Source organism: Hylemonella sp. P2_B10, assembly GCF_056404875.1.
Window position 1 is genome coordinate 449,347 of record NZ_JBFUDE010000003.1, and the last position, 449,989, is coordinate 899,335.

Genomic DNA, 449,989 nt, shown 5'->3' on the forward strand with positions numbered 1-449,989 from the left:
GCCTGGACGAAGGCGCGCGTCTGGACACCACGGTGGAAGGCTTGAGCAAGTTGCGCCCGGTGTTCGCCGCCCGTGGTTCGGTCACCGCCGGCAACAGCTCGCAGACCTCGGACGGCGCCGGTGCGCTGATCCTGGCCAGCGAGAAGGCGGTCAAGCAGTTTGGCCTGAAACCGCTGGCGCGTTTCGTCAGCTTCGCCTCCAAGGGCGTGCCGCCGCACATCATGGGCATCGGCCCCATCGAGGCCATTCCCGCGGCACTGCGCTACGCTGGCCTGAAGCATGAAGACATCGACTGGTTCGAGCTGAACGAGGCCTTTGCCGCGCAATCGCTGGCCGTCATCAACACGCTGGGGCTGGACCCGAGCAAGGTCAACCCCATGGGCGGCGCCATCGCGCTGGGCCACCCGCTGGGCGCCACCGGCGCCATACGCTCGGCCACCGCCATCCACGCGCTGCACCGCAAGAACCTGAAGTACAGCATGGTCACCATGTGCGTGGGCATGGGGCAGGGTGCGGCAGGTATCTTCGAGCGCGTCTGAGCCCGTCAAGGTCTCGCACCGGACTGCCACGACAAGGCGTTGAAGGCACACTCACCCCATGAGTGACACCCACGTTTTCGACCAGGCCCTGGGCCTGAGCCCTGCCGGCGCACCCGGCCACTACACCGGCACTGCCGCGCCCGCCTACTGGAACATGGTGGGCCCGTTTGGCGGCATCACCGCGGCCACCGCCCTGCGCGCCGTGCTGCTGCACCCGGAGCTGCTGGGCGAGCCAATTGCGCTGACGGTGAACTACGCCGGCCCCATCCAGGCCGGCGCCTTTCATGTGCAGGCCACGCCCGCGCGCACCAATCGCTCCACCCAGCACTGGAGCATCACGCTGACGCAGGCCAATGCGCAGGGCGTGCAGGAGGTGATGCTGACCGCCACCGCCGTCACCGCCGCGCGCCGCAGCACCTGGGGTACGGACGACATTCCCATGCCCACGGTACCCCGCCCCACCGACCTGCCACCTGGCAAGCCCATGAGCGGCGTGGAGTGGATCAACCGCTACGACATGCGTTTCCTGGATGGCGCTTTCCCCACCCAGTGGGAAGGCCAGGGCGACCACAGCCTGACGCGCCTGTGGCTGCGCGACACACCGCCGCGTGCGCTGGACTTTTGCGCACTGGCCGCCATGTCCGACGTCTTCTACCCGCGCGTGTACCTGCGCCGCGCCCAGCGCGTGCCTGCGGGCACCGTTTCCATGACGGTGTATTTCCACGCCGACAGCGCCCAACTGGCCGCCTGCGGCAGCGGCTTCGTGCTGGGCCAGGCCCAGGCGCAAGCTTTTCGCAACGGCTTTTTCGACCAGCAGGCCCAGTTGTGGGCAGAGTCTGGCCAGCTGCTGACCACCACGCAGCAAATCGTCTATTACAAGGAGTGAGAAAAAAATGTCCGATATCCTGACCCACACCGACGCCGGTGTGATGACCATCACGCTGAACCGCGTCGAGAAGAAAAACTCCATCACCGCCGCCATGTACGCCACCATGGCCGATGCGCTGGCGCAGGCCGAAGCCGATGCGGCCACGCGGGTGGTGGTGATCCAGGGCGACCCGGCCATCTTCAGCGCCGGCAACGACATCGGCGACTTTCTGAACCAGCCGCCGGCCGGGCAGGACTCGCCGGTGTTCCGCTTCCTGCGCGGAATTGCCGGCTTCCCCAAGCCGCTGATCGCCGCCGTCTGCGGCCCGGCGGTGGGCATTGGCACCACGTTGCTGTTCCATTGCGACCTGGTCTATGCCGGCGACAACGCGGCGTTTTCCATGCCCTTCGTCAACCTGGGCCTGTGCCCTGAGGCAGCCTCCAGCCTGCTGGTGCCGCAGATGCTGGGCTACCACCGCGCTGCCGAAGCGCTGCTGCTGGGTGAGCCCTTCATGGCCGAGGCGGCGCTGGAAGTGGGCCTGGTCAACCGCGTGGTGCCGCCCATGGAAGCCAACAATGTGGCGCAGCAACAGGCCCGCAAGCTGGCGGCCAAGCCCATCAGCGCGCTGATCGAAACCAAGCGCCTGATGAAGAAAGGCCAGCGCGCACTGGTGCTGCAGCAGATGGACGAAGAGGGCGCCAGCTTTGGCCGCATGCTGCGCGAGCCGGCCGCACGCGAGGCATTTGGCGCCTTCATGGAAAAGCGCAAGCCGGATTTTTCTAAAACCTGAGACATCGCGGGACAGACCACCGCGCAGCGGTGCTCTGTCCTCGACACTTTGTACGGGACCTCCCTTGCCGGTATAGGCCGCGTCTGCGGGCTGTACCGGCTTTCCTGCATTTCGTCGCAAGCTGTTGGCGGGCCATGGGCTGGCCCTGTATGGTGTCAAATGGGCCTGCGTGTGCGGGCTCGTGGATTCCCAGGGCATCATCACGCCCGCCACGCAACAACAAGCAACAACAGGCAGGGAGGCAACCCATGGACAAGCGATACAGGCTGCATGCACTCATCCTGACGGCCGGGCTGTGCGCCGTTATGGGCATGGCGCAAGCGCAGACCCCTCAGTCCGCGCCGCCCCAGGCTCCGGCCTCGGCACCCAAGCCCGGCACCACACTGGAAAAGGTGGAAGTCACCGGCAGCACCCAGCAGTACGACGCGCGGCGCGACGACACCGCGGCCAAGATCGTGGTCACGCAAGAGGAGATCGTCAAATACGGTGACACCACGCTGGCCGATGTGCTGAAGCGCCAGCCGGGCATCACCGTCAGTGGGGGCAATGCCGGGCGCGGTGGTGGCGAAATCCGCATGCGCGGGCTGGGTGCCGGCTACACGCAGGTGCTGCTCAATGGCGAGCCGGCGCCGCCCGGCTTCACGCTGGATTCGCTGCCGCCCAGCCAGGTGGAGCGCATCGAGATCATCCGCGCCGCCACAGCTGAGTTCAGCACGCAGGCGATTGCCGGCACCATCAACATCGTGCTGAAGAGCCGGGTGACCACCGCCCAGCGCAACCTGAAGCTGACGTTGGAAGGCGCCAACGTGTTCGTCTCGCCGGTGCTGGATTTCCAGATGTCGGACAAGCAGGGCGCCATGTCGTATTCGCTGGGCGCCAACCTGCGCACCGGCAAGTTCAACCAGGATTCCACCCGCGACGAGGATGGCACCGACGCCTCAGGCCGGCCCAACATGCTGCGTACCTCGAAACGGCACGACGAAGGCCGTTTTCATGCGCTGAGCCTGACGCCGCGCGTCAACTGGACGCTGTCCGACATCGACACGCTGTCCTTGCAAGGCTTTTTGTTGCTGAACCGTTCGCATTCGGAGTCGACGCAGGTGTGGAGTTCGCTGTTCGGCGCGCCGCCGCCGTACTTCTCCAACCAGACCCAACCCGCCGACCGCTTCGACCTGTTGCGCACCGACGTGAACTGGGTGCGCAAGTGGCAGGATGGCGCCAAGCTGGACGCCAAACTGGGCTTCAACGCCAGCCGGCGCGACACCGACTTCCGCCAGCAGGGCTTCGACGCCGCCAACTTCGAAACGCTGGACGCGGTGACCATCTCCAGCGCCCGTGACCATGGCGTCACCTCGGTGGGCAAGTACGCCACGCCGCTGGGTGACGACCACACGCTGGGCGTGGGTTGGGATGCGGGCATCAGCCACCGCAGCGAAAGCCGGGTGGAGACCGATCGCCCCATCCCCGGCTATCCGGGTGTGAACACCGACGAGCGCTACACCGCCACGCTGAGCCGCCTGGCGGTCTATGCGCAGGATGAATGGGCCGTCACACCCAAGTTCTCGCTCTACATGGGCTTGCGCGGCGAGACGCTGGACACCGAGAGCGAGGGCAACACCTTCGCCGCCATCCACAACCGTTCGACCGTGCTCAGCCCGCTGCTGCAGGTGCTGTGGAAGCTGCCCGACAGCAAGAACGACCAGGTGCGCCTGGCGCTGACGCGCACCTACCGGGCGCCCGGCATCAACCGGTTGATCCCGCGCCGCTACACCTCTATCTACAACAGCCCGATCTCGCCGGACAACCAGGGCAATCCCAACCTGCGGCCCGAACTGGCCACCGGGCTGGACGTGGCGTACGAGCACTTCTTCGGCGCCACCGGCGCACTGTTCAGCGCTTCTGTCTATGCGCGCCAGATTGACGACTTCATCCGCAACAACATCAGCCTGGTGGGTGACAAGTGGATATCCATGCCGGTCAACGACGGGCGCGCCCAGACCCGTGGCATCGAGCTGGACGCCAAGTTCCCGCTGCAGCTGTTCTGGAAGGAAGGCCCGGCCATGGACCTGCGCGCCAACCTGTCGCGCAACTGGTCCACGGTGGACAACGTGCCCGGCCCCAACAACCGCCTGTCCGACCAGACGCCGCTGTCGGCCAACTTCGGGCTGGACTACAAATGGAACGCCGACTTCAACATCGGCGGCAACTTCACCTACAAGACCGGCGGGCCGATACGCATTTCGCAGACCAACAGCACCTTCAGCACCATCAAGCGCGAGATGGACATCTACGCGCTGTGGAAATTTGACGCCAAGAATCAGCTGCGCGTGTCGGCCGTCAACGTGCTGGCCCAGCCCTTCACCAACGTGACGGTGTACTCGGACGCCAACGGTACCCAGCGCGCCACCGGGGTGGTGCCGTTCAGCGTCATACTGCGGGTTGTGTACGAGAAAAAATTGTGAGACATTGCGGGACAGACCACCACGAAGTGGTGCTCTGTCCTCAACACTTCGTAGCTGTTCATAAATTCCCGGGGACCCCGTGACCACACTCCAAGGCAAAACCCTGTTCATCACCGGCGCCTCGCGCGGCATTGGCTTGGCCATCGCCAAGCGTGCCGCCGCTGACGGTGCCAACATCGTCGTCGTCGCCAAGACCACCGACCCCAACCCCAAGCTGCCCGGTACCATTTACAGCGCCGCCAAAGAGATCGAGGCAGCCGGTGGCCAGGCGTTGCCGCTGGCGGTGGACATCCGCGAGGATGCGGCAGTGCTTGATGCCGTGGCGAAGGCAGTGGCCGCCTTCGGCGGCATCGACATCCTGGTCAACAACGCCAGCGCCATCAGCCTGACCAACACCGAGCTGACGCCGATGAAGCGCTTCGACCTGATGAACGGCATCAACGCGCGCGGCACCTACCTGTGCACCGCCACTTGTTTGCCGGAGTTGAAGAAATCGGCCGCGGCCGGTCGCAACCCACACGTGCTGACGATGTCGCCGCCGCTGTCGATGAAGACGCACTGGTTCGCCCCGCACACCGCCTACACCATGGCCAAGTACGGCATGAGCATGTGCACGCTGGGCCATGCGGGCGAGTTCAAGCCCTTCGGCATAGGCGTCAACAGCCTGTGGCCGCGCACAGCCATCGCTACCGCCGCCATGCAGATGATCCCCGGCGTGGACATCGCGCTGTGCCGCAAGCCCGAGATCCTGTCCGACGCCGCCTACCTGATCCTGACCAGCGTCAGCAGCAACACCGGCAACTTCTACATCGACGACACGCTGTTGGCCTCGCACGGCATCACCGACCTGGAACAGTACTCGGTGACGCCCGGGACGAAGAACTTCATTCCTGATTTCTTCGTCGACTGAATTTCGCTGGCCTGTTCGCGCCAAGCGAAGGTCGCTGGCGAGTGCCGACGCCGCCGGGGCCTGATCCCGCAAACCAGCCGTCGTGGTCCTGCGTCGCGGAACCACGTCAACGCAAGAGCGTCAGCTAGGCTGCTTGGTGATGCGCAGGTAGGGCTTGGGCGACTTCCAGCCGCCGGGGAACAGCGTCTTGGCGTCGTCGTCGGACACCGAGCCGGCGATGATCACGTCGTCGCCGTGCTTCCAGTTCACCGGCGTGGCCACCTTGAACTTGGCGGTCAGCTGCATGGAATCCAGCACGCGCAAGATTTCGTCGAAATTGCGGCCGGTGGTCATCGGGTAGGTCAGCATCAGCTTGATCTTCTTGTCCGGGCCGATGATGAACACCGAGCGCACGGTGGCGTTGGTGGCGGCGGTGCGGCCTTCAGATGTACCGGCCTCTTCAGCCGGCAGCATGTTGTACAGCTTGGCCACGGCCAGGTCGGTATCGCCGATCATCGGGTACTTGACGGCGGACCCTTGCGTTTCCTCAATGTCGGCGGCCCACCTGGCGTGGTTTTCCACCGGGTCGATGGACAGGCCGATCAGCTTGGCATTGCGCTTGGTGAACTCGGGCTCGATCTTGGCCATGTAGCCCAGTTCGGTGGTACACACCGGCGTGAAGTCCTTGGGGTGCGAGAACAGAATGGCCCAGCTGTCGCCTATCCAAGTGTGAAAGTCGATCTGCCCATGCGTGGTCTGGGCGGTGAAATTGGGTGCAGTGTCGTTGATGCGCAGGGACATGGCGGCTCCTAGTTGTGGAATGCAGGGAAAGAGCAGAGCAATATAGCGGAAGCCCGTGGCAGTTACAAATGACTGTTCGTGATGAGCTTATGGCTGGCGTGGCGATGGCAGCGGTGGTTTAGCCGCTCAGGCAAACATCTGCTGCACATCCAGCGTCGCGCGCCGCCCCAGGCTGTCGCCGTGCTGTTCCAGCCACTGCAGCGCGCGCTCCCGGCCCTGGTCGCGCAGCAGTTGCAGGAAGGGGCCATGCGCCAGCATCCGCGTGTCGCTGCGCTGCAGGCTGGCCAGGCCGTCGGCATGCACCAGGTGAAAGCGCATCTGTTGCAGACGCCGCTCCAGCCGCCCGCTGGTCAACAAGCCAGCGCGCGCATGCTGGCTGGCGCGGGCGAACATCTGCATCTCGCGCAGGAAGTGGGTGGAAAACGCCAGCTCGGCGGCACGCGTGGCGATGTCGTGGGCGGTGTCGGGCGCGGCCTCATGCGCCAGCGGGTTCAGCAGCACCAGCAGCACGTCGGCGCTGGCGCAGTCGTAGAACAGCGGGAACACGGCCGGGTTGGCGCTGAAGCCGCCGTCCCAATAGGGCTCGCCGTCAATCTCCACCGCGCGGCTCATGCGCGGCAGGCAGCTGGACGCCAGCAGCATGTCCAGCGTCAGCTCATGGTCGCGAAACAGCCGCAGCTTGCCGCTGTTGGCCTGGGTGGCGCCGATGAACAGCTTGAACGGGCTGGCGCTGCGCAGCGCCTCAAAGTCAACCTGCCGCTTCAGCAGTTCACGCAAGGGGTTCAGGTCAAACGGATTCAGCTGGGCCGGGGAGAAGTGCCCGGCCCACTGCGCCAGCACTTTGGCGGCCGGCGACAGGCTCATGGATTCGCCCTCGCCCTGCGTCAGCAGGCCCATGGGCAGCTGCTCGCCGACGGCGGTCCAGAACTCGGATAACGCGAGGCGCGCGCCTTCGCGGCCACCGCCGGGCCCGCCTTCGCGTTCACCTTTCAGCCAGCCATCGGCCAGCACCACCGCGTTCATCGCACCGGCGCTGCTGCCGCTGATGCCTTCCAGGTGCACGCGCGGGTCTTGCAGCAACGCGTCCAGCACACCCCAGGTGAAGGCACCGTGTGCGCCACCGCCTTGCAAGGCCAGGTTCAGCCTGACCGGTTGCGGCCCGCCGCGCAGGCCGCGCCAGTAGCCGGTGAGCGAGCCCACCAGGGAGCCCGCCAGCGTGTTGGCCAGGCCGGGCGGCGGCTTGGCGGTGATGGCGGCGGGGCTGTTCATGGCAGTTCCTGGTGTGGGGGGACTGCGAACAGTATAGGGTTAACCCTTAGGGTGCGGCGGTCTGCTGTGCTTTGCCCATTTGCCACAGCAGGAAGCTGTAAATGTCGGCCGACAGCGCGTAGCGCTGCGTCGCCGTGCTGCCCATGCCATGGCCGGCCTGCGCGTCCAGCCGCAGCAGCACCGGCTTGCCGCTGCTGGAGGCGGCTGTGGGCTGACCGCAGCCCTCAGTCGAAGCCGGCCGCGCGCCTGTGGTCGGCGCTGCCAGGCCCGCTGAGCAAGCCTACCAGCTGGGCGGCCGCCTCGGGCTGGCGCGCGCCGCTGCACACGGCGGCGGTGTACATGGTGGCCAACTCGAACTCGGCCGGCAGTGGCGCCACCCATTGGGCGCCGGGCGTGATCAGGATCTCCGTCATCTGCGTGCAGCCGATCACGTGGGCGTCGGTGCTGGCGACCATTTCGCGCATCGCGGTGGCGCCATTGGGGAAGGGGCGCAGGCGGTCTGCCAGCAGCTGGTCCAGCCCTAACTCGCGCAACACCTTGAAAAAGTGGATGCCGGCGGTGGCCTTTACCGGGTCGGGGAAATAGATGCCGCTGGCGGCCATCAACGCGGCTTTCAGTTGGGCAGCGCTACCCACCGGCGGCAGCGGCGTGCCGGCCTTCACCGCCACGCCGGTCTTGACCCGGCCCAGCGCCCGCGCAGTGCCGGCGGCCACGTGCCCGCTGGCCATCAGCTGGGTGATCAACGCCTCGCTGAGGATCACCAGGTCGCACGGCGTGCCGGCCAGCAGCTTGTCCTGCATCATGCCGACGGCGCCGAAGGTGCCCCCAATACCGTGGCCGCTATCGGCCAGGAACTGCGCCTGCAGCCCACCCACCAGACCCTGGGCGGCGCCGCCGCTGAGCAGCTGCAACGGGGGCTGCGTGTTGTCGTTCATGTTCTGTGTGCTCCCTGGCTTGCCACGCCGACATCAGTCCGGCTTGATGCGCGCGGACTGTATCAAGCGTTCCCACTTGGTGATGTCTTCGCGCATGTAGCGCTCAAAAGCATCGGGCGCCATGCTGAGTGGCACCGCGCCTTGCTTGGCCCACAGCTGGCGCACGTCCGCTTGCGCCACGATTTTGCTGATGGCCTCGTTCAGCCGGTCCACCACCGTCTTGGGCGTGGCACGCGGCGCCATCACCCCCAGCCAGATGGTGGCCTCGAAGCCGGGCACGCCGGCCTCGGCCACCGTGGGCACCTCGGGCATCACGTCGGAACGCTGGCGTCCGGTGGTGGCCAGCGCGCGCACCTTGCCGGCGCGCGCCTGCTCAGCCATGGTGGTGACGGCGTCGAACATCAAATCCACCTGGCCGCCCATCACGTCCACCCGCGCGCCGGCGCTGCCGCGGTAGGGGATGTGCACGATGAAGCTGCCCGTCATGCTCTTGAACAGCTCGCCGGCCATGTGGTACGGCGTGCCGTTGCCGCTGGAGGCGTAGTTCAGCTGGCCGGGCTTCTCCTTGGCCAGTTTCAGCACGTCGCGCACGTTGGCCACCGGCAGCCCGCTGCGCGCCACCAGCAGCAGGTCCGAATAGTTCAGCGGCGCCACGGGGACGAGGTCGCGCAGCAGCGTGTAGGGCTTGTTGGTGATCAGCGTCTCGTTGACAGTGTGGGTGTTGGAGATCAGCAGCAGCGTGTAGCCATCCGGTGCGGCCTTGGCCACGGCGTCGGTGCCGATCAGCGAGCCGGCGCCGGGGCGGTCCTCCACCACGAAGGCCTGGCCCAGCGTATCCTGCAGGCGTTGGGCGATGAAGCGGGCATAGTTGTCGGCCGGGCCACCGGCGGCAAACGGCACGATGATGCGCACTGGCCGGTTGGGGTAGGGCGCCGTTTGCGCTGGCGCCGCGCCGGCGGCAACCAGGCCCAGCGCGATCAGCGCCATTTGCGCGGTGCGCAACAGGGTGCGCCGCAGCAGCGAGGCCTGCGCGCCGCCCATGCTCACTCCAGCTTGCCTATGCGCTTGACCACCTCGGCCATGCGTTTGGCGTCAGCCTGCACATATTTCTCGAACTCCGGCATGTCCTGGTACAACACCGGGCTGCCAGCGCCCAGGATCACCTCTTTCACCCTGGCGTCCTGCGCCACCTTTTGTGCTGCCACGCGCAGCCGCTGCGCGACAGGCTCGGGCACGCCGCGCGGCACGAACAGGCCGGACCATTGCGCGTAGTCGGTGGCAAAGCCGCTGTCCTTCAGGCTGGGCACATCGGGCAGCGCGCTCAACGGGATGGTGCCCCAGTGCGCCAGCGCGCGCAGCTTGCCGGCCTTGATGTACTGCAGCACCGTGGCGGGCCCGCTGGACACCGCCTCGATCTGCCCGCCCAGCAGCGCCAGCACGGCCGGGCCGGCGCCGGTGAAGGGCACGTGCGTCAGCTTCACATTGGCGGTCTGCGCCAGCATCTCCATCGGCACGTGCATGGTGCCGTAGTTGCCGGACGAGCCGTAGTTGATGGCGCCCGGGCGCTTGCGCGCATCGTCCACGAACTGCTGCACCGTCTTCCACGGCGCGTCGGCGCGCACCACCAGCACGGTGGGGTCGGCCGTGAAGCGGGCGATGGGGCGCAGGTCGTTCAAGGCGTACATGGGTGAGCGCGCCAACACCACGTCAGCCTCGGGAATCACGCTGTAGGAAGACAGCGCCATCAGGATGGTGTAGCCGTCCGGCTTGGCCTTGGCCACGTAACCCATGCCTATGCCGCCTCCGGCACCAGCGCGGTTTTCCACCACCACGCTCTGGCCCAGTTCGCGGCCCAGGGCTTCGGCCACCGGGCGGCCCACGATGTCGGCCAGCCCGCCGGGCGGGAAGGGCACGACCATGGTGATGGGGTGGATGGGCCAGGTGGCTGCGGGGGCTTGGGCCAGCACAGGCGCGGCCAGCATCGGGCAGGCCAGCGCCAGGCCCGCGATCAGGGCGTGTCGTCTTTGCATGTGGTGTGTCTCCATGGGCCTGTGTCAGGCTCTGTGCGCATGCTAGCATCGCCTCAGCTTTTGCGCCCACGGGCGATCCCTTGTTGACACAGCGCGCACTTGACGTCGCGCACCTTGCCGCAGCACCGCCATGAAGATAGCCACCTTTCTGTACCAGGGCCGCATAGGCGTGGGCCTGGTTTCCACCGACCTGCAGCGCATCACACCTTGGCAATTGCCGGAAGAGGCCAGCGTGCTGGGCGCCCTGCCCATCATCGAGGCCCTGGCCGCCGGCAAGGCGTTGCCGCCCTTTGCACAGGTGCTGGAAGTGAAAGACGTGGAGTTGCTGGCGCCACTGCCCCGGCCCCGGCGCAACATTTTCTGCGTCGGCAAGAATTACTACGCGCACGCCAAGGAATTCGCCGGCAGCGGCTTTGACAGCAGCGCCAAGGCGGGCGGCGACATCCCCAAGGTGCCCATCATCTTCTCCAAGGTGCCGGAGTCGGTGGTCGGCCCGGGTGCCAGCATCCAGATCCCCACGGCGGTGTCCACCGCCATCGACTACGAGGCCGAGCTGGCCGTCATCATCGGCAAGGGGGGCAAGGGCATCACGGCGGCGGACGCCATGCAGCACGTGTGGGGCTACACCATCGTCAACGACGTCACCTCGCGCGACTGGCAGAACCGCCACCTGCAATGGCACATGGGCAAGTCGTTCGACACCTTCTGCCCCATGGGGCCGTGGCTGGTCAGCGCCGACGAATGCAATGGCGCCGACACGCAGGTGCGCTGCTTCATCAACGGCGAGTTGCGGCAAAACGCGCGCACCACCGATTTGATCTTCAACATCCCGACCTTGATCGAGACGCTGTCAGCCGGCATCACGCTGTACCCCGGCGACGTCATCGCCACCGGCACGCCGGCTGGCGTGGGCATAGGCTTTCAGCCGCCCAAGTATTTGCAGGCGGGTGATGTGGTGCGGGTGGAGATTGATGGCATCGGCCAACTGGAGAACCCAGTCAGCTGACGCGCAAGCTCCGCTGCCTCAGTTGTTCAGCAGCGCGTTGACGATGATGCCGGTGGCAATCGCGATCAGCAGGTAGTCGCCGCCCGACTGCACCCACTGGTAGCCGCGCGGCGGTGCGGTCAGGTGGTGGCCGCGCCAGTCGTTCACCACGTAGTGGTTGGTGCGGTATTCCCGCGGCAGGCGGTCGCCGCGGTGGAAGCGGTTGTCTGGCCCCACGCCGCTGCGGTAGTCCCAGCTGCGGTAGTAGTCGCGGCGCTGTTCCTGTCGGCCATCGCGGCGGTCATCGCGGCGCTCATCCCTGCGGTCATCCCGTCGATCTTCCCGGCGCTCGTCGCGCTGGTTGTCGCGGCGGTTGTCACCGCGCTGGGCAAAGGCCGGGCCGGTGGCGCTGAACGCCAGCGCCAGCAACGCGCAGATGGCGCTTTGGCTGATTCTTCTCATGGTGGGCTCCTTGATGGTGCGACATGCATCTGGGCCCACGGTATAGCGCGGCGCATGACGGGTCTGTGCGCCTGCGCACGCTGGGTGTATTCAGCCTTGAGGCGCAGCCTGCGCCCTGCGCTCAGTCTTCCTTCATGTCCGCCGTCTTGGCGATCGGCCCCAGCCGCGCCTTTTCGCCGGCGATGAACTTGACAAAATCTTCGCGCGTGCCGCCCATGGGCTCCACGCCCAGCGGCACCAACCGGTTGCGCAACTCGGTCGTCTTGATGGCGGCGTCCACCGCGCGGTTCAGCTTGTCCAGGATGTCGTTGGGCGTGCCCTTGGGCGCGAACAGGCCGGCCCAGTGGCCGATCAGCACGCCCTTGTAGCCCAGCTCCTGCGCCGTGGGCAGGTCCGGGAAGGCCGGGATGCGGTTGCTCCAGGTCGAGGCGATGGCGCGCAGCCGGCCCCCAGCCTTCACCTGCGGCAGCACCACCATGCTGGCTTCCGATGTGGCGTCCACCGTTTTGCCGGCCACCGCCAGCATGCTCTCGCCGCCGCTCTTGAACGGCACGATGGTGACCTTGGCGCCGCTGGCCAGCTTCAGCATCTCGGCAACGAAATGCGGCGTGCTGCCGGTGCCGGCGGTGGAGAAGTTGACGCCGTTGCCGGCTTTGGAGGCCGCCACCAGGCCGGCCAGATCCTTGATGGGCGAATCCACCGGCACCACGATGATGGACGGGTTGACGCCCAGCAGCGCCACCGGCACCAGGTCGTCTTCCTTGTAGGGCATCTTGGTCTTGATCATGGCGTTGGTCACCACGCCAGCAGCCGGCGCCAGGAAGGTGTAGCCATCCGGCGCGGCCTTGGCCACGTAGTCGGACCCCAACACTGAGCCAGCGCCCGCCTTGTTCTCCACGATGATGGTCTGGCCCAGCTGTTTGGCAACCGCCTCGGCCACCGCGCGTGCCACCAGGTCGTTGGCACCGCCGGGACCAAACGGCACCACGAACTTGATCGTCTTGCTGGGCCAGGTGGCGGCGGTTTCGACAGCCTGCGCGCCCAGACTGGCGGCGGCCAGCAGCGAACCCAGGACCAGGTGGGGAATGTGACGGCGATGCATGGGCAGGAACTCCTTGGCGTTGACCGCTGGAGATTACCCGTTCGCTGCAATGTGCGGGAGCGTGGTTGCCCTTACCGGGACTTCTTTACACGGGTCACGTCATGGCGACCTTGGTTTGCGAGATCATGTCGATGCGGCACTCGGCTCCGCGGCTGTCCCCCGGCCTGCGGCCTCCTCCTTGATGCCGCCGATGTCGCTGGGGCGCGTGACGCAGCGAAATCAAGGAGGAGGGCCGAAGGCCCGGGGGACATTCGCGGAGTCACGCGCCCCAACGGCGTCGGCAGCAATACGGGACCCACCCCTGCGGCTATCAGCAACCCGCGCGAGCAACGGAACTACTTGTTCGCCTTCACGGCCTCAGCCACGATCACGTTGTTGATCGCATAGCCCACCCGCAACGCACCGTCTGTGAAGGCGTTGGCATCCAGCTCGAACATGAAGTCGGCCGAACTGCGCTTCCACATGGAGGAGAAGTTGGTGGTGTCGTCCGACAGCTTCTTCATCGTGCCGGTCACCTCGGCCGCCATGCGCCGGCCATGCTCCAGCACCTGGATGTTGGTGCCCGCGCCCTTGCCGTTCATGCTCCAGACGAAGGCGCCCTGCAGCTTCATCGCCGGGTTGGTGGAGATGCCGGCTTCCGCGCGCTTGTAGCCTTCTGAGGCCTCGCCATACATCTGCGGCACGCTGAAGGTGATTTCCGGCGCCACCATCACCACGTCCTTTTCCCTGGCCAGGTTGCGCAGCCAGAACAAGGGCCCGGTGATGGGTCGGTCAAAGGCCTGGGCGTCGGTGGGTGTGGCGATCACATAGGTCAGTGGGTCGCTGGTCCAGGTGTTGCCCTTCACCGGCATGCCCCAGTTGGCTTCGATCTTCAGCCGCTCCTGGCTGACCAGCACGGGCTGATCCTTCAGGTCGTTGTAGGTCAGCACGGTGAAGCCGGCGGCGGTCAGTTTGGCGGCCAGGTCGTCCTGGATCTTTTGCGCCACGCCCTGCACCAGCGCCTTGTCCAGGCCCTTGACGTAAAACTTGCCGTGCGCCTGGGCCTTGGGCGCGTTGCTGAACAGACCCCCCTTGTTCTGTGCCCACACATCGCCCGTGGCCGACACGTACAGCGTGACGGCGGGGATGAAATAGGTCTTGCCGCTCAGGCCGCCGGTGCCGGTCACTTTGACGCGGTCCATGTTCAGCTCGAACGGCGTGGGTTGGGCGTGCGCGGTGGCGGCGCACAGGACCAACAGGGCAGGCAGCAGCAGTCGGGTCAAGCGCATGGCGAGGTCTCCAACAAAAGAAAAGTGTCTTTGCTGGAGATACGCAGGCCTGCGCGGCGCCAAGGCTCACGCGATGTTGTCCTTTACATCGGCCAGCCCGGCTGGCCGCCGTGTCAGGCCTGGCTGTTGTGGCCCAGCACACCCTTGGCATTGCGCTGCAGCAGTTCGTTGGACAAGTCCCCATCGTCCGCCACCACACGCGCCAGCAGCAGCGCGCCCACCATGGCGGCATAGGCCTCCACCGCATGCTGGCGGCGCTGCTCGGCCGTGGCCTGCGGCATCAGCGCTTCCAGGCGCTGCAACTGCGTGCGAATGCCCTCGGCCACCGCGGCGCGCAGTGCCGGCCCCTGGCGCGCCACCTCGCCGCCCAGCGCGGCCACCACACAGCCGGCCTCGGGGTGGTCTCGGTGCGCGGGGGACAGGTAGCTTTGCGTGATCTTTTTCAGGCGCTTGGCCTGGCCGGCTGGGTCGGGCTGCGCTGGTGGCTTCCAACTGTCCATCAGGTGGTCAAACGCGCGCGTGCAGGCCTGGGCCATCAGGTCTTCTTTCGAGTCGAACTGGCCGTAGAAGCCGCCGTGCGTCAGCCCGGCCTGCTTCATCACGTCGGCCACGCTGATGCCGTCGAACCCCTTCTGGCGGAATTGCTCCGCCGCCACCTCCAGCACGCGCTCGCGGTTGTGCGCGGCCTGTTCCCGGCTGACTTTCATCGCTGGCCTCCAGTTCAAGACATGCTGTTCAAAAAAGCATGTTTGACACTATACATGATAGTCGTCATATAATTCAATCATGATGGTCGTCATTTAAAAGGAGCCCGCCATGAAAGCCGTGATTGCTGGTTACGCCCGTTCCCCTTTCCACTTCGCCAAGAAGGGGCTGCTGGCCGGCGTGCGGCCGGACACGCTGGCTGCCCAGGTGGTGCAAGGTCTGCTGAAGCGCACGCAGCTGGACCCGGCGCTGCTGGAAGACCTGATCCTCGGCTGCGCCTACCCCGAGGCGGCGCAGGGCAACAACCTGGCGCGCATCGTCGGCCTGCTGGCCGGCCTGCCCGAGCAGGTGGGCGGCATGACGGTGAACCGCTTCTGCGGCTCTTCCATGCAGGCCATCCACATCGCCGCCGCGCAGATCGAGGCCGGCATGGGGGATGCATTCCTGTGCGTGGGTGTGGAATCGATGACCCAGGTACCGCAGGGCGGCTTCAACTTCTCGCCCAACCCCCAGCTGCTGGCCGAGACGGCCGCCTACATGGCCATGGGCGACACCGCCGAGAACGTGGCCGAGCGCTGGCACGTCAGCCGCCAAGACCAGGAGCAACTGGCGGTGGACTCGCACCGCAAGGCCGCCGCTGCGCGCGAAGGGGGCCGGCTGGCCGATGAGATCATCCCCATCACGCTGGACAGTGGCGACGTGGTGTCGCAAGACGGCTGCATACGCCCCAACACCAACCAAGAAGCGCTGGCGGGCCTGAAGCCGGCCTTCCGCGCCGATGGCGTCGTCACCGCCGGCACCTCGTCGCCGCTGACCGATGGCGCGGTGGCGGTGCTGGTGACCAGCGAGGCCTTTGCCAAGCAACACGGCCTGCAGGCCAGCGCGCGCATCGTCTCTTTCGCCAGCGTGGGCGTGGACCCGGCGGTGATGGGCATTGGCCCGATTCCCGCCACCCGCAAGGCGCTGGCCCGCGCCGGGCTGACGGTGGCCGACCTCAGCGTGGTGGAGATCAACGAAGCCTTCTCGTCCCAGGCGCTGGCCTGCATACGCGAGCTGGGGCTGGACATGGCCACCGTCAACCTGGATGGCGGCGGCCTGGCCATCGGCCACCCGCTGGGCGCCACCGGCGCGCGCATCACCGGCAAGGCAGCATCGCTGCTGCAGCGCGTTGGCGGGCGCTACGCGCTGGCCACGCAGTGCATAGGCGGCGGCCAGGGCATCGCCACCGTGCTGGAACGCCTCTGAACTTTTACTGAACCTCTTTCAACCCACCTGACTTTTCCAACCAAGGACACCATCATGCAAATCAAGGACGCCGTCGTCTTCATCACCGGGGCCAACCGGGGCCTGGGCCAGTCCTTCGTGCGTGCCGCGCAAGCGGCCGGCGCGAAGAAAATCTATGCCGCAGCGCGCGACCCGAGCAGCATCACGCTGGAAGGGGTCACCAAGGTCAAGCTGGACGTCACCAACGCCAAGGACATCGCCACGCTGGCCAAGGATTTCGCCGACGTGACGCTGCTGGTCAACAACGCCGGCATCTCGCGTGGCGCCAGCATCCTGTCAGCCGGTGCCGCCGAGGCTGCCCGTGCCGAGCTGGACACCAACGTCTTCGGCCCGCTGGCGCTGAGCCAGGCTTTCGCGCCGGTGCTGAAGGCCAACGGCGGCGGCGCCATCGTCAACGTGCTGTCGGTGCTGAGCTGGCTGGCGCTGCCCTCCAGCGCCACCTACAGCGTGTCCAAGTCGGCCGCCTGGTCCATGACCAACGCGCTGCGTGAGGCTTTGCGCGGCCAGGGCACCCAGGTGCTGGGCCTGCACGTGGGCTTCATGGACACCGACATGACCAAGCACGTGCCCGGCCCCAAGCTGGACGCCGACGTGGTGGCGCGCGAGACGCTGGCCGCCGTGACCGCCGGTCAGGAGGAGTACCTGGCCGACGACCTGTCGCGCAACGTCAAGCAGGGCCTGTCGGCCGGCCTCTACCTGAAGGACGTGGGCGCCAAGTAAGCGCCCAGCCCGGTAGACCCGCTGTCAGGGCACCGGGTTTCTCAGGTACTTCTGGTACAGCCGCTTGGTCTCGGCCGGGAAATACATGCCCGCCGAGCGCGGGTCCAGCTCCGACGTGAACTGCCAGCCGAAGAACAGCACGTTGTCGTACAGCGGCGCATAGCCCAGGTGCTGGGCCATGTAGCTGTTGAAACCATCGGTGTGCCACACCGGCAGCTTGAAGGCCTGGGCAATCAGCCAGGTCTCCACCTTCGGGTTGGCCGCTTTGGCCAGCGCGGGGAAGGTGCGTGACCAGTCGTGCAGCAGCTGCACCGGCGTGCCATCGTCCAGCCAATACGGGTCGGTGCCCACCCAGTCGGCCAGTGCAATGGCCTTTTTGATGTAGTCCAGCGTCTGCGGCCGGCCAAAGGTGGCGTAGGGCGACACGGTGATGCCCACCGAGGCCTGCGGCATCACCCGCCGCACCATCGCCAGCGCCTGCTGTATGGCATCCAGCTGGCGCTGCATCACGGCGCCGTCGTCCACGGCCGGGGCACCGGGCTCGGTAGCCGCTGCCAAGGGGTTCAGAAACACTTCGTCGGCCACCAGCAGGCGTATGCCCGGCACCAGCAGTGCGGCATGGTCGCGCGCATACCGGGCCAGCTGCTGCTCGGCGTCAGGCGTCGTTTGCGTGTGTCGCGCGATACCCGGGCTGGCCGGTGCCAGCACAAAGCCCAGGTCCAGCAGGTTTTGCTTGCCTGCGGCCTGGATGGCGGTCGAGGTGGCCAGGATGCCGTCGTTGCCGGCATAGCCGGCGCTGGTGTTCAGCTCACTGGCGGTCACCTGCTCGGGCAGGTTCACCACCTCGCCGATCAACTGCTGGCGCGCGGGGGGCGGGCTGGGCTCGCCACCGCCGCCGGGCGGGCTGCCGCCACCCCCGCCGCCGCAAGCGGCCAGCAAGGCGAGCGCGCACAGCGCTGCCATCGTCTTGATGTTCATGCTTTTCTTCCCTGGCCTTGATGTGACTGCCCGCATGATGGCGCGAAAGCTGCAAGCCGTCAGCCTTGAATTGCCAGCGCACGTGCGCGGCATCACAATTCGCCTCATGTCGGTGCCGTGAGAGGGCGGGCATTGCCTGCTTCTGGTGCGGCTTGGGCCGCCGGAAGGCCATTTCGGCCGGTTTCTAGTGCCAAACCCTGATAGCGGCATGGCATGTGGATTGCTAGTATTCGGTATAAAACTTGACTAAATGGTCAGTTTTTTGCGAACCTATCTCGCCAGAGCCCATAACAGGAGCTGTCCATGCCCCAAACCGCCCAGCCAGACATCCGTGCCGGCCGCCTGCCCGCCGCCGAATACGCCCAGCGCTTTGCCGACGCCGTGCCGCCGCTGACCTCTGCGCAAGCCGTGCTGGAAGCCGAGCGCTGCCTGTATTGCTACGACGCCCCCTGCGCCACCGCCTGCCCCACCGAGATCGACGTGCCCTCGTTCATCAAGCGCATTGCCGACGGCAACCTGCGCGGCTCGGCCAAGACCATTCTGGACAGCAATCCTCTGGGCGGCATGTGCGCCCGCGTCTGCCCGACCGAAAACCTGTGCGAAGCCGTGTGCGTGCGCAACACCCAGCAGGGCGAGCCGGTGGCCATAGGCCGCTTGCAACGCCACGCGGTGGACGCGCTGATGAGCAGCGCGCAGCCGCAGGTGTTCACCCGCGCACCGTCCACCGGCAAAAAGGTGGCCGTGGTGGGCGCCGGCCCGGCCGGCCTGGCCTGCGCCTACACGCTGGCGCGCCTGGGCCATGACGCCGTGGTGTTCGATGCCAAGCCAAAAGCCGGCGGCCTGAACGAATACGGCGTGGCCAGCTACAAGACGGTGGACGGCTTCGCCCAGCGCGAGGTGCAGTGGCTGCTGGACCTGGGTGGCATACGCGTGGAGCACGGCTGGGCGCTGCAAACCGCGCAGCAACTGCAGGTACTGCGCGACGAGTACGACGCCGTGTTCCTGGGCCTGGGCCTGGCCACCACCGCCAAGCTGGGTGTGCCGGGTGAAGAGCTGGCCGGTGTGCAGGATGCGGTGCAGTTCATCGAAACACTGCGCCAGACGGGCGACCTGTCCCAACTGCCGATTGGTCGTCGTGTGGTGGTCATCGGCGGCGGCATGACGGCGGTGGACGCCGCCGTGCAATCGAAACTGCTGGGCGCCGAGACGGTGGAGCTGGTCTACCGCCGCGGGCAAGACGCCATGTCCGCCTCGGCCGACGAGCAGGAATGGGCGCAGAAGAACGGCGTCACCCTGCGCCACTGGCTGGCGCCGGTGGAAATTGTGGGCCAGGGCGGCCAGGCCAGCGCGGTGCGCTTTGCCTACCAGCGGCAGGTGGACGGCAAGCTGGCCCCCACCGGCGAGCATGAGGTGCTGGAGGCCGACATGGTGTTCAAGGCCATTGGCCAGCAACTGGGCAACACAGTGCTGGCTGACGCGGGGTTGAAACTGCAAGGCGGCCGCATCGCCACCGACGCGGCGGGTGGCACCAACCTGCCCGGCGTGTGGGCCGGCGGCGATTGCCGCGCCGGTGGGCTGGATCTGACGGTGGAGGCGGTGGCGCACGGCAAGCAGTCCGCGCAAGCTATTCACGCTTTCCTGAGCATCTGAGATCTTGCGGGACAGACCAAGAATTGCGCAGCAATTTTGCTCTGTCCTCAACACTTTTAAAAAAGGCACCCATCATGGCCAACCTGCAAACCACCTTCGCCGGCGTCAAAAGCCCCAACCCCTTCTGGCTGGCTTCCGCGCCGCCCACCGACAAGGCCTACAACGTCAACCGCGCACTGGAAGCCGGATGGGGCGGCGTGGTGTGGAAGACGCTGGGCGAGGCCGGCCCGCCGGTGGTCAACGTCAATGGCCCGCGTTATGGCGCGCTGTTGTCGCCGGACCGGCGCCTGCTGGGCTTCAACAACATCGAGCTGATCACCGACCGCGACCTGGAAGTCAACCTGGCCGAGATCCGCGACGTCAAGCGCAACTGGGCCGACCGCGCCATCGTCGTCTCGCTGATGGTGCCGTGCGAAGAAAAATCCTGGCGCGACATCCTGCCCCGGGTGGAAGACACCGGCGCCGACGCCGTGGAGCTGAACTTCGGCTGCCCGCACGGCATGAGCGAGCGCGGCATGGGCTCGGCCGTGGGCCAGGTGCCCGAATACATCGAGATGGTCACCGCCTGGTGCAAGCAGTACAGCAAGCTGCCGGTGATCGTGAAGCTGACGCCCAACATCACCGACATCCGCAACCCGGCGCGCGCCGCCAAGAAGGGTGGGGCGGATGCGGTGTCGCTGATCAACACCATCAACTCCATCATGGGGGTGGACCCGGCCACGCTGACCATGACGCCATCGACGGCCGGCATGGGCTCGCACGGCGGCTACTGCGGCCCGGCGGTGAAACCCATCGCGCTGAACATGGTGGCCGAGATCGCACGCGACCCGCAGACCGCCGGCCTGCCCATCTCGGGCATAGGCGGCATTGGCAACTGGCGCGACGCGCTGGACTTCATCGCGCTGGGCTCGGGCACGGTGCAGGTGTGCACCGCTGCCATGGTGTATGGCTTCAAGATCGTGCAGGAGATGAGCGATGGCCTGTCCAACTACATGGACGAGATGGGCTTCAAGAGCGTGGACGAGATCGTCGGCCGCGCCGTGCCCACGGTGACTAACTGGCAGTTCCTGAACCTGAACCACGTCAGCAAGGCCGTCATCAACCAGGACGCCTGCATTCAGTGCGGGCGCTGCCACATTGCCTGCGAAGACACCTCGCACCAGGCCATCACCGCCACCAAAGACGGCAAGCGCTGGTTCGAGGTGATGGAAGACGAATGCGTGGGCTGCAACCTGTGCGTCACCGTGTGCCCGGTGCCCGAATGCATCACGCTGCGCGACCTGGCCCCCGGCGAAATGGACAAGCGCACCGGCAAGATGGTGGACGGCACGCCCAGGAACTGGACACAACACCCCAACAACCCCATGGCCAAGGCAGCGGCGTAACATCGCCCAACCAGGACACTGCAGGAGACCCCTCATGGCGAACACCACCACCCTGATACGCGGCGGCACCGTTGTCAATGCTGACCGCGCCTTTCGCGCCGACGTGCTGTGCCAGGACGGCAAGATCACCGCCGTGGGCGACAACCTGCAGGCACCGGCCGGCGCCACCGTGGTTGACGCCGGCGGCCAGTATGTGATGCCCGGCGGCATCGACCCGCACACGCACATGCAACTGCCCTTCATGGGCACGGTGACCATGGACGACTTCTTCACCGGCACGGTGGCGGGCCTGGCCGGCGGCACCACCAGCATCATCGACTTCGTCATCCCCGACCCGAAAGAGCCGCTGATGGACGCCTTCCGCAAATGGCGCGGCTGGGCCGAGAAAAGCGCGGCTGACTACAGCTTCCACGTCGCCGTGACGTGGTGGGACGAGTCCGTGCACCGCGACATGGGCCTGCTGGTGCACAACGAGGGCGTCAACAGCTTCAAGCACTTCATGGCCTACAAGAACGCCATCATGTGCGACGATGAAACGCTGGTGAACAGCTTCAAGCGCTCACTCGAATTGGGTGCCATGCCCACCGTGCATGCTGAGAACGGCGAACTGGTGTTCCTGCTGCAAAAAGAGGTGGCGGCCATGGGCATCAAAGGCCCGGAAGGCCACCCGCTGTCGCGCCCGCCGATGGTGGAGGGCGAGGCCGCCAACCGCGCCATCGCCATTGCCGACGTGCTGAATGTGCCGATCTACGTGGTGCATGTGTCGTGCATCGAGGCGGCCGAGGCCATTGCCCGCGCCCGCGCGCGCGGCCAACGGGTGTATGGCGAGGTGCTGGCCGGCCACCTGGTGCTGGACGACAGCGTCTACCGCAACCCCGACTTTGCCAGCGCCGCCGCGCACGTGATGAGCCCCCCCTTCCGCCCCAAGGGCAACCAGGAATTTTTGTGGCGCGGCCTGCAAAGCGGCAACCTGCACACCACGGCGACAGACCATTGCACCTTCTGCGCCGCCCAAAAGGCAGCCGGCAAGGACGACTTTGCCAAGATCCCCAACGGCTGCGGCGGTGTGGAAGAGCGGCTGATGGTGATCTGGGACGAGGGTGTCAACACCGGGCGGCTGACGCCCAGCGAGTTCGTCGCCGTCACCTCCACCAACGCCGCCAAGCTGTTCAACATCTACCCGCAAAAGGGCAGTGTGGCCGTCGGTGCCGACGCCGACCTGGTGGTGTGGGACCCGGCAGGCAGCAAGACGCTGTCGGCCAAGACGCAGCACAGCAAGGGCGACTACAACATTTTTGAAGGCCGCACCGTCAAGGGCGTGCCCAGCCACACCATCGCCCAGGGCGCTGTGGTGTTTGCCAACGGCGACCTGCGGGCCCAGCAGGGCCGGGGCCGCTACATCAAGCGCGCGCCCTTCGGCCCCAACTTCGCCGCCGTGAAGCAGCGCGCCGAGACGCTGGCGCCCACGGCCGTTCAACGTTAAGGAGCCCGCCATGACCACCGCCACCGAAGTCAACATCGACAAGCTGCGCATCAACGGCGAACGCCTGTGGGCCTCGCTGATGGAATTGGCCCAGATAGGCGCCACACCCAAGGGCGGTGTCTGCCGCCTGACCCTGACCGATCTGGACAAGCAGGGCCGCGACCTGGTGCTGGGCTGGGCCAAAGAGGCCGGCATGACGGTCACCATCGACAAGATAGGCAACGGCTTCATGCGCCGCGCCGGCCGCAACAACAGCCTGCCGCCCATCGTCACCGGCAGCCACATCGACACGCAGCCCACCGGCGGCAAGTTCGACGGCAACTACGGCGTGCTGGCCGGCCTTGAGGTGGTGCGCACGCTGAATGACCTGGGCATTGAAACCGAAGCGCCGATCGAAGTGGCCTTCTGGACCAACGAAGAAGGCTCGCGCTTTGTGCCGGTGATGATGGGCTCGGGCGTGTTCGCCAAGGCCTTCACGCTGGAGCACGCCTATGCCGCCAAGGACACCGAAGGCAAGAGCGTGAAGGACGAGTTGGCCCGCATTGGCTACATCGGCACCGAAGAGCCCGGCGCCCACCCGATAGGCGCTTACTTCGAAACCCACATCGAGCAAGGCCCGGTGCTGGAAGACAACAACGTCACCATCGGCGTGGTGCAGGGCGTGCTGGGCATTCGCTGGTTCGACTGCACCGTCACCGGCATGGAAGCCCACGCTGGCCCCACGCCCATGGCGCTGCGCAAGGACGCGCTGCAGGTGGCCTTGCCGCTGATGAAAGAGGTGGTGGACGCCGCGCTGCGCCACAAGCCGCATGGCCGCGGCACGGTGGGCATGGTGCATGTGCACCCCAACAGCCGCAACGTGATTCCCGGCCGGGTGAAGTTCTCCATCGACCTGCGTAACAGCACGGACGCGTTGGTGGATCAGATGGCGGATGAGGTGAAAGCCTTTGCCGCCAAGTTGAGCGCGGAGACGGGGCTGGAGATCAAGATCGAGCAGGTGTCCAGCTATCCGGCGCAGGCGTTTCATTCGGACTGCATTGATGCGGTGGCGCGGGCTGCGAAGACGCTGGGGTATTCGAACATGCCGGCGGTGTCAGGGGCCGGGCATGATGCTGTGTACATGGCTCGGCTGGCGCCGTCAGGAATGATCTTTATTCCTTGCAAGGATGGGATCAGCCATAACGAGATTGAGGATGCGAAGCCGGAGCACATCACTGCGGGGTGCAATGTGCTGCTGCATGCGATGTTGGAGCGCGCTGGTTTAGCTGGCGACTAGGGTTGGCGGGATCAGGCCGTCGCGGCACTCAGCTCCGCGGCTGTCCCCCGGGCCTTCGGCCCTCCTCCTTGATGCCGCTGCGCTGAATGCCACGGCGACCTGATCTTCGGAGAGCACTTAGCATACGATTTCTACGAAGTCCAAGCTTACGCTCTACCGGCCTTCACTCCAGATTGCCCAGCTCTGCATTGATCAACTCGGCAACTTCACTGTCCTGCATTTGGACTTCTTCGTAGCCATCACAGACAACTTCCAGCATGACGTCTTTGAAGCAAGCGACAAAGTGTTTTCGATCGGCAAACATGGAGTCTTTGTGGCTGGGATGAACCCTGTTCCTGATCATCAATTCGTAGATCCAGCCAGAGTTCTCAACTTCAAAGAGGCCGTAGAAGCCTAGGCCATGCTGCATCAGAGGGTGTCCGCCACGCGCTTCGTCATTGGGACTGCCGTAGCTTGAAGCGGTAACTCTGTCGAAGCGCAGAAGGCTTACGTTTTCCCCTTCCTTGGCCAACATCAGGAATAGTTGATGCTGAGTTGCAATGACAAAGTTCTCGTACTGAAATCGGTAATGCTTTTTCAGTGTTAGCTCTCTGACCCTCGGTGGCTCAGGTGGCGAATGTTCCAACTGCGCGGGTGACGTGGATTGTGTGCGCCAGAAACTCATGTCAAAACTTCCCATGCCTCCCCGCCCCACCCGCAAACTTGGCCGCCCCCTGCAACCCCTCCCCAATGCACTGCTTCCCCCGCTCCCACTCCTGGTGCAGCGCCTGGGGTAGCGGCAAATCCCACTGCTGATACGCACTCATCCGGTCCGCCAGCATGGTTTGCTGCGGAAAGTCGGCCAAATGCTGGGCCAAAGCCAGCGCGGCGCCCAGCCCCAGCCCAGGGGCGACCACGCGGTTGCACAAACCCATGCGCAGGGCTTCGTTGGCTTGCACCTTGCGGCCGGTCAGGATCAGGTCCATTGCGAAGCCCATGCCGATCAGGCGCGGCAGGCGCACGGTGCCGCCGTCGATCAGCGGCACGCCGAAGCGGCGGCAGTAGACGCCGAAGTAGGCGTCTTCCTCCATCACCCGCATGTCGCACCACAGCGCCAGCTCCATGCCGCCAGCCACGGCGGCACCGCTGATGGCGGCCACCACGGGCTTGCTCAGCAGCAGGCGGCTGGGGCCCATGGGCCCAAGGGGGCCGGCGCGGACCTTGGTGGGGTCGCGGCCGTCGGGGGGCGGGCATTCCTTGGGTGAAAAGTTCAGGTCGGGGAAGTCCTCGGCGCCGGTGGCCTGGCCGTTTTCCAGCATGTCGGCGCCGGCGCGCAGGTCCCAGCCGGCGCAGAAATGGCCGTTGGCGCCGTGGAACACCGCCACCTTGGCGTTGGGGTCGGCGTCGAAAGCCAAAAAGGCTTCATAGAGGGCGCGGGCGGTGTGGGCGTCCACGGCGTTGCGCACGTCGGGCCGGTCCAGCGTGACCAGCGTGACGTCGCCGTGGTGGCCGACGTGCACCGAGGGCGGGCCGGCGGGCGCGGGGGGTGTTGCTGGTGTGGCTGGTGGTGCGGGCGCAGGTTGCGGCGCGGCGGCTGCGAGCTTGCGCAGGTTGACGGTGTCACCGTCAATGCCGTTCTTGCTGCCTTTGCTGGTCGCCATGGTGGGCAAATTACAGCACAGCACCGCCGCAAAGGGTAGCGGGGTGGGCGGGGGAGCGCCAAAGCACTGGTATCTACCCTAGGACTGGGAACAACCCTGAGCGCTTTGCCAGGGCCAGCCGCTATAACCGACGGCTAACAGGTCTCTCTGGGGCCTTGGCAAAACAAATAACAACCTACCAGCCCCTTTAACCAGGGGTATGGCCACAGGAGACAACGGGTGCAATTCGTGCAGCTGGTGATCAGCGGCATTGCCCAGGGCTGCATATACGGCTTGATCGCGCTGGGCTTTGTGTTGATCTACAAGGCCACCGAGACGGTCAGCTTCGCCCAGGGTGAGTTGATGATGCTGGGCGCCTTTGGCGGCCTGGCCGGCATGACCATGGCCGGTTTCCCCTATTGGTTGGCTATTGTCAGCGCCGTGCTGGCCATGGGTGTGTTTGGCCTGGCGCTGGAGCGGCTGGTGATACGCCCCATCCTGGGCCAGCCGGCGTTCTCAGTCGTGATGCTGACCATTGGCATCGGCTATGTGGCGCGCGGCATCATCACCATGATCCCCGACATCGGCACCGAAACGCATGCGCTGCCCGTGCCCTACAAGGACATGGTGTGGAACGTGGGCCCACTGGTGCTGAACGTGGAGCAGATGGTGGTGATAGGCGCCACCGCGGTGCTGTGCGCGCTGTTGTTCGCGCTGTTCCGCTACAGCAAGCTGGGCATTGCCATGCAGGCGGCGTCGCAAAACCAGCTGGCGGCCTATTACATGGGCATCCCGGTGGCGCGGCTCAATGGCCTGGTGTGGGGGCTGGCCGCCGCCATGGCCAGCGTGGCCGGGCTGCTGCTGGCGCCCATCACCTTTGTGCACGCCAACATGGGTTTCATCGGGCTGAAGGCCTTCCCGGCCGCCGTGGTGGGCGGCTTTGGCAGCCTGCCGGGCGCCATTGTGGGCGGGCTGGTGATTGGGGTGGTGGAGTCGCTGTCGGGCTTCTACCTGCCGGATGGCTTCAAGGACACGGCCGCCTACATCGTGGTGCTGATCATGCTGATGGTGCGCCCGAACGGCCTGTTTGGCGACAAGCTGCGCAAGAAAGTCTGAAGAGAGAACCACAACACCATGCGTTTCATCTTCAAGACCGACTACGGCCAAGACCTGGGCCTGGCCAAGCACAACGGCCAGCGCTTCTGGTATGGCCTGCTGCTGCTGCTGCTGCTGGCCGCGCCCTGGCTGTTCACCGAATACTGGCTGGCGCAGCTGACTTTTGTGCTGATCTACAGCATCGCCGGCCTGGGCATCATGCTGCTGGCGGGCTACACCGGGCTGTTTTCGCTCGGGCATGCGGCCTTTCTGGGCGTGGGGGCCTACACCGAGGCGGTGCTGACCAATGCCGGCTGGCCGTTCCCGGTGGCCATGCTGTGCGCCGCCGCGCTGTCGGCCGGCGTGGGGCTGGTGGTGGGGCTGCCGGCGCTGCGCGTCAAGGGCATCTACCTGGGCATGGCCACGCTGTCGTTCGGCTTCATCGTGGTGGAGGTGCTGGCGCGCTGGGAATCCGTCACCGGTGGCAATGCCGGCGTGCGGCTGGAAAAGCCCCATGTGGGGGGCTGGACGCTGGGCTCGGACAAAGAGTTCTACATGCTGTGCCTGTTGGTGGCCGTACTGTCCACGCTGGGCATATTGAACCTGCTGCGCTCGCCCACCGGGCGGGCTTTTGTGGCGATACGCGACTCGGAGATTTCGGCCCAGAGCATGGGCATCCACCTGGCGCGCTACAAGACGCTGTCGTTCGCGCTGTCGGCGGCGCTGGCGGGATTAGCCGGCGCGCTGTACGCGCACAAGCTGCAGTTCATCTCGCCAGACCAGTTTGACATTTTGCAATCCATCGACCTGCTGCTGCTGATCGTCATTGGTGGCGTGGGCTCGGTGCATGGGGCCTTCCTGGGCGCCATCTTCTTGATCACGCTGCCGGAGTTGATCAGCCAGGTGAAAGACTATTTGCCCGCCGTGGTGGGCCAGGCGCCGGGGCTGAAGGGCCTGGTGTACGGCATCGTGCTGGTGGCCTTTGTGCTGTTTGAGCCGCAGGGGCTGTATGGCCGCTGGCTGAAGGTACGCACCTACCTGCAGATGTTCCCGTTCTACCGCAAGGGCATGTTCAAGCGGCAGAAGTCGTTCCAGAAATCGGATCGCCTCAAATGAGCACGGAATCCTCCAACGATATCCTGCTGTCGGCGCGCGACCTGAGCGTGCGCTTCGGCGGCGTGCTGGCCGTCAACAAGGTGTCATTCGACGTCAAGCGTGGCGAGGTGTTCACGCTGATCGGGCCCAACGGTGCCGGCAAGACCACGGTGTTCAACCTGATTAGCCGCATCTACACCCCCACCACCGGCGAGATCGATTTCAACGGCCTGCGGCTCACCGACCAGCCACCGCACAAGATCGCCGCGCTGGGCATTGCCCGCACCTTCCAGAACATCGAGCTGTTCGAGCATGCCACCGTGCTGCACAACCTGCTGATCGGCCGCCACACGCACCGGCAGACGGGGCTGTGGCAAGACCTGTTCTTCACCGGCAAGGCGCGCGCCGCCGAGTTGGCCTCGCGCGAGAAGGCCGAGCAGGTCATCGAGCTGCTGGATCTGCAGCACCACCGCGACTCCATGGTGGCCGGCCTGCCCTATGGCGTACGCAAGGTGGTGGAGATGGGGCGCGCGCTGTGCACCAGCCCGAAGCTGCTGCTGCTGGACGAGCCCTCCAGCGGCCTGAACGTGGAAGAGACCGACGACATGGCCTTCTGGATACAGGACATCAAGAACGAGCTGGGCATCACCGTGCTGATGGTGGAGCACGACATGAGCCTGGTCTCCAAGGTGTCGGACCGCGTGCTGGCCATGAACCAGGGCGAGGTGCTGGCCATGGGCACGCCGCGCGAGGTGCAGACGCACCCGGGTGTGATTGAGGCCTACCTGGGCTCGGTGGACGACGTGTCGTCCCTGCGCCGCAACGTGGCCAACAGTGCGCCGGGGGTGCTGGCATGAGCCACAGCCCGCCGCCCGTCAGCGACAGCCCGGTGCTGAAGCTGCTGAATGTCGAGAGCGCCTACGGCCCCATCAAGGCGATACGTGGCGTCAGCCTGCAGGTGCGCCGGGGCGAGATCGCCACCGTGCTGGGGTCCAACGGCGCCGGCAAGTCCACTATTTTGAAAACCATCTCCGGCATCATCGACCCGCGCAAGGGTTCGGTGGAGTTCAAGGGTGAAGACATCACCGCCAAGAACCCGGCCCACATCGTGCAACAGGGGCTGAGCCATGTGCCCGAAGGGCGCGAGGTGTTCCCGCTGCTGAGCGTGCGCGACAACCTGGTGATGGGTGCCTACACGCGGGATGACAAGGACGGCGTGGCCAAGGACATGGAGGCGGTGTTCACCTACTTCCCCATCCTGCGCGAGCGCGCCACGCAAGACGCCGGCCTGCTGTCTGGCGGCCAGCAGCAGATGCTGGCCATTTCGCGTGCGCTGATGGCCGCGCCCGACCTGATGCTGCTGGACGAGCCCAGCCTGGGCCTGAGCCCGAAGCTGACGAAAGAGATTTTTGAGATCGTGGTGCGCATCAACCGCGAGCGTGGCACCACCATCTTGCTGGTGGAGCAGAACGCCAACATGGCGTTGAACGCGTCGGACTACGGCTATGTGCTGGAGACCGGCCGCATCGTGATGGAAGACACCTGCGCCAAGCTGCGCGAGAAGGACGACATCAAGGAGTTCTACCTCGGCCTGAAGGAAGATGGTGTGCGCGGCGAGCGGCGCTGGAAGAAGAAGAAAAACTGGAGGTGAATGGACATGTCTGAACTCTGGGCCCCCAATGTGCTGACCGGCGATCCGGGCATCGTGATGGCCGGCGAGACCATTCCCGCCATCTTCTGGAACGCGGTGGCCGCGCGCGGCGACATGGTGTGGCTGCGGCAGAAGCAGCTGGGCATCTGGCGCAGCTGGACCTGGAACCAGACCGCCACGCTGGTGGACGAGATCGGCTGTGGCCTGTTGTCGCTGGGCTTTGCGCCGGGCGAGTGCGCGTCCATCCTGGCCAACACCAAGGTCGAATGGCTGTGGGCCGACCTGGCGGTGCTGAGCTGCGGCGGCGTGGCCAACGGCATCTACCCCACCGACGCGGCCAGCCAGGTGCACTACCTGTGCGAAGACTCGCGCACCCGCGTGCTGTTTGTGGAAGACGACGAGCAGCTGGACAAGGCGCTGGAGGTGCGTGACCAGCTGCCCGGCCTGCGGACCATCGTGGTGTTTGACATGGAAGGCCTGCGCGATCTGCAGGACGAGCAGGTGATCAGCCTGGACCGGCTGCGCGAGCTGGGCCGCGCCTACAAGGCCCAGCACCCCGACACGCTGCGCCAGCGCGCCCTGGCCTGCAAGCCGGAAGACCTGGCCATCCTGGTCTACACCTCGGGCACCACCGGCAAGCCCAAGGGCGCCATGCACCTGCACCAGGGGCTGGTGTACACCGTGCAGGGCTACAACCGGCTGATACAGCAGACACCGGACGATGAGCGCATGTGCTTCCTGCCGCTGTGCCACATTGCCGAGCGCATGGGCGGCGTGTATTTCGGGCTGTACACCGGCTCCAAGCTCAATTTCGTCGAGAACCCCGAGACCATTCCTGAGAACGTGCGCGAGATCGCGCCCACCGTGGTCACCGCCGTGCCGCGGGTGTGGGAGAAGTTCTATTCCAGCATCATGATCGCGCTGAAAGAGGCAGACGCGGTGCAGCAGGCCGCCTACAAGTGGAGCATTGGCGTTGGATACGAGATTGCCGACAAGGTGCTGGCGGGGCAGCCGGTGGACAGCTTTTTGAAGTTCAAGTTTCGCCTGGCGCGCGCGCTGGCGCTGGACAACGTGCGCAAGCTGATGGGCATACACCGCGCGCGTTTCCTGGTCACCGGCGCGGCGCCGATCTCGCCCGACCTGGTCAAGTGGTACCTGGCCCTGGGCGTGCCCATGCTGGAGGTGTGGGGCATGACCGAGACCTGTGGCGCCTCCACCGGCATGCCGGCCGACCGCATCAAGCCCGGCTCCATCGGTCCGGCGGCGGGCTACAACGAGGTGAAGATCGACCCCGCCACGCGCGAGATCATGGTGCGCGGCAAGAACGTGTTTGCCGGCTACCTGAACCTGCCGGAGAAGACCGCCGAGTCGCTGACGGCCGACGGCTGGCTGCACACCGGTGACGTGGGCGAGGTGGATGCGGACGGTTACTTCAAGATCACCGACCGCATGAAGGACATCATCATCACCGCCGGCGGCAAGAACGTGACGCCCAGCGAGCTGGAGAATGACCTGAAGTTTTCGCCCTACATCACCGACGCGGTGGTGATTGGCGACAAGCGGCCCTACCTGACGGTGATCGTGATGATCGACCAGGAGAACGTGGAAAAGTTCGCCCAGGACCGCGATGTGCCCTTCAGCAACTACGCCAGCCTGACCAAGGCGCCCGAGGTGCTGGCGCTGATCCAGGAAGAGATCGACAGGGTGAACAAGAAGTTTGCCCGCGTGGAGCAGATCAAGAAGTTCTACCTGCTGCAGACCCAGCTCAGCGCCGAGGACGAAGAGCTGACGCCGACGATGAAACTCAAGCGCAAGCTGGTGGAAAAGAAGTACGCGCCGCAGATTGATGCGATGTACACGGCCTAGCGGCGCAAGGCGGCGCGGGTAAGTGCGCTTGACAGGGGCCGTGCAGAGCCAAGAATCACGACACAAACCAACCACATTCAAACGAGGAGACAAACCATGGTGATGAAGCTGAAATCGGCACTGGCCTTGGCCGTGCTGGCCCTGGCCGCGACGGGGTCGCTGGCTGCCGAGCAACAGGGGGTGTCGAAGACGGAAGTGCTGATCGGCACCATCCAGGATCTGTCGGGCCCGCTGGCCGGCTACGGCAAGGCCTCGCGCAACGGCATGCTGCTGCGCATCGACGAGGTCAACGAGCAGGGCGGCGTGCATGGCCGCCGGCTGAAGCTGCAGACCGAGGACGACGGCTACGACCCCAAGAAGAGCGTGCTGGCAGCGCAGAAGCTGGTCAACCAGGACAAGATCTTCATCATGGCCGGCCACATCGGCACGGCGCAGAACATGGCGGCGATGCCGGTGCAGTTCGAGAAGAACATCATCAACTTCTTCCCCATCACCGCCGCGCGTGAAATGTACGAGCCCTTCCACAAGCTGAAGTACTCGTTTGCCGCCACCTACTTCGACCAGATCCGCATCGCCCTGCCCAAGATGATCAAGGACAAGGGTGCCAAGAAGGTCTGCACCATCTACCAGGACGACGACTTCGGCCTGGAAGTGTTGCGCGGCGCCGAGGCCGGCCTGAAGACGGCGAACATGGAGCTGGTGGAAAAGACCTCGTTCAAGCGCGGTGCCACCGACTTCTCGTCGCAGGTGGCCAAGATGAAGGCCGGCGGCTGCGACCTGGTGGTGCTGGGCACCATCATCCGCGAGACCATAGGCACCATCGCCGAGGCGCGCAAGACCGGTTTCAACCCGGTCTTCCTGGGCAGCAGCGCCGCCTACACCGACCTGATCCACAAGCTGGGCGGCAAGGCCATGGACGGCCTGTACGCCACCATGACGGTGCAGCACCCCTACCTGGACGAAGCCTCGCAGCCGCTGCGCTTCTGGGCCGCCAAGTACAAGACCAAGTTCAACGAAGACCCGACGGTGTTCTCGGTCTATGGCTACCTGATCATCGACGCCTTCATCCGCGGCGCGCAAAAGGCCGGGCCGAACCTGAGCACCGAGACCTTCATCAAGGCCATGGACACCATGGTGATCGAGCCCGACATGTTCGGTGCCGCCCGGGCCACCTACGGCCCCACCAAGCACCTGGGCAGCGACCTGTCGCGCCTGTCGCAGATCACCGACGGCAAGTGGAAGGTGATTTCGGACTATGTGAAGCCCTGAACACGCCAGTCCGTTCGGGCTGAGCTTGTCGAAGCCAGCCCTGCCCAAACAAAAGGCCACCCTCGGGTGGCCTTTTTGCTGAGCGCAAGCTGTGGCTCAATAGCGGCGCGGCCGTGCGTAAGACACGGTGCTGACTTCCGGCGCCAGCGAACTCACCGCGCCCACCGGGGCGATCTGCAGCTGCACCGTGGGACCCGGGTCGTTGGGGAACTGCGCGCTGTACTGCCGGCCGGCGTATTCGTACACCACGTTGTAGCCCAGCGTGCGGCTTTCCATGAAGTTTTGCGTCGTGCAGCGCTGCACGTTTTCCACGCCGCCGGCCGAGCCGCCTTCGATGTGGTCGCCCAGGATGGCACCGCCAAACAGGCCCAGCACCGTGGCGGCGGCCTTGCCGCTGCCCTGGCCGATGGCGTTGCCAGCGGCACCGCCGGCAATCGCGCCCATGATGGCGCCGGCGCCGGACTTCTGGCCCTGCGTCGCCACCTGCTCGGTGGTGCACACCTTGCGCGGCACCGCCACTTGCTGGATCACGGGCGTGCTGGAAATCACGCGCGCCGCTTCCTGCGCGAAGCTGGCGCCGCTGGCCAGCGCCAGGGCGGAAATGAGGAAGAGTTTCTTGTTCATGCGAGTGCTCCTTGCGAGTTTCGATCCATTCGGCGGCCCTGCTGGGCTTGCCTTGTGATGAATCATGGCTGCATTGTCTTGCGCTTCTATGGCGCGCGTGTAAGGGCTTGTAACGTCTTGCAGGTCAAACCTCCCGGTACCGTTTCACGGTACTTTTACACGGGCCTGAGACAATGGGGGCATGAGAAATCCGTTTATGCGCCGTTTGGGCGTGCTCTTTCTGGCGCTGCTGCTGGCCGCCTGTGCGCAGCAATCGCCGGCCCGCCCACCGCTGTTGATCCTGGTGTCCATAGACGGCTTCAAGCCGGAGTATTTGCAGCGCGGCATCACGCCCACGCTGGCCGGCCTCGTGCAGGGTGGCGTGTTTGCGCCGCAGGGCATGGAGCCGTCCTTCCCCAGCCTGACGTTTCCCAACCACTACACGCTGGTGACCGGGCTGACGCCGGGGCGCCACGGCGTGGTGGGCAACACCATGACCGACCCGACCATCCCCGGCGTGACCTTCAAGAACAGCAACCACACCACGGCCGGTGACCGCCGCTGGTGGGACGATGCCACGCCGATCTGGGTGACGGCGCAGCGCCAGGGGCTGCGCGCCTCCACCATGTTCTGGCCCGGCACGGAAGCGGCGATACAGGGCGTGCGGCCGAATGACTGGCAGCCGTTCAGCAAGGAATTCAAGGCACCGCAACGGATTGGCCAGGTGCTGTCGTGGCTGGACCGTCCGTTAGAGGAACGGCCCGACCTGGTGACGCTGTATTTCGACACGGTGGACCACGAAGGTCATCACAACCCGCCGAATGGCGCCAAGCTGAACGCCGCCATCGCAGACGTGGACACGGCCCTGGGCCATCTGATCGCCGGGTTGAAGGCGCGCGGCCTGTGGGCCAACACCAACCTGGTGGTGGTGTCGGACCACGGCATGACGCCCATGGACATCGAGCGCCGGCTGATCGTGCTGGACGAGTTGATGGATCTGTCCAAGGTGGAGAAATTCGACAACTGGGGCCCGACCCTGGGCTTTACGCCCTTGCCGGGCCAGGACGCTGCAATAGCCAAGGCACTGGTGGGCACGTCGCACGAGCATGTGCGCTGCTGGGCCAAGGCGGATTTGCCGGCGCGCTTTGATTTCAGCCAGCACCGGCGTGTGGGGGCTTATGTGTGCCTGGCCGATCTGGGCTGGTCCATGGCCACGCGCGAGCGGCTGGCGCGCAGCAAGATCCCCGACATTGGCAACCACGGGTTTGACCCGGCGGAGCCCGAGATGGCAGCGCTGTTCATCGCCTCAGGCCCGGCCTTCAAGCCCGGCACGCAGTTGCCCAAGTTCAGCAACCTGGACGTCTATCCGCTGCTGACGCACCTGCTGCGCATCAAGCCCGAGCCCAACCAGGGCCGGCTGGCGACGTTTGCGCCGGTGCTCGCCAAATAGCTTGACTAGGCCTTCAGCACCTTGGCCACCGGGTGGTGGCGCAGCCGGAAGGCGTCCGGCATGCCCGAGCCCAGCAGCGGGCGCAGGTAGAGGCGAAAGGCGTCGGTCACGTCGGTGCCGGAAGGGGTGATGAACTCGTCTTCCATCACCCGCGTCTTGCCCGCCACCGCCTCCAGCGGCAGCAGCTCGTAGTCCACCGAGTAGAAACCGGTGCGCTTGATGGCCACCGAGCCGTCGCGCTGGCCCCACATGGCGAACTGCACCGCCTTTTCGCCCACCTCGCGGGCTTCGCGCTGGTCCACGTCGGACACACAGCCTATGAAGGAGCGTTGCAGGTAGCCAAAGGTGTCGCCGCGCACGCGCTTGATGCCCAGCTTGCCCTTGATCTCCTCGCACAGCAGGTCGGCCAGCGCGCCGGTGCCCGACAGTTGCACATTGCCGTGGGCGTCGTGTTCCAGCTCCTTGGCCAGCAGGCTGAGGATGGGCGTGCCGGCGGCGTCGTGCACGCCTTCGGAGACGGCGATGACGCAGCGGCCATATTTCTCATACGTGGCCTTGACGTCGGCCAGGAAGCGGGCAATCTCGAAGGTGCGCTCGGGCACATAGATCAAATGGGGGCCGTCGTCCGGAAACTTCTTGCCCAGGGCGGCGGCGGCGGTCAGAAAGCCCGCATGCCGGCCCATCACCACGCCCACATAGACACCGGGCAGCGCGGCGTTGTCCAGGTTGGCGCCGGCAAAGGCCTGGGCGACGAAACGCGCCGCCGACGGGAAGCCGGGTGTGTGGTCGTTGCCCACCAGGTCGTTGTCTATGGTCTTGGGGATGTGCACGCAGCGCAGCGGGTAGCCGGCCTTTTTCGCCTCCCCGCTGACGATACGCACGGTGTCGGAGGAGTCGTTGCCACCGATGTAGAAGAAATGCTCAATCTGGTGCGCCTGCAGCACCTTGAAGATCTCGGCACAGTATTTGGCGTCCGGCTTGTCGCGGGTGGAGCCCAGGGCGGAGGAGGGCGTGGCAGCCACCAGTTCCAGGTTGTGGCTGGTCTCCTGCGTCAGGTCCATGAAGTCTTCATTGACGATGCCGCGCACGCCGTGGCGCGCGCCGTAGATGCGTTGCACGCTCTGGAAGCGCCGCGCCTCCAGCGCCACCCCCACCAGCGACTGGTTGATGACGGCGGTGGGGCCGCCGCCTTGCGCGACCAGGATTTTTCCGGATGCCATGGCGAAGTCTCCTTGTTGTGGGTTGCCTTTGGAGGCGCCGCTGGGGCGCATTGGCCCATTGTGCAAGCACTGCGGTGCCGCTGGCAACTTCCGGTACCCAACTGGTAACCCGCCTTGCGCTTGGGCGCCGAATCGCGACAATGTCATGAACGGCCAGCGTTGGAGGCTTCATGGATCTGAAAGGTACTGAGGGCAATGACCACCTGGTGGGCGGGGCGGACGACGACACGCTGACCGGACTGGGTGGCAACGACACGCTGGAAGGCCTGGGCGGCCACGACGAGCTGACGGGCGGCACCGGCAACGACCTGCTGCTGGCCGGCGACAGCTACGACCACCTCACGGGCGGCCTGGGCGACGACACCCTGGACGGCGGTGCCGATTCGGACTCGGTGTTTTATTCCAATGCCACTGCTGGCGTCAGCGTCAACCTGGCGACCGGCCGTGCCAGCGGTGCCGAAGGCAACGACCAGCTGGTCAACATCGAGAATGTCTACGGCTCGGATTTCGCCGACGTGCTGGTGGGTGACGCCGGCAGCAACATGCTGTATGGCGGCCGCGGCAATGACACGCTGGATGGCGGCGCCGGCGAAGACAGTGCGCCGTATTGGGGGTCCAGCGGCCCGGTGAACATCAACCTGGCCACTGGGCGTGTCACCGGTGTCGATGGCAACGATCAGTTGTCCAACATCGAGGATGTGGACGGCAGCAGCTTCGATGACGTGATCATCGGCGACAGCCATGACAACCGGCTGTACGGCAGCCAGGGCAACGACACCCTGAGCGGCGGTGGGGGCGCAGACACCTTCGTTTTCACCAGCGGACCGGGCGCGGGCGTGGACCGCATCACCGATTTGAGCAACGGCAATGTGCTGGCGTTTGATGCCGGCCCACTGGCCGACGCCCTGATCAGCGGAGACGATGCTTCCAAGCTGGCGCAGGGCCAGGTGATGGTGGGCACGCCCACCAATGGGCTCACCCGCCTCTATGTGGGCACCGACAGCACGCCGGGGGCCGACATCGTGGTGGAGCTGACAGGCAGCTTCACGGCCGGCCAGTTCTCGACCGAGTTCGCACCCTATGGGTCGCTGTTGTTCGACAGCACGCTGGCCCAACCGCGCAACCTGACGGGCACCGCAGGCAATGACACGCTGCGTGGGGGCAACCGGGACGACACGCTGAACGGCCTGGCCGGCGAAGACGATCTGCGTGGCGGCGACGGCAACGACACGCTGGACGGTGGCAGCGGTTATGACGCCTTGTACGGGGGCTACGGCAACGACTTGCTGCGAGGCGGGGATGAGAGCGACGGCTTGGCGGGCGGTGCGGGCAACGACACGCTGGATGGTGGTGTGGGTGGCGACACCGTGTTCTACAGCTCGGCCACGGGTGGCGTCAACGTCAACCTGGCCACCGGCACGGCCAGTGGAGCCGATGGCAACGACCAGTTGTCCAACATCGAGAGCATCTATGGCTCGTCGTTCAACGACCAGCTGACCGGTGACGCCGGCGACAATTCGCTCAACGGCCGTGCCGGCAACGACACGCTGGTTGGCGGCGCCGGGCACGACACGGCCGTGTACTGGGACGCCAACGGCCCGGTCAACGTCAACCTGGCCACCGGCCTGGCCAGTGGCGCGGACGGCAATGACCAGCTCAGCGGCATTGAGGAGGTCACAGGCTCCAATTACAACGATGTGCTGGTGGGCGACGCCAACGCCAATGTGTTGGGGGGCAATGGCGGGCAGGACACCTTGACAGGTGGGGCCGGTGCCGACCTGTTTCTGTTCTACGGTGACAACCCGTTGGACATCCAGCGCATCACCGACCTGGGCAGTGGTGACGTGCTGGCGTTTGGCGGCATGGAATTGTCCACCACCCTCTTGACTGGCAACAACGCCGCAGCCCTGCTGCGCGGGCAGGTGATGCTGGGCATACCGACAGGTGGCATCACCCGGCTGTATGTGGGCGTGAATGACCAGCCCGGCGCGGATTGCGTGATCGACCTGGTGGGCAGCTTTGTGGCGGCGGATTTTGCGCGCCGGCCAGAAGCCACCGGGTCGCTGCTGTTCGACACCTCGCTGGGCCAGCCCCACAACCTGACCGGCACCGCCGGCAACGACACGCTGCGCGGCGGCAACCAGAACGACACGCTCAGCGGCCTGGGCGGTGACGACATGCTGGACGGTGGCGATGGCAACGACACGCTGGATGGCGGCGACGGCTATGACACATTGCTTGGCGGCGGCGGCAGCGATGTGCTGCGCGGCGGTGCGGACGGTGACTACCTGAATGGCGGCAGTGGCGACGACACCCTGGATGGCGGCGAAGGCAGCGACTGGGCGCTGTATGGCGACGCGTCCGGCGGCGTCACGGTCAACCTGGCGACCGGGCAGGCCAGCGGCGCCGCCGGCAGCGACCGGCTGAGCAACTTCGAAAGCCTGCAGGGTTCCGCATTTGACGACGTCCTGACCGGCGACGCCAAGGACAACACCATGGAAGGTGGCGCCGGCAACGACACCCTGGTGGGTGGCGCTGGCGTGGACACCGTGGCCTACTGGGGTGCCGACGCCAGCGTGACGGCGAACCTGGTCACGGGCAAGGTCAGCGGCGGTGCCGGCAACGACAGCCTGAGCGGCATAGAGAACCTGGTGGGTTCCAACCATGCCGACCAGTTGACCGGCGACGCCAGCGCCAACCGTCTGGAAGGCGGGCAGGGCGCGGATACGCTGAGCGGCGGGGCGGGCGCCGACGTCTACGTGCTGGGCGCCGACAGCCCGACGGAGATCGACCGCATCCTGGACCTGACCAATGGCGACATGTTGCAGTTCGGTGTCGGTGAACTGTCATTCGTCATCCTGAGCGGGAACGATCCCTCTGCGCTGCTGGCAGGCCAGCTGATGCTGGGCACGCCCAGCGGTGGTGTCACCCGCTTGTACGTGGGGGCGGACGCCGTGCCGGGTGCCGACGTGGTGGTGGACCTGGTGGGCAGCTTCGGGGTGGACGAGTTCACGTCCGAGCGCACGTCGGATGATGTGCCCTATGGCGGCATCCTGTACGACGCCACGCTGAGCGTGCCGCGCAACCTCACCGGGACGGCAGGCGACGACACCTTGCGCGGCGGCAACCGCGACGACACGCTGAACGGCGGCGCGGGCTCCGACTACCTGCTGGGTAGCAACGGCAATGACCTGCTGCGTGGTGGCGAGGGGTATGACAACCTGTCGGGCGGTCGCGGTGACGACACGATGGACGGTGGCGCCGACTCTGACTGGGTGTATTACACCAACGCACAGGGGGCGGTCGTGGTCAACCTGGCCACTGGCAAGGCCAGCGGCGCGGAAGGCAACGACACCCTGGCGAACATAGAAAACGTCTACGGTTCCAGCTTCAATGACGTGCTGACCGGCGACGCGGGTGACAACACTCTCAACGGCCGCACTGGCAACGACACGCTGGATGGCGGGGTCGGTCATGACCAGGCGGTGTATTGGGATGCGCAGGGTGGCGTCAACGTCAACCTGGCCACGGGGCGGGCCAGTGGCGCGGACGGCAACGATGTGCTGATCAGCATCGAGGATGTGTATGGCTCTTATGTCGACGACGTGCTGATTGGGGATGGCGGCGACAACCACATCGGCGGCAACTCCGGCAACGACCAGATCCAGGGTGGGGCCGGTACCGACCAGCTGGAGGGGCAAGACGGCAACGACAGCCTGGATGGCGGCGATGGCGACGATGACTTGTACGGCGGTGCGGGCAATGACACCCTGGTGGGCGGTGCCGGATTCGACACGGCGTTCTTCGACGGCCCGCAGAGCAACTATGTGATCACCGCGCTGGGGCCGGGCGCCTGGCGGGTGGAAGACAAGGTGGGTGCGGATGGCGTGGACGTGCTCAGCGGCGTCGAGAACCTGAGTTTTGTCATCCCCGGAACACTGGATGGCAGCACGCTGCAAGGTGGCAGTGGCTACGACATTGCCAGCTACCAGACCGCCACCAGCGCTGTCACCGTGGACCTGGGTGCGGGAACCGCCACCGGTGTCAAGGGCAGCGACACATTGAAATCCATCGAAGGCGCGATCGGTTCGGCCACCTTTGGTGACACGCTGCTGGGCAATGCCGGCGACAACCAGTTGAGCGGCCTGGGGGGCAACGACAAGCTGGACGGCGGCGACGGCGACGACAAGCTGGACGGCGGCCTTGGCGCTGATGTGTTGACCGGCGGCGCGGGCGCCGATGTCTTCATCGTGGACGACGCCGGGGACCAGGTGGTGGAGATCGCCAACGTGCCCGGCGCCGGCACCAATGGCCAGGCCCAGGAGCAGGGCCTGGGCGTGGGCGGCAGCGTGGACAAGGTAATTGCCAGCATCAACTACACGCTGACCAATTTTGTCGAGAACCTGGAGCTGGCCGTCGCGGCCGGCAACCTGAGTGGCAGCGGCAACGCACTGAACAATGTGCTCAACGGCAATACCGGCAACAACCGCTTGACGGGTGGTGGCGGTAACGACACCTTGGACGGCAAGGAGGGTACGGACACGGCGGTGTATGCCGGTGCGCGCACCGGCTACCAGCTGCTGCGCACGTCCTCAGGCGTCACCGTGGGCGCCACCGGCAGCGACGAGGGCACCGACAGCCTGAGCAACATCGAACGGCTGAAGTTCTCTGACCAGGGGCTGGCGCTGGACATGGGGGCGTTCCAGGCCGGCGGCACGGCCGCGCTGCTGATGGGGGCCACGCTGGGGTCGGGCTTCACCGCCAGCCGGCCCTGGGCCGGCATCTTCCTGAATTTCTTCGACGGCGGCGCTTCCATGCTGGACGGTGCCTCGCTGCTGGTGGGCGCCGGTATCATGGCGGCCTTTGCCGGTGGTGCTGACAACGCGACCTTCGTCAAGTTCGTCTACGCCAATGTGAACGGCCAGGCGCCCGATGCGGCCACGCTGGCCTCGTTGGTGGCGCCGCTGAACAACAACAGCACCACGCAGGCGCAGTGGATGGTGGACATGGCGATTTCCAGCGCCAACCAGCAGCATGTGGGCCTGGCCGGCCTGGCGCAGACCGGCTGGGCCTATGACACGGCGTGATCAGGACACGATGTAGGCCGCCGAGCCGGTGGACAGCAGCTTGCCGTCCGCGCCCAGGAACTCCATGCGGGTGGAGGCCACGCGCGAGCCCAGGCGCATCACCTCGGCGCGCAGTTCGAAATGCTCGCCGATGCCGGGGCGCAGGTAGTCGATGCGCAGATCGATGGTGCCCAGCTTGGCAAAGCGGTGCAGGCGCTGCAGCGGCGGCTCATCCATGTGGCGTGCGCCAATGGCCGCCATCACCGCCAGGCCGCCCATGGCATCCAGCCCGGCGCTGATGACGCCGCCGTGCAGGCGGTTGAAGCTGTAGTGCCCCACCAGCTCCTTGCGCATCGCGATGTGGGCACTGACGCGCTCGGGCTTCACGTCGGCGATCTTCAGGCCCAGCACCTGGTTGAAGACGATCATCTCTTCGAAGATCTTCTTCAGCCCGGCGACGAATTCAGGTTCGAAAACGACGGGCTCAGCGGGCGCGGGATGTTTGGTCATGGAGAAGCATGTTAGTCGCGCTGCGGTTTTGGCTCACAGGCCCAGCTGGCGGGCGGCCAGGTCCTTCATGATCTCTTCGGCGCCGCCGCCGATCATCAGCACCTTCACCTCGCGGTAGATGCGCTCGCTGCGCGTGCCGCGCATGTAGCCCATGCCACCCAGGATCTGCACCGCCTGGTCGGCGCAGAACTGCATGGCCTGCGTGGCGTGGTTCTTCAGCAGGCACACCTGCGCCACCCACTCCGGGCCGTGGTCGCCAGCGTCAAAGCGCGCCGTCACCGCATCCACCCAGGCGGCGGTGGACGCGATCTGCATCTGCATGTCCATCAGCTTGTGGCGCACCACCTGGTGCTGCAGCAGCGGCACGCCGAAGGTGTGGCGCTGGCGCGCCCAGTCCAGCGCCTCGTCATGGCAAGCCTGGGCAAAGCCCAAAGCGCCGACAGCGATGGCCAGGCGCTCGCCGTTGAAGTTGGTCATGATGATGCGAAAGCCCGCGCCTTCCTCGCCAACGAGGTAGCGCGCCGGTACGCGCACATTGTCAAAGCGCAGGTGCGCGGTGTCGGAGCTGTGCCAGCCCATCTTCTGCAAGGCGGTGCGCGACAGGCCGGCCGCGTCGCCCGGCACCGCGATCATCGAGATGTTGCGCGGACCTTTGCTGGCCTCACCCGGCTCGCCGGTGCGCACCGCCAGCGTGATCCAGTCGGCGCGCATGCCGGAGGTGATGAACACCTTTTCGCCGTTGATGATGTAGTCGCCGCCTTCGCGCCGCGCCGTGGTGCGCAGCGCCGCCACGTCCGAGCCACCGCCGGGCTCGGTGATGCCCAGCGCAGAAATCTTCTCGCCGCGCAGCACTGGCGGAATCACTTCCTGCTGCAACTCTGTGCTGCCATGGTGCAGGATGGGTGGCAGGCCGATGTTGTGCGAGAACAGGCTGGCGAACACGCCGCCGCTGGCGCCATGCCGTGCCAAAGGCAGGGTCAAGGCATTGCGCAGCTTCTGGCTGGCCGGCGTGCCGCCCAGGTGCTCGGGGTAACCCACGCCCAGCAGGCCCAGCTCGGCGGCGCGGGTGTACAGGCTGCGCGGGAACTCGCCAGCTTCGTCCCACTGCGTGGCGAAGGGCGAGATCTCGCGCTGCGCGAAGCGGGTGACGCTGTCGGCCAGCGCTTGCGCGTCGTGGTCGTTGTCGTCTGTGACGGCCGCCATCGCTCAGCCCTTGGTCGGCTTCTTGGCGATGCCCATCATCTTGGCCAGAATGCCCAGCATCACCTCGTCGGCGCCGCCGCCGATGGACCCCAGCCGGCCGTCGCGGAACAGCCGCGACACCTTGTTCTCCCAGGTGAAGCCCATGCCGCCCCAGAACTGCAGGCAGGTGTCGGGCACGGTGCGGTTCAGGCGGCCGGCCTTCAGCTTGGCCATGGAGGCCAGCTCGGTGACGTCCTGGCCGCTGATGTACAGCTCGCAGGCGCGGTAGGTCAGCGCGCGCAGGCATTCCACCTCGGTCTTCAGCTCGGCCAGCTTGAACTGCACCCATTGCTGGTCGGCCAGCGTGCCGCCGAACAGCTTGCGCTCCTGGGCGTAGTCGATGGTGGATTGGATGCAGTTGGTCAGCCCCTCCAGGCAGCTGGCGGCGGCCCACAGCCGCTCTTCCTGGAATTGCATCATCTGGTAGATGAAGCCGGCGCCCTCCTGGCCGATGCGGTTGCGCTGCGGCACGCGCACCTCGTCGAAGTAGATCAGGCCGGTGTCGCTGGAGTTCATGCCGATCTTGCGGATCTTCTTGGCTTTCTCTATGCCCTTGCTGTCCATGGGCACCATCACCAGGCTCTTGTTCTTGTGCACCGGGCCTTCGCCGGTGTTGACCAGCATGCACATCCAATCGGCCTGCAAGCTGTTGGTGATCCACATCTTCTGGCCGCTGATCACGTAGTCGTCACCGTCCTTGCGCGCATAGCTCTTGATGGCCGACACGTCGCTGCCCGCGCCCGGCTCGCTGACACCTATGCAGCCCACCATGTCGCCGGCAATGGCCGGCGCCAGAAATTCCTTGCACAGCTCGGGGCTGCCGAAACGTGCCAGCGCCGGCGTGCACATGTCGGTCTGCACGCCAATGGCCATGGGCACGCCGCCGCAGTCAATGTGGCCTAGCGTCTCGGTCATGGCCATGCCGTACGAATAATCGAGCCCGGCGCCGCCATAGGCCTCGGGCTTGGTCAGGCCCAGCAGGCCCAGGTTGCCCAGCTTTTTGAACAGCTCGTGGGCGGGGAAGATTTCGGCCGCCTCCCACTCGTCCACATGGGGGTTGATTTCGTTGTCGATGAAGCGTTTCAGCGTCTTCTGGATTTCCAGGTGTTCGTGGGTGTAGCGCATGGCGTGTCTCTTCGGGTTTGTTTTGGGAAAGGGTCAGGGCTGCTGCTGTTCAGGCGTGGCAAACACGCGCGGCACCTGGGCGCGGTGGAAGCCGTCAAAGGGCTTGATGGCGTCGCGCTGCTGCACCTGGGCATTGGCCACTTCCATCGGCCAGCCCATGCGCACCTGCGGGCGGGCGCCATCGATGCGCAGCGTGCTGCCGCTGATGAAGCTGGCCGCCGGGCTGAGCAGGAACACGATGCCGGCGGAGGTCTCGGCTTCCAAGCCAAAGCGACCCAGTGGCACGGTCTGCGTCATGGCGCGGAACATGGGGGCGGCTTCCTTCGGGTAATGGTCCATGCCGCTGGAGGCGATGTAGCCCGGTGCCACCGCGTTGACGCGCACGCCGGCGTGCGCCCATTCCAGCGCCGCCGTTTCGGTGAAGCTGACCATGCCGGCGCGCGCCGCGCCGCTGTGGCCCATGCCGGGCATGGAGCCCCACATGTCGGCCACGATGTTGACGATGGCGCCGCCGTGCTTTTGCATGTGCTGCACATAGCATTCGCGCGCCATCAAGAAGCCGCCGGTCAGGTTGGTGGCCACCACCGCCTCCCAGCCCTTGGCGGTGATGGCTTCCAGCGGCGTCAGGTACTGGCCACCGGCGTTGTTCACCAGGCCGTCGATGCGGCCTTGCGCGGCCAGGATGGCGGCCACGGTCTGCTTCACCGCCTCTTCCTGGCGGATGTCGCAGACCTGGGTGCTGGCCGAGCCACCGTCCTGCGCGATTTCGGCCAGCACCGCCTGCAATTTTTCGGGCTTGCGGCCCACCAGCACCACGTGCGCGCCCAAGGCGCTCAGCTCATGCGCCGCGCAGCGGCCTATGCCCGAGCCGCCGCCAGTGACCACCACCACCTTGCCGGCCATCAGGCCGGGCGCGAACACCGATTGGTAGCGGTTGGCATGGGGGTCGGGTTGTTGTTGCTGCACAGGGGCTGTCATACGCGCTCCAGGGAAAACAGGGCCATCACGGCGTCGGTCAGTTCGTCCAGCGACGCGCCTTTCTTGGGGTCGTACCACTGCACCGACCAGTTCAGCGCGCCCAGCACCAGCAGGCGCGCCAGCTTCACTGGTGCGCGCAGGTGGCCGCTGGTGTGCAGCGCTTGCAGCAGCGGCGTCCACGGCGCCTCATAGTCGTTTTGCAGTTTGGCCAGCGTGGCGCGCTGGCGGGTGCTCAAAGCGCGGTGCTCGTACAGCATCACCGGGATGAAGTCGTTGCCGGGGCCGTGCAGGATGTCGAAGTGCGCACGCACCAGCTGGCGCAATTGGGCACTGGCCTTGTTTGGCGACTCAGCGGGCGCAGCGTCCAGCACCTGCTGCTGGCGCGCGATGGCCGAGCGCATGCCCTCTTCCATCACCGCGTACAGCAGCGCGTTCTTGCTCTTGAAATGGTAGAACGGCGAGCCGCTGCGCATGCCCACTGCGGCGGCGACGTCGCGGGTGGTGGTGGCCTCATAGCCCTGGCGGCGGAACAGCCGGGCGGCAGCCTTCAGCAGCTCGCCACGGCGGTTGCCGTCATCGCGCTCGTCAGCGGTCTTGCGTGGCCGGCCGCGCGGGCGTTTGGTGGGCAGGTTGCCTGGCGAAGTTTCAGCGCCGGGCAGGGTATTGGGGTCCATGGCCCCAGACCATAGCAAATCCGCCTATTTATAGCAAGCGATTGCTTGGTAAAAATGCAGGTGAATCAGCCCTTGGGGGCCTGCATGGGCGGGGTGGTGGCCTGCATCTGGCGTTGCAAGGTGGTGGCGCAATCCCGCAACGCGGCGCAGGACGAGCTGCGCGCCTGGCGCAACAGGTCTTCTGCGTAGGCACCGTCGGCCTGGAAGCGCTCGCGGTCGACCCAGCAACCCTGGCCGGCCATCAGCCACTTGAAATCCACCTCATTGAGCATCCGCACCTGGGCATCAGCCACGGGCGCGGCGCCACCCATCTGGGGCAGTCCCGGCGTATCGTCAAATTGCTTGGCCATGTCCGCGGGTGGAAGCTGTTGGTAACCCCCTAACGCGCCGGCAGCCCGTTTGGCTGACAGGCGGCAACGGACGCCATACACTGGCCATGGTTGATGAGCGTACAGGTATAAGATGATTTGACACATTGTTGACCATGTTGAGACGCTTGCGCTTCCTCCACCTGGCCAGTCCCACCATCGTGCGACTGGGCTTTGCCTGCGCCTGCTTAGCCTGGGTGGGCGCGGCTTGGGCCGGGCAGGCTGAGGTGCGCGTGGGCATGGGCCTGGCCAAGCCGCCCTACATCATGGAGTCGGGCAAGGAAGGCCTGGAGTACGAAATCGCCGAGCAGGTGCTTGCCGCCATCGGCTACAAGATGGTGGCGCTGCAGTTTCCCCCGGTGCGCGGCCTGGCCATGCAGCGGGCCGGCAAGCTCGACGTGCTGCTGACGGTCGACGAGGGCATAGGCGGCAAAGACCATTTTTCTGCCCCCTATCTGAATTACCAGAACGTGGCCATCACCTTGGCCAGCCGCAACATACGTCTGCGTGGCGTGGAAGATTTGTCTGCGTACTCGATTGCCGGTTTCCAGAACGCCAGCTTGATCCTGGGCGAGCGCTTCAGGGCGGTGGTGGCCCGCCACCCGAACTACCAGGAGCATTCGCAGCAGATCGCCCAGGACCGGTTGCTGTTCACCGGTCGGGTCGACGTGGTGGTGGGCGACAAGCTGATCTTCCGCTACTTCACCAGCCGGCTGGACCCGCAGCTGGACACCAGCCAGCCGGTCATCTTTCACACCATTTTTCCCTTGAACCCGCGCAAGGCGGTGTTCAAGGATGCTGCGCTGCGCGACCGCTTCAATGCCGGGCTGAAAATCATTCAGACCAATGGCGTCTATGACGCCATCCTGCGCAAATACCAGCCCTACATGAACTGAAGCGGCCCACGGCGGCCAATACCTGCCGTCAATCAAGCGTGAGTTGCTGCGCCAGGTGGCCAAACACCGCTGCCACCCGGCGCAGGTGGCGCGATTCGGTGTGCGTCAGCAGCCACAACTCGGTCTGGCACTCGTCCAGTACGTCCGTCAGCTGCACCAGGTCCGGACGCGGCGCCGCCAGGAACAACGGCAGCAGACCCACCCCCAGGTCCAGTGCGATCAACTCCATCACCGTCAGGATGCTGTTGACGCGGTAGGTCGGCACCGCTTTCGGGTAATGCTTCTTGCGCCACAGCACCGAGGGGTGCTCGGGCAGCGCATCGTCCGGCGCGATCCAGGCCTGTTGAGCGGCCTGCGCATCGCTCCAGCGACGCAGCTTGTTCTTTGCTGCGCCGTACAGCGCCATGCGCAGCGGCCCCACGTGCCGGCCCACCAGGTGCGGCGGCGGGCGTTTGGTGGCGCGCACCGCAATGTCGGCCTCGCGCCGGGTCAGGCTGGCCAGCTCGTTGCCGGCGTGCAAATCGAAGCTCAGCAGCGGGTGGCTGGCGTGCAGCGATGCCAGCGCCGGTGCGATCAACCCATGCAGCAGGCTGTCGGTGCTGGTGATGCGCACCGTGCCGGCCACCTGGCCCGGGCCCTGTTGCAGCGCCGAGCGGGCTGATTCCAGCTGCGCCTCGATCTGCTCGCCGTGGCCAGCCAGCGTCTGCGCCAGCTCATTGGGCTGGTAGCCGGCGCGTGAGCGCTCGAACAGGCGCTGGCCCAGCTTTTTTTCCATGCGCTGCAGGCTGCGGAACACGGTGGACGCGTCCACGCCCAGCCGCTCGCCGGCCCGTGCCAGGGTGCCTGCGCGCGCCAGCGCCAGCACCATCTCGAGGTCGGTCGGGCTCAATGTGGATTGCGTATCTGCAAGCATGGATTGCTGTATTGCTTATTTCTTTTGCGTGAATGCAATCCTAAACTGCATCGCATCGAAGTTCAATCTCACCGTTTCACAGGAGCCACGCCATGCCCATTCCCCGCCTGACCCTGGTCAGCCACCTGCTGTGCCCCTATGTGCAGCGCGCCGCCATTGTGCTGATGGAAAAGGGCGTGCCTTTCCAGCGCCGTGATGTGGACCTGGCCCACAAGCCGGACTGGTTCCTGCAACTGTCGCCACTGGGCAAGACGCCGGTGCTGGTGGCGCAGGGCACCCCCATCTTCGAGTCTGCGGTGATCTGCGAGTACCTGGACGACACGCTGGCGCCCCGCCTGCACCCGCAGGATGCGCTGGCGCGGGCGCGCCACCGCGGCTGGATGGAGTTTGGCTCGGCGCTGCTCAACGGCATTGCCGGCTTCTACAACGCGCCCGATGAGGCCGCCTTGGCACTCAAGGCGGCTGACCTGCGCCACCGCTTTGAGCAGTTGGAAGCCGAGCTGGGGCCAGGCCCTTACTTTGCCGGGCGCGACTTCTGCATCGTGGACGCGGTGTTCGGCCCGGTGTTCCGCTACTTCGACGTGCTGGATGCCGTGGGCGATTTCGGCTTTTTCACGGGCCTTGCCAAGGTGCAGGCCTGGCGTGCGGCGCTGGCGCGCCGGTCATCGGTGCAGCAGGCCGCGCCAGCGGACTATGCGGAGTTGCTGCGCAACTTCCTGCTGGCGCGCCGCTCCGCCTTGTCCGTGCACGTGGCCGCACATTCGGCGACGCGTGCCGCAGCGGACCGCTTGCGCAGCCCGGTGGCGGTGGAATAATGCGGCGGTATCCGCTTGCTCAAGGAGTTCTGCCATGGCTGCCACTGACCATTTCGACCAGTTGCCTGAACCGATCAAGAAGACGGTTTACGAGAAAGGTGGCAACGCCACCGGCCTGCCCGATGCGCTGAAGGCCGGCGTGGAAATGCTCAGCGGGCTGAGCATGTCGGATGTGCGGGTGCACTACAACTCGCTCAAACCGGTGGAACTTCAGGCCCAGGCCTACACCAGCGGCATGGACATCCACATCGCCCCCGGGCAGGAACGGCACCTGCCCAGCGAGGCCTGGCATGTGGTGCAGCAAAAGCAGGGGCGGGTGAAGGCCACCGCGTCCGGCGTGCCTGTCAGCGACGACCTGGCACTGGAGCGCGAGGCCGACGTGATGGGCGCCAGAGCGCTGGTGCAGGGCACGGGCTCCTGAGGCCTGGCTAGGGCGGGGCGTCGAGCTCGCCGCTTCGGGCCAGCCGCTGGTACAGCAGCAGCGAATACGCCGCCGGCAGCAGCGCCGAAGCCACCCACAGGGCCACCATGCCCCAGATCGGCAGGCCCAGCATCACGCCCAGCAGGCTCAACAGCCCGCTGGCCACCCAGGCCTTGGCGGCCAGGCGGTGGGTCGCGTACCACACGCGTTCACTGGCCAGCGTCCACGGCGTGCGAATGCCGATGAAGAAGTTGCGCCGCACCTTGCCCAGCACATTGCCAATCAGCATGAACAGCACACCCACGCCGCCCAACACCATGCGCAGCGCATCCTGCGGGCCCACCAGCGCAGCCCACAGCAACACGGCAAACAGGTAGGCCAGCAGCACCTCCATCACCAGCATCAGGTACAGGTAGGTGGGGCGGAAGCTGTCGACCTCATAGTCGCGCGGCGACAGCCGGCGCAGCAGGCCAAACAGCACCAACACCCCCAGCATGCCCCCCGGCCCCAGCAGCAGCAGCGTGCCGCGCGGCCCATAGCCGTTGACCACGCCTTGCGCGTTCCAGTGGATGGGGATTTGCGCCGGCAATTGCGGGTAGGCCAGCGCGTACGCGACCAGCGTGGCCAGCAGCAGCGCGCCGGCGATGACGAAGTATCTGGCAGTCGTGCGTAAATTGGGCAGGCTCATTTTTTTCCTCCAGTCTTTCTTCCCTCGGTCAGGTCCATGGCCCAGGCGATCACGTCTTCCAGCACGGTGGTGTTGAGCGCGTACCACAGCGTCTGGCCGGCGCGCCGCTGGGTGATGAGGTCGGCCTCGCGCAGCACCGTGAAGTGGTGCGACATGGTGGGCTTGGTCATGTCAAAGCATTCGGCCAGCGCGCCGGCCGTCATCTCGCCCTTGCGCAGCAGCCGCAGGATTTCCCGCCGCGTGGGATCGGCAATGGCCTTGAAGGCCTCGTTGCTGCTGTCAGCCATGTATTGTGAAAATCATCTAATTAGATATTTATCTAAATACTAGCGAAACGGAGCAAGCTTGTCAAACGCCCTGCCAGCTCGTCAGGGCCTGCACTCGGGGCACACCCGTATGGCCAGACTGGCATGGAACTGGCTAATATCAACCGAAAGCTGACCAATTGGTTAGTCTGCCCACACCTGATGACGACACGAATCACCACCTTGGTGCCCGCGCACCCCTTGTCCCCATGGCGCCAATGAACACTGCCCCTAGGCTGGCGGTGGAGGTGCGCGACGCCAGCGTGGTCTACCAGACCGCTGATTCACCGGTGCACGCGCTCAGCCACATTGACCTGGAGATTGCCGAGGGCGAGTTCGTGTCGCTGATTGGCCCCTCGGGCTGCGGCAAGACCACGCTGATGCGCGTGATTGCCGACCTGGAGAAGATCAGCGCCGGCCAGGTGCTGGTCAACGGCGTGTCGCCGCATGAGGCGCGGCTGGCGCGTGCCTACGGCTATGTGTTCCAAGCGCCTGCGCTCTTCCCCTGGCGCACGGTGCTGGGCAATGTGACGCTGCCGCTGCAGATCCAGGGCAAGAGCAAGGCCGAGGCCAAAACCATCGCCCTGGCCCACCTGGCGCGGGTGGGGCTGACCGGCTTCGAGGGCAAATACCCGTGGCAGCTGTCGGGTGGCATGCAGCAGCGCGTGTCCATCGCCCGCGCGCTGTCGTTCGAGCCGCGCATCCTGATGATGGACGAGCCCTTCGGCGCGCTGGACGAGATCACTCGCGACCGGCTGAACGAACAATTGCAGCAGCTGTGGCAGCGCGAGCGCCGCACGGTGGTGTTCGTCACCCACTCTATTGCAGAGGCGGTGTACCTGTCCACCCGCATCGTGGTGATGTCGCCGCGCCCGGGGCGCATCGTCAAGGTGCTGACCTCGCCGCTGCCGGACGAGCGCCACCTGGGCCTGCGCGACACGCCGCAGTTCATGGCGCTGGCGCACGAGGTGCGCGAGGCGCTGGCCGAAGGCCACCATGAGTGAACTGGCCGCCCCCGCTGCATCGTCCATGGGCTGGCGCCGCCTGGGCCACCAGGGGCTGCCGGTGGCAGCGGTGTTGCTGTTCTGCGTGCTGGCCTGGTACGCGCTGGCCTGGGCGCTGAACAGCCCGGGCGCCATCGAGCGTGTGCTGGCACCACAGGGGGCCAACTGGAGCTGGTCCGATCTGCTGCGCGCCACCATGGACATGGAGCGCCCGGTGTTGCCGTCGCCGCACCAGGTGGCGCTGGAGCTGTGGAGCAGCCTGGTGGATTGGCCGCTGGATTCGCCGCGCAACCTGCTGTTCCATGTGGCCGTCACCGGTCAGTCCACGCTGTTGGGCTTCGTGCTGGGCACGCTGCTGGGCCTCGTGCTGGCGGTGGCCATCGTGCATTCGCGCACGCTGGAGCGCGCGTTGCTGCCGTGGATCGTCGCCTCGCAGACGGTGCCGGTGCTGGCCATCGCGCCCATCGTGCTGGTCATCCTGGGCAGCCTGGGCTTTTCGGGCGTGGCGCCCAAGGCGGCGATTGCCATGTACCTGTGCTTCTTCCCCGTTACCGTGGCCATGGTGCAGGGCTTGCGCTCGCCGCAGCGCATCGAGACCGAGATGATGCACACCTACGCTGCCACGCGCTGGCAGGCGTTGTGGCTGTTGCGGCTGCCGGCCTCGCTGCCGTTTCTGTTTCCGGCCTTGCGCGTGGGCATTGCCGCCGGGCTGGTGGGCGCCATGGTGGCCGAGTTGCCCACCGGCGCACAGGCCGGCCTGGGCGCTCGGCTGCTGACTGGCTCTTACTATGGCAACACGGTGCAGATCTGGGCCGCGCTGGTGATGTCGGCCGTGCTGGGGCTGGTGCTGACGGCGGCGGTGGCCATGCTGCAGCGGCTGGCCTTGCGCCACCGGGGGAACGCGTGATGGACGGCGCCGCAAAGCCTTTTTTGTGGGCTGCCGCGCTGGTGTTGCTGGGCGGTGCCTGCGCCTTGGCGCTGCTGCAATTCCCTGCCGCGCAAGGCGAAGCGCAACCCACGCTGGTGTTCTGGCTGTTCACCGGTGTGACGGCGTTGCTGGCGCTGGCGGGCATCCAGCGCACCGCCGCGCTGGATGGCGGCCGGCTGATCGGCTTGCTGACGGCGGCGTTGTTTGGCCTGTGGGTGCTGTACTTCTGGCAGGTGCTGGTGCTGGCCTGCGAGGTGCCGCGCGTGCTGCTGCCGGCACCCAGCCTGATTTTTGCGGCGCTGCTGGAGCACGGTGGCAAGCTGTGGGGCGATTTTGTGCAGACGGTGGGCAAGGCGGTGCTGACCGGCTGGTTGTTGGGCTGCGGCCTGGGCTTTTGTGTGGCACTGGCGATAGACCGGTTGCCTTTCCTGCAGCGTGGGCTGTTGCCGGTGGCCTCGCTGACCAGCGCGGTGCCGCTGGTGGGCGTGGCGCCGATCGCGGTGATGTGGTTCGGCTTCGACTGGCCGTCCAAGGCCGCGGTGGTGGTGCTGATGACCTTCTTTCCCATGCTGGTGTCCACGTTGGCCGGTCTGCAGGCTGCCGGCCGGCTGGAACGCGAGCTGATGCACAGCTACGCCGCTGGCTACGGCCGCACGTTGCTGGCGCTGCGCCTGCCCAGTGCGCTGCCGTTCATTTTTGGTGCACTGAAGGTCAATGCCACGCTGGCGTTGATAGGGGCCATCGTGGCCGAGTTCTTCGGCTCGCCCACCTCGGGCCTGGGGTTTCGCATCTCCACCGAAGCGGCCAAGATGAACATGGCGCTGGTGTGGGGTGCCATTGTGGTGGCGGCGGTCACCGGCAGCGTGGCCTACGCCTTGCTTGTGCAACTGGAACGCCGGGCGGCGTTCTGGCATCCGTCAGTGCGTGAAGGCTGAATGTCGGTTATGTTCTGGTTCAACAAGAAGGAGTTTTCATCATGATGGTTTCCTCCAAATTCGGTCGCAGCCTGTTGGCGGCGGCGCTGGTGGCCGTTTGCGCGGGTGCCTGGGCGGCTGACAAGGTGACGGTGCAGCTCAAGTGGGTGCCGCAGGCCCAGTTTGCCGGCTATTACGTGGCCCAGGCCAAGGGTTATTACAAGGCCGAGGGGCTGGATGTGACCATCAAGCCCGGCGGCCCCGACATCTCGCCGGTGCAGGTGATTGCCGGCAACCAGGCCGACGTGGTGGTGAACTGGATGCCCGACGCGCTGGCCGCGCGCGAGGCCGGCGTGCCGCTGGTCAACATCGCTCAGGTGTTCAACCGCTCCGGCCTGATGCTGACCTGCAAGAAGGCCAGCGGCGTGGCTGCGCCCAAGGATTTGAAGGGCAAGACGCTGGGCGTGTGGTTCGGCGGCAATGAGTACCCCTTCCTGAACTGGATGGCCAAGCTGGGTTTCAAGCCCGACACCGACATCAAGGTGCTCAAGCAGGGCTTCAATGTGGACCCGCTGCTGCAGAACCAGGCTGCCTGCATCTCCACCATGATCTACAACGAGTACTGGCAGGTGATAGACGCCGGCGTCAAGGAGAGCGACCTGATCACCTTCTTCTATGAAGACCAGGGCGTGGCCTCGCTGGAAGACGGCCTGTACGTGCTGGAGTCCAAGCTGAAGGACCCTGCCTTCGTGGCGCGCATGGGCAAATTCCTGAAGGCCACCTTCAAGGGCTGGAACGATGCGGTGAAAAATCCCGAGGAAGCCGCCAAGTTGGTGGTGGCGGCGGACACCTCTGGCAGTGCCACGCTGAAGGTGCAAAAGCGCCAGATGGAGAACGTGGCCAAGCTCATCACCACCGCCGGCACGCCCAAGATCGGCTACCTGGAGCCGGCCGCTTACGATCGAACTGTTAAAGTGCTGATGACCGGCGGCAGTTCGCCGGTCATCAAGAAAGACCCCGGCAAAGCCGCAATGACGCACGTGGTGTGGGAGGCCGCACAAAAATAATGGCTTTTTCAGAGCAAGCGCTGGCTGCATCGCGCAGCCAGCAGGAAGACGCCGCATCCATCGGCCAGACCAAGGGACACATCCGCCAGGCCAATGAGAGCCTCATCCTGGCGGCTGCGGAGAGCGTCTTCGCACGGGCCGGCTTTGGCGGTGCCACCATGGCCGCCATCGCCCAGGCCAGCGGCTTGCCCAAGGCCAATCTGCATTACTACTTTGGTAGCAAAGAGGTGCTGTACCGCGAGGTGCTGGCCCGGCTGCTGAAAGACTGGCTGGCACCGGCCCACAGCATCAAACCAGACGCCGAGCCGCGCAAGGCGCTGGAGCACTACATCCGCGCCAAGATGGCCATGTCTGCGCAGCGGCCGGATGCGTCCAAGGTGTTTGCCAACGAGATGCTGCACGGCGCGCCGGTGCTGCACCACCTGCTGACCACCGAGCTGCGCGCGCTGGTGGAAGAAAAATCCGCCGTCATCCAGAGCTGGGTGGACGCCGGCCGCATGGCGCCGGTGGACGGCACCCACCTGTTCTTCACCATCTGGGCGGCGACGCAGACCTATGCCGACTTCGACGTCCAGGTCACCGCTGTGCTGGGCCGCAGCGCGCTGCGCAAGAAGGACCACGCGCGGGCGACAGAGCATGTCGTCTCTTTGCTGCTGCGGGGCTGCGGGCTGTTGTAACACGCTCTCGTCTCTTGGTTTGCTGGCTGCCGACGCCACTGGGGCGCGTGGCTACGGGAATGTCCCCCGGCCTTCGGCCTCCTCCTTGATTTCCCTCCGCCACGCACCCCGGCGACATCGGGGCCGTTAGCAGGCGTGACGCCGGCATACAAGACGCTGGTACGTCAGCTACGTTTGCGGGATCAGGTCGTCATGGCATTCGGCGCAGCGGCATCAAGGAGGAGGGCCGAAGGCCCGGGGGACAGCCGCGGAGCCGAGTGCCGTGGCGGCCTGATCCCAGCCAACCCATTAGGCAAGCATGCATTCGCAATGCAAGCGCTACTCCGCCGAGCTCTGCTGCAACGCCCACATGCGGGCGTATTCGCCGTTGGCGGCCAGCAGCTGCCCATGCGTGCCGCGCTCGACGATGCGCCCGGCGCTCATCACCAGGATTTCGTGCGCATCCACCACGGTGGACAGGCGGTGCGCGATCACCAGCGTGGTCTTGTTGCGCGAGGCGCTTTGCAGCTCGGCCTGGATGGCGCGTTCGTTCGTCGAATCCAGCGCCGACGTGGCTTCGTCGAAGATCATGATCGGCGGGTCCTTCAGCAGCGTGCGGGCGATGGCCACGCGCTGCTTCTCGCCGCCGGACAATTTCAGCCCACGCTCGCCCACCATGGTGTCGTAGCCCAGCGGCGTGCTGGCGATGAAGCTGTGGATGTGCGCCGAGGCCGCCGCCGCTTGCACCTCGGCCAGCGTGGCGCCGGGGCGGCCATAGGCAATGTTGTATTGCACCGTGTCGTTGAACAGCACCGTGTCCTGCGGCACGATGCCGATGGCCTGGCGCACGCTGGCCTGGGTGACCGCCTTGATGCTCTGCCCGGCGATCAGGATGCGGCCTTGCTGCACGTCGTAAAAGCGGTACAACAGCCTGCCCAGCGTCGATTTGCCCGAGCCCGACGGCCCCACCACCGCCACCGTCTTGCCGGCCGGGATCTCGAAGCTGATGTGGTGCAGGATGGGGCGTGCAGGCTCGTAGGCAAAGCTGACATCCTCGAAGCGCACGCTGGCGCCCAGCGGGCCGTTGCCGGGCTCCACCACCAGGGCCGTTGCGCCGTCGACGTCCGCCACCTCGCGCTCGCGTTCCATCAGCGTGAACATCTTTTCCAGGTCGGCCAGGCTTTGCTTGATCTCGCGGTAGATCACGCCCAGGAAGTTCAGCGGGATGTACAGCTGGATCATGAAGGCGTTGACCATCACCAGGTCGCCCAGCGTCATGCGGCCTTCCACCACGCCTGTGGTGGCGCGCCACAGCATCACCACCAGGCTGATGGCGATGATCAGTTGCTGGCCGGTGTTGAGCATGCTCAGCGTGGTCTGGCTCTTCACCGCCGCGCGGCGGTATTTCTCCAGGCTTTCGTCGTAGCGGCGGGCCTCGAAGTCCTCGTTGTTGAAATACTTCACCGTCTCGTAGTTCAGCAGCGAGTCGATGGCGCGGGTGTGGGCCGACGAGTCCAGCTCGTTCATCTTCTTGCGGAACTGGCTGCGCCATTCGGTGACGACCACGGTGAAGCTGATGTAGAACACCAGTGCGATCAGCGTGATGCCCACAAACCACCAGTCGAACTTGAAGCCCAGCACGCCCAGCACCAGCACCAGCTCGATCAGCGTCGGGATGATGCTGTACAGCGAATACGAGATCAGCGAGTGCACGCCGCGCGTGCCGCGCTCGATGTCGCGCGTCATGCCGCCGGTCTGGCGCTCCAGGTGGAAGCGCAGGCTCATGTCGTGCAGGTGGCGGAACACCTTCAGCGAGATGCTGCGCGCCGCGCCCTCGGTGGCCTTGGCGAACACCAGTTCGCGCAACTCGGTGAACAGCGAGGTGGACAGGCGCAGCGCCCCATAGGCCAGCAGCAGCGCGGTGGGCACCACCACCAGCGCGTGCAGCGCGTCGGCCGCGCTGCCGGCGCCGGGCAGGCGCCCGCCATTGGGGCTCATCGCGTCCACCAGGGTCTTCAGCAGCAGCGGCACGCCCACATTGGCCAGCTTGGCGCCCACCATGAAAGCCAGCGCCGCCATCACCCGCCACTTGTAGGTCCACAGGTAGGGGAACAGGCGGCCCAGCGTATGCCAGTCAGACGGGGCTTGGGTGGGGGCGGGGGTGGACGAAGCTTCGCCGCGTTGGCGCATGACGGACAATGGGGGCAGTTGGTTTTCTACGAACCTGCCCAAGGGCAGGAGTTCGTGCTGATTTATGGAGATTGTGCCCATGTCCGAGATTTCTAGCCGGAACTACCCCGCAAGACCCCCGGAACTGCCGGAGGACCACGAGCTGGTGCTGAAAGTCATCCCCATGCCGGCGGACTGCAACGCCAATGGCGACATCTTCGGCGGCTGGGTCATGGCCCAGGTGGACCTGGCCGGCTCGGTGATCCCGGCCCGCTACGCGCTGGGACGCATGGCCACGGTGGCGGTGAACGAGTTCATCTTCAAGCAGCCGGTGCGGGTGGGCGACATCCTGTCGTTCTTTTCCAAGGTCGCGCGCATAGGCCGCACCTCCATCACCGTGACGGTGGAGGTGTATGCCGAGCGCTTCCGCGCCCAGGGCCTTTACGTGAAAGTGACCCAGGCCACGCTGACCTATGTGGCCATCGACGACCAGGGGCAGCCGAGAGAAATACCGCGCTGAGCCAAGCACTTCCCTGATGCGGAGTTGATCTGTGGACACCAAATGGCTTGAGGACTTCGTCAGCCTGGCCGAGACGCGCAGCTTCAGCCGCTCGGCCCAGCTGCGCCATGTGACGCAACCGGCGTTTTCGCGCCGCATCCAGGCGTTGGAAGCCTGGGCCGGCACCGACCTGGTGGACCGCAGCTCTTACCCCACGCGGCTGACGCCGGCCGGCGAGACGCTGTACGACCAGTCGCTGGAGATGCTGCAGGCGCTGCAGAGCACCCGCGCCATGCTGCGCGGCCATTCGTCCGCCGCGCAGGACGTGGTGGAGTTCGCCGTGCCGCACACGCTGGCCTTCACCTTCTTCCCAGCCTGGGTCACCACGCTGCGCGAGAATTTCGGCCCCCTGAAGAGCCGGTTGATCGCGCTGAACGTGCACGACGCCGTGATGCGACTGGTGGAAGGCAGTTGCGACCTGCTGATCGCCTACCACCACGCGTCCCAGCCGCTGCAGCTGGACCCCGAGCGGTATGAGATGGTCAGCCTGGGCGACGAGTTGATCGCTCCCTATGCGAAACCTGACGCCCAGGGTGAACCGATGTTTCGCCTGCCGGGCCGGCCCGGCCATCTGCTGCCCTACCTGGGCTACGCGCCGGGTGCCTACCTGGGGCAGGTGGTGGATCTGATCTTGAAACAGTCGCCCACCGCCATCCACCTGGACCGGGTGTACGAGACCGACATGGCCGAGGGCCTGAAGGCGATGGCGCTGGAGGGCCACGGCGTCGCTTTTCTGCCCTACAGCGCGGTGAAGAAGGATCTGCGCGCCAAGAAGTTGGTCAGCGCGCTGCCCGCGGATGCGACCGAGGTGGCGAGCATGCAGGCCAGCATGGACGTGCGCGTGTACCGCGAGCGCCCCATGGGCAAGGAGGCGCTGCGCTCCGCCGCCAACAAGGTGCACAAGAGCAGTGCGCAGGCGCTGTGGGACTACCTCAGCCGCGGCCCACGCGCTGGCGCCGACGGCGCGGTTTGAGACACCCGCCGCTGCAAGGCGCCGTTTGAGACAATAGCGGCACCATGACCGCTGCCTCCCCCCTTTCCACGCTGACGCTGACCCGCCCCGACGACTGGCATGTGCATGTGCGCGACGGTGCCGCGTTGGCCACCGTGGTGCCACACACCGCTGCCCAGTTTGGCCGCGCCATCATCATGCCCAACCTGAAGCCGCCGGTGACCACCACCGCGCAGGCGCTGGCCTACAAGGCACGCATCCTGGCCGCCGTGCCGGCCGGTGTGGCCTTCGAGCCGCTGATGACGCTGTACCTGACCGACAACCTGCCGCCGGATGAGATCGTCCGCGCCAAAGCGGCCGGCGTGGTCGCCGCCAAGCTGTACCCGGCCGGCGCCACCACCAACAGCGATGCCGGCGTCACCGACATCCGCAAGACCTACAAGACGCTGGAAACCATGCAGCGCGCCGACATGCTGTTGCTGGTGCACGGCGAGGTGACCTCGCCCGACATCGACATCTTCGACCGCGAGGCGGCGTTCATCGACCAGCAGCTGATCCCTTTGCGTCGCGACTTTCCCGAACTGAAGGTCGTGCTGGAGCACATCACCACCCGAGAAGCGGCGCAGTATGTGGGCGAGGCCGGCCGCCACACCGCCGCCACCATCACCGCCCACCACCTGCTGTACAACCGCAACGCCATCTTCACCGGTGGCGTGCGCCCGCATTACTATTGCCTGCCGGTGTTGAAGCGTGAAGTGCACCGCCAGGCGCTGGTGGCGGCGGCTGTCAGCGGCAGCGACCGCTTCTTCCTCGGTACCGACAGCGCGCCGCACCCGGCCCACCTGAAGGAGCATGCGCTGGGCTGTGCCGGTTGCTACACGGCGCACGCCGCCATCGAGATGTACGCCGAAGCCTTTGATGGCGCTGGCGCGCTGGACAAGCTGGAAGGCTTTGCCAGCTTCCACGGGCCGGACTTTTACGGCCTGGCGCGCAACAGTGGCCGCGTCACCCTGGTGCGCGAATCCTGGACCACGCCCGAGGGCTTTGTATTTGGCGAGGCCACGCTGAAACCACTGCGTGGTGGGGAAGCGCTGCCGTGGCGGCTGTCAGCCTCGTGATTTTTGTGTCAGTGACGGTGTTATTGAAAAGGTTTTATGGCCAATGAACAGGTTTTCCAGGTGGCTTTGCTGATCGATGCGGACAACCTGACGCCCGCAGCGATCGACACCGCCTTCCAGTACCTTGCAGACCGGGGCATCAGCGTGACGGTGCGGCGCGCCTACGGTGGGCACGAAAAGCTCGCTGGCATGAAAGACATGCTCAAGCGCCACGCCGTGCGCGCGTTCGTCAACCAGGGCAAGGGCACCACCGACGTCGCGTTGGTGGTGGACGCGATGGACCTGTTGCGCGACGCCGCGCTGCCCGCCGCCGTGGCCATTGGCTCCAGCGATGCGGACTTTGCGCCGCTGGCGTTGCGCCTGCGCGAGGCCGGCAAGCACGTGTTGTGTTTTGCACAGGGTGACAAATCGGCCGCCGATGACCTGGCTTGCGCTTATGACGACGTGGTGTATGTGGATGCGTCGCCTTCCTCAGACCGCCATGCGGTTGCGGCCACTGCACAGCCAGCCACGCCCCGCAAAACGCGGGTGAGAGAGGCGCCGGCCAAGAAGGTCGCGGCCAAGAAGGCGCCGGCCAGGAAGACCGTCGCCAGGAAGTCTGCGGCCGTGCGAGAGCAGCCTGCCGTCGTCGAGCCGCCCATGTTGCCGCCGGAGGTGCAAGCCATCTTGGCTGCGGTGCCGGCGCTGAAGACCGGCCTGCCCCAGCCGCTGGGTGAGGTGGTCAAACTGCTGCACGATGAAAGCGTGTTGAGCAAGCGGGCCTCGTCCACCAAACTGTTCAAGAAGTTTCACGAGCGGTTTGAGCTGTCGCCCGGCACCCAGCCCAACCGGGTGCGCTACTTGCTGCCCTGACCGGTGCTCCCCATGGAGGGTGCTGCCGCCCATCCACAGGCCTGTGATTGGGCGGCGCCGTGGCTGCAACCGTTTCGCGCCCTGGGGCAGCCGGTGGAGGCGGCGTGGCAGGCCGGCGCCGCGTTGCACCAGGCTTTAGGCCAGGCGCAGCCCAGCCCGGTGCGCTTTGTGCCGCAGACGGCCTTACCGGCTGGCATCGCCTACGAGCAGTTCATTGCCGACACGGGGTGCTGCCCGGTGCGCGAGGGCCTGCACGATTTCTTCAACGGTCTGTGCTGGCTTCATTTTCCGCTGACCAAGGCGCGTCTGAACCAACTGCAGGCGGCGCAGATTGCCGCCGATGGCATCCGCCCGGTGCGCGGCCCGGTGCGGGATGCGCTGACCCTGTTCGACGAGAACGCCGCGCTGCTGCACGCGCCAGCCGCCTTGTGGGACGCCTTGCGGGCCAGGGACTGGCAACGCCTGCTCGTTGATTTGCGTCCACTGTGGGCGCAGGCGCGGCTGGTGGTGTTCGGCCATGCCTTGCTGGAAAAACTGGTGCAACCGCGCAAGGCCATCACCGCGCACGTGTACCCGATACAAACCGAAACAAACACGCTGGCGGCGTTGGACGCTTGGCTGGCGGCCGACCTGTCGGCTGAAAAACTGGCCGCCAAGCCCTTTGCGCCGCTGCAGGTGCTGGGCGTGCCCGGCTGGTGGCCTGCCAATGAAGACGCCGGTTTCTACGCCGATGCGCAGGTGTTCCGCCCGCCCCGGGCGGACTGAATGCACCACGGTGGGTGCAATACCCGCAGAATTTGCTGGACTATGCTTTCAAGCATTGAATTTCAGGCGTTCGCCCCTACCATTCGCGCCATGGAGCCGCCATCGCGGATCTTTTGAAGCAACGCATGAAACGCATCATCCTGTTCGTCCTGACCAACGTCGCCGTGGTGGCGGTGCTGGGCATTGTGGCCAGCCTGTTGGGTGTGAACCGCTACCTCACGGCCAACGGGCTGAACCTGGGCGCGCTGCTGGGTTTCGCGCTGGTGATGGGCTTTGGCGGCGCCATCATCTCGCTGCTGATCAGCAAGCCCATGGCCAAGTGGACATCTGGCGTGCGCGTCATCACGCAGCCGCAGACGCAGGACGAGGCCTGGATTGTTGAGACGGTGCGCCGCTTGGCCGACAAGGCCGGCATCGGCATGCCTGAGGTGGGCATCTTCGACGGTGACCCCAATGCGTTCGCCACCGGCGCGTTCAAGAATTCGGCGCTGGTGGCGGTGTCCACCGGCCTGCTGGAAAGCATGAACCGCGAGGAGGTGGAAGCGGTGATCGGCCATGAGGTGGCCCACATCGCCAACGGCGACATGGTGACCATGACGCTGATCCAGGGTGTGATGAACACCTTCGTGGTGTTCTTGAGCCGCGTCATCGGCTACGCGGTGGACAGTTTCCTGCGCAAGGGAGACGACCGCTCCGGCCCCGGCATCGGCTACTACGTCACCACCATCGTGCTGGACATCGTGCTGGGCTTTGCCGCCGCCATGGTCGTGGCCTGGTTTTCGCGCCACCGTGAGTTTCGCGCCGACGCCGGCTCGGCCCAGTTGCTGGGCCGCAGGCAGCCGATGATCAACGCGCTGCAGCGCCTGGGCGGTGTGCACCCGGGTGAGTTGCCGCAAAGTGTGGCCGCCCTGGGCATTCTGGGTGGCGTGGGCAAGCTGTTTGCCACCCACCCGCCGATTGAAGAGCGCATTGCGGCGCTGCAAAGCGCGCAAGCGTGACGCGTGTGCCGGCAAGGGGCCGGCACCGCTGAAAAAAGTGTGAAGCCCGCCGATAAGCCGGATTCTGTGCGCGGCGGTTGCCCGCCGTGTGACCGCCATTAATCTGGGCCAAAGATCGCTCTTTGGCTCGGTGCCACCTACCCGCCAGCTCTGGGGGCCCCATCAACGCTGGCCTACTTGGTGTTGCTGCGCGTAGAGATTGCCCGTTTCACCCGCGCCGGGTTGCCCCGGTGCGACTCGTCTCTGTTGCTCTGATCCTCACCTTATGCACGGCGCTTGCGCGCCGTGTTTTCAGTGGACAGCCGTTAGCTGCTACGCTGCCCTGTGCAGTCCGGACGTTCCTCCAGTGCGGTGTTTCCACCCGGTGACTTGCGTCACCGTCCTTGCGGCTATGCACCAGCGGCGGTCTGGCAGGCTTCACCCCCCCATTATCGGGGCAATGGCGCGCAAGCCCGATAATGGCGGCCTGCTTGATAACCACAGGCCCTGACACATGTTGCGTTTGACTGAACTGAAGCTGCCGCTGGACCATGCGGACGATGCGCTGCCGGCGCTGGTTGCCCGCGTGCTGCAAATCCCCCTTGCCGACGTGCGCGAGGTGCGCGTGTTCAAGCGCAGCTTCGACGCCCGCAAGGTCGAGTTGCTGCAGGTCTATATCGTGGACGTGGCGCTGCTCGATGCGGCGCAGGAGCAGGCGCTCCTGAAGGCGCACGCTGGCGACCCGCACATCTTCGCCTCACCCGACATGGTGTACCGCCCGGTGGGCATGGCTCCCGCGACAGGGGGCGGGCACAGGCCGGTGGTGGTGGGCTTCGGCCCGTGCGGCATTTTTGCAGCGCTGCTGCTGGCGCAGATGGGGTTCAAGCCCATCGTGCTGGAGCGCGGCAAGACGGTGCGCCAACGCACCCAGGACACCTGGGGCCTGTGGCGCAAGCGGGTGCTGAACCCCGAGTCCAACGTGCAGTTCGGCGAGGGCGGCGCCGGCACCTTTTCCGATGGCAAGCTGTACAGCCAGATCAAGGACCCGCGCTTCCTCGGCCGCAAGGTGATGGAAGAGTTCGTCAAGGCCGGCGCGCCAGAGGAAATCCTGTACGTCGCCCACCCGCATATCGGCACCTTCAAGCTGGTCAAGGTGGTGGAGAACATGCGCGCGCAGATCATCGCGCTGGGCGGCGAGATACGCTTTGAGCAACGCGTCACCGATGTGCTGCTGGAAGGTGACGGCCAGGGTGGCCAGGTCATGCGCGGCCTGACCGTGCTGGACATGCAGGCCGGCAGCAGCTATGAGCTGGCGGCCGACCAGGTGGTGCTGGCGCTGGGCCACAGCGCGCGCGACACCTTCACCATGCTGCACCGCCGAGGCGTGCAGATGGAGGCCAAACCGTTTTCCATCGGCTTTCGCATCGAGCACCCGCAGGGCGTGATCGACCGCGCGCGCTGGGGGCGCCACGCCGGCCACCCGCTGCTGGGCGCGGCCGACTACAAGCTGGTGCACCACGCGGCCAACGGCCGCTCGGTGTACAGCTTTTGCATGTGCCCCGGCGGCACGGTGGTGGCCGCCACCAGCGAGCCCGAGCGCGTGGTGACCAATGGCATGAGCCAGTACTCGCGCAACGAGCGCAACGCCAACGCCGGCATGGTGGTGGGCATAGAGCCGCCGGACTACCCAACGGACCGCACTGCCTTTGAGGCGGCGCTGGGGCCGCAGGCCGACCCGCAGTTGCGTCCCGGCCAGGCGCATCACCCGCTGGCCGGCATCGTGCTGCAGCGCCAGTTGGAATCCCAGGCCTTTGTGCTGGGCGGTGGCACCTACGAGGCGCCGGGCCAGCTGGTGGGGGATTTTCTGGCCGCCAAGCCCTCGACTGCGCTGGGCAGCGTGGAGCCCTCGTACAAGCCGGGCGTGCACCTGGGTGACCTGGCGTTGGCACTGCCCGAATACGCCATCACCGCTATGCGCGAGGCGTTGCCGGTGTTTGGCCGCAAGATCAAGGGCTTTGACATGCCCGACGCGGTGCTCACCGGGGTGGAGACGCGCACCTCGTCGCCGCTGCGCATGCCGCGCGGCGAGGACTGCCAGAGCCCGAACGCGCGCGGCCTGTACCCGGCGGGCGAAGGCGCCGGCTACGCCGGCGGCATCCTGTCGGCCGGGGTGGACGGCATACGGGTGGCCGAGGCGGTGGCCAGGCGCCTGCTGGGCCAAGCCTGAGCCGCGCCGCGCAGGCGCAGGCGCAGGCGCAGGCGCAGGCGCAGGCGCAGGCTTTCCCTGCGGTAATACCTGTCGCAACAGTGTGCATGGGCGCAGGCCCGCCATTGGCATAGACTGTGATTGGCCCTGGCCGCCGGCCAGGGCGCATCTACGACAACACAAGGTCTCGCATGACAAGCTCCCTGGCGCGCCGCAAGCTTCTCCAAACCATGGCCTTGGGCACCGCTGGCACACTGGGGCTGGCGGGCCACAGCGCGCAGGCGCAGCCGCTGGCCTCCAGTGCGGTGGGGCCGATGCTGCTGCGGCCCAAGCGGCTGAAGGCGGGCGACACCGTGGGGCTGGTCAGCCCGTCGCGCGCCACCTATGAGCGAGGTGGCTACACCGTGGCCATCGAGAGCCTGCAGGCGCTGGGCTTCAAGGTCAAGGAAGGGCGTTATCTGCGCGCGCGCAATGGGCACTTCGCCGGCACCGACGCGCAGCGCGCCGAAGACCTGAACACCATGTTCACCGACCCCGAGGTGGACGGCATCATCTGCATGACCGGCGGTGCGGGCGCCACCCGCATCATGAACCTGCTGGACTACGAGGCCATACGCCGCCACCCCAAGGTGCTGGTGGGCTACAGTGACATCACCGCGCTGCTCAACGGCATTTACGCGCGTACCGGGCTGGTGTGCTTCCACGGCCCCATGGGGGCTTCGGAGTGGAATGACTTCAGCGTCGGCTACTTCCGCCGCGTGCTGATGGAAGGCCAGGCGGTGCAGTTCACCAACCCGACAGAAAAAGGCGCCGGTCTGGTGCAGGGCAGCAGCGGGCGCACGCAGACGATACGCGGCGGGCGCGCGCGCGGCCGCCTGCTGGGCAGCAACCTGTCGGTGCTGGTCACGCTGCTGGGCACACCCTATGCGCCGGATTTTCGCGGCAGCATCCTGTTCTTGGAGGACGTCAACGAATACATCTACCGGGTGGACCGCATGCTGTCGCACCTGCGGCTGGCCGGCGCGCTGGACCGCCTGGCCGGCGTGGTGCTGGGCCAGTTCACCGACTGCAAGCCCGGAGAGGGCTATGGCAACCTGCCGCTGGACGATGTGTTTGACGATTACTTCAAGCCGCTGAACATCCCGGTGTTCAGCGGCAGCATGTTTGGCCATGTTCGCCCCAAGTTCACGTTGCCGCTGGGCCTGGACGCCGAGATCGATGCTGACAAGGGCAGCATCACGCTGCTGCAGCCCGCGGTGGTCTGAGCGGCGCCCAACAAAAAAGCGCGGGCATGCCCGCGCTTTTTTTTCGGTGGCGGGCTGGCGCCCGCTGCCTTTAGTGGGAATACAGGTTCACGCCGCCGGCACCCACCGCCATGAAGGTGTTCAGGCCGTAGCTGGTGGCATACAGGTTGCTGGTGGTGGGCGACGTCTGGATCGTCCACGACAGGCCGTCGATGCTGCTGAAGATCTTGCCGCCCGCGCCCACCGCGGTGTACTGCAGGCCGTAGCCGATGTCGTAGATGGCGTCCACCGGCAGCGTCTGTGCCGTGAAGGTGGTGCCGTCGGGGCTGGTCAGCAGGCTGCCGTTGGCGCCGGCCACGATGTACACCACGGTGGTGGTGGTGCCCGTGCTGATGCCGTAGGTCAGCGTGTACAGGTCGGCCGTGGTGCCGCTGGTGCGTGCCGTCCAGGTCTGACCGTCGGCGCTGTACAGCAGCGTGCCGCCGTTGCCCACCGCGAAGAAGGCGCCGGCCATGAACATCACCTTGTTCAGCTTGGCCGTCGTGGGCACCGTCGTGGCGGCGGTCCAGGTGGCGCCGGTGGCGCTGGTGATGATGGTGCCGTTGTCGCCCACCGCCACGATCAGCGTGCCGCTGCTGGTTACGCTGTTCAGGTTCTGCGTGGTGCCGCTGTTCTGCGGCGTCCAGGAAATGGCGTCGGAACTCTGCAGGATGGTGCCCTGGTTGCCGACCGCGAAGTAGTTGGTGGTGGAGGTCCAGTTCACACCATTCAGGTTGTTGGTGGTCACCGGGTTGATCGGGCCCCAGGTCAGCGTGTCCGCGCTGGCGAACATGGCGCCCTTGGCGCCCACGGCCACCACGGCGGTGCCCACGGTCATGGCGCGCAAGTCCTGTGTGCCCAAGGGGTTGGGGGTGGCAGCGGTCCAGCGCGTGCCGGCCGCCTGCGGTGTCACCGTCACTGGGGCGGCCACCGGGCCGCCGGGGCCACCGTTGGTGCGGGCGTTGATGGTGAAGGAATACTGCACGCCGTTGGTCAGGCCAGACACTGTGACGGGAGACACCGCCTTGATGAAGGTGGCGCCGCCGGGTATGCCTATCCATTTTTCAGCCGACGTGGTGCCGGTGGGGGCAGACGCGGTGGGGCCGTAGAACAGCCAGTATTCCACGCCGGAGGCCATGTTCCAGGTGACCACGGCGCTGGACTGCAGCGTGCTGGTTACGGCCAGTCCTTCTTTTGGCGGTTCTGCGGGGCCACCACCGCCGCCGCAACCCACGGCCAGCAGCGCGCTGGCCATCAGCACGGCGGACAACCTGATCAAACGCAACAACATAAACACTTCCAAATCAACGGTTGAATCCAGGGTTCACGCAGATGGCGACCCCCGGCGTGCGTGGGCGGTACATCGACATGCTGTCCGTCCCCTGGGGGGTGAACCCTCAGTGTAAGGACAGCACATTGTGCGGGCAGTTCCCAGGCCCTTCGGGACATGCCGGTAAAGCTGGGGTAAACCGGCTGCCCAACGGCCATTATCGATTATTTGGGCGGGCTGTCCGGCCGGGCCGGCAGAGGGCCTCAAAACCGCTCCCCGCCGCCCAGGTAGCGCCACTGGCCTTGCGGCAGACGCGCCAGTGCCACCCGGCCCACGCGCATGCGCCGCATGCCCAGCAACTGCCAGCCGACTTGGTGGCACAGCTGCTCCACCAGGCCCAGGTGGGCGCCCTTGAAGGCGAAGCGCAGCCGGGAAACCCCGCCCGGGCCGCCCTGGCTGCTGCTCAGGCTGACCTTGACGTACGACCGGTTGGCCGCCGGGCCGGACTCCGGCGTGCCGCCGGAGGCGTGGCCCCGGCTTTGCCCCCGGTTCAGGTGCGCCAATTGCTCTGCTTGCGGCTCACCGGCCACCTCCACCATGTATTCATGCTCCAGGATGCTGGCGTCCTCGGTCAGTTTGCGTGCCACCCGCCAGTCTTGGGTGAACACCAGCAGGCCGCTGGCCTGGGTCTCCAGCGGCGCGGGCACCGCCAGCTTGGTGAAGTGCTGCTTCAGCAGACGCTGCGCGGCCGGGTCGTCGGCCCAGTGGTTGTCGGCCACCAGCAGCCGCTGGGCCAGTTGCAGCGCGCGCTTGCCGGAGCGTGCGAACGCCATCAGGTCGGAACTGTCCTCGTAGCCGGGCGGCTTGTGCAGCAGCAGCGTCACCGGCGTCAGCGCCATCAGGCTGGCGTCGCTCGCCAACGTCACCGCCTGGTTGGGCAGCACGCGGGCCTGCGGCTCTTCCACCACCTGGCCATCGACGCTGACCCAGCCGCCAGCGATGTACTGCTCGGCCTCGCTGCGCGAGCACGGCAGCAGCTCGGCCAGGCGCTTGGACAGCCTTTGACCGGTGGGTGCGGCGGCGTGTACTGCAGCCGGGGCAGTGCTCGGGACAGTGCCCGTGGCCGCAGGCGCGTTGGCTGGCGGCGCCCGCCGCAGTGTGCCCGCCTGGCGCGGCCGGTCAGGCGGTGGTTGCTTGGCCATGCAATTGTTCCAGCCGTTGCACATGGGCCAGCAGCGAGCGCTTGGCCAGCGGCCACATGCGCTGCGGCACATCGGCATAGGCCAGTGGAACCCAGTCGTCCAGCGTGCCAGCGGGGCGGGCCTGCATGGCCGCGTGCACCTTGGCCTCGCGCGCCAGCCGGTGGGCCTTCAGGTGCGCGATGGCGCCGCTGGCATTGCCCAGCACATAGCCGTGGGCCGGCGCGATGAATTCAATGCCGTGCTCGGCGCAGGCGGCGCTCAGCGCATCCAGCGAATCCAGGTAGGCCGTCATGTCGCCGTCCGGCGGGTCCACCACCGTGGTGCTGCCGTTCAGGATGTGGTCGCCGGAGAACAGCAAACCGTCTTCCAGCAGCACCAGGCACAGGTGGTTGGCCGCATGGCCGGGGGTGTGCATGACCTTCAGCGTGTGCGTCACCTCGCCTTGCAACTGCAACTGCTGGTGGTGGGCCAAGGCGCGGTCGGGCGTGAAGGCGCTGGCCGCGCGCGCGGTGGGCAGCGAGGCCAGGCCCAGGATGGGTGGCTGGGTGGTGGTGCACAGCGCCTGCAAGGGCCGGGCGCCGGGCGAGTGGTCTGGGTGCGAGTGGGTGCAGACGATCATGCGCACGTCGCCGCCGGTGGCGCGCCACAGGCGCTCGATGTGCACGGCATCGTCCGGCCCGGGGTCGATGACGATGTAACCGCTGCTGGCGTCGCCCACGATGTAGCTGTTGGTGCCGGGGCCGGTCATGGCGCCGGCATTGGGTGCGGTCAGCCGCATCAGGTTCTTCAGCAACGGCACGGGCTGGTCGTGCCGCCAGTCCAGCGCGTGCTGCATCTGGCCGTCCGGACACACCATGGCCAACTCGCCAAACGGCGACTCGTGCTCCATGAAGCGGGTGTCCTCCCCCTTCAGCAGGCCGCCACGCGGGCAACTGGTGAACAGTGGCTGCTCGGTGGCGGCGCAGGCCTGCAACACCGCGTCCACCGTGGGGTAGGCCTGCAGCCGCTCCAGCGTGCGTATGGTGGGGAAGATGATGAAGAACTGGCCGGCCTGGTGGCGCGCCAGCGCGTCCTGGGCGCGCACCCACACCGGCTCGAACTGCTCGGCCTCATCAGCCACCGGGGTCTGGCCATCGGGCATGCGGGCTACCAGGAAGGGCACGTCAAACCGGCGCGGCAGGTCGCGGTCGGTGATCCAGTGCGCCAGCGCGAACACTTGGGCGGCCGTCAGCGTCAGGCCTTGGGCCTGGCATTGCGGCAGGAAGGGTGCCTTGCGGTCCAGGCGGGCGATGTCTGCCGCACCGGCCGGGGTGCCGTCGGCATGGCGGGCCAACAGCACACCCAATTCCTCGAAACTTTCGCGTATCGCGGCGATGGCCTGGGTCAGGTGCAGCGGGCTTTGCGTGGGGCGACTGTCGGCCTGGCCGTGTGCAGCCGCGTCTTGCGCGTCCACCCCACCACCGGGGAACACATAGGCGCCGGGCGCGAAGCTGGCCGTCATGGAGCGGCGCGTCATCAGCACTTCCACGCCCTGCGGCGTGTCGCGCAGCAGCAGCACGGTGGCTGCGGGGCGGGGGGTGACGGGTTCGCGCTGCGGGTGCAGCAGTTGGCTGGCACGGGTCATGAGGGGATTGTGCCGTCAATTTGAACTGAACGAAGGCGGTGCGGGAATGGGCCGGGGCTGCGCATCTGCTTGGCCGGCTGGCGCGCGACAAGTCCTGGGCACGCCATGGCCTCTGTCGTCAGCACGAGAGGCCCGCGTTTCATCCATGATCAACAGTAAGCGCTACGTCCGCCAACGCCTCAACGTCAAAACCAGCAGGCTTGCCCGCTCACGCCTCCCGTAAACAATCCACGATCTTCAACCGCGCCGCCCGCCAGGCTGGAATGAAGCCGCCGATGAACCCCATGAACAACGCGAACACCAGCGTTTGCATGCCAATGCCCGGCGTCAGCTTGAACTGGAAGGCCAACTCGCTGAAGGTCTGGAAATTGGTGGTGGAGATGTCCACCGCCTGCATCCACGAAGCCGCGAACAGGCCGATCACGCCGCCCACCAGCGACAGCAGCAGCGACTCCAGCAAAAAGGCCAGCAACACGGCGCCACGGCGAAAACCCAATGCACGCAAGGTGCCGATCTCGCCCACGCGCTGGGCCACGGCGGCGAACATGGTGATCATCGCGCCCACCACGGCACCAATGGAGAAGATGATGGACAGGCTCAGGCCCAGGATGCGGATGAATGTGGCCAGCGCCTCGCTTTGTTCGGCGTAGAACTGGATTTCGGGTTTCACGTCCAGTTGCAGCCGCGGGTCGCCTTCAATGGCCTTCTTGACGCCGTCAAAGGCATCCTGATCGGCCAGGCGGAACACCACGGTGGAGTAGCTGTTGCGGCGAAAGGCTGCCATCATCTGGTCGGCGTCGCCCCAGATCTCGCTGTCAAAGCCGGTCTTCCCGGAATCGAACACGCCAACCACCACCCAGTCGCGCTGGGCGAAGCGCAGCGTCTCGCCCAAGGCGGTGCCGCGAAAGCCCTTGGCAATCGAGTGGCCGGTGATGATTTCCGAGGTGCCAGGGCGGAACATGCGCCCCTCCAGCAGCTTGACCTGCGGACGCAGCTCCAGCCCCAGCGCCGAGGTGCCGCGCACCGTCACATTGCTGGGCTTGCCGTTGCTGCGCTTGGGCAGGTTGTTCAGCACCACCGGCTCCTTGCTGACCAGGCGCTGGCCGGCGCCATTGGTGGCGATGCCGGGCAGGCTCTCGACGATGGATGCCTGGTCGCGCGAAATCCCGCTGTTGATCTCGGCACCGGCGCCCTTGCGCAGCAGCAGCACGTTGTCCGGCTGACCGGTGGCCACCAGCGTGGCGCGTATGCCCTCGCTCATCATCAGCACCACCGCGAACACGAACACCACCAGCGACATGCCGCCAGCCGTCAGCAGTGTGGTGACGCGGCGCACCCACAGGTTGCGGGCTATGTATGAAAGGGGGATAGCCTTCATGAGGTTGAGTCGCCGCCGGGCCGCCCCAAGGCGACTGCGGCCCCCTTGGGGGGCAGCGAGTACACGAAGTGAACGAGCGTGGGGGCCATATTCATGCCACGTGACGTAAGCCGTTGACGATGTTGATGCGGCTCATCTTCCAGGCCGGCCAGGCGGCGGCCACCAGGCCCACCACCACGCTGGCGGCGAGTTGCAGGCTCATGGTCAGGTCGGACACCACGAACACCGGAAACAGCGTGCCCACGGCCTTGGCAAAGCCGGCCGCGATCGGCAGCGTGACCAACAGCCCCAGGCCGCCGCCCAGCAGCGCGATCACCAGGCTTTCACCAAACAGCAGCTTGACCACGAAGCCGGGCGAAAAGCCCAGCGCCTTCAAGGTGGCGTATTCGGCCAGGCGCTCGCGCGCCGTCATGCTCATGGTGTTGGCCATCACCGCCATGATGATGATGACAATGACGCCGCTGACGGCGTTGATGGCCACCAGGATGGCCTCGCTCATGGACACAAAGCCCAACTGGAAGGCTTTCTCGGTCTCGGTCAGCGTTTCGCCCAGCGAATTCTTGAACAGCGCGTCGATGCGCTCCGAGACGATGGGCGCGTTGTTCGGGTCGTTGATGCTGAGCACGTACACGCCCACATAGTCGGCCGCGCTCTTGTTGCGCGTGCGCACCGAGTCAGCCAGGTATTGCCAATGGAACAGCAGTTGTGATTCGTCGGTCTTGGCGTCCTTGCCATCCCAGATGCCGCGGAGCGTGAAATTCCAGGTGCCCGGATAGATGGTGCCCTTGATGGGGATCTGGTCGCCAATCTTCCAGCCGTACTCATTGGCCAGCTTGCGCCCGGCGATGGCGCCCTTGCGGTCGGTCAGGAAGGCCTTGATTTCCTCATCCTTCAGCACGTACTCGGGGTACATCGGCAGGTAGGTGGCCGGGTCAATGGCGAACTGCGGGAAAAAATTGCGTTCGGTGATGTAGATGCCGCCGAACCAATTGGACCAGCTGACGCCGTTCACGCCTTCCACGTTGCGCAGCCGCTCGGCATAGCTCAGCGGCAGCGCAAAGGTCAGCGAGATGGCATTGCGGGTGATCAGCCGCGTGCTGGAGGTGCCCTCCACGCCGGCGTACCAGGCGTCCACGATGGTGCGCAGCAGGCCAAAGGCGCAGATCGCCACCACCAGGCCCACCATGGTCAGCAGCGTGCGCAGCTTGTGGCGGAAGGCGTTTTTCAGCAGCAGGCGAAACACAAACATGGCGGTGTCCAGCCCTAGTGCTGCGGTGCGGCCATGGCCGCATCGTCCACCAGCACGCCCTTTTCCAGGTGCACCAGGCGGGCGGCGCGCGACGCGGCCTTGGGGTCGTGGGTGACCATCACGATGGTCTTGCCCAGCACCCGGTGCAGTTCGTCCATCAGGTCCAGCACCTCGCCGGCGGTGGTGCGGTCCAGGTCGCCTGTGGGCTCGTCGGCGACGATCAGCATCGGGTCGGTGACCAGCGCGCGGGCGATGGCCACGCGTTGTTGCTGGCCGCCAGACAGCTCGTTGGGGTAGTGGTCCATGCGGTCGGTCAGGCGCACCATCTCCAGCGCCGCCTGCACATGCTGCTTGCGTTGGCTGCGCGACAGGTTGGTCAGCAGCAGCGGCAGCTCCACGTTCTCGAAAGCGGTCAGCACCGGCATCAGGTTGTAGAACTGGAAGATGAAACCCACGTTGGCGGCACGCCAGTCCGCCAGCTCGCCTTCGCTCAGGCGGGCGATGTCGACGCCGCCAATCTCTATCGTGCCGCTGCTGGGCTTGTCGATGCCGGCAATCAGGTTCAGCAGCGTGCTCTTGCCCGAGCCGCTGGGGCCCATCAGCGCGACAAAGTCGGCGCTCTGCACATCCAGGTCCACCCCTTCCAGCACGGGGATGGTCTGGTCGCCGCGCCGGTAGGATTTGCTCAAACCCCGGATGCGGATCACCGGCGGCGCCGCGCCGTGGCCTGGCGGGGTGCCGCTCACTTGGTGGCCACCGTGATCTTGCTGCCGCCCACCAGCTTCTCGCCGGGTTCCAGCACCAGCTTGTCGCCGGACTTCAGCGCGCCGGTCACCTCCAGGTTGTCGCCTATCTTGCGTCCGGTGGTCACGTCCACGGCTTCCACGGCGTCGTCCTTGACGCGCAGCACCTGCTTCTTGCCGCCGCGCTCCACCACCGCCTTGGGGCTGACAGCCAGCAGCGGTTGCTGGTCGGCGTCGGTGATGGCCTGCGACAGGAAAGTGACCTTGGCGCTCATCTCGGGCAGGATGCGCGGGTCCAGCTTGGCAAAGCGAATCTTGGTCATCACCGTGGCCTTGGCGCGGTCCACCGTGGGCACGATGCCCACCACGCTGCCCTTGAAGCGCACATTGGGCAGTGCGTCCAGGGTGATCTCCACCGGCTGCGCGGTCTGCGCCTTGGACACATTGCTCTCCGACACATCGGCCTCCACTTCCAGCGTGCTCATGTCGGCCATGGTGACCACCGCGCCCTGGGTGCCGGCGGCGCTGGAGAAGGGGGTGATGATGTCGCCCACATTGGCGTTCTTCACCAGCACCACGCCATCGAACGGCGCGCGGATCTCGGTGAAGTCCTGGTTGACCTGTTGCACCTTCAGCTGCGCGCGCGACACGGCCACTGCCGATTCGGCCGACACAATGGCCGCCTTGGCGGCGTTCAGCCGGGTGGTGGCGGTGTCTACCGACTGCGGCGACACAAAGCCCTGCGCGGCCAGGCCCTGGGCCCGTTTCAATTCGGCCTCGGCGTTGATGCGCTCCACATTGGCCTGGGCCACGCCGGCCTCGGCCTGGCGTATGCCCGCCTGCGCTTGCAGGATGGAGGCGCGCACATCGCTGGCGTCCAGTCGGGCCATCACCTCGCCTTCCTTCACCTGGCTGCCTTCGCGCACGTTCAGCCACACCAGCCGGCCGGTGGCCTTGCTGGCCACGGCGGCACGGCGCTGCGCCACCACATAGCCCGAGGCGGTCAGCTGCGCATACTGCTGCGACGGGTAGGCGGTGAGCACCGAGGTCACCTGCACCTCGGCCTTGTGCGGGCGCAGCGCCACACCGGCACCACCGGCGACGACCACGATAACGGCCGCCCAGCGGCCCCAGCGGCGTTTTTTGCCGCCGCCGCCAGGCGTACCGCGTTGAATGCTGAGCTGCTGGACGGCAGAGGGCGTGGGGCCGGCGGCGGCAGGGGAAGCGGGCGGTGCACTGGTCATGGGGGCTCTGCGGTGGTTGGGCAACAGGCCGCACGATACAGCCCTGTGGCCGCCGCGTCACCCCTTTTTTCGGTGAATGGCGCCGCAGCGTCGGTGGCTGGCGACGGCGCGGAGCGGCTCTGAAGGCTGACTCAGCCGGTACGCAGCTCGCGGTGCAGCCAGGAACGCGCCAGCGCCCAGTCTCGCTTGACGGTGGCCAATGAGATGCCCAGCACCTCGGCCACCTCCTCGTTTTCCAGGCCGCCGAAGAACTTCAGCTCCACCACCTTGGCGGCGCGCGGGTCGCGTGCCTCGAAACCGAGCAGCGCGTCGTGCACCGCCACCACGTCGGCGCTTGGGCCGTCTTGCGGTGTCTCTTCGGCCAGCGTCAGGCTGACCAGCTGGGCGTCGCGCTTGCCAGCCTGCTTGGCCAGCGCGTGGTTGACCAGGATGCGCCGCATCATGGTGGCCGATACCGCCAGGAAGTGGGCCCGGCTGGCCCAGCGCGTGCGCGTCTGCTCGGCCATGCGAAACCAGGCCTCGTGCGTCAGCCCGGTGGCGCTCAAGGTGTGGCTGGGGTCTTCCTTGCGCATCTGGGAGCGCGCCAGCCGGTGCAGGTCGTCGTACAGCAGCGTGAACAGCTCGTTGTTGATGTCGCCCGCCGCTGCCTCGGGCTGGTTCAGCCATTGGGTGACGTCTTGCAACGAGGGTTTGCTCATGGTGGTTTCATTATGGATGAGGCCCAACGCGAAAAACAATGCTGGTTTTGTAGGACATGCCCGCGTGGCGCTGTCGGGTGCGGGCTTGGAACGGGAGATAATCCGCGCCATGCGAATCCGTTTCACCAAGATGCAGGGCGCCGGCAATGATTTCGTCGTGCTGGACGAAACCCGCGGCCTGCTGGGGCTGACGGCGGCGCAGTACCGCTACCTGGGCGACCGGCATTTCGGCGTCGGGGCGGACCAGATTCTGTCGGTGCGCGCAGCCCCTGAGCCCGACCTCGACTTTGAATACGTGATCCACAACGCCGCCGATGGCGAGCAGGTGGAGCAGTGCGGCAATGGCGCGCGTTGCTTTGCCCGTTTCGTGCGCGATCGCGGCCTGAGCCACAAGGACGTGATACGGGTGAAGACCCTGGGTGGCGTCATCGCGCCGCGCCTGAGCGCCGACGGCCGCGTGACGGTGGACATGGGCATGCCGAATTTCGCGCTGGCCAGCCTGCCGTTTGACCCGTTGAACACGGTGTCGCTGTCGCGCGGCAATTGGGAAGTCTGGCCGCTGGATCTGGACCCGGGCGACGGCAACTACCGTACCACCGCCACCGTGGCGCTGGTCAGCATGGGCAACCCGCACGCGGTCCAGGTGGTGGACGATGTGGACAGCGCGCCGGTGGCTGTGCAAGGCCCGCTGGTGGAGCGGCACGCGCGCTTTCCGCGCCGTGTCAACGCCGGCTTCATGCAGGTGCTGGGGCGTGGCGAAATCCGCCTGCGGGTGTACGAGCGCGGTGCCGGTGAAACACTGGCCTGCGGCAGCGGCGCTTGCGCGGCGGTGGTGGCCGGCATCCGCCTGGGCCTGCTGGACGACACGGTGCAGGTGCACACGCGCGGCGGTTTGCTGACCATCCAATGGGCTGGCGTTGGTGCGCCGGTGCTGATGATCGGCCCGGCCGTCACGGTTTTTGAAGGTGAAATCGACATTCCTGACCCATCATGAACAACAACCCCTTGAACAACCCCATCACCGAAGACGACATCGCCAACTACCTGGTGAATACGCCGGACTTCTTCGAGCGCCACGCCGAGTTGCTGGCCTCGGTGCACCTGAGCAGCCCGCACAGCAACCGGGCCGTCAGCCTGCAGGAACGCCAGGCCGAGATGCTGCGCGACAAGATCAAGGCGCTGGAGTTCCGCATCATGGACATGGTGCGCAACGGCAACGAGAACCTGATGCTGGCCGACAAGCTGCTGCGATGGGCGCGTACGCTGTTCCTGGCGCATGAGCCGCTGGGCTTGCCGGAGCAGATCTGCCAAGAAATCCGACAACAGTTCTCGGTGCCGCAGGTGGGCATCAAGGTCTGGGGTGTGGCCCCCGGCTTTGCCGAGAATGCCTTTGCCCAGGGTGTCAGCGAAGACGCCAAGCTGTTCGCCAACTCGTTGACCGAGCCGTTTTGTGGCGTCAACACCGGCTTTGAGGCGGTCAACTGGCTGGAAGACCCCAACGCCGTCACCTCGCTGGCGCTGCTGCCCCTACGTAGTGGTGCAGGCACCGGCCCTGCCGGGGGCAGCACACAGGCGTTCGGCATGCTGGTGCTGGCCTCGCCCGATGCCCAGCGCTACAACAGCGCCATGGGCACCGATTTCCTGGCCCGCATCGCCGAACTGGCCAGCGCGGCGCTGTCGCGCCTGAGGTAAGGCCTTCACGACAGGCCCGCCGCACCATGTCACAGGACGCCGCGCTGACCGAGCGCTACCTGGAGCATGTGCGGGTGGAAAAACGCCTGGCCCAGCGCACGGTGGAGCTGTACGCGCTGGACCTGCAAAAACTGACCGCCTTTGCCCAGACCGCCAGGCTGGAGCTGACACGGGTGCAAAACGCCCATGTGCGCCGCTGGGTGGCGCAGATGCATGCCGGCGGGCGCAGTGGGCGTGGCATCGCGCTGGTGCTGTCGGGCTGGCGCGGCTTTTACGCCTGGCTGGGGCGCGAAGGCCTGGTGGCCAGCAACCCGGTGCAAGACGTGCGCGCCCCCAAGGCGCCCAAGCCGCTGCCCAAGGCCTTGAGCGTGGACGACGCGGTGCAACTGGCCAGCTACGCGGCCGAGGACGATTCCCCCTGGCTGGAAGCGCGCGACAGCGCCATGGTGGAGCTGCTGTATGGCGCCGGCCTGCGGGTGGGCGAGCTGGTGGGGCTGGACGTGACCGCCAGCGCCCAGGCGCGTGGCTGGCTGGACCTGGAGGCCGGCGAGGCCCATGTGCTGGGCAAGGGCTCCAAGCGGCGCAGCGTGCCCATGGGCGCCCAGGCGGTGCAGGCTGTGCAACATTGGCTGAGCCTGCGTGGTGAACACCCCGCGCAGACTGCGCTGTTCATCGGCCGCAACATCACCCGCCTGACCGCCCAGTCCATCTGGCAGCGCCTGAAGCGCCGCAGCCAGCAAGCCGGTCTGGCCGCGCCGGTGCACCCGCACATGCTGCGCCACTCGTTCGCCAGCCATGTGCTGCAGTCCAGCGGTGATCTGCGGGCGGTGCAGGAGCTGCTGGGCCACGCCAACATCAGCACCACGCAGGTCTACACACGCTTGGACTTCCAGCACCTGGCCAAAGCCTATGACGCGGCGCATCCGCGGGCGAAATTGCCTGGCGGCTCTGGCAAGAAGTAAAGGTCAGCTTGGTTTTTCTCAGGCTGCACGCGCTGGGCGCGCGGCACGGCAGCACTATCGGTCAGCGAAGAAGCTTCACGCCAGCAGTTCTTCCGTTAACAAGGGAGCGGCGTGCCAGCCTGAAAATTGGCAAAGGGGCCCTTGTGAAACGGGGAAAGCCAATTTTCAGGCTGGCGCGCTGCGGAGCCTCGCCAACGCCAAAGCAGATGGTGCGAAGGCGAAAGAGGGTCTAGGCGAAAATGCAGGCATGAAGATGCTAAGACTGAGAGAAGGCAAGGAGCGCTCACTGCTGCGCGGCCACCCATGGCTGTTCGAGTCGGCCATTGCCAAGGGCGGTGGGGACGCGGGTGAGACGGTAAGGGTGGAGTCGCACGAGGGCAAGTTTCTGGCTTGGGCGGCGTTCAGTCCGGCGTCGAAAATCCGTGCCCGTGTCTGGAGCTTTGACGAAGCGCAGCGCATTGATGCGGCTTTCTTCGCGGCGGCCGTGCAGCAGGCGGTGCGTGCCCGTGCGCGCTTTGACGTGCAGAGCGATGGCGTGCGGCTGGTGCATGGTGAATCCGACGGGCTGCCGGGGTTGATCGTGGACCGCTATGGCGACACGCTGGTGGCGCAGTTCTTGTCGGCCGGTGCTGAACGCTGGAAGAAAGTGTTGGCGGACGCCTTGTTGGCCGAGACGGGCCTGAGCCGCTTGTACGAACGTTCGGACACCAACGCCCGCACCTTGGAGGGCCTGGGCGAGGTGGCTGGCTGGCTGCAGGGCGAAGGGCCTACCGAACTGGTGCTGCGCGAGCACGACTGGCGGCTGGGTTTGAGCATCAGCGAGGGCCACAAGACCGGTTTTTACCTGGACCAGCGCGACAGCCGCAAGAAATTTGCCGACCACACCCGCCGCCTGGGCTTTGCGCGGGTGCTCAATTGTTACTGTTATACCGGCGGTTTCACCGTGGCGGCGCTGGCTGGCGGCGCCGGTCACGTCACGTCCATCGACTCATCGGGCCCCGCCCTGCAGCGGGCGGCGGCGAATGTGGCGCTGAACGGCTTTGACGCCGCGCGGGCCAGTTTCCTGGACGCCGACGTCAACGCCAGCCTGCGCCAGTTCGGCCAGCAGGGGCAGCAGTTTGACGCCATCGTGCTCGATCCACCCAAGTTTGCGCCCACTGTCGCGCATGCCGAGCGTGCGGCCCGTGCCTACAAGGACATCAACCGCCTGGCCTTCAAGCTGCTGGCGCCGGGGGGCGTGCTGTTCACCTATTCCTGCTCGGGCGGCATCAGCGCTGACCTGTTCCACAAGATCGTCGCTTCGGCCGGCAGCGATGCCGGGGTGGACGGCTACATCAGCGAGCGCCTGGGCGGCGCGCCCGACCACCCGATGACGCTGAACTTTCCCGAAGGCGAGTACCTGAAAGGCCTGGTGGTGATGCGGAAATAGCGCGTCGGCAGCAAGGGCGGGCCGGCGCTGGCAAAATCCCGCCCTCGCGACCCGGTTGCCCCAGGGCTTGTTGCTTGAATTGCCCGCTAAACTCCCCAATTGCGGAGTTGACGCATTCCGGTTGCCCACGGCGGCCCTTCCTTTCAATGGACCTTCCATGAGCCTCATTCCCGCCACCATACTCACCGGTTTCCTGGGTTCCGGCAAAACCACCCTGCTCAAGCGTGTGCTCAGCGAGGCGCATGGGCAGAAGATCGCCGTCATCGAGAACGAGTTCGGCGAAGAGAACATCGACAGCGACATCCTGGTGACCGAAACCAAGGAGCAGGTCATCCAGATGAGCAACGGTTGCATCTGCTGCACCATCCGTGAAGACCTGCGCGCCACACTGCGCGACCTGGCCGAAAAGCGCCGCAAGGGCGAGCTGGATTTCGACCGCGTGGTGATAGAAACCACCGGCCTGGCCGACCCCGGCCCGGTGACGCAGACCTTTTTCATGGACGACGAGATCGCCGAGAGCTACCTGCTGGACTCCATCCTGACGCTGGTGGACGCCAAGCACGCGCCTGCCCAGCTCAACGACCGGCAGGAGGCGCGCCGCCAGGTGGGTTTTGCCGACCAGATCTTCATCAGCAAGGGCGACCTGGTGGCGCAAGACGAGATGGAAGCGCTGGTGCACCGGCTCAAGCACATGAACCCGCGCGCGCCGCAAAAGGCGGTGCATTTTGGCGACGTGAAGCTCGATGAGGTGTTTGACCTGCGCGGCTTCAACCTGAACGCCAAGCTGGACATCGACCCGGACTTCCTGAAGGAAGAGGAGGCGCATGACCACCACGACCATGGGCATGACCACGACCATGAACACGGCGAGCACTGCGACCATCCGTCGCACCAGCATGGCGGCGCGCACCACCACCACCATGACGACGACGTGAAAAGCTTCGTCTTCAGGTCCGAGCGGCCCTTTGATGCCGCCAAGCTGGAGGATTTCCTGGGTGCCATCGTCAACATCTACGGTCCGCGCATGCTGCGCTACAAGGGTGTGCTCAACATGAAGGGCACCGACCGCAAGGTGATCTTCCAGGGTGTGCACCAGATGATGGGCAGCGACCTGGGCCCGAAGTGGGGCGACGAGGAACAACGCATCAGCAAGATGGTGTTCATCGGCATAGACCTGCCCAAGGACATCTTGCTGCAAGGCCTGGAGCAGTCCCTGGTTTGACGGCGGTGTGAAAGCCGGCGTAAGTTGACCGACAGATGTTTGTCTCGCTTTTGCAACTATTGGGAATTCCAGCCGGTAAACCTGTACACTCGCGCGCCGGTGAAAACTCGCGCCCCGCCTCGCCGAAGGCGGGCCAAAAAGAGCGTATAACCGGGGGCGAAGAAGTTCGTGCGGCGCGCCGCACGCCCATGGGTGAGCAACATGCGCAGGCCAGTTCTGCGAGGAGGCAAGACGTGAAAGCGAAACCGGGGAAGGCCAAAGCGCCTGCCAAGACTGCCAAGGTGGCGACCAAAGCCAAGCCGGCTGCGGCCAAGAGCGCCGTGAAGGCGCCTGCCAAGAAGGTTGTCGTCAAGAAGGCAGCCGCCAAACCGGTCGCCAAGGCCGCTTCCAAGCCCGCACCCAAGAAAGCCGCAGTCAAAACCTCCGCTGCCAAGAAGCCGGCCGCCAAGCCGGCCGTGAAAGCCCAGAAGGCGCCCGCCAAGCCCAAAGTGGCCGCCAAGGCGCCGCCCAAGAAAAAGATCGGAACACCTGTCAAAGCCGCCGCCAAGCCCAGCCCCAAAACCGCTCCCAAGGCTGCTGCCAAGGGCAAGGCGGTGAGCAAACCCGCGAAAGCGCCCGAAACCAGCAAGGCCCCCGTCAAGGCGGCTGTCGTCAAAACCGTTGCGCCAGCAGCGGCCGCCCAGGTCGCCGCGCCCGCGGTACCCAGGCGGGTCTCCGACCGCCTGGCCGCGTTGACGGTGCCTTCCATGGCCCAGACGACGACCACCTCTACGGCGGCCAAATCCAGTTTTGCACCCAACATGTCAACTCCTGTCATCATTCCCCCTCCTTTTTCGCCCATCAAGAAAGACCCCAAGCTGGCCAACAACTGGAAGTCCAAACCGGTGGAGCAGCTGTCAGACACTGAAATCGTGGCCATGCCCGACAGTGAGTACATGAACGAGAAGCAGCTGGCCTTCTTCCGCCTGAAGCTGTCGGTGCTGAAGCAGGACATCCTGAACAGCGCCGGCGAGACCACCGAGCATCTGCGCGAAGACACGGTGATCGTGCCGGATCCTGCCGACCGCGCCACCATCGAAGAAGAGCACGCGCTGGAGTTGCGCACGCGCGACCGCGAGCGCAAGCTGCTGAAGAAGATCGAGCAGTCCATCATGCGCATAGACGCCGGTGATTACGGTTATTGCGACGAGACCGGTGAGCCCATTGGCGTGGGGCGCCTGTTGGCGCGGCCCACCGCCACCTTGTCGCTGGAAGCACAGCAGCGCCGCGAGCTCAAGCAAAAGATGTTCGGGGATTGAGGCGGGCCTCCCGCATCGCCCTGCGCGCGCCTCCGCCGCCTTTGCCATCCATCTGCCATGGCCACCAAAGACACTAACAACTCCAGTTTGTTGTCCAAGGTGGCGAAGTTCGTCCGCAATCCCACCAAGGATTGGAACGAGCTGGACCAGCCCGAGTCCGAGCAGGCCGACAGCGGCTACAGCAAGCAGGCGCTGAAGGAAATGATAGAGCGCAAGCGGCAGAATGACTTCGTGCGCAAGCGCGAATTCGACCACTTGCGCAAGCTGCGCCGGCGCGAGCCCACCGACGGTACCGAACAGGACGCCGGGCGTCCGTCGTTCTTCCAGAGCAGCTTGCCGTCCAACCCGGACGAGCGCGCCACCACGCTGAAGAAGATCGATGAGATCGAAGCGCAGATGTCCAAGCAGTGGTGGAAGGGCAAGCAGGCCGATGCCGGCAGCAGCACCAACTTTCCGGTCTCTTCCATGCCCGGGCCCATCAGCAGTGAAACCGGCTCGCCGGCCTCGCGCCCCGCGTCTTCCCAGGTGGGCGAGAAGGACAGCAAGTTCGCCATCACCGAGCCTTCCACGCTGAACCCGGATCTGGCGCCTGATCTGATGGGCCAGGAGTTCGCGCCCACGCAGCTGGTCAGTTCCTTGCATCCGGTCAGTTCACAGATGGCCAGTTCGCAGTTGGGCAGCGGCGCGCCTTCGTCCATGGGCGGGGGACGCCAGGGCGGCGGCAGGCAGCCGCCTGGCGCCAGCAGCCGCATGACCAGCGGCTTTTCCAGTTCGCAGCTGTTTGCCACCGAGCTGGGTGACGGTGGCACCGACCCTGATCTGGAAGAGGCCGCCATCCGCTTCGCCAACGGGGACGATGCCGGCGCCGAGGCCGGCCTGTTGGAAGCCCTGCGCGGCGACGGCGTCACGCCCGAATCCGCCGAGGTGTGGATGGCCGCGCTGTTCGACCTCTACCGTGCCACCAACCAGCAGCAGCGTTTTGATGCGGCCGGTGTGGATTTCGCGCAGCGCTTCGGGCGATCATCACCGGCCTGGTTCTCCATGCCCGACCTGGTGGGTCTGAAGGCGGGCAGCGCTGGCACCGCCACGACCAGTGCCACCTGGGTCTGTCCGGCGGAGTTGGACATGATGGCCATCATTGACCTGCGCCGCGCGCTGCGCGAGCAGCCTTTGCCCTGGCGGCTCAATTGGACGCAGTTGCGCAGCATCAAGTCCGATGCCGGCGCCGAGTTGGGCGGCATCTTCGTGCTGTGGTGCCAGCAGCAGGTGAGCCTGGGTTTCGAGTCACCCGGCAACCTGGAAAAAGTGCTGCGCTCGTTCGCGCGTTCGGGCGACAAGGCCGTGGCCCAGTATTGGTGGCAACTGCTGATGGACGCACTGCGTGTGATGCGCCTGCAAGACGAGTTCGAGCTGGTGGCGCTGGACTATTGCGTCACCTATGAGGTGTCGCCGCCTGCGTGGACGGATGCGCGCTGCGAATACCAGAGCCTGGGACAGCACCATGCCGAGTCGCGCATGCACAACCAGTTCCGTGACACGCAGCCGTTCATGGAAAGTCAGCCCGGCAAACCCGGCATGAGCGCCGAACCCACTGGATCCCAGGGGTCGGACGACCAGGCGCCGGTGCGGCTGGAATTGGCGGGCGAAATTCTGGGCGACGCCGCTCCCGCGCTGGAGAAGCTGGAAGTAGAGCGCCATGGCTCGGAGCGCCTGGTGGTGTCTTGTGCCAAGCTGATACGGGTTGATTTTTCGGCTGCCGGCAGCATCTTGAATTGGGTGGCCCAGCGGCAAAACGAGGGCTGCCACATCCAGTTCCGCGAGGTGCACCGCCTCGTGGCGGCTTTCTTCAATGTGATCGGCATCAACGAACACGCCCGCATCGTCCCCCGCTCGGGCTGACTGGACCCGGCCGCCGAGGGGCTGAAGCCCGCGGCTCACAGCCTGCCAGTGCAGGCTGGGACGGGCTGAAGAGCCATGGCCTCTGGCCATGGCTTGTCCAGGGAGCTACACGCAGTGAGCGACCGTGGGGGCTAACAGTACTTTTATGGAACAATTTCACGGCACCACCATATTGAGTGTGCGACGCGATACGCCGCAAGGCCCCCAGGTGGCCATGGGCGGCGACGGTCAGGTCACGCTGGGCAACATCGTCATCAAGGGCAGCGCGCGCAAGGTGCGCAAGCTCTACGCGGGCAAGGTGCTGGCCGGCTTTGCCGGTGCCACCGCCGACGCCTTCACGCTGTTCGAGCGTTTCGAGGCCAAGCTGGAAAAGTACCAGGGCAACCTGCAGCGCGCCGCCATCGAGTTGACCAAGGACTGGCGCACCGACCGCGTGCTGCGCCGGCTGGAGGCCATGCTGGCGGTGGCCGATGCCAGTGCCTCGCTGATCATCACCGGCAACGGCGACGTGCTGGAGCCCGAGCGCGGCATCGTGGCCATTGGCTCAGGCGGCGCTTTTGCGCAGTCGGCCGCCATCGCGTTGCTGGAGCACACCGCGTTGCCGGCCGACGAGATTGTGCGCAAGTCGCTGGCCATCGCTGGTGAGCTGTGCATCTACACCAACATGCACCACACGGTGGAAACATTGCCCTGAGCTTCTCCTGAGCGTCCCCATGTCTTCCCTGACCCCGCAGCAGATCGTCGCCGAACTCGACCGCCACATCGTCGGCCAGCAGCAGGCCAAGCGCGCCGTCGCCATTGCCCTGCGCAACCGCTGGCGGCGCCAGCAGGTGGCCGCCGAACTGCGCCCCGAGATCACGCCCAAGAACATCCTGATGATCGGCCCCACCGGCGTGGGCAAGACCGAGATCGCACGCCGTCTGGCGCGGCTGGCCGACGCGCCCTTCATCAAGGTGGAGGCCACCAAGTTCACCGAGGTGGGCTATGTGGGCAAGGATGTGGACGCCATCATCCGCGACCTCGCGGACGTGGCCGTCAAGCAGACGCGCGAAGCGGAGATGGCCAAGGTGCGTACGCGTGCGCAGGACGTGGCCGAGGAGCGCGTGCTGGACATATTGATCCCGCCACCGCGTGGCGGTGAGTATTCGGCCGTTGACCTGCCGGCCAGCGACAGCCTGGCGCGCCAGACCTTTCGCAAGAAGCTGCGCGAGGGCCAACTCGACGAGCGCGAGATCGAACTGGAGCTGGCCGAGCCGCGCGCGCCGCTGGAGATCATGGGCCCCGCCGGCATGGAGGAGATGACCGAACAGCTGCGCGGCATGTTCTCCGGCATGGGTCAGCACAAGCGCAAGCTGCGCAAGCTGAAGATAGGCGAGGCTTTGAAGCAGTTGGTGGATGAGGAAGCCGCCAAGCTGGTCAACGAGGATGAGATACGCGCGCGCGCCTTGTTTTCCGCCGAGCAGAATGGCATCGTCTTCATCGACGAGATCGACAAGGTCACATCGCGCAGCACGGGCGGCGAGGGCGGCGGCGCCGAAGTGTCGCGCCAGGGCGTGCAGCGCGACCTGTTGCCGCTGGTGGAGGGCACCAGCGTGTCCACCAAATACGGCGTGGTCAAGACCGACCACATCCTGTTCATCGCCTCCGGCGCCTTCCACCTGAGCAAGCCCAGCGACCTGATCCCCGAGCTGCAGGGCCGCTTTCCGATACGGGTGGAACTGCAGTCGCTGTCGGTGCAGGACTTCGAGGCCATCCTGACGCAGACCCATGCCTCACTGGTCAAGCAATACCAGGCCTTGCTGGCCACGGAGAGCGTGACGGTGAGCTTCACGCCCGAGGGCATCAGCCGCCTGGCGCACATTGCCTACGACGTCAACGAACGCACCGAGAACATCGGTGCACGCCGCTTGTCCACGGTGATGGAGCGGCTGTTGGACGAGGTCAGCTTTGGCGCGACCGACATGGCCGGCCAGACCGTGGTGGTGGATGCCACCTATGTGGACCAGCGCCTGGGCGAGCTCAGCCAGGACGAGGATTTGTCGCGCTACATCCTGTAAGGCCCTGCTGCCAGGGCGGCGGTTGTAAAATTCACCCCAATGGGTGAATGACGCCTGAAAAGCCGGATGTCAACAGCCCGCTTTGCGCTGGAAAAGCAACGGATTGTGCACAGCTTGCCCACAGTGGCGAGCCCAGCTGACCTTCTCATGCATCACATTCACAAGCCGCGCTAAGTGCTTTATTTTGAAGGATTTTTGTATTGCGGCAGCATGCAAAACACAGCCTAAGTCGTTGATTTCATTGTAATAATTTCAATTATTTCGTTCAAACCGGAACCTTTTGCTGATACAGTGCAAAAAAGTGCAATTAAGTGGTGAAAAGTGCGTCGCACCACCATGGGCACTGCCTGTTTTTCCACAAGGGGTATTTCGCGGTGTTTCAAGGGGCTTCAGCGGTAAGTCTGGATGCAAAAGGCAGGCTCTCGGTGCCTACCCGGCATCGTGACGTGCTGGCCGCCACCGCCCAAGGCCAACTGACCATCACCAAGCACCCGCATGGCTGCCTGATGGTGTTCCCCCGCCCCGAATGGGAGAAATTCCGTGAGCGCATTGCCGCGCTGCCCATGTCAGCGCAGTGGTGGAAGCGCATCTTCCTGGGCAATGCCATGGACGTCGAGATGGACGGCACCGGCCGCGTGCTGGTGTCGCCCGAACTGCGCGACGCCGCGGGCATCTCCAAGGAGACCATGCTGCTGGGCATGGGCAACCACTTCGAGTTGTGGGACAAGGCCAGCTACGAGGCCCAGGAGGCCCAGGCGATGCAGGGTGAGATGCCCGACGTCTTCAAGGACTTTTCATTCTGAGACACGACGGTGGAAACTTCATGGAATCACACCACCGTCTTGTTGAACGAAGCAGTCGAAGCGCTCCTCAGCAATCCGGACCCCGCCACCTACCCCGCAGAGCCGGCGGATGGTTGCTATGTGGATGCCACCTTCGGGCGCGGCGGCCATTCCGAGCTCATTTTGTCGAGGCTGGGGCCGTTGGGCCGCCTGATCGCCTTCGACAAGGACCCCGAGGCCGTGGCCCGCGCCAACGCCATCACCGACACGCGCTTTTCGATTCGCCACCAGGGCTTTCGGCAGCTGGGCGAGCTGGAGGCGGGCAGCGCTGCCGGCATCCTGATGGACCTGGGCATCAGTTCGCCGCAGATCGACAACCCCCAGCGTGGTTTCAGTTTTCGTTTCGAGGGCCCGCTGGACATGCGCATGGACACCACGCGCGGAGAGAGCGTGGCGCAGTGGCTGGCAACGGCGGAGATCAACCAGATTGCGGAGGTGATACGTGCCTATGGTGAAGAACGGTTTGCTGGCCCAATTGCAAAGGCGATTGTTGCGCGCCGACAAGAACGGGGCCCAATTTCAACCACCACCGAGTTGGCCGACCTCGTGGCTGGCGCGGTCAAAACCCGCGAGCCGGGCCAGAACCCTGCAACGCGCACATTTCAGGCTCTTCGGATTTTCATCAACGCCGAGCTTGAAGAGCTGCAAGAAGCGCTAGACGCCAGTCTGCATGTGCTGCAACCCGGAGGCCGACTGGTGGTGATCAGTTTCCATTCGCTGGAAGACCGCATCGTCAAGCAGTTCATCGCGCAGCATTCGCGCGAGGAGTACGACCGCCGTGCACCGTTCGCGCCGCCCAAGGTGATGCAACTCAAGGCGCTGGAGCGGATCAAACCCAGCGCTGCCGAGGTGGCAGCCAACCCGCGTGCGCGCAGTGCCATCATGCGCGTGGCGCAAAGGATGGCCACATGATGCGCCTGAACCTGGTCCTGCTGCTCGCGGTGCTGGCCAGCGCCCTGTACCTGGTCAACGTGCAGTACGAGTCGCGCCGGCTGGTGGGTGACCTGGACCGTGCCAACGCCGACGCCCACCGGCTGGAGGTGGAGCACGAGCGGCTGCAGGTGGAAAAGCGCGCCCAGGCCACGCCCATGCGGGTGGAGAAGCTGGCCAAGGACAAGCTGCAGATGCGCGGCACCACGCCGGCCATCACGCAGTACGTGTCCTATGCGCAGGGTCAGGCCGCAGTGCAAGCCAGTCAGCCGCAGCCGGCGGGTTCGCGCAATGCGGCCAGGGGGATCGTGCAATGAGCAAGAGCGTGCAGTACACCTCCAGCCCGCTGCTGGCCAGTCGCACGCCGGTGTGGCGCAGCAAGCTGATCGTGGCCGCCATCGCACTGGGCTTTGTGGGCCTGGCGGCGCGCGCCACCTACATCCAGGTGCTGGGCAATGATTTTTTTCAGAAGCAGGGCGAGGTGCGCTTCGCGCGCACGTTGGAGTTGCCCGCCACGCGTGGCCGCATCCTGGACCGCAACGGCTTGATCCTGGCCTCCAGCGTGCCGGTGCCCAGCATCTGGGCCATCCCCGAGGACGTGGACGTGGACAAGCCCACGCTGCGCAAGCTGGCCAAGCTGCTGGGACTCAGCGACGCGGAGCTGGACAAGAAGCTGTCCGAAGACAAGAGCTTCGTCTGGCTGAGGCGCCAGGTGGATGACGCGGCGGCCAAGCAGATCAAGGCGTTGAACATCAAGGGCGTGTACGAGCGCAAGGAATACCGCCGCCAATATCCTGAGGGCGAGGCCGCCGCGCATGTTGTGGGCTTCACCAACGTGGAGGACGAAGGCCAGGAAGGCATGGAGTTGATGTTCAACAAGGACTTGTCTGGCAAGCCGGGGTCGCGGCGCGTCATCAAGGACCGCTTCGGCCGCGTGGTGGAGACGGTGGGCGACATGGTGCCGCCGGCTTCCGGCCGCGACGTGCAACTCAGCGTGGACAGCAAGGTGCAGTACTTCGCCTACCAGCAACTGCGTGACGCCGTGGTGGCCAACCGGGCCCAAGCCGGCAGCGTGGTGGTGCTGGACGCCAACACAGGCGAAGTGCTGGGCCTGGCCAACTATCCCAGTTACAACCCCGACAAGCGCCAGCACCTGAGCGGCAACCAGTTGCGCAACCGCGCGCTGACCGACACCTTCGAGCCCGGCTCGGTGATGAAGCCCTTCACTGTGGGCCTGGCGCTGAACACAGGCCGGGTGAAACCCAACACCATCATCGACACCGCGCCGGGCAGCATCACCATCACCGGCTCCACCATCCACGACGCCCACCCGCACGGCGCGCTGACGGTGGAAGAGGTCATTAAGGTGTCCAGCAACGTGGGCACCACCAAGATCGCCATGCAGATGCCGGCGCGCGAGATGTGGGAGACCTTCTCGCAGGCCGGCTTCGGCCAGAAGCCGCAGATCACCTTCCCCGGTGTCGTGTCAGGGCGGCTGCGGCCCTACAAGACCTGGCGGCCGATCGAGCAAGCCACCATGTCCTACGGCTACGGCCTGTCGGCCTCGCTGTTCCAGATGGCGCGCTCCTACACCGTGTTCTCACACGACGGCCAGATCATCCCGGCCACACTGCTGAAGGCCAAGGAGTCCCCGGTGGGCGTGCCGGTGTTCAGCCCCGAGACGGCGGCGGAGGTGCGCAAGATGCTGCAGATGGCCGCCGGCCCCGGCGGCACCGGCCCGAAGGCGCAGACCCTGGGCTACTCGGTGGGCGGCAAGTCAGGCACCGCCTACAAGCAGCAGGGCAAGGGCTATGGTGTCGATGGCAGCCGTAAATACCGCAGCTGGTTCCTGGGCATGGCGCCGATCGACAAGCCACGCATCATCGTCGCCGTGATGCTGGACGAACCCACCGCCGGCAAGTATTTTGGCGGTGACGTGGCCGCACCGGTGTTCAGTGCCGTGGTGCAGCAGACGTTGCGCCTGATGGGCGAGCAGCCCGACATGGCGGTCAAGCCCCAGATTGTGGCCAAGGCAGAAGAGGAGAGCTTCTGATGCTGCCGCAATTCCACACGCCCGAGCAAGCGGCCCAGTGGCTGCGCGCGCGCGTGCCTGGCGACTTGCAGGCCGACAGCCGCAAGGTGCGCGAGGGCGATGCATTTCTGGCGCGCGGCGGCAGCCGCACCGATGGCCGTGCCCACGTGGGTGCCGCGCTGGCCGCAGGTGCGCACGCCTGCCTGGTGGAGCACGACGGCGCCGAAGCTTTTGGCTTCGAGTCCGACAAGGTGGCCAGCTACCTCAACCTGAAGGACGCCATGGCCGAGATCGCCAGCGCCTTCTACCAGCACCCCAGCCGCCAATTGCGGGTGCTGGCCGTCACCGGCACCAATGGCAAGACCTCCACCGCCTGGTGGCTGGCGCATGCGCTGTCGGCCCTGCCGCAAGGGGCCATCCCCTGCGCGCTGGTGGGCACCCTGGGGGTGGGCCAGCCGGTGGTGGACCCGGTCATCGGCGAAACGGTGATGCAGCTGGGTGAGCCCGGCTTGACCACGCCCGACCCGGTCGCGCTGCAGCAGGCCTTTCGCCGCTTTGCCGACAGCGGTATCCAGGCCTGCGCCATCGAGGCGTCGTCCATTGGCATCGTCGAGCGGCGCCTGGACGGCACGCAGATCGACACCGCGCTGTTCACCAATTTCACCCAGGACCACCTGGACTACCACGGCAGCATGGAGGCCTACTGGGCCGCCAAGCTGGCGCTGTTTGACTGGCCAGGCCTGCGCGCTGCCGTGGTCAACGTGGACGACGACAAGGGGCTGGAGCTGGCCAACAGCCTGCAAGGTCGGCCGTTGGACTTGTGGACGGTGTCGGCCGGCATGCAGCCACAGGCGCGCCTGTTGGCCAGCCAGGTGGTCTACAACCCGCGCGGCATCTGCTTCAACGTGCGCGAAAGCACCCCGGGCGAAGTCGGCGGTGCGGCGCACACGCTGCAGACCCAGCTGATCGGCCAGTACAACATCGCCAACGTGCTGGGCGTGCTGGCCGGCATGCGCGCGCTGGGTGTGCCGCTGGAGGCGGCGGTGCGCGCCTGTGCCGCGCTGACCCCGGTACCCGGGCGCATGGAGTGCCTGGGCGGCGGCGGCCAGCCCATGGTGGCGGTGGACTACGCACACACCCCCGATGCGCTGGAGAAGGCGCTGGCCGCTTTGCAGCCCATGGCCAAACAGCGTGGCGGCCAGTTGTGGTGCGTGTTTGGCTGTGGCGGCGACCGCGACGCCACCAAGCGCCCGCTGATGGGCGCCATCGCCGGCCGCAATGCCGACCAGGTGGTGGTCACCAGCGACAACCCGCGTGGCGAGAAGCCCGAGGCCATCATCTGCCAGATCCTGCTGGGTCTGGCCGGGCACCGCGCCGTCACCGTGCAGTCCGACCGCGCGCAAGCCATTCAAGCCACGCTGGCCCAGGCCGGTGCCGATGACGTGGTGCTGCTGGCCGGCAAGGGCCACGAGGATTACCAGGAAATCGCCGGTGTGCGCCAACCGTTCTCCGACCGCCAGCAGGTGCAGCAGGCACTGGCGTTGCGGCCTCCCAAGACTGGGGGCGGCACATGAGCAACGCGATGATGAGCCTGCAACAAGCCGCCGGCTGGATGACCGGCGCGCGCCTGCTGGGCGACCCGGACACCCCCATCGCCCGGGTGCACACCGACAGCCGCAGCCTGCAGGCCGGCGACCTGTTCGTCGCGCTGAAGGGTGAGCGCTTCGATGCCAACCAGTTCCTGGCGCAGGCCCAGGCGGCCGGCGCGGCCGCCGCGCTGTGCCACGCGCCTTTTTCCGCGCAGCTGCAAGCCCTTGGCCTGCCCGGCATCGTGGTGGACGACAGCAAGCTGGCGCTGGGGCAACTGGCGGCCGGCTGGCGTGCGCAGTTCAAACTGCCGTTGATCGCGGTCACCGGCTCCAACGGCAAGACCACGGTGACGCAGATGGTGGCGGCCATCCTGCGCGCCTTCAAACCCGAAAATACGCTGGCCACGCAGGGCAATCTGAACAACGACATCGGCGTGCCGATGACGCTGTTGCGCCTGCGTGCTCAGCACCAATTGGCGGTGGTGGAGCTGGGCATGAACCACCCTGGCGAGATCGCCGGCTTGGGCGCCATGGCCCAGCCCACGGTGGCGCTGGTCAACAACGCGCAGCGCGAACACCTGGAGTTCATGGCCACGGTGGAAGCGGTGGCGCGCGAAAACGGCAGCGTGCTGCAGGCATTGGCAGGCAACGGCACGGCGGTGTTCCCCGCTGACGACAACTACAGCGCGCTGTGGCACGACATGGCCGGCAAGCGCGCCACCCTGACCTTTGCCGCACACCCCGATGAGGCCGAGGCCGAGGCCGATGTGACCTGTGGTGTGCCGCTGTGGCAGGACGGCGCCTGGGCCGTGCGGGTGCAAACCCCCGCCGGCAGCCTGAGCTACAGGTTGCGCGTGGCCGGCCTGCACAACGTGAAGAATTCGCTGGCGGCTGCCGCTTGCGCGCTGGCTGCCGGCGTTCCGCTGGAGCACATCGCGCAGGGGCTGGAAAGCTTCGAAGCAGTCAAGGGCCGCTCGCGCGCGCTGGCGCTGACGGTGGCCGGTCAGCCCTGCACGCTGGTGGACGACAGCTACAACGCCAACCCGGATTCGGTGCGCGCTGCCGTGGAGGTGCTGGCCGCGCTGCCAGGCCCGCGCATGCTGGTGCTGGGCGACATGGGCGAGGTGGGCCAGCGGGGCCCGCAGTTCCATGCCGAAATCGGCGCGCTGGCGCGTGAGCGTGGCATTGAGCAGTTGCTGACGCTGGGCGACCTCTCCCGCGGCACCACGGCGCAATATGGCGGTGGCCAGCATTTCGACAACATACAAGACATCAACCGCGCCGCGCTGGCGGAACTGCCGCGCATGCGCAGCGTGTTGGTCAAGGGCTCGCGCTTCATGCAGATGGAGCGCGTGGTGCAGGCCCTGACCGCGCACGCACTGCCAACCCAATCGGAGGAACCCCATGCCGCATGACCCCCGCCTGCAGGAGGCCGCATGCTGCTGAGTCTGGCTCAATGGCTGCAGACGCTGTCGCCCGACCTGGGCTTTTTTCGCGTGTTCGGTTTCCAGACCTTTCGCGCGGTGATGGCAGCCGTCACGGCCTTGCTGATCGGCCTGGCCGCCGGCCCCTGGGTGATACGCCGGCTGCGCGAGCTGAAGATTGGCCAGCCGATACGCGGCTATGGCGTGGAGGCGCACCTGACCAAGAGCGGCACGCCCACCATGGGCGGTGTGTTGATTCTGCTGTCCATCGCCATCTCCACGCTGCTGTGGTTCGACCTCAGCAACCGGTTTGTCTGGATCGTGCTGCTGGTCACGCTGGGCTTTGGCGCCATAGGTTGGGTCGATGACTGGCGCAAGGTGGTGAACAAGGACCCCGAAGGCATGCGCTCGCGTGAAAAGTACTTCTGGCAGTCGTTGATAGGCCTGATCGCCGCGCTGTATCTGGTTTTCAGCATCTCGGAGAGCTCCAACCTGAAGGTGTTGGAGCTGTTCTTCACCTGGGTGCAATCCGGCTTCAACATCAACCTGCCACCCAAGGCCGACCTGATGCTGCCCTTCTTCAAGACGGTCAGCTACCCGCTGGGCGTGTTCGGCTTCGTGATCCTGACCTATCTGGTCATCGTCGGCTCCAGCAACGCGGTGAACTTCACCGACGGGCTGGACGGCCTGGCCATCATGCCGGTGGTGATGGTGGGCTCGGCACTGGGCGTGTTCGCCTACGTCACCGGCAATGCGGTGTACTCCAAGTACCTGTTCATCCCGCACATCCCCGGCGCGGGCGAGCTGCTGATCTTCTGCGGCGCCATGGCCGGCGCCGGCCTGGCATTCCTGTGGTTCAACACCCATCCGGCGCAGGTCTTCATGGGCGATGTCGGCGCACTGGCGCTGGGGGGTGCCTTGGGCACCATCGCCGTCATCGTGCGCCAGGAAATCGTGCTGGCCATCATGGGCGGCATCTTCGTGGTGGAGGCGCTGTCGGTGATGGTGCAGGTGGGCTGGTTCAAGTACACGCGCAAGAAATACGGCGAAGGGCGTCGCTTCTTCAAGATGGCGCCGCTGCACCACCATTTCGAGAAAGAGGGCTGGAAGGAGACGCAGGTGGTGGTGCGTTTCTGGATCATCACCATGCTGTTGTGCCTGGTGGGCCTGTCCACGTTGAAGCTGCGCTGAAGCGATGAGCACCATGCAAACGCTGCAAGACCAACATGTGCTGATCCTGGGGCTGGGCCTGTCGGGCCTGGCCATGGCGCGCTGGTGCGCCCGTCAGGGCGCGCAGGTCTGCGTGGTGGACAGCCGCGACGCACCGCCGCAGTTGCAGGCGCTGCGCGAGTCGGTGCCATCGGCCAGTTTCCGCTGCGCCGCGTTTGACGCCGCGCTGGTGCAAGATGGCCTGGTGCGCGCGGTGTTCAAGAGCCCGGGGCTGGCGCCGTCGGCGGTGGCACCGGTATTGGCGCAGGCGCGGGAGCAAGGCCTGTGGGTGGGCGGTGAGTTGAGCCTGTTCACCCAGGCGCTGGCCGAACTGAAGCAGACGCGCGGCTACGCGCCAAAGCTGCTGGCCATCACCGGCACCAACGGCAAGACCACGGTGACCTCGTTGACCGCGCAATTGGCAGAGCGGGCCGGCAAGACGGTGGCCCTGGCCGGCAACATTGGCCCCACGCTGCTGGACACCCTGGCCCAGCACCTGGACGCCGGCACGCTGCCTGAAGTGTGGGTGATGGAGTTGTCGAGTTTCCAGTTGGACGATGCCGCCGGCTTCGAGCCCACTGCCGCCACGGTGCTGAACGTCACGCAGGACCACCTGGACTGGCACGGCAGCATGGAGCAGTATGCGCAGGCCAAGTCCCATGTGTTTGGTGAACAAGGCCTGATGCTGCTGAACCGCGAAGACCCGCTGGTGATGGCCATGCTGCCTATGCCCATCAAGGGCAAGCCGGCGCGCAACTGCGTGACGTTTGGTGGCGATGTGCCCACGCGGCCCGGTGACTTCGGCCTGGAAAGCGTCAACGGCATGACCTGGTTGGTGCGGGCGCTGGAAGCCGATGAGACGCGCAAGAAGCGCAAGGGCGAGGAAGAGGAAGAGTTGCATATCCAGCGTCTGATGCCAGCCGAGGCGCTGCGCATACGCGGCCGCCACAACGCCGTCAACGCGCTGTCGGCGTTGGCCTTGGCCGCGGCAGCCGGCTGCCCGTTGGCACCCATCCTGTACGGCCTGCGCGAATACCGGGGCGAGCCGCACCGGGTGGAGCCCATAGGCATCGTGCATGAGGTCGAGTATTTCGACGACAGCAAAGGCACCAACGTGGGCGCCACCCAGGCGGCGCTGGCCGGCCTGGGGGCCGAGCGCAAGCTGGTGGTGATACTGGGTGGTGACGGCAAGGGTCAGGACTTTTCGCCGCTGGCCGCACCGGTGGCGCGCTTTGCCCGCGCCGTGCTGCTGATCGGGCGCGACGCGCCGCAGATCCGCGCCGCGCTGCAAGACACCGGCGTGCCGTTGCTGGATGCGGCCGACCTGCCTGACGCCGTGCAGCAGGCCAGCCAGCGCGCCCACGCAGGCGACGCCGTGCTGCTGTCACCGGCCTGTGCCAGCTTCGACATGTTCGACAACTACGAGCACCGCGCCCGCGTGTTCCGCGGCGCGGTGGAAGAGCTGGCACAGGCCGCCGGCACCGCGCTGGAGGGCATGCTGTGAGCGCGTTGGCCATGCGTCCCCTGGCCTGGCTGGGCGGCTTGTTGCGCCCCGGCCGCAAGGCACGCCAGGCCAAGGCGGGCAACCGCCTGGGCGCGGCACCCACGCGCGTGGGCAGCTTCGACCAGCCGCTGTTGTGGGTCACCGTGGCGCTGCTGGCCTGGGGGCTGGTGATGGTGTACTCCGCCTCCATCGCCATGCCGGACAACCCCAAGTTCTCCGGCAGCAGCCACACCGTGTTCCTGATCAAGCACGCCTCCTTCATCTGCATTGCCATGGTGGCGGCGCTGATCGCCTTCCAGTTCCCGGTGGCAACCTGGGAGCGCATGGCGCCCTGGCTGTTCGTGGTGTCGCTGGTGCTGCTGATGGTGGTGCTGATCCCGCATGTGGGCAAGGTGGTCAACGGCGCGCGCCGCTGGATACCGCTGGGCATCATGGGCTTCCAGCCGTCCGAGCTGGCCAAGTTCGCGGTGCTGTTGTACGCGTCGGACTACATGGTGCGCAAGATGGACGTGAAGGAAAAATTCTTCCGCGCCGTCATGCCCATGGCGGTGGCGGTGGCGGTGGTGGGCCTGCTGCTGCTGGCCGAGCCCGACATGGGCGCCTTCATGGTGATCGCGGTGATCGCCATGGGCATCCTGTTCCTGGGCGGCGTCAATGCGCGCATGTTCTTCCTCATCGCCGCCGTGCTGCTGGTGGCCTTCGGTTTGATGATTGCCTTCAGCGAGTTCCGCCGCGAACGCATCTTTGCCTACCTGGACCCGTGGACCGAGGTGCATGCGCTGGGCAAGGGCTACCAGCTGACGCACTCGCTGATCGCCATCGGCCGCGGCGAGATCTTCGGTGTCGGCCTGGGCGGCAGCGTGGAAAAACTGCACTGGCTGCCCGAGGCGCACACCGATTTCCTGCTGGCCGTGATCGGCGAGGAGTTCGGGCTGCTGGGTGTGCTCAGCGTGGTGGGCCTGTTCTTCTGGATGACGCGGCGCATGATGCACATCGGCCGCCAGGCCATTGCGCTGGACCGTGTGTTCGCCGGTCTGGTGGCGCAGGGCGTGGGCGTGTGGATGGGTTTCCAGGCCTTCATCAATGTGGGTGTGAACCTGGGCGCCTTGCCCACCAAGGGGCTGACGCTGCCGCTGATGAGCTATGGCGGCTCGGCGATTTTGTTGAACCTGATTTCGATCGCCGTGGTGCTGCGGATCGACTATGAGAGCCGCCAGATGATGCAGGGGGGCCGCGCATGAGCAGCATCAGCCCCCCGCGCTGCGCACTGGTGATGGCCGGCGGCACCGGCGGCCACATCTTCCCCGGCCTGGCCGTGGCCGAGGCGCTGCGCCTGCGTGGCTGGCGCGTGCACTGGCTGGGCGGCAAGGGGGCGGCAGGCAACCCCAGCATGGAAAGCCAGCTGGTGCCGCCGCGTGGTTTTGCCTACGAAACCATTGATTTTTCCGGCGTGCGCGGCAAGGGCCGCCTGACGCTGGCGCTGTTGCCGCTGCGCCTGCTGGGCGCCTGCTGGCACAGCTTCAAGCTGCTGCGTCGCGTGCGGCCTGACGTGGTGGTGGGGCTGGGCGGCTACATCACCTTCCCCGCAGGCATGGTCAGCGCGCTGGTGGGCAAGCCACTGGTGCTGCACGAACAAAATGCCGTTGCCGGCATGGCCAACCGCTTGCTGGCCAAGGTGGCGCGTCGCGTGTTCACCGCTTTCCCGCAGGTGCTGGCCAAGGGCGTCTGGGTGGGCAACCCGCTGCGCACCGAGTTCCTGAACCAGCCCGCGCCCGAGCAGCGTTTTGCCGGCCGCAGCGGACCGCTGCGCTTGCTGGTGGTGGGCGGCAGCCTGGGTGCCAAGGCGCTGAACGAGGTGGTGCCGCAGGCGCTGGCGCTGCTGCCACCGGTGGAGCGACCGCGCGTGCTCCACCAGAGCGGGGCCAAGCAGATTGACGCCTTGCGCGCCGCCTATGCCCAGGCTGGGGTGCAGGCCGAGCTGACGCCTTTCATCGACAACACGGCCCAGGCTTTTGCAGAGGCCGACCTGGTGATCTGCCGCGCTGGCGCCAGCACCGTGACCGAGTTGGCGGCGGTGGGCGTGGCGGCGATGTTCGTGCCCTTCCCCGGCGCGGTGGACGACCACCAGACCGCCAACGCCAATTTCCTGGTCAGCCAGGGCGGCGGCTGGCTGCAGCCGCAGCACAGCCTCACCGCCCAGGGTCTGGCCGACTGGCTGCACCAGGTGCAGCGCAGCAGCCTGCTGGAGCGCGCCCAGCGCGCCAAGGCGTTGCAACAGCTGGATGCCACCGACAAGGTGGTGGCCGCATGCGAGGAGTTGGCCGCAGCATGAAGCACACCATTCGCCACATCCATTTCGTTGGCCTCGGCGGTACCGGCATGTCCGGCATCGCCGAGGTGTTGATGGGCCAGGGTTACAAGGTGTCCGGCTCTGACCAGCATGACAGCGTCACACTGCGCCGCCTCACCGGCCTGGGCATGCGCACCTATGTGGGCCACGATGCCAGCCATGTGATGGGGGCCGATGTGGTGGTCACCTCCAGCGCCGTGCAAGAGAGCAATGCCGAGGTGCGTGCCGCGCGTGCCCGCGGTACCCCCGTCGTGCCGCGCGCCGTGATGCTGGCCGAACTGATGCGGGGTAAACAGGGCATCGCCATCGCCGGCACCCACGGCAAGACCACCACCACCAGCCTGGTCACCAGCGTGCTGGTGGAGGCCGGGTTGGACCCCAGCTTCGTCATCGGCGGCAAATTGAACAGTGCCGGCGCCAACGCGCGCCTGGGCCGGGGCGAGCACATCGTGGTGGAGGCCGACGAGTCTGATGCCTCCTTCCTGCACCTGCTGCCGATGATGGCGGTGGTGACCAACATCGACGCCGACCACATGGAGACCTATGGTCATGACCTGGGTCGCCTGCGCCAGGCCTTCGTGGACTTCCTGCAGCGCATGCCGTTCTACGGAAGTGCCATTGTCTGCACCGACGACGCCAATGTGCGCGCCATCGTGCCCGGGCTGGGGCGCAAGGTGGTGGGCTATGGTTTCGAGCCTGGCGCGCAGTTGCGCGCGGTGGACGTGATGGCCCAGGGCACCCAGATGCGTTTCACCGTGGTGCGCCCTGGTCGGGCCGACCTGCCCATGCTGCTGAACGTGGCCGGCCGCCACAACGTGCTGAACGCGCTGGCCGCCATTGGCGTGGGCATGTCGCTGGGCATTGCCGATGCGGTGCTGCAAAAGGCGCTGGCCGGTTTCAAGGGCGTGGGCAGGCGCTTTCAGAGCTATGGCGAGTTGCCGGCGCTCGGGGGTGGCGAATTCCTGTTGCTGGACGACTACGGTCACCACCCGGTGGAGATGGCCGCCACGCTGGCGGCGGCGCGCGGGGCTTACCCGGGCAAGCGCTTGCTGCTGGTCTTCCAGCCGCACCGTTACACCCGCACGCGCGACTGCTTTGCCGATTTCGTGCGCGTCATCGGCCTGGCCGATGGGGTGCTGCTGGCCGAGGTGTATGCCGCCGGCGAGGCGCCCATTGCCGGTGCCGATGGCCAGGCCCTGGTGCAGGCGCTGCGCGCGGCCGGCCGCGCGGACACCGTGCTGGTGGACCCGATCAGCGCCCTGCCGGCCGCCATATGCGCCCATGCGCGTGGCGGTGACGTGGTGTTGTGCATGGGCGCGGGCTCGATCAGTGCGGTGCCGGCCCAGGTGCGCGACATGGTGTTGAAGTCAGGCGGTGCCACCGGCGCCGCCGTTGAAAAAGGAATGGTGACATGAGTCCGACCGGCTCACCCAAGGATTTTGGCAAGGTGGCGGTGCTGATGGGCGGCAACTCGGCCGAGCGCGAGGTGTCGCTGATGTCGGGCACCGGCGTGCTCAATGCGCTGCGCGCCAAGGGTGTGGACGCTTATGCCTTCGACCCGGCGCAGCGCCCCATCACCGACTTGAAGGCCGAGGGCTATGCCCGCTGCTTCATCGCGCTGCATGGCCGCTACGGCGAGGACGGTTGCGTGCAGGGCGCGCTGGAGCTGCTGGGCATTCCCTACACCGGCTCGGGCGTGATGGCCTCCAGCGTGGCCATGGACAAGATCATGACCAAGCGCCTGTGGCTGGCCGATGGCCTGTCCACCCCGCGCTATGTGAAGCTGCGCAAGGACGAGCTGACGCGCGAGCGCGTGCGCACCGTGCCCGATGAGCTGGGCCTGCCCATCTTCGTCAAGCCGCCGCACGAGGGCTCCACCATTGGCATTTCCAAGGTCATGGGCTATTCGCAGATGCAGGATGCCGTCAAGCTGGCCGCGCAGTACGACGACGAGATCCTGTGCGAGGAATTCATTGACGGCTGGGAGCTGACCTGTCCGCTACTGGGTCAGGGCGATGGCACGCAGGCGCTGCCGGTGATACGCATCGAGGCGGTGGGCGGCAACTACGACTACCAGAACAAGTACTTCACCGACACCACCCGCTACCACATCGGCGTGCTGTCGCAGGACAAGGAGCAGGAGGTGCGCGCGCTGGCGCTGGCCGCCTACCAGTCGCTGGGTTGCCGCGGTTGGGGTCGGGCCGACGTGATGCTGCGCCAGAGCGACGGCAAGCCCTTCCTGCTGGAGCTGAACACCTCGCCGGGCATGACCGGCCATTCGCTGGTGCCGATGTCGGCCAAGGCCGCCGGCATCAGCTACGAAGACTTGTGCGTGCGCATCCTGCAAGACGCCGCGCTGGACAACCCACCCCGGGAGGCCAAGCCGTGAACGAGCCGCTGCCGGTGGACGTGCGCCTGATGAACCTGACAGCCAGCCTGCTGTTTGCAGGTTTTGCCGTGTTGGCGCTGACTGCGCTGGCGGGTTGGGTGCTGCGTCAGCCGGTGTTCGCCCTGCGCGGCATCCAGGTGCAGGGTGACCTGGCACACAGCAATGCGCTGACGCTGCGCGCCAACGTGGCGCCCAAGCTGTCGGGCACCTTTTTCACCGTCGACCTGAACCAAACCCGCCAGGCCTTCGAGGCCGTGCCCTGGGTGCGCAAGGCCGAGGTTCGGCGTGACTTCCCGAACCTGCTGAAGGTGCGGCTGCAGGAGCACCAGGTGCTGGGCTACTGGGGTCCGGAGAGCGAGTCGCGCCTGGTCAACACCTACGGCGAGGTGTTCGACGCCAATGTGGATGAAGTGGACCAGGACAGCCTGCCGCGCCTGATCGGTCCGGACGGCCAGGGGCCGGCGGTGCTGGCCATGTACCAGGCGGTCAAACCCATGTTCAACGACATGGACCTGGGCCTGGACCAGGTGGAGCTGACCGGGCGTGGCAGCTGGCGCGTGACCCTGGACAACGGCGCCGATCTGGAGCTGGGCCGCGGCCCGGCCGAGGAACTGCTGCCGCGCGTGCAACGCTTTTTGAAGACCCTGACCCAGGTGGCGGCCAAGTATGGCCGCAGCCCGCAGTCGCTGGAATCTGCCGATCTGCGCTATGCGCAAGGCTATGCACTGAGGTTGCGCGGCGTGGCCACGGTGGCGCAAGCCCAACCCAAACCTTGAAGAACAGACACAGGACACCTACAGCAGGACCATAGACATGGCAAAAGAGTACAAGGATTTGGTTGTCGGCCTGGACATAGGCACCGCCAAGGTGATGGTGGTGGTGGCCGAGGTCATGCCCGGCGGCGAACTGAAGCTGGCCGGGCTGGGCATCGCGCCCAGCAACGGCCTGAAGCGCGGCGTGGTGGTCAATATCGACGCCACCGTGCAGAGCATCCAGCAGGCGCTGAAGGAGGCCGAGCTGATGGCCGACTGCAAGATCACCCGCGTCTACACCGGCATCACCGGCAGCCACATACGCGGTTTGAATTCCAGCGGCATGGTGGCGGTGAAGGACCGCGAGGTGACCCAGGCCGACGTGGCCCGCGTGGTGGAGACCGCCAAGGCCATCAACATCTCCACCGACCAGCGGCTGCTGCTGGTGGAGCCGCAGGAATTCATCATCGATGGCCAGGACGTGCGCGAACCCATTGGCATGAGCGGCATCCGCCTGGAGGCCAAGATCCACATCGTCACCGGCGCGCAAAGCGCGGCCGAGAACATCATCAAGTGCGTGCGCCGCTGCGGCCTGGAGGTGGAGCAGCTGATGCTCAACCCGCTGGCCTCCAGCCTGTCGGTGCTGACGCAGGACGAGCGCGAACTGGGTGTGGCGTTGATCGACATCGGCGCTGGCACCACCGACGTGGCCATCTTCACCAACGGCGCGATACGCCACACGGCGGTGATCCCGATCGCCGGCGACCTGATCACCAGCGACATCGCGATGGCGCTGCGCACGCCCACCAAGGACGCCGAGGACATCAAGGTGGACAACGGCAATGCCAAGCAATTGCTGGCCGACCCCGAGGTGCAGGTTGAAGTGCCCGGCCTGGGCGACCGCGGCCCGCGCATGCTCAGCCGCCAGGCGCTGGCCGGCGTGATCGAGCCGCGGGTGGAGGAGATCTTCTCGCTGGCGCACCAGGTGATGCGTGAATCCGGCTTCGAGGAGTTGCTGTCCTCCGGCGTGGTGCTGACCGGCGGCAGCTCCATCATGCCGGGCATGGTAGAGCTGGGTGAGGACATCTTCCTCAAACCCGTGCGCCGCGGCATCCCGAAGTATTCGGGCGCGCTGGCCGACATGGTGGCGCAGCCACGCGCCGCCACCGTGATGGGTTTGCTGGAGGAGGCGCGCAATGCGCGCATGCGCGGCATGAAAGTGGCGCAGAAGAACGGCTCCGTGAAAACCGCCCTGGGCCAGGTCAAGGACTGGTTTGTGGGGAACTTCTGATGCAGCAACCCAAGATCTGGCTGGCGCGGGGCAGCCCACACCAACGAAGGGGGGGGACAGACCCACCCTCATGACCTGTTTCCGCAGTTACCTTTTTGCATTCAAGACAGAGCGTTATCAAATTTTCAGGAGTGACACATGCCTATCGAAATGATTGAAGTGGAAGAGTTCAATCTGGGTACCCAGATCAAGGTCATCGGCGTGGGTGGCGGTGGCGGCAATGCCGTGGAGCACATGCTGAGCTGCCAGGTGCAGGGCGTGGAATTCATCTGCGCCAACACCGACGCGCAGGCGCTGAGCCGCAGCCCGGCGCACAAGACCATCCAGCTGGGCAACAGCGGGCTGGGCGCCGGCAGCAAGCCTGACAAGGGTCGCGACGCCGCCGAGATGGCGGTGGAGGACATTCGCGCCGCCATCGACGGCGCGCACATGCTGTTCATCACCGCCGGCATGGGCGGCGGCACCGGCACCGGCGCGGCACCGGTGATCGCCCGCATCGCCAAGGAGATGGGCATCCTGACCGTGGGCGTGGTCACCAAGCCGTTCGACTGGGAAGGCGGTCGCCGCATGACCAATGCCGACGCCGGCCTGTCCGAGCTGGAGGCCAATGTGGACTCGCTGATCGTGGTGCTGAACGAGAAGCTGCTGGAAGTTCTGGGCGACGACATCACCCAGGACGAGGCCTTCGCCCACGCCAACGATGTGCTGAAGAACGCGGTCGGCGGCATCGCCGAAATCATCAACGTGCCCGGCCATGTGAACGTCGACTTTGAAGACGTGCGCACCGTCATGGGCGAGCCCGGCAAGGCCATGATGGGCACCGCCGTGGCCAACGGCCCGGACCGCGCCCGCATCGCCGCCGAGCAGGCCGTGGCCTGCCCGCTGTTGGAAGGCATTGACCTGTCCGGCGCCAAGGGCGTGCTGGTGCTGATCACCGCCGCCAAGGGTTCGCTGAAGCTGTCCGAATCCAAGCTGGCGATGAACACCATCCGTGCCTACGCCTCGCCCGATGCGCATGTGATCTACGGCACCGCCTACGACGACGCCCTGGGCGACGAGATCCGTGTCACCGTGGTGGCCACCGGCCTGAGCCGCCAAGGCGTGCGCCGCACCGCGCCGCCGCTGCAGGTGCTGCGCACCGGCACCGACAACATGCCGTTCCAGGTGCCGACGCTGAACACCGTGGTCAACCCCACCGCCACCTCGCAACCCATGGCGCCCAGCCAGCCGGACTACCAGGGCATGGTCACTCCCAGCGTGTGGCGCACCCGCGACCGCACGCAGGCGGCTGCGAAGGTGGACGCACTGTCCTCCGGTGGCATGGACGATTATGAGATCCCGGCGTTCCTGCGCAAGCAAGCGGATTGATCTGTAAGCACTTGCTCCCACACACTGGCTCGCCAGTGTGTGGGGTCAAAGTCCTGGTGGGGAGCAGCCTCTAGCGGCTGCTTTTAAAATCATGCCCATGCTGCAGCAAAGAACCCTGAAGTCGCTGACCCGCGCCGTTGGCGTGGGCGTGCACAGCGGCCAGCGGGTGGAGCTGACGCTGCGCCCGGCCCAGCCGGACACCGGCATTGTGTTCCGCCGTGTGGACCTGCCCGAGCCGGTGGACATTCCGATGTCGGCCACCTCGGTGTCTGACACCCGCATGGCCACCACCGCATCCAATGGCAACGTCAGGGTGGCCACGGTGGAGCATTTCATGTCGGCCTGCTCCGGCCTGGGTATTGACAACCTGTACGTGGACATCACAGGCGAGGAAGTGCCGATACTGGATGGCTCCGCCGCGTCCTTCGTGTTCCTGCTGCAAAGCGCCGGCATCGAGCTGCAGAATGCGCCGCGCCGCTTCATCCGCGTGGTCAAACCGGTGGAAGTGCGCGAAGGCCAGGGCACGCCGGGCGAGAAATGGGCGCGGCTGGACCCGTTCCACGGCTACAAGCTGAGCTTCGAGATCACCTTTGACCATCCGGCGGTGGATTCCACCGGCCAGCGCGTCGAGTTCGACCTCAGCATCAACTCTTATGCGCGCGACATTGCCCGCGCCCGCACCTTTGGCTTCACCCGTGATGTGGAGATGATGCGTACCAACGGCTTAGCCCTGGGCGGCGGGCTGGACAACGCCATCGTGATGGACGACTACAAGGTGCTGAACGCCGGCGGCCTGCGTTACGACGATGAGTTCGTCAAGCACAAGATGCTGGACGCCATGGGCGACATGTACATGCTGGGCAAGCCGCTGCTGGCGGCCTACAGCGCCTTCCGCTCCGGCCATGCGCTGAACAACAAGCTGGTGCGCGAACTGCTGCAACGCACCGACGCCTGGGAGCTGGTCACCTTCGAAGACGACAAGCTGGCGCCTAAGGGCTTCGCCCAGCTGGCTCGCAGCTGGTAGGCGGCCGCGCGCCACCGGCTGATCCTCACCACCCGCACCTGGCCATGGTCGTCTTTCGCGCCGCCATCTTCCTGCTGCTGCTGGCGTCGGGGGTCTGCTTTGCCTTCTTTGTCACCACCGGCCAGCCACGTTTCAAGCGCTGGGGCTTGACGGTGCTGAAGTGGACGCTGTTCGCGGCGCTGGGCTTTTTCGCGGTGCTGGTGCTGGAGCGGGTTGCCTGACTGCGCGTTTTGCGCCTGTGTGCCTGCCGCAACAAATGGGCCTGTGCCGTCGAGCCTGAGTGGGCCTATCACTGTCTGGGTAAATGCTTCGCGCGGGCTATGCCATGCTTGACAGATGCCCGCTCAGCACCTGCCGGACCTTGTCCGTGCCTTCTGGTGTCAGCGCCTGTGCATGGGCCAGCAAATTCTTGCGCCAATGGGCGCGGTTCCAGGTGTTGGCACCATGGTAGGTGCGGATATACAGTTGCGGGCTGTCCAGGCCTATCAGCCTGTCCTGGGCCATCAACTGCTCCAGCACCGGGGTGTCTTCGCCCCTGGCCAGCTCGGGGTAGGGTGGCAGCGCGTCGCGCCGCGCCACCAGGCTGCCTTCCCAGGCGCGCGGGCCGGACACATAGGCCTGTCGCGTCAGCTCGTCATACAGCACCCAGCGCATCAGCGCGCAGGCACTGTAGCGTTGGTCGGCCAGCGCGCGCAGCTGCTCGGCCAGGCGGGTGGGGCCATGCCAGTCGTCATCGTCCCATTGGGCGATGAAGGCGCCTTGCGCGGCTTGCACGGCCAGGTTGCGCAGCGCGCCCAGCGACTGCTTGGGCAGGTAGGGCACTTCCAGCACGCGCACGGCCGGTTCGTTCACACTGGCCAGAAAGTCGCGCGTGGCCATGTCGTCGCTTTCAAACACCACCAGCAACTCGCGGGCCGCGTGGGTCTGGCGCTGGAAGCAGGTGATGGCGCGGCGCAGCTTGTCCACGCGGTAATGCGTCACGCACAGGCAGGAAATCAGTTCTTGGTCGGCCATGGGGGCAGGGTATCAGGTGCGCGCGGTTTTAAGCGGTGGCTTGGCTTTCAGGCCGGCGATGAGAATGTCAAACATGGCGCCGGCGTGCTGCGCCAGATCATAGCTGTCGGGTTCCAGCAGCCATTCGTGCATGACGCCGGTCATGAAGGCGTTCAGCGTCTGCATGGCCACCCCGGTGTCGGTGTCGGAGGCCAATTGCCCCTGGGTCACCGCCTGCTTCAGCAGGCCCTCGACCATGGGCAGGCATTGGTCGCGCTGGTTCATCTCGTTGGCGAACACGCCGGCCAGCTCGCCGGTCTGCTTCTCGCTGCGGTGGAACAGGATGCTGAACACCACCCGTTGGCGCGGGTTGCGTGTGAGCTGCGTCAGCGTGTGCACCGACAGCTGGCGCAACGCGGCCAATGGGTCGGCGTCGGTGCCCGTGGTCAGCTCCACCAGCAGGCTTTGCATGGGCGACATCACGCGGTCAAAAACCGCGCTTAAAAGCTCACTCTTGTCCTTGAAGTGCCAATAGATGGCGCCACGGGTCATGCCGGCGGCGGTGGCCACGTCGGCCAGCGTGGTGGCGGAAACCCCTTTTTCATAGAAAACGCGTTCGGCGGCGTCCAATAAAGCCGTATGCGTCTCTAGGGTCTCTTGTTTCGTCTTTCTGGCCATGTGTGAAATTAGGGAACAAAATGCTGCTTCGCACAAAGCCAAGCAAACATTCGTGAATGTATTTTATACTATCGCGGCAATTCCCACTGAAAACACATCCACAACCATGCAAGTTCCTTTCCAACGCACGTCTTTGTCCAGTGCCAGCATCGCCCGCGGCACCGGTGGTCCGGTATTTTCGCAGCGCGGCCGATGGGCGGGCGCGGCTCTGGCGGTGGGTACCGCCGTGCTGCTGGCTGCCTGCGGCGGTGCGCCCGAAGGCGGGGCCAAGGGCCCCGGCGGTCCGGGCGGTGGCATGCCGCCACCCGAGGTCACCGTGGTCACCGTGCAGGCCAAGGACGTGGGCATAGGCTTTGAGTATGTGGGCCAGACCGCTGGCTCGCGCGAAACCGAGGTGCGCGCCCGCGTGGCCGGCATCCTGCAGGAGCGCCTGTTCGAGGAAGGCACGCGCGTGGCGGCCGGTCAGCCCTTGTTCCAGATCGACCCGGCGCCGTTTCAGACGCAGGTGAACTCCGCCGAGGCGGTGGTGGCCGTGAGCGAAGCCCGGCTCAACCAGACCAAGCGCGAATTGGCGCGGCTGGAGCCTTTGGCCGCTGAAAAGGCCATCAGCCAGAAGGAATATGACGATGCCAAGTCGGCGTCCGAAACCGCCGAAGCGACGCTGAAACAGTCGCGCGCGCAGGCAGCGGAAGCCAGGCTGAACCTGGGCTACACGAAAGTGGTGGCGCCCATTGGCGGCATCACCAGCATCGCCACCAAGGCCAATGGCAGCCTGGTGACGGCGGCCGACAGCCTGCTGACCACGCTGGTACAGACCGAGGTGATGTATGTGTATTTCAGCATTCCCGAGTCCGACTTCCTGAAGCTGTCGCGCGACATTGCCAACGGCAAGATCGACCTGGCCAGCAAGAACGCCAAAGGCCTGGGCCTGGAAGTGGGCCTGCGCATGTCGGACGGCAGCAGTGCCGCCAAGGTGGGCCGTGTGACCTACGTGGCTGAAAAGATCAACCCGGTCAACGGCGGCTTTGACGCCCGTGCCGAGGTGGCCAACCCCGATGGCAAGCTGCGTCCCGGCCAGTTCGTGCGGGTGACGCTGCAAGGCGCCAAGCGCACCAACACGCTGGCCATTCCCCAGCGCGCGGTGATCGACAGCCCCATGGGCAAGATCGTCTTCACGGTGACGCCGGACAACAAGCTGGCGCCGCGCCCGGTGGAGCTGGACGGCTGGACCAACGGCGAGTGGATCGTCACCAAGGGCCTGAACGCTGGCGAGCGCGTGCTGGTGGACGGTTTCATCAAGGCGCATGACCCCGGCATGACGGTCACGCCGGTGCCGCTGCCGGCCGCCTCTGCCGCCGCGGGCGGCGCACCTGCTCAAGGCGCACCAACTGGCGCCCCTGCCGGCGCTCCCCCGGCCGCCGCCCCCGCCGCACCGGCTTCGGGCGCCAAAGCAAAACAATAAGGCCGCTGGCCCAGGACATTCCCCATGTTTTCAACCTTTTTCATCAAGCGGCCGATCTTCGCGACAGTGTTGTCGCTGATCATCGTGCTGGCCGGCCTGGCCGCCATGCGCGTGCTGCCGATCTCGCGCTACCCGGAAATCTCGCCGCCGGTGGTCAACGTCACGGCCTTCTACCCCGGCGCCTCGGCCGAGGTGCTGGAGCGCACCGTGGCCGCGCCCATCGAAGAGCAGATCAACGGCGTGGAGAACATGCTGTACATGGACTCGGTGTCGTCGGCTGACGGCCGCGTGTCCATCAACATCACCTTCGATGTCGGCACCAACCTCGACATCGCGGCGGTCAACGTCAACAACCGTGTGCGCCAGGCCGACGCCAAGCTGCCGCAGGAAGTGCGGCGCCAGGGCGTGACGGTGTCCAAGAGCTCGGCCAACTTCCTGGTGGTGGCGGCCGTCTATTCGCCCGACGACCGCTACGACGCGCTGTACGTGTCCAACTACGTGTTGCAAAACATGCTGGACCCGATCAAGCGCATTCCCGGCACCACCAACGTGCAGATCTTCGGCGCCAAGGACTACGCCATGCGCATCTGGATGCGCCCGGACCGCATGGCGCAGATGGGCGTGACGGTGGCCGAGATTGCCAACGCCATCAACGAGCAGAACTCGCAGTACGCCGCCGGCAAGGTGGGCGCGCCGCCCAACAACTCCGAAGAGATGACCATGACGGTGACCGCGCGCGGCCGCCTGCTGGAGCCCGAGGAATTTGCCAACATCATCATCAAGAGCTCGCCCAATGGCGGCACCATACGCATCAAGGACGTGGCGCGCGTGGAGCTGGGGGCCAAGGACTACAGCTTCTATGGCCGCGTCAACGGCCACCCGTCGGTGCCGGTGGGCATCTTCCTGCAGACCGGCGCCAATGCGCTGGACACCCGTGCCGCGGTGGAAAAGACGTTGCAGGGGCTGAAGGCCAAGTTCCCGCCCGGCATGGACTACGCCACGCCTTACGACACCACGCCCTTCGTGGTGGAGTCCATCCAGGAAGTGGTGAAGACGCTGGCCGAAGCCATGATTCTGGTGTTCCTGGTGGTGTACCTGTTCCTGCAGAACTGGCGCGCCACGCTGATCCCCACGCTGGCGGTGCCGGTGTCGCTGATCGGCACCATGGCCGGGCTGCAGTTGCTGGGCTACAGCATCAACACGCTGACGCTGTTTGGCATGGTGCTGGCCATCGGTATCGTGGTGGACGACGCCATCGTGGTGCTGGAGAACGTGGAACGCCTGATGCACGAAGAGGGCATGACCATCCAGGAGGCGGCCATCGAGGCCATGCACGAGGTCACCGGCCCGGTGATCGCCATCGTGCTGGTGCTGGTGGCGGCCTTTGGCCCCATCGCTTTCCTGGGCGGTCTGGCCGGCGAGCTGTACCGCCAGTTCTCGGTCACCATCTCGATTGCCGTGGTGCTGTCGGGCATCGTGGCGCTGACGCTGACGCCGGCGCTGTGCGTGGTGTTCCTGAAGCGCGAAGAACCGACCAAGAACCGGTTCTTCGTCTGGTTCAACCGCTTTTTCAAGCGCATCACGCGCGGCTACATCGACGGCGTCAGCTTCATCCTGCGCCGCGCGGTGCTGGGCACGCTGCTGTTTGCCGGCATGATCGTGGTCACCGGCCTGATGTGGAAAATCGTGCCGGCCGGCCTGGTGCCGGACGAGGACCAGGGCTACTACATTGGCGCCGTGATCCTGCCGGAGGGCGCGTCGCTGGCGCGCACCGATGCCACCGTCAAGCAGGTCGAGGCGGCGATGAAGGACAACAAGAACCTCAACACCATCTTCTCGCTGGTGGGCCTGGACTTCCTGGGTGGTGGGGGCCTGAAGTCCTCCGCCGCCACCATGTTCTTCCCGCTCAAGCCCTGGGACGAGCGTACCCAGAGCGCCAAGCAGCTCGTCGGCGAGTCTTTCTACAAGACCGGGCGCATCAAGGAAGGCCTGCCGCTGTTCTTCGCGCCGCCGGCCATCCAGGGCCTGGGCCAGACCGGTGGCTTCGAGTTCTACCTGCAGAACAAGGGCGACGGCGGCGTCAAGCGCCTGGCGGAACTGATGCCGGCTTTCCTGGCCGAGGTCAACAAGCAACCCGAGCTGGCCGGCGTGCGCACGCTGTGGCAGGCCAACTCGCCGCAGCTGTTCGTCGACGTGGACAACGACAAGGCACGCTCGATGGGCATTGTGCTGTCCGACGTCTACAACACGCTGGCAGCCACGCTGGGTGCCTACTATGTGAACGACTTCAACAAGAGTGGGCGCATCTACACCGTGCAATTGCAGGCCGAGGGGCAGTACCGCTCCAAGCCGGAAGACATTGGCGGCATGTACGTGCGCTCCGGCACGGGCCAGATGGTGCCTATACGCGCCTTCTCCACGGTGCGCTTTGTCAGCGGCCCGGATTCGGTGGAACGCTTCAACGCGCTGCCGGCCATCAAGTTCTTTGGCGACGCCAAGCCGGGCTTCAGCTCGGGCCAGGCGATAGCCGCCATGGAGCGGGTGTCGGCCAAGATGCTGCCGGCCGACGTGGGCTTTGACTGGGGCGGCGCCTCGTTCCAGCAGAAACGCTCCAGCAGCGCCGGCGGCCTGGCGCTGGGCGCCGGCATTGTGCTGATCTTCCTGATCCTGGCCGCGCAATACGAAAAGTGGTCGCTGCCGTTCTCGGTGTTGCTGGCCATGCCGTTCGGCATCTTCGGCGCGCTGCTGGCGGTGTACCTGCGCCGCTTCACCAGCGACGGCTTCACCAACGACGTGTACTTCCAGATCGGGCTGGTCACGCTGCTGGGCTTGTCGGCAAAGAATGCGATTCTGATCGTGGAGTTTGCGGTGATGAAGGTGCACGAGGGCTACCGCCCGGTGGCGGCGGTGGTGGAGGCGGCGCGCCTGCGCTTCCGCCCCATCCTGATGACCTCGCTGGCCTTCATCCTGGGCGTGGCCCCGCTGGCCTTCTCCAGTGGCGCCGGCGCCGGTGCGCGCCAGTCCATGGGCACGGGTGTGTTGGGCGGCATGTTGGGCGCCACCTTCCTGGCAGTGTTTTTCGTGCCCCTGTTCTTCAAGTTGCTGAACGACCGGCGCTTCAAGACCACCAAGGAAGATTTTGACCATCCCGAGCATGTGCCGCTGCACCCCGAGTCGGTCATCAAGGAATAAGCCATGAACATGAGAACCACACAACGCCCTAGGCTGCTGACGGCGCTGGCTGCCGCCAGCCTGCTGGTGGGCTGCGCCATGGGCCCCGACTACAAGCGCCCTGAGTTGGATGTCCCCGCCAAGTTGAGCACGGGCAGTGCCGCCAAGGGCACTGCCAGCGCGATCGACTGGTTGAACTGGTGGAAATCCTTCCAGGACCCGGTGCTCAATGCGCTGCTGGACGAGGCCAGTGCCAACAGCCAGGACCTGGTGCTGGCCGCCGGCCGGGTGGAAGAGGCGCGCGCGCTGTATGCCGGCGCCCACGCCGGCCTGTTCCCCACGGTGGACGGCAACGCCTCGGTGACCAAGAGCCACCTCAGCACCAACGCGGGCCAGATCACGCCCGGCACCTACCCCATCGTCACCGACCGCAAGGTCGGCCTGTCGGCCTCTTACGAGCTGGACTTCTGGGGCAAGCTGCGCCGTGCCGACGAGGCCGCGCGTTCGCGCCTGCTGGCCGCCCAGGCCAGCCGCGGCACGGTGATGGCCTCGCTGTATGCCAATGTCGCGCAGAGCTATTTCAGCCTGCGCGCCTTCGACGCCCAGCTGGCCTTGGCCGATGCCACACTGGCCACACGGCGCGACAACCTGAACCTGCAAAAAAAGCGCCTGAATGCCGGCGTCATCGGCCAGCTGGATTTTCACCAGTCCGAGGCCGAGGCCGCGGCCACCGAGGCGGCAGCCGCGCAGGCGCGCCAGGCGGTGCGCAATGCCGAGTCGGCCATCGCGCTGCTGGTGGGGCGCAGCCCGGCGCAGATCGCCAACCCGGTGATTGCGCGCGGCAAGGCAGTCGATGCACTGCAGCAAAGCGCCGTGGTGCCGGCCGACCTGCCCTCTGACCTGCTGAACCGCCGGCCCGACCTGATCGCCGCTGAGCAGCAACTGGTGGCCGCCAATGCCGACATTGGCCAGGCCAAGGCCGCCTACTTCCCGACGCTGAAGCTCACCGCCGGTGCCGGCAATGAGTCCCTCAGCATGGCGACGCTGTTTGACAGCGGGTCGCGGTTCTGGAACCTGGGTCTGGGGCTGACGCAACCCATCTTCCGCGCCGGTGCGCTCGATGCCGTGGTGTCGGGTGCCGAGGCGCGCAAGCAGCAGGCGCTTGCCCAGTACGTGCAAGCCGTGCAAGCCGCGTTCCGCGACGTGCACGACGCGCTGACGGGCATTGCCGCCAACGAGGAGGTGGTGCAAGCCACCGCGAAGCGCATTGCCGCGGTGCAGGACACCAAGCGCCTGGCCGACCTGCGTTATGCCAATGGCTACAGCAGCCAGTTGGAGGTGCTGAACGCCCAGCGCGACCTGCTGCAGGCCCAAAGCAACCTGATCGAGGCCAAGCGCGCGCAACTGGCCGCGCTGGTGTCCTTGTACAAGGCGGTGGGTGGTGGCTGGGACGGCACCCATGCCGACAAGGTGTCCGACAAGCCCGCAGACAAGGTCGCCGCAGTGCGTTGACACACCGCCGCCCGCGACAGGCGGGCGGCCCGGTCAGCCGGTTGACGGCGGTTGCTTGCTGTCGGTGAACCGGCTGTCCTTCTCCTGCCGCAGCTTTTCCAGCTGCTGCTCTTCGAGTTCGCGCCGCCGCTGCTGCTGCTTCACCATCTCCTCGGCGCGCTGGGCTTCCAGCTCTTCGGGCGACGGGCTCTTGTCGATGGACAGCGACATGCCGCCGGATGCCGAGGCCGGCTCGCCGCGCACGCTCTTCAACTTCATGTTCAGCCGCAACTCATTCGCGGAGTCGGCATTGCGCAACGCCTCCTCGTAGGAAATCTCGCCATCGTTGTACAGCTCGAACAGCGACCAGTCGAAGGTGCGCATGCCCAGTTCGCGCGACTTTTCCATCAGCGCCTTGATTTCGCCGAAGGCGCCCTTGAAGATGCGCTCGGCGATGGTGGGGGTGTTCAGCAGGATCTCGATGGCGGCGCGCCGGCCCTTGCCGTCTTCCTTGCGCACCAGCCGCTGCGAGATGATGGCGCGCAGGTTGGCCGACAAGTCCATCAACAGCTGGTTGCGCCGCTCCTCGGGGAAGAAGTTGATGATGCGGTCAATCGTCTGGTTGGCATTGTTGGCGTGCAGTGTGCCCAGGCACAGGTGGCCGGTCTCGGCAAACGCAATCGCGTGCTCCATGGTCTCGGCGTCGCGGATTTCGCCGATCAGGATCACATCGGGCGCCTGGCGCAGCGTGTTCTTCAGCGCGTGGTGCCAGCTGTGCGTGTCCACCCCCACTTCGCGGTGGCTGATCAGCGACTTCTTCGAGACGTGCACGTACTCCACTGGGTCTTCCACCGTGATGATGTGGCCCGGCGAGGTGGAATTGCGGTAGTCGATCATCGCCGCCAGCGAGGTCGACTTGCCCGAGCCGGTGCCGCCCACCACCAGCACCAGACCGCGCTTGTTCATGATGACTTCCTTCAGCACTTCCGGCAGCATCAGCTTCTCGAAATTCGGGATTTCCGAGGCGATGGTGCGCACCACCATGCTGACGCTTTGCTGCTGCACAAACACGTTGACGCGAAAGCGTGACACACCGGGGATGAAGATGGCGAAGTTGCATTCCATCTCCTTGGCGAACTCCTCGCGCTGGCGCTCGTTCATCAGCGCATGGGCCAGTGCGCGGGTGGTTTCGGCGTTCAGCTTTTGCTGCGTCAACGGCGTCATCGCGCCATTGGCCTTCATGCTGGGCGGAAACTCGTTGGAGATGAACAGGTCGGAGCCGCCGGCCTGGCTCATCGCGGCCAGCAGCTTGTGCATGTAGGAGCGGGCTTGTTCTTCGGTCAGCGTGGCCATGGGGGCAACCTTCAGCGAGAGAGAAGGCGGCCTGTCTTGCCGATGGCGCCTCCCGTGTTGTGAGGGCTACAGTATGGTTCCGCCCGAGAGGGCGGTCAAGTTGGTGGCTGGCCCCCACGCTCGCTCACTGCGTGTAGCTCGCTGCCCCCCGAGGGGGCCGCAAGTCACCTTGAGGCGGCCCGGCGGTGACTTGATCGCTATTGTGCGGGCGCGGGCCGCAACGTCAGCGTATGCGTGGTGCGCTGCTCGCTCTTGTCGCCGGCACCGGTGCTCTTGTTGCGCACCTCCTTGCGCAGCGCCAGCAGGCGCTCGCCGGCCTGGGTGTAGACGTAGTCCTCATCGTTGTCCACCTCGAAGCTCAGTACCAGGAAGGCACTGCCCTTGGCGTGCATGTGGGTCTTGCTGGCCAGCGGGGTGCCGTCAGCGTCCACCCACACCTCCAGCCTGCCCTCGAAGCTTTTGACGTACTTGCGGTCCTTCTCGGCGATCTTGTCCTGACCCAATTCGAAGCTCAGCAGCCGCGCCGGCTTGTCGTTGAGGGTGTCGGCGCGCTCGCCCTTGAACTGGGCTTTCTCCAGTGCGCGCAGCAGCGTCTGCGCCGCTGACGTCATATCGCGCAACTCACCCGAGTTGAGCTTGACCAGCGCGCTGGAGGTGGGCGTCTTGGCCCGGGCGTCCTTTTCCTTGGCGCGGTCCTCATCCTGGGCGCGGTTCAGCGTGTTGCGGCCAAAGAACATGCGCAGGCCCTGGGGCCCGTCGTCCACGCTGACGCTGGCGCCACCGTTCAACTCCTCGGCGTCCTTGCCCTCACCCTGGCGGCGCCACAGTTTCACCTCCAGCGTGCCCACCACCGGTGCGCTGCCTTGCGGCTTGGCCAGTTGGGCCTTCAGGTCGGCCAGACCATCGGCGTGCGCACCTGCCGGCAGCAGCGCCAGCAAGGCTGCTGTCAGCCAAATCCTACGCGTGAAATCATGGGTGAACTGCATGCAGCGGCCATGCTACCAGCACCGGAAAAGGCACAATGTCCGTATGTTTGGCCCACCCAAGCCCTTCGTGCATGACGATGGCCGCAGCAAGTCGCTGCACTTCACCTATGGCCAGTTGCAAAGCCGCATGTACATCAGCCAACCCGACGCGCTGGTGCTGGACTACACCCGCACCATGATGGGTTTTTTGCTGGTCAACCCACAGCCCCGGCGCATGGCCATGATTGGCCTGGGCGGCGGCAGCCTGGCCAAATACTGCCATCGCTACCTGCCGCTGGCGGACATGACCGTCGCGGAGATAGACCCCCATGTGGTGGCATTGCGCCATGAGTTCCTGATCCCTGACGACGGCCCGCATTTCCGCGTGCTGGTGGCTGACGGCGCCCAGTTCGTGCGCCAGGCCGGGGCGGGGGCGTATGACGTGCTGCTGGTGGACGGGTTCGATCAGCATGGCCAGTCGCCCCAGCTGTGCACGCAGACCTTTTACGAGCATTGCCAGCGCGTGCTGGCTCCGGGTGGCTTGTTGGTGATCAACTTCCACCAGGAGCCGCAGGAATTGGCGCGCTGCCAGCAGCGCATCACCCAGATCTTCGGCCACGCGCCACTGGAATTGCCCACACTGCGGGTGGGCAACAGCGTGGCATTCGTGCGCAAGGGGGTGCCGCTGTCGGCGCGCGCCATGTGCCAGCGCGCCAGCGATTGGCGTTGGGAGCATGACGGACACGAGCAGCTGGAACCGGAATTCATGCGCATTGCGTGGACGCTGGGCGACCCCCAACTGCTGGACTGAGGCGCCGGCGCAGCGCGCGTTCACTGGGTTGCGAGATGGCACGCGCCACCGCCGCGCCCAGCAGCCAGGCCAAGCCCACCGCGCAGGCATGGGCGACGAAGTTCCAGCCTGGGGTGAGATCGAGGGCGCGCAGCCCCCGCACCAGTGGCAGCACCACGAACATGTGGGTGAGGTAGACCTCATAGCTGAACCGGCCACCGAGTTGCAGCCAGCCGGTGCCCCAGATGCGCCAGGGCGGCTTGGCCTCGCCCTGGGCCTGCCAATGGAAGCCCAACAACAGGCACAGCGTGGCGCCTGTCAGCAGCAGCAGGCTGCCGTGGCCCAGCACCGGCCACAACACGGCGTCGAACAGCAGCACGCTACCCAGGCCCACCGTGCCCCCGGCGACCAGCAGCCGGTTGAACAGTGGCCGTTGGGCGCCGGCGCGCACAGCCAGCAGCGCGCCGGCCGCCCCTAGGGAGATGGCCGCAAAGCCGGGCCAGTAGGCCTTTTGCTGCCAGATGTCGCTGCCACCTGTGCCCGCACGCAGCACCGGCAGCAACAGGGCCAGCACCAGCAGCAGCGCCAGCAGCAAGCGTTCACGCCGCACGGTCAGGCACAGCAGGGGAAAGGCCAGGTAAAACACCTCTTCCACCGACAGCGACCACAGCACATCCCAATTGGCGGGCAGGTAACCGGTCTGGCCCTCGTACCAGTTCAGGTACAGGCCCAAGGCGGCCAGCAGCGCCTGGGGCAGCGACTGGCCTGCGCGGGTGATGGCGTAGTCCTTCAGGCCCGCCAGGTGCAGCAGGCTCAGGACCAGCAGCAGCAGCAGCAGGCAAGGCAGGATGCGGGCGGCGCGGCGCACGTAGAAGGCGCGCCAGTCGATCGCCGACAAGCTGCCCCAGCGCGCCAGTGTGTTGAGGGTGATCAGGAAACCGGAGATGACGAAGAAGATGAACACCGCCTCGTAGCCACTGTGCACCAAGGCATTCAGCAACGGCCGGGGCAGGACGTCGGCCAGCATGCTGGACCGCAGCGGCATGCGGATGTCGACGTGGCGCAGCACCACCAGCAGAATGGCCAGGCCACGTAACAGATCGATTCCGGCGTTGCGCGTGGACGCTACGGTCCTAGAATTGTCGGCAGTCACAACTGAAGGGGTGTATGGGCGGTTGGCGGGGTGAGCGCAAGCGGAGCATTGTTGCATGGGGGCTGCTGGTCTGTGCCTTGCTGGCTGGCTGTGGTTCCAAGCCGGTTCAGCGTTCCGGTGCTGCTTCTGGCTCTGGCCCGTCGTCGACGCGCGCTGGTGGTGGCGGGCCGGTGCTCTACACCGTGAAGCCCGGCGATACGCTGGGCTCCATAGGTCTGGCCACCGGCCAGAACTGGCGCGACATCGCGCGCTGGAATGGCTTGTCCAACGCCAACCAGATCGATGTCGGCCAGGTGCTGCGGGTGGCGCCACCCGATGCGGCCACGGCGGGCGCGGCACCTGGGCGTGCGCCTTCTTCTGCGCGCGAGCCCTCAGCGCCGGCCGGCGTCGGCAGGGCCTTGCCAGCACCAACGGCGCGCGACGCCAGCATTGCGCTGGCCTGGCCCACCGGTGGCCGCGTGATTGCTGGCTTTGACGGCAGCAACAACCGCGGGCTGGACCTGGACGGCAAGGCCGGTGACGCCGTGCTGGCGGCGGCCGACGGTACCGTGATGTATGTCGGCGACGAGGTGCGTGGCCTGGGCAATGTGGTGATGATCCGTCACGGTGATGGCTTCCTGACAGCCTACGCGCACAACCAGCAGTTGCTGGTGAAGGACGGCCAGGCGGTGCGCAAGGGGCAGAAGATCGCCGAGATGGGCGCCAGCGGCACCGACAGGGTGAAGCTGCACTTCGAGCTGCGCCACGTCAGCGCGGACGGGCTGACGCACCCGTTGGACCCGGTGCGTTACCTGCCGCCGCGCTAGCCGGTGCGGTCGCTCAGGCCTTGCCGGCCGCGGCCACCAGTGCGCGGGCTGTGGCCTGCAGCAGCGGTGTCGCCTCGCCTTCCGAGAGCGCCTGCGAACTGACAAAGGCGCCGTTGATCAGCAGCGCCAGCTGGCCAGCCAGTTCATCGGGGCGCTTGGCTTTCAGCCGCTCGGCAATGCCGCGCAACCGCTGCCGCAGTTCCCGCTTGTGCGCCGTGGCGACCTGGCGCGCCGGGTGGTCGGGCTCGGGAAATTCGGCCGCCACATTGATCTGCGGGCAACCCCGGTAGTTGGTGCGCGCCACCCGCTCGCCAATCCAGGCCAGGTGCGCGTCCAGTTCTGCCTGCGGTTGATGGGTGTGCTGCTGCGCGACGCGGTCCCAACACAGCCAGAAGTCCTTGTCCTCCAGGTCCAGAAAGGCGGCCACCAGGTCGTCTTTGGTGGGGAAGTAGCGGTACAGGCTGGTTTTGGCCACCTGGGCCTCTTCGGCAATCAGGTCCACACCCACCGCGCGCACGCTGCGGCGGTAAAACAGCTGCGATGCCGTGTCCAGGATGCGTTGTCGCACGTCCGACCCACCGCCGGGCAGGCTGCCTGCTTCTTCCATTACTGAGCGTTTTGCCATCGGTGAACCTCTACCGTGAGCATACCGCAATGGCGCTTGACACGCTACAGACCTGTATGTATTATTCGCAACAACAGGCAAAACATACCGGTCTGTATCGTTTAACACCTGGCACCGAAGGACACTTGAAGATGAACACCAACCTCCCCGCCGCCCCGGGACATGGGCGACAAGTCGCTGTGCTGGGCGCCTACGGGCACACCGGCCGGTTTGTGGTGGCCGAGCTGCTGCGGCGCGGCTTCGCGCCGATCGCCATTGGCCGTGACGCCGCGAAGTTGGCCGGGATGGGATGGGCCGAGCAGGGTGTGGCGGTCAGAACCGCATCCGTGGACGAGCCGGGCGCGCTGGACCGTGCCCTGGCCGGTGCGCAGGCGCTCATCAACTGCGCGGGGCCGTTCCTGGACACGGCGGATGCGGCCGTGCGGGCGGCGTTGCGCGCCGGCCTGCATTACTTCGACGTCACGGCCGAACAGGCCAGCGCGCAAGCCACGCTGCGAGACTTCGACGAACCGGCCCGCGCGGCCGGCGTGTTCGTGATGCCCGCCATGGCTTTTTACGGCGGCCTGGGTGACCTGCTGGCCACGCAGGCCATGGGCGACTGGGAGGCCGCCGACGCCATCGACATCGCCATCGCGCTGGACCGGTGGTGGCCCACCGAAGGCACGCGCATCACCGGCGAGCGCAACACCTTCCGCCGGCTGGTGGTCACCGACGGGCAGCTCGTGCCTCAGAGTCTGCCCGCGCGCGAGACAAGCTGGCGCTTTGCCGAGCCCGTCGGGCAACAGGATGTGGTCGAAGTGCCGTTCTCGGAGGTGGTGACCATCACCCGCCACCTGCACACCAACCATCTGCACACCTACCTCAGCCAGGTGGCGCTGAGCGACATCCGCGACGGCAGCACGCCACCCCCCAGCGCCAGCGATGCCTCGGGACGGTCGGCGCAGCAGTTCCTGATGGAGGCCGTGGTGCGCAGGGGAGACGCCACGCGGCGCGTGAGCGCGCGTGGGCGCGACATCTACGCCTTCACGGCACCGCTGGTGGTGGAAGCGCTGCTGCGGGTGTTGGATGGCCAGACCCCCGGCCACACCAGCGGCGCTGTGGCACCGGGTGAGGTGTTTGACGCGGCCGCGTTCCTGAAGGCTCTGGTTGCCGAAGAGTGGATCGCCGTAGCCTCTGATTGATGGCCTGGCCAGCCCCGCATGCTGGCTAGAATCGCTGCAACAGGGAGGATGCAGAACATGAGAACACGCAATGGGCTGGCTGCCGCATGCGCGGCTGTGTTGTTGTCGGCTTGCGGTGGCGGGGGTGGCAGCGGCGACCCGCAGAGCAGCGGCAACTCGCAACCAAAACCCTATGCGGAGCCGTCACCGCTGCCCAGCGCCAAGAGTGCCGAGCGCCTGTGCGTGGCGCCGCGGGCCGCCAGCCTGGTTGACCCGTTCACCGGAGAGCCCTATGGCGACAAGCCAGGCACGCTGGACAACGAGAAGCAATGGGTGCGTTCCTACGTCAACGAAACCTACCTGTGGTACCAGGACGTGGTGGGGCCTGAGCCGGCGCTGTTCAAGGTGGGCAGCACGGTGTCGTACACCGACCCGGCCAGCAACCGCAGCCAGTTGGTGACGATGACGTCCAACTACGACGTGTTGGACACTTACTTCAACAGCCTGCGCTCCACGCAACTCACCGCCTCGGGCGCACCCAAGGACAAGTTCCACTTCACCTACCTCACCGCGGACTGGGTCAACCTGTCCAACGCCGGCAGTTCGGTGGGCTTCGGCTTCCAACTGGCCTTCACCAACAGCACCAGCACGCGAACAGCGATGGTGGCCTATGTGGACCCCGGCACGCCAGCGGCAGCGGCGGGCATGGACCGCGGCATGCAGATTCTCAGTGTCAATGGCGTCTCCGTCGGCAGCAGCAACGACCTCACCACGTTGAACGAAGGCCTGTTTTCACCGCTGGCGGGCAAGTCCTACACCTTCGGTGTGGCGGACACCAGCGGCGGCACGCGCAGCATCACGCTGACCGGGGCGCAAGTGGTCTCCACGCCGGTGCAGAAGGTGCGCACGCTGCCGGCCCCCAACAACAGGGTGGGCTACCTGCAGTTCAACGACCACATCGCCACCGCAGAGAGCCAGCTGATTGCGGCCATCAACCAGCTGAAGGCCGCCAACGGCGGCAGCGGCGTCAGCGACCTGGTGCTGGACCTGCGCTACAACGGTGGCGGCCTGCTGGACATCGCCAGCGAGCTGGCTTACATGGTTGCCGGCCCAACCCAAACGCAAGGCAAGACCTTCGAGCAGGCGAGCTTCAACGACAAGAACCCGTTTGGCCTCAGCGTGGCCGACGCCACCACGCCCTTTCTCAACCAGAGCCAGGGCTTTTCCACGCCGGCAGGGCAGCCGCTGCCGCAATTGGGCCTGGCGCGCGTGTTTGTGCTGACGGGTGCGGGTACCTGCTCGGCCAGCGAAGCCATCATCAATGGCCTGAACGGTGCTGGCGTGCAGGTGGTGCTGGTCGGCAGCACGACATGTGGCAAGCCATACGGTTTCTTGCCGCAGGACAACTGTGGTGTCACCTACTTCACCATCCAGTTCAAGGGGGTGAACAACACCGGCTTTGGCGACTACACAGACGGCTTCGTACCCGGCGGCAGCGGCACACCGGCCAATCGGTTACCGGGCTGTGTGGTGGCGGATGACCTGTACCACGCGCTGGGCGATCCGAACGAGGCCTTGCTGGCCACGGCGCTGCAATACCGTGCCACCGGCTCCTGCACGCTAAGCGCCTCGGCGCTAAGCAACCGGCTGGCTGCAGTCCGTCCCGCAGCTGAGCTTCACCTGGTGCGCGGGGCGCTGCGCGAAAACCGCCTGTACCGCCCACGCACCACGCAGCCCTAGCGCACACGCAAGCGCGCAAAGCTGGCCAACGACGCCACACCGGCAAACACCACGCCCAGCCACAGCGCCCAGGTGGTTCCGTGCACACCGGCCAGGCCCAGGCACAGCGCCACCAGCGCTGCGCCCAGCGTCTGCCCGGTCAACCGCGCCAGCCCCACCATGCCGCTGGCGCCACCGCTGCGCCCAGGCGGCGCGGCCGACATCAGTGCCTTCAGGTTGGGCGACTGGAAGAAGCCAAAGCCGATGCCGCACACCAGCATGCGCCACACGATGTCCACGGCCGACGGGTCGGCCGGCAGCAGCGCCAGCGACACCATGCCCACGCTCAGCACCGCCAGGCCCACGCCGCCCAGCAGGCCGGGTGGGTGGCGGTCTGACAGGCGGCCGGCAATCGGCGCGGCCAGCGCCACGATCAGTGGCCAGGGGGTCATCAAGAAACCCGTCTGCACCGGGTCGCGGTGCAACACCTCTTCAAAATAGAACGGCAGCGCCACGAACGCCAGGCCCTGGGTGGCGAACGAGGCCACTGCGGTCAGCACCGACAGCGCGAACATCGGGCGGCGCATCAGGTCCACCGGCAGCATGGGCGCCGGGTGGCCAGCCTGGCGGCGCAGCAACCAGGCGCCGCTGGCCACGCACAGTAGCAGCGGCAGCACGATCTGCGGCCAGGGCTCGCGCTGGGCCGCGCTGCTGAGCGCAAAAATCAGCGCCGCGCAGGTGGTGGCGGTCAGCACGGCGGTGAGGCGATCGAACCCGTGGCCGCGCTGCGGCGCGCGCGGCAGTGAGGGCACGGCGAAGGCCAGCGCCAGCAGGCCCAGCGGCAGGTTGATGCCAAACAGCCAGTGCCATGAGCCCACCGCCAGCAGCAGCGAGGCCACCGTGGGCCCGAGCGCGAAGGCCATGCCCACCACCAGCGCGTTCATGCCCACGCCACGGCCCAGCCGGGTGGGCGGGAAGATTTGCTGAATCAGCGCGATGTTGACGCTCATCACCCCGGCTGCCCCCACACCCTGCAGAGCGCGCGCCGCTGACAGCAGCGCCAGTGTGGGCGCCAGCGCGCACAGCACCGAGGCGGCGGTGAAGATGGCCAGGCCCCACAGGAACACCTTGCGCGGGCTCAGCAGGTCGCCCAAGGCGGCGCAGGGCAGCATGGTGGCCACGACCGCCAGTTGGTAGGCATTGACCACCCAGATGGAGGCGGCCGGCGGCGCATGCAGGTCGGCGGCAATGGCGGGCAGCGCGGTGTTGGCAATCGCGGTGTCCAGCGCGCCCAGCGACACGCCGATCAGGATGGCGGCCAAAGCCGCCGGACCGTGGCGTTCCTGCGCTTGTTCCTGTTGTTGTTTTGCGGACGGTGGGCTGCTGTCGGCCATGGCGTGCGGGGAGATGGGTCAGTGGCTGCGTCCGGCGCGGTACATGCCGCTGGTCTTGCGGTTCAGCGCCGTGGCCTGGGCCAACCGGCCCATGGCGTGGCCGGCGTGCGCGTGGGTGATGGCCATGCCCAAAGCGTCGGCGGCGTCGGTGCCGGGCAGGCCGGGCAGGGTCAGCAGGCGGCGCACCATCTCCTGCACTTGGGCCTTTTGCGCCCGGCCATGGCCCACCACCGCCTGCTTCATCTGCAAGGCGGTGTACTCGGCCACCGGCAGGTCGCGCGACACCAGCGCGGTGACGCAAGCGCCGCGCGCCTGACCCAACAGCAGTGTGGATTGCGGGTTGACGTTGACGAACACGATCTCCACCGACGCGCAGTCGGGCTGGTAGCGCGCCACCACCTCGCGCAAGCCGTCGTACAAGGTTTTGAGCCGCTGCGGCAGCAGGCCCTGCTCCACCTGCAGCGTGCTGATGGTGCCGCTGGCCACATAGCTGAGCGCGCTGCCTTCGACGTCGATCAGGCCAAAGCCGGTGGTGCGCAGGCCGGGGTCTATGCCAAGGATTCGCATCAGATTTTCAATATGTTGGGGACAGAGCTTGCCCACTGCGTGGGCTGCGGTGTGTCCCGCAATATCTCATAAACCGAAATACCAGCGCACCGAGTGAAAGAACACCGGTGCGGCAAAGCACAACGCGTCCACCCGATCCAGCAAGCCGCTGGCTCCGGTGGTGGACATGCCCTGCAGTCCCCAGTTGGTGACGCCGCGGTCGCGCTTGATGGCCTTCATCACCAGGTGGCCCATGGTGCCGGCGAAGCAGGCGATGAAGGACAGTGCGAAAGCCTGCCCCGGCACGAAAGGCGTGATGCCGGCCAGCAGCGCGCCCAGCAGGCTGCCAGCCACAATGCCACTCCAGCAACTGCGCCAGTTGAAGCTCTTGCTGATGTTGGGCGCCAGCGGCGCGCGCGCCAGGCGGCGCGAGACGGTGTGCTGCACCACCATGCAGGTCTGCACCACCAGCACCAGGAAGAACACCAGGAAGGCGTTCTTGTTGTCGTAATGGGCAAAGTCCAGCAACAGCAGCGCCGGCACGTGGCTCATGCCGTAGACACACACCATGATGCCCCATTGCAGCTTGGCGTTGCGCTCCAGGAAGCGCTGCGGGTCGTCGGCCAGCGCGCTCACCGCCGGCACCGCCAGGAACACATAGACCGGGATGAACACGGTGAAGAGGTCGAAGTGCTCGGCCCCCACCAGCCAGTACTGTGCCGGCAGCACCACGAAGAAGGCCAGCACCAGGCTGCGGTGGTCGCCCCGGCGGGTGGGCGACAGCGTCATGAATTCGCGCAGCGCGAAGAACGACACGATGGCAAACAGCGCCAGCGCCACCCGCTCGCCGGTGACCCAGCCGATCCAGAAGATGAACATCATCAACCAGCTGGCGCGCAGCGTGCCTTCCATGCTGCGCAACTCGGTGCGCCATTTGTCGGCGACATCCTCGTCGGCATGCTCCTTCAGCGACAGCATGAACACCGTGGCGCTGATGACCAACAGGATGCCGAAGACGATGATGAACAGCGCGCCGATCTGCTGCGTGGCGGTCAGGTTCTTCAGGTACTGGTACATGGCGGCAAGGGCTTCAGACGTCGCGCAGCGCGACGACGGCACTGCGTGCCCGATCCAGGAAGGCGCGGCGTTCCTCGCCTTCCAGCAGCTGCATGGGCGCGCCGAAGGTGACCGAGCACAACACCGGCACGGGCACCACCTCGCCCTTGGGCATCACACGCTGCACGTTGTTGATCCAGGCCGGCACCAGCACCACGCCAGGAAATTTCAGCGCCAGGTTGTACAGCCCGGCCTTGAAGGCCTGCGGTTCCTCAGCACTGCCGCGCGTGCCCTCGGGAAACAGGATGATGGAGTCGCCGTTGTTCAGCGCCTCGATCAACGGCTCCAGCGGGTCCTGGTCGCCGCTGCGCTCACGGTCCACGTAGACGACGTTGAAGACGGCCGTGGTCAGCCATTTGCGGAATGGTGATTTGGTCCAGTAGTCGCGCGCGGCAATGGCGCGGGTGATCACGCGCAGTTCCTGTGGCAGCGCCGCCCAGATCATCACCAAATCGGCGTGGCTCTGGTGGTTGGCAAAGTAGATGCGCTGCTCGGCCTTGGGCGGACAACCATACCAACGCGCCTGCGCGCCGGTCAGCACGCGTATCAGGCCCAGCAGGAACCAGCTCATCAGCTTCACTCGCATGCTTGCCATGATACAGACGCTGGATTGCGTTTCATGCGTTTGCGGGGCAAACACGATGTTTGGTTTGGAGATCAGGCCGACGCGGCACTCGGCTTCGCGGCTGGACGGGCCGATGGCCAAAGGCCATGGCTCTTCAGCCCGTCCCGGCCTGCGCAGGCAGGCCGTGAGCCGCAGGCCCGGGGAACATTCGCGTAGCCACGCGCACCAGTGGCGTCGGCAAGCGCAGACCTTCTCCGGCAGCGGCCGCCGGCGACAGGGGGTCAGGGCAACTCGGCGTCGCCCATGCGCCCGGCAATCACCGAGGCGCGGTCAGACACGTAGCCCGAATTGGGCAGCTTCTCGAAGTACTTGGGCCGTGGCAGCATCACCGACAGGCGCGCGGCCTCGTAGGCGCCCAGCTTGCTGGCTGGCTTGCGGTAGTAGTGCTGGGCGGCGGCCTCGGCGCCGAACACACCTTCGCCCCATTCCACGCTGTTCAGGTAGATCTCCAGGATGCGCTGCTTGCTCAGCAGGGTTTCCAACAGCAGGGTCAACACAAACTCCTGGCCCTTACGAAGCAGCGTGCGTTCGCCGGACAGGAACAAGTTCTTGGCCAGTTGTTGCGTGATGGTGGAGCCACCCACCACCTTGGGGGGCTTGACCTTGCCCTTGGCCGTGGGGGAGGCGGTGGCCAGGCGCTTTTCCACCTGTTGCTGGGCCTTGGCGTTCCTTTCCCAGGCTTTTTGCAGCGCATCCCACTCCACGCCATCGTGGTTGACGAAGTCGCCGTCCTCAGAGGCGATCACCGCGCGCTTCAGGTGGTCGGAAATCTGCGCATACGGCACCCACTGCTGGCGCCAGCGCAAGCCGCTCCCCTTGACCAGGCGCCAGGCTTCGGAGCGCTGAAAGGCGGTGGACTCGGGTGCGACTGCCGCCATCACCGCGATGCGGGCGACGAAGAACAGCTGCAGCGCCAGCAGCGCCGCCAACACCAGGCCCAGCCAACGCAGCACCTGCCTCATCGTCATTGCGCCGTCAGCCGGGTTTCCAGCGTTTCGTCGCGCGTGAATTTGAAGCGCGACACCACCATGATCTGGTCGGCCCGCTTGCGCATGGCATCGTTGAAACGGCCGAAGGGGCCGGCCAGGCGGGCGATCTGCTCGGCCCGGCGGTCGAGCGCGCGTATGCCGGAGCTTTCCACCACGTCGGTGGCCAGCACCCGGCCGTCGTAATTGACGGTGACGATCATGGTCAGCTCGCCATACAGCTTCTTGCCGTTGGCCTCGGGGAAGTTCTCGGTGCCCCGGTCTTCAATGGCGCGGCGCAGCGCGTCGTAGTACACCGCGTACACCGCCTCGCGCGTGGCCGGGCTGACGTAGCGTTTCTTGGGCCGGGCGTTCTCGGCGTTGATGCGCCGTTCGATCTCGGCCAGCAGGCGCACCAGCTGGCGGCGCTTTTCCAGCCGCTCCTGCTGCTCGGGCGAGCTGTTGGCCTGCTTGGGGTCGGGCGGTGGCAGGCTGGCCAGCTGCGCTTTCAGTTGTGTCAGCAGCGTCATCTGCTGGTCCTGCATCGCCTGCAGCTTGCGCTGCGCGTCCTCTTCCACCGGTTCGCCCAGGTCGGACAGCAGCGACGGCGGCAGCGGCGTGGTGGCGCGGCCCTTTTCGGCCTCGCCACCGCCGGCCATGTTGGCCTGGGCGAGGGCGCGCGCCTTGTCAGGGCGCTCGTTGGTGCGGGCGTTCACCAGCACCACCTCCAGTGGTGTGTCCTCGAACACCCGGTTGAAGGCGTCTGGGTCGACGAAGCGCACCATCAGCAACACCGCATGCAGGGCGACTGAAACGCCCAGGGCGATCTGCAGGCTGCTGAAGCGGCGGAGGAAGTTCACGAAACAGGATTATCAACCGGCGCCGGTTCGTCCATGTCCACCGCGATGGCGATGGGGCCGGCGGCGCTGCTGTCTTCGTCGTCTTCTTCATCGGCCGGGGCGCTGGCTTGCGCCGGTGCGTCCAGCCGCTCCAGCACCGTGCCGTGCACATCCAGCGTGATCTCGTCGATGTCACCCAGTTTCACACGCAGGCGGGCGCCGCGCGGCGCGTCCTGCGCGCCCAGCACCGGCAGCACCAGCGGCATGTCGTCGCAGCGCACCATGTTCTCCTTGAACACTGTGGCGGTGACTTCGGTCAGCCCCTGCTGCTGCACATACTTCAGCGTCCAGAACCGTTCCATCGCCGACTGGTAGCCGTTGTAGGCGCTGTAGGCGGCGTCGAAGCTGGAAATGATGGAGAACAGGTCGGCGTCCTTGGGCTTGAACGGCGCGGCCAGCGCCGCCGTGCGGCCGTGGCGGGCGCAGGCGATGATTTGCCACTGGTTCACCAGGTCGGTGTAGCGGCGCAGCGGCGAGGTGCTCCAGGCGTAGCTCTTCACGCCGATGCCGGCGTGCGGCAGCGCCTTGGTGCCCATGCGCACCTTGACGCCCGGCGCCAGACTGGCCTGGCTGCGGTAGATGCCGGGCACGCCCAGCTCGGCCATCCAGCTGCCCCAGGTGCTGTTGGCCAGGATCATGGCCTCGGCCACGATCAGGTCCAGCGGCGCGCCGCGCTGGCGGATGCTGATCTGCACCTGCTCGCTGCCGTCCGGCTCGTTGGGGCCATTGCCCACCAGGCGGAAGTTGTAGTCTGGCCGGTTGAAGGTCTCGGGTTTGCCGCGCACCACTTCGCGCTGGGCTTTCAAATGCTTGGCCAGGCGGAACAACAGGCTCAGCGCCGCGCGTTTGTCAGCCAGAAAGGCCGGCGTGCCGCCGGCCGGCTCGACAGTGGCGTCTTCCAGCCAGGGCTGGGTGATGACGCTGTCGAGCTGGTCATGCCGCAGGTTGGCGACGATGGGCACGCGCTCCAGCTTGGTCTCACTGGCCTTGATTTCCAGCGTGGCCTCGTCCAGCGTGACGTACAGCGACACCGCCGGGCAGTCGCGCCCCTCTTGCAGCGTGTAGCTCTGCACCACCGCATCGGGCAGCATGGTGACCTTGTAGCCCGGCATGTAGACCGTGGACAGGCGGTTGCGGCCCAGCAGGTCGATGGCGCTGCCGGGCTGCAGCGCCAGGCCAGGCGCTGCGATATGGATGCCCACCACCACGCTGCCGCTGCCCAGGCCTTGCACGGACAGTGCGTCGTCGATCTCGGTGGTGGCCGAGTCGTCGATGGAAAACGCCTGCACGGCGGCCAGCGGCAACACGTCTGAAATCGCTGGCGCTTCCAGCCCGGCGGCAAAGCCTGTGCCCTTGGGGAAGTTCTCCAGCAGGAAGCGGCGCCAGTGGAACTGGTAGGGCGAATCGATGGCGCCGGCCTGTTGCAGCAGGTCCAGCGGCGCCTTGTGGCTGGCGCGCGAAGCCTCCACCACCGCCTTGTATTCCGGTGCGTTCTTGTCCGGCTTGAACAGGATCTTGTACAACTGTTCGCGTATGGGGGCCGGACAGGTGCCGGCAGACAGCTCCTGCGCCCATTGCGCCACCTGCAGCGCCAGTTGTTTCTTTTTCTCGATCGCCACCAGCGCCTGCTGGATGACCTCGGCGGAGGCCTTGCGAAAGCGCCCCTTGCCGGCGCGGCGGAAATAGTGCGGCGCATTGAACAGCGCGAACAGCATGCCGGCCTGCTGTGTCAGCGTGGCATTGGCGCTGAAATAGTCGCGCGTGAGGTCGGCAAAGCCGAACTCCTCTTCGGGCGCGAACTCCCAGGCCATGTCCAGCTCAATCTGCTCGCTTTGCGCCTGGGCGGCCGCCATCAGCTCGGCCGGCGCCGGCTTGTCAAACTTCAACAGCATGTTGGCGGACTTGACCTTGACACGCTTGCCGCTGTCCAGTTCCACCTGGGCCGACGCATCAGCCTCTGACAACACACGCCCGGCCAGGAATTTGCCGGCTTCATCAAACAGTACAAACATAGGGGGCCATTGTCCCATGGCGGCTGAAGCCCCCCGTTCGCCCTGAGCTTGTCGAAGGGCTCAGCCCGAACCGGGCGCTGCCAGATCCAGCCAGCCCACCACCTCATCCAGGTGCTGGTCAAAGTCGCTGATGGCGTGGTCGCCGCCCGCCAGCAGCTTCACATGGCCTGAGGCGTAGCGGCTGCTCATCTCGCGCCAGTCCAGCACCTCGTCGCCTTCGGTGATCAGCGCGTGGTAGCGCTGGGGCCGGGTCAGTTGCGGGCATGCCAGCGCGCGCAACTCCTCGATGAACTCGGGGCGGAAGTAAAAATGCTCCTGCGGGTCGTGCCAGGCGGTCTGCTCGCCAATGTGGCGGGCCAGGTCGCGCGCCGGGTCCACGGCCGGGTTCAGCAGCACCACGCGGGGGCAACCCGTCTGTTCTGCCACCCAGGTGGCGTAAAAGCCGCCCAGCGAGGAACCCACCACCGCCATCTGCGCCAACGGCCAGCCTGCGATGCCCTGCGTCACCAGGGCCATCGCGGCCCGCGGCGAGGGCGGCAGTTGCGGGCACCACCAGGTGACGTGCGGGTGGGCCGCTGCCAGTCGTGCCTGCATGGCACGCGCCTTGGTGGACTGTGGCGAGGAGCGGAAGCCGTGCAGGTATAGCAGGTGGGTGGTGGGCATGGGGATATTGTCCGTTGTCGGCCGCCAGGGCCGGTTTGCTGGTGTATTCGCAGGATAATTGCAGACCATGGCCGTTGTTTTTGAAAGTCCGTCGCTCCGTCAGCGCGTCGCCCCCTGGTTCACCGGGCTGGACGGCCCCCTGGCCTTTGCGGTGTTCCTGCTGGCCTGTGCCGGCCTGCTGACCATGTATTCGTCCGGTTTCGACCACGGCACCCGCTTCCAGGACCACGTACGCAACATGATCCTGGCCGCCGGCGTGATGTTCGTGGTGGCCCAGGTGCCGCCGCAGCGGCTGATGGCGGTGGCCGTGCCGCTGTACACCGTGGGCGTGGCACTGCTGATTGCGGTGGCCATCTTCGGTGTCACCAAGAAGGGCGCCAGGCGCTGGCTCAGCATAGGCATCACCCAGATACAGCCCAGCGAGATCCTGAAGATCGCCATGCCGCTGATGCTGGCCTGGTGGTTCCAGAAGCGCGAGGGCCAGTTGCGTCCGCTGGACTTCACCGTGGCTGGCCTGCTGCTGCTGGTGCCGGTGGGGCTGATCGTCAAGCAGCCTGACCTGGGTACCGCCATCCTGGTGCTGGTGGCGGGGCTGTCGGTGATCTTCTTCGCCGGCTTGCGCTGGCGCTGGATACTGCCGCCGGTGCTGCTGGGCTTGGTGGCGGTGGCCGCCGTGGTGGTGCTGGAGCCGCGCCTGTGCGCCGACGGCGTGCGCTGGTTCGTTCTGCACGACTACCAGCAGCAGCGCATCTGCACCTTGCTGGACCCGTCGCGTGACCCGCTGGGCAAGGGTTTCCACATCATCCAGGGCATGATCGCGATAGGCTCGGGGGGCCTGACCGGCAAGGGCTTCATGCAGGGCACGCAGACCCACCTGGAGTTCATCCCCGAGCGCACCACCGATTTCATCTTCGCCGCCTTTTCCGAGGAGTTTGGGTTGGCGGGCGTGGTGGCGTTGGTGCTGGCCTTCGCCTTCCTTATCCTGCGCGGCCTGACGGTGGCGCTGGAGGCACCCACGCTGTTCTCGCGCCTGCTGGCTGGCAGCGTGACCATGATCTTTTTCACCTATGCCTTCGTCAACATGGGCATGGTCAGCGGCATCCTGCCGGTGGTGGGCGTGCCCTTGCCCTTCATCAGCTACGGCGGTACCGCCATGATCACGCTGGGCATGGGCCTGGGCATCCTGATGGCCATCTCGCGCGCCAAACGGCTGGTGCAGTCGTGAGGAGCCGCCTGGCCGCCCCAAGGCCAATACCGCAGCGCGCAGCGCGGAGGTTGTGCCAATGACCGGCGCAGCCCCGGCCGTGTTCGGGGTGGGCATCGTGGGCGTGGGCAACATGGGCGGCGGCATGGCCGCCAACCTGCTGGCGCGCGGCTGGCCGGTGGCGGTGTGCGACATCGACGCTGCCAAGACGCAGGCTCTGGCCGCACAGGGCGCCCGGGTGGCCGCAAGCCCGGCCGACGTCACCACCGGTGCCGGTGCCACCATCGTCTGCGTGGTGGACGCTGCGCAATGCGAGCAGGTGCTGTTCGGGCCCTACGGCGCGGCTGCGGTGCTGCCGGCGGGCCATGTCGTGCTGCTGTGTCCCACCATGAGCCCGCACGCTGTGGAAGACTTTGCCCAACGCCTGGCGTCACAGGGGCTGCTGGTGCTGGATGCCCCGATGTCCGGCGGGCCGGCCCGTGCCCGTGACGGCAGCATGAGCCTGATGCTGGCCGGCCCGGCGCCGGCCTTGCAGCAGTGCGAACCATTGTTGGCGGCCTTGTCCAGCCAGCGTTTCGTCATCAGCGAGCGCGCCGGCGATGGCGCCCGCACTAAGCTGGTCAACAACCTGCTGGCTGGCATCAACCTGGTGGGCGCGGCCGAAGCGCTGGCCTTGGCACAACGGCTAGGACTGGATGGCGCGAAGACCTTGGGCGTCATCGAGCAATCCAGCGGCCAGAGCTGGATAGGGTCCGACCGCATGCGCCGGGCCTTGGTGGGCGACCATGCGCCCCGCGCGCACATGACGCTGCTGGAGAAGGACACGCGGCTGGCAATGGAAGCGGCGCAGGCGGCGGGCTTTGCCGGACCGTTGGGCGCCATGGCGACCCAGGTGTTTGCGCAGGCCAGCGCCGGTGGGTTGCGGCACATGGATGATGGGGCGCTGCTCCAATGGCTGGTGTCTCGCCCCGGGGCTTGAAATCTCCCGATCCGACGGCAGCTTGTGGGGACCGTGAACCTCAAGCTCAGCCTGAAGAAGCCGCTGTTTTACCTGCTGTTGCCGGTTCTGGTCGTGCTGGCGTTCGTGGGGTTCCCCATTCCCATCGCACCGTCCCTGCGCACCCAGGCTGCGCAAGAGCAGTCTGTGCCCGCAGACCAGCAGGTCAGGAAGGACCAGGGGTAGCCCCTGCGCAGGCCATTCGCGGCAAAGGTGAAAAGGGCTTCTCCCTGCAGCAAACCCGGCCGCCGCAGGAGCGGCCTAAAATGCCCTGATGATCTCCCGCGAACCCACCCTAGAACGCCTGGCCGTTGCCCAAAGCCTGCTGCTGGAGCCATTCGGCCTCAGTGAATCGCACCTGACGCGCGCGCTCAACGCCATCAAGGCTCACCAGGTGGACGAGGCCGACCTGTACTTCCAATACACCCGCAGCGAAGGCTGGAGCCTGGAAGAGGGCATCGTCAAGACCGGTTCGTTCAGCATCGACCAGGGTGTGGGGGTGCGCGCCGTCAGCGGCGAGAAGACCGCCTTCGCCTACTCCGACGATATTTCCGAAGCCTCGCTGATGGATGCCGCGCTGACCGTGCGCAGCATCTCGGCAGCGGCCAAGAACGCCCGCGTCAAGGCCGGTGGCAATGCGCGCAAGGTGGCCGGCGCCCGCTCGCTGTACCCCGGGCTGGACCCCATCGCCTCGCTGGACAGCACCGCCAAGGTGGCGCTGCTGGGCAAGGTGGAAAAAATGGCACGCGCCAAGGACAGCCGCGTGGCCCAGGTCATGGCTGGCCTGGCCGCCGAATACGACGTCGTGCTGGTGGCGCGCGCCGACGGCACGCTGGCCGCCGATGTGCGCCCGCTGGTGCGCCTGAGCCTGACCGTGATCGCCGAGCACAAGGGCCGGCGCGAGATGGGCTCGGCCGGCGGCGGCGGCCGCTTTGGCCTGGCTTATTTCGACGACGCGCTGGTGGCCAGCTATGTGGACCAGGCTGTCAACGCCGCCATCACCAACCTGGATTCCCGCCCGGCCCCGGCCGGCGAGATGACCGTGGTGCTGGGTTCTGGCTGGCCCGGTATCCTGCTGCACGAGGCCATAGGCCACGGGCTGGAGGGCGACTTCAACCGCAAGGGCTCCAGCACCTTTGCCGGCCGCATCGGCCAGCGGGTGGCGGCCAAGGGCGTCACCGTGCTGGACGACGGCACGCTGGCCGACCGCCGTGGCTCGCTGAACGTGGACGACGAGGGCAATGCCAGCCAGCGCAACGTGCTGATCGAAGACGGCATCCTGAAGGGCTACATCCAGGACGCGATGAACGCACGCCTGATGAAGGTGGCGCCCACCGGCAACGGCCGGCGCGAAAGCTACGCCCATGTGCCCATGCCGCGCATGACCAACACCTACATGCTGGGTGGCGACAAGACGCCGCAGGAAATCGTTGCCAGCATCAAGAAGGGGCTGTATGCCACCAACTTCGGCGGCGGCCAGGTGGACATCACCTCGGGCAAGTTCGTGTTCTCGGCCAGCGAGGCCTTCTGGGTGGAGAACGGCAAGATCCAGTACCCGGTGAAGGGCGCCACGCTGGTGGGCAATGGCCCGGATGCGCTGACCCGCATCAGCATGATCGGCAACGACATGGCGCTGGACAGCGGCGTGGGCACCTGCGGCAAGGAAGGCCAGAGCGTGCCGGTGGGGGTGGGCCAACCGACGCTGCGCATCGACGGCATGACGGTGGGCGGCACGGCCTGACGCCTGACGCTTGCAGCCGGATCGCCTGACGCGGCCCTGCAACACACGCTGCTTTTCACCCGCACGGCCGCCATGCGGCCGGCGCACAATACGGCCCATGTCCAGACCCCGTCTGACGATAGACCCCGCCAGCCGCCTGCCCACCTTGCAGTCGTTTGGTGAGCTGAGCAGTTTCCTGCGCGCGGCGGTGGCCGACGAGCAGTCGATGCAGGTCACCGACAACATGGCCCAGGTCGCCGCGCACATCGAGGCGGTGGCCGGCTTTCTGGTGCATCCACGCAATGCCGACAGTGCGGCGCAATTGGTGCCGGTGCTGGAGGCGCTGCGCGCCGTGCTGCGTGATCACGCCGTCCTGCTGGATGGGCTGGATACCCCGTGGCAGAGCCTGTATGAGTTCAGCGCCTATGTGGGCGCGCTGAACCACTTTCGCGACCAGGTGGCGCTGTGGCTGGAAGACGCACATGAGCCCGAGGCACCGCCATTGGGTGCCGTGGAGTTCGAGCTGAATGCCTGGCGCATGCTGGGCCTGGGTGCGCTGCTGATCGATGTGCACGACCAGCCCATCACCTCCGAGCCTGAACAGATACCCACGGGATTTGTGGCGCGAGCCAAGTCCTGGCTGGCGCGGCTTACCTCGTGATGTGCTACATTTGAAGCCATGAGTTTGGTTCGCGCCTTCTTTTTTGGTTACTTTTGGTTCTCAAGCGCCACGGCGGTAGAGAGATCTGAACGTTTCTGACAAAGACGTACCAACTCCAAGAAACCGCCGGGCCCCGGCGGTTTTTTTTTGCCTGTTCTGTCAGCAGTTTTCCAACCCATCCATCCCTTCAGCCAGACCAAGGAGCACCACCAAGATGAACGCCAAAGCCACTGCCAACCCGGATGCCTGGTATGCGAACACCACCGCCAACCCCAGTGACCGCACCAGCCAGACCGATGACGAGCGCATCAAGGACATCACCGTGCTGCCTCCACCCGAGCATCTGATCCGCTTCTTCCCGATACGCGGCACGGCAGCCGAGGGGCTGATCACCGGCACACGCCGCAACATCCATAACATCATGGCGGGCAAGGACGACCGGCTGCTGGTGGTCATAGGCCCGTGCTCCATTCACGACCCGGCCGCGGCGTTGGACTATGCGCGCAAGCTGAAGGTGCAGCGCGACAAGTACGCCGACACGCTGGAGATCGTGATGCGGGTCTACTTCGAGAAGCCGCGCACCACCGTGGGCTGGAAGGGGCTGATCAACGACCCCTACCTGGACGAAAGCTACCGCATCGACGAAGGCCTGCGCATCGCCCGCCAGTTGCTGATCGAGATCAATCGCCTGGGCCTGCCGGCTGGCAGTGAGTTTCTGGACGTGATCTCTCCACAGTACATCGGTGACCTGATTGCCTGGGGCGCCATTGGCGCCCGCACCACCGAGAGCCAGGTGCACCGCGAACTGGCCTCGGGCATCTCGGCGCCCATTGGCTTCAAGAACGGCACCGATGGCAACATCCGCATCGCCACCGACGCCATCCAGGCGGCCGCGCGCGGTCACCATTTCCTGTCGGTGCACAAGAACGGCCAGGTGGCCATTGTGCAGACCAATGGCAACAAGGACTGCCACGTGATCCTGCGCGGCGGCAAGGCGCCGAACTACGACGCGGCCAGCGTGGATGCGGCCTGCAAGGAACTGGCCGCCGCCAAGTTGCCAGCCACGCTGATGGTGGATTGCAGCCATGCCAACAGCAGCAAGCAGCACGAAAGGCAACTGGATGTGGCGCGCGACATCGCCGGCCAGATCGCCGGCGGCTCGCGCCAGGTGTTCGGCGTGATGGTGGAAAGCCACTTGCAGGCCGGCGCGCAGAAGTTCACACCGGGCAAGGACGATGCGCAATCGCTGGAATACGGCAAGAGCATCACGGATGCCTGCCTGGGCTGGGATGATTCGCTGGCGGCGCTGGAGGTGTTGTCGGGGGCGGTGAAGGCGCGGCGGGGGTGAGTCTGAATACCGGACAGCTACGAACAGTTGAGGACAGAGCAAAACCGCTTCGCAGTTTTGGTCTGTCCCGCAATGTCACATCAATCCCCTGAACTGCGACAACGTGCGCATGCGTTCGTAATGTTCCATCTCGGCGCGGTGCAGCAGGTCGCGGCGCAGCCATTCGGGGGCGTTGATGTCGCACAGCGCGCGGTCGCTCAGATCGCTCAGTGCGTTGGTCAGGCGGTGGCGATGCTGTTCCTGTTGGAACGGCAGCCACAGGGCTTTCAGGCGGCGCAGCAGGCCGGTGGGCTGGTGCGGGTTCAGGGGCAGGGCGTTGCTGCAGACGGTCGTGGACATGGTGGGCTCCTTGGGCGGTGTTTTCCTGTCCTGGTAAGCATAGCGATCCAGTTTCTGGAAGAAAATCAATAGATTCTGCACTTGCTGGTTAGTTATACTTACCAATATGAACCGCCTGCCGCTGCACACACTGCCTACATTCCGCACCGTGGCGGCGCTGGGCAGCCTGCGGGCGGCAGCCGAAGCGCTGCACCTGACGCACAGCGCCATCAGCCAGCAGATCAAGCTGCTGGAAGAGCAATTGGGGTTCATCTTGTTCGACCGGCGCGGCCGCCGCGTGGTGCTGAATGCCGCTGGCGCCGCGCTGCTGCGTGCGGTGGAGCCGGCGCTGGCCCAGCTGGAAGAAGGCCGGCGCGCCGCGGCGGCGGCCGCCGGCGGCACCGAGCACCGGCTGCGCATCACCGCGCTGCCCTCGTTCGCCCAGCGTTGGCTGTTGCCGCGCATCGGGCATTGGCACGAGTTGCACCCCGACATCGCGCTGGAACTGCACACCTCGCAGCAGGTGATGGACCTCAAGCGCGAGGGCTTCCACGCCGCGTTGCGCCAGGGACAGGGGCCTTGGCGTGGGCTGCAGGCCACCTGCCTGATAGACAGCCCGCTGGTGGTGGTCGCGGTGCCGGCGATCGCGCGGCGCCTGGCGGGCTGCACGCTGGAGCAGATTTCGCACGAGCCGCTGCTGGGGCATGCGGCGCGCTGGGAAAGCTGGTTTGCCCAGGGCGGCGTGCGCTGCCGCATCAACCCGGTGGCCGACTTTCACGATGCCGGCTTGCAACTGCAGGCGGCCGAGCAGGGGCTGGGCATTTCGTTGAGCCGTGAACTGCTGGCCGCCGATGCGCTGCGTGAAGAGCGGCTGGTGCGGCTGTCGCCCATGGCGCTGGAAAACGACGGCTCGGACACCTTCTGGTTGGCGCATCCGCCGGAGTTGGCAGATTGGCCGCCGTTGCAGGCCTTGCGCGACTGGTTGCTCGACGAGTTGCAGCGCTCTTCGGCCCAGCCGGCGGCGCCCAAGCCAACGCCCGCCAGGGCGTCACGGCGCAAGGCTTAGGGCCAGCGCCGCAGGCCACGCACGAGGCGTGGCGCGCTGACTATTTGTTTTTCAGCGCATCCAGCAGCTTCTGGTGCACACCGCCAAAGCCGCCATTGCTCATGCATAGCAGGTGGTCGCCGGCACGGGCCTGCGCCACCACCTGGGCCACCAGCTCGGTGACGTTGTCTATCACCTGCACGCGCGCGCCCATGGGTGCCAGCGCTTCGGCCGCATCCCAGCCCAGGCCGCCGCTGTGGCAAAACGCCAGGTCGGCCTGCTCCAGGCTCCAGGGCAACTGCGCCTTCATCGCGCCCAGCTTCATGGTGTTGGTGCGCGGCTCGAACACGGCCAGGATGCGCTCACCCGCCGGCAGCCGGCGGCGCAGGCCATCCACCGTGGTGCGGATGGCGGTGGGGTGGTGGGCAAAGTCGTCGTACACGGTGACGCTGCCTCCCCCTGCCAGGGTGACGCTGCCGCGCACTTCCAGCCGACGCTTGACGCTCTGAAAACTGGCCAGCGCCTGGGCTGCCGCCTCGGGCGCCACGCCCACATGCTCGGCGGCAGCGATGGCGGCCAGCGCGTTCAACTGGTTGTGCACGCCCACCAGGCCCCAGGCCACATGGGCCACGGCCCGGCCCTGGTACTGCACGTCGAAATCATGCGGTTCGCCGCGCGCCGTGTAGTCGTCGGTGGTGGCGCCGAAAGTGCGCAGCTCGCTCCAGCAGCCGGCATGCAGCACACGGGCCAGCGCCTCTTCCAGGCCGTTGACCACCAGCCGCCCACTGGCCGGCACGGTGCGCACCAGGTGGTTGAACTGGCGCTCTATCGCCGCCAGGTTGTCAAAGATGTCGGCGTGGTCGAACTCCAGGTTGTTCAAGATCACCGTGCGCGGCCGGTAATGCACGAACTTGCTGCGCTTGTCGAAGAACGCGGTGTCGTATTCGTCGGCTTCGATGACAAAGGGCTTGCCCGTGCCCAGCCTGGCCGAGACGCCGAAGTTCAGCGGCACCCCACCGACCAGGAAGCCGGGTTGCAAGCCGGCTTGCTCCAGTATCCAGCTCAGCATCGCCGTGGTGGTGGTCTTGCCATGCGTACCGGCCACCGCCAGCACGTGCCGGCCGGCCAGCACATGCTCGGCCAGCCACTGCGGGCCGCTGGTGTAGCGTGCGCCGGCATCGAGAATAGCCTCCATCAGCGGGAATTTGGGGCTGCCGTCGGCCAACCTGGCGCGACTGACCACATTGCCGATGACGAACAGGTCGGGTTTCAGCGCCAGTTGGTCGGCGCCAAACCCTTCAATCAGGTCTATGCCCAGTGCACGCAGCTGGTCGCTCATTGGTGGGTAGACGCCTGCATCGCAGCCGGTGACTTTGTGACCGGCCTCGCGCGCCAGCGCCGCCAGGCCGCCCATGAAGGTGCCGCAGATGCCTAAGATGTGAATGTGCATGCGCGGATTTTAAGGAGATCGGTACCGTGAAATGTCTTGGTTTCTGCAAGCTGGTGTTGTCGGCCTGTCTGCTCCTGGCAGGGTTGGCGGCACCTGGCGCGCGCGCCGCCATTCCCGTCTATGGCTTTGTGGTCAAGAATTCCTACCCCCATGATGCGACGGCCTTCACCCAGGGGCTGGTTTTCGTGGGCGGTTTTCTCTATGAGAGCACGGGCTTGAACGGCCACTCGTCATTGCGCAAGGTCGAGCTGGAAACTGGCAAAGTGCTGCTGAAGAAAGACATCGCGGCCGAGTATTTCGGCGAAGGCATCGCCGTGGTCGGCGATGAGATCATCGCGTTGACCTGGACCGCGCAGCTGGGCTTTGTGTTCGACCTGCGGGATTTCCGCCAGAAGCGCCAGTTCAGCTATGCCGGCGAAGGCTGGGGCCTGGCGGCCGATGCCAGCCACCTTTATATGAGTGACGGCAGTGCCACCATCCGCGTGCTGGACCCCAAAACGCTGGCCGAGCAGCGGCGCATCCAGGTGCTGGCGGAGGGCCGACCCATCGCGCAGCTCAACGAGCTGGAATGGGTGGACGGCGAAATCTTCGCCAACGTGTGGGGCTCGGACCTGATCGCCCGCATCGACCCGTCCACCGGCCAGGTGCGCGGCTGGATAGACCTGACCGGGCTGTTGGCGCCGCGCTGGCGCGGCATCCGGGTGGTGGACGTGCTCAATGGCATTGCCTATGACGCCAAGCGGCGCCGCTTGTTCGTCACCGGCAAGCTGTGGCCCAGGCTGTTTGAAATTGAACTGGTGTTGAAGAAGACACCTTGACCGCCTGCAGGCCGGTCGCTCGCCGACTTGGGAACATCAAAACCGGCACAATGCCGCCCCATGGACTCTGTGAAAGCCGAAATTGCCGCCACTGCCGCCCGCCTGGTGGCCGATGACGGCATGGAATACGGCCCGGCCAAGCGCCAGGCCTTGAAGCAACTGGGCTTGCCAGCCAAGACGCCGTTGCCCGGCAATGACGAGCTGGAGGCGGCGCTGCGCGAACACATTGCGCTGTTTTGTGCCGACACTCAGCCTGGCGAGCTGGCCGCACTGCGCGCGTTGGCGTTGCTGTGGATGGAGAGGCTGGCCGATTTCCGCCCGTATTTGAGCGGTGCCGTCTGGCACGGCACCGCCACCCAGCATTCGGATGTCTACATCCAGCTGTTCTGCGACGATTCCAAATCGGCCGAGATCCGGCTGATCGACCAGCGGGTGGCTTACGAGGCGCGCACTGTGACAGGCTTGCATGGCGAGCCGGTGGACGCCTTGAGCCTGCATGCGCCCAGCCGCGAACTGGGCACCACCATCGGCGTGCACCTGCTGATCTATGACTTTGACGACCTGCGCGGCGCCCTCAAACCCGACAGCCAGGGCCGCTCGCCCCGGGGCGATCTGGCAGCCGTGCGCGCATTGGTGCATGATGGAGGGTCATGAATTCCGGTCCTTCATCCCATTCCCCCACGCCCCCCGCTTCGCCTGACGCCCCCGCTGGCCCACGCGCCGTGCCGCGCCGCCGCTTGTTGCTGGGCTTGGCCGGCCTGGGTGCTGGCCTGGCCGGCGCGGGCTTGGCGTGGTGCCAAGGGCAGTCCGCCAGCGCTTCGTCCGCCGCGGAGCAGGCTTTCTGGGCGCTGGAATTCGAGACGCCGCAGGGCGGCATGCTGAAGCTGGCCAGTCTGAAGGGTGCGCCGTTGGTGGTCAACTTCTGGGCCACCTGGTGCCCGCCCTGTATAGAAGAGCTGCCTCTGCTGGACCAGTTCTACAAGGACAACAGCGCCCGCAAGGTGCAGGTGCTGGGGCTGGCGGTGGACAAAACGCCGGCGGTGCGCAATTTCCTGCAAAAAACCCCCATCAGCTTTCCCATGGCCGTCACCGGCAGTGCCGGCCTGGAGCTGTGCCTGAGCCTGGGCAACACCAGCGGTGCACTGCCTTTCAGTGTGGTCATGGGTTCGGACGGCCGGGTAAAGCATCGTAAAATGGGGAAAGTCACGGCCCAGGAGTTGAAGGGCTGGCTGGCCTGAAAGCTGGTTTCCAGGCCTCTGACTCAGCCACCGCCTGGTGGTTTCGCGGTTTCCCGCCGCCTTTGCCAAAGTAAAGATCAATCGGTTTTGGCAAAAAATAATAGAAGATAAATGACGTTTAGCGATTTTTAATGTAAATTCGCGCGTCTTTGTTGATACGTCGTAGGAGAACCCATGGATTTGCGGAAACTGAAGACCTTGATCGACCTGGTCTCGGAGTCCAACGTGTCTGAGTTGGAAATCACCGAAGCCGAAGGCAAGGTCCGCATCGTCAAGGGGGGTGGTGCCGTGCAAGGCTATGCCCAGCCCATGGCCATGTACGCCCCCGCACCCCAGGCCGTGGCCAGCGCCCCGTTGGCCGCCGCTGGTGCGCCCGCTGCCGCCCCGGCCGTGGCCGAAACGCCCGTCGCCACCGGCCACACCGTCAAGTCGCCCATGGTGGGCACCTTCTACCGCTCGGCCTCGCCTGGCGCCAAGCCCTTTGTGGAAGTGGGCGACGTGGTGAAGGAGGGCGACACCCTGTGCATCATCGAGGCCATGAAGATCTTGAACGAGATCGAATCCGACAAGGCCGGCACCGTGGCCCGCGTCCTGTGCGACAACGGCCAGGCGGTGGAATACGGCCAGGCCTTGTACATCATCGAATAAGGCCGCGGCTTTCCTTATGTTTAAGAAGATATTGGTCGCCAACCGCGGCGAAATTGCCCTGCGCATACAGCGGGCCTGCCGCGAACTGGGCATCAAGGCGGTGATGGTGTATTCCGAGGCCGACCGCGAGGCCAAGTACGTGAAGCTGGCCGAAGAGGCTGTCTGCATTGGCCCGGCGCCGTCCGGCCAGAGCTACCTGAACATGCCGGCCATCATCTCGGCCGCCGAGGTGACGGACGCCGAGGCGATCCACCCCGGCTATGGCTTTTTGAGCGAAAACGCCGATTTTGCCGAGCGGGTGGAGAAAAGCGGTTTCCAGTTCATCGGCCCCACGCCCGAGTCCATCCGCATGATGGGCGACAAGGTGTCGGCCAAGCAGGCCATGATCAAGGCGGGCGTGCCGTGCGTGCCGGGTTCAGAGGGCGAGTTGCCAGACGATCCGGTGCTGATACGCAAGATTGCCAAGACCATTGGCTACCCGGTCATCATCAAGGCGGCTGGCGGCGGCGGCGGGCGCGGCATGCGCGTGGTGCACACCGAGGCGGCGCTGGTGGCGGCGGTGCAGATGACCAAGGCCGAAGCGGGCGCCGCCTTCAACAACCCGGCCGTGTACATGGAGAAGTTCCTGCAGAACCCGCGCCATGTGGAAATCCAGGTGCTGGCCGACAAGCACAAGAACGCCGTCTACCTGGGCGAGCGCGACTGCTCCATGCAGCGGCGCCACCAAAAGATCATCGAGGAAGCGCCGGCTCCCGGCATTCCGCGCCGGCTGATCGAGAAAGTGGGCGAGCGCTGTGTGGCGGCCTGCAAGCGCATTGGCTACCGCGGTGCCGGCACCTTCGAGTTCCTGTACGAGGACGGCGAGTTCTACTTCATCGAGATGAACACCCGCGTGCAGGTGGAGCACCCGGTGACCGAGTTGATCACCGGTGTGGACATCGTGAAGACGCAGATCATGGTGGCGGCCGGCGAGAAGCTGCCCTTCACCCAGCGCCAGATCGAGTTCCGCGGCCACGCCATCGAGTGCCGCATCAATGCCGAAGACCCGTACAGTTTCGTGCCCTCGCCCGGGCGCATCACCATGTGGCACGCGCCCGGCGGCCCCGGCGTGCGGGTGGACTCGCACGTGTACACCAACTACTTCGTGCCGCCCAATTACGATTCCATGATCGGCAAGATCATCGTGCACGGCGACACCCGCGAGCAGGCCATGGCGCGCATGCGCACGGCGCTGGCCGAGACGGTGGTGGAGGGCATCAACACCAACATCCCGCTGCACCGGGAGCTGATGGTGGACGCCAACTTCATGAACGGCGGCACCAACATCCACTACCTGGAAGGCTGGCTGGCCGCGCACAAGCGCTGAGCCGGCTGAAGGAAGGCGCGCGCGATGTTTGAACTCAGCCTGCTGTGCCCGCAGCAGCACATTGAGGACCTGAGCGATGCACTGGACGCGCTGGACGCCTTGAGCGTCAGCGTGGAGGATGCCGATGCCCACACCGACGCCGAGCAGGCGCTGTTTGGCGAACCCGGCATGCCGCCGCCGGCCGATGGCTGGCAGCGTTCGCGCGTGCTGGCCTTGTTCACCGAAGAGGCGCAGGCGAAGGAAGCCCTGGGTATCTTGCAGGCACAGGACTTTTTTGCCGAGTGCAAACTGCTGGGCGTGAACGCGGTGCCCGAGCAGGACTGGGTGCGGCTGACGCAGTCGCAATTCACGCCGGTGGAGATCACGCCCGAGTTCTGGATCGTGCCGACCTGGCACGAGCCGCCGGCTGCTGCCCGCCAGGTGATACGGCTGGACCCCGGCATGGCCTTCGGCACCGGCACCCATCCCACCACCCGCATGTGCCTGCGCTGGATCGCCCAGCACATGCCCGCAGGTCAGCGCGTGCTGGACTACGGCTGCGGCTCGGGCATCCTGGCCATCGGTGCGGCCAAGTTTGGCGCGACGGACATTGACGCCGTGGACATCGACCCGGCAGCTGTGGAATCCACCGTGCTGAACGCCCAGGCCAATGGCGTCACGCTGAAGGCTGGCCTGCCCGACCAGGCGCAAGGTCACTACGGCGTGGTGCTGGCCAATATCCTCGCCACGCCGCTGAAGGTGTTGGCGCCGCTGTTGTGCGCGCATGTGGCAGCGGGCGGCCACCTGGTGTTGGCCGGCATTCTGGAACGCCAGGCCGACGAGTTGATCGCCGCCTATGCGCCGCATGTGCGCTTGCGCGTGGCCGACAGCCAGGACGGCTGGATACTGATGACCGCGCAAGCCTCTTGAGCGCAATCCGCCGTCAAACAGCGGACTTTTTTGCAAGCGCGGCCCTACAATCCGGCTGACATATCCGCCTGACATGAGCATGATCACCCAATGCCCGGCTTGCCAGACCATGTTCCGGGTCGTGCCGGACCAACTGCGGCTGTCCGAAGGCTGGGTGCGTTGCGGCCAGTGCGAGCATGTGTTCGATGCCAATGCGCAGATCGTGGCCGAACCCATGGTGGCTGCTTCGCCCGTGCCGGCGCCGCCGCCGTTTGTCCATGCACCGGCAGAACCGGTGCCGCCGGCGTTGATGCATGACGACGATGCGCATGCGCAAGCCCTTGAGTATGCCGAGGACGAGTTGTCGCCGGTGGACATTCACCTCGACGTGGACATCCCGCAGGCGCGGCCCGAACCCTTGCTGGTGCGGGCGGCCGAGTACCATGCCCTTGAAGGCGAAGCGCCTGTCCCCGTGGATGAACTGGTGGTGGACCCGCTGGCCGTTTCTTCGCCGGCCGAGATCGGGCTGGATGCGCTGAGCATCCATCCTGGGCGGGCGCCGAACGAGCCGTTGTTGGATTCGTCCGTGGCCGCCATCCCGGTGGCCGAGCCGCAGCCGGACGACATCGCGCTGCCGCCGGTGGCGCCGCCCGCGCCCACCTTCATGCACAAGCCCATGCCCTCCACCTCGGTGTGGCACCGCAGCAGCGTGCGTGTTGCGCTGGCGCTGCTGTCCTTGCTGTTGCTGGCGCTGCTGGGTGGCCAGGTGGCACTGCAGGAGCGCGACCGCATTGCCGCCATGCAACCGAGCTTGAAACCGGTGCTCAGCGCCGCCTGCCAGGCCTTGCTGGGGTGCTCGGTGTCGGCGTTCAAGCAGATCGACGGCATCGTCATCGACAGTTCCTCGTTCACCAAACTGCGTGGCGACGCTTACCGGCTCAACCTGGTGGTGAAGAACACCACCGCCACCGAACTGGCAGCACCCGCCATCGAGCTGACGCTGACCGATTCGCAGGACAAGCCGGTGCTGCGCCGCGTGCTGCCCAGCCGCGAGTTCGACATTCCCGCTGCCACCGTGGGTGCCGGCGCCGACTGGACCGCCTCTCTGGCCGTCAGTGTGAAATCCGGCGGCGGCAACGAGCGTATTTCCGGCTACCGTGTGCTGGCTTTTTATCCGTGATCCACCCGTAAGTCGGCTCCCGGGCCGACATCCTTCCACCCCTTCTCACCGTACACATCCATGGCCTCCATCATCTGCGGCTCGCTGGCGTTTGACACCATCATGAACTTCGAGGGGCGCTTTGCCGAGCAGATCCTGCCCGACCAATTGCACATCCTCAACGTGTCCTTCCTGGTGCCGGCGCTGCGGCGCGATTTTGGCGGCTGTGCCGGCAACATCGCCTATGCACTGAAGCAACTGGGTGGCGACCCGCTGCCCATGGCCACCCTGGGCCAGGATGGCGGTGAATACGTGAACCGGCTGTCCAGCCTGGGCATCAGCGGTGAATTCGTGCGCAAGCTGGATGACAGCTACACCGCGCAGGCGCTGATCATCACCGACCAGGACAACAACCAGATCAACGGCTTTCACCCCGGTGCGATGAGTTTCGCGCAGCTGAACCACATCGCGGCGCGGGCGGACATCAAGGTGGGCATCATCGCGCCGGACGGTGCCGACGCCATGCTGCAGCATGCGGAGGAGTTCAAGGCCGCCGGGATTCCTTTCGTGTTCGACCCTGGTCAACAACTGCCGCGCTTCAACGGCGAGCAACTGCGCCACTTCGTCGAGCTGGCCACCTGGATCACGCTGAACGACTACGAAGGCAAGATGCTCAGCGACCGCACCGGTTGGAGCCTGGACGAGTTGTCGCAACACGTGGACGGCATGATCGTCACGCTGGGCGCGGTGGGCTGCGATGTCTGGGTCAAGGGTCAGACCACGCGCGTGCCCTCGGTACCGGAAAAGGCGGTGGTGGACCCCACCGGCTGCGGCGACGCCTTCCGCGGTGCGCTGCTGTATGGCCTGGAGCGCGGCTGGCCGCTGACGCGTTGCGCCGAGTTGGGCAACCACATGGGTGCGATCAAGATCGCGCACAAGGGGCCGCAGAACTACCAGGTGGATGTGAAGGCGCTGGGGCTGTAAGACGTTCAGGCCGCCAGGAACGGCAGCAGCACCCGCAGCACCTCCTGCGGTGCACTGATGTGCGGCAGGTGGCCGCTGGCGTTGACCACTTCCAGCTGGCTGTGGGGGATGTGTGCGTGCAGGTACTGCGCCACTTCCAGCGGCACGGCGATGTCGTCTTGCGCCTGCACCAACAGCGTGGGCTGTGTCAGGCGGGCCACGTCGGCACGGTGGTCGGACTGGAAGATGGCGCACAGCACGGTCAGTGCGCGCTCCTTCGGGATGCTTTTGATGGTGTCGGCGAAGTGCTGTGCCAGCGCTGGCCGGTCGGCGTTGCCCATGGCGGCGGGGGCAAACTGGTCCGCCCAGTCGGACAGCGACAGGGTGATCGCGCGGTACAGCGCATTGAGGTCATCGGGCTTGAAGCCGCCCCGGTAGCCATCGTCGTCGTCCAGGTAGCGGGGCGAGGCACCGACCAGTGCCAGTTTGGCAAAGCGGTGGGGTTCACGCAGCGCGGCCAGCAAGCCCATCATCGCACCTGCCGAGTGGCCTACCAGCACGGCCTGGCGCAGGTCCAGCGCGGCACACACGTCCAGCAGGTCGGTGGCGTAGCGCTGCAGATCCAGGTAGTGGTGCTGCACGAAGGCTTGTGGCGGCGTGCCGCCAGCGCCGACGTTGTCCAGCAGCACGATGCGGTAGTCGTTCATCAGCGCTTGGCAGACATCGCGCCAGGCGCGCTGGTCGGTGCCGAAGCCGTGCACGAACACCAGTGTGCGCACCGCCTGCGCATTGCCGGTGACGGTGACGTTGTTCTTGACCAGGGGGTCCATGGCGCGGCCGTTCACTTGGGTGGTTGTGTTGGGAAAATTCTAGCCAGCCGTTCAAGGTTTGTCCGCGCTGACCAGCAATGCCTGCCAACGCGCCCGGCCCACTTGCGCGGTAGCGACGCGCACCTGCTTGCGCCTGCTGGCATGACCGCGCGCCAGCGCCAGGCTGTTGCGCGGCACGACCAGCGTGTCCGCCAACCAGGCCAGCAGCGCGACATTGGCCTTGCCGTCCACGGGTGGGGCTTTCAGCCGCAAAGCCAGTGCACCGTCATGCAGGCCGGCAACACCGGTGTGCCGCGCCTGCGGACTGACGTGCAGGTCGATGATGACCGCGCCGTCTTTCTCCTGGCGCAGGAAAGGTGCAACAGGCAACACAGCGCCGGGCGCGGAGGCGGTGGGGGCAGCAGGTGATGGAGAAGAGGCAGCCATGAAAAAAGCCCGGGGCCTTGCGGCACCGGGCTTTCAGCGTACCACTGAAGCCGGTTAGGGCTTGGTGGACGTGGGGAACGGCCAAGCAGCCTGCGGGTTCAGAGTGGTCTGAGCCGCAGGGGCAGCGGGCGCCGGCGCTGCTTTCGCAGCAGGAGCTTTGGCGGCCTTTTTGGCAGCAGGCTTTTTGGCAGCAGGCTTTTTGGCCGCCTTTTTGGCAGCGGGCTTTTTGGCAGCGGGCTTTTTGGCAGCAGGCTTCTTGGCCGCAGCCTTTTTCGCCGGGGCCTTCTTGGCAGCGGCTTTCTTCGCCGGAGCCTTCTTGGCCGCTACTTTCTTCGCCGGTGCCTTCTTGGCGGCTGGCTTCTTGGCAGCGACCTTCTTGGCCGGAGCCTTCTTCGCCGGTGCCTTCTTGGCCGGAGCCTTCTTCGCCGGTGCCTTCTTGGCGGCCGGTTTCTTAGCCGCTACTTTCTTGGCCGGAGCCTTCTTCGCGGGGGCCTTCTTAGCGGCCGCTTTCTTTGCAGTTGCCATTTCAATATTCTCCTTGATCAAGTTACAAAGAGCACTTCGTGCTTGTTGGACTGCACAAAGCGATTCATGGTGCTGGGTCCAAACCCAACACCATGAACACGGGAACACACGCCGCCAGCGTCCTCTGCGGGACGTCTTGCGGTGTGTGAAGTTCTTGAAGCCATTGATTGTTTATGTGAGCGATCAATCCCAGGACAGCGCGCCACCCGATTGGTATTCAATCACCCGGGTTTCGAAGAAATTGCGTTCTTTCTTCAGGTCGATCATTTCGCTCATCCAGGGGAATGGATTTTCTTCGTTGGGGAACAGCGCTTCCAGGCCGATCTGCGTGGCGCGCCGGTTGGCGATGTAGCGCAGGTAGCCCTTGAACATGGAGGCGTTCATGCCCAGCACGCCGCGCGGCATGGTGTCCTCGGCGTACTTGTACTCCAGCTCCACCGCCTGGTGGAACAGCACGTTGATCTCGGCCTTGAACTCGGCCGTCCACAGCATCGGGTTCTCGAGCTTGATCTGGTTGATCAGGTCGATGCCGAAATTGCAGTGCATGGACTCGTCGCGCAGGATGTATTGGTACTGCTCGGCCGCGCCGGTCATCTTGTTCTGCCGGCCCAACGCCAAAATCTGCGTGAAGCCGACGTAGAAGAACAGGCCTTCCATCAGGCAGGCGAACACGATCAGCGACTTCAGCAGCTTCTGGTCGTTTTCCAGTGTGCCGGTGGTGAAGTGCGGGTTGGTCAGCGTCTCGATGAAGGGGATCAGGAACTGGTCCTTGTCGCGGATCGACGTGACTTCGTTGTAGGCGTTGAAGATCTCGCTCTCGTCCAGGCCCAGCGACTCGACGATGTATTGGTACGCGTGGGTGTGGATGGCCTCTTCAAACGCCTGGCGCAGCAGGAACTGGCGGCACTCAGGCGCGGTGATGTGGCGGTAGCTGCCCAGCACGATGTTGTTGGCGGCCAGCGAATCGGCGGTGACGAAGAAGCCCAGGTTGCGCTTGACGATGCGGCGCTCGTCCTCGGTCAAACCATTCGGGTCTTTCCACAGCGCGATGTCGCGCGTCATGTTGACCTCTTGCGGCATCCAGTGGTTGGCGCAGGCAGCCAGGTATTTTTCCCAGGCCCACTTGTACTTGAACGGCACCAATTGGTTGACGTCGGTCTGGCCGTTGATGATGCGCTTGTCCGAAGCCTTGATGCGCTGGAACGGCGTGGCGGGCGCAACCTGTGCCGGCTGCGCGTGCGGTGTTTGCGCAGGCGTGCTCAGCGCCGCGTCATTCACATGGCGCAGTGTGGGCGAATGCAGGGGTGACTCCGTCATGCGGTCGCCGGAGGCGCCGCGGGCAAAAGGCAGTTGCGATGTGGGCTTGACTTCTTCGTCCCAGGTCAACATAGAGGATATCCAATGTGCGAATTATGAGAGCAGCGCGGTGAAATGGAAAGTATTCATTCACATCGCTGCCGTTTTTTGTTGTTCGTATGCATCGCGGCGTGTGCCGCGATGCGCTGGCCTCAGGTCACCGAGTGTCACTGGCAGGCTTCGCAAGTGGGATCGTCGATGGCGCAAAACTTGATGTCGGTTGCCGGTGCGCTGTCCATCTGCGCGCGCGCTGCTGCTGCAGCGGCATCGAGCGCACTCGGCTTCGCAGCGGGTGCAGCCATCTGCGTTTCGCCACCACCGGAGGACACGGCGTTCATCTTGCCCGAGGCCACGGTGGACTTCTCGGCATGCGTGGCCGAGATGGTGCGCAGGTAGTAAGTGGTCTTCAGGCCGCGCAGCCAGGCCAGCTTGTAGGTGTCGTCCAGCTTCTTGCCCGATGCACCGGCCATGTAGATGTTCAGCGACTGCGCCTGGTCAATCCACTTCTGGCGGCGCGCAGCGGCTTCCACCAGCCATTGCGTTTCCACCTCGAAGGCGGTGGCGTACAAGGCCTTGACGTCTTGCGGTACGCGGTCGATCGGGGCCAGCGACCCGTCGAAGTGCTTCAGGTCCATCACCATCACGTCATCCCACAGGCCCAGTCGCTTCAAGTCGTGCACCAGGTAGCCGTTGATGACGGTGAACTCGCCCGACAGGTTGGACTTGACCGACAGGTTGCCGAAGCTGGGTTCAATCGACGCGTCGACGCCGATGATGTTGGAGATGGTGGCAGTGGGGGCGATGGCCACGCAATTGGAATTGCGCATGCCGTCAGCGGCGATCTTCTGGCGCAGCGCGTCCCAGTCCAGCGTGGACGAGCGGTCCACTTCCACATAGCCGCCGCGCGCCTGGGCCAGCAGGTCCAGCGTGTCAAGCGGCAGGATGCCCTTGTCCCACAGCGAGCCCTTGTAGCTGGAATACTTGCCGCGCTCCTTGGCCAACTCGGTGGAGGCCCAATAGGCGTAGTAGCAGATGGCTTCCATCGACTCGTCGGCGAACTGCACCGCGCCAGGGCTGGCGTAGGGAATGCGCAGCTGGTACAGGCTGTCCTGGAAGGCCATCACGCCCAGGCCCACCGGGCGGTGGCGCAGGTTGGAGTCGCGCGCCTTCTTCACCGCGTAGTAGTTGATGTCGATGACGTTGTCCAGCATCCGCATGGCGGTGGCGATGGTCTTCTTCAGCTTGTCGTGGTCGACCTTGCCGTCCTTCAGATGCTGCAACAGGTTGATGGAGCCCAGGTTGCAGACGGCGGTTTCGGTGTCGCTGGTGTTCAGCGTGATCTCTGTGCACAGGTTGCTGGAATGCACCACGCCGGCATGCTGCTGCGGCGAGCGCACGTTGCAGGCGTCCTTGAAGGTGATCCAGGGGTGGCCGGTCTCGAACAGCATGGTCAGCATCTTGCGCCACAGGTCCGAAGCCTGGATGGTGCGGGCCGGCTTGATCTCGCCGCGCGCGGCCTTCTCTTCATAGGCCACATAGGCCTTTTCGAAGTCGGCGCCAAACTTGTCGTGCAGGTCGGGCACGTTGGAGGGCGAAAACAGCGTCCAGCTGCCCTTTTCCATCACGCGGCGCATGAACAGGTCGGGGATCCAGTTGGCGGTGTTCATGTCGTGCGTGCGGCGGCGGTCGTCGCCGGTGTTCTTGCGCAACTCCAGGAACTCTTCAATATCCAGGTGCCAGGTTTCCAGATAGGTGCAGACCGCGCCCTTGCGCTTGCCGCCCTGGTTGACCGCCACCGCGGTGTCGTTGACCACCTTCAGGAACGGCACCACGCCTTGCGATTCGCCGTTGGTGCCCTTGATGTGCGAGCCCAGGGCGCGCACACGCGTCCAGTCGTTGCCCAGGCCGCCGGCGAATTTGGACAGCAGCGCGTTTTCCTTGATGGACTCGTAGATGCCGTCCAGATCGTCGGGCACCGTGGTCAGGTAGCAGGAAGACAGCTGCGAGCGCAGCGTGCCGCTGTTGAACAGCGTGGGTGTGCTGGACATGAAGTCGAACGAGGACAGCACCTGGTAGAACTCGATGGCGCGCGCCTCGCGGTCGATCTCGTTCAGCGACAAGCCCATGGCCACGCGCATGAAGAAGGCCTGCGGCAGTTCGATGCGGCTCTTGCGCACGTGCAGGAAGTAGCGGTCATACAGCGTCTGCAGGCCAAGGTAGTCGAACTTCAGGTCGCGCTCGGCCTTCAGCGCGGCGCCCAGGCGCTTCAGATCGAACTGCAGCAGCTTCTCGTCCAGCAGCTCGTTGTCCACACCCTTCTTGATGAACTGCGGGAAGTAGTCGGTATAGGCCTCCTGCATGTCGGCCGGCGCCACGTCCTTGCCCAACACCTCTTTGGCGATGGTGTGGAACAGCAGCCGGGCCGTGGCGTAGGTGTAGTCCGGGTCTTTCTCGATCAGCGTGCGTGCGGCCAGCACCATGGCCTTGAAGACTTCGTCCATGGGCACGCCGTCGTACAGGTTGCGCATGGTCTCGGCCATGATGGGTTCGGGCTTGATGTCGGCATTCAGGCCGGCACAGGCCGCCACCACCAGGCTGTTCAGGAAACCCAGGTCCAGCGGCACGCGCTGGCCGTTCTCGATGGCGTGCAGCGTCGGCGCGACGGGGGCCTGGCTGGCGCCTTGCTTGGCGCGCTCCTGCGTGCGGCGCTCGCGGTACAGCACGTAGGCGCGGGCGATCTCATGGTGGCCGCCGCGCATCAGGCCCAGCTCGGCCTGGTCCTGCACGTCTTCTATATGGAAGGTGCCGCCGCCCGGACGCGAACGCATCAGCGCGCGCACCACGGCTTGCGTCAGCTGGTCCACGGTCTCGCGCACGCTGGCCGATGCCGCACCCTGGGTGCCATGCACCGCCAGGAAGGCCTTCATCATGGCCACGGCAATCTTGTTCGGTTCAAACGGCACCACTGCGCCGTTGCGTCGGATGATCTGGTATTGGGCCAGCGTGTTGCTGACGCCATGGTTGCTGTTGTTGGGTTCCTGGGTTGCCAAGGTCAACACCCCGCTTTGCACTGTGGCCTGCGGGTTCAAAGCAATTTGCATCTTTTTCCTCTTGAGATCAGCTACTTGTTCTGGGGCCATCCGGTGCCGCCAAGCTTGCGTTTCCAGGCATTTGGAAGGAAAGCCGGGGCGGGCCAGACACACTATATATGGGGTGCCGGCCGAATACAACCCACTACAGATAGTGTACTTCCGGAATTTGACAGCCGGCTTGGCGGCACCCTCTTTGCCCCCTGCGAGACGGCGGCTTGGGGTGCCCGCACAGCCGCCGGGGCAGCGGCCCGGCCAGCCCTTGATTCATCGCGTGCTGCTTAGGTGTACCCAGTATTGGCGGGGTTTTCGCGGCAGTTTCGCGGTCTGGGCCGCATGGCTTCTGGCTTCGTCACGCTGGCCAACCGCGTTTGTTGGGTGTCAAGGGGTGGCTTTGGGCTGTTGCGAAATGGCAGCGCCGACAAATTTTATTTTTCTCCACAGTGAAATCACCTAGAAAAAAATTGTGATCCGCCACACCACCGCATGGCGCGCGGGCAACACCTGCCGGTGTGGTGTCAGGCCGGCCCCAGCGGACTGAGTGCCGAGTCCTCGCCGGGCTCGGCGCCGCCGGGCATCTCGATGTTCAGGCGCGCGATGCGGTAGCGTATCTGGCGCAAGCTCAGGCCCAGCCGGGCGGCTGCGGCGGTGCGGTTGAAGCCGGTCTCGCGCAGCACTGCCACCAGGATCTCGCGCTCCTGCTGATCCAGATGGCTTTGCAGGTCGCTGGGAATCTGCAGCGCGCCAGCCTCGGTGGGCGACGCCAGCGCCGGCACGCCGGGTGTCGACGCCGCAACGGCAAGCGCCGGTTCTGCCGCCGCTGCGGTGGTGCTGCCAGGCACTGCTGCGTCGCCCGCGGGCAACTGGCACTCTATCTTCAGCTCGGCGCCTTCGGCCAACGCGACGGCGCGGTGCAGCAGGTTCTCCAGTTCGCGCACATTGCCGGTCAGCGGGTTGTCGGCCAGCAGCGCCACCTGTTCCGCGGTGATGTTCGGCACGGGTTGGCCAGACTCCTGTGCGATGCGCGCCAGCAGCGCCTCGCACAGTGCGGGCAGGTCCTCGCGGCGTTGACGCAGCGCGGGGATGTGGATGTCGATGACGTTGAGACGGTAGTACAGGTCTTGCCGGAAGCGCCCCGCGCGCACCTCCGCGCCCAGGTCCTTGTGCGTGGCGCTGACGATGCGCACGTCCACCGGCTCCTCTTGCGCCGCGCCCAGCGGGCGCACGCAGCGCTCCTGGATGGCCCGCAGCAGCTTGGATTGCATGGACAGCGGCAGGTCGCCGATCTCGTCAAGAAACAGCGTGCCGCCCTGCGCGGTCTGGAAGAAACCCATGCGGTCCTGTGTCGCGCCGGTGTAGGAGCCCTTGCGCGCACCGAAGAATTCGGCTTCCAGCAGGCTCTCGGGAATGGCGCTGCAATTGACCGCCACCAGCGGTCCGGCGGCGCGGTGGCTGTTGGCGTGCAGCGCCAGCGCGGCCAGTTCCTTGCCGGTGCCCGATTCGCCGTGCACCAGCACCGGCGCCATGCTGCGCGCCACCTTGGCGATACGCTCCTTCACCGTGCGCATCACCGCCGAGTCGCCCACCATGCGGGTCAGCGCGGCCAGGCCGGCGGGCTGCGGGTCGGCGCTGGCCGGCGCGGCGGCCACGGCGCGCTCACCGCCATCCTGCACGGCGGAGGCGATCACGGTGCGGAACTGCTTCAGGTCGACCGGCTTGGTCAGGTAGTCAAAGGCCCCAGCTTTCAGGGACTCCACCGCGTTCTCGGCCGAGCCGTAGGCGGTGATGACCACGCAGCGCTCGGCGCGCTGCGCGCTTTTCAGGCTGCGCAGCAGCTCCATGCCCAGGCCGTCGGGCAGGCGCATGTCGGTGATGACGACGTCGAACTTGCGCGTGGCCAGCAGTTGCGAGGCCTCCTGCACGGTACCGGCCGCCTCCACGCGGTAGCCTTCGCGCAGCAGCGTGAGTTCGTACAGCGTGCGCAGGTCGGGCTCGTCGTCGACGACCAAAATCTGCGTGTCCAGCAAGCGGCTCATGGTGAAATTATCGCGTGGCGCGGCGCCGGGCGGAAATTGACCACGAACTCGTTGCCGTCGGCCCACTGCCCGCCCACCTGTCTGCGGCTGCGCAGGTAGGCAATGCTGGCGCCATGGCCCTCGCACAGTTCGCGGCAGATGAACAGGCCCAGGCCGCTGGAACGGCTTTCCGACGAGAAGAAGGGCTCGAACAGGTGGCGCTCCACCGAATGCTCCAGCGGCTGGCCGTCGCTCCACACGCCAAGGCGCGGGTGCTGGTGTTCGTCCAGCTGGGTGGACACCTGGATGCTGTCGGCGCGCGTGCCGGCGTAGCGCTGTGCGTTGTCCAGCAGGTTGATCAGCACGCGGCGCAGGTGCTCGTGGTCGAATTGCACCTCCAGTGCCTGCGGCGCCAGCAGCACCCGCACCGGTGTGGCGCGCGTGCTCTGGCGCGACCAGTCGCGGCTGATGCGGTCCACCGCCTCGCTCAAGGCCACCGCTTGCGAGTCGCGGATGGCGTCGCCCTGCTGCACCCGTGACAGGTTCAGCACGTCTTCCACGATCTTCTCCAGCCGCTTGGCGTTTTGCCCCACCATCTGCGTCAGTTGCCGCTGGCGCGGCTGGTTCAGGTCTTCCTCCAGCAGCGCATTGGCCTGGACAATGGCCGCCAGAGGGTTGCGTATCTCGTGCGCCACTGCCGCCGACATGCGGCCCATGCTGGCCAGCTTTTCGGTGCGCATGCGTGCCTCCAGTTCGCGCCGGTCCTGCAGGAACACCACGCACAGGCTTTCCGCGCCGCCATCGCGCCCGGGGGTCAGGCGGGTGCGTCCGTGCAACAGGCGCGGGCCTTCACCAGCGTGCAGCAGCGTGACATTGCCCTGCTGCGGGCTGTTCTGGGCAAAGCTTTGCTGCGTCAGCTCCACCAATTGCTGCCAGCCCGGCTCCATGCTGAGCTCGAACGAGGCGGCGCGGCGTGCGCGCTGGGTGCCCAGCTGCGCGCGCGCAGCCGGGTTGATGGCGCGCACGGCGCCGCGCGCGTCCACCACCAGGATGCCGTCGGTCAGCGATTCGATCACCAGCTCATTGACCTGGCGCTGCATGCGCTCGCCCTGCAGGCTGCGCCGTGAGCGCTGCTCCTCGTTGGCCAGGCGGGCGCTGATCTGGTTGGCCAGGAAACCCACCGCCAGACAACCGGCGCCGGTCAGCGCAGCCTGGGCAAAGTGCGAGGCCACCTCGGCCTGGCCCTGCAGGTACTGCCAGGTGGCGCCGGCCAGCAGCAGCAGGCTGACAAACGAGGCCGTGCCCATGCCCAGCAGCAGCGAGCCCAGCACCGAGGCCAGCAGCACCGGCAGCGCGAACAGCGGCGCGTAATTGATGCTGCCGCCTTGCAACTGCTCCAACGCGGCGAAGGTCAGCACGTCCACGCCGACGGTGTAGAGCCACTGCGGGTCCAGGTTGCGGCCCAGCGAGCGCGGCTTGGAAAACAGGCGCACCGCCAGGGCGGCGGTGAAGTAGCCGCCGCAGACTGTGATCAGCGCGTAGTTCTGCAGCGGCGTCAGGATGAAGATGGTGCCTTGCAACAGCAGCAGCACCAGGCCCAGCATGGCGCGCGCCGTCATGAAGCCGCGCCACAGCCGGGTGAACTCGCCGGTGTCTTCCTCCTGGTCGTAGTCCGGGTCGTGCAGCGACGGGCCGAACCAGGAGTACTGTTCCTCCAGCGTGCTCACGGCCCCTATCCTTCGGCAGCGCGCTTGTGCTCTGCGCTGCAATAGCGGCCGGCCTTGCCATCCATGCCCTCGGCCAGCGGGAAATGCACGCCGCAGCGCGGGCAGGTGGCCATTTCCTGCAGCGTCGGCGCGGGCGGCTTGCGGCGCACCTTCTCCTGCTGGGTCTGGCCCCGGCCCGAGCGCCAGGCCCACACCGCCAGCAGCACCGCCCCCAGCAACAGCAGGATGCGGATCATGGCGTGCGGCCCAGCACCACTTCCAGCACGAAGCGCGAGCCCACGTAAGCCAGCAGCAACAGCACCGAGCCGGTGTACAGCATGCGCACTGCATTGCGCCCGCGCCAGCCGAAGCGCCAGCGGCCCAGCAGCAGCACCGCAAAGGTGGCCCAGGCCAGCAGTGAAAACACCGTCTTATGACTCCACTTCCAGGTTGTGCCCTGGCCGTACAGCGTCTCCGTGAACAGCCAGCCCACCACCAGCGTCGCGCTCAGCAGCACGAAGCCGGCGGCAACGAAGCGGAAGGTCAGCCGCTCGATCGTCAGCAGCGGCATGCCGCTGTGTGGGTCTTCACCGTGGCGCATGCGGTCTTCCGAACGCAGCATGAACCAGGCGTGCACCGCGGCGGCGCCAAACAAGCCATACGAGGCGATGCCCAGCGCCCAGTGCAGCGCCAGCCAGGGCGAGGCGCTGGCATGCAAGGGGCTGCCCGGAAACGCCAGCGCCAGCAGTACTGCCAGCGCACCCAGGCCGGCCAGGCCCCAGCGGGTCTGCAGACCCGGGTAGAAGTAACTCTCCAGCCCGTAGACCGCGGCCACCAGCCAGGCGGTGCCCGACAAGGCCGGTGCAAAGCCGAAATACGCCTGGGCGCCGAACAAACCCAGGGCCAGCAGGGCGCCGTGCAGCAGCCAGGCCGCCAGCACCAGCGCCGCCCGGGTGCGGGGGGGCAGGCGGGTGCCCAGCGCGGGTATCCCATAGGCCAGCGCGGTCGCCGCCGTCAGGGCCACGCTGGTGGTGCTCGCACTGGCTAAAATCATGGGTACAGTTTAGCCTTTCCGCTTGGCCGGCCCGTGCCGCTCGCCAGCCTCTTTTGGATCCGCCCAGCGGAACACTCCCCACCATGGCCTCCGCTCTTTCAGACAAACTCTCCCGCCTGGTCAAGCAATTGCGCGGCCAGGCCCGCATCACCGAAGCCAACGTCACCGACATGTTGCGCGAGGTGCGCATGGCCCTGCTGGAAGCCGACGTGGCTTTGCCGGTGGTGCGCGAATTCATCGCCAACGTGAAGGAAAAGGCCCTGGGCCAGGAGGTGATGGGGTCGCTGACGCCGGGCCAGGCGCTGGTGGGCATCGTCAACCGCGAGCTGGCCGCCATCATGGGCGAGGGCGTGGCCGACATCAACCTGGCGGTGCAGCCGCCGGCGGTGATTCTGATGGCCGGCCTGCAGGGCGCCGGCAAGACCACCACCACCGCCAAGCTGGCCAAGCTGCTGATCGACAAGCGCAAGAAGAAGGTGCTGACGGTGTCGGGCGACGTCTACCGCCCGGCGGCCATCGAGCAGCTGAAGACGGTGACGGCCCAGGCCGGTGCCGAGTGGTTCCCCAGCACGCCGGACCAGAAACCGCTGGACATTGCCAATGCCGCGCTGGACTATGCGCGCAAGCACTACTTTGACGTGCTGCTGGTGGACACCGCCGGCCGCCTGGCCATTGACGAGGCGCTGATGGCCGAGATCAAGGCGCTGCACGCGGCATTGATGCCGGTGGAAACGCTGTTCGTGGTGGACGCCATGCAGGGCCAGGACGCGATCAACACCGCCAAGGCTTTCAAGGACGCGCTGCCGCTGACCGGCATCGTGCTGACCAAGACCGATGGCGACTCGCGTGGCGGCGCCGCGCTGTCGGTGCGCCACGTCACCGGCGTGCCGATCAAGTTCGCAGGGGTGAGCGAGAAGATTGACGGGCTGGAGGTGTTTGACGCCGAGCGCCATGCCGGCCGCGTGCTGGGCATGGGCGACATCCTGGCGCTGGTGGAACAGGTCACCGCCAACGTGGACATGGCGGCGGCGCAGAAGCTGGCCGCCAAGGTCAAGAGCGGCGGCGACTTCGACCTCAACGACTTTCTGGGCCAGTTGCAGCAGATGAAGCAGATGGGCGGCCTGTCCAGCCTGATGGACAAGCTGCCGGCGGCGATGACCGCCAAGGCCGGTCAGCTGGACATGGACCGGGCTGAGAAGGACATCAAGCGCAAGGAAGGCATCATCCACAGCATGACGCCCAAGGAGCGCAGCAAGCCCGAGATCATCAAGGCCACGCGCAAGCGCCGCATCGCCGCCGGTGCCGGCGTGCAGGTGCAGGAGGTCAACCGCATGCTGAAAGAGTTCGAGCAGATGCAGGACATGATGAAGAAGATGCGCGGCGGCGGCATGATGAAGATGATGAAGCGCATGGCCGGCATGAAGGGCATGCCGCGCATGCCCGGTCAGGGCTGAGCGGACGACTCACCGGCTCAGGCCTTGGCGGCAGTTTGCACCAGCGGTGTGAGCCAGGCTTTGGCTTCGTCCACCGTGGCGAACACCTCGCAGGGTACCACGCCGCCGTACGCGGCGCGGTAGCGCGGCATCAGCAGCCCGTAGCCCTCCAGTCGGGGTGAGATCACCCAGGCCGCGCCTGCCAGGCGCGAGGCAATGGGCAGGCGCACCCAGGCACCGGCCAGGTCCAGCACCTCCTGCTGGTAGACCAGCGTGTCCACAATCTCCACCACATAGCCCCAGGGGCCGGCCGCATTGAGCTGGCGGATCAGCGGACCGGAGACGCCGGCTGATTTTTCGTGCATTTCCTTGTTCCAGTTGCCCTGCGTGCGTGCCACCAGCAAGGGGTCTTCCAAGTGGGCTTCGTAATTGCCGTGGGCTGGGAATGCACTGCTCATGGGCCTATTCTGGCAGGCCTTTGGTGCCGGCACTGGACCGGCAAGCGCAAGACATTGGGCACGGCCTGGCCCGCGAGGCTATTGCGACGCCGTGATACCGCCATCCAGGTACAGCACCTGCCCGGTGACAAAGGCGGCGCCGGGCGAGGCAAAGAACACCGCCGCGCCGGCCACGTCCTGTGGGTCGGCCACGCGGCCCAGCGGAATGCGGTCCAGCACCTGCTTGCGGGTGTCGGGGTTGTCCAGCCAGTGGCGGGCCATTTCCGTGCGCACCACGGTGGGCGCGATGCCGTTGACGGTGATGCCGTGCGGTGCCAGCTCGCTGGCATGCTGGCGTATCAGCATCACCAGGCCGCCCTTGCTGCTGCAGTAGGCCGAGTAACCGCGCCCCCGCAGACCCAGTTGCGCCCGCACCGACAGCAGGTGCACCTGGGCGCCGCCGCGCTTGCCGGCAATTTGTTGCTTTGCCGTGGCCTGTGCCAGGAACATGGCGGCTTTCAAATTGACCTGCAGCACCTCGTCATAGGCTTCTTCGGTGACTTCCAGCAGGCTTTGCTCGCGCTGAATGCCGACGCAATTGACCAGGATGTCCAGCGCGCCGAAGTGCTGCGCCACGGCGTCCACCGAGGCCTGCATCTGCGGCACCGAATGCGCGTCCATGGCCAGGCCCAGCGCCTCGTGGCCGGCCTTGCGCAACTGCGCCGCCAGTGCCTGCGCGCGCGCCTCGTCGCGGCCCGACACCGCCACGCGCGCGCCAGCCATGGCCAGGCCCCAGGCCACGGCTTCGCCAATGCCGCCATAACCACCGGGCACGTAAGCGGTCTTGCCACGCAGGTCGAACAGGCCGCGCAGCGCCTGGGTGAAGTCCACGCTGGGAGTGATGTTGGAGGAGGGTGCGGTCATAGGTTTCAAGCGCGGTCAACTTGCCTCAGTCCATCAGCAAGCCGCCATTCAGGTCCACCACCTCGCCGGTGATGAAGCCCGCCAGCGGCGAGGCCAGAAACCGCACCACATGCGCAAATTCCTCCGGCTCGCAAAAGCGACCCACCGGGATGTCCTTCAGCAGCTTCTGCCGCTGTTCCTCGTTCAGCTGCTCGGTGATCATGGGCGTGCGCACATAGGCCGGCGCGATGGCGTTGACGGTGACGCCAAAGCCAGCCAACTCGCGCGCCAGCGAGAACGTCAGCGCGCTCAAGGCCCCCTTGGACACCGAATACGCGGTGCCCGCTGTCAGCCCACCGGTCTTGGCGGCCAGCGAGCTGGTGTTGATGATGCGCCCGCTGCGCCGCGCCTTCATGGCCGGCACCACCTGCTGCGACAGGTAGAAGGCGCCGTCCAGGTTGGCACCCAGTACGCGGCGCCATTCGGTGGCGTCGGTGGCCTCGACCTTGTTGTTGGACAGGATGCCGGCGTTGTTGACCAAAATGTCCACCGGCCCCAGCGCCTGCACGATCTGCGCGTGGCCATCGCGCACTGCTGCGAAGTCGCTGATGTCAAACGAAAACGCCATCGCGTCTGCACCCAGCTCGGCGGCCAGCGCCTGGTTGCGCTGGCGGTTGAAGTCCACCATGGCCACGCGGCAGCCATCGGCCAGCAGCACGCGGGTGGCCGCCAGGCCCATGGTGCCGGCGGCACCGGTGACGACAGCGATCTTGCCCTTCAGGGGCTGTGATTCAGACATCCAGGATACTCTTCTTTCCAAACAGCCCGCGTGAACGGAAGGTCACTACGGCGATGAACAACAGGTACATGGACATCAGCGACCACTCCGACGCATAGGCGCCGGTCAGCCCCACCACCATGCCCACCATCAGCCCGGCCAGCACGGCGCCCCACAGCGAACCCACGCCGCCCAGCACGATGATCAGGAAGGCCGGCACGACAGCGTCCACCCCCACATGCGGGCGCATGCCCCAGATCGGCGCCATCACCACGCCGGCGATGGCGGCCAGCGCCACGCCCAGGCCGAACACCAACAGGCGCAGGCGCGACAGGTTGATGCCCAAGGCGCGCACCATCTCGCTGTCATGCGCGCCGGCCTTGATGATGGCGCCGTACGGCGTCTTTTGCAAGAACAGCCACAACAGGCCGATCATCAGCACCGCGAAGGCGCTGGCAAAGAAGCGGTAGCGCGAATACGCCAGGTCGCCCAGCAGGAAGGCGCCCGAGATCGCCTGCGGCAGTGCCAGCTGCCTCTCCGACGAGCCCCACAGCATGCGTATGCCTTCTTCGATCACCAGTGCGGCGCCAAAGGTCAGCAGCAGACCATACAGCGGGTCGCGCCCATACGTGCGGCGCAGGCACAGCTCCAGCAGCATGCCGAACAGGCCGACGAAGATGGGCGCCAGCAGCAGCGCCAGCATGTAACGCAGGCTGAGGGGCAAGTCCATGTACCAGGCCTGGAGTTCGGGAAACAGCCCGAGCTGCGGCGTGACCACGAACAGCGCGAAGTACATGCCCAGCGCGAACAGCGAGCCGTGCGCCAGGTTGATGGTCTCCATCACGCCGACGATGAGCATGAAGCCCAGCGCAATCAGCGCGAACAGCAGGCCCAGCGACACGCCATTGACCAGGTGGGGCAGCAGGTTGAGCAGAAAATCCATGGCGTGTGGAAGCGGTGGTTGAGCCTGCGTTCAGACCTCGTAGCTGGGGGTGGCCTCAAGGCTTTCCATCTTGCAGGCGGCGGGGGCGTCCTTGTCCATCACCTCCTTCGGGTCCACCTGCGCCAGGATCTTGAAGATGTCGTCCTTCTCGGCTGGCTGGTCGTTGTAGCTGGCCATGTAGATGGTCTGCTGGCACTGGTGGGTGACCGGGTCTATCCAGGCGTCGAAATGCTGCAGACGGTCGCGCGCCGCCATCTTGCGGCCTTCCAGCTTCTTGATCACGGCCAGGTTGTTGGTGGTGCCGGCCTCTTCCACGCAGCGCAGCAGTTCGCGCGTGGACATGTAGGCGTTGTGGTACACATTGCCCGGCACGCGAATGGCCATGCCGGGAAACTGCTTCTGGTAGGCGGCCACGAATTCCTTCACGCCCGGCAGGTCCAGGCGCCAGTACCAAGTGGTGCCGAAGACACCGAAGATGGCTTCCGGCCCCAGGCCGTAGACATCGGGCCAATCCTGCTGGTTGTTGAGCCAGGCCATGCTTTGGTGCATCTTCAGCTGCACCACCTGCTGGCGCAGCGCCTTGATGTCGTCACCCCCCACCGCCGTGGCCACCACATTGGGCTTGATCTGCTGCAGTTTGAGCAGGTAGGCGGAGAAGTCACGCGTGTTCTGTGGCACCAGCAATTCGTCCACGATGCGCCCGCCATTGGCTTCGACGATGGCGCGGGTGGCCTTGGAGGTGGTGTGGCCCCACACGTAGTCGTTGGTCAGCAGCACCCAGTTCTTGCCGCTGGCGCGTATGGCGTTCTTCACCATGGCGTGCGAGAAGTTGGTGCCGTTGCCGTCCCACACGAACTTGCTGCGGTGGCAGTCCTTGCCCGACTCGGTGGGCGAGCTGGAGTTGGTGTTCAGGAAGATGGTGCCGTACTTCTGCGCCACCTGCGAGATGGCGTTGGCCACGCCGGAGTGCATGGCACCGATCAGGAAGGCCGCCTCGTTGCGGTTGATCATGCGTTCGGCCACGCGTGAGCCGGTGGCCGGTGTGGTTTCGGTGTCGATGTGGATGGCCTCGATGCGCCGGCCCAGCACGCCGCCCTTGTCGTTGAATTCCTTGATGGCCATCATCGCTCCCAGGCGCTCCTCACCGCCCGAGGCCGCATAAAGGCCCGAGGCGTCCATGGTCAGGCCTATCGTCAGCGGCTTTTTAGCCCCCGTCTGCGCCCAGGCGTGGTTGTGTTTCCATGGGCCGAAGAAAGGCGCCACGCCATACAGGCCGGCACCCACCAGCGCCAGGCTGGAGGCGCGCAGCATGCCGCGCCGTGAGGTGACCTTGGCTTCTGGGCCAACCGCCGGCACCTGGGATGCCACGGTCTGGGTTGTCAGGGCGGAAGTGGTTTGCTTGTCTTTTGTCTCGCTCATGTCTGTCTCCTGGAATGTTTTGGGATGAACTAGCGGGGAACGATGCGAACGCCGTTGAGCTTCTCCTGCGCTTCGAACAGCGAGGCGATCAGCTTGTCGCCATAGCCGGCGTTGACGGCCTGGATCAGGCTCTGGTGGGCGGCGCCGCCCATCAGGCTGGCAACAGGCAGCATCTCGGCCAAGTGGGTGTAGTAGCGCAGGTCCTTTTGCGCATTGGCGATGCCGAACTTGAAGCCGGTGACATCGCCTTCCTTCAGCGTCTTGGTGGCCATCATCTGGAAGATGCCGCAGTTGACGCCGCCGGCCGAGATCACGTCGTACAGCTTGTTCAAATCCAGCCCGCTCTTGGCCGCCACCGCAAAGGCCTCGGCAATGGCGGCCGCAAAGCTCATGGCCATCATGTTGTTGACCAGCTTCAGCACATGGCCGTGACCCGGCGGGCCGACGTGGAAGATGTTTTCGCAGAAAGCTTTGAGCACCGGCTGCAGCGTGGCGAAGTCTTCCGCTTCGGCACCCACCATGGTGTTCAGCCGGCCTTCTTCGGCCTCCTTGGGTGTGCGGGCCAGCGGCGCGTCCACCAGCTTGATGCCCTTGGCCGCCAGGTCGGCACGTATGCGCGCACTCGACGCCGGTTCGGCGGTGGAGGTGTCCACCACCAGCAGGCCGGCGCGTCCACCCTCCAGTAGGCCCTGCGGGCCATAGACCACCTGCTCCACCTGTGGCGAACCGGTGACGCAGATGAAGACGATGTCGGCTGCCGCGGCACAGGCGGCGTTGCTGCTGGCCTCTTGCGCGCCGGCGGCCAGCAGATCGGCCAGGTTGTCGCGGTTCTTGTTGACCTTGAAGGTCAGCGGGTAGCCCTTGGCGAGCAGGTTCTTGGCCATGCCGTGGCCCATCATGCCAATGCCTATGAAGCCTATGCGGGGTTGTGTCATCGTGGGATCTCCTTGTGTGTGGGGTTGTTGCTTCAGGCGGCTACGGCCGCAGGGGTGCGGGCGTCGTCCCACAGCTGGATCAGTCGTGCGTAACGCTGGGCGATGTCCTTGACCACCTGGTCGTCGCTCATCTGCCCGGCCAGCCACGCGGCGGCGGCACTGGCAAAGATCGAGCGGCCGACGGCAAAGCCACGGCATATGCGGTGCGGTGCGGCGACGCGAAAGCTGTGCTCCAGCCGGTCTTCGCTGGCTTCCAGGCCCAGCACCAGCACACCGCGGCAATGCGTGTCGTGGCGATGGATGACGGCGGCAATGGCTTGCCACTCCGCATCGGAGCCGGCTGGCGGCAGCTTCCACCAGTCGGGGTAGACACCTGCCTGGTAGATCTGCTCCAGCGCATGCGCCAGCGTGTGCTCACCGCTGGCCAGGTCGGCCGGGGGAATCACTTCCACCAGGAATTCGCGGAAGGTGTCGGCGCTGGCCTGCTGCAGTTCCTGCAGCCGGGCCAGCTGCTGCGCGCGCAACGCGTCCGCGTCCAGCGGGTGGTAGCTGACCAGGCACTTGGCCACGTGCTCGGTGGGCCAGGCGCGCATGGCCGTGCCCAGGTGGTTGCCGGCCTCGAACTGCAGCGGGCGCGAGCCGGGCAGTTCCACCGGTCGCGCCACCCACCAGCCTTGGCCCGTCATGCCGGGCAGCACGTCTTCGCCAAAGCGCCCGTCCAGGATGATGCCGGTGCCTTCGCGCCCGGCCGCGCCCTGGCGCGCGCCTTGGGCGATCAGCGCCTTCAGTTGCGGGATGCGTGCGGCGGCGGCGCCGTGGCGCTGCGCCAGCTCTTCCAGCTGGCTGCGGTGGTCAAACGCCAGGATGACCAGCTCCCCCCAGATGCGCTTGCGCGTGGTGGTGCGGTGCAGCCGCTCCAGCAGCGCGTCCTCACGCAGGCGCCGGGTAGAGGAGCCGTGCGTCAGAAAGTGTTGCAGCTCTTCCCAGCTGGCCATGGCCGGCGCGCAGCCGTGGCGCGACACCACCAGCGCGCCGCAGGCATTGGCATAGGCGCAGCAGCGGGCCAGCGGTTCGCCGCGCACCCAGCCGCGCAGGAAGCCGGCCATGAAGGCGTCGCCCGCGCCCAGCACGTTGAACACCTCCACCGGGAACCCCGGGCCTTGCAAGCCTTTGTCAAGATGGTCGGGAATGGCGCCGTCAAACACCACGCAGCCCATGGGCCCGCGCTTGACCACCAGCGTGGCCGCCGACAGCTCGCGCAGCCGGCGCAGCGCGGCCAGTGTGTCGGTGCTGCCGCCGGCGATGTGAATCTCTTCCTCGGTGCCGACGATCAGGTCGCAGTCGGCTACCACCGTTTGCAGGTGCGCGCTGACCTGGTCCGAAGGCACAAAGCGCTGCTCACCCAAGCCAGGGCTGGTCAGCCCCCACAGCACCGGGCGGTAGTCGATGTCCAGCACCACGCGGGTGCCGGCGGCCTTGGCCAGACGGATGGCCTGGCGGCAACTCTCGTACGGCAAGGGTTGCGACAGGTGCGTGCCCGACAGCAACAGCGTGTTGGCCGAGCCGATGAAGGCGGCGTCAAAGTCCGTGGGCGCGATGGCCATGTCGGCACAGTTGTCGCGGTAGAACACCAGCGGGAAAGTCTCGCGGTCCTGTATACCCAGGAATACCAGCGCCGTCAGCCGTTTCGAGTCGGTGGCCACATGGCCCACGTCCACGCCTTCGGCCTGCAGGGTCTCGCGCACGAAACGGCCGTTGTGCTCGTTGCCCACGCGCGTCAGCATGGCCGGCTTCAACCCCAGCCGGGCCGCGCCCACCGCCGTGTTGGCGGGCGAGCCGCCCAGGTATTTGTTGAAGCTCTGCATGTCTTCCAGCCGGCCGCCAATCTGCTCGCCGTACAGGTCGACGGCGGCGCGGCCCATGCAGACCAGGTCTAGCGGGCGGGGGTGAGTCATTTGGCGGCCTTGCTGCCACGCTTGACGGCGGGCGGTGCGGCCTGCTCGGCCAGTTGGTGACCCACGCTGACCACCAGCGCTTGCGCCAGGCACAGCGGCGCCACCAGCGAGCGAAAGGGCTTGGAGGAGTCGTCCGCCAGCTCCAGGCAGACCTTGGCCGAGGCCTTCAGCGGCGACAGCGGGCCGTCGGTGATGGCGATCACCTGCGCGCCGCGCTTGGCGGCGATGGCTGCGCCTTCGATCACCTCGGGGGAATAGTTGCGAAAGCTCGCCGCCACCAGCACGTCGCCCTTGTCAATGGCACGCAGGCTTTCGCGCAGCATGCCGCCGGTGCCGTCCAGCAGGTGGGTACGCAGCTCCAATTGGCTCAGCGCATAGGCCAGGTAACCGGCGACCGGAAAGGCGCGGCGCTGGGCCAGCACGTGCACGCGCGGTGCGCGGGCGATCAGCTTCACGGCGGCCTGCAGGTCGGCCTGGATGATGCTGTGCTCCAGCTGGCCCAGCTCGGTGACGGACTCGCCCACCAGCTGGTGCAACACGCCGGCCGGTGCGCGCGCGCCGTTGGACTGTTTGCGCCGCAGCTGGGCTATGCGCTCGCGGTAGCTGTCCGAACGCTCCAGCAGGTGGCCGCGAAAGACTTGCTGCAGTTCTGAAAAGCCGCTGTAACCCAATGCATTGGCGAAGCGGATCATCGCGGAGGGCTGCACCTCGTTGGCCTGCGCCACCGTGGCCACCGTGCCCAGCGCCAGCTCGTGCGGTTGCTCCAGCGCGTACTGCGCGATGCGCCGCAACTGCTTGGACAGGTCAGGGTAGGCCCGGGCAATCAGCTCCTTCAACTCGTCGTAAGTGGTGCCTGCGTCCATGTCGTGGTGCTACGTCAAATTAGAACAAATATTCTTGCATGTTTTAATAATAGAACGTATATTCTGTTTTGTCAAAGCCTTGCTTTCAACTTTTTCAACGCCCGCCCACCCATGCAACTCGCCACCGGCCGTGCGCCCCTGTTTCCCCTGCCGTTGCTGCTGACGCTGGCGGTGTTCCTGTCCGCGCCGCTGTGGGTGGCCAAGGTCGGGCTGTACCAGTACCTGGCGCTGGAAATCATGATCTGGGCGCTTTTCGCGCTGGGCTACAACCTGCTGCTGGGGGTGTCCGGCCTGCCGTCGTTTGGCCATGGCGCCTACTTCGGCATTGGCGCCTACGCCTTTGGCCTGCTGCAATTGCATGTGTGGCCCAACCTGTGGTTCAACCTCGTTGGCGCGGTGGTGGTGGCGGCACTGCTGGGTGGCGCGGTGGCCTTGTTCATTTCGCACCGGCGTGGCATCTATTACGCGCTGCTCACCATCGCCTTTGGCCAGGTGTTCTGGTTCATCAGCAACAAATGGCACACCGTGACGGGTGGTGAAGACGGGCTGCTGAACATCAAGCGCCTGCCGGCGGACTTTGGCTTCGCCTCCATCAGCCTGGTGCCCAACAACGCGCTGTATTACTTCTGCCTGGGCGTATTCGCGCTGGTGCTGGTGGGGCTGTGGCGGCTGGTGCACTCGCCGCTGGGCCGCGTTTTGTCGGCCATCAAGCAGAACGAGACCCGTGCCGCCTTTGTGGGGTACAGCGTGTGGCGCTACAAGTGGCTGGCCTTCACGCTGTCTACCGCGCTGGCGGGGTTGGCCGGTGCCCTGTTTGCCATGGCGCAGCAGTCCGCCTACCCGAATGTGATGAGCCTGCACAGCTCCGGCTTTGTGGTGATGATGGTGTTGATTGGCGGTGGGCTGGTCAGCTTCTGGGGGCCGCTGCTGGGTGCGGCTTTCTTCATTCTGGCCAGAGACCTGCTGGGCGCCTACACCGAGACCTGGTTGCTGTGGTACGGCCTGGTGTTCGTGCTGATGGTGATGTTCAAGCCCGAGGGTGTCGCGGGTGCCTGGCAGGCCTGGCGCAGCGGGCGCCGCCGGCTCAAACAGCCGGCTTCCACCGTGGCGGCCGATGCGCCCGCACCCGCAGGAGGTGTGTTGTGAAGCTGTTCGAGGCCACCGGCCTGTCCAAGCGTTTCGGTGCCCAGGTGGTGCTGCAAGACATCACGCTGGGGTTCGAAGAGGGCCAGCTGGCCGGCATCATGGGGCCCAACGGCGCCGGCAAGACCACCTGCTTCAATGTGCTGACCGGGCGCTTCAAGCCCGACCGGGGCCGCGTGACCTTTGCCGGCGAAGACATCACCGGCCTGGCGCCCGAGCAGATCGCGCGCAAGGGCATTTCGCGTTCGTTCCAGATCATGAACCTGTTTGACAGCTACACCGCGCTCGACAACGTGCTGGTGGCCACGCCCCATGTGCGCCGCCAGGGCTTCAACCCCTGGCGCGACCTGGGTGCCGACAGCACCGCCCAGGACATGGCTGCCGCCGTGCTGGAGCGCGTGGGCCTGAAGGGCAAGGCGCATGTGCCCGCGCGCAGCCTGTCCTACGGCGAACGCCGGGCGCTGGAGATCGGCGTGGCGCTGGCGGCGCAGCCGCGTGTGCTGTTCCTGGACGAGCCCACCGCCGGCCTGGGCGCCGAAGGCACGGCGCGGCTGATGGAGCTGGTGAAGTCGCTGAAGCGGCAGTTGACCATCGTCATCATCGAACACGACATGAACTTCCTCTTCAGCCTGGCCGACCAGATTTCGGTCATCCATTGGGGCCAGGTGATCGCGCAGGGCACGCCGCATGCGTTGCGCCAAAACGAATGGGTGCGTCGCTCCAACCTGGGAGAACTGGCATGAACGCTGCCGTTCCGCTGGCCGCCCAACAGTTGCAGCCCATGCTGGCCGTGCAGGGCATCGATGTGTTTTATGGCGAGAGCCAGGTGCTGTTCGATGTCTCACTGAACGTGGCGCCCGGCGAGGTGGTGGCGCTGCTGGGGCCCAACGGCGCCGGCAAGACCACCACGCTGCGCGCCATCCTGGGCCTGACGCCGGCCAGCCAGGGCACGCTGCGCTTTGACCAGCAAGACATCACCCGCGCCGCCACGCACCTGATCGCGCAGATGGGCATAGGCTGGGTGCCGGACGACCGGCGCATCTTCCCCACGCTGACGGTGGCGCGCAACCTGGCCATCGCCCGCAAGGCCACGCGCTTTCGCCGCTGGAGCGAGAAGGAATGCTTCGAGATCTTCAGCGCGCTCGAATACCTGATGCACCGCGAGTGTGAAAACCTGTCGGGCGGCGAGATGCAGATGGTGGCCATCTCGCGCGCGCTGCTGGGCTCGCCCGGCCTGGTGCTGTTTGACGAGCCCAGCCAGGGCCTGGCGCCCAAGGTGGTACAGGACGTGATGAAGACCATTCTGCGGCTGAAGGCCGAGGGCATTGCCGTGCTGGTGGTGGAGCAGAACGTGCAGAGCGCGCTGGCGGTGGCCGACCGCGTGTACGTGATGAACCGCGGCCGCATCGTGCACAACGGCCCCGCCGCCGCGTTGCGCGACAATGCCGCGCTGCGCCTGCAACTGCTGGGAGTATGAACCGCATGAGCCTCTCCACCAGCCAGCCCCTTGGCAGCCAACCGCTGCTGCGCGTGGAACGCCTGGCCAAGCACTACCAGCGTGGCCGTTTTCGCAAGGAAGTGACCTTTTCGCTGAATGCAGATTTCGAAATCGCCCAGCCTGGCGTGGTGGGCGTGATGGGCCCCAACGGCTCGGGCAAGACCACGCTGTTCGAGCTGATCACCGGCAGCAACCTGCCCAGTGCCGGGCGCGTGTTGGTGGGCGGGCAGGACATCCACCAGGTGCGCACGCGCGAGCGCGATCGCCTGGCCATCCATTACCACCAGTCGTACCAGGTGCGTTCGTTCCAGAAGCGCAAGCCCGATTTCATGCTGGACCATGCAGGCAGCGCCGCGCCGCTGGTGCACCTGTTCGACGAACCGCAGTTCAACACCCAAGACGGCTACATCGGCTTCATGCTGGATTTCTTCCGCAAGCTGAAAAGCGAAGGCCGGCTGGTGTTCCTGTGCCTGCACCCCAACGAGCGCTACCAGCTCGACATCCTGCGCGAATGCTGCGAGCAGTTCATCTTCGTGCAGCAGGGGGTGGTGACGCGCGCGCCGGACTTTGCCACACTGTGCCGGCACGTGCCGGTGCGCAACTACCTGGGCGCGCTGGCCAGCGATTCCGAGGTCAGCACCTCGCCGCGCAGCGTGTAAGACCGCGTCTCGGTGATGGTGACATCCGCCAGCTGGCCAATCAGCCTAGCCGGACCCTGGAAGTTGACCACGCGGTTGCAATAGGTGCGGCCCATCAGCTCGCTGCCGTCGCGCTTGCTGACGCCTTCTACCAAAATGCGCTGCACCGTGCCCAGGCGGCTTTCGCTGATGCGCTTGATGTTGGCGTCGATGGCGGCCTGCACCTGCTGCAGGCGCTTGAGCTTGACGTCGTGCGGCGTGTCGTCGTGCAGCGCGGCGGCCGGTGTGCCGGGGCGCGGGCTGAAGATGAAGCTGAACGAGTTGTCGAAACCCACGTCGTCGATCAGCTTCATCATCTTGCTGAAGTCGTCTTCCGTTTCGCCGGGGAAACCGACGATGAAGTCGCTGGAAAAGCTCATCTCCGGCCGCAGCGCGCGCAGCTTGCGCACGGTGCTCTTGTATTCCATGGCGGTGTAGCCGCGCTTCATCGCCATCAGGATGCGGTCCGAGCCGTGCTGCACCGGCAGGTGCAGGTGGCTGACCAGCTTGGGCACCTTGGCATAGGCTTCGATCAGCGATGGCGTGAACTCGTTGGGGTGGCTGGTGGTGTAGCGAATGCGCTCGATGCCCGGGATCTCGGCCACGTACTCGATCAGCGTGGCGAAGTCGGCCATGTCGCTGCCGCCCGCCACCATGGGCGCGCGCCAGGCGTTGACGTTCTGGCCCAACAGCGTGACCTCCTTCACGCCCTGGTCGGCCAGGCCAGCCACTTCCACCAGCACGTCCTCGAACGGACGCGACACCTCTTCGCCCCGGGTGTAGGGCACCACGCAGTAGCTGCAGTACTTGGAGCAGCCTTCCATGATGCTGACGTACGCTGTGGCGCCCTCCACCTTGGCGGGAGGCAGGTGGTCGAACTTTTCGATCTCGGGAAAGCTGATGTCCACCTGCGCCCGGCCCTGGGCCGCGCGCTGGTTCAGCAGCTGCGGCAGCCGGTGCAGCGTCTGCGGGCCGAACACCACGTCCACGAACGGCGCGCGCTCGATGATGGCGGCGCCCTCCTGGCTGGCCACACAGCCGCCGACGCCGATCAGCACGCCTTTTTTCTTCAGGTGCTTGACGCGGCCCAGGTCGGAAAACACTTTCTCCTGCGCCTTCTCGCGCACCGAGCAGGTGTTGAACAGGATCAGGTCGGCCTCGTCCACGTTCTGCGTCGGCTCATAGCCTTGGGCGGCGCCCAGCACGTCGGCCATCTTGTCCGAGTCGTACTCGTTCATCTGGCAGCCGAAGGTTTTGATGAAGACTTTTTTAGAGGTGGTGGTGTCGCTCATGGCGCACTCCTGAAGGCGGTGGGTGATATCGAAAGCACGGAAACCCGCCATGGGCGGCAGGCCTGCGCGGCGCTGAAGACGCAGCGCTTATTGGTTCGGGTACTTGGGCAGCTGGTTGAACGGCGTCTTGCCGTCATCCTTGGGGCCGCTGGGTCTGGCTGGCGGCGCCAGGTTGGGGTTCACCGGGCCCACCAACTGCGACGGGCGCTTGTAGTTGGCGGCGGCCTCTTCGGGCGTCAGTATCCACACCTCGTGGATCAGTCCGGAGGGCTCGCGCGTGTAGCGCACCGGGAACTGCTGACCCACCAGCATGCCGGACATCACCAGCATGTTGTTGGTGCCGCGTATGCGCACGCCGGGCGACAGGCGGTCGTCCTGGCCGTTGAGCACCACGCTGGGTGGTGCGGTGATCTGCAGCATGCCTTGGCGGGTGGCATCGGAGAAGATGCGCACCGGCGGCGCGTCCTGCGCCCAGGCCGTGCCGCCCAGGCCCAGGGCCAGCGCAGCCGCCGCCAGCACACGGCGGCGGGGGAGAAAGTTGTCAAAGCAGCGGTTCATGGTGTTTATCCAGAGGCTGTGGGAGAGGTGCCTGCTGGCCGCAGCCATCAAGCGTTAAAAGCCATTATAAATCAATGGCTTAAGTTGCCCCCACGTCCGGCACTGCGTGTCCGTCCTGCCCTCTGAGGGGGCCGCAAGTCCCCTTGGGGCGGCCCAGCGGGGACTTACATCTCTATCATGGTCTTGAAGCCGCCGAAGATCAGCCGCTTGCCGTCAAAAGGCATGTCCTTGCCGCTCGCCATGGCGGCCAGGCGCGGGTCTTTCATCACCTTGACGTTGACGCTGTCGCGCTGCTTGCGCGAGGCGTAGACGATCCACGAAAACACCACCACCTCGCCCTCTTTCAGCTTCACCGCCCGCGGGAACGAGGTCAGCTTGCCGACCGGGACGTCGTCGGCCACGCACTCGATGTAGGCCAGCGCGCCAAGCTCTTTCCACACCTTGCCGCATTTGCGCGACATGGCCTTGTAGGCGGCCAGCTTGTCCTTGGGCACGGGGACCACGAAACCATCAACATACTGGGCCATGGGGTTGCTCCTTCATTGAAAGGGGGTTGCACCGGTGTCGCCATGGTAGCCATTCGGCACCGGCTGGCAAGGGGAGGGCGTGCGCTGCGTGGGCCTATATAGTGTGGCCTGCTGCGACGCCGCACGACGGCAATCAACCCAACAAACAGGCTGCTCCACCCATGCCCGACACGCCTCGCTCGTCCACGCAGGCCATCGCCACCATTGGCGCGTTGTTCTTCATCTTCGGCTTCGTCACCTGGCTCAACGGCCCGCTGATCACCTTCGTCAAGCTGGCCTTTGCGCTGGACACGGACAGCAAGGCCTTCTGGGTCACCACGGCGTTCTACATGGCGTATTTCTTCCTGGCGCTGCCGTCGTCGTGGATCCTGGAGCGCACCGGCATGAAACGCGGCATGGCGCTGGGCCTGTTGGTGATGGCGTTGGGCACCTTCTTGTTTGGCCAGTACGCCACCGCGCGCGACTACCCGCTGTCGCTGCTGGGGCTGTTTGTCATCGGGTCGGGGCTGTCGCTGTTGCAAACGGCCTCCAACCCCTACATCAGCATCATCGGCCCGCTGGAGAGCGCGGCACAGCGCATCAGCATCATGGGCATCTGCAACAAGGCGGCGGGCATCCTCAGCCCCTTCGTCTTCAGCGCCTTTGTGCTGAAGGACATTGGCCAATTGGAAGACAAGGTGGGGGCGGCGGTGGATGCGGCCGCGCGCGACCGCCTGCTGGGCGAGTTTGCCGCCAGCATCTACTGGCCTTACATGGCGATGGCGGGCCTGCTGGTGCTGCTGGCGGTGTGGATCGCCCGCTCGGGCCTGCCCGAGATCAAGGCCGCGCAGGTGAACGCGGCGCGCGCCGGCGCTGTCGTGGATGCCACAGCCGGCAAGACCAGCATCCTGCAGTTTCCCTACCTGCTGCTGGGCGCCGTGTGCATCTTTGTCTACGTGGGCGTGGAGGTGATGGCCGGCGACGCCATAGGCACATATGGCAAGGGCTTTCACCTGCCCACGGATGAGACCAAGTACTTCACCTCGTTCACGCTGATGGCCATGCTGGCTGGCTATCTGGTGGGGCTGGTGGCCATTCCGCGCTGGCTGTCGCAGTCCACCGCCTTGAAAGCCTCGGCGCTGCTGGGCGCGGCGCTGACGCTGGCGGCGTATTTCAGCCATGGCTATGTGTCGGTGGGCTGCGTGGCGGTGCTGGGCCTGGCCAACGCGTTGATGTGGCCGGCCATCTGGCCGCTGGCCATCGGCGGCCTGGGCCGTTTCACCGAGCGCGGCTCGGCGCTGCTGATCATGGGCATCGCCGGCGGCGCCATCATCCCCAAACTGTTTGCTGCTTTGAAGGATGTTTTTGACTTTCAGCAAACCTTCTGCTTGATTATGCTTCCCTGTTATATGTATATCCTTTTTTATGCTATCAAAGGCCATACAATCGGCCGCTGAAATCCCCCCCTTCGCTCTCTCGTCTCTTTCTTCATGAGTGCATTCAACGAAGAACGCGTGCTGTCCGTACACCACTGGACCGACAAGCTGTTCACCTTCACCACCACGCGCGACCCGGCGCTGCGGTTTTCCAACGGCCACTTCACCATGATTGGCCTGCGCGTCAACAACAAGCCGCTGCTGCGCGCCTACAGCATCGTCAGCCCCAATTACGAGGAGCACCTGGAGTTCCTCAGCATCAAGGTGCCCGACGGCCCGTTGACGTCGCGCCTGCAGCACATCCAGGTGGGCGACAGCATCATCGTCGGCAAGAAGCCCACCGGCACGCTGCTGATCGACTACCTGCTGCCCGGCAAGCGGCTGTACCTGCTGTCCACGGGCACCGGCCTGGCGCCGTTCATGAGCGTGATCCGCGACCCGGAGACGTACGAGCGTTTCGAGCAAGTCATCCTGGTGCACGGTGTACGCCAGGCCGATGAGCTGGCTTATCACGACATGGTGACCGAGCACCTGCCGCAGCATGAGTTCTTGGGCGAGATGATCGCCAAGCAACTGCTGTATTACCCGACGGTGACGCGCGAGTCGTACAAGAACATGGGTCGCATCACCGACCTGATGGCCAAGGGCAAGCTGTTCAAGGACCTGCACTTGCCCGACCTGGACCGCGAAAATGACCGCGTGATGATCTGCGGCAGCCCGCACATGCTGAAAGACCTGAAGCACATGCTGGAGGGGCGCGGCTTCAAGGAAGGCAACACGTCCACGCCGGGGGACTTCGTCATCGAGCGGGCGTTTGCAGAGCAGTGAACCGCTTGCGCGGGGCTATCGCGGAGACCGTCTCCGTGAGAGCTGGACGCCTAGGCGAGGCGCGCTGGATGCCGTGTCGAAAAATCTTACGGTGTCTGCAGTGGCACCCTGATTTTTGACCCAAATCATCAGAGAATACATGTACATCAAAGGTCTTTTCGCCTTTGCCAGGTTCGGCGCGAATATTGCATAAGCTCAATTGCTTGCGCCAGATGATCAGTTTGTAGAAGCTGCTCTGTCCTGGCCAGCAGCCCTGCTCGCTGGGGCTCGGTTAAACCCGTAGATGAAATTGTTCTGGGTCACGACTCGGAACGCCAACAACATTCAAGGAGGAAGTATGCGTCTGAATTTTGGTCGTTCGTTTTTCAAGAGCATGGCGAGTGCATGCGTTGCCGCGGCCGCGCTGTCGCTGGCTCCGGCCGCGGGATGGGCTGCTGCGATTGTGGGTTCTGCGTCCAATGTCACGGGGATTACAGGTCTGACGATTGATGGTCACACCTACAATGTGTCGTTCAGCACCGGCTCATACAACACGACGTATACGTCTCTCGCGCCAACATTTCTGTCAAGTGCCAATGGCGCGGATTTGGCGTCACAGGCTATCAGCGCCTTGTTTGGTGCCAGCAACGTCACAGGCCTGATGGGCACTGACTGCAACAATAGACCAGCCAATGCCCGTAGCATGAGTTGCCTGGTGCTGACACCCTACAGCATCAGTCAAGATGAGTCCCAATTCAAGTGGTCGGGCGCCGACCACTACCTCGATCCGGACGTCGCCTTCCCGTGGGAGATCCTGGGGTCCACATGGGGCTTCACCCGCAGCACCGATTTGGTGTTTGGCTACATGGTTGGGGGCCCAAATTTCGCGCCCGGCGCCGAGGGAATGGTGGTGTTGGCTACCTACACCGAAGAAACCCCGACAACAACGGTCCCTGAGCCTGGCTCACTGGTTCTGCTGGGTGCGGGCCTTGCGGGCCTGACTGTGGTCCGGCGTCAACGCAAGGCCTGAGTTCGCCCGTCTGACACTGCATGCGGCACCTCAGGGTGCCGATTGCGCTGTAAGAAGTTGACGACAGCCTGCGCCACCTCCACGCCCTTGTCTTCCTGCAAGAAATGGCCGGCCCCCACGGTCTTGGCGTGCGGCTGGCCTTGCGCCCCTGGCACGTCGCGCTGCCACACCTTGTGGCCGCCGCGTGTGATCGGGTCCATGTTGCTGAACAATGTCAGGAAGGGCTTGTCCCACCGCTTGAAGACTTCCCACGCGGCTTCGTTGGCGGCGCGCTCGGGGTTGTCGGGGGTGATGGGCACGAAGGTGGGGAACAGGCGGGCGGCGATCTTGTGTGCGCGGGTGGGGTAGGGGGCATCGTAAGCGGCTACCTCTCGCGGCGTCAGGCCGTTGACGCAGCCGGCCTTGACCAATTTTCCAATCGGGAACCAGGGGCTGAAGCGCGCAAAGGCCAGCCAGATCTTGAAGGCCTTGGGCACCGCGCCGGTGCCGGTGGGCAGGCCGCCATTGGCCAGGGCTATGCGGGCGAAGCGGTTGGGCATGTGCGCGGCCAGCCGCAGGCCTATCAAGGAACCCCAGTCCTGGCAGAACAGCGTGATGCCTTGCAGGTCCATGGCCTGCAGCCAATGCGCCATCCAGGCGACGTGGTTGGCGTATGAATAATCGGCCGCCAGCGCGGGCTTGTCGGAGCGGCCGAAGCCCACCAGGTCGGGCGCGACCACGCGGTAGCCGGCATTCACGAACACGGGGATCATCTTGCGGTACAGAAAACTCCAGGCTGGTTCGCCGTGCATCAGCAGCACGACAGGCCCGTCGCGCGGGCCTTCGTCCACGCAGGCGATGCGCAGGCCGTCTACCTGGGTGTAGCGCGGTGTGTACGGAAAGTCGGGCAGGTTGGCAAAGCGCTCGTCGGGCGTGCGCAGCACCTGGCTGACGCCGGGCAGCGGTGGAATGGGGGGCGGGATGATGTCCATCTGCGGTTTCTCAGAAACGCCGGCCCAGCTGGATGTCCTTGCCGCCAGCCGGCAGGCTGACGAAGTCGCCGTCGCGCGCCAACCGCAGTTTGCCGGTGTAGATGCTGGGCGCCTCGCCCAGGAACACCTTGTCCATGCCCGGCACCGGCAGGGGTGGCGCGATGTGGTTCAGCAGCAGCATGCCGGCGTTGGCGTCCTGCGCCACCTTGGCCGCTTCTTCGGGCGTGGTGTGGTAGTCGATGATGTCGGCCATCAGTTGCTTCAGGTTGGGCCGGCCGGCCTGGCCGGCGGCTTCGCCCAGCAGGCCCACCAACTGCGGCGACAGGGCCTCGTGCACCAGCAGGTCCACGTTGGCGGCCTGCTGCTGCACCGCCGCGCTCTTCTTGGTGTCGCCGCTGAGCACGATGCTGCGGCCCTTGTAGGTGATGCGGTAGCCCACGGCCGGGTGCACTGGCGTGTGGTCGACGGCAAAGGCCTGCACCTCCAGGTCGCCGTCCTTCAGCACGGTCAGCACGCCGCTGGCCGGCACTTCGAAAGCTTTGGCGGCAGCGCCGAAGCCGGCGCGCGGCATCACAGCCTCGCCATGGTGGGCCACGCGGTAGCCGTGGTCGGCCTCGTAGGCTTGCATCAGGCCGGCGGCCACTTGCTCGACGCCAGGGGGGCCATACAGCGGAACGGGTTGCGTGTTGCTGGCCGATACCCAGCGTTGCAGCAGCAACTCTCCCAGGCCGTCGATGTGGTCGGAATGGAAGTGCGTCAAAAAGATCGCCTGGGTCTTGCCGACGTTGAAGCCCATGCGTGCCAGCGCGCGGGCGCCGCCGCTGCCGGCGTCAAACAGCAGCTGGTGCTTGCCCGCCACCACCAGCGTGCAGGGACCGGAGCGCTGCTCATCGGGGAAGGGTGAGCCGGCACCGCACACGCCCAGGTGCAGGCCATCGGGCAGCTCGGCCAGCGGGTCGGCCGCCATGCGCTGCACGGCCACCCGTTGGGCCAGCGCCAGGGCCAGCGGTGCGCGCGCCAACCAGGCTGCGCCGGCCAGCAGCACCAGCACGACCAGCGCGCGCGACAGCAGTTTCTTCAATGTCATGGGGTGTTCTTTCGGGCGTGGCGCCGCTGCCAGCGCCAGGTGACGAAGGCCAGCAGCAGCGCCAGCAGGCCCAGTGCCACCCACTTCAGTCGTGGGACGTAGATGTTGACCAGCGCGTTGCGCAGGATCTGCTGCTGCGGCGAGTAGCCTTCGGGCATGGGCAGCACGCCATTGCGCTGCGCCCAGGTGGCGTACTCGGCCTGCATGGTCTTGAAGGCATCGGGCAGCTGGGCCTGCAGGTCTTGCGTCTCGCCGGGATCCTTGGCGATGTCGTACAGGTGCCATTGACCATCGCCCACGGGCGGGATGTTCCTGATCAGCTTCAGGTCGCCCTTGAACAGCGCCTGGTTGCCCGACAGCTCGTAGCCTATCGCCTCGTCCACGGGGTGCGCGCGTTGCGCCTGGCCCAGCATCACCGGCAACAGGCTGCTGCCGCGCATCGCCTCCACCGTGCGGCCCTGGTACTGTGTGCCGGGGCGCGGCAACTGGGCGATGTCCAGCAGCGTGGGTGCGATGTCGGTCACATGTGTGAAGCCCTTTTGCACCTGGTTAGGCAGCATGCCCGGTGCGCCGGAAATGATCATGGGCACGCGTATGCCGCCTTCGCCGGAATAGAACTTGTAGGTGTTCAGCGGCGCGGCGGTGGCGCTGGCCCAACTGGGGCCGACGATGCTGTAGGCACCCTTGGCGCCCAGCTCGTCAATGCCACGCTTGTAGTTGCGGTCCAGCCACCAGCGGGCCAGCGTGATCGCATACGGGTCCGAGGCCTCGGGCCCGTTGTCGGACATGAAGACGAACACCGTGTTGTCGTACTGGCCGCTGTCCTTCAGGTACTGCATCAGCCGGCCGACGTGGTAGTCCATGGCGTCCGTCATGCCGGCGTAGACCTCCATGCGGCGCGCCTGGTAGGCCTTGTCCTCGGGCTTGAGCGCGTTCCAGTCGGTGGTGGTGGCCATGGTGGCCATGCGCGTGTCCGGCGGCACCAGGCCCAGCTTGATGGCGCTCTGCAGCCGCTGTTCGCGCAGCACCGTCCAGCCCTGGTCGTAGCGGCCCTTGTACTTGGCGATGAACTCGGGTGGCGCCTGCACCGGAATGTGGCTGGCCTGGTAGGCCAGGTAGGTGAAGAAGGGCTTGTCGGACTTGGCGTCGGCCTTCAGGTAGGCGATCGCCCTGTCGGTGTAGAACTGCGACGAGTAGTACTCGGCCGGCATGGTGGCTTCTTTGCCATCCTCGAACCAGTAGACCTTGTCGGTCAGATCCAGGTAGCGCTTGGCGGTCTCCCAGTTGTCGGAGCCGCTGTCGCCCTGGATCAGCGAGCGGTCAAAGCCGCGCTGGTTGGGCAGGTTGTGCGGCTCCTTGCCCACATGCCACTTGCCCACCGCGTAGGTGCGGTAGCCGCCGTCGTGCAGGTGGTTGGCGACGGTGGCGACGTTGCGGTTCAGCACGCTGAGGTAACCGGCCTGGCCCAGGTGCTGCTGCGGGATCGATTCACGCATGTTGCCCACGCCGTTCAGGTGGTTGTCCACCCCGGTCAGCAGCATGGCGCGGGTGGGTGAGCAGGAGGCCGAGACGTGGAAGTTGGTGAAGCGCATGCCCCGGCGCGCCAGCTCGTCCAGGTTGGGCGTGGCGATCTCGCCACCGAAGGCGCCGACGTCGGTGAAACCCCAGTCGTCGGCCACCAGCACGATAATGTTGGGGCGTCTTGCCGTTGTTTGGATGGCGGCCGGGGTGCTGGCGGCGGTGGGCGCTGCGACTGGCATAGCGGCTGGCACAGCGGCTTGGCCCAGGTTGGCCAGCAGCAGCGCAAGTGCGGTCGCAAGCTGATGCGGCTTCATGCTGCGTCTGTGGTTTGTGCTTGCGCGCGCGCTTTGGCCTGCGCTTCCAGCAGCGGCTTCCAGTGCAGCAGGCCAAACACGATGGTCAGCGCTACGTTGCGCGCCAACGAGCCGGGAAACTGCGTCAGCTGCTTGCGCATCAGCAGGGCCTCCAGCACATGCAGCGCCAGCATCACCACGGCCACGCCCTGCATCACGGTGGCCATGGTGCCGCTGGGCCAGCCCAGCAGCAGGGCGGACAGTGCCAGTACGTAGATGGCCAGGCAGCCGAGCTTGGACAGGGTGTACATCATGGTGGTGTCTTCCCGATTTCAGAGGTGGGTGCGCAATTGTTCTTCAATGACCCACAGCCTGTCCTGTCCCCAAGCGGACACGCCGTCCACGCTGAACGAGGGCACGCCCCACAGGCCCAAGGCGAACAAGTCAGTGCGATTGGCTTCGGCGGTCTGGCGCCAGCCGTTGTCTTGCAGCGCCTGTTGCACCTGATCCCAAGGCAGGCCAGCGCGCTCGGTGATGCGGCGCAGGCCGCGGTTGCTGCCGGCGTCCAGCCCCTCGGCCCAGACGCCCTGCATGAAGGACAGCACATAGGCCTCGGACTGCCCCAGGCGCTCGGCCAGCGGCATCAGCGACAGGCCGCGCTCGGTGGGTTTGCCCACCGGGTCGTTGATGCGGCCAAACGGGATGCCGCGCACGAACGCCTCACGCGCGGTGTCCTGGCTGATGTAGCCGCGTTTTGCCGCCGGCACAGGCAGGCCGCGCATCACCATGGGCAGCACGTAACGCAGCCGCAGCTGGGCGCCACTCAGCCGCGCCAGTTCGAACACGCGGCGCGCGACGATGGCGGAGTAGGGGCTGCGCAACGAGAAGAAAAAGTCCAGTGTGGCCGGCCGGGCCAGTTGCAGCGGCTTGGCCAAGTCGGCGGCGGGTGGAAACAGCAGGCCTTGCACGCCGGTCTTGTGCACAACCAGCTCTTGCAGGCGCTGCTCCAGGTGGTGCAGCCGGTCCAGCCCCCAGTACCACTCGCCGCCATAGTAGAAGGTGGCGCCCAGGTAGTGGCCCCAGCGCGTGCGCAGGGCTTCTGATTCGGCCAGGTGCGCCACCACCTCGCTGGCTGGTGCGCCGCCCGCCGGCAGCGCGGCGCCGTTGGCCGTGGCACTTTGCCACAGCTGTTGGCTGACAGTGGGCGCCGCTTGCACGAAGCGGTCTTCGCGCAGGGCCTGCACCAGCAGCGCGTTGGCCACCTGCACGGCGCTGGCGCTGGGCTGTGCGCCCGGGTTGCTGTAGGGTATCCGGCAGCGCCGCGCCAGGCGTTGCGCGTCTGTGCGCGAGTAGGCGATGAGGCGTTCGCGTTCAGGCGCGGCGCTGTCCGGCGGCGGCCCCACCACGTGCGTGCGCAGCACCACGTCGTAGCGTGCCAGCAGTGCAGGCAGTGCGGCGGAGGTGAGCGCGCTGTAGGGGTCGTCGGCCTGGTGAAAGTAGTGCAGCTCATGCGGCGCGCGCGCCGCGATGCGCCGCTCCTCGGCGAGGTCGCGCAGGCGCAGCAGCCGCTGGCGCGAAAGCAGCCGCGCGCTGATGTGCGGCATCAACAGCGTTTTCAGCGACATGCCGCGCGGCTCCTGTCCGTGCCCCCTTGGGTCACCAGGCCTTGATGAATCGCAATTGCCAGGTGTGCGACACCAGCGCGTTGGCGCTGTCAAAGTTGCGGCTGTAGTGCAGGTTGAAGCCGGCTTCCTGGCCCGGCAGCTTGTACGAGATGAAAGGCCCGGCCGCGTTGTTGCGGTAGCGGAAGCCGCCCAAGGTGGCACCGCTGCCGCTGTCGTCGGTGACCTGGCGTATGGCAAGGATGTTGGCGCCCACCGCCCAGTTGCCGCTGACCTTGACGATGCCACCCTCCACATAGACGAAGTTGCCGCTGCGGTAATCGGTGTCTTTGTTGATGGTGTTGATGCCGTAGGAAACGCGCCCGGCAATGGTCACGCCCGAGTCCCAGCTGGCGTCGCTGTGGTTGGGGTTCAGCGAATAGCTCAGCGCGATGCCAGGGCGCAGCGTGTAGAAGTTGCCAAAGCCGGGGTTGGGGCCGCGGTTCTTGTCGTAGTCGCCGGTGGGCATGAACAGCGACACGCCGGCGGCGATCTTCAGCCGGTCTTGCTGCGAGATCCACACCACCGACAGCTCGGTGTCACCCATGCCGTTGACGTCGGCATTTTGTGGCGCCACCGTGGCGGCCACGCCGGCGGTGACTTGCGCCTGCGCGGCGGCGGCGATGGTGGCCACCGCGGTCTGCAGCGCCGCCGGCAGCGCTGCGGTGGAGGGCGACACCGTGCCCGCCGCCTGCGTGGCCACGAAGGTGCGGCTTTGCTTGATCAGCGGGATGTTGACGGCAAAGGTCCAGCGACCGCCGCCGTATTGCGTTTCGGTGGTGTAGCCGCCGGCCAGGTTCAGCTGCGTCTGGTCCTGGTTGAAGGCGATGGTGCCGGCCGGCACGTTCAGCGAGAAGCTGCCGTTGGGCACCCGCCCGGCGGTGGGTGTGCCGGTGGGCAGCGGCACGCTGCGCGCCGCCACGCCAATGTCGTTGCCGTTGGCGTCGACGATCTGGTCAATGGTGGTGAAGCTCAAGGCGGCGGTGCCGAAGAAGCCGGGGTTGTCGGACTTGGCGGCAATCTCACCGCCGAACAGGCCCACCGGCGACTGGCGCAGCTTGTAGCCCTCGGCCGCCTGCGCGCCCAGTGTGGCGAGCAGCCCGGCAGCTGCACATGCCGCGGACAAGGGGCGGACGGGAAAGCGGACGAAAGAACGGGATGCGAGTGTGCGGGTCATGGTGGGGTCTCCTGCGGGGTGTTTTCGGATATGGCGATGGCGCAAATTTATTCTTCCATACACAAGTGTATTGTTTTAGAATCGACATCGCAATGCGTTTGGAGACCATTCAGGGTATCCACCAATGCCTGAGGATCTGCCGCCACGCCATGACCGCCGCCAACAAGACGCCCAAGACCCGCAAGCGCTCCGAGACGCCGCGGCTGAGCCGCGACGACTGGCTGGATGCCGCCTTCGCCGCCGTGGTGGATGGCGGCTTTGACGCCGTGCGCGTGCTGACGCTGGCCGAACGCTTGAACGTCACGCGTGGCAGCTTCTACTGGCACTTTGCCGACCACGCGGAGCTGATCACCGCGCTGCTGCAGCGCTGGCAGGCGCGCGAGATCGAGCTGGACAAAGGCATGCAGCAAAAGGATGGTCCGGACCCGGCCAAGGACCTGGAAGAAATCCTGGAGATCGCGCTGGCCCATGCCGGCCCCAAGCTGGAGAACATGGTGTTCGAGCTGGCCATGCGCGCGCTGGCGCGCAAGGATGAGGCGGTGGCCCAGATGCTGGTGCAGGTGGACGAGGCGCGCATGGCGCTGTTCGAGCAGAAATTCCTGCGCCTGACGGGCGGCGACGCATTGAAGTCAGCCGAGCTGGCCGGCCTGTTCTACCTGGCGGTGGTGGGTGGCAACCAGGCGCTGAGCCGCCCGACCACGCCGCCGCGCATCAAGCAGTTCATCAAGGGTGTCATCTCCGACTACCTGATACGCCAGCAGGCGGCCAAGCCCAAGGGCAGGTAGCCCCTCTCAGTCCAGCCGCTGCACCGCTGGCATGCCCCAGCGGCCGTCCAGCGCCTCGGGTTGGGGCCAGTACAGGCGCGCGTTCAGCGTGAAGGGTTCGTTGGCGCGTACCGGCAACCAGTTGGCCTGTTGTTGTGGGTCGGTGGGCACCTGTGCCTGCACCCAGATGTCCAGCGAACCGTCGGCGTTGTAGCGCAGCTTGTCGCGGTCGCCCAATGCGTAGCGGTTCAGTGGGTTGGCGATCAGGAAATCGTCGGCACCGTAGGCGGTGATGGACCAGAACGCCTTGGCCGGTGGCAGCGCATTGGCCGCGAAGTGCAGGCGGTAGCGGTGGCTGCCGTTCAGCATCTCGCCCTGGCCGTCCTCACGTGTGCTGGGGTAGACGGCATCGGCCGGCAGGTTGGCGCCCAGGCCCACCATGGCGACACCAGCGCGTGTCGCATAGTCGGTGCCGAAGTTCGCCAGATTGGCCGGCGGTGAGAACCAGCCGCGCACGCGCTGGTGCGGTTTCTTCAGGCCCTCGGCCACGCGCCAATCGGCCAGCTTCCGGCCGGCGTCGACACAGAAGCGTTGCCAGGCATTCCACTGCACCGGCTGCCCTGCCACCACGCCCATGCCGGCCAGCTGGGCCACCATGGGCGCGTCGGCCGGGCGCGGCGGATTGTTGACCATCAACTGCGCCAGGCGTTGGAAGAACACTGTGATGCCCATCTGCTGCATCTGTTGGATTGGCGCGCCCAGGCTTTGGCCTGGCTGCTGGGCGAAGGCAGGGGCGGGGGCGGTGCCGGGGTTCAACGGCTCCAGCTTCAGGCCGTCCTGCAGCGCGTGCACGGTGGCGTAGTCGTCCGCGCCATTGGTCTGCGTGCGGCCCAGCAGCCACAGCAGCTGCGTGGGCGCGCGCATCAGCGCCATGCCCGCGGGCACCGTGCCCTGCCAGTGCGGCCCGGCGATCAGGTAGCGGCCGCCTTGGGTACCCACGGTGCGGGTGCCAGGGCTGGTGAAGACGTCGGTCCAGGCGTCCATGAAGGGCATCAGCTCGTAGCGCTGGTCATTGGGCGGCATGGTGAACACCCACGGCCCGGCGTCGGTGTCGATGAAGGCGATGGTGTACAGCGTGTCCACATTGGGCCGCACCACCGCGCGGAAGCTGGCATCGGGGAACTTGCGCAGCCGCTGCAACTGGTTGGGCGGCCCCAGGGTCCGGGCGGCGCCTTCGCGCGTCACGTCCATGATGACCAGCGGGTAGCCGAACAGGTAAGCCCGCGCGCCCAGCAGCACCCGCTGGGCGGTGATGTAGAACGCAGCAGCCAGGGTGAGCAGCACCAGCAAGCCGATGAAGAGCTTCTTCTTGCGTTGCGCCGTCATGGTGGCTGGATGGTGCGAAACCCCAGGTGGCTGGCGCCCAGGTCGTCGTCCTGCGGCTGGCGCGCGCCGGCGCGGTAGCGCATGCAGTAGTCGGGCGAGCACAGGAAGGAGCCGCCTTTGATCACATGCTGGCCCGTGCCCTGGCTGGCGGGGGCGCCGCGCAATGCGGCCGGCACCTGGTCCGGCGCTGTGGCATCGGCAGGGTGGGGGCGCCAGGTGTCGGTGGTCAGCTCCCACACATTGCCGATCATGTCGAACAGGCCCAGCGCATTGGGCGCGTAGCAGCCCACGGGCGCCAGGCCGGTGAAGCCGTCCTCACTGGAGTTGACGGTGGGGAACAGACCCTGCCAGGTGTTGGCGGCCTTGGGTTGTTCGTGCTCAGGCAGCGCTTGCGGTGTGGCGGCGCGCGCGGCCCATTCCCATTGCGCCTCGGTGGGCAGCATGCGGCCTTTCCAGCGCGCGTAGGCCTGGGCGTCTTCCAGCGTCACCGCCACCACCGGGAAAGCGCCGTGGCCTTCCAGGCCGGTGGCCGGCCCGCCTGGGTGGCGCCAGTTGGCGCCGGGGATGTAGCGCCACCATTGCGAGATATCGTCCTTGCCGCTGATCTGCCTGGGCGGCACGAACACCACCGCGCCGGCTTGCAGCATGTCTGGCGGCAGGCCGGGGTGGCTCTTGGCGTCCACCGGCCGCTCGGCCACGGTCACGTAGCCGGTGGCATTGACGAATTCGGCGAACTGGTCGTTGGTGACCTCGGTGCGGTCCATCCAGAAGCCGGCCACCTGCACGCTGCGCGCCGGTTGCTCTTCGGGGTAGCGGGTGTCACCCATGGTGTAGCTGCCTGGCGGTACCCACACCATCCCGGGGTGGGCCTGCTGCGTGGCACTTCCGGTTTGTGCGGGCTGCGCAGGCAGCGCGCACTGCAGGCGTTCGGCCCGCGCTGCTGCTGCTGAAGGCTGTGCTGTGGCTGGCGTTGCGGTGGGATCGACCACGCCGCGCAGCCAGACCCAGCCCAGGCCAGCCAGCAGCGCCAGCGCGCTCAGCACCAGGCTCGCGCGTAAAAGGGGTGACAACTTGCTCCGCATCATCCGCGCATGCTATCCCGTAGCCGTTGACCTTCAGTTGACCCAGTAGGTGTATTCATCGCTGGGCGTCTGCTTCTGGTCCAGCGTCTTGTCGATCAGGATGGGCATTTCGATGAAGGACTGCCACAGCGGTGGCGGCATGCTGGCGTTGTGCGTCTTCAGCAGCGCTTTCAACTCGGCCACCCTGGCCGGTTGGCTGTCGGCGAGGTTGTGCTTCTCGGTGGGGTCGTCGGCCAGGTTGAACAGCCAGTCTTTCTTCGGCCGCTCGGCGCTGATCAGCTTCCAACCCTTGTCCTGCACCGAGCGGTAGGGGCCGTCGCGCCAGAACAGCGGTCGAGAAGGCTGCGGCGTGGGCTGCACGCCCAGGTGTGGCAGCAGGTTGACGCCGTCGACCACCCGGTCCTTGGGCAGTTGGCCACCGGCGGCGGCCACCACGGTGGGCAGGATGTCGATGTTGGACACCGGCGCCGCATACCGGGTGCCGGCTGCAATATGCCCCGGCCACTTGGCCACATAGGGCACACGCAGGCCGCCCTGGAAGAAGGTCAGCTTCCAGCCGCGAAAGGGCTGGTTCACTTCGGGCAGGCCGATGTAGCCAGGCGCGCCGTTGTCGCTGGTGAAGATGACGATGGTGTTGTCCTCCAGCCCTTCGTCCTTCAGCGTCTGCAGGATGCGACCCACGCTGCGGTCCACCGAGCGGATCATGGCGCCGTAGACGCGGCGGCGGTGGTCGGGAATGTTGGGCAGCGCGTCGTAGTCCGCCTTGCTGGCCTGCAGTGGCGTGTGCACGCCCCAGTGCGCCAGGTACAGGAAGAAGGGCTGGTGCTTGTTGCGCTGTATCGCGTTGACGGCCTCGTCGGTGAAGTAGTCGGTCAGGTACTTGGCGGGCTCAAACCATTTGCCGGCGTTGTAGCTGACGCCAAAGCGCATGTTGGGCCACAGGAAGCGGTCTATGGGGTCGAAGTCCTGCCGGGCGTTGACGGTGCGCGGGTCATTCACCGGCAGGTACAGGCCGCTTTCCATGAACAGGGTTTCATCAAAGCCCTGGTTGTTGGGCCGCATCTCGGGTGTGCTGCCCAGGTGCCACTTGCCGATGTGCAGCGTGTGGTAGCCGCGCGCTTTCAGCAGCTTGGCCAGCGTCAACTCCGACGGCGGCAGGCCCAGGTCGTTGAAGTCCTTTGCCTGGCGGGCCTTGTCCTTGTCGATGACCACCGGGTACAGGCGGTCGGGGTCGGCATACAGGTCGCCGGCCACCGCCGCCATGGCGCCGGGCGTGGGGGTGAACTCCACGCCGAAGCGCCAGGGGTAGCGGCCGGTCAGCAGCGCCGCGCGTGACACCGTGCACACCGCGCTGCCGGCATAGCCGGCGTCAAAGCGCACGCCATCACGGGCGATGGCGTCGATGTTGGGTGTGGGCACGCCCTGATCGGCGCGGCCGCCGCCATAGGTGGTGACGTCGTTGAAACCCAGGTCATCGGCCAGGATGACGATGACGTTGGGCGGCCGCTGTGCCAACGGCGCGGCGGCTTGCACCGGCCCCGGCATCCAGGGCGCAGCGTGATTGGGCTCGCGCGGGTGCACGATGTCGGTGTGCCAGCCCAGCGAGTACTGCAGCAGTTTCAACCGCTGGGTGTAGGCCAAGGCCGCCAGTGCCAGCAGCACCAGCAGCAGGCCCCCCCACAGCTTGCGCCGCCGCGCCATCACGGCAGCACCAGGGCGCGCAGCGCCAAGGCCGGCAACAGCAGCAGCGCGCCCACCGTGCCGCGCACCATGATCAGGCTCAACACCGGTTGCACCGGGAAGATGTGCGTGCTCTCCAGTGCCGCCCATTTGTGCACGGCGATGTCGGCGCGCGAGATCGCCGTGGCAAAGCGCAGGAAGTCGCGCCGGCTGCGGTAACGCACCATGGCCACGTAATGCCAGGCCTGAGCGCCGCCGGCCGGCTCCACAAAGCTGCCGCTGCGCCGGGCGATGAACACCGGCACATTGCCGTAGCGCAACAGGTGCGGCATGATGGCCCGTCCGTAGCGCCGGTCGGCGGCGCGGGCGTCGCTGCCGAAATGGCGCAGGTCTTCGGGATAGACCGCCTGGGCACGGTAGCGCGCCAGGTTCTGCATGACGAACTCGCGGCCGTCATCCCCGGCGGCCAACGTGCGCACTTCTTCAACCAGCGCGGCATCCAGCGGGCCCCGGACGCGCGCCTTCAACTCGGCCATGAAAGCCTCGACCTCGGTGTTGCTCAGCGGTCGGCCGCGCCCGCCGTACCACAACAGGAACAAGCCAAACGGCAACAGCCAGGCCAGCAAAAACAGCAGATTGCTCGACATGGGGCTGAACCATACACTTGTGTATTGTAAAGTGCAACAGAGGGAAAACACGGGTGTGGGCTGTCCCGCACGCGCCTGGCCTGGCCCGGTGCCGCCTTGCCACGGTGCGAGCGCTGCCGATAATCACCCGGTCACTGATAACAACTGCGGAGACAAGAACCCATGACCAAGACCACCACCTGGCGACGTATGACCACACAGCTCCTGGCCGCACCCCTGCTGGCCGCCACCACCTTGGCACAGGCTCAGCAACCGGTGCCGCCCAAATTCCCCGACGCCATCGCCAGCGACCCCGTGACGCTGGGCTGGATGGTGGGCTCGCCGCCGCCGCCAGAGAAGGTGATCGCCTTTGCCAACGGCAGCTTCTACACCTTCCCGCGCTGGCGCTGGACGTTTTCCAACTCGCGCCAGATGGGCCCCACCACCAATGTGTGGCGCGGCACCGGCGCGGCCAGCGTGCTGCCGCGCACCGAGCGCACGGCCGAGATCGACGCGCTGGCGTTCCAGCCGCTGGGCGGCACGGAGAGCATGACCTGGGCGCAGTCGCTGCTGGCCAACTACACCGATGGCATCGTGGTGCTGCACAAAGGCCGCATCGTGTATGAGAAATACTTTGGCGTGCTCAAGCCTCAGGGGCAGCACATCGCGCAATCGGTCACCAAATCCTTCGTCGGCACGCTGGCTGCCACACTGGTGGCCGAAGGCCAGCTGGATGAGAGCGCACCGGTGGCCAAATACGTGCCCGAGCTGAAAGACACCGGCTTTGGCAACGCCACCGTGCGCCAGGTGATGGACATGACCACCGGCATCAAGTATTCCGAGAACTATGCCGACCCCAAGGCCGAGGTCTTTGACCACGTGCGCGCCGGCGGCGTGCTGCCGCGCCCGCCGAACTACGCTGGCCCCAAGACCTTCTACGAGTTCCTTCAGACGGTGCAGGCCGAGGGCGAGCACGGCAAGGCCTTTGCCTACAAGACGGTGAACTCCGACGCGCTGGGCTGGGTGATTCGCCGCGTGACGGGGAAGTCCATTGGCGAGTACCTGCAGGACCGCATCTGGAGCAAGCTGGGCGCCGAGCAGGATGCGTATTTCTCCGTTGATTCTGTTGGCAACGAATTCGCCGGCGGTGGTCTGAACACCAGCCTGCGCGACCTGGCCCGCTTCGGCGAGATGATGCGCATGGACGGTTACTTCAACGGCCAGCAGATCATCCCCAAGGCGGTGGTGGCCGATGTCCGCAAGGGGGGCGACAAGGCCCACTTCGCCAAGGCGGGCTATGTGCTGCTGACCGGCGGCAGCTACCGCGACATGTGGTGGAACCTGCACAACGAGCACGGTGCCTACATGGCGCGCGGTGTACATGGCCAGGCCATCTACATCGACCCGAAGGCCGAGATGGTGATCGCGCGCTACGCATCGCACCCGATCGCGGCCAACGCGGGCAATGACCCGACGTCGTTGCCCGCCTACATGGCGCTGGCGAAGTTTCTGATGAAGTGACCGGGGTCTGGGTTTTTGCCGCCACTCAGGGCGTGAACAGGTACTTCATCGCGTCCCGGTAGGCCGGCAAGAACATGTTGACGTGGTTTTCGGCATAAGACACCAGTGACAGCTTCAGGCCCGCGTAGCGGCGGGCTTGAAGCTGGTTGTACAACTGGGCACCAATGGCATAGTGGCAGCAGGTGGCACCGGCTAGCACGTAGGTGGCATTCACCTGCGCGGGGTGCGCGTCGGCCAGCGCCTGCTCCTGGCTGAACACCTTCAGGTCGGAGCTGTTTTCGTCAAACGCACCGTCCAGCGACACGTAGTTGCTGAAGTAGGGGCTGGCACTCAGCTGGTCCATGAAGAACGCCAACTCGACGAAGGTGCCACCGAAGGAATGGCCCACCAGGGTGCGCCGGCTGGCCAGCGCGCGGTAGTGGCTCTCCATGAAGGGCACCAGATCGCGGGTGACGAAGCGGTAGTACGCGAGCGCGCCGGTCACCTGGTAGTCGAAGTCGCGCCGGTCATTGCGGCCAATGCCGACCAGGATGGCCTTGATGCCCAGCTCATCCAGCGTGGTGGCCATCTGGCCGAACCAGATGTCGCCATCCAGCCCATAGATCACCGGGTAGCTGGTGCCCGGGCTTTTGTCATACCCCACCGGCAGGTAGATGCGAAGCGGGTAGTCCACGCCGGCGGATGAGGTCACCAGCGCGTTGCTTGTGTCGCCGTGTGCCACTTCGGGAATCGGTGTGGTCGGCGTGGTTGGGGTGGGTGTGCTGGAAGGGGCTCCGCCACCACCGCCACCGCCGCAAGCTGTCAGAACCCAGGTGAGCGTCAAGGCCATGGCCGCTGTCAGCCCCAGGTTGATGCGTCGTCGCGGGCGTGGGGTGCATGGCAGGCTGGTGGCCGCCCTGGATGACTGCATGGTGTCTCCTCCTGGTATTCAGGATAACGTGACTGGCCAGCGAATGCGGACATGGCTTTACAAAGCAGGGGCTTGCGGCATACTGGCCGCCATGCAGTTGCACCACTCACCGGTCGCCCAGCGTTTCTCGGGCTTGAGCCTTTGTGCCGTATTCGCTGTGCTGCTGGTGGCGGCTTGCAGCGGCAATGGCGGCGGCTCCTCAGCCGGCACGACCACGCCGCCGGTGGTCACACCGGTGGTGCCCGTCATCCCCCCGGCCGTGCCGGCGGAGCGGCGCTTCACCTTCGAGAGCGGCCCGGTGCGGCCATTGGCCCTGTCGGCCGACGGCACGCGCCTGTTCATGGCCAACACCGGCGCGGGCACGTTGGACATCCTGAGCGTGTCGGCGTCGGGGCTGGCTCTGGTGGCCTCTGTCGACGTTGGCCTGGAGCCGGTGGCGGTGGCGGTGCGCAATGCCGGCGAGGTGTGGGTGGTCAACCACCTGTCGGACAGCATCAGTGTGGTCGATGTGGCCAGCACGCCGGCCCGTGTGGTGCGCACATTGCTGGTGGGGGACGAGCCGCGTGACATCGTCTTCGCGGGCGCGAACCGGCAGCGCGCCTTCATCACCACCGCGCACCGGGGCCAGCAGCGCAGCAACCCCACGCTGGCGGCGGTGCCGGGCGCGGGTGACCCGCAGCTCACCACGGCGGGGGTCGGCCGTGCCGACGTCTGGGTGTTTGACGCCGCACAACCCGGTGATGCGCTGGGCGGCGTGCCGTTGGCCATCCTGACCCTGCCCACCGACACGCCACGGGCGCTGGCTGTCACACCCGATGGCAAGACGGTCTACGCGGCGGCCCACCATTCCGGCAACCAGACCACATCGATCTCGCCACTGCTGCCCTGCGATGGGTTCGACAACGACACGCCCTGCACCGTGAATGGCAACGCCATACCAGGCTCCGCGTTGGGCCCGGCGACCAATGCCTCCGGCGTGCCGGCGCCGCGCGTGGGCCTGATCGTCAAGGCCGATGCCAGCAACCGCTGGCGCGATGCCCGGGGTCGTGACTGGTCGGGTGTGGTGCGCTTCAACCTGGCGGACGACGATGTGTTTGTCATCGACGCCGAGCTGCTGGCCACCAAGGGTAGCTTCGCGCATGTGGGCACCACGCTGTTCAACATGGCGGTCAACCCGAAGTCCGGCGCGGTGTACGTGTCCAACACCGAATCCCGCAACGAACTGCGTTTTGAAGGCGCCGGCATCTTCGCCGGCACCACCTTGCAAGGCCACCTGGCCGAGACCCGCATCACGGTGCTCAGGGGTGCGGCCGTGGCCGCGCGCCACCTGAACAAGCACATCAACTACGCGGTGCGCCCGGCGCCCGACAGCGTCAGGCAGCACAGCCTGTCCACGCCGCTGGAGATCGTGGTCTCGGGCGATGGTGCGACTTTGTATGTGGCCGCCTTCGGCTCCAGCAAGGTGGGTGTGTTTCCAACTGCGGCGTTGGAGGACAACAGTTTCGACCCCACCCAGCTCAGCGCCGGCTACATCACGGTGTCTGGCGGCGGCCCCAGCGGGCTGGTGCTGGACGAGGCGCGCCAGCGCCTGTATGTGGCGACCCGGTTTGACAGCGGCATCTCGGTGATCGACCTTGCCGCCAAGCGCGAGGTGTCGCACCAGATACTGTTCAGCCCAGAGTCGAGCGCCATCGTGGCCGGGCGCCCGCTGCTGTATGACGCCAAGATTTCGTCCTCCAACGGCGAGGCGTCGTGCGCCAGTTGCCACATCTTCGGCAACACCGACCACCTGGCCTGGGACCTGGGCGACCCGGATGGCAAGGCCGTGGTCACGCCGGTCACCGTCAAGCTGGCGCTGGGTGCCTTGGGCACCAACATCAATGGCACCGGGCAGGTGCAGACCCTGCACCCGATGAAGGGGCCCATGGGCACGCAGACACTGCGCGGCATGGTCAACCACGGCGCGATGCATTGGCGTGGCGACCGCTTTTCAGGCGAGGCCGGCACCGACCCCAGCGCCGTGCCGCCGTTCGACGCCGAGCTGTCGTTCAAGAACTTCATCGCTGCCTTCCCGGCGCTGCTGGGCCGCGGCACGCCGCTGCCGGCGGCAGACATGCAGTCGTTCTCCAACTTCGCGCTGGCCATGGCGCCGCCGCCCAACCCGGTGCGCAACCTGGACAACAACCTGACCGCATCGCAGGCCCGTGGCCGCAGCTTCTTCATGGGCTGTGAGGGGCTGGACAGCGGCACCGGCGTTGCCGTGGTCTGCGATGCCGAGGGCAAACCGGTGGGCACCGGCCACATGTCGGACGGCATACCGATCACCGGCCTGGGCTTCACCTGCCAGGGCTGCCACACGTTGGCGCCGGCGAAAGGCTTCTTCGGCGGCGACGGCCAGTCCAGCTTCGAAGCGCTGCCGCAGACCATGAAGATCCCGCAGCTGCGCAACCTGTACGAGCGGGTGGGCATGTTTGGCATGGCCGCCAACGCTTCCGAGAACAGCGGCAACAACACCCACCAGGGCCAGCAGATGCGGGGCTACGGCTTCACCAACGACGCCAGTGTGGACACCTTGTTCCGCTTCTTCCAGGCCAAGGTGTTCAACAGCGCCCTGGGTGGCCGTGTCGGCTTCACCGGCGGTGACACGCAACGCCGGGATGTCGAGGCCTTCATGCTGGCCTTCGACAACGACCTGGCGCCCATCGTCGGCCAGCAGATCACGCTGGACGCCAACAATGGCAGCGCGGTGGGCCCGCGCATCGACCTGCTGCGCGCGCGCGCCATGACGCCGTTTGCGTCCAAGATGCTGGGTGCCAACGCGACCGAATGCGCGCTGGTGGCGCGCGGCGTGGTGGCCGGCCGGGCCACCACCTTCGTGATGGCGCCTGATGGCCGCTATGCGCGCGACGATGGCGGCGCCGTCACCACCGACGACGCGCTGCGCGCGCTGGCGCGCCAGCCGGGGCAGCAGATCACCTTCACCTGCATGCCGCCGGGGTGGGCGCCGAAAATCTAGGACGGCCCGAATGAAAAAACCCGCACCAGCATCAGCCAGGGCGGGTTTCTCGTCAATTTTGGTGGCGCTTCACGGATTCGAACCGCGGACCTGTGGATTATGATTCCATCGCTCTAACCGACTGAGCTAAAGCGCCTGAGCCCAATATTATAGCCCGAGTCGGCGCCGGCCGGAAACCCCCTTATTTTTGGGGTGCCGGCACGGCCGCTTCCGGCCCAGGCTCCTGCGGCGCGCTGGCGGCGTCCTGGGGTGGCTGGGCGGCCACGGCGGTGGCGTAGATGGGCGTGTCCGGCGGGAACAGCGTGCGCGTGGTCAGCACACCGGCGCTGAAGGCGTCCACACCGGGGAATTGCTGGCACAGGCTGCGCAGGCGCACATGCTCGGGGCAGAACACCACGCTGGGCTGGTCTGGTGGTTGCAGGGGATGGCTGTAATAGAAAAACAGGATGTCGCCGGCATGCGTGATCCGCATGGCCCGATCCAGCAATTCGCCACTGAACTTGCCATCGCTCTTCTTTTCCAGCCAGTCGTACAGCTGGTCGGCGCCGCGTGCGGTCACATTCCTGGTGGTGCGGTTGTGCGGGCCGTGAAAACCCAGCCGGGTCTGTGCCAGCGTCTTGCCGCCCATCATCTGGCGTTCCACGCCGCCCATGAAGATCACCGCGCAGGATGAGGAGCACGGCCCCGCCACCACGGTGTTGATGCCGTGCGCGCGTATCTGGTTGGCCACGCTGAGACCGCCATTCATGCTGCCGCCCCGGCTGCCCAGCAGGATGACGCGCGTCAGCGGTCCCTGGGCCAGCAGGCGGCGGAACTTGTCGCCGTCCTCGGCCACCACCGGGCCGGCCAGCACCACGGTGTCGCCCTCGCGGATCATCACCATGGCCTGGGCGTTGCCACCGCAGGCGGCCAGCAATGGCAGCACGACCCAGGCGGCCGCCAGCAGCCGTTTCAAACCAGCGGTCATGCCGTGCGCCAACGCTCAGCGGTGCTGGAACTCGGGCTTGCGCTTGTTGACGAAGGCGTCCATGCCTTCCTTCTGGTCGGTGGTGGCGAACAGCGCGTGGAACATGCGGCGCTCGAACATCACGCCGTCGCTCAGGGACCCCTCGAAAGCGCGGTTCACCGACTCCTTGGCCGCCATGGTGGCGATCTGCGAGAAGCCGCAGATGGTGATGGCGGCGGCCAGGGTTTCCTCCATCAGCTTGTCCAGCGGCACCACGCGGCTGACCAGGCCGGCGCGCTCGGCCTCTGTCGCATCCATCATGCGGGCGGTCAGCGCCATGTCCATGGCCTTGCTCTTGCCCACTGCACGCGGCAGCCGCTGCGTGCCGCCGGCGCCGGGGATCACCCCCAGCTTGATCTCGGGTTGGCCGAACTTGGCGTTGTCGGCGGCGATGATGAAGTCGCACATCATCGCCAGCTCGCAGCCGCCGCCCAGCGCGAAGCCGCTGACGGCGGCGATCACCGGTTTGCGTATGCCGCGTATGGCTTCCCAGTTGCGGGTGATGTAGTCGCCGCCATAGGCATCGGCAAAGCTGTAGTTGGCCATGGCGCCAATGTCGGCACCGGCGGCAAAGGCTTTCTCGCTGCCGGTGATCACCATGCAGCCAATGGCGCGGTCGGCGTCAAAGGCCTTCAGCGCGGCGCCCAGCTCGTCCATCAGCTGGTCGTTCAGCGCGTTCAACTGCTTGGGCCGGTTCAGCGTGATGATGCCCACCTTGTCGGCTTCGGTGCGGACGGTGATCAATTCGTAAGTCATTTGCAGTCTCCGTAGGGTTTGGTCACACTATATGCCAGGGTAAACATTAACCAACCGATTGGTCGGTTAATGGTAGATTGGATGCGTTTCACTTGCCAAGGATTGTCCTATGTCCGCAGAACCCACGGTGCTGTATGCCGAACTTGGCGCCATCGCCACCGTCACGCTGAACCGCCCGCAAGCGCTGAACAGCTTCACCCGCCAGATGCACCGCGACCTGTGGGCCGCGTTGGACCAGGCCGAGGCCAACGCCGCCGTGCGCGCGCTGGTCATCACCGGTGCGGGGCGCGGGTTTTGCGCCGGTGCCGACCTGTCGGAGTTCGACTTCACGCCCGGCCCCAACCTGGTGGCGCGGGCTGACCCTGGCCCGGTGATCGAACAAGCCTTCAACCCCACGGCACGCCGCATGGTCAGCCTGCGCATGCCCACCATCGCGGCGGTGAATGGCGTGGCCGCCGGTGCCGGCGCCTCGCTGGCCATGCTGTGCGACATCGCCATCGCGGCGCCGTCGGCCAGCTTCATCCAGGCCTTCAGCAAGATCGGCCTGGTGCCCGACTCCGGCGGCAGCTGGCTGCTGGTGGAGCGCCTGGGCCTGGCACGCGCCATGGCGCTGGCCATGACCGGCGACAAGCTGCCAGCCCAGCAGGCCAAGGACTGGGGCATGATCTGGGACGTGGCCGACGACTGTGTGGCCGCCGCGCAGGCCATGGCCGCCAAGCTGGCCGTGATGCCCACCAAGGCGCTGGCCACCACCCGCACGCTGCTGCGCGAGGGCAGCACGCGCACGCTGAACCAGCAACTGGATGCCGAGCGCGACACCCAGTCTGCGCTGGGCCGCACGCACGACTACATCGAGGGCGTGCAAGCCTTCCTGGAAAAACGCGCACCCAATTTCAAGGGGGAGTGAGCGTGCCGTTGACCCCGCAGGAATTGGCCACCCAGGTGGGCCAGACCATGTTCGCCGCCGACACCGCGTCGCGCGAGTTCATGCAGATGGAGCTGCTCAGCTGCGAGCCCGGCCGCGCAGTGATGCGCATGGCGGTGCGCCCGCCCATGCTCAATGGCCACGCCATCTGCCACGGTGGCTTCATCTTCACGCTGGCCGATTCCAGCTTTGCCTTTGCCTGCAACAGCCACAACGCCAGCACGGTGGCGGCCGGCTGCAGCATCGATTTTTTGCGCCCCGCCAAGCTGGGCGATGTGCTGACCAGCGAGGCGGTGGAGCAGTCCCGCGGCAAGCGCAGCGGCATCTACGACATCCGCGTGCGCAACCAGCGCGACGAGCTGGTGGCGCTGTTCCGGGGAAAAAGCGCGCAGGTTGCCGGCACGGTGGTAGCGCAAGACAACGAGGAAGCCTGAGACATGAGCAGCAGTAGCCCCCCCAGCGTTACGAAAAGCCTGCCGTGGGACCCGATCGAAACCGCCAGCCTGGACGAGCTGCGCGCGCTGCAGTTGAAGCGCCTGCGCGCCACGTTGCGCCATGCCTATGCCAACTCGCCGGTGTACCGCGCCAAGTTCGACGCCGCCGGAATGCACCCGGACGACTGCAGCACGCTGAGCGACCTGGCCAAATTCCCCTTCACCACCAAGCAGGACTTCCGCGCCAGCTACCCGTTTGGCATGTTCGCCGTGCCGCGTGAGCAGTGCGTGCGCCTGCATGCCAGCAGCGGCACCACCGGCAAACCCACGGTGGTGGGCTACACCAAGAACGACATCAGCATGTGGGCCGACGTGATGGCGCGCTCCATCCGCGCCGCTGGCGCGCGGCCGGGCGACATGGTGCACGTCAGCTACGGCTACGGCCTGTTCACCGGCGGCCTGGGTGCGCACTATGGCGCCGAGCGCCTGGGGCTGACGGTGGTGCCCTTCGGCGGCGGCCAGACCGAGCGCCAGGTGCAGCTGATCACCGACTTCAAGCCCGACATCATCATGGTCACGCCCAGCTACATGCTGGCCATCGCCGAAGAGTTTGCCCGCCAGGGGATGGACCCGGCGGCCTGCAGCCTGCGCATGGGCATCTTCGGTGCCGAGCCGTGGACCAACGACATGCGCACCGCCATCGAGCAGCGCATGGGCCTGCACGCGGTGGACATCTTCGGCCTGAGCGAGATCATCGGCCCTGGCGTGGCCTGCGAGTGCGTGGAGACCAAGGACGGGCCGACGATCTGGGAAGACCACTTCTACCCCGAGATCATCAACCCGCAGACCGGCGAGCTGGTGGCTGACGGCGAGATGGGTGAGCTGGTGCTGACCAGTTTGACCAAGGAGGCGCTGCCCATCATCCGCTACCGCACGCGCGACCTGACGCGCCTGCTGCCCGGCACGGCGCGCACCATGCGGCGCATGGAAAAGATCACCGGCCGCAGCGACGACATGATGATCATCCGCGGCGTCAACGTGTTCCCGACGCAGATCGAGGAGCTGATCCTGAAGCGCCCCGAACTGGCGCCGCACTACCAGTGCCTGCTGCGCAAGGATGGCAGCCTCGACGCGCTGACCGTGGTGGTGGAAACCCGCGCGGACATCTCGCCTGACAGCATGGCCGCGCGCGCCGCCGCGCAACACCTGCAACACGAAATCAAGGCCTACATCGGCACCACGGCAGACGTTGAACTGCGCGCCGAAGGCGGTGTGGAGCGTAGCCTGGGGAAGGCCAAGCGGGTGGTGGACTTGCGCAAATGACAAGGCGCCCGGGAGGGCGCCTTGTTCACACGTTGAACAGGAAGTTCATCACATCGCCATCCTTGACGATGTATTCCTTGCCTTCGCTGCGCATCTTGCCCGCGTCCTTGGCGCCCTGCTCGCCCTTGAAGGCGATGAAGTCCTCAAACGCGATGGTCTGCGCGCGAATGTAGCCGCGCTCGAAATCGGTGTGGATCACGCCGGCCGCCTGAGGGCCGGTGGCGCCGATCGCGACCGTCCAGGCGCGCACTTCCTTCACTCCGGCGGTGAAATAGGTCTGCAGCCCCAACAGCTTGAAGGCGGCGCGAATCAAGCGGTTCAGGCCCGGCTCGTCCTGGCCGATCTCGGACAGGAACAGGGTTTTGTCCTCGTCGCTCATGTCGGCCATATCAGCCTCCATCTTGGCGCAGATGGCCACCACCGGCGCGTTCTGCGCGGCGGCGTACTCGCGCAGGCGGTCCAGGAACGGGTTGTTGTCAAAACCGTCCTCGGCCACATTGCCGACGAACATCGCCGGCTTGGCGGTGATCAGGCAAAAGGGTTTCAGCACCACCAGCTCTTCCTTGCTGAAGGCGATGCCGCGCACCGGCTTGGCCTCGTTGAGCGCCGCATGGCATTTCTCCAGCACGGCGACGATGCGGGCGGCTTCCTTGTCGCTGCCCGACTTGGCCACCTTGGTGTAGCGCGCCAGGCTCTTGTCCACCGTGGCCAGGTCGGCCAGGCACAGCTCGGTCTGGATCACCTCGATGTCGGCAATCGGGTCCACCTTGCCGGCCACGTGGATGACGTTCTCGTCCTCGAAGCAGCGCACCACATTCACCGTGGCGTCGGTCTCGCGGATGTGGGCCAGGAACTGGTTGCCCAGGCCTTCGCCCTTGCTGGCGCCAGCCACCAGGCCGGCAATGTCCACGAACTCGACGATCGCCGGCACGATGCGCTCGGGCTTGACGATCTCAGCCAGTTGCGCCAACCGCGGGTCGGGCAGTTCGACGATGCCCACATTGGGCTCGATGGTGCAAAACGGGTAGTTCTCGGCGGCGATGCCGGCCTTGGTCAAGGCGTTGAACAGGGTGGATTTACCGACATTGGGCAAGCCCACAATGCCACACTTCAAACTCATGCTGGTCCCCAGAAACAGGGGGGATAGTGTATGCGATGGGCATTGTCCCGGGCTGATGGCGGCTCTCTAAACCCGCCGCTACTTTCTTTGAGCGTTGCGAAGCTTCCTGCAGTCGTCCGGAGCGCGCGATGCTTGGTTTGGTGATCAGGCCGACACGGCACTCGGCTCCGCGGCTGTCCCCCGGGCCTTCGGCCCTCCTCCTTGATGCCGCTGCGCCGAATGCCGCATCGACCTGATCCTGCCAGCGTGGCAGGCGTTCAGCGTCAGGCGTGCCAATTGACCCGATGTCGCTGGGGCGTGTGGCGGAGGGAAATCAAGGAGGAGGGCCGCAGGCCCGGGGGACATTCCCGTAGCCACGCGCACCAGCGGCGTCGGCAGCCCGCAGACTCTTCCCCCGTTCGTACAGGCTACCAGCGCCAGACCACAGTCAGCCTAGAACTGGTAATTGCCGCTCACCGCTTGCCCCACTGCCAAGGTGGCACCCAGTCCCTGCAGCGTGATGGCGTTCATGCCGAAGGTGATGGCGCCGTCCACCCGCGGGTCTTGCCGGTAGGTCTGCAGGGTGTCGCTGACCACCGGCGTGCTGATGGCGGTGGCGGGGTCGATGTTGGGCATGGGGCAGCGCGGGCAGGGTTTGACCGGGCGCAGCCGCACTACGCCATCCGCGGTGGCGATGTGGAACAGGTCCAGCCGGTCCTCGTCGTGCGCGTCCAACCCTTCCAGCACGATGTTGGGGCGAAAGCGCTCCACGCCCACCGCCGCCTCGCCGGCCTTGGCCAGGCGCTGGTTCAGCCCGTCCACAGAGGCCTGGCTCAGCACCAGCAGCGGGTAGCCGTCGCTGAACTGGTTCAGCGCTTCGTCCTCGCCCGTCCAGGTCTTGCTGGACAGGCGGCGGTGATCGGGGTCGAAGCGCACCAGCCGGCAAGGCACGCCCAGGTAGTCGGTGAACCACTGCGCCGCCAGGTCGCCCATGTCGAAGGCGGCCACCTCGTCGTCCCACACGCGGGCGCGGGTGGGCTGCTCGACCTTGTCCACGGCCAGGTGCAGGGCCAGCATGCCGGGCGCGCGCAGCACCACCTCTGAATGCTTGATCTGGGGTTTGATCAGCGCCATGCGCGGCAGCTCGCGCTGGGTGCGCAGCGCGCCGGCTTCGTCCACCACCATCCAGGCGCGGTCCAGGTCCAGCCCCCATTCGGTCAGTTCAGCCTGCTGCAGTTCGACCCCGCCGCAGGATTTGACGGGGTAGACGAACAGGCGGGTGATGCGGGCGCTCACGTCTGCGTCGGAGGGCATGGCTGAAGCAGTGTTCATGGGTGGGGGGCTTCCAAGGGCTGTTCAAGGAGCTGCCGGCGGTGCCAGAGCCCGGCTTCTACAATCGGGCCAATGGCTCATCAAGCTTTCGATGTTTGCATACGCGGCGCTGGCATTGTAGGCCGCACGCTGGCGCTGCTGCTGGCGCGCGAGCGCCTGCGCGTGGCATTGGTGGTGCCGCCGGCCGCCGCGCGGGCGGCCGAGCTGTCCGACGTGCGCGCCTATGCGCTGAACCAGCGCTCGCGCGCGCTGCTGGAGTCGGTGCGCTGCTGGCCTGACGAGACCCACGCCACCCCGGTGCTGGGCATGCAGGTGCATGGCGACCAGGGCGGTTCGGTCAACTTTGACGCCGGTCAGGAAGGCACCCCGGCGCTGGCCTGGATTGCCGATGTGGCGCAATTGCAGGCCCAGCTGGAGCAGGCCACCCGCTTTCAGCCGCAGATCGAGGTGCTGGACATCGCGCCACCGGCCCCGCTGACCGTGGTGTGCGAGGGCCGTGCCAGCAGCACCCGGGCCGAATTCGGCGTGCCGTTTGACGTTACCCCCTATCCACAGCGTGCCATTGCCGCCCGGCTGCAGGCCGAGCAGCCGCATGGCCAATTGGCGCGGCAGTGGTTTTCCGGTGGCGACATCATGGCTTTCTTGCCCATGGGCGGGCCACAGGGGAACTTGCTGGCGCTGGTGTGGTCAGTCCACAACGAGCGTGCGCCGGAGTTGCTGGCCTGTGCCGAGGACGAGTTTTGTGCCCGGCTGCGCGCCTTCAGCGGCGGCGCCTTGGGCAACCTGGCGCTGGTCAGCGCCCGGCACGACTGGCCGCTGCAGCGCGCCCAGGCCGAGCGCTGGACAGGCCCCATGCCCGCTGATGCCGGCGGCGGCGCCTGGGTGCTGGCGGGCGATGCCGCGCACAACGTGCACCCGTTGGCCGGCCAGGGGCTGAACCTGGGCTTGGGCGACGCGGCCGAGCTGGCCCAGGCATTGCGTGGGCGGGACTATTGGCGCGGCGTGGCGGACGACAAACTGCTGCGCCGCTATGAGCGGGCCAGGAAGACGGAGATACTGAAGATGGGCGTGGCCACCGACGGCTTGCAGCAACTGTTTGCGCTGCCGCAAGACGGCTGGGGCGCGCTGCGCAATGCCGGCATGAACGGCTTTGACCATCTGCGTGCGCTCAAGCACTGGGCGGTGCGCCAGGCCACGGGCTGAAGCCGCGGCCGCAAGAGACCGACAGGAACGAATCGAAAACCACACACCCCGCCAGGGGCAACCTTCATGCACCACCACTTTTTCAAGACCCTGCTGGCCCTGCTGCTGGCCGCCACCAGCCTGCTGGCCCAGGCGCAGGAAGCCGCCATCCGCAAGAGCCTGACCACCAAGCTGCCCAACTTTCCCAAGATCGAGGAAGTCATCCCCACCCCCATGCCCGGGTTGTACGAGGTGCGCGTCAATGGCAGCGACATTTTCTACACCGATGCCAAGGGCAGCTTCATCATCGAGGGCGGCACACTGGTGGACGTCAGCACCCGCAAGAACCTGACCGAGGAGCGCGTCAACAAGCTGACGGCGGTGGCCTTCAGCAGCTTGCCGGTGAAGGACGCCTTCACCATCGTGCGCGGCAACGGCAAGCGCAAGCTGGCCGTGTTTGAAGACCCCAATTGCGGCTACTGCAAGCAGTTTGAGCGCGACCTGCAGAAGATCGACAACGTCACCATCCACCTGTTCCTCTACCCCATCCTGTCGGCCGACTCGCACGAGAAGTCCAAGAACATCTGGTGCTCCAAGGACCCCGCCAAGACCTGGATGGACTGGATGGTGCGCGAGCAAAAGGTGGTTGCCGTGCAACTGGGCGCGCCCTGCGACATCGCCCCGCTTCAGCGTAACCTGGCCTATGGGCAGAAGTACAAGTTCAACGGCACGCCGACGTTGATCTTTGCCGATGGCACCCGGGTGCCTGGCGCGCTGCCGGCCGAGGACGTGGAAAAGCTGCTGCGCAAGGCTACGTTGTAAGCCCCAACAACCCCTCCTGATCGGCGGCCCCATGCCCAAAAAGAACAAGTCCTCCGCTTCTGCCAACCAATCCGCCACCGCAGCCTTGCCACCCGTGCACTACCGGGTGGAGCTGGCCCAGGTGCAGGCCCATTTGTTTCGCGTCACGTTGACGGTGCCGCAACCGGCGGCCAACCAGCAGGTGGCCCTGCCGGTGTGGATACCCGGCAGCTACCTGGTGCGCGAGTTTGCCAAGAATCTGCAGCATCTGTCCGCCAGCCAGGGTGGCCGCAAGCTGGCGCCGCAGCAGTTGGACAAGTGCAGTTGGCAGATCCCCTGCGTGGCTGGCCAGCCGCTGGCGCTGAGCTACGAGGTGTACGCGTTTGACAACTCGGTGCGCACCGCCTGGCTGGATGCCGCGCGCGGCTTCTTCAACGGCACCAGCCTGTGCCTGCGCGTGCTGGGCCAGGAAAGCCATGAACATCAACTGGAGCTGGTGGCACCGCCCAAGAACAGCCCGGCCGCTGGCTGGCAGGTGGCCACCGGGCTGGTGCCGCTGAAGACCAACAAGGCCGGCTTCGGCAGCTACCGTGCCGCCGACTATGACGAGTTGGCGGATTGCCCGGTGGAGCTGGGCACGTTCTGGAGCGGCAGCTTCATCGCCTGTGGCGTGCCGCACCGCTTCGTGGTGGCCGGCGCGCCACCGGCGTTTGACGGCAACCGCCTGCTGGCCGACACGCAAAAAATCTGCGAGGCCGAAATACGCTTCTGGCACGGTGTCACGCCGGGCAGCGCCAAACTGGCCGAAAAACCGCCCTACACCTCTTACCTGTTCATGATGAACGCGGTGGACGACGGCTATGGCGGCCTGGAGCACCGCAACAGCACCGCGCTGATCTGCGCCCGCAAGGACCTGCCACGCCAGGGCGCGCTGGCGCTGCAGCCGGCCACCACCAAGCAGCCCGAGGGCTACACCACGCTGTTGGGGCTGATCAGCCACGAGTATTTCCACACCTGGAACGTCAAGCGCCTGCGCCCCATCGAGCTGGCGCGTTATGACTACACGCAAGAGAACTACACGCAGTTGCTGTGGTTCTTCGAGGGCTTCACCAGCTACTTCGACGACCTGTTGCTGCGCCGTGCTGGCCTGGTGGACGATGCCAACTATGTGAAGCTGCTGAACAAGACCATCAACCAGGTGCTGCAGGCGCCGGGGCGGCTGGTGCAGTCGGTGGCGCAGGCCAGCTTTGACGCCTGGGTCAAGTACTACCGGCAGGACGAGAACACGCCCAACGCCACCATCAGCTACTACACCAAGGGTGCGCTGGTGGCGCTGTGCCTGGATTTGACGTTGCGCACCGAGGGCAAGACCACGCTGGACCGCGTGATGCATGGCCTGTGGAGGCGCTGCCAGGGCGGCCCCATGCGCGAGCAGGATTTGCTGGACGAGCTGAAAGCCCAGACCGGCCGCGCCTACGACAAGGAGCTGGCCGACTGGGTGCACGGCAGACGAGACCTGCCGCTGAAAAAGCTGCTGGAGGCCCATGGTGTCAACACGCTGGAGGACCCGGCCCAGTACGCCCAGGCGCTGGGCCTGCGCGTCAGCGAGGGCAGCGCGGTGCAGATCAAGGCGGTGCTGCGCGGTGGCGTGGCCGAGCAGGCCGGTTTTGCCAGCGGCGACGAGTGGCTGGGCGTGGAAGTGGGCAATGGGGCCAAGGCCACCACCTGGCGCCTGAACAAGCTGGACGAACTGCCGCTGTACCTGGGCACGGCCACCAAGCTGGTGGCCCTGGTGGCGCGCGACAAGCGCATCAGCCGGTTGCCACTGGTGTTGCCGAAGGCGCAGCAGACCACGGTGCGGCTTGCGATACGCGACGCCGCTGTTGTTGGCAAGTGGCTGGGAGGCTGAAGCTTCGCCGGCTCGGCTGCCAGCGCCGGCCTCACTCGGTCAAGAAGTACGCCAGCGCCGCCGCCGGCAGTGCCAACCCCAGCATCGAAGTCCACATCCACCCGCCATGCGCATAAGCCCAGCCGCCCGCGGCTGAGCCTATGGCGCCGCCGGCAAAGAAGGTAGCCATGAACAAGCCATTGAGCCGGCTGCGCACCTGGTCACCCAGTGTGTAGATGGCGCGTTGGCCCACCACCAGGTTGGTGGTGACGCCGAAGTCCAGCACGATGCCGGCGACAACCAGCAGCGCCAGCTTCAGTGTGGAGCCTTGGCCGGCCATGTGCGTGATGGCAAAGGCAGCAATGGCCATGCCCATGGCCATCAGCGTGGCGGGTTTGCTCCAGCCGCGGTCGGCCATGCGGCCGGCGATGGGCGAGGCGATGGTGCCGGCCACGCCTGCCAGTGCGAACAAGGCAATGCCGCCTTGCGACACGTTGAACTCGGGGCCGGCCAGCAGCAACGGCGTGGTGGTCCAGAACAGGCTGAAGGCACCAAACATGCCGGCCTGGTACAGCGCGCGCCGGCGCAGCACCGGCGTGTCGCGCAGCAGCTGCACCATCGAGGCCAGCAGTTGGCCATAGCGCAGCGTGGTGCTGGGCTGGCGCTGTGGCAGCGCCAGGCGCAACAACAGGGCCAGTGCCAGCATGGCCAGCGCCGACAGGTAGAACACCGTGTGCCAGGACGACAACTGCGCGATGCCGCTGGAGACGGGCCGCGCCAGCATGATACCGGTCAGCAGCCCGCTCATCACATTGCCCACCACCCGGCCTCGCACGGCCACCGGCGCCAGGTGCGCCGCAAACGGCACGATGACTTGTGCAGCGACCGACGCCAGGCCTATGCCCAGCACCGCCGCCAGAAACGGCAGCGGTTGGGTGGACAAGGCTGCCCCCAAGAGCGCCACGGCCGCCAGCACGATCAGCCCGCACACGAGGCGGCGCGTTTCCAGCAGGTCGCCCAGCGGCACGATCAGCAGCAGGCCCAGGCCGTAGCCAATCTGCGTCAGCGTGACGATCAAGCCGGTGGCGCTCGGGGCCAGGCCCAGCGCGGTGCCTATGGGGCCGGCCAGCGGCTGCGCGTAGTACAGGTTGGCGGCCAGCAAACCACAGGCGAAGGCCAGCAGCAGCGTCATCCAGGCGGAGAGAGTGGGGGACGGCGAAGCAGGCTGCGCCGTTGCGTTGGCAGTCATGGGCTGTTGTTGTGCGAGACGAAGCGGGAAAGGCCCGAGCATGGGCGATTTGCAATTCCCGTGCCCGGTGCGGGAAATCAGCGGTGGCCAGTGTCAGCGCCCCACGGTGGCGTCAAACAGCTGCATCAGCACCGTGGTCATCGTCACGTAACGCAGGAACTTGCCCACTGCCATGTAGGCCAGGCAAGGCCAGAACGGCAGCTTGGCCCAACCGGCCACCGCGCACAGCGGGTCGCCTATCACCGGCAGCCAGGCCAGCAGGCAGGCCTTGGGCCCCAGGCGCTTCAACCAGTCCAGCGCGCGCAGGTGCGTCTTGGAGCCGCTGTATTTGTCCAGGGCCTGGTGGGCGCCGTAGCCCATCCACCAGTCCACCGCGCCGCCCAGCGTGTTGCCCAGCGTGGCCACGGCGATGACCTGCCAGTACAGCTCCGGGCTCAGCTTGATCAGCCCGAACACCGCCGGCTCCGAGCCCAGCGGCAACAGCGTGGCCGAAATGAAGGACACCAGGAACACCGTGCTCAGGCCGTACTGCGGCAGGGCGAGCAGGTCGAGCAGGTGTTGTATCCAGTCAGGCATGGGCAGGTCTTGTCGACCAGTATAGGTATATATGTATGGCCAAAGACTTGTCACGCAAGCGTCACACGCGCAACAGGGTTTAAATTTTTCCGCCACATTTCGGTTGCTGAAAACTTAAGCAGTTAGAATCCTTTTCCCGGCATGCCCGCCGGTCACCTCGGCCCACTGTCACCCCCCGCCTCCCCATTTCGATTTGATGAACATCGGTCAATTCAATTTGACGAATGCGCTGTTTGTCGCCCCCATGGCGGGTGTGACGGACCGGCCGTTCCGCCAGCTGTGCAAGCAGTTGGGCGCAGGCTATGCCGTCAGCGAGATGGTGACCTCGCGCCGCGATCTGTGGAATTCGCTGAAGACCTCGCGCCGCGCCAACCACGATGGCGAGGCAGGCCCCATCGCGGTGCAGATCGCCGGCACCGACGCCCAGATGATGGCCGAGGCCGCTGCCTACAACGTGGACCGGGGCGCGCAGATCATCGACATCAACATGGGCTGCCCGGCCAAGAAGGTCTGTAACAAATGGGCTGGCTCGGCGCTGATGCAGGACGAAACTCTGGCCATCGCCATCGTTGAAGCGGTGGTGGCCACCTGCGCGCCGCGCAATGTGCCGGTGACGCTGAAGATGCGCACCGGCTGGAGCCAGTTGAACAAGAACGCGTTGGCGATTGCCCGTGCGGCAGAAAGCGCTGGCGTGCAGATGCTGACCATCCATGGCCGCACGCGTGAGCAGGGCTATGGCGGCCAGGCCGAATACGACACCATTGCGGCGGTGAAAGCCGCCGTGCGGGTGCCGGTGGTGGCCAATGGCGACATACGCACACCCGAGCAGGCGCGTGACGTGCTCGCCCGCACCGGTGCAGACGCCATCATGGTCGGCCGCGCGGCCCAGGGGCGGCCCTGGATATTTCGCGAGATCGCTCACTTCCTGGCCACCGGCACCCATCTGGCGCCGCCGCTGGTCAGCGAGGTCAAGCGCCTGTTGCTGGAGCATTTGCAGGACCATTATGTGCTGTACGGTGAATTCACCGGCGTGCGCAGCGCGCGCAAGCACATAGGCTGGTACGTGAAGGCGCTGCCCGGCGGCGAGGCGTTTCGCGCCCGCATGAACCTGCTGGACAACGCGCCTGATCAGGTGGCGGCGGTGACCGCTTACTTCGATGAGCTGCAAACCGGCGCAGATAGAATCCCCGATTTCGCCGCCCAGGTGGCGTTGGGCGCAGGGGATGACGACGTGGTGACAACAAACGAGCTGACGATGACGGAGATGGCGGCATGAGCAAAAAGCACATAGAAGAATGCGTGCGCACCAGCCTGGAGGGCTACTTCAAGGATTTGCGGGGGACGGAACCGGACGGCATGTACGACATGATGGTCCGCGTGATGGAGAAGCCGCTGCTGGAAGTGGTCATGCAGCACGCCGACAACAACCAATCGCGCGCAGCCCAGTGGCTGGGACTGAACCGCAACACGCTGCGCAAGAAGCTGGTCGACCACAAACTGGCCAAATGATGAAAGCACTGATCTCGGTTTCCGACAAAACGGGCATTTTGGAACTGGCCCAGGGCCTGCACGCGTTGGGCGTGCAACTGGTGTCCACCGGCGGCACCGCCAAGCTGCTGGCCGACAATGGCCTGCCGGTGACCGAGGTGGCCCAGCTGACCGGCTTTCCCGAGATGCTGGACGGCCGCGTCAAGACGCTGCACCCCTTCGTGCACGGCGGCCTGCTGGCGCGCCGTGACCTGCCCGAGCACATGGCCGCATTGAAGGAACATGGCATAGGCACCATCGACCTGCTGGTGGTCAACCTGTACCCGTTCGAGGCCACCGTGGCCAAGCCCGGCTGCACGCTGGAAGACGCGATCGAGAACATCGACATTGGCGGCCCCGCCATGGTGCGCAGCGCCGCCAAGAACTGGCAGGACGTGGCGGTGTTGACCGACGCCGCGCAGTACGCCGGTGTGTTGAACGAACTGCGCGCCGGTGGCCTGCGCAAGGAAACCCGCTTCGCGCTGGCGGTGGCGGCCTTCAACCGCATCAGCAACTACGACGCCGCCATCAGCGACTACCTGTCGGGCATACAGCTTGATGGCAGCCATGCGCTGTTTCCGGCCCAGGCCAATGGCCGCTTCGTCAAGCTGCAGGACCTGCGCTACGGCGAGAACCCGCACCAACAGGCCGCCTTTTACCGCGACCTGTACCCGGCGCCCGGCTCGCTGGTGATGGCCAAGCAGTTGCAGGGCAAGGAGCTGAGCTACAACAACATCGCCGACGCAGACGCCGCCTGGGAGTGCGTGAAGAGCTTCGCGCCGGCCGCGGACGGCGCCGCTTGTGTCATCGTCAAGCACGCCAACCCCTGCGGCGTGGGCGTGGGCAAGACGGTGCTGGAGGCCTACAACAAAGCGCACCAGACCGACCCGACTTCGGCCTATGGCGGCATCGTGGCGGTGAACGTGCCGCTGGACGGCGCCACGGCGCAGCAGATCACCCAGGTCAACAAGCAGTTCATCGAGGTGCTGATCGCCCCGGCCTTCACGCCCGAGGCGCTGGAGATCTTCAAAGGCAAAGCCAATATGCGGCTGTTGCAGATCGAGCTGCCGGCCAACGGTGATGCCGGGCGCAATAGCATGGACGTCAAGCGTGTGGGCTCCGGCATGCTGATGCAGACCGCCGACAACCAGTTGGTGCAGTTGGCCGACCTGAAGGTGGTGACCACCGTCAAACCCACGCCGCAGCAGATGGACGATCTGATGTTCGCGTGGAAGGTGGCCAAGTATGTGAAGTCCAACGCCATCGTGTTCTGTGCCAACGGCATGACCATGGGCGTGGGGGCCGGCCAGATGAGCCGGCTGGATTCGGCCCGCATCGCCAGCATCAAGGCCGAGCACGCCAAGCTGTCGCTCAAGGGCACGGCGGTCGCCAGCGACGCCTTCTTCCCCTTCCGCGATGGCCTGGACGTGGTGGTGGATGCTGGCGCCACCTGCGTGATACAGCCCGGTGGCAGCATGCGGGATGACGAGGTGATCGCCGCCGCCAACGAGCGCGGCGTGGCCATGGTGTTCACCGGCCAGCGGCACTTCCGACATTGAAACCTTGCGGGACAGACCAAAATTGCGCAGCGATTTTGCTCTGTCCCCAACTGATTGTCGGCTGTTCCTTGCGGAACAGACCACCGCGAAGCGGTGCGCTGTACTCAACACCTTGTCGGATGTCCGTCTACCCCGGCCACCCAATAAAAACGCCCGCAATTGCGGGCGTTTTTTGTTTGGGAGCGTCACGTGGCGGGCATGGGCCGCCTGCGCTCAACGCCGCCAGTGGTGGCCGTGCCCGTGGCCGCCCCAGTGGCCGTAATAGCCAATGCCCAGGCCCAGCGCCAAGCCCACCCCCAGCGGTGCGTAGGACGGGGCGTAGTAGCCGGGGTAGTAGACCGGCGCGCTGACATACACCGGCTGCGCTTCGACCACCGTGGTCACCGGGGGTGACACATAGGTGGTCGCCGGGGCCATGGTGGCCGGCGCTGCCTGCATGGTGCTGGCGCCTACCGGCGTCACCTGCAATTGCACGGTGGGGCCGGGGTTATTGGGCATCTGCACCGTGTACTGCTTGCCGCCGTATTCGTAGACCACGCTGTAGCCGTTGGCGCGGTTTTCGTAGAAGGTCTGCGTGGTGCAGCGCTGCACGTTCTGCGCCGAGCTGCCGCCACCTTCAATGTGATCGCCCAGAATGGCGCCGCCCACGATGCCCAGCATGGTGGCGACGGCCTTGCCGCTGCCGCCACCGACGGCATTGCCTGCGGCACCGCCGGCCAGCGCGCCCATCACGGCGCCGGCGCCTGATTTGGGTTGCTGCACAGCCACCACCTCATTGCTGCACACCTGGCGGGGCACCGCCACCTGCTGCATCATCGGCGTGGCAGAAATCACACGACCCACTTCCTGGGCCATGGCCGCGCCAGAAGCGGCAACGGCAGCAGCGAGTAAAACGAATTGTTTCATGATGGATTCTTCCCTCTTTGGCTCCATAGACTCCAGTCTAGCCCTGGCAGTTCCGTTTTCCAATGCTTGGTGGGTAAAGCATTCGTAACAAATTGACACAGCTCAATGCCAGTCAGGCAGCTGGCTCACGCCTGCGCCAACGCCGCAAACACCTCGTCGGCGGCCACCACCGTGTGGTCGATGTCGGCCTCGCTGTGCGCGGCGCTGACGAAGCCAGCCTCGTACAACGCCGGGGCGAAGTACACGCCGCGTTCCAGCATGCCGTGGAAGAAGCGGTTGAACAGCGTGCCGTTGGTCTTCATCACCTGGGTGTAGTTCTGCGGCAACTGTTCCAGCAGGAAAAAGCCCAGCATGCCGCCTTCGCTGTCACTGCAATAAGGCACGCCATGCTTCTGCGCGGCGGCCTGCATGCCGGACAGCAGGCGCTGCGCCTTGGCGGCCAGCGCCTCGTAAAAACCGGGCTGGCGAATTTCGCGCAGCGTGGCCAGGCCGCAGGCGGTGGCCACCGGGTTACCCGACAGCGTGCCGGCCTGATACACCGCGCCCAGCGGCGCCAGGTGTTCCATCACCGCGCGCTTGGCGCCAAAGGCCGCCAGCGGCATGCCGCCGCCTATCACCTTGCCCATCACCGTCATGTCGGGCTCGAAACCGGGCAGGGCCCGGGCGTAGACGGCGCTGGCGCCGCCCAGGGCAACGCGGAAACCCGTCATCACCTCGTCAAACACCAGCAGCGTGCCGTGCCGGCTGCACAGATCACGCGCCAGGCGCATGAACGGCAGGCTGGCGCGCACGAAGTTCATGTTGCCGGCAATGGGCTCGATGACCAGGCAGGCGATGTCGGTACCGTGCAGCGCAAAGGCCTCTTCCAGTTGCGCCAGGTTGTTGTACTCCAGCACCAGGGTGTGCTGCACCACTTCGGGTGGCACGCCGGCGCTGGTGGGGTTGCCGAAGGTGGCCAGGCCAGAGCCGGCTTTGACCAGCAGCGCGTCGGCATGGCCGTGGTAGCAACCCTCGAACTTGATGATCTTGCTGCGCCCGGTGGCGCCGCGCGCCAGGCGTATGGCGCTCATGGCGGCTTCGGTGCCGGAGCTGACCAGGCGCACCATGTCCATGGCCGGCATCAGCTTCAGGATCTCTTCGGCCAGTTCCACCTCGCGCTCGGTCGGTGCGCCGAAGGAAAAGCCGTCCATGGCCGCTTTTTGCACCGCCTCCAGCACTGCCGGGTGGCCGTGGCCCAGGATCATCGGACCCCAGGAGCCGATGTAGTCGATGTAACGCTGGCCGTTGGCATCCCAGAAATAGGCGCCTTGCGCGCGCTGCACGAAGCGCGGCGTACCGCCTACCGCCTTGAAGGCGCGCACCGGTGAATTGACACCGCCGGGTATCACCCGCTTGGCGCGTTCGAACAGGGCGAGGTTGCGGTCGTTGCTGTTGCTGGTCTCAGTGCTGGGTGTCATGCGGGGGCATCTCGAAAGTGTGGGGGCCGGGCTTGGTGCCGGTGTCGTCCTCGGCCTGCTCTTCGCCGTCCTCGGGCTGGGCCCAGAACAGGCGGTCGGGCACCACATGGCCCATGCCGGGGCGGAAACCCCCATCCAGGCAGCGGTCGAGGTAACTCAGGGCCTCGTTGAAGGCCTCGGTCAGGTCGCTGCCGCTGGCGATCAGCGCCGCCAGTGCGGCCGCCAGGGTGTCGCCGGCACCGGCAAACACCGCCTCGAAGCGCTCGAACCTGACGTTGCCCAGCACGCTGTGCGGCGAGGCCAGCACGTTGTCGATGAACTGCTCGGGCAGCGGCACGCCGGTCACCAGCGTATACGGTACGCCTAATTCATGGGCCGCGCGGGCGATGTCGCGGGCGTCCGGATTGCGGTCTGAACTCCAGTCCGGCAGCAGCCAGCGCCACAGCGTGCTGTGGTTTCCAACCAACACCGTGGTTTGCGGCAGCACCAGCTCCTTGAAGGCGTCCAGATAGAGGTCAATCTGCACCTCATTCCACCATGACAGGTTGGGCATGTAGGCCACCACCGGCACGTCGGCGTAGTCGGAGGTGATCTCGGCCACCGCGCTGAGGTTTTCCGGTGTGCCGCAAAAGCCCACCTTGATGACCTGCACCGTGATGTCTTCCAGGATGACGCGCGCCTGTTCGCCCACGGCTTCCTCGTCAAAGGCGTAGTGGTCGAAGATTTCCGCCGTGTCGCGGGCGTAGGTGCCGGTCACCACCGGCAACGCGTGGGCGCCCACCGACGCAATGGCGGTGACGTCACCGGACAGGCCGCCGGCACCGCTGGGGTCGTTGGCGTTGAAGACCAGCACGCACGCCGGGTGGGCGTCTTCGTCGTCGTCCGGCGGCTCGGTCTCGGGTGCGGGGGAGGGGATCATGGGGCAGGGCCAGAAGTCGGGGGCAAATGTGTTGCATATTGCCGGGCGAATGGCCGCACGGCGGGGGAAATGCGCATTCCGACTCTATACAATGATTGCATTCTAATTGAAGGCCCCTTAAGCTGTGCGTGATACCAAAACCTGGATGTGTTTGATTTGTGGATGGATCTATGACGAAGAGGCCGGCGCACCGGACCACGGCATAGCGCCGGGCACGCCCTGGGACCAGGTGCCCATGAACTGGACCTGCCCCGAGTGCGGCGCCCGCAAGGAAGATTTCGAGATGGTGCAGATTTGAGCGGGCCGGTGCCCGAATTCAAACTGTCACCACCCACCGTTGCAGTAACGGCTTTTTCAGGAGCGGCGCTTTGTGAACAACGCAGCATTTAAAGTGCTTGTGATCGATGACAGCAACACCATACGGCGCAGCGCGGAAATTTTCCTGAAGCAAGGCGGCCACGAGGTGCTGCTGGCCGAGGACGGCTTTGACGCCCTGTCCAAGGTCAATGATTTCGAGCCCCAGCTGGTGTTCTGTGACATCCTGATGCCCCGGCTGGACGGCTACCAGACCTGCGCCATCATCAAGCGCAATGCCAAGTTCGCCGCCGTGCCGGTGGTCATGCTGTCGTCCAAGGACGGTGTTTTTGACAAAGCGCGTGGCCGCATGGTGGGCGCCCAGGACTACCTGACCAAACCGTTTACCAAAGACCAGTTGCTGCAGGCTGTACAGCAGTTCGGCGCCGTGCTGCAAGGAGCGATGTGATGACTATCAAGAATGTGCTGATCGTGGATGACTCCAAGACGGAGCTGATGTTTCTGACCGATCTGCTGCAGAAGAACGGCATGTCGGTGCGCACCGCCGAGAACGCCGACGAGGCCATGCGTCGTCTGGGCGAGGGCCGGCCCGACCTGATCCTGATGGATGTGGTGATGCCCGGCCAGAATGGTTTCCAGCTGACCCGGGCGATCAACCGCACCCCCGAGTACAGCGAGATTCCCATCATCATGTGCACCAGCAAGAGCCTGGAGACCGATCGCGTGTGGGGCATGCGCCAGGGCGCGCGTGACTACGTGACCAAGCCGGTCGACGCGACCGACCTGTTCGCCAAGATCAAGGCGCTGGGCTGATCACCCCTCCCCATGGCCAACCGCGAAGCGCTCCGGGAATTACAGAAACGTCTTGCCAGCCGCTTGCAGGCGGCCCGTTCTGAAGGCGTCTCCGCCTCCTGGTTGGCCGTCAAGGCGGACGGCGCCCACTACCTGTTTCCGCTGGCACAGTCTGGCGAAATCTTTTCCCTGGCCAACCTGCAGCCGGTGCCGTATGCCAAGTCCTGGTTCAAGGGCGTGGTCAACCTGCGCGGCGGCCTGTACGGCGTGGTGGACCTGGCCGGTTTCATCGGCAACTGGTCGCAACCGCCCAAACGCACCGAGCAGATGCTGGCCGAAGCCAGTGTGGTGACGCTGAACGCCGGCATGGAGGTCAACTGCGCGTTGCTGGTCGACAGCCTGGCTGGCCTGCGCAATGCCGACGCCTTCACCGGCTCGGAGCCGCCGCCGGACGACTCGCCGCCCTACTTTGGCAACCGTTTCAGCGATGCGCAGGGTCAGGTCTGGCAGGAAATCAATCTGCGTTCGCTGTCGCAACTGCCCGTGTTCCTGGGCATCAGTGCCTGACTGAGTGACTGAGCTTCTTTTTTAGGGTCCTACCATGCCTTTTGTCGATCAAATCAAAAGTTTCTTCGCCAAGAAACCGGCAGACTCGGAAACCGACTCGCGCCTGAGCCTGGCCATGCCGGACGCCTCCAGGGCCGATGCCAGCAGCACCCAGCAACTGGGGCCCAAGACCGGCCACGCGCCGTTTGAGGACCAGGACGGCCATGGGGCTGGCAGCGCGGGTGACGCACCCGATTCGCAACTGGGCGAGCTGATCGCGTTGCCGGTGATGGGCCGGCGCACCTTCGTGCAGCACCGCAACCTGCTGTACATAGGCATTGCGGTCTCGCTGCTGGGGCTGGCCATCGTGGCGCTGATCACCTTTCGCTCTGCGGACAAGGTGACGCAGCAGCTGGCTGCCACCGGTCGGGCGCTGATGCAGTCGCAGCGCTTGGCCAAATCGGTGTCGCAGGCGTTGGTGGGCGGCGCCCAGGCGTTTCCCGATGTGGCCGACAGCTCGTCCGCGCTGGTCAAGAACACGCACGGTCTGCGCGATGGCGACGACGATTTGCGCATCACGGCCCTGGGCGGTGGCTACTCGGAAGAGCTGGACAAGATCATTCCGGTGGTCGACAGGGCCGACAAAAACGCCAAGACCGTGCTGAGCCAGCAGAAGATTCTGACGGAAGTGGGCAAATCGCTGCGCCAGATCAACCGCCAGTCGTCCGACCTGCTGGAGATCGCCGAAACCGTGTCGTCGCTGAAATTGCAGCAAAATGCCGCCGCCTCCGAGATCGCCGCCGCCGGCACGCTGGTGATGCTGACGCAGCGCATCGGCAAGTCGTCCAACGAATTCCTGACGGTCGAGGGCGTCAGCCCCGAAGCGGTGTTCCTGCTGGGCAAGGACTTGAACTCGTTCAAGGAAATCGCCGACGGCCTGCTCAAGGGCAGCGTCGACCTGCGCCTGTCCTCGGCCAAGGACGCCCAGACCAAGGAACAGCTGGACGCGCTGATCAAGCTGTACGAGCAGACCCGCACGCAGGCTGGCGCCATCCTGGGCAACCTGCAAGGCCTGGTGGCGGCGCGCGAGGCGCAGGCCGCGGTGATCACCGACAGCGAGCCGCTGCGCCGTGAGTTGCAAGGGCTGCAGGACAGGCTGTCGGGCAACACTGGCGCCGGCACCGGCTTGACGCTGCTGATGGCGCTGTTGGCCATCACCGCGCTGCTGTGCGCCTATGGCCTGGCGGTGGTGCAGGTGAAGGACGGCGAGAAACGCCAGCAACTGGCCGAAGCCCAGCGCCAGGAGGCCGAGCGCCAGCGCCAGGAGGAAAAGCGCGTCAACGACGCCAACCAGGCCGCCATTTTGCGGCTGATGAACGAGTTGCAAACGGTGGCCGAGGGCGACCTGACGCAGGAAGCCACGGTGACCGAAGACATCACCGGCGCCATTGCCGACTCGGTGAACTACACGGTGGAGGAACTGCGCTCACTGGTGGGCAGCGTGCAAAGCACGGTCGCCAAGGTGGCGCAAACCACCGCCGACGTCGACACCACTTCCACCGAACTGCTGGCCGCCTCCAACGAGCAACTGCACGAGATCCGCGAAACCGGCAAGTCGGTGGTGGACATGGCCACCCGCATCAACGAGGTGTCGCAGCAGGCGCAGGAATCGGCCACGGTGGCGCGCCACTCACTGGACGCCGCCGAGTCCGGCCTGAAAGCGGTGCAAAACGCCATCGGCGGCATGAACGCCATCCGCGACCAGATCCAGGACACCTCCAAGCGCATCAAGCGGCTGGGTGAATCGTCGCAGGAGATCGGTGAAATCACAGAGTTGATTTCCGACATCACCGAGCAGACCAACGTTCTGGCCTTGAACGCCGCCATCCAGGCTGCTTCGGCCGGTGAAGCCGGGCGCGGCTTCTCGGTGGTGGCCGAAGAAGTGCAGCGGCTGGCCGAGCGTTCGGCCGATGCCACGCGCCAGATCTCGGCGCTGGTGAAGGCCATTCAGACCGACACCCAGGACGCTGTGGCCGCCATGGAGCGCTCCACCCAGGGTGTCGTGGAAGGGGCCAAACTGTCCGACAACGCCGGCACCGCGCTGACCGAGATCGACCGCGTGTCGCGCCGCCTGGCCGAGCTGATCGAGCAGATTTCAAACGCCTCGTCGCGCGAAGCGCGACTGGCCAACGACGTGGCCGACAACATCCAGCACATCTTTGCCGTCACCGAGCAAACCGGTGAGGGCACGCGCAGCACCGCCAGCCAGGTGCGCGAGCTGTCGCGCATGGCCGAGGAATTGCGTCAGTCGGTGGCGCGGTTCAAGATCGCTTAAGCGCTGAGACCGAAGCCCAGGAGCGCCGACCCCCATGGAAGCCACCACAAGCGTCAGTACCGACAACGAGCTGGGTCTGGATGACCTCGGGCCGCTGGCCTGGGTGTTGGAAGAGCTGCGCAAGTCACTGGACGGCGCCACCAAGGCCATGCGCCGCTTCGTGCGCGACGCCGAGCTGGCACGCGGCTCCGACCTGGCCGAGCTGGACACCAGCCACCTGCGCATCGCCCGCCAGCAACTGCACCAGGCGGTGGGCGCGTTGGAGATGGTGGGCCTGGGCGCCCCGGCCAAGCTGCTGCAGGCGATGGAAGCCGTGGCGCAGCGCTTTGTGCAGCGTCCCGAGCTGTGCAGCGACGACGCCGCCAACAAGGTGGAGCGCGCCAGTTTCGCGCTGACCGAATACCTGGAAGGCGCGCTCAAGGGCAAGAATGCCTCGCCGGTGGCGCTGTTCCCCCAATACCGCGACGTGCTGGAGCTCGCTGGCGCCGAGCGTGTGCACCCGGCCGACTTGTGGCCCCGGCCCTTGCGCTGGGTGGACGCACCCATCGCCGACATGCCGGCGCCGCTGGCCTATGACCCGGCGGTGCGTGCCAAGCTGGACCCGGCCGTGCTCAAGGTGGTCAAGGCCGGGGACATCCCCTCGGCGCGCGTGATGTCCACGCTGTCGCTGGCCTTGGCCGCCGGGCAGGCGCAACTGCAGCCGCGCGTGTTCTGGAAGGTCAGTGCCGCCTTTTTCGAGGCCATCGCGCGCGGCCTGTGCCCGGCCGATGTGTATGTGAAGCGCGCCGCCTCGCGTATCCTGATGCAGTATGCGCAGCTGGCACGCGGCGAGACCACGGTGTCCGATGGCGTCGTCAAGGACCTGCTGTTCTTCTGCGCCCAGGCCGTGCCCACCAAGGCCGCCGACGCGCCGGTGCTGGCCGCCGTGCGCCAGGCCTATGGCTTCAACCGCACCAAGTCCTTCAGCTACGACGTGCCGCAGTTCGGCCGCTTCGACCCCTCCGTGCTGGTACAGGCGCGCAAGCGCATCGCCACCGCCACCGAGACCTGGTCAGCCTTGGCCGGCGGTGACACCAACCGGCTGAAGGTGGTCGGCGAGCAGTTTGCCGCCGTCGGCGACTCGGTGGTCAAGCTGCACCCGGAGTGCGCTGACCTGGCGCGCGCGCTGAACCTGGCGATCGACACCACTTTGCGTGGCAACGAGGCGCCGCCGCCCTCGCTGGCCATGGAAGTGGCCACCGCCATCCTGTACCTGGAAGCGGCCTACGAAGACCTGGACCCGACCGACTCGCAAATGGCGCCGCGCAGCGCGCGCCTGGCGCAGCGGCTGGAGCATGTGTGCGCCGGCGGCCAGCCTGAGCCGATGGAAGGCTGGATGGAAGAGCTGTACCGCCGCGTCAGCGACCGCCAGACCATGGGCAGTGTGGTGGACGAATTGCGCGGCAGCCTGGGCGAGGTGGAAAAGGGGCTGGACCAGTTCTTCCGCGACCCCAAGGACAAGGTGCCGCTGCATGCGTTGCCCGGCCATCTGTCGCAGATGCGGGGCGTGTTGTCGGTGCTGGGGCTGGACCAGGCCTCGCTGGCGGCGCTGCGCATGCGCGACACGGTGGAAAAGCTGCTGGTGGACCAGGTGGACGAGAGCACCGTGCGCAGCGGCGTGTTCGACAAGCTGGGCAACAGCCTGGGCGCCATGGGTTTCCTGATCGACATGCTGAACTACCAGCGTGCGATGGCCAAGAAGTTGTTCGTCTATGACGAGGAGCAGGGCGAATTCAAGCCGGTGATGGGGCGCGGCAAGGCCGAAGTGGAGGCCGAAGAGCTCGCACCGGCACCAGCGCCTGCCATGCCCGCCGTGGCGGCTGCCGTTGCGCCAGCCCTGGCAGCAGTGCCGGCCCCCGTGGCCGCGGCTGCGCCGGCTGCGGTCATCGCGCCGGTCGTGGCCGATGCGCCGCCTGCACCTGCCGTGGCTGCGCCCGTGGCGGCACCGGCTCCTGCGCCCGTAGCCACCGTGGCCCCTGCCGTGCCTGCGCCTGCCCCCGTGCCGGCAGAGGACCTGGACGACGACGACGCCGAACTGCGCGACATCTTCCTGGAAGAAGCGCGCGAGGTGGTGCACAACGGCCTGGCCGCCATCGCCGCGCTGCAAGGCAGCCCGGCCGACCTGGGCCAACAGACCACGTTGCGGCGCGCCTTCCACACGCTCAAGGGCAGCTCGCGCATGGTCGGGTTGACCGAATTCGGCGAAGCCGGCTGGGCCCTGGAGCAACTGATGAACGGCTGGCTGGCCGAGCAACAACCGGTCAGCCCGGAGCTGCTGAAGCTGACCGAGCACGCCATGCACGGTTTTGGCCGCTGGGTGGAAGACATTGCCGCGCACGCGGGCACGCCGTGGAGTGCACAGACCTTCCGCAACGCCGCCGACGCCTTGCGGGTCGACCACCGCTACGTGCCGCTGGTGTTGCCGGGTGAAGAGGCCGAGGCGGCACCTGAGCCGGTCCCCGAACCCGCTGCGCCGATCCCCGAGATTGCATTGGACGCGGCCGAGGCCGTGCCGGCACAGGCGCCCGAACTTCTCGAGCCCGTGGCCGAGGCGCCTGCGTTGCCTGAGGGTACGTTGGACGAGGTGTTGGAGCCACCAGGCGCCGAGCCGGTGATGCCCGAATTGCTGCTGCCCGAGGCCGCGCCTTTGGCGGTGGACCTGGCTGAACCCGATACCCTGCAGCCCGACAGCCGCTTGCCTGATTTCGGCCCCACCGAATTGTCACTGGAAGACGAAGTGGCCGCAGTGCAGGGGGGCGATCCGGCAACGCCGCTGTTGCCCGAAGACGCCGGGCTGGATACGGTGTTGGATTTCACCACCGTGTCGGCACCGGCTGGCAGTGCTGCCGTGCCCGAAGCGAGCGCGCACGCGACGGTGGCCGAAGCCGACATGCCGGACCTGGGCGACATTGATTTTGAAAGCCTGGCGCCGGTGTTGGCAGATGCGCCTGCAGCCGTGGTGCCGCAGGCCGCCGCGCTGGTGGAAGAGGACGCCGACGGCGCCGACGAGCCCACGCCTTCCGCGCTGGCCGCCCTGGAAGCGGCGGCCGACGAGCAGGTCAAGGTGATAGGCCACCTGCGCATCGGCATACCGCTGTACAACGTCTACCTGAACGAAGCCGACGAGTGGTCGCGCCTGCTTTCCACCGAGCTCAGCGAATGGTCGCTGGAACTGCACCGCAGCATTGCCAGCTCCACCGTCGGCCTGGCGCATTCGTTGTCGGGCAGTTCCGCCACCGTGGGCTTCACCGCCCTGTCCGAAATGGCGCGCGCGCTGGAGCTGGCGCTGGAGCATGCGCAATTGCAGGCTGGCGGCACGCCCGAGCAAGCGCAGGTGTTCGTCGATGCCGCTGAGGACATACGCCGGCTGCTGCACCAGTTCGCCGCCGGCTTCCTGAAGGAACCCGATGCGCACATTCTGGAAGCGCTGAAGGAATTGCTGGAGACCGAGATCGTCTCGCTGCAAAGCGATTCCAGCGTGCCCGACTGGGACACCCCGGGTGGTGTGCCCGACAGCCAGGCCACGGACAGCCAGCTGCCTGATGCGCATGCGCCGGACAGCCAGGCGGGCGAGCCGTTGAGCCTGCCCGATACGGTGCTGGAAAGCCCGGCGTCCGCCGAGCCGGTGGCGCTGCCGGAGATCGCCTTGGCCGCCGCCGCGCTGCTGACCGCGCCTGCAGCGGCAGCCGTGGCTGCCGTTGCCCCGGCCGTGCACAGCTTTGTGGCGCCGGCGTCCGAAGCGCACCAGCCGCAGCACGCCGCGCGCAAGATGGTCAGCGGCGAAGACGACGACATCGACCTGCACGACGCGCTGGACGTGGACCTGTTCCCGGTGTTCGAAGAGGAAGCGGTGGAACTGCTTCCCCAGTTGGGCGGCGCGCTGCGCCAATGGGTGGCGCGGCCCGACAACCTGGGTGCGCGCAGCGAAGTGCTGCGCGTGCTGCACACGCTCAAGGGCAGTGCCCGCCTGGCCGGCGCCATGCGCATGGGCGAAATGTCGCACCGCATGGAGTCGGCCATCGAGAGCCTGGGCACCGAATTCCTGCAGGCGGTGCAGCTGGAGCCCTTGCTGACGCGTTTTGACGGCTTGCAGGCTGCCTTCGACGGTCTGCGTGCCGGCCCCGGCCAGGCCGACCAGATGCCGGCCGCCAGCGTGGCCACCGAGCTGGTGCCAACGCCCACCGTGTCTGTCAGTGAGGCGCCAGCGGCGACCGAACCGGCGGCTGCGTCAGCCACTGCCGCTGGGGCGCCGCATGAAGCCGTCACGGTGGTCGACCGCCGCGCCCGTGGGCGCCTGGAAACCGCCTGGACCAATGCCGCCGGCACGGCGGTGGCCAAGGTCAACCCCAACCAGTCGGTGCGGGTGCGCTCGCAACTGCTGGACCGGCTGGTCAACCAGGCTGGCGAGGTGATGATCACCCGCTCGCGCCTGGACGCCCGCCTGGGTCAGCTGCGTGGCTCGCTGGGCGAGCTCACCGGCAACCTGGAGCGGCTGCGGCAACAACTGCGCGATATCGAGGTGCAGGCCGAGACCCAAATGCAGTCGCGCATGGCCTTGTCCAAAGACACGGCGTCCGACTTCGACCCGCTGGAGTTCGACCGCTTCACGCGCGTGCAGGAGCTGACGCGCATGATGGCCGAGTCGGTCAACGACGTCGCCACCGTGCAGCGCAACCTGCAGCGCACCATCGAAGGCACCGAGGACGACCTGATCGCCCAGGCCCGCCAGGCGCGTGAGTTGCAGCGTGACCTGCTGCGCACCCGCATGGTGGAATTCGAGAGCATTTCCGAGCGGCTGTACGCGGTGGTGCGCCAGGCTGCCAAGGAGTCGGGCAAACAGGTCAAGCTGGACATCGTGGGCGGCTCCATCGACATGGACCGCGGCGTGCTGGACCGCATGACGCCGGCCTTTGAGCACTTGCTGCGCAACTCGGTGGCGCACGGTGTGGAGGAGCCCGCAGTGCGCGAGCGCGCCGGCAAAGCGGCGGCCGGCACCATCACCATCCAGGTGGCGCAGGAATCCAATGACGTGTCGGTGCAGTTCCGCGACGACGGCGCCGGCCTGAATCTGGAGCGCATACGCGCCAAGGCAGTGGCCAACGGGCTGGTGAAGGACGCCTCGCAGGTGTCGGACGCCGAGGCGGCGCAACTGATTTTCTCTGCCGGCTTTTCAACCGCCACCACGGTGACCGAGCTGTCGGGCCGAGGCATTGGCATGGACGTGGTGCGCTCCGAAGTCAATGCGCTGGGCGGCCGCATTGAAACCTCGACCGAAAGCGGCCACGGCAGCACCTTCAAGCTGGTGCTGCCGCTGACCACCGCCGTCACCCAGGTGGTGATGCTGCGCATGGGCGAGCTCGTCATCGGCGTGCCGGCCAACCTGGTGGAAGTGGTGCGCCGCGTGCCACAGGCGGATCTGGAGAAGGCCTACCAGAGCCAGGTGTACGACTATGCGGGCGAGGCGGTGCCCTTCCATTGGGCCGGCGCCCTGCTGCAGGCCTCGGCGCGCAGCATTGAGCCGCTGACCAAGACGCTGCCGGTGGCGGTGTTCCGCAGCGCCGGGCGACGCCTGGCCGCGCATGTGGACGAGGTGCTGGGCAACCAGGAAGTGGTGGTGAAGAACCTGGGTCCGCAGCTGGCGCGCCTGCCTGGCCTGGCTGGCATGTCGGTGCTGGCCTCCGGTGCCGTGGTGCTGATCTACAACCCGGTGGCGCTGGCCGCCGTGTATGGCGAGCAGGCGCGCGCGCTGCATGCCAGCGCCGTCCAGGCCGCTGGCGCTGTGGCGGCGCCCGGGGCCGAGCTGCCTTCGCTGAATGCCGGTGTGGTGCAGGTGCCCATGGTGCTGGTGGTGGACGACTCCATCACCGTGCGCCGTGTCACGCAGCGGCTGCTCAAGCGCGAAGGTTTCCGCGTGGTGCTGGCGGCCGACGGCCTGCAGGCGTTGGAGAAGCTGGCCGAAGAGCGGCCGGCGGTGATCCTGTCCGACATCGAGATGCCGCGCATGGACGGCTTCGACCTGGCGCGCAACATCCGCAACCAGGAGCGGCTGCGTGACATCCCCATCATCATGATCACCTCACGCATCGCCGAAAAGCACCGCGAGCATGCCAAGGAACTGGGCGTCAACCACTACCTGGGCAAGCCCTACTCCGAAGACGAACTGATGGGCCTGGTGCGGCACTACTGCTCGGCCAGCGTGGCGCTGGAAGGTTGAGCCACCGCACAGGCGTGCGGCAAATAAATCCCGTCACGTCGGGCGGGCTCCTGTTAGCATTTCTGGAACAGACAACAAGTTCTGATTTCCAGGAGGGCTTCATGATGGCGCAAGGTGGTCGCACGGCAGTCGCGCGGCGCGCGGTAATGCGTTTGGTTTTTGGGCTGTGTGTGGTGATGGCCGGCATGGCGATGGTGTTGCCGCAGGCGTCGGCCCAGTCCAGATATGCCTGCCGCCAACCCAACGGTAGCGTGGTCATCTCCGACCGACCCTGCACAGCTACCACCCCCGGCATGGTCTATTACGGCTCGGTGGAGCAACGCAGTGCGCCCAGTTACATCCCCAAGGCGGCCGAAGCGCCGGAGCACCTGAAGTACATGAGTGCCCGCTGCGCCTCCATGAGCGACGCGGTGCGCACCGCCAGCGTGCGCGGGCTCAAGCACGAAGCCGCGGCCGAACTGCAAAAGAACTACCACAAGGAGTGTGGCGAGAACGAGCGCGACGCCATGGCCCAGGCCCATACCGAGCGCGTGGGCCAGTACCGTGCCAAGCAGGACGAGAAGCAGGCGGGCGCCGCTCGCGCGCAGCAGACCCAGATGCAGCAACAGCAGTGCGACGAGTCCAAGCGCATCCTGATCACCAAGCGCAGGCGCATCGACCTGACAGACGGTGAAAAGGCGGATTTGCAGCGCTTTGAGGACAACTACCGCGCACGTTGCGGCTGAGCGCCGGCGTCAGTCCGCATTGGTCAGCCCGCGCTGGACGGGCGTTTGGGCAGCTCCACACAGCCGGCGTAAAACACCTGGAAGGGGTGGATGTCGTAGGCGAACATCTGGTTTTGCACGGCCGGGTCGGCCTCTATCCACCCCTGGGCCTCGGCTTGCGAGACGGCGGCCAGCAGCACAAAACCCTTGTCCGCATAGCGCGCACCCATCACCAGCCGGCCGTCATCGCGCAGCCGTTTCAGGTTGGCAGAATGCTCGCGGAAGTACGCCTGTTCATGCGGCTTTTTGCTGGCATCCCACTTGGCGCCTAGTCGGAACTCCACCGCGAAGAGCGCGCCCCTGGGAGTGGCCGCGGCGGGTGCGCTGGCAGGTGCGTTGCTTTGCGCTGCTGCAGATTGCCACATGGCTGTGGTGGGCAAGGCCAGCGCGGCAGTCAGGGCATGGCGGCGTGAGGGCATGGCGGTCTCCGGTGGTGTTCTGGCCGTAGGTGCCTGTCTTCAGGCTTTCTGCCGCACCACGGCATAGCGCGCCAGCGTGGCTTCGCGCGCCTGCGCGTGGTCGACGATGGGCGCAGGATAGTCCTTGCCCAGCTCCACACCCGCCGCCACCAACTCCAGCGGGCTGGCCTGCCAGGGGGCGTGGATGAGCTTGGCCGGCAGTGCGGCCAGTTGCGGCAGGTAGCGCTTGATGAACTTGCCCTGCGGGTCGAACTTTTCGCTCTGGCTGACGGGGTTGAAGATGCGGAAATAGGGTTGGGCGTCGCAGCCACTGGAGGCCACCCACTGCCAGCCGCCGTTGTTGGCCGACAGGTCGAAGTCGTTCAGGTGGGTGGCGAAATAGGCTTCGCCCCAGCGCCAATCGATGCCGAGGTCTTTCACCAGAAAGCTGCCGGCCACCATGCGCAGCCGGTTGTGCATGTAACCGCTCTGGTTGATCTGCGCCATCGCCGCGTCCACGATGGGGTAGCCGGTGCGCCCCTCGCACCAGGCGGCAAACAGCTTCTTGCCATGCGCGCCGTGTTCCCAGCGGATGGCGTCGTACTCGCGGCGAAACGATTTGCCCTCGCCCACCTGCGGGAAATTGGCCAGCACCTGCGCATAAAACTCGCGCCAGATCAGTTCGGACAGCCAGGTGGCGGCGCCTTCGCTGCCCTCGGTCACGCGCCGCAGCGCCAGCGTCACCAGCTTGCGTATGGACAGCGTGCCAAAGCGCAGGTGCACGCCCAGGTAGCTCGGGCCCTTGACGGCGGGAAAGTCACGCGTGGCGTGGTACTGGTCCATGCGGGCGCGAAAGTCCTCCAGCACCACCTGGCCGCCGCTGCTGCCTGCTGCGATGTGCAGGTCGGACAGGTTGGTGGCTTCAAAGCCGATCTGCGCCAGGCTGGGCACGCTCTGGCGCAGATCCTCGGGCAGCGGTGCCAGCGCGTCGGCATGGGGGGCCGCGTCATGCAGCGGCAGCGGCGCCACCTGCTGGGCCTTCGCCAGCCAGGCCTTTTTGTAGGGTGTGAACACGCTGTAGGGCGTGCCGTTCTGGGTCAGGATGTCCTGCCGCTCGAACACCACATGGTCCTTGAAGGTGTGCAGCGCCACCGCGCGGTCCGACAGCGCGCCGCGCACGCGGGCGTCGCGCAACTGCGCCTGCGGCTCGTCGTCATGGGCGGCGAACACAGTCTGCGCATGCAGCGTCTGGGCCAGCTGCACAATCTCGCGCAGCGCCGCGCCATGGCGCACGATCAGGCCGCAGCCGGGTTGGCGCCCCAGCGCGCGCAGCTGCGCGTCCAGATCCTCCAACGAGCGCAGGATGAACTCCACCCGCCTGTCCGCGCGCGGCAGCGGGTCGAGGATATCGGTGTCCAGCACGAACACACAGTGCAACCGCTTGCAGCTTTGCAGCGCGGCGGCGAGCGCGGTGTTGTCGTCGGTGCGCAGATCGCGCCGGAACCACATCAGACCGGTGTCGAATTGTTTCATGCAAACAAGGGTGGATTGGCGTCATTGTGCGGCATGTAACAGGTCTGGGAAGGGGCGGGATCCGTGCGCCGGGGTCCGAGGCCTTAAAATCCCCCCATGGCCGCCGATTCCGCTCCAATGAACCTGACGAATCATTTCCTGATCGCCATGCCGGGGTTGCGGGACGAAACCTTTGCACGCAGTGTGGTCTACATGTGCGAGCACAGCGAGCGCGGCGCCCTGGGCCTGGTGATCAACAAACCCAGCGACATCAGCCTGAAGCGCTTGTTCGAGAAAGTGGATCTGCCATTGCGCCGCGAAGACCTGGCGCAGGCTCCGGTATTCCAGGGCGGCCCGGTGCAGACCGAGCGCGGTTTCGTGCTGCACGAGGCCATGTACGCCCTGGACGACGACAAGCCAGGTGAATCCGTGTATGCCTCCACCATGACGATCGAAGGTGGGCTGGAGATGACCACCTCCAAGGACGTGCTGGAAGCCCTGTCCACCGGCGCCGGACCGCGCCGCGTGCTGGTCTCGCTGGGCTATTCGGCCTGGGGTCAGGGGCAGCTGGAGTCCGAACTGTCCGACAACAGCTGGCTGACGGTGGACGCCGACCAGGCGGTGATTTTCGACACGCCGGTGGAACAGCGCTACGACAAGGCCCTGGCGCTGCTGGGCCTGCAGGCCTGGATGCTGTCACCCGACGCGGGGCACGCATGACGCTGGGTGCGCCGGTGACCGAAGCCGTGGCGGTGCCACCCCATTTGCAAACTTTCCTGGCGGTTGACTTCGGTCTGAAACGCACCGGCCTGGCCACCGGCAACCGCTTGTTGCGCAGCGCGCAGCCGCTGGGCACGGTGAAGGCCGAGGGCGACGCCCGCTTTGACAAAATAGCCGAACAGGTGAAGACCTGGCAGCCCGACGCCCTGGTGATTGGCGTGCCCTTTCACCCCGATGGCGCCGAGCACGAGAACACCCGGCTGGCGCGCCGCTTTGGTCGCCAGCTGCACGGCCGCTTCAAGCTGCCGGTCTACGAGGTGGACGAGCGCTACAGCACCACCGAAGCACGCTCCGATGGCGCGCGCGACGCCGATGCCGCCGCCGCCTGCATCATCCTGGAACAGTTCTTGAGGAGTCTTGCGTGAGTTCCCTCCCAGCCCTCGATGCCGAGGCCCTGTACGCCGCGTTGCGCGAGCAGGTGCGCGCGCTGCCATCCCAACCGTTGCGACTGGTGGGCGTGACCTCCGGCGGCGCCTGGCTGGCCGAGCGCCTGCAGCATGACCTGCAACTGCCCGGTGCCCATGGCGTGGTGTCCAGCAGCATGCACCGCGACGACTTCGGCCGCCGTGGCCTGATCAACACGGCACAGACCACGCTGCCGTTTGAGATCAATGACGCCCACATCCTGATCCTGGATGACGTGCTGTACACCGGCCGCACGCTGCGCGCCGTCATCAACGAGTTGTTCGACTACGGCCGACCGGCCAGTGTGCGCCTGGGCGTGCTGGTGGACCGCGGCGGGCGCGAGCTGCCGATACAGGCCGACTTGTTGGCCGCCACCGTGGCGCTGCCGGCGGGCCAGTCGCTGCAGTTGGCGCGCGACGATGCCGGCCAATTCAGCTTCAAGGTGGAGAGCGCCTGACCTCATGCTGTACAAACGCAACCCCCAACTGAACAAGCATGGCGAGCTGATTCACCTGCTCTCCATCGAAGGCCTGCCCAAGGCCACGCTGACGCAGATCCTGGACACGGCGGCCAACTTCGTCAGCTTCAACGACCGCGAAGTGAAAAAAGTGCCGCTGCTGCGCGGCAAGAGCGTGTTCAACCTGTTCTTCGAGAACTCCACACGCACCCGCACCACCTTCGAGATCGCCGCCACGCGCCTGAGTGCCGACGTCATCAACCTGGATATCGCGCGCTCCTCCACCGCCAAGGGCGAGTCGCTGCTGGACACCATCGCCAACCTCAGCGCGATGGCGGCCGACATGTTCGTGGTGCGTCACAGCGAGTCCGGCGCGCCCTACCTGATCGCCCAGCATGTGGCGCCGCATGTGCATGTGATCAATGCCGGCGACGGTAGGCACCAGCACCCTACCCAGGGCCTGCTGGACATGTACACCATCAGGCACTACAAAAAAGACTTTGCCAACCTCACCGTGGCCATCGTCGGCGACGTGCTGCACTCACGGGTGGCGCGCTCTGACATCCATGCGCTGACCACGTTGGGCTGTCCCGAAGTGCGCGTGGTTGGCCCCAAGACGCTGGTGCCCGGTGACATGGCGCAGATGGGCGTGCGGGTGTGCCACACGTTGGAAGAGGGCATCAAGGATTGTGACGTCGTCATCATGTTGCGGCTGCAGAACGAGCGCATGAGCGGTGCGCTGCTGCCCTCCAGCCAGGAATTCTTCAAGAGCTATGGCCTGACGACGGAGAAGCTGCAACTGGCCAAGCCGGATGCCATCGTGATGCACCCGGGGCCCATCAACCGCGGTGTGGAGATCGACTCGGCGGTGGTGGACGGCGCGCAAAGCGTGATCCTGCCGCAGGTGACCTTTGGCATCGCGGTGCGCATGGCGGTGATGAGCATAGTCGCAGGAAACGAAGCATGAAATTGCTGATACGCGGGGGCAAGCTGATGGACCCGGCCAGCGGGCTGGCGCAGGTGGGCGACCTGGCCATCGCTGCCGGCAAGCTGGTGGCCGTGGGCAAGGCGCCCGCAGACTTCCACCCCAACAAGGTGCTGGACGCCGCCGGTTGCATCGTCATGCCCGGTCTGGTGGACCTGGCGGCGCGCTTGCGCGAGCCGGGGCACGAGCACGAAGGCATGCTGGAATCCGAGATGGCTGCTGCCGTGGCCGGCGGCGTCACCAGCCTGGTGTGCCCGCCCGACACCGACCCGATACTGGACGAGCCCGGCCTGGTGGAAATGCTGCGCTACCGCGCCGAGCGCCTGCACCAAGCCCGTGTGTTCCCGCTGGGCGCGTTGACGCGCGGCCTGAAGGGTGAGACGCTGACCGAGATGGTGGAGCTGACCGAAGCCGGTTGCGTGGGCTTCAGCCAGGCCGAGGTGGCGCTGGCCGACAGCCAGGTGATGTACCGCGCGCTGCAATACGCCAGCACCTTCGGCTACACCGTGTGGCTGCGCCCGCAGGATTACTTCCTGGGCAAGGGCGTGGCCGCCAGTGGGCCGTTGGCCACCCGCATGGGCCTGTCCGGCGTGCCGGTGGCGGCCGAGACCATCGCGCTGCACACACTGTTCGAGCTGGTGCGCGCCACCGGTGCGCGCGTGCATCTGTGCCGCATCAGCAGCGCCGCCGGCCTGGAGCTGGTGCGCCAGGCCAAGGCGCAGGGCTTGAAGGTCAGCTGCGACATCAGCATCAACTCGCTGTTGCTCACCGACGTGGACATCGGCTTTTTCGACAGCCGCATGCGCCTGACGCCGCCGCTGCGCCAGCAGCGCGACCGCGATGCCTTGAGCGCCGGCCTGCTGGATGGCAGCATTGACGCGCTGGTGTCCGACCACACACCCGTGGACGAGGACGCCAAGGCGCTGCCGTTTGCCGAGAGCGAGCCCGGCGCCACGGGTTTGGAGTTGCTGCTCAGCCTGGCGCTGAAATGGAGCCAGGACAGCGGCGCGCCGCTGGAGCGGGCGCTGGCGGCGGTGAGCAGCCAGCCAGCCAGTCTGCTGAGCCCCGCACTGGGTGGCGTGCACGCCAGCCTGGGCCAGCTGGTGGTGGGTGGCACGGCCGACGTCTGCGTGTTTGACCCAGCCGAGCGCTGGATCGTGCGTGACTCCAACCTGCGCAGCCAGGGCAAGCACACACCCTTCCACGGCTACGAACTGCCGGGCCGGGTACGCTTTACGCTGGTGGGCGGGCACCTGGCCTACGAGGCTTCATGAGCCGCCGGGCCGCTCCCAAGGCGAATACCGCAGCGCCCAGCGCGCAGGTCTCTCCATGAGGGTTTTGCGCGCCTGCGCGCGCTTTTGCGCCGCCATGGCCCATGTGCTGGTGGGCCTGGCCACCATCCTGCTGAAGTTTCCGAAGCTGGACGCGCAAGAGCGGCACCGCCGCGTGCAGCAGTGGTCGCAGCAGATGCTGGCGCGCCTGGGCGTGCAATTGCGCGTGCTGGGCACGCCGGCCGCTACCGGCCCCATGATGCTGGTGTGCAACCACATCTCGTGGATGGACATCACGGCGCTGCACGCGGCGCGCTATTGCCGTTTCGTCTCCAAGGCCGACATCAAGCACTGGCCGGTGGTGGGCCGGCTGGCGATTGGCACCGACACCTTGTTCATCGAGCGCGAGAAGCGCCGCGACGCCATGCGCGTGGTGCACCACATGACCGAAGCGCTGCGCGACGGCGACGTGCTGGGCATCTTCCCCGAGGGCACCACCAGCAACGGCGTCGGCATGCTGCCTTTCCACGCCAACCTGTTCCAGGCCGCCATTGCCGCCAACGCGCCGGTGCAACCGGTGGCGCTGCGCTTTGTCGACCTGGCCAGCGGCCAGCAGAGCCTGGCGCCTTGCTACATTGGCAACGACACGCTGTTCGGTTCGCTGTGGCGCGCGCTGAAGGCGGACCCGCTGTGTGTGGTGGTGCGCTTTGGCGAGCCGCAGCACTTCGCTGGCCGCGACCGCCGTGTCTGGGCTGCGGATTTGCAGACTGAGGTGGAGCGGTTGCGCCAACTGCCGCTGTAAGGTATCAATTGGTGCGGTAGCAGTGCCGCGCAACGCTGCGCCACCTCTTCCATCATCAAGCCATGGATGCGGCTGGGCATCACATCGGCCATGGCCGTCAGGCCGTGGCAGGCGCAATCCTGAAAGAAGCCCCGCAGGTTTTCGACCCGTCGGGTGTCACGCCCTCCCAGGTTGTGCCGTGTTGCTTGAGGGGCATGACGAAATAGGCGGCGAAATTATGGATGCATTATGGGGCTGCGTGCCGGTGCTGTCAGCGCGCCACGCCAGCATGCGACAGCATTGCAAGCAGGCCATGCTTGTGCGTCAATGCGGTTCAGCAGACCTGAGGAGAACCGCATGGACGCATTTGCAAACCGTTGTGCTGTGTTGCTGGCCGGGCTGATGCTCGGTGCCTGCGGCGGGGGAGACAATGCGGATACAGCCGCCGTGCAGGTGGCTGCCCGTGCCATGGTCCAGCCGCAGACCGCTGTGGTGGACGGCGCGCTGTGCGCGCAGGCGGCCGCAGACTATGGCCGCTACAACCTGGGGGCCGACGGCCAGTGCCGGCGCGCCGCCCGCCTGCTGACCTCCGCCAACGATGCCCGCTTGTTGCAGGCCAGCAGCCGCGGTGCCACCGGCACGCTGGACGCCAGCGCGCTGTTCGACTGGGCCGAGCAGAACGTGGCCGCGCTGTTTCCCGGCCACAAGAGCAACCTGGCGGTGCCGCCCTATGTGCTGCGCTACTACCCGGAAACGCAGATGTACCTGGGCGTGGCCGACGGCACGGTGTACGCGCTGGGCCCTGCCACCGGCGGCGCATTGGTCATGTTGGGCAGATTGGCAGATTTCAACTGCACCGTGTTTCCGGGCAATTGCGCGGTGCCCGATGCACCCACACCGGGCGCCGCCACGGCGGGGGACGCCAGTGCCACGGTGAGCTTCACGCCACCGACCTTCGCCGGCGGTTCGGCCATCACCAGCTACACCGTGAGCTGCCTGGGCGGCAGCGGCATCAACCCCCTGACCAGCGCCAGTGGCCCCGCCAGCCCGATCACAGTGACCGGCCTGATGAACGGCAGCACCTACGCCTGCTCGATTGCCGCCACCAACAGCTTTGGCAGCAGCGCCAAGTCCACCGCGCTGGCGGTCACGCCCAAGGCCGGCAGTGGCACCGGTAGCGGCACGGGCACCAGCAGCGTGGACGCCGCCAAGCTGCCGTTGGGCGACGGCCACTTCACCACCACCACGCCGGCGGTGGGCTACCTGTACATCTGTTCCAGCGGCGGCCAGGGCGGTGCCAGCAGCAAGGGGCCCTGGTTCAACGCCGACGGCATCAGCTGGAATTCGCTGACCAAGCTCAGCGTGCAGGGCGCGGTCAGCTGGGTGTCCAACTTCGTCGTCACGCTGGGCGCCACGCTGGGGCTCAGCGGTAACGGCTTGCCGCCGCACACCACCGGCATCTTCCCCATCGCCAGCAGCGACCCGGCCTATGCCTATGACCGCAACCCCAACACCATCAAGGTGGCCAGCATCGCCTGGGGCTTGCCGGCCAACCCCACGATGGCGGCCAAGCCCAATTGCACCAATGGCGGCGCCATTGGCGTGCTGCTGACGGGTGTGCGCCTGTTCAACGCCAACGACGGTGGCAGCCGCGACGCCGTGGCCTGGGAGATCCAGGACAGCTGCCAGGGCCACCCCGAGCAGACCGGCCAGTACCACTACCACAGCATCAGCAGCTGCATCACGCAGAAAGACACGGCGGGCCAGCACTCACCGCTGGTGGGCTACATTGCCGACGGTTTCGGCATCTACGGCAACCTGGGGGAGAACGGCAAGGCGCTGACCAACGCCGACCTGGATGAGTGCCATGGCCACACGCATGCCGTCATCGTCAACGGTGTCAGCGTAGTGCAGTACCACTACCACCAGACCAAGGAGTTTCCTTACACCGTGGGCTGCTACCGGGGCACGCCGGCCAGCGTTCGTTGAAGGCGGGGGGACGCCATGGCACGCGGGTTGTGTTCATTGCTGCGGGGTGGCCTGGGCCTGTTGGCCGCGTCCCTGGCCATGGTGCTGGGCCTGGGTTGGTGCACCGGCGCGCTGCAGGGGCCGCAAAACGCGCTGACGCATGATGCGCTGCCTTACTACTTCGAACCCAGCCTGCAGCCGCGCTGGGATGCCTGGGCGGCCTGGCAGCGCATGGGCAGCTTCACGCTGGTCAGCCAACATGCGCAGCTGCTGGGTACGGACGTGCTGGAGCGCGCGCCCACCGTGTTGGGTTTCTTCTATGCCGGCTGTGCCAGCGTGTGCCCGGTCTCGGTGGAGTTGTTGCGCGGGTTGCAAGAGAGCCTTGGTGCGCAGGTCGCAGTGCCGCAGTTCCTGCTGATCAGCGTCACCCCGCGTGACGACAGCCCGCAGGTGCTGGCCCGCTACGCCCAGCGCATGGCCTTGCCGCGCGACTGGTTGCTGGCCACCGGCGAGCCCGCCTCGGTGTACACCATGGCGCGCCGGCAACTGCTGACCGAGTTGGCCGAGCCGGTGGCCGGCGCCGAACCATTGCATGCCAACCGCGCCTTCCTGGTGGACCGGCAGCGGCGCATACGCGGTGTGTACGACGCCACGCTGGCGCCCGAGATGCAGCGCTTGCGTGGCGACTACCTGCGACTGCTGCGCGAGCAAGGGGTCTGAGGCGCTACCTCGCAGCACGCCTGGCTGTCGCGGCCGGCGCCACCGTTGCAGGCGCCAAGGTCGTATTGGCCCAGGCAGGCCTTGAATCGCGCGGCGACTCCACGATGACCAGGTAGCGGCCGGGTTGTGCAACCGGCTCCTGAGAAGGTTGCAATACCCAGAATTTGCGGCCGCCGCGCTGCGCCAGCAGGTAGTCGGCGTCCAGCACGGCATGGCGGTCCAGGAAGCGGTTCAACGACGCCGGGATGCGCACACAGCCCTTGGACTGGGCGCTTCCCAAGCGTCGCTCCAGGCTGGTCGGGTCCGTGGCATGCATCTGCAGCCGCATGGCCATGGGCCGGCCACGGTCCTTGCCCCAGCCTTTGGGGGCCTGCTGCCAGCCGAAGTCGAACACCCGCATGCCCTTGATGCCATAGCCGCGGATGCCGTTGCGGTTCAGCGTGCCCTCGGCGCGGAAGTCCGGGTTGGCCAGGCTGTGCGCGAACACACCCAGCGGCGTCTTGAAGTGGTCGAAGCTGCCGGGCAGGCCGGTGGAGACGGGCGAGGCGCCCAGCCAGTGCAGGCCGCTGCCTGGCGCGTACCACGCCAGCAACAGCGCCTGCACCTGCGGGTGGCGGTCCACCACCACCAGGTACTGCGCCTGGTCCAGCACAGCGCCCGCCTCGGCCAGCGCCTGCACCGCCAGCCGGTCATACAGCGCGGCCTCTTCGGGCGGCAGGCTCAGCCGTTTGTCCACCTCGGTGGCAAAGCGCTGCGCCACCACATCCGGTTGCTCCAGGGGTTGGGCTGGGCAGGCCTGCATGCACAGGCCGGCGACCAGCGCCAACAGGCTCAAGTGCCGTCGCCGGTCGCGTCCAGGCTCAGGCTTGACCTGTGTCAAGGCGCGGTGCCCACGCGCACCTTCGTTGGTCCCCGGGGCACGCCCCGCCGCGAGCACACCATCGACGCGATGGTGGCTGCGCCTTGAGTTGATCCACCTCAAGCGCGCCAGGGGGCTGTGTTCCTAAGATGCGGCGATGAACTCCGACGACATCGTCTTTCGCGCCCGCGGCTTGGGCAAGACCTACGGCCAGGGTGCCGCACAGGTGCGGGCGCTGCACGACGTGGACCTGGACATCCGGCGCGGCGAATTCATCGTGTTGCTGGGGCCATCTGGCAGCGGCAAGTCCACCTTGCTCAACATCCTGGGCGGGCTGGACGTGCCCAGCGCCGGCGATGTCAGCTTTGGCGAGCACCGGCTCAGCGGTGTCGGCGAGGCTGAGCTGACCAGCTACCGGCGCGAGCATGTGGGCTTCGTGTTCCAGTTCTACAACCTGATTCCCAGCCTCACCGTGCGCGAGAACGTGGCCCTGGTGACCGACATCGCCGCCAACCCCATGCCGATCGACGAGGCCATCGCCCTGGTGGGCCTGAGTGGTCGCGCGGACCATTTTCCGGCCCAGCTGTCCGGCGGCGAGCAGCAGCGCGTGGCGGTGGCGCGCGCCATCGTCAAGCGGCCGGACGTGCTGCTGTGCGACGAGCCCACTGGCGCATTGGACTACCAGACCGGCAAGCTGGTGCTGGAAGTGATTGACCGCATCAACCGAGAACTCGGCACCACGGTGGTGGTGATCACCCACAACGCCGCCATCGCCGGCATGGCCGACCGCGTGATCTCGCTCGGCGACGGCTGCATACAGCGCCTGCAGGCCAACACCCACAAGCTGGCGCCGGCGGAGCTGGCCTGGTGAAGGCGCTGGACCGCAAGCTGTTGCGCGACCTGCGCAACCTGTGGAGCCAGGCGCTGACCATCGCGCTGGTGGTGGCCAGCGGCGTGGGCGGCTTCATCACCAGCCTGTCGGCGGTGGACTCGCTGGCGCTGGCGCGCGACACCTACTACGCCGACGGCCGCTTCGCCGACCTGTTCGCCGTCGTCAAACGCGCCCCCAATGGGCTGGTGGAGTCCCTGCGCGGCGTGCCCGGCGTGGCCGATGTGCAGGCCACGGTGGAGCAGGTGGTTCGGGTCACGCTGCCGGGGGTGGCCGACCCCATCATCGGCCAGCTGATTGGTGTGGATGCGTTGCATGGCGCGCGCATGAACCGCGTCAGCGTCAGCGGCGGGCGCGCCCTGTCGGCGATGTCGGGCACCACAGCGCCGCATGCCAATGGCGAGATCGAAGCGCTGGTGTCCGAGGGCTTTGCCAAGGCGCGTGGGTTGGCGCCCGGCTCGCGGGTGCAGGCGCTGGTCAACGGCAAGCAGCGCACACTGGTGGTGGTGGGCAGCGCCCTGTCGCCGGAGTTCATTTTTGCCGGCCTGTGGGGCATGCCCGACCTGCGCGGCTTCGGCGTGTTCTGGGTCGACCGCGAGGCGCTGGCCGCCGCGTACGACATGCGCGGCGCTTTCAACCATGTGGCGGTCAAGCTGGCGCCCGGTGCCCTGGAACAGGATGCCATGACGGGGCTGGGCAACCTGCTGGCGCCTTATGGCGGGCGCGAGGTGCTGGGCCGGGCGGACCAGACTTCCCACGCCATGCTGGACAACGAGATCAAGGAGCAGCGGGTGCTGGGCACGGTGCTGCCGGCCATCTTCCTGGGCGTGGCCGCCTTCCTGCTCAACGTTGTGGTGTCCCGACTGGTGGCCACCCAGCGCGAGCAGATTGCCGCGCTGAAGGCGCTGGGCTACGCCAATGCCGCCATCGCCGCACACTACCTGAAGCTGGTGCTGCTGATCTCGCTGATTGGGCTGGCCCTCGGCATCTTGCTGGGCGATCGGTTGGGCCTGTTCTTCACCCGGCTGTATGCCGAGTTCTTCTTTTTCCCCCGCTTTGAGCACCGCATCGCTCCCTGGTTGCTGCTGGCCAGCGCCGGCATCACGGTGGCCACGGCGGTGCTGGGCACACTCAACGCCATCGTAGGCACGGTGCGCCTGGCGCCGGCCGAGGCGATGCGGCCGCCGGCACCCGGTCATTATCGGCGCACGCTGCTGGAGCGTCTGGGCATTCAGGGCATGAACCCGGCGCTGCGCATGGTGCTGCGCAACCTGGAGCGGCGACCGCTGCGCAGCGCCCTGTCCGTCACCGGGGTGGCGGCGGCGGTGGCCATTGTCATCATGGGCAGTTTCTTCCGCGACGCCATCGCGGTGGTGGTGGACACCCAGTTCAACCTGTCGCTGCGCAGCGACGTGGCGGTGTGGCTGGTGGAGTCGGCTCCGGACAGCATGCGCCACGAAATTGCGCGGCTGCCGGGCGTCACCATGGTGGAGTCCACCCGCTTTGTGCCGGTCAGCTTCAGCCATGGCCACCTGCGTGAGCGCGGCCTGATACGCGGCTATGCGGGGCGCGCGGAGTTGTACCGCGTGATCGACGGCGACCAGCGCGCGGTGCCACTGGAGGGGCGCGGCCTGGTGCTGAGCCGGCGACTGGCTGACAAGCTGGGCCTGGCGGTCGGCCAGCACGTGCGGGTGGAGGTGCTGGAGGGCCGCCAGCGCACGCTGGACATGGTGTTGGGCGGTACCGTGGACGAGATGATGGGGCTGAACGCCTACATGGAGCGCGGCGCACTGAACCGCGCGCTGGGTGACGGCGACCTCAGCAACGGCTTCGTGCTGACGCTGGAGCGTGGTAGCGAGGCGGCACTGCTGCGGGCCACGCAGGCGCTGCCGCGCGTGGCCGGCGCCTTCAGCAAGGCCACCATGGTGCGCAACATGGAAGAAATCAGCGCCCGAAACGTGCGCATCATGAGCACCATCCTGACCATCTTCGCCATCATCATCGCGGTGGGCGTGGTCTACAACAATGCGCGCATCGCGCTGGCCGAGCGCGGCTGGGAGCTGGCCAGCCTGCGGGTGCTGGGTTTCACGCGCGGCGAGGTGTCGGCGCTGCTGCTGGGCGAGTTGGCCATCGTCATCGCCTTGGCGCTGCCGCTGGGCATGGCGCTGGGTTTCGGGCTGACGCACCTGGTGACCAGCCTGCTGGAGTCGGACCAGTTCCATTTTCCCGTGGTGGCGCGCGCCAGCACCTATGCCTTCGCCGCGCTGTGCGTGCTGGTGGCCGGGCTGGGCAGCGCGCTGGTGGTGCGCCGGCGTGTGGATCGGCTGGACATGGTGGCTGTTTTGAAGACAAGGGATTGACATGAAGAATCAAACCTGGGTGCTGGCGGTGGCCGGCACGTTGGCCGTGGTGGCCGTGCTGGGATGGGCCTTCGCCCCGCGGGCGCAGGCGGTGGAGACGGCCAATGCCAGCGTTGGCGTGTTCGAAGCCACGGTGGAGGAGGACGGCAAGACGCTGCTGCGCGACCGCTACCTGGTGTCGGCACCGTTGGCCGGCCTGCTGGCGCGCAGTCCGCTGCGCGAAGGCGACAGCGTGGCCGCCGGTGCGGTGGTGGCCACGCTGACGCCGCTGCTGCCCACGCTGACCGACGCCCGCACCCTGCGCGAGCAGCAGTTGCAGGTGCAGATCGCCCAGGCGCAGGTGTTGCGCGCGCAAGCGCGGCTGGAGGGCGCCCAGGTGGCGCTGATGCAGACGCGCAACGAGGCCCAGCGCAGCGAACAGTTGGTGGGGCAGGGCTTTGTGTCGCGCACCAAGCTGGACAATGACCGCCTGACCAACCAGGCGGCGCAAAAGGAGCTGGAAGCCGCCACCCAGGAGCGGCGCATTGCCACCCACGACGTGGAGCAGGCCAAGGCTGCGCTGCAGGCTGTGCAGCATGCCGGCGCAGCGGGCGGCAGCGGGTTTTCGGTGCGTGCGCCGGTCGCCGGGCGTGTGCTGCGCGTGCTGCAGGCCAGCGAGTCCACCGTGGCGCTGGGCACGCCGTTGCTGGAGCTGGGCAACGTCGCCCAACTGGAAGTGGTGGCCGAGTTGCTGACCACTGACGCCCTGCTGGTCAAGCCCGGCAGCGCGGTGGTGGTGGAGCGCTGGGGCGGCAATGGCGAACTGCGCGGCCGGGTGCGCATGGTGGAGCCGGGGGGCTTCACCAAGGTGTCGGCGTTGGGCGTGGAGGAGCAGCGCGTCAAGGTGCACATCGACATTGAGACCCCGCACGAGCAATGGCAGGCGCTGGGCGACGGCTACCGCGTGTCGGTGCGTATCGTCACGCTGCGGCGCGAGCAGGCGCTGCAGGTGCCGGTCAGCGCGGTATTTTCGCGCGCCGATGCCACCGGCATGGCGGTGCTGGTGGTGGAGGGTGGGCGGGCGTGGCTGCGGCCGGTCCAGCTGGGCGGGCGAAACGGCAGCAGTGCCTGGCTGACTGGCGGCTTGCAGGCCGGCGAACAGGTGATTGTTTATCCACCGGCCACCGTCAAGGACGGTTCGCGCGTGACGCGCCGCGAGGTATAGGGGGAGATGGGATCAGCGCCAGTGGGAGCTAGGCGTGTGCAGCATTCTTCTTCATGCGTGCAATCGACAGGCGGTCAGCCATCGGCCAACGCATGGGCGATGGATTTCTTCAGCGGTGTGAAACGTTGGCCCAGTTGCAACAACAGCTTGCGCGTCAGCTTGGCGGGTGCCGATTCCCGGGTGTAGATTTCAATGATCAGCCGCGTCAGCCAATACAGCGGCAGCGTGGCGCGCCTTTGGCGGCGCTCGTAGTCCAGCAGCCAGCGCAGGCTGCCCAGGTCCTGCGCCTGGTGGCGGGCGCGTGCCATCTCGTCCGTCAGCGTTTGCACGCTGAGCAGGCCGAAGTTGAAGCCGTGGGCGGTGACCGGGTGCATGCCCACCGCGGCATCACCCACAGTGGCGAAGCGCGGCGCCACCAGCCGCTCCGGGAACACCGACACCAGCGGGTAGGCGTGGCGCGTGCTGGCCAGATGCATGGCACCCAACCGGCGGTGGAAGCGCTCGGTCACCTGAATGCCGAATGCGTGCGCATCCAACTTTTGCAAGGCTTCTATTTCTCGCGGCGGCAGTGTGATGACCACCGAGGAGCGCGCGGCGCCGCTGTTGGGGGCTGGGTTCATGGGCAGCAGCGCCAGCGTCTGGCCGTAGTCAAACCATTCCCAGGCCATGCCCTCATGCGGCTGCTCGTGCGTCATGCAGCACACCAGCATGGTTTTACCGAAATCGTGTTCGCGGGCCTGCACACCCACCATGCGCCGGGTGGCCGAAAAACGGCTGTCAGCGGCCACCAGCAGCCCGGCTTGAACCTGCAGGCCACTTTGCAACCGCACCAGAGCATGCGCGGGCTGCATCTGCACCTGGGCCACCTGCTCACCGGTCAGTAGCTGGATATCGCCGTGCTGCAGCATGGCCGCCTGCACGGCCTGGAAGGCGGCGCGGCGTATCAGGTGGTTGGACACCAGCCAGCCCAGCTCAGCGGCACGGCCCAGCTCGTGCCCTATCACCATGGCAAAGCTGGACGGGCCGTCCAGCACCTTGGCGTCGCGCAGCGGCGCAATATCGGCAGGATCTATGCGCTCCCACAGGCCCAATTGCCGCATCAGCATGGCCGAGCGTTGCGTCAGCGCGATTTCGCGGCCGTCAAACGGTGGTTCGGCGATGCGTTCCAGCGGCTGCTGTTCCACCACCACGATGCGCATGTTCCGCCCGCTCAGCGACCGCGCCAGGCACAGGCCCGCCGGTCCGGCCCCCACGATCACCACGTCGGCCTGCAGGGCGTTTTTGTTGTGCTTCACATCTGGCATGGCACACAGCTTAGGGGCTCAGGTGATTCGCGTATTGTCTTTGGTCAAAGTCTGGCGCTTGCCGTGGGGACAAAGTCTTGCCGTTCTTGCTGTCCGACAGCAGCCGGTGGGCCGAGCGCTCAAACTCCAGCCCACGCCAGCCAGGCCACAGCCACCATCAGCACCAAGCCAGGAATGACGCTCAGCGCGAAGCGCCAGCCGCCCAGCGTGGCAGCGGCCACGCATTTGACCGCCGTGTTCGCGCTCAGTCCGGCCAGGATGGATAGCACGGCCTGCTCCGCGCTCAGCTGGCCGGCCGCCACCCGTGCGGCCACCGACACCGCTGACGCATGGGCGTCGGCCAAACCGGTGATGGCGGCACCCACCCACAGGCCGGTGTCACCAAAAGCTGCTTGCATGGCGCTGGATGCCACCGTGACCACCGACACCAGCAGGGCCAGGCCCAGCGTCTTGGTGAGGCTGAAAGCATGGCCTTCATCAACTGGCAACGGGGCCGGTGCATGTGCCAGGCGCAGTGCGAACAGGGCCGCATAGGCCAGCACGGCGGCTGCCGCACCGGCCAGCGGCCAGGCCATCGCCACCAGCGCGGGCGGGCTGGTGGCCGCCAGCACCAACACCAGCAGCACGACTGTGGCCACCGAGGAGGCCACGGCGCCAGCCACTGCCGGCAGGAAGGATGCGGGCACTCGTTGCGCGCGTTCCCCCATGGCGGCGATGGTGGCGGTGCTGGAAACAAAGCCGGCCGCGAAGCCGGTGGCCATCAGGCCGGCGCGCGCGCCCAGCAGGCGCTGGGCCACGTGTCCAGCGGCACCCACTGCCATCATGAGGATGACCACCATCCAGGTGGTGCGGGGGTTGAGTGCCTGGTAGGGGCCCAGGTAGCGGTCCGGCAGCAGCGGCAGTACCACCAGCGTGGCGGCTGCCAGCACCAGGGCGTCGTTGAGCTCGCGCTCCGTGATCACCTGGCGCACAAAGCGGTGCAGGCTGGCACGCCGGGCCAGCAGCACGGTCAGCACCACGCCCAAAGCGCTGGCCAGCAGCGCGTCGTGCGTGGCCAGGCCACCCAGCAACAGGGTCAACAGCAGGGCCACGCCGGTGGTCAGGCCCATGTCCCTGACCTCGCTTTGCCAGTAGGCAACGGCGGTCAGTGCGCCCACTGCCAGCACGGCCGCCAGCAGCAGCGCCGGGCCACCCAGCAGCAACGCCACGGCACCCAGCAGGGCGGTGACTGAGAAAGTGCGTATGCCCGCCGAGATGCGGCGCGGCCCCAGGTCCTTGCGGCGCTCGCGTTCCAGGCCCACCAACATGCCTATCCCCAGCGCCGCCGCCAACTGCAGCCAGATGCCGTCAGTGGCCTGCATGGCGATGCGGGCGCGGGGCTTCAGGGGCTATGCGATGTCCGGCCCAAAGGGGCAGAGGCACTGGCCACGTCACCTGTCACTTGATCAGCAGCACCGGCGTGCGGGCGGTGGCCAGCACGCGCTGGGCCACCGAGCCCATCAACAGGTCAGACACCGCGCCGCGCCCCTTGGCGCCCATCACCAGCATGTCGAAGCGGCCCGTATTGGCGGCTTCCACGATCTCCTGGGCCACGTGGCCGGTGCGCATCACCATGTCGTGGCGCACACCGGCCTGATCCAGCAGCTTGCGAGCTGGCTTCAAGTCCTTTTCACATTGTTCGCGCAGGTAGTCGGCGACGGTCTCCGGGCCGACGAAGGCGCTGGCATGGCGCAGGGCGGTGGCGTCATGCACGCTGATCAGGGTGACGCTGTTGGCTTCGGCGGTGACGCGTCCCAGCAGCTTGATGGCGTATTTGACTGCGTTGAGAGCCGGTTTGGAGCCGTCAAGGGCTATCAGAAGTTTCATGGGTGATCTCCGGGGTGTGATGTGAATGTGTTGATTGCCGGTCTTGGCTTATGCCACGGGTGGCAGCGGTGCTTGACGTGGCGTGCCCTGAACATCTTACTTGCGATCAGACGTCTTGCAGGTGCTGATGCCAAACGGCAGGTAGGCCGGACACACGCGCACCAAGCCAGCCACGATGCGCAGCATGCGGTCCAGATTGCCGACGTTGTGGGTCATGGCTTACTCCTTGTGGTGTGTCGATGGCTGTGGAGCATGCTCTCACCATCGCGTGCGCGCGGCATTGACGCAGATCAAGCCACGCCGGTCGCGACATGCCTACCATGGCCTTCGATTCAACATGACAATGGAAGGACCACCATGAGTGACTTGACCGCCGCCCACACCGACAAGCTGATGGCTGATCTGCGGGTGATGATTGCTGACGCCGAGGCGTTGCTGAAAATGACCGCCGAGCATGCCGGCGAAGGTGCCGCCGAGGTGCGTGGCCGCGTGCAGCAGCGCCTGGCACAGGCCAAGGCCGACCTGGTGCACCTGGAGCAGGCGGCCGTGGCCAAGGCCCGTGCCGCCGGCCAGGCCGCAGACCAGTTCGTGCACGAGAACCCGTGGAAGTCCATGGGTGTGGCCGCCGGGGTCGGCCTGTTGATCGGCCTGCTGGTGGGCCGCCGCTGAGGCGTTCGCCCGTGACGGACGCCGCTTCGGGTGCTGGCCTGTTCCATTCGGCTCGCCAGGTGTTGGCGGGCGTGCTGGAAATGGCCCAGATCCGGCTTGAATTGCTGGGCACCGAATTCGAGTTGGAGAAGCGCCGCCTGCTGATCGGCCTGCTGTGGGGGGCGCTGGCCTTGCTGGCTTTGCTGCTCGGGCTGATGCTGGCCTGTGCGCTGGTTGTTCTGCTGTTCTGGGATGGCTACCGGTTGGCGGCCACCGGGGTGCTGTGCGGCGCGTTCCTGCTGGTGGGCTTGTGGATGCTGCGCCAGGCGCGGGACAGCTTGTGCGCCAACGGGCGCCAACCGTTTGAAGCCAGCCTGGCCGAACTGCGACAAGACGCCGTCGGCTTGCGCGGACGCTGACTCGCCATGCGCCACGACGAATTGCTGTTGCGCCAACGCATGTTGCAGTGGCACAGCGCGCGTCTGCGGGTAGAGCTGGGCGGACACATGCAGGCCATGGTCAGCAAGCTGTCGTGGCTGGAGCGCGCGCGCGCCGGCACGCAGTGGCTGATGCATCACCCACAATGGCCGTTGGGTGCGCTGGCTGCCCTGGCCGTGCTGCGGCCGCGTCGCTCGATTCGCTGGGCGGGCCGCGTGTGGTGGGCCTGGCGCCTGTTTCAGCAACTGCGACGTACCCTGGGCTGAGTTCACTTCACAGGGCGTGTCTGGTTGGAACCTCCTAGCTCGGCCAAGTGGCGCCGTGCTCGGGCACCGTGGCCCGCCAACCCAGTTCGCGCTCAATGCGCGCGCGCAACGCGTCGGCTGCTGCCAATTCGCCGTGCACCACATACACCTGATCGGGTCGGCAGGACAGCGTGTGCAGCCAGGCCAGCAACTGGCCGGCATCGGCGTGCGCCGAGGCCGATTGCAGCTGTACCACCTCTGCACCCACCGCCACGTCCTGCCCATGGATGCGCAGCGACGTGGCACCGCCCGCCAGCGACGCACCGCGCGTGCCTGGGGCCTGGAACCCGGTCAGTATCAGCATGTTGCGGTGCCCGCCCGCATACAGCGCCAAGTGGTGCAGCACCCGCCCGCCGGTGGCCATGCCGCTGGCGGCCAGGATCACCATGGAGCCATGGCGCCTGGCCAGCGCGCGGGAGTCCTCCACGGTGCTGACCATCGTGGCGGCATGGGCCATCTTGTGCACCTGGGTGGCGTTCAGTCGGTGCTCGCCCAGGTGATGCTCAAACAGGCCAGTGGTGTGCACGGCCATCGGGCTGTCCAGGAACACCGGCAGGCTGGCGGGGATGCTGCCACTGGCCTTCAGCAGCGCGATGGCGTACAACACCTCCTGGGCCCGACCCACCGCGAACACCGGCACCACGGCCACGCCGCCACGCGCGGCCAGCTTCTGCAGCGCTGGCCCGAGTTCGGACAGCAGGTCTTCCCGTGGATGCTGACGGTCGCCGTAGGTGGATTCGATCAGCACCGTGTCGGCCACCGGGGCCGGGTCGGGCGGGTTCATCATCAGGTCGTCCGGGCGCCCCAGGTCGCCTGAGAACAGGATGCGCCGGCCCGCCACTTCCAGCAGCACACTGGCCGCGCCCAGGATGTGGCCGGCGGGCTGCAACGTGACACGCCAGCCCGGCAGCGGCTCGAAGGGTTTGCGGAACTCGTGCGCACGCATCAGCTTCAAGCTGTCGCGGGCGTCTTGCTCGGTGTACAGCGGCAGCGCCGGCGTGTGTTTGGAAAAGCGATGGCGGTTGGCGAAGGCGGCATCTTCCTCCTGAAGGTGGCCGCTGTCGGGCAGCAGGATGCGGCACAGGTCGCGCGTGCCGGCTGTGGCATGCACGGGGCCGGCGAAACCTTGTTTGGCCAACAGCGGCAGGTAGCCGCTGTGGTCCAGGTGGGCGTGGGTCAGCACCACCGCGTCCACGGCGTTGGGGGCGATGGGCAGTGGATTCCAGTTGCGCAGCCGCAGCGGCTTGTAGCCCTGGAACAGACCGCAGTCCACCATCAGGCTGTGCGGGCCGTGCCGCACCAGGTATTTGGAGCCGGTGACGGTGGAGGCGCCGCCCAGGAAGGTGATGTTGACACTCATGGCGACCATGGTGCACGGGTGGCAGCGGTCGGTGCTTGACCCAGATCAAGCCCGGTGGTGCGCACAGCCGCGATGATGGACGCATGCGCAAGAACATCCTCATCATCCAGGGCCATCCCGATGCTGATCACCCCCACCTGTGCCACGCACTGGCCAGTGCCTATGCCGCTGCCGCAGAGGAGTCCGGCCACGAGGTGCGCACGGTGGAAGTGGGCCGGCTGGACTTCCCCTTGCTGCGCAGCAAGGCTGACTGGGACGGCGGCTGCGTGCCCGAGGCGCTGGTGCCGGTCCAGCAGGACATCCTGTGGGCCAACCACCTGGTTTTTTTCTTCCCGCTGTGGCTGGGCGGCATGCCCGCGCTGCTGAAAGGCTTTCTGGAGCAGGTGGCGCGGCCGGGCTTCGCGCTGTCCAGGCCGGGTGAGGGCGGCAAGTTCCCCAAGAAGCTGCTGGCCGGGCGCTCGGCCCGCGTGGTGGTCACCATGGGCATGCCGGCGATGGTGTACCGTTGGTTCTTCCGTGCCCACAGCCTGAAAGCGCTGGAGCGCAACATCCTGGGCTTTGTGGGCATCGCCCCTGTTTCCGAAACCCTGGTGGGCCTGGTGGAAGGCATGAAGGAGGCGCAGTGCGCCGCCTGGCTGAAGAAGCTCGCCGCAATGGGCCGGCTGGGCGACTGAGCTGCCGGCACCAGCCGGGCCGGCATGCCAGCAGGCTTGGCCGCCTTCCCAGTCACAGTCCCTACTTCAGCACCAGCACCGGCACCTTGGCGCGCGTCAGCACGTGCTGGGTTTCGCTGCCCAGCAGCATGCGTTTGATGCCGCTGCGCCCGTGCGAAGCCATCACGATCAGGTCGCACTTGTGTTTGGTGGCGGCTGCCAGCACGGCGTCGGACACCACATCGGACTTCATCACCACCGCCTTGCTGCTGACCACGCCCTTGGCAGCTGCCGCCTTGACCACGGCGTCCACCACCGCCTGGCCGCCCTCTGCCCACTCTCTTTCGATGCGGCCAATCTCAGCCGCTTGCAGGGACAGGCCACCTTCGAAATAGCTCATGGGATAGCGCGGCACCACCTTCAATGCCACCAGCTGCGCGCCGGTAAGCGCTGCCAGCGCGATGGCGTGTTGCGTGGCCTTCTTCGACAGCGTGCTGCCATCGGTAGCCACCAGGATGCTTTTGTACATAGGGTTCTCCAGTGATGCGGACAAAAAAATGGTACGCCGGGCTGCTTACCCCTGGCCCGCCAAGGGTGGGCCACCCAGCAGCCACTGCAGCAGGTCCCCGACGCCGCGGATCTCGTTGCCAAAGGGCAGCTTGCCGGCGCCGCGGAAGAACAAGCCCTTGCGCGTGTCGCCGGTCAGCGCATGGCCCAGTTGCTGGTCGATGCAGAACTGACCTATGCTGGCGTCGCCATCGCGCAGGCCGCAATGGGCCAGGCAGTCGAACGCCATGTTGCAGCGCGCCTTGGCGTGCGCCACAGCCTTCAGCTTGGGCTCGATGCGCAGGTATTTCTCCAGCCACGGGGTGCGCACGGCGCGCGCCGGCAGGCCGGCCACGCTGATGAATTCCACCATGTCCTCGGGCCTGGCCTGCGCCAGCACCTGCTTGAAGGCGAGGTCGGCATCGCTCTCATGCGTGACAGCAAAGGCGGTACCCAGCTGCGCCGCCGTCACACCCAGCGCTTGCAGGCGCACGATGTCGTCGCGGCTGCTGATGCCGCCAGCTGCCACCAGCGGGATCTCGCGTTCCAACCCGGCCGCCTTGAAAAATTCCAGCACCTGCGGCACCACCACGTCGAAGTCAAAGCGTTTGTCCTGTAGATCCGCCACCTTGGCCGCACCCAGGTGGCCGCCGGCCAGGCGCGGGTGTTCGATGATGATGGCATCGGGCAGCCGGCCTTTTTTCTCCCATTTGCGCACCAGCAGCTGGATGCCGCGGGCGTCAGACAGGATGGGGATCAGCGCCACATGCGGGTGCTCGCGGGCGATGTCGGGCAGGTCCAGCGGCAGGCCGGCGCCTACCACCACGGCGTCGGCGCCGCTGGCCAGCGCCTGGCGCACGTAGGGCTCGTAGGCGCTCAGCGCCTTCATCACATTGACGGCGATCAGCCCTTGGCCTTGTGACAGGCGGCGTGCACGCTGGATTTCGCGGTCCAGCGCCAGCAGGTTGGCAGCGTCTATGCGGGCGCGCGCGTCGGGTTCCTTCTCCAGATGACCGGTCTGCGCCATCAGGTCGGGGTGCAGGCGGCGCAGGTCCACCGAGGACACCGTGCCCAGCGCGCCCATGCGTGCCACCGCGCCGGCCAGGCCACCGGCCGATACGCCCACGCCCATGCCGCCCTGCACCACCGGTAGCAGTGTCTTGCCACCCAGTTGCCAGGTGCGCAGGCCCGATGACTGGCACGCGGCCAGCAGGCGGGTGTTGTCGGGCACCGCCTCAGGCATTCCGGGCGTGAAGGGGCTTGCCGTGTCAGACATCATGGCGAGCCCCCAGGCTGCGCCCCACGCCAATAGGCGCGGGCGCGGCGGTGACGATGCGGGTGAACAGCCGGTCGTAGCGCGGATCGTGGGTGCCACCGGCCAGCGGGTCGCGCTCCGTGGCGAAAGCGGCATCCAGCTGTTTCCAGTCCTCGGCCTGCAGCAACTGCTGTGCTGCTGGCAGGATGTCCTTTTCCTCGGTCTGCATGTGCTGCAGGTAGAAAATCACATAGCGCCGAGCAGCCGCCTCGAAAGCTTCGCGGCGCGAGTCACCCACCAGCTCCCAGGCCAGCAGCGCGTGCTGCAGCTCGCGCACCTTGCCTTCGCCCTGCATGTGGTCCTTTTCCAGCTTTTCCACCACCGGCATCAGGTGCGGCGCCACCCGTACCAGCTTCGGGAACAGCAGGTTTGACTCTTTGGGGTGGTGCAGGCGCTCGGGGAACTCGTCAATGTAGAACAACATGGCGCGCAGCACGTCGAAAAAGCGCTCGGGCTCGTCACCCGGGCCGGCGTCCAGCATCATCAACAGTGAGCGCAGTACAGCTGCCACGGCGGCATGTTCTTCGCGGATGATCTGCAATGACAGGTGGGACATGGTGGTACGGTGGTTGACGACAGGTCGCCACGAGGATCGCACGCCGGGCGGGCGGAGGGCTTGATCCACGTCAAGCCTTCACAGGGCAGAGGCCTTCGAACGCGTCTTCAGTTGATCGCTGACAGCAGCACGGCCTGCACAACCAGGCGGTTCGCATCGACCACCGCCGCATCCTCCGCCACCCGCTCGGCCAGCGCCGCGACGGGGTGCTGCGCCGTGGCCAAGCCATCGAACACGGGCACAGTGGCTCCTTGTGCAATGCCGCGGACCAGCGTGGCAGGCATCCCTTGGCACTCCACGGCATCGTACAGTTGGCTGAGCATGCGTCCCGTGGTTTGAAGGTCTGTCGCCGACGAATTGGCGGCAAGCGCCGGCACCAGCGCCACTTGTGCGCCCATCTCGGTACCTGCATGGCGGAACAGCCGTGCGGCTTCGCTGTCATCCGGTGCCATTACCGCCACATGGCGTCCCAGCAGCAGCGTGCCCAGGGTGCCGGAAAACCGTGCCTGATTCACGCGTCGGGCAGCGGCCAGCAGCAGGGCCTGGTCCTGGTCCGACAGCTGCCGGCTCGCCAGCAACTTGTGGGAGATGGGATGGAGATCCATGCCGAGGTGAATGTTGGGGACAGGTGAACGGGTAGGCACAACGATGGCGCAAGCGTAGTTCGGCCGGGACTTTTTTGCTTGATTTGCGTCAACATCGGCGCCGGAATCCGTGCTGTTTCCGTTTTGACACAAACCGTTCACGCACTGTTACCGAGTGATGCCGGCTGTTCTCAGTGGGTTGCATGGCGCTGTCTAGCATTCATCCATCGCCACACCATCATCCCGCCCTCAAGGAGCCAGCCATGTTGAACACCGCCACCGCCACACCGTCCCGCCAGCGCACCGTGGCCCTTTCCCTGCGGTCGCCGGCTGTCAGCCGAGACACCGGCGCCACAGACCGCACCGGCACGCGCATCGCCGACATGCTGAAGCTGCTGAGCGACAACATCGCGATTCAGCGCCGTGTGGTGCGCGAGGGCGAGAGCCTCTACCAGGCCGGTGAGCGTTTTGCCAACCTGTACGTGCTGAACTCTGGTTTCGTCAAGATCATCAACCTGTCGGCCGATGGCCGTGAGCAGGTGGCCAGCCTGAAGTTCCGCGGTGACTGGCTGGGCTTTGACGGCATCGCCAATGGCCAATACGGCTGCGACGCTGTGGCCATGGACACCGGTGAGGTCTGGGTGATTCGCTACGAGGACCTGCTGAACGCCTACACCGCCAAGCCGGCGCTGCTCAAGCTGATGCACGAGGCCATGAGCCGCGAGCTGACGCGCGACCGCGATTCCATGATGTCGGTGTGCACCATGCCGGCGGATGCCCGCGTGGCTGATTTCCTGCGCTACTGGGCCGAGGCGCTGTCCAGCCGCGGCATGCGTTCTGACCAGTTCACGCTGCGCATGTCGCGCGCCGAGATCGGCAACTACCTGGGCATGACGATCGAGACCGTCAGCCGCTCGCTGACCAAGCTGGCGCGCGACCAGCTGATCCAGTTCGTCGAAAAAGGCCGCCGTGATGTGCAGATCCCCTGCATTCAGGCGCTGAACGATTACATCCAGGCCTGCCTGCCGCGCGCTGGCGCCGTGCTGCACTGAGTGGGCGTGGCGCGGATCAAGTCTGCTGCTTCAGCACCCGCGCGATGGCCGAGACCAGCTCGTTGCGAGAGTAGGGTTTGCGCAGCAGCTCCCAGTCCAGCGGGGCGTTGCGGTCCGCATCCAGTAATTCGGCGGAGAAACCCGACATCAGCAAAATGGCCAGGCCAGGGCGCAAGCCCTGTGCCTTAGCCGCCAGCTGGGTACCGCGCATGCCCGGGCCCAGTGCGATGTCGGTCAGCAGCAGGTCAAAGTCACCGGGCTGACCCAGGGTCAGCAGCGCCTGTTCTGCGTTGGCCACCGCTGCCACTTCACATCGCAACGCCCGCAGGAAGGCCAGCGCCACGGCCCGCACTTCGGCATCGTCCTCCACCAGCAGCACTTTCAGGCCGGGCGGTATGCTTTCGGCCGGTGAATCATCTTCATCTGGCTTCTGTTGCGCAGCCCATGGCATGGGGATGTAGAGAACCACCGTGGTGCCTTCGCCCGGTGTACTGAGGATGGTGATGGCACCGCGCGACTGCTTCACGAAACCATAGACCGTGCTCAACCCCAGGCCTGTGCCTCGTCCGGCCTCCTTGGTGGTGAAGAAGGGCTCGAAAGCGCGTTCGCGCACTTCCTCAGGCATGCCAATGCCACTGTCGCTGATGCTGATGGCGACAAAATGCATGTGGGAGGCGCTGGGGTCGTCCAATTCTCCGCGCAGTTCCGGTGGCAGAGTGGCGTGGCCCTGGGCGCGAAAGCGCAGCGTGCCACCTTCGGGCATGGCGTCGCGCGCGTTGATGGCGATGTTCAGCAGCGCCGACTCCAGCTGTCCCGGGTCTGCCAGCACCGGCGGGCAGTTGGCCGCAGCGTCCACTTCGATGCGTATGCGCTGGTCCAGCGTGCGGCGCAGCATGTCGGCCAGAGAATGCAGCAGCGCGCTGGTGTTCACCGCGCTGGGTTGGAGCACCTGGCGGCGCGAAAAGGCCAAGAGCTTGCTGGTCAGCTCGGCGCCGCGTTTGCTGGCACGGGTGGCTGCTGCCACCAGTTGCTGCGCGTAGTCGTCCGCGACGAGTGCCGGCAGTTCCTCCAGCACCTGCAGGTTGCCCTGGATCACGGTCAACAGGTTGTTGAAGTCATGGGCGATTCCCCCGGTCAGTTGGCCCACGCTCTCCAATCGCTGTGCATGGTTCAACGCCTCTTCGCTCTGGGCGCGCTGCAGGCTGGTGGCCAGCAGGTTGCTCATGGATTCCAGGAAGCGACGTTCGTCGTCGCCAAAGCGGTCGGCTGACCGCGAGCGCACGGTCAGTGCGCCGAATACCCGCCCCCGGTCCATCAGGGGCACCGCGATGGCGCTGACCAATCCAGCATCGAGGTAGGCCTGCGGCACCTTGAAGCGCTGTTCCTGCCGGTAGTCGGCAATGATCACCGGCATGCCCTGCGCCAGCACGAAGCCCGGCGGCGTGTCGGGGCGGTTGGGCACGCGCGCCCCCAGAAACTCGCCGTCCACCATGCCCACGCCACTGGCGACGCGAAACTCCTGCCGGTTGCCTTCCAGCAGGAACACCATGGCCACCTCGGCGTGCAGCGCCTGGGCCGCAAGCGCCGGCACCTGGTCCAGCACCACCTGCGGATCGCGCGCGTCCACGGCGATGCGGCCCAGTTGTGCCAGGTGTTCGCTGTAGTGTGCGCGCTGCAAGGCCTGCTTGACGCGCGGGTAGGCGCCGATGTCGCGTATCGCCGCCACCACGAAAGGCAGGCCTTGGCCCTGCAGTGGGCTCAAGGCGATCTCCACCACCACTTCGCTGCCGTCCTTGCGCTTGGCCACCAGTTCCATCTGCGTGCCCATGGGCCGGGTGCGTGGTGCATTTGCATAGGCGCCGCGATAGGCCGCGTGGCGCGGGCGTATGCTGTCGGGCACCAGCTCGTCCACGCCCCTGCCGGTCAGCTCATCCGGGGCATAGCCCAGCAGCGTAGCCGCCGACGGGTTGGCCAGCACAATGCTGCCGGCCTGGTCCACCACCAGCAAGGCGTCTGGGTAAGCAAAGAACAGCGAGCGAAACACGGTGTCCTGCTTGATGCCTTCGGGCAGTGCCGGCAGTGGGGGCAGCTCTGTGTTGGGTGGGCTCATGGCTTGGCGGATGGTTCAGTCCGCGTTGACGACGGGCACGAAGATATAGCCGGCGCCGCGTACCGATTTGATCAGCTGCGGGTCTTCCGGGTCGGTTTCCAGTTTCTTGCGCAGGCGGCCAACCTGCACGTCAATGGTGCGGTCAAAGGGCGCCGCCTCGCGCCCACGCGTCAGTTCCAACAGGAAGTCGCGCGACAGCACCCGCCCTGGGTGCTGGGCCAGCGCGCACAGCAGATCGAATTCGCCGGTGGTCAGCGCCACATCCTGGCGCTGGGGGCTCAGCAACCGGCGCGCCGCCGTGTCCAGCTCCCAGCCGGCAAAGCGGAGCTTGTCGCGTGCGGCTACGACGGCCGGGGGGTCGGATTCAGCCGGTGCAGCAAGAGGGACGTTTGGCGTCATGCGTCGCAACACGGCCTTCACGCGTGCCACCAGTTCGCGCAAATCAAAGGGCTTTGTGACATAGTCATCGGCGCCCACTTCGAGGCCGACCACCTTGTCCACCGCGTCACCCCGACCGGTCACGATGACCAGACCGCACCTCCAATGCTCACGCAATTGCCGGGCGATCGAGAAACCGTCTTCACCTGGCAGGCCCAGGTCCAGCAACACCAGTGCCGGCGGGTCTGTTGCCATCAATGCCATCAATGCCGCACCGTTGTGCAGTTGGGTGACGCGAAAGCCGTGGCTTTTCATATAGTTAGCCAGCAACGACGTGATGTCCACCTCGTCGTCCAGAACGGCAATGTGTGAGGCCGGGGCCGGCGCAGCCATGTTGTGCAAACTCCTCCCTTGCGCGAGATGCGCGGGGCCCCAGTTTATCCAAGTCGCATGGAGGCGGGCTTCTTTTCGCGCATTTGTCGCCAAATGAGCATGTGCTCACTGGCGCGGAAGCGGTTCAATTGTCAGTGCGCCAGCAGTGCCAGCGCACCCCAGGGGGACTTCAAGATGGCCACGGAAATGATCCACCCCACAGTCGCCAGGGCAGCCAGGAAAGCCACGCAGCGCACCGCCAGAGGGCGGCCAGGGCGCAGCGCCACCATGCCGAGAGCGATGTAGAGCACCAGCCCGATGACCTTGGCCAGCAGCCAGGGGGCGCGGTCGGGTGTCAGTTGCGCCAGCCAGGCCAGCGTCAGCGCGGACAGCAGCAGCACCGTGTCCACCACCTGGGGCAGCGACTTGGCCAGGCGCTTTTGTACCCAGGCGGCGCCAGACAGCGCGCCCAGGCCGCGTACGAAAAAGCCGCCGACCGACAGGGCTACGGCGCTTTGGTGTACTAGCTTGACAGTGTCATAGTCCATACCGTCATGGTAAGCGCAGGGCCGGGTGCTCCTGGTCTTGCACTCAGGCAGGTGTGGCGCACCAGGGCGCGACGTCGTGCGCCAGCGCCATCCACAAGGCCCAGGCCGAGCTGACGGCCAACGCGGCGCCGGCCAGGCGCACGCCCCACTGACCACCGGTGGCGCGCAGGTCCTGGCGCCGCAGGCGCAGCCACAGCCACGGTCCCGCCGTCATGGTGACGGCGGTGCCGCAGGCAAACAAGGCCATCACCAGGGCGCCGGACGCCACGCTGTTGGCCAGGGCCGCCACCAGCAGCGCCGAATACAACAAGCCGCAGGGCAGCAGCGCCCACAGCATGCCCAGCACCAACGGGGCACCATCTCCAAGCCCTTTGCCAAAGCCCAGGCCCAACGAACGAGCGCGCCCCCAAACGCGGCGCGCACCTTGATCCAGCCACACCGGCTGTCGGGCCTGCCACAGCAGCACCAAGCCCAGCGCCAGTGCCGCCACATGGAACATCGACCACAGAGGGCGCAGTGCAACCGATTGCGCCGCCAGCCAGCCAAAGCCGTGCACCGAGGCGGCGGCCAATGCGCCCAAAGCCGAGTAGCCGGCAATGCGACCGGCCTGAAATGCCAGCAGTGTGCGGGTTGATCGTCCGGGCCCCGCCGCCTGACCCAGCCCGGCGCAGGCGGCGCCGCACATGGCCAGGCAATGCGGGCCGCCCACCAGGCCCATCAACAATGCGGTGACTGCCAGTGAGGTCTGCATGGTGATGACCGGCCGGGGTCTAGATGATCTTGGAAAAGCGTGCCCGCGTTTTGTCCATTTGCAGGTACTTGTCGAACACCATGGCCACACCGCGCACAAAGTACCAGCCCTGCGGCGTGACCTGGATGCCGCAGTCATCCAGCTGCACCAGACCCTGGTCTTCCAACGCCTTCAGGCGCTCCAGTTCCTTGGCGAAGTAGTTCTTGAAGTCCACCAGGTAGGCCAGCTCAATGGACTCGAATTGCAGTTGCCCCTGGCACATCAGTGCCATGATGACGCCGCGGCGCACCAGGTCGTCGCGCGACAGCGCCAGCCCGCGGTTGGTGGGGAAGTGGCCATGGTCCAGCGCGTCATAGTATTCCGCCAGCGTTTTGGCGTTCTGGCTGTAGGTGGCGCCAATGCGGCCGATGGCGGACACACCCAGGGCGATCAGGTCGCAGTCGGGCTGGGTGCTGTAGCCCTGGAAGTTGCGGTGCAGTCGGCCCTGGCGTTTGGCGATGGCCAGTGCGTCGGTGGGCAGCGCGAAATGGTCCATGCCCACATACACATAGCCAGCGTTCAGGAAGGCGGTGAGCGACTGCTGCAGCATGGCCACCTTGGCCGGGGCGCCGGGCAGCTCGATGGTGATGATGCGCCGCTGCGGCTTGAAGCGCTCGGGCAGGTGGGCATAGGCATACAGCGCGATGCGGTCGGGCCGCAGGTCCACCACCTGGGCCAGCGTGCGTGCGAAGGACTCGGGCGTCTGCTGCGGCAGGCCGTAGATCAGGTCCATGTTGATCGATTCGAAGCCTATGGTGCGCGCCGCGTCCATCAGCGCGGCCACCTGTTCGACGGGCTGCACGCGATGCACCGCCTTTTGCACGGCGGGGTCGAAATCCTGGACGCCGAAACTCAGGCGGTTGAAGCCCAGCTGGGCCAGCACCTCCAGCCGGCCGGTATCCACGGTGCGCGGGTCCACTTCGATCGAGTATTCGCCGCCCGGCACCAGCGAGAAATTACGCCGCAGCATCGCCATCAATTCGCGCAGCTCGGCGTCGCTGAGAAAGGTGGGGCTGCCGCCGCCCAGATGCAACTGGCTGACCGCTTGGCCGGTGCCTATCAACGCGGTGTGCAGGTCCATCTCGCGACCCAGGTAGCGCAGATACTCGGCGGCGCGTTCGTGGTGCTTGGTAATGATCTTGTTGCAGGCACAGTAGTAGCACAGCGATTCGCAAAACGGGATGTGCAGGTACAGCGACAGCGGCAGGGCCTTGGCACCGCTGCCGCTGCGCCGGTGTTTCAGCGCAGAGGCGTAGTCATCGGCCGTGAAGGCCTCGACGAAACGGTCCGCCGTGGGGTAGGAGGTGTAGCGCGGGCCAGGTACATCAAAGCGGCGCAGCAATTCAGTGGAAACAGGGGAAGTGGCTACGGTCATCATCGCTCCAGGGGATGGGGTGACTGTGCCCCATGCGGCTGGCGCGGCGCTTGATTTACGTCAACTGGACTGCGAGTGCCGGCCCGGACAATTGACCTGTATCAGAGGACCAACATGCTCAAGAAACGCGCACCCCATGACCCAGAAACCCCGGCCACCCCGCTGGATCCGGACTGTCATGTGCTGCAGCACATCCCCGGGGCTGCGAAGTCAGCCTCTGCGCCTGTCCCCATCACCCGCCAAGCCATCAAGGTGGCTTGTTCCAACTGCAATTTGCGCGAATTGTGCATGCCGCTGGGCTTGAGCCAGGATGAATTGAACCGACTGGACTCCGTCGTCTCCGTCCGGCGCAAGGTGCGCCGGGGCGGTGTGCTGTTTCGCAATGGCGAAGCTTTCTCCAACCTGTACGCCATACGCACCGGCTTCTTCAAGACCTGCGTGGCCTCTGAGGGGGGGCGTGACCAGGTTACCGGCTTCCAGATGGCTGGCGAGGTGATGGGGCTGGACGGCATTGTCCACGACCGCCATACCTGCGACGCCGTGGCGCTGGAGGATGCTGAGGTGTGCGTGATGCCGTTTGACCGCATTGAGGACCTGTCACGCGAGATCACCGGCCTGCAGCGCCATGTGCATAAGATCATGAGCCGGGAGATTGTGCGAGAGAACGACGTGATGCTGCTGCTGGGCAGCATGCGCGCCGAAGCGCGCATCGCCGCCTTCGTGCTGAATCTGGTGCAGCGACTGCATGCGCGCGGGTTCTCGCAGTCTGAGCTGGTGCTGCGCATGACGCGCGAGGAAATGGGCAGCTACCTGGGCATGAAACTGGAGACGGTGAGCCGCACCTTCTCCAAGCTGGCCGACGAGGGTGTGGTGCAGGTGCGCCAGCGGCACATCCGCATTCTGGACATTGGCGCGCTGCGCGAAATCGTCAACTCGGACACAGCCTGCTCCTGAAACGGCGACTCAGCAGTTGCCGTCCTTCGCGCAGGCATCCGGGCGTTCATGGGGCGCCACCGGACAGCGGTTGATCTCGAAAGGCGAAGCCGCCAGAAGCGTGGTCAGTGCTGAAGACAGTGCGGTCACCCCCCAGAAGCCGAAAAAACTCACGGTGTAAATGGCCTGGCGCGACAATTCCAGCGGCTGGCCCATCCAGTGCAGGTCTTGCGGGTCCACCATGGCGAACACCCCCATCTCCAGCACGCCCGCCATCAAAAAGGCAGGCCAGGCAATCCACATCAGGCGTTGTTGCAGCATGGAGGGTGACCTTTTGGTGTCGAGGCTCAGTGCTTGGCCGGTGGCAGCACGCCGGTGGCGGCGTGGTTGCGCGCTTGCATGGCCGGCGCCAGTGCCAGCGCTTTGGTGGATTGATCGCCCACGCTGTCGGCCGACTGGTAGTAGCGCTCGTCCACCAAGGGGTCGCCCCGGGTTACGGCCAGGTAAAGCGTCAGGAAGCTGGCCACCACGACAAGGGCGGGGCCGGAAATCACCAGCCATACGTGACCATAACGCCACCAGGGTGCGGGGGCTGGGGTGGCTGAGCTGGCGGGCGTGGCGCGTGCGTTCATGATGGTCTCCTTTTAAGGTCTCTCAACGGGGAACGATGAATACCGATTTCTCCACCACGGTCGCTGGCATTTGGGGCGCCGTGATCTCAAAACGTATGGGGTGTGAGCCGGGCGGCGCACCTTCGTACGGCGCCTGCACCCGCACCACCACCCAACGGGCCTGGGCGGAATCTATGCTGAATTCGCTGTCCGAGGCCACGCGCAGGCCCGGCAGGCCTTGCACTGTGATGCGGAAGGCCTGGGCGGACTCACGCGCATTCATGACTTGCAGGCGGTAAATGTTTTCCAACTGGCCGCCGCTGACGATGCGTGCCAGCGTCGCGCGGTCGCGCACCACGTCCACCTTGAAGGGCGGGCGCAACGCCAGTCCGGTCAGCAGCGCCAGCACCACCGCGCCCAGAATAGCGCTGTAGACCAGCACGCGCGGCCGCAACACGTGGCGCCAGGTCTGCGCGCGGCTCCACCGCTGGTTGACGGCGTTTTCGGTGGAGTACTTGACCAGGCCGCGCGCGTAGCCCATCTTGTCCATCACCGTGTCGCAGACGTCGGCGCAGGCGCCGCAGCCAATGCATTCGTACTGCAGGCCGTTGCGAATATCGATACCGGTGGGGCAGACCTGCACGCACAGCGTGCAATCGACGCAGGCGCCCAGGTTCAGGGTCAACGGATCGGCTTTGCGCGAACGCGCGCCGCGCGGTTCGCCACGCTGGGTGTCGTAGGTGACGATCAGCGTGTCCTTGTCGAACATGGCGCTCTGGAAGCGCGCATAGGGGCACATGTGCTTGCACACCTGCTCGCGCAGGAAGCCGGCGTTGCCATAGGTGGCCAGGCCGTAGAACAGCACCCAGAAGGTCTCCCATGGGCCCAGGCCCAGGTGCAGCAACTCGTTGCCCAGCGTGTGAATGGGCGTGAAATAGCCGACAAACGTGAAACCGGTCCAGAATGCCAGCGCCAACCACAGCCCGTGCTTGGTCGACCGGCGCAGCAGCTTGTCCGCTGTCCAGGGAGCGGCGTCGCGGCGCATGCGGGCCGAACGGTCACCCTCGGTGTGGCGCTCGATCCACAGGAATATTTCCGTGTACACCGTCTGCGGACAGGCGTAGCCGCACCACAGCCTCCCGGCCACCGCAGTGAACAGGAACAGCGACAGCGCCGAGATCACCAGGATGCCCGTCAGGTAGATGAAGTCCTGCGGGTACAGCACCAGGTTGAAGATGTAGAAGCGCCGCGCTTCCAGGTCGAACAGCACCGCCTGGCGCTGGCCCCATTGCAGCCAGGGCAGACCATAGAACACCAGTTGCGTCAGCCAAACCAGCACCCAGCGCCAGCGCGCGAACAGGCCACTGACGCTGCGCGGGTAGATTTTCTTCTGCGCCTCGTACAGCGAGACCATCACGTCGCCATCGCCACCCGCGGCATCGTTGGCGGGTGGCTGGTGGTCGACCGCCACCGGCCGGATGGGGATGATTTTTCGCGGGACGGACATGGGGTGAAAAGGGGCGTGTCGGGGGGCAGGAATCTCAGCGCGCCGGCGCGCCGTTGGAGAAACCCCAGACGTAGCCGGTCAGCACATGGATCTGCGCCGCCGTCAGCTTGGCTGTCTGCGCCGGCATCTGGTTGGTCTTGCCGTTGTTGATCATGTTGATGATGGCTTGCTCGCCGTAGCCGTGCAGCCAGATGTCGTCGGTCAGGTTGGGCGCGCCCAGGGCCGCGTTGCCCTTGCCATCCATGCCGTGGCAGGCGGCGCAGGCCGTGAACTTGGACTTGCCCAACGCGGCACGCAGTGAGTCGTGCGGGCTCTTGGACAGGCTGAGCACATAGTGCGCAACGTTCTTCGCGTCATCGGCGCTGCCCACTGCCGCGCCCATGGGCGGCATCATGCCGGTGCGGCCCTCAAGGATGGTCTTGTGGATGGCCTCCGGCGCGCCGCCATGCAGCCAGTCGGAATCCGTGAGGTTCGGGAACCCCTTGGAGCCGCGTGCATCCGAGCCGTGGCACTGGGCGCAGTTGTTCATGAACAGGCGCTCGCCGATGGCGCGCGCCTGCGGGTCGCGGGCGACGTCTTCCACCTTCATGGCGGTGAAGCGGGCGTAGATGGGGGCGATAGCCTGGTTGTTCTTGTTCACCTCGGCCTGGTATTCACCGATTTCGGTCCAGCCCAGCTTGCCGGCGAAGGTGCCCAGGCCGGGGTACAGCGCCAGGTAGATGCCGGAAAAAACGATGGTGATCACGAACAGCCACATCCACCAGCGCGGCAGCGGGTTGTTCATCTCGCGCAGGTCACCGTCCCACACGTGGCCGGTGGTGTTGTCACCCCGATCGGCGACGCGGATCCGGCCGCTGATGATCAGCAGCAGCAGGCAGGCCAGGATGCTGATGACGGAAATGGCCGCCACATAGACGGACCAGAAATCACTTGTGAAGTCGCTCATGTGAAGTCCTTGGTGGGGGTCAGTCCTGCTCGAAAGGCAGGTTGGCGGCTTGGCTGAAGTCGGCCTGGCGGCGAGCCGACCAGGCCCAGGCCATGATGCCCACGAAGCACAGGAAACTGGCCACAGTGGCGAGGATGCGCAGGGTATTGACGTCCATGGTGTGTATCTCCGGGTTCACTTCAGTGCCAGGCCCAGCACCTGCAGATAGGCAATGGTGGCTTCCAGCTCAGTCTTGCCTTTGACCTCCTCCACCGACTTGGCGATCTGCTCGTCGGTGTAAGGGACGCCCACGGTACGCAGCGCCTTCATGTGGGCCGGCATGGACTGGGCGTCCACCAACGTCTTCTCCAGCCAGGGGTAGGCCGGCATGTTGGATTCGGGCACCAGGTCGCGCGGGTTGGTCAGGTGGATGCGGTGCCACTCGTCGCTGTACTTGCCGCCCACGCGGGCCAGGTCCGGCCCGGTGCGCTTGCTGCCCCACTGGAAGGGGTGGTCATACACCGACTCGCCGGCCACCGAGTAGTGGCCGTAGCGCAGCGTCTCTGACAGGAAGGGCCGGATCATCTGCGAGTGGCAGTTGTAGCAGCCCTCGCGCACGTAGATGTCGCGCCCGGCCAGCTGCAGCGCGCTGTACGGCTTCACGCCGGCAATCGGCTGCGTCGTGGACTTCTGGAAGAACAGCGGCACGATCTCCACCATGCCGCCCACCAGCAGCACCAGCAGGATGAGCACGATCATCAGGAAGTTGTTGGTCTCGATCTTCTCGTGGGTGAAGCCCGTCGAGCCCGCCGAGGAGGATGTGTTGTCGGATGCCATATGCAGGTTCCTTCAGTTCTCAGGCGTGCGCGGCGACGGCCGGCACGTTGACCGGGGCGGCGTGGCCGGCGCCCATGGTTTTCAGGGTGTTCCACAGCATGATCAGCATGCCGCTCAGGTACAGCAGGCCGCCCAGGAAGCGCAGCATGTAGAACGGGTAGGTGGCCTTGACCGACTCGACGAAGGTGTAGGTCAGCGTGCCGTCCGGGTTCACTGCGCGCCACATCAGGCCCTGCATCACGCCGGCGATCCACATGGCCGCGATGTAGATGACGATGCCGATCGTCGCCACCCAGAAGTGCAGCTCAATGGCCTTGACGCTGTACATCTGCTTCTGGCCAAACAGGCGCGGGATCAGGTAGTACATGGAGCCCATGGTCACCAGGCCGACCCAGCCGAGGGCGCCGGAGTGCACGTGGCCCACGGTCCAGTCGGTGTAGTGGCTGAGCGCGTTGACGGTCTTGATGGACATCATCGGCCCCTCGAAGGTGCTCATGCCGTAGAAGGACAGCGAGACAATCAGGAAGCGCAGGATGGGGTCGTCGCGCAGCTTGTGCCAGGCGCCCGACAGCGTCATGATGCCGTTGATCATGCCGCCCCAGCTGGGCGCCAGCAGGATCAGCGAGAACACCATGCCCAACGACTGTGCCCAGTCCGGCAGCGCGGTGTAGTGCAGGTGGTGCGGGCCGGCCCACATGTAGGTGAAGATCAGTGCCCAGAAGTGCACGATGGACAGGCGGTAGCTGTACACCGGGCGCTCGGCCTGCTTGGGGATGAAGTAGTACATCATCCCCAGGAAACCGGCGGTCAGGAAGAAGCCCACCGCGTTGTGCCCGTACCACCACTGCACCATGGCGTCCTGCACGCCGGCGTAGGCCGAGTAGGACTTCATGAACTCCGCGGGGATGGCTGCGCTGTTGACCAGGTGCAGTATCGCCACCGCGAGGATGAAGGCGCCGAAGAACCAGTTGGCTACATAAATGTGGCGCACCTTGCGCGTGCCAATGGTGCCGAAGAAGACAATGGCGAAGGACACCCACACCAGCGTGATCAGGATGTCGATCGGCCACTCCAGCTCGGCGTATTCCTTACCCTGGGTGTAGCCCAGTGGCAGCGAGATGGCGGCCGCCAAAATGACCAGTTGCCAGCCCCAGAACGTGAAGGCCGCCAGCTTGTCGCCGAACAGCCGCACCTGGCAGGTGCGTTGCACCACGTAATAGGCCGAGGCGAACAGGCCGCAGCCGCCGAAGGCGAAGATGACCGCATTGGTGTGCAAGGGCCGCAACCGGCCGTAGCTCAGCCAGGGGATGCCGAGGTTCAACTCGGGCCAGGTGAGTTGGGCGGCGATGATCACCCCCACCAGCATGCCCACCACGCCCCAGACAACGGTCATGACGGCGAATTGGCGGACCACGGTGTCGTTGAAGGCGGTCGCTTTGGAGTTTGAAAAGTTCACGGTGACCTCTTGAAATTAGCCATGGAGCGAGTGTGGATGCTGGGCCTCCAAACCGGCTTGATGCACGTCAAGCGCGGCGCAGATAGGCGCCTTGTCAGGGATCTGAAAGGATGCGTTCACCTTCGGCCTCGATGTCTTCGAACTGACCGCGGTCGATGGCCCACCACAGGGCGCCCAGAATGAAAAACACCAGCACCACCGACAGCGGCAGCAGCAGGAACAGGATGTCCATCAGGGGTTCTCCAGCGGCAGTGACGTGGCAGCGCCTTCCGTCGACAGCGAGGTCGCCAGTCGCGCGGCGTTGAGCACCACCAGCAGCGAACTGCCAGCCATGCCCAGCCCCGCCAGCCAGGCGGGCAGCCAGCCCACAATGGCCAGGGGCACGCAAGCGGCGTTGTAGACCAGCGCCCAGACCAGGTTCTGCCGCACCACGGCCACCGCGCTGCGGGCGCGGCGCAGCGTGTGGGCCACATCCATCAGCCGGCCGCCGGGCATCACCACGTCGGCCTGGGCCTGGGCCAGCGGCACAGAGCGGCCGAAGGCGAAGGACACTTCGGCGCCGGCCAGCACTGGGCCGTCGTTCAAGCCGTCGCCCACCATGGCGACCCGATGACCTTGCGCCTGCAATTGGCGCAGCAAAGCCAGCTTGCCGTCCGGTGAGCACTGCGCCTGCATGTCACGGATGCCGGCCGCCGCGGCCACGGGCGCCACCGCTTGCGGTGTGTCGCCTGACATCAGCCGCACCGTCACGCCGTCTTGCCGCAGTGCCTCCACCGCCTGCGCGGCCTGCGGGCGCAGCCGTTCGGCGATGTCGAAGCTGGCCAGCCAGCCACTGCGGTCGCTGAGGTGGACGCAGGTGCCGGTGGTGGGCGGCGCCCGTTGCACGCGACAAAATGTAGCGGTGCCCAGGCGAAGTGCCGCCGTCTGCGTGTTGCCATGTGCGATGCCGCGCAGGCCGCGTCCGGTCAGCTCCACGACGTGGGCGCAGTGCCATGCTGGTTGGACCTCGCCCGGTGCAGCAGCACACAGCGCGCGCGAAACCGGGTGCAGTGAATGCTTTGCCAGCGCGCAAGCCATGGCCAGCGCCTGTTGTGGTGTCACGCCGGCGCGCGTGTGGATGGCTCCCACGTTCATGGCCTCCTCGGTCAGCGTGCCGGTCTTGTCAAACACCACGGTGTCCACTGTCGCCAGCGTCTCCAACGCCTGCAGTCGGCGCACCCAGATGCCCTGGCGTGCCAGCGCGCCTGCACTGGCCAGCAACGCCGCCGGCGCCGCCAGCGACAGCGCGCAAGGACAAGTCACCACCAGTACGGCCACCGCCACCATCAGCGCATGGGCAGGGCCCTGGCCCCAGTTCCATGCAGCGCCCAAGGCCGCAGCTGCCAGCACCGCCAGCAGGAAAGGCCGGGCCAGCGCATCGGCCAGTCGGGCGGCGGCCGGTTTGCTGGCGGCGGCCGATTCCATCAGGCTGACGATCTGGGCAAAGCGTGTCGCCTGGCCGGCGCGCAACACCTGCACCAGCACCGTGCCGCTCAGGTTGTGGCTGCCCGCCACAACGCTGGCGCCGGGCCCCCTGTGCACGGCCTGCGACTCGCCGGTGAGCAGGGCTTCATCCACCTGCGTGTGTCCGTTTTGTACCAAAGCGTCCGCCACGAAGGTCTCACCAGCGTGTACGCGCAGCACATCGCCTGCCACCACGCGGCGTGCGGCCACGCGCTCGAAGCTGCCGTCGGCGCACTGCCTCTCCACGCCATCCGGCAGGCGGCTGATCAGCGCTTCCAGTGCGCCGGCAGTGCGGTCGCGCAGCCTCAGTTCCAACCAGCGCCCGCTGAGCAGGAAGAACACGAACATGGTCAGCGAGTCGAAATACACCTCGTGGCCGAATGGCCCCAGCGGTTCGAACGTGCCCACGGTGCTGATGGCGAAGGTGATGGCAATGCCCAGCGCCACTGGCAGGTCCATGCTGACGCGGCGCTGCAGCAGGTCGCGCCAGGCCTGGCGGAAGAAGGGACCACAGGAAAACAGCAGCACGGGCAAGCTGATGACCCAGGACGCCCAGCGCAGCAACTGCTCCAGCTCACCGGGTATCTCGCCTGGCTGCGCGATGTAGGCCGGGTAGGCGTACATCATCACCTGCATCATGCCCAGGCCGGCCACTCCCCAGCGCCACAACGCCTGGCGGGTGTCGGCCTGGCGGCGTGCGCGCGCGCCGCTGTCCTGCAATGGGACGAGTCGGTAGCCGGCCATGGCCACCGCCTGCATCCAGCCCGAGGGCAGCACCTGAGCGGGTCGCCAAGTGACCTGCGCGCGCTGGCCGCTGGCGCTGACGCTGGCAGCCACCACGCCGGGCACACCCAGCAGCGCTTGCTCCACCGTCAATGAGCAGGCGGCGCAGTGCATGCCTTCCACCGCCACGCTGGATTCCAGTTGGTCGGGGTGGTCCTTGCGTGGACGACTGAAGGCGTCCCACTCGCGCGGGTCGTCCAGCGGCGTTGGCTGCCCGGCCTGGCTGGTGTCCTGGACACCGCTCTGGGGCCAGGGCGGTGCGGGCAGGGCGGTAGAGGCCAAGCTGAAGGATGACATGCCTGCAGTGTCCCGTTCAGCCTGGGTGTCACGCTTGATTCAGATCAATCGGGTGGCAGATGCGCTGCGCTTGATCTGTGTCAACGACGGAGGGCGCCGCAGCCGGGATCATCCTGGCATCACAACCGCCCAGCCAAGGAATCCGTTTTATGCCCTCCACGTTTCACGCCATCGTCTGGATGGACCAGCAGCAAGCCCAGGTCGTGATGTTCGACAAGGAGCACAGCGAATCCGTCAAGGTGCGGTCGCACAGCCACGCCTCGCACCAGGGCAAGAGCCATGACGAACCCGGCTTTTATGCCGATATCGCCGCCAGATTGGCCGGCACGCATGAAGTGCTGCTCACCGGTCCCGGCCAGGCGCATGACAAGTTTCGCGTCTGGTGCGCCGTGCATCAGCCGGCAGTTGCCAAGGTCATCGTTGGCTCCAGCCTGTCGGACCACCCCAGCGAAGGCCAGTTGGTGGCGTTGGCGCGCAAGTATTTCAGCGGCTTTGACCGCATGGCGTTGGACCCCGCACTGCTGAACCGCGGTCCAGCGCATGACCAGTTGGCGCCGAGCACATCGTGATGGCCACCAGCTTACCGCCGCGCGGTGAGACAGATCCGGCATCGGCGTTCAGCTTGGATTTGCTGTTGGCCGCCCAGATGGAGTTTTGCCGAGAGACCGTGGCCAGCCTGTGCAGCTTTGCCGCCACGGCTTTCCAAGCGCAAAATCCCGTGCAGCTGGTCGCGCTGCAGGCCGGCTTGCTGGCAGGCATGACTGAGCGCTCACTGCTGCTGGGACGTAAGACGATGTTGCTGGCGTTGGGAGCACCGACCGAAGTTCGCGGCTGACTGCGCAGGCACGGTGCTCATCATGCGGGCTGTGATGGCCCAGGAGGATCCGACATGACACTGACCCAAGAGCTGACACGCCTCGAACAGCTTTACGAACGCGGGGCGCTGAGCGCTGAAGAATTCTCCCAGGCCAAGGCCCGTTTGATTGCGGGCCTGTCGGCTGGCGGCGGCTTTTCGCCGGTCATCAACCAGCTGCGCCGATCGCAAACCGATCGCTGGCTGGGTGGCCTGTGCGGTGGCCTGGCCGTCGCCACCGGCGTGGATTCCTGGGTCTGGCGCCTGCTGTTCGCGCTCGCCCTGCTGGCCGGCGGCAGCGGCGTGGTGGTCTACATATTGCTGTGGATATTCGTGCCCGCACAGGACAGCGCCGGCGCGCTTTTGTGACGCTCAACTGACCGCGTGAGTGGTCTCGTGGCGGGTCTGGCACTGGGTGCAATAGGGCGCGGCCGGCATGGCCGTCAGACGGCGAACATCAATGGCCTCACCGCATTCCAGGCAGCGACCGTATTCCTTCAGTTCCAACCGCAGCCGAGCGGCCTGTACCAACTGCAGCTCCTGGGTGGCGTGGTCCGACTGGGCTTGCAGCACGGCGTTGTCAGCGCTGCGGGCGGCAGCGTCTTTCTGGTCTGAGACTTCGTGGGCCACAGCTTGCGCCTGGGCGTCGCCCAGATCCTGGCTGCCTTGCGCCAGCGCGCGCAACTCGGCCTCACGTTGGTCCAACAGGTCACCGAACTGTCTGGCCATGCTGTTGTCGTAAGTTTTCATGAACACCTCTTGCCAAAAAAGATGGGGCCATTGTGTGGCCCCATTCGGTGTACCGGCTTGACCGGGATCAAGCTGGCACCTGCACCAGAGCTTAGAAGCGCCAGCCCAGGCCTACACCGGCCAGCACCGGATCCACCTTGAAGCTGCCGAGGTTGGTGCCCTTGGAGGACACGTCGGTGCCCAGGTACACCTTCTTCAGGTCGAAGTTCAACACCATGGTCTTGGTCAGCGGGATGTCCAGGCCCACCTGCAGTGCGCCACCCCAGCTGTCGCGCTTGATGTCAATGCCAGCGGGCAGGTTGACAGAACTGAAGCGCGTGAAGTTGACGCCGGCGCCCACATAGGGCTTCACGCCGCCGCCGTCGAAATGGTATTGCAGCGTCAGCGTGGGCGGCAGGTGGTCCAGCGAGCCGATGGGTGCGCCCTTGGAACTCAGCGTGTGTCCTTGCGGCACGGTCAGCACCAGCTCCACCGCCACGTTCTTGTTGAAGAAGTAGCTGATGTCCACCTCGGGGATGGTCTTGTTGTTGATGCTCAGGCCCAGGCCGGTGGAATCGTCGTTGGCGCTGTTCAGGTTCACAGCGCGTACGCGCACCAGCCAGGGGCCATCGGCCGTGGTTTGCGCCAGCGTGGCGGTGGAAGCGAGGGCGCAGGCGGCCAGCACGGCGGCGGCCAGGATTTTTTTCTTCATGAGGTACTCCATTCATTGACACAACAGGGGATGTCCCTGTGCGTTATTGGAGCCCGATCAACGCCTGCCCGGGCTGACCTGGGTCAAAGGTGATGTGGCGGGTGCTGCGCTGCAGCAGTGGAGTTTGCGCCAGATCAAACTTCTGGCGGCCCGCGCCACGCTGTGAGCGACGGCCCGCGTCTCAGCGCTTGTACATGGCCTCTATCGCCAGCTCGAAATGCTTGGCCAGGTTGTTGCGCTTGAGCTTCAGTGTCGGCGTCATCAACGCGTTCTCCATCGTCCACGGTTCCAGCGACAGGGTTACCGCGCGCGGCACCGCGTAGTGCGGAAAATCCTTGCACGCCGTGCGAATGCGCTCCAGCGCCGCCTTTTGCAGTGCAGGCAAGCTGAGGCTGGCGGCATCGGCAGTGGCTCCCTGCGCGGCAGCCCAGGTGGGCCACTGCGCGGCGTCCAGCACCACCACACAGGCAATGAACTGCCGGCCTTCGCCCACCACGTAGGCCTGCGTGAACAGGTCATCCGACGTGATGGCCAGTTCCACATCGGCCGGCGCGATCTTCTCGCCGGTGGAGGTGACGATGATCTCCTTGATGCGCCCGCGTATGCTGATGCGCCCGTCGTCGATGCTGGCCTGGTCGCCTGTGCTCAGCCAGCCCTCAGGGCTGAGCACGCGCGCGGTGTCCTCGGGCCGTTTCCAGTAGCCACGCATCACGCTGGGGCCGCGCACCAGCAGCTCGGCGTTGTCGCCCAGCTTCACCTCCACGCCGGGCAGCGCGCGGCCCACGGTGGCCGGGTCGTTGTCCTGCGGCGTGTTGGCTGCCACCACGGGAGAGGTTTCCGTCATGCCATAGCCCTGCAGCACCGGCACCTCCAGCCCCAGGAAGCAGCGTGCAATGGCGGGCGACAGCGGCGCGCCGCCGCTGACGGCCACGCGCAGGCGGCCGCCAAATGCGGCCTGGATCTTGCTGGCCACCAGGCCCTTCAGCAGTGGCCAGGCCAGGTTGTCCAGCAGTTCGCTGGCGTTGGCATCCGTGCCGGTCAGCGGCAGGTGTTGGGCGCGGCGAAAGCGCCGCCAGCCCACCGCCTGCGCTTGCTCGAACAACCAGGCCTTCAGCCCGCTGCCCAGTGTCTGCTGCAGCTTGGCATACACCCGCTCGTAGATGCGCGGCACCGAGATCAGGATGGTCGGGCGCTGCGTCTTCATGTCTTCGGCCAACAGCGCCACTGAGCGTGCGAAAGCCACGCAGCAGCCGGCCGCGATGGGCAGGTAGTAGCCGGCGGTGCGCTCGAACGTGTGCGACAGCGGCAAGAAGGACAGGAACAGGTCGTCCGGCGTCGGCGCCACCCGCTGCAGTGTGGCCTGCACGTTGGCCACCACGTTGCGGTGTGTCAGCATCACGCCCTTGGGTTTGCCGGTGGTGCCGGAGGTGTAGACGATGGTGGCCAGGTCGTCCGACGCCGGGCCTGGAGCGCTGTCGGCTGCCGATACGTTGGCGCGGGCCAGCCAGTCTGCCAGGGCCAGCACCGGTGGCGTAGCGTTGGCATCCTGTGCAGCCGCACCACTGCGGCAGACCACGCAGCGCAGCCCGGGCAGTGCGGTGCCCGTGGCGGCAATTGCCTGCCACTGGGCAGCCGTGTTCACCAGCAGGCAGGCGGCTTCGCTGTCGGCCAGGATGTAGGCCACGCTGCCGGGGTTGTCCAGCTCGTGCAGCGGCACGATCACCAGGCTCAAGCGCAGCGCGGCCTGGTCCAGGCACACGCCATCCACGCTGTTGGGCACCAGCATGGCCACGCGCGCACCGGCGGGCAGTTGCAAGCCAGCCAGTGCGTCGCGCCAGCGCGCCACGCGCTGCGCCATGTCTTGCCAGCTGAAGGTCAGCCAGGCGCCGCTAACTGTGTCGAATTCGCGGTAAGCCGGGGCGTTGGGGGTGGCGGCCACGCGGGCGGCCAGCAGTTCGGGCAGGGTCTGCGCCTGCAGGGGTGTGGGAAAGTTCATGAGTCGTCAAATCCAAAAGCCAGGCGCCAGCCTCGCCGGCCGGCGCTTCAGGCGGGCGCGGTTGCGTCCAGGTAGCGGCTGAATTGCTGTGCGTCCATTGCCTTGGCAAATAACCAGCCCTGGTAGGTTTCGCAGCCGTGTTGGCGCAGAAAATCCAGCTGCGCCTGCGTTTCCACGCCTTCGGCCACCAGCGTCAGCCTGAGATTATGGGCCAGCGCGATGATGGCGTGCGACAGCGTGGCGTCGTCGGCGTCGTCGGGCACGCCGTCCATGAAGGTTTTGTCGATCTTCAGCTTGCTGACGGGCAGTGCCTTCAGGTAGGCCAGTGACGAGTAGCCGGTGCCGAAATCGTCCAGCGCCACGCTGCAGCCCAACGCCACCAGCGCCGAAATCTGTGCCTGGGCCTGCTCGGTCTGCGTCATCGCCATGGACTCGGTGATCTCGATGTCCAGCAGGTGGGCCGGCGCGCCGGTTCGCGCCAGCACCGCACTCACGCGCTCGGGCAGGTTGCGCTGGCGGAACTGCTGGGCCGAGAAGTTCACTGCCACGCGCACCGGCGTGCCCTGCCGGTGCCAGCTGGCGATCTGCAGGCAGGCCTGCTCCAGCACCCACTCGGACAGCGGCATGATCAACCCGGTGGCCTCGGCCACCGCCACCATGCGCGATGCCGGCACCGGGCCCAGTTCGGCGTCGTGCCAGCGCAGCAGCGCCTCGGCGCCCACCACGCGGTTGCTGCGCACGTCCACCTGCGGCTGGTAGTGCAGCGCCAGCGTCCCCTGGCGCAGCGCCTCCTTCAGCCGGTTGTGCAGTTGCATGTCCTCGCGCACCTGCTGGTCCATCTGCGGCGAATAGCAGGCGTAGCCACCGCGTCCGGCCCCCTTGGCCTGGTACATGGCCATGTCGGCGTAGCGCAGCAGGGTTTCGGTGTCGGTGGCGTCGTTGGGGTAAAAGGCCAGGCCCAGGCTGCCGCCAGAGTGCAGCACGTGTCCGGCCACCGGGTAGGGGTGCTGCATCTCGGCCATCAGCTTCACCGCCACGTTGACCGCCTCGTCCACGTTGCACAGGTCGGTCAGCAGGATGGCGAATTCGTCACCCCCCAGGCGTGCCATGGTGTCGTTCTCGCGCAGCGCCGCGCGCAGCCGCTGCGCCACCTGCACCAGCAATGTGTCGCCCACCGCGTGGCCGAAGCTGTCGTTGACGCTCTTGAAATGGTCCAGGTCCAGCAGCAGCACAGCCACTTGCAGGCCGGCGCGCTCGGCGCGCACCAGCGCCTGGCCCAGTTGCAGGTGAAAGAACCAGCGGTTGGGCAGCCCGGTGAGTTCGTCGTGCGACGCCTGGTGGCGCAACGAGGCCTCCAGCTCCTTGCGGCTGGTCATGTCGCGCACATAGGCCACGGCAAAGGTCTGGCCGGCGCCGGCCCAGTGGCCCAGCGCGATGTCCACCGGCACTGAGCTACCGTCGCGGCGCATCAGCTTCAGGTCCAGCCCGCTCATGCCGCGCGTCTGCGGTTCGGTGAAGAAGGCGCGCATGTTGGTGGCGTGGCGCTGGCGCAGATGCTCAGGCAGGAACATCGACACATTGGTGCCCACCAGCTGCGCCGCCGGGTAGCCCGACAGCGCCTCCATCGCCGGGTTGGTGCTGATGATGCGGCCGTCCTGGGCCACCCACACCACGCCGTCGGGCGCGGCGTTCAGCATGATGCGCTCGCGCAGCTCCTGCGCCTGTATCGCCTCCAGCGGCTGGCGCAGCGCTTCGTCGAAGGTGGCCTTGAACAGGTAGCCATAAGCCGCCAGCTTGTACAGGTGGCCCAGCGCGTTGGCGGCCTCCTGGTCCACCGGGCGCAGCAGCGTGAGGAACAACTCGGAGGCGATGGACAGACTGGCGACCAAGGCCAGCGGCCACAGCAGGGCCGGCGCCAGTTCGCGGCGGGCGCGCCACAGCAACAGCAGGCTCAGCGCATGCAGCGCGCTCAGCAGCCACTCCCAGCCAATCTTCAGCGCCGTCAGGCCCTGGCCAGGCACGAACAGGGTGGGCAGGCGCTCGGGCGTGTTCAGGCCCAGCAGGGCCAGCAGCGCCAAAGCGGCAAACAGGACCGTGCTGACGCGCTGACGGTGGGCGCGGGAGATGTCGGGCCGGCGCAGCCCAGTCACATAGTTCAGCAGCGCCAGCGCCGCCAGTGTGCGTGCCCAGAGCCAGAACAGCATGGACTTCTGCGGCGAGTTGGGCGCGCCCAGGCTGGGCATGCCCACGTAGCTGAGCACGTGCAGGAAATCCAGCACCGCCACGCCCAGGAAAGCGTGGCCCAGCAGCTGTACGCACCCCGAGCGCGCCGAAGGCATGGCGCGGTGCCCGGTGGCGAACACCAGCAGCGCCACCGTGATGGCCAACAACTCCATGGTGGTGTGGCCGAACAGGAACAGGTGCGGCGCGATGGGCACGTGCCCGAGCGGCTGCGACACCCACCACAGCAGCGGCGGCGCCAGGGTCAGCAGAATCCAGGCGGGGGCGGCGGGTAGCGGCTTGGTCATGCGTGGCGTCGTGGCGAGCGCGGGGCCTCGCCTTTCCTGGCTGTGCGGTGTAAAGCCCGGGCCATACCTGCGCCACGCGCCGTCCGTGTGGTGCCTTCAACCCGGGTCGGGTGCAGACCCTGTGAACAGGGCAAACGACAAATCTAACCCGTCCCGCCGTCCCGCAGCTTGATCTATGTCAAACCGGGTGCAGGCGCGGCCTGGCCGCTGTCAGCGGGGCTGCTCCAGCCGGGCCACGAAGCCCCAGCCGCCGCCCAGCTCGGTGATCGCCAGCAGCAGTTCGTTGCGGCCCTTCTTCAGCGGCAGGTATATGGCGTCGTTCTCCGCGTCCACGATGCCCAGGAAGCCCGGGTCGCGGAAATACTGCGCGCTGCGGCCCCGGTACAGGATCTGGCCGTTCAGGAACACGCTGACCTCGTCGCTGTAGCCCAGCAGCAGCTTGCGCACCTGCTCGCGGTCCGCGTCCACCACCGTGCGGGCATAGATCAGCTGCGCGCCGGGTTGCGGGTCCAGCCGCTTGCGCCAGTCGTTGGCGAACGACACGCGCGGATGCGGTGCGGTGCGGTAGCGGGTGATGGGCACCAGGCCCGGCGGTTCGGCCTGCACCGTTTGCCAGTTGATGGCCTGGCTGTCGGCCGCGCTCAGCGCCTGCTCGGGGTCGCGCTTTTGCACGTCGTAGGCGGGTGACAGCTGCCATTGCGTCAGCGCGTCGGCCGGCATGGCCGGCCACTGGCGCTGCCAAGGCACGTCCGCCGTGGCGCGCACCTGCATGTTGGCGAAACAGGTGGCGCCGGTCAGCACCCACAGCGCCAGCTGGCCTTGTTGCAGGCCGCTCTTCAGGTCCGACATCACCAGCGCCGGCTTGTCCATGTCCTTCACATACAGCTGCGCCTGGGCGCCGGCCAGTACGAGGCGCAGGTGGAACCACTCGTTGCGCGGAATGTTCACCGGGCCGGTGAAGCCCGGCCCGCTGTACAACTGCCAATTCAGCCCGGTGCCCAGGATGGGGGTGTACTGCATGGCGTCGGCCAGGCCGGACTTGTGCTGGCGCAGGTAGATGGTCTCGCCATTGGCGCCCTCGTCCTGCAACCGGAACTGGAAGCCGAAGAACCCGCGCTCGGCCGGTGTGGCGACGTCCACGTCCACCACACCGTCACGCAGCTCCAGGTCGCGCACCACCGCAGCGCCGCCATTGAGCATCAGGCACTTGCGGCCCAGAAACTCGGCCGGCTTGGCGTTGGCCTCCAGCTCCCAGCGCGGCGACTCGGGCGGCAAGATCAACACCGTGCCGGGCTGGGGCAGCGGTGCCGCGGCCAGCGCAATCAAGGCCGTGACAGGCGCCAGCATCAGGGCCACCAAACCAAAACGCAAGGAGTAGGGCAGGGTGTTCATGCGTTCAAGGTACAAACCCGGACGCTGCGGGTCAATGGCTGGCGCGCAAGTGTGGGATGAGCAGCGGTTTTCGGGGTGTCAGTGGCGGTGACCCGATCTCGCCAGCGCGTGCCACGGGTGCCTCACCCGCGCTCGAGTGCGGCCTCAATCGCCGTCAGCCCAGCCAGCGCACCGGTCGCCAACCCCACGTCCAGCCGCGACGGCACCTGGTATTCACGCGGGTTGATGCGCACCAGCCGGCCACCCAGGTCGCGCACGACGTGTTCGCCAAAGTGACGTACCGACGGAATGGTGGTGCCTGCGCCCAGCTCCACCACCAACGGGCGCTGCACCCGCGCCAGCCAGGTCTGCAGACTGCGGGCCTGTTGCTGTTGGCGTGCCTCTTGCCAGTCCCAATCGCCAAACATCAGCACATTGGGCCGGGCCAGGCCGCCGCAGCGCGGACATGCCGGAGGGGTGTTCAGCAGCCGGCAAGCCGCCACATCCACCTGCGGCACGAAGTCATCGGCCGGCCAGATGTCGTCGCAGCAACCTTGCAGGCACTGCAGGAAATGGATGGAGCCGTGGCACTCGTGCACAGGCACCTGTGGGGGTGTGAAACCGGCGCGCTGGAACTGACCGTCCACATTGCTGGTGAACACCGCCATCCCCAGCGGCATGCGCCGGCTCCATTTCAGCAGCAGCTCGAAGCCGGCATGCGGCACGCAGGCGCGGTACAGCTGCAAACGGTGGCCGTAGAAGCCCCAGGCCAGGGCCGGGTCGCGGTGAAAGGTGTCGGGCGAAGCCACCTCGGCAAAGTCCAGCCGCGCCTGCGCCAGCGCCGGGTAGGCTTGCCAGAAGCCCGTGCGACCGCGAAAGTCCGGCAGGCCGGAGTCCACGCCCATGCCCGCGCCGGCGGTGATGATCAGCGCATCGGCCTGCGTGAGCAGGTCGGCAGCTTGTTCAACCAGTGTGGGGGACAGGTCCATGGTGATGGGTATTTCACCATGGCATGTTCGCGCCGTGAAGCGCGGCGGTGGGTGCTAGGCGTCGGTGTCGAAGCGGTATTCAATGCGCCCGGCGTACACCTCGCCGGCCGCCACCCGTGCCGAGGGAAAGGTCGGCTGGTTCGGCGCATCCGGGTAGCGCGAGGGTTCCAGACACACCCCACCATGGCGCGGCATGCGCAAGCCCTTTTTGTCGGCCAGCGGGTTGTGGTGCAGCGCATGGCCGGCATACACCTGCAGGCCGGGCTCGGTGCTCCACACCTGCAGACTGCGCCCGCTTTGGGGGTGGCGCACCGTGGCCAGGCGCGCCAGCGTGCCTGCAGCTTGGTCAGCGGGGCGCACCCAGTAGTGGTCATACAGCGCCGGCTCGGCAAAGCCGGAGTGCGGGGCGCGCCAGCCCTCATCGCCCAACGCGCGCGGGTGGCGGAAGTCAAACGCCGTGCCGGCCACTGGCAGCACGCGGCCAGTGGGCAACTGGGCCGCGTCTACTTCCAATACTGCGCTGGCGTCCATCTGCAGCTCATGGTCCAGCACCGTGGCGCCTCCTTCAGCCGACAGGTTGAAGTAGCCGTGGCTGGTGAAGCTGGCCACCGTGCTGCGCTCCAGCGCCTGGGCCTGCCAGCTGATGCTCAGTGTGTTGTCCGCGTTCAGCTCATACGTCAGACGCAGGTCCATGTCGCCGGGGAAACCGTCCGCCGCGCTGGTAAAGCGGTGGCCCAGCACCAACCGCGCATCGCTGGCGTGCAGCACGTCAAACACCTGCATGGCGCAGCCGGCGTCACCCCCGTGCAGCAGGTTGGCGCTGTCGTTGGCGGGCGGTGTGAAGGTTTGGCCGTCCAGCGCCAGCCGGGCGCCGCTCAGACGGTTGGCATAACGGCCCACAAAAGCACCCTGCCAGGAGCCGTCACGCAGCACGTCATCCAGCCTGCCGTAACCCAACAGCACGTCGCCCAGCTGGCCATGGCGGTCGGGCACCAGCACCTGCTGCAAGCGCGCGCCCAGATTGCAGATGCGCACACAGGTGCCTGCCGCATTGCGCAGCGTGTACAGGTCCACATGGCGGCCATGCAGGCGGGCCTGGAAATCTTCACGCAGCAGGGCCGCCTCTCGGGGCAGGGTGGCGGTGGGGCTGGAGTGGTCCAAGGGGAACGGGTCAAAAAGGCGAAAGTGGCGAAGGCGCCGGTGGCTTCGAAGCAAGAGGTGCTGCATCTGCGCCTAGTCCGGGATTATGCCGCAGCACCCTGGATTACCGCATCCGGAAAGACCATGATGGGCGTACATCATTTATGCCGCGCGCATGATGGGCGTCTAAGTGAATCAGGCAGATAATTTTCACTCTTTACGTGGTGGCGCATCAAAATGAGTTGCGTACCTCATTTTCAATCATTAGAATCCTCATCCAAGATGGATTCCTTCAACCCTGTCCGACGCCCCCAGCTGGTGGACGTGGCCGCTGCGGCCGGCGTCAGCCTGGCCACGGTGGACCGTGTGCTGCACGGCCGCGCCGGCGTGCGTCCGGACACCGTGGCCCAGGTGCATGCCGCCGTGCGCCGGCTGGAATACCGCGCCGACCCGGCCGCCTCGCGCCTGGCGCGTGCCCGCACGCACACGGTGGCGGTGGTGCTGCCCTCGGGCAGCAACAGCTTTGTGGCCATGCTGTCCGAGCAGGTGCAGACGCTGGCGCCCTGGCTGACCGAAATGCGCCTGGCCGCCGTTATTCAGCAGGTCGATGTGTTCTCGCCTGAAGCGCTGGCACGCCACCTGGCCACATTGCGCGGCCAGTTCGTCGCCGTGCTGGTGATGGGGCTGGACCACCCGCTGGTGCGCGCCGCCATTGACGACCTGGTGGCCGAGGGCACCACCGTCATCACGCTGGTGTCGGACGTGCCCAGCTCGCAACGTGCCCACTATGTGGGCATAGACAACGTGGCTGCCGGCCGCACCGCCGGCTGCCTGATGGGGCGCTTCGTCGGCGGCAGTTCCGCCAGCGATGGCCCGCGCAAGCTGGGCATCGTGCTGGGCAGCCATGCACTGCGCGACCACGCCGAGCGCCTGTTCGGCTTCCAGCAGGTGCTGGCCGCCGAGCACCCGCAGTTGACGCTGTTGGCGCCACTGGAAGGACATGACGACTCGGTGCGCACCGAACAGCTGGTCACCAACCTGCTCAAGCGCGAGAAGCAGCTGGCCGGCATCTACAGCATTGGTGCCGGCAACCGCGGCATCCAGGCCGCGCTGGTGGACAGCGGCCGCGCCAGCCAGGTGGTGTGGGTGTGCCATGAGCTGACGCCCCACGCCCGCCGCGCGCTGCTGGACGGCGTGGCCGACGCCGTCATCAACCAGGACGCCGGGCACGAGCTGCGCTCGGCTTTCCGCCTGGCCCTGGCCCGCCTGAACAAAGAGCGCGTGGTGCCCGACCAGGAACGCATACGCATAGACATCTTCGTCAAAGAGAACCTGCCTTGATCACCTTGGGAATAGACATCGGCACCTCCAGCGTCAAGACCGCGCTGGTGGCTGCCGGCGACCGCGTGCTGGCCAGCGTCAGCCGGCCGCTGGCCGTGAGCCGCCCACAGCCGGGCTGGAGCGAGCAAGACCCCGAACACTGGTGGCAGGCAGTGTGCGACGGCCTGGACGCGTTGCGCGCCAGCCATGCCGCCGACCTGGCCCAGGTGACCGCCATCGGCCTGTCCGGGCAGATGCACGGTGCCACGCTGCTGGATGCGCAAGGCCAGGTGCTGCGCCCCTGCATCCTGTGGAACGACAGCCGCAGCGCCCCGCAATGCGAGCGCCTGACGCGCGAGTGGCCGGCGCTGCACGCCGTCACCGGCAACCTGGCTTTCCCCGGCTTCACGGCGCCCAAACTGATGTGGGTGGCCGAGCACGAGCCCGACATCTTCGCCCGCGTGGCCAAGGTGCTGCTGCCCAAGGCCTATGTGCGCTGGCGCCTGTGCGGCGAGTACGCCGAGGACATGTCCGACGCTTCCGGCACGCTGTGGCTGGACGTGGGCCAGCGCGACTGGTCCGATGCCGCCCTGGCCGCCACCGGCCTCACCCGCGACCAGATGCCGCGCCTGGTGGAAGGCAACGCCGTCAGCGGCACGCTGAAGTCCGAGTTGACCCAGCGCTGGGGCTTTGCCAAGCCACCGCTGATCGCCGGCGGTGCCGGTGACAATGCCGCCGGTGCCATGGGTCTGGGCGCCACCCAGGCGGGCGACGCCTTTGTGTCGCTGGGCACCTCGGGCGTGCTGTGGGCCACCACCGCCCGCTTCGCGCCGGCGCCGCAGAGCGCCGTGCATGCGTTTTGCCACGCGTTGCCCAACACCTGGCACCAGATGGCCGTGCTGCTGTCAGCCGCTGCCTGCCTGGCCTGGTGGTCCGAAGTCACTGGCGCGGATGAAGCCACGCTGCTGCAAGAGATCAAGCCCGACGCCATCTCGGCCTGCTGGTTCCTGCCCTATTTGAGCGGCGAGCGCACGCCGCACAACGACGCCGCCGTGCGCGGCGGCTTCGTCGGCGTGGAAGCCGGTTGCACCCGCGCTGACATGACGCTGGCCGTGCTGGAAGGCGTGGCCTATGCGATGCAAGACGCCCAGCTGGCGCTGGCCAGTGCCGGCACGCAGCTGAAAGAGGCCGACGTGATAGGCGGCGGCGCCCGCTCATCCCTGTGGTGCCAGTTGATGGCCGACGTGCTGAATGTGCCGCTGCACCAGGTGGCCGAGAGCGACATCGGCTGTGCCCTGGGCGCAGCCCGCCTGGCCCAGCTGGCTGCTGGCCTACCGCTGAGTGATTTGAAGAAGCCGCAACGCTTGCGCAGCTTCACGCCGCGCCCTGCGCAAGCCGCGCTGCACGCGCAGCGCCACCGCAAGTGGCAAAGCCTGTACACCCCGCTGAGCGCGTTCGCGCGGTCAGCCTGAGCACCCCGGAAGAACATCCACCGAGACAACCGTTTTTGTTGAAAGTCTGAGCAGATCATCATGAAAAAAGCCACCACCACCAAGTCCGCCAGCAAGGCGGCGAAGGGAAAGTTTTCTCTTTCATCCTCCTTCTTCGAGGGCAACGAGCCCTTCAAGTACCGCTGGTACAAGCCCGAGCAAAAGGTGCTGGGCAAGCGCATGGACCAGCACCTGCGCTTTGCCATCTGCTACTGGCACAGCTTCTGCTGGAACGGCTTTGACCCCTTCGGCTATGACGGCAGCTTCAACCGCGACTGGCATGCCGCCGGTGGCGACGGCATGGCCCAGGCCAAACAGAAGGCTGATGTGGCCTTCGACCTGTTCCGCCTGCTGAACGCGCCTTACTTCACCTTCCACGACCGCGACATCGCCCCCGAAGGCGCCACGCTGCGCGAGAGCAACCTGAACGTGCGCCGCATCGGCGAAGTGTTCCAGAAGAAGATGGACCAGACCGGCATCAAGCTGCTGTGGGGCACGGCCAACCTGTTCTCCAACAGACGCTTCATGTCCGGCGCCGCCACCAACCCCGACCCCGAGGTGTTTGCTTACGCCGCCGGTCAGGTGAAGAACGTGCTGGAGCTGACCCACGAGCTGGGCGGTGAAAACTACGTGATGTGGGGCGGCCGCGAAGGCTATGAGACTCTGCTCAACACCAACCTGCCGCGCGAGCTGGACCAGCTCGGCCGCTTCCTGAACCTGGTGGTGGAGCACAAGCACAAGATAGGCTTCAAGGGCCCGGTGCTGATCGAGCCCAAGCCGGCCGAGCCCACCAAGCACCAGTATGACTACGACGTCTCCACCGTCTACGGCTTCCTGAAGCGCTACGGGCTGGAGAAGGAGGTCAAGGTCAACATCGAGCAGAACCACGCGCTGCTGGCCGGGCACACCTTCGAGCACGAAATCCAGATGGCGCACGCGCTGGGCATCTTCGGCTCCATCGACATGAACCGGGGCGACGAGCTGCTGGGCTGGGACACCGACCAGTTCCCCAACAACCTGCCGCAAATGGCGCTGGCGATGTACTACATTCTGCAGGGCGGCGGCTTCACCACCGGCGGCCTGAACTTCGACGCCAAGGTGCGCCGCCAGTCCATCGACCCCGCAGACCTGATCATCGGCCACGCCGAAGCCATGGACCTGTGCGCCCGCGCGCTGCTGGTGGCTGAGAAGATGGTCAAGGACGGCAAGCCCGCCGAACATGTCAAGCAACGCTACGCCGGCTGGGACACCAAGCTGGGCAAGGACATCCTGTCTGGCAAGCAATCGCTGGCCGACCTGGCTGCGTTGGTGGACAAGAAGGGGCTGGACCCGCAGCCCCGCTCTGGCCGCCAGGAGTGGCTGGAAGCGCTGGTCAACCACTACATCTGACGAACAGACCGGCCGGGCGCAAGCCCGCGCAAACCCCGATGCGCGCCGGCTGCGGCCGGCGCCCAATCAATGGCTGAAGCCCGCAGAGGCGACAAAGAGGAGACAAGCCATGCAAACAACCATCAGGCAACTGCTTTTGCGGCACGCCGGCAGCTTGCTGCTGGCCGCTGCCGCGCTCACACCCTGGCAGGCCGCGCAGGCCAAGGACGAGCTCGTCGGCGTGTCCTGGTCCAACTTCCAGGAAGAGCGCTGGAAGAAGGACGAGGCCGCCATCAAGGCCGCGCTGGCCGCCGCTGGCGCCAAATACATCAGTGCCGACGCCCAGGGCTCCAACGAAAAGCAGCTGGCCGACATCGAGGCGCTGATCGCCAAGGGTGCCAAGGCGCTGATCATCCTGGCCATGGACGCCAACGCCATCCTGCCCGCCGTGGCCAAGGCCAAGGAGGCCAAGATCCCGGTGGTGGCCTACGACCGGCTGATCCAGGACTCTGGCGTGCTGTACCTGACCTTCGATAACGTGGAAGTGGGCCGCATGCAGGCGCGTGCCGTGCTGGCCGTCAAGCCCAAGGGCAACTACGTATTCATCAAGGGCTCGCCCACCGACCCAAACGCTGACTTTCTGAACGCCGGCCAGCGCGAGGTGCTGAACCCGGCCATCGGCAAGGGCGACATCAAAATCGTCGGCGAGCAGTACACCGAAGGCTGGGCGCCCGAAGTGGCCCAGCGCAACATGGAGCAGATCCTGACCAAGAACGCCAACAAGGTGGACGCGGTGGTGGCCTCCAACGACGGCACCGCCGGCGGCGCCATTGCCGCGCTGCGCGCGCAAGCACTCACCGGCGTGCCCGTGTCAGGGCAGGACGCCGATGTGGCTGCGCTGAATCGCGTGGCGCGGGGCGAGCAGACGGTGACCGTGTGGAAAGACGCGCGCGCGCTGGGCAAGGCGGCCGGCACCTACGCCGCGCAGCTGGCTGCAGGCACCAAAGCCATCGCCATCCCCGGCGTGACAACCTGGAGCGGTGGCACCAAGAGGCTGCCCATCCCGGCCATCTTTTTGAAGCCCGAGGCCATCACGGCTGACAAGCTGCAGCTGGTCATCACCGCCGGCTGGGTTACCAAGGCCCAGGTGTGCGGCGGTGTGCTGCCGGCCAAGGCGCCGGCTGCCTGCAAGTGACATCGTCCTGGCTGGAGCGGGCGGGCCTGGACGCCCGCTTCGTGTCGCTGCTGCTGGCACTGGCTGCCATCTGGGTGGCGCTGGGCCTTGCCACGGGCGGCATCTTTTTGTCGCCGCGCAACCTGTACAACCTGTCGATACAAACCTGCGTCACCGCCATCATGGCCTGCGGCATGGTGTATGTGATCGTGGCGCGGCAGATCGACCTGTCGGTGGGTTCGCAAATGGCCTTCATCGGCATGCTGGTGGCCTTTGTGCAGACCGAGTGGCTGGGGGCGGAGACAGACCATGTGTGGGCTGTCTCCATCGCGCTGGGTGTGCTGGCGGGTTTGGCGCTGGGGCTGTTCCAGGGCTGGTGGGTGGCTTATCGCGGCGTGCCGGCTTTTGTCGTCACGCTGGCGGGTTATCTGATGTTTCGCGGCGCCGCCTTTTTGGTGGCCGATGGGCAAACGCTGGCACCCCTGTCCACCACGTTCGCCCGTCTGGGCGGCGGCGTGCAAGGGGCCATAGGGCCGGGGTGGAGCTGGGCGCTGGGCTTGCTGGCCTGCGCCATCGTGCTGGCGCAGGTGGTGCAAGCGCGCCGCTCGCGCGCCCGCTACCAGGCCGCACAGCCACCGCTGTGGGCTGATGCGCTGAAGGTGCTGCTGGCCTGCGCCGCGGTGCTGGGCTTTGTGGAGGTGATGTGCGCCTACCCCGACCCCGCCAGTTCGCTGGACGCCGGCGTGCCGGTGGGCAAAGGCATTGCCGTGCCGGTGCTGATCCTGGTTGCCGTGGCCGTGCTGCTGCACGCGGTGGCGCAGCGCACCCGGCTGGGCCGCTACGTATTCGCCTACGGCGGCAACCCGGAGGCGGCGGTGCTGTCGGGCCTGCCCACGCAGCGCGTGCTGCTCGCCGTCTTCATGCTGATGGGTGCGCTGGCGGCCATAGCGGCCAGCATCACCACCGCACGGCTGAACTCGGGCACGCACTCCATAGGCCAGATGGCCGAGCTGTACGTGATTGCCGCCACGGTGATAGGCGGCACGTCTTTGGCCGGCGGCACCGGCAGCATCCCCGGCGCCATCGTCGGCGCGCTGCTGATCCAGAGCCTGGACAACGGCATGGTGCTGATGGACGTGTCCAGCGCCAAGCGGCAAATCTTCATCGGCCTGATCTTGATCGGCGCCGTGTGGTTTGACCAGGTTTACAACCGCAGGCGGGGGCGGTGATGGCAGCGAGCGCGGCCATGCAGCAACAGGGCACGCCGCTGGTGGATGTGCGCGCGTTGAGCAAGCACTTTGGCGGCATCCAGGCGGTGGACAGCGTCAGCTGCATGCTGCACGCCGGTGAGGTGGTGGGCCTGCTGGGCCACAACGGCGCGGGCAAGAGCACGCTGATCAAGATGCTGTCGGGCGTGTTCCCCGCCGACGCCGGTGACATCTACGTCAACGGTCAGCCGCACCGTTTCACCAGCCCGCGCGATGCCCGTGCCGCCGGCATAGAGACGATTCACCAGACGCTGGCGCTGACCGAAAACCTGGATGCACCCAGCAACCTGTTCCTCGGCCGCGAGCTGCTGACCCCCTGGCGCACGCTGGACACCGACCGCATGGCGCACGAGGCGCTGCAGGTCATCCGCAAGCTGAACCCCAATTTCACCGACATGCGCAAGCCCGTGCGTGCCATGTCTGGCGGGCAGCGGCAAACGGTGGCGATTGCCCGCGCGCTGTACTTCAACGCCCGCATCCTGATCATGGACGAGCCCTGCGCCGCTTTAGGACCGGCCGAAACCCGCATGGTGCTGGACACCATCCAGCGCCTGAAGGCGCAAGGCATAGGCATCTTCCTGATCAGCCACGACATGGCCGATGTGTTCGAGGTGTGTGATCGGGTGACGGTGATGAAGAATGGGGCGGTGGTGGATACGGTGGCCGTGGCTGATGTGACGCAGGATGAGGTGCTCGGCATGATCATTCTTGGCCAGCCCGCAACATTCCGTTCGGGCTGAGCCTGTCGAAGCCCTCTGAATTCATCTGGCGCCGCACATACCCCGACTGGCAAGCGCGCTGGGCGTCCGCATTGGTTCTCCGGCGTGCTCGCGGTGGCAGGCCCGTCTCACACTGATTGGACTGGCCTCAACGTTGCTCTTGGTTCGGATAACTGCTCGTGGGCACGAATGAGCGCCTGCGCCCCAATGCGGCCACCCGGCATGCTGGCGGGACGTGGTCGGCGGGCCTCAAAATCCTCGTGCCCTTACTGTGAAGTAGAAACTGTTGTTGGTGCATTGGGTTTGTTCGTCGTCTTAGCTACCGCCAGTTCAACGGTCCAATTTCCCCCTGGTTCTTGGTGAAGCGCCAGCAGGTCATAGGTTTTGAGCATGTTGACAAGTCCGGAGTGACCAAAGGTTTGAGGAGAAAACGCGGGGTCAGCACGACGCAAGTACTGTCCGAGAGCGCCAACGTGAATTCGGCCGTCAGATGTATCAGCAGCCAAGAGCCTGACTGCTTCGACTACAGATTTGGGTCGCATTTTCGGCTTTGCCGTGCCAGAGGCTTTGACTGCTTGGGCTACGGTGGACTCCAACCCGAGCGCTTCTAAAGGCACCCATTCAAAAAATTGGTCGCTGGCGTTTCTCAGCGCATCCGGTGATTTGGCTTCGCCAACGATGTACACCGTGGCACCGCGTTCACGCAGTTTGCGACACAGGTGAGCAAAGTCGGAATCACTTGTGACGAGGCAAAAAGTTTCGGCGCGTCCGTCGAAATGTGCCTCCATCGCGTCAAGCGCCAGAGCGATGTCAGAAGTGTTCTTGCCAGCGGCATATTGGTATTGCAGACATGGTGTAAAGGCCAGTCTGACCAGTGCTTCTTGCCATTTGTTGGCCAGCGTACTGTGATTGCCGTACCCGCGGCGTAGCACGACGCGGCCGAATTGGGCAACAACGCGTAATGCGTATTCAAGAATCTCTGGTGTTGTGTTGTCGCAGTCTGCTAGGACTGCAACTCGAAAACTGGCGTTCGAGTCTGATTGCGCCATGGCCTCTCCCCATACACTCTGATTTGTGCATGATATCGAGGCTCTTGCACGCAGTCACGTGCAGGCTTATGCCGTATGAGAAACAACTGAAGGGACGCCGCAAAACCTGGTTTCAGATGTCTTCAACCAGGTATTGAAATGTGTCGTGCCGTCTAAACGAGACTCACACCCGCCCCGCCATCTTCATAGGCGGCCGCAACCTCGGCGCCGCGTCCGACTGCCGCCGCACCAGCTTGAAGTCCATCACGATGTGCTCCGGCGGCTCGGGCTCGTTGTTGCGCCTTGCCTTGATCTGGCGCACCAGCAGGTTGACGGCAGCTTCGGCCATGGCGGCGATGGGCTGGCGCACGGTGGTCAGCTCGGGCCAGATGGTGATGGCCAGGGCGGTGTCATCGAAGCCGGCCACGGTCAGGTCGCCTGGCACGTCCAGGCCCAGGCGGTGGGCGATGGCCACGGCGGCGGCGGCCATGTCGTCGTTGCTGGCGAAGATGGCGGTGGGGCGCTGCTCCAGGCCCAGCAGGGTTTCTGCCGCGTCCAGGCCCGAACGGTAGGTGAACAGGCCTTGCACCACCAGGTCGGCCGAATGGGGCGTGCCGCTGTCTTTCAGCGCCGCCTTGAAGCCGGCCAGGCGGCGCGCGCTGGCGGTTTGGTTCGGGTGGCCGATGATGAAGCCCAGCCGGTGGTGGCCCAGTGCCACCAGGTGGCGCGTCATGGAATAGGCGGCGTGGTAGTCGTCAATGCTGACGGCGCTGACACGCTGGTCGGGCTGGCCGCAGGCCACCGCCACCGCAGGGGTGGTGGATTTGGCGATCAGGTCGATCAGGCCGGCCGAGTCGCACAGCGGCGGCGGCAGGATGATGCCGTCCACGCCGTTGGCGATCAGGTCGCGGGCGGCTTCCTCTTCATGGTTGCCGGCCTCGCACTTTTCCACCACCAGCTGCACATGGTTCAGGCTGGCCTGGTTCAGCAGGCCGACCAGGAATTCGCTGAGGTAGCCCGCTGACGGGTTGCTGTACAGGAACCCCAGGCGTATCGGTTTGGAGCCGGCCAGGCGGCGTGCCGCCTGGTTGGGCATGTAGTTGAGCGCGGCCACGGCGGCGTTGACGCTCTTGCGCGTGCTTTCGCGCACATTGGTCTCGCCGTTGACCACGCGCGAGACGGTCATGGGCGACACGCCCGCCATGGTGGCCACATCGGACATGGTGGCCACGCGGCGCTTGCGCTCGCGGCTGACTTCCGCCTTCACCCGTGTCCTGGTCATCTGTTTTGGTAGCTTGGAATGCACAAATTGTAAACAGGCACGGGGCAAGCATGCCCCGTGCCAATACCTCTCACTTTAACCGCAGGCACCGGCCGCGAGGGCCGCCCACCCCCTCGCACCCCCCATGGCGGCCCTCGCGCCAGTACTCTTGCGGTTGTCAGCCATCTGTTGCAAGGCCCATCAGAACTTCGCGCGCAGACCCACCACGTAGGTGCGGCCGGGTTGGTATTGCGTGAAGGTGGCGTTGGAGAACTGGAAGTACTGCCGTTGGATGGAGTTGCCCAGGTTCACCACGTCGAAGGTGATGGTGGGCCAGCCCTTCTTGTCCAGCACCCGCTCCAGGTCCACGCTGGAGGACATGTCCAGCTGTTGGTAGGGGTCTTGGAACAGCGCGGCCAGTGCGATGCCGTTCTGGTTGGCGTTGGCGATCTGGCTGCCCTGGTTGAAGGTGCGCGAGAAGCGCAGCATGTAACCATCGTACTGGTAGTAGGCCGTGAAGTTGTTGGTCATCTGCGGCACGCCCAGCGCGATGAAACCGCCCGTGCCTTCACCGGTGGCACCCTGGTGGGTGAAGGTGACGTTGGCGGTGACGCCAAAGCCCTTCACCGGCAAGATCTTGTCCAGCGGCTGCACCCAGCCGATTTCCGTGCCCTGGATCTTCAGGATGCCGCCGGCATTGCGCGGCCGGGTCAGCACCACGCTGGCCGTGCCCGGGCCGCCGCGCGCGGTGATGGCGTCCTTCTGCGACTGCGTCAGCGAGTCATACGTCACGCCGTAGGCAGCCAGGCTGCTGAACGGCTGGGTGACGTTTTCGTTGACGGTGAAGCCGTTGATCTTCTTCTGGAAGAAGGTGGCCGACAGGTAGCCCTCGCGGCCGGTGTACCAGTCCAGCCCCAGGTCGATGTTGTCGGAGATGTACGGCTTCAGCTCGGAATTGCCCACCGAGCCGACGTCTGCCGACGGCGAGCTGAAGTTCAGCGTCGGCCGCAGCCCATCCGGGTTGGCGCGCGTCATGGTGCGCGACACGGCGGCGCGTGCCACCACGTCGGAGCGCAGGTTCAACGCAGCGGTGAACGACGGCAGCACGTTGCTGTAGCTGGAGGTCACGTAATTGAAAGGCGAGATGCTGGGGTACAGGCCGCCGTTGGTCAGCGTGGCGTTGCGCGGGTCGGTCGTCGTCACCCCGAAAGCGCCCACGGTCTGGTCGGTCTGCACGTAGCGCACGCCGGCGTTGTAGCGCAGCAGCATGTCGGCCGGGCGTGCCTGGCCGTTCAGTTCCACGTAGATGCCCTTGGTCTTTTCCTGGATGTAGCCGGCGCTGGCGCCGGTATTGGACGAGGCGGTGTCCGGCGCTGCGTCGGAATAGGCCTGGTAATTGGTGTCGGTGCGGAACTTGTCCCAGTTCACCGTCACGAAGCCGAGCGACCCGGGTGTCAGGTAGTTGGCCAGGCCAGCGTTGGTGATGATGGAGCCTCTGTACACCAGCGGCGTGTTCTGGCCGGCGGTGGAACCCGTGCCGTAGCCGGGATAGACCGACGCGTAGCTCACGCCCGGCGTGCTGGCGCCGTTGCAGCCCGGCAGGCCGCTGTTGGGGCCCGGCAGCACCACGGAAGGGTTGTTGCCGCAGACGGCGGACTGCCAAGCGTTGGTATTGTCCTTGGCGCGGATGCGGCGTGAGATGTCGTCAAAGGCAAAGCCGGTCTTGACGGTGAACTCCTTGTCGCCCCAGGTCAGGTTGGCGCGTACGCCCTTGGTCGCGGTCTCGCGCAGCTCTTCCTGCTGATTCACGCGTCCACCATTCCATTGCATATTGGCCGGGTTGTTCAGGTCCAGGTTGGTGGTGATGCTTGGAATGCCGCCTGTCGTGTTGTTGAAGCTGACGGTGGTGCCGTTGCCCAGCAAGCTCACCGGGCCGACGGTGGGCGAGTCGCGGTGGAAGCTGCTCTTGGTCCAGTTGATCTGGCCGTCCAGCTTCCAGTCCTTGTTGATCTTCCACTCGAAGCCGGGGTTGATGCCGTACAGCGTCACATCCTCGGTATAGGGCCGGAACTCCAGGAACCACTGGGCGTTGGTGTAGGTGCCTTTGGTCACCACGCAGCCGTCGGCGCAGTCCGTGCGGTCTACCTGCATGTTGATGGGCACCATGGCGCCGTTGCGGCCGATCCAGTTCATGTCCTGGCGCACCATCTGGTTCTTCTTCTTGCTGGCCATGGCGTCCACGTAGCCGTAGAAGTCGGCGTTGGGCTTCCATTCGGCGCTCACCACGCCGGTCCATTTGTCCTTGGTGCCGTACTCTTCCATCGTGCGGCCCAGGCGCGGGATGATGGCGTTGTCGATCTGCTGGATCGTCAGGCCCGGGTTGTTGGCCAGCAGGAAAGCCTGGTCCACGGTGGCGCCGGTGGTCAGCCCATTGCCGGCATTGGCCGGCACGGTGCCGGGGATGGTCCAGTTGCCGCCGCCGGTGTTGTTGCGGGTGGCCGAGGTGTTCTGCGTGGCCGACAGGTTGGGGTTGGTCCAACCAATGGTCTCAAAGCCGGTGGTGCGCACCTTCATCTTGGACCAGGCGAATCCGCCCAGGATGCCGAAGGTGCCGTCAGTGGTGGTGCTGCCCAGGACGGAACCGCGGCTGCCCCACTTATCGGCCACCTGGTTCTCCACACCCTGCAGGTTGTAGGCGAAGAATTTGCCGGGATTGTCAAACGGCCGCGCGCTGCGCATGTTGACGATGCCGGCGGCGCCGCCTTCCAGCATGCCGGCGGTGGGGCTCTTGTTGACCGTGACGCTGCGGAACAGGTCGGTGGGCAGCAGGTCCAGGTCTACCTCGCGGTTGGTGTTCTGGCTGTCGGTGCGGCCGGTGGAGGCGACAGCAACAGGGCCGCCGTTGAGCAGGATCTTGGTGAAGCTGGTGCCCAGGCCGCGGATCTGAATGTTGATGCCTTCACCGGTGATTTCGCGGCTGATCTGGATGCCGGGAATGCGGTTGATGGACTCGGCGATGTTGCTGTCCGGGAACTTGCCCAGGTCTTCGGCAAAGATCGAATCCTGAAAGCCCACGGCTTCACGCTTGTCACGCGTGGTGGACTCCAGGCTGGCGCGAAAGCCGGTGATCTCAACGGCGGGCAGGGCGGCTGTGGTGGGGGTCGAGGGGGTGGTTTGGGCATAGGCCTGGGCCATCAGCCCAGCCAGCGCCGTCAGGCCAAACAGCACGCGGCTGCTGCCCGGCGCGCGCAGGCCCGGTTTCCTGCAATGCTTGTGCATGGTCTTGTCTCCTGTTGTTGGGCCGTCATCAGCCCACTGTTTTTGAATTGCGAAACTTCTGTTGCTGTTAACACTAAATGTTAGCGTGAACATTTTTAGTGTACGTGCAGCGAAATCAGACCCGTAATGCGTGTTTTCCCTAGGGTGTCGCAATGAGGGAATTTGAGGGGTCACCCGCGGCCGGGTGCATACGGAAAGCGGATGGCTTTGTACTCTTGCAGACTCTTGGCCGGCGGCTTGGCGCCGGCCGGCAACGGCAGGCCGGAGACGGACTGGAAATAGGCCACGCAGGCATCGCGCCACCACTGGGCTTCCAGCACTTGCTGGGCCAAGCGCTGGTCGGTGTCGGCAAAGCGCTGGGGGTCGATGTCGGCTTTCAGGGCTTGCCAGCGCTGGCGCAGCTCCTGTGCCTGCGTCACACCCAGGTCATAGCGCGCCACGATCTCCTGCCATAGCGTGCGGCCTGAGGGCATGGCGTACGCCCAGGGCAGATGGTGGAACCACAGCAGCAGCTCGGGCGGGGTGCTGGCGGCGCTGCCCCACTGGCGTTGCCAGTAAGGGGCGTATTGGCTCACGGCCTTGCTACCCGTGGTGCTGCGGTCAAAGCCAATGCCGGCCTTGTCGGCGCGGTGGTAGTAGACCGGGTTCCAGTCGGCGCGTTTCAGGTCGTCCACCCAGGGGCCGGGGCCGTGGTGGTGGCCGGTGGCCATCAGGTGGTGCAGGCCCAGCGGTGTCATGTAGTTGACCACCGCCTCGCGCGACAGCAGCATCATGCCGGTGATGGTTTGCACCACGCGCGGCTCGGTGCTGAAGGTCTGCTGCGCCCATTCCTGCGCCAGCGCGCGGGCGCTCAGGCCTGGGTCCCAGGCCAGGCGGCCATAGGCGTACCAGTTGGCCTGGTCGAAGTGCGAGCCGCTCCAGTTGCGCGCACTGCCGATGTTCGCGACGCCGGCGATTGCCGTCGGGCGGCCGGGGTGCTGCTGGCCGGTGATCACCTCGGCCACGGTGGGGCCTGCACCAGCCTTATCACCCGCCACGTGCGTGTCCACCTTCAGCACCTCCTCATACATCGCGCCCAGGTACACCAGGTGGGTGGCAAAGCCCAGGTATTCCTTGGTGATCTGGAACTCCATCGCCAGCGGCGTCTTGGGCATGGCGCCGAACAGCGGGTGGAAGGGTTCGCGCGGCTGGAAATCGATGGCGCCGTTCTTCACCTGCACGATGACGTTGGGGGCGAATTGGCCATCCAGCGGCTTGAATTCGTCAAAGGCCTGCTTGGCGCGGTCGTCGGGGTTGTCCGGCGAGTAGACGAAGGCGCGCCAGAACACCAGGCCGCCATGCGGCGCCAGCGCCTTGGCCAGCATGTTGGCGCCGTCTGCATGGTTGCGCTTGTAGTCCTGCGGGCCGGGTTGGCCTTCAGAATTGGCCTTGACCAGGAAGCCACCGAAGTCGGGGATGGCGCGGTAGATCTCGCTCGCCTTGGCTTGCCACCAGGCGGCCACGGCCGGGTCCAGCGGATCGGCGGTGGGCGTGGCGTGCAGTTCCAGCGGGGTGGAGAAGCGCACCGACAGATAGACCTTGATGCCGTAGGGCCGCAGCACATCGGCCACTGCGGCGGCCTTGGCGATCCAAGGTGCGGTCAGCACGTCGGCCTTGGCGTTGACGTTGTTCAGCACCGTGGCGTTGATGCCCAGCGAGGCATTGGCGCGGGCGTAGTCGGTGTAGCGCGGGTCGCGCACGGCGGGCAGCTCCCACCAGTTCCAGATCGATTCGCCGGCATAGCCGCGCTCCACGCTGCGGTCCAGGTTGTCCCAGTGGTTCAGCAGGCGGTGCTGGATCTTGGGGGCGGATTGCACATCCAGCCGGCCCAGGTCAGCGCCGGTGCTGGCGGCGCGCAGCCAGGCGAAGGCGCCATACAGCAGGCCGATGTCGCTGTTGGCGGCAATCAGCGTCACCGGGCGGCCCAGCCATTGGGTGCTGCGCAGCAGGTAGCCCTGGGAGCCCAGTGCGGCCAGCGGCAGTTTCAGCTCTGCCAGCGCCGGCAGGGAGGCGGGCGTGGCCAGCACCAGGGCACCGGTTTGCGGCTGCTGGGCGCTCGCCAACGCCTGGCCTGTCAGCCCACGCACGCCGCGCTGCAACTCCGCCACGGCCGCCTGCACGGTGGGTGACTGGGCGTTGCCCACCATCAGCGTGCGCGCGTGCTGCTGCACTTGGGCGCGGGCGGTGGGCTCCAGCAGGCGGTAGCGCAGCCACAGGTCATAGCCGTCCTCGTCGACAGGGCTGGAGGCTATGGCGGGGCTGAGCAGGCCGAGCGCCAGCGCCAACAGCGCCAGGGCCCGGAACAGGCGGTGGATCATGGTGTCTCCTGGTTTTTATGGATGCGGCGCGGCTGTGCCTGGTTCACAATCCCCCAATGGATGTGAGCGCAACCATTGCATCATGCCATAGCCAACAGGAGCAAGACGTTGATGAAAACCACTAGCCTGACCGCGTCGTCCCCCGCAGATGCCATGACCATGTCGCGCCGCCGCGCCACCCAATTGCTGGCGGGCTTAGGCGGTGCCGCCTGCGCCAGTCTGCTGCCGATGCGCTACGCCGGCGCCACCGAACTGCCGCCCAGCAGTGAAACGCCGTTGAAAACGCTGGCCGCCGCCAAGGGCATGTACTTTGGCAATGCGATGGGCATCGTGAGGGACGACAGCGACAAGCGCGTGCGCTTCCAGGACCCCGGTTACCGGGCCCTGATGGCGCGCGAGTGCAGCTCCATCGTGGCCGAGAACGAGACCAAGTGGCAATACCTGCAGCCACGCCCGGGGCAGTTCAACTTCGCGCCGGCAGACGAGATGCTGACCTGGGCGAAAAAGGAGGGCATGGCGCTGCGCGGCCACACGCTGGTGTGGCAAACACCCAAGTGGCTGCCGGACTGGGTCAACGCGCACAATTTCGGGCCTGAGCCGTCCAAGGAAGCCGAGCGCCTGATGCGCGAGCACATCACCGCCGTGTGCAAACACTTTGGCGACAGCATCTACAGCTACGACGTGGTCAACGAGGCCATCGACCCCAAGACCGGCGAGTTGCGCGTCAACGTGCTGAACAAGGCCATGGGCAATGACCCGGTGGCGCAGATCGACTACGCCTTCCGCCTGGCGCGCGAGCACGCGCCCAAGGCCCAACTGGTCTATAACGATTTCATGCACTGGGACGGCCCCAACCACCGTGCCGGTGTGCTCAAGCTGTTGCAGGCCATGAAGGCGCGCGGCACGCCGGTGCAAGCGCTGGGGCTTCAGGCCCACATTGGGGTGGACGGTGAACCGGCTGCCGAACGCGCCCACCGGCAGCGCGAGTGGCGCAAGTTCCTGGACGAGGTCACGGGCATGGGGCTGGACCTGCTGATCACCGAGTTCGATGTCAACGACGGCAAACTGCCGGCAGACATCCCGTCGCGCGACGCCGCCGTGGCGGCTGAGGCGCGCGAGTTCCTGGACATCACGCTGAGCTACCCGCGTCTGCGCGACTTTCTGCTGTGGGGCATGGCCGACCACCTGAGCTGGCTGCAATCCTACTATCCACGTGCCGACGGCCAGCCGCAGCGCTGCACGCCGTTTGACGCGCAGCTGCGCGCCAAGCCGCTGCGCACGGCGATTGCCGATGCCCTCAAGGCGATGCCGGCGCGCACGAAATAGCCCCCACGGTCGCTCACTTCGTGTAGCTCCCTGGACAGGCCGATGGCCAGAGGCCATGGCTCTTCAGCCCGTCCCAACCTGCGCAGGCAGGTTGTGAGCCGCGGGCTTCAGCCCCTCGGGGGCCGCAAATTCCCTTGGGGCGGCCCGGCGGGAATTTAGTCCGCCAAAGGCTGGTAGTCAAACCAGTCGAAATCTGCCGGCGGCATGGCCGCGTCCTTGGCTGTGCCTGCCGTCGCGTACAGGCCCATGAACACGCCTGTGAAGCCACCCGCCCGCTCAGACGACAGCGGCTGCGTGGGCGCGCTGCCCATGGCCTGCGGCGCGGCGCCGCCCTGGCTGAAGCTGAAGGCATAGCTGTCCGGCGTGGCCTGCACTTGCAGCATCACCGGCCCGGGCGCCAGCGGCAGCGTTTTCAGCACCACCGACTGGCCGGCGATGCGCAGCACCAGTTCCACCTTGCGCTGCGGCGCGCCGGTAACGCGCAACAGGTAGTGGTTGGCCTCGTTTTGCCGCAGCACCAGGCCGGCACTCTGGCCCTCGGCGCTGGGCGTGAAGTCCAGCAGCGTGGCGGCGCGCGCATGCAGGTGCTGTTGCAGGCGGCCGACGAAAGCGGGCGTGGCAATGTCTTCCAGCGTGGCGGCGCTGCCTTTCAGACGCAGCATGCCGGGCCTCTCGGTCAGCGACCACAGGCCACTGGCCCTTGTGCGCAGCGTGACCCAGTGCAGGGCCAGCTTGGGGGCGGTGAAGTCGTCGCGCACAGCAGGCTGGGGCCAAGGGGCGCTGGGTGGCAGGCCGGCGGCCGGCATCGTCATGGCCAGCGGCTGGCCGTTGTTGACCTGCAGCCAGCCATCCGCTGTCCAGCCGGCAGGCGCCAACAGCGTCTCGCGGCCGATGTGGTGCTGGCGCTGCTGGTGGCGTATGCCCAGCAGCGTGACCCACCAGCTGCCGTTGGTGGTCTGCACCAGGTCGCCATGGCCGACAGCCTGCAAAGGCAGCTGCGGTGCGTTGCGGTGTGTCAGGATGGGGTTGCCCGCGTAAGCCTCAAACGGCCCCCAAGGGCTTTTGCTGCGCGCCACGGTGAGGCTGTGCTCGTAGGAGGTGCCGCCCTCGGAGATCAGCAGGTAGTACCAACCGTTGTGCTTGTACAGGTGCGGCCCCTCGGGCCAGATGCCGCCGGTGCCGCGCCACACCAGCCTAGGCGCTTCCTTCAGCTCGCCGGTGGCGATGTTGATCTCGGCCTGGAACACGCCACCGTTGCGCCCTTCGCCATGGCGGGTGTAATAGACCTTGCCGTCGTCGTCGAAGAACAGCGACGGGTCCATGCTCCAGCTCTTTTCCTTCACCCAGAGGGGTTCGGACCATTCACCGGCCGGGTCTTTGGTGGTGACGTAGAAGCTGCCACCGTTGTCGATGTTGGTGGTGACCAGGTAGAACGTGCCGTTGTGGCAGCGCAGCGTGGGCGCGAAGATGCCCTGCGAACTCTTCTGTCCCACCAGCTGCAGCTGGCTCTCGCGCGTCAGCGCATGGCCCACCTGGCGCCAGTGCACCAGGTCCTTGCTGTGGTAGATGGGCACACCGGGGAAGTACTCAAAGCTGCTGGTGGCCAGGTAGTAGTCATCGGTGTTGCCCATGCGGCACACGCTGGGGTCGGCATGGAAGCCGCTGAGCACCGGATTGCGGTAAGTGGCGGGCTGAGCCTGTGCTGAAACCACGCAGACAACAGCGGCCCCATAAAGCGTGGCGCGCACCAAGCGCCACGAAGCTGTCAACCAAGCGGCGCACACCACTTTTCCTTGGTGACGGCTGTTCAACATCATCGGCCGCACCGCTTTTTCAGCGCCTCCAGCGGCACCGCTGCCGCCATCGCGCGGAAGCCCGCAGGCGAGGGGTGCAGGCCGTCGCCCGAGTCCGCCTCCTTGCTGAAGCGGGTCGGTTGCGCGGCGTCGCGCGTGGCAGCGTCAAAGTCGGCCACGGCGTCAAAGGTGCCGCTGGTGCGTATCCAGGTGTTCAGCGCCACGCGGTCGGCCTCGTTGTCGGCGTTGGGCCGGTAGTAGTCGGCGTTCATGTAAGGCGTCAGCGTGCCGCCGATGACGCAGATGCCGTGCGCGTGCGCCCGCTCCACCAGCTGGCGGTGCGCCAGCATGATGTCGTCCAGCATGCGCTGGCGCGCCTGCGGCGTGTCGTCGCCATTGCGGTGCAGGTTGCCCATGTCGTTGACGCCAATGATCACCACCACGTGCGTCACGCCGGGGCGGGCCAGCACGTCGCGGTCCCAGCGCGCCGCCATGTTGGGGCCCAGGCCGTCGCGCAGCACACGGCCGCCGCCTATGCCCACGTTGACCACGCCCATCTGCGGGCCGTCGCGGCGCAGCCGCTCGGCCAGCACGTCGGGCCAGCGGTTGTTGCCGTCGGTGGTGGCGCCGTGGCCATCGGTGATGGAATCGCCCATGGCCACCAGCACGCCCACGTGCTTGGGGGCAAGCACTTCCACGTCAGACAGCTGGTACCAATGCACCACCTTGGTCGCCTGCGGCCAGGTGGCTTCCATCACCTGGTTGCCCTTGGCGACGAAGCTGGTGGCGCGCGAGCCGGGGTGGCCGGTCTGGCGTATCGGCTCGCCCTTGAAGTGCATGCTGACAGCCAGGTCGGCGCCCGGCGCCAGCGCGAAGGGAACCGGGTCGCTGTAATACTCAGCGCCGGCCGGAATCATCACGCTGGCGCGGCCGTTGAAGGTCAGCGCCTTGGCCGAGCCGGCCTCGATGTCGGTCTTGCCCGCCGCCAGCGCCTTGGCCACGCTGGCGGCCTCGACAAACAGCGGCGTGGTGCCGAACGCATTGCTGACGCGCACCCGCAACTGGCTGCCACCCAGCGACACGCGCACGATCTGGCGCAGGCTGGCATCGCGCCACAGCTCGGCCGGCAACTCGTTCTGCGGCTCAGGCAGCTGCTGCGCCGCACCCCAGGTGGCCACCCAGTGGTTGGCACCGTTGGCGGTGGGTACGTCCGCGCCCCATGCGGTGGCGGACAAGCTCAAGGTGGCGGCGGCCAGCAACAGGCCGCCAAGGCAGGCATGCCGCCCGCGCTGACGTGATGGCATGAGAAAAGTCTCCTGGTTTGTTCTGATGAAAAGTGTCTACCTGTTCTGGTATGGTAGCGCTATTCATTTTGTGGTGAAGATATGGTAGCGGAAACATTTGAGCCCCACAGTGCGGGTAAACCAGGGGCGGCGCGATGACGGTGGATCAGCGCGGCGGCAGCCCGCGCGTCACCGGCATGCAGGTGATCCCGGTGGCCGGCCGCGACGGCATGTTGCTGAACCTGTGCGGCGCGCATGCGCCATTTTTCATCCGCAACATCGTCATCCTGAAGGACAGTGCCGGCAACACCGGTGTCGGTGAAGTGCCGGGGGGTGATGGCATTCTGCGGGCGCTGAACAACGCGGTGCCGCTGGTGGTGGGCAGCGAGATTGGCCGCTACAACCGCACGCTGAACGCGGTGCGTGCCAGCCTGACCGGCGGTGGCGGCGACATGCAGCACCAGGTGACGTCGGCCGCCGAGGCTGCCGTGCTGAAACAGCCGCACGAGATCAACCTGCGGCTGGACAACGTGATCACCGCCGTGGAGGCCGCCTTGCTCGACCTGCTGGGCCAGCACCTGGGCCTGCCGCTGTGCGAGCTGTTGGGCAGCGGCCAGCAGCGCGACGCCGTGCCCATGCTGGCCTACCTGTTCTACCTGGGTGACCGCAGCCGCACCGACCTGCCCTACCGGGACGGCGCCGGGCAGCACGGCTGGTACCGCCTGCGCCACCAGGAGGCCTTGACGCCGCAAGCGATTGCCGAGCAGGCCGCCGCCACGGTGGACACATACGGCTTCAAGGATTTCAAGCTCAAGGGCGGTGTGATGCGTGGCGAGGACGAGATGGCGGCGGTGGCGGCCATCAAGGCGCGCTTCCCCGACAGCCGCGTCACGCTGGACCCGAATGGCGCCTGGTCGCTGAAGCAATCCATAGCCCTGTGCCAGGGCCAGGGCCACATCCTGGCCTATGCCGAAGACCCTTGCGGGCCGGAGCAGGGTTACTCGGGCCGCGAGGTGATGGCCGAGTTCCGTCGGGCCACCGGCATCCGCACCGCCACCAACATGGTGGCCACCGACTGGCGGCAGATGGCGCACTCGCACCTGCTGGGCGCGGTGGACATCCCGCTGGCCGACCCGCATTTCTGGACCATGCAAGGCTCTGTGCGCCTGGCCCAGCTGTGCCATGACTGGGGGTTGACCTGGGGCTCGCACTCCAACAACCACTTCGACATCTCGCTGGCCATGTTCACACACGCTGCCGCTGCCGCGCCGGGGCGCATCACCGCCATCGACACGCACTGGATCTGGCAGGAGGGTGATGAGCGGCTGACCGTGGAGCCGCCGCGCATCGTGGGTGGCCAAGTGGCGGTGCCCAAGGCCCCCGGCCTGGGCGTGCAGCCCGACATGGCGCGCATAGAAGCGGCGCACGCGCTGTACAAGCAGGTCGGCGCTGGCGCGCGGGATGACGCCATCGCCATGCGCTACCTGGTGCCCGGCTGGCAGTACGACCCCAAGCAGCCCAGCCTGGGCCGGGGCTGACAGAGACACAATCCACAACGACACAGAGACCGACCGAACATGATCCGCAACCCGATACTGCCCGGCTTCAACCCCGACCCGTCCATCTGCCGCGTGGGCGAGGACTATTACATCGCCACCTCCACCTTCGAGTGGTACCCCGGCGTGCAGATCCACCATTCCAAAGACCTGGTGAACTGGACGCTGGTGAACCGCCCGCTGACCCGCGCCAGCCAGCTGGACATGCGCGGCAACCCGGACTCCTGCGGCATCTGGGCGCCTTGCCTGTCGTTTGCCGACGGCTTGTTCTGGCTGGTCTACACCGACGTCAAGCGCTTTGACGGCAACTTCAAGGACGCGCACAACTACATCGTCACCGCCCCGGCCATCACCGGCCCGTGGAGCGACCCGGTGTATGTGAATTCGTCCGGCTTCGATCCCTCGCTGTTCCATGATGACGATGGCCGCAAGTGGTTCATGAACATGGTGTGGAACCACCGCACCGAATCCGTGGGTGGCAAGCCCAAACACCCGGCGTTCGACGGCATCCTGATGCAGGAGTGGGACGCCAAGGCCGGCAAGCTGGTCGGCCCGGTGGAGAACGTGTTCAAGGGCAGCGCCCACGGCCTGGTGGAAGGCCCGCACATCCACAAGCGCAACGGTTGGTATTACCTGACCACGGCCGAGGGTGGCACGTCTTACGAGCACGTGGTGACCATGGCGCGTTCGCGCAGCCTGTGGGGGCCGTATGAGATGCACCCGAAGACGCACCTGATCACATCGAAGGACGCACCCGACGCGCCCTTGCAGCGCGCCGGTCACGGCCAGATCGTGGAAACCCCCGACGGGCAGGTCTACCACACCCACCTGGCCGGTCGGCCGCTGCCGGGTATTCAGCGCTCGCCGCTGGGGCGCGAGACCTGCCTGCAGCGCTGCTACTGGGCAGCAGATGATTGGCTGTACCTGGACGGCGGCGGCATGGTGCCGCATGCCGAGGTGCCTTCGCCCGACAACAGCGTACAACCCAAGCCGCGCACCGCCGTGCGGCACGACTTCAACGGTTGCCGCGAACTGCCCATGGACTTCCAATGGCTGCGCACGCCGAAGCCAGAGCGCCTGTTCGCGTTGACCGGAAGCGTGCTGCGCTTGTTTGGCCGCGAGTCGGCCGGCAGCTGGTTCGAGCAAAGCCTGGTGGCGCGGCGGCAGGAAGACTTCAACTTCCGCATCGAGACCAGCGTGCTGCTCAACCCCACCACCTACCAGCAGGTGGCAGGGCTAACGCACTACTACAACCGGCAGAAGTTCCACCTGCTGGCCGTGACTTGGCATGAAACCCAGGGCCGGGTGCTGACCATGATGAGCTGCCTGGGCGATGTGCCCGATGGCCGGCTGGAGTTCCCGCTGATGCCCGCCGTGCCGCTGCCGGGTGATGGCCCAGTGCAGCTGGCCGCCACGGTGACCGGCGCCAGCCTGCAGTTCCAGTATGACAACGGCAACGGCTGGCGCAACATTGGCCCGGTGATGGACGCCAGCGTGATCTCCGACGAGGGCGGGCGCGGTGCGCACGCCTCGTTCACCGGCGCCTTTGTGGGCATGCTGGCCTTTGACACCTCGGGTGCTGGATGCCCGGCGGACTATGCCTACTTCAACTACCTGCCGGGGTGAGACCATGAACCATTCCACGTTGAAGCCCCGACGCCTGCTGGCCCTGTGCAGCGCCGTGTTGCTGGCCTGTGCAGCTGGCAGCGCCACTGCGCGCGACTACCGTTCGGCCGACGCCCATGCGCGCGACTACCCGACCACGCTGGCCGTCAAGTACATGGGCGAGCAGTTGAACAAGGCCAGCGGCGGCAAGGACAAGATCAAGGTGTTCGCCGACGGCGCCTTGGGCTCCGAGAAGGACACCGTGGAGCAGGTGAAGATCGGTGCGCTGGACATGGCGCGTGTCAGCAGCGCGGCGTTTCACGGCATCGTGCCGGAGTCCATGATCCCGTCGCTGCCCTTCCTGTTCCGCGACATCGCGCACTTCCGCGCCACCATGTACGGCGCGCAGGGCGACAAGATTTTGGCCGCGTTCGACAGGATGGGCTTCATCGGCCTGGTGATGTACGAGGCCGGCGCGCGCTCGTTCTACGCCAAGAAGCCCATCAAGAGCGTGGCCGACATGAAGGGCTTGAAAATCCGCGTGCAGCCGTCGGACCTGTGGGTCAACCTGGTGAAGGCGCTGGGCGCTTCGCCCACGCCGATGCCGTTTGCCGAGGTCTACACCGGGTTGAAGACCGGGCTGCTGGATGGGGCGGAGAACAACATCCCGTCGTACGACGAGGTGCGGCACTACGAGTCGGCGGGCTTCTATTCCGAAACCCAGCACGTGATGCTGCCCGAGGTGCTGGTGTTCTCCAAGAAGGTGTGGCTGACGCTGACACCCCAGCAGCAGGCCGCGATACGCCAGGCCGCCAAGGAATCCGTGCCCTACTACACCAAGCTGTGGGAAACCAAGGAAAAGGACGCCCGCGCCGCCGTGTTGAAGGCCGGCGCCAAGATCGTGCCGGCCGGCGACATTGACCGCAAGGGTTTCGTCGAGGCCGAGAAACCGGTGTGGGCGCAATATGCCAACACGCCAGAGATGAAGGCGCTGGTGCAAGAGATCACCAGTGCCAAGTGAGGCTGGCAAGCCCATGACAGGTTGGAGGGTTCGCCTGAGTGACCAGGCCGGCCAGTGTTGCAAGGCGTGGGTGCTGGCTGCGGCCCTGTGCGGCCTGGCGTTGTATGCCGGCACCAGCCACGCGCAGACCATTTCGACGAACAAGACGGGCTACCACGACGGCTACTTCTATTCGTTCTGGACCGACTCACCCGGTACCGTGGCCATGGCGCTAGGTGCGGGCGGCAAGTATGCCGTCAACTGGACCAATACCGGCAACTTCACGGCCGGCAAGGGGTGGAAGATCGGCGGGCCGCGTGTGGTGGAGTTCTCCGGCAGCTTCAACGCCGGCAGCAATGGCTACCTGGCGGTTTATGGGTGGACGAAGAAGCCGCTGGTGGAGTACTACATCGTCGAAAACCATGGCGAATGGGAGCCCCCGGGCGCAGAGCCCATTGGCACTTTGGAAAGTGACGGCGGCACCTACAAGATTTACAAGACCTTGCGCGAGAACCAGCCGTCCATCGTGGGCAATGCGACGTTTTACCAATACTGGAGCGTGCGCACGTCCAAGCGGTCGGCAGGGGTGGTGACAACCAAGAACCACTTTGACGCCTGGGCCAAACTGGGGCTGCACCTGGGCAAGACGTTTGACTACATGATCCTGGAAACCGAGGGCTACAAGAGCAGTGGGAGTGCCGAGATGACGGTCAAGAGCGTGAAGCCCCGCAGCCGTCAACCTGCAAAGAAAGAGTGACGCCGTAAGCCTCAAGCACTGGCGGCCACACTGCTGCGTGCAAAGCGCCCCGGGGGCTGGCCCACGTATTTGCTGAACGCGGTGCTGAAGGCGCTGGCGGACTGGTAGCCAACCCGTTCGGCGATCTCGGCCAGCGCGATGTTCTGCGTTCGCAGCAGGTTCTTGGCCAGCGCCATGCGCCAGGCGGTCAGGTACTCCATGGGCGCCAACCCGACCGCCCGCGAGAAGCGGTCAAAGAACGCGGAGCGGGACAGCGCGGCCTTGCCAGCCAGCTCGGCCACAGTCCAGCCATGCGACGGGGCGCTGTGGATATGCCTGAGGGCTGCTGCCAGCCGCTCATCGGCCAGTCCGCGCAGCAGGCCCGCGGGTGCTGTCGTGTCCGGAGCCGATCGAAGCGCCTCGATCAGCAAGATCTCCACCAGGCGGATGAGCACCAACTCCCGTCCCGGGCGTTGGGAAGTCGCCTCGTCGCCAACTTGCCTGACCAGAAGCGCGAGCCGTTCGGCGTCCCGCACATGGATGATGCCGGGCAGCAGCGAGACAAGCAGCTCAGCATCCGGTGAACCGAATTCGAAGTAGCCGCCCAGCATCCGCATCTCCGGTGGACCGTCCGGGGTGCCATGCCGCACCTCATCGGTCGGTGCCGGCAGGGCCTTCGGATCGATGGTCTGTGCAGGCACGCCTCCGGCCCCCGACATCGTGAAGCCAGGGGTTGCCGGCAGCAGTACAAAGTCACCGGCCTGCAGCGCGATCGGCTCGTGCCCATCGACAGCCAGCGTGCAGGCGCCCAGCAGCACCGCACAGAACCCCGGCTTGCCGAACGCGTTGTACCGCACAGCCCATGGGCCGGCTGCGCTGATGCCTTTGGAGAAAACCGCCTGCGGGCGAAGTAGGGAAATGACTTCAGACAGTGGGTCTTTCATTTTGGATCAATGATAACTATTTAACGACTTTTGATTATAGATAATCCGGTTCTTCACGTCTATCGTTGAGCCCATCGCAACACCTGATGGAGAAATGATGATGATGAAAACCGTACTGATCACCGGCTGTTCCTCTGGCTATGGCCTGGCCACGGCACGACACTTCCTGGCGCAAGGCTGGCGCGTGATCGCCACCATGCGAACCCCCCGCCGAGACCTGCTGCCCGCGTCGCCGAACCTGCGCGTGCTGGCGCTGGACGTGACGCAGCCCGCCAGCATCGCCAGCGCGCTGGAGGCCGCCGGCCCCATCGATGTGCTGGTGAACAACGCCGGCGTCGGCCTGTTTGGCGCCTTGGAGGCCACGCCCATGGCGACCATGCGCGACGTGTTCGAGACCAACACGTTTGGCGTGATGGCGATGACGCGCGCCGTGGTGCCGCAGTTTCGCAGCCAGCGCGCCGGTGTGGTGGTCAACGTGACCTCCAGCGCGACATTGGCGCCGATGCCGCTGGTGGCGGTGTACACCGCCAGCAAGCAGGCCATCGAGGGCTTCACCGGCTCACTGGCCCATGAGATGGCCGCGTTTGGCGTGCGCGTCAAGCTGGTCGAGCCCGGCTACTGCCCCGACACAGCCTTCTCGGCCAATGCCGGTCCCCGCATGGCGGGCATGATCCCCGAGGCCTACGGCGCCTATGCCCAGTCGGTCTTTGCGCAGTTCACCCAGGTCGACGCGGTAACGCAGCCTGCAGACGTTGCCGAGGCCGTCTGGCGCGCGGCCCACGACACGACCGGTCAGCTTCGCTTTCCCGCCGGCGCGGATGCGGTCAGGCTGGCGCAATCATGAACAAGATCTGGCAAAGGCTGGCCGGCCTGTCAGTCGGCACTGTCCTGGTGGCTTTCGCGGTCGGGTGCGCAAGCACCGCCGCGCATCGCGCGGATGCCTTGTCGCCGCGCACGCTGGATGAGGTGCGGCAGTCCAGCCCGGCCAGCGATGGTGACGACACCCGGCGCCCCAAACTGGCCGTGGTGCTGGGCGGTGGCGGGCTGCGGGGGTTCGCGCACATTGGGGTGCTGCGGGCGCTGGACGAGGCGGGCTTGCACCCGGACATCGTCGTCGGTACCTCGGCTGGCGCCGTGGTGGGCGCGGCCTTCGCCAGCGGCATGACACCGGCGCAGATCGAGTACGCCGCGCGTGAGGTCAAACTGAGCGCACTGATTGATTGGACCCTCAGCGCCAGTGGCCTGATGCGCGGCGACAACATCTCGGGTTGGATCAACACGCTGACCGCCGACGTGCCGATCGAGCAGTTTCCGATCCGGTTTGCCACCGTGGCAACCGATCTTGCAAGCGGGCAAGCTGTGCTGCTGGACCGGGGTTCCGCAGGCCGGGCGGTGCAAGCCTCCGCCGCTGTGCCGGGGGTGAATGTGCCGGTCACCTATGCGGGAGGGCATTTGATCGATGGCGGCGTGGCCAGCCTGGTACCAGTGCGTTTTGCGCGGGCCATGGGGGCGGATATCGTGATCGCCGTGGACATCTACTGCAACACCCCGCGCTCACCGGGTACGTCCATGCCGACGGTGTTTGTATCCGTCATGCGGGACCAGTCCTGCAAAATAGCGGCGCCCGAAATGGCCGAGGCCGACATCCTGATCGCACCGTCCATCGCCATTGCCGGCATGTCCGCGAAACAGGAGCAGTACGATGCGATCATGAGCGGCTACACGGCGACCTGGGGTGCTCTGAAACAGAATGCTCAGTGGCTGCTCAGAGGCTTGCCAAAACAGGGCGTGAAGGTGGGAGCTGGCGCCCCCGACGGGAATCGAACCCATATCTAGCGCTTAGGAGGCGCTCGTTCTATCCATTGAACTACGGCGGCGGCAGGCCTGCATTGTAAGGCGGCGGGCATGGGTCTTCGGGCCACCGGTATCAATCGTAAGGCACCGTGAAGATCAGGTCCACGCCGCTTTGCTCGCCGGTCTGTGCGCGCAGCGTGAAGCGCTTGGACAGGTCGTAGAACACGTAGAACGTGCCCAGCGTGCCGGCCAGGCTGCGCTCGTAGGCGACGTAAAAATTGCGTGAAAAGCGCTTGCCCAGCGTGACGGCGGCGGCGCTGGTGGTGCCGTCGGCCAATGTGCTGGAGCCACGGAAACTCAGCTCGTCCAGGCCCAGGGCCTCGGCCAGGCCACCGGTCAGGCCCTTGCCGTTGCCGCCCAGCAGCGCCAGCGCGGCCTGTTGCAGCACCACGGCCTCGGTGCCGCCGCTGGCGGCGTTGCGGCCGAGCACCAGCCAGGCCAGTTTTTCGGCCTCCGGCAGGTCGGGCTCGGCATACAGCCGCACCTTGGGTGACAGCACGGTGCCGGTGATCTGCACGCCCACACGCTGCGTGATGTTGGGGCGTATGGCCAGGATGTCCAGCGTGGGGTTGTAATACGTGCCGGTGAAGCGCAGCACGCCTTCTTCAATGTCCAGCTGCTGGCCGTAGGCCTTGTAGGTGCCGCGCTCGGTGCGCACCTCGCCGCGCAGCGTGGGGTTGCTGGGGGTGCCGGGCACGGCGGCATCGGCCAGCGTCAGCGTGCCGGCCAGGCGGGTGCTCAGGCCCCGGCCCTGCACCTGGAAGTTGGGGCCCAGGTCCAGCGTGATCTGCACGTCGCTGCTCAGCGTGGCGGGCGCGGCCTTGGGCGCGGGGGTGGGGTCGGCGGTGGCTTTGCCGGCGGCAGTGGTGGGGGTGCCGCGCACCACCACGTCGTCGCCCAGGCTGGGGGTGTTCTCGCTGGGCAGGATGAACAAGGCCTCGTCGGCCTTCAGGCCGCCGCGCACCTGCAGCTTGTTGTCGGCCAGACTGGCCTGCAACTTGCCGGACAGCGCCAGCCGCTGGTCGGCGCGGGTGGTGACGCGCAGCGCCTGGGCATTGGCGTCCAGCGCGATGCGGATGTTGGACAACAGGCTAGCGCCCGGCGCGGCGCCCTGGGCTGGTGCCTGCCACTGGGCAAAGCCGCTCAAGTTGAGTTGCCCACCCTTGCCAGCGTTGACGCCGCTGTTGGCGCCTTGCAGGCTGAACTCTTCCAGCTCCAGCCGTTGGCCGTTCAGGCGGCTGCGCAGCTTTCCGTTGCTCAACTCGATGCCCTGGACCACGGCGCGCAGCGCCAGATCGTCGGCGTTCAGCGTGCCGCGCCACTGCGGGTTCTCACGCGTGCCCTGCACCGTCAGCGCGGCATCCAGCGTGCCGCGTATGCGCCAGCCCGGCGGCGCCAGCACCGACCACACGCCCACCTTGGGCAGCGCGGCGCGCAGGTTGCCGCTCAGCGGCGCGTCAAGGGGCCAGGTCCATTGGCCGTCGCTGGAGGCCACGCGGGTGCTGATGTCGGCCTGGGCCGTGCCGGCGCGTTCGCTGTCCCAGTTGGCCTTCAGCTGCACGGCATCGTTTTGCACGCTCAGGCTGATGCGGGCTTCGCGTATGCCGGCGCTGATGCTGCTGTCGGCGCCGGCACGGGCGGCGGCGCTGTCGTCGGTTTGCAGCCTGATGTCGCCGCTGCGGCGGGCCAGCGTGGCTTGCAGTTGCAGCTTGTCGGCCAGCGTCAGGTCCCAGTCGCCATCCAGCAGCACGTCGCCGCGCAGGCCCATGTTGGCCAGCGGCGTGTTGCCCAGCAGTTCCAGCCAGGGCAGCGGCAGGGCCTTGAGCTGGCCCTTGCTTTGCAGCGTGGTTTGCGCGCCGTCGCGCCGCCATTGCGCGGGCGACCAGGCCAGCGTGGCGCTGCCGGGGCGTGGGCCGGTCAGCAGCAGTTCACCGGCTTGGGCGGCAAAGCTGGCGCCGCTGGGGGTGGGTGTGTAGCGCCAGTCCACCGGCGCGCGCAGTTGGGCGTTCCAGGCGTTGCCGCCTTGCTGCTTGTCTTGCGCTTGCAGCGCGAGGGCTTGCAGCCGGCCTTGCCAGTTGCTGCCCTGGGCTTCGCGCCCGCCGCTGAGCTGCGTGCGCAGGCTGAATTTGCCGGTCGGCGTCTCGGCCTGGGTGCTGGCGCTCAGCTGCAGCGCGGCCAGCGTGCCGGACAGTTGGGCTTTCAGCTCGCGCAGGTGCGTCGCGCTGCTGGCGTCTCCACCCCAGTCCAGCGTGGGCCAATTCAGCGTGGCTTGCACGCTGGCGGGTGTGCCGCTGCTGCGCCCACCAGTGCCCTGCTGCCAGCCGCCTTGCCACTGCGCGGTCAGGGTGCCCTGGCCTTGCAGCGGTGTGCGGGTGACGGTGACGGGCATGCCGGGCAGCGTGGCCAGCCAGCGCTGGGCCAGTGCGGCGTTGGCCACCGTCAGCGACAGGTCGCCGCCGCCATCCGCCGCAGCGAGTTTGCCTTTGGCGGACGCACTGGTGCCAGGCGCCGTGAGCTGCAGCGCCCCCTGCACGCTCAGCGGGCCGCTGGTTTGCAGCGCCAGCTGACCTTGCAGTGTGGCGTCGGTGGTTTGCAGGTTCAGGGTGCGCAGGTTCAGGGTGCCGGCGCTGTAGCTGCCCTGGGCGCTGGCGCTCTTCAGGCGCAGGCCTTGCAGGGCCGAGGTGGCGGGCTGCTGTGCCGCTGGTTGCAGTTGCGCTTCAAACTCTACCGCGCTGGCGCTCTTCGCAGTGCTGTGGGCACTGGCGCTGCCGTCCACCCGCGCCTGGGCCAGCTTGGTGTGCAGTGCGTGCGGGTCGATGTTGCGCAGCTTGGCCTGGCCAGTCCACAGCAGGTCTTGCACGCGGCCCGTCAGTTGCACCTGGCCACCGGCCATGCTGGCGGTCAGTGTTTCGATGTTCCACGCCTCGGCCTGGTACAGCGCGCGCGCCTGCAGGCTGTCCACCGGCAGGCGGCCCTGGTCCCAGGCGCCGGCCAGCGTGTTGCGCAGGTCGGCCTGTGCAGCCCAGGCCTGCTGCGGCTGGGGCTGCACCTGCACCGTACCGGACAGGCGGGTGTGCGGGGCCTGCGGCCACACCAGCGCGAGGTCGAACTGCTCGAACTGCGCCTGGGCTTGCACCAGGGGCTGCATGGCCCAGGGCTGGATGCGGGCCGTGAGTGTGGCTTGCAGCCATTGAAGTGCTGTCTGGGGGCTCGCCCTGGCTTGCGCAGGCTTTGCGGACGTAGAGCCTGATGCGGCTTTTGCAGGCTGCGATGCAGCCGGACTTGTGGGTGGCGCTGTTTGCAACTGCGCCTGCACCACCAGTTCAGCCGCCTTACCAGCCAGCGGGCCCTTGGCGCTGGCCTGGGCCGTCAGCGGCCAGGATGCCGCGCTGCCGGGTACCTGCGCCGTCAACTGCGCCTGCAACTGGGCGTCCAGCGCCATGGGCGCGTGCGCACCCAGCGTGGCTGTGCCGTGGTACTGGCCGGCGGCGTAGCGGGCGCTGTCCAGCCGCAGCTTGTGCTGCTGGCCGGTGTATTGGTAGCGGCCGGCCAGTTGGCTGGCTTGCAGCAGCGGCGGGCCTTGCCATTGCAACTGCGCCACGCTGAAGGAGATGTCCATCGTCAGCGGCAGCACCAGCTCGTTCAGCACGTCGCTGTTGGGGGCGCGTTGGTCGGTGATGGTGAGTTGCTGCACCTTCACCTGGTCCAGTTGCAGCAGGCGGTCCAGCAGCGCGGCGGGGCGCCAGGCCAGCTCCACCTGGTGCGCGTCCACTACCAGGCCCTTGGCGTCGTAGCGCAAATGGTCGATGTGGCCGCCCTGGCGCAGCGAGCCGCGCACGCCTTCGGCCTGCAGCACATAACCTTCGGGCAGGTAGCCGTTGGCGCGTGCCATCACGGTGGCCAGGGAGGTGTCGCTGTTGACCCACAGCAACACCGCTATCAAAAACAGAGCGATCAGCAACAGCGGTGTGCCCAGCAGCCAGGCCAGCCAGCGCAGCCAGCGGCGCCGGCGCTTGGGCAGGGCTGCGGCGGCGGTGGGCGTGTCGTCGCTTGCGGCCATCAGAAGCTGAACCCCACGCTCAAGTGCAGGCGAAAGCGCCGCTCGGCCACGCCATAGGCCACGTCCATCTGCAGCGGGCCCACCGGGCTCTTCCAACGCACACCGGTGCCGATGCCGACCTTGGTGTGCAGTTGCCGCACCTCGTCGGCCACGGCGCCGGCGTCGATGAACACGGTCTGCTCCCACTGGCTGTAGTCGTTGTTGATCTTGATCGGCCGTTGCCACTCCAGGCTGCCCACCGCCAGGTAGCGGCCGGCGGACACCAGCCCGGTGGCCCCGGTGGTGCCAATGCTGTTGAAAGCGTAGCCACGCACCGAGGCGTCGCCACCGGCCAGAAACAGTTGCGTGTCGGGCAGGTTGGCGTCTTCGCGGGCCAGCACGGCGCCGGCTTCCAGCCGCAGCGCCAGGCGGCCGGGCTTGAAAGCGTCGGGCGAGCTGTCATCCCCCTTGGCCAAGGGGTAAAAACCCAGCCAACGGCCGCGTGCGCGCACGAACGGCTGGCGGTCGCTGCCCAACGTGCTGCCGCCGCCCAGCTCGATGCTCAGGCCGTGGCCGCTGGCGGGGAAGGGCATGCTGTCGAAACGCCGGTTGGTCCAGGCGTAGTTGACGCTGAGCGCGCTGGCGTCCGGCACGCCGGGCTCGGTGGTGTTGGCGCGCTCGTACTGCAGGTAGTAGGCGCGGTCGTACTTGTCGTCGCTCTGGCTGCGGCCCCAGCGCAAGCGCTGGCTCAGCAGCTTGAAGCTGCCGGCGGTTTCGCGCTGCGCCAGCGCAGAGGTGACCCAGCGCCAGTTGTCGTCGTCCAGCGGCGCGCGCAGCTCGGTACCCAGGGATTGCGTGGCACGGTCCAGTGAGAGTTTGCTCAAGGCGGACCAGCCCAGCCAAGGCAACTGGCGGTGCGTGTGCTCCACCGACACGCGCGGCCCGCTGTCGGTGCTGGCGCCCACGCCCAGCACGATCTTCTGCCGCCGCGCCTCGCGCAGTTGCACCAGCACCGGGGCGCTCTTGGGATCGCCTTCGGTGTCCAGCGTGACGAAGGCGGCGTCGAAGTAACCGCTGTCGGACAGCCGCTGCTGGGCTTGCAGCATCTCGGTCTGGTCGTAGTCGGCGCCGGGCTGCAGGCGTGCGATGCGCGCCACTGCAGTGGGGCTGTAGTTCTGCAGGCCGGTGATCTGCAAGGCACCCAGCCTGTAGACCGGTCCGCTGTCCAGTGTGACGGTGAGCACGGCGGTGCGTGCCAGTGGGTCTACCTCGGCCCGGCTCAGCAGCACCTGGCCCTTGGGGAAGTGTTTGATGGTCAGCAGGCGCAGCGCCTCGGTCTTGGACTCGTCCCAGGCCGCCTGGGTGAACACCATGCCGGTGCGCAGTCGCCAGCCATTGCGTATGGCGCGGCGTTGCGGCTCCAGCGCGGCATCGCTGGAGATGGGGCCGGAAAAATTGATGACCACCTCGCTGATGCGGGTGGGCTCGCCGGGGCGGATGACGCCGGTGACGAGGCGCAGCGCCCCGGGATTGTTGGGCGTGTCGCGCTGGCTGAACGTGACCTCGGGTGAAAAATAGCCCAGCGTGCCCAGCAGCTCGCGTGTGTCGTGCTCGGCCACCGTCAGCAGGCGGGCCAGCTCGTTGCTGTCCAGGTCGGTCACCGCGCTGTAGCGCTGCAAGTCCAGGTGGCGCTCCAGGTAGGGGCGCACATTGTCGGGGGCCTGGATTTCGAGCTTGAAGGCGTCGGGCGCCGCAGAGGCGCCAGGGGCGGCAATTTGTGCCCGTGCCGGGGCCAAGCCGAGGGCCAACGCACATACCACCAACGCGCCCAGCAGGTGGGCCAGCCTACTCCCCGAGCGCCATGTCATGCGGCCTATTTTGACAGCAGGCGCATGGCCTCCTCAAGTCCCTTGATAGTCAAGGGGTACATGCGCTGGTTCATCAGCTGTTGCACCACGCTGATGCTCTGGCGGTATTGCCACACGCCTTGCGGCTCGGGATTGATCCAGACGAACTTGGGAAACGCATTGGTAAGCCTTTGCAACCACTCGGCACCGGCCTCTTCGTTGTTGTATTCCACGCTGCCGCCGGGCTGCAAGATCTCGTAGGGGCTCATGGTGGCGTCGCCGACGAAGACCAGCTTGTAGTCCTTGTTGTACTTGCGGATGATGTCCCAGGTGGCAAACTTTTCGCTGAAGCGGCGGCGGTTGTTCTTCCACATGAAGTCGTACACGCAGTTGTGGAAGTAATAGAACTCCATGTGCTTGAACTCGGTCTTGGTGGCCGAGAACAGCTCTTCCACGCGGGCAATGTGCTCGTCCATGGTGCCGCCCACGTCCATCAGCAGCAGCACCTTCACGTTGTTGTGGCGCTCGGGCACCATCTTGATGTCCAGGTAGCCGGCGTTGGCGGCCGTGGACCGGATGGTGTCGTCCAGGTCCAGCTCTTCCTCGTGGCCTTCGCGGGCGAACTTGCGCAGCCGGCGCAGCGCGATCTTGATGTTGCGCGTGCCCAGTTCCTGCGAGTCGTCGTAGTCCTTGTAGGCGCGTTGGTCCCACACCTTCACCGCGCTCTTGTTGCGGCTCTTCTCCTGGCCAATGCGTATGCCCTGCGGGTTGAAGCCGTTGGCGCCAAAGGGCGAGGTGCCGCCGGTGCCAATCCACTTGCTGCCGCCTTCGTGCCGTTCCTTCTGCTCTTCGAAACGCTTTTTCAGCGTTTCCATCAGCTCGTCCCAGCCCATCTTGTCGATCTTGGCTTTTTCCTCGGGGCTGAGCTCCAGTTCCAGGTTCTTGCGCAGCCACTCCAGTGGCACGTCCTTGGTGAAGTCGGCGATCATCTCCACGCCCTTGAAATAGGCGGCAAAGGCGCGGTCGAACTTGTCGTAGTGCTTCTCGTCCTTCACCAACGCGGTGCGGCTGAGGTAGTAGAAATCGTCGATCTTGTAGCCACTGGTGGCTTCGCCGTCGGCACTGGGCTCGGTGTTGGGGCCGACCACGCCTTCCTTCAGCGCTTCCAGCAGCACCAGGTATTCCTTCACCGACACCGGCAGCTTGGCCGAACGCAGCGTATAGAAGAAGTCGATCAGCATGGGGGTCTCCTGGGTGTCCTGGGCCTCAGGCCCGGGGTTTGTCCAGCAAATACAGCAGTTGCGCCTTGATTTCCGGCCATTCGCCTGCCGTCACGCTGTACATCACGGTGTCACGGACCGTGCCGTCGCGGCGCAGCGCGTGGCTGCGAATCACGCCGTCCTTCTTGGCGCCCAGGCGCTCGATGGCCTTTTGGGACGCGTAGTTGAAGTTGTCGGTGCGCCAGCCCACCACCGGGCTGCCCAGCGTCTCGAAGGCATGCGTCATCAACAGCAGCTTGCACGTGGTGTTGACATGGGTGCGCTGGCAGCGCTTGGCATACCAGGTGTAGCCAATTTCCACCCGCTTCACGGCCGGAATGATGTCGTGGTAGCTGCTGCTGCCCAGCACGGTGCCGCTGGCCTCGTCCAGCACCGCAAAGGCAAAGCGGTTGCCGGCCTCGCGCATGGCCAGCGCGTCGGCGATGTACTTGCGGGTCTGGCCTGGCTCGGGCACCGAGGTGATGCGCAGGTTCCACAGCTCGCCATCAGCGGCGGCTTCGGCCAGCCCGGCCTCGTGCTCCAAGCCCAACGGCACCAATTGCACGCCGCGCGCGCTCAACACCACCGGTTGCACGAAACCCGTCATCGCTCAGCTTCCTTCTTTCTTCTGCAACACGGCGCGCAGGCGCCGGGCCACGAACACCCCCGCGCCGCTGCACAGGCCCATCAGCAGGATGCCGACCATGCTGGCATTGCTGTAGCCGGCGGCGAACGGGTCCACGCCCAATGCATGGGTCAGCCACAGGCCCAGCAGGCCGCCGCCAACGAAACCGGCGGCGTCGGTCAGGCCTTCGATCAGTGCTTTGTCCATGGCAGTTTTCCCGGCTCAACGGTTGTGGCGTTGCATGAACACCAGTTTTTCGAACAGCGTCACGTCTTGTTCATTCTTCAGCAGCGCGCCCACCAGCGGCGGCACGGCCACCTTGTCGTCCTTGCTGTGCAGCGTCTCCAGCGGGATGTCCTCGGCCACCAGCAGCTTCAGCCAGTCCAGCAGCTCGCTGGTGGAGGGCTTTTTCTTCAGGCCGGGCAGGTTGCGCACGTCGTAGAAGGTCTTCATCGCCGCCGTCAGCAGCTCCTTCTTCAGGTTGGGGAAGTGAACGTCCACAATGGACTTCATCGTTTCTGCGTCGGGAAACTTGATGTAGTGGAAGAAGCAGCGGCGCAGGAAGGCGTCGGGCAGCTCCTTCTCGTTGTTGGAGGTGATGAACACCAGCGGGCGGTGCTTCGCCTTGATCAGCTCGCGGGTCTCGTAGCAATAGAACTCCATGCGGTCGATTTCGCGCAACAGGTCGTTGGGAAACTCGATGTCGGCCTTGTCGATCTCGTCGATCAGCAGCGCCACCGGCTGTTCGGCGGTGAAGGCCTGCCACAGCACGCCCTTGACGATGTAGTTGTGGATGTCCTTGACGCGCTCGCCGCCGTCAATGTCGGACAATTGCGAATCCCGCAGCCGGCTGACGGCGTCGTACTCGTACAGGCCCTGCTGCGCCTTGGTGGTGGATTTGATGTGCCACTGCAGCAGCGGCAGGCCCAGCGACTGGGCCACTTCCTCGGCCAGCATGGTCTTGCCGGTGCCGGGTTCGCCCTTGACCAGCAGCGGCCGTTTCAGCGTGATGGAGGCGTTCACGGACAGCATCAGGTCCTGCGTCGCCACGTAGTTCTGGGTACCTTGGAATTTCATGTTGAGCGTGGGTTCGGGTGTGGCCGGGGCCGGGGGGTTGGGCGCCGATATAATCAACGGTTGATTTATACCAATCACGGGTTGATTGTCCTCGCAAAATGAACAAACTGCTGTTGTCCATCTCCGCCCTTGTTGTCGCTTGCGTGACGGCTGGCGCCGCCCATGCCCAGGATGTCAAGGGTGATGCCAAGGCCGGCGAGAAGAAAAACGCCATGTGCATAGGCTGCCACGGCATCAAGGGTTACCAGGCCAGCTTCCCCGAGGTCTACAAGGTGCCCATGATCTCCGGCCAGGGCGCCAAATACATCGTTGCCGCGCTGAACGCCTACAAAAAAGGCGACCGCAAGCACCCTACCATGCGCGGCATTGCCGATTCGCTGAGCGACCAGGACATGGCTGACCTGGCCGCCTACTACGAGTCCCATGGCCACCCCGCCGGCGCTGCCGAGCTGGCCGCCGCTCCGGAAGCCACCGGCAAGGCCGCCGAACTGGTGAAAAAGGGCGCCTGCGTGTCCTGCCACGGTGCCAGCTTCAGCAAGCCCATAGACCCCAGCTATCCCAAGATAGCCGGCCAGCATGCCGACTACCTGTTCGTGGCCCTGAAGGCCTACAAGGTCGACAACAACCCGCAAGTGGGCCGCTCCAACGGCGTCATGGGTGGCGTGGCCAAGCAGTTCTCCAACGCCGAGTTGAAGGAACTGGCCAACTACGTGCATTCATTGCCTACCGAGATGCACATCGTCCCGCAAGCCAAATTCCGTTGAAAAGCTGCTGACGGGAACTTTTTCCCCTCCCCATGGCAATATGCCAGGGAGGTTGAAGAAGAACGTTGGACAAGCCACTCCCCGGAGTGGCTTTTTTTTCGCCGCAATCCGTTCACGCCCCCGGATTCGTCAGTCACCGGCGTTTTCTGACGTTTCGTCGAAAAGCACATGACAGGGTCGTGTGTGGTGTTTAAGGTAGCGTCCGGGGTGTGCATGGCACACCCCTTTGAAGTGGATTTTTGGGCATGGCCCGCCCCTACAACAGCCAGAAAGAATTGACTCGCATGTTCTCCACCCTCGCTTTTGGCCCTGTCGGCCGCTCCCGCACCACGCGTCCCACGCTGAGGCTGCGCCCCACGGCCATCGCCCTGGCGCTGGTGGCGCTGGCTGCCGGTGCCGCCCAGGCGCAGGACGCCGCCGGCCCTGTGTTGGGAGACTCCGGAGCCCGCCCGGCACGCAACAACCTGGACCGGGTTGAGATCATCGGCCGTCAGAACGACACCGACCTGCGCCGCCGCTCGCAGGTGGCCAAGCAGGTCTATGGCCGTGAGGAACTGGACAAGTACGGCGACACCAACGTGGCCGACGTGATGAAGCGCCTGCCTGGCGTCACCATGGCTGGCAACTCGCCGCGCATGCGTGGGCTGGGCTCGGGCTACACGCTGCTGCTGATCAACGGCGACCCGGCGCCCCCCGGCTTCGCGCTGGACCAGCTGAGCCCGTCGCAGATCGAGCGCATCGAGATCACCAAGGGCCCCACCGCCGACCAGAGCGCGCAGGCGGTGGCAGGCACCATCAACATCATCATGAAGGAAGCGCCCAAGCAGTCGCAGCGCGACCTGCGCATCGGCGTGGGCTACAACGCCGAGCGGCCCACCTTCCAGGGCAACTTCACCTATGGCGAGAAGTACGGCGCGCTGTCGGTGTTGCTGCCGGTGTCGCTGTTCCAGTGGCGCGGCATGAACGAATTCGCCAACCACCGCTTCATGCCGGGGGTGGACGGTCAGTTTTCCGACGTCGTGCAGCGTGTCGAGCAGAACTTCTGGGGCCACGGCTTCAACTCGTCACCGCGCCTGACCTGGAAGGTCAGCGACGACGAGACCGTGTCGCTGCAAGGCTTCCTGCAGCGCGGCAACTGGAATGTGGACAGCGACTATGCCAACACCATCCAGGCTGGCCAGCCCAGCCTGGAAGATCCCGCCGAGGCCCATGGCACCTGGCAGAACGTGCGCTTCAACCTGCAATGGACCAATTACCTGAGCGCCGAGCGCCGCATCGAGATCAAGGCCGGCGTGGGTTCGTCCAAGGGCACGTTCAACAACCAGACTTTCCGCAACGGCAACCCGCAGCGCCATGCCTACCAGGACAACGGCGACATCAACCTGACGCAAGCCGGCAAGTTCACCCAGTTGCTCAATGAGCAACACAGCCTCACCGTGGGCTGGGACCTGGAGTGGCGCCGCCGTGACGAAAAACGCACCGTCACCGAGCTGGGCGTGCCGCAGTTGCCGGGTGTGGAAGGCCAGCCCTTCACCGCCCGCATCGACCGCAGCGCGCTGTTCGTGCAGGACGAGTGGGAGATCAACAAGCAGTGGTCCACTTACCTGGGCCTGCGTGGTGAGCGCATCCAGTCGCGCAGCCTGGGGGTGGACCTGAACGTGGACAACACCAGCAGCGTGGTGACTCCCTTGTGGCATGTCACCTACAAGCTGGACTCGGCCGGCCGCGACCTGATACGCGCCAGCCTGACGCGCAGCTACAAGGCGCCTGACCTGGGCACCATCATGGCGCGGCCGTCGCTGAGCGGTTTGTTCACCGACACCAGCAAGAGCAACACCGAGCTGTCGCCCGACCGCATTGGCAACCCCAACCTGCAGCCCGAACTGGCCACCGGGCTGGACGCCGCCTATGAGAAATACCTGCCGGGCGGTGGCATGTTCAGCATTGGCATGTTCTACCGCCATGTGAACAACCTGATACGCAGCGTCACCAGCCTGCAAAACGTAGCCTACGCCACGGCGCCGCGTTGGGTCTCCTCGCCCACCAACTTCTCCAGCGCGCAGACCGGCGGGCTGGAGCTGGAGGTCAAGGGCCGCGCTGGCGAGCTGATGCCTTCGCTGTTTGACCCCAAGCTGGGCCTGAACCTGCGCGCGTCGCTGAATTTCTACCGCTCCAATGTGGAAGCGCTGCCCGGCCCGAACAACCGGTTGGACAGCCAGCAGCCCTGGCAGGGCACGTTTGGTTTTGACCACCGCTTCACCGGCATGCCGCTGCTGATAGGCGGCACCATGACCTACACCCCCGGCTACCTGACGCAGCAGACCGCTTCTCAGACACTGGAAGCCAGCCGCTCGCGCGGGCTGGATGTGTACGCGCAGTGGACCTTCAGCCGCACGCTGTCCATGCGCCTGGCGGCCAACAACCTGGCGCCAGTGGACACCTGGTCGCAGACGTTGGTGGGCAGCGGCTACGGCAGCAACACCCAGCGCAGCGGCCGCACCAACTTCAACGCCGGATTGGAAATGAAGCTCTGATGGGTTGTTGCGGGGCCTGGCGCGGCCCCACACCGTTCACAGCGGGTGCGACACCAGCATGAAGTCCGGGTCCTCGGCGTAACGCTTGACGCCAAAGCCCAGGTTCTTCATCAGCCGCAGCATGCCGGCGTTGTGCGTCAGCACCAGGCCCACGATGTCGCTCAGGCCCTTGTCGCGCGCCACTTCCATGATGCTTTCCATCAGCCGCGAGCCCAGGCCCTGGCCGGCCATGCCGTCGGCCACCACCAGCGCAAACTCGCAACTGGTCTGGTCCGGGTTGGTGACGTAGCGCGACACACCCACGATGCGCTGGGTCTCCACGATGTCGCCGTCGGCCCCCGCGCTGCGCTCCTTCATCACCGCCACCAGCGCCATTTCGCGGTCGTAGTCGATCAGCGTGAAGCGCGCCAGCATGGTGGGTGGCAATTGGGCCATGGCTGAGACGAAGCGGAAGTAGCGGCTCTCGGGAGACAGGCCGGCCACCATCTGTTGCAGCATGGCGGCGTCGCTGGGTTGTATGGGCCTCACGGTGTATTCGCCGCCGCCGCGCAGCGGCCACTGTTGCTCATAACGGGCCGGGTAGGGCAGGATGGCCAGGTGCTGGTAGCTGCCGGTGCGGCTGCCTTCGGATTGCGGCGCGTTGTCGACGACGATGCGCGCGTCCACCGCCACAGCGCCGTGCTCGTCCAGGATCAGCGGGTTGATGTCCATCTCGCGCAGCTGTGGCAGCTCGCACACCATCTCGGACACGCGCAGCAGCACCTGCTCCAACGCGCCCATGTCCACAGCCGATGCACCACGCCACTCGCCCAGCGTCTCGGCCACGCGGGCGCGCTCCACCAACCGGTGCGCCAGGAACTGGTTCAGCGGTGGCAACTCCATCGCCCGGTCGTTGATCAGCTCTATCATCACGCCGCCAGCGCCGAACACGATCACCGGACCAAAGGGCTGGTCGGTCACCATGCCTATGTACACCTCACGCCCGCGCCGAGCGCCGGCCATGCGCTGCACGGTGACGCCGTTGATGTGCGCCTGCGGCGCCAGCCGCGCCACGCGCTCCATCATGTCGTTGAAGTTGTCACGCGCGCTGGCGCCGTTCATCACGTTCAGCGCCACACCCTGCACGTCGGACTTGTGGGGGATATCGGGCGAATCGATCTTCAGCGCCACCGGAAAGCCCAGCTGGGTGGCGATCAGCATGGCCTCGCTGGCGCTGCGCGCCAACAGCGTCTGCGTCACCGGGATATGGAAGGCCGCCAACAGGGTCTTCGATTCCATCTCGGTCAGCACCTTGCGCCGCTCGGCCAGCACGCTCTCGATCACCAGCCGCGCGCCCTCGATGTCGGCGCGCGCCAGTGTGGACTGGGGCGAGGGCGTCTGTTGCAGCAGCAACTGGTTCTGGTGGAAGGAGGCGATGTTGCCAAACGCCCCCACCGCCGCTTCCGGCGTGCGAAAGCTGGGAATGGCGGCCTGGTTCAGCACCCCGCGCGCCGGCACCACCGCGCTGTCGCCCATCCAGCAGGCCAGCAGTGGTTTGGTCATGGCAGACTTCAACTCGGCCAGTGCGGTGGCCACGGCGCCGCCGTCACAGCCGGCCTTGGGGGAGAAGATGGCCAGCACACCATCCACCTGGCGGTCCTGGGCAGCGGCCTGCACGGCGGCGCTGTAGTGCGCCGGCCCAGCGTCTTCCGACAAGTCCAACAGGTCACTGAGCGAGGCCAGCGGCGGCACCTGCGGTGCCAGCGCGTCGCGCGCGGCCGGGCTGAGCTGGCCCAGCGTCAAGCCGATCTCGTTGACCCAGTCTGCCGCCAGCACGCCCGGGCCGCCGCCGTTGGTCACCACCGCCAGCCGCTTGCCCACTGGCCGGTAGCGCGAGGCCAGGCACTTGGCAGCCGAGAACATCTCCACAAAGGAGCGCACACGCACCGCGCCGGCGCGGCGCAAGGCGGCGTCGAACACCTCGTCGCTGCCCACGATGGCGGCGCTGTGCGTCTGCGCCGCGGCATGGCCGGCCGGCTTGCGCCCGGCTTTCAGCACCACCACCGGCTTGACGTGGGCCGCCGAGCGCAGTGCGCTCATGAAACGGCGCGCGCTGGCAATGCCTTCCAGGTAGACCAGGATGCTCTGTGTCTGCGCGTCGCTGGCCAAAAAGTCCAGCACCTGTGCCAGGTCCAGCGCGGTGTGCGGCCCCAAAGACACCACCTGCGAGAAGCCCACCGCGTTGTTACTGGCCCAATCCAGCATGGATGAGGTCAGCGCGCCGGACTGCGACACCAGTGCCAGTGGCCCAGGTCGGGCCAGTTGGGGAATGGTGCTGGCATTGAGCTGCAGGCGCGGACTCTGGAAGCCCAGGCTGTTGGGCCCCAGCAGGTGCATGCCCTCGCGGCGGGCAATGCGTGCCAGCTCGGCGGCGGCGTCGGCCGGCATGCCGCTGGACAGCACCAGCGCGGCCTTGCAGGCCATGCGGGCGGCCAGGTCCAGCGCTGCCGGCGCCTCGCCCGGCGGCAGCGCGATGATGGCCAGATCGGCCTTGGCCTGCGCCAGGTCGGCCAGCGTGCCGCTGGTGTTGCGGATGTCCAGAAATGTCAGCGTGCCGCTGTAGTGCTGCGCGCGCAGTGCCTGCACCAGCGCGCGCGCGGCAGGGATCTGCCCGTCGCCGCCAGGCTCTGTATCGGCCGCACCGGCAAACACCGCAATGGATTCCGGCAGAAACAGGGGGGTCAGGTAGTGTTTGTCCATGGCTGTTTCAGCTTGCGCTGGACCTCAGTCCGCGCCAATCAGTACCTTTATGTGCGCACTCACGCTGCGTGCCAGCGCACTCAGAGCATAGCCGCCTTCCAGGCAGGACACCACGCGACCCTGGCAGTGGCGGCGTGCCACCGCCATGATTTGCTGGGTGACCCATTCATAGTCCGCTTCCACCAGAGCCAGGTTGCCCATGTCGTCCTCGCGATGGCCGTCGAAGCCGGCTGAGATGAACACCAATTCTGGCTTAAATCCGTCCAGCGCGGGCAACCAATGCTGGGTGACCGCCTCGCGGAAAGGCCCGCTGCCTGAACGCGATGGCAACCCGACGTTGACCATATTGGCGCTGCGTGGCGTGTCGCCGCAAAACGGGTAGATGCCGCGTTCGAAGACAGAGCACATCAGCACATGCGGGTCATCATGAAGAATATCCTCACTGCCGTTGCCATGGTGCACGTCGAAATCCACCAACGCCACGCGCTTGAGCCCATGCTGACAGATGGCGTGGCGAATGCCCACAGCCACATTGTTGTAGAAACAAAAACCGCCGGCGGCCGAGCGTTCGGCATGGTGGCCCGGCGGGCGCACGCAGCAAAAGGCGTTGGGCGCCTGGCCAGTGAGCACCAGATCCACGGCCAGTACGGCGGCGCCGGCGGCACGTTGCGCTGCGTGCAGCGTGTGGCGGTTCAAGCTGGTGTCGGGGTCCACATGGTGGTAGCCCTCGAGTGGGGCCATTTGCATCAGTTGGCGCAGGTAAGTGGCAGTGTGTGTCCGGCCAAGTTGCTCGGGAGTGGCCAGCGGTGCGTCATAAGGCTGCATGTAGTCCAGCAGGCCCTTGGTCAGCAGCATGTCGGCGATGGCGGCCAGGCGGTCGGGGCACTCGGGGTGATGCACGCCCATTTCATGGCGGGCGCAGTCGGGGTGGGTGATGTAGGCTGTGAGCACGAGGGTGGCTTCCTGTGGGGGTCAGGCGTGCTGCCGGTTGCGGCGGGCCGCCACGGCCTGTGCCCAGCGGGCCTTGGATTCGGGATAGATCAGCGTTTCTTCCAGTGCGATATGGCCCCGGCACAGGTCCACGAACAGCGCCGCCGCGTGCTGGAACTCCGCCGGATCCACCCAGCCATTTCCCGAGGCGATGGCACGCAACTGCGGTGCCAGCGCCAGCCAGTTTTCCTCAATCCAGCCATGGTCCTGCTGCAACGTGCGCACTGTAGCCACCAAATTGGCATCGGCACATTCCAACAGGGCGGGGAACACCGTTTCCTCCTCCTGCGCATGGTGTGCCCGCGAGGCAGCGGAAAAGAAGTGCTCGACATGACCGGCGATGCGCCGCATTTGGGGACCTGGCTCACCCAGCTGTACCTGGTCAACAAGCCGCGTCAATTCTTGCAGATGGCCCAGCATATCGCGATGGCAGGCATCCAGCGCGGTGAAATCAGTGGGCTGGGCTGCGAGGTGTGCGCGCGCGACCATGGGGCTCTCCTTGCCTTGACGGCATTGAGGCAATTCTCGGTAGCGCGGACATGGGCCGCTTTGCGCCAAATCAAGCCGGCGTGGGTTTTTTCCCTGCTAGTTCAGTGGCGCGGGTGCCGACTCCGCCCGGTCCGGCGCGCGCAAGGGCAGGGTCAACGAGAAGACGGCGCCCTGGCCGGGTGTGCTTTGCAGCTCGATCTGCCCACCCAGCACGCTGGTGACGATGCTGTGCACGATGTGCAGGCCCAGGCCGGAGCCGCCCTGGCCCAGCTTGGTGGTGAAGAAGGGTTCGAACACGCGGCGCTGGTCGTCGGGGTGGATGCCGCGGCCGTCGTCGCGCAGGCGGATCGCCACGTGTGCGGTGTCCGGCGCGGTGGCGCTGATCTCTATGCGCCCCGGCTGGCCGGTCTCGAAGGCGTGCAACATGGCGTTGTTGATCAGGTTGGTCAGCACCTGGCCCAAGGGACCGGGGTAGCTGTCCAGCCATAACTCATCAGCAATCTGGGTCTGCACCACGCATTCGGACTTGCGCAGCGTGGGTGCCAGCGTTACCAGGATCTCGCCCACCACCGCAGACAGCTGGAAGCGCCGCCGGTGCGAACTGGTCTGATCCACAGCCACCTGCTTGAAGGTCACCACCAGCGCTCCGGCGCGCTCCAGGTTGCGCCGCATCACCTCGGCGGCCAGCCGGGTGTCGTCCACAAAGGCCTTCAGGTCGGAGCGGCGCACGCCATCGGCCGTCACCTGCTCGAAGACCTGCACCTTGTGCTCCAGCGCACTGGCCATGGTCAGGCCGTTGCCTATGGGCGTGTTCAGCTCATGCGCCACACCCGCCACCAGCGCGCCCAGGGCGGCCAGTTTCTCGGACTGCACCAGCTGGTCCTTGGCCAGGCGCAGTGTCTCCAGCGTCTGCGACAGCTCCCGGTTGGCGCTCTGCAATTCGCCGGTGCGCAGCGCCACGCGCTCCTCCAGCTGCAAGTTGAGTGCAAGCACCTCGTCCTGCGCCATCCGTCGCTCGGTGACGTTGACATAGGTGTAGACCATCAATTCGCGCGTGGCGTCCTTGATGACGCGTGTGTAGATGCTCATCCACATCAACTGGCCATCGCTGCGGCGCATCTGCACCTCTTCGCCGCTGACGAGCTCACGCCGCCACGATCGCTCGACGGAGCGTTGCCTGTCCTCAGGATTGGCCCAGATGCCCAGCACATCGCCTTGCTTGCCTTGGTCGCGGGTGCGGTCCAGGCCAAAGATGTCAAACGCGGCCTGGTTCCAGTGCGCGATGGCGAAGTTGTTCTCGCTGCTGAAGTAGCACATGGGCAGTGGCGACTGGTCGAACAGCCGCGAGAAGCGCGCCTCGCTGTCCTGCAGCACCCGCTCGGCCGCGCGTTCTGCGGTGACGTCGCGCAGCACGCCGATCATGAAGAGTTCGCCGCGCGACTCGAACGTGGCCACATTGGCCAACGCCTCGATGACGCGGCCGTCCTTGGCCCGCACGCGGATGAAATGGTCGGTCACCGCCTGGTGCTTGCGCAGCAACAGCACCAATGCGTCACGTTCCCCCTTGTCGGCCCAGATGTTCAACTCGCCGGAGGTGCGGCCGAGCACTTCCTCGCGGCTGTAGCCCATCATGCGCTCGAAGGCGGCGTTCACCTCCACGTATCGGCCATCGCTGAGGCGCGAGATCGAGATGAAATTGGGCGTCAGCCGGAAGGCCGCGCCGAACCATTCCTGCGCGACGATCTGGCCCGTCACATCGCGGGCGATCCACAGCGCGTGGGTCTTTTGGGTGCCCTCCAGTGCCAGTAGCCTGCAATTGACGATGCAGTCCAGCACCTCGCCGTCCCTGCGGCGCAACTGCACCAGCGTGTTGTGCGCCTCGCCATGGGCCTGCATCTGCGCGACCAGTTCGGCCCGCTGCTGGGCATGCACCCACACATTGAAGCGGCCCAGGCTCTGGCCCATCACCTCGGCCAGCGTGTAGCCCGACAGCGTCTGGAACCCCCGGTTGGCGGTGACCACCGTGCCGTCGCTCAGGCGCGTGATGACGATCCAGTCCGGGCTGGCTTCAAAGATGCGCTCGAACCTGTCGTCCTCGTCTCCCGCCAGGGCGGCACGCAGCCACCGCCTGGTCGACCGGGGCAACAGTTTGGCCAACAGGCCCATCTGCGGATGCTCCGTGGTTGTTGTTCAAACCATGGTACACGTTCGTCCCGTGCTTGCCTATGGCGGGCGACCCGTGGGTTGACGCGGGTCAGTCGCGGGTGGCGCGGCGCTGCACGCAGTCGATATAGGCGTTGCCATCGGGTGGGCGGCCCGAGCGCTGGCTTTCCCAGATCATCTTGCCCAGGCAGTCCATGGTTTCGTGGTGGGCGTCATGCAGCGAATCCAGCCGCGCCGTCAGCAACTCCACCGCCTGGCGTATGCCGCGCGGCTGGTCCACACTGCACTGCTCGCTGATGGAGAGGTGCATGCTCAGGTGCAGGAAGGGGTTGGTCTTGCCTTCCTCCACCAGGCCCATGTTGCGCAGCGCCGCGTCGACGTCGGCAAAGTCGGCGTGGTATTCCGGGTGCTCGTCCATCCATTGGCTGGCCAGTGTTTCCATGGGCTCCAGCGGCTCGCCCTTGAGGGCCTTGGCGTAGACGGAGCAGAAGAAGCGGCGGACGTCGGCTTGGGAAGGCTGGAACATGGCCTCTATTGTCGCGGGTGTTCGGCTGGCGTGAGAGCGGCATGGGAAGAAACCACATGTGCCGGCTGGCACCGTGGCCACCCGTGCGACAGCCCGCCACAGGCGCAGCGCATAAACTAGCTGCAACCTCAGAACAAGCCGCACCGGAGACCTCCCATGCCCCATCCCCAAGCCTTCATCTGCGACGCCCAGCGCACCCCGTTTGGCCGCTACGGCGGCGCCTTGAGCGGCGTGCGCACCGATGACCTGGCCGCCATCCCATTGGCGGCGCTGATGGCTCGCAACCCCAAGGTCGATTGGCAAGCGGTGGACGATGTGTTGATGGGTTGCGCCAACCAGGCTGGCGAGGACAACCGCAACGTGGCCCACATGGCCAGTCTGCTGGCCGGGCTGCCGGTGCAGGTGCCCGGCGCCACCGTGAACCGGTTGTGCGGCTCCGGGCTGGACGCGCTGGGCAGTGCCGCGCGCGCCATCCGGGCCGGCGAGGCCGCGCTGATGCTGGCCGGCGGCGTCGAGAGCATGAGCCGCGCGCCCTTCGTGATGCCCAAGATGGAGGCTGCTTTCAGCCGCAACAACGCGGTCTACGACACCACCATAGGCTGGCGCTTCGTCAACAAGCTGATGAAAGAGCGCTATGGCGTGGACAGCATGCCCGAGACGGCCGAGAACGTCGCCGCCGAGCACGGCATCGCGCGCGAAGCCCAGGACCGCATGGCGCTGGCCAGCCAGCAAAAGGCCGTGGCGGCCCAGGCCAGCGGCTTCTTCGACGCCGAGATCACGCCGGTGACGCTGCCGGCCAAGAAGGGCGAGCCGGTGGTGGTGAACCGCGACGAGCACCCGCGTGATACCTCGCTGGAGGCGCTGGCCAAGCTCAAGCCCATCGTCAAGCCCGACGGCAGCGTGACGGCCGGCAACGCCAGCGGCGTCAACGATGGTGCCTGTGCGCTGTTGTTGGCCAGCGAGGAAGCGGCGTACAGGCATGGCCTGACGCCGCGTGCCCGGGTGGTCGGCATGGCCACGGCCGGTGTGCCGCCGCGCGTGATGGGCATAGGCCCGGCACCGGCGACGCAAAAGCTGTTGGCGCAGACCGGCATCACGTTGGCGCAGCTTGACGTCATCGAGCTCAACGAGGCCTTTGCCGCCCAGGGTCTGGCGGTGCTGCGCCTGCTGGGCCTGCAAGACGATGACCCGCGCGTCAACCCCAATGGCGGGGCCATCGCGCTGGGCCACCCGCTGGGTGCCAGCGGCGCGCGCCTGGCCACCACGGCCGTCAACCAGCTGCACCGCAGCGGCGGGCGCTACGCGCTGTGCACCATGTGCATAGGCGTGGGCCAGGGCATTGCATTGCTGATTGAGAGGGTTTGACCGGTGGCGGCCACGCCTGAGCCGGTCAGCGTGCGGCTGTTGACGCCGGACGACGCGCCAGCCTACCGCGCGTTGCGCCTTCGGGGCTTGCGCGAGCACCCCACGGCCTTCACCTCCGGTGCTGACGAGGAGCAGGCACGCACGCTGGACTTTTCTGTGCAGCGGCTCACTGAGAAGCCCGAACGCCCGCATGATTTCTTCATCGGCGCCTTTGCTGCGGGTGGCGAATTGCTGGGCACAGTGGGTGTGTCGGGCCGCTATCGCCCGAAAGAGCGCCACTATGCCACCGTGGTGGGCATGGTGGTGGCCCCGGAGGGCAGCGGGCGCGGCATTGGCGGCGCGCTGATGCGCGACCTGCTGACGCGCTGTCGCCAGCTGCCCACGCTGGAGCGGCTGGACCTGACGGTGACTGCCGGCAATGCGCCCGCCATCGCGCTGTACCAGCGCTGCGGCTTCGTCGCCTGGGGCACGCTGCCTGGCGCCATCAAGGTGGCTGGTATGGACTACGACAAGGTGCACATGGCGCTGGATTTGCGGCCATCGCCGGTGAATTGACGGCATGGGGTTCCCGCTGATCACCGACCCCTTCTTCTACGCCGTCGCCGTGCCCGCCGTGCTGTTGCTGGGCATCAGCAAAAGCGGCTTTGGCGCGGGGTTTGGTTCGCTGGCCGTGCCCATGATGGCGCTGGCCGTCACCGTGCCGCAGGCGGCCGCCATCCTGATGCCGGTGCTGCTGGTGATGGACGTGCTGGGCATGGCCGCCTTCCGCAAGGACTTCGATGCGCCGCTGCTGAAGTTCCTGCTGCCCTTTGGGCTGCTGGGCATTGTGCTCGGCGCGCTGCTGTTCCGGCTGCTGGACGCGCGCACCGTGGCCGGCATCGTGGGCCTGTCCACGCTGCTGTTCCTGGCCCAGCGCCTGCTGTTCCCGCCCAAGGCCGACAGCCAGCCACCGCCGCGCTGGCTGGGTGCGTTGCTCACCGCCACCTCCGGTTTCACCAGCTTCATCTCGCACGCCGGCGGCCCGCCCATCAACGCCTACATGATCCCGCTGCGCCTGCCGCCGGTGCGTTTCACCGCCACGCTGGCTTTCTTTTTCTTCGTCATCAACTTGAGCAAGTGGGTGCCCTACGCTTGGCTGGGCCTGCTGGACTGGCGCAACATGGCCACCTCGCTGGTGCTGCTGCCGCTGGCGCCATTGGGCGTGTGGGTGGGCGTGCGGCTGGCGCGGCGCATCAACCCGCAGCTGTTCTACCGGCTGGTGTACCTGGGCATGTTCCTCACCGGCGTCAAGCTGCTGTGGGATGCCTTCCATTGAGGAAGGCGTTCACACGCGTTACTTCAGGTTTGCGCGCCAGGTTGTCAGGAAAGACTGCACCTCGGCATCCGGCCGCCTTGGCTCTTTCCAGTACTCGCTGCAATCGCTTTTGCGGCCCAGCAGTTTCATGTTCACCAGCTCGCGGCGCAGGGTGGCCTGGTCGCCGAACGTGTGGTGCGCATTCAGGATCTGGTTGACCTCTTTCTCCGTGTACTTGCGCCGCACGGTGAAGCGCGTCCACAGCGCCCAGGCGGCCATCTGCTGCACCGACAGTTTGTTGGGCAGGCGCACCAGGCGGCCATGGGCGTCGAACTGCAGCAGCGCCTTGCGCGCGGTGGCCGACAACGCGGCGGGTGCGCTGGACGAAACAGCGGGTGGTGCAATGGGTGGTGCAGCGGGTGGCACGGCGGCGGCTGTCTTGGGCTGCGCACCGGCCGCCGCCCTCAGCGTCTGGTAGTTGCGCAGGCCGGCGGCGCGCGCCAGCAGGTTCAGCAGTTCCAGGTGCGAGGGCAGGGCTTCGCGCTGGTCCAGCTCGGTCAACAGGCGCTTGGCAAACGTGGAAACGTCTGGCACAGGCAGGGGTACAAGCATGCGGGTCATATGAAAAGTCGCTTTCTTTCCTCATGCGCCGTTGACTCGCCTGGATGGCAGGGCGAGCGCTGGGGTTGCCGTTTGCAGCAGGGCACACGATGGAAAAACAGCCGTTTTTCGGGGTGGGTGCTTGCTTGTTTGCGCGAGCGGCAGGTTTAGCGTGAGCGTGCGTGGCACGGACTCCGGCAACGCCTGGGTGAACTGCGGACCCTGCGGGCGATTTTAGCGCGGCGCCTTGGCCATGGCCGTGAGGCCCGCTTCGTAGCGCTGGATATACGTCTGCACCGGCACGCGGCGTATCGCCTCGGCAAGCACATCCAGCGCCAGGTCATCCAACTTTTTGAAGCGCAGGCAGGCCTTGCCCATGTCCAGCTTCTTGCCGGTCTTGGCCCAGGCGGTGCGGAACCACTGGACGTCCGGCGTTTCGCCGTCCTCGGTGCAGCCACAGTACGTGGCCATCAGGTACAGCGACATGTAGTTCTTCTGCGAGGCCAGCGCGGCGAAGGGCAGTGGCTGCTTCGGGTCGGTGTGGTAGCCGGCCGGGTACAGGCTGTGCGGCACGCTCCAGCCAATCATGCCGTACTGCATGGCTTCCTGGTAAGCCGGGTCCAGGTTGTCCAGCACCAATTGGCGCACGGCGGCGATGGCGCCGCGGCGGTCTTCCGGCAACTCGGCCAGGTACTTGGCCACGGTTTTGGCTTGCGACTGCATCTCGGGTGGTTCAGTGGGTGGCTGTTTGTACACCAGGGCTCCGAGGGGGTCAATCGGGCAAGGCGTGGTGCACACCCGCTGCAAGATACCGCAGCCACGGGACTCCGGCGTTTAGGCCACAGCCAGTGCCGACAAGTCCTGCGGCGCGAAATCCTTCGCCAGACCGCTGGCGCAGTGCTGCAGCCAGCGCATGGACAGCCGGCACAGCACCGCCTCGCCGGCTTGCCCATGGGCCGCAGCGGCGGTGGGCACCGACACCACCGCGTCCACCATGCTGACGCTGCCGCCCATGCCAGCCACACCGCCACCGCCCATCAGGTCCAGCTTTTGCAGCTTGCGGCTGTCCACCTCCAGCACCGAGCCCAGCGCGTCAACGCGCAGCGCGATGTCGTGGCTGCGGCCGCCCGCGGCGGCGTCTTGTGTCACCCGCACCAGGATGAGCTGGCGCGCACTGTCTGTGGGTTGTGCGCTGCCCGGCGTGGCCGCAGTGGCGCTGCGCAGGTCGATCACCGGGAAGGTTTTTTCGGTGCCTATGGGCACGATGCCGGCAAACGGTGGTGTGGGTCGCCCGGCGCTGACGGTGGTGGCGTCCGGCGCCGCCAGCAGCACCTGGGCTGCTGGCAAGCCCAGCCAGTAGCCGCCGACGCTGAAGGTGGCCATCTGCAGGCTGAACGCCGCGTCCACCACGCCGGCCCGGGCGGCGGGCCGCCCAGCCTGGGCGCCCTGGGCGGCGCGCGCCTCGGGCTTGCACAGGCTGCGCAGCACCACGCAACTGAAGCCGTGGTCATAGCCGTCCTGCAGGCGGAATTCGCGGTAGCCCTGGCCACGGTGGGTGCCGGCGCCCAGCAGACCACCACTCAGTTCAACGATGTCATTGCCACGCTGCGCCGTGGCCACGGCCTGGGTACCGTCCAGCAGGCTGGTCTGGCCGTGGCTGAACAGCACCTGACCGGCGTTGTCGACGAAAGCCAGCAGGTCGTCTGCCGAGCAGCCCTCGCCGCAGTCAGCCAGGATGGAGGACAACTGGTTGGCCGCGTCCCACACGATGCCTATGCCGCCCAGGACGCTGGCCCCCGCGCCCCCGCCGGGGCGCTCGGCATCCAGCACGGCGGCGGCGTAGACGAAGGTGGGCACCCCGTTTGAGAACTGGCTGGGTGCGAAGCTGCTCACCGTGTAGTCCTTGCTGGCATGCAGCCGCAGCGCCGGCTGCACCCAGGCGTCGCTGATGGGTTGGCCCACGTGGTGCGCCAGCTCGGGCCGTGAGGTGGCCACCACCGTGCCGTGGCGGTCGAACAGCACCAGCGACGAATACACCGTGTACAGCGAATTGATGTACTGCAGCACCTGCGAGGCCTGCTCGCAGCCCACTTTGCCGGTGCGCAGTGTGTCGGCGAATTGCGGCGTCAGCGCCCACCAGCGGCAGTCGTTGGCGCGCTCGTACAGGTTGCGGTCCAGGATCTGCATGGCCAGCGAAGCGCGGTCCTGGGCGTCGCGCAGCATCGCGCGTATGACGACGAAATGCAGGTCTTGCAACGTGCTGGAAAAGGCCAGCGCCGTCTTGTGCGCGGTGTTGCCGATCTCCGACAGCAGCGTGCGCGCGAACACCATTTCGCGCGCCTGCGCGGCCGAACCGTCGGTCGCTATGCGGTTGATGTCCAGCAGGCCGTTCCATACCGAGCGCTCCAGCGCCGACTGGATGGTGGCCGCGTTGCGAGGGATGTCGCGCAGGTCGGTCGCCAGCAGGCCATTGCTGCGCGCGGCCTCCAGCATCAGCGGCGAGGCGTCGCGCGCGTCAGCGACGTCGAAGGCCATGTCCATGGGAATCATGGCCAACGCGCGCCAGCCCGGCCCCATGTAACCCTGGAAGCCCCGGGTGTCGCGCACCACCATCAGGTATTCGCGTCCCAGGTGGCGCAGCGTGACCGAGCCGGCCGCGCGCGCGGGGGGCAGCACCCAGCCGGCCGGCAGTTGCAGCGCATCGCTGCTGGCGATCACCCGGCCTTGCGCGTCGATCAGCGCCAGTGTCGTGCCATCGTCCTCGCCGCCTGCGGCTTCACCCTGGATCGCCTGGAAGATGGCCGGCATTTCGTCGGCCAGGCGGAATTGCAGGCACAGGGCGCCTACCTGTGTGTGGCCGGCTTCCACGCGGTGTGCATACAGCAGCGTGGGTTGCTGGCCGGGTGCGGTTGCCCCGTTGGGTGCACCAACATGGTTGCCCACGCCGTCGCCTGGGCCTGGCGGGCTTGCACAGAAGTGGTGCATTCCATAGTGCTCCACATAGGCATCCGGGCTGGCCAGCACCTGTTGCAGGAAGGCCAGGTCCGTTCCGCTCAGGGTCAGCGCCCCGGGGCGTGGCAGCAGACTGGCGTGCAGTTCTCCGTGGGTGTCGAACAGGCAGATGTCGCCATACACCGAGTACTTGGCCGCGTACTCGCGCAGACGCGCTTCCATCCCGGTCGTGGGCACGCTGCCCGGCTGGGCCAGGAACTGGGCAATGACGCCATCGGTGGCCAGAAAGCCGATGTCGGCCGTGCGCTCGAACAGGTTGCGCACCAGGATATCGATGCACACCTGCGCCTTGGAGCCCAGCCCGTCCAGCGCATGGTGCAGGCTCTCGGTTTGCAGGCCGTGCATCATTTCTCCGGACAGCGCGGCAAAGTCTTGCCGTGCCCGGCTCAAATCACCGCCGGATGAAGCCCCGGACGACAGCCTGGACAGCGAGGACAGCACCGCCAGGTTGTCCCAGCTTGATTCCACCAACCGAAGTTCCTGCCGGCGTGACTGCACCTGCGGCATGTGGCGCAACAGGCGGGTGAGGGTGTGAGGGGTGGCTAGCGAAGCGGTAGAGGCAGTCATCGAAAAAATTGGCGCCGGCAGCTTTGTGGGCGCCGCTCCCTGAAAACATGTTGTGCACGGTAAACAGCAAGTTGCGTGCCTCCACACGGTGCATGTTGCGCGACTTGGACGCCCCGTTTCGAAGGGGATTGACATTTTAAAATGTAGTGTTATAGTGAAGTAAAACACTACTTCATCATCCTTTCTGGAGTTAACCCGGATGCAGGCATCTCAACACATCGAAGTAGTTGCTTACCCTCGAAAAAGGATAGCAACTGTAGGGCGGTACCCATCATGAGCACAGATTGGCACGACAACTCACCGATTTACCGCCAGCTGAAGGAAAAGGTGGTGGGCATGGTGCTGGACGAGGTGCTGAAGGCCGGCGACGCACTGCCCTCGGTACGGCAGGTGGCGGCGGATTTTCAGCTGAACCCCATCACTGTGTCACGCGCCTACCAGGAGCTGGTGGACGAGCAACTTGTGGAAAAACGAAGGGGGTTGGGCATGTACGTGATAGACGGCGCACGGCAGAAACTTCTGGCCAGCGAACGCGAACGCTTCTTGCGCGATGAATGGCCGGCCATGCTGGCGCGCATACAACGGCTGGGCCTGGACGTGCAGCAGTTGCTGTTGGCCAAGGCGCAGGGCCCGGCTGTCGGCGCTGCGGGAGGTGTGGCATGAGCGACTTCACCACAGCCGCGCCGGATACGGCCACGGCCACTGCAAGCCCCGCTGCAACTGCAACAACTGCCGCACCTTCGGTGGTCTCGGCCCGAAACTTGAGCAAGCGCTACGGCGCTGCCAAGGCGGTGGACGGCATCAGCTTCGAGATTCCTGCCGGTCGCATCATCGGCCTGATCGGCCCCAACGGCTCGGGCAAGACAACCACCTTGAAGGCCATGCTGGGCCTGACGCCTTTCGATGGCGAGTTGACGGTGCTGGGCCGCGACCCGCGCACCCAGCGCGACGCGCTGATGCGCGACGTCTGCTTCATCGCCGACGTGGCGGTGCTGCCGCGCTGGCTGAAGGTCAGCGAGGCGCTGGACTTCGTGGCCGGCGTGCACCCGCAGTTCAACCGCGCCAAGGCCGAGCGCTACATCGCCGCCACCAAGCTCAAGCCGGGGATGAAAGTGAAGGAGATGTCCAAGGGCATGGTGGTGCAGTTGCACCTGGCGCTGGTGATGGCGATAGACGCACGCCTCTTGGTGCTGGACGAACCCACGCTGGGGCTGGACATCCTGTACCGCAAGCAGTTCTACCAGAACCTGCTGGAGGACTATTTCGACCACGACAAGACCATACTCATCACCACCCACCAGGTGGAAGAGGTGGAGCACATCCTCAGCGATGTGATGTTCATCCGCGAGGGGCATCTGGTGTTGACGGCCAGCATGGACGAGGTGGCCCAACGCTTCACCGAGGTGATGGTGGCGCCCGAGCGGGAAGCCGTGGCACTGGCGATGAACCCGATCGCGCAACGCGCCGTGTTCGGCAAGAGCGTGATGTTGTTTGACGGCGTGTCGCGCGCCACACTGGCCGCCTTGGGCGAGGCGCGCACGCCGGGGCTGGCCGACCTGTTCGTTGCCAAGATGACCGCCAGCGCGGGAGGGGCTGCATGATGACCACAACCACCCACTACAAACCTTCGATGACATTTGCCTGGCTGCTGCGGCGCGAGTTCTGGGAATACCGGGGCGCCATGCTGTGGGCACCGGTGCTGGTGGGCACGGCCATGTGCGTGCTGCTGGCGCTGGGGTTGCTGCTGGGCGGCGGCATGGGGGGCCACATGCGCATGGAGGTGAACGGCGCTTCGGTGACCGACGCCGTCGCCGCACTCGGCCAGGAGCGGCTGGACCAGGTGGCCAAGGGCGTCGGCCTGGGCTTCATGATCACGCTGGCCGCGCTGTTCCTGATCCCTGCCTTCGTGGTCTTCTTCTACTGCCTGGGCACCCTGTTTGACGAGCGGCGCGACCGCAGCGTGCTGTTCTGGAAATCGCTGCCGGTGTCGGACACGGCCACCGTGCTGTCCAAGCTGGCCACCGCGCTGGCGGTGGCCCCGCTGCTGACCTGGGTGGTGGCCAGCGTCACCGGCCTGGTGGTGCTGGCCATGGGCACGGCGGCGGCCAGCTTTGTCGGTGCCGGTGCGCTGGTGGTGCATTCGCTGACCAGCTCCACCGTGCTGTTGGCGCCGTTGCAGCTGCTGGCGCTGTTGCCTGTGTATGCGCTGTGGGCGCTGCCCACCGTCGGCTGGCTGCTGATGGTGTCGGCCTGGGCGCGCAGCAAGCCCTTCCTGTGGGCGGTGGGCGTGCCGCTGGGCAGCGGCCTGATCCTGACCTGGCTGAACCGCATGCTGGGCGCCGGCTGGGACCTGCACTGGTACTGGATTCATGTGGCGGCGCGCGGCCTGGCCGGCACGCTGCCGGGCAGTTGGCTGGGCAGCAGCCGCCGGTTGGAAGGGGGCATGCTGCCGCCGGCCAACCTGGGCGATGTGGTGAGCCAGTCCTGGGCCTTGCTGGCCACCCCTGGCCTGTGGCTGGGCGTGTTGGCCGGCACGGCCATGGTGGTGGCGGCGATTCGCCTGCGCCGCTGGCGTGATGCGGACTAGGGTGACAAGCGGGCCGCGAGCCGCGCTGACGCTGGCAGCCCTCATGCTGCTGGGCACCAACACGGCCTCGGCCTGCAACACGACGTACCCCGGCCGCTACGCCATGGCCGATGGCTCGGTGCTGCTGGTGCGCCAGGGTGCGGATGGGCAGCTCAGCATGCGGCCCATCTTCTGGCGTTCGGAGCAGGTGCTGCGCCACCGGGATGGCGATGCCGCAGACAGCTTTGGCATCGCCGAGCGCGAAGACCGCCAAGTGAGCTTCCGGCGCGATGCCCGGGGCTGCGTCACCGCGGTGCAACTGGGCGGCTATGGCGACGACACACCGATGCCGCTGCTCACCGGCGGCAAGCTCCCGATCGAGCTGCTGATGGAGCGACAGCCCCGTGCGGCTGCCCGTGCGATGCTGCGCACCAGGCTTGGCGACGTGGCGGGCGCCGTGCGCGTCGGACGCACGTTGCTGCAGCGCTTTCCGTCCCGCGCAAGGGATGCGCTGGTATTTCTGCATGAGTTGCAAGGCCGCACCGAACCGTCCGCCGCCTTGCAGGCGGCCCTGGGTGACGCCTACATCGCCTTGCACCAGCGCGCCCGCGCGCTGGCCGCTTACCAGGCCGCAGAAGCATTGGATCCCAAGCAGCCACAGGCGCTGACTGGCTTGCGCCGCTTGGGTGCCCGGCCAGCGAAGACGGGCGATGACGCGGGCTGGCAGGTACCGTTCCCACTCCAGCAGCTGTTCGCTCCACCCACACCGGCCGAGATTGCCACCCAGCGCACCGCCTGGGCCGCGCGTGACCTGGCACCGCAGGACGTGCAAGAGGTCGCCAGCGGCACGCTGGACCTGGGCGAGGTCACCGCGCAGGTGCGCATCGTGTCGCACCGTGTGCATGGCTTCAGGCACTATGGCGCCATCGTGCTGCCGGTGGGCACCGAGGCGGCCGGTGGCAAGCATCCGGTGCTGCTGGACCTGAAAGGCGTGTCGTGGGACTACTTTGCGCTGGACCTGCGCAACCTGTCGTCCCCGCGCTTCCTGGGTGCGCAGCAGCGGCAGTTCATTTACGTGGTGCCGTCCTTCCGTGGCGAGGTGCTGCGCTTCAACGGTGTGGACTACACCTCGGAGGGCGACCGCACCGACAGCTGGGACGGCGCCACCGATGACGCGCTGGCGCTGCTGAACGTGGCGCTGGCCAGCACGCCGCAGGCGGATGCCAGCCGCATCGCCGCCTTTGGCAAGAGCCGTGGCGGCAGCGTGGCGCTGCTGGCCGGCCTGCGTGATGCGCGCATTGGCCGCGTGCTGGACTGGGCCGGCCCGGTCGACTGGTTTGCGCTGATGGCAACCGGTGGCTGGACGCAGCAGGACATCGTGGCCGACGGCCTGCGCAACAAGGCCTCGCCCAAGGAAGAGGGTGGCCAGTTCATCGAGCGCATGCTCGTCAAGGTGCTGGACGGCCGCTGGGGCCTGGCCCAGGCAAGGGCGCAGATGCTGGCCAGTTCGCCGCTGTACTTCACCGCCGGCCTGCGCTGTGTGCGCGGCCTGTATGGCGTGGAGGACGAGATGGTGCCGGTGGCCAATGGCCAGGCCTTGGGCCGCGCGTTGCGGCGCCAGGGCGCCATCAGCCTGCACGACAACGCCGGGCACGACCTGAACCAGCCGCTGGCCTTTGCCCAGTCGCGTGCGTTCCTGCTGCCGCTGTTGGCGGCGCCCGCTGCCGCTAGGCCAGCCGCGCCGACTTGCCGGTAGCCGCCAGCACCCGCTCGGCGTTGAGCGTGATTCTCACCTTGGCGGCGTCCACCGGGCTGACGATGCCGAACTGCTTGTCGCGCGTGTCGCGCGCGCTGTACTTGGCCAGTGCGATGCCGTCCGGTCCCATGATGCTGACCACCTGCGGCGTGTTGGCCGACTCGCCCCGGCGCACCGCCACGGCCAGGTCACCGTTGGCCAGCGTCACATAGCTGCCAGGCGGGTAAAAGCCCATCACCGAGGCCATGGCCGAGCCCACGCGGGCCTGCTCGCCCACCGCGCCCAGGAAGATGGATTTGCTGGCGCCTATGGCCGACAGCGCATGGCGCGTCTTGCGCGAAGCCATCTTGGCGACGAAGATGTCGGCCGTGCGCAGGATGCGCCGGCACGGCAGGTTGCGCGCCAAGCCCTGGCGCTCGTCGGTCTCGTGGTGCCAGCGCACCAGGTCCAGCAGGTCCTCATCCGGTACGCCATAGGCCTTCAGGACATCGACGCTGATCTGTGGGTGGTCCGAGATCAGCTTGCGCTGCCACACCGTCAGCGGCGTGGTCTGCTGCGTCAGCAGGTCCTGCTCGCGCGCCATGCCCAGGTTCATCAACAGCGCGGCGCGGCACAGCGTGGGCACCTCGATGGCCGGCAGGCCCAGCTTGCGCGCGGTCAGCCCGCACAGCACCGAGGTCAGCAGCGCATGGGTGGCGCAGTAAGACAGCGTGGTGTCGGCCAGTGCCTGCAGCAGGCGGAAAACGCTCTCATCCACATCGGTCATCACCAGCTGGGTGGCGCGGTGCTCTATGCCTTCGATGCGCTCCAGCGCGTTGCGTGCCGTGTCGCCCTGGTAAAGCAGGCTGTTCAGCGCCGCATGCACGTCCAGCCAGCCACCCACCACCTCGTGGCCCACCGCGTAGTCGGATTCCAGGATGATGCTGGGCATGGGCGCCTTGGCGATCTGGTCCAGCGTCTTGCCGTCGCGCAGCATGGTGTAGATCAGCCGGTCGTAGCTGCGCTGCCAGGCGCGGAAATCCGGTTCGGTGGCGCTGGCCTCGTGCGCCGCCAGCACCTCCTGGTGCCGTTCGGACTCGATCACCTGGCCTTTTTTCAGCAGCAGGTTACCGCGCGGGTCCCACAGGCTGATGGGCAGCGGCTGGCCGAACTGGATGCGCTCAATGGGCACCGGGATGTACTTCATAGCCCCTCAGTGTGCGCCTGTGCGCCCAGCCATTGCAAGGTTTGCGCGCGTTGCGCGGGTGTCATGTTGTCGGGCAGCTTCAATTGCGGCACTTGCAGGGCCTGGGGGGCATGCGGCAGGTAGCTGATCTCGCGCGTGCTGCCGTCATCCTGGCGCAGCTTGATCAGCACCGGGCGGCTGACGTCGTTGCCGTAGATGGAGGCGCCCTGGATACGCTGGCCGTCGCGCAGGCCGGCGGCCCAGGCGGCGCTACCGGGCAGCACGCCGGCGATCACCTTGTCCTTGAACAGCCGCTCGCGGTCGAACCCCAGCTCGTACACCGGCGCGGCCAGCCACACCAGTTGCGCGTGCGGACCCAGCCATAGCGCTCTGGGTGGGATGGCCTGGCCCTGGGTGATGTGCTGGTCTATCACCTGCAGCTCGTCGCGGCCGGTGAAGCGGGCCAGCAGGCCGTTGACGTGCTGCGGCGTCAGCGCCACCGGCTGGCCGCCGGGGCCCTGGGCTGCGGCCAACAGGGCGTGCATGACGTCGTCAAACGAGCGCTGGCCGTCGCTGGCCTGGCGGATCTGCGCGTTCCACTGCAGCGCCAGCAGCGTGCCGCGGTGGTAGGGCAGGTCCTTGACCTGCGGGTTGGCCCAGAAATCCTTGACCACGCGGGCATTGTCCGCATCGCGCACCGGCGACGCATACGCCAGGCGCAGCACTTCGTTGATCTGTGCCACGAAGGCCGGCAGCGTCAGCAAGCCGCCGCGCAGGCGCAGCACATGGGTGTAGTAGTCGGTGAAGCCCTCGCTGAGCCAGTACATGCTGGCCTCGTCGGGCTCGGGCATGCGGCCCAGTTTGTGGGCGTTCCAGTTGTGGAAATACTCGTGCGTGATCAGCCGCTCAAACTGTGCCGGTTTGGCGTTCGGGGTGACGAAAGTGGCAAACGAATTCGTCAAGCCGGTGCCGCCCACCGAGAAGGTGGTGGGCAACTCGGCCAGCGGGATCAATGTGACCAGGAAGTAGGGCTCACCCGTGCGCCAGAAGTCGCGCTCCAGGCCGACGATGCGCGCCACCATGCGGTTGAACTCGGCGTCGCTGAACGCCCAGCCGCTGCCACGCACGGCGGTGTAGACCGGCTGGCCGCCCACATCGGCGCGCGCCAGGCGGAAGTCACCACCGACGTAGATGGCCGACAGCAGTTGCTCGCGCTGGGCGTCAAAGCGCTGTTCCAGCTGTTCGGCGCCGAAACTGTTGGCCAGTGTCCAGCCAGCGGGCAGCGCGTGCCAGCGCAGCGTGACTTTGAGACGATCCGCCTCGCCTGAATCGCCCGGCTTGCCCCAGGCCGGCAACACCCAGGTCCCGTGGCCTATCAGATGAAAGTAGCCGGGCTGCACCAGCGGCCGGTACTTCATGGCCGTGGCGATGGGCCCGCTGAAGTCCTGCACCAGCTCGTACTGCACGTGCAGCGGCTGGGCGGCGCCATGGCTGAGCTTTTTGATCGCCGGGTTGTCGGTGTCGGCCAGCGTGGCCCCGGGGCTGATGGCGCGCAGGTTGCGCACCGCCTTGAACAGCGCGGTTTCGCTGGCCCACTGGTCCGGCAGGTACAGCAGCGTGCTGCCGCTGGCGTTGCCGTCAAAGCGCAGGTCCACCCGCAGGCGCGGCTGGCCGTCCACCGTCACGGGCTGCACGTCCAGTTGCAGTGCGCGGGCCGGCGGCTGGCTAGGTGCGGCCGGCAAGCCCGTGCAGGCGCCCAGCAGCAGGGTCAGCGACGCGGCCAGTGCGGCCAAGCCGCAGGCATGGAACGCGCGGCGCAGCACCCCCATCAGTGCACGGCCGCCGGGTAGTGCTGCACCACCCAGCGTTCAAACTGGCCGCACATGGCGTCGTCGCCAGCGCGGTTGTCGGCCAGCACTTCGCTGCCGTGCACGATGCGTATGGTGGCATCCAGGTCGCGCAGCGGGCTTGGCGGGTAGGTGCGGCTGGCGGCGCTGGCCATCTTGGCCTGGGCCTCTTCCCAGGCCTGCGCCACCGTCTGGTTGCAGGCGTCGGCCAGGTACTTGGCGTTGAAGGGCTCGCCGGTCAGGCTCAGCAGCGTGTCGTTGTGGCTGACGCCGTTGCCGCGTGCCCAGTAGTGCTCAGCCAGCGCCGGACCAATCGCAGGGTTGTCGGTCAGGTAACCGTACTTGCCTTCGAAATAGGCGCGCGTCTGGTACACCGCCATGTTGGCCAGCAGGTAGCCGTGGTAGGCGGCGGCGGACTCCTGGTTCAGAAGGTGCGGGATGGCCAGCAGCGGGCGCGGGCTGACCGCCACGCCCAAGATGCGCTGCTCGGCCGCGCGCGCCAGTGCCAGCACGCGCTCGGGCGTCAACTGGTCTTCGGCCAGTTGGTACAGCGCGTGTTCGAAGTAGGACACCACGGCCAGGCTGCGCTCGTTGAAGGCGGCAAACGGCTGCGTGGTCTCAATGCGCTGGCGTATCAGCGCGTCGGGCATGGGTTGGCCTTGTGCGTCGGTGGCGTAGCGCTTCAACCAGTCGGCATCGTCCAACAGGCTGTCGCAGAACATGGACTGTGTCTCCGCATAGGCCATGCTGGTGGGCGCAAACTCTTGTGAAAAACAGGGTGAGTTCTGCGTCACGTTGGCGAAATGGGCCGCGTGGCCGCCTTCGTGGAACAGCGTGTTGATGGCGCGCAGGCCGCTGCCCACCTGGTCGGGCTTGGCTTCGGCGGTGAAATTGATCTGCCCGGCCACCCATTGGCCCTGCTGGTCGTAGAAGGTGGGGATGGGGCCGTGACAAAAGCCATTCTGGTACTTGCCCTCGCGCTCCAGCAGGTCCAGCTGCAGGGTGGCGCCGCGGTAGCTTATCCCTAAGCGTCGGAAACTCTCCACCCAGCGCTGCAGGCCCTTGGCAAAGGGCAGGTAGGGGTCCATCTGGCGCACGGTGTCGCCACTGACGTGGAAACGCAGGTTCCAGCCCTCCGTGGCGGCCGGGCCGTGCTGGGCACGCAGTTCACCCAGCGCGCGCGCGTTGGCGTCGCGCGTGCGGGCTTCAAAGTCGTCGAGGATGGTGAACAGCCGCTCGCTGCTCATCTGCTCGTTCTTGCGCACCTTGTAGTCGAAGTAGTTGGCAAAGCCCTGGGCGCGGCCAAAGGCGTTGCGCTTCTTGACGATGTCCAGGAAGCCGTTGGCCAGCACCCAATGCTCCAAGGCCAAAAAGGCGTCGTGTGAACTCTTGCGCTGTTCCTCCACCGGGTTGGTGCCCAGGTTGGTGGACAAGGTGCTGAGCGTGGCGTCCACCTGCTGGCCGCTCTCGTCCACATGGCGCAGCTTCAGATCGCGCCGCTTGGCGAACAGCTCGGCCTCCATGGCGATCAGTTCGCGCTCCAGTTGGCGCGCCTCGTCGCTGTCGACGATGTTGGCCTCGAACAGCGCCAGCCAGCCCTTCAGGCCGTGGCGCAGCGCCTGGGTGGCCTCGTCACCCCCCGCGTTGGGCAGCTCGGCCAGCGCGGCGCGCACCTGGGCCAGGCGTGCGGGGTCGGAAATGAAGGCCTTGTAGGCCCCTTCGGCCTTGGCAAAGCCGGCTTGGTCGTTGGTGACGGCCATGTAGTTGGTCCAGAACAGGTCTTCCTTGGCCTTGTGCACGGCCAGGTAGTCGGCGTTCAGCGTGTCGAACAGTTGCTGTGCGGTCATTTGGCAGCACCAATCTTTGCCGCTTCGGCCTCCATCTGCGCCACCAGCTCGTTCATCTGGTCCACCACCGCCTGCACGGTGGCCTTCTGGCTCAGGTCCACGCCGGCCTTTTGCAACTGCTTCATGGGCTGGTCGTTGTTGCCGCTCTTGAGCAGCGTCAGGTAGCGGGCGGTGGCGGCGGCGCGGTCCTTGTCGCTGCCGGTGGTCATGTCCTTGAACAGCTTGGCGCTGGAGGCGAAGCAGGTCGCATACTGGTACACGTAGTAAGGCGAGTTGAAGAAGTGCGAAATGCGCGACCAGGTCCACTTGTAGCCGTCGTCCACCGTCAGCGCATCGCCGTAGTAGTCCTTCAGCAGCTTGGTGTAGATGCCGTTGAGCACCTCGGCGGTGATGGGCTGGCCTTTCTCCGCCAGCTTGTGGGCTTGCAACTCGTAGTCGGCAAACAGCACCTGGGTGTAGAAGGTGCCGACGATGGAGTCCACCGCGTGCTGCAGCAGCAGGAAACGCTCACGGGGGTCGGTGGTGGTTTGCAGCAGCTGTTGCAGCAGGAAGCGCTCGTTGGTGGTCGAGGCCACCTCGGCCACGAAGATGGTGGGGTCAGAGGTGACGAAGGGCTGGGCCTCGAAGGACAGCACGCTGTGCATCGCGTGGCCGGCCTCGTGCGCGAAGGTGAACAGCGCGCCCAGCGTGTCGTTGTGGTTCAACAGCACATACGGGCCGACACCGTAGACACCCTGGTTGTAGGCGCCGTTGCGCTTACCTTCGTTCTCATAGACGTCGATGTGGCCGCTTTCCAGGAAGGCCTTGTACTTGGTCACGTAGTCGGTGCCCAGCGGGGCGACCGAGGAGATGATCAGCGCCTTGGAATCCTCATAGGAATAGGTCTTGTCGGTCTTGTAGATCGGGATGGAGCCGTCGTACAGGTGGTAGCTGTCCAGCCCCAGCAGCTTCTTGCGCAGCTTGGCGTAGCGCTGCAGCGGTGCGGTGCCGCCACGGGTGGTGCTGATCAGCGTCTCCAGCACCGACAGCGGCACGGCGTTGGTGTCCAGCGCGGCCTCGGCGGTGGTGGGGAAGTTGCGTGCCTGGGCCACGAACCAGTCGCGTTGCAGGATGCCGTTGTAGATGCCGGCGTAGGTATTGGCGGTGGCGCCGAAGGTCTTGATGTAGGCGTCAAACGCCTTGGCGCGGTCGGCCTGGTTGTAGTTGGTCTGCAGCACCGACTGGTAGGTGCCGTGGCCCATGGTGACTTCCTTGCCGTCGGACAGCGTGACCTTGGGGAACTTGATGTCCGAGGTGCTGAGTTCCTGGAACGCAGTCCTGGGCGTTTCGCCGAAGCTGGTGGCGAAGGACAGCAGCTTTTCGCCCTTCTCGTCCAGCACATGCTTTTGCTGGCGGTATTGCTCCAGGATGGGGAAGCGGTAGGGCGCCAGCGCCGGCGTCTGCTTGATCCAGCCTTCCATCCGGGCCTGGGGAATGGTCAGCAGCTCGGGCGTGAACCACGCGCTGGCGGTGCCGAACTTGGCAAACGCAGCATTCACCCGCTGGAACTTGCCCGACACCTCGGCGTTGCGCGTGTCCACATCGCGTTGCAGCGAGGTGTAGGTGTAGGTGCGGTACTGCAGCATGCCGATCTCGTCATACGCCTTGTAGGCCGCCAGCACCGCCGCCGGCCCCTTGGCCAGGCTGCCCTTGAGCTTGGCAAAGGCGTCCATCTTGGCCTCCATGTCCTTCATGCCGGCCTCCCAGGCCTGCCAGGACGGGTAGATGGCGGAGAAGTCCCAGCGGTATTGGGCCGGAATCTCGGAGCGCACCTGGGTGGTGGGCTTGGCGGCCAGCGCGGCGCCGTGGCTGAATTGCAGCGCGGCCAATGCAACGGCGCTGAGCACGAGTACTTTGCGCAAGGAGGAGGAAGTCTTCTTCGTCATCGTCATGGGGCCCTGACCTGTCTGTGTAAGAACGGTGGTTGGAGTGGGCAGCTGCCGGTTTGTAGCCCGCGCCGCCCGTGTGAAGCGAGTCATTTTAGGCTCACGCTGGCTCCGGATTTGCCCTAGGTTGGCGGGCGAAGCTCACTGCCCATCCCAGTCCGGCACCATGCGCTTGGCCCGCTGCTCCCGTTCCTGCGCCATCTGCTCTTCCAGCTGCTGGCGGCCCTGCTTGACCACGGCGATCAGCTTGCTGCGGTCCTTGTGGTGCGGGTACATGCGCTCGAACAGCGCGATATTGTGCTGGCGGAAGCGCATCGCCAGCTGGCGCGCCTCGTGCGGTGGGTGGCCCAGCAGCTCCAGCACGCTGCGTGCGCTGCGCAGGCTGGACTCGAACAGCTCGCGCTCGACCAACTGCACGCCGCGGTCGCGCAGCTCGTTCCAGTGCGTCACGTCGCGGGCACGGGCGACGATCTGCAGGTTGGGGAAATGCTCTTTGGCCAGGTCGACGATCTTCAGCGATTGCTCTTTGTCGTCCACCGCCACCACCAGGATCTTGGCGCTGGCGGCGCCAGCGACGCGCAGCAGGTCCAGCCGCGTGGCGTCGCCGTAAAACAGGCGCATGCCGAAGCTGCGCGCCGCCTCCACCATCTCGGCGTCGTGGTCCAACAGCGTGCAGGGGATGCCCTGGGCCATCATCATGCGTGCCACGATCTGGCCGTAGCGGCCGACACCGGCCACCAGCACGGGTGCATGCTGCTGCTCCGAAATCTCCGCCATCTGCGGGATGCCGCAGTGGGCATAGCGCGGCACGATCAGCTTGTCGATGCCCACCAGCAGCAGCGGGCTCAGCAGCATGGACACCGCCACCGCGCCGATCAGCAGCGAGGCCACGTCGCTGGTGAACACGTGGGCACCCGAGGCGGTCTGGAACACCACGAAGGCGAATTCGCCGCCCTGCGCCAGCAGCAGCGTCAACACCGGACGCTCGGGCACTGGCAGCTTCATGATTTTGGTCAGCAGCAGGATCACCGCCGCCTTCAACGCCATGAAGCCCAGCACGATGATGGCCATCAGCCCTGGCGAGTGCAGCAGCACGGCAAAGTCAATGCTCATGCCCACGGCGATGAAGAACAGGCCCAGCAGCAGGCCCTTGAAGGGCTCGATGTTGGTCTCCAGCTCACGCCGGTACTCGCTCTCGGCCAGCAGCACGCCGGCCAGGAAAGCGCCCAGCGCCATCGACAGGCCCACCTTCTGCATCAGCGCCGCGATGCCCACCACCAGCAGCAGCGAGGCGGCGGTGAAGATTTCCGGCGTGTTGGAGCGTGCGATCCAGCGGAACAACGGGCGCAACAGCAGCCGCCCACCCACCACGATGCCGGCAATCACCGCCACGATGGTCAACGCCTCCAACAAGCGCTCGGTAGGCGCGGCCGGCGCCGCATGCGGCTGGCCGCCCAGCAGCGGCAGCAGCGCCAGGATGGGGATGGCCGCCACGTCCTGGAACAGCAGGATGGAAAACCCTGCCTGGCCGGCGCTGGTGGGCAGCATATTGCGCTCCCCCATCACCTGCAAGGCAATCGCGGTGCTGGACAGCGCCAGCCCCAGTGCCGCCACCAGCGGCGTGCGCCAGCCGCCCAGCTCGTCCGGGTACATCACGCCCAGTGCATACAGACCCAGGAACAGCGCGGCGGCGCAGGCCAGCACCTGGGCGCTGCCACCACCGAAGATGGGCCGGCGCAGCGCCCACAGGCGCTTGGGCTCCAGCTCCAGCCCGACCAGGAACAGCATCAGCACGACGCCAAACTCGGCGAAATGCAGGATGTCCTCGATGTTGGTCACCAGCGCCAGCCCCCAAGGGCCGATGACGATGCCGGCGGCCAGGTAGCCGATGATGGAGCCCAGTCCCAGGGCGCGGCTCACCGGCACCGCCACCACGGCGGCGCTCAGGTAGATGAAGCTGTTGACCAGCCAGGCGGGTGCGTGTTCCATGCGGGGTGGTCTTTCGGTTCAGTCGTCTTGGGCGGGGCGCTCGCCAATGGGCACCTCGCAGTCGACGCAGGCCAGGTTGGTCAGGTCGGGCCAGTGGGGGTAGCTTTGCAGGCGCTCGCCAAACAGCTCGGTGTGGGCCGCCAGGAAAGCCTCGTCGGCGCGGTGGGCGCCGTGCAGGATCAGCGGCGGCAGAAAGCGCATGCCGCACAGCGCGGCGGTTTGCTCGTAAGGCGGCAAAAAAGCCTCGAAGGCGTGGCGGTTGTAGCCCTGCGGGCGGTAAGAATCTTCGGCGCCGCCGGTGCTGGCCACCAGCCACAGGTCCTTGCCCTCCAGCGCCTTGTGGCTGCCGTAGGCCCAGCCATAGGCCAGCACCTCGTCCAGCCACAGCTTTTGCAGCGCCGGCATCGAGTACCAGTGGATGGGGTGCATCAGCACCACCAGGCGGGCGCTGGCCAGCTGGGCCTGCTCATGGGCGACGTCGATGGCGTAGTCCGGGTAGCGGCCATACAGGTCGCACACCCGCACGGCGGGGTTGGCGCGGGCGCGCGCCAGCAGCCGGCGGTTGACGCGCGATTCGCGCCAGTTGTCGTGTGCGGCCAGCAGGTAGATGGGGGCATCGTCAGGGGGCTTGGCGGGGGTGTCCACCCCGGGCAAGGCCGCCGTTTGGTGTTGTTCGTCCATACCGCTAACATAGCGCAAACTGGGAAAGCCCCAAAACGGCTGGGGCAGGCGGTATCAAAGCGATAGCAAGAAAGCCTGACAACGAGGAGCTCCTTATGCCTGTGGTGGTGGTTGCGAATCCCAAGGGCGGCGTTGGCAAGTCCACGCTGTCCACCAATGTGGCCGGTTATTTCGCCCGCCAGGGCCATGCGGTGATGCTGGGCGACACCGACCGGCAGCAATCCGCCCGCCTGTGGCTGGGGTTGCGGCCCACGCAGGCCCGGCCCATCAGCACCTGGGACATCAACGCCGACGTCATCGCCCGCCCGCCCAAGGGCACCACCCATGTGGTGCTGGACACGCCGGCCGGCCTGCACGGCAAGCGCTTGAGTGACATCCTGAAAATGGCCGACAAGGTGGTGGTGCCGCTGCAGCCCAGCGTGTTCGACATCTTTGCCACCCGTGCCTTCCTGGACGAACTGGCCGCGCACAAGCACGCCAGCGGGCTGAAGGTGGGCATTGTGGGCATGCGGGTGGATGCCCGCACCATCGCCGCCGACAAGCTGCATGCCTTCGTGGACAGCCTGAAGTTGCCCGTGCTGGGTTACCTGCGCGACACGCAGAACTACATCCACCTGGCCGCGCGCGGGCTGACGGTGTTTGACGTTGCGCCCAGCCGGGTCGAGAAAGACCTGGAGCAGTGGAAAGACATCTGTCACTGGCTGGACAGCTGAGCCGGCGCGCCGCCACTACGATGGCGGCTGTTCCATCCTGTACCGCGAACCGTATCGCGGCAAAACCATGAAGACTTTTCAAACCCTGGCCGAGCTGGCCGCGCTGGTGGGCCAGGAGGTGGCCGTCAGCGACTGGATCACCATCACCCAGCAGCAGGTGAACCAATTTGCCGAAGCCACCGGCGACCACCAGTGGATACACGTGGACGTGGAGCGCGCCAAGGCCGGGCCGTTCGGCGCGCCCATTGCGCACGGCTTCCTGACGCTGTCCATGTTGCCGCGCTTCTTCGAGTCGTCGTTCGAGATTGCGCAGTCGCGCATGGGCGTCAACTACGGGCTGAACAAGGTGCGTTTCACCGCCCCGGTGCCGGTGGGCAGCCGGTTGCGCGCGCGCATGAAGCTGCTGAAATGCGAGCCGGTGGACAACGACGGCATGCAGATGACCTGGGAGGTGGCCGTGGAGCGCGAAGGCTCATCCAAGCCGGTGTGCGTGGCGGAGTCGATCGCGCGGCGCTACCCTTAAGCCAACGTGTCTCGGAGAAAGCCCAGCACCTTGGCGTGCAACTGCGGCTGAAACGCCACCCGGTCAAACCCCGGCGGGTCTTGTGATGGCGGAAATTCCGGCCGCGTCATCGCAGCCGGAAAGGGGCTCATGAACGAAAAGTGACCGGCGCCGGGCACCACTTGGTCCACCACGGTGGTGGGGTGGGCCACGCCATGGCGCACGATGTCGGACTGCCAGGCGGGTGTGGCGTCGTCGCGCTCCCCGGTCAGCAACAAGATCGGCGCGGTCACGCCGCGCAGCGCGCCTTCGGGCATGAACCAGGCGGCGGCCGGGTTCAGCAGCACCAGCGCGCGCAGGCGCGTGTCGTGCACCACTTCGACCGGTTCTGAATGGCTGTTGCCACGCTCCTCCGGGCCGGTCCAAGGTTGGCCGCCGGCCAGCGCCAATGCGCTGTAGCCGCCCATGGAGTGGCCGATCGCGCCCACGCCCTTGTCTATCGCCACCTGTGATCCCAGCAACGCATCGGCCAGCACGGCGTCAATGGCCAGGTGCAGCTGGCGCGGCCGGTTGACCAGGTTGGCGGTGGTGCCGGCCAGGCTGTTGTCGGCGCGGCTGTTGCCCAGGTGCTCGACCAGTGCGACGACGAAACCGTGGCGCGCCAGGTGCGCCGCCAGGTCGCGGTAGGCCCACAGCGTGCCGCCTGTGCCGTGCGACACCAGCACCAGCGGCAAGCGGGTGCCGACCGGCGGCGCGTCCGTGGCCACCTCCATGGTGAAGGGGCCGTAGGCCTGGGTCTGGGGTTCGGCGTCGGTGGGGTAGAAGCAGATCAGCGGCAGCGCCAGCTGCTGCACCGGGTCGTACAAGGGGACACCGTGAAAGCCAAGGTTGAGGGCTGTTGTCGTTGGCATGTGTGTTTTGCGTTGCTCAGGCAAAGCCGTTTTGCCGCCAGGCCTCGAACACGGTGACGGCCACCGCGTTGGACAAATTCAGGCTGCGCTGACCGGCGCGCATGGGCAGGCGCAACCACTGCGGCGCGCCCAGCGCCTCGCGCACGGCGAGGGGCAGGCCGCTGGTTTCGGAGCCGAACACCAGCCAGTCGCCCGGGGAGAAGGCCACGTCGTGCACGGCACGGGTGCCGCGCGTGGTCAGCGCGAACAGGCGGGCCGGGTCGGGTTGCTCGGTGGCGATGAAGGCATCCCAGCTGGCATGGCGGCGCAGCTCTGCGTACTCGTGGTAGTCCAGCCCGGCGCGGCGCATGTGCTTGTCGTCCATCGAAAACCCCAGCGGCTCCACCAGGTGCAGCGTGCAGCCGGTGTTGGCGGCCAGGCGTATCACGTTGCCGGTGTTGGGCGGGATTTCGGGGTGGACCAGGACGATGTTGAACATAAAACGGGGCAGAGGCCCGATGCTGCAGGCCAGGCTCAGCCCAGGACGATCTCGTCCTGGTGGTTGGCGATGTGCAAGGCATGCGCCAGCGCGAAGTCGGTCTTGTTCAAGGCGCCATAGGCAAAGTGCGGCTTCAGCGCGCCGGTGTGGCCGTTGAAGCGGGTGATGGCCGCGCGCAGGCGCTGGGCGGCCGGGTGCCAGTCCGCGGCCGTGGTCAGGGCGGGTGCGCCGGGAATGGGTTCGGCCAGGCCGTGGCTCATCTTGCCGCGCCATTTGAAGAAGGCAAAGGCCGCACTGCCGGCGGTGGCCTGGAACAGCGCGCTCTTGGGTTCGGGGAAGCCATCCATGGACATTTCCACGCTCTGTGCCAGGTGGTCCAGCACGGCGGGCAAGGGCCAGCCGGCGCTGGTGCGCGGGCTGGCGGTCTTGTCCACCTTGTCCAGCCAGGCCAGTGCTTCGGAGAGGTTCTGGATCTTGGGCATGTCAGCCAGCACGGGGGAGGAGGCCAGCAACAGGCCGCTGGCGGTGCTGCCGGCGTGGATCAGGAAAGTTCGGCGCTGCATGGGGTGTTGATGGGTGCGATTTTTCATTGTAGTGAGCGGCTGGTTGTGGCGGAACACCCTCAGTCTGCCCATTCCACCTCGGTGCGCGCCAACACCACCGCGCTGATGTGTGCCACGCCAGCCGCGCGCAGCTCCTGGGCGGCGGCATGCAGTGTGGCGCCGCTGGTCATCACATCGTCCACCAGCACCACCCGCTGGCCTGGCAGCTCGGCGGCCAGTCGCGGCTCGACGGCAAAGGCGTTTTGCACGGCGCGCAGGCGCTCGGCGCGGCTCAGCGTGCTTTGCGGTGGCGCGTGCTGCACCCGCAGCAGCAGGTCGGTGCGCGTCTTGTGCGGCGCCAGCGCGCGCGCCAGCAGCGCGGCCTGGTTGTAGCCGCGCTCGCGCAGCCGCTCGGTGGACAGCGGCATCGGCAGCAGCCAGCGTGCTTGCTCCAGTGCCGGCTCCACCCAGGGCGCACTGCGCAGCAGCAGTGCCAGCGTGTGCGCCCAGCCGGGTGCCTGGCCGAACTTGAATTGCGTGATCAGCGCCGGCCAGGGGTAGGCGTAGTCCAGCGCGGCCACGCAGGCGTCCAGCGGTGGCGGGTGAGCGATGCAGGCGCCACACTGGGGCTGGTCGGCCGCCAACGGCAGCGCGCAGGTGCGGCAGCGCTGGCGCGGCTGGGCGAAGCGTTGCACGCAGTCCTCGCACAGCGCGCGTGATGGCCAGGCCCGGCACACACCGCACTGGCTGGGCAGCCGGTGGGCCAATGCGTGCTTGATGAAGGCGCCTGTCAACATGGGTGGAGCCGCTTGTGGTGGATGGGCACAAGGTTATCAGCTTGAGCGCGGGCATGGCCAGAGGGCTGGCCCTACACTTTCGCACTTTCACCCGCGATCCACGCCTCTGCTTGTAAGTGACATGTCCACCGACCGTCCCCCCACGCTCGACCCCATCGCCGCCGCGCGCTGGCAGCGCCTGCCGGCGCCGGCCTCGGCCTGGCTGCATGAAGAAGTGGGCCGCCGCATGGAAACGCGCTTGCAGTGGATCAAGGCGAAGCCCACCGTCTGGGCCGATTGGCAGCCCCTGCGCGGCGGCTTGCAGGCCCATGGCCTGCTGGCGCGGCGTTACCCCGACGCGCAGGCACTGGTGGTGGAGACCGTGCCGGCCCATGCCGAGGTGACGCGCCGCGGCCTGGCCAAGCCCTGGTGGAGCCCCGCGCGCTGGCGAGCTGGCGACGCCGTGCGCACCACGCCGCCTGAGCCTGGCAGCGTGCAACTGCTGTGGGCCAACATGGCGCTTCACATGGCGAGCGACCCGCAGGCGCTGATCGCCCAGTGGCACCAGGCGCTGGCGGTGGATGGTTTCCTGATGTTCTCCTGCCTGGGGCCGGACACGCTGCGCGGCTTGCGCGCCGTGTACCAGCGTCTGGGCTGGCCGGCGCCGCAGCACGAGTTGACCGACATGCACGACTGGGGCGACATGCTGGTCAACGCCGGTTTTGCCGAACCGGTGATGGACATGGAGCGCATCCACCTGAGTTTTGAGACGCCTGAGCGGCTGCTGGCCGAGCTGCGCGAACTGGGGCGCAACCTGCACAAGGCGCGTTTTGCCGGTCTGCGCGGGCGCGCTTGGCGCGATCAGTTGCACCAGGCGCTGGCGCGCGAACTGGCCGACGAGGCCGAGGGCGGCCGGCTGAAGCTGGGTTTCGAGGTCATCTATGGCCATGCCTTCAAACCGCGGCCCCGGCTGGATGTGAAGCCGCAGACCGTGTTGTCGCTGGACGACATGCGGCACCAGTTGCGCCAGGGCCGCTCCTGACCCGGCCGTGGCATGCCGCGCAGCAGGCGCGGGGCTTTCCCTGTCAAGCCAGAGCCCCTCAGACCCTGGGCTACAATAACCGTGATTCGGATAATGGGTATTTCCCGTGGATATCTGCTGCACCGCTGCGTTGCGGAGGTGTGGCGCTTTGGGCAAGGCGCGTGACAAATTTGATGTTTCGCTTCGCTACGGTGCATGGCCAGAACATCCATTGGTTCTTGCGGCGCAACTGCTCCGTGACGCCAAGGCAATTGGGTTGGCTGTACCTGTCGCTGTGCGTGGTATCGCTGGGTATTGGGACCGTGTTCTGGTTTCAGGGTGCCCGGCTGATCCTGCCTTTTGCCTGGATGGAGCTGATGGCGGTGGGGTTCGCGTTTTTTGTCTACGCGCGCCACGCCACCGACGGCGAACGGATTTACCTGGACGGCTCGCAACTGGTCGTGGAACTGGAAAACGGCGGCAAACTGCAGCGCGCCGAATTCCGCCGCGAATGGGTGCGGGTGGAGCCACGGGCCGGCGAGCGGTCGCTGATCGAGGTGTCCGGCCAGGGGCGTTCCATTGCGGTGGGGCGCTATGTGCGGCCCGAATTGCGGCCCGACCTGGCCAGGGAATTGCGCATGGCACTGCGTGGCGCCTGAAGCCGCGGTGTACAGACGAGAAGAGCGCTTGATTTGTTTTGAGGCAATGAAGAAGTGAACATGATGATGAAGAGCATCTACAAAAAAATGGCCGGTATGCTGCTCGCTGCCAGTGCGCTGACCGCCGCCTACGCCGCCAACCCGGTGCGCGACCTGCCGGGCGGCCCAGCGGTTAACCAGCTCAATCTTCACCCGGCCGTGACCAAGATCGCCGAGGAGCAGGGCTGGCTGCACTGGTTCATGCTGATCATCTGCACGGTGATCTTCGTGGCCGTTTTTGCCGTCATGTTCTATTCCATCTGGAAGCACCGCAAGTCCAAGGGCCACAAGGCTGCCAACTTCCATGAGTCCGTCACGGTGGAAGTGATCTGGACCATCATCCCTTTCCTGATCGTCATCGGCATGGCCCTGCCGGCCACCAAGGTGCTGGTGGCCTCCAAGGACACCACCAACGCCGACCTGACCATCAAGACCACTGGTTACCAGTGGAAATGGGGTTACGACTACCTGAAGGGCGAGGGTGAGGGCATCTCCTTCATCTCCACGCTGGACGCCGCGCACCGCGAAATGTCCAACAACGGCGGCAAGACCGCCGACGGCAGCCCCACCCCCGACAACTACCTGTTGAAGGTGGACAACCCGCTGGTGGTGCCCTCTGGCAAGAAGATCCGCATCATCACCACCGCCGTGGACGTGATCCACGCCTTCATGGTGCCGTCCTTCGGCATCAAGCAGGACGCCATCCCCGGCTTCGTGCGCGACACCTGGTTCAAGGTCGAACCCGGCAAAGAGGGTGACTACTACGGCCAGTGCGCCGAGCTGTGCGGCAAGGAACACGCCTACATGCCCATCCACGTGAAGGTGGTGACCCCTGAGAACTACGCGATCTGGGTCGCCGCCGAGCTGAAGAAGGCCGCCGCCAAGCAGGACGACCCGAGCAAGGTCTGGGTGCTGGACGACCTGGCCAAGCGCGGCGAGAGGGTCTACGCCGCCAACTGCGCCGCCTGCCACCAGGCCAACGGCAAGGGCGCTGGCCCGATCAAGCCGCTGGACGGTTCGGCCGTGGTGCTCAGCGAAGACCACTCGCAGCAGATCAGCACCCTGCTGAACGGCCGCAACAACGGCGCCATGCCGGCGTGGAAGCAACTGAGCGATACCGACATCGCCGCCGTCATCACCTACACCAAGAACAACTGGTCCAACAAGACTGGCCAGTTGGTGCAGCCGGCCGAAGTGCTGGCCGCGCGTGGCAAGTAAATCGTCAGCAGCAGAGTATTGAGAGAGAAGGATTTCAGGATGAGCGCCGTTCTAGACCATCACGATCACGCCCACGACGATCACCACGACCACCATGCCCCGACCGGCTGGCGCCGCTGGGTGTTCGCCACCAACCACAAGGACATCGGCACGCTGTACCTGCTGTTCGCCTTCACCATGCTGATGATCGGCGGTGTGCTGGCGCTGCTGATACGCCTGGAGCTGTTCCACCCCGGCCTGCAGTTCGTCAACCCCGAGCTGTTCAACCAGTTCACCACCATGCACGGGCTGATCATGGTGTTCGGCGCCATCATGCCGGGCTTCGTGGGCTTCGCCAACTGGATGATTCCGCTGCAGATCGGCGCCTCTGACATGGCGTTCGCCCGCATGAACAACTTCAGCTTCTGGCTGCTGATTCCTGCTGCGTTGATGCTGGCCGGTTCGTTCTTCATGCCCGGTGGCGCACCCGCCGCCGGCTGGACCATCTACGCCCCGCTGACGCTGCAGATGGGCCCCAGCATGGACGCCGGTATCTTCGCGCTGCACATCATGGGGGCTTCCTCCATTATGGGCTCTATCAACATCATCGTCACCATCCTGAACATGCGCGCCCCCGGCATGACGCTGATGAAGATGCCCATGTTCGCCTGGACCTGGCTGATCACCGCCTACCTGCTGATCGCCGTCATGCCCGTGCTGGCCGGCGCCATCACCATGACGCTGACGGACCGCCACTTCGGCACCACCTTCTTCAACCCCGCCGGCGGCGGCGACCCGGTGATGTTCCAGCACATCTTCTGGTTCTTCGGCCACCCCGAGGTGTACATCATGATCTTGCCGGCCTTCGGCATCATCAGCCAGGTGGTCCCCACCTTCGCGCGCAAGCGGTTGTTCGGCTACGCCTCCATGGTGTATGCGACGTCCTCCATCGCGATCCTGAGCTTCATCGTCTGGGCCCACCACATGTTCACCACCGGCATGCCGGTGACCGGCCAGCTGTTCTTCATGTACGCCACCATGTTGATCGCCGTGCCCACGGCCGTGAAGATCTTCAACTGGATCGCCACCATGTGGCAGGGCTCGATGACGTTCGAGACCCCCATGTTGTTTGCTGTCGGCTTCATCTTCGTGTTCACCATGGGTGGCTTCACGGGCCTGATCCTGGCCATGGCGCCGATCGACATCCAGCTGCAGGACACCTACTACGTGGTGGCCCACTTCCACTACGTGCTGGTGGCCGGCTCGCTGTACGCCATGTTCTCGGGCTTCTACTACTGGGCCCCGAAGTGGACCGGCGTGATGTACAACGAGACCATGGGCAAGATCCACTTCTGGTGGTCGCTGATCGCCTTCAACGTCACCTTCTTCCCTATGCACTTCCTGGGCCTGGCCGGCATGCCGCGCCGCTATGCCGACTACCCGATGCAGTTCGCCGACTTCAACGCCCTGGCGTCGGTGGGTGCCTTCTTCTTCGGTTTCGCGCAGGTGTTCTTCTTCCTGTTCATCGTGCTGCCGGTGATGATGGGCAAGGGCAAGAAGGCCGCGCAAAGCCCGTGGGAATCGGCTGAGGGCCTGGAATGGGAAGTGCCGTCGCCGGCGCCCTTCCACACCTTCGAGACGCCCCCGAAGCTGAACGCAGCGGCCACCAAGGTCATCGCCTGAGCCTGAGTTCATGACGCCTGAACAGAAAAAAGCCAACCTGCGCATGGCCCTGGCGCTGGGCTCCATCGCGGTGGCGTTGTTCATCGGCTTCATGGTCAAGCAGTTCATGCTGGGGCACTGAAGGCGGACCATGAACCTGCGCCTGGAAAACGCCAAGATGCTGGGCAAGCTGGCCGTGATCACGGCCGGCATGTTCGGTTTCGGCTACGCCATGATCCCGATCTACAAGACCATCTGCGAGGTCACCGGGGTCAACATCCTGGCGGTGGGCGAGTTCGACGTGCCGGGCAATGCATCCAGCAAGGCGGCCAACACGCAGGTGGACCTGAGCCGCACCATCACGGTGGAGTTTGACGCCAACGCACGCGGCCCCTGGAGCTTCAAGCCGGCGGTCAGCAGCCTGCAGGTGCACCCGGGCGAGCTGATGACGGTGATGTACGAGTTCCAGAACACGCAGAACCGCCGCATGTCGGCCCAGGCCATCCCCAGCTACGCGCCCTACCAGGCGTCGGCGCATTTCAACAAGCTGCAGTGCTTCTGCTTCAACCAGTACACGCTGGACCCGGGCGAGAAGAAGCAGTGGCCGGTGGTGTTTGTGGTGGACGGCAAGCTGTCCAAGGATGTGAAGACCATCACGCTGTCCTACACCTTCTTTGAAGTGGGTGCGGGCATTCCGCCGGCGCCCACGACGGACGCCGTCAAGTTGCAAAAGCCGGTTGGGGCGGGGGCGTGACGCAAGAGAACAAGGGCGCGCCGCCAGCGCCCGGGGGGTCGCTGTTGCGGACCCTGAAGATGGTGGCCTGGTCTTTCGTAGGCATTCGCAAGAACAGCGAATACAAGGAAGACCTGGCGCGGGTGAACCCGCTGCACGTGATCCTGGTGGCGATCGCGGCGGTGCTGGTGTTCGTCGTGGGTTTGGTGTTTTTTGTGCATTGGGTGGTGGGCAAGTGAGCGCCACCGTGAGATTGAAGAAAAAAGTGATTCGTAAGGAATGGAGCTGACGACATGAGTTCGACCACACACAGCGGTACGCCGTATTACTTTGTGCCCGCGCCTTCGCGGCACCCGGTGATGGCGGCCATCGGTTTGTTTTTTGTGATCTTTGGCGCCACCGAGTGGATCAACGGCACGGATTGGGGCAAGTACGTGCTGCTGCTGGGCATGGTGTGGTGGCTGTTCGTGCTGTTCCAATGGTTCAGCACCGCCATTGGCGAAAGCGAAGGCGGCCAGTACGGGCACAAGATTGACCTGTCCTTCCGCTGGAGCATGAGCTGGTTCATCTTCTCCGAAGTGATGTTCTTCGGCGCTTTCTTCTCCGCGCTGTGGTGGATGCGTGGGCATTCGGTGCCGGCCCTGGGCACACTGGACAACGCGCTGCTGTGGCCCGGCTTCAAGGCTGTATGGCCCAGCGTGGTCGCTGGCGCCACCGCATCGCCGGCCGGCATCATCGAGCCCTTCACGACGATGACGCCGTTCTGGCTGCCCACCATCAACACCGCGCTGCTGCTGAGCTCGGGCGTGACCATGACCATCGCCCACCACGCACTGATCGCCGGCAACCGTGGCAAGACCATTGGCTTCATGTGGATCACCGTGCTGCTGGGCGCCACCTTCCTGTTCGTGCAGGGCTATGAATATGTGCACGCCTACCATGAGCTGAACCTGAAGCTCACGTCCGGCGCCTACGGCTCCACCTTCTTCATGCTGACAGGCTTCCACGGCTTCCACGTCTGTGTGGGCATGCTGATGCTGTTCTTCATCACGCTGCGCCTGCAAAAGGGCCACTTCACGCCCGAGCGGCACTTCGGTTTTGAAGGCGCCGCCTGGTACTGGCACTTTGTGGACGTGGTGTGGCTGGGCCTGTACATCCTTGTCTATTGGACCTGATTGCGGCTGATGGCCAACGCAAAAGGCACCGCGCGCGGTGCCTTTTGAACTTTTCGGAGCGGTGTTTTTCTCAGTTCTTACTTGCCCACCGGAATGCCGGTGGGGTGTAGATAACCCAGCTTCCATCCCAGCAGCACGCAGACAAACAACAGCACCGACAGGCCTATGCGTGCCGCCAGCGCCCAGGCCATCTTGCCCGATTTGGATCCCCCCTTGTCACTGCCACCCTTGAGCATGAAGAACAGCGCGAACGCCAGACTGCCAAGAATCAGCACAAAGGCCAGGGCCACCACATATTTCATCATGGTGGGGATTATCCCGTGCGCTTGAAGATCAGGTCCGTGGTGGTGTTGCTGGCCGCAATGGCCGGCATCGCCCTGACCGCTTCGCTGGGGCGCTGGCAGTTGTCGCGTGGGGCGCAGAAAGAGGCCATTGCCGCCGCCATGGATGCCCAGGGCGCCTTGGCACCGGTGGAAGGCGCCGCGCTGGCTTCCGCCCGCGAGCCGGCCCTGCTGCTGCACCGGGTGGTGACGTTGCGCGGCCAATGGTTGCCGGCGCGCACCCTCTACCTGGACAACCGGCAAATGAACACCCACCAGGGCTTTTACGTGGTGACGCCGCTGCAGCTCGAAGGCTCCCAGGCCGTGGTGCTGGTGCAGCGCGGCTGGGCGCCGCGCAATTTCGAGCAGCGCGCCGCACTGCCCGCCGTCAGCACGCCCGAAGGCGCGGTGAGCGTGCGCGGTCGCATAGCCCCGCCGCCGGCCAAGCTGTTTGAGCTGGGCACGCCGGAGCAGGGCGCGATCCGGCAAAATCTGGATCTGGCGCAGTACCGCCTGGAAACCGGCCTGCCGCTGCTGGCCGTGTCGGTGCAGCAGTTGGGGCCGGCCAGTGAAGGCCTGCTGCGTGAATGGCCGGCGGTGGACAGCGGCGCCGGCAAACATTACGGCTATGCATTCCAGTGGTTCGCGCTGGCCAGCCTGATCGCCCTTCTTTATGTCTGGTTCCAAATTGTCAAACCCCTCCGCGCCCGCCGCTCCCGCTGACAGCTCCGCGCTGGACCAGCCGCTGGGCCTGACGGTGCACTCCATGCCGGTGCCCGGCGAGGCCGCACCGGTCGAGGCCAAGCGCACCCGCATGGGCCGCTGGCAGATGCTGCTGGTGCTGGCCTTGTGCGCCGCGCCGGTGGTGGCGTCCTACACCATGTACTACCTGGTGCGTCCCGCCGGTCGCACCAACTACGGCGAGCTGATCAACCCGCAACGCCCGCTGCCCGAAGTGGCCACGCGGGCGCTGGACGGTGCGGTGGGCAACCTGCGCCAGCTCAAGGGCCAATGGCTGCTGGTCAGCGTGGCCGGCGCCGCCTGCGACGCCACCTGCCAGCGCCACCTGTACCTGCAGCGCCAGCTGCGCGAAAGCCTGGGCCGCGAAAAGGAACGGGTGGACTGGGTGTGGCTGGTGGCCGACGACGCGCCGGTGGCGCCCACGCTGCTGCCGGCCTTGAAGGAGGCCACGGTGTTGCGCGTGCCGCAAGCTCAATTGGCACAGTGGTTGGCGCCGGCTGCCGGCCATGAACTGGCCGAGCACCTGTACCTGGTGGACCCGCTGGGCAACTGGATGCTGCGCTTTCCCGCCTCATTGGACCTGCCGGAAGCCGCCAAGGCCAAGCGCGACCTGGAGCGCGTGCTGCGCGCCTCTGCCTCCTGGGACCAGGCCGGCCGCTGATGAGCCTCGCCATGAACACCGCTCCCGCCGCCTACAACCTCGCGCCCACGCTGTGGCTGTTGCTGTTCGGTGCCGTGCTGGCGCTGGCGCCGCTGGCCTGGGTGTGGCGCCGCCAGCGCGGCAGCACGCCGCTGGCACGCACCCAGGCGCTGACCGTGTTGACCTTGTTTTTGACCTTCGACCTGGTGCTGTTCGGCGCCTTCACCCGCCTGACCGATTCCGGCCTGGGCTGCCCCGACTGGCCCGGTTGCTACGGCCACAGCAGCCCGGTGGGCGCGCAGGCCCACATCGCGCAGGCGCAGCAAGCCATGCCCACCGGCCCGGTGACCCACAGCAAGGCCTGGGTGGAGATGCTGCACCGCTACCTGGCCACCGGCGTCGGCGGCCTGGTGCTGGTGCTGGCGGTGCGCGCCTGGTGGCAGGCGCGGCGCGATGCTATCGGCGCCGGCGGTATCAGCCCCTGGTGGGCCACGCTGATGCTGCTGTGGGTGTGCGTTCAGGGGGCTTTCGGCGCGCTCACCGTCACCATGAAGCTGTTCCCTGCCATCGTCACGCTGCACCTGTTGGGCGCCATGGGCATGCTGGTGCTGCTGGCCATGCAGGTGGCGCGGCTGCATGTGGCCGGTGGTGGCATGCCGCTGGCGGTGCGCCCTGGCCTGCGCCGGCTGCTGTGGCTGGCCACGGCCTTGTTGCTGGTCCAGATTTCGCTGGGCGCCTGGGTCAGCACCAATTACGCCGTGCTGGCTTGCAGCGACTTTCCGACCTGCCAGGGCGTCTGGTGGCCCCCCATGAATTTCTCCGAGGGCTTCCAGTTGTGGCGTCCGTTGGGCGAGCGGGCCGATGGCAACCTGCTGTCATTCGCCGCGCTGACCGCTATCCACTACACGCACCGGGCCATGGCCGCGGTGGTGCTGGCGCTGCTGGCCACCGCCGCCTGGCGCTTGAACCGCGTGCCGGCGCTGCGCGCGCATTCGCGCTGGCTGGCTGCCCTGCTGGGCCTGCAACTGGCCACCGGCCTGGGCAATGTGGTGCTGGGCTGGCCGCTGCTGGCGGCACTGGCCCACACTGGCGGCGCGGCCGCGTTGTTGCTGGTGCTGACCTGGGCACTGTGTGCCACGCGCGGCGACCTGGCGGCGCAGGGCGCGGCAACCGGCCCCATTAGACTGGGGGCCGCATGAGCGCCAAGCCCTCCTCCTCCTCCACGCCCCAAGCTGCCGCGCCCAGCGTGCCGCACCCGCCGGTGCTGGCGCAGTTCTATGCGTTGATGAAGCCGCGCGTCATTCAGCTCATCGTGTTCTGCGCGCTGATCGGTATGGTGCTGGCGGTGCCGGGTGTACCCACCTGGGCCGACATCAAGCTGGCCGGCATCGCCTGCCTGGGCATCTGGCTGGTGGCCGGTGCCGCTGCCGCCTTCAATTGCATCATTGAAAAAGGCATAGACGCCAAGATGAAGCGCACCGCCTGGCGCCCCACCGCCAAGGGCGAGTTGAGCGACTGGCAGACGCTGCTGTTCTCTGCCGTGCTGTGCTCGGTGGGCTCGGCACTGCTGTTGGTCTTCGTCAACCCATTGACCATGTGGCTGACGTTTGCCACCTTTGTCGGTTACGCGGTGATCTACACCGTCATCCTGAAACCGGCGACGCCGCAGAACATCGTCATCGGCGGCGCCTCGGGCGCCATGCCGCCGGTGCTGGGTTGGGCGGCGATGACGGGGCAGGTGGGCCCGGAGGCGGCGATCCTGTTTCTGATCATCTTCCTGTGGACGCCGCCGCACTTCTGGGCGCTGGCGCTGTACCGGGTGGAAGACTACCGCAAGAGCGGCCTGCCCATGCTGCCGGTGACGCATGGCAACGAGTTCACCCGGCTGCAGATCCTGCTGTACACCTTCGTGCTGTTCGCCGCCTGCCTGATGCCCTTTGCCTATGGCATGAGCTCCTGGTTGTACCTGGCCGCCGCCGTGGGTCTGAGTGCGGGTTTCTGCCTGTATGGATTTTGGCTGTGGCGCGACTATTCAGATGCGCTGGCGCGCAAAACCTTCCGCTTTTCGCTGATCCACCTGAGCGCGCTGTTCGCGGCGCTGCTGCTGGACCACTACATTTTCTGATTGCCCATGATGAACCGACGCACTTTCCTCTCCCCGGCCCTGGCCGCCGCGCTGGCACTGGCTGGTGGCCTGCTGCTGGCCGGCTGCAGTGAGCAAAAACCCAGCTTCAACGCTGTGGACGTGACCGGCGCCGAATACGCCCGGGACTTCCAGCTGACCGACCACAACGGGCAGGCACGCACGCTGAAGGACTTTTCCGGCAAGGTGGTGGTGATGTTCTTCGGTTACACCCAGTGCCCGGATGTGTGCCCCACGTCGATGGCCGAGCTGGCCGAGGTGAAGAAACTGCTGGGCAAGGACGGCGACAAGCTGCAGGGCATCTTTGTCACCGTGGACCCCGAGCGGGACAAGCCCGAGGTGCTGAAGGGGTACATGACCAATTTTGACCCCAGCTTCCTGGCCATGTACACCACGCCCGACAAACTGGAGAAGCTGGCCAAGGACTACAAGGTGTTCTACAAGAAGGTGGACGGCAAGACCGAAGGCAGCTACACCATGGACCACTCGGCCGGCAGTTACGTCTATGACACCCAGGGCCGGCTGCGCCTGTACGCGCGCTACGGCGGCGGCGCTAAATTGATGGCGGCCGACATCCAGCAACTGCTCAAGCAAGGCTGACCGGGCGGCGGGGTAAACCCCCGGGAGGGCTGGGTGGGTTAAAGCACAGACTTTGGGCGATTTCAGTGTAAAGTCTGCCGCACAATTCCATCCATTCATCCGTTGGAGCAAGACCCGATGTTGACATTCAAACGCATTGCCACCTCCGCGCTGTTGGGCGCGGCGGCGCTGGCTGTGGCCACGCAACCCGCGCTGGCGCAAACCAAGGCTGCCTACGCCAAGTCATCCGCCGAGTTCTACACCGCTTCGAGCAATTTTTCAGCCGCGTTGGCGGCGCTGAGCAAGCGCACCGCCGCAGCCTCGCCGCACGACAAGGAAATGCTGGTGCTGATCAACAGCCAGTTCAGCTACGTGGACGCCACCGCCGACGGCGTGCTGGCATTGGGCTACGTGGCATCCGAAATGGGCGCCCCTGGCGACCTCGCAGCCGCCAAGAAGCACCTGATGAAGCGCTGCGAGGCGCTCAAGCGCGTGTCCGACTCTTCCGGCCAGTACGTCACCAGCCTGATCAGCCAGCTGGCGGCACCGGCCATCATTGCCGACGCCAACAAGGCCAAGGATGCCAACGCCGCGTTGGGTCAGGCGGCATTGTGTTCCGGTAAGTAAGACTTCTGCTCAATCGGCGTCTTTTTTGACGCTCTGCCTGTCAATTGCACCGTTGGTCGCAACGGGCTTGATTTCGTGCCGCAAAGCCCCAAACTTATCGGCATCTACTTCCTCACTGGAGGGGCCAACCCCATGTTTCAAGCAATGACGATGACGACCCGGAAATTTCTGCTCAGCGCCGCGCTGGGTCTGAGTCTGGCCGTGGCGGGGCAAGCCGCGCTGGCGGCCGAGCCCACCGTGCACCAGGTGTACCAGGCGGCGGAGGCTGGCCGTTACATCGAGGCACAGTCCATGCTGGACGAGGTGCTGAAGGCCAAGCCCAACAGCGCCATGGCGCACTATGTGCAGGCCCAGTTGTACGCCAGACAGGGCTTCATGAACAAGGCCAGCGACGAGTTGGCCAAGTCCGAGAAGCTGGACCCGACCGGCAAGTTCGTCAAGCCGGCGTCTATCCAGGAACTGCGCGACAAGATCGCCGCGCCGCGCACCAACCTCAGCGACAACCGCGCCGCGCAGTCGCAGGCTGGCGGCAATGTGGTGAGCACACCGCAGCAGCCGGTGCAGCGCCAATTGCCTGCGCCCAAGCCTGAACGCAGCTTCCCCTGGGGCCTGTTGCTGGGCGGCCTGGGGCTGGTGGCCTTCATCGTCTGGGTGACGCGCATGATGTCGCAGCGCAATGCCGCTGCACAGGCTGCGCAGCCCATGATGAACAGTGGTGGTGGCATGTTTGGTACGCCGGGGCAACAACAGTATCTTGGTGGCGCCTACAGCGGCGGCGGTGTCCCGCCCGGCTACGGCCCAGGCTATGGCGCCCCGCAGCAGCCCGGCATGGGTTCGCGCATCATGGGCGGCCTGGCCACTGGCGCGGCCGTGGGCGCCGGCATCGTGGCGGCCGAAGCCATTGCCCGGCAGTTCACCCATGGCGACAGTGGCCATGCCAATGCGGCGCCGGCTGACAGCGGCAACAGCTGGGGCCCGTCGCCCAGCAATTACGACATGGGCGGCAACGACTTCGGCGTCGCCGACAGCTCGTCGTGGGACAGCGGCGGGGGTGGTGGTGGCGACGGCGGTGGTGGTGGTGGATGGGATTGAGCCCTTGCGGCCTCGCACGCACAAGCCCGCCCTTCGGCGGGCTTTTTTCTTGTCAAAAGGCTACTCCACCCCAATCCCCCGCGCCGCGATCACCCGCCCCAGCATCGCGGTATCCGTCTTGATGCGGTTGGCCAGCCCTTCGGCAGAGGAGCCAACCACCTGCCAACCCTGTTGGAACAGTTTTTGCCGCACCTCGGGTGAGCGGGCGATGTCGCTGAGCAATGCCGATAACCTGGCTTGCAAAGGCTTGGGCAGGCTGGCCGGCACGGCCACGGCGTCCCAGACCTCCAGTTGAAAATCCTTGCCAACGATGCCCAGTTCACCCAGGCTGGGCAGCTCAGGCACCAGCGTGCTGCGGCCGGCGGATGTCAGGCCGATGGCACGCAGCTTGCCGGCGCGCACCGGCCCCATCGCCTGGCCGGGTGGCAGCAAGGCCAACTGCACCTGACCGCCGAGCATCGCGGTGATGACCTGTGGGTTGCCGAGGTAGGGAATGTGCACGCCCGACCACCCAGCATTGGTGTTGAGCAACTCCATGCCGATGTGCGCCACCGTGCCAACGCCCGGGCTACCATAGCTCCAGCGGTTGCCGGCAGCGCGCGCCGCGGCCAGCCACTCGGGCGCCGTGGCACCGGGCGCATGGGCCGGCACACACAACACCAGCGGCGCGGTGGCCACCAGGCTGATGGGGGCCAGGTCCCTGGCCGGGTCGTAAGGTGTCTTCGGGTTCAGCAACTTGGCGATGGTCAGGTTGCCGTTGATCATCACGCCCAGCGTGTGCTGGTCCGTGGCACGGGCCACCATGTCGGCGGCAATGTTGCCGCTGGCGCCGGGTCGGTTGTCCACGATGACGGGCTGGCCCAGCGCCTTGCTCAAAGGCTCGGCCAGCGTGCGGGCCAGCAGGTCGGGCGAGGAGCCACCCGGGAAGCCCACCAGCAGGCGCAAAGGTTTGGTGGGCCAGGTGGCTGGGGCGGCATTCGTCCCCTGGGCCAGCGCCGCGCCGGGCAGGACGGACGATAGCGTCAGCAGCAGGGCTTTGCGACGAGGTATGGAGACGGGCGTTGGCATGGTGGCGAAGGAGGGCTTGTCAGCGGTTCCCTGAGTCTATAGCCGAGGATGCTGCTGGAGGCCCGCTGACCATTTCGCCGGCCCAAAGAAAAACGCCAGCCTTTTCAGGATGGCGTTCTTTGCAGCGGATGCAGGTGAGTGGGCGGGTCAGGCGTACTGCGCCAGCGTCGTCTTCATCTTCTTCATCGCGGCGGTTTCGATCTGGCGAATGCGCTCGGCGCTGACGCCATACTCGGCGGCCAGTTCGTGCAGCGTCATGCCGCCGGAGCTGTCGTCATTGACCTTCAACCAGCGCTCTTCCACGATGCGGCGGCTGCGCGGGTCTAGCGCGTCCAGCGCCATGGCGATGCCGTCGCTGGCCAGCGCGTCACGCTGGCGCGACTCGATCATGGCCGTGGGCTCGTGGTTGGTGTCGGCCAGGTAGGCGATGGGGCCATAGGCCTCTTCGCCGTCGTCGGACGGGCTCGGGTCCAGCAGCACGTCGCCGCCGGACAGCCGGGTTTCCATCTCGATGACTTCCTCGCGCTTGACCTTCAGCTGGCTGGCCATGGCGTCGATTTCGCTTTCGCTCAAGGTCTCGCGGTGCGTGGCAGCGTCTGCTGCGGCCGCGTCAGCCTTGAAACCCTGCTTCATCGAGCGCAGGTTGAAGAACAGCTTGCGCTGGGCCTTGGTGGTGGCCACCTTGACCATGCGCCAGTTCTTCAAAATGTATTCGTGGATTTCGGCCTTGATCCAGTGCAGCGCATAGCTGACCAGGCGCACACCCTGGTCGGGATCGAAGCGCTTGACGGCCTTCATCAGGCCCACATTGCCTTCCTGGATCAGGTCGCCGTGCGGCAGGCCATAACCCAGGTACTGGCGCGAAACGGACACCACCAGGCGCAAGTGAGAGAGCACTAACTTACCGGCTGCCTCAATGTCGTTCTGATCGCGAAACTGGCGCGCAAAGGCCTGCTCTTCTTCCAGCGTGAGCATGGGCAGGCGATTGGCCGCCGAAATGTAAGCGTCCAGATTGCCCAGCGGCGGGACAACCGCCCAAGGATTGGCAACCGTCAAAGCGGCGCCGGAGACCCCATTTTGAACTGTCATACCAAGGTTTCCTTTCGTCATGGTTGCCATATTAGCACTCTCTTAGAGGGAGTGCTAACAACAGGGTTCCATTTGATTCAATCGGCTTCATAGCTTTTTGCTGCATCGCGGTAATGGGCTGTGGTGAATGGTCAAGCCTGTGGCACGGCAGATGGGAGCAGGTTTCAATTTGACAAGGGGTGGGCTGCGCTGTCCGTGCCGTAGGGCACGTTCAGGGCTGCTCTTTCATCCAGTTCTCGGAGTCGGGTGGCCAAGCCCATGGCAGAGTCTGGGAGCAGCACCGTGCAGGCAGTGTGCAGGGCGGGCGGCAACGGTGTTGCGACATGGCAGAATGGCCGTCAATTCACGGCTGCGTGTCGTCTCGTGGGCGGCATGCGCGCCTGCGGTCTGATTGCCCTGCATGCCTTTCCTGCTGCCTCCGTTGCCGTTCTCTTTCTAGCTGCTCGTCCAACCCATGTCCACATTTGAAATCGAAGGCGGTGTTCCGCTGCGCGGCACCGTGCGTGCGTCCGGCAACAAGAACGCCATCCTGCCCATGATCGCCGCCTGCCTGCTGACCGACCAGGAGGTGGTGCTGGACAACGTGCCCGACATCATCGACGTGCGTCACATGCTGGAGGTGGTGGTGGAGCTGGGCGGCAAGGTGGAGCGCAGCGGCGAACGCGTCAGCATCCACGCCGCCAGCCTGACCAAAAGCGAGATTTCGCGCGAGTTGTGCAACAAGGTGCGCACTTCCATCATGTTCGTGGCCCCCTTGCTGCACCGGCTGGGCCAAGCCAAGCTGCACCCGCCCGGCGGCGACGTGATTGGCCGGCGCCGGCTGGACACCCATTTCTACGGCCTGCAGAAGCTGGGTTCGCAGGTGGAGCTCAATGGCAGCTATGAGTTCACCATGAATGGCGCACCGCTGACCGGGGCCGAGATGTTCTTCGACGAGCCTTCGGTCACCGGCACCGAGCACATCCTGATGGCCGCCGTCGTCAGCCAGGGCCACACGCTGTTGCGCAACGCCGCCTGCGAACCCCATGTGCAGGACCTGGCCAACATGCTCAACGCCATGGGCGCCAGGATCAGCGGCATCGGCACCAACCAGCTCAGCATCGAGGGCGTGTCGTCACTGAACGGCACCCACCACACGGTATGCCATGACCACATTGAGGCGGCTTCCTACTTGGCGCTGGCCGCCGCCACCGGTGGCGAGCTGAAGGTGGAGGGCACCGACCTGCATTCGTACTGGATGTGCCGGCGCGTGTTCGCCACGCTGGGCGTGAAGATCGAGCTGTACAAGGACCATGTGTACCTGCCCGCCGCGCAGGAGATGCGCGTCACGCGCGATTTCGACGGCTCCATGCCGGTGATCGGTGACGGCCCCTGGCCGCAGTTCGCCACCGACCAGATGAGCTGCATGATCACGTTGGCCACGCAGGTGGAGGGCAATGTGCTCTTCTTCGAGAAGATGTTCGAGTCGCGCCTGTACTTTGTCGACCGCTTGATCGCCATGGGCGCCAACGCCGTGGTGTGCGACCCGCACCGCGTGGTGATCAGCGGGCGCTCCAAGCTGCGCGGCACCACGCTGGTGTCGCCCGACATCCGCGCTGGCATGGCGCTGTTGGGCGCGGCGCTGTGCGCCAAGGGCAAATCCACGGTGCAGAACGCCAACATGATCGAGCGCGGCTACGAGCAGGTGGAGCAGAAGCTCTCCGCCCTGGGTGCGCGCATCACGCGTAAATCGTGATACCTTGCGGGACAGACCACTGCGAAGCAGTGCTCTGTCCTCAACACTTCGTAGCTGTCTGGATGTTCCTTGCGGGACGGACCACCACGAAAGTGGTGCTCTGTCCTCAACACTTCGTAGCTGTCCTGGCCAACTCGTGAGCACCGTCGCCGTCGCCCAATCATCGACCTACCTGCAGCGCGTGCAAGCCGCGTTGCAAGAATTCGGCATCGCAAGCGACCTGATCGCGCGTCGCAACCTGTTCCTGTGCGAAGAGCCGCCCGAGCTGGTGCTGGCCCAAGTGGGCGCCGGCGGTCGCGAGTACCTGGTGACGCCCGCCACCAAGGCCGCCTGGGACGCCATGCGCACCGCCGCCGCGCTGGAAGGTATCCCGCTGGCCATCGTGTCGGCCTTTCGCAGCCTGCAGCGCCAGTGCGAGATCGTGGCGACCAAGCTGGCGCAAGGCCAAACCATTGACGAGGTGCTCAGCGCCAGCGCCCCACCCGGCTACAGCGAGCACCACACCGGTCGCGCCATCGACATCGGCAGCTCCGAAGCGGCGTCGCTGGAAGAGGTGTTCGAGACCACGCCGTCCTACCAATGGTTGGCGCGGCATGCAGGCCGCTTCGGTTTCACGCTGAGTTTCCCGCGCGACAACCGCTATGGCTATATCCACGAGCCGTGGCACTGGTGCTTCCGCGAATAGAACGCCCAATCTCCGGCGACGGCACTGGGCACGCTGCGGAACCACGCCAACGAAACAAAGCAGAACGAAGGCAGGAAGACCTGCCAAAGCCGTGGAGCGGTTTTTTCGGATAATGGCGAGCTAACCTTTTGAAAGCCTGCCATGCCCGTGAACCTGAGCGCCCCCAACCCTGCTGACCTGCACCCGGTGCCGGGCCTGAGGATAGGCGTGGCCGAGGCCGGCGTGCGCAAGCAAAACCGCAAGGACCTGACGGTGGTGCTGCTGGACGAAGGTGCTTCCGTCTCCGGCGTGTTCACGCAGAACCGCTATTGCGCCGCGCCGGTACAGATCTGCCGCCAACACCTGGCCGGTGGCGGCGCCATACGCGCGATGCTGATCAACACCGGCAATGCCAACGCCGGCACGGGTGCCGACGGCATGGCGCGCGCCCAGGCCACCTGCGAGGCACTGGCCGGCAAGCTGGGGCTGCCCGCCACGGCCGTGTTGCCGTTTTCCACCGGCGTCATCATGGAGCCGCTGCCGCATGAGCGCATCATCGCCGGGCTGGATGCGGCGCTGGCCGACGCCAAGGCGGACAACTGGCTGCGCGCGGCCGAGGGCATCATGACCACCGACACCGTGGCCAAGGCTTTCAGCACCCGCGTGCAGCTGGGCGGCACCATGGTGACCGTGACTGGCATCAGCAAGGGCGCCGGCATGATCCGCCCCAACATGGCCACCATGCTGGGCTTTGTCGCCACCGACGCCTGCGTGGGGCAGGGGCTGATGAAGCAACTGGCCCTGGAGTTGGCCGAAGGCTCGTTCAACCGTGTCACTGTGGACGGCGACACCTCCACCAACGACTCGTTCGTCGTCATCGCCACCAACAAGGCTGCGCACGCGCCCATCACGTCGCTGGACAGCGCCGAGGGCCAGGCCTTGCGCAGCGCCATGCTGGACGTGGCGCGGCAGCTGGCGCAGGCCATCGTGCGCGATGGCGAGGGCGCCACCAAGTTCATCACCGTGCGGGTGGAGGGCGGCAAGACCGCCGCGGAATGCCGCCTGGCGGCCTACGCCATCGCGCACTCGCCGCTGGTCAAGACCGCCTTCTTCGCCAGCGACCCCAACCTGGGCCGCATCCTGGCGGCGGTGGGCTATGCCGGCATCACCGACTTGGACCAGGCCGGCATCGACCTGTTTCTGGACGACGTGCACGTGGTGGTCGATGGCGGGCGCAACCCGACCTACCGCGAAGAGGACGGCCAGCGGGTGATGAAGCAAAGCGAGATCACCGTGCGCGTGGGCCTGGGGCGTGGCACGGCCAGCGACACCGTGTGGACCTGCGACTTCAGCCATGACTACGTCAGCATCAACGCCGACTACCGCTCCTGATCTGCTGACCTGATGACGCCATGAATGAAAATTTCGAACGCCTGTTGACGCGGGCCGAGCAGTTGATCACCCGCATCGAGGCGGTGCTGCCGCAACCGCTGAGTCCGCCCGATTGGGCCGCCTCCATCGCCTACCGCTACCGCAAGCGCAGCAGCGGCCACGGCGTGCTGGAGCCGGTGCGCCAGGTGGGGCAGATAGCGCTCTCCGACCTGAAGGAAATCGACGACCAGAAGGACAAGATACAACGCAACACGCAGCAGTTCGTGGAAGGCAAGCCGGCCAACAATGTGCTGTTGACCGGCGCGCGCGGCACGGGAAAAAGCTCGTTGATCAAGGCCTGCCTGCACGCGTACGCGGCTAAAGGGTTGCGCCTGATCGAGGTCGACAAGGCTGATTTGACCGACCTGGCCGACATCATCGACGTGGTGGCGCAGCGGCCGGAGAAGTTCATCGTCTTCTGCGACGACCTGAGCTTTGAAGAGGGCGAGTCCGGCTACAAGGCGCTCAAATCCGTGCTGGATGGCTCGGTGTCGGCGGCCGGCCCCAATGTGCTGGTGTATGCCACCAGCAACCGGCGCCACCTGCTGCCCGAGTACATGAAGGAAAACCTCAGTTACACCCACACCGACGATGGCGAGGTGCACCCGGGCGAGGTGGTGGAAGAGAAAATTTCGCTCTCGGAGCGCTTTGGCCTGTGGGTCAGCTTCTACCCGTTCACGCAGGACGAATACCTGACCATCGTTGCGCAGTGGCTGGCCTCGTTTGGGGTCCATGCCGCAGCCATCACGGCATCGCGCCAGGAGTCACTGGTGTGGGCGCTGGAGCGCGGCTCGCGCAGCGGCCGTGTGGCCTGGCAGTTCGCGCGCGACTATGCCGGCCGGCATGGTGAGAGACCATGACTGAGGGAGGGAGCCCGTTGGTGGCTGACGGTGATCGGCCGCGGGCGGACCACGAGCCGGGCCAGCAGCGCAAGATCACTGACGTGGCGGTGGGCGTGCTGGTGCGCTCCGACGGCAGCTTCCTGCTGACCTCACGGCCGCAAGGCAAGGTGTATGCGGGCTACTGGGAGTTTCCCGGCGGCAAGCTGGAAGCCGGCGAGACGGTGGAGCAGGCGCTGCGTCGTGAGTTGCACGAGGAGCTGGGGATCACCATAGGCGCCGTCCACCCGTGGAAGGTGGAGCTGGTGGATTACCCGCATGCGCTGGTGCGGCTGAACTTCTGCAAGATTTTCGACTGGACGGGCGAGCTGCAGATGCGCGAGCAGCAGCAATGTGCCTGGCAGGCGCTGCCCGTGCAGGTGGTGCCGGTGCTGCCGGGCACGGTGCCGGTGCTGGCCTGGTTTGCGCAGGAACGCCAGTTTGCCGGTGCAACCCACGAGTTGGCGGGCACGCCGCCAGGCTGAGCGCGCGAGGCTCCGGCTGCCCAGCTACTGCAAGGGCGGTGCGCCGGCTTCCAGGTCATCCGTCGGCTCGTTGGCCGGGATGCGGAAACTCTCGCTGGCCCAGGCGCCGAAGTCGTTCATTTTGCAGCGCTCGCTGCAAAATGGCCGGTAAGGGTTGCTGGTGGCGTAGATGCTGTCCCCTTTGCAATTGGGGCAGGCGACGATCTTGGGGGCCATGCTGCCGCCCGTGCTGGCGTTGCTGTCGTGTTCACTCATGAGCTTGCTCCCCTCGGCCCGGTCCATCAGGAGCACAGGGTCAACTCGAAGGTGGAATCGTCGTTGCTGGAATGCAGGCGGTCGTCTGCCTCCTGGCGCATCAGGCGTATGGACACCATCAGCCGGTTGCCGCTGATTTCGGGGATCAGTTTCAGCTCGGGCGCCAGCGCCAGGCGCAGCAGCTGGAAGGTGCGGCCTTGTGGCAGGTTTTGTTGGAACTGGCCGGCATTGGCCATCACCTTTTGCGGCGCCCCGGAGTCGCGCAACAGCTTCAGCAGCAGGTGGATGGATTTGGCCAGTGGCGCCAGTTTGGAAGACCAGCGCTCCAGGTCGGCGCGGCGCGTCATGCCGCTCTCGTGCTGCCAGGCGTAATAGGCCGGCAGGTCAAATTCGCAGGTGCCGCCGGGTATGCCCACGCGGCTGCGTATGCTCATCAGCCAGTCGTTCTCGGTCAGCGACTGGCCGGCCTTGCCGGGCAGGTTGTTCAGCGCGGTGAAGCACTGGTCCATCTCGTCGATGACGGCGTCCAGCACGCCCTGGGCAATGGCCGGGTTGCCGCGGTAACCACCCAGCACGTGTTTTTGCTTTTCCAGATCCTTCAGGACGTCTGACTTCAGGTCGGCGCGCGCGCCGACGTCCATGATCTCGAAGATGGTGGCCAGCGCGTAGTGGTGGTCCAGCGCCTCGTCGCGCGCCACCAGCTGTCCCAGGCGTCGAAACAGGTGCTCCAGCCTCAGGTAGGTGCGTATGCGCTCGTTGAAGGGGTACTCGTAAAGGATCACGTCGTTTTTTCCGCTGTGCGAATCATAGCCCGAAGCGGCCAGCCAACTGCAGCACCTCCGCGGCCAATTTCGGCATGGAAACCGCCGGGCCGTTGAACACCACCAGGTCGGCACAGGCCAGGCGCCGTTGGCGCGTGGCCTGCGCAGCGATCACCGCCTCCACCGCCGGGGCCAGCCATCCGTTGCGGGCCATGACCCGCTGCACCTGGGTTTCGCGCGGGCAGTCCACCACCAGCACCTGGTCCACCCGGGCGCGCCAGTGGGCCGACTCGACCAGCAGCGGCACGTCGAACACCAGGCAGCGCTTGCCGGCGGCCAGGGCCGCCTCGGCCTGGCGGGCGGTTTCCTGGCCCACCAGCGGGTGCACGATGGCTTCCAGGCGCCGCTTGGCCCCTGCGTCCTGGTAGGCCAGGGCGCGCATGCGGTCGCGGTCCATGGCACCGTCCGGGCCGATGAAATCGGCGCCAAAGGCCTGGGCAATCAGGGGGATGGCCGCGCCACCAGCCAGCGTGACGCTGCGTGCGATGGCATCGGCGTCGATGACGGCCGCGCCGTGCTGGGCCAGCAGGCCGCCCACGGTGGACTTGCCGCTGCCTATGCCACCGGTGAGGCCCAGGCGGAAAGCGGTGCTCATGGTCGGCGTCAAAACCCCGCGAAGCGCAGGATGGACTCAGGCCCGAACAGCATCGCGGTGAGGCCTGCCCCTGCCAGGAAGGGGCCGAAAGGCATCTGGCCACCTTCGCGCAGCGTGCTGGAGAGCTTCATGCCTATGCCCACCAGTGCGCCGATGACCGAGGCCATCAGGATCATGGGCACCAGCGCCGCCCAGCCAAACCAGGCGCCCAGGGCGGCGAACAGCTTGAAGTCGCCGTAACCCATGCCCTCCTTGCCGGTCAGCAGCTTGAAGCCCCAGTAGATGCACCACAGCGACAGGTAGCCCGCCACGGCACCCCACAGGGCGCCTGCCAGCGGCACGCGCGTCCATTGCAGCGCGGCCGCAATCAGGCCGGTCCACAACAGCGGCAGGGTGATGTCGTCGGGCAGCAAGGTGGTGTCCCAGTCGATCATCGTCAGCGCCACCAGGGCCGCGCTGAAACCGCACCAGGCCAGGCCTGTGGGGCTGATGCCCCACTGGTGGCCGCAGAACAGGAACAGCGCGCCGGTGGCCAGCTCCACCGCCGGGTAGCGCAGGCCGAAGCCGGTGCCACATTGCGAACACTTGCCCCTGAGCAGCAGGTAGCTCACCACCGGGATGTTTTCATGCCAGCGAATCTGATGCCCGCAGTGTGAGCAGCGCGAGCGCGGCACCATCAGGTTGAAAGCCGGCTGCTCAGGCAGTAGCTGGCCGCTGATGTCGGCGCACTCGGTCGCCCAAGCCCGCTCCATCATCTTGGGCAGGCGGTAGATCACCACATTCAGGAAGCTGCCTATGGCCAGGCCCAGAACGGCCAGCAGGGCGCCGTCCCACCAAGGCGCCAGCAGCATCAGACGACCTGGCCCAGCTTGAAGATAGGCAGGTACATCGACACCACGATGCCGCCGATGATGCCGCCCAGCAGCACGATGATGATGGGCTCCATCAGGCTGGACAGGCCGGCCACCATGTCGTCCACCTCGGCCTCGTAAAAGTCCGCCGCCTTGCCCAGCATGTGGTCAATCGAGCCGGATTCCTCGCCAATGGAGCACATCTGCAGCACCATGATGGGGAACAGGTTGGCGTTGGTCATGGCCGCCGTCAGGCTGGTGCCGGTGGAAACCTCCTGCTGGATTTTCTCCGTCGCCATCTGGTAGACCGAGTTGCCCGCAGCACCGCCCACCGAGTCCAGCGCCTCCACCAGCGGCACGCCGGCGGCGAACATGGTGGACAGCGTGCGCGTCCAGCGCGCAATGCAGGACTTATCGATCAGGGTGCCGAAGATGGGGATCTTCAGCATGATGCGGTCCATGATCTGCTGCATGCGCTCGTTGCGCTTCCAGGCCTGCATGAAGAAATACAGGCCGCCGCCGATGCCGCCGAAGATCAGCCACCAGAATTTGACGAAGAATTCGCTCATGGCGATGACGAACAGCGTGGGTGCCGGCAGGTCGGCGCCGAAACTGGAGAACACCTGCTTGAACGCCGGCACGACGAAAATCATGATGACGGCCACCACCACGAAGGCCACCACGATCACCGAGATCGGGTACATCAGCGCCGACTTGATCTTGGACTTGATGGCCTCGGTCTTTTCCATGTAGATCGCCAGGCGATCCAGCAGCTGGTCCAGGATACCGGCCTGCTCGCCGGCTTCCACCAGGTTGCAGTACAGGTTGTCGAAGTACATCGGGTACTTGCGGAAGGCCACGGAGAGCGAGGTGCCGGTTTCCACGTCCATGCGGATGTCGTTGAGCAGCTTGGTCACGCTGGCGTTGGCATTGCCGCGGCCGACGATGTCAAAGGCCTGCAACAAGGGCACGCCGGCCTTCATCATGGTGGCCAGCTGGCGCGTGAAGATGGACAAGTCCTTGGCCTTGATGGACTTGCCAGAGCGCATGCTGCGCTTCTTGATCTTGGTGGGCAGCACCCCTTGGCGGCGCAGCGCGGCCTTGACCTGGTTCTCGCCGGCGGCCCGGGTTTCGCCGCGCACCTGCTTGCCGGAGCGGTCCTTGCCCTCCCACTCGTAGACGAATTCCTTGGTGTCGTTGGACTTGGCGGCGGTTGCCATGGATTCCCCTGTTGTTCTTCAGACTACTCGTTGGTGACCGCCAGCACTTCCTCCAGCGAGGTAAGCCCCAGCCTGACCTTGTTCAAACCGGACTGGCGCAGCGTGCGCACGCCCTCGCGCTGCGACTGTTCGGAGATCTCCATCGCCGAACCGTCGCGCAGGATGATGCGCTGTATTTCGTCCGTGATCGGCATCACCTGGTAGATACCCACCCGCCCCTTGTAGCCGTTGTTGCACATGGTGCAGCCCACCGGCCGGTAGCTGACCCAGCTGCCGTCCAGGTCCTCGGGCTTGAAGCCCGCGTCCAGCAGGCTTTTCTCGGGCAGGCTGATCTTGGCCTTGCAGTTGGTGCACAGGCGGCGCGCCAGGCGCTGCGCAGTGATCAGCATGACGCTGGAGGCAATGTTGAACGGCGGGATGCCCATGTTGCGCATGCGCGTCAGCGTGGTGGGCGCGTCGTTGGTGTGCAGCGTGGACAGCACCAGGTGACCGGTCTGCGCCGCCTTGATCGCGATGTCGGCGGTCTCCAGGTCGCGGATTTCGCCCACCATGATGATGTCGGGATCCTGGCGCAGGAAGGACTTCAGCGCGGCGGCAAAGGTCAGGCCGGCCCGTTCATTGACGTTGACCTGGTTGACGCCGGGCAGGTTGATTTCCGACGGGTCTTCGGCGGTGGCGATGTTCACCCCCGGCTTGTTCAGCAGGTTCAGGCAGGTGTACAGCGACACCGTCTTGCCCGAGCCCGTGGGGCCGGTGACCAGGATCATGCCGTAGGGCCGCCCGATGGCCGCCATCAGCCGCTCTTTTTCCTCGGCGTCATAGCCCAGCGCATCGATGCCCAATTTGGCGCTGCCGGGGTCCAGGATACGGATGACGATCTTCTCGCCGAACAAGGTGGGCAGCGTGCTGACGCGGAAATCGATGACGCGGTCGGGGCCGACCTTGAGCTTCATCTTGCCATCCTGCGGCACGCGCTTTTCCGAGATGTCCATCTTCGAGATCACCTTGATGCGCGAGGCCAGCTTTTCCTTAATGGCGATGGGCGGTGAGGCGATTTCGCGCAATTCGCCGTCGATGCGGAAGCGCACGCGGTAATTGTGCTCGTAGGGCTCGAAGTGCAGGTCGGAGGCGCGCATGCTGAAGGCATCCATCAGCATCTTGTGCAGGAACTTGACGACCGGCGCGTCCTCGACTTCCGAGTCGCTACTGTCGCTGCTGACTTCGGTGGCGGACTCGTCGAACTCGAAATCCGCCCCCAGGATCTGGTCCATGGCCTCGGCCGCGGTGGTGGCGTTGCTGTCCACCAGCTTGGACAGCTTGTCGTATTCGGCGATGACCCAGTCCACCCCCAGCTGGGTGGCGAACTTGATCTTTTCCACTGCCGCCTGGTCCGACGGGTCGGCCGTGGCCACGGTCAGGCGGTTGTTGCGCTTGCTCAGCACCACCACGCGGTAGTCCTGGCAGATCTTGGTGTCCAGCAGTCCCTTGGGCAGGCGCTGCACGTCCAGGGCGTCCAGGTCCACCAGCGGCGCGGCAAAGGCGGTCGACATGGTGTGCGCCAGATCGTAGTCAGAGACGGCGCCCGAGCCGGTCAACTCGGCGATGAAGCTGGTGCGCGCGGCCTTGGCCTTGCGGTAGACCTCTTCGGCCGAGCTTTGCCCCAGTTTGCCGGCCAGAATCAGGGCGCGGCCAATGCCAGGCAGGGCAACGTTGGAAGCTTCACGGGGAGAGGTGTCGACTGCGGCCATGTATTCCCGAAATGTACTACGTCGCGGGGGAATTACCTAGTTATTGGGGCCGTCTGGCCGGCTCTGCATATGCTGCGCGCAACACTGGCCCAGCTTAGCGTACATGCAAGCCAGCGCGACAGGCCACGCCAGCCGCAACGCGCAGGGCGTTGAAGCATTCGGTAACAAGTGAACCATGAAGAAAATTGGTCGGGGTGAGAGGATTCGAACCTCCGGCCTCTACGTCCCGAACGTAGCGCTCTACCAGGCTAAGCTACACCCCGCTTGAGGAAGGACACCGAACAGCGGGGTTCAGTAATCGCGTTCCAGCAATTGAGCCGCCAATTGTACCAAACACTCGGTGTGCTCCCCGGCAGGCAGGCGGTTGGCAGCGCGAATCGCGCGTTGCGCCTCTTGCGCGGCGGCCTCGCGCGCCACGTCCAGCGCGCCGGTGCGCTGGACAATGGCCACCACCCGCTCCAGCATTTCCACCGCGCCGGTCTCTATGGCGTCCTGGATGGTCTTGCGTTCCTCCGGCGTGCCGCGTTGCATGGCCGAGATCAACGGCAGCGTGGTTTTGCCCTCGCGCAGGTCGTCGCCCAGGTTCTTGCCCATCACGGCGGCCTCGCCAGCGTAGTCCAGCACGTCGTCGATGACCTGGAAGGCAGTGCCCAGCGCCTGGCCATATTCGGCGCAGGCCTCCTCCATCTCGGGGCTGCCGCCAGCCAGGATGGCGCCCACCCGGGCGCTGGCCTCGAACAGCTTGGCGGTCTTGGAGCGGATCACCTGCAGGTAGCCGGCCTCGTCCAGCGCGGCGTTGTGCATGTTCATCAGCTGCATCACCTCGCCCTCGGCGATCACGTTGGTGGCGTCGGCCAGCACCTCCATGATGCGCATGTTCTGCGCCTCCACCATCATCTGGAAGGCCCGCGAATACAGGAAATCGCCCACCAGCACGCTGGCCGGGTTGCCGAAGGTCTCGTTGGCGGTGGCATTGCCGCGCCGCAAGGCGGAGTCGTCCACCACGTCGTCGTGCAACAGCGTGGCGGTGTGGATGAACTCCACCACCGCAGCCAGGTTAAGCCGTTGCGCGCCCCGGTAGTTCAGTGCGCCGCAGGTCAGCAACAGCAGGGCTGGCCGCAGCCGCTTGCCGCCGGCGGCGATGATGTAGCGCGACACCGTGCCCACCAGCGGCACGCCGGACGCCAGCCGCAGGGCAATGACGGCGTCAACTTCCCGCATGTCCTGGGCGATGATGGACAAGGGGTTGACGGCGGGGGAAGGATGGACTTGCAAGGCGGAAACCCGGGAATTTCAGGGATTATAGGAAGCGCGCCCCAACCCCCCGCGGCGCCGGTACATCCGCCCCGCCCGACCTCCCATACCTGAACGGAGGCCTGCTTGCGGTCAGGCAGCCAAAATGTTATACTTGAAGGCTCTCTGGGAAATTCGTCCCGGAGAGTTTCTCGCCCGGCGTTTTGGCCGGGGGAATTGAAGAGGTCAATATGTACGCGGTCATAAAAACCGGTGGCAAGCAGTATCGCGTTGCTTCCGGCGAAAAAATTAAAGTAGAACAGATTGCTGCGGACGTGGGCCAAGAGATTGTGTTCGACCAGGTTCTGGCTGTCGGTATCGGCAGCGAGATCAAGGTGGGCACGCCCTTGGTGTCCGGCGCAACCGTGACTGTCACTGTGGTGGCACACGGCAAGCACGACAAAGTGCGCATTTTCAAGATGCGCCGTCGTAAGCATTATCAGAAACGCCAAGGGCATCGCCAGCAGTTCACCGAACTGCAAATTGGTGCGATTTCCGCTTAAGGGGCATAGGTCATGGCACAGAAAAAAGGCGGCGGCTCTACGCGAAACGGGCGCGATTCCAAGCCCAAGATGCTCGGCGTGAAGGCTTTCGGCGGTGAGTTGATCAGCGCCGGCTCCATCATCGTGCGCCAGCGTGGCACCAAGTTCCACCCCGGCACCAACGTCGGCTTGGGCAAGGACCACACGCTGTTCGCCCTGGTGGACGGCCACGTGTCCTTCACCGAGAAGGGCGCGCTGAACAAGCACACCGTGAACGTGACGGCGGCCTGAGGATTTTCCTCTGCCCCCACACGAAACCCTGCGCCTCAGCGCAGGGTTTTTCATTTCTGACCCCTTGCGGGACAGACCGAAAGCCGCGAAGCGGGTAAGCTCTGCCCTCGGAGCCTGAGAATTTGCGGGACAGACCGTCGCCCACGCAGTGGGTAAGCTCTGTCCCCAGAGCCTGATAATTTGCGGGACAGACCGTAGCCCACGCAGTGGGCAAGCTCTGTCCTCAACACTCATATGAAATTCGTAGACGAAGCCTTCATCGACATCGCCGCCGGCGATGGCGGCAACGGCTGCGTGTCGTTCCGGCACGAGAAGTACAAGGAGTTCGGCGGCCCCGACGGCGGTGACGGCGGCCGTGGCGGCCACGTCTATGCGGTGGCCGACTCCAACCTGAACACGCTGGTGGACTTCCGCTACGCGCGCCGTTACGAGGCCAAGCGCGGCCAGCACGGCATGGGCTCGGACATGTTCGGCGTCGCCGCCGATGACATCACGCTGAAGATGCCGGTGGGCACCATCATCTCCGACGCCGAGACCGGCGAAGTGCTGTACGAGTTGCTGGTGCCTGGTGAAGTCATCACCATCGCCAAGGGTGGCGACGGCGGCTTTGGCAACCTGCGCTTCAAGAGCGCCATCAACCGCGCCCCGCGGCAAAAGACGCCCGGCTGGCCCGGTGAGAAGAAAAACCTGAAGCTGGAGCTGAAGGTGCTGGCCGACGTGGGCCTGCTGGGCATGCCCAACGCCGGCAAGTCCACGCTGATCACCGCCATCTCGAACGCCCGCCCGCGCATCGCCGACTACCCCTTCACCACCCTGCACCCCAATCTGGGCGTGGTGCGGGTGGGGCCGGAGCAGAGCTTCGTGGTTGCCGACCTGCCCGGGCTGATCGAAGGCGCCTCCGAAGGTGCCGGGTTGGGCCACCTGTTCCTGCGTCACCTGCAGCGCACCCGGCTGCTGCTGCACGTGGTGGACATGGCGCCATTCGACGAGTCGGTGGACCCGGTGGCGCAGGCCAAGGCCATCGTGGGCGAACTGAAGAAATACGACAAGGCGCTGTACGACAAGCCGCGCTGGCTGGTGCTCAACAAGCTGGACATGGTGCCCGCCGAGGAGCGCGAGGCGCGGGTGAAGGACTTCGTCAAGCGCATGCGCTACAAAGGCCCGGTGTTCGAGATTTCCGCGCTCACCCACGAGGGCTGCCAGATGCTGATCAAGGCGGTGTACCAGCAGGTGCATGCCCAGCAGGTCAAGGAGCAACCGGTGACCGAGGTGGATCCGCGCTTCGTCGAGCGCTAGGCTGCCCCGATGAGCATGACTTCCGGATCCAGCGTGCTGCGCCATGCCCGGCGCATTGTGGTCAAGGTCGGCTCCAGCCTGGTCACCAACGAAGGCCGGGGCCTGGACGAAGCGGCCATCGGCGAATGGTGCCGTCAACTGGCGGTGCTGGTGAAGGGCGAAGGCGGGGGTGACGCCGAGAGCGGCCGGCGCGAACTCATCATGGTGTCCAGCGGTGCCATTGCCGAGGGCATGAAGCGCCTGGGCTGGAGCACCCGCCCGCACGAAATCAACGAGCTGCAGGCCGCCGCCGCCGTCGGCCAGATGGGCCTGGCGCAGATGTACGAAACCAAACTGCGCCAGCACGGCCTGGGCAGCGCCCAGGTGCTGCTGACGCATGCCGATCTGGCTGACCGCGAGCGCTACCTGAACGCCCGCTCCACACTGCTGACGCTGATCAAGCTGGGCGTGGTGCCGGTGATCAACGAGAACGACACCGTGGTCAACGACGAAATCAAGTTCGGTGACAACGATACCCTGGGCGCGCTGGTGGCCAACCTGGTGGAAGCCGACGCCTTGGTCATCCTGACCGACCAGAAAGGCCTGTTCACGGCCGACCCGCGCCGGGACCCGGCGGCGCAATTTGTGCATGTGGGCCAGGCCGGCGACCCGGCGCTGGAGGCCATGGCCGGTGGCGCCGGCTCCAGCCTGGGGCGCGGCGGCATGATCACCAAGATCCTGGCAGCCAAGCGCGCCGCCGGCTCAGGGGCTTCCACCGTTATCGCCTGGGGCCGCGAGCCCGATGCGCTGGTGCGCCTGTCGCGCGGCGAGGCCATTGGCACGCTGCTGGTGGCCCAGACGGCCAAGCAGCAGGCGCGCAAGCAGTGGATGGCCGACCACCTGCAACTGCGTGGCTCGGTCACCGTCGATGCCGGCGCCGTGGCCAAGCTGCGCGACGAGGGCAAGAGCCTGCTGCCCATTGGCATGACGGCGGTGGAGGGTGACTTTTCGCGCGGCGACGTCATCGCTGTGCGGGATCCGCAGGGGCAGGAAATCGCCCGCGGCCTGGCCAATTACGCCAGCAGCGAGGCCCGGCTGATCTTGCGCAAGCCGTCCAGCGAATTCGAAAAGTTGCTGGGCTATGTGGCCGAGCCCGAGATGCTGCACCGGGACAACCTGGTCCTGACGCGCTGAGTCGCGTCAGGACACGTGGGCCGGCTGTCTCAGGGTTCAGTGGTCATGCTTGATGCCGGGATACCGGACCGGGCCACCAGCCGGTGGCTGCGGCTCAAACGTGGCGCCAGGTGGCAGTTCCATGGCTGCAGGCAGCATGTCCCCCGAGGGCAGAGAGGGCGCAGTGGCATACTCGCCATCGCGCTGGCGCGTGCCCTGGCGCAGAAAACGGTTGCGGTGGTCGTTGCGCGGCAGATACCGCGCCAATTCGGTCAGCGCCATTTCATAGACGCCGCGTTTGAATTCCACCACCACATCCAGCGGTACCCAGTAGTCGTTCCAGCGCCAGGCGTCGAACTCAGGGTGGTCGGTGGCGCGCAGGTTCAAATCCCAGTCGTGGCCGACCAGTTGCAGCAGGTACCAGATCTGCTTCTGGCCCTTGTAATGGCCGCGCGCATCCCGCCGAATGAAGCGGTCAGGCACTTCGTAGCGCAACCAGTCGCGGGTACGGGCAACAATGCGCACATGCTCGGGCGCTAGCCCGACCTCTTCGTGGAGTTCCCGGAACATGGCCTGCTCGGGGGTTTCGCCCCGGTCAATGCCACCCTGCGGAAACTGCCAGGAATGGGTGCGTATGCGCTTGCCCCAGAATACCTGGTTTTTCTGGTTGAGCAGGACGATGCCGACGTTCGGCCTAAAGCCGTCCCGGTCAAGCATAATCAAACCCCAATTTTTAAACTGATTCCATTATGCACAGCGTCAGCCATGCATCAAGGGGGTCAACCTCCTGTCAAGCCGCACCGACCCGCCGATGAAAGCCTCTAATTTCTTCATTTCCACCCTCAAAGAGGCACCTGCCGACGCCGAAGTGGCCAGCCACCGGTTGATGATGCGCGCCGGCATGATCAAGAAGCTGGGTGCCGGCATTTACACCTACATGCCCATGGGCCTGCGCGTGATCCGCAAGGTGGAGGCCATCGTGCGTGAGGAGATGAACCGCGCCGGTGCGGTGGAGTTGACCATGCCGGTGATACAGCCGGCCGAGCTGTGGCAGGAGACCGGCCGCTTCGAGACCAATGGCCCCGAGCTGCTGCGCATCAAGGACCGGCACGAGCGCGACTACATCGTGCAGCCCACCAGTGAAGAGGTGATCACCGACATCGGCCGGCAGGAATTCCGCAGTTACAAACAATTGCCGAAGAACCTGTACCAGATCCAGACCAAGTTCCGCGACGAGCGCCGCCCGCGCTTCGGCCTGATGCGCGGGCGCGAGTTCACCATGAAGGACGCCTACAGCTTCGACAAGGACCTGGAAGGTGCCAAGCAAAGCTACCGCATCATGAGCGACGCCTACCGCCGCATCTTCGACCGCTTCGGCCTGCGCTACCGCGCGGTGGCGGCCGACAGCGGCGCGATTGGCGGGGACACCAGCGAGGAATTCCAGGTCATCGCCGCCACCGGCGAGGACGCCATCGTCTACTGCCCCGACAGCAGCTATGCCGCCAACATGGAGAAGGCCGAGGCGCTGGCGCCGGCAGGTCCGCGTGCTGCGGCCACCCAGGCCTTGACCAAAACGCCGACGCCGGGCAAGAGCACCTGCGAAGACGTGGCGGCGCTGCTGGGTCTGCCGCTGGCGCGCACCGTGAAGTCGCTGGTGCTGGCCACTGAGCAGCTGGACGAGCGTGGCGAGGTCGCCAAGGTGCAGGTCTGGCTGTTGCTGCTGCGCGGTGACCACGACTTGAACGAGATCAAGGCCAGCAAGGTGCCGGGGCTGGACCATGGTTTCCGTTTTGCCTCCGTGCCCGAGATCGAGGCGCATTTTGGCTGCAAGCCCGGCTACCTGGGCCCGCTGAACCTGCAGCAACCGGTGAAGCTGGTGGTGGACCGCGAAGTGGCCGTGCTGGCCGACTGGGTGTGCGGCGCCAACGAGGTGGACCACCACCTGACCGGCGTCAACTGGGGCCGCGACCTGCCCGAACCGACCTTGGTGGCTGATTTGCGCAATGTGGTGGCCGGCGACCCGTCGCCGGATGGCCAGGGCGTGCTCGCCATTGAGCGCGGCATCGAGGTGGGCCATGTGTTCGTGCTGGGCACCAAGTACAGCAAGCCGATGAACGCCACCTTCCTGGACGAGAACGGCAAGCCGCAGTTCCTGGAGATGGGGTGTTACGGCATTGGCATCACCCGCCTGCCGGCCGCGGCGATTGAGCAGAACCACGATGAGCGCGGCATCATCTGGCCTGACGCGCTGGCGCCGTTCACCGTGGTGCTGTGCCCCATTGGCCCGGACCGCAGCCCCGACGTGAAAGCCGCGGCCGACAAGTTGTACGGCGAATTGCTGGCTGCCGGGGCGGACGTGATCCTGGACGACCGCGGCGAGCGCCCCGGTGCCATGTTTGCCGACTGGGAACTGATAGGCGTGCCGCACCGGGTGGTGATTTCCGACCGTGGCATCAAAGAGGGACAGTTCGAGTACCAGGGCCGGCGCGACGCTGCCGCCACCAAAGTGGCGGTGGCTGAGGTGTTGGGCTTCATCCAGTCCAAGCTGGCTGCATGAGGCATCCAGACCGGCGGGCCTGCCTGCTGTCGCTGGCCGCTGGCCTGGGGATGCTGGGGTGGCAGCAGCCGGCCCGCGCCGGCGCCCAGGTCGAGGAGCCGCTGGCTGATTCGGTGCGCACGGCTTTGAGCTCGGCCATTGCCAACAGTGCGCCACCGGTGCCGGTGTTTGCCGACACCGAAGCCCGCCTGGCCTACCTGCGTTGGCTGGGCGCCATGAGCGAACGGCTGAAGAAGAAGAAGCCCGAATGGAACGTGCGCAAGGAGTTCCTGCAGACCATCTGGTATGAGAGCCGGCGCGCCGGCCTGGATACCGCTCTGGTGCTGGGGCTGGTGCAGGTGGAGAGCAATTTCCGCAAATTTGCCGTCTCGAGTGTGGGCGCACGCGGCTACATGCAGGTGATGCCGTTCTGGACCCGCGTGCTCAGCGCCCCGGGCGATGCCAGCATGCTGTTCCACATGCAGACCAACCTGCGCTTTGGCTGCGTGATCCTGCGCCACTACCTGGACGTGGAGAAAGGCAACCTCTTCATGGCCCTGGGCCGCTACAACGGTTCGCGCGGCAAGGCGCCGTATCCGGATGCGGTCTTGGCGGCCAGCAAGAACTGGGAATTCGCGCCCGCCAAGCCAGCTTGATTGTTAACCGGCTCAGTGGTGGTGGGCGTGCGCATGCGCGGGTGGCATCGCCGCGCGTGGTGGCGCCTTGCTCAGCGCACACGCCTGTTCAGTGGCAGCCAGCGCGATCTGCACGGTGCTGTGGTGGATGGCGAAGCGCTCCTTCAGTGTCTCGCTGACCTCGCGCATGAAGGCGTCGCCCGGGTGGCCTGCCGGCATCACCACCTGCACCGTCAACGCGTTCTCGGTGGTGCTCAGGCCCCACACATGCAGGTCGCAGACGTCGGCCACGCCGTGCAGTTGGCGCAGGTAAGCCTCCACCGCGACCACATCCACTTGTTCCGGCACGGCGTTGAGCGCCAACTGTGCCGATTCGCGCAGCAGGTTCCAGGTGCCCACCACGATGACCAGCACGACCCCCAAGCTGACCACCGGGTCCAGCCACTGCCAGCCGGTGAACAGGATGGCCACGCCGGCCAGTGCCACGCCCAGCGAAATGGCAGCGTCGGCCGCCATGTGCAGATAGGCCCCGCGTATGTTCAGGTCGTCCTTGGCGCCGCGCATGAACAGCCAGGCCGACACGCCGTTGACCACGATGCCAACCGCCGCCACCACACTGACTGTCAACCCCTGCACCTCGGGCGGTGCATGGATGCGTCCCACCGCCTCCCAAGCGATGGCGCCGCAGGCCAGCAGCAGCAGCATGGCATTGGCCAGCGCCGCCAGGATGGAGGCGCCGCGCAGCCCGTAGCTGTAGCGCTGGCTGGCCTGGCGCCGTTCCAGCGCGATGGCGCCCCAGGACAGCAGCAGGCCCAGCACGTCTGACAGGTTGTGGCCGGCGTCGGCCATCAGCGCGGTGGAGTTGGCGACGAAACCGAAGGCGAATTCGATGGCCACGAACAGCGTGTTCAGCACCACGGCGATGGCAAAGGCTTTTTGGTGGCCGTCCACCGGCGCGTGGTGATGGTGGTGGTGCCCGGCATGGCCATGGCCTCTATGGGCGTGGCCTGCGTGCTCGTGCTCGTGCTCGTGATCGTGATCGTGATCGTGATCGTGATCGTGATCGTGATCGTGGTGGCTGTGCTGTCCCATGCGCGGCCTCAGAACAGCTTGGCGACCGGAAACACCACGCCGGCAAAGACCGAGGTGGTGCCGGGGTGGGGCTGGAAGGCCCGGGCCACGCCGATGTCAAAAGTCAGCCGCTTGCTGGGGCTGTAGGTCAGCGCGCTCAACAGTTGCGCGCTGTTGGCCACGCCACTGCGGTGCGTGCCGGACAACTCGCCGTTGATGCCCCATTGCTCCGACAGCGCGGTGGAGAACGAAGTCGACCAGCCCACTTGCGTGCGCCCTGTGCCAGGGTCGGCCGCACCGAGCCGGGTGGCGTTCAGGTTGGCATCCATGTGCAGCGCACCCAGGTCTTTGCTGAGGATGGTGTTGACCGTGTAATCGGCCTTGCCGCTGCCCAGGGTGTCACCGGCAGTGGGCAGCTTGGCGCCGAATTCCATGCCCCAAGCGGTGGCGTCGTCCACGATCCAGGCGCGCTTGAGCACCAGCGTGGTGTCGCCGCCACCCTGGCTCTTGCCGCCGGCGTCGCTGGTGGCAATGCTGGCTTCGCCACCCAGCAACAGCCCCCATTCCTTGCTGAAGGCCAGCTTGAGCTGGTAGGGCAGGCTGTTGCGCTGGGCGCCGGGGCTGGCCTGGTGCAGGCCGCCCAACTCCAGCTCCAATTGGCCCACGGCGGGCAATTGCGCCGGGCTGGAAACGGAGGGGCGGTAGGGGGTGATGGCGTCTGGTTCATCGGCCGCCAGCGCGACGGATGAGGCCAGCGCCATTGCCAATGAGAAAGCCGCCGCGCGCGGCAGGAAGCAGGTGAGAGATGTCATGGCAAGCAGTGCCTAAGGGCCTGCTTGCATTGTGGCAGATGCCTGCTGCGCCTTGTGTAAAGCGCGCGCCCAGGCCGGTTGGCGTTCAGCTGGCGTTGCCGCCCAGCACCTGCTGCAATTCGCCGGACTCGTACATCTCCATCATGATGTCCGAGCCGCCGACGAATTCGCCACGCACATACAACTGCGGGATGGTGGGCCAGTTGCTGTAGCTCTTGATGCCCTGGCGGATCTCGTCGTCTTCCAGCACGTTGACGGTTTTCACCGCCTTGGTGTCCACGCCGCAGGCTTTCAAAATCTGGATCGCGCGGCCGGAGAAGCCGCATTGCGGAAAACTGGCATTGCCCTTCATGAACAGCAGGACCTCGTTGCCCTTCACCAGTTCATCAATACGTTGTTGGCTGTTGTCGCTCATGTTGAAAACTCCTGAATCTCTCTTGGGGTGGATTATTTCACTGTTGGCCATTGGCCGCCGGAGCAGCGCGCGATGCCGGCCAGGTCTTTGCGGCTTTGTACCTCGTTAAAGCCGGCGTTGGCCAGCAAGGCGCGCACGGCGTCGGCCTGGTCGTGGCCATGTTCGAGCAGCAACCAGCCGCCGGAGTTCACATGGTCAGGGGCTTGCTGGATGATTTTTCGTATCGCATCCAGGCCGTCTTTGCCAGAAGTCAGTGCTTGCTCCGGTTCATGTCGCAGCGCCGGCAGATGGTGGTCGCCGTCGGCAATGTAGGGCGGGTTGGACACGATGGCGTCAAACCGCCCGGAGGTCATGCTGAGCCAGTCGCCCTGGCTGAAGGCGACATCCAGCCGCAGGCGCTGGGCGTTGGTCTGCGCCACGGCCAGCGCGTCGGCACTGGCGTCCAGCGCGCTGACCCGCAGCTGCGGCCGCGTGGCTTTCAGCGCCAGCGCGATGGCGCCGCTGCCGCAGCCCAGGTCCACCACGCTGCCCTCGGCGTGGGGTGCCAGCACCTGCAGCGCCCAGTCCACCAGGGTCTCGGTGTCTGGTCGCGGCACCAGCACGCGCGCGTCTACCTGCAAGTCCAGGCCGAAGAATTCCTTGTGGCCGGTCAGGTAGGCCAGCGGCTCGCCAGCCGCGCGGCGGCTGGCCAGTGCCAGCAGCGCCTGCTGGCGGGTGGGTGGCAGCGGGTCGGCGTCATGCGCCAGCAGCCAGGCCCGCTCGGCTGCTGGGCGGCCCAGCACATGCAGCAGCAACAGTTGGGCGTCCAGCCGCTCCAGGCCCAGGGCCTGGGTGGCGCTCAAGGCCTGGGCGATGCTGAGGGTGCTCATGGTGGCTTAGTACGGAACTGGCGGACCGGCCTCACGGCGTGGCCAGTTCCAGTTCGGCCAATTGCTCGGCTTCGCGCGCGTGGCGCAGCGCCTGCAGCACTTCACCCAGGTCGCCTTCCATGATGAACAACAGCTTGTACAGCGTCAGGTTGATGCGGTGGTCGGTCAACCGGCCCTGCGGAAAGTTGTAGGTGCGTATGCGGTCGCTGCGGTCGCCGCTGCCCACCAAGCCCTTGCGCATGGCGGCGTCCTTGGCGGCCTGCTCCGAGCGTTCTTTTTCCTGGATGCGGGCTGACAGCACCTGCAGGGCCTTGGCCTTGTTGCGGTGCTGCGAGCGGTCGTCCTGGCACTCGGCCACGATGCCGGTGGGGATGTGGGTGATGCGCACCGCCGAATCGGTCTTGTTGATGTGCTGGCCGCCGGCACCGCTGGCGCGGTAGGTGTCTATGCGCAAATCCGCCGGGTTGATCTGCACCGCCACCGCCTCGTCCGGCTCAGGCAGCACCGCCACCGTGCAGGCGCTGGTGTGGATGCGCCCCTGGGTTTCGGTGGCCGGCACGCGTTGCACCCGGTGGCCGCCGGACTCGAAGCGCAGCGCGCCATACACGCCGGCGCCCTCGATGCGCAGCACCACTTCCTTGTAGCCGCCCAGCTCACTCGGAGACTCGCTGATCAGCTCGGTCTTCCAGCCCTGGCGTTCGAAGTAGCGGGTGTACATGCGCAGCAAGTCACCGGCAAACAGTGCCGACTCGTCGCCGCCGGTGCCGGCGCGGATTTCCAGAAAGGCGTTGCGGGCGTCGTCGGGGTCCTTGGGCAGCAGCAGACGCTGCAGTTCGTCTTCCAGTGTGGCCAGCTCAGCCTGTGCCGATTCGATTTCCTCTTGCGCCATGGCGGCCATGTCGGCGTCGTCAGCGGCACCGGCCTGCAGTTCCCGGGCTGCGGCCAGGTCGCCCTCGCGCTGCTGGTAGCGGGCGTAACGGCCGGCGATCTGCGTCACCTCCGAGTGCTCGCGCGACAGTACCAGGAACTGGCTCATGTCCTTCATGATGTCCTCGCGCGACAGCAGGAACTCCAGCTCGCCCAGGCGGTTGGCGTAGCGTTCGAGCTGGTGGCGGAGGAAGGTTTTCATGGGGTACCGTGCGCAAAGGGTTCGTGGGGGCTTCGACAGGCTCAGCCCGAACGGGCTGGTGTGCGTGCGCGGGGTTGGAACACCAACCGTTCACCCTGAGCTTGTCGAAGGGCGAGTCCGCGCAGTCGAGCTCCGCTAACGCTCTTTGCGCAGGAAGAAGTGCTGAATGGCCGTGCCGGCACGCTCGCGCGCCTGCGCGTCGCCAGCATGCAGCTCGGCCAGCGCGCCATGCAGCATCTTTTGCGTCAGGCCCTTGGACAGCGCGTCCAGCACCGCTTCCACATCCTGCCCCTTGGCCAGCAGCTTGCGGGCGCGGGAAATCTCGGCCTGGCGCCACTCGTCGGCCTGGGCGTTCAGGCGCTGGATCAGCGGCACATTGCCGCGCTGGTCCACCCAGTGCATGAAGCTTTGCACGCCGGCATCGATGATGACCTCGGCCTGCGCCACCGCTGCCTGGCGGTTGGCCTGACCGGTCTGCACCACGGCGGCCAGGTCGTCCACGGTGTACAGGTAGACGTCTTGCAGCTTCTTCACCTCGGGTTCGATGTCGCGCGGCACCGCCAGGTCCACCATCAGCATGGGGCGGTGGCGGCGTGCCTTCAGCGCCCGCTCCACCGCGCCCAGGCCAATCAGCGGCAGGGTGCTGGCGGTGCAGCTGACCACGGCGTCGAACTCGTGCAGGCGCGCCGGCAGCTCGGCCAGGCGCATCACCTCGGCGCCGAAGCGCGAGGCCAGCGCCTCGCCGCGGTCCAGCGAACGGTTGGCAATGGTCATGCCGCGCGGCTTGCGGGCGGCGAAATGGGTGGCGGCCAGTTCGATCATCTCGCCAGCACCGACAAACAGCACCCGGATGTCGGACAGGTCTTCGAACAACTGGCCAGCCAGGCGCACCGTGGCGGCCGCCATGCTGATGGAGTGGGCGCCGATCTCGGTGCTGGTGCGCACCTCCTTGGCCACCGCGAACGAGCGCTGGAACAGCTGGTTCAGCGTACTGCCCAGGGCGCCGGCCTCTTCGGCCATGCGCACGGCATCCTTCATCTGCCCCAGGATCTGCGCCTCACCCAGCACCATGGAATCCAGCCCGCTGGCGACGCGAAAAGCGTGGCGCGCCGCGTGGTCGTCGTGCAGGGTATAGGCATGGCCGCGCAACTGCTGGGCCGAGACACGGCCGCTGTGCGCCAGCCAGTCCACCATGGGTTCCAACTCCATGTGATCACCGGCGCCATAGATTTCGGTGCGGTTGCAGGTGGAGATGATGGCCGCCTCGGCACTGCGTGACAAGGCGCCGCGCAGGCCGTGCAAAGTAGGCTGCAACTGGTCCAGCGCAAAGGCAAACCGGCCCCGCAGATCGAGCGGAGCGGTCGTGTGGTTGATGCCTAATGCCCAGACTGCCATCCCGGGATTATAAAATTTGCGCCACACCCCCGATTGACGGGGGTCAATTGCCACCGGCCCGGCCCTTTTTCATCTAACCACCCATCCATCCATGAGCGCCCTGGACCTGTTGGACCACGCCCTGAATTTCGCCGCCCCTGCGCTCGCCGTGGCGCTGCTGCTGGCGCTGGGCGGGCGCTTCATTTTCAGCCGCCACGCCCGGCGCCATGGCTTCTGGACCCAGGTGCTGGTGAATGGCGGGGTGGGGCTGGCGGCGCTGTTGGCGGGGCTGTGGTGGTTCGGCAACGACGGCAAGATGGCCAGCTACGCGGCGCTGGTGCTGTGCTGCGCCAGCAGCCAGTGGTGGCTGTCGCGCCGTTGAAAGATCGGACAGGCATGACCGTTTGCCAGCGTACCTGTGCTCGGGCGGCCTAGAATCGGCGCTCAATCCGGCAGGCTGGCGGCGCCCCGTCCAGGCCGGCCCAACGAAAGCCCCAGATGAAAATTACCAAGAACACCGTGGTCAGCCTGCGCTACAAGCTGATGGACCCCAAAGGCAAGCTGATCGAGGAAAGCCGCCAGCCCATGGTGTACCTGCATGGCGGTTACGACAACATCTTCCCCAAGATCGAGGCGGCGGTGGACGAGCGCATGCCCGGCTACCAGGCCACCGTCGAACTGCACCCGCAAGACGCCTTTGGCGAGCGTGACGAAAGCCTGCTCAAGACCGTGCCGCGCGCCAACCTGCCCAGCCCGGTCAAGGTGGGCATGCAATTGCGGGGCGGCGAGAACGAAGCCGGCCAGCCGCTGATCTTCACCGTGATGGAGGTCAAGAAGGACGATGCCGTGCTGGACGGCAACCACCCCCTGGCCGGCAGGGAACTGCGTTTTGGGCTGACCGTGGTGGACGTGCGGGCCGCCACCGAGGAGGAAATTGCCCACCGCCATGTGCATGGGCCGCATGGGCATCACCATTGACGCCAAAGGTAAGTCTCTACTGGGTCGCCTCAAGGGGATTTGAGGCCTCCTCACGCTGATAGGTAGGTTTCCCCAGTGGATACCAAATGGTTGCGCCACCGGCAAATACGGTGCCCTTGTCGGACTTTCGGCTAAGGCGGCAAAGTGCCCAAAGCAGCCATTCGTCAGAGCAGACTGAATATCTGGCTCATGTTGCAAGTGATCAAAAACTTCTTGCTGCTCAGGCCCAATCGATTCTGACAACATCACGGCCTAGCCAATTCTGAGGGGTATGCCAGCGCGCTGCGCTATGGCCCGAGTACTTACCCAAGTACCCGGCCTTCAACAAAGTACATGTCTATATGCCCTTTGCCCTTGGCATCCACCTTGCCACGGTAGTTGCAGTGGTAGTCGTGGCGTATCAGGTCGTAGGTATAGGCAGAGACGTTCACCTTGCCCTCCTCACCAGAGCTTTCCATGCGTGAGGCCACGTTGACCGTGTCCCCCCAGATGTCAAAGGCGTATTTGCGCTTGCCCACCACGCCGGCCACCACCGGGCCGGAGTGCACGCCTATGCGCAGCGCCCATTTGAAAGCGGCCTGCTGGTTGCGCTGCTCCAGGTAGGCAAGCATACGCAAGCTAGCCTGCACGCAACGCTGGGCATGATCGGCACAGGGCTTGGGCAGGCCGGCAGCGGCCATGTAGGCGTCGCCAATGGTCTTGATCTTTTCTACGCCGCAGTCATCGGTAATGTCGTCAAACGCGGCGAAAATTTCGTTGAGCTCGGCCACCATGCGGTCCGCCGGCATGGTGGCCACCGCCTGCGTGAAACCGCTGAAGTCGGTGAACAGGATGGTGGCGGACTCATGCCGCGCCGGGCGCGCACTGCCGGTGGCGGACAGTTCCTGCGCCAGCTCTACCGGCAGGATGTTGTGCAGCAGGTCCTGGTTGCGCGTCAGCAGGGTTTGGGTGCGGGTCTGCTCGGCCTGCAGTTCCTCGGTACGCAGCACAACCTTGGCCTCCAATTGCTGTGCGGACTGCTGCAGCGCCTGCACCAGTTGGGCCTGGGCGGCGGCCTTTTCTTCCTGCGCTCGGGCCTTGGCCCGGCGCTCCTGGTTGTAGCGGTCCGCCAGCGCCAGCGACATGACGATGAGTTCAAACGCCGAGGCCCACATGACCAGCGACAGATCAGCCTGCTTGCCCATGGCCTGCACGGCACCTGAGCCTATGGAGTTGACGATCAGCGGCGCCCAGGCGTAGCAAATGAACTTGGCTTGGCGGTTGCCGGCCCAGGTCAGCCGCGCGACGCCGGCGGCGACGGCCAGCACGAACATGACATACACCGCCGAATGGAACTTGCTGATGGCGTGCATCAGCGGCCATTGCGTGTTGGTGACATGCAGCGCGGTCAGCGTGATGTTCACGGCCCAGGACACGCCAGCGATGGCGAGGCACACGACCACAAAACGGTGCAGCCGCGGCAGCGCCTGACGCAGGCCGGTGAAGCGCACGATGAACAGCAGGGGGAAATAGGCCGCCACGGCGATTGAGGCGATCCAGCTGATCTGCTCAAACACCGGCCAGTTGGGCCAGAAGTAGGCAAACGCATAGCCATAGCCCCCTGCTCCCGAGCACACTGACCACACCACCGACAGCAGTGAGGCTACGTACAGCAGGTAGTTGACATCGCGTATGGAGAAGAACAGCAGCAGGTTGAACAGGCCCAGCGCGCCCGCCATGCCCAGGTACAGCAGCCACTGGGTCTTGTCGTTCTCCATCCGCGCGCTGTAGGTGGCGGGCTGCCACAGACGCGGTGCCACAGCCAGGATGGAAAATCCGGTGGAGCGCGCACGCAAGTAGATGTCGGCGGTCTGGCCTGCCGACAGCGTGACAGGGAACACAAAGTCCGCCGTGGGCAGTGGCCGGTTGGCAAACGGGCGGCCGGAACTGGCCGACTGGTGCGCATAGCGGCCGGTGGCATCGGGAACGTACAGGTCCAACTCCTGCAACTTGCGGTTACCCGTATCCAACCACCAGGTCACGGGCATGCCAGCGGTATTGGCAACGCGCATGCGAAGCCAGTAAGCGGATGTGGTGTAGCCAACGCGCGGGCTGCGGGGCTGAAAGCGGCCGGCATTCGGCAGGCTCTGCACATCGGCCAACGTGAGTGCGCCTGTCGGGTCTTCCAACATCCAGACGGAGGCAGCGAGATCTGCCCCTTCTGGCCCTGGGCTGACCGGCACGGGGGCGGGTTGCGCCATGCTTGGCGATATGCTGGCGCCCCACAGCAGGAGCGCAAGTAAGACGGCGCGCGGGGAGGATGCCAAGGTCATCAAGTGCGGGAATCTAATGCAGCGCGTGTATTCCGTCAAATCCAAGCGCTGGATTGTGCACATCCAGGACTTGCAGAATGGCTTGCCAAAAAAATGATCCAGCTGCGTCGCGGGTGCCAATTGATTGAGCTGCGGTACGCCTGCTCATTGTTCACTTATGGTCGAAATGCGAACTTCGATGATTCGATCTCAACGCCTCAAAGCCGACATCCAATCGCCCGGAGATCGCGGCGCCCGAGGTTAGAGAGCATGGGGATAGCTACCGAATGGCGCCCTCGGGGCTGCGGGTACACGCCTACTCCGCCGGTGAGAACAAGTCCACCCGGTCGGTGATGAGGCCGTCCGTGTCCAGTGCGATCAGCCGCTGGGCCGCCCATTCGTCGTTCACCGTGTAACTCAGCGTGCGCAGGCCGGCGCTCTTGGCCTGCGCCACGGTGTGCGGGTCCCACAGCGCGTGGTTGCAGACCACAGCCACGCACCCCAGTTCGAGCGCCGTGGGCAACCAGCCGGGCCACAGCGTGTCCAGCAGCAGGCCGCGCGGCAGTGCCGGCGCGGCGGCGCGGGCACCGTGCAGCGCCTCGACCTGAAACGACGTCAGCAGCGGCGGCACCCCGGCGCCCTGCCACAGGCGGGCAGCATGGCTGGCCACCACTTCGCCGGTGTGGCGCTCGGTGCCCGGCGTGGGCTTGATCTCGATGTTCAGCAGGTAGTCGTTCTTCAGGCAGAAGCGCGCGATGTTCTCCAGCGTGGGCAGGGGCTCGCCGGCATAGGTGCGCGAATGCCAACTGCCGGCGTCCAGCTGGCTCAGCGTTGCCCAGGGGAGGTCACCGCCCACGGCAGAGGGGAGTGACAGCCCGGCGGCGTTGGTGGTGCGCGCCAGCGTGGCGTCGTGCATCAGGAAAGGCACGCCGTCGGCGCTCAGCTTGGCGTCGCACTCGAACATGCGGTAGCCGTGGCTGGCGCCCAGGCGAAAGGCGGCCAGCGTGTTTTCGGGCGCCAGCTTGCCGGCACCCCGGTGGGCCACCCAGCGCGGGTACGGCCAGGGGGCGATCACTGGCGTTGCCCGGTGGCGGCGTCAAACCAATGCAGCCGGTCGGGCTGCGCCAGCACGTGAATGTTGGCGCCTAGGGCCGGCACCGGCGCGCTTTCTTCAATGCGCACGATCAGCATGTCACCGCCCTCAAGCAGCCGGCCGTAGACCAGGCGCTCGGCGCCCAGCATTTCCACCGTCTCCACCTGCACCGCCCAGCCGTCGTTGGCGATGGCCAGGTGCTCCGGCCGCACGCCCAGGATGCTGCCGGCCTTGCCACCCGGTGCGTGGTGCAGCAGGTTCATGGGTGGTGAGCCTATGAAGCTGGCGACGAAGGTGGTGGCCGGGCGGCTGTACACCTCTTCCGGCGTGCCGAACTGCTCCATGCGGCCGGCGTTCATCACGATCATGCGCTGCGCCAGCGTCATGGCTTCCACCTGGTCATGGGTGACGAACAGCGAGGTGATGCCCAGCTCGCGGTGCAGTTTCTGGATCTCGAGCCGGGTCTGGGCGCGCAGCTTGGCATCCAGGTTGGACAGCGGCTCGTCGAACAGGAACACCTGCGGCTGGCGCACGATGGCGCGTCCCATGGCCACGCGCTGGCGCTGCCCGCCCGACAGTTCGCGCGGTTTGCGGTGCAGGTAGTTGCCCAGCTCCAGGATCTTGGCGGCCTTGTCCACCCGCGTCTTGATCTCGTCCACCGGCACTTTGGCGATCTTCAGGCCATAGGCCATGTTGTCGAACACCGTCATGTGCGGGTACAGCGCATAGTTCTGGAACACCATGGCGATGTCGCGCTCGGACGGCTCCAGGTTGTTGACCACCCGCTCGCCGATGCAGATGTCGCCACCGCTGATTTCCTCCAGCCCGGCCACCATGCGCAGCAGCGTGGACTTGCCGCAGCCCGAAGGGCCGACGATGACGATGAACTCGTGGTCCTGGATTTCGGCATTGACGCTGTGCAGCACCTGCACCTGGGTCTTGCCGGCGCCGTAGCGCTTGACGACGTTTTTTAAAGAGATGGATGCCATAGTTTTTTAATCAGTTGGCGACAGAGCAACGCTTCGCGTTGGTCTGTCCCGCAAAGTAATTACTTCTCCGAGTCCACCAACCCTTTGACAAACCACTTCTGCATCAGCACCACCACCAGCGCAGGCGGCAGCATGGCCAGGATGGCGGTGGCCATCACCACGTTCCATTCGTTGGCGGCGTCACCACCGGCCAGCATGCGCTTGATGCCGATCACCACCGGGTACATGTCCTCGCTGGTGGTCACCAACAGCGGCCACAGGTACTGGTTCCAGCCGTAGATGAACTGGATCACGAACAGTGCCGCCATCGAGGTCTTGGACAGCGGCAGCAGGATGTCCTTGAAGAAGCGCATGGGCCCCGCGCCGTCCATGCGCGCGGCTTCCACCAGCTCGTCGGGTACGGTCAGGAAGAATTGGCGGAACAAAAAGGTGGCGGTGGCCGAGGCGATCAGCGGAATGGTCAGGCCGGCGTAGCTGTTGAGCATGCCCAGGTCGGACACCACCTTGTAGGTGGGGCTGATGCGCACCTCCACCGGCAGCATCAGCGTGACGAAGATGGCCCAGAAGAACAACTGCTTCGCCGGGAAGCGGAAATACACGATGGCAAACGCCGACAGCAGCGAAATGGTGATCTTGCCGAAGGTGATGACCAGCGCCGTCACCAGGCTGATCCACATCATGCGCCCCACTGGCGCGGTGGAGTTGCTGCCCACGCCGCCCAGCAGCGCGTCGCGGTAGGTCTCCCACATGTGGCTGCCCGGCAGCATGGGCATGGGCGCGGCGATGATCTCCTGCGACGTGTGGGTGGAGGCCACGAAGGCCAGGTACAGCGGGAAGGCGACGATGAGCACGCCCAGAATCATCACGGCGTGCGCGAGGATGCCCAGTGTGGCGCGGCGCTCAACCATGGCGGATGTCCTGCAGGTGTTGCAAGTGCGTCATCAGTACTGCACCTTTTTTTCGACATAGTGGAACTGGGCCACGGTGAGCGCGATGACGATCACCATCAGCACCACCGATTGCGCGGCCGAGCCGCCCAGGTCGCCGTTCTTGAAACCGTCGTGGTAGACCTTGTAGACCAGGATCATGGTGTCGCGCCCCGGCCCGCCGTGGGTGGAGGCGTCCACGATGGCGAAGGTGTCGAAGAAGGCGTACACCACGTTGATCACCAACAGGAAGAAAGTGGTGGGCGACAAGAGCGGGAACTGGATGGTCCAGAAGCGTCGCCACGGCCGCGCGCCGTCAATCGCGGCGGCTTCGATCAGCGACTTCGGGATGGACTGTAGCCCGGCCAGGAAGAACAGGAAGTTGTAGGAAATCTGCTTCCAGATCGCCGCCATCACGATCAGCCCCATGGCCTGGTTGGAGTTCAGCAGGTGGTCCCACTCGATGCCGATGTTGCGCAACCCATAGGCCACCACACCCAGTGCCGGCGAGAACATGAAGATCCACAGCACACCCGCCACCGCCGGCGCCACGGCGTAGGGCAGTATCAGCAGGGTCTTGTAGAACATGGCGCCGCGCACGATGCGGTCGGCAAACACCGCCAGCAGCAGCGCCAGGCCGATGCCCAGCACCGCCACCAGCACCGAAAACAGCGCAGTGATCTTGAACGATTCCAGGTAGGCGTCGTCAGCGAACAGCGTCTTGAAGTTGTCGAACCCCACCCATTCGGTGGAGGTGCCGAAGGCGTCCTGCAGCTGGAAGGATTGCAGCAGCGCCTGCGCCGCAGGCCAGAAGAAAAACACCAGCACCACCGTCATCTGCGGGGCCAGCAAGGCCCAGGGCAGCCAGGGCGAACGGAACAGGACGCGTTTTTCCATGGCTCAGTGGCTCCCCGGCCGGGTGTTGGCAAAGGGGCTGGAAATGTTGTGCATACGTGCCATGGGCTGAGACTATAAACCGCGAAGCCCCGCCAAACGAGATGGACGGGGCTTCACTTGCCAGGGGTGCGTGCCCCCGGTGACTTACTTGTTGGCTTTCTGGAAGCGCTCCAACTGCTCATTACCGCGCTGTATCGCGGTTTCCAGGGCTTCCTTGGGTTGCTTCTTGCCGCTCCAGATCTGCTCGGTTTCCTCGTCGATGATGGTGCGAATCTGGTTGAAATTGCCCAGGCGCACGCCGCGCGACTTGTCGGTGGTCTTGCGGATCATCTGCGTCACCGCCACATCGGTGCCGGGGAACTGCTTGTAGAAGCCGGACTTCTCCGTCATTTCATACGCCGCAGTGGTGATGGGCAGGTAGCCGGTGCGCTTGTGGCTGGCCGATTGCACGTCGGCCTTGGACAGGTAGTTGAAGAACGCGGCCACACCCTTGTACTCTTCCGCCTTCTTACCGTTCATCACCCACAGGCTGGCGCCACCAATGACCGTGTTCTGCGGCGCGCCGGCCACGTCCGGGTAGTAGGGCAGGGGGGCGATGCCATAGGCGAACTTGGCCTCCTTGCTGACGCGTGCGTACAGGCCCGAAGAGCCGGTGATCATGGCGCACTCACCCGAGGGGAAGGTCACGTCGGCAGCGTTGGCGCGGCCCTTGTAGACAAACAGGCCCTGCTTGGCCATGTTGGCCAGGTTGTCAAAGTGGCGCAGGTGCAGCGGCGAGTTGAAGGCCAGGCGTGCCGACGGTCCGCCAAAGCCGTTGTTTTGCGTCGCGAACAAGGTGTTGTGCCAGGTGGAGAAGCTCTCCAGCTGCGTCCAGCTGATCCAGCTGCTGGTGAAGGGGCAGCGGTGGCCGCTGGCTTTCAGCTTGGCGGCAGCCAGCGCCACTTCGGGCCAGGTGGAGGGGGCCTTGTTCGGGTCAAGGCCGGCGGCCTTGAAGGCGTCCTTGTTGTAATAGAAGATGGTGGTAGAGCTGTTGAACGGGAAGCTCAGCATCTGGCCGTTGGGCGCGGTGTAGTAGCCGGCCACTGCGGGGATGTAGGCCTTGGGGTCGAACTTGGCGCCGCCCTGGGTCATCACCTCGCCCACCGGCTTGATGGCGCCCTTGGCCGCCATCATGGTGGCGGTGCCCACTTCATAGACCTGCAGGATGTGCGGTGCATTGCCGGCGCGGAAGGCCGCCACAGCCGCGGTCATGGATTCGTCATAGGTGCCCTTGTAGGTGGGCAGCACCTTGTAGTCCTTCTGGCTGGCGTTGAATTCCTTCGCCAGGTCGTTGACCCAGTCGCCCAGCGGGCCGGACATGGCGTGCCACCACTGGATTTCAACCGGCGCGGGCTGGGCTTGTGCTGACAGCGCGAATGCCGACAACAGCGCGGCAATGCCAAGACGGAGTTTCATAGGTATCCCCCAAAGTGTTCTGAGTCTGAAAAAGAAAGTGCGAGCCTAGGCCCCGAATATGTCAGCGGCATTTAACACCGATGACAAGCCACCGACCATGGGGGCTTTCCATAGGGGCATCCCTGAAAGAGGGGCGTTGTATTGTTGCACTGCGGTAACATGGCTCTCCAGCCGGGCAGTTCCGTAGTAGCGGCTGGAACCACAACGATGAACGCTCCGACCACGCTCAACCATCTGGTGGCGGCCGACGGCCGCTTGTTGCACGCGCCTGAACGCATACGCGAGATCCCGTACAACTACACGTCCTTCTCCGACCGCGAAATCGTCATCCGTCTGCTGGGTTCCCGTGCCTGGGACACCCTGAACAAGCTGCGCGAAGAGCGTCGCACGGGTCGTTCGGCGCGCATGCTGTACGAGGTGTTGGGCGATATCTGGGTGGTGCAGCGCAACCCCTATTTGCAAGACGACCTGCTGGACAACCCCAAGCGGCGCCGCCTGCTGGTCGAAGCCTTGCACCACCGCCTGGCCGAAATCCACAAACGCCGCACGCCTGAGGTGGATCCGGCGCGCGACGCCCTGGTGGGCGAGCTGTACGAGGCCGCCACCCGCGCCGTGCAGGCCTTTGACGCCACCTTCCAGAAAGCCGCCGAGTTGCGCCGCAAGACCCTGCGCGTGCTGGGCAAGCACACGGCCAGGGACAACATCAAGTTCGATGGCCTGAGCCGGGTCTCTCACGTCACCGACGCCACCGACTGGCGGGTGGAATACCCCTTCGTGGTGCTGACGCCCGACACCGAGGTCGAGATGGCCGGCCTGGTGAAAGCCTGCATGGAGCTGGAGCTGACCATCATCCCGCGTGGCGGCGGCACCGGCTACACCGGGGGTGCCATACCGCTGACCTGGCGCAGCGTGGTCATCAACACCGAAAAGCTGGAAGCCATGACCGAGGTGGAGTTGCGCGCGCTGCCCGGTGTGGCGCAGCCGGTGGCCACGGTGTGGACCGAGGCGGGCGTGGTCACGCAGCGCGTGGCCGATGCCGCCGAGCGCGCCGGCTTCGTGTTTGCGGTGGACCCGACCTCCGCCGAGGCCTCGTGCATAGGTGGCAACATCGCCATGAATGCTGGCGGCAAGAAGGCCGTGCTGTGGGGCACCGCGCTGGACAACCTGGCGTCATGGCGCATGGTGACGCCGCAGGCCGAGTGGCTGGAAGTGACCCGGCTGAACCACAACCTGGGCAAGATCCACGACGCCGAGCTGGCCAGTTTCGAGCTGAAGTACTTCAAGGCCGACGGCAAGACGCTGCTGCGCACCGAGCGGCTGGACATTCCCGGCAAGACCTTCCGCAAGGAAGGCCTGGGCAAGGACGTCACCGACAAGTTCCTGAGCGGCCTGCCGGGCATACAAAAAGAGGGCTGCGACGGCCTGATCACCAGTGCGCGCTGGGTGGTGCACCGCATGCCGGCGCACACCCGCACCGTGTGCCTGGAGTTTTTCGGCAACGCGCGCGACGCCGTGCCCAGCATCGTCGAAATCAAGGACTTCATGTTCGCCGAAGCCGCGCGCTCCGGGGTGTTGCTGGCCGGCCTGGAGCACCTGGACGACCGCTACCTGAAGGCGGTGGGTTATGCCACCAAGTCCAAGCGCGCGTTGGCGGGCGGCTCCGCGCTGCCCAAGATGGTGCTGTTTGGTGACATTGCCGGCGACGACGCCGATGCGGTGGCGCGCGCCACGTCGGAGGTGGTGCGCATCGCCAACTCGCGCAGCGGAGAAGGCTTCATCGCCATCAGCCCGGAGGCGCGCAAGAAGTTCTGGCTGGACCGCAAGCGCACGGCGGCCATTTCGCGCCACACCAACGCCTTCAAGATCAACGAGGACGTGGTGATCCCGCTGCCGCGCATGGCCGAGTACACCGAGGGCATAGAGCGCATCAACATCGAACTCAGCCTGGCCAACAAGCTGAAGCTGTGCGACGAGCTGCAGGCCTTCCTGACCCGTGGCAACCTGCCGCTGGGCCGGCATGACGACACCAACGACATCCCGCCGGCAGAGTTGCTGGGCGACCGCGTGGCCCAGGCGCTGGCGCTGTTGCAGCAGGTGCGCGAACTGTGGGCTGGCTGGCTGGCCGGCATTGGCGAGCTGTTCCCGCAGTTGCAGGACCACAGCCTGCGCGCCAGCTGGAAGACCCAGCTGCGCATGCCGCTGCAGACCATCTTCGTCGGCGAGGCCTTCGCGCCCATCATGGCCGAATGCGTGTCTATCCACCAGCGCGTGCTCAAGGGCCGGGTGTGGGCCGCGCTGCACATGCATGCAGGCGACGGCAATGTGCACACCAACCTGCCGGTCAACAGCGACGACTACGAGATGCTGCAAACCGCGCACGAGGCGGTCAAGCGCATCATGGCGCTGGCGCGCTCGCTGGATGGCGTGATCTCCGGCGAGCATGGCATAGGCATCACCAAGCTGGAATTCCTGACCGATGCCGAACTGCAGCCGTTCAGCGACTACAAGGCGCGCATCGACCCGGAAGGCCGGTTCAACAAGGGCAAGCTGCTGCGCTCGCCGTTGGCTGCGGCCTCCGAGCCGGCAGGCCCGCTGGGCAAATCACACACGCTGTATGCCGACCTCACGAATGCCTACACGCCCAGCTTCGGGCTGATGGGGCACGAGTCGCTGATCATGCAGCAGTCCGACATCGGTGCCATTGCCGACAGCGTCAAGGACTGCCTGCGCTGCGGCAAGTGCAAGCCGGTCTGTGCCACCCATGTGCCGCGCGCCAATCTGCTGTACAGCCCGCGCAACAAGATCCTGGCCACCTCGCTGTTGGTGGAGGCCTTCCTGTACGAGGAACAGACGCGTCGGGGCGTCAGCATCAAGCACTGGCAGGAGTTCGAGGACGTGGCCGACCACTGCACCGTGTGCCACAAGTGCCTGACGCCCTGCCCGGTGGACATCGACTTTGGCGATGTGTCCATGAACATGCGCAACCTGTTGCGCAAGATGGGCCAGAAGTCGTTCCGCCCCGGTAACGCGGCGGCGATGTTCTTCCTCAACGCCACCAGCCCGCAGACCATCAAGCTGATGCGCACTGCCATGGTGGGCGTGGGTTTCAAGGCCCAGCGCCTGGCCAATGACGTGCTGCGCGCTGTGGCCAAGCACCAGACCGCCAAGCCGCCGGCCACGGTAGGCCCAGCGCCGGTGAAAGAGCAGGTGATCCACTTCATCAACAAGAAAATGCCCGGCGGCCTGCCCAAGAAGACGGCACGCGCGCTGCTGGACATTGAGGATGCGGATTACGTGCCCATCATCCGCAACCCGCAGGCCACCAGCAGCGAGACGGAGGCGGTGTTCTATTTCCCCGGCTGCGGCTCCGAGCGCCTGTTCAGCCAGGTCGGCCTGGCGACGCAGGCCATGCTGTGGCATGCAGGCGTGCAGACCGTGCTGCCGCCCGGCTACCTGTGTTGCGGCTATCCGCAGCGCGGTTCCGGTCAATTCGACAAAGCAGAAAAGATCATCACCGACAACCGGGTGCTGTTCCACCGCGTCGCCAACACGCTGAACTACCTGGACATCAAGACCGTGGTGGTCAGCTGCGGCACCTGTTATGACCAGCTGCAGGGTTACGAGTTTGACAAGATCTTCCCCGGCAGCCGCATCATCGACATCCACGAGTACCTGCTGGAAAAGAAAATCACGCTGAGTGCGGAGCAGGCCGGCGCCTACCTGTACCACGACCCCTGCCACAGCCCCATGAAGCTGCAGGACCCGATGAAGACCGTCAAGGCGCTGGTGGGCAGCCAGGTGCTGAAGAACGAGCGCTGCTGCGGCGAGTCAGGCACGCTGGGCGTGACCCGGCCCGACATCTCGACCCAGGTGCGCTTTCGCAAGGAAGAAGAGCTGCGCAAGGGCGAGCAGGATTTGCGCGCCATCACCGGCGAAGCCCAGGGGGGCATGAAGATCCTGACCAGCTGTCCCAGCTGCCTGCAGGGCCTGAGCCGCTATGGCAACGACCTGAACAACGGCCTGCTGGAGGCCGACTACATCGTGGTCGAGATGGCCAAGCAGATCCTGGGTGACAACTGGTTGCCCCAGTACGTGGCTGCCGCCAACAACGGCGGCATTGAGCGGGTGCTGGTCTGATGGGTCAGCGCGCCGGCTGCCCCCTGTGCGACGAGGCGGGCGGCCACCTCGTCGTCCAGACCCCGCTGTTGCGCGTGATACGGGCGGCCGAGGCCGGTTTTCCAGCCTTCTACCGCGTGGTCTGGCAGGACCATGTGGCGGAGCTGTCCGAGTTGTCCCGATCCGAGCGCCAGACCTGCATGGACGCCGTGGTGGCGGTGGAGCAGGCCCTGCGCCGCCACCTGCAACCGAACAAGATCAACCTGGCGGCGCTGGGCAACGTGGTGCCGCACCTGCACTGGCACGTGATTGCCCGCTTCGACTGGGACAGCCACTACCCGTCGCCGGTCTGGGCCGCCAAGCGTGTCGATGCGCCGCAAGACCGGTTGGCCGCCGTGTCGGCCGGGTTGGCCCCCGTGGAGGCTGACGTGGTGGCGGCGCTGGCCCGGCGCTGAGCCACTGGCCATGGTGATCCCGCTGACCAGGCCTCTGGCCTGCGGCGTGCCCGCCACCGTTGGCGGCAAAAAATCACGCTTTTGCCGTTCGCATACGTCAAAAGCACAGAAATCGCCTGTGCTGTTGCGCGCCTATGGTTAAATTGCAACGCTGGGCGCATCGCATGCCCGGCGGATGGTGCGCAGGCACCTTTTTCATACCGAGAGGTGAAGCATGTCGGGGAATGGATTTACAGGGGGGGGCAACCGCTCGCGCGATGGCGCTGCTGGGGCCATGGCCGTCGCCCTCACCGCCGCCGCCCGGCCGTTCACGTTGACAGCCGGGCAGTGGCTGTTGGTCGCCTGCATGGCTTGCGTCGGGCTGGCCGCGCCGCTGGCAGCGCGTGCGCAGGCCACTGCGGTGCCTGTTGTGGGGGAGGTGGAGTTTTCCCGTGGTGTGGGGTTTGCCCAGGCGGATGGCAAGCTGCCACGCACGCTGGGCAAAGGCCTGGCGCTGAACGAAGGTGACCGCCTGACCACCTCCGACGGTTCCTCGGCCATCATCAAGCTGCAAGACGGCACCCGCATGACCTTGCGGCCCAACTCCGACATCGTGCTGCAGCGTTACCAATTCAAGGAAGGCGCGCAGGACAACAGCATGGTGATGCAGTTGCTGCGCGGCGGCCTGCGTGCCATCACCGGCCTGATCTCCAAGAACGCGCCCAACGCGGCCCGCCTGCAGACCGCCACCGCCACCATAGGCATACGCGGCACCGATTTCGACGCCCGCCTGTGCAATGGCACCGAGTGCAAGGGCGAGTCCGAGCAGGTGCGCGAGCGCCCGCACGCCAATGCCGTGCTGGCCAGCGCCAAGCTGGTGGGTGTGCAGGGCGAAGTCAACGCGTTGGACGTCAGCAACGTCCGCCGCCGCGTGGTGGATGGCGCCAGCGTGTACCCCGGCGAAACGGTGGAAACCAGCGCCAGCGCCAAAGCGGTGCTGATCTTCCGCGACGACAGCCGCACCACGCTGGGCGGCAACACGCGTTTTCGGGTCGACAACTTCGTCTTCGACGACAAAAACCCCGGCGAAGGCCGTTTCCTGGTCTCGTTGCTGCGCGGCTCGCTGCGAGCGCTCACCGGCCTGATCGGCAAGTCCAACACCAAGAACGTCAGCTTCACCACGCCCACCTCCACCATTGGTATTCGCGGCACCGGGCTGGACGTGGACTGTGGCGAAGGCACTGATGCCGCCTGCAGCCTGTACACCTGGCAGGGGGCTATCGAGGTGACGCCGCTGGGCCAGAGCGCCTTCCAGCTGCTGCAAGCCGGCCAGGGCCTGTACGTGCCGCGCAACGGCAATTTCCGCCCCTTGAACGGCCCCACGTTGCAGCAGTTGCCGCGGCCTGACGGCGTCAATGCCGACGTCAAGCAACTCTTCGGCGCCACCGGCAGCACGGACGACAAGGAAGGCCTGTACCTGTTCGTGCGCGACGGTCACATTGAGGTCACCACGGCGCGTGAGGTGCTGCAACTGGGCCGGGGCGAAACCGGCTTTGCCGACGATGCCGGCCGCACCATACGCCCGGCGTTGACGCCGTTGTTCCTGGAGTTCGACCGCATTCCCATGCCCAACAGCAAGAACCCGCTGGTGCACACGGTGGTGAATGACATTGGCGCACGCACCACCAACCAGTGCAAGTAGAACAACAACAAGGAAGACAGCCAGCCATGCTCTTTCTCGCGCAAGACATTCGCCGGGCCTCCGCACCGGCGCCGTTTGCCCTGTGCCTGTTGGCGCTGGCCGCCAGTGCCGGCGCTTCCACCGCCTGGGCTCAGCAAGCCGCCGCGCCGGCCACGGCCACGTCCTCGCCGGCCCCGACACCCGCTCCGGTGGTGGCACCCAAGCCGGCCCCCGCCTTTGCCATCAAGGGCTTCGACGTGTTGGGCGACAACCCGCTGTCACAGGCCGACACCACCGCCGCGCTGGCGCCCTTTTTGCGCGCCGACGCCACCATAGACACTTTGCAAAAGGCCACCGCCGCGCTGGAGCAGGCCTTGCGCGAGCATGGCTACGGCCTGCACCGGGTGGTGCTGCCGCCGCAGGAAATCGGCGACAAGCTCAAGCTCAGCATTGTCAAGTTCGTCATCGGCAAGGTCACGGTGGAAGGCGCCAGGCAGTACAGCGAGGCCAACATACGCCACAGCCTGCCCGAGCTGAAAGAGGGCGGCGCGCCCAACTTCAAGACGCTGGCGGTGCAGACCGCCATTGCCAATGAGAACCCCGGCAAGCAGATCCAGGTGGCCATCAAGGAGGCCGAGGAGGCCGACCAGATCAACGCCAAGGTCGACGTGAAGGAGACCAAGCCCTGGTACGTGGCGCTGAACCTGGTCAACACCGGCACCGACGCCACCGGCAAGGACCGCTTCACCATCTCCGGTGGCCACGCCAACCTGTTCGACCGGGACCACCAGTTCACCGCCGCCTACACCACCTCGCTGCAAAGCCGCAGCGACGTCAAGCAGCTGGGCCTGAGCTACCGCATCCCGGTCTACACCTGGGGCGGCGTGATCGGCGCCAGCTACACCCGGTCGGACGTGGTGGGCAATTTCGGTGCCTTCTCCAGCAACGGCGCCGGCCAGACCGCCGGATTGAACTACACCCACTACCTGGTGCCCGATGGCGGGCGGCGCAGCTACCTGACGCTGGCGCTGGACGACAAGCGTTTCGACATCGCCGAGGTCAACGGCATCCCGCTGCCGGGTCAGTTGCAGCGGCGCACCCGGCCCGTCACGCTGGGCTATGCGGCCCGCAACGAGACCGATACGGCGGCCTGGAGCTATGGCCTGGACCTGGCCTACAACCTGACCGGCGGCGAGGGCAATGACCTGGCGTCCTACCGCTCGGAAGACCCGCGCGTGCTGAGCGCGCGCTGGAAAGCCATCCACGCCAACGCCAATTACAGCGCCGGTTTTGGCGGCGGTTGGTTCTGGAGCATACGCGGCGCGCTGCAATACAGCCCGGACGCGCTGATCTCCGGCGAGCAGTTCGGCCTGGGCGGCGCCACCAGCGTGCGCGGCCTGGACGAGCGGCTGATCGCGGGCGACAGCGGCCTGTTCACCAGCGCCGAACTGACCACGCGCGAGCTGGCGCCTGGCCTGCGTTTCTCGGGCTTTGTCGATGGCGGCTGGCTGCGCAACAACAACCCCAACACCAACCCCAAGCCACCTTCGGACCATCTGGCCAGCGTGGGCTTTGGTCTGCGGTATTCTGCCGCCAGCTTCGCGGTGACGGCCGACTTTGCCCGCGTGGTGGTGGGCAGCCAACTACCGTTCAGCCCCGGCTCGTCGATACCGCAGTCGGGCGACCACAAGCTGCACGTCAATTTTTCAACCCGTTTTTGAACTGAGTTCCTCTCCATGGCAGGTTTGCAGGCAGGCGCCCCAGTGCCCACCGACATCACGGTGCATGGTCAATCCCGTGCGCTGGAGGTGCATTTTTCCGACGGAGCGTCGTTCCGCATCCCGTTTGAGCTGATGCGCGTGTACTCGCCCTCGGCCGAGGTGCAGGGCCACGGTCCCGGTCAGGAAGTGCTGCAGAGCGGCAAGCGCGAGGTGCAACTGGTGGGGCTGGCGCCGGTGGGCAATTACGCGGTGCAGCCCAGCTTCAGCGACGGCCACGACACCGGCATCTTCTCGTGGGACTACCTGTACCACCTGGGTGCGCACGAGCAGCAGTTGTGGGAGCAATATGCCCAGCGCTTGCAGGCGGCAGGCCGGGACCGCGATGCTCCCATGCCCGCCGCTGGCGGGCACGCCTGCGGCAGCCACTGAAAGTCCGGGGCCGCACGGCCCTGGTCTGCCATCTCGTATCATGGCCGGCCTTGCAGGGCTGGTCCATCCGGGCCAACCAGCGGTTTTCAGCAAAATTCCTACAGATGCCCCCGGCTCTTGAAGGCTGTTGTGCGCAGCCGTGGGTTTCGTTCTAGCATTCCATCCATGAGTTCCACCCATTTCGGTTTTGAGACCGTGTCCGAGTCCGACAAGGCGCGCCGCGTGCGCGGCGTGTTCGACTCGGTGGCGTCCAAGTACGACGTCATGAACGACCTGATGTCCATGGGTCTGCACCGCGCCTGGAAGGCCTACACCGTGATGGTGGCCAATGTGCAGCCCGGCCAGCGCGTGCTGGACATTGCCGGCGGCACCGGTGACCTGGCGATGGCCTTTGCCAAGCGGGTCGGCGACAGCGGCCAGGTGGTGCACACCGACATCAACCAGGCCATGCTGAGCACCGGCCGCAACCGTCTGCTGGACGCCGGCGTCAGCCTGCCCAGCGTGGTCTGCGACGCTGAGCGGCTGCCGTTTGCCGACGGTCATTTTGACCTCGTCAGCGTGGCCTTTGGCCTGCGCAACATGACGCACAAGGACCGTGCCATCGCCGAGATGAACCGGGTGCTCAAGCCCGGCGGCAAGCTGCTGGTGCTGGAGTTCTCCAAGGTGGCCAAGCCGCTGGAAAAGGCCTACGACTGGTACTCCTTCAAGGTGCTGCCGGCGCTGGGCAAGCTGGTGACCAATGACGCTGACAGTTACCGCTACCTGGCCGAGTCCATCCGCATGCACCCGGGTCAGCAAGAGCTCAAGGCCATGATGCAGCAGGGCGGTTTCGCCCATGTGGACTGCCACAACCTGACCGGCGGCGTGGTGGCGCTGCACGCCGGCATCAAGTGCTGATGGAGTGGACATGGGCCTGAGCATGCTGTGGCGCACCCTGACGGTTACTGCGTTGGGGTTGGCGCTGCTGGCCGGCTCTGCAGCCCAGGCCCAGCGCCTGGGCGGCGGCAAGTCCGTGGGCCAGCAGTCTGCGCAAGTGGGGCGCAAGGATGCTGCCCCGGTGGCGCCTGGCGGCGGCGGTGCCGACACGGCCAAGCCCGGCCAACCCGGCGGCGCGCAACCGGGTGGCGCCACACCGGCCCGTCGCGGCCTGGGCGGATTGCTGGGCCCGTTGGCTGCCGGTCTGGGGCTGGCCTGGTTGGCACAGGCCATGGGCTTTGGCGAAGCCCTCGCCAACGTGATGACGGTGGCGTTGTTGCTGGCGCTGTTGCTGGGCCTGGCGGCCTGGTTCACGCGCCGCCGCGCCGCTGCCTCGGCAGGCATGCCGGCCATGGCCTTTCAAGGCCTGCCGGCAGGCGCCCGGGCTGCCGCCGCGCACAGCTACCGGCCTGAGAACGTGGGCAACGACGCTTCGGCCAGACCGTTCGAACGCAAGGGCCTGTCCTGGGAAACCATGACCAATCCGGGCTTGCCCATGGTCAAGCCCGGGTCGGCGCCCAGCGGCATGCGCGGCTGGGGCGTGCCGGCGGGCTTCGATTCCGACGGTTTCCTGCACGCCGCCAAGGCCAATTTCGTCAGCCTGCAGGCCGCCTGGGACGGCGCTGACCTGGGCAGGCTGCGGGCCATGATGACCGACGGCATGCTGGCGGAAATCCAGATGCAGCTCAAAGAGCGTGAGCAGCACACCGGCCGCCCCGTCAACATCACCGAGGTGGTGATGATCCAGGCCCGGCTGTTGGGCATCGAGGACCTGGGGGCCGACTACATGGCCAGCGTGGAGTTCTCCGGCATGATTCGCGAAGATGTTTCCGCCGGCCCCAGCCCGTTCCGCGAGGTCTGGAACATGACCAAGCCCAAGAGCGGCGACCACGGCTGGCTGGTGGCTGGGGTGCAGGCGCTCCAGTAAGGAATAATCGGGGTCTATGCCGACCCCTTCCCCCTTCTCTGTGCTGGATGCGGTCCTGACCGATCTCAGCACCCGCTTCACCCCACCCGACTGGGCGGTGGACGAAATCCAGGCCCGCATCGTGCTGCTGCTCAACCACGTGCTGCAGCAGGAGCGCGAGGCCACCGCCCGGCTGGCGCGCCAGCAGGGGCGGGTGCTGTTGCTGCAATGGCGCCAGTTTTCGTTGAAGCTGGTGGCCACGCCGGCCGGTTTGCTGGACCGGGCCGCGCCGGGGGCGCAGGCCGATCTGGCGCTGCAAATCACCGACGAATCCCCGCTGGCCATTGCCCAGGCTGCGATGCGTGGCGACAAGCCGGGCGTGCGCATTGAGGGCGACGTGCAACTGGCCGCCGAAGTGAGCTGGCTGGTGGAGCATGTGCGCTGGGATCTGGAAGACGAGCTGGCACGCCTGATCGGCGATGTGCCGGCACACACTCTGGGCCAGGCTGCGCGCCGTGCCATGGAGGTGCTGCGCGGCTTCGCCGGCGCGGCGGCGCCGAAGGCTGGTGGCGACGGCAGCGGCGGGGCGGCTGCATGAGGCGCGTCTACCGCAGCGCCTTCATCGTCTGGATCGCGCTGCGCTATGGGCTGGATGAGCTAGTGCTCAACAGCTTCCAGCAGCCCTGGCTGAGCCGCATCGCCCGCGTGCTGACGCTGGGCCGCAAACTCGATGCACCACGCGGCCAGCGCTTGCGGCAGGCGCTGGAGCGCCTGGGGCCCATCTTCGTGAAATTCGGCCAGGTGCTGTCGACCCGGCGCGACCTGCTGCCCGCCGACATGGCCGATGAGTTGGCGCGCCTGCAGGACCGGGTGCCGCCCTTCAGCTCTGACGTGGCGGTGGCCACCATCGAGCGGGCGTTTCGCAAGCCGGTGGACCAAATTTTCGTTTCTTTCGAGCGCGAGCCGATTGCCAGCGCGTCGATTGCCCAGGTGCACTTCGCGGTGCTGAAGCTGCGTGACGGCAGCCACAAGGACGTGGCCGTCAAGGTGCTGCGCCCCGGCATGCTGCCGGCCATCGAGAAGGACCTGAGCCTGATGCGCATGATGGCCGGCTGGGTGGAGGGGCTGTCTTCCGACGGCAAGCGCCTGAAGCCGCGCGAGGTGGTGGGCGAATTCGACAAGTACCTGCACGACGAGCTGGACCTGGTGCGCGAAGCCGCCAGCGCCGCCCAGCTGCGCCGCAACATGGCCGGGCTGGACCTGGTGCTGATCCCGGAGATGTTCTGGGACTACTGCATGCCCGAGGTCATCGTGATGGAGCGCATGAGTGGCGTGCCCATCAACCAGGTGGCGCAATTGCGCGAGGCGGGCGTGGACATCCCCAAGCTGGCGCGCGACGGCGTCACGCTGTTCTTCACCCAGGTGTTCCGCGACGGCTTCTTCCACGCCGACATGCACCCGGGCAACATCCAGGTCAGCGTGGCGCCGGAGACCTTCGGGCGCTACATCTCGCTGGACTTTGGCATCGTCGGCACACTGACCGAGTTCGACAAGGAATACCTGGCGCAGAACTTCACCGCTTTCTTCCGACGCGACTACAAGCGGGTGGCCGAACTGCACATCGAGTCCGGCTGGGTGCCGCGCGAAACCCGGGTGGACGAGTTGGAAGCCGCCATTCGCACCGTGTGCGAGCCGTATTTCGACCGCCCGCTGAAGGAAATTTCGCTCGGCATGGTGCTGATGCGCCTGTTCCAGACCTCGCGCCGCTTCCAGGTGGAAATCCAGCCGCAGCTGGTGCTGCTGCAGAAGACGCTGCTGAACATCGAAGGCCTGGGCCGCCAGCTCGACCCGGAGCTGGACCTGTGGGCCACCGCCAAGCCCTTCCTGGAGAAGTGGATGGTGGAGCAGCTGGGGCCGCAAAAGCTGATGGACCAGCTGAAGGACCAGGCGCCGCGCTATGCAAAGTTGCTTCCGGAATTGCCGCGATTGCTGCATGATTTCCTGCAGCAGCGCGCCGATGGCGGCGACCGCCTGACGCAGGAACTGCTGCACGAGCAAAAGCGCACCAACAAGCTGCTGCAGACGCTGGTCTACGGCGGGGTGGGTTTTGTCATTGGCCTGGCGCTGGTGCAGTTCTTGCTGCGCTGGAGGTTTTTTTCCGGATAATGCGGGCCTTTGCCTGAACATTCTGCCGGCCCCTGAAAGGACGCTATCGTGCTGTTGACGTTGGTCTTTGTGTACCTGTTGATCACCATCGGCATTGGCCTTTTCGCGGCCAAGCGGGTGAAGAACTCGGCGGACTTCGCCATTGCCGGGCGCAAGCTGCCCCTGGTGATGATCGTCACCACCACGTTTGCCACCTGGTTCGGCTCGGAAACCGTGCTGGGCATCCCGGCCAAGTTTGTCGGCAGCGGTCTGAACGGCGTTGTCGAAGACCCGTTTGGCGCCGGCACCTGCCTGATCCTGGTCGGCCTGTTCTTCGCCGCCAAGCTTTACAAGATGAATCTGCTGACCATCAGCGACTACTACCGCGAGCGCTTCGGCCGCACGGTGGAGGTGGTGTGCTCCATCATCATCATGCTGAGCTACCTGGGCTGGGTGTCGGCGCAGGTGACGGCGCTGGGCCTGGTGTTCAACGTGCTGTCGGCTGGCGCCATCAGCGTGCCCCTGGGCATGGTCATCGGTGTGGTGTCCATCCTGGCCTACACGTTGTTCGGTGGCATGTGGTCGGTGGCGGTGACGGACTTCATCCAGATGATCATCCTGGTGGCTGGCCTGGCCATCCTGGCGGTGTTTGCCGCCAACCAGGCCGGTGGCGCCGACAAGGTGGTGGCGCTGGCCGTCAGCAAGGACATGTTCCGCTTCCTGCCGGAACCCAGTTTCAAGGACATGGTGTTCTTCTTCGCCGCCGCCATCACCATGATGCTGGGCTCCATCCCGCAGCAGGACGTGTTCCAGCGCGTGATGTCGGCCAACACCGAAAAGGCTGCCACGCATGGCCCGGTGATTGGCGGCATCTGCTACATCCTGTTCGCCTTCGTGCCCATGTTTCTGGTGGCCAGCGCGCTGATCATCATGCCGGAGCAGACCGCCACGCTGCTGAAGGAAGACCCGCAAAAGGTGCTGCCCACGCTGGTGCTGGAGAAAATGCCCTTCATCATGCAGGTGCTGTTCTTTGGTGCGCTGCTGTCGGCCATCAAGTCCACCGCATCGGCCACCTTGCTGGCGCCCAGCGTCACTTTCGTGGAAAACATCTGGCGCCAGTTCAAACCGCAGATGACGGACAAGCAGGAGCTGAAGACCATGCGCATCACCGTGCTGTGCTTCAGCGCCTCGGTGTTGGCCTACGCCATCAAGATGCAGGGCACCTCCATTTACGAAATGGTGTCGGGTGCCTACCAGGTCACGCTGGTGGGGGCTTTCGTGCCACTGGTGTTCGGCCTGTACTGGAAGCGTGCCACCACCCAGGGCGCCATCTTCTCCATCGTGCTGGGCGTGCTGGCCTGGCTGCTGTTCCTGGCCACGCCAGCAGGCGAGCAGTTCCCGGCCCAGCTGGCTGGCGTGCTGGCCGGGCTGGTGGGCATGCTGGGCGGCTCGCTGGGGCCGCAGGCGATCAAGAACGCGCATGCCGGGCACCACAAGCTGGCCGGCCTGGCCTGAGCGTGCAGTGGCGGCCTGATCCCCAAACCCAACGTCTTGGTGGGCTCCGCCCCTTATAATTGAGGGCTTTGCACCCATATGCAAAGCTGACTGCCAACGGACAACCATGCCCATTTACGCCTACAAGTGCGACGCCTGCGGATTCGCCAAGGACGTCCTGCAGAAGATCTCGGACCCGGTGCTGACCGTGTGCCCGTCCTGTGGCGCGTCTGCGTTTCAGAAGCAGGTCACGGCGGCGGGCTTCCAGTTGAAGGGTTCCGGCTGGTACGCCACCGACTTCAAGGGCGGCGGCACGTCGGCGCCTGCCCCGGCTGCTGGCGGCGGTGACAAGAGCGAGTCGAAGAGCGACTCCAAGACCGAATCCAAGTCGGACGCCAAACCGTCCGAAACGGCATCCGCGCCACCTCCCAGCGCGCCGGCGGCCTCTGCCGGCGGCTGCAGCTCCGGCTGCGCCTGCCACTGAGCTTCGGTCCCATTTTTCCGAGCCCCGCCGCCATGCCCATCAAGAAATACCTGCTCACCGGCTTGCTGGTCTGGCTGCCGCTGGCCATTTCGGTCTGGGTGATTCTGTGGCTGGTGGGGTTGCTGGATGGCATCTTCGCTGGCGTGCTGGTTGCTGTGCAGGCGGTTCTGCCGGTCGGCGCCGTGCCCATCCTGGACCAGTTGCGCGCCATCCATGGCCTGGGCGTGATCCTGGTGTTCCTGGCGCTGCTGATCACCGGCGCACTGGTGTCCAATGTGGTGGGCCGCTGGTGGTTCACGCAGTGGGACCGCCTGTTGCAGAACATCCCCATCTTCAAGACCGTGTACACCGGCGTCAAGAAGGTGTCGGACACGCTGTTTTCCAGCAATGGCAATGCGTTTCGCAAGGCCATGCTGATCCAGTACCCGCGCGCAGGCAGCTGGACCATCGCTTTCCAGACCGGCACCCCCAATGGCGAGGTGGCTCGCCACCTGGGTGATGATTTTGTAAGTGTGTATGTGCCCACTACGCCAAATCCGACCAGCGGTTTCTTCCTGATACTGCGCCGTTCGGATGTGGTGGAGCTGGACATGAGCGTGGATCAGGCGCTGACCTACGTCATTTCCATGGGCGCGGTGGCGCCAGCGCCCGCCCACCCTGGCGCGGCGAATTCCTCGTTCTCCAACTGATTTCCTGAAACCGCGCCGCTTCACGGCGGCGCATTGAAAGCAAGCTATGGCCATGCGTTCCCACTATTGCGGTCTGGTGACCGAAGCCCTGATGGGCCAAACCGTTTCCCTGTGCGGCTGGGTGAACCGCCGGCGTGACCATGGCGGCGTGATCTTTGTCGACCTGCGCGACCGCGAAGGCTATGTGCAGGTGGTGTGCGACCCCGACCGTGCCGACATGTTCAAGGTGGCCGAAGGCCTGCGCAACGAATTCTGCGTGCAGATCAAGGGCCTGGTGCGCGCACGCCCCGAGGGAACCGTCAACGACGGCCTGAAGAGCGGCAAGATCGAAGTGCTGTGCCATGAGCTGACGGTGCTGAACCCGTCGGTGACGCCGCCGTTCCAGCTCGACGATGACAACCTCAGCGAAACCACGCGCCTGACGCACCGCGTGCTGGACCTGCGTCGCCCCTACATGCAGAACAACCTGATGTTGCGCTACCGGGTGGCCATGGAGGTGCGCAAGTTCCTGGACGCCAACGGCTTCATCGACATCGAGACGCCGATGCTGACCAAGTCCACGCCCGAGGGCGCGCGCGACTACCTGGTGCCCAGCCGCGTGCACGACGGCATGTTCTTCGCGCTGCCGCAGTCGCCCCAGCTGTTCAAGCAGCTGTTGATGGTGGCGGGCTTTGACCGCTACTACCAGATCGTCAAGTGCTTCCGCGACGAAGACCTGCGCGCCGACCGCCAGCCGGAATTCACGCAAATCGATATCGAAACCTCGTTCCTGTCGGAAGAGGAAATCCGCGACATGTTCCAGGGCATGATCACCACGGTGTTCAAGAACACCATCAACGTGGACCTGGGCGAGTTCCCGGTGATGGCGTTCTCCGAAGCCATGCACCGCTATGGCTCGGACAAGCCGGACCTGCGCGTCAAGCTGGAATTCACCGAAATGACCGACGTCATGACCGACGTCGACTTCAAGGTCTTCTCCGGCGCCGCCAACATGAAGAACGGCCGCGTGGTGGCCCTGCGCGTGCCCGGTGGCGCACGCGAAACCGGCGGCCTCTCCCGCGGCGAAATCGACGGCTACACCGAGTTCGTCAAGATCTACGGCGCCAAGGGCCTGGCCTACATCAAGGTCAACGAGTTGGCTAAGGGCCGTGACGGCCTGCAGTCGCCCATCGTCAAGAACATCCACGACAAGGCCATCGCCGAAGTGCTGGCGCGCACCGGCGCGCAGGACGGCGACCTGATTTTCTTCGGCGCCGACAAGGCCAAGATCGTCAACGATGCCATCGGCGCCTTGCGCATCAAGATCGGCCACAGCGAGTTCGGCAAGAAGAACGGCCTGTTCGAGAAGGGCTGGCGCCCGATGTGGGTGGTGGACTTCCCGATGTTCGAGTACGACGAGGAAGCCCAGCGCTACACCGCCACCCACCACCCGTTCACCGCGCCCAAGGACGGGCATGAGGACTGGATGGTGACGGCGCCCGAGAAGTGCATCTCCAAGGGCTACGACATGGTGCTCAATGGCTGGGAAATGGGTGGCGGCTCGGTCCGTATCCACCGCGCCGACGTGCAGCAGAAGGTGTTCGACGCGCTGAAGATCACTCCGGAAGAGGCGCAGCTGAAGTTCGGCTTCCTGCTGGACGCGCTGCAATACGGTGCACCGCCGCACGGCGGCCTGGCTTTTGGCCTGGACCGCATCGTCACGCTGATGACCGGCGCCGAGTCGATCCGCGACGTCATCGCCTTCCCCAAGACCCAGCGCGCCCAGTGCCTGTTGACGCAGGCCCCCAGCCCGGTGGACGAGAAGCAGTTGCGCGAGCTGCACATCAAGCTGCGCAACCCCGACGCGCACAAAACGGCGTCTGCTCCTACCGCGTGACGCGGCCGCTTCAGGCAGAATGAAAGGGCGCCGGCAAGGCGCCCTTTTCATTTGTCCATGCAGCCGTCCAAACCGTTCAAGATTCCGCAATCCGTGTTGGTGGTGATCTACACACCGGCGCTCGATGTGCTGTTGCTGCGCCGTGTCGACACCCAGCCGGGCGAGGTGTTCTGGCAGTCGGTCACCGGAGCCAAGGACCATGAGGACGAGGACTTCCGCGACACCGCCGTGCGCGAGGTCATGGAGGAAACCGGCATCCATTGCGGCCCCGGCTCGGCACTGGAAGCCGGACTGCACGACTGGGGCCTGGAAAACGTTTACGACATCTACCCCCGTTGGGCGCACCGCTATGCACCTGGCGTGACGCGCAACACCGAGCACCTGTTCGGCCTGTGCGTGCCTGTGGGCACGCCGGTGCGTTTGAGCCCGCGCGAGCACAGTGACTACCAATGGCTGCCCTGCCTGGAGGCGGCTGAAGCCTGCTTTTCGCCATCCAATGCCGAGGCCTGTTTGCTGCTGCCGCGCCTGGCGCAAGGGGGTCTCATCGCATGAATACCTTGCGGGTTGCAACCTACAACATCCACAAAGGGGTGCAGGGCCTGGGGCCGCGTCGCCGGCTGGAGATCCACAACCTGGGCCATGCGGTGGAACAGCTGGATGCCGACATCGTCTGCCTGCAGGAGGTGCGCAAGGGGCACCGTGGCGAGGAGCAGTATTTCTCGCGCTGGCCCGACATGCCGCAGGCCGAGTTCCTGGCGCCCGAGGGCTACGAAGCGGTGTACCGGACCAATGCCGTCACCAAGCACGGCGAACACGGCAACGCGCTGTTGTCGCGCTGGCCAGTCAACACCCACCAGCACGAGGACATGTCGGACCACCGCTTCGAGCAGCGTGGCCTGCTGCATGTGGAGCTGGCCGTGCATGGGCACAACGTGCACGTCATCGTGGCCCACCTGGGGCTGATCAAGGCCAGCCGGGTGCGCCAGTTGGACCAGTTGCGCGGCTTCATTGAGCGCGAGGTGCCGGCGGACGCGCTGCTGCTGGTGGCGGGCGACTTCAACGACTGGGGCGCGCTGGTGCAGACCAGCTTCAAGGCCATGGGCATGCAGGCTGCTGCGTCCAGCCGCCACCCCACCTTCCCGGCCCGGCTGCCCATGGCGCAGCTGGACCACGTGTTTGCGCGGGGCCTGACGCCGCTCGGCGTGCATGTGCCGCGCGGGCGCATCTGGTGGCGCATGTCCGACCACCTGCCGCTGATCGCCGAATTCGGCTTGCCGGACTCGCCCCACCCCTGAGCCGCATGCTGCCACTGCGCTCAGGCCACCAGGTGGAGCTGCTGTGCGGCGGCGACCAGCTGTTTGCCGCCATGCTGCAGGCCTTGGACGCCGCCCGCCACGAGGTGCGGCTGGAGACCTACATCTTCCACGACGACGACGGTGCCGCCCGGGTGGCCGATGCCCTGGTGCGCTGCGCCCAGCGCGGGGTGCGGGTCTATCTGGTGGTGGACGGCGTCGGCACGCCACGGTTGACCGAAGCGCGGCGGGCACAGTTCATCGCCGCGGGCGTGCGCTGGCAGATCTTCAGGCCGTTGGGCTGGTTGGGCCTGCTGGTGCCCAGCCGCTGGCGCCGCATGCACAGGAAGCTGTGCGTGGTGGACGGCGAAGTGGCCTTTTGCGGCGGCATCAACCTGCTGGACGATGGGTTCGATCCCGTCTACGGCCGCCTGCCCGCGCCGCGCTTCGACTTTGCCGTGCGCGCCCAAGGGCCGCTGGTGGCGCGGGTGCACGAGGCCATGACCAGCCTGTGGTGGCGCAAGGCCGGTGGTGCGCACCGGGCCGAGCGCGTGCGCGCGGCCTTCCAGGCCCTGCGCCGGCGCGTGCTGCGCCGGGGCAGCCCAGGGGGCGACGGCACCGAGCCGTCGCCCCAGCCGACGTCAGACGATGCGGGGGCGGCTGGCAGTGGCAAGGTGCGCGCCCAGCTGCTGCTGCGCGACAACCTGCTGAACCGTGACAGCATAGAGCGCGCCTACCGCCAGGCCATCAGCGCGGCGCGCTCGGAGATCATCATTGCCAACGCCTATTTCCTGCCGGGCCACAAGCTGCGCCGCGGCCTGATCCATGCCGCCCGGCGGGGGGTCAGGGTGCGCCTGCTGCTGCAGGGGCGTTACGAGTACTTCATGCAGTACCACGGCGCCCGCCCGGTCTACGACGCACTGCTGGCCGCCGGGGTGGAGATCCACGAGTATTCACCCAGCTTCCTGCACGCCAAGGTGGCGGTGATCGACGGCCGCTGGGCCACCGTGGGTTCCTCCAACCTGGATCCCTTAAGCCTGCTGTTGGCGCGCGAGGCCAATGTGGTGGTGGACGACCCGGGCTTTGCCGCCGAATTGCGCGGCCATCTGGAGCATGCCATGCTGCACCAGGGGCAGCTGGTGGACGTGGCTTACCGCGCCAAGCGGCCCTGGCACCAGCGGGGGCTGGACCAGCTGGCCTTCGGGGTCATGCGCACGGTGTTGTTCTTGATGGGCCGGCGCTATTGATTCGATAGCAATCGGCTGGCACGCCGGTGCAGGCAGGCCCAAGGCGCGAATAACCCCAAAACCCGTGGACTGGTAACATTCACAGGATGTCACCGAATCCCACGAGCGCCATGAACCCCAGCGAGACCGACGAGGGCACGCCCGTTTCCGTGAAGATACGCGAGCGCGTCAAGGCCGCGCGCAAACGCTTCAACGCCAACGACAACATCGCCCAGTTTGTGCAGCCCGGCGAAATGGAAAAACTGCTGGACGAGGTGGCCGGCAAGATGCAGGGCGTGCTGGACAGCATGGTCATCGACACCGAGCACGACCACAACACCAGCAACACCGCGCGCCGGGTCGCCAAGATGTACCTCAACGAGGTGTTCAACGGCCGCTACGTGAAGGCGCCCACCATCACCGAGTTCCCCAACGCCGAGCATTTGAACGAGCTGATGATCGTCGGGCCCATCACGGTGCGCAGCGCCTGCTCGCACCATTTCTGCCCGGTCATCGGCAAGATCTGGATAGGGGTGATGCCCAACGAACACACCAACGTCATCGGTCTGTCCAAGTACGCGCGGCTGGCCGAGTGGGTGATGGGACGGCCGCAAATCCAGGAAGAGGCGGTGGTGCAGCTGGCCGACCTGATCCAGGAAAAAACCCAGCCCGATGGCCTGGCGATCGTGATGGAGGCCAGCCACTACTGCATGGCCTGGCGCGGCGTCAAGGACATGGACAGCAAGATGATCAATTCCGTGATGCGCGGGGTGTTCCTGAAAGACCCCAACTTGCGGCGCGAATTCCTGTCGTTGATTCCCAAGAAAGGCTGATGCCATGTTGGTACGTTTGCTCTATGCCAGCCGCGTGGTGGACACCAGTCCCGAAGCCATCGAGGCCATCCTGACGCAGTCGCGCCACTTCAACCCGACCTGCGGCATCACCGGCATCCTGTGCTATGGCAGTGGCATCTTTTTGCAGGCCATTGAAGGCGGGCGCATGGCGGTCAGCGACCTGTATGGCCACATCCAGCGCGACGCCCGCCACAAGGACGTGGTGCTGCTGGACTATGAGGAAATCACCGAGCGGCGCTTCGGCGGCTGGACCATGGGGCAGGTCAACCTGTCCAAGCTGAACACCTCCATCCTGCTGAAGTATTCCGAAAAGCCCGAGCTGGACCCGTATTCGGTGTCGGGCAAGGTGTCGTTTGCGCTGCTCGAAGAGTTGATGGCCACTGCCTCCATCATCGGTAGAGCTTAAACAGAACGGAATGCCGCTCCAAGCGCTTGCACTGGTCCTCGTCGCCGGGCTGATCCACGCAAGCTGGAACATCGCGGCCAAGAAAGCGGGCGGTGACGCCCGCTTTGCATTTTTCACCGGCATGGTGATGATGGTGGTGTGGGCGCCGCTGGGCTTTTGGCTGGCCTGGCAACAGGTGCCCGCCTGGGGCCTGACCGAGTGGTGCTTCATCATGCTGACGGCTGTGCTGCACCTGCTGTACTTCATCGTGCTGCTGCGCGGCTACCGCAAGGCCGACCTGACCGTGGTTTACCCGCTGGCACGCGGCAGCGGCCCGCTGCTGGCCGCGCTGGCGGCGGTGTTGTTCCTGGGAGAGCAGATCAGTGCGCTGGGGGTGCTGGGCATTGCCGGCGTGGTGTTCGGCGTGTTCCTGGTGGCGGGCGGTCCGGCGCTGTTCCGCGCCGCGCACGATCCGGCGAAGGCCAGGCAGATACGCAAGGGCATGCTGTATGGCCTGCTGACCGGCGCCTTCATCGCCAGCTACACCGTGGTGGATGGCTATGCGGTCAAGGTGCTGCTGATGTCGCCCATTCTGGTGGACTACCTGGGCAACCTGTTTCGCCTGCCGCTGCTGCTGCCCATGGTGCTGCGCGACCGCGCCCAGACTGTGCTGCTGTGGCGCCAGCAGTGGAAGTATGCGCTGCTGGTGGGCATCATCAGCCCGGTGTCTTACGTGATGGTGCTGTACGCCATCCGGCTGGCGCCGCTGTCCCATGTGGCGCCGGCGCGCGAGGTGTCCATGCTGTTTGCTGCCTTATTGGGCGGACGTCTGCTGGGCGAAGGCGACCGCCTGTTGCGCTTTGCGGGCGCCACCTGCATAGGCGGTGGCGTGGTCGCGCTGGCCCTGGGCTAGTGTGCTGTCCCGTAAATAACTGCGCAAAAGGAAATCGATGCATTTGGGGCCAGGGCAAGGCGCAAACCGCATCGATACCTGTAGGTATCGAGAGGATTTGCAACGCCGCCATGGCCCCAAAGGCGCGATTTCCTGCGCAGGTATTTGCGGAACAGCACACTAGGGCCTCCCCAGTGCCACAACGCACGTGAATAATGGGGCCATGCACCACCCCATTCTGGTGGGCTGCGACTTCTCCAGCAGCCCCACGCGCGCCAAACCCATCGTGCTGGCCTTTGGCCAACAGGTGGCGGGACGCGTACAGCTCACGCGGCTGCAGCACTTGGCGACCTTGCCGGAGTTTGCCGCCTGGCTTCAAGCGCCTGGCGCCTGGCTGGGCGGCTTCGACTTTCCGTTCGGCCTGCCGCGTGAACTGGTGCAGGCGCTGGGTTGGCCCACCGACTGGCAGGCCTGCATTCGACACTACGCCGGCTTGACGCGCGCCGAAATACGCGACACCTTCGCTGCCTTTTGCGACGCCCGCCCTGTGGGGGCCAAGTTTGCGCACCGCGCCACCGATGGGCCGGCGCGCTCCAGCCCCTCCATGAAGTGGGTCAACCCGCCGGTGGCCTACATGCTGCATGCTGCCGTGCCCCTGCTGCTGGGGGCCGGCGTGCTGTTGCCCGGCTTGCACGAAGGCAACCCTGCCGATGTGGACGCGCAAGGCCAGCGCCGCCGCGTGGCTTTGGAAGCCTACCCTGGCCTGCTGGCACGCGAAATCCTGGGCACGCGCAGCTACAAGAGCGACGACAAGGCCAAGCAGACCCCCGAGCGCCTGATCGCCCGCAAGGACCTGGTGACGGCGCTGGAGCATGGCCAGACCCGGTTGGGCCTGCGCTTGAAGCTGACCCACGCACAGCGCGATGCATTGGTTGACGACGCCCGTGGCGACATGCTGGATGCGGTGCTGTGCCTGGTGCAAGCGGCCTGGGCCGCGCAGCAGGGGGCGCCGCGGTACGGGTTGCCGGAGAAGGTAGATCCGTTGGAGGGCTGGATCGTCAGCGCTTGAGCCGGGAGGCTGACACGCAATGTCAGCTGATCTTTGAAATCACCGTGTCTTCCAGCTTCAGCGCCAGCTGCGAGATCGCCATGCCGGCCGGGCAACCGGGGGTGTTTTGCATCAGCAGCTGGCGGCGCATCACCGCCTGGCGTACGGCCGGGTCGGCCGGGATGTCGCCCACGTGCACCAGCTTCACCGGGCGGCCCGGGTCGGTGGTGACAAAGCGGTCCAGCACCTGTTGCAACTGCGTGGTGATGGCGCGGCCATCACCCAGGCGGGCGGTCTGGTTGACCACCATGCGTATGGTCTGGCGCTTTTGCTGGCCGACCAGCACCTTGATGGTGGCGTAGGCATCGGTCAGCGAGGTGGGCTCGGGCGTGGCCACCACCAGCACCTCGGAAGCCAGCGAGACGGCAAACAGCACCACATCGGAAATGCCGGCGCCGGTGTCCAGCAGCACCACGTCGTAGTTGGGCACCAGGCCGGACATGATGCGCAAAAAGTCGTCGCGCACCTCGGGCGTCAGGCGTGAATACTCCACCATGCCGGAGCCGGCCAGCAACACCGAGAAGCCGCCCGGTGCCTTGATGATGGCTTCTTCCATCGAGGCCTTGCCGGTGAAGACATCGTGCAGCGTCACCTTGGGGTACAGGTTCAGCACCACGTCCAGATTGGCCAGGCCGAGATCGGCGTCCAGCACCAGCACGCGCAGGCCGCGCTTGGCCAGCGCGCAGGCCAGGTTGGCCGACACAAAGGTCTTGCCCACGCCGCCCTTGCCGCTGGTGATGGCCAGCACCTTGCCCAGCGGCTTCAGCGGCAGGCTGGCAGGTTCGGGTTGTGGGGGGTTCAGCACATCGCTCATGGTCAGTTCGCCCTCTGCGTCGTGCTGGTCGACGCGTCAGTGGCCACGTTGTCCGCCCAGACCGGCTCGCCGTTCTGGGACAGATGGCCAAACAACAAGCTCTTTTCCTCCGCGCTGACGGCAATCACCTGCTGCTGGTCCAGGCACACGCGGTTGCGCCCTTCGGCCTTGGCGCGGTACAGCTGCACATCGGCGCGCTCGGTCCACAGGCCGGTGGTGGAGCGCACCCACTCGGGCGCGTAGGCGCCGCCTATGCTGATGGTGACGTTGATGTTCAACTGCGGCGACACCGCGATGGACATCGCCTCCACCGTGGCGCGTATGCGCTCGGCAATGGTCTCGCCGAAGGACACCGGGCACACCGGCAGCACGATGGCGAATTCCTCGCCGCCGTAGCGCGCCACCGTGTCCATGGGGCGTATGCAGGCGTCCAGCGTCTTGGCCACGACCTGCAGCACCATGTCGCCGGCGTGGTGGCCGTGGGTGTCGTTGATCTTCTTGAAATGGTCGATGTCCAGCATCAGCAGCAGCGCAGACTCGCCCGAACGTGCCACGACGTCGATTTCCTTTTCCAGCACCGCGCGGAAGTGGCGTCGGTTGGCCAGCCCGGTCAGGGGGTCGCGCAGCGACAGCTCGCACAGGCCGTCGATCAGCCCCTGCACATGGGCCAGCGGGTCGTCCTGCGGCGAGGGCAGCGCCTGCAGTGCGGCATGCTCCAGCAACGCGCGCGCATCGTCCAGCTTGAGCTCGTCAAACGCGATGGCGGAGGGCGCGGTGGTGGTGGTCACGAGGCGTTCAAATTCTACGAATCGAGTCTACCAGCATCACTGCGCGCTAGACCTGAAATTCCGCCTGGATCGCCTTGCTTTTAGGGCACTTGCGGTTCGGCTTCGGCCAGGTTGTCGGACAGCCTGGCCAGCGCCTGCAAGGCCTCGGCGTCGGTGCGGTACATTTTGAGCAGCGGTCCTGGCTCCAGCGCGCCGGCGCGCCGCAGCATGGTTTCCACCGGCAGCTTGATGCCGCTGATGTGCAGCGTCACCTCCAGCACGCGCAAGGTGGAGCGCAACTGCTGGAAGATTTCCGTGCCGGTGACGTCAATGCGGTTGATGGGCTGGGCCAGCAGGCACACATGGCGCACCTCGGGGTGTGCCGCCAGGTGCTCGACGATGGCGCGCTCCAGGCTGCGGCCGGAGGCGAAATCCAGCTCGGCGTCCATGCGCAGCGCATACAGGTGCGGTGCCAGCGGCGGCAGATGCCACAGGTGGCGGTCGCGCAGGCTGCCGTCGGGATGCAGGCCGACCTCGATGATGCGCGGATGCAGGTGCGTGTACAGGTAGTGGAACATGCTCATCAGCAGGCCAGCCAGCACACCCCAGTACAGGCGCGGCGCGGTGGCCAGCGTCAGCGCGAAGGTGACGCCACCGGTCAGCCCTTCCACGCGCGATATCTGCCACAAGCGCAGCAGCGCTCGGGGGTTGACCAGGCTGGCCACCGCCGCCACCACCACCGCCGCCAGCACCGACTGCGGCACGTGGTACAGCACGGGCGTGCCCCACAGCACCACCACCAGCACCAGCAGCACCGCGACGATGGTGGCCCAGCCGGTGCGTGCCCCGGCATACAGGTTGATGGCCGAGCGCGAGAACGAAGCGCTGATGGGAAAGCTGCCGCTGAAGGCCGCCGCCAGCTTGGCCAGGCCCTGGCCAATCAGGTCCTGGTTTTCGTTCCACAGCCGGCCCTCAAGCTGGTTTTCCACCTTGGCGCTGGAGGCTGTCTCCAGGAAGCTGATCAGCGTCACCACCATGGCCGGCAGCAGCAGCTGGCCCAAGGTGTGCCAGGACGGCCAGGGCGGCAGGTAGAGGTTGGGCAGGCCGGCCGGCAAGGCGCCCACCACAGCGCCACCCGCTTTGGCAAAACCCAGCCAGGCGCTCAAAGCCGCGCTCGCCACCACCACCACCACCGCCACAGGCAGGCGCGACAACCAGCGCTTGCCCAAGGTCAGCACCAGCAGGCTGCCCAAGCCAAAAGCCGCCGCCGTCAGGTTGATGCTGGCGGGTTCCAGCAGCTGGGCCAGGCTGCCCTGCAGGCCCAGCAAGGCTGGCAGTTGCGACAGCAGGATCAGGATGGCGGCGGCCTGGGTGAAGCCGCTCAGGACGGGCGAGCTGACCAGGTTCAGCAACCAGCCAAAGCGGGCCAGCCCCAGCAGCATCTGCAATGCGCCCGACAGCAAGGCCAGCCACACAGCCAGGGCCACCCACTGGGCGCTGCCAGGCTCGGCCAGCCCGGTCAGCGACGTACCTATCAGCAGCGAGGTCAGCGCCGTGGGGCCGACGCCCAGCCGCGTGGACGAGCTCCACAGCACCGCCACCAGGGCGGGCAGCAGTGCGGCGTAGATGCCGGTGATCAGCGGCATGCCGGCCAGCGCGGCGTAGGCCACGGCCTGCGGGATCAGCATCAGCCCCACCGTCAGGCCGGCCCACCATTCGCCCACCAGCGTGGCGCGGTCGGGCCGCGGCCAGGCCAGGAAAGGGAAAAAGCGCTCGAGTGCCTGACGGTTCACAGGGCGCTATTGTCCACGCGATCCATGCGCGTGGCCGCACACCGGGCAGCCGGGTTGCCGCGCCACCCGGATGCGCTCCCAAGCCATGCTGCGCGCGTCCAGCATCAGCAGTTGCCCGGCCAGCGAGGTGCCCACCCCGGCCAGCAGCTTCAGCGCCTCGGCCGCCTGGATGGCGCCGATGATGCCCACCAGCGGCGCCAGCACGCCCAACGTGGCGCATTGGGTTTCTTCAAAACTGGCGTCAGGCGGGAACAGGCAGGCGTAGCAGGGCGACGCGGGGTCGCGCGGGTCCACCACCGTCACCTGGCCATCCAGCCGTATCGCGGCACCGCAGACCAGGGGCTTGTTGTGTTTGACGCAGGCTGCATTGATGGCCTGACGGGTGGCGAAGTTGTCGCTGCAGTCCAGCACCACATCGGCCTCGGGCACCAGGCGGTCCAGCAGCGCGGCATCGGCGCGCGCTGCCACCGCATGCACCTGCACCTCGGGGTTGATGGCCGCCACGGCGGCCTGGGCCGACAGCACTTTGGGCTGGCCCACGCGCGCCAGCGTATGGGCAATCTGGCGTTGCAGGTTGGTCAGGTCGACTTCGTCCGGGTCCATCAGCGTCAGCCTGGCCACGCCGGCGGCGCCAAGGTACAGCGCCGCGGGGGAGCCCAGGCCGCCTGCACCCACCACCAGCGCATGCGCGCGCAGCACCCGCTCCTGGCCTTCAATGCCCCATTCGTCCAGCAGGATGTGCCGGGAGTAGCGCAGCAGCTGGTCGTCGGTCATGGGGAGGCGGGCCGCTGCGCGCCGCAGAGCGCCAAGAGCACTTGCAGGCTCAGTTTTCCTTCACCTCGTCCTTGCGCTCCACCAGCGTCTTGCTGACCATGATGGGACGGCCCTTGAGCTGGTTCAGCGCCTGCGCGAGCTGGAAATCCTTGTCGCTGCCAAACTCGGGCAGGCGGCGGTCGGCGGGGGACTTGCGGGCCTCTTCCTCCAGCTTGCGGCGGGCTTCCTCGCGCGCCTTTTCGCGCACCTGGTCCTTCTTCTCTTCGCTTTGCTGGGTGTTGGCCAGGTGTTTCTCGAGGTCGGATTCGTGCGTGTACAGGCCGGCGAACACATTGCCCTCGGCGGTTTCGTCCACCAGCACATCGGGCACGATGCCCTTGGCCTGGATGGAGTTGCCGTTGGGCGTGTAGTAGCGCGCGGTGGTGATCTTCAAGCCGGTGTCGGGGCCCAGCGGGCGCACCGTTTGCACCGAGCCCTTGCCGAAGGTCTGGTTGCCCATGACAATGGCACGCTTGTGGTCCTGCAGCGCGCCGGCCACGATCTCGCTGGCCGAGGCCGAGCCCTCATTGACCAGCACCACCAGCGGGATGGTTTTCAGCGCCGCCGGCAGCTTGCGCAGCGGGTCGCCGTTGCCGCGCCGCTGGTAGAACTCGGGCGCCGCCTTGTAGGTGAACTTGCTCTCGGCCAACTGGCCGTTGGTGGAGACCACCGTCACGTTCTCGGGCAGGAAGGCGGCCGACACGGCCACCGCCGCGTCCAGCAGGCCGCCGGGGTCGTTGCGCAAGTCCAGCACCAGGCCCTTGAGCTTCGGGTCCTGCTTGAACAGCTCGTCCGTCTTGCGCACGAAATCGTCCACCGTGGGTTCCTGGAACTGGCTCAGGCGTATCCAGGCGTAGCCGGGCTCCACCATCTTGGCGCGCACCGACTGTGTCTTGATCTCTTCACGCACGATGGTCACCGGGAAGCTGCGGTTCTCGTCCTTGCGCAGGATGGTCAGCACCACCTTGGTGTTGGGCTCGCCCTTCATGCGCTTGACGGCGTCGTTGACACTCAGACCCTTGACGGGGGTGTCGTCGATCTTGGTGATCAGGTCATTGGGCTTCAGGCCGGCGCGAAAGGCGGGCGAGCCCTCGATGGGCGAGACGATCTTCACCAGCCCGTCTTCCTGTGTGATCTCTATGCCCACGCCGATGAAGCGGCCGGTGGTGCTTTCGCGGAATTCGCGGTAGGTCTTCTTGTCCAGGTATTGCGAGTGCGGGTCCAGGCTGGCCACCATGCCGGAGATGGCGTCGGAGATCAGCTTCTTCTCGTCCACCGGTTCCACATAGTCGCTCTTGACCATGCCGAACACCGCCGCCAGCTGCTGCAGCTCTTCCAGCGGCAGGGGCGCCTGGCTGCCGCGCGCGACGGTTTGCAGCGACACCGTGGTCAGCGCGCCGGCAATCACGCCGGCCGCAATCCAACCACCGATTCTCAATTTCTGGCCCATACGCATCTTCCTTCGCCGTCGCACCGTTGCCGGTCCAATATACACCTTGTACGCCTATGAGGCTCATCCGTCGGCGGCATGTTCCGCCAGTCTGCACGCAAAATCTACCAAAAGCGGTAGTTTTACGCAGGCGACACACGCAACAGCCGCAATACCCCGGCGCCGCGTCAGGCCTTGCCCTGGGCCGCCACGGCGGCGGCGGCCTTGGCGGCGGCTTCGGCGTCGCCCAGGTAGTAATGGCGCAACGGCTTGAGCTGGTCGTCCAGTTCGTAGACCAGCGGGATGCCATTGGGGATGTTCAGGCCCACGATGTCGTCGTCCGAGATGTTGTCCAGGTACTTGACCATGGCGCGTATGGAGTTGCCATGGGCGGCGACGACCAGCCGCTTGCCGGCCTTGATGGCTGGCGCCAGCGACTCGTTCCAGAACGGCAGCACCCGCGCCACCGTGTCCTTCAGGCATTCGGTCAGCGGGATCTGGTCTGGCTGCAGCCTGGCGTAGCGGATGTCGCCACGCTCGCTGCGCGGGTCACCCGGTTCCAGCGCTGGCGGCGGCGTGTCGTAGCTGCGGCGCCAGACCAGCACCTGAGCGTCGCCATACTGTTTGGCCGTTTCGGCCTTGTTCAGGCCCTGCAGAGCGCCATAGTGGCGCTCGTTCAGGCGCCAGCTGTGCATCACCGGCAGCCAGGTGCGGTCCATCTCGTCCAGGCAGTGCCACAGCGTGCGGGTGGCGCGCTTGAGCACGCTGGTGTAGGCGACGTCGAACTCGTAGCCCTCCTGGCGCAGCAGGCGGCCGGCGTTCTTGGCCTGCTCGATGCCGGTGGCGGTCAGGTCGACGTCGGTCCAACCGGTGAAGCGGTTTTCCAGGTTCCAGGTGGATTCGCCGTGGCGTATCAGGACAAGCTTGTGCATGGGGGTGCGGCGTGGCAGGTTGAACTGGCCGCCCGGTTGCGGGCGATCGGGGGTGGACGGCCAAAAAGGTCGGCACTTGGGCCTGAATTCTAAGGGAGCGGTGGGCTCGGTTTCCTGACGAAACTGAGGTCAAATTCGGCTACATACCAATTGGTATGTGGAAATCGAAACGACTGTTCATTCCAATACCTTCACCTGTTGACCATGCACTACCTGTTGATCATTGCGCACGACGACGTGTTTCAGCCCTCAGCGTCCCTGATTGAAGCCATACAAAAGTGGACTTCGGACATGGATGAACAGGGGATCCGCGTGCAGGGAAATCCCCTGAAACCTGCGGGCGACGCCACCACGGTGAGAATTCGAAACGGCAAACAGCAAATTTCGCCAGGGCCATTCAGCAATTCGCAAGAACAGATGTGCGCTTATGAGCTGATCGAATGTGCGAGCGAGAAGCAGGCGATCCAGGTTGCGGCGTCCCACCCCATGGCCAGTGCGGCAACCATCGAGGTTCGTCCGGTGTGGTCCGCCTTGAAAGCCTGAGCCCCAGCCATTTGCGGCAACAGCCCCGGAGGGGCGACAAGGGGCCCTGCGCACGATCTCAAATACCAGCCTGCAAAGCGGTGGTACCCCCGCTCACTTAAAATGCAGGAAACCCTGACACGGTGCCACCCCGGGCACCGGTCACGTGGGCGCCCACTTTGAGAATCGGACTTGCGACATGAAATTTTTCCTCGACAACTGGATGCTGTTTGCGGTTGCGCTGTCCTCCGGCAGCATGCTGCTTTGGCCCGCCCTGCGGGGCGGTGGCTCAGGCCTGACCGCTGCCGCTGCGGTGCTGCTGATCAACCGTGAAAAGGCGGTGGTGGTGGATGTTTGCGAGGCCGACGAGTTCGCTGCTGGCCACGTGGGCGGTGCCAAGCACATCCCGCTCAATGAACTGGAAGAGCGCCTGCCCGCCACGGTGAAGAACAAGGCCTTGCCGCTGATCCTGGTGTGCCAGAGCGGCGCGCGTGCCAACCGGGCGTTGGCCATCGTGAAGAAGCTGGGCTACGACAACGCCCAGGCGCTGGCCGGCGGCCTGAACGCCTGGAAAACCGCCAACCTGCCGCTGGAAAAGGCGTGATTGCTATGCAGGCTGTGCGCATGTACACCACGGCGGTGTGCCCTTACTGCATACGTGCCAAGCAGATCCTGAAGGCCAAAGGGGTGGACCAGATCGAGGAGATCCGCGTCGACATGAACCCTTCCGAGCGCATGAAGATGATGGAGATCACCGGCCGGCGCACCGTGCCGCAAATCTTCATCGGCGCCACGCACGTGGGCGGCTGCGATGAACTGATGGCGCTGGAAAGCCGTGGCGGCCTGACCAACCTGCTCGCGGGTGGCTGAAAAGCGCCAAAGCGCCCGCCCAGACCTGCGATAATCCCAAGTCTTAGGTTTTTCCTAGTCTTGTTTCCGTAGCAATCAAGCCGGCCCTGGCCGGCTTTCATCCCTTTTGAGAGCATTTCCATGGCTGAGCAGCAAAACCCCGTTTTCCAGATCCAGCGCCTGTACCTGAAAGAGTCGTCGCTGGAGCAACCCAATTCCCCCGGCATCCTGCTGGAACAACAACAGCCCACCGTGGACATCCAGTTGGGCGTTGGCGCCGAGCCGGTCAGCGAAGGCATGTTCGAGGTGACCGTGACCGCCACCGTGCACACCAAGGTCAACGACAAGACGCTGTTCCTGGTGGAAGCCAAGCAAGCCGGCATTTTTGAGATCCGCAACCTGCCTGAAGACCAGATGGGCCAGGTGATGGGCATTGCCTGCCCGCAAATCGTCTACCCCTACCTGCGTGGCAATGTGGCCGACCTGATCCAGCGCGGCGGTTTCCCGCCCGTGCACCTGGCCGAAATCAACTTCCAGGCCATGTACGAGCAGCAGCAACAGGCCATGGCCGCCGCCCAGGCGCCCGCCGCCGTCACGCAGTAACCCATCTGCCTGCGCGTCCGCGGCCTGTCGCCGTGGCGCGCCACACGCGATGAACATCGCCATTCTTGGCGCCGGTGCCTGGGGCACCGCCTTGGCGGTGGCCGCGGCCCGCGACGGCGCCGGTCACCAGGTCAGCCTGTGGGCGCGCGATGCGGCCCAGGCCCAGGCCATGCGAGCCCAGCACGAAAATGCCCGGTACCTGCCGGGCATTTCTTTGCCTGCGAGTCTGGCCATCAGCAGCCAGCCCGTGTCGGAGTTGGCCGCGTGGGTGGCTGCCCACGAGCTGGTCATCATCGCCACCCCCATGGCCGGCTTGCGCGGCCTGTTGCAGGCGCTGAGCAACAGCCAGGCGCCCGTTGCTTGGCTGTGCAAGGGTTTTGAGCCGCCGGTGACTGGCGCGGGTGACGCTGGTGGCTTGTTGGCCCATGAAATCCAGGCCCAGGTGGCGCCGGGCCTGCGTGCTGGTGTGCTCAGCGGCCCCAGCTTTGCGCTGGAGGTGGCGCGCGGCCAACCCACGGCGCTGGTGGCCGCCAGTGCCCACGCCGAGGTGCGCCAGGCGCTGGTGGCGGTGTTTCACAGCCCCAGCGTGCGCGTCTACGCCAACGAGGACATTGCCGGGGTGGAGGTGGGCGGCGCCGTCAAGAACGTGCTGGCCATCGCCACCGGCCTGTGCGATGGCCTGGCCCTGGGCCTGAACGCCCGCGCTGCACTGATCACCCGCGGTCTGGCTGAAATGACGCGCCTGGGGCTGGCGCTGGGCGCCAAGCCCGACACCTTCATGGGGCTGAGTGGCCTGGGCGACCTGGTGCTGACCGCCACGGGCGACCTCTCGCGCAACCGCCAGGTGGGCCTGGCGCTGGCGCGTGGCCGCAGCCTGCAGCAGGCGGTGGCCGAGCTGGGCCATGTGGCCGAGGGCGTGTACTGCGCCCGCACCGTGGTGCAGCGCGCGCGTGGCCTGGGCGTGGAAATGCCGATTGCCGAAGGCGTGGTGGCGCTGCTGGATGGCCAGCAGCGGCCCGAGCAGGTGCTGGCCGCCCTGATGGGGCGGGAAGCCCGGCACGAGGCCTGAGTCGGGTGTGTTCAGCCAGCCGGTGCTACCGGCGCCTGCTGCAGCGACACCTGCTTCTTGCCACCCGCCACCCACTGTTCACCGACTTGCTGAAAGCCGAAGCGCTGGTGAAAGCGGCGTGAAGCCTCATTGGGCGGGTCAATGTCGAATTCGCAGCTGACGGCGCCCATGCCGTTTTGCCGGGCAAAGGCGAACAGGTCGTGGTACAGCAACGGCCCCAGGCCCTGGCCCTGGTGCGCGGCGCTGACCACCACGCGGTCGATGTACAGGAAGCGGGCGTGGCGCTGGGCGAACCACTGGTAGTTGGGGCTGGCGTAGTCGGCCCCCTCGCGAAACGCCAGCAGGAAGGCCGCCACCGCACCGCCCGTCTGCACCACCCGTGCATAGGCGGCCTGCGCATGCAGGTGGGCCAGGTGCCCGGGTGTCATGGGGCTGAGGAAATGCACGGACTCGGCATTCAGCGCCAGCACGGACGGAAAGTCGGCCGCTGTCATCAAGCGGATTTGCGGATCGGCCGGCGCAGCGCGATTTGTCGCGGTCATGCTTTCACCACGGCCAGCGTGGCCGTCATCTTGGCCACCAGGGTGCGCACCTCGCCCTTCACCAGGAACACCTCGGATTCAGCCACGTGGAAGGCGCGTCCCGGCTTCAGCACGGTGGCGCGGCACAGCAGGCGCTCGCCCTGGTTGGCAAAGCTGGCGGGGCGCAACAGGTTCTGCTTGAATTCCACCGTCAGCACATACTCGCCCGGCGCGGCCAGCGTTTGCGCGGCAGCGCCGGCCGTGTGGTCGGCCAGCGTGGTGATCACCCCCGCGTGCGCCACCTGGGTGTGCTGCAAGTGGCGCGGCGCCAGCACCAGCTCGGCTTCGCACCACCCCGGCCCACAGTCCAGCGGGCGGATGCCAACGTCCATCACGAAGGCGGCGCGGGCAAAGCCCCGCTCCACCAGCTGGCGCAGGCGGGCAGGGTCGGGGGCGGTGGCGGGCACGGCAGCGTCGGTCATGGTGTGGCGGATCTGAATGGGGCTTGGAAAGGGGTGAAAGACCCGCGAAATTATGGAATACAGGATGCCGTTACGATTGGCACCATGATGACAGCAGACAGTGATTTTTCCCCTGAGGCCCTGGCCCGACTGGCCGCCGAGGACGCCGCGCGCGCACTGCGTGAAGACGTGGGCGGCGGTGACCTGACTGCCGGCCTGGTGGACCCGGCGCGGCAAGTTCAGGCCCGCGTGTTGGCGCGCGAGGCGGCGGTGATCTGCGGCGCCCCCTGGGTGCAGGCTGCCGCGCAACAGGTGGACCCGGCCATCCATTGCACCTGGCTGGTGGGGGAGGGCCAGCGCTGCGCGCCCGACCAGGTGGTGTTGCAACTGAGCGGCCCGGCGCGCTCGTTGTTGACGTTGGAGCGCACGGCACTCAATTTCCTGCAACTGCTGAGCGCCGTGGCCACCAAGACCGCCGCCTATGTGGACGCGGTGAACAGCGTGCCCGGCAACCGCGCGCAGATCGTCGACACCCGCAAGACACTGCCAGGCCTGCGCCTGGCGCAAAAGTACGCCGTGCGTGCCGGCGGCGGCGGCAACCACCGGTTGGGCCTGTACGACGCCGTGCTGATCAAGGAGAACCACATTGCTGCAGCCGGCGGCGTCACTGCGGTGCTCAAGCGCGCTGCCGAGGTGGCAGCCAGCGCCAAATTTGTGCAGATCGAGGTCGAGACGCTGGCACAGCTGCAGGAGGCCCTGGGCGCAGGCGCCCGCATGCTGCTGCTGGACAACATGAGCAATGCGCAACTGCTTGAAGCGGTGCGCATCAACGCCGGCCGCGCCGTGCTGGAGGTGTCGGGCGGCGTCAACATGGATACCGTGCGCGGCATCGCCGCCACCGGGGTGGACCGCATCTCCATCGGTGCGCTGACCAAGGACGTGAAGGCGGTGGACTTTTCCATGCGTTTCCAGGAGCAACCGGCATGAGTGCTTCGGTCATTGACGTTGAGTACGAGCAGCCGCTGCGGCGGCTTGGCGTGCCTGTGGTTGAAGAGGGTGCCACCTGCGCCACCAAGCACGCCTGGGCCCGTGTGCCGGTGGAGCCTGGCCCGGCAGAGCGCGAGCGGCTGAAGGCGCGGATACGCCAGTTGCTGAAGGACAAGAACGCCGTGATGGTGTCGCACTATTACGTGCACCCGGACCTGCAGGACCTGGCCGAAGAAACCGGCGGCATCGTCAGCGACTCGCTGGAGATGGCGCGCTTCGGCCGCGATCACCCCGCCACCACGCTGGTGGTGTCGGGTGTGCGCTTCATGGGCGAGACGTCGAAGATCCTGTCGCCGCACAAGCGCGTGCTGATGCCCGACCTGGACGCCACCTGTTCGCTGGACCTGGGCTGCCCGATTGACGAGTTCAGCGCCTTTTGCGACGCCCACCCGGACCGCACCGTGGTGGTCTACGCCAACACCAGTGCCGAGGTGAAGGCGCGGGCCGATTGGCTGGTGACGTCCAGTTGTGCACTGGACATCGTGCGCGCGTTGAAAGACAAGGGCCACAAGATCCTGTGGGCGCCGGACCGTCACCTGGGCGGCTACATCCAGCGCGAGACCGGGGCCGATATGGTGATGTGGGGCGGCTCCTGCATCGTGCACGACGAGTTCAAGGGCTTTGAGCTGGAAGCGCTGATGAAAGAGCACCCGCAGGCCAAGGTGCTGGTGCACCCCGAGTCGCCCGAAGCGGTGGTGGCGTTGGCCGACGCGGTGGGCTCCACCTCGGGCATCCTGAAGGCCGCCAAGGAGATGGATGCGAAAGAGTTCATCGTCGCCACCGACAACGGCATGATGCACAAACTGCGCACGCTGAACCCCGGCAAGGTGTTCTACGAGGCCCCCACCGCCGGCAACAGCGCCACCTGCAAGAGCTGCGCGCACTGCCCCTGGATGGCGATGAACGGCCTGACCGGCCTGGCCCACGTGCTGGAAACGGGCACCAACGAAGTCCAGGTAGACCCGAAGCTGGGCGAGCGTGCCAAGCTGCCGATAGACCGCATGCTGGCCTTCACGTCAGCGCAAAAGGGTGGGCGGGACCCGGGCAGCCTGGTGCCGAACATCGGCGCGGCCTGAGAACACTGGCATGTAAGTCGGCACTGCCGGCTCACACCTCCAGGTTGTCAATCAAGCGCGTCTTGCCCAGCCGCGCCGCGCCCAGCACCACCAGCGCATCGCTGGCGTGTGGCGCCTGCAGGTCGTGGCGACGGCGCGCCACCATGTAGTCCGGTTGCCAGCCACGCGCCGTCAGCGTGGCCATGGCCTGGGCTTCCAGCGCGGCGTAGTCCGTGTTGCCGGCCCGCATTTGTTCCGCCATGGCCTTCAAGGCCAGCGACAGCTGCACGGCCTCAAGGCGCTCTGCCTCGCTGAGGTAGCCGTTGCGTGACGACAGCGCCAACCCATCGGGCGCGCGCTGCGTGTCGCCGGCGATGATCTCGATCGGCATGGCGAACTGCTGCACCATGCGGCGCAGTACCATCTGCTGCTGGTAGTCCTTGCGGCCGAACACGGCCACCGTGGGCTGCACGCACTGGAACAGCTTCATCACCACCGTGCACACGCCGGTGAAGAAGCCGGGACGGAAGTGGCCTTCCAGAATGTCGGCCAGCTCCGTCGGTGGCACCACCTTGAAGGTCTGCGGCTCGGGATACAGCTCTTTTTCCGAGGGTGCGAACACCACGTCGCAACCAGCGCTTTCCAGCTTGGCGCAATCTGCCTCCAGGGTGCGCGGGTAAGTGTCGAAGTCCTCATGCGGCAGGAATTGCAGGCGGTTGACGAAGATGCTGGCCACCGTCACGTCGCCCAGCGGCTTGGCCTGGCGCACCAGCGCCAGGTGGCCAGCGTGCAGGTTGCCCATGGTGGGCACGAAGGCACGGCGCTCGTAGGGCTTCAGCGCTGCGCGCAGTTCGGGTAGGGTGTGAACGATCTTCATGAAACAGTGAGGGCGGGTCAGGTTTACCAGGCGTGCGCGGCGTTGTCAGGGAAGCTGCCGTTCTTCACGGCGGCCACATAGGCCTGCATGGCCTCCTTGACGCCGCCGGCCTCCTGCATGAAGTTGCGCACGAACTTGGGCATCTTGCCCAGGTTCACGCCCAGCATGTCGTGCAGCACCAGCACCTGGCCGGCGGTGCCGTTGCCGGCGCCTATGCCTATGGTGGCGCAGCGCTGCAGTTCCTGCGTCACTTCGGTGGACAGCGCGGCCGGCACCATCTCCAGCACCAGCAGCGCGGCGCCCGCGTCTTCCAGTTCCCTGGCATGGCGCTTCAGCGTGGCGGCGGCCTCTTCGGATCGGCCCTGCACCCGGTAGCCGCCCAGCGCGTGCACTGTCTGCGGCGTCAGGCCCAGGTGGGCACACACGGGAATGCCGCGCTCCACCAGAAAGCGCGTGGTCTCGGCCGTCCAGCCGCCGCCCTCGAGCTTGACCATGTGGGCGCCGGCCTGCATCAGCGCCGAGGCGTTGCGCAGCGCCTGCTCCTTGCTCTCCTGGTAGGTGCCAAAGGGCAGGTCGCCGATCAGCCAGGCCGTGCCCTGTGCCCGGTGCAGGCCGCGCGACACGCTTTCCACGTGGTAGCACATGGTGTCCAGGCTGACGCCCACGGTGCTGGGCAGGCCCTGGCACACCATGCCCAGCGAATCGCCGACCAGGATGCATTCCACGCCGGCGGCGTCGGCCACGGCGGCGAAAGTGGCGTCATACGCCGTCAGCATGGCGATCTTCTCGCCGCGCGTGCGCATTTCCAGCAGGCGCGGCAGGCTCAGGGGCTTGCGTTGGGCCGGCTTGGCGCCCGGCGGCAGGGTGCCATAGGGGCTGGCGGCGTTGGGGTCCATGGCGGGGGTGGCTTGGCTCACATCAGGCTCCCATCGGAGGTTGGCAAAAAACAGGCGGCACGGGCGTTGGCTGGCCGGCCCGGGAATGAAGTTGGCGCGAGTTTAACCAGCTATTGCGGCGCCTGTTGGCGCTCGCGGCGGCTGAAGCCCGCTGGCGCCAGCACGGTGGGCTGGGGCGGCTCCAGCAGGCCGGGGTAGTCGCGGCTGAAGTGCAGGCCCCGGCTCTCGTGGCGGGCCTGGGCGCTGCGGACGATCAAATCGGCCACCTGCACCAGGTTGCGCAACTCCAGCAGGTCGCGGGTGACGTGAAAATTCGTATAAAACTCGTGGATTTCACCTTGCAGCAGCGCGATGCGGTGGGCCGCGCGCTCCAGCCGCTTGTTGGTCCGCACGATGCCCACGTAGTCCCACATGAAGCGGCGCAGCTCGTCCCAGTTGTGCGAGATCACCACCGACTCGTCGGCGTCGGTCACCCGGCTGACGTCCCAGGCCGGCAGCGGCGGCGGTGCGGTGGCGTCGGTCTGGGTGATGGCTGTGGCGGCCGCCTGGGCAAACACCATGCACTCCACCAGCGAGTTGCTGGCCAGCCGGTTGGCGCCATGCAGGCCGGTGCAGGCGGTCTCGCCAATGGCATACAGGCCGCTCAGGTCGGTGCGGCCGGCCAGGTCGGTCTGGATGCCGCCGCAGGTGTAGTGAGCGGCCGGCACCACGGGGATGGGTTGCTTGGCCATGTCGATGCCCAGCTCCAGGCAGCGGGCGTAGATGTTGGGGAAATGCTCCAGCAAGAAGGCCTTGGGCTGGTGCGAGATGTCCAGGTACACGCAGTCCAGCCCGCCCTTTTTCATCTCGAAGTCGATGGCGCGGGCCACCACGTCGCGCGGTGCCAGCTCGCCACGGGCGTCGTGCCCTGGCATGAAGCGCTTGCCGTCGGGCAGCAGCAGCCGCCCGCCTTCGCCGCGCACCGCCTCGGTGATCAGGAAGGATTTGGCGTGCGGGTGGTACAGGCAGGTCGGGTGGAACTGGATGAACTCCATGTTCTCCACCCGGCAGCCGGCGCGCCAGGCGGCGGCGATGCCGTCACCCGTGGCCGTGTCGGGGTTGGTGGTGTACAGGTAGACCTTGCCGGCGCCGCCGGTGGCCAGGATGGTGTGCGGCGCGCGGAAGGTCAGCACCTGGTCGCTGGCTTGGTCCAGCGCGTACAGGCCCAGGCAGCGGTCGCCCGGCTCGCCGGGGCCGGCGTTGGCCAGGCCCAGCTTGCGCGCGGTGATCAGGTCCACCAGCGTGTGGTGCTCGAACAGCGTCACGTTGGCGGTGCCGCGCACCTGGGTGATCAGTGTCTTTTGCACCGCCGCGCCGGTGGCGTCGGTCACGTGCACGATGCGCCGCGCGCTGTGGCCGCCTTCGCGCGTCAGGTGCAGCTGGCCGGATTCCTGGGAAAACGGCACGCCCAACTGCTGCAGCCAGGCGATGGATTCGGGCGCGTGCTCGACCACGAAGCGGGTGGCGTTGAGATCGCACAGGCCGGCACCGGCCACCAGCGTGTCGTCCACGTGGGACTCAAAACTGTCACCCTCGGACATCACCGCCGCGATGCCGCCCTGGGCCCAGCCGCTGGAGCCGTCGCTCAGGGCGCCCTTGGTCAGCACCGCCACCCGGTGGGTGGGCGCCAGGCGCAGCGCGGCAGACAGGCCCGCCAGGCCACTGCCCACAATGAGCACGTCGAAATCCAGGTTGGGGGAAGTGGTCATCGGGGATGTGTGCGGGGCGCCGCCACGGAAGTTTGAAGGGCCAGGCGGGCTAGGCCGGTGTATAGGCCAGCCGCACGTAGATGGGTGCAAAGGCTTCTGCCTGGGTGATCTCGACCAGGGTCTCCTTGGCCAGTTCCAGCAGCGCGATGAAGGTCACCACCAGCACCTGGGTGCCGGCAGCCGGGTTGAACAGGTCTTCGAAACCGACGAAGCGCCGGCCCTGCAATTTTTTCAGCACCTGGCTCATGTGCTCGCGCACCGACAGTTCCTCGCGGGTGATCTTGTGGTGCTGCACCAGCCTGGCCCGCTTCAGGATGTCGCGCCAGGCCTCCTGCAGGTCGACGATGTGCACGTCGGGGAAGCGCGGCTGCAGCGACTGCTCGATGAACACCTGGGCCTTCAGGAAGTCACGGCCGAATTGCGGCAGCGCGTTCAGCCGGCCGGCTGCCAGCTTGATCTGCTCGTATTCCAGCAGCCGGCGCACCAGTTCCGCGCGCGGGTCTTCGGCTTCCTGGCCCTCCGCCACCTTGCGCGGCGGCAGCAGCATGCGCGACTTGATTTCGATCAGCATCGCCGCCATCAGCAGGTATTCGGCCGCCAGTTCCAGGTTGCGCGTGCGGATTTCTTCCACATAAACCAGGTACTGGCGCGTCAACCCGGCCATCGGGATGTCCAGGATGTTGAAGTTCTGCTTGCGTATCAGGTACAGCAGCAAGTCCAGCGGACCTTCGAAGGCCTCCAGGAACACCTCCAGCGCGTCGGGCGGGATGTACAAATCCTGCGGCATGGCGAACAAGGGCTCGCCATACAGGCGTGCCAGCGCCACCTGGTCCACCACGTCGGGCATCGCAGGTGCGGGGGCGTCCTCGGTTGGCTGCGCGTGGCTGGCGCTGTCCACCATGTCGGTCATCGGGGGCTGGGAATGAAAAGTTGGCGGGCCGGCGCCTGGGCTTGCCTGGGGCGCTGCCGCAGTGTGGCTCAGTGCGTGTCGGTCTGGTAGACGTAGGGTTTTTGCGGCACCTGGGCGGCCCGGTAGGCGCGCCAGGCGGTGCGGTCCACCGCCTTGTCCCACAGCAATTCGCGGCCATGGCGCTGCTCGGCCTCCAGCGTGGGCTTGTTGGCCTTCAGTTGCTCGATGAACTGGGTGACTTCAGACGTGTAGTCCGGGCGGCGGAAGATGTTCATGCGTAAAACCTTATGAGGCCCCATTTTAGCGGGCACAGGCCGCCGCCACCCCGGCCGCCAGATTGTCCTGCACATCCTGCGCCGGCAGCAGCGTCAGCAGGCCGCAACGCCGGGCAATGTCCAGCGGCTGGTGTTGCAGGCCGCACAGCAGCAGGCGCACCTGGGCTTTGCCACAGGTACGGGCCAGGTCCAGCAGGGTGTCGGCGCCGCTGGAATCGACATAAATGACGTTTTTCAGGTCCAGCACCAGCGCGTGGCGGGGCAGGTGGTCCTCCAGTTGCTCCACCAGCTTGACGGCGCCGAAGAAGATGGCGCCGTACAGCCGATAGGCCGCCACCTCGCCCACGCCCTGGTTGGCCAGCTCGGGGTAGGCCTGCGGCGCCACCGCCTCGGAGCGCGACAGGCTGGAGATGCGGTAGATGAAGGTGATGCCGGCGCCAATCAGCCCCACCTCCACCGCCACCGTGAGGTCAAACACCACGGTGAGGAAGAACACCAGCAGCAGCGTTAACCGGTAAGGCAGGCGGAACTGGCGCAGCTGTGCAAAAGCACGCCACTCGCCCATGTTCCAGGCCACGAACATCAGGATGGCCGCCAAAACGGCCAGCGGCACGCTTTGCGCCAGCGGCGCCGCCACCACGATCACCAGCAGCAGCACCAGCGCGTGCACCATGCCGGCCACCGGGCTGGTGGCGCCGCTTTTGATGTTGGTCACGGTGCGGGCAATGGTGCCGGTGGCTGGCATGCCACCAAAGAAGGGCGTGACGAAATTGGCCACACCCTGGGCCATCAGCTCCTGGTTGGGGTTGTGGCGGCCGCCCACCATGCCGTCGGCCACGCGGGCGCACAGCAGCGACTCAATGGATCCGAGCAGCGCCAGCGTGGTGGCCGGCAGCAGCAGGAAGCGCGCCGTCTCCCACGACAACGCCGGCAAATTGAAACCCGGCAGGCCCGAGGGGATGCCGCCAAAGCGGCTGCCTATGGTTTCCACCGGCAACGCCAGCAACGCGGTGGCCAGCGTGGCCAGCACCAGCGCCACGATGGAGCCGGGCAGGGCGGCCATGGCGCCCAGGGCGCGCAGCGCCGGCAGCCGCCGGGCCAGTCGGGGCATGCCCTGCTGCCAACCCACCACCACCGCCAGCGACAGCAGTGCCAAGCCGAAAGCCACCGGGTTCAGGCTCTGCAGGGACTGCGCCAGCGTTTCCACAATACCGAAGAAATTGGCCGGCATCTGCGCCACCGTCAGGCCCAGGAAATCCTTGAGCTGCGAGACCGCGATCAGCACCGCGATGCCGTTGGTGAAGCCAATCACCACCGCCACCGGAATGAAGCGTATCAGCGAACCCAGCTTGAACAGGCCCATGGCGAACAGCATCAGCCCCGACATCGCGGTGGCAATGATCAGGTTGGCCAGGCCGAAGCGTTCCTGGATGCCGTAGACGATGACGATGAAGGCACCCGCCGGCCCGCCGATTTGCACCTTGCTGCCGCCCAACGCCGAGATCAGGAAGCCCGCCAGCACGGCGGTGACCAGCCCGGCCTGCGGCTTCAGCCCGCTGGCGATGGCAAAGGCCATGGCCAGCGGCAATGCCACCACGCCCACGGTGGCGCCCGCCGCCGCATCGCGCCAGAAGCGCGGCCAGCTGTAGTCGTGCAGCGCGTTGAGCAGGTAGGGCCGGAACTCAAAGGACGAGAGCAGCTTCATCAAACCTCCGAAAATGAATCGAGCGCGAGAACGGCTTCAATTCGCTTTCGGAGGGCCGCAGTGGTGCAGGCGGGTGATGAACAGGCGCCGCCGCGTCAAGGTGGACAAGGACAGGTGCGGTGCGGTGCGGCTCATGGTGTGTAACGTGCAGTTTACGTTCGTTGACGTGCCTTGAGGCACAATTCCGCTCCGTTCGTTGATTTACAACAAGCCAAGAGCTAGCGCATGGACATTGACCCCCTGAACCCGGCCGGCACGCCCGAGCCAGCACCCCCAAAGGCCAGCAAGAATGCCTGGATCAACCCGGCGGTGGCCGTGGCGGTGGCCTTGCTGGCCACCTTCATGGGCATCTGCAAGGTGAAGGACGACAACATCGTGCAGGGCATGCAACAGGCCCAGGCCGACAAGATAGACCACTGGGGCTACTACCAGGCGCGCAACATCCGTGAAGAGGTGGCCAAGTCCACGCTGGTGCAGCTGCGCCTGCAGGCAGCCCAGTTGCCGGCAGACAAGCAGGCCGGCTACCAGGAGGCCATTGCCCAGTATGAGAAGCTGGCCCAGGACCAGGCGGCGAAGAAGGCCGAGCTGATGAAGCAGGCCGAGAAAGACCAGCAGACCTACGACGCGCTGAACTACCGCGATGACCAGTTTGACCTGTCGGACGCGCTGATCGCCATCGCCATCTCGTTGCTGGCGCTGGCCTCGTTGACGCAGCTGTGGTGGCTGTACGCGCTGGCCATGGTGCCAGCGGGGTTCGGCGTGGTGATGGGCCTGGCGGGCCTGCTGGGGTGGGGCTTCCACCCCGCCACGCTGATTTCCTGGTTGAGTTGAGCCCCCACGTCCGGCACTTCGTGTCCGTCCTGCCCCCCGAGGGGGCCGCTTTTTGCCTTGGGGCGGCCCGGCGGCAAAAAATTTCGAGGGTTAAATCACGTCGGCCAGCAGGCCGTTGCCGTTGGTGGGCTTGCGCATCGTCGCGGCACGGCCCATGAACTGCGCGGCCGGCGGGCGGTGGTCGGTCAACAGGTTCCACACCAGGTCGTCGTCCACCCGGAAGCGGCACAGCAGCATGTTGCCGGTGGCGATCTTCAGCACCTGGGCCGGCGACAGCAGGGCCAGCAGGTCGGCGCTCTCCAGTGTCACGCCCAATTGCTCGACCGCTTGGGCGCGGTCGATGCGGATCATCTTCTGCGCCAGGTTCAGGTACGTGAGGTTGGCCTCGCGTATCTCCGTCAGCAATTGCGCGTTGTCCATGATGGCACTCTCCAGTCAGTGGCATTCAGGGGGTACGCGGACTTGCGTGCGGCGCCTGATTGCATGAAAAGGATTGTGAAACCCATCCAATCATCAGAGTAGTCGGGGAACGGCCATGCATGCTGTCAGAAAAAACCTGACAAGCCAGCCCAACCGGTTGGGCTGGCGGTGCGGAAAAAGTGCCGCTCAGCGCACCCGCATGCCCGGCTGGGCGCCGTTGCCTGGCTCCAGCACGTAGATGCCGGGCTGGGCCTTTTCGTCAGCATGGCTGGCGGCCAGCACCATGCCCTCGCTGACGCCGAACTTCATCTTGCGCGGCGCCAGGTTGGCCACCAGCACGGTCAGCTTGCCCACCAGGTCGGCCGGCTGGTAGGCGCTGGCGATGCCGGAGAACACGTTGCGTGTCTTGCCTTCGCCCGCGTCCAGCGTCAGGCGCAGCAGTTTGGTGGAGCCTTCCACCGCCTCGCAGTTGACGATCTTGGCGATGCGCAGGTCGATCTTGGCGAAGTCGTCGATGGTGATGGTGGGGGCGATGTCCTCGCCGCCGGGCTTGGCGGCTGGGGCTTCCACAGCCGCGGGCGGCGCCTCGAACAGCGCTTCCAGCTGCTTGATGTCCACCCGCTGCATCAGGTGCTGGTAAGGCTTGATTTCGCGCACGTCTTCAGCGCTGGCCCAATCGGCCATAGGCACATGGGTGAACTCGGCCACCGCCTTGGCCACGCCGGGCAGGATAGGCGCCAGGTAGCGCGTCAGAATGGCAAAGGCGTTGATCAGCACCGAGCACACCTGGTGCAACTGGGCGTCGTTGGCGGTGTCCTTGGCCAGTTCCCAGGGCTTGTTGGCATCCACGTACTCGTTGACGCGATCGGCCAGCAGCATGATGTCGCGCAATGCCTTGCCGTACTCGCGCTGGTCATACAACTGGGCCAGGGCGTCGGCTTTGCCGCGCAACTGGGCCAGCAGGTCCGTGCCGTTGCCGAACTCGGCCGTCAGCTTGCCGCCAAAGCGCTTGCTGAGGAAGCCGGCCGCGCGGCTGGCGATGTTGACGTACTTGCCGATCAGGTCGGCATTGACCCGGGCCGTGAAGTCTTCCGGGTTGAAGTCGATGTCCTCGTTGCGGGACGACAGCTTGGCGGCGATGTAGTAGCGCAGCCATTCCGGGTTCATTTTCAGATCCAGGTACTTCAGCGGGTTCAGGCCGGTGCCGCGGCTCTTGCTCATCTTCTCGCTGTTCACCGTCAAAAAGCCGTGCACGTGGATGGCGTTGGGCGTCTTGCGGCCGCTGAAGTGCAGCATGGCCGGCCAGAACAGCGTGTGGAAGGTGATGATGTCCTTGCCGATGAAGTGGTACTGCTCCACCTCGGGGTCGGCCATGAAGGCGTCATATTGCGTGGGGCCGTCCACCGTGCCATAGGTCTTGATGAACAGGTTCTTCAACGACGCCAGGTAGCCCACCGGCGCGTCCAGCCACACATAGAAATATTTGCCCGGCGCGTCGGGGATCTCGATGCCGAAGTAGGGCGCGTCGCGGCTGATGTCCCAGTCACCCAGGCCGATTCGGCCGGTCTCAGCGTCAGGCGTCAACCATTCCCTGATCTTGTTGCGCACTTCGGCTTGCAAGTGCGGTTGGCCGTTGCCGTCACTGCCCTGCGTCCATTGATCCAGAAATTCCACGCATTTCGGGTCGGACAGGCTGAAGAAAAAGTGTTCGGAAGTGCGCAGCACCGGCGTCACACCCGACAGCGCGGAGTACGGGTTTTTCAGCTCGGTGGGGCTGTAGACGGCACCGCAGACTTCGCAGTTGTCGCCATACTGGTCCTTGGCACCGCAGTTCGGGCATTCGCCCTTGATGAAGCGGTCCGGCAGGAACATGTTCTTTTCGGTATCAAAGAACTGCTCCACAGTACGCGTGGCGATCAGCCCGGCGGCTTTGAGCTGCAGGTAGATCTGCTGCGCCAGCTCATGGTTCTCGGGGCCATCGGTGGAGTGCCAGTTGTCAAACGCTATGTGAAAGCCATCCAGGTACTGCTGGCGCCCGGCGGCGATCTCGGCCACGAACTGCTGCGGCGTCTTGCCGGCCTTTTCCGCCGCAATCATGATGGGCGCACCGTGCGCGTCGTCGGCGCAGACAAACTTCACCTCATGCCCCTGCATGCGCTGGAACCGCACCCAGATGTCGGCCTGGATGTACTCCATCATGTGGCCGATGTGGAATCCGGCGTTGGCGTAGGGCAGGGCGGTGGTGACAAAGAGTTTGCGCGACATGGACGGATGGCGAAAAATCGCCTGTTGCTTTCAGGGGGAACCCGCCATTTTACGGCGCGTCCAAAGTCACCGCAGGCCGCCCCAAGGCCTGATCCTGCGAACGTGGTTGGCGTTCCGGTATTTCAGCGTTGCGCGTGCCAATTGACCCGATGTCGCTGGGGCGCGTGGCGGAGCGGAATCAAGGAGGAGGGCCGCAGGCCCGGGGGACATCCGCGTAGCCACGCGCACCTGCGGCGTCGGCAGCTCGCGGAGGCCAGCTACTTTGGTGCGATGACCTCGGTGCTGTCCTCCGGCCACGGCAGCCGCGTAGACCCATTGGGCTCGCCCCAGCCGAAAAAGCGCCGCACCTCATGCGCCTGGGCCATGGCATCGGCATAGCCCAGCTCCAGCAGCTCGGTGGTGTAGCTGGATTCGAACAGCAGGTAGCTGGCCAGTGCCGCCCCCTTCACGTCCTTGGCCTTGGAGGACACGCCCAGGCCGCTGAGCAAGGTGCGCACCGCATGCGGCAGCGCGTCCACATGGCGGGCAGCGGCGACGTCCAGGCGCTGCGAAGGGGCGATCACGAGCAGGTCCACCGGCCGCAGTGGGCTGGCTGCCAGCGCGGCAGGCGGGATCAGCGACAGGGTGGCGTTGATGCGGCGCAGGCGCTCCACATCCACCGCCAGTGCGTCCAGGAAGATGTTGGACAGCGCGTGGCCAGCGATCTGCGCCAGCGACGGGTAGGCATTGGGGGTGGCCTGGCCGGCTTCCGCCTTGGGTTCGGTCATGCGCCCGGCGCCTATCACCAGCACCCGGGTGGAGCCCAGGTGGATGGCCGGTGCAATGGGGGCAGACTGGCGCATGGAGCCGTCGCCGAAGTACTCCATGTGGCCATTGATAGGCAGCGGCACCGAGGGGAAGATGAACGGGATGGCCGACGAGGCCAGCAGGTGGTCAAAGGTGATGCGGTCATGCACCGCCAGCCGCTGCGAACGCACCCAGGGTTTCAGTGATTCCAGCCCCTGGAAGAAGGTGACGTGTTCGCCCGAGCTGTAGCTCGAAGCGGTGACCGCCAGCGCTTGCAGGTGGCCCTGCGCGATCAGCTGCGGCAGCCGCTCCAGGTGCACCACGGCGCCCAACAGGTCCAGCAGCGGTGCATTGTCCAGCAACGACTTGGGCGGCAGGCGCCGCCATTTGTTGATCAGCCAGCCCAGGGAGAGCAGCGTCAACCAGCGCGCGCCGGTGCGCATCACGCCCAGTGCGTCCGCCCGGTAGACCTGCTGGGCCTTGAAGTTGCGCCAGATCGAGACGATGCGGCGTATGGTGCCGTCGAAATCATCGGCGCCGGTGGCCAGCGCGGCGGCGTTGATGGCGCCCGCCGAGGTGCCGGTGATGATGGAAAACGGGCTGCCCTCATGCTGCGCGCCGCAGGCGATGCGTATGTCGGCAATGGCTTCCAGCACGCCCACCTGGTAGGCGGCGCGGGCGCCGCCGCCGGTCAGCAACAAACCGGTGGTGGGGACGGGTGGCGTGTTGTTGTTGTCGTCTGCCATGGCGCCCATTATGCGGACGCCATTCGCGGCAGCGGCTTATCGGACGGGGGAAAACCCGTGAATAGCCGGGTTTGGGTAGGGTTTGCGCAACAGCCTGCGCAAACTGGCTAGACTAGCCGCCTTCAGGAGTACACGATGGCAGTGACGGAACAGGCGGTGTTGGAGGCCCTCAAGCAGGTGGTCGATCCCAACACCGGCAAGGACTATGTCGGCAGCAAGAGCATCAAGCATCTGGCGTTGACCGACGGCAAGCTCAGCTTCGAAGTCGAGCTGGGTTACCCGGCCAAGAGCCAGGCAGCCCAGATTGGGGACAGCCTGCGTCAGGCCGCGTTGGGTGTGAGCGGCGTGACCGAGGCGCGGGTGAGCGTGGTCAGCCGCATCAGCGCCCACGCGGTGCAGCGCGGCGTGCAACTGCTGCCGGGCGTGAAGAACATCGTGGCGGTGGCTTCGGGCAAGGGCGGCGTGGGCAAGAGCACCACGGCGGCCAACTTGGCGCTGGCGCTGGCCAGCGAGGGCGCGCGCGTGGGCCTGCTGGACGCCGACATCTACGGCCCCAGCATTCCCACCATGATGGGGGTGCACCAGCGGCCCGAAAGCGAGGACGGCAAGACCATGGAGCCGGTGGAGAGCCATGGTGTGCAGGTGATGTCCATAGGCTTCCTGGTGGATGCGGACCAGGCCATGATCTGGCGCGGCCCCATGGCCACCCAGGCGCTGGAGCAGTTGCTGCGCCAGACCAATTGGGACAATTTGGACTACCTGGTGGTGGACCTGCCGCCGGGCACCGGCGACATCCAGCTGACCTTGAGCCAGCGCGTGCCCATGACGGGCGCGGTGATCGTCACCACGCCGCAGGACATTGCGCTGCTGGACGCCAAAAAGGGCATCAAGATGTTCGAGAAAGTGGGCGTGCCCATCCTGGGCATCGTGGAGAACATGGCGGTGCACGTGTGCAGCAACTGCGGCCATGTGGAGCACATTTTTGGTGCCGATGGCGGCAAGCGCATGGCGGCCGAATACAAGATGGACTACCTGGGCGCACTGCCGCTGGACATGCGCATACGCGTGCAGGCCGACAGCGGCCTGCCCACCGTGGTGGCCGAGCCCGAGGGCGAGATCGCCGGCATCTACAAGCGCGTGGCGCGCCAGGTGGCGCTTGCCGTCGCCGCCAAGAACAAGGATTTTTCCAGCAAGTTCCCCAGCATCACCATCTCCAAGAACACCTGAGCGCTTGTCTTTCCAAGCGCACCGGCCCGCCATGAACCTGCTGTCCTCCCTGCGCTACCTGGTGGCGCTGCATGAGCACCAGCATTTCGGCCGCGCGGCCCTGGCTTGCCACATCACCCAGCCGGCGTTGTCCAATGCCTTGCGCGCTCTGGAGCGCGAGTTCAACGTTGTCATCGTCAAGCGCGACCGCAACTACGCCGGCCTGACGCCCGAAGGCGAGCGCGTGTTGGCCACCGCACAGCTGATGCTGCACGAGCACGCGATATTGCAGCAGGAGCTGCGCAGCGAGACGCATTTGCCGCGCGGCAACATCCGCATGGGTGCGGTGCCCACCGCCATGCCGGTGGCAGCGCGCTTTGCCGCCATGCTGCAGGCGCGGCACAGTGGCATCGTGCCGGTGGTGCTGTCCATGAGTTCTTCCGAACTGGAGCAGGGGCTGGAGGATCTGTCCATCGATATGGCATTGGGCTATACCGACCGGATGGGCTTGCGTGAAACCCGATTGGTGGCCTGGCCCCAGTATGTGGAGCACTATTTCCTGGTGCGCAAGGCGGCCCAGCCGCATCCCGAGCGCCTGCAGATCGGCGCCAAGATCAGCTGGCGAGAGGCCGGCCAGTTTCCCTTGAGCCTGTTGACACCGGACATGCACAACCGTGCCATCGTCGACGCCGCTTTTGCCACCGCTGGCGTGACCCTGCGTCCGGCTATTGAAACCAATGCCATATTGACCATGGCCCTGACCGTGGTGGCGGGAAGCGTGTGCAGTGTGATGCCGGGTGCGCTGGTGGCGGCCGTGCGCGGCTACCGCGAGCTTGAGGCACTGCCCCTGATGGAGCCGGAGGTGCGCACGCCCATAGGCTTCATGTCGCACGCCGCCGCGCGGCCATCTCGCGCGCTGGAGGCGGCCCTGTCGCTGGCGCAGGACGGCGCCTGGCTGCGCCATGCTGCTGCCCACAGCGGCCTGCTGGTGGTGTGAGTCATTCACCACGCTGGCACCATGGCACAGGAATGTCCCGGTTGCGCAAACGCGCGCAATCGCAGATATTCGCGACAAACTACGAGAAGGAATTGAGCATGCGCGCGTTTCAGCGGGGGCGGGCCAGATGAGCTTACTGGTACCGGTATGGTGGCGCATCCAGCGGGCGGCACGTGTTTTCGCCGCCAGCATGCCCGAGCGCTTTTCGCTCGATGCCGTCACCCAGGTGGATGTGCAAGGCAAGCTGACGCCGGTGTTGCGCAGTGGCTCACATGTGCTGAACCTGGATTTTTCCCTGCCCGATGGGTTCACCGAGCGCACCGGCCTGCGCGCCACCATCTTCGCCCGCGTGGGTGACGACTTCATTCGCATCACCACCTCGGTGCGCAAGCTCGATGGCAACCGTGCCATCGGCACGCCGCTGGATCGCTCACAGGCGGCCTACCGCCATGTGTTGCAGGGCGAACCTTACGTGGGCTATGCCATCCTGTTCGGCCGGCGCGTGATGACGCGCTATGACCCGGTGCGCGACGCCAGCGGCCACATCGTGGGCATCCTGTACGTGGGCCTGGACGTCACTGACATGCCGGGCCTGGGTGTGGCCGGCAAGCTGAGCCTGGGTGTGATGGCAGCCTTTGCGGTGACCCACGCGGTTTTCCATGGTCTGGCCGGCGACTTGATGTCCGCCGCTGTGGCGGGCTGGGGCTTGCTGACATTGCTGGTCCTCGGCGGCGCTACCTGGGGCCTGACGCGTGCGCTGGTCATCGCGCCGGTCGCCGAAGGCCGGGCAGCGGCCCAGCGCCTGGCCAGCGGCGACCTGACCAACCAGATAGATGTCAGCACGCGCGACGACATCGGCCAATTGCTGCTGGCCATCAACAGCGTCAGCGTGGGGCTGACCGGCCTGGTGGGTAGCGTGCGTTCGGCCGCCGGCCAGGTGGCCATCGGCACGCGCGAAATCGCCGACGGCAACATGGACCTGGCCAACCGCACCGAGCAGCAAAGCAGCGAGGTCAACACCACCGCCTCGGCCATGGAGCAACTCACCGGCACGGTGGGCCAGACGGCCGATCAGGCCAACCAGGTCAACGAGTTGGTGGGTTCCGTGTCGCGCCTGGCCAACACCAGCAGCGAGCGCGTGGGCCAGGTGGTGCAGACCATGGGGCGCATCAAAACCAGTGCCCACCGCATCAGCGACATCGTCGGGTTGATCGATGGCATCGCCTTCCAGACCAACCTGCTGGCGTTGAACGCCGCCGTCGAGGCCGCGCGGGCCGGCGAGCAGGGTCGTGGTTTTGCTGTCGTGGCGGCCGAAGTGCGTGGTTTGGCGCAGCGAGCGTCTGGCGCCGCCAAGGACATTCGTGGTTTGATTGCCACATCGGTGCAGATGGCTGACGATGGCGGCGAGCAGGTCGACAAGGCCCGCGCCGCGATGGCCGAAATCAGCGAGGCCATTGGTCGCATGGTCAGCTTTGTGGACGGCATCGCCCTGGCCAGCAACGAGCAGCGCGCCAGCATCCAGGAGGTCAACCGCAGCGTGGGCAGCATAGAGCAGATGACGCAGCAAAACGCCGCCCTGGTGGAAGAGTCGGCGGCGGCGGCGATGAAGATGCGCGAGCAGACAGGCCTGCTGGAAACGGCGGTCAACACTTTCAAGATGCATTAACCAGTGCCCTGCTGCAGGGCCTTGGCGTGCTAGTACATCTATATATGCTGGGCAGACAGACGAGGGCAAATGCCGCGCAGATCAGGTGTGCACCGGGCTTGTGTGATAGCCGCAAGCATGTATTGTTTGCATGCAACATTTATTTTTTGAATCGAGCCATGTCTCGATTCAATTGGACGGGCGCTTAGCCCGACCCGGATACTGCGCCGAAACACGTAACAAACGTGTGGGTTCAGTGAGAAAGAGAAATCGCTTCATTCGCCAACAGGAGACAACGATGGCAGGTTCAACAGCAGGAATTTTGGACAAGGAACGGATCATTGCCGGTCCGGGCTTCAACCGATGGATGGTGCCGCCGGCGGCGCTGGCCATCCATCTGTGCATCGGCATGGCCTATGGTTTTTCCGTGTTCTGGCTGCCGCTGTCCAAGGCGCTGGGCATCAAGGAGGCCATCAAGTGCGGGCCCGACGTGGGCTTCTGGGCCGAACTGTTCGTCAGCACCTGCGACTGGAAGATCGCCACGCTGGGCTGGATGTACACGCTGTTCTTCGTCTTCCTCGGCGGCGCTGCCGCCATTTGGGGCGGCTGGCTGGAGCACGCCGGTCCGCGCAAGGCGGGTGTGGTGTCGGCGATCTGCTGGTGCGGCGGCATGCTGATCTCGGCCATTGGCATCAAGACCCACCAGTTTTGGCTGATGGTGCTGGGCTCCGGCGTCATCGGCGGCATCGGGCTGGGCCTGGGCTACATCTCGCCGGTGTCCACGCTGATCAAATGGTTCCCTGACCGGCGTGGCATGGCCACCGGCATGGCCATCATGGGTTTTGGTGGCGGCGCAATGATCGGCTCGCCGCTGGCGGCTGACCTGATGAAGTACTTCGCCACACCCACCGACGTGGGCGTGATGCAGACCTTCATCGTCATGGCCGTCATCTATTTCGTCTTCATGATCGGCGGTGCCTTCGGCTACCGCGTGCCGCCCACCGGTTGGAAGCCTGCTGGCTGGACGCCGCCGGTGGCCCAGACCAGCAACGCGATGATCACCCAGCGCCATGTGCACGTGAAGAAGGTCTGGGGCATTCCGCAGTTCTGGCTGATCTGGATGGTGCTGTTCATGAACGTGAGCGCCGGCATTGGCGTGATCGGCATGGCCTCTCCCATGCTGCAGGAGGTGTTTGGCGGCAACCTGATTGGCGTGACCAAGAAGTTTGGCGAACTCGACAAGACCCAGTTGACCGCCATTGCGGGCGTGGCAGCCGGCTTCACCGCGCTGCTCAGCCTGTTTAACATCGGTGGCCGCTTCTTCTGGGCCAGCCTGTCCGACAAGCTGGGCCGCAAGGTGACTTATGTGGTGTTCTTCGTGCTGGGCATGGCGATGTACGCCAGCGTCCCGGGCAGCGCCATGGGCGGTAGCCTGTTTCTGTTCGTGGCAGCCATCTGTGTCATTTTGAGTATGTATGGCGGTGGCTTTGCCACGGTGCCGGCCTATCTGGCCGATATATTCGGTACGCAGATGGTGGGCGCCATCCATGGCCGGCTGCTGACGGCTTGGTCTGCGGCCGGCATTCTGGGCCCGGTGGTGGTGAACTACATGCGCGAATACCAGATCAGCATCGGCATCCCGCGCGAGCAGGTCTACAACCAGACCATGTACATCCTGGTGGGCATGCTGGTCATCGGACTGATCTGCAACCTGATGGTGCGCCCGTTGGCCGACAAATGGTTCATGACCGACGCCGAACTGGCTGAAGAGCGCCGCCTGGCCCACGACAAGGCTGTTGCCGCCGAGGCCAGCATGGCCGGCGCCTCTGTGACCACCGAAACCACACCCACCGCCATGGTCGCTCTGGCTTGGCTGCTGGTGGGTGTTCCGTTGGCTTGGGGTGTGTACCGCACGCTGTTGACGGCGGGCAAGCTTTTCAGCTGAGCACGCTCAGGTATTCGTTAGTCACTATGATGAACAGGCGGCTGCGCGGTGACCACCGCGCAGCCGTTTGACTTTCCAAGGCCATGGCAAATTCCTCCTCTCCCGAAGCTCCTATCGTTGCCCGCGCCAGCGTGGACGACATGCGCGAGCGCATCCGCCGCAAGAGCAAGCTCAAGGGCCGCCAGGCCGACGAACTGTCGCTGCTGGAGGTGCGCGCGCTGGTCGGCAACTGCCCGCCCGACGGGCACCGGCGCGACCTGCTGATCGAGCATCTGCACAAGCTCAACGACGCCTACCGCGCCCTGCACGACCGCCACCTGGTGGCGTTGGCCAAGGAGATGAACATTCCCATGGCCGAGGTGTACGAGGTGGCCACCTTCTACCACCACTTCGAGGTGTTGCGCGGTGACGAGCAGGCTGCGGCGCTGACGGTGCGCGTGTGCGATGGGCTGAGCTGCGAGCTGGCCGGTGCGAAGGGCTTGCTGGCGCGCCTGCCTGCCTTGCTGGGCAGTGAGGTGCGCGTGATCCCGGCCCCCTGCCTGGGCCGCTGCGAGCAGGCGCCGGTGGCCGTGGTGCACCAGTGCGCGGTGCCGCAGGCCAGTGCCGACAGCGTGGCTGCGCTGGTGAAGTCCGGTACGCAGATGCATCCCACAGCATCCGCTGATGGCGGCTTTGTGCCGGCTGGGTTCGCTGAAGCTGCCGTGACCAGCACGCCCGACCATGCGCAGGCGACCCCGGCCTATGTGGGCTACGAGGCCTACCGTGCCCAGGGCGGCTACAACCTGGCGGCAGCGGTGGTCAATGGTGAGGAGGATGCCGAGCGCATCCTCAAGGTGATGGAAGATTCCGGCTTGCGCGGCTTGGGTGGCGCGGGCTTTCCGGCCGGGCGCAAGTGGCGCATCGTGCGTGACACGCCGGCCCCGCGCGTGATGGCCGTCAACATCGACGAGGGCGAGCCCGGCACCTTCAAGGACCGCACTTACCTGGAGCGCGACCCGCACCGTTTCCTGGAAGGCCTGCTGATTGCCGCCCAGGTGGTGGGCACCGGCGCCTGCTACATCTACCTGCGCGACGAATACCACGGTTGCCGCGCCATCCTGCAGGCCGAGCTGGACAAGCTGCGTGCCTGTCCGCCGTGCCCGCTGCCCCACATCGAGCTGCGCCGGGGCGCCGGTGCCTACATCTGTGGCGAAGAGTCGGCCATGATCGAGAGCATCGAAGGCAAGCGCGGCGAGCCGCGCATGCGCCCGCCCTACATTGCCCAGGTGGGCCTGTTTGGCCGGCCTACGCTGGAGCACAACTTCGAGACGCTGTACTGGGTGCGCGACATTGTGGAAAAGGGCGCCCAGTGGTTTGCCGGCTTTGGCCGCAATGGCCGCAAGGGCCTGCGCAGCTTCAGCGTCAGCGGGCGCGTCAGGCAGCCGGGGGTGAAGCTGGCACCGGCCGGAATCACGCTGCAGGAGTTGTTGGACGAATACTGCGGCGGCATGCTGGAGGGCCACACGCTGTATGCCTACCTGCCTGGCGGCGCCTCGGGCGGCATTTTGCCGGCCCGCATGGCCGATGTCCCGCTGGACTTTGACACCCTGCAGCCGCACGGCGGCTTCATCGGCTCGGCGGCGGTCATCGTGCTCAGCCAGCACGACAAGGCGCGCGACGCTGCGCTGAACATGATGCGCTTTTTCGAGCACGAGAGCTGCGGCCAATGCACGCCCTGCCGCGTCGGCACCGCCAAAGCCGCGCAACTGATGGAAGCCCCCCAGTGGGACAACACCACGCTGGAAGACCTGAACATCGTGATGACCGACGCCTCCATCTGCGGCCTGGGCCAGGCCGCGCCCAACCCGATACGTTGCGTGCAGAAGTATTTCCCTGACGAGGTGAACTGACATGAATGCACCCGCCAAGCTGGCAGAAGTGCTGCCGCAAACCATCGAGTTCAAGCTCGATGGCAAGACCGTCCATGCCTTTGAGGGCGAAACCATCTTCAAGGCTGCCAAGCGCCACGGGGTGGACATTCCGCACCTTTGCTACAAGGACGGCTACCGTGCCGACGGCAACTGCCGCGCCTGCGTGGTGGAAGTGAAGGGCGAGCGCACGCTGGCGCCCAGCTGCTGCCGCGCCCCCAGCGCCGGCATGGAGGTGCAGGCCAACAGCGAGCGCGCGCAAAAGAGCCAGAAGATGGTGCTGGAGATGCTGCTGTCGGACATGCCTGACACCGGCTACAAGTGGAACGATGCCGAAGGCGGCAGCGGCCAGCACGGCGAGCTCAGCACCTGGGCCGACCGCATGCAGGTGCAGGTGCGCCCCGAGTTGAAGGCCCTGCGGCGCGAGCAGCCGGTGGCCGATGTGTCGCACCCGGCCATGGCCGTCAACCTGGATGCCTGCATCCAGTGCAACCGTTGCGTGCGCGCCTGCCGCGAAGAGCAGGTCAACGACGTCATCGGCTATGCACTGCGCGGCTCGCACAGCGCCATCGTGTTCGATCTGGCCGACCCCATGGGCGACAGCACCTGCGTGGCCTGCGGCGAGTGCGTGCAGGCCTGCCCCACCGGCGCGCTGATGCCCAAGACGCAAATCGGCTCGCAGATCGTCGACAAAAAGGTCGACTCGGTCTGCCCGTTCTGCGGCGTTGGCTGCCTGATCACCTACAACGTCAAGGACAACGAAATCATCAGCGTGGACGGGCGCGATGGCCCGGCCAACCATGACAGGCTGTGCGTCAAGGGCCGTTTCGGCTTCGACTATGTGCACAACCCGCAGCGCCTGACTCTGCCGCTGGTGCGCCGCGAAGGCGTGTCCAAAGACCCGGAGATGCTGGCAAAGCTGAACCGCGACACGGCAGACTGGTCAGCCGTGTTCCGCGAGGCCACCTGGGATGAGGCGCTGGCACTGGGCGCCGGCAAGTTGAAGGATTTGCGCGACACCTACGGCAAGAAGGCGCTGGCCGGCTTCGGCTCGGCCAAGGGCAGCAACGAAGAAGCCTACCTGTTCCAGAAGCTGGTGCGCACCGGCTTTGGCTCCAACAACGTGGACCACTGCACCCGGCTGTGCCATGCCTCCAGCGTGGCGGCGCTGCTGGAAGGCGTGGGCTCGGGCGCGGTCAGCAACCAGGTCAACGACGTGGAGCACTCCGACTTGATCATGGTCATTGGCTCCAACCCAACCGGCAACCACCCGGTGGCCGCCACCTGGATGAAGAACGCGGCCAAGAAGGGCGCCAAGATCGTGCTGGCCGACCCGCGTGTGACCGAGATCGGCAAGCACGCCTGGCGCACGCTGCAGTTCAAGGCCGACACCGACGTGGCCATGCTCAACGCCATGATTCACACGGTGATCTACGAAGGCTTGGCCGACGAGGACTTCATCGCCCGGCGCGCCAGCAACTACGAGGCGCTGAAAGAGAACGTCAAGGGCTACAGCCCTGAGGCGATGGAGCCCATCTGCGGCATCCCGGCGCAGACGTTGCGCGAGGTGGCGCGCGAGTTCGCCCGTGCCAAGGGCGCGATGATCCTGTGGGGCATGGGCGTGAGCCAGCACGTGCACGGCACCGACAACGCGCGCTGCCTGATTGCGCTGGTGACCGTCACCGGCCAGATCGGCAAGCCCGGCTCGGGCCTGCATCCGCTGCGCGGCCAGAACAACGTGCAGGGCGCCAGCGACGCCGGGCTGATCCCGATGATGTTCCCCAACTACCAGCGCGTCACCAACCCAGGCGCGCATGCCTGGTTCGAGGATTTCTGGGGCACCCAGCTGGACGACAAGCCCGGCTACACCGTGGTGGAAATCATGGACAAGGCGCTGGTGGACGACAGCGACCCGCACAAGGTGCACGGCATGTACATCATGGGCGAGAACCCGGCCATGAGCGACCCCGACCTGAACCACGCGCGCCATGCGCTGGCCAGTTTGAAACACCTGGTGGTGCAGGACATCTTCATGACCGAGACCGCTTGGCTGGCCGACGTGGTGTTGCCCGCCACCGCTTGGCCGGAGAAGACTGGCACCGTCAGCAACACCGACCGCATGGTGCAACTGGGCAAGCAGGCCATAGACGCGCCAGGCCAGGCCAAGCCAGACCTGTGGATCATCCAGCAGATCGCCCAGCGCATGGGCGTGGCCTGGAGCTACCCCGGGCCTGACAGCGGTGTGGCCGCCGTCTATGAGGAGATGCGCCAGGCCATGCACGCGGCCATCTCGGGCATCACCTGGGAGCGGCTGCTGCGCGAGTCCAGCGTCACCTACCCCTGCCTGAGCGCGGATGATCCCGGCTCGCCCACCGTGTTCATCGACAAGTTCCCCACCGCCGATGGTCGGGTGCAACTGGTGCCGGCCGACATCATCCCGGCCAATGAGCGGCCGGATGCCGACTTCCCGTTCGTGCTGATCACCGGCCGCCAGCTGGAACACTGGCACACCGGCAGCATGACGCGCCGCGCCAGCGTGTTGGACGCGCTGGAGCCCATGGCCACCGCCTCCATGTGTGGTGACGACCTGGTGGCGTTGGGCCTGGAGGCGGGCGACGTGATCACCGTGCAGTCACGGCGCGGCCAGGTGGCCATCCATGTGCGGCGTGACGACGGCACGCCGCGCGGCGCGGTGTTCATCCCCTTCGCCTACTACGAGGCAGCCGCCAACCTGATGACCAATGCCGCGCTGGACCCGTTCGGCAAGATTCCCGAGTTCAAGTACTGCGCGGTGGCGATACGCCGTGGTGGCGAGGTGGCAACCCGTTCAGGCTACGGCGGAGGCGCAACCCAGCAATAGCTAGCCCGAGTCGCCGCCGGGCCGCCCCAAGGCGACTGCGGCCCCATCTTGCACTACCATGGGTGCGCTATGTCCGCACCGCGTCCCCAGCTCGAGGTTGCCGTCGTCATGCGCCGCGAGCGCATGACGGGGGCTGCCAGCCGTTGGCAAACCTGGCGCTGGGTACTGGCCGAGGTGGTGGAGAACGAACCCGGGTTTGGCACGCAGCCGCGCTGCCTGTACAAGAGTGACCAGCAGGAGCGCTGGCTGTACCCGGGCTATCCGGTGGAATTGTTCACCGACGACGCCGAGGGTTATTACCTCAACCTCAGCACGCAAGCGCCTTGCTGGTTCGTGTTGTGGCGCATGGAAGAGCAGGCCAGCGTTACCGACGAGCCGCTGGCCAGGCCGGAAATGGTGTCGCTGAGCTACCACGACGCCGGGCGCTGGCTGGACGCGCAGGAAACGGTGGAGCAGGTGCCGGCGCCGCCCGACGTGCTGGCGTGGCTGCAGGCCTTCGTCGACGAGCACCATGTGGTGGAGGCCAAGCAGCGCAGAAGGCCGCAAAGCTTTCGCACACTGACAGACCGCTTCGGCAACCCGGCATCCATCAGCACCGACAAGGACAAGAAGCCGGGGGGTGACCGCCATGGCGGATAGTTTCCTCGGTCGGTGGTCGCAGCGCAAGCAGCAGGCAAGGGCCGGCCAGCCGTTGGAGGAACCGAAACCGGCGGCAGCACCGACGGCAGCTGACGGCGCACCGGTATCGGCATCGCCTTTGCCCGCAACGCAGCCTGGCGATGCGAGCGTGACAAACATTGAGCCGCAGGCAGAAACTGCGTCGCCGCCGCTGCCCACGATGGAAGATGTGAGCCAATTGACGGCGCAATCCGATTTCAAACCCTTTGTGGCCCCCGGGGTGTCCGCCGAAGTACGCAATGCCGCTATGCGCAAGCTGTTCACTGACCCGCACTACAACGTGATGGACCGGCTGGACACTTACATTGACGATTACTCACAGCCCGATCCGATACCCGAAGCCATGCTGCGCCAGCTGGCCAGTGCCAAGTTCCTGAACCTGTTTGAGACGGCTGAGGAAGCCCAGGCGCGGCTACAAGGCGAGCGCTTGGGGGATGATGCTGATGGCCAGTTGGCCAAAACCGTGCCAGAGTTGAACCTTCCTGAACCCGGCGCACAGCCGCCTGCCGGGCAGAACACGAGTGACCATGACCACACTGATTTGCGACTGCAACAGGACGATGCCGCTGGACCCCAAAGCCCTGGGCGCGGCGCTGCATGAAGAACTGACGCTCCACACCACCCTGTGCCGGCGCGAGGTCGGCAGTTTCCTGCAGGCGCGGAAATCGGGCGAACCGCTGGTGGTGGCCTGCACGCAGGAGCAACGTCTTTTCAGCGAACTGGCCCAGCAGCCGGGTGGCACGGCGGCGCCGCTGCGTTTTGTCAACATCCGCGAAACCGGCGGGTGGAGCAGGGACGCCGCCCATGCCGGCCCCAAGATGGCTGCGCTGCTGGCGCTGGCCCATCTGCCCGAGCCCGAGCCTGTGGCCACGGTGACCTACAAAAGCACCGGCAAGGTGCTGGTGATCGGCCCGCTGGATGCGGCAGAGCGCGCTGCCGGTTTGCTCGGTGATGAACTGGACGTGCTGCTGTTTGCCACCGACGCCGGCACCGCTGGCGGCATGCAGCAGCGCCGCTACCCGGTGCTGACCGGGCAGATTCAGCAGCTCAAAGGCTGGCTGGGCGCTTTCGAGTTGCAGTGGCAGCGCAGCAACCCGATCGACCTGGACTTGTGCACGCGCTGCAATGCCTGCGTGGTCGCCTGCCCGGAGCAGGCCATTGGGCTGGATTACCAGATCGACCTGGCGCGCTGTCAGTCCCATCGCACGTGCGTCAAGGTGTGTGGGACGGCCGGGGCCATTGACTTCAACCGTGAGCCGCAGAGTCAGACCGACAACTTTGACCTGGTGCTGGACTTGCGCGCCACGCCGGCCTTTACCCAGCATGCGCTGCCGCAGGGCTACCTGCGCTGGGACGGGCGAGACCCGCTGCCGCTGCTGCAACTGCGCGCGCTGGTGGGCGAGTTCGAGAAACCCAAGTTCTTTGCCTACAAGCAAAAGCTGTGCGCGCACAGCCGCAATGAGAAAGTGGGTTGCAACGCCTGCGTCGATGTCTGTTCAGCCCAGGCCATCAGCAGTGAGCGGGAGCGCCAGCGCATCGTGGTCAACCCCAACCTGTGCGTGGGCTGCGGTGCCTGCACGACGGTATGCCCCAGCGGGGCGTTGAGTTTCGGCTACCCCACGGCCACTGAGCAGGGTGTGCGCATCAAGACGCTGTTGTCCGTCTACGCCCGTGCCGGTGGCCAGCAGCCAGCGCTGCTGCTGCACAGCCAGCAGGCAGGTGTCAAATTGCTGGGGGAACTGGGCCGCGCGGCGCGCCTGCAAAAAACGGTTCACGGTGTACCGGCCCGGGTGTTGCCCCTGGCGCTGTGGCATACCGCTTCTGTCGGCCTGGAGCTGTGGCTGGCCGCCATGGCCTATGGCGCCTCGCAGGTCTGGGTGCTGGTCACGCAAGAGGAGGCCCCGCAGTATCGCGAGGCGCTGGCCCAGCAGATGGCGGTTGCCCAGTCCCTGCTGACGGGTTTGGGCTATTCGGGACAGCATCTGCAGTTGCTGCTGGCCGACGACCCGGTGGCTT

General features: G+C 66.1%; 414 protein-coding genes, 3 tRNA genes and 1 other RNA gene (2 of these 418 running past the window's edge). 221 read left to right on the top strand and 197 right to left on the bottom strand.

What is annotated here, in order from left to right:
- The 5 genes from AC1DX2_RS14490 to AC1DX2_RS14510 form a co-directional block, all read left to right on the top strand.
- Positions 1-539, top strand: partial view of an acetyl-CoA C-acyltransferase gene (locus AC1DX2_RS14490; RefSeq protein ID WP_477197067.1) — the end only. Its footprint begins 664 nt before the window's first position; only the last 539 of its 1,203 coding nucleotides appear in the window; the start codon falls outside the window, past its left edge; it ends in the stop codon at positions 537-539.
- Positions 540-597: 58 nt separating this feature from the next.
- Positions 598-1,425 carry an acyl-CoA thioesterase gene (locus AC1DX2_RS14495; RefSeq protein WP_477197068.1) on the top strand — a complete coding sequence of 276 codons (828 nt, stop codon included), beginning with the start codon at positions 598-600 and terminating at the stop codon, positions 1,423-1,425.
- Between the two features lie 7 nt (positions 1,426-1,432).
- Positions 1,433-2,197, top strand: coding sequence for an enoyl-CoA hydratase (locus AC1DX2_RS14500; RefSeq protein WP_477197069.1), 765 nt, complete (start codon positions 1,433-1,435; stop codon positions 2,195-2,197).
- 248 nt (positions 2,198-2,445) lie between these two features.
- The gene (locus AC1DX2_RS14505; protein WP_477197070.1) at positions 2,446-4,659 is read left to right on the top strand and encodes a TonB-dependent receptor plug domain-containing protein; all 2,214 of its coding nucleotides are present in this window, start codon (positions 2,446-2,448) and stop codon (positions 4,657-4,659) included.
- Between the two features lie 79 nt (positions 4,660-4,738).
- On the top strand, positions 4,739-5,569 hold the full coding sequence (locus AC1DX2_RS14510; RefSeq protein ID WP_477197071.1) for an SDR family oxidoreductase: 831 nt from the start codon (positions 4,739-4,741) through the stop codon (positions 5,567-5,569).
- A 120-nt stretch (positions 5,570-5,689) separates the two neighbouring features.
- On the opposite strand, the gene AC1DX2_RS14515 is transcribed toward AC1DX2_RS14510, so the two are convergent.
- From AC1DX2_RS14515 to AC1DX2_RS14540, 6 genes are all read right to left on the bottom strand, one after another.
- On the bottom strand, positions 5,690-6,349 hold the full coding sequence (locus AC1DX2_RS14515; protein WP_477197072.1) for a peroxiredoxin: 660 nt from the start codon (positions 6,347-6,349) through the stop codon (positions 5,690-5,692).
- A gap of 126 nt (positions 6,350-6,475) precedes the next feature.
- Positions 6,476-7,618 carry a patatin-like phospholipase family protein gene (locus tag AC1DX2_RS14520; protein WP_477197073.1) on the bottom strand — a complete coding sequence of 381 codons (1,143 nt, stop codon included), beginning with the start codon at positions 7,616-7,618 and terminating at the stop codon, positions 6,476-6,478.
- A gap of 46 nt (positions 7,619-7,664) precedes the next feature.
- Positions 7,665-7,799 (bottom strand): hypothetical protein, encoded by a 135-nt coding sequence (locus AC1DX2_RS14525; RefSeq protein WP_477197074.1) that lies wholly within the window; start codon positions 7,797-7,799, stop codon positions 7,665-7,667.
- Between the two features lie 43 nt (positions 7,800-7,842).
- The gene (locus AC1DX2_RS14530) at positions 7,843-8,553 is read right to left on the bottom strand and encodes a molybdate ABC transporter substrate-binding protein (RefSeq protein ID WP_477197075.1); all 711 of its coding nucleotides are present in this window, start codon (positions 8,551-8,553) and stop codon (positions 7,843-7,845) included.
- A gap of 33 nt (positions 8,554-8,586) precedes the next feature.
- Complete coding sequence (locus tag AC1DX2_RS14535) at positions 8,587-9,594, bottom strand: tripartite tricarboxylate transporter substrate binding protein (RefSeq protein WP_477197076.1); 1,008 nt, start codon at positions 9,592-9,594, stop codon at positions 8,587-8,589.
- A gap of 2 nt (positions 9,595-9,596) precedes the next feature.
- Positions 9,597-10,583 carry a Bug family tripartite tricarboxylate transporter substrate binding protein gene (locus AC1DX2_RS14540; protein WP_477197077.1) on the bottom strand — a complete coding sequence of 329 codons (987 nt, stop codon included), beginning with the start codon at positions 10,581-10,583 and terminating at the stop codon, positions 9,597-9,599.
- A 130-nt stretch (positions 10,584-10,713) separates the two neighbouring features.
- Here AC1DX2_RS14540 and AC1DX2_RS14545 point away from each other — a divergent pair, with 130 nt between their 5' ends.
- Positions 10,714-11,589, top strand: a complete 876-nt coding sequence (locus AC1DX2_RS14545; protein WP_477197078.1) for a fumarylacetoacetate hydrolase family protein — start codon at positions 10,714-10,716, stop codon at positions 11,587-11,589.
- Between the two features lie 18 nt (positions 11,590-11,607).
- Here the strand turns inward: AC1DX2_RS14545 and AC1DX2_RS14550 are convergent, their stop codons facing one another.
- The 4 genes from AC1DX2_RS14550 to AC1DX2_RS14565 form a co-directional block, all read right to left on the bottom strand.
- Entirely contained in the window at positions 11,608-12,030 is a 423-nt protein-coding gene (locus tag AC1DX2_RS14550) for an RcnB family protein (RefSeq protein ID WP_477197079.1), read from the bottom strand.
- Positions 12,031-12,151: 121 nt separating this feature from the next.
- Positions 12,152-13,132, bottom strand: a complete 981-nt coding sequence (locus AC1DX2_RS14555; protein ID WP_477197080.1) for a Bug family tripartite tricarboxylate transporter substrate binding protein — start codon at positions 13,130-13,132, stop codon at positions 12,152-12,154.
- Positions 13,133-13,467: 335 nt separating this feature from the next.
- Positions 13,468-14,400, bottom strand: a complete 933-nt coding sequence (locus tag AC1DX2_RS14560; RefSeq protein ID WP_477197081.1) for a hypothetical protein — start codon at positions 14,398-14,400, stop codon at positions 13,468-13,470.
- Positions 14,401-14,513: 113 nt separating this feature from the next.
- Complete coding sequence (locus AC1DX2_RS14565; RefSeq protein ID WP_477197082.1) at positions 14,514-15,107, bottom strand: TetR/AcrR family transcriptional regulator; 594 nt, start codon at positions 15,105-15,107, stop codon at positions 14,514-14,516.
- A 109-nt stretch (positions 15,108-15,216) separates the two neighbouring features.
- Here AC1DX2_RS14565 and AC1DX2_RS14570 point away from each other — a divergent pair, with 109 nt between their 5' ends.
- Together AC1DX2_RS14570 and AC1DX2_RS14575 are read left to right on the top strand one after the other, a co-directional pair.
- Positions 15,217-16,350 carry a thiolase family protein gene (locus AC1DX2_RS14570; RefSeq protein ID WP_477197083.1) on the top strand — a complete coding sequence of 378 codons (1,134 nt, stop codon included), beginning with the start codon at positions 15,217-15,219 and terminating at the stop codon, positions 16,348-16,350.
- Positions 16,351-16,404: 54 nt separating this feature from the next.
- Positions 16,405-17,109, top strand: a complete 705-nt coding sequence (locus AC1DX2_RS14575) for an SDR family oxidoreductase (protein WP_477197084.1) — start codon at positions 16,405-16,407, stop codon at positions 17,107-17,109.
- 24 nt (positions 17,110-17,133) lie between these two features.
- Here AC1DX2_RS14575 and AC1DX2_RS14580 read toward each other — a convergent pair whose 3' ends face one another.
- On the bottom strand, positions 17,134-18,087 hold the full coding sequence (locus AC1DX2_RS14580; RefSeq protein ID WP_477197085.1) for a hypothetical protein: 954 nt from the start codon (positions 18,085-18,087) through the stop codon (positions 17,134-17,136).
- On the opposite strand from AC1DX2_RS14580, the gene AC1DX2_RS14585 reads away from it, so the two are divergent.
- From AC1DX2_RS14585 to AC1DX2_RS14605, 5 genes are all read left to right on the top strand, one after another.
- Positions 18,077-18,208, top strand: coding sequence for a hypothetical protein (locus tag AC1DX2_RS14585; RefSeq protein WP_477197086.1), 132 nt, complete (start codon positions 18,077-18,079; stop codon positions 18,206-18,208). The genes AC1DX2_RS14580 and AC1DX2_RS14585 overlap by 11 nt on opposite strands.
- A 176-nt stretch (positions 18,209-18,384) precedes the next feature.
- Positions 18,385-19,737 carry an NAD(P)-dependent oxidoreductase gene (locus AC1DX2_RS14590; RefSeq protein ID WP_477197687.1) on the top strand — a complete coding sequence of 451 codons (1,353 nt, stop codon included), beginning with the start codon at positions 18,385-18,387 and terminating at the stop codon, positions 19,735-19,737.
- A 74-nt stretch (positions 19,738-19,811) separates the two neighbouring features.
- Positions 19,812-21,122 carry an NAD-dependent dihydropyrimidine dehydrogenase subunit PreA gene (preA, locus tag AC1DX2_RS14595; protein ID WP_477197087.1) on the top strand — a complete coding sequence of 437 codons (1,311 nt, stop codon included), beginning with the start codon at positions 19,812-19,814 and terminating at the stop codon, positions 21,120-21,122.
- 34 nt (positions 21,123-21,156) lie between these two features.
- Complete coding sequence (gene hydA, locus AC1DX2_RS14600; protein WP_477197088.1) at positions 21,157-22,605, top strand: dihydropyrimidinase; 1,449 nt, start codon at positions 21,157-21,159, stop codon at positions 22,603-22,605.
- Between the two features lie 10 nt (positions 22,606-22,615).
- A complete protein-coding gene (locus AC1DX2_RS14605; RefSeq protein ID WP_477197089.1) occupies positions 22,616-23,881 on the top strand; it encodes a Zn-dependent hydrolase in 1,266 nt (421 codons plus the stop codon).
- A gap of 163 nt (positions 23,882-24,044) precedes the next feature.
- On the opposite strand, the gene AC1DX2_RS14610 is transcribed toward AC1DX2_RS14605, so the two are convergent.
- Together AC1DX2_RS14610 and AC1DX2_RS14615 are read right to left on the bottom strand one after the other, a co-directional pair.
- Entirely contained in the window at positions 24,045-24,545 is a 501-nt protein-coding gene (locus AC1DX2_RS14610) for a hypothetical protein (protein ID WP_477197090.1), read from the bottom strand.
- A gap of 1 nt (position 24,546) precedes the next feature.
- On the bottom strand, positions 24,547-25,521 hold the full coding sequence (locus tag AC1DX2_RS14615; RefSeq protein ID WP_477197091.1) for a crotonase/enoyl-CoA hydratase family protein: 975 nt from the start codon (positions 25,519-25,521) through the stop codon (positions 24,547-24,549).
- 219 nt (positions 25,522-25,740) lie between these two features.
- On the opposite strand from AC1DX2_RS14615, the gene AC1DX2_RS14620 reads away from it, so the two are divergent.
- From AC1DX2_RS14620 to AC1DX2_RS14645, 6 genes are all read left to right on the top strand, one after another.
- The gene (locus AC1DX2_RS14620) at positions 25,741-26,616 is read left to right on the top strand and encodes a branched-chain amino acid ABC transporter permease (RefSeq protein ID WP_477197092.1); all 876 of its coding nucleotides are present in this window, start codon (positions 25,741-25,743) and stop codon (positions 26,614-26,616) included.
- Positions 26,617-26,634: 18 nt separating this feature from the next.
- Complete coding sequence (locus tag AC1DX2_RS14625; RefSeq protein ID WP_477197093.1) at positions 26,635-27,711, top strand: branched-chain amino acid ABC transporter permease; 1,077 nt, start codon at positions 26,635-26,637, stop codon at positions 27,709-27,711.
- Complete coding sequence (locus AC1DX2_RS14630; RefSeq protein ID WP_477197094.1) at positions 27,708-28,547, top strand: ABC transporter ATP-binding protein; 840 nt, start codon at positions 27,708-27,710, stop codon at positions 28,545-28,547. The genes AC1DX2_RS14625 and AC1DX2_RS14630 overlap by 4 nt, the downstream gene beginning before the upstream one ends.
- Positions 28,544-29,341, top strand: a complete 798-nt coding sequence (locus AC1DX2_RS14635; RefSeq protein ID WP_477197095.1) for an ABC transporter ATP-binding protein — start codon at positions 28,544-28,546, stop codon at positions 29,339-29,341. Before AC1DX2_RS14630 ends, AC1DX2_RS14635 begins: the two co-directional genes overlap by 4 nt.
- Before the next feature lie 6 nt (positions 29,342-29,347).
- Complete coding sequence (locus AC1DX2_RS14640; RefSeq protein WP_477197096.1) at positions 29,348-31,207, top strand: AMP-dependent synthetase/ligase; 1,860 nt, start codon at positions 29,348-29,350, stop codon at positions 31,205-31,207.
- A 102-nt stretch (positions 31,208-31,309) separates the two neighbouring features.
- Positions 31,310-32,476: an ABC transporter substrate-binding protein gene (locus AC1DX2_RS14645; protein ID WP_477197688.1), complete on the top strand. Its 1,167-nt coding sequence runs from the start codon at positions 31,310-31,312 to the stop codon at positions 32,474-32,476.
- Positions 32,477-32,572: 96 nt separating this feature from the next.
- Here AC1DX2_RS14645 and AC1DX2_RS14650 read toward each other — a convergent pair whose 3' ends face one another.
- The gene (locus tag AC1DX2_RS14650) at positions 32,573-33,100 is read right to left on the bottom strand and encodes a glycine zipper 2TM domain-containing protein (protein WP_477197097.1); all 528 of its coding nucleotides are present in this window, start codon (positions 33,098-33,100) and stop codon (positions 32,573-32,575) included.
- 181 nt (positions 33,101-33,281) lie between these two features.
- Between AC1DX2_RS14650 and AC1DX2_RS14655 the strand changes: the two genes are divergently transcribed.
- On the top strand, positions 33,282-34,529 hold the full coding sequence (locus AC1DX2_RS14655) for an alkaline phosphatase family protein (protein WP_477197098.1): 1,248 nt from the start codon (positions 33,282-33,284) through the stop codon (positions 34,527-34,529).
- A gap of 5 nt (positions 34,530-34,534) precedes the next feature.
- On the opposite strand, the gene AC1DX2_RS14660 is transcribed toward AC1DX2_RS14655, so the two are convergent.
- Positions 34,535-35,749 carry a 6-phosphofructokinase gene (locus AC1DX2_RS14660; protein ID WP_477197099.1) on the bottom strand — a complete coding sequence of 405 codons (1,215 nt, stop codon included), beginning with the start codon at positions 35,747-35,749 and terminating at the stop codon, positions 34,535-34,537.
- A gap of 170 nt (positions 35,750-35,919) precedes the next feature.
- Between AC1DX2_RS14660 and AC1DX2_RS14665 the strand changes: the two genes are divergently transcribed.
- Positions 35,920-40,836, top strand: a complete 4,917-nt coding sequence (locus tag AC1DX2_RS14665; RefSeq protein WP_477197100.1) for a beta strand repeat-containing protein — start codon at positions 35,920-35,922, stop codon at positions 40,834-40,836.
- Here the strand turns inward: AC1DX2_RS14665 and AC1DX2_RS14670 are convergent, their stop codons facing one another.
- From AC1DX2_RS14670 to AC1DX2_RS14695, 6 genes are all read right to left on the bottom strand, one after another.
- On the bottom strand, positions 40,837-41,325 hold the full coding sequence (locus AC1DX2_RS14670; protein WP_477197101.1) for a thioesterase family protein: 489 nt from the start codon (positions 41,323-41,325) through the stop codon (positions 40,837-40,839).
- 33 nt (positions 41,326-41,358) lie between these two features.
- Positions 41,359-42,528: an acyl-CoA dehydrogenase family protein gene (locus AC1DX2_RS14675; RefSeq protein WP_477197102.1), complete on the bottom strand. Its 1,170-nt coding sequence runs from the start codon at positions 42,526-42,528 to the stop codon at positions 41,359-41,361.
- 3 nt (positions 42,529-42,531) lie between these two features.
- Positions 42,532-43,692 (bottom strand): acyl-CoA dehydrogenase family protein, encoded by a 1,161-nt coding sequence (locus AC1DX2_RS14680; RefSeq protein WP_477197103.1) that lies wholly within the window; start codon positions 43,690-43,692, stop codon positions 42,532-42,534.
- A gap of 33 nt (positions 43,693-43,725) precedes the next feature.
- On the bottom strand, positions 43,726-44,670 hold the full coding sequence (locus AC1DX2_RS14685; RefSeq protein WP_477197104.1) for an SDR family oxidoreductase: 945 nt from the start codon (positions 44,668-44,670) through the stop codon (positions 43,726-43,728).
- The gene (locus AC1DX2_RS14690) at positions 44,667-45,344 is read right to left on the bottom strand and encodes a TetR/AcrR family transcriptional regulator (RefSeq protein ID WP_477197105.1); all 678 of its coding nucleotides are present in this window, start codon (positions 45,342-45,344) and stop codon (positions 44,667-44,669) included. Before AC1DX2_RS14690 ends, AC1DX2_RS14685 begins: the two co-directional genes overlap by 4 nt.
- A 65-nt stretch (positions 45,345-45,409) precedes the next feature.
- Positions 45,410-45,694 carry a hypothetical protein gene (locus tag AC1DX2_RS14695; protein WP_477197106.1) on the bottom strand — a complete coding sequence of 95 codons (285 nt, stop codon included), beginning with the start codon at positions 45,692-45,694 and terminating at the stop codon, positions 45,410-45,412.
- A gap of 134 nt (positions 45,695-45,828) precedes the next feature.
- Between AC1DX2_RS14695 and AC1DX2_RS14700 the strand changes: the two genes are divergently transcribed.
- The gene (locus AC1DX2_RS14700) at positions 45,829-46,608 is read left to right on the top strand and encodes a substrate-binding periplasmic protein (protein ID WP_477197107.1); all 780 of its coding nucleotides are present in this window, start codon (positions 45,829-45,831) and stop codon (positions 46,606-46,608) included.
- Positions 46,609-46,636: 28 nt separating this feature from the next.
- Here AC1DX2_RS14700 and AC1DX2_RS14705 read toward each other — a convergent pair whose 3' ends face one another.
- Complete coding sequence (locus AC1DX2_RS14705) at positions 46,637-47,521, bottom strand: LysR family transcriptional regulator (protein ID WP_477197108.1); 885 nt, start codon at positions 47,519-47,521, stop codon at positions 46,637-46,639.
- Positions 47,522-47,613: 92 nt separating this feature from the next.
- On the opposite strand from AC1DX2_RS14705, the gene AC1DX2_RS14710 reads away from it, so the two are divergent.
- Entirely contained in the window at positions 47,614-48,336 is a 723-nt protein-coding gene (locus AC1DX2_RS14710) for a glutathione S-transferase family protein (RefSeq protein WP_477197109.1), read from the top strand.
- 34 nt (positions 48,337-48,370) lie between these two features.
- On the top strand, positions 48,371-48,757 hold the full coding sequence (locus tag AC1DX2_RS14715; protein ID WP_477197110.1) for an eCIS core domain-containing protein: 387 nt from the start codon (positions 48,371-48,373) through the stop codon (positions 48,755-48,757).
- A 7-nt stretch (positions 48,758-48,764) separates the two neighbouring features.
- Here the strand turns inward: AC1DX2_RS14715 and AC1DX2_RS14720 are convergent, their stop codons facing one another.
- Positions 48,765-49,445, bottom strand: coding sequence for an SdpI family protein (locus AC1DX2_RS14720; RefSeq protein WP_477197111.1), 681 nt, complete (start codon positions 49,443-49,445; stop codon positions 48,765-48,767).
- Positions 49,442-49,732, bottom strand: coding sequence for an autorepressor SdpR family transcription factor (locus tag AC1DX2_RS14725; RefSeq protein WP_477197112.1), 291 nt, complete (start codon positions 49,730-49,732; stop codon positions 49,442-49,444). Before AC1DX2_RS14725 ends, AC1DX2_RS14720 begins: the two co-directional genes overlap by 4 nt.
- A 236-nt stretch (positions 49,733-49,968) precedes the next feature.
- Between AC1DX2_RS14725 and AC1DX2_RS14730 the strand changes: the two genes are divergently transcribed.
- Genes AC1DX2_RS14730 through AC1DX2_RS14750 form a run of 5 tightly spaced genes read left to right on the top strand, consistent with a single transcriptional unit; the run spans position 49,969 to position 54,340 of the window.
- Positions 49,969-50,754: an ABC transporter ATP-binding protein gene (locus AC1DX2_RS14730; protein ID WP_477197113.1), complete on the top strand. Its 786-nt coding sequence runs from the start codon at positions 49,969-49,971 to the stop codon at positions 50,752-50,754.
- Positions 50,747-51,661, top strand: a complete 915-nt coding sequence (locus tag AC1DX2_RS14735) for an ABC transporter permease (protein WP_477197114.1) — start codon at positions 50,747-50,749, stop codon at positions 51,659-51,661. Before AC1DX2_RS14730 ends, AC1DX2_RS14735 begins: the two co-directional genes overlap by 8 nt.
- A complete protein-coding gene (locus AC1DX2_RS14740; protein ID WP_477197115.1) occupies positions 51,661-52,617 on the top strand; it encodes an ABC transporter permease in 957 nt (318 codons plus the stop codon). The genes AC1DX2_RS14735 and AC1DX2_RS14740 overlap by 1 nt, the downstream gene beginning before the upstream one ends.
- 41 nt (positions 52,618-52,658) lie before the next feature.
- Entirely contained in the window at positions 52,659-53,663 is a 1,005-nt protein-coding gene (locus tag AC1DX2_RS14745; RefSeq protein ID WP_477197116.1) for an ABC transporter substrate-binding protein, read from the top strand.
- Positions 53,663-54,340: a TetR family transcriptional regulator C-terminal domain-containing protein gene (locus tag AC1DX2_RS14750; protein ID WP_477197117.1), complete on the top strand. Its 678-nt coding sequence runs from the start codon at positions 53,663-53,665 to the stop codon at positions 54,338-54,340. Before AC1DX2_RS14745 ends, AC1DX2_RS14750 begins: the two co-directional genes overlap by 1 nt.
- Positions 54,341-54,658: 318 nt before the next feature.
- Here AC1DX2_RS14750 and AC1DX2_RS14755 read toward each other — a convergent pair whose 3' ends face one another.
- On the bottom strand, positions 54,659-56,509 hold the full coding sequence (locus tag AC1DX2_RS14755; RefSeq protein ID WP_477197118.1) for an ABCB family ABC transporter ATP-binding protein/permease: 1,851 nt from the start codon (positions 56,507-56,509) through the stop codon (positions 54,659-54,661).
- Between the two features lie 79 nt (positions 56,510-56,588).
- On the opposite strand from AC1DX2_RS14755, the gene AC1DX2_RS14760 reads away from it, so the two are divergent.
- From AC1DX2_RS14760 to htpX, 6 genes are all read left to right on the top strand, one after another.
- Entirely contained in the window at positions 56,589-57,008 is a 420-nt protein-coding gene (locus AC1DX2_RS14760) for an acyl-CoA thioesterase (RefSeq protein ID WP_477197119.1), read from the top strand.
- 31 nt (positions 57,009-57,039) lie between these two features.
- Positions 57,040-58,020, top strand: coding sequence for a LysR family transcriptional regulator (locus AC1DX2_RS14765; RefSeq protein WP_477197120.1), 981 nt, complete (start codon positions 57,040-57,042; stop codon positions 58,018-58,020).
- Positions 58,021-58,064: 44 nt separating this feature from the next.
- Entirely contained in the window at positions 58,065-59,117 is a 1,053-nt protein-coding gene (gene pyrC, locus AC1DX2_RS14770; protein ID WP_477197121.1) for a dihydroorotase, read from the top strand.
- 36 nt (positions 59,118-59,153) lie between these two features.
- On the top strand, positions 59,154-59,969 hold the full coding sequence (locus AC1DX2_RS14775; protein ID WP_477197122.1) for an NYN domain-containing protein: 816 nt from the start codon (positions 59,154-59,156) through the stop codon (positions 59,967-59,969).
- A gap of 12 nt (positions 59,970-59,981) precedes the next feature.
- Positions 59,982-60,734: a DUF3025 domain-containing protein gene (locus AC1DX2_RS14780; protein WP_477197689.1), complete on the top strand. Its 753-nt coding sequence runs from the start codon at positions 59,982-59,984 to the stop codon at positions 60,732-60,734.
- A gap of 125 nt (positions 60,735-60,859) precedes the next feature.
- Complete coding sequence (gene htpX, locus AC1DX2_RS14785; RefSeq protein ID WP_477197123.1) at positions 60,860-61,732, top strand: protease HtpX; 873 nt, start codon at positions 60,860-60,862, stop codon at positions 61,730-61,732.
- A 37-nt stretch (positions 61,733-61,769) separates the two neighbouring features.
- Here the strand turns inward: htpX and rnpB are convergent.
- An RNA gene (rnpB, locus tag AC1DX2_RS14790) (RNase P RNA component class A) lies at positions 61,770-62,151 on the bottom strand.
- Positions 62,152-62,225: 74 nt separating this feature from the next.
- Here rnpB and AC1DX2_RS14795 point away from each other — a divergent pair.
- Together AC1DX2_RS14795 and AC1DX2_RS14800 are read left to right on the top strand one after the other, a co-directional pair.
- Complete coding sequence (locus tag AC1DX2_RS14795; RefSeq protein ID WP_477197124.1) at positions 62,226-63,938, top strand: NAD(P)/FAD-dependent oxidoreductase; 1,713 nt, start codon at positions 62,226-62,228, stop codon at positions 63,936-63,938.
- A 170-nt stretch (positions 63,939-64,108) separates the two neighbouring features.
- Positions 64,109-65,182 (top strand): S66 peptidase family protein, encoded by a 1,074-nt coding sequence (locus tag AC1DX2_RS14800; RefSeq protein WP_477197125.1) that lies wholly within the window; start codon positions 64,109-64,111, stop codon positions 65,180-65,182.
- Positions 65,183-65,252: 70 nt separating this feature from the next.
- Here AC1DX2_RS14800 and AC1DX2_RS14805 read toward each other — a convergent pair whose 3' ends face one another.
- The 8 genes from AC1DX2_RS14805 to AC1DX2_RS14840 form a co-directional block, all read right to left on the bottom strand.
- Entirely contained in the window at positions 65,253-66,491 is a 1,239-nt protein-coding gene (locus AC1DX2_RS14805) for a DUF6242 domain-containing protein (protein ID WP_477197126.1), read from the bottom strand.
- A gap of 242 nt (positions 66,492-66,733) precedes the next feature.
- The gene (locus tag AC1DX2_RS14810) at positions 66,734-67,672 is read right to left on the bottom strand and encodes an RNA pseudouridine synthase (protein WP_477197127.1); all 939 of its coding nucleotides are present in this window, start codon (positions 67,670-67,672) and stop codon (positions 66,734-66,736) included.
- Positions 67,650-69,296: an MBL fold metallo-hydrolase gene (locus AC1DX2_RS14815; protein WP_477197128.1), complete on the bottom strand. Its 1,647-nt coding sequence runs from the start codon at positions 69,294-69,296 to the stop codon at positions 67,650-67,652. Before AC1DX2_RS14815 ends, AC1DX2_RS14810 begins: the two co-directional genes overlap by 23 nt.
- A 208-nt stretch (positions 69,297-69,504) precedes the next feature.
- Positions 69,505-70,674, bottom strand: a complete 1,170-nt coding sequence (locus AC1DX2_RS14820; protein ID WP_477197129.1) for an ABC transporter permease — start codon at positions 70,672-70,674, stop codon at positions 69,505-69,507.
- A gap of 91 nt (positions 70,675-70,765) precedes the next feature.
- The gene (locus tag AC1DX2_RS14825) at positions 70,766-71,923 is read right to left on the bottom strand and encodes an ABC transporter permease (RefSeq protein ID WP_477197130.1); all 1,158 of its coding nucleotides are present in this window, start codon (positions 71,921-71,923) and stop codon (positions 70,766-70,768) included.
- Between the two features lie 14 nt (positions 71,924-71,937).
- On the bottom strand, positions 71,938-72,669 hold the full coding sequence (locus AC1DX2_RS14830) for an ABC transporter ATP-binding protein (protein WP_477197131.1): 732 nt from the start codon (positions 72,667-72,669) through the stop codon (positions 71,938-71,940).
- Complete coding sequence (locus tag AC1DX2_RS14835) at positions 72,666-73,910, bottom strand: efflux RND transporter periplasmic adaptor subunit (protein ID WP_477197132.1); 1,245 nt, start codon at positions 73,908-73,910, stop codon at positions 72,666-72,668. Before AC1DX2_RS14835 ends, AC1DX2_RS14830 begins: the two co-directional genes overlap by 4 nt.
- Positions 73,911-74,041: 131 nt before the next feature.
- Positions 74,042-74,608, bottom strand: a complete 567-nt coding sequence (locus AC1DX2_RS14840; RefSeq protein ID WP_477197133.1) for an ECF-type sigma factor — start codon at positions 74,606-74,608, stop codon at positions 74,042-74,044.
- 109 nt (positions 74,609-74,717) lie between these two features.
- Here AC1DX2_RS14840 and dapF point away from each other — a divergent pair, with 109 nt between their 5' ends.
- The 26 genes from dapF to AC1DX2_RS14970 all read left to right on the top strand — a co-directional run bounded on the left by dapF (position 74,718) and on the right by AC1DX2_RS14970 (position 104,092).
- Positions 74,718-75,602 carry a diaminopimelate epimerase gene (dapF, locus tag AC1DX2_RS14845; protein ID WP_477197134.1) on the top strand — a complete coding sequence of 295 codons (885 nt, stop codon included), beginning with the start codon at positions 74,718-74,720 and terminating at the stop codon, positions 75,600-75,602.
- The gene (locus AC1DX2_RS14850) at positions 75,599-76,300 is read left to right on the top strand and encodes a DUF484 family protein (protein ID WP_477197135.1); all 702 of its coding nucleotides are present in this window, start codon (positions 75,599-75,601) and stop codon (positions 76,298-76,300) included. Before dapF ends, AC1DX2_RS14850 begins: the two co-directional genes overlap by 4 nt.
- A 26-nt stretch (positions 76,301-76,326) precedes the next feature.
- Positions 76,327-77,262, top strand: coding sequence for a tyrosine recombinase XerC (locus tag AC1DX2_RS14855; RefSeq protein ID WP_477197136.1), 936 nt, complete (start codon positions 76,327-76,329; stop codon positions 77,260-77,262).
- Positions 77,263-77,509: 247 nt separating this feature from the next.
- A complete protein-coding gene (locus AC1DX2_RS14860) occupies positions 77,510-78,691 on the top strand; it encodes a class I SAM-dependent rRNA methyltransferase (protein ID WP_477197137.1) in 1,182 nt (393 codons plus the stop codon).
- A 157-nt stretch (positions 78,692-78,848) separates the two neighbouring features.
- On the top strand, positions 78,849-79,913 hold the full coding sequence (locus AC1DX2_RS14865; protein ID WP_477197138.1) for a CobW family GTP-binding protein: 1,065 nt from the start codon (positions 78,849-78,851) through the stop codon (positions 79,911-79,913).
- Positions 79,914-80,146: 233 nt separating this feature from the next.
- Entirely contained in the window at positions 80,147-81,211 is a 1,065-nt protein-coding gene (gene dksA, locus AC1DX2_RS14870) for an RNA polymerase-binding protein DksA (RefSeq protein WP_477197139.1), read from the top strand.
- Between the two features lie 57 nt (positions 81,212-81,268).
- Positions 81,269-83,110, top strand: a complete 1,842-nt coding sequence (locus AC1DX2_RS14875; protein WP_477197140.1) for an STAS domain-containing protein — start codon at positions 81,269-81,271, stop codon at positions 83,108-83,110.
- Between the two features lie 145 nt (positions 83,111-83,255).
- On the top strand, positions 83,256-83,804 hold the full coding sequence (gene hslV / locus AC1DX2_RS14880) for an ATP-dependent protease subunit HslV (RefSeq protein WP_477197141.1): 549 nt from the start codon (positions 83,256-83,258) through the stop codon (positions 83,802-83,804).
- A gap of 19 nt (positions 83,805-83,823) precedes the next feature.
- Entirely contained in the window at positions 83,824-85,167 is a 1,344-nt protein-coding gene (gene hslU, locus AC1DX2_RS14885; protein ID WP_477197142.1) for an ATP-dependent protease ATPase subunit HslU, read from the top strand.
- 374 nt (positions 85,168-85,541) lie between these two features.
- Positions 85,542-85,970: a division/cell wall cluster transcriptional repressor MraZ gene (gene mraZ / locus AC1DX2_RS14890; protein WP_477197690.1), complete on the top strand. Its 429-nt coding sequence runs from the start codon at positions 85,542-85,544 to the stop codon at positions 85,968-85,970.
- Between the two features lie 9 nt (positions 85,971-85,979).
- Positions 85,980-86,921, top strand: a complete 942-nt coding sequence (rsmH, locus tag AC1DX2_RS14895; RefSeq protein ID WP_477197143.1) for a 16S rRNA (cytosine(1402)-N(4))-methyltransferase RsmH — start codon at positions 85,980-85,982, stop codon at positions 86,919-86,921.
- Positions 86,918-87,256, top strand: a complete 339-nt coding sequence (ftsL, locus tag AC1DX2_RS14900; protein ID WP_477197144.1) for a cell division protein FtsL — start codon at positions 86,918-86,920, stop codon at positions 87,254-87,256. The genes rsmH and ftsL overlap by 4 nt, the downstream gene beginning before the upstream one ends.
- Entirely contained in the window at positions 87,253-88,992 is a 1,740-nt protein-coding gene (locus AC1DX2_RS14905) for a peptidoglycan D,D-transpeptidase FtsI family protein (protein ID WP_477197145.1), read from the top strand. Before ftsL ends, AC1DX2_RS14905 begins: the two co-directional genes overlap by 4 nt.
- Positions 88,992-90,545 carry a UDP-N-acetylmuramoyl-L-alanyl-D-glutamate--2,6-diaminopimelate ligase gene (locus AC1DX2_RS14910; RefSeq protein ID WP_477197146.1) on the top strand — a complete coding sequence of 518 codons (1,554 nt, stop codon included), beginning with the start codon at positions 88,992-88,994 and terminating at the stop codon, positions 90,543-90,545. The genes AC1DX2_RS14905 and AC1DX2_RS14910 overlap by 1 nt, the downstream gene beginning before the upstream one ends.
- Positions 90,546-90,553: 8 nt before the next feature.
- Entirely contained in the window at positions 90,554-91,975 is a 1,422-nt protein-coding gene (locus AC1DX2_RS14915; RefSeq protein ID WP_477197691.1) for a UDP-N-acetylmuramoyl-tripeptide--D-alanyl-D-alanine ligase, read from the top strand.
- 21 nt (positions 91,976-91,996) lie between these two features.
- Complete coding sequence (mraY, locus tag AC1DX2_RS14920; protein WP_477197147.1) at positions 91,997-93,175, top strand: phospho-N-acetylmuramoyl-pentapeptide-transferase; 1,179 nt, start codon at positions 91,997-91,999, stop codon at positions 93,173-93,175.
- Between the two features lie 13 nt (positions 93,176-93,188).
- Positions 93,189-94,697 (top strand): UDP-N-acetylmuramoyl-L-alanine--D-glutamate ligase, encoded by a 1,509-nt coding sequence (gene murD, locus AC1DX2_RS14925; protein ID WP_477197692.1) that lies wholly within the window; start codon positions 93,189-93,191, stop codon positions 94,695-94,697.
- Positions 94,698-94,708: 11 nt separating this feature from the next.
- Complete coding sequence (ftsW, locus tag AC1DX2_RS14930; RefSeq protein WP_477197693.1) at positions 94,709-95,938, top strand: putative lipid II flippase FtsW; 1,230 nt, start codon at positions 94,709-94,711, stop codon at positions 95,936-95,938.
- Positions 95,935-97,029 carry an undecaprenyldiphospho-muramoylpentapeptide beta-N-acetylglucosaminyltransferase gene (gene murG, locus AC1DX2_RS14935; protein ID WP_477197148.1) on the top strand — a complete coding sequence of 365 codons (1,095 nt, stop codon included), beginning with the start codon at positions 95,935-95,937 and terminating at the stop codon, positions 97,027-97,029. Before ftsW ends, murG begins: the two co-directional genes overlap by 4 nt.
- Complete coding sequence (gene murC, locus AC1DX2_RS14940) at positions 97,026-98,462, top strand: UDP-N-acetylmuramate--L-alanine ligase (protein ID WP_477197149.1); 1,437 nt, start codon at positions 97,026-97,028, stop codon at positions 98,460-98,462. The genes murG and murC overlap by 4 nt, the downstream gene beginning before the upstream one ends.
- Positions 98,459-99,436, top strand: coding sequence for a D-alanine--D-alanine ligase (locus AC1DX2_RS14945; RefSeq protein ID WP_477197150.1), 978 nt, complete (start codon positions 98,459-98,461; stop codon positions 99,434-99,436). The genes murC and AC1DX2_RS14945 overlap by 4 nt, the downstream gene beginning before the upstream one ends.
- Before the next feature lie 29 nt (positions 99,437-99,465).
- Entirely contained in the window at positions 99,466-100,212 is a 747-nt protein-coding gene (locus tag AC1DX2_RS14950) for a cell division protein FtsQ/DivIB (RefSeq protein WP_477197694.1), read from the top strand.
- 37 nt (positions 100,213-100,249) lie between these two features.
- Positions 100,250-101,479 (top strand): cell division protein FtsA, encoded by a 1,230-nt coding sequence (gene ftsA / locus AC1DX2_RS14955; protein WP_477197151.1) that lies wholly within the window; start codon positions 100,250-100,252, stop codon positions 101,477-101,479.
- 138 nt (positions 101,480-101,617) lie between these two features.
- A complete protein-coding gene (gene ftsZ, locus AC1DX2_RS14960; protein ID WP_477197152.1) occupies positions 101,618-102,847 on the top strand; it encodes a cell division protein FtsZ in 1,230 nt (409 codons plus the stop codon).
- 97 nt (positions 102,848-102,944) lie between these two features.
- Positions 102,945-103,871, top strand: coding sequence for a UDP-3-O-acyl-N-acetylglucosamine deacetylase (gene lpxC, locus AC1DX2_RS14965; protein ID WP_477197153.1), 927 nt, complete (start codon positions 102,945-102,947; stop codon positions 103,869-103,871).
- Between the two features lie 44 nt (positions 103,872-103,915).
- Positions 103,916-104,092 (top strand): hypothetical protein, encoded by a 177-nt coding sequence (locus tag AC1DX2_RS14970; protein WP_477197154.1) that lies wholly within the window; start codon positions 103,916-103,918, stop codon positions 104,090-104,092.
- 97 nt (positions 104,093-104,189) lie between these two features.
- On the opposite strand, the gene AC1DX2_RS14975 is transcribed toward AC1DX2_RS14970, so the two are convergent.
- Both AC1DX2_RS14975 and AC1DX2_RS14980 read right to left on the bottom strand, forming a co-directional pair.
- Complete coding sequence (locus AC1DX2_RS14975; protein WP_477197155.1) at positions 104,190-104,885, bottom strand: glycosyltransferase family 2 protein; 696 nt, start codon at positions 104,883-104,885, stop codon at positions 104,190-104,192.
- A gap of 12 nt (positions 104,886-104,897) precedes the next feature.
- Positions 104,898-105,542: a TetR family transcriptional regulator gene (locus AC1DX2_RS14980; RefSeq protein ID WP_477197156.1), complete on the bottom strand. Its 645-nt coding sequence runs from the start codon at positions 105,540-105,542 to the stop codon at positions 104,898-104,900.
- 106 nt (positions 105,543-105,648) lie between these two features.
- Here AC1DX2_RS14980 and AC1DX2_RS14985 point away from each other — a divergent pair, with 106 nt between their 5' ends.
- The 3 genes from AC1DX2_RS14985 to AC1DX2_RS14995 are packed head-to-tail and all read left to right on the top strand — an operon-like array spanning position 105,649 to position 111,687.
- On the top strand, positions 105,649-107,004 hold the full coding sequence (locus AC1DX2_RS14985) for an efflux RND transporter periplasmic adaptor subunit (protein ID WP_477197157.1): 1,356 nt from the start codon (positions 105,649-105,651) through the stop codon (positions 107,002-107,004).
- A gap of 24 nt (positions 107,005-107,028) precedes the next feature.
- A complete protein-coding gene (locus AC1DX2_RS14990) occupies positions 107,029-110,196 on the top strand; it encodes an efflux RND transporter permease subunit (RefSeq protein WP_477197158.1) in 3,168 nt (1,055 codons plus the stop codon).
- Positions 110,197-110,205: 9 nt separating this feature from the next.
- Complete coding sequence (locus AC1DX2_RS14995) at positions 110,206-111,687, top strand: efflux transporter outer membrane subunit (protein WP_477197159.1); 1,482 nt, start codon at positions 110,206-110,208, stop codon at positions 111,685-111,687.
- A gap of 33 nt (positions 111,688-111,720) precedes the next feature.
- On the opposite strand, the gene AC1DX2_RS15000 is transcribed toward AC1DX2_RS14995, so the two are convergent.
- Both AC1DX2_RS15000 and AC1DX2_RS15005 read right to left on the bottom strand, forming a co-directional pair.
- On the bottom strand, positions 111,721-113,019 hold the full coding sequence (locus AC1DX2_RS15000) for a PilT/PilU family type 4a pilus ATPase (RefSeq protein ID WP_477197160.1): 1,299 nt from the start codon (positions 113,017-113,019) through the stop codon (positions 111,721-111,723).
- Between the two features lie 197 nt (positions 113,020-113,216).
- Positions 113,217-114,005 (bottom strand): hypothetical protein, encoded by a 789-nt coding sequence (locus AC1DX2_RS15005; protein ID WP_477197161.1) that lies wholly within the window; start codon positions 114,003-114,005, stop codon positions 113,217-113,219.
- Positions 114,006-114,048: 43 nt separating this feature from the next.
- Between AC1DX2_RS15005 and AC1DX2_RS15010 the strand changes: the two genes are divergently transcribed.
- Positions 114,049-114,795, top strand: a complete 747-nt coding sequence (locus AC1DX2_RS15010) for a fused MFS/spermidine synthase (protein ID WP_477197162.1) — start codon at positions 114,049-114,051, stop codon at positions 114,793-114,795.
- Here the strand turns inward: AC1DX2_RS15010 and AC1DX2_RS15015 are convergent.
- Positions 114,749-115,927, bottom strand: a complete 1,179-nt coding sequence (locus tag AC1DX2_RS15015) for an acyltransferase family protein (protein ID WP_477197163.1) — start codon at positions 115,925-115,927, stop codon at positions 114,749-114,751. The genes AC1DX2_RS15010 and AC1DX2_RS15015 overlap by 47 nt on opposite strands.
- A 14-nt stretch (positions 115,928-115,941) precedes the next feature.
- On the opposite strand from AC1DX2_RS15015, the gene AC1DX2_RS15020 reads away from it, so the two are divergent.
- Entirely contained in the window at positions 115,942-116,733 is a 792-nt protein-coding gene (locus AC1DX2_RS15020) for a peptidoglycan DD-metalloendopeptidase family protein (RefSeq protein WP_477197164.1), read from the top strand.
- Positions 116,734-116,746: 13 nt separating this feature from the next.
- Here AC1DX2_RS15020 and AC1DX2_RS15025 read toward each other — a convergent pair whose 3' ends face one another.
- Positions 116,747-117,358: a TetR/AcrR family transcriptional regulator gene (locus AC1DX2_RS15025; RefSeq protein ID WP_477197165.1), complete on the bottom strand. Its 612-nt coding sequence runs from the start codon at positions 117,356-117,358 to the stop codon at positions 116,747-116,749.
- A gap of 131 nt (positions 117,359-117,489) precedes the next feature.
- Between AC1DX2_RS15025 and AC1DX2_RS15030 the strand changes: the two genes are divergently transcribed.
- Positions 117,490-118,539: a saccharopine dehydrogenase NADP-binding domain-containing protein gene (locus AC1DX2_RS15030; RefSeq protein ID WP_477197166.1), complete on the top strand. Its 1,050-nt coding sequence runs from the start codon at positions 117,490-117,492 to the stop codon at positions 118,537-118,539.
- Between the two features lie 57 nt (positions 118,540-118,596).
- Positions 118,597-120,258, top strand: coding sequence for a S41 family peptidase (locus tag AC1DX2_RS15035; protein WP_477197167.1), 1,662 nt, complete (start codon positions 118,597-118,599; stop codon positions 120,256-120,258).
- Here AC1DX2_RS15035 and AC1DX2_RS15040 read toward each other — a convergent pair.
- The 8 genes from AC1DX2_RS15040 to AC1DX2_RS15075 form a co-directional block, all read right to left on the bottom strand.
- Positions 120,255-121,631, bottom strand: a complete 1,377-nt coding sequence (locus AC1DX2_RS15040; RefSeq protein ID WP_477197168.1) for an MFS transporter — start codon at positions 121,629-121,631, stop codon at positions 120,255-120,257. The two genes, AC1DX2_RS15035 and AC1DX2_RS15040, sit on opposite strands and share 4 nt — an antisense overlap.
- 18 nt (positions 121,632-121,649) lie before the next feature.
- Positions 121,650-122,198 carry a crossover junction endodeoxyribonuclease RuvC gene (ruvC, locus tag AC1DX2_RS15045; RefSeq protein WP_477197169.1) on the bottom strand — a complete coding sequence of 183 codons (549 nt, stop codon included), beginning with the start codon at positions 122,196-122,198 and terminating at the stop codon, positions 121,650-121,652.
- Between the two features lie 66 nt (positions 122,199-122,264).
- Complete coding sequence (locus AC1DX2_RS15050) at positions 122,265-123,254, bottom strand: phosphatidate cytidylyltransferase (protein WP_477197170.1); 990 nt, start codon at positions 123,252-123,254, stop codon at positions 122,265-122,267.
- A gap of 13 nt (positions 123,255-123,267) precedes the next feature.
- A complete protein-coding gene (locus tag AC1DX2_RS15055; protein ID WP_477197695.1) occupies positions 123,268-123,879 on the bottom strand; it encodes a lysophospholipid acyltransferase family protein in 612 nt (203 codons plus the stop codon).
- Positions 123,880-124,139: 260 nt separating this feature from the next.
- Complete coding sequence (gene mtgA / locus AC1DX2_RS15060) at positions 124,140-124,880, bottom strand: monofunctional biosynthetic peptidoglycan transglycosylase (protein WP_477197696.1); 741 nt, start codon at positions 124,878-124,880, stop codon at positions 124,140-124,142.
- A gap of 2 nt (positions 124,881-124,882) precedes the next feature.
- Positions 124,883-125,743: an energy transducer TonB gene (locus tag AC1DX2_RS15065; protein ID WP_477197171.1), complete on the bottom strand. Its 861-nt coding sequence runs from the start codon at positions 125,741-125,743 to the stop codon at positions 124,883-124,885.
- Positions 125,740-127,794, bottom strand: coding sequence for a ribonuclease catalytic domain-containing protein (locus AC1DX2_RS15070; RefSeq protein WP_477197172.1), 2,055 nt, complete (start codon positions 127,792-127,794; stop codon positions 125,740-125,742). The genes AC1DX2_RS15065 and AC1DX2_RS15070 overlap by 4 nt, the downstream gene beginning before the upstream one ends.
- 60 nt (positions 127,795-127,854) lie before the next feature.
- Entirely contained in the window at positions 127,855-128,457 is a 603-nt protein-coding gene (locus AC1DX2_RS15075; protein WP_477197173.1) for a YqiA/YcfP family alpha/beta fold hydrolase, read from the bottom strand.
- Positions 128,458-128,524: 67 nt separating this feature from the next.
- Here AC1DX2_RS15075 and rodA point away from each other — a divergent pair, with 67 nt between their 5' ends.
- From rodA to AC1DX2_RS15105, 6 genes are all read left to right on the top strand, one after another.
- Positions 128,525-129,682: a rod shape-determining protein RodA gene (gene rodA / locus AC1DX2_RS15080; RefSeq protein WP_477197174.1), complete on the top strand. Its 1,158-nt coding sequence runs from the start codon at positions 128,525-128,527 to the stop codon at positions 129,680-129,682.
- A 58-nt stretch (positions 129,683-129,740) separates the two neighbouring features.
- Positions 129,741-130,640 carry an NAD(P)-dependent oxidoreductase gene (locus tag AC1DX2_RS15085; protein WP_477197175.1) on the top strand — a complete coding sequence of 300 codons (900 nt, stop codon included), beginning with the start codon at positions 129,741-129,743 and terminating at the stop codon, positions 130,638-130,640.
- A gap of 33 nt (positions 130,641-130,673) precedes the next feature.
- On the top strand, positions 130,674-130,844 hold the full coding sequence (locus AC1DX2_RS15090; protein ID WP_477197176.1) for a hypothetical protein: 171 nt from the start codon (positions 130,674-130,676) through the stop codon (positions 130,842-130,844).
- An 88-nt stretch (positions 130,845-130,932) separates the two neighbouring features.
- Positions 130,933-132,399, top strand: a complete 1,467-nt coding sequence (gene tldD, locus AC1DX2_RS15095) for a metalloprotease TldD (RefSeq protein WP_477197177.1) — start codon at positions 130,933-130,935, stop codon at positions 132,397-132,399.
- Between the two features lie 97 nt (positions 132,400-132,496).
- Positions 132,497-133,039 (top strand): hypothetical protein, encoded by a 543-nt coding sequence (locus AC1DX2_RS15100; protein WP_477197178.1) that lies wholly within the window; start codon positions 132,497-132,499, stop codon positions 133,037-133,039.
- Between the two features lie 214 nt (positions 133,040-133,253).
- A complete protein-coding gene (locus tag AC1DX2_RS15105; RefSeq protein ID WP_477197179.1) occupies positions 133,254-134,387 on the top strand; it encodes a 3-deoxy-7-phosphoheptulonate synthase in 1,134 nt (377 codons plus the stop codon).
- Between the two features lie 75 nt (positions 134,388-134,462).
- Here AC1DX2_RS15105 and AC1DX2_RS15110 read toward each other — a convergent pair whose 3' ends face one another.
- The gene (locus tag AC1DX2_RS15110; protein ID WP_477197180.1) at positions 134,463-134,726 is read right to left on the bottom strand and encodes a hypothetical protein; all 264 of its coding nucleotides are present in this window, start codon (positions 134,724-134,726) and stop codon (positions 134,463-134,465) included.
- 94 nt (positions 134,727-134,820) lie between these two features.
- Here AC1DX2_RS15110 and AC1DX2_RS15115 point away from each other — a divergent pair, with 94 nt between their 5' ends.
- The gene (locus AC1DX2_RS15115) at positions 134,821-135,771 is read left to right on the top strand and encodes a LysR substrate-binding domain-containing protein (RefSeq protein ID WP_477197697.1); all 951 of its coding nucleotides are present in this window, start codon (positions 134,821-134,823) and stop codon (positions 135,769-135,771) included.
- A 40-nt stretch (positions 135,772-135,811) separates the two neighbouring features.
- Here the strand turns inward: AC1DX2_RS15115 and mpl are convergent, their stop codons facing one another.
- Positions 135,812-137,200: a UDP-N-acetylmuramate:L-alanyl-gamma-D-glutamyl-meso-diaminopimelate ligase gene (gene mpl, locus AC1DX2_RS15120; protein WP_477197181.1), complete on the bottom strand. Its 1,389-nt coding sequence runs from the start codon at positions 137,198-137,200 to the stop codon at positions 135,812-135,814.
- 26 nt (positions 137,201-137,226) lie between these two features.
- Between mpl and AC1DX2_RS15125 the strand changes: the two genes are divergently transcribed.
- The 8 genes from AC1DX2_RS15125 (at position 137,227) to AC1DX2_RS15160 (ending at position 144,301) form a co-directional block, all read left to right on the top strand.
- Positions 137,227-138,018: a glutaminyl-peptide cyclotransferase gene (locus AC1DX2_RS15125; RefSeq protein ID WP_477197182.1), complete on the top strand. Its 792-nt coding sequence runs from the start codon at positions 137,227-137,229 to the stop codon at positions 138,016-138,018.
- A gap of 60 nt (positions 138,019-138,078) precedes the next feature.
- Positions 138,079-138,672, top strand: a complete 594-nt coding sequence (locus AC1DX2_RS15130) for a hypothetical protein (protein WP_477197183.1) — start codon at positions 138,079-138,081, stop codon at positions 138,670-138,672.
- On the top strand, positions 138,669-139,256 hold the full coding sequence (locus tag AC1DX2_RS15135; protein WP_477197184.1) for a TlpA family protein disulfide reductase: 588 nt from the start codon (positions 138,669-138,671) through the stop codon (positions 139,254-139,256). Before AC1DX2_RS15130 ends, AC1DX2_RS15135 begins: the two co-directional genes overlap by 4 nt.
- A 174-nt stretch (positions 139,257-139,430) precedes the next feature.
- The gene (accB, locus tag AC1DX2_RS15140; protein ID WP_477197185.1) at positions 139,431-139,904 is read left to right on the top strand and encodes an acetyl-CoA carboxylase biotin carboxyl carrier protein; all 474 of its coding nucleotides are present in this window, start codon (positions 139,431-139,433) and stop codon (positions 139,902-139,904) included.
- A gap of 16 nt (positions 139,905-139,920) precedes the next feature.
- Positions 139,921-141,270 (top strand): acetyl-CoA carboxylase biotin carboxylase subunit, encoded by a 1,350-nt coding sequence (gene accC, locus AC1DX2_RS15145; protein ID WP_477197186.1) that lies wholly within the window; start codon positions 139,921-139,923, stop codon positions 141,268-141,270.
- Between the two features lie 24 nt (positions 141,271-141,294).
- A complete protein-coding gene (prmA, locus tag AC1DX2_RS15150) occupies positions 141,295-142,179 on the top strand; it encodes a 50S ribosomal protein L11 methyltransferase (RefSeq protein WP_477197187.1) in 885 nt (294 codons plus the stop codon).
- A 73-nt stretch (positions 142,180-142,252) separates the two neighbouring features.
- Complete coding sequence (locus AC1DX2_RS15155; protein WP_477197188.1) at positions 142,253-143,338, top strand: DUF3426 domain-containing protein; 1,086 nt, start codon at positions 142,253-142,255, stop codon at positions 143,336-143,338.
- A gap of 60 nt (positions 143,339-143,398) precedes the next feature.
- On the top strand, positions 143,399-144,301 hold the full coding sequence (locus AC1DX2_RS15160; protein ID WP_477197189.1) for a carbohydrate kinase family protein: 903 nt from the start codon (positions 143,399-143,401) through the stop codon (positions 144,299-144,301).
- 5 nt (positions 144,302-144,306) lie between these two features.
- Here the strand turns inward: AC1DX2_RS15160 and AC1DX2_RS15165 are convergent, their stop codons facing one another.
- From AC1DX2_RS15165 to AC1DX2_RS15205, 9 genes are all read right to left on the bottom strand, one after another.
- A complete protein-coding gene (locus tag AC1DX2_RS15165) occupies positions 144,307-145,110 on the bottom strand; it encodes an alpha/beta fold hydrolase (protein ID WP_477197190.1) in 804 nt (267 codons plus the stop codon).
- Positions 145,111-145,161: 51 nt separating this feature from the next.
- On the bottom strand, positions 145,162-145,536 hold the full coding sequence (locus tag AC1DX2_RS15170) for a DUF167 domain-containing protein (protein ID WP_477197191.1): 375 nt from the start codon (positions 145,534-145,536) through the stop codon (positions 145,162-145,164).
- Positions 145,537-145,590: 54 nt separating this feature from the next.
- Positions 145,591-146,061, bottom strand: coding sequence for a histone H1-like DNA-binding protein (locus AC1DX2_RS15175; protein WP_477197698.1), 471 nt, complete (start codon positions 146,059-146,061; stop codon positions 145,591-145,593).
- 183 nt (positions 146,062-146,244) lie between these two features.
- Positions 146,245-147,450 carry a ribonucleotide-diphosphate reductase subunit beta gene (locus AC1DX2_RS15180; protein ID WP_477197192.1) on the bottom strand — a complete coding sequence of 402 codons (1,206 nt, stop codon included), beginning with the start codon at positions 147,448-147,450 and terminating at the stop codon, positions 146,245-146,247.
- A gap of 134 nt (positions 147,451-147,584) precedes the next feature.
- Entirely contained in the window at positions 147,585-150,518 is a 2,934-nt protein-coding gene (locus AC1DX2_RS15185) for a ribonucleoside-diphosphate reductase subunit alpha (protein WP_477197193.1), read from the bottom strand.
- Positions 150,519-151,024: 506 nt separating this feature from the next.
- Positions 151,025-152,542, bottom strand: coding sequence for a sigma-54-dependent transcriptional regulator (locus tag AC1DX2_RS15190; RefSeq protein ID WP_477197194.1), 1,518 nt, complete (start codon positions 152,540-152,542; stop codon positions 151,025-151,027).
- Positions 152,539-154,248, bottom strand: coding sequence for a sensor histidine kinase (locus tag AC1DX2_RS15195; RefSeq protein WP_477197195.1), 1,710 nt, complete (start codon positions 154,246-154,248; stop codon positions 152,539-152,541). Before AC1DX2_RS15195 ends, AC1DX2_RS15190 begins: the two co-directional genes overlap by 4 nt.
- Positions 154,249-154,253: 5 nt before the next feature.
- A complete protein-coding gene (locus AC1DX2_RS15200; protein ID WP_477197196.1) occupies positions 154,254-154,484 on the bottom strand; it encodes a PP0621 family protein in 231 nt (76 codons plus the stop codon).
- Positions 154,481-155,281: a cytochrome C assembly family protein gene (locus AC1DX2_RS15205; protein ID WP_477197197.1), complete on the bottom strand. Its 801-nt coding sequence runs from the start codon at positions 155,279-155,281 to the stop codon at positions 154,481-154,483. The genes AC1DX2_RS15200 and AC1DX2_RS15205 overlap by 4 nt, the downstream gene beginning before the upstream one ends.
- 83 nt (positions 155,282-155,364) lie before the next feature.
- Between AC1DX2_RS15205 and ffh the strand changes: the two genes are divergently transcribed.
- The gene (ffh, locus tag AC1DX2_RS15210) at positions 155,365-156,735 is read left to right on the top strand and encodes a signal recognition particle protein (RefSeq protein WP_477197198.1); all 1,371 of its coding nucleotides are present in this window, start codon (positions 155,365-155,367) and stop codon (positions 156,733-156,735) included.
- A gap of 17 nt (positions 156,736-156,752) precedes the next feature.
- On the opposite strand, the gene AC1DX2_RS15215 is transcribed toward ffh, so the two are convergent.
- The 8 genes from AC1DX2_RS15215 to AC1DX2_RS15250 all read right to left on the bottom strand — a co-directional run bounded on the left by AC1DX2_RS15215 (position 156,753) and on the right by AC1DX2_RS15250 (position 164,947).
- The gene (locus AC1DX2_RS15215; RefSeq protein ID WP_477197199.1) at positions 156,753-157,172 is read right to left on the bottom strand and encodes a hypothetical protein; all 420 of its coding nucleotides are present in this window, start codon (positions 157,170-157,172) and stop codon (positions 156,753-156,755) included.
- 78 nt (positions 157,173-157,250) lie between these two features.
- On the bottom strand, positions 157,251-158,075 hold the full coding sequence (locus AC1DX2_RS15220; protein WP_477197200.1) for an SDR family NAD(P)-dependent oxidoreductase: 825 nt from the start codon (positions 158,073-158,075) through the stop codon (positions 157,251-157,253).
- Between the two features lie 25 nt (positions 158,076-158,100).
- The gene (locus tag AC1DX2_RS15225) at positions 158,101-158,853 is read right to left on the bottom strand and encodes an SDR family NAD(P)-dependent oxidoreductase (protein WP_477197201.1); all 753 of its coding nucleotides are present in this window, start codon (positions 158,851-158,853) and stop codon (positions 158,101-158,103) included.
- A complete protein-coding gene (locus AC1DX2_RS15230; RefSeq protein WP_477197202.1) occupies positions 158,846-159,775 on the bottom strand; it encodes a branched-chain amino acid ABC transporter permease in 930 nt (309 codons plus the stop codon). Before AC1DX2_RS15230 ends, AC1DX2_RS15225 begins: the two co-directional genes overlap by 8 nt.
- 30 nt (positions 159,776-159,805) lie before the next feature.
- Positions 159,806-161,194, bottom strand: a complete 1,389-nt coding sequence (locus AC1DX2_RS15235) for an ABC transporter substrate-binding protein (RefSeq protein WP_477197203.1) — start codon at positions 161,192-161,194, stop codon at positions 159,806-159,808.
- A gap of 29 nt (positions 161,195-161,223) precedes the next feature.
- Positions 161,224-162,129 carry an NAD(P)-dependent oxidoreductase gene (locus AC1DX2_RS15240; protein ID WP_477197204.1) on the bottom strand — a complete coding sequence of 302 codons (906 nt, stop codon included), beginning with the start codon at positions 162,127-162,129 and terminating at the stop codon, positions 161,224-161,226.
- 32 nt (positions 162,130-162,161) lie between these two features.
- On the bottom strand, positions 162,162-164,084 hold the full coding sequence (locus AC1DX2_RS15245; protein WP_477197205.1) for a bifunctional 5-dehydro-2-deoxygluconokinase/5-dehydro-2-deoxyphosphogluconate aldolase: 1,923 nt from the start codon (positions 164,082-164,084) through the stop codon (positions 162,162-162,164).
- A complete protein-coding gene (locus AC1DX2_RS15250) occupies positions 164,081-164,947 on the bottom strand; it encodes a MurR/RpiR family transcriptional regulator (protein ID WP_477197206.1) in 867 nt (288 codons plus the stop codon). Before AC1DX2_RS15250 ends, AC1DX2_RS15245 begins: the two co-directional genes overlap by 4 nt.
- A 111-nt stretch (positions 164,948-165,058) precedes the next feature.
- Here AC1DX2_RS15250 and AC1DX2_RS15255 point away from each other — a divergent pair, with 111 nt between their 5' ends.
- From AC1DX2_RS15255 to AC1DX2_RS15270, 4 genes are read left to right on the top strand one after another with little or no spacing between them, the layout of a single operon-like run.
- Positions 165,059-166,093, top strand: coding sequence for a branched-chain amino acid ABC transporter permease (locus AC1DX2_RS15255; protein ID WP_477197207.1), 1,035 nt, complete (start codon positions 165,059-165,061; stop codon positions 166,091-166,093).
- A complete protein-coding gene (locus AC1DX2_RS15260; protein WP_477197208.1) occupies positions 166,090-166,833 on the top strand; it encodes an ABC transporter ATP-binding protein in 744 nt (247 codons plus the stop codon). Before AC1DX2_RS15255 ends, AC1DX2_RS15260 begins: the two co-directional genes overlap by 4 nt.
- Positions 166,830-167,567: an ABC transporter ATP-binding protein gene (locus tag AC1DX2_RS15265; RefSeq protein ID WP_477197209.1), complete on the top strand. Its 738-nt coding sequence runs from the start codon at positions 166,830-166,832 to the stop codon at positions 167,565-167,567. The genes AC1DX2_RS15260 and AC1DX2_RS15265 overlap by 4 nt, the downstream gene beginning before the upstream one ends.
- 5 nt (positions 167,568-167,572) lie before the next feature.
- Positions 167,573-168,247 carry an ATP-binding cassette domain-containing protein gene (locus AC1DX2_RS15270; protein ID WP_477197210.1) on the top strand — a complete coding sequence of 225 codons (675 nt, stop codon included), beginning with the start codon at positions 167,573-167,575 and terminating at the stop codon, positions 168,245-168,247.
- Here AC1DX2_RS15270 and miaB read toward each other — a convergent pair.
- From miaB to AC1DX2_RS15285, 3 genes are all read right to left on the bottom strand, one after another.
- Positions 168,190-169,557: a tRNA (N6-isopentenyl adenosine(37)-C2)-methylthiotransferase MiaB gene (miaB, locus tag AC1DX2_RS15275; RefSeq protein ID WP_477197211.1), complete on the bottom strand. Its 1,368-nt coding sequence runs from the start codon at positions 169,555-169,557 to the stop codon at positions 168,190-168,192. The two genes, AC1DX2_RS15270 and miaB, sit on opposite strands and share 58 nt — an antisense overlap.
- 87 nt (positions 169,558-169,644) lie before the next feature.
- The gene (locus tag AC1DX2_RS15280) at positions 169,645-170,115 is read right to left on the bottom strand and encodes a hypothetical protein (RefSeq protein ID WP_477197212.1); all 471 of its coding nucleotides are present in this window, start codon (positions 170,113-170,115) and stop codon (positions 169,645-169,647) included.
- 164 nt (positions 170,116-170,279) lie between these two features.
- Complete coding sequence (locus AC1DX2_RS15285; protein ID WP_477197213.1) at positions 170,280-170,642, bottom strand: DUF1428 domain-containing protein; 363 nt, start codon at positions 170,640-170,642, stop codon at positions 170,280-170,282.
- A 161-nt stretch (positions 170,643-170,803) separates the two neighbouring features.
- On the opposite strand from AC1DX2_RS15285, the gene AC1DX2_RS15290 reads away from it, so the two are divergent.
- The 3 genes from AC1DX2_RS15290 to AC1DX2_RS15300 all read left to right on the top strand — a co-directional run bounded on the left by AC1DX2_RS15290 (position 170,804) and on the right by AC1DX2_RS15300 (position 173,894).
- Positions 170,804-172,078 carry a sugar MFS transporter gene (locus AC1DX2_RS15290; RefSeq protein ID WP_477197214.1) on the top strand — a complete coding sequence of 425 codons (1,275 nt, stop codon included), beginning with the start codon at positions 170,804-170,806 and terminating at the stop codon, positions 172,076-172,078.
- A gap of 33 nt (positions 172,079-172,111) precedes the next feature.
- Entirely contained in the window at positions 172,112-172,885 is a 774-nt protein-coding gene (locus tag AC1DX2_RS15295) for a ferredoxin--NADP reductase (RefSeq protein WP_477197215.1), read from the top strand.
- A gap of 283 nt (positions 172,886-173,168) precedes the next feature.
- On the top strand, positions 173,169-173,894 hold the full coding sequence (locus tag AC1DX2_RS15300) for a PEP-CTERM sorting domain-containing protein (RefSeq protein WP_477197216.1): 726 nt from the start codon (positions 173,169-173,171) through the stop codon (positions 173,892-173,894).
- On the opposite strand, the gene AC1DX2_RS15305 is transcribed toward AC1DX2_RS15300, so the two are convergent.
- The 6 genes from AC1DX2_RS15305 to AC1DX2_RS15330 are packed head-to-tail and all read right to left on the bottom strand — an operon-like array spanning position 173,879 to position 180,604.
- On the bottom strand, positions 173,879-174,865 hold the full coding sequence (locus AC1DX2_RS15305; RefSeq protein ID WP_477197217.1) for a haloalkane dehalogenase: 987 nt from the start codon (positions 174,863-174,865) through the stop codon (positions 173,879-173,881). The two genes, AC1DX2_RS15300 and AC1DX2_RS15305, sit on opposite strands and share 16 nt — an antisense overlap.
- Positions 174,866-174,875: 10 nt before the next feature.
- Positions 174,876-175,952: an MBL fold metallo-hydrolase gene (locus AC1DX2_RS15310; RefSeq protein WP_477197218.1), complete on the bottom strand. Its 1,077-nt coding sequence runs from the start codon at positions 175,950-175,952 to the stop codon at positions 174,876-174,878.
- Positions 175,949-177,787, bottom strand: coding sequence for an arylsulfatase (locus AC1DX2_RS15315; RefSeq protein ID WP_477197219.1), 1,839 nt, complete (start codon positions 177,785-177,787; stop codon positions 175,949-175,951). Before AC1DX2_RS15315 ends, AC1DX2_RS15310 begins: the two co-directional genes overlap by 4 nt.
- On the bottom strand, positions 177,784-178,080 hold the full coding sequence (locus tag AC1DX2_RS15320) for a hypothetical protein (RefSeq protein WP_477197220.1): 297 nt from the start codon (positions 178,078-178,080) through the stop codon (positions 177,784-177,786). Before AC1DX2_RS15320 ends, AC1DX2_RS15315 begins: the two co-directional genes overlap by 4 nt.
- An 18-nt stretch (positions 178,081-178,098) precedes the next feature.
- Positions 178,099-179,391, bottom strand: coding sequence for a DsbA family protein (locus AC1DX2_RS15325; protein WP_477197221.1), 1,293 nt, complete (start codon positions 179,389-179,391; stop codon positions 178,099-178,101).
- 31 nt (positions 179,392-179,422) lie between these two features.
- Positions 179,423-180,604, bottom strand: a complete 1,182-nt coding sequence (locus AC1DX2_RS15330) for a SphA family protein (protein WP_477197222.1) — start codon at positions 180,602-180,604, stop codon at positions 179,423-179,425.
- Positions 180,605-180,753: 149 nt separating this feature from the next.
- Here AC1DX2_RS15330 and AC1DX2_RS15335 point away from each other — a divergent pair, with 149 nt between their 5' ends.
- The gene (locus AC1DX2_RS15335) at positions 180,754-181,389 is read left to right on the top strand and encodes a TetR/AcrR family transcriptional regulator (RefSeq protein ID WP_477197223.1); all 636 of its coding nucleotides are present in this window, start codon (positions 180,754-180,756) and stop codon (positions 181,387-181,389) included.
- Between the two features lie 6 nt (positions 181,390-181,395).
- Here the strand turns inward: AC1DX2_RS15335 and AC1DX2_RS15340 are convergent, their stop codons facing one another.
- The 4 genes from AC1DX2_RS15340 to AC1DX2_RS15355 are packed head-to-tail and all read right to left on the bottom strand — an operon-like array spanning position 181,396 to position 186,163.
- A complete protein-coding gene (locus tag AC1DX2_RS15340) occupies positions 181,396-182,754 on the bottom strand; it encodes a DUF1254 domain-containing protein (protein WP_477197224.1) in 1,359 nt (452 codons plus the stop codon).
- Complete coding sequence (locus tag AC1DX2_RS15345; protein WP_477197225.1) at positions 182,751-183,839, bottom strand: formylglycine-generating enzyme family protein; 1,089 nt, start codon at positions 183,837-183,839, stop codon at positions 182,751-182,753. Before AC1DX2_RS15345 ends, AC1DX2_RS15340 begins: the two co-directional genes overlap by 4 nt.
- Before the next feature lie 30 nt (positions 183,840-183,869).
- The gene (locus tag AC1DX2_RS15350; RefSeq protein WP_477197226.1) at positions 183,870-185,537 is read right to left on the bottom strand and encodes a sulfatase-like hydrolase/transferase; all 1,668 of its coding nucleotides are present in this window, start codon (positions 185,535-185,537) and stop codon (positions 183,870-183,872) included.
- Positions 185,537-186,163, bottom strand: coding sequence for a hypothetical protein (locus AC1DX2_RS15355; RefSeq protein WP_477197227.1), 627 nt, complete (start codon positions 186,161-186,163; stop codon positions 185,537-185,539). Before AC1DX2_RS15355 ends, AC1DX2_RS15350 begins: the two co-directional genes overlap by 1 nt.
- Before the next feature lie 189 nt (positions 186,164-186,352).
- Here AC1DX2_RS15355 and AC1DX2_RS15360 point away from each other — a divergent pair, with 189 nt between their 5' ends.
- The gene (locus tag AC1DX2_RS15360; RefSeq protein WP_477197228.1) at positions 186,353-187,663 is read left to right on the top strand and encodes a serine hydrolase domain-containing protein; all 1,311 of its coding nucleotides are present in this window, start codon (positions 186,353-186,355) and stop codon (positions 187,661-187,663) included.
- A gap of 25 nt (positions 187,664-187,688) precedes the next feature.
- Here the strand turns inward: AC1DX2_RS15360 and AC1DX2_RS15365 are convergent, their stop codons facing one another.
- Positions 187,689-188,573, bottom strand: a complete 885-nt coding sequence (locus AC1DX2_RS15365; RefSeq protein ID WP_477197229.1) for an alpha/beta hydrolase — start codon at positions 188,571-188,573, stop codon at positions 187,689-187,691.
- Between the two features lie 91 nt (positions 188,574-188,664).
- Between AC1DX2_RS15365 and AC1DX2_RS15370 the strand changes: the two genes are divergently transcribed.
- Positions 188,665-191,589, top strand: a complete 2,925-nt coding sequence (locus tag AC1DX2_RS15370) for a YncE family protein (protein WP_477197230.1) — start codon at positions 188,665-188,667, stop codon at positions 191,587-191,589.
- Positions 191,590-191,648: 59 nt separating this feature from the next.
- On the opposite strand, the gene AC1DX2_RS15375 is transcribed toward AC1DX2_RS15370, so the two are convergent.
- The 3 genes from AC1DX2_RS15375 to AC1DX2_RS15385 form a co-directional block, all read right to left on the bottom strand.
- A tRNA-Met gene (locus AC1DX2_RS15375) sits at positions 191,649-191,725 on the bottom strand.
- A 45-nt stretch (positions 191,726-191,770) separates the two neighbouring features.
- On the bottom strand, positions 191,771-192,556 hold the full coding sequence (locus AC1DX2_RS15380; RefSeq protein WP_477197231.1) for a hypothetical protein: 786 nt from the start codon (positions 192,554-192,556) through the stop codon (positions 191,771-191,773).
- Positions 192,557-192,571: 15 nt separating this feature from the next.
- Positions 192,572-193,351 (bottom strand): enoyl-CoA hydratase, encoded by a 780-nt coding sequence (locus tag AC1DX2_RS15385; protein WP_477197232.1) that lies wholly within the window; start codon positions 193,349-193,351, stop codon positions 192,572-192,574.
- 109 nt (positions 193,352-193,460) lie between these two features.
- Here AC1DX2_RS15385 and AC1DX2_RS15390 point away from each other — a divergent pair, with 109 nt between their 5' ends.
- Genes AC1DX2_RS15390 through paaK form a run of 3 tightly spaced genes read left to right on the top strand, consistent with a single transcriptional unit; the run spans position 193,461 to position 196,033 of the window.
- Positions 193,461-194,258: an enoyl-CoA hydratase-related protein gene (locus AC1DX2_RS15390; RefSeq protein WP_477197233.1), complete on the top strand. Its 798-nt coding sequence runs from the start codon at positions 193,461-193,463 to the stop codon at positions 194,256-194,258.
- 8 nt (positions 194,259-194,266) lie between these two features.
- Positions 194,267-194,710 (top strand): hydroxyphenylacetyl-CoA thioesterase PaaI, encoded by a 444-nt coding sequence (gene paaI / locus AC1DX2_RS15395; RefSeq protein WP_477197699.1) that lies wholly within the window; start codon positions 194,267-194,269, stop codon positions 194,708-194,710.
- A 3-nt stretch (positions 194,711-194,713) separates the two neighbouring features.
- The gene (gene paaK / locus AC1DX2_RS15400) at positions 194,714-196,033 is read left to right on the top strand and encodes a phenylacetate--CoA ligase PaaK (RefSeq protein ID WP_477197234.1); all 1,320 of its coding nucleotides are present in this window, start codon (positions 194,714-194,716) and stop codon (positions 196,031-196,033) included.
- Between the two features lie 25 nt (positions 196,034-196,058).
- Here paaK and ychF read toward each other — a convergent pair whose 3' ends face one another.
- Both ychF and AC1DX2_RS15410 read right to left on the bottom strand, forming a co-directional pair.
- Positions 196,059-197,153 (bottom strand): redox-regulated ATPase YchF, encoded by a 1,095-nt coding sequence (gene ychF, locus AC1DX2_RS15405; RefSeq protein ID WP_477197235.1) that lies wholly within the window; start codon positions 197,151-197,153, stop codon positions 196,059-196,061.
- 432 nt (positions 197,154-197,585) lie between these two features.
- On the bottom strand, positions 197,586-198,464 hold the full coding sequence (locus AC1DX2_RS15410) for an MOSC domain-containing protein (RefSeq protein WP_477197236.1): 879 nt from the start codon (positions 198,462-198,464) through the stop codon (positions 197,586-197,588).
- Between the two features lie 72 nt (positions 198,465-198,536).
- Between AC1DX2_RS15410 and AC1DX2_RS15415 the strand changes: the two genes are divergently transcribed.
- The 3 genes from AC1DX2_RS15415 to AC1DX2_RS15425 all read left to right on the top strand — a co-directional run bounded on the left by AC1DX2_RS15415 (position 198,537) and on the right by AC1DX2_RS15425 (position 202,356).
- Positions 198,537-199,667: an FAD-dependent monooxygenase gene (locus AC1DX2_RS15415; RefSeq protein ID WP_477197237.1), complete on the top strand. Its 1,131-nt coding sequence runs from the start codon at positions 198,537-198,539 to the stop codon at positions 199,665-199,667.
- Between the two features lie 66 nt (positions 199,668-199,733).
- Positions 199,734-200,468, top strand: coding sequence for a DsbC family protein (locus AC1DX2_RS15420; RefSeq protein ID WP_477197238.1), 735 nt, complete (start codon positions 199,734-199,736; stop codon positions 200,466-200,468).
- Between the two features lie 31 nt (positions 200,469-200,499).
- Positions 200,500-202,356: a M61 family metallopeptidase gene (locus AC1DX2_RS15425; RefSeq protein WP_477197239.1), complete on the top strand. Its 1,857-nt coding sequence runs from the start codon at positions 200,500-200,502 to the stop codon at positions 202,354-202,356.
- A gap of 31 nt (positions 202,357-202,387) precedes the next feature.
- Here the strand turns inward: AC1DX2_RS15425 and AC1DX2_RS15430 are convergent, their stop codons facing one another.
- Both AC1DX2_RS15430 and AC1DX2_RS15435 read right to left on the bottom strand, forming a co-directional pair.
- Complete coding sequence (locus AC1DX2_RS15430; RefSeq protein ID WP_477197240.1) at positions 202,388-203,584, bottom strand: MFS transporter; 1,197 nt, start codon at positions 203,582-203,584, stop codon at positions 202,388-202,390.
- A 93-nt stretch (positions 203,585-203,677) separates the two neighbouring features.
- On the bottom strand, positions 203,678-204,160 hold the full coding sequence (locus tag AC1DX2_RS15435) for a YqaA family protein (protein ID WP_477197241.1): 483 nt from the start codon (positions 204,158-204,160) through the stop codon (positions 203,678-203,680).
- A 196-nt stretch (positions 204,161-204,356) separates the two neighbouring features.
- Here AC1DX2_RS15435 and dusB point away from each other — a divergent pair, with 196 nt between their 5' ends.
- The 3 genes from dusB to purH are packed head-to-tail and all read left to right on the top strand — an operon-like array spanning position 204,357 to position 207,246.
- Complete coding sequence (dusB, locus tag AC1DX2_RS15440; protein ID WP_477197242.1) at positions 204,357-205,436, top strand: tRNA dihydrouridine synthase DusB; 1,080 nt, start codon at positions 204,357-204,359, stop codon at positions 205,434-205,436.
- Positions 205,433-205,669: a helix-turn-helix domain-containing protein gene (locus AC1DX2_RS15445; RefSeq protein WP_477197243.1), complete on the top strand. Its 237-nt coding sequence runs from the start codon at positions 205,433-205,435 to the stop codon at positions 205,667-205,669. Before dusB ends, AC1DX2_RS15445 begins: the two co-directional genes overlap by 4 nt.
- On the top strand, positions 205,669-207,246 hold the full coding sequence (gene purH, locus AC1DX2_RS15450; RefSeq protein WP_477197700.1) for a bifunctional phosphoribosylaminoimidazolecarboxamide formyltransferase/IMP cyclohydrolase: 1,578 nt from the start codon (positions 205,669-205,671) through the stop codon (positions 207,244-207,246). Before AC1DX2_RS15445 ends, purH begins: the two co-directional genes overlap by 1 nt.
- A 213-nt stretch (positions 207,247-207,459) precedes the next feature.
- Here purH and AC1DX2_RS15455 read toward each other — a convergent pair whose 3' ends face one another.
- The 3 genes from AC1DX2_RS15455 to thiD form a co-directional block, all read right to left on the bottom strand.
- On the bottom strand, positions 207,460-208,152 hold the full coding sequence (locus AC1DX2_RS15455) for a glycine zipper 2TM domain-containing protein (RefSeq protein ID WP_477197244.1): 693 nt from the start codon (positions 208,150-208,152) through the stop codon (positions 207,460-207,462).
- 125 nt (positions 208,153-208,277) lie between these two features.
- Entirely contained in the window at positions 208,278-209,609 is a 1,332-nt protein-coding gene (gene hemL, locus AC1DX2_RS15460; protein WP_477197245.1) for a glutamate-1-semialdehyde 2,1-aminomutase, read from the bottom strand.
- Positions 209,593-210,528: a bifunctional hydroxymethylpyrimidine kinase/phosphomethylpyrimidine kinase gene (thiD, locus tag AC1DX2_RS15465; RefSeq protein ID WP_477197246.1), complete on the bottom strand. Its 936-nt coding sequence runs from the start codon at positions 210,526-210,528 to the stop codon at positions 209,593-209,595. The genes hemL and thiD overlap by 17 nt, the downstream gene beginning before the upstream one ends.
- Positions 210,529-210,673: 145 nt before the next feature.
- Here thiD and AC1DX2_RS15470 point away from each other — a divergent pair, with 145 nt between their 5' ends.
- The 7 genes from AC1DX2_RS15470 to AC1DX2_RS15500 all read left to right on the top strand — a co-directional run bounded on the left by AC1DX2_RS15470 (position 210,674) and on the right by AC1DX2_RS15500 (position 221,494).
- A complete protein-coding gene (locus AC1DX2_RS15470) occupies positions 210,674-210,826 on the top strand; it encodes a rubredoxin (protein WP_477197247.1) in 153 nt (50 codons plus the stop codon).
- Positions 210,827-210,898: 72 nt separating this feature from the next.
- On the top strand, positions 210,899-211,291 hold the full coding sequence (locus AC1DX2_RS15475) for a response regulator (protein WP_477197248.1): 393 nt from the start codon (positions 210,899-210,901) through the stop codon (positions 211,289-211,291).
- A complete protein-coding gene (locus AC1DX2_RS15480) occupies positions 211,291-211,656 on the top strand; it encodes a response regulator (protein WP_477197249.1) in 366 nt (121 codons plus the stop codon). The genes AC1DX2_RS15475 and AC1DX2_RS15480 overlap by 1 nt, the downstream gene beginning before the upstream one ends.
- A 12-nt stretch (positions 211,657-211,668) precedes the next feature.
- Positions 211,669-212,202 carry a chemotaxis protein CheW gene (locus AC1DX2_RS15485; RefSeq protein WP_477197250.1) on the top strand — a complete coding sequence of 178 codons (534 nt, stop codon included), beginning with the start codon at positions 211,669-211,671 and terminating at the stop codon, positions 212,200-212,202.
- Between the two features lie 34 nt (positions 212,203-212,236).
- Positions 212,237-214,516, top strand: a complete 2,280-nt coding sequence (locus AC1DX2_RS15490; protein ID WP_477197251.1) for a methyl-accepting chemotaxis protein — start codon at positions 212,237-212,239, stop codon at positions 214,514-214,516.
- Positions 214,517-214,550: 34 nt separating this feature from the next.
- Positions 214,551-220,769: a hybrid sensor histidine kinase/response regulator gene (locus AC1DX2_RS15495; protein WP_477197252.1), complete on the top strand. Its 6,219-nt coding sequence runs from the start codon at positions 214,551-214,553 to the stop codon at positions 220,767-220,769.
- A 146-nt stretch (positions 220,770-220,915) separates the two neighbouring features.
- Positions 220,916-221,494, top strand: a complete 579-nt coding sequence (locus AC1DX2_RS15500) for a hypothetical protein (protein WP_477197253.1) — start codon at positions 220,916-220,918, stop codon at positions 221,492-221,494.
- Positions 221,495-221,517: 23 nt separating this feature from the next.
- Here AC1DX2_RS15500 and AC1DX2_RS15505 read toward each other — a convergent pair whose 3' ends face one another.
- A complete protein-coding gene (locus AC1DX2_RS15505) occupies positions 221,518-221,952 on the bottom strand; it encodes a YciI family protein (RefSeq protein WP_477197254.1) in 435 nt (144 codons plus the stop codon).
- 39 nt (positions 221,953-221,991) lie between these two features.
- Positions 221,992-223,464, bottom strand: a complete 1,473-nt coding sequence (locus AC1DX2_RS15510) for a cryptochrome/photolyase family protein (RefSeq protein WP_477197255.1) — start codon at positions 223,462-223,464, stop codon at positions 221,992-221,994.
- Positions 223,465-223,560: 96 nt separating this feature from the next.
- On the opposite strand from AC1DX2_RS15510, the gene AC1DX2_RS15515 reads away from it, so the two are divergent.
- The 8 genes from AC1DX2_RS15515 (at position 223,561) to AC1DX2_RS15550 (ending at position 230,810) form a co-directional block, all read left to right on the top strand.
- Positions 223,561-224,163 (top strand): YqgE/AlgH family protein, encoded by a 603-nt coding sequence (locus tag AC1DX2_RS15515; RefSeq protein ID WP_477197256.1) that lies wholly within the window; start codon positions 223,561-223,563, stop codon positions 224,161-224,163.
- Positions 224,160-224,588, top strand: a complete 429-nt coding sequence (ruvX, locus tag AC1DX2_RS15520) for a Holliday junction resolvase RuvX (RefSeq protein WP_477197257.1) — start codon at positions 224,160-224,162, stop codon at positions 224,586-224,588. Before AC1DX2_RS15515 ends, ruvX begins: the two co-directional genes overlap by 4 nt.
- Positions 224,585-225,085 carry a bifunctional pyr operon transcriptional regulator/uracil phosphoribosyltransferase PyrR gene (gene pyrR / locus AC1DX2_RS15525; RefSeq protein ID WP_477197258.1) on the top strand — a complete coding sequence of 167 codons (501 nt, stop codon included), beginning with the start codon at positions 224,585-224,587 and terminating at the stop codon, positions 225,083-225,085. The genes ruvX and pyrR overlap by 4 nt, the downstream gene beginning before the upstream one ends.
- Positions 225,086-225,089: 4 nt before the next feature.
- Positions 225,090-226,052, top strand: a complete 963-nt coding sequence (locus AC1DX2_RS15530; protein WP_477197259.1) for an aspartate carbamoyltransferase catalytic subunit — start codon at positions 225,090-225,092, stop codon at positions 226,050-226,052.
- Entirely contained in the window at positions 226,049-227,344 is a 1,296-nt protein-coding gene (locus tag AC1DX2_RS15535) for a dihydroorotase (protein WP_477197260.1), read from the top strand. Before AC1DX2_RS15530 ends, AC1DX2_RS15535 begins: the two co-directional genes overlap by 4 nt.
- Before the next feature lie 55 nt (positions 227,345-227,399).
- Positions 227,400-228,143: a lysophospholipid acyltransferase family protein gene (locus AC1DX2_RS15540; protein ID WP_477197261.1), complete on the top strand. Its 744-nt coding sequence runs from the start codon at positions 227,400-227,402 to the stop codon at positions 228,141-228,143.
- 336 nt (positions 228,144-228,479) lie between these two features.
- On the top strand, positions 228,480-230,111 hold the full coding sequence (locus tag AC1DX2_RS15545; RefSeq protein ID WP_477197262.1) for a YHYH protein: 1,632 nt from the start codon (positions 228,480-228,482) through the stop codon (positions 230,109-230,111).
- A 15-nt stretch (positions 230,112-230,126) separates the two neighbouring features.
- The gene (locus tag AC1DX2_RS15550) at positions 230,127-230,810 is read left to right on the top strand and encodes an SCO family protein (RefSeq protein WP_477197263.1); all 684 of its coding nucleotides are present in this window, start codon (positions 230,127-230,129) and stop codon (positions 230,808-230,810) included.
- 4 nt (positions 230,811-230,814) lie between these two features.
- On the opposite strand, the gene AC1DX2_RS15555 is transcribed toward AC1DX2_RS15550, so the two are convergent.
- On the bottom strand, positions 230,815-231,645 hold the full coding sequence (locus AC1DX2_RS15555) for a murein L,D-transpeptidase (protein ID WP_477197264.1): 831 nt from the start codon (positions 231,643-231,645) through the stop codon (positions 230,815-230,817).
- Between the two features lie 181 nt (positions 231,646-231,826).
- Between AC1DX2_RS15555 and AC1DX2_RS15560 the strand changes: the two genes are divergently transcribed.
- From AC1DX2_RS15560 to AC1DX2_RS15570, 3 genes are read left to right on the top strand one after another with little or no spacing between them, the layout of a single operon-like run.
- Complete coding sequence (locus AC1DX2_RS15560) at positions 231,827-232,540, top strand: ABC transporter ATP-binding protein (protein WP_477197265.1); 714 nt, start codon at positions 231,827-231,829, stop codon at positions 232,538-232,540.
- Complete coding sequence (locus AC1DX2_RS15565) at positions 232,537-234,918, top strand: ABC transporter permease (protein WP_477197266.1); 2,382 nt, start codon at positions 232,537-232,539, stop codon at positions 234,916-234,918. The genes AC1DX2_RS15560 and AC1DX2_RS15565 overlap by 4 nt, the downstream gene beginning before the upstream one ends.
- A 1-nt stretch (position 234,919) precedes the next feature.
- Positions 234,920-236,122, top strand: coding sequence for an efflux RND transporter periplasmic adaptor subunit (locus AC1DX2_RS15570; protein WP_477197267.1), 1,203 nt, complete (start codon positions 234,920-234,922; stop codon positions 236,120-236,122).
- A 74-nt stretch (positions 236,123-236,196) separates the two neighbouring features.
- Here AC1DX2_RS15570 and ubiM read toward each other — a convergent pair whose 3' ends face one another.
- The 4 genes from ubiM to AC1DX2_RS15590 all read right to left on the bottom strand — a co-directional run bounded on the left by ubiM (position 236,197) and on the right by AC1DX2_RS15590 (position 239,508).
- A complete protein-coding gene (gene ubiM, locus AC1DX2_RS15575; RefSeq protein ID WP_477197268.1) occupies positions 236,197-237,417 on the bottom strand; it encodes a 5-demethoxyubiquinol-8 5-hydroxylase UbiM in 1,221 nt (406 codons plus the stop codon).
- Positions 237,418-237,545: 128 nt separating this feature from the next.
- A complete protein-coding gene (locus tag AC1DX2_RS15580; RefSeq protein ID WP_477197269.1) occupies positions 237,546-238,787 on the bottom strand; it encodes an MgtC/SapB family protein in 1,242 nt (413 codons plus the stop codon).
- A 76-nt stretch (positions 238,788-238,863) separates the two neighbouring features.
- Complete coding sequence (locus tag AC1DX2_RS15585) at positions 238,864-239,292, bottom strand: universal stress protein (protein ID WP_477197270.1); 429 nt, start codon at positions 239,290-239,292, stop codon at positions 238,864-238,866.
- Positions 239,293-239,388: 96 nt separating this feature from the next.
- Positions 239,389-239,508 (bottom strand): YgaP family membrane protein, encoded by a 120-nt coding sequence (locus tag AC1DX2_RS15590; protein WP_477197271.1) that lies wholly within the window; start codon positions 239,506-239,508, stop codon positions 239,389-239,391.
- A 141-nt stretch (positions 239,509-239,649) separates the two neighbouring features.
- Here AC1DX2_RS15590 and AC1DX2_RS15595 point away from each other — a divergent pair, with 141 nt between their 5' ends.
- Genes AC1DX2_RS15595 through AC1DX2_RS15605 form a run of 3 tightly spaced genes read left to right on the top strand, consistent with a single transcriptional unit; the run spans position 239,650 to position 240,644 of the window.
- A complete protein-coding gene (locus AC1DX2_RS15595; RefSeq protein WP_477197272.1) occupies positions 239,650-239,961 on the top strand; it encodes an ElaB/YgaM/YqjD family protein in 312 nt (103 codons plus the stop codon).
- Between the two features lie 11 nt (positions 239,962-239,972).
- The gene (locus tag AC1DX2_RS15600; protein ID WP_477197273.1) at positions 239,973-240,359 is read left to right on the top strand and encodes a phage holin family protein; all 387 of its coding nucleotides are present in this window, start codon (positions 239,973-239,975) and stop codon (positions 240,357-240,359) included.
- Positions 240,360-240,365: 6 nt separating this feature from the next.
- Positions 240,366-240,644: a YqjK family protein gene (locus tag AC1DX2_RS15605; protein ID WP_477197274.1), complete on the top strand. Its 279-nt coding sequence runs from the start codon at positions 240,366-240,368 to the stop codon at positions 240,642-240,644.
- A 34-nt stretch (positions 240,645-240,678) separates the two neighbouring features.
- Here the strand turns inward: AC1DX2_RS15605 and AC1DX2_RS15610 are convergent, their stop codons facing one another.
- Entirely contained in the window at positions 240,679-242,043 is a 1,365-nt protein-coding gene (locus AC1DX2_RS15610; RefSeq protein ID WP_477197275.1) for an MBL fold metallo-hydrolase RNA specificity domain-containing protein, read from the bottom strand.
- 83 nt (positions 242,044-242,126) lie between these two features.
- Between AC1DX2_RS15610 and AC1DX2_RS15615 the strand changes: the two genes are divergently transcribed.
- Positions 242,127-242,717: an NAD(P)H-dependent oxidoreductase gene (locus AC1DX2_RS15615; RefSeq protein ID WP_477197276.1), complete on the top strand. Its 591-nt coding sequence runs from the start codon at positions 242,127-242,129 to the stop codon at positions 242,715-242,717.
- Between the two features lie 61 nt (positions 242,718-242,778).
- On the opposite strand, the gene AC1DX2_RS15620 is transcribed toward AC1DX2_RS15615, so the two are convergent.
- The 4 genes from AC1DX2_RS15620 to AC1DX2_RS15635 all read right to left on the bottom strand — a co-directional run bounded on the left by AC1DX2_RS15620 (position 242,779) and on the right by AC1DX2_RS15635 (position 245,718).
- Positions 242,779-243,225: a universal stress protein gene (locus AC1DX2_RS15620; protein WP_477197277.1), complete on the bottom strand. Its 447-nt coding sequence runs from the start codon at positions 243,223-243,225 to the stop codon at positions 242,779-242,781.
- 45 nt (positions 243,226-243,270) lie between these two features.
- Positions 243,271-244,485 (bottom strand): NAD(P)H-dependent flavin oxidoreductase, encoded by a 1,215-nt coding sequence (locus tag AC1DX2_RS15625; protein ID WP_477197701.1) that lies wholly within the window; start codon positions 244,483-244,485, stop codon positions 243,271-243,273.
- 25 nt (positions 244,486-244,510) lie between these two features.
- Positions 244,511-245,113 carry a hemerythrin domain-containing protein gene (locus AC1DX2_RS15630; RefSeq protein WP_477197278.1) on the bottom strand — a complete coding sequence of 201 codons (603 nt, stop codon included), beginning with the start codon at positions 245,111-245,113 and terminating at the stop codon, positions 244,511-244,513.
- Positions 245,114-245,220: 107 nt separating this feature from the next.
- A complete protein-coding gene (locus AC1DX2_RS15635) occupies positions 245,221-245,718 on the bottom strand; it encodes a Rossmann-fold NAD(P)-binding domain-containing protein (protein ID WP_477197279.1) in 498 nt (165 codons plus the stop codon).
- A 242-nt stretch (positions 245,719-245,960) separates the two neighbouring features.
- On the opposite strand from AC1DX2_RS15635, the gene AC1DX2_RS15640 reads away from it, so the two are divergent.
- Positions 245,961-246,749 (top strand): Crp/Fnr family transcriptional regulator, encoded by a 789-nt coding sequence (locus AC1DX2_RS15640; protein ID WP_477197280.1) that lies wholly within the window; start codon positions 245,961-245,963, stop codon positions 246,747-246,749.
- Between the two features lie 16 nt (positions 246,750-246,765).
- On the opposite strand, the gene AC1DX2_RS15645 is transcribed toward AC1DX2_RS15640, so the two are convergent.
- The 5 genes from AC1DX2_RS15645 to hemN all read right to left on the bottom strand — a co-directional run bounded on the left by AC1DX2_RS15645 (position 246,766) and on the right by hemN (position 252,325).
- The gene (locus AC1DX2_RS15645) at positions 246,766-248,859 is read right to left on the bottom strand and encodes a PAS domain S-box protein (RefSeq protein WP_477197281.1); all 2,094 of its coding nucleotides are present in this window, start codon (positions 248,857-248,859) and stop codon (positions 246,766-246,768) included.
- Positions 248,860-248,874: 15 nt separating this feature from the next.
- Positions 248,875-249,630, bottom strand: coding sequence for a winged helix-turn-helix domain-containing protein (locus AC1DX2_RS15650; RefSeq protein WP_477197282.1), 756 nt, complete (start codon positions 249,628-249,630; stop codon positions 248,875-248,877).
- 131 nt (positions 249,631-249,761) lie between these two features.
- Positions 249,762-250,157, bottom strand: a complete 396-nt coding sequence (locus AC1DX2_RS15655; protein ID WP_477197283.1) for a SirB2 family protein — start codon at positions 250,155-250,157, stop codon at positions 249,762-249,764.
- Positions 250,158-250,200: 43 nt separating this feature from the next.
- A complete protein-coding gene (locus AC1DX2_RS15660; protein ID WP_477197284.1) occupies positions 250,201-250,908 on the bottom strand; it encodes a sulfite exporter TauE/SafE family protein in 708 nt (235 codons plus the stop codon).
- 19 nt (positions 250,909-250,927) lie between these two features.
- The gene (gene hemN / locus AC1DX2_RS15665; RefSeq protein ID WP_477197285.1) at positions 250,928-252,325 is read right to left on the bottom strand and encodes an oxygen-independent coproporphyrinogen III oxidase; all 1,398 of its coding nucleotides are present in this window, start codon (positions 252,323-252,325) and stop codon (positions 250,928-250,930) included.
- Positions 252,326-252,610: 285 nt separating this feature from the next.
- On the opposite strand from hemN, the gene AC1DX2_RS15670 reads away from it, so the two are divergent.
- On the top strand, positions 252,611-253,276 hold the full coding sequence (locus AC1DX2_RS15670; RefSeq protein WP_477197702.1) for a helix-turn-helix domain-containing protein: 666 nt from the start codon (positions 252,611-252,613) through the stop codon (positions 253,274-253,276).
- 9 nt (positions 253,277-253,285) lie between these two features.
- Here the strand turns inward: AC1DX2_RS15670 and AC1DX2_RS15675 are convergent, their stop codons facing one another.
- The 9 genes from AC1DX2_RS15675 to AC1DX2_RS15715 all read right to left on the bottom strand — a co-directional run bounded on the left by AC1DX2_RS15675 (position 253,286) and on the right by AC1DX2_RS15715 (position 261,174).
- Positions 253,286-253,576 carry a hypothetical protein gene (locus AC1DX2_RS15675; protein WP_477197286.1) on the bottom strand — a complete coding sequence of 97 codons (291 nt, stop codon included), beginning with the start codon at positions 253,574-253,576 and terminating at the stop codon, positions 253,286-253,288.
- 26 nt (positions 253,577-253,602) lie between these two features.
- Positions 253,603-253,887, bottom strand: a complete 285-nt coding sequence (locus AC1DX2_RS15680; protein WP_477197287.1) for a FixH family protein — start codon at positions 253,885-253,887, stop codon at positions 253,603-253,605.
- A gap of 22 nt (positions 253,888-253,909) precedes the next feature.
- Entirely contained in the window at positions 253,910-255,373 is a 1,464-nt protein-coding gene (gene ccoG, locus AC1DX2_RS15685) for a cytochrome c oxidase accessory protein CcoG (protein ID WP_477197288.1), read from the bottom strand.
- 34 nt (positions 255,374-255,407) lie between these two features.
- Positions 255,408-256,319: a cytochrome-c oxidase, cbb3-type subunit III gene (ccoP, locus tag AC1DX2_RS15690; RefSeq protein WP_477197289.1), complete on the bottom strand. Its 912-nt coding sequence runs from the start codon at positions 256,317-256,319 to the stop codon at positions 255,408-255,410.
- A gap of 19 nt (positions 256,320-256,338) precedes the next feature.
- Positions 256,339-256,476: a cbb3-type cytochrome oxidase subunit 3 gene (locus AC1DX2_RS15695; RefSeq protein ID WP_477197290.1), complete on the bottom strand. Its 138-nt coding sequence runs from the start codon at positions 256,474-256,476 to the stop codon at positions 256,339-256,341.
- Between the two features lie 17 nt (positions 256,477-256,493).
- The gene (gene ccoO, locus AC1DX2_RS15700) at positions 256,494-257,135 is read right to left on the bottom strand and encodes a cytochrome-c oxidase, cbb3-type subunit II (protein ID WP_477197291.1); all 642 of its coding nucleotides are present in this window, start codon (positions 257,133-257,135) and stop codon (positions 256,494-256,496) included.
- A 19-nt stretch (positions 257,136-257,154) separates the two neighbouring features.
- Positions 257,155-258,591 (bottom strand): cytochrome-c oxidase, cbb3-type subunit I, encoded by a 1,437-nt coding sequence (gene ccoN, locus AC1DX2_RS15705; RefSeq protein WP_477197292.1) that lies wholly within the window; start codon positions 258,589-258,591, stop codon positions 257,155-257,157.
- Between the two features lie 94 nt (positions 258,592-258,685).
- Entirely contained in the window at positions 258,686-258,823 is a 138-nt protein-coding gene (gene ccoS, locus AC1DX2_RS15710) for a cbb3-type cytochrome oxidase assembly protein CcoS (protein WP_477197293.1), read from the bottom strand.
- On the bottom strand, positions 258,823-261,174 hold the full coding sequence (locus AC1DX2_RS15715) for a heavy metal translocating P-type ATPase (protein WP_477197294.1): 2,352 nt from the start codon (positions 261,172-261,174) through the stop codon (positions 258,823-258,825). Before AC1DX2_RS15715 ends, ccoS begins: the two co-directional genes overlap by 1 nt.
- Positions 261,175-261,323: 149 nt before the next feature.
- Here AC1DX2_RS15715 and AC1DX2_RS15720 point away from each other — a divergent pair, with 149 nt between their 5' ends.
- The 3 genes from AC1DX2_RS15720 to AC1DX2_RS15730 are packed head-to-tail and all read left to right on the top strand — an operon-like array spanning position 261,324 to position 262,396.
- A complete protein-coding gene (locus AC1DX2_RS15720; RefSeq protein WP_477197295.1) occupies positions 261,324-261,743 on the top strand; it encodes a hypothetical protein in 420 nt (139 codons plus the stop codon).
- Positions 261,740-262,009, top strand: coding sequence for a hypothetical protein (locus tag AC1DX2_RS15725; RefSeq protein ID WP_477197296.1), 270 nt, complete (start codon positions 261,740-261,742; stop codon positions 262,007-262,009). The genes AC1DX2_RS15720 and AC1DX2_RS15725 overlap by 4 nt, the downstream gene beginning before the upstream one ends.
- A gap of 54 nt (positions 262,010-262,063) precedes the next feature.
- The gene (locus tag AC1DX2_RS15730; protein WP_477197297.1) at positions 262,064-262,396 is read left to right on the top strand and encodes a PspC domain-containing protein; all 333 of its coding nucleotides are present in this window, start codon (positions 262,064-262,066) and stop codon (positions 262,394-262,396) included.
- Between the two features lie 3 nt (positions 262,397-262,399).
- On the opposite strand, the gene AC1DX2_RS15735 is transcribed toward AC1DX2_RS15730, so the two are convergent.
- The 7 genes from AC1DX2_RS15735 to AC1DX2_RS15765 all read right to left on the bottom strand — a co-directional run bounded on the left by AC1DX2_RS15735 (position 262,400) and on the right by AC1DX2_RS15765 (position 271,513).
- Positions 262,400-262,777: a TraR/DksA family transcriptional regulator gene (locus AC1DX2_RS15735; RefSeq protein ID WP_477197298.1), complete on the bottom strand. Its 378-nt coding sequence runs from the start codon at positions 262,775-262,777 to the stop codon at positions 262,400-262,402.
- A gap of 91 nt (positions 262,778-262,868) precedes the next feature.
- The gene (locus tag AC1DX2_RS15740; RefSeq protein WP_477197299.1) at positions 262,869-263,468 is read right to left on the bottom strand and encodes an OmpW/AlkL family protein; all 600 of its coding nucleotides are present in this window, start codon (positions 263,466-263,468) and stop codon (positions 262,869-262,871) included.
- Between the two features lie 181 nt (positions 263,469-263,649).
- Positions 263,650-265,464 (bottom strand): AMP-dependent synthetase/ligase, encoded by a 1,815-nt coding sequence (locus AC1DX2_RS15745; protein ID WP_477197300.1) that lies wholly within the window; start codon positions 265,462-265,464, stop codon positions 263,650-263,652.
- Between the two features lie 47 nt (positions 265,465-265,511).
- Entirely contained in the window at positions 265,512-267,992 is a 2,481-nt protein-coding gene (locus tag AC1DX2_RS15750) for a bifunctional diguanylate cyclase/phosphodiesterase (RefSeq protein WP_477197301.1), read from the bottom strand.
- Positions 267,993-268,202: 210 nt separating this feature from the next.
- Positions 268,203-269,384 carry a hypothetical protein gene (locus AC1DX2_RS15755; RefSeq protein ID WP_477197302.1) on the bottom strand — a complete coding sequence of 394 codons (1,182 nt, stop codon included), beginning with the start codon at positions 269,382-269,384 and terminating at the stop codon, positions 268,203-268,205.
- A gap of 122 nt (positions 269,385-269,506) precedes the next feature.
- Positions 269,507-270,352 carry an SIR2 family NAD-dependent protein deacylase gene (locus tag AC1DX2_RS15760; RefSeq protein ID WP_477197303.1) on the bottom strand — a complete coding sequence of 282 codons (846 nt, stop codon included), beginning with the start codon at positions 270,350-270,352 and terminating at the stop codon, positions 269,507-269,509.
- 54 nt (positions 270,353-270,406) lie between these two features.
- On the bottom strand, positions 270,407-271,513 hold the full coding sequence (locus AC1DX2_RS15765) for an aldose epimerase family protein (RefSeq protein ID WP_477197304.1): 1,107 nt from the start codon (positions 271,511-271,513) through the stop codon (positions 270,407-270,409).
- Positions 271,514-271,774: 261 nt separating this feature from the next.
- Between AC1DX2_RS15765 and AC1DX2_RS15770 the strand changes: the two genes are divergently transcribed.
- The 6 genes from AC1DX2_RS15770 to AC1DX2_RS15795 all read left to right on the top strand — a co-directional run bounded on the left by AC1DX2_RS15770 (position 271,775) and on the right by AC1DX2_RS15795 (position 278,852).
- On the top strand, positions 271,775-272,833 hold the full coding sequence (locus tag AC1DX2_RS15770; protein ID WP_477197305.1) for a LacI family DNA-binding transcriptional regulator: 1,059 nt from the start codon (positions 271,775-271,777) through the stop codon (positions 272,831-272,833).
- A complete protein-coding gene (gene xylB, locus AC1DX2_RS15775) occupies positions 272,830-274,284 on the top strand; it encodes a xylulokinase (RefSeq protein WP_477197306.1) in 1,455 nt (484 codons plus the stop codon). The genes AC1DX2_RS15770 and xylB overlap by 4 nt, the downstream gene beginning before the upstream one ends.
- A gap of 60 nt (positions 274,285-274,344) precedes the next feature.
- Entirely contained in the window at positions 274,345-275,691 is a 1,347-nt protein-coding gene (gene xylA, locus AC1DX2_RS15780) for a xylose isomerase (RefSeq protein WP_477197307.1), read from the top strand.
- 109 nt (positions 275,692-275,800) lie between these two features.
- Positions 275,801-276,865 carry a D-xylose ABC transporter substrate-binding protein gene (xylF, locus tag AC1DX2_RS15785; RefSeq protein WP_477197308.1) on the top strand — a complete coding sequence of 355 codons (1,065 nt, stop codon included), beginning with the start codon at positions 275,801-275,803 and terminating at the stop codon, positions 276,863-276,865.
- The gene (locus AC1DX2_RS15790; RefSeq protein WP_477197309.1) at positions 276,862-278,073 is read left to right on the top strand and encodes a sugar ABC transporter permease; all 1,212 of its coding nucleotides are present in this window, start codon (positions 276,862-276,864) and stop codon (positions 278,071-278,073) included. Before xylF ends, AC1DX2_RS15790 begins: the two co-directional genes overlap by 4 nt.
- Positions 278,073-278,852 (top strand): ATP-binding cassette domain-containing protein, encoded by a 780-nt coding sequence (locus AC1DX2_RS15795; protein ID WP_477197310.1) that lies wholly within the window; start codon positions 278,073-278,075, stop codon positions 278,850-278,852. The genes AC1DX2_RS15790 and AC1DX2_RS15795 overlap by 1 nt, the downstream gene beginning before the upstream one ends.
- A gap of 245 nt (positions 278,853-279,097) precedes the next feature.
- Here the strand turns inward: AC1DX2_RS15795 and AC1DX2_RS15800 are convergent, their stop codons facing one another.
- The 4 genes from AC1DX2_RS15800 to AC1DX2_RS15815 all read right to left on the bottom strand — a co-directional run bounded on the left by AC1DX2_RS15800 (position 279,098) and on the right by AC1DX2_RS15815 (position 286,756).
- Positions 279,098-279,880: an NYN domain-containing protein gene (locus AC1DX2_RS15800; RefSeq protein WP_477197311.1), complete on the bottom strand. Its 783-nt coding sequence runs from the start codon at positions 279,878-279,880 to the stop codon at positions 279,098-279,100.
- Positions 279,881-280,043: 163 nt separating this feature from the next.
- Positions 280,044-281,141 carry a LacI family DNA-binding transcriptional regulator gene (locus AC1DX2_RS15805; protein ID WP_477197312.1) on the bottom strand — a complete coding sequence of 366 codons (1,098 nt, stop codon included), beginning with the start codon at positions 281,139-281,141 and terminating at the stop codon, positions 280,044-280,046.
- Positions 281,142-281,321: 180 nt separating this feature from the next.
- On the bottom strand, positions 281,322-284,399 hold the full coding sequence (locus tag AC1DX2_RS15810) for a TonB-dependent receptor (RefSeq protein WP_477197313.1): 3,078 nt from the start codon (positions 284,397-284,399) through the stop codon (positions 281,322-281,324).
- 170 nt (positions 284,400-284,569) lie between these two features.
- Positions 284,570-286,756 carry an alpha-glucuronidase family glycosyl hydrolase gene (locus AC1DX2_RS15815; RefSeq protein WP_477197314.1) on the bottom strand — a complete coding sequence of 729 codons (2,187 nt, stop codon included), beginning with the start codon at positions 286,754-286,756 and terminating at the stop codon, positions 284,570-284,572.
- A 111-nt stretch (positions 286,757-286,867) separates the two neighbouring features.
- On the opposite strand from AC1DX2_RS15815, the gene AC1DX2_RS15820 reads away from it, so the two are divergent.
- The gene (locus tag AC1DX2_RS15820) at positions 286,868-288,082 is read left to right on the top strand and encodes an endo-1,4-beta-xylanase (protein ID WP_477197703.1); all 1,215 of its coding nucleotides are present in this window, start codon (positions 286,868-286,870) and stop codon (positions 288,080-288,082) included.
- A gap of 155 nt (positions 288,083-288,237) precedes the next feature.
- Here the strand turns inward: AC1DX2_RS15820 and AC1DX2_RS15825 are convergent, their stop codons facing one another.
- Together AC1DX2_RS15825 and AC1DX2_RS15830 are read right to left on the bottom strand one after the other, a co-directional pair.
- Positions 288,238-289,794, bottom strand: a complete 1,557-nt coding sequence (locus tag AC1DX2_RS15825; protein WP_477197315.1) for a glycoside hydrolase family 43 protein — start codon at positions 289,792-289,794, stop codon at positions 288,238-288,240.
- A gap of 101 nt (positions 289,795-289,895) precedes the next feature.
- Positions 289,896-291,179, bottom strand: a complete 1,284-nt coding sequence (locus AC1DX2_RS15830; RefSeq protein WP_477197316.1) for an SGNH/GDSL hydrolase family protein — start codon at positions 291,177-291,179, stop codon at positions 289,896-289,898.
- Between the two features lie 134 nt (positions 291,180-291,313).
- On the opposite strand from AC1DX2_RS15830, the gene AC1DX2_RS15835 reads away from it, so the two are divergent.
- Genes AC1DX2_RS15835 through AC1DX2_RS15850 form a run of 4 tightly spaced genes read left to right on the top strand, consistent with a single transcriptional unit; the run spans position 291,314 to position 296,076 of the window.
- Positions 291,314-292,696: an enolase C-terminal domain-like protein gene (locus AC1DX2_RS15835; protein ID WP_477197317.1), complete on the top strand. Its 1,383-nt coding sequence runs from the start codon at positions 291,314-291,316 to the stop codon at positions 292,694-292,696.
- 39 nt (positions 292,697-292,735) lie between these two features.
- Complete coding sequence (locus AC1DX2_RS15840) at positions 292,736-294,340, top strand: glycoside hydrolase family 43 protein (RefSeq protein ID WP_477197318.1); 1,605 nt, start codon at positions 292,736-292,738, stop codon at positions 294,338-294,340.
- Between the two features lie 4 nt (positions 294,341-294,344).
- Entirely contained in the window at positions 294,345-295,340 is a 996-nt protein-coding gene (locus AC1DX2_RS15845) for a TRAP transporter substrate-binding protein (RefSeq protein ID WP_477197319.1), read from the top strand.
- Positions 295,341-295,353: 13 nt separating this feature from the next.
- Positions 295,354-296,076: a glycoside hydrolase family 11 protein gene (locus tag AC1DX2_RS15850; RefSeq protein WP_477197320.1), complete on the top strand. Its 723-nt coding sequence runs from the start codon at positions 295,354-295,356 to the stop codon at positions 296,074-296,076.
- Between the two features lie 11 nt (positions 296,077-296,087).
- Here the strand turns inward: AC1DX2_RS15850 and AC1DX2_RS15855 are convergent, their stop codons facing one another.
- Positions 296,088-296,999, bottom strand: coding sequence for an AraC family transcriptional regulator (locus tag AC1DX2_RS15855; RefSeq protein ID WP_477197321.1), 912 nt, complete (start codon positions 296,997-296,999; stop codon positions 296,088-296,090).
- Between the two features lie 103 nt (positions 297,000-297,102).
- On the opposite strand from AC1DX2_RS15855, the gene AC1DX2_RS15860 reads away from it, so the two are divergent.
- Both AC1DX2_RS15860 and AC1DX2_RS15865 read left to right on the top strand, forming a co-directional pair.
- Entirely contained in the window at positions 297,103-297,843 is a 741-nt protein-coding gene (locus tag AC1DX2_RS15860) for an SDR family oxidoreductase (protein ID WP_477197704.1), read from the top strand.
- Complete coding sequence (locus AC1DX2_RS15865; RefSeq protein WP_477197322.1) at positions 297,840-298,835, top strand: patatin-like phospholipase family protein; 996 nt, start codon at positions 297,840-297,842, stop codon at positions 298,833-298,835. Before AC1DX2_RS15860 ends, AC1DX2_RS15865 begins: the two co-directional genes overlap by 4 nt.
- Here the strand turns inward: AC1DX2_RS15865 and AC1DX2_RS15870 are convergent.
- The 7 genes from AC1DX2_RS15870 to AC1DX2_RS15900 form a co-directional block, all read right to left on the bottom strand.
- Positions 298,802-298,876: transfer RNA gene (locus tag AC1DX2_RS15870), tRNA-Arg, on the bottom strand. The genes AC1DX2_RS15865 and AC1DX2_RS15870 overlap by 34 nt on opposite strands.
- 50 nt (positions 298,877-298,926) lie before the next feature.
- Positions 298,927-302,913, bottom strand: coding sequence for a translocation/assembly module TamB domain-containing protein (locus tag AC1DX2_RS15875; protein ID WP_477197323.1), 3,987 nt, complete (start codon positions 302,911-302,913; stop codon positions 298,927-298,929).
- Entirely contained in the window at positions 302,913-304,760 is a 1,848-nt protein-coding gene (locus AC1DX2_RS15880) for an autotransporter assembly complex protein TamA (RefSeq protein WP_477197324.1), read from the bottom strand. Before AC1DX2_RS15880 ends, AC1DX2_RS15875 begins: the two co-directional genes overlap by 1 nt.
- Before the next feature lie 5 nt (positions 304,761-304,765).
- Positions 304,766-305,980 carry a vWA domain-containing protein gene (locus AC1DX2_RS15885; protein WP_477197325.1) on the bottom strand — a complete coding sequence of 405 codons (1,215 nt, stop codon included), beginning with the start codon at positions 305,978-305,980 and terminating at the stop codon, positions 304,766-304,768.
- A 25-nt stretch (positions 305,981-306,005) separates the two neighbouring features.
- Entirely contained in the window at positions 306,006-306,605 is a 600-nt protein-coding gene (locus AC1DX2_RS15890; RefSeq protein WP_477197326.1) for a GNAT family N-acetyltransferase, read from the bottom strand.
- 3 nt (positions 306,606-306,608) lie between these two features.
- Positions 306,609-306,830 (bottom strand): hypothetical protein, encoded by a 222-nt coding sequence (locus AC1DX2_RS15895; RefSeq protein ID WP_477197327.1) that lies wholly within the window; start codon positions 306,828-306,830, stop codon positions 306,609-306,611.
- Positions 306,831-306,845: 15 nt separating this feature from the next.
- Positions 306,846-307,700 (bottom strand): AAA family ATPase, encoded by an 855-nt coding sequence (locus tag AC1DX2_RS15900; protein WP_477197328.1) that lies wholly within the window; start codon positions 307,698-307,700, stop codon positions 306,846-306,848.
- A gap of 98 nt (positions 307,701-307,798) precedes the next feature.
- On the opposite strand from AC1DX2_RS15900, the gene AC1DX2_RS15905 reads away from it, so the two are divergent.
- Both AC1DX2_RS15905 and AC1DX2_RS15910 read left to right on the top strand, forming a co-directional pair.
- Positions 307,799-308,464, top strand: coding sequence for a c-type cytochrome (locus tag AC1DX2_RS15905; RefSeq protein ID WP_477197329.1), 666 nt, complete (start codon positions 307,799-307,801; stop codon positions 308,462-308,464).
- Positions 308,465-308,748: 284 nt separating this feature from the next.
- The gene (locus tag AC1DX2_RS15910; RefSeq protein WP_477197330.1) at positions 308,749-310,998 is read left to right on the top strand and encodes a TonB-dependent receptor plug domain-containing protein; all 2,250 of its coding nucleotides are present in this window, start codon (positions 308,749-308,751) and stop codon (positions 310,996-310,998) included.
- A gap of 36 nt (positions 310,999-311,034) precedes the next feature.
- Here the strand turns inward: AC1DX2_RS15910 and AC1DX2_RS15915 are convergent, their stop codons facing one another.
- The 5 genes from AC1DX2_RS15915 to AC1DX2_RS15935 all read right to left on the bottom strand — a co-directional run bounded on the left by AC1DX2_RS15915 (position 311,035) and on the right by AC1DX2_RS15935 (position 317,905).
- A complete protein-coding gene (locus AC1DX2_RS15915; protein WP_477197331.1) occupies positions 311,035-313,737 on the bottom strand; it encodes a bifunctional acetate--CoA ligase family protein/GNAT family N-acetyltransferase in 2,703 nt (900 codons plus the stop codon).
- Positions 313,738-313,761: 24 nt separating this feature from the next.
- A complete protein-coding gene (locus AC1DX2_RS15920) occupies positions 313,762-314,688 on the bottom strand; it encodes a histone deacetylase family protein (RefSeq protein WP_477197332.1) in 927 nt (308 codons plus the stop codon).
- Positions 314,689-314,709: 21 nt separating this feature from the next.
- Positions 314,710-315,216, bottom strand: coding sequence for a hemerythrin domain-containing protein (locus AC1DX2_RS15925; RefSeq protein ID WP_477197333.1), 507 nt, complete (start codon positions 315,214-315,216; stop codon positions 314,710-314,712).
- 96 nt (positions 315,217-315,312) lie between these two features.
- Complete coding sequence (locus AC1DX2_RS15930; protein ID WP_477197334.1) at positions 315,313-317,382, bottom strand: PAS domain S-box protein; 2,070 nt, start codon at positions 317,380-317,382, stop codon at positions 315,313-315,315.
- Between the two features lie 88 nt (positions 317,383-317,470).
- Positions 317,471-317,905, bottom strand: coding sequence for a DUF1841 family protein (locus AC1DX2_RS15935; protein ID WP_477197335.1), 435 nt, complete (start codon positions 317,903-317,905; stop codon positions 317,471-317,473).
- A gap of 156 nt (positions 317,906-318,061) precedes the next feature.
- On the opposite strand from AC1DX2_RS15935, the gene pcaF reads away from it, so the two are divergent.
- From pcaF to AC1DX2_RS15950, 3 genes are read left to right on the top strand one after another with little or no spacing between them, the layout of a single operon-like run.
- Entirely contained in the window at positions 318,062-319,270 is a 1,209-nt protein-coding gene (pcaF, locus tag AC1DX2_RS15940; RefSeq protein ID WP_477197336.1) for a 3-oxoadipyl-CoA thiolase, read from the top strand.
- A 3-nt stretch (positions 319,271-319,273) separates the two neighbouring features.
- Positions 319,274-319,825, top strand: coding sequence for an N-acetyltransferase family protein (locus tag AC1DX2_RS15945; protein WP_477197337.1), 552 nt, complete (start codon positions 319,274-319,276; stop codon positions 319,823-319,825).
- Positions 319,826-319,829: 4 nt separating this feature from the next.
- Positions 319,830-320,585 (top strand): sulfite exporter TauE/SafE family protein, encoded by a 756-nt coding sequence (locus AC1DX2_RS15950; RefSeq protein ID WP_477197338.1) that lies wholly within the window; start codon positions 319,830-319,832, stop codon positions 320,583-320,585.
- A gap of 18 nt (positions 320,586-320,603) precedes the next feature.
- On the opposite strand, the gene AC1DX2_RS15955 is transcribed toward AC1DX2_RS15950, so the two are convergent.
- The 3 genes from AC1DX2_RS15955 to AC1DX2_RS15965 all read right to left on the bottom strand — a co-directional run bounded on the left by AC1DX2_RS15955 (position 320,604) and on the right by AC1DX2_RS15965 (position 324,743).
- Positions 320,604-321,176, bottom strand: coding sequence for a DUF2087 domain-containing protein (locus AC1DX2_RS15955; protein WP_477197339.1), 573 nt, complete (start codon positions 321,174-321,176; stop codon positions 320,604-320,606).
- A gap of 222 nt (positions 321,177-321,398) precedes the next feature.
- Entirely contained in the window at positions 321,399-321,920 is a 522-nt protein-coding gene (locus AC1DX2_RS15960; protein ID WP_477197340.1) for a DUF1801 domain-containing protein, read from the bottom strand.
- Between the two features lie 78 nt (positions 321,921-321,998).
- Positions 321,999-324,743: a chemotaxis protein CheW gene (locus tag AC1DX2_RS15965; RefSeq protein ID WP_477197341.1), complete on the bottom strand. Its 2,745-nt coding sequence runs from the start codon at positions 324,741-324,743 to the stop codon at positions 321,999-322,001.
- Between the two features lie 273 nt (positions 324,744-325,016).
- On the opposite strand from AC1DX2_RS15965, the gene AC1DX2_RS15970 reads away from it, so the two are divergent.
- From AC1DX2_RS15970 to AC1DX2_RS15985, 4 genes are read left to right on the top strand one after another with little or no spacing between them, the layout of a single operon-like run.
- Entirely contained in the window at positions 325,017-325,406 is a 390-nt protein-coding gene (locus AC1DX2_RS15970; RefSeq protein WP_477197342.1) for a GntR family transcriptional regulator, read from the top strand.
- Positions 325,403-326,344, top strand: a complete 942-nt coding sequence (locus tag AC1DX2_RS15975; RefSeq protein ID WP_477197343.1) for an ABC transporter ATP-binding protein — start codon at positions 325,403-325,405, stop codon at positions 326,342-326,344. Before AC1DX2_RS15970 ends, AC1DX2_RS15975 begins: the two co-directional genes overlap by 4 nt.
- Complete coding sequence (locus AC1DX2_RS15980; RefSeq protein ID WP_477197344.1) at positions 326,341-327,330, top strand: hypothetical protein; 990 nt, start codon at positions 326,341-326,343, stop codon at positions 327,328-327,330. Before AC1DX2_RS15975 ends, AC1DX2_RS15980 begins: the two co-directional genes overlap by 4 nt.
- Positions 327,331-327,373: 43 nt before the next feature.
- The gene (locus AC1DX2_RS15985) at positions 327,374-329,065 is read left to right on the top strand and encodes an alpha/beta hydrolase family protein (protein WP_477197345.1); all 1,692 of its coding nucleotides are present in this window, start codon (positions 327,374-327,376) and stop codon (positions 329,063-329,065) included.
- Here the strand turns inward: AC1DX2_RS15985 and AC1DX2_RS15990 are convergent.
- From AC1DX2_RS15990 to kefF, 6 genes are all read right to left on the bottom strand, one after another.
- Entirely contained in the window at positions 329,037-330,251 is a 1,215-nt protein-coding gene (locus tag AC1DX2_RS15990) for an HD-GYP domain-containing protein (protein WP_477197346.1), read from the bottom strand. The genes AC1DX2_RS15985 and AC1DX2_RS15990 overlap by 29 nt on opposite strands.
- Positions 330,248-332,059, bottom strand: coding sequence for a M61 family metallopeptidase (locus AC1DX2_RS15995; RefSeq protein ID WP_477197347.1), 1,812 nt, complete (start codon positions 332,057-332,059; stop codon positions 330,248-330,250). Before AC1DX2_RS15995 ends, AC1DX2_RS15990 begins: the two co-directional genes overlap by 4 nt.
- Positions 332,059-333,924 (bottom strand): M3 family metallopeptidase, encoded by a 1,866-nt coding sequence (locus tag AC1DX2_RS16000; protein ID WP_477197348.1) that lies wholly within the window; start codon positions 333,922-333,924, stop codon positions 332,059-332,061. Before AC1DX2_RS16000 ends, AC1DX2_RS15995 begins: the two co-directional genes overlap by 1 nt.
- Positions 333,921-335,825: an oligoendopeptidase F gene (gene pepF, locus AC1DX2_RS16005; protein ID WP_477197349.1), complete on the bottom strand. Its 1,905-nt coding sequence runs from the start codon at positions 335,823-335,825 to the stop codon at positions 333,921-333,923. The genes AC1DX2_RS16000 and pepF overlap by 4 nt, the downstream gene beginning before the upstream one ends.
- A gap of 165 nt (positions 335,826-335,990) precedes the next feature.
- Positions 335,991-337,838, bottom strand: coding sequence for a glutathione-regulated potassium-efflux system protein KefC (gene kefC, locus AC1DX2_RS16010; RefSeq protein ID WP_477197350.1), 1,848 nt, complete (start codon positions 337,836-337,838; stop codon positions 335,991-335,993).
- Between the two features lie 18 nt (positions 337,839-337,856).
- A complete protein-coding gene (gene kefF, locus AC1DX2_RS16015) occupies positions 337,857-338,519 on the bottom strand; it encodes a glutathione-regulated potassium-efflux system oxidoreductase KefF (protein ID WP_477197351.1) in 663 nt (220 codons plus the stop codon).
- A gap of 95 nt (positions 338,520-338,614) precedes the next feature.
- Here kefF and AC1DX2_RS16020 point away from each other — a divergent pair, with 95 nt between their 5' ends.
- The gene (locus tag AC1DX2_RS16020) at positions 338,615-339,232 is read left to right on the top strand and encodes a nucleotide-binding protein (RefSeq protein WP_477197352.1); all 618 of its coding nucleotides are present in this window, start codon (positions 338,615-338,617) and stop codon (positions 339,230-339,232) included.
- 67 nt (positions 339,233-339,299) lie between these two features.
- Positions 339,300-339,755: a MaoC family dehydratase gene (locus AC1DX2_RS16025; protein ID WP_477197353.1), complete on the top strand. Its 456-nt coding sequence runs from the start codon at positions 339,300-339,302 to the stop codon at positions 339,753-339,755.
- On the opposite strand, the gene AC1DX2_RS16030 is transcribed toward AC1DX2_RS16025, so the two are convergent.
- The 4 genes from AC1DX2_RS16030 to AC1DX2_RS16045 are packed head-to-tail and all read right to left on the bottom strand — an operon-like array spanning position 339,752 to position 342,462.
- A complete protein-coding gene (locus AC1DX2_RS16030; RefSeq protein WP_477197354.1) occupies positions 339,752-340,645 on the bottom strand; it encodes an alpha/beta hydrolase family protein in 894 nt (297 codons plus the stop codon). The genes AC1DX2_RS16025 and AC1DX2_RS16030 overlap by 4 nt on opposite strands.
- A 16-nt stretch (positions 340,646-340,661) precedes the next feature.
- Complete coding sequence (gene trmL / locus AC1DX2_RS16035) at positions 340,662-341,123, bottom strand: tRNA (uridine(34)/cytosine(34)/5-carboxymethylaminomethyluridine(34)-2'-O)-methyltransferase TrmL (protein ID WP_477197355.1); 462 nt, start codon at positions 341,121-341,123, stop codon at positions 340,662-340,664.
- Between the two features lie 35 nt (positions 341,124-341,158).
- Complete coding sequence (locus AC1DX2_RS16040; RefSeq protein ID WP_477197356.1) at positions 341,159-341,686, bottom strand: DUF1569 domain-containing protein; 528 nt, start codon at positions 341,684-341,686, stop codon at positions 341,159-341,161.
- Positions 341,687-341,745: 59 nt separating this feature from the next.
- Entirely contained in the window at positions 341,746-342,462 is a 717-nt protein-coding gene (locus AC1DX2_RS16045) for a ComF family protein (RefSeq protein WP_477197357.1), read from the bottom strand.
- Positions 342,463-342,583: 121 nt separating this feature from the next.
- Between AC1DX2_RS16045 and AC1DX2_RS16050 the strand changes: the two genes are divergently transcribed.
- From AC1DX2_RS16050 to AC1DX2_RS16085, 8 genes are all read left to right on the top strand, one after another.
- Positions 342,584-343,483, top strand: coding sequence for a class I SAM-dependent methyltransferase (locus AC1DX2_RS16050; RefSeq protein WP_477197358.1), 900 nt, complete (start codon positions 342,584-342,586; stop codon positions 343,481-343,483).
- Positions 343,484-343,656: 173 nt separating this feature from the next.
- Positions 343,657-344,121 (top strand): DUF2244 domain-containing protein, encoded by a 465-nt coding sequence (locus AC1DX2_RS16055; RefSeq protein WP_477197359.1) that lies wholly within the window; start codon positions 343,657-343,659, stop codon positions 344,119-344,121.
- Between the two features lie 66 nt (positions 344,122-344,187).
- A complete protein-coding gene (gene coxB, locus AC1DX2_RS16060; protein ID WP_477197705.1) occupies positions 344,188-345,378 on the top strand; it encodes a cytochrome c oxidase subunit II in 1,191 nt (396 codons plus the stop codon).
- 39 nt (positions 345,379-345,417) lie between these two features.
- A complete protein-coding gene (gene ctaD / locus AC1DX2_RS16065; protein WP_477197360.1) occupies positions 345,418-347,040 on the top strand; it encodes a cytochrome c oxidase subunit I in 1,623 nt (540 codons plus the stop codon).
- Between the two features lie 10 nt (positions 347,041-347,050).
- A complete protein-coding gene (locus AC1DX2_RS16070) occupies positions 347,051-347,161 on the top strand; it encodes a cytochrome oxidase small assembly protein (RefSeq protein ID WP_477197361.1) in 111 nt (36 codons plus the stop codon).
- A 9-nt stretch (positions 347,162-347,170) separates the two neighbouring features.
- A complete protein-coding gene (locus AC1DX2_RS16075) occupies positions 347,171-347,773 on the top strand; it encodes a cytochrome c oxidase assembly protein (protein ID WP_477197362.1) in 603 nt (200 codons plus the stop codon).
- Entirely contained in the window at positions 347,770-347,991 is a 222-nt protein-coding gene (locus AC1DX2_RS16080; protein ID WP_477197363.1) for a DUF2970 domain-containing protein, read from the top strand. Before AC1DX2_RS16075 ends, AC1DX2_RS16080 begins: the two co-directional genes overlap by 4 nt.
- 54 nt (positions 347,992-348,045) lie before the next feature.
- Positions 348,046-348,927, top strand: a complete 882-nt coding sequence (locus AC1DX2_RS16085) for a cytochrome c oxidase subunit 3 (protein WP_477197364.1) — start codon at positions 348,046-348,048, stop codon at positions 348,925-348,927.
- 77 nt (positions 348,928-349,004) lie between these two features.
- On the opposite strand, the gene AC1DX2_RS16090 is transcribed toward AC1DX2_RS16085, so the two are convergent.
- The gene (locus AC1DX2_RS16090; RefSeq protein WP_477197706.1) at positions 349,005-349,229 is read right to left on the bottom strand and encodes a twin transmembrane helix small protein; all 225 of its coding nucleotides are present in this window, start codon (positions 349,227-349,229) and stop codon (positions 349,005-349,007) included.
- A gap of 60 nt (positions 349,230-349,289) precedes the next feature.
- On the opposite strand from AC1DX2_RS16090, the gene AC1DX2_RS16095 reads away from it, so the two are divergent.
- The 7 genes from AC1DX2_RS16095 to AC1DX2_RS16125 all read left to right on the top strand — a co-directional run bounded on the left by AC1DX2_RS16095 (position 349,290) and on the right by AC1DX2_RS16125 (position 355,069).
- The gene (locus tag AC1DX2_RS16095) at positions 349,290-349,970 is read left to right on the top strand and encodes an SURF1 family protein (RefSeq protein WP_477197707.1); all 681 of its coding nucleotides are present in this window, start codon (positions 349,290-349,292) and stop codon (positions 349,968-349,970) included.
- Positions 349,921-350,649: a hypothetical protein gene (locus AC1DX2_RS16100; RefSeq protein WP_477197365.1), complete on the top strand. Its 729-nt coding sequence runs from the start codon at positions 349,921-349,923 to the stop codon at positions 350,647-350,649. The genes AC1DX2_RS16095 and AC1DX2_RS16100 overlap by 50 nt, the downstream gene beginning before the upstream one ends.
- Before the next feature lie 11 nt (positions 350,650-350,660).
- On the top strand, positions 350,661-351,827 hold the full coding sequence (locus AC1DX2_RS16105; RefSeq protein ID WP_477197366.1) for a COX15/CtaA family protein: 1,167 nt from the start codon (positions 350,661-350,663) through the stop codon (positions 351,825-351,827).
- Complete coding sequence (gene cyoE / locus AC1DX2_RS16110; protein ID WP_477197367.1) at positions 351,824-352,753, top strand: heme o synthase; 930 nt, start codon at positions 351,824-351,826, stop codon at positions 352,751-352,753. Before AC1DX2_RS16105 ends, cyoE begins: the two co-directional genes overlap by 4 nt.
- Positions 352,754-352,762: 9 nt before the next feature.
- The gene (locus AC1DX2_RS16115; protein WP_477197368.1) at positions 352,763-353,371 is read left to right on the top strand and encodes an SCO family protein; all 609 of its coding nucleotides are present in this window, start codon (positions 352,763-352,765) and stop codon (positions 353,369-353,371) included.
- A gap of 117 nt (positions 353,372-353,488) precedes the next feature.
- The gene (locus AC1DX2_RS16120) at positions 353,489-353,977 is read left to right on the top strand and encodes a hypothetical protein (RefSeq protein WP_477197369.1); all 489 of its coding nucleotides are present in this window, start codon (positions 353,489-353,491) and stop codon (positions 353,975-353,977) included.
- 150 nt (positions 353,978-354,127) lie between these two features.
- Positions 354,128-355,069, top strand: coding sequence for a tetratricopeptide repeat protein (locus AC1DX2_RS16125; protein ID WP_477197370.1), 942 nt, complete (start codon positions 354,128-354,130; stop codon positions 355,067-355,069).
- 60 nt (positions 355,070-355,129) lie between these two features.
- On the opposite strand, the gene AC1DX2_RS16130 is transcribed toward AC1DX2_RS16125, so the two are convergent.
- Positions 355,130-356,137 carry a Bug family tripartite tricarboxylate transporter substrate binding protein gene (locus AC1DX2_RS16130; protein WP_477197371.1) on the bottom strand — a complete coding sequence of 336 codons (1,008 nt, stop codon included), beginning with the start codon at positions 356,135-356,137 and terminating at the stop codon, positions 355,130-355,132.
- Between the two features lie 147 nt (positions 356,138-356,284).
- Positions 356,285-357,226, bottom strand: coding sequence for an RNA polymerase sigma factor RpoH (gene rpoH / locus AC1DX2_RS16135; protein ID WP_477197372.1), 942 nt, complete (start codon positions 357,224-357,226; stop codon positions 356,285-356,287).
- Between the two features lie 454 nt (positions 357,227-357,680).
- Between rpoH and murA the strand changes: the two genes are divergently transcribed.
- The 5 genes from murA to AC1DX2_RS16160 all read left to right on the top strand — a co-directional run bounded on the left by murA (position 357,681) and on the right by AC1DX2_RS16160 (position 362,419).
- Positions 357,681-358,961: a UDP-N-acetylglucosamine 1-carboxyvinyltransferase gene (murA, locus tag AC1DX2_RS16140; RefSeq protein ID WP_477197373.1), complete on the top strand. Its 1,281-nt coding sequence runs from the start codon at positions 357,681-357,683 to the stop codon at positions 358,959-358,961.
- Positions 358,962-359,097: 136 nt separating this feature from the next.
- Complete coding sequence (locus tag AC1DX2_RS16145; RefSeq protein ID WP_477197374.1) at positions 359,098-359,646, top strand: M15 family metallopeptidase; 549 nt, start codon at positions 359,098-359,100, stop codon at positions 359,644-359,646.
- Positions 359,647-359,787: 141 nt separating this feature from the next.
- Positions 359,788-361,017: a bifunctional glutamate N-acetyltransferase/amino-acid acetyltransferase ArgJ gene (argJ, locus tag AC1DX2_RS16150; RefSeq protein ID WP_477197375.1), complete on the top strand. Its 1,230-nt coding sequence runs from the start codon at positions 359,788-359,790 to the stop codon at positions 361,015-361,017.
- Positions 361,018-361,037: 20 nt separating this feature from the next.
- Positions 361,038-361,916, top strand: a complete 879-nt coding sequence (locus tag AC1DX2_RS16155) for an ATP-binding protein (RefSeq protein ID WP_477197376.1) — start codon at positions 361,038-361,040, stop codon at positions 361,914-361,916.
- Complete coding sequence (locus AC1DX2_RS16160) at positions 361,913-362,419, top strand: NUDIX domain-containing protein (protein ID WP_477197377.1); 507 nt, start codon at positions 361,913-361,915, stop codon at positions 362,417-362,419. Before AC1DX2_RS16155 ends, AC1DX2_RS16160 begins: the two co-directional genes overlap by 4 nt.
- A gap of 24 nt (positions 362,420-362,443) precedes the next feature.
- Here AC1DX2_RS16160 and AC1DX2_RS16165 read toward each other — a convergent pair whose 3' ends face one another.
- The 8 genes from AC1DX2_RS16165 to AC1DX2_RS16200 all read right to left on the bottom strand — a co-directional run bounded on the left by AC1DX2_RS16165 (position 362,444) and on the right by AC1DX2_RS16200 (position 369,130).
- Positions 362,444-362,674, bottom strand: coding sequence for a DNA gyrase inhibitor YacG (locus AC1DX2_RS16165; protein WP_477197378.1), 231 nt, complete (start codon positions 362,672-362,674; stop codon positions 362,444-362,446).
- Positions 362,675-362,700: 26 nt separating this feature from the next.
- Positions 362,701-363,456, bottom strand: coding sequence for a cell division protein ZapD (gene zapD, locus AC1DX2_RS16170; protein ID WP_477197379.1), 756 nt, complete (start codon positions 363,454-363,456; stop codon positions 362,701-362,703).
- A 22-nt stretch (positions 363,457-363,478) separates the two neighbouring features.
- Entirely contained in the window at positions 363,479-364,090 is a 612-nt protein-coding gene (coaE, locus tag AC1DX2_RS16175; RefSeq protein ID WP_477197380.1) for a dephospho-CoA kinase, read from the bottom strand.
- Between the two features lie 8 nt (positions 364,091-364,098).
- Positions 364,099-364,941, bottom strand: a complete 843-nt coding sequence (locus AC1DX2_RS16180) for a prepilin peptidase (protein WP_477197381.1) — start codon at positions 364,939-364,941, stop codon at positions 364,099-364,101.
- Positions 364,941-366,161: a type II secretion system F family protein gene (locus tag AC1DX2_RS16185; RefSeq protein WP_477197382.1), complete on the bottom strand. Its 1,221-nt coding sequence runs from the start codon at positions 366,159-366,161 to the stop codon at positions 364,941-364,943. The genes AC1DX2_RS16180 and AC1DX2_RS16185 overlap by 1 nt, the downstream gene beginning before the upstream one ends.
- Before the next feature lie 23 nt (positions 366,162-366,184).
- Entirely contained in the window at positions 366,185-367,909 is a 1,725-nt protein-coding gene (gene pilB, locus AC1DX2_RS16190; RefSeq protein ID WP_477197383.1) for a type IV-A pilus assembly ATPase PilB, read from the bottom strand.
- A gap of 186 nt (positions 367,910-368,095) precedes the next feature.
- Positions 368,096-368,172 (bottom strand) — tRNA-Pro (locus AC1DX2_RS16195).
- Between the two features lie 28 nt (positions 368,173-368,200).
- Complete coding sequence (locus AC1DX2_RS16200; RefSeq protein ID WP_477197708.1) at positions 368,201-369,130, bottom strand: polyprenyl synthetase family protein; 930 nt, start codon at positions 369,128-369,130, stop codon at positions 368,201-368,203.
- Positions 369,131-369,393: 263 nt separating this feature from the next.
- On the opposite strand from AC1DX2_RS16200, the gene rplU reads away from it, so the two are divergent.
- The 4 genes from rplU to proB all read left to right on the top strand — a co-directional run bounded on the left by rplU (position 369,394) and on the right by proB (position 372,444).
- Positions 369,394-369,705: a 50S ribosomal protein L21 gene (gene rplU, locus AC1DX2_RS16205; RefSeq protein ID WP_477197384.1), complete on the top strand. Its 312-nt coding sequence runs from the start codon at positions 369,394-369,396 to the stop codon at positions 369,703-369,705.
- Between the two features lie 12 nt (positions 369,706-369,717).
- A complete protein-coding gene (gene rpmA, locus AC1DX2_RS16210) occupies positions 369,718-369,975 on the top strand; it encodes a 50S ribosomal protein L27 (RefSeq protein WP_477197385.1) in 258 nt (85 codons plus the stop codon).
- A 234-nt stretch (positions 369,976-370,209) separates the two neighbouring features.
- Positions 370,210-371,271: an Obg family GTPase CgtA gene (gene cgtA / locus AC1DX2_RS16215; RefSeq protein ID WP_477197386.1), complete on the top strand. Its 1,062-nt coding sequence runs from the start codon at positions 370,210-370,212 to the stop codon at positions 371,269-371,271.
- A gap of 9 nt (positions 371,272-371,280) precedes the next feature.
- A complete protein-coding gene (gene proB, locus AC1DX2_RS16220) occupies positions 371,281-372,444 on the top strand; it encodes a glutamate 5-kinase (protein WP_477197387.1) in 1,164 nt (387 codons plus the stop codon).
- 36 nt (positions 372,445-372,480) lie between these two features.
- Here the strand turns inward: proB and AC1DX2_RS16225 are convergent, their stop codons facing one another.
- The gene (locus AC1DX2_RS16225; RefSeq protein ID WP_477197388.1) at positions 372,481-373,140 is read right to left on the bottom strand and encodes an RNA pyrophosphohydrolase; all 660 of its coding nucleotides are present in this window, start codon (positions 373,138-373,140) and stop codon (positions 372,481-372,483) included.
- A gap of 94 nt (positions 373,141-373,234) precedes the next feature.
- Between AC1DX2_RS16225 and AC1DX2_RS16230 the strand changes: the two genes are divergently transcribed.
- Positions 373,235-374,980, top strand: coding sequence for a proline--tRNA ligase (locus AC1DX2_RS16230; RefSeq protein ID WP_477197389.1), 1,746 nt, complete (start codon positions 373,235-373,237; stop codon positions 374,978-374,980).
- On the top strand, positions 374,977-375,615 hold the full coding sequence (locus AC1DX2_RS16235) for a lytic transglycosylase domain-containing protein (protein WP_477197390.1): 639 nt from the start codon (positions 374,977-374,979) through the stop codon (positions 375,613-375,615). The genes AC1DX2_RS16230 and AC1DX2_RS16235 overlap by 4 nt, the downstream gene beginning before the upstream one ends.
- Before the next feature lie 12 nt (positions 375,616-375,627).
- On the opposite strand, the gene AC1DX2_RS16240 is transcribed toward AC1DX2_RS16235, so the two are convergent.
- The 6 genes from AC1DX2_RS16240 to hemA form a co-directional block, all read right to left on the bottom strand.
- A complete protein-coding gene (locus AC1DX2_RS16240; protein WP_477197391.1) occupies positions 375,628-376,545 on the bottom strand; it encodes a cation diffusion facilitator family transporter in 918 nt (305 codons plus the stop codon).
- Positions 376,546-376,694: 149 nt separating this feature from the next.
- Positions 376,695-377,477 carry a transporter gene (locus AC1DX2_RS16245; protein ID WP_477197392.1) on the bottom strand — a complete coding sequence of 261 codons (783 nt, stop codon included), beginning with the start codon at positions 377,475-377,477 and terminating at the stop codon, positions 376,695-376,697.
- A gap of 85 nt (positions 377,478-377,562) precedes the next feature.
- Positions 377,563-377,892 (bottom strand): Grx4 family monothiol glutaredoxin, encoded by a 330-nt coding sequence (grxD, locus tag AC1DX2_RS16250; protein WP_477197393.1) that lies wholly within the window; start codon positions 377,890-377,892, stop codon positions 377,563-377,565.
- A gap of 32 nt (positions 377,893-377,924) precedes the next feature.
- Positions 377,925-378,761: a peptide chain release factor N(5)-glutamine methyltransferase gene (gene prmC / locus AC1DX2_RS16255; protein WP_477197394.1), complete on the bottom strand. Its 837-nt coding sequence runs from the start codon at positions 378,759-378,761 to the stop codon at positions 377,925-377,927.
- Between the two features lie 31 nt (positions 378,762-378,792).
- Positions 378,793-379,890 (bottom strand): peptide chain release factor 1, encoded by a 1,098-nt coding sequence (gene prfA / locus AC1DX2_RS16260; protein WP_477197395.1) that lies wholly within the window; start codon positions 379,888-379,890, stop codon positions 378,793-378,795.
- Between the two features lie 135 nt (positions 379,891-380,025).
- Complete coding sequence (gene hemA / locus AC1DX2_RS16265; protein WP_477197396.1) at positions 380,026-381,285, bottom strand: glutamyl-tRNA reductase; 1,260 nt, start codon at positions 381,283-381,285, stop codon at positions 380,026-380,028.
- Between the two features lie 91 nt (positions 381,286-381,376).
- Here hemA and AC1DX2_RS16270 point away from each other — a divergent pair, with 91 nt between their 5' ends.
- The gene (locus tag AC1DX2_RS16270; protein WP_477197397.1) at positions 381,377-381,646 is read left to right on the top strand and encodes a hypothetical protein; all 270 of its coding nucleotides are present in this window, start codon (positions 381,377-381,379) and stop codon (positions 381,644-381,646) included.
- 116 nt (positions 381,647-381,762) lie between these two features.
- On the top strand, positions 381,763-382,242 hold the full coding sequence (locus AC1DX2_RS16275; RefSeq protein WP_477197398.1) for an FKBP-type peptidyl-prolyl cis-trans isomerase: 480 nt from the start codon (positions 381,763-381,765) through the stop codon (positions 382,240-382,242).
- Between the two features lie 302 nt (positions 382,243-382,544).
- On the opposite strand, the gene AC1DX2_RS16280 is transcribed toward AC1DX2_RS16275, so the two are convergent.
- The 6 genes from AC1DX2_RS16280 to ugpB all read right to left on the bottom strand — a co-directional run bounded on the left by AC1DX2_RS16280 (position 382,545) and on the right by ugpB (position 389,893).
- Positions 382,545-384,617: an adenylate/guanylate cyclase domain-containing protein gene (locus tag AC1DX2_RS16280; RefSeq protein ID WP_477197399.1), complete on the bottom strand. Its 2,073-nt coding sequence runs from the start codon at positions 384,615-384,617 to the stop codon at positions 382,545-382,547.
- Positions 384,618-384,849: 232 nt separating this feature from the next.
- A complete protein-coding gene (gene ugpQ, locus AC1DX2_RS16285) occupies positions 384,850-385,608 on the bottom strand; it encodes a glycerophosphodiester phosphodiesterase (RefSeq protein WP_477197400.1) in 759 nt (252 codons plus the stop codon).
- Complete coding sequence (gene ugpC, locus AC1DX2_RS16290) at positions 385,605-386,615, bottom strand: sn-glycerol-3-phosphate ABC transporter ATP-binding protein UgpC (protein WP_477197401.1); 1,011 nt, start codon at positions 386,613-386,615, stop codon at positions 385,605-385,607. Before ugpC ends, ugpQ begins: the two co-directional genes overlap by 4 nt.
- Before the next feature lie 59 nt (positions 386,616-386,674).
- Positions 386,675-387,523, bottom strand: coding sequence for a sn-glycerol-3-phosphate ABC transporter permease UgpE (gene ugpE / locus AC1DX2_RS16295; protein WP_477197402.1), 849 nt, complete (start codon positions 387,521-387,523; stop codon positions 386,675-386,677).
- A 33-nt stretch (positions 387,524-387,556) separates the two neighbouring features.
- On the bottom strand, positions 387,557-388,438 hold the full coding sequence (gene ugpA / locus AC1DX2_RS16300; RefSeq protein ID WP_477197403.1) for a sn-glycerol-3-phosphate ABC transporter permease UgpA: 882 nt from the start codon (positions 388,436-388,438) through the stop codon (positions 387,557-387,559).
- Between the two features lie 144 nt (positions 388,439-388,582).
- The gene (gene ugpB / locus AC1DX2_RS16305; protein WP_477197404.1) at positions 388,583-389,893 is read right to left on the bottom strand and encodes a sn-glycerol-3-phosphate ABC transporter substrate-binding protein UgpB; all 1,311 of its coding nucleotides are present in this window, start codon (positions 389,891-389,893) and stop codon (positions 388,583-388,585) included.
- Between the two features lie 207 nt (positions 389,894-390,100).
- Here ugpB and AC1DX2_RS16310 point away from each other — a divergent pair, with 207 nt between their 5' ends.
- The 20 genes from AC1DX2_RS16310 (at position 390,101) to AC1DX2_RS16405 (ending at position 412,562) form a co-directional block, all read left to right on the top strand.
- The gene (locus AC1DX2_RS16310; protein WP_477197405.1) at positions 390,101-394,030 is read left to right on the top strand and encodes a DUF3683 domain-containing protein; all 3,930 of its coding nucleotides are present in this window, start codon (positions 390,101-390,103) and stop codon (positions 394,028-394,030) included.
- Positions 394,030-394,464 carry an HIT family protein gene (locus AC1DX2_RS16315; RefSeq protein ID WP_477197406.1) on the top strand — a complete coding sequence of 145 codons (435 nt, stop codon included), beginning with the start codon at positions 394,030-394,032 and terminating at the stop codon, positions 394,462-394,464. Before AC1DX2_RS16310 ends, AC1DX2_RS16315 begins: the two co-directional genes overlap by 1 nt.
- A 274-nt stretch (positions 394,465-394,738) precedes the next feature.
- Entirely contained in the window at positions 394,739-396,145 is a 1,407-nt protein-coding gene (locus tag AC1DX2_RS16320) for a FecR family protein (RefSeq protein ID WP_477197407.1), read from the top strand.
- A gap of 26 nt (positions 396,146-396,171) precedes the next feature.
- Entirely contained in the window at positions 396,172-397,845 is a 1,674-nt protein-coding gene (locus tag AC1DX2_RS16325) for a ShlB/FhaC/HecB family hemolysin secretion/activation protein (RefSeq protein WP_477197408.1), read from the top strand.
- Between the two features lie 15 nt (positions 397,846-397,860).
- The gene (locus tag AC1DX2_RS16330; RefSeq protein WP_477197409.1) at positions 397,861-398,274 is read left to right on the top strand and encodes a gamma-butyrobetaine hydroxylase family protein; all 414 of its coding nucleotides are present in this window, start codon (positions 397,861-397,863) and stop codon (positions 398,272-398,274) included.
- A gap of 165 nt (positions 398,275-398,439) precedes the next feature.
- Positions 398,440-399,171, top strand: coding sequence for a bifunctional demethylmenaquinone methyltransferase/2-methoxy-6-polyprenyl-1,4-benzoquinol methylase UbiE (ubiE, locus tag AC1DX2_RS16335; protein WP_477197410.1), 732 nt, complete (start codon positions 398,440-398,442; stop codon positions 399,169-399,171).
- Positions 399,172-399,181: 10 nt separating this feature from the next.
- Positions 399,182-400,177 (top strand): Tim44 domain-containing protein, encoded by a 996-nt coding sequence (locus AC1DX2_RS16340; protein ID WP_477197411.1) that lies wholly within the window; start codon positions 399,182-399,184, stop codon positions 400,175-400,177.
- Between the two features lie 16 nt (positions 400,178-400,193).
- Complete coding sequence (locus tag AC1DX2_RS16345; protein WP_477197412.1) at positions 400,194-400,754, top strand: hypothetical protein; 561 nt, start codon at positions 400,194-400,196, stop codon at positions 400,752-400,754.
- Positions 400,751-402,322, top strand: coding sequence for a ubiquinone biosynthesis regulatory protein kinase UbiB (gene ubiB / locus AC1DX2_RS16350; protein WP_477197413.1), 1,572 nt, complete (start codon positions 400,751-400,753; stop codon positions 402,320-402,322). The genes AC1DX2_RS16345 and ubiB overlap by 4 nt, the downstream gene beginning before the upstream one ends.
- Positions 402,323-402,370: 48 nt before the next feature.
- A complete protein-coding gene (locus tag AC1DX2_RS16355) occupies positions 402,371-403,816 on the top strand; it encodes a high affinity choline transporter 1 (protein WP_477197414.1) in 1,446 nt (481 codons plus the stop codon).
- A 106-nt stretch (positions 403,817-403,922) separates the two neighbouring features.
- Positions 403,923-404,279 carry an FmdB family zinc ribbon protein gene (locus AC1DX2_RS16360; protein ID WP_477197415.1) on the top strand — a complete coding sequence of 119 codons (357 nt, stop codon included), beginning with the start codon at positions 403,923-403,925 and terminating at the stop codon, positions 404,277-404,279.
- A 32-nt stretch (positions 404,280-404,311) separates the two neighbouring features.
- Positions 404,312-404,968 carry a DUF502 domain-containing protein gene (locus tag AC1DX2_RS16365; protein WP_477197416.1) on the top strand — a complete coding sequence of 219 codons (657 nt, stop codon included), beginning with the start codon at positions 404,312-404,314 and terminating at the stop codon, positions 404,966-404,968.
- 46 nt (positions 404,969-405,014) lie between these two features.
- Complete coding sequence (gene aspS, locus AC1DX2_RS16370) at positions 405,015-406,844, top strand: aspartate--tRNA ligase (RefSeq protein WP_477197417.1); 1,830 nt, start codon at positions 405,015-405,017, stop codon at positions 406,842-406,844.
- Between the two features lie 57 nt (positions 406,845-406,901).
- The gene (nudB, locus tag AC1DX2_RS16375; protein ID WP_477197418.1) at positions 406,902-407,396 is read left to right on the top strand and encodes a dihydroneopterin triphosphate diphosphatase; all 495 of its coding nucleotides are present in this window, start codon (positions 406,902-406,904) and stop codon (positions 407,394-407,396) included.
- Entirely contained in the window at positions 407,393-408,139 is a 747-nt protein-coding gene (locus tag AC1DX2_RS16380; RefSeq protein ID WP_477197419.1) for an endonuclease/exonuclease/phosphatase family protein, read from the top strand. The genes nudB and AC1DX2_RS16380 overlap by 4 nt, the downstream gene beginning before the upstream one ends.
- 5 nt (positions 408,140-408,144) lie before the next feature.
- Positions 408,145-409,383: a cardiolipin synthase ClsB gene (clsB, locus tag AC1DX2_RS16385; RefSeq protein ID WP_477197420.1), complete on the top strand. Its 1,239-nt coding sequence runs from the start codon at positions 408,145-408,147 to the stop codon at positions 409,381-409,383.
- A gap of 110 nt (positions 409,384-409,493) precedes the next feature.
- The gene (gene folE, locus AC1DX2_RS16390; RefSeq protein ID WP_477197421.1) at positions 409,494-410,195 is read left to right on the top strand and encodes a GTP cyclohydrolase I; all 702 of its coding nucleotides are present in this window, start codon (positions 409,494-409,496) and stop codon (positions 410,193-410,195) included.
- A gap of 4 nt (positions 410,196-410,199) precedes the next feature.
- On the top strand, positions 410,200-410,622 hold the full coding sequence (locus AC1DX2_RS16395) for a BLUF domain-containing protein (RefSeq protein ID WP_477197422.1): 423 nt from the start codon (positions 410,200-410,202) through the stop codon (positions 410,620-410,622).
- Positions 410,623-410,632: 10 nt separating this feature from the next.
- Positions 410,633-411,514: an SMR family transporter gene (locus AC1DX2_RS16400; protein ID WP_477197423.1), complete on the top strand. Its 882-nt coding sequence runs from the start codon at positions 410,633-410,635 to the stop codon at positions 411,512-411,514.
- Between the two features lie 202 nt (positions 411,515-411,716).
- Positions 411,717-412,562 (top strand): DUF429 domain-containing protein, encoded by an 846-nt coding sequence (locus tag AC1DX2_RS16405; protein WP_477197424.1) that lies wholly within the window; start codon positions 411,717-411,719, stop codon positions 412,560-412,562.
- Positions 412,563-412,584: 22 nt separating this feature from the next.
- Here the strand turns inward: AC1DX2_RS16405 and AC1DX2_RS16410 are convergent, their stop codons facing one another.
- The 6 genes from AC1DX2_RS16410 to gpmA form a co-directional block, all read right to left on the bottom strand.
- Positions 412,585-413,415, bottom strand: a complete 831-nt coding sequence (locus AC1DX2_RS16410; protein WP_477197425.1) for a MinD/ParA family protein — start codon at positions 413,413-413,415, stop codon at positions 412,585-412,587.
- A gap of 2 nt (positions 413,416-413,417) precedes the next feature.
- Positions 413,418-414,203, bottom strand: a complete 786-nt coding sequence (locus AC1DX2_RS16415) for a GGDEF domain-containing protein (RefSeq protein ID WP_477197426.1) — start codon at positions 414,201-414,203, stop codon at positions 413,418-413,420.
- An 80-nt stretch (positions 414,204-414,283) separates the two neighbouring features.
- A complete protein-coding gene (locus tag AC1DX2_RS16420; protein ID WP_477197427.1) occupies positions 414,284-415,975 on the bottom strand; it encodes a SulP family inorganic anion transporter in 1,692 nt (563 codons plus the stop codon).
- A gap of 6 nt (positions 415,976-415,981) precedes the next feature.
- Positions 415,982-416,749: a HesA/MoeB/ThiF family protein gene (locus tag AC1DX2_RS16425; protein WP_477197428.1), complete on the bottom strand. Its 768-nt coding sequence runs from the start codon at positions 416,747-416,749 to the stop codon at positions 415,982-415,984.
- A gap of 49 nt (positions 416,750-416,798) precedes the next feature.
- Complete coding sequence (locus AC1DX2_RS16430) at positions 416,799-418,238, bottom strand: S41 family peptidase (RefSeq protein ID WP_477197429.1); 1,440 nt, start codon at positions 418,236-418,238, stop codon at positions 416,799-416,801.
- A gap of 167 nt (positions 418,239-418,405) precedes the next feature.
- Positions 418,406-419,149 carry a 2,3-diphosphoglycerate-dependent phosphoglycerate mutase gene (gene gpmA / locus AC1DX2_RS16435; RefSeq protein ID WP_477197430.1) on the bottom strand — a complete coding sequence of 248 codons (744 nt, stop codon included), beginning with the start codon at positions 419,147-419,149 and terminating at the stop codon, positions 418,406-418,408.
- Between the two features lie 204 nt (positions 419,150-419,353).
- Between gpmA and AC1DX2_RS16440 the strand changes: the two genes are divergently transcribed.
- From AC1DX2_RS16440 to AC1DX2_RS16460, 5 genes are all read left to right on the top strand, one after another.
- Positions 419,354-419,692, top strand: coding sequence for a YciI family protein (locus AC1DX2_RS16440; protein ID WP_477197431.1), 339 nt, complete (start codon positions 419,354-419,356; stop codon positions 419,690-419,692).
- 178 nt (positions 419,693-419,870) lie between these two features.
- On the top strand, positions 419,871-420,275 hold the full coding sequence (locus AC1DX2_RS16445) for a rhodanese-like domain-containing protein (protein ID WP_477197432.1): 405 nt from the start codon (positions 419,871-419,873) through the stop codon (positions 420,273-420,275).
- Positions 420,276-420,280: 5 nt separating this feature from the next.
- Positions 420,281-420,541, top strand: a complete 261-nt coding sequence (gene grxC, locus AC1DX2_RS16450; RefSeq protein ID WP_477197709.1) for a glutaredoxin 3 — start codon at positions 420,281-420,283, stop codon at positions 420,539-420,541.
- Positions 420,542-420,661: 120 nt separating this feature from the next.
- A complete protein-coding gene (secB, locus tag AC1DX2_RS16455; protein WP_477197433.1) occupies positions 420,662-421,123 on the top strand; it encodes a protein-export chaperone SecB in 462 nt (153 codons plus the stop codon).
- A 49-nt stretch (positions 421,124-421,172) separates the two neighbouring features.
- On the top strand, positions 421,173-422,192 hold the full coding sequence (locus AC1DX2_RS16460; RefSeq protein ID WP_477197434.1) for an NAD(P)H-dependent glycerol-3-phosphate dehydrogenase: 1,020 nt from the start codon (positions 421,173-421,175) through the stop codon (positions 422,190-422,192).
- Positions 422,193-422,203: 11 nt separating this feature from the next.
- Here AC1DX2_RS16460 and AC1DX2_RS16465 read toward each other — a convergent pair whose 3' ends face one another.
- On the bottom strand, positions 422,204-422,734 hold the full coding sequence (locus tag AC1DX2_RS16465; protein ID WP_477197435.1) for a GNAT family N-acetyltransferase: 531 nt from the start codon (positions 422,732-422,734) through the stop codon (positions 422,204-422,206).
- Entirely contained in the window at positions 422,731-423,195 is a 465-nt protein-coding gene (locus tag AC1DX2_RS16470; RefSeq protein WP_477197436.1) for a PaaI family thioesterase, read from the bottom strand. The genes AC1DX2_RS16465 and AC1DX2_RS16470 overlap by 4 nt, the downstream gene beginning before the upstream one ends.
- 87 nt (positions 423,196-423,282) lie before the next feature.
- Between AC1DX2_RS16470 and nadC the strand changes: the two genes are divergently transcribed.
- Both nadC and nadA read left to right on the top strand, forming a co-directional pair.
- Entirely contained in the window at positions 423,283-424,161 is an 879-nt protein-coding gene (nadC, locus tag AC1DX2_RS16475) for a carboxylating nicotinate-nucleotide diphosphorylase (RefSeq protein ID WP_477197710.1), read from the top strand.
- Positions 424,158-425,297 (top strand): quinolinate synthase NadA, encoded by a 1,140-nt coding sequence (nadA, locus tag AC1DX2_RS16480; RefSeq protein ID WP_477197437.1) that lies wholly within the window; start codon positions 424,158-424,160, stop codon positions 425,295-425,297. Before nadC ends, nadA begins: the two co-directional genes overlap by 4 nt.
- A gap of 31 nt (positions 425,298-425,328) precedes the next feature.
- On the opposite strand, the gene panC is transcribed toward nadA, so the two are convergent.
- From panC to AC1DX2_RS16510, 6 genes are all read right to left on the bottom strand, one after another.
- A complete protein-coding gene (gene panC / locus AC1DX2_RS16485; protein WP_477197438.1) occupies positions 425,329-426,153 on the bottom strand; it encodes a pantoate--beta-alanine ligase in 825 nt (274 codons plus the stop codon).
- Between the two features lie 23 nt (positions 426,154-426,176).
- Positions 426,177-427,049 carry a 3-methyl-2-oxobutanoate hydroxymethyltransferase gene (gene panB / locus AC1DX2_RS16490; protein ID WP_477197711.1) on the bottom strand — a complete coding sequence of 291 codons (873 nt, stop codon included), beginning with the start codon at positions 427,047-427,049 and terminating at the stop codon, positions 426,177-426,179.
- A 110-nt stretch (positions 427,050-427,159) separates the two neighbouring features.
- Positions 427,160-428,797, bottom strand: a complete 1,638-nt coding sequence (gene nadB / locus AC1DX2_RS16495) for an L-aspartate oxidase (protein WP_477197439.1) — start codon at positions 428,795-428,797, stop codon at positions 427,160-427,162.
- Positions 428,798-428,846: 49 nt separating this feature from the next.
- The gene (locus tag AC1DX2_RS16500) at positions 428,847-429,698 is read right to left on the bottom strand and encodes a segregation and condensation protein A (RefSeq protein ID WP_477197712.1); all 852 of its coding nucleotides are present in this window, start codon (positions 429,696-429,698) and stop codon (positions 428,847-428,849) included.
- Between the two features lie 77 nt (positions 429,699-429,775).
- Positions 429,776-429,982 carry a DUF3460 family protein gene (locus tag AC1DX2_RS16505; RefSeq protein ID WP_477197440.1) on the bottom strand — a complete coding sequence of 69 codons (207 nt, stop codon included), beginning with the start codon at positions 429,980-429,982 and terminating at the stop codon, positions 429,776-429,778.
- 25 nt (positions 429,983-430,007) lie between these two features.
- Positions 430,008-431,687 carry a SulP family inorganic anion transporter gene (locus AC1DX2_RS16510; protein ID WP_477197441.1) on the bottom strand — a complete coding sequence of 560 codons (1,680 nt, stop codon included), beginning with the start codon at positions 431,685-431,687 and terminating at the stop codon, positions 430,008-430,010.
- 225 nt (positions 431,688-431,912) lie between these two features.
- On the opposite strand from AC1DX2_RS16510, the gene AC1DX2_RS16515 reads away from it, so the two are divergent.
- Positions 431,913-432,518 (top strand): DUF4337 domain-containing protein, encoded by a 606-nt coding sequence (locus tag AC1DX2_RS16515; RefSeq protein ID WP_477197442.1) that lies wholly within the window; start codon positions 431,913-431,915, stop codon positions 432,516-432,518.
- Between the two features lie 90 nt (positions 432,519-432,608).
- On the opposite strand, the gene flhD is transcribed toward AC1DX2_RS16515, so the two are convergent.
- The 3 genes from flhD to AC1DX2_RS16530 all read right to left on the bottom strand — a co-directional run bounded on the left by flhD (position 432,609) and on the right by AC1DX2_RS16530 (position 436,735).
- Entirely contained in the window at positions 432,609-432,938 is a 330-nt protein-coding gene (flhD, locus tag AC1DX2_RS16520) for a flagellar transcriptional regulator FlhD (protein WP_477197443.1), read from the bottom strand.
- A 186-nt stretch (positions 432,939-433,124) separates the two neighbouring features.
- On the bottom strand, positions 433,125-435,203 hold the full coding sequence (gene metG, locus AC1DX2_RS16525; RefSeq protein ID WP_477197444.1) for a methionine--tRNA ligase: 2,079 nt from the start codon (positions 435,201-435,203) through the stop codon (positions 433,125-433,127).
- A 257-nt stretch (positions 435,204-435,460) separates the two neighbouring features.
- Complete coding sequence (locus AC1DX2_RS16530) at positions 435,461-436,735, bottom strand: patatin-like phospholipase family protein (RefSeq protein ID WP_477197445.1); 1,275 nt, start codon at positions 436,733-436,735, stop codon at positions 435,461-435,463.
- Between the two features lie 135 nt (positions 436,736-436,870).
- On the opposite strand from AC1DX2_RS16530, the gene apbC reads away from it, so the two are divergent.
- The 9 genes from apbC to AC1DX2_RS16575 form a co-directional block, all read left to right on the top strand.
- Positions 436,871-437,962 (top strand): iron-sulfur cluster carrier protein ApbC, encoded by a 1,092-nt coding sequence (apbC, locus tag AC1DX2_RS16535; RefSeq protein ID WP_477197446.1) that lies wholly within the window; start codon positions 436,871-436,873, stop codon positions 437,960-437,962.
- Between the two features lie 31 nt (positions 437,963-437,993).
- Positions 437,994-438,938, top strand: a complete 945-nt coding sequence (locus tag AC1DX2_RS16540) for a LysR family transcriptional regulator (RefSeq protein ID WP_477197447.1) — start codon at positions 437,994-437,996, stop codon at positions 438,936-438,938.
- Positions 438,939-439,065: 127 nt separating this feature from the next.
- The gene (locus AC1DX2_RS16545; protein WP_477197448.1) at positions 439,066-440,604 is read left to right on the top strand and encodes a methyl-accepting chemotaxis protein; all 1,539 of its coding nucleotides are present in this window, start codon (positions 439,066-439,068) and stop codon (positions 440,602-440,604) included.
- 277 nt (positions 440,605-440,881) lie between these two features.
- Positions 440,882-442,528 (top strand): OFA family MFS transporter, encoded by a 1,647-nt coding sequence (locus AC1DX2_RS16550; protein ID WP_477197449.1) that lies wholly within the window; start codon positions 440,882-440,884, stop codon positions 442,526-442,528.
- A gap of 83 nt (positions 442,529-442,611) precedes the next feature.
- Positions 442,612-444,417, top strand: a complete 1,806-nt coding sequence (locus AC1DX2_RS16555) for an NADH-ubiquinone oxidoreductase-F iron-sulfur binding region domain-containing protein (protein ID WP_477197450.1) — start codon at positions 442,612-442,614, stop codon at positions 444,415-444,417.
- Position 444,418: 1 nt separating this feature from the next.
- Positions 444,419-447,295: a formate dehydrogenase subunit alpha gene (fdhF, locus tag AC1DX2_RS16560; protein WP_477197451.1), complete on the top strand. Its 2,877-nt coding sequence runs from the start codon at positions 444,419-444,421 to the stop codon at positions 447,293-447,295.
- A gap of 69 nt (positions 447,296-447,364) precedes the next feature.
- The gene (locus AC1DX2_RS16565) at positions 447,365-447,934 is read left to right on the top strand and encodes a DUF3305 domain-containing protein (RefSeq protein ID WP_477197452.1); all 570 of its coding nucleotides are present in this window, start codon (positions 447,365-447,367) and stop codon (positions 447,932-447,934) included.
- A complete protein-coding gene (locus tag AC1DX2_RS16570) occupies positions 447,924-448,574 on the top strand; it encodes a DUF3306 domain-containing protein (protein ID WP_477197713.1) in 651 nt (216 codons plus the stop codon). The genes AC1DX2_RS16565 and AC1DX2_RS16570 overlap by 11 nt, the downstream gene beginning before the upstream one ends.
- Positions 448,501-449,989, top strand: partial view of a 4Fe-4S dicluster domain-containing protein gene (locus tag AC1DX2_RS16575; RefSeq protein WP_477197453.1) — the 5' portion only. 587 nt of this gene lie beyond the right edge of the window; the window shows 1,489 of its 2,076 coding nt (coding positions 1-1,489); it begins with the start codon at positions 448,501-448,503; its stop codon lies off the right edge, out of view. Before AC1DX2_RS16570 ends, AC1DX2_RS16575 begins: the two co-directional genes overlap by 74 nt.

Excerpts from the sequence above, each read along its gene's own strand:
- AC1DX2_RS16510 (WP_477197441.1), bottom strand. The coding sequence starts at position 431,687 with ATGAAGCTGCTCTCGTCCTTTGAGTTCCGGCCCTACCTGCTCAACGCG.
- nadC (WP_477197710.1), top strand. The coding sequence starts at position 423,283 with ATGACAGCAGACAGTGATTTTTCCCCTGAGGCCCTGGCCCGACTGGCC.
- AC1DX2_RS14505 (WP_477197070.1), top strand. The coding sequence starts at position 2,446 with ATGGACAAGCGATACAGGCTGCATGCACTCATCCTGACGGCCGGGCTG.
- AC1DX2_RS14700 (WP_477197107.1), top strand. The coding sequence starts at position 45,829 with ATGTTGAGACGCTTGCGCTTCCTCCACCTGGCCAGTCCCACCATCGTG.
- AC1DX2_RS14970 (WP_477197154.1), top strand. The coding sequence starts at position 103,916 with ATGGTCGTCTTTCGCGCCGCCATCTTCCTGCTGCTGCTGGCGTCGGGG.
- AC1DX2_RS15910 (WP_477197330.1), top strand. The coding sequence starts at position 308,749 with ATGTTCTCCACCCTCGCTTTTGGCCCTGTCGGCCGCTCCCGCACCACG.
- AC1DX2_RS14860 (WP_477197137.1), top strand. The coding sequence starts at position 77,510 with ATGAAGATGCTAAGACTGAGAGAAGGCAAGGAGCGCTCACTGCTGCGC.
- AC1DX2_RS16540 (WP_477197447.1), top strand. The coding sequence starts at position 437,994 with ATGAACCTGCTGTCCTCCCTGCGCTACCTGGTGGCGCTGCATGAGCAC.
- AC1DX2_RS15505 (WP_477197254.1), bottom strand. The coding sequence starts at position 221,952 with ATGCCCTCACGCCGCCATGCCCTGACTGCCGCGCTGGCCTTGCCCACC.
- AC1DX2_RS16360 (WP_477197415.1), top strand. The coding sequence starts at position 403,923 with ATGCCCATTTACGCCTACAAGTGCGACGCCTGCGGATTCGCCAAGGAC.
- lpxC (WP_477197153.1), top strand. The coding sequence starts at position 102,945 with ATGCTGCAGCAAAGAACCCTGAAGTCGCTGACCCGCGCCGTTGGCGTG.
- ruvX (WP_477197257.1), top strand. The coding sequence starts at position 224,160 with ATGACGCTGGGTGCGCCGGTGACCGAAGCCGTGGCGGTGCCACCCCAT.
- AC1DX2_RS14805 (WP_477197126.1), bottom strand. The coding sequence starts at position 66,491 with ATGTTGTTGCGTTTGATCAGGTTGTCCGCCGTGCTGATGGCCAGCGCG.
- thiD (WP_477197246.1), bottom strand. The coding sequence starts at position 210,528 with ATGATCCCCTCCCCCGCACCCGAGACCGAGCCGCCGGACGACGACGAA.
- ubiE (WP_477197410.1), top strand. The coding sequence starts at position 398,440 with ATGAGTTCCACCCATTTCGGTTTTGAGACCGTGTCCGAGTCCGACAAG.
- AC1DX2_RS15885 (WP_477197325.1), bottom strand. The coding sequence starts at position 305,980 with ATGCTGATCGACTTCTTCTATACGCTGCGTTCGGCCAAGCTGCCGGTG.
- AC1DX2_RS16280 (WP_477197399.1), bottom strand. The coding sequence starts at position 384,617 with ATGTGCACAATCCAGCGCTTGGATTTGACGGAATACACGCGCTGCATT.
- htpX (WP_477197123.1), top strand. The coding sequence starts at position 60,860 with ATGAAACGCATCATCCTGTTCGTCCTGACCAACGTCGCCGTGGTGGCG.
- AC1DX2_RS14625 (WP_477197093.1), top strand. The coding sequence starts at position 26,635 with ATGCGTTTCATCTTCAAGACCGACTACGGCCAAGACCTGGGCCTGGCC.
- AC1DX2_RS14680 (WP_477197103.1), bottom strand. The coding sequence starts at position 43,692 with ATGCGCTACACCCACGAACACCTGGAAATCCAGAAGACGCTGAAACGC.
- AC1DX2_RS15990 (WP_477197346.1), bottom strand. The coding sequence starts at position 330,251 with ATGAAGTACATCCCGGTGCCCATTGAGCGCATCCAGTTCGGCCAGCCG.
- AC1DX2_RS14800 (WP_477197125.1), top strand. The coding sequence starts at position 64,109 with ATGACAAGCTCCCTGGCGCGCCGCAAGCTTCTCCAAACCATGGCCTTG.
- AC1DX2_RS15880 (WP_477197324.1), bottom strand. The coding sequence starts at position 304,760 with ATGACATGGCGCTCGGGGAGTAGGCTGGCCCACCTGCTGGGCGCGTTG.
- pilB (WP_477197383.1), bottom strand. The coding sequence starts at position 367,909 with ATGGCCGCAGTCGACACCTCTCCCCGTGAAGCTTCCAACGTTGCCCTG.
- AC1DX2_RS15240 (WP_477197204.1), bottom strand. The coding sequence starts at position 162,129 with ATGACACAACCCCGCATAGGCTTCATAGGCATTGGCATGATGGGCCAC.
- AC1DX2_RS15155 (WP_477197188.1), top strand. The coding sequence starts at position 142,253 with ATGAGCATGATCACCCAATGCCCGGCTTGCCAGACCATGTTCCGGGTC.
- kefC (WP_477197350.1), bottom strand. The coding sequence starts at position 337,838 with ATGGAACACGCACCCGCCTGGCTGGTCAACAGCTTCATCTACCTGAGC.
- AC1DX2_RS16245 (WP_477197392.1), bottom strand. The coding sequence starts at position 377,477 with ATGACATCTCTCACCTGCTTCCTGCCGCGCGCGGCGGCTTTCTCATTG.
- AC1DX2_RS15760 (WP_477197303.1), bottom strand. The coding sequence starts at position 270,352 with ATGGACCTGTCCCCCACACTGGTTGAACAAGCTGCCGACCTGCTCACG.
- AC1DX2_RS16105 (WP_477197366.1), top strand. The coding sequence starts at position 350,661 with ATGAACACCGCTCCCGCCGCCTACAACCTCGCGCCCACGCTGTGGCTG.
- AC1DX2_RS14535 (WP_477197076.1), bottom strand. The coding sequence starts at position 9,594 with ATGGGCGGCGCGCAGGCCTCGCTGCTGCGGCGCACCCTGTTGCGCACC.
- AC1DX2_RS16405 (WP_477197424.1), top strand. The coding sequence starts at position 411,717 with ATGCACCACCCCATTCTGGTGGGCTGCGACTTCTCCAGCAGCCCCACG.
- AC1DX2_RS15495 (WP_477197252.1), top strand. The coding sequence starts at position 214,551 with ATGGAAGCCACCACAAGCGTCAGTACCGACAACGAGCTGGGTCTGGAT.
- AC1DX2_RS15735 (WP_477197298.1), bottom strand. The coding sequence starts at position 262,777 with ATGAAAACTTACGACAACAGCATGGCCAGACAGTTCGGTGACCTGTTG.
- ftsL (WP_477197144.1), top strand. The coding sequence starts at position 86,918 with ATGATGCGCCTGAACCTGGTCCTGCTGCTCGCGGTGCTGGCCAGCGCC.
- AC1DX2_RS15380 (WP_477197231.1), bottom strand. The coding sequence starts at position 192,556 with ATGACCGCTGGTTTGAAACGGCTGCTGGCGGCCGCCTGGGTCGTGCTG.
- ccoO (WP_477197291.1), bottom strand. The coding sequence starts at position 257,135 with ATGGCATCCGACAACACATCCTCCTCGGCGGGCTCGACGGGCTTCACC.
- AC1DX2_RS15365 (WP_477197229.1), bottom strand. The coding sequence starts at position 188,573 with ATGCAGTCATCCAGGGCGGCCACCAGCCTGCCATGCACCCCACGCCCG.
- coaE (WP_477197380.1), bottom strand. The coding sequence starts at position 364,090 with ATGAGCACCGCTTTCCGCCTGGGCCTCACCGGTGGCATAGGCAGCGGC.
- AC1DX2_RS15930 (WP_477197334.1), bottom strand. The coding sequence starts at position 317,382 with ATGGGCCTGTTGGCCAAACTGTTGCCCCGGTCGACCAGGCGGTGGCTG.
- AC1DX2_RS15020 (WP_477197164.1), top strand. The coding sequence starts at position 115,942 with ATGGGCGGTTGGCGGGGTGAGCGCAAGCGGAGCATTGTTGCATGGGGG.
- argJ (WP_477197375.1), top strand. The coding sequence starts at position 359,788 with ATGCCCGTGAACCTGAGCGCCCCCAACCCTGCTGACCTGCACCCGGTG.
- AC1DX2_RS15895 (WP_477197327.1), bottom strand. The coding sequence starts at position 306,830 with ATGGACAAAGCACTGATCGAAGGCCTGACCGACGCCGCCGGTTTCGTT.
- AC1DX2_RS15320 (WP_477197220.1), bottom strand. The coding sequence starts at position 178,080 with ATGATGTACACCCTGTCCAAGCTCGGCTGCCTGGCCATCTACGTACTG.
- AC1DX2_RS16345 (WP_477197412.1), top strand. The coding sequence starts at position 400,194 with ATGCCGACCCCTTCCCCCTTCTCTGTGCTGGATGCGGTCCTGACCGAT.
- tldD (WP_477197177.1), top strand. The coding sequence starts at position 130,933 with ATGATCTCCCGCGAACCCACCCTAGAACGCCTGGCCGTTGCCCAAAGC.
- AC1DX2_RS16570 (WP_477197713.1), top strand. The coding sequence starts at position 447,924 with ATGGCGGATAGTTTCCTCGGTCGGTGGTCGCAGCGCAAGCAGCAGGCA.
- AC1DX2_RS15360 (WP_477197228.1), top strand. The coding sequence starts at position 186,353 with ATGACCACACAGCTCCTGGCCGCACCCCTGCTGGCCGCCACCACCTTG.
- AC1DX2_RS15770 (WP_477197305.1), top strand. The coding sequence starts at position 271,775 with ATGGATTCCTTCAACCCTGTCCGACGCCCCCAGCTGGTGGACGTGGCC.
- AC1DX2_RS15480 (WP_477197249.1), top strand. The coding sequence starts at position 211,291 with ATGACTATCAAGAATGTGCTGATCGTGGATGACTCCAAGACGGAGCTG.
- AC1DX2_RS15370 (WP_477197230.1), top strand. The coding sequence starts at position 188,665 with ATGCAGTTGCACCACTCACCGGTCGCCCAGCGTTTCTCGGGCTTGAGC.
- AC1DX2_RS15300 (WP_477197216.1), top strand. The coding sequence starts at position 173,169 with ATGAAATTGTTCTGGGTCACGACTCGGAACGCCAACAACATTCAAGGA.
- AC1DX2_RS14855 (WP_477197136.1), top strand. The coding sequence starts at position 76,327 with ATGTCACAGGACGCCGCGCTGACCGAGCGCTACCTGGAGCATGTGCGG.
- AC1DX2_RS14740 (WP_477197115.1), top strand. The coding sequence starts at position 51,661 with ATGGACGGCGCCGCAAAGCCTTTTTTGTGGGCTGCCGCGCTGGTGTTG.
- AC1DX2_RS15490 (WP_477197251.1), top strand. The coding sequence starts at position 212,237 with ATGCCTTTTGTCGATCAAATCAAAAGTTTCTTCGCCAAGAAACCGGCA.
- AC1DX2_RS14720 (WP_477197111.1), bottom strand. The coding sequence starts at position 49,445 with ATGAGCCTGCCCAATTTACGCACGACTGCCAGATACTTCGTCATCGCC.
- AC1DX2_RS15230 (WP_477197202.1), bottom strand. The coding sequence starts at position 159,775 with ATGGATTTTCTGCTCAACCTGCTGCCCCACCTGGTCAATGGCGTGTCG.
- AC1DX2_RS16070 (WP_477197361.1), top strand. The coding sequence starts at position 347,051 with ATGACGCCTGAACAGAAAAAAGCCAACCTGCGCATGGCCCTGGCGCTG.
- AC1DX2_RS15305 (WP_477197217.1), bottom strand. The coding sequence starts at position 174,865 with ATGGACATCATCCCGCCCCCCATTCCACCGCTGCCCGGCGTCAGCCAG.
- AC1DX2_RS16460 (WP_477197434.1), top strand. The coding sequence starts at position 421,173 with ATGAACATCGCCATTCTTGGCGCCGGTGCCTGGGGCACCGCCTTGGCG.
- AC1DX2_RS16055 (WP_477197359.1), top strand. The coding sequence starts at position 343,657 with ATGTTTCGCTTCGCTACGGTGCATGGCCAGAACATCCATTGGTTCTTG.
- AC1DX2_RS15135 (WP_477197184.1), top strand. The coding sequence starts at position 138,669 with ATGAATTCCGGTCCTTCATCCCATTCCCCCACGCCCCCCGCTTCGCCT.
- AC1DX2_RS15390 (WP_477197233.1), top strand. The coding sequence starts at position 193,461 with ATGTCCGCAGAACCCACGGTGCTGTATGCCGAACTTGGCGCCATCGCC.
- AC1DX2_RS14705 (WP_477197108.1), bottom strand. The coding sequence starts at position 47,521 with ATGCTTGCAGATACGCAATCCACATTGAGCCCGACCGACCTCGAGATG.
- AC1DX2_RS14795 (WP_477197124.1), top strand. The coding sequence starts at position 62,226 with ATGTTGCGTTTGACTGAACTGAAGCTGCCGCTGGACCATGCGGACGAT.
- AC1DX2_RS15510 (WP_477197255.1), bottom strand. The coding sequence starts at position 223,464 with ATGAAACAATTCGACACCGGTCTGATGTGGTTCCGGCGCGATCTGCGC.
- AC1DX2_RS14580 (WP_477197085.1), bottom strand. The coding sequence starts at position 18,087 with ATGAACATCAAGACGATGGCAGCGCTGTGCGCGCTCGCCTTGCTGGCC.
- hemA (WP_477197396.1), bottom strand. The coding sequence starts at position 381,285 with ATGGCAGTCTGGGCATTAGGCATCAACCACACGACCGCTCCGCTCGAT.
- AC1DX2_RS16410 (WP_477197425.1), bottom strand. The coding sequence starts at position 413,415 with ATGAGCGATGTGCTGAACCCCCCACAACCCGAACCTGCCAGCCTGCCG.
- AC1DX2_RS15595 (WP_477197272.1), top strand. The coding sequence starts at position 239,650 with ATGAGTGACTTGACCGCCGCCCACACCGACAAGCTGATGGCTGATCTG.
- murG (WP_477197148.1), top strand. The coding sequence starts at position 95,935 with ATGAGCAGCATCAGCCCCCCGCGCTGCGCACTGGTGATGGCCGGCGGC.
- pcaF (WP_477197336.1), top strand. The coding sequence starts at position 318,062 with ATGCCCCATCCCCAAGCCTTCATCTGCGACGCCCAGCGCACCCCGTTT.
- AC1DX2_RS14735 (WP_477197114.1), top strand. The coding sequence starts at position 50,747 with ATGAGTGAACTGGCCGCCCCCGCTGCATCGTCCATGGGCTGGCGCCGC.
- AC1DX2_RS14820 (WP_477197129.1), bottom strand. The coding sequence starts at position 70,674 with ATGAAGGCTATCCCCCTTTCATACATAGCCCGCAACCTGTGGGTGCGC.
- AC1DX2_RS15810 (WP_477197313.1), bottom strand. The coding sequence starts at position 284,399 with ATGCACAAGCATTGCAGGAAACCGGGCCTGCGCGCGCCGGGCAGCAGC.
- AC1DX2_RS15245 (WP_477197205.1), bottom strand. The coding sequence starts at position 164,084 with ATGACTCACCCCCGCCCGCTAGACCTGGTCTGCATGGGCCGCGCCGCC.
- AC1DX2_RS14660 (WP_477197099.1), bottom strand. The coding sequence starts at position 35,749 with ATGGCATCCGGAAAAATCCTGGTCGCGCAAGGCGGCGGCCCCACCGCC.
- AC1DX2_RS16430 (WP_477197429.1), bottom strand. The coding sequence starts at position 418,238 with ATGGGCCAGAAATTGAGAATCGGTGGTTGGATTGCGGCCGGCGTGATT.
- AC1DX2_RS14915 (WP_477197691.1), top strand. The coding sequence starts at position 90,554 with ATGATGAGCCTGCAACAAGCCGCCGGCTGGATGACCGGCGCGCGCCTG.
- AC1DX2_RS14975 (WP_477197155.1), bottom strand. The coding sequence starts at position 104,885 with ATGGCCGACCAAGAACTGATTTCCTGCCTGTGCGTGACGCATTACCGC.
- AC1DX2_RS14560 (WP_477197081.1), bottom strand. The coding sequence starts at position 14,400 with ATGCGCTTGACCCGACTGCTGCTGCCTGCCCTGTTGGTCCTGTGCGCC.
- AC1DX2_RS15005 (WP_477197161.1), bottom strand. The coding sequence starts at position 114,005 with ATGCAGTTCACCCATGATTTCACGCGTAGGATTTGGCTGACAGCAGCC.
- AC1DX2_RS15925 (WP_477197333.1), bottom strand. The coding sequence starts at position 315,216 with ATGGTCGCGCGCGCACACCTCGCAGCCCAGCCCACTGATTTCACCGCG.
- AC1DX2_RS14945 (WP_477197150.1), top strand. The coding sequence starts at position 98,459 with ATGAGTCCGACCGGCTCACCCAAGGATTTTGGCAAGGTGGCGGTGCTG.
- folE (WP_477197421.1), top strand. The coding sequence starts at position 409,494 with ATGAACCCCAGCGAGACCGACGAGGGCACGCCCGTTTCCGTGAAGATA.
- AC1DX2_RS14530 (WP_477197075.1), bottom strand. The coding sequence starts at position 8,553 with ATGAACGACAACACGCAGCCCCCGTTGCAGCTGCTCAGCGGCGGCGCC.
- ugpB (WP_477197404.1), bottom strand. The coding sequence starts at position 389,893 with ATGAAACTCCGTCTTGGCATTGCCGCGCTGTTGTCGGCATTCGCGCTG.
- AC1DX2_RS15470 (WP_477197247.1), top strand. The coding sequence starts at position 210,674 with ATGTGTTTGATTTGTGGATGGATCTATGACGAAGAGGCCGGCGCACCG.
- AC1DX2_RS15670 (WP_477197702.1), top strand. The coding sequence starts at position 252,611 with ATGCCGCTGGGCTTGAGCCAGGATGAATTGAACCGACTGGACTCCGTC.
- AC1DX2_RS14550 (WP_477197079.1), bottom strand. The coding sequence starts at position 12,030 with ATGAGAAGAATCAGCCAAAGCGCCATCTGCGCGTTGCTGGCGCTGGCG.
- proB (WP_477197387.1), top strand. The coding sequence starts at position 371,281 with ATGAGCATGACTTCCGGATCCAGCGTGCTGCGCCATGCCCGGCGCATT.
- murA (WP_477197373.1), top strand. The coding sequence starts at position 357,681 with ATGTCCACATTTGAAATCGAAGGCGGTGTTCCGCTGCGCGGCACCGTG.
- AC1DX2_RS14755 (WP_477197118.1), bottom strand. The coding sequence starts at position 56,509 with ATGCGCCAACGCGGCGAAGCTTCGTCCACCCCCGCCCCCACCCAAGCC.
- AC1DX2_RS15030 (WP_477197166.1), top strand. The coding sequence starts at position 117,490 with ATGAACACCAACCTCCCCGCCGCCCCGGGACATGGGCGACAAGTCGCT.
- AC1DX2_RS16045 (WP_477197357.1), bottom strand. The coding sequence starts at position 342,462 with ATGTTGACAGGCGCCTTCATCAAGCACGCATTGGCCCACCGGCTGCCC.
- AC1DX2_RS14725 (WP_477197112.1), bottom strand. The coding sequence starts at position 49,732 with ATGGCTGACAGCAGCAACGAGGCCTTCAAGGCCATTGCCGATCCCACG.
- AC1DX2_RS14545 (WP_477197078.1), top strand. The coding sequence starts at position 10,714 with ATGAAGATAGCCACCTTTCTGTACCAGGGCCGCATAGGCGTGGGCCTG.
- AC1DX2_RS14840 (WP_477197133.1), bottom strand. The coding sequence starts at position 74,608 with ATGAGCAAACCCTCGTTGCAAGACGTCACCCAATGGCTGAACCAGCCC.
- AC1DX2_RS15355 (WP_477197227.1), bottom strand. The coding sequence starts at position 186,163 with ATGTCGAGCAATCTGCTGTTTTTGCTGGCCTGGCTGTTGCCGTTTGGC.
- AC1DX2_RS15965 (WP_477197341.1), bottom strand. The coding sequence starts at position 324,743 with ATGACTGCCTCTACCGCTTCGCTAGCCACCCCTCACACCCTCACCCGC.
- AC1DX2_RS15500 (WP_477197253.1), top strand. The coding sequence starts at position 220,916 with ATGCGTTTGGTTTTTGGGCTGTGTGTGGTGATGGCCGGCATGGCGATG.
- AC1DX2_RS16075 (WP_477197362.1), top strand. The coding sequence starts at position 347,171 with ATGAACCTGCGCCTGGAAAACGCCAAGATGCTGGGCAAGCTGGCCGTG.
- AC1DX2_RS15795 (WP_477197310.1), top strand. The coding sequence starts at position 278,073 with ATGGCAGCGAGCGCGGCCATGCAGCAACAGGGCACGCCGCTGGTGGAT.
- AC1DX2_RS16000 (WP_477197348.1), bottom strand. The coding sequence starts at position 333,924 with ATGACCGCACAGCAACTGTTCGACACGCTGAACGCCGACTACCTGGCC.
- hslV (WP_477197141.1), top strand. The coding sequence starts at position 83,256 with ATGGAACAATTTCACGGCACCACCATATTGAGTGTGCGACGCGATACG.
- AC1DX2_RS14745 (WP_477197116.1), top strand. The coding sequence starts at position 52,659 with ATGATGGTTTCCTCCAAATTCGGTCGCAGCCTGTTGGCGGCGGCGCTG.
- AC1DX2_RS15615 (WP_477197276.1), top strand. The coding sequence starts at position 242,127 with ATGCGCAAGAACATCCTCATCATCCAGGGCCATCCCGATGCTGATCAC.
- AC1DX2_RS15075 (WP_477197173.1), bottom strand. The coding sequence starts at position 128,457 with ATGCCCACCACCCACCTGCTATACCTGCACGGCTTCCGCTCCTCGCCA.
- AC1DX2_RS15875 (WP_477197323.1), bottom strand. The coding sequence starts at position 302,913 with ATGGCCGCAAGCGACGACACGCCCACCGCCGCCGCAGCCCTGCCCAAG.
- mraY (WP_477197147.1), top strand. The coding sequence starts at position 91,997 with ATGCTGCTGAGTCTGGCTCAATGGCTGCAGACGCTGTCGCCCGACCTG.
- AC1DX2_RS16040 (WP_477197356.1), bottom strand. The coding sequence starts at position 341,686 with ATGCAGCGCCGAACTTTCCTGATCCACGCCGGCAGCACCGCCAGCGGC.
- AC1DX2_RS14695 (WP_477197106.1), bottom strand. The coding sequence starts at position 45,694 with ATGGCCAAGCAATTTGACGATACGCCGGGACTGCCCCAGATGGGTGGC.
- nadA (WP_477197437.1), top strand. The coding sequence starts at position 424,158 with ATGAGTGCTTCGGTCATTGACGTTGAGTACGAGCAGCCGCTGCGGCGG.
- ccoP (WP_477197289.1), bottom strand. The coding sequence starts at position 256,319 with ATGAGCGACTTCACAAGTGATTTCTGGTCCGTCTATGTGGCGGCCATT.
- AC1DX2_RS15715 (WP_477197294.1), bottom strand. The coding sequence starts at position 261,174 with ATGTCATCCTTCAGCTTGGCCTCTACCGCCCTGCCCGCACCGCCCTGG.
- AC1DX2_RS14615 (WP_477197091.1), bottom strand. The coding sequence starts at position 25,521 with ATGGCGACCAGCAAAGGCAGCAAGAACGGCATTGACGGTGACACCGTC.
- AC1DX2_RS15635 (WP_477197279.1), bottom strand. The coding sequence starts at position 245,718 with ATGGATCTCCATCCCATCTCCCACAAGTTGCTGGCGAGCCGGCAGCTG.
- clsB (WP_477197420.1), top strand. The coding sequence starts at position 408,145 with ATGCTGCCACTGCGCTCAGGCCACCAGGTGGAGCTGCTGTGCGGCGGC.
- AC1DX2_RS15070 (WP_477197172.1), bottom strand. The coding sequence starts at position 127,794 with ATGTTTGTACTGTTTGATGAAGCCGGCAAATTCCTGGCCGGGCGTGTG.
- AC1DX2_RS15205 (WP_477197197.1), bottom strand. The coding sequence starts at position 155,281 with ATGATTTTAGCCAGTGCGAGCACCACCAGCGTGGCCCTGACGGCGGCG.
- AC1DX2_RS15055 (WP_477197695.1), bottom strand. The coding sequence starts at position 123,879 with ATGCGAGTGAAGCTGATGAGCTGGTTCCTGCTGGGCCTGATACGCGTG.
- AC1DX2_RS15185 (WP_477197193.1), bottom strand. The coding sequence starts at position 150,518 with ATGCAAATTGCTTTGAACCCGCAGGCCACAGTGCAAAGCGGGGTGTTG.
- AC1DX2_RS16440 (WP_477197431.1), top strand. The coding sequence starts at position 419,354 with ATGCACTACCTGTTGATCATTGCGCACGACGACGTGTTTCAGCCCTCA.
- AC1DX2_RS15200 (WP_477197196.1), bottom strand. The coding sequence starts at position 154,484 with ATGATCCGCATCCTGCTGTTGCTGGGGGCGGTGCTGCTGGCGGTGTGG.
- AC1DX2_RS14655 (WP_477197098.1), top strand. The coding sequence starts at position 33,282 with ATGAGAAATCCGTTTATGCGCCGTTTGGGCGTGCTCTTTCTGGCGCTG.
- AC1DX2_RS15800 (WP_477197311.1), bottom strand. The coding sequence starts at position 279,880 with ATGGCGCAATCAGACTCGAACGCCAGTTTTCGAGTTGCAGTCCTAGCA.
- AC1DX2_RS16550 (WP_477197449.1), top strand. The coding sequence starts at position 440,882 with ATGGCAGGTTCAACAGCAGGAATTTTGGACAAGGAACGGATCATTGCC.
- AC1DX2_RS16445 (WP_477197432.1), top strand. The coding sequence starts at position 419,871 with ATGAAATTTTTCCTCGACAACTGGATGCTGTTTGCGGTTGCGCTGTCC.
- AC1DX2_RS15630 (WP_477197278.1), bottom strand. The coding sequence starts at position 245,113 with ATGTCCCACCTGTCATTGCAGATCATCCGCGAAGAACATGCCGCCGTG.
- AC1DX2_RS15000 (WP_477197160.1), bottom strand. The coding sequence starts at position 113,019 with ATGGCCACGCTGACCGAAGAACAAGCCCGCTCCTACATGCACAAGCTG.
- AC1DX2_RS15420 (WP_477197238.1), top strand. The coding sequence starts at position 199,734 with ATGCACCACCACTTTTTCAAGACCCTGCTGGCCCTGCTGCTGGCCGCC.
- AC1DX2_RS14865 (WP_477197138.1), top strand. The coding sequence starts at position 78,849 with ATGAGCCTCATTCCCGCCACCATACTCACCGGTTTCCTGGGTTCCGGC.
- AC1DX2_RS15310 (WP_477197218.1), bottom strand. The coding sequence starts at position 175,952 with ATGACATTGAAGAAACTGCTGTCGCGCGCGCTGGTCGTGCTGGTGCTG.
- AC1DX2_RS14715 (WP_477197110.1), top strand. The coding sequence starts at position 48,371 with ATGGCTGCCACTGACCATTTCGACCAGTTGCCTGAACCGATCAAGAAG.
- rodA (WP_477197174.1), top strand. The coding sequence starts at position 128,525 with ATGGCCGTTGTTTTTGAAAGTCCGTCGCTCCGTCAGCGCGTCGCCCCC.
- AC1DX2_RS16545 (WP_477197448.1), top strand. The coding sequence starts at position 439,066 with ATGAGCTTACTGGTACCGGTATGGTGGCGCATCCAGCGGGCGGCACGT.
- AC1DX2_RS15610 (WP_477197275.1), bottom strand. The coding sequence starts at position 242,043 with ATGAGTGTCAACATCACCTTCCTGGGCGGCGCCTCCACCGTCACCGGC.
- secB (WP_477197433.1), top strand. The coding sequence starts at position 420,662 with ATGGCTGAGCAGCAAAACCCCGTTTTCCAGATCCAGCGCCTGTACCTG.
- AC1DX2_RS16275 (WP_477197398.1), top strand. The coding sequence starts at position 381,763 with ATGAAAATTACCAAGAACACCGTGGTCAGCCTGCGCTACAAGCTGATG.
- AC1DX2_RS16470 (WP_477197436.1), bottom strand. The coding sequence starts at position 423,195 with ATGACCGACGCTGCCGTGCCCGCCACCGCCCCCGACCCTGCCCGCCTG.
- nadB (WP_477197439.1), bottom strand. The coding sequence starts at position 428,797 with ATGACCACTTCCCCCAACCTGGATTTCGACGTGCTCATTGTGGGCAGT.
- AC1DX2_RS15175 (WP_477197698.1), bottom strand. The coding sequence starts at position 146,061 with ATGGCAACTGCAAAGAAAGCGGCCGCTAAGAAGGCCCCCGCGAAGAAG.
- AC1DX2_RS14690 (WP_477197105.1), bottom strand. The coding sequence starts at position 45,344 with ATGGACCCCAATACCCTGCCCGGCGCTGAAACTTCGCCAGGCAACCTG.
- dapF (WP_477197134.1), top strand. The coding sequence starts at position 74,718 with ATGCGAATCCGTTTCACCAAGATGCAGGGCGCCGGCAATGATTTCGTC.
- grxD (WP_477197393.1), bottom strand. The coding sequence starts at position 377,892 with ATGAGCGACAACAGCCAACAACGTATTGATGAACTGGTGAAGGGCAAC.
- AC1DX2_RS15430 (WP_477197240.1), bottom strand. The coding sequence starts at position 203,584 with ATGACTGCCAACGCAACGGCGCAGCCTGCTTCGCCGTCCCCCACTCTC.
- AC1DX2_RS15890 (WP_477197326.1), bottom strand. The coding sequence starts at position 306,605 with ATGACGGGTTTCGTGCAACCGGTGGTGTTGAGCGCGCGCGGCGTGCAA.
- metG (WP_477197444.1), bottom strand. The coding sequence starts at position 435,203 with ATGTCGCGCAAACTCTTTGTCACCACCGCCCTGCCCTACGCCAACGCC.
- AC1DX2_RS16315 (WP_477197406.1), top strand. The coding sequence starts at position 394,030 with ATGGGTCAGCGCGCCGGCTGCCCCCTGTGCGACGAGGCGGGCGGCCAC.
- paaK (WP_477197234.1), top strand. The coding sequence starts at position 194,714 with ATGAGCAGCAGTAGCCCCCCCAGCGTTACGAAAAGCCTGCCGTGGGAC.
- AC1DX2_RS15730 (WP_477197297.1), top strand. The coding sequence starts at position 262,064 with ATGACACTGACCCAAGAGCTGACACGCCTCGAACAGCTTTACGAACGC.
- AC1DX2_RS15605 (WP_477197274.1), top strand. The coding sequence starts at position 240,366 with ATGCGCCACGACGAATTGCTGTTGCGCCAACGCATGTTGCAGTGGCAC.
- AC1DX2_RS16115 (WP_477197368.1), top strand. The coding sequence starts at position 352,763 with ATGAACCGACGCACTTTCCTCTCCCCGGCCCTGGCCGCCGCGCTGGCA.
- AC1DX2_RS15515 (WP_477197256.1), top strand. The coding sequence starts at position 223,561 with ATGGCCGCCGATTCCGCTCCAATGAACCTGACGAATCATTTCCTGATC.
- AC1DX2_RS14630 (WP_477197094.1), top strand. The coding sequence starts at position 27,708 with ATGAGCACGGAATCCTCCAACGATATCCTGCTGTCGGCGCGCGACCTG.
- ugpA (WP_477197403.1), bottom strand. The coding sequence starts at position 388,438 with ATGGAAAAACGCGTCCTGTTCCGTTCGCCCTGGCTGCCCTGGGCCTTG.
- AC1DX2_RS14825 (WP_477197130.1), bottom strand. The coding sequence starts at position 71,923 with ATGTTTGTGTTTCGCCTGCTGCTGAAAAACGCCTTCCGCCACAAGCTG.
- AC1DX2_RS16120 (WP_477197369.1), top strand. The coding sequence starts at position 353,489 with ATGTTGACATTCAAACGCATTGCCACCTCCGCGCTGTTGGGCGCGGCG.
- AC1DX2_RS15040 (WP_477197168.1), bottom strand. The coding sequence starts at position 121,631 with ATGGCCGACAGCAGCCCACCGTCCGCAAAACAACAACAGGAACAAGCG.
- AC1DX2_RS14810 (WP_477197127.1), bottom strand. The coding sequence starts at position 67,672 with ATGGCCAAGCAACCACCGCCTGACCGGCCGCGCCAGGCGGGCACACTG.
- AC1DX2_RS15425 (WP_477197239.1), top strand. The coding sequence starts at position 200,500 with ATGCCCAAAAAGAACAAGTCCTCCGCTTCTGCCAACCAATCCGCCACC.
- AC1DX2_RS16160 (WP_477197377.1), top strand. The coding sequence starts at position 361,913 with ATGACTGAGGGAGGGAGCCCGTTGGTGGCTGACGGTGATCGGCCGCGG.
- mtgA (WP_477197696.1), bottom strand. The coding sequence starts at position 124,880 with ATGAGGCAGGTGCTGCGTTGGCTGGGCCTGGTGTTGGCGGCGCTGCTG.
- AC1DX2_RS14650 (WP_477197097.1), bottom strand. The coding sequence starts at position 33,100 with ATGAACAAGAAACTCTTCCTCATTTCCGCCCTGGCGCTGGCCAGCGGC.
- AC1DX2_RS15165 (WP_477197190.1), bottom strand. The coding sequence starts at position 145,110 with ATGGACCCCCTGGTCAAGAACAACGTCACCGTCACCGGCAATGCGCAG.
- preA (WP_477197087.1), top strand. The coding sequence starts at position 19,812 with ATGGCCAACCTGCAAACCACCTTCGCCGGCGTCAAAAGCCCCAACCCC.
- AC1DX2_RS15815 (WP_477197314.1), bottom strand. The coding sequence starts at position 286,756 with ATGATCCACCGCCTGTTCCGGGCCCTGGCGCTGTTGGCGCTGGCGCTC.
- AC1DX2_RS15105 (WP_477197179.1), top strand. The coding sequence starts at position 133,254 with ATGAACGCCAAAGCCACTGCCAACCCGGATGCCTGGTATGCGAACACC.
- AC1DX2_RS15215 (WP_477197199.1), bottom strand. The coding sequence starts at position 157,172 with ATGAGCAGTGCATTCCCAGCCCACGGCAATTACGAAGCCCACTTGGAA.
- AC1DX2_RS14555 (WP_477197080.1), bottom strand. The coding sequence starts at position 13,132 with ATGCATCGCCGTCACATTCCCCACCTGGTCCTGGGTTCGCTGCTGGCC.
- ftsZ (WP_477197152.1), top strand. The coding sequence starts at position 101,618 with ATGCCTATCGAAATGATTGAAGTGGAAGAGTTCAATCTGGGTACCCAG.
- ugpC (WP_477197401.1), bottom strand. The coding sequence starts at position 386,615 with ATGGCATCCATCTCTTTAAAAAACGTCGTCAAGCGCTACGGCGCCGGC.
- AC1DX2_RS15350 (WP_477197226.1), bottom strand. The coding sequence starts at position 185,537 with ATGGCGCGGCGGCGCAAGCTGTGGGGGGGCCTGCTGCTGGTGCTGCTG.
- AC1DX2_RS15330 (WP_477197222.1), bottom strand. The coding sequence starts at position 180,604 with ATGACCCGCACACTCGCATCCCGTTCTTTCGTCCGCTTTCCCGTCCGC.
- AC1DX2_RS15035 (WP_477197167.1), top strand. The coding sequence starts at position 118,597 with ATGAGAACACGCAATGGGCTGGCTGCCGCATGCGCGGCTGTGTTGTTG.
- AC1DX2_RS15805 (WP_477197312.1), bottom strand. The coding sequence starts at position 281,141 with ATGACCAGGACACGGGTGAAGGCGGAAGTCAGCCGCGAGCGCAAGCGC.
- AC1DX2_RS15660 (WP_477197284.1), bottom strand. The coding sequence starts at position 250,908 with ATGCAGACCTCACTGGCAGTCACCGCATTGTTGATGGGCCTGGTGGGC.
- AC1DX2_RS14500 (WP_477197069.1), top strand. The coding sequence starts at position 1,433 with ATGTCCGATATCCTGACCCACACCGACGCCGGTGTGATGACCATCACG.
- AC1DX2_RS15865 (WP_477197322.1), top strand. The coding sequence starts at position 297,840 with ATGAACAAGATCTGGCAAAGGCTGGCCGGCCTGTCAGTCGGCACTGTC.
- AC1DX2_RS15680 (WP_477197287.1), bottom strand. The coding sequence starts at position 253,887 with ATGAACGCACGCGCCACGCCCGCCAGCTCAGCCACCCCAGCCCCCGCA.
- AC1DX2_RS14570 (WP_477197083.1), top strand. The coding sequence starts at position 15,217 with ATGAAAGCCGTGATTGCTGGTTACGCCCGTTCCCCTTTCCACTTCGCC.
- AC1DX2_RS14835 (WP_477197132.1), bottom strand. The coding sequence starts at position 73,910 with ATGACCAGTGCACCGCCCGCTTCCCCTGCCGCCGCCGGCCCCACGCCC.
- AC1DX2_RS15235 (WP_477197203.1), bottom strand. The coding sequence starts at position 161,194 with ATGAGCGAGACAAAAGACAAGCAAACCACTTCCGCCCTGACAACCCAG.
- AC1DX2_RS15315 (WP_477197219.1), bottom strand. The coding sequence starts at position 177,787 with ATGAAGCCGCATCAGCTTGCGACCGCACTTGCGCTGCTGCTGGCCAAC.
- AC1DX2_RS15590 (WP_477197271.1), bottom strand. The coding sequence starts at position 239,508 with ATGACCCACAACGTCGGCAATCTGGACCGCATGCTGCGCATCGTGGCT.
- AC1DX2_RS14565 (WP_477197082.1), bottom strand. The coding sequence starts at position 15,107 with ATGAAAGTCAGCCGGGAACAGGCCGCGCACAACCGCGAGCGCGTGCTG.
- dusB (WP_477197242.1), top strand. The coding sequence starts at position 204,357 with ATGAACATCGGTCAATTCAATTTGACGAATGCGCTGTTTGTCGCCCCC.
- AC1DX2_RS16085 (WP_477197364.1), top strand. The coding sequence starts at position 348,046 with ATGAGTTCGACCACACACAGCGGTACGCCGTATTACTTTGTGCCCGCG.
- AC1DX2_RS15455 (WP_477197244.1), bottom strand. The coding sequence starts at position 208,152 with ATGAAACAATTCGTTTTACTCGCTGCTGCCGTTGCCGCTTCTGGCGCG.
- xylA (WP_477197307.1), top strand. The coding sequence starts at position 274,345 with ATGAAAAAAGCCACCACCACCAAGTCCGCCAGCAAGGCGGCGAAGGGA.
- AC1DX2_RS15980 (WP_477197344.1), top strand. The coding sequence starts at position 326,341 with ATGATGACCACAACCACCCACTACAAACCTTCGATGACATTTGCCTGG.
- AC1DX2_RS15540 (WP_477197261.1), top strand. The coding sequence starts at position 227,400 with ATGAGGGTTTTGCGCGCCTGCGCGCGCTTTTGCGCCGCCATGGCCCAT.
- AC1DX2_RS15085 (WP_477197175.1), top strand. The coding sequence starts at position 129,741 with ATGACCGGCGCAGCCCCGGCCGTGTTCGGGGTGGGCATCGTGGGCGTG.
- AC1DX2_RS16515 (WP_477197442.1), top strand. The coding sequence starts at position 431,913 with ATGGACATTGACCCCCTGAACCCGGCCGGCACGCCCGAGCCAGCACCC.
- hemN (WP_477197285.1), bottom strand. The coding sequence starts at position 252,325 with ATGATGACCGTAGCCACTTCCCCTGTTTCCACTGAATTGCTGCGCCGC.
- AC1DX2_RS16555 (WP_477197450.1), top strand. The coding sequence starts at position 442,612 with ATGGCAAATTCCTCCTCTCCCGAAGCTCCTATCGTTGCCCGCGCCAGC.
- AC1DX2_RS15325 (WP_477197221.1), bottom strand. The coding sequence starts at position 179,391 with ATGTCGCTGAAAACGCTGTTGATGCCGCACATCAGCGCGCGGCTGCTT.
- AC1DX2_RS15860 (WP_477197704.1), top strand. The coding sequence starts at position 297,103 with ATGAAAACCGTACTGATCACCGGCTGTTCCTCTGGCTATGGCCTGGCC.
- AC1DX2_RS16020 (WP_477197352.1), top strand. The coding sequence starts at position 338,615 with ATGCCTGTGGTGGTGGTTGCGAATCCCAAGGGCGGCGTTGGCAAGTCC.
- AC1DX2_RS15570 (WP_477197267.1), top strand. The coding sequence starts at position 234,920 with ATGAAGAATCAAACCTGGGTGCTGGCGGTGGCCGGCACGTTGGCCGTG.
- AC1DX2_RS15625 (WP_477197701.1), bottom strand. The coding sequence starts at position 244,485 with ATGCCTGAGGCGGTGCCCGACAACACCCGCCTGCTGGCCGCGTGCCAG.
- AC1DX2_RS15820 (WP_477197703.1), top strand. The coding sequence starts at position 286,868 with ATGAAAACCACTAGCCTGACCGCGTCGTCCCCCGCAGATGCCATGACC.
- AC1DX2_RS16235 (WP_477197390.1), top strand. The coding sequence starts at position 374,977 with ATGAGGCATCCAGACCGGCGGGCCTGCCTGCTGTCGCTGGCCGCTGGC.
- AC1DX2_RS15265 (WP_477197209.1), top strand. The coding sequence starts at position 166,830 with ATGAACGCTGCCGTTCCGCTGGCCGCCCAACAGTTGCAGCCCATGCTG.
- AC1DX2_RS16030 (WP_477197354.1), bottom strand. The coding sequence starts at position 340,645 with ATGCCAACGACAACAGCCCTCAACCTTGGCTTTCACGGTGTCCCCTTG.
- AC1DX2_RS15560 (WP_477197265.1), top strand. The coding sequence starts at position 231,827 with ATGAACTCCGACGACATCGTCTTTCGCGCCCGCGGCTTGGGCAAGACC.
- accC (WP_477197186.1), top strand. The coding sequence starts at position 139,921 with ATGTTTAAGAAGATATTGGTCGCCAACCGCGGCGAAATTGCCCTGCGC.
- AC1DX2_RS14875 (WP_477197140.1), top strand. The coding sequence starts at position 81,269 with ATGGCCACCAAAGACACTAACAACTCCAGTTTGTTGTCCAAGGTGGCG.
- AC1DX2_RS15100 (WP_477197178.1), top strand. The coding sequence starts at position 132,497 with ATGTCCAGACCCCGTCTGACGATAGACCCCGCCAGCCGCCTGCCCACC.
- AC1DX2_RS15720 (WP_477197295.1), top strand. The coding sequence starts at position 261,324 with ATGCCCTCCACGTTTCACGCCATCGTCTGGATGGACCAGCAGCAAGCC.
- AC1DX2_RS16125 (WP_477197370.1), top strand. The coding sequence starts at position 354,128 with ATGACGACCCGGAAATTTCTGCTCAGCGCCGCGCTGGGTCTGAGTCTG.
- AC1DX2_RS16270 (WP_477197397.1), top strand. The coding sequence starts at position 381,377 with ATGAGCGCCCTGGACCTGTTGGACCACGCCCTGAATTTCGCCGCCCCT.
- panB (WP_477197711.1), bottom strand. The coding sequence starts at position 427,049 with ATGGACCCCAACGCCGCCAGCCCCTATGGCACCCTGCCGCCGGGCGCC.
- AC1DX2_RS15180 (WP_477197192.1), bottom strand. The coding sequence starts at position 147,450 with ATGTTGACCTGGGACGAAGAAGTCAAGCCCACATCGCAACTGCCTTTT.
- AC1DX2_RS15255 (WP_477197207.1), top strand. The coding sequence starts at position 165,059 with ATGCAACTCGCCACCGGCCGTGCGCCCCTGTTTCCCCTGCCGTTGCTG.
- AC1DX2_RS15740 (WP_477197299.1), bottom strand. The coding sequence starts at position 263,468 with ATGAAGAAAAAAATCCTGGCCGCCGCCGTGCTGGCCGCCTGCGCCCTC.
- AC1DX2_RS15840 (WP_477197318.1), top strand. The coding sequence starts at position 292,736 with ATGATCCGCAACCCGATACTGCCCGGCTTCAACCCCGACCCGTCCATC.
- AC1DX2_RS16340 (WP_477197411.1), top strand. The coding sequence starts at position 399,182 with ATGGGCCTGAGCATGCTGTGGCGCACCCTGACGGTTACTGCGTTGGGG.
- AC1DX2_RS15160 (WP_477197189.1), top strand. The coding sequence starts at position 143,399 with ATGGCCTCCATCATCTGCGGCTCGCTGGCGTTTGACACCATCATGAAC.
- AC1DX2_RS15435 (WP_477197241.1), bottom strand. The coding sequence starts at position 204,160 with ATGCCTGACTGGATACAACACCTGCTCGACCTGCTCGCCCTGCCGCAG.
- AC1DX2_RS16310 (WP_477197405.1), top strand. The coding sequence starts at position 390,101 with ATGAACGCTCCGACCACGCTCAACCATCTGGTGGCGGCCGACGGCCGC.
- AC1DX2_RS14520 (WP_477197073.1), bottom strand. The coding sequence starts at position 7,618 with ATGAACAGCCCCGCCGCCATCACCGCCAAGCCGCCGCCCGGCCTGGCC.
- accB (WP_477197185.1), top strand. The coding sequence starts at position 139,431 with ATGGATTTGCGGAAACTGAAGACCTTGATCGACCTGGTCTCGGAGTCC.
- purH (WP_477197700.1), top strand. The coding sequence starts at position 205,669 with ATGAAAGCACTGATCTCGGTTTCCGACAAAACGGGCATTTTGGAACTG.
- AC1DX2_RS16395 (WP_477197422.1), top strand. The coding sequence starts at position 410,200 with ATGTTGGTACGTTTGCTCTATGCCAGCCGCGTGGTGGACACCAGTCCC.
- AC1DX2_RS14985 (WP_477197157.1), top strand. The coding sequence starts at position 105,649 with ATGCAAGTTCCTTTCCAACGCACGTCTTTGTCCAGTGCCAGCATCGCC.
- AC1DX2_RS15340 (WP_477197224.1), bottom strand. The coding sequence starts at position 182,754 with ATGACGGCGCAACGCAAGAAGAAGCTCTTCATCGGCTTGCTGGTGCTG.
- AC1DX2_RS15950 (WP_477197338.1), top strand. The coding sequence starts at position 319,830 with ATGGGGTTCCCGCTGATCACCGACCCCTTCTTCTACGCCGTCGCCGTG.
- AC1DX2_RS15410 (WP_477197236.1), bottom strand. The coding sequence starts at position 198,464 with ATGAACACTGCTTCAGCCATGCCCTCCGACGCAGACGTGAGCGCCCGC.
- AC1DX2_RS15050 (WP_477197170.1), bottom strand. The coding sequence starts at position 123,254 with ATGTACCAGTACCTGAAGAACCTGACCGCCACGCAGCAGATCGGCGCG.
- grxC (WP_477197709.1), top strand. The coding sequence starts at position 420,281 with ATGCAGGCTGTGCGCATGTACACCACGGCGGTGTGCCCTTACTGCATA.
- AC1DX2_RS14540 (WP_477197077.1), bottom strand. The coding sequence starts at position 10,583 with ATGCAAAGACGACACGCCCTGATCGCGGGCCTGGCGCTGGCCTGCCCG.
- ftsW (WP_477197693.1), top strand. The coding sequence starts at position 94,709 with ATGCGTCCCCTGGCCTGGCTGGGCGGCTTGTTGCGCCCCGGCCGCAAG.
- AC1DX2_RS16130 (WP_477197371.1), bottom strand. The coding sequence starts at position 356,137 with ATGCCAACGCCCGTCTCCATACCTCGTCGCAAAGCCCTGCTGCTGACG.
- AC1DX2_RS14495 (WP_477197068.1), top strand. The coding sequence starts at position 598 with ATGAGTGACACCCACGTTTTCGACCAGGCCCTGGGCCTGAGCCCTGCC.
- AC1DX2_RS15845 (WP_477197319.1), top strand. The coding sequence starts at position 294,345 with ATGAACCATTCCACGTTGAAGCCCCGACGCCTGCTGGCCCTGTGCAGC.
- AC1DX2_RS16155 (WP_477197376.1), top strand. The coding sequence starts at position 361,038 with ATGAATGAAAATTTCGAACGCCTGTTGACGCGGGCCGAGCAGTTGATC.
- rpoH (WP_477197372.1), bottom strand. The coding sequence starts at position 357,226 with ATGACAGTTCAAAATGGGGTCTCCGGCGCCGCTTTGACGGTTGCCAAT.
- prmC (WP_477197394.1), bottom strand. The coding sequence starts at position 378,761 with ATGAGCACCCTCAGCATCGCCCAGGCCTTGAGCGCCACCCAGGCCCTG.
- ubiB (WP_477197413.1), top strand. The coding sequence starts at position 400,751 with ATGAGGCGCGTCTACCGCAGCGCCTTCATCGTCTGGATCGCGCTGCGC.
- AC1DX2_RS15130 (WP_477197183.1), top strand. The coding sequence starts at position 138,079 with ATGGACTCTGTGAAAGCCGAAATTGCCGCCACTGCCGCCCGCCTGGTG.
- AC1DX2_RS15695 (WP_477197290.1), bottom strand. The coding sequence starts at position 256,476 with ATGGACGTCAATACCCTGCGCATCCTCGCCACTGTGGCCAGTTTCCTG.
- AC1DX2_RS14575 (WP_477197084.1), top strand. The coding sequence starts at position 16,405 with ATGCAAATCAAGGACGCCGTCGTCTTCATCACCGGGGCCAACCGGGGC.
- AC1DX2_RS16200 (WP_477197708.1), bottom strand. The coding sequence starts at position 369,130 with ATGCGGGAAGTTGACGCCGTCATTGCCCTGCGGCTGGCGTCCGGCGTG.
- AC1DX2_RS16095 (WP_477197707.1), top strand. The coding sequence starts at position 349,290 with ATGGCCGGCATCGCCCTGACCGCTTCGCTGGGGCGCTGGCAGTTGTCG.
- AC1DX2_RS15985 (WP_477197345.1), top strand. The coding sequence starts at position 327,374 with ATGCTGCTGGGCACCAACACGGCCTCGGCCTGCAACACGACGTACCCC.
- apbC (WP_477197446.1), top strand. The coding sequence starts at position 436,871 with ATGGCAGTGACGGAACAGGCGGTGTTGGAGGCCCTCAAGCAGGTGGTC.
- AC1DX2_RS14685 (WP_477197104.1), bottom strand. The coding sequence starts at position 44,670 with ATGACAGCCCCTGTGCAGCAACAACAACCCGACCCCCATGCCAACCGC.
- AC1DX2_RS15290 (WP_477197214.1), top strand. The coding sequence starts at position 170,804 with ATGCCCGACACGCCTCGCTCGTCCACGCAGGCCATCGCCACCATTGGC.
- AC1DX2_RS15640 (WP_477197280.1), top strand. The coding sequence starts at position 245,961 with ATGTTGAACACCGCCACCGCCACACCGTCCCGCCAGCGCACCGTGGCC.
- AC1DX2_RS16325 (WP_477197408.1), top strand. The coding sequence starts at position 396,172 with ATGCTCTTTCTCGCGCAAGACATTCGCCGGGCCTCCGCACCGGCGCCG.
- AC1DX2_RS16565 (WP_477197452.1), top strand. The coding sequence starts at position 447,365 with ATGTCCGCACCGCGTCCCCAGCTCGAGGTTGCCGTCGTCATGCGCCGC.
- hemL (WP_477197245.1), bottom strand. The coding sequence starts at position 209,609 with ATGACACCCAGCACTGAGACCAGCAACAGCAACGACCGCAACCTCGCC.
- AC1DX2_RS14635 (WP_477197095.1), top strand. The coding sequence starts at position 28,544 with ATGAGCCACAGCCCGCCGCCCGTCAGCGACAGCCCGGTGCTGAAGCTG.
- AC1DX2_RS15110 (WP_477197180.1), bottom strand. The coding sequence starts at position 134,726 with ATGTCCACGACCGTCTGCAGCAACGCCCTGCCCCTGAACCCGCACCAG.
- AC1DX2_RS15830 (WP_477197316.1), bottom strand. The coding sequence starts at position 291,179 with ATGCCATCACGTCAGCGCGGGCGGCATGCCTGCCTTGGCGGCCTGTTG.
- AC1DX2_RS15835 (WP_477197317.1), top strand. The coding sequence starts at position 291,314 with ATGACGGTGGATCAGCGCGGCGGCAGCCCGCGCGTCACCGGCATGCAG.
- AC1DX2_RS16165 (WP_477197378.1), bottom strand. The coding sequence starts at position 362,674 with ATGAGTGAACACGACAGCAACGCCAGCACGGGCGGCAGCATGGCCCCC.
- ffh (WP_477197198.1), top strand. The coding sequence starts at position 155,365 with ATGGCCTCCGCTCTTTCAGACAAACTCTCCCGCCTGGTCAAGCAATTG.
- ychF (WP_477197235.1), bottom strand. The coding sequence starts at position 197,153 with ATGAGTTTGAAGTGTGGCATTGTGGGCTTGCCCAATGTCGGTAAATCC.
- AC1DX2_RS15900 (WP_477197328.1), bottom strand. The coding sequence starts at position 307,700 with ATGAAATTCCAAGGTACCCAGAACTACGTGGCGACGCAGGACCTGATG.
- AC1DX2_RS14750 (WP_477197117.1), top strand. The coding sequence starts at position 53,663 with ATGGCTTTTTCAGAGCAAGCGCTGGCTGCATCGCGCAGCCAGCAGGAA.
- AC1DX2_RS15225 (WP_477197201.1), bottom strand. The coding sequence starts at position 158,853 with ATGTCTGAATCACAGCCCCTGAAGGGCAAGATCGCTGTCGTCACCGGT.
- AC1DX2_RS15295 (WP_477197215.1), top strand. The coding sequence starts at position 172,112 with ATGAGTGCATTCAACGAAGAACGCGTGCTGTCCGTACACCACTGGACC.
- murD (WP_477197692.1), top strand. The coding sequence starts at position 93,189 with ATGCAAACGCTGCAAGACCAACATGTGCTGATCCTGGGGCTGGGCCTG.
- nudB (WP_477197418.1), top strand. The coding sequence starts at position 406,902 with ATGCAGCCGTCCAAACCGTTCAAGATTCCGCAATCCGTGTTGGTGGTG.
- AC1DX2_RS15620 (WP_477197277.1), bottom strand. The coding sequence starts at position 243,225 with ATGTACAAAAGCATCCTGGTGGCTACCGATGGCAGCACGCTGTCGAAG.
- gpmA (WP_477197430.1), bottom strand. The coding sequence starts at position 419,149 with ATGCACAAGCTTGTCCTGATACGCCACGGCGAATCCACCTGGAACCTG.
- ccoG (WP_477197288.1), bottom strand. The coding sequence starts at position 255,373 with ATGTCCGTCCCGCGAAAAATCATCCCCATCCGGCCGGTGGCGGTCGAC.
- AC1DX2_RS16365 (WP_477197416.1), top strand. The coding sequence starts at position 404,312 with ATGCCCATCAAGAAATACCTGCTCACCGGCTTGCTGGTCTGGCTGCCG.
- AC1DX2_RS14610 (WP_477197090.1), bottom strand. The coding sequence starts at position 24,545 with ATGAGTTTCTGGCGCACACAATCCACGTCACCCGCGCAGTTGGAACAT.
- AC1DX2_RS15530 (WP_477197259.1), top strand. The coding sequence starts at position 225,090 with ATGCTGTACAAACGCAACCCCCAACTGAACAAGCATGGCGAGCTGATT.
- AC1DX2_RS15550 (WP_477197263.1), top strand. The coding sequence starts at position 230,127 with ATGGCACGCGGGTTGTGTTCATTGCTGCGGGGTGGCCTGGGCCTGTTG.
- AC1DX2_RS15655 (WP_477197283.1), bottom strand. The coding sequence starts at position 250,157 with ATGGACTATGACACTGTCAAGCTAGTACACCAAAGCGCCGTAGCCCTG.
- AC1DX2_RS15750 (WP_477197301.1), bottom strand. The coding sequence starts at position 267,992 with ATGACCAAGCCGCTACCCGCCGCCCCCGCCTGGATTCTGCTGACCCTG.
- AC1DX2_RS16425 (WP_477197428.1), bottom strand. The coding sequence starts at position 416,749 with ATGACCGACGACCAGCTGCTGCGCTACTCCCGGCACATCCTGCTGGAC.
- AC1DX2_RS14995 (WP_477197159.1), top strand. The coding sequence starts at position 110,206 with ATGAGAACCACACAACGCCCTAGGCTGCTGACGGCGCTGGCTGCCGCC.
- AC1DX2_RS16380 (WP_477197419.1), top strand. The coding sequence starts at position 407,393 with ATGAATACCTTGCGGGTTGCAACCTACAACATCCACAAAGGGGTGCAG.
- AC1DX2_RS15975 (WP_477197343.1), top strand. The coding sequence starts at position 325,403 with ATGAGCGACTTCACCACAGCCGCGCCGGATACGGCCACGGCCACTGCA.
- AC1DX2_RS14670 (WP_477197101.1), bottom strand. The coding sequence starts at position 41,325 with ATGACCAAACATCCCGCGCCCGCTGAGCCCGTCGTTTTCGAACCTGAA.
- AC1DX2_RS14665 (WP_477197100.1), top strand. The coding sequence starts at position 35,920 with ATGGATCTGAAAGGTACTGAGGGCAATGACCACCTGGTGGGCGGGGCG.
- AC1DX2_RS15970 (WP_477197342.1), top strand. The coding sequence starts at position 325,017 with ATGAGCACAGATTGGCACGACAACTCACCGATTTACCGCCAGCTGAAG.
- cgtA (WP_477197386.1), top strand. The coding sequence starts at position 370,210 with ATGAAATTCGTAGACGAAGCCTTCATCGACATCGCCGCCGGCGATGGC.
- AC1DX2_RS16225 (WP_477197388.1), bottom strand. The coding sequence starts at position 373,140 with ATGCTTGACCGGGACGGCTTTAGGCCGAACGTCGGCATCGTCCTGCTC.
- aspS (WP_477197417.1), top strand. The coding sequence starts at position 405,015 with ATGGCCATGCGTTCCCACTATTGCGGTCTGGTGACCGAAGCCCTGATG.
- AC1DX2_RS16185 (WP_477197382.1), bottom strand. The coding sequence starts at position 366,161 with ATGGCAACCGCCGCCAAGTCCAACGACACCAAGGAATTCGTCTACGAG.
- AC1DX2_RS15995 (WP_477197347.1), bottom strand. The coding sequence starts at position 332,059 with ATGGGGGTGCTGCGCCGCGCGTTCCATGCCTGCGGCTTGGCCGCACTG.
- AC1DX2_RS16505 (WP_477197440.1), bottom strand. The coding sequence starts at position 429,982 with ATGAACATCTTCCGCCGCCCGGACTACACGTCTGAAGTCACCCAGTTC.
- AC1DX2_RS15250 (WP_477197206.1), bottom strand. The coding sequence starts at position 164,947 with ATGGACGCAGGCACCACTTACGACGAGTTGAAGGAGCTGATTGCCCGG.
- ugpE (WP_477197402.1), bottom strand. The coding sequence starts at position 387,523 with ATGGTTGAGCGCCGCGCCACACTGGGCATCCTCGCGCACGCCGTGATG.
- AC1DX2_RS14775 (WP_477197122.1), top strand. The coding sequence starts at position 59,154 with ATGGCCAATGAACAGGTTTTCCAGGTGGCTTTGCTGATCGATGCGGAC.
- AC1DX2_RS15905 (WP_477197329.1), top strand. The coding sequence starts at position 307,799 with ATGAACAAACTGCTGTTGTCCATCTCCGCCCTTGTTGTCGCTTGCGTG.
- AC1DX2_RS14675 (WP_477197102.1), bottom strand. The coding sequence starts at position 42,528 with ATGGCGGCCGTCACAGACGACAACGACCACGACGCGCAAGCGCTGGCC.
- AC1DX2_RS16180 (WP_477197381.1), bottom strand. The coding sequence starts at position 364,941 with ATGCTGCTGGCGCCTTGGTGGGACGGCGCCCTGCTGGCCGTTCTGGGC.
- AC1DX2_RS15345 (WP_477197225.1), bottom strand. The coding sequence starts at position 183,839 with ATGATGCGGAGCAAGTTGTCACCCCTTTTACGCGCGAGCCTGGTGCTG.
- AC1DX2_RS14910 (WP_477197146.1), top strand. The coding sequence starts at position 88,992 with ATGCTGCCGCAATTCCACACGCCCGAGCAAGCGGCCCAGTGGCTGCGC.
- AC1DX2_RS14605 (WP_477197089.1), top strand. The coding sequence starts at position 22,616 with ATGACCACCGCCACCGAAGTCAACATCGACAAGCTGCGCATCAACGGC.
- AC1DX2_RS16465 (WP_477197435.1), bottom strand. The coding sequence starts at position 422,734 with ATGACCGCGACAAATCGCGCTGCGCCGGCCGATCCGCAAATCCGCTTG.
- AC1DX2_RS14515 (WP_477197072.1), bottom strand. The coding sequence starts at position 6,349 with ATGTCCCTGCGCATCAACGACACTGCACCCAATTTCACCGCCCAGACC.
- AC1DX2_RS15535 (WP_477197260.1), top strand. The coding sequence starts at position 226,049 with ATGAAATTGCTGATACGCGGGGGCAAGCTGATGGACCCGGCCAGCGGG.
- AC1DX2_RS14905 (WP_477197145.1), top strand. The coding sequence starts at position 87,253 with ATGAGCAAGAGCGTGCAGTACACCTCCAGCCCGCTGCTGGCCAGTCGC.
- AC1DX2_RS15270 (WP_477197210.1), top strand. The coding sequence starts at position 167,573 with ATGAGCCTCTCCACCAGCCAGCCCCTTGGCAGCCAACCGCTGCTGCGC.
- AC1DX2_RS16050 (WP_477197358.1), top strand. The coding sequence starts at position 342,584 with ATGTCCACCGACCGTCCCCCCACGCTCGACCCCATCGCCGCCGCGCGC.
- AC1DX2_RS15580 (WP_477197269.1), bottom strand. The coding sequence starts at position 238,787 with ATGCAGGCCACTGACGGCATCTGGCTGCAGTTGGCGGCGGCGCTGGGG.
- rplU (WP_477197384.1), top strand. The coding sequence starts at position 369,394 with ATGTACGCGGTCATAAAAACCGGTGGCAAGCAGTATCGCGTTGCTTCC.
- AC1DX2_RS15545 (WP_477197262.1), top strand. The coding sequence starts at position 228,480 with ATGGACGCATTTGCAAACCGTTGTGCTGTGTTGCTGGCCGGGCTGATG.
- AC1DX2_RS15935 (WP_477197335.1), bottom strand. The coding sequence starts at position 317,905 with ATGTTCCAGCCTTCCCAAGCCGACGTCCGCCGCTTCTTCTGCTCCGTC.
- hslU (WP_477197142.1), top strand. The coding sequence starts at position 83,824 with ATGTCTTCCCTGACCCCGCAGCAGATCGTCGCCGAACTCGACCGCCAC.
- AC1DX2_RS15415 (WP_477197237.1), top strand. The coding sequence starts at position 198,537 with ATGGCTCATCAAGCTTTCGATGTTTGCATACGCGGCGCTGGCATTGTA.
- ccoS (WP_477197293.1), bottom strand. The coding sequence starts at position 258,823 with ATGGACATCCTGTTCCTGCTGCTGCCGCTGTCGGTGGTGCTGGTGTTT.
- AC1DX2_RS15445 (WP_477197243.1), top strand. The coding sequence starts at position 205,433 with ATGAGCAAAAAGCACATAGAAGAATGCGTGCGCACCAGCCTGGAGGGC.
- AC1DX2_RS15485 (WP_477197250.1), top strand. The coding sequence starts at position 211,669 with ATGGCCAACCGCGAAGCGCTCCGGGAATTACAGAAACGTCTTGCCAGC.
- AC1DX2_RS15010 (WP_477197162.1), top strand. The coding sequence starts at position 114,049 with ATGTTTGGCCCACCCAAGCCCTTCGTGCATGACGATGGCCGCAGCAAG.
- AC1DX2_RS15855 (WP_477197321.1), bottom strand. The coding sequence starts at position 296,999 with ATGAAAGACCCACTGTCTGAAGTCATTTCCCTACTTCGCCCGCAGGCG.
- AC1DX2_RS14950 (WP_477197694.1), top strand. The coding sequence starts at position 99,466 with ATGAACCTGACAGCCAGCCTGCTGTTTGCAGGTTTTGCCGTGTTGGCG.
- AC1DX2_RS15335 (WP_477197223.1), top strand. The coding sequence starts at position 180,754 with ATGACCGCCGCCAACAAGACGCCCAAGACCCGCAAGCGCTCCGAGACG.
- AC1DX2_RS15755 (WP_477197302.1), bottom strand. The coding sequence starts at position 269,384 with ATGAACACCCTGCCCTACTCCTTGCGTTTTGGTTTGGTGGCCCTGATG.
- panC (WP_477197438.1), bottom strand. The coding sequence starts at position 426,153 with ATGAAGATCGTTCACACCCTACCCGAACTGCGCGCAGCGCTGAAGCCC.
- AC1DX2_RS15675 (WP_477197286.1), bottom strand. The coding sequence starts at position 253,576 with ATGCTGCAACAACGCCTGATGTGGATTGCCTGGCCTGCCTTTTTGATG.
- pyrC (WP_477197121.1), top strand. The coding sequence starts at position 58,065 with ATGACCGCTGCCTCCCCCCTTTCCACGCTGACGCTGACCCGCCCCGAC.
- ruvC (WP_477197169.1), bottom strand. The coding sequence starts at position 122,198 with ATGCGAATCCTTGGCATAGACCCCGGCCTGCGCACCACCGGCTTTGGC.
- flhD (WP_477197443.1), bottom strand. The coding sequence starts at position 432,938 with ATGGACAACGCGCAATTGCTGACGGAGATACGCGAGGCCAACCTCACG.
- AC1DX2_RS14710 (WP_477197109.1), top strand. The coding sequence starts at position 47,614 with ATGCCCATTCCCCGCCTGACCCTGGTCAGCCACCTGCTGTGCCCCTAT.
- AC1DX2_RS14640 (WP_477197096.1), top strand. The coding sequence starts at position 29,348 with ATGTCTGAACTCTGGGCCCCCAATGTGCTGACCGGCGATCCGGGCATC.
- AC1DX2_RS15850 (WP_477197320.1), top strand. The coding sequence starts at position 295,354 with ATGACAGGTTGGAGGGTTCGCCTGAGTGACCAGGCCGGCCAGTGTTGC.
- mpl (WP_477197181.1), bottom strand. The coding sequence starts at position 137,200 with ATGCACATTCACATCTTAGGCATCTGCGGCACCTTCATGGGCGGCCTG.
- AC1DX2_RS15190 (WP_477197194.1), bottom strand. The coding sequence starts at position 152,542 with ATGAGCCGCTTGCTGGACACGCAGATTTTGGTCGTCGACGACGAGCCC.
- AC1DX2_RS14850 (WP_477197135.1), top strand. The coding sequence starts at position 75,599 with ATGAACAACAACCCCTTGAACAACCCCATCACCGAAGACGACATCGCC.
- AC1DX2_RS14730 (WP_477197113.1), top strand. The coding sequence starts at position 49,969 with ATGAACACTGCCCCTAGGCTGGCGGTGGAGGTGCGCGACGCCAGCGTG.
- AC1DX2_RS14760 (WP_477197119.1), top strand. The coding sequence starts at position 56,589 with ATGTCCGAGATTTCTAGCCGGAACTACCCCGCAAGACCCCCGGAACTG.
- AC1DX2_RS14990 (WP_477197158.1), top strand. The coding sequence starts at position 107,029 with ATGTTTTCAACCTTTTTCATCAAGCGGCCGATCTTCGCGACAGTGTTG.
- fdhF (WP_477197451.1), top strand. The coding sequence starts at position 444,419 with ATGAATGCACCCGCCAAGCTGGCAGAAGTGCTGCCGCAAACCATCGAG.
- rpmA (WP_477197385.1), top strand. The coding sequence starts at position 369,718 with ATGGCACAGAAAAAAGGCGGCGGCTCTACGCGAAACGGGCGCGATTCC.
- AC1DX2_RS14980 (WP_477197156.1), bottom strand. The coding sequence starts at position 105,542 with ATGGCCAGAAAGACGAAACAAGAGACCCTAGAGACGCATACGGCTTTA.
- ctaD (WP_477197360.1), top strand. The coding sequence starts at position 345,418 with ATGAGCGCCGTTCTAGACCATCACGATCACGCCCACGACGATCACCAC.
- AC1DX2_RS15915 (WP_477197331.1), bottom strand. The coding sequence starts at position 313,737 with ATGGACAAACACTACCTGACCCCCCTGTTTCTGCCGGAATCCATTGCG.
- AC1DX2_RS16530 (WP_477197445.1), bottom strand. The coding sequence starts at position 436,735 with ATGGCAGACGACAACAACAACACGCCACCCGTCCCCACCACCGGTTTG.
- AC1DX2_RS15585 (WP_477197270.1), bottom strand. The coding sequence starts at position 239,292 with ATGAAACTTCTGATAGCCCTTGACGGCTCCAAACCGGCTCTCAACGCA.
- kefF (WP_477197351.1), bottom strand. The coding sequence starts at position 338,519 with ATGGACGAACAACACCAAACGGCGGCCTTGCCCGGGGTGGACACCCCC.
- cyoE (WP_477197367.1), top strand. The coding sequence starts at position 351,824 with ATGAGCGCCAAGCCCTCCTCCTCCTCCACGCCCCAAGCTGCCGCGCCC.
- AC1DX2_RS15385 (WP_477197232.1), bottom strand. The coding sequence starts at position 193,351 with ATGACTTACGAATTGATCACCGTCCGCACCGAAGCCGACAAGGTGGGC.
- AC1DX2_RS16500 (WP_477197712.1), bottom strand. The coding sequence starts at position 429,698 with ATGGTGGACAGCGCCAGCCACGCGCAGCCAACCGAGGACGCCCCCGCA.
- AC1DX2_RS16025 (WP_477197353.1), top strand. The coding sequence starts at position 339,300 with ATGAAGACTTTTCAAACCCTGGCCGAGCTGGCCGCGCTGGTGGGCCAG.
- AC1DX2_RS15955 (WP_477197339.1), bottom strand. The coding sequence starts at position 321,176 with ATGCTTGTACCCCTGCCTGTGCCAGACGTTTCCACGTTTGCCAAGCGC.
- trmL (WP_477197355.1), bottom strand. The coding sequence starts at position 341,123 with ATGTTCAACATCGTCCTGGTCCACCCCGAAATCCCGCCCAACACCGGC.
- prfA (WP_477197395.1), bottom strand. The coding sequence starts at position 379,890 with ATGAAAACCTTCCTCCGCCACCAGCTCGAACGCTACGCCAACCGCCTG.
- AC1DX2_RS14645 (WP_477197688.1), top strand. The coding sequence starts at position 31,310 with ATGAAGCTGAAATCGGCACTGGCCTTGGCCGTGCTGGCCCTGGCCGCG.
- AC1DX2_RS15285 (WP_477197213.1), bottom strand. The coding sequence starts at position 170,642 with ATGGCCCAGTATGTTGATGGTTTCGTGGTCCCCGTGCCCAAGGACAAG.
- coxB (WP_477197705.1), top strand. The coding sequence starts at position 344,188 with ATGAAGAGCATCTACAAAAAAATGGCCGGTATGCTGCTCGCTGCCAGT.
- miaB (WP_477197211.1), bottom strand. The coding sequence starts at position 169,557 with ATGAGCGACACCACCACCTCTAAAAAAGTCTTCATCAAAACCTTCGGC.
- AC1DX2_RS15745 (WP_477197300.1), bottom strand. The coding sequence starts at position 265,464 with ATGAACTTTCCCACACCCCTGCAGGCGCAGACCCTGCCCGAACTGCTG.
- AC1DX2_RS16090 (WP_477197706.1), bottom strand. The coding sequence starts at position 349,229 with ATGAAATATGTGGTGGCCCTGGCCTTTGTGCTGATTCTTGGCAGTCTG.
- AC1DX2_RS15170 (WP_477197191.1), bottom strand. The coding sequence starts at position 145,536 with ATGGCTGCCTCTTCTCCATCACCTGCTGCCCCCACCGCCTCCGCGCCC.
- AC1DX2_RS16100 (WP_477197365.1), top strand. The coding sequence starts at position 349,921 with ATGTCTGGTTCCAAATTGTCAAACCCCTCCGCGCCCGCCGCTCCCGCT.
- AC1DX2_RS16230 (WP_477197389.1), top strand. The coding sequence starts at position 373,235 with ATGAAAGCCTCTAATTTCTTCATTTCCACCCTCAAAGAGGCACCTGCC.
- prmA (WP_477197187.1), top strand. The coding sequence starts at position 141,295 with ATGTTTGAACTCAGCCTGCTGTGCCCGCAGCAGCACATTGAGGACCTG.
- murC (WP_477197149.1), top strand. The coding sequence starts at position 97,026 with ATGAAGCACACCATTCGCCACATCCATTTCGTTGGCCTCGGCGGTACC.
- AC1DX2_RS16400 (WP_477197423.1), top strand. The coding sequence starts at position 410,633 with ATGCCGCTCCAAGCGCTTGCACTGGTCCTCGTCGCCGGGCTGATCCAC.
- hydA (WP_477197088.1), top strand. The coding sequence starts at position 21,157 with ATGGCGAACACCACCACCCTGATACGCGGCGGCACCGTTGTCAATGCT.
- AC1DX2_RS16320 (WP_477197407.1), top strand. The coding sequence starts at position 394,739 with ATGGCCGTCGCCCTCACCGCCGCCGCCCGGCCGTTCACGTTGACAGCC.
- ftsA (WP_477197151.1), top strand. The coding sequence starts at position 100,250 with ATGGCAAAAGAGTACAAGGATTTGGTTGTCGGCCTGGACATAGGCACC.
- AC1DX2_RS15645 (WP_477197281.1), bottom strand. The coding sequence starts at position 248,859 with ATGAGCCCACCCAACACAGAGCTGCCCCCACTGCCGGCACTGCCCGAA.
- AC1DX2_RS16330 (WP_477197409.1), top strand. The coding sequence starts at position 397,861 with ATGGCAGGTTTGCAGGCAGGCGCCCCAGTGCCCACCGACATCACGGTG.
- AC1DX2_RS15650 (WP_477197282.1), bottom strand. The coding sequence starts at position 249,630 with ATGGCTGCGCCGGCCCCGGCCTCACACATTGCCGTTCTGGACGACGAG.
- AC1DX2_RS14780 (WP_477197689.1), top strand. The coding sequence starts at position 59,982 with ATGGAGGGTGCTGCCGCCCATCCACAGGCCTGTGATTGGGCGGCGCCG.
- AC1DX2_RS15220 (WP_477197200.1), bottom strand. The coding sequence starts at position 158,075 with ATGACCGCACCCTCCTCCAACATCACTCCCAGCGTGGACTTCACCCAG.
- xylF (WP_477197308.1), top strand. The coding sequence starts at position 275,801 with ATGCAAACAACCATCAGGCAACTGCTTTTGCGGCACGCCGGCAGCTTG.
- AC1DX2_RS15025 (WP_477197165.1), bottom strand. The coding sequence starts at position 117,358 with ATGGCAAAACGCTCAGTAATGGAAGAAGCAGGCAGCCTGCCCGGCGGT.
- AC1DX2_RS15280 (WP_477197212.1), bottom strand. The coding sequence starts at position 170,115 with ATGAACCGCTGCTTTGACAACTTTCTCCCCCGCCGCCGTGTGCTGGCG.
- AC1DX2_RS14815 (WP_477197128.1), bottom strand. The coding sequence starts at position 69,296 with ATGACCCGTGCCAGCCAACTGCTGCACCCGCAGCGCGAACCCGTCACC.